This window comes from Herbidospora mongoliensis (genome assembly GCF_001570545.1).
GTDB lineage: Bacteria > Actinomycetota > Actinomycetes > Streptosporangiales > Streptosporangiaceae > Herbidospora > Herbidospora mongoliensis.
In genome coordinates this window covers 1-413,554 of sequence record NZ_BBXD01000015.1, presented here as the reverse complement: position 1 = coordinate 413,554, position 413,554 = coordinate 1, and the positions used below count along the sequence as shown (strand labels likewise).

The window sequence follows — 413,554 nt, the reverse complement described above, 5'->3', positions numbered from 1 at the left end:
CCACGTGATACTTGGATTATGTTCAACGCGATACGGTCCCGGTTACGGGCATACTTCGTCACTGTGCCGCCTGTCGGCGTCGATTCGGTGCGCGATGTGCTGTGGTCGTCTGACGCACAGCAAGACCTGGCGGTGCTGGAACAGTACAAGATCTACGTGGAGATGGCCGACCGGATCAGCGCGCGGCGCGGGCTGGCCAACACGTTCTTCCTGTCACTCAACACGGGCATCGGGGCCATCGCGGCAACTGGCTGGAAGGACATCGCATCAAATCTCTGGGTGCTGCTGTTCCTGCTCATCGTGCTGGAAATCCAGTGCCTCGCGTGGTTCTGGCTGGTTCGGTCGTATCGGCAGCTGAACGGGGCCAAGTATGTCGTGATCGGCGCTTTGGAGGAGCGGTTGCCTGCCTCTCCATACTGGAAGGGTGAGTGGGAGGCGCTCGGCCGGGGGGCCCAGCCGGAGCGTTACTGGCCGCTGACACACGTCGAGCAGACGATTCCGCGACTGTTCGCGATCACCTACCTGACGGTGTTCGTGTTCACGGTCATCGCGATATCCAGCTAGCACACTAACTTTTGACGTTTGGCGCAGAAATTCCGATCAAGCGAGAGTCATCCGTGACTATTCGGGTTCCTTCTTCGGTTCAGCTTTGTCCCTGCCGAAAATTCCATCCGTGCAGTTCATGCGGCATGCGAGTACTCGTGGAGGATTCCGCCGAGCCGGTCTCGCCGACGGATGGTCAAGCTCGTGATCCGCTCTGGATCGGTGTTCGGATCCGGGACGGGACGCAGCGGGGCGGCCTGGGCGAGGGCTTGGTGGGCGCGGTGCCGGTTGGAGAACTGTTCGTACTCGCGCAGGGCGTGCCGGAGATGGCGTTCGTTCCACAGCAGACAGCGATCGAGTAGTTCGCGGCGACAGGACCGCACCCACCATTCCATGATCGCGTTCATTCGCGGCATTCGGATACCGGTGACCACGGTCTGAATGCCGGCCTCGGCAAGGATCTCGTCCATGAGCGCCGGGGAACTTCCCGTCCCGGCCGCGGATCAAGTAGCAGGCCCGGCAACCGGTGTCCTCCAGATCCATCACCAGGTTCCTGACAGCCCGGGCGACCCAGTTCGCGGTCGGGTGTGCAGTGGTGCCGAGCACCCGGATGCGTCTGGTGGCGTGGTCGATGACGGCCAAGATGTACTGACGCCGCCATCAAGAGTGACGGTCTCTGAAATCGCAGGCCAGCAGAGCCTCGGCCTGGGAGCGCAGGAAGTCGGCCCACGTGCTGGACACCCGCTCGAGCGCCGGATCGATGCCTTCCAGCTTGAGGATCTCCCAGACTGTGGATGGCGCCACCGTGATGCCGAGCGTAATGAGCTCGCCGTGCACCCTCCGGTAGCCCCAGGACGGATTCTCCCGGACCAGACGCAGGACGAGGGCGCGGATGAACGGACGGTTGGCGGGCGCCCACGCCGTTTCGGCACGCAGGCGCGAGCATTACGCGTTGCACGGGATGCGGTGCCAGCGCACGACAGTGGCCGGCCGGACGAGGAGACGCAGCCGACGAAGCACGTCACGGGGCAGCGGCGCCAGGAGAGCGGTGAGGAAGGCCCGGTCTTCAGGCGCGAACCGCGCCCTGGCGCCGACACCAAGCTGCCGTTCGAGGACGGCGATCTGATGACGCGGGGCGAGAATCTCGACGTCCTTGTCCCGATCACCCCTCGGCAGCAATCGCAGCGCCGCGAACGTGTTCGTGACAGCTGTGCGCGGTATTGGAGCCGGCCCGGTAGGGGTAGGGGGATTCTGCCCCGGGCCGCACGACAGTGCCTTTGGGCCGTTGGAGGCGTCGGTCCCGGACTTGTAGGGCGTGTTCGGGATCGTGGCGATGAAGGACATGAAGTCGTCGCCGTTGCTGCTGTTAAAGTATCCGCAGCGCTGGAGGTGGAGGTAGCGTTTCTCGCGATCGAGCCGGAAGCCGTCCACCACGTCGGTGCGCATCCTGCCCCCCACCCCGTCCGCGGCCTCCAGCACGGTGACGGGCGCGCCCGACCGGCGCAGCCACACCGCGCAGGCCAGCCCCGCACCGACTCCGGTCACCGGATGTCGATGTGCCATGAGCTGGTCGTACCCGGGGGGAAGATGGGCCGCTCCCCCGACAGGCCGGCCCGCTCTTCTAGGCGCGTGAGATGCGGGGCGAGGTGACGGCGTGCCATGGGAGCGGGGTCGACAGCACCATCGCGCTCGACGGCTGGCCGTAGGGCGCGAGCTGGTCGATGACGTGCTCGTTCCAGCGCCACCCGTGGATCGACGTGGGTCCGGCTTTCCCAGACGCTTGCCGATGTTGTAAGCGCCTTCCTTCCCGTCATCTCCGCCTTCGCCGAGCTGCGTGCGGCGCACCAAAATCGCCCGGGGGATGCCGGCTTCTGACAGCACGGCCAGCAGGTGCAGCCGGGGATCGCTTGTCGGCCGGTCTTGGCGCGACTTGGAGTCCATCATTCGAGCGGAGCGAGATCGATCCGAGCGGAGCGAGGCCGTTCCAGGGAGCGCGAGGGGCGGAGCCCTTCGCAAGGAGCGCAGCGACCCGGAGCGACAGCGACGCCGGGACGCGAAGCGGCCAGGGGGAGCGCGAGGGGGCGACAGCCCCTTCGCATCGGGGGGCTCGGGGGGTCGTCCCCCCGGGTACTAGCGCGGGGCCAGGATGCGGAGTTGCAGCATCGCGGCGAAGCGTTGCTCGGGGTCGGTGAGGTCGATCTCGCCGACCTCGGTGACGCGTTTGAGCCGGTAGCGCAGGGTGTTCGGGTGGATGAACAGGGCGGTGGAGGCCTTGGCCACGTCGCCCAGGGCGTCGAGCCAGGCCTCCAGCGATTCGACCAGGCCCGCGTTGTTGCGTTCGTCGTAGTCCATCAGGCGGGCGATCGCGCCAGCGGGGCGTTCGTCGCGGGCGGCGGCGAGGTCGCGCAGTTCCAGGAGCAGCGCCAGGGTCTGGACGTCGTCGAGCTGGGCCACCCGCAGGCCGGTGTGGCCCTCGCGCATCACGCGCAGTACGCGGTCGGCCTGGGCCTTGCCCCGGACGATGGCGCTGAGGTCTGATCCCGCCGGGGCCACGGCCACGATGGCGTGCAGGTTGCCGTCGACCCGGTCGACGAAGTCGGCGGCCAGGCGGGCGGCGCGCTGTTCGGGGCTGCCGCTCGTGACGACCACCGGGAGCAGGCCGTAGACGGTGCCGCCGACCGCGGCGACCGCCGATGACGGCACGGTCGCCGACAGGTGGACCGACAGGGCGTCGGCGAGGCGTTCGAGGTCGGTGTGGGCGTGGTCGTCGCCGGCCAGCAGGCCCGCGCTGACGATGACGAGGCGGCGGGCCGACAGGCCGAGCCGCGCGAGGGCGTCGCGGGCTCCGGCGCCGCCTTCCAGGACGGTGCCGATCAGGTCGGTGCGCAGCCGGCGCTGGACGTCGGCGCCGGCCCGCAGGCGCAGCAGGTGCAGCGCGACCAGTTTCGAGGCGTCGAGCAGGGCCTGGGTGCGCTCGTTGTCGACCTCGCCGTCCATGGCGGCCCAGATCGAGCCGAGGACCTCGTCGCCGGCCCGGACCGCGATGGCGACGCGCTGGACCGTTATCGCCTCGTAGCCCAGGTCCTGCGGCTTGACGACGACGGGGGTCTGGTAGCGGTAGAGGTCGCGGAAGACGCCCAGTTCGGTCAGGCGGGTGGCGTAGCGCTCGGGGACCTGGCGGCCGATGACGGTCTCCACGCGGGAGGGGTCGGCCTCGTCCTGGCGGCCGGAGAAGGCGAGCACGCGGGAGCTGCGGTCTTCGATGGTGATGGGGGCGTCGAGGAGGGCGGCCACCGCGTTGGCCACCGCGAACAGGTCGCCCGAGGGGAGGCCGCCGAGCGACTCGTGGTCGGTGACCCCGATGTCGCCCTCGGCGAGCATCGCCCGGATGAGGGCGGTGAGCTGCGCCCACGTGGCGCCCCGGCGCAGGCCGATCAGGGCCACGCCGCTCTCCTGGATCGCCGCCCGCACCTCCGGGGTCAGCGCGACCGGGGCCCTGACGACCAGGCCCACCGTGTCGTGAGCGCCGAGCGAGCGCAGCAGCGGGGCCAGGGTGCCGGCGGCCTGGTCGATCCCGACGCCCAGCACCAGCGAGCGGGGGGCGAGCACGGGTTCGTCGAGGGGGTCGTAGATGACGAGGGCGCTGATGCCCTCGGGGTGGTCGACGTCGCCGGCGACGACCTCGAGGAGGGTGGAGCCCAGGTCGTCGAGGACCCGGCCGAGGCTGGCACGCGGTCGCTGACTCACCCCCGGCAGTATAGGCGGGGACGTCAGAAGTTGATCCACTCCGTCGACGTCGTCACCCTCTCCAGCAGCTCCGGGATGGGAGTGACGCCCAGGCCGGGTCCGGTGGGCACCACGACGTGGCCGTCCACCAGGACGATCGGCTCGGTGATGTCGGTCCGGTAGAAGCGGTCGGAGGCCGAGACGTCGCCGGGCAGGGTGAAACCGGGCAGGGCGGCCAGGGCGATGTTGGCGGCGCGGCCGAGGCCGGTCTCCACCATGCCGCCGCACCAGACCGCGATCCCGTGGGCGGCGGCCAGGTCGTGGATCTTCCTGGCCTCCAGGTAGCCGCCGACGCGGCCGGGCTTGATGTTGATGATCTGGCAGGCGCCGAGCGTGATCGCCGCGGCGGCGGTCTGCGCGGACACGATCGACTCGTCGAGGCAGATCGGCGTGGCCAGCTGCCGGGCCAGCGCGGCGTGGCCCAGGACGTCTTCCTCCTCCAGCGGCTGCTCGATCAGCAGCAGGTCGAAGGCGTCGAGTTTGGCCAGGTGGCGGGCGTCGCGGAGGGTGTAGGCGGTGTTGGCGTCGACCTGGAGGAGCACGTCCGCGCCGAAGCGTTCGCGCACGGCGGCCACGGGGGCCAGGTCCCAGCCCGGTTCGATCTTGAGTTTGATGCGGGCGTACCCCTCGTCCAGATAGCCCTCGACGGCCGACAGCAGCTCGGGGATCGAGTCGTGGATGCCGACCGAGACGCCGCTGGGCACGCGGTCGGCGACGGCGCCGAGTTCGCGGCCGAACGACCGGCCGAGCGCGCGCAGTTCCGTGTCGAGAAGGGCCATCTCCACCGCCGCTTTCGCCATGCGGTGTCCCTTGTACGGGTGCAGCAGGCCCGCGACGGCCGCCGCGCCCGACCGTTCGACGGCGGCCCTTCCCTCGGGCGAGGCCAGTTTCGGCAGGAGGAAGCGGCGCAGCACGTCCTGCTGCGAGTCGACGTATTCGGCCGAATAGAGCGGGTCGGTCAGCGCGACGCACTCGCCCCAGCCTTCGGCGTCGTCGGTCACCGCCTTGACCAGCAGGACGTCGCGCTCGGTCTGCGTGCCGAACGAGGTACGGAACGGCGACACGAGCGGCATCGAGATGCGGCGCAGTTCGATTCCGCGCAGTTTCATGGGATCTCCAGGTCGACGAGATAGCCGAGGTCGCGGTCGAAGTCGACGACGCGGCCTCCGGAAGCCATCAGGGGCTCCAGATCGTCACGGAGCCGACGACGCCAGGCTACGGCGGCGGCCGGGTCGCCGGCGCGCAGGGCCTCGATGTCGGCGGGTGCCGCGACCCGGCGGCTCGACGGGCCGGCCGGCGGGCGGTCGTACGGCGTTCCGGCGCAGGCGGCGACCGCCCTCGGGGAGAGCAGGCTCCAGCGCACCAGCAGGCGGTCGGTGTCGTCGGTGCCGTTGATCGCGTCGTGCATCGGGCCGTAGAAGTTGGTGAGGTACTCCACCGGGAGCGCCCCCAGCCGGACGATGTTGAAATAGGCGTTGCGGCCGACCAGCGGGTCGAAGGTCCACTCGATCGTGGGGATGTCGCGGGCCAGGGCCCAGGCGCGCTGGTGGAGCTTGAGCGCCGTGCCGACGCCCCGGCCCGTCAGGCCCGGCACGACCCCGGCGACGTGGCTGTGCAGGGTGCGGGCCGCCGGTTCCTCGTGGAAGCCGACGCAGACGCCGACGAGACGGTCGCCGTCCCAGGCGCCTGCGGCGTAGTTGCCCGCCCTGGACAGGGCCCGGAGGAACTCCACCGTGATCAGCGGGCGGCCCCAGATCTCCAGGAGCAGGTCGATCATGGCGTGGGCCTCGGGCAGGTCCCGGAGTTCCCTGATCACCACGCCCGCCTTCTGGGCCCGTTCCCCCGCGTCGCGGGCCGCCAGGTCGAGCATTCTCACGTCAGCCGAGCCTCTTCGGGGTCGCGCGGGCGCCGAAGTGGACGTAGTCCTCGCCGGTGGGCAGCGAGTAGAACGTCACGGGCATCCACGACTCCATGCCGTCGGGGCGGACCGCGTACAGGCCGGGCTCGACGGGGGTCATCTCGTACGTCTGGATGGGGTCCTCCTCAAGCTCCGCCAGCGGGCCGGTCAGGGTGGTGCGCAGGGTGGGCTTGCCGTCCTCGTCGAAGACGTCCATGCGGACCGATCCACGCTCGTAGGTGCCGGCGTAGGGGTTCAGGTCGGTGGTGACCGGCTCGGCCGGGGGCTCGAAGGGTTCGGGCATGTGTATGCCGGTGAGCTCGGCGAAGATCTCCTCGTACAGGTCGACGTAGAGGTCGTGGGTGTTGCCGCCGTTGGTGGTGAGCGCGACCGCGACGCCGGCCTCCGGCAGCACGCGCAGGAACGCGGCCTGGCCGATGGTGTTGCCGTCGTGGCCGTAGGCGCGGTGGCCGTGCCAGTCGCAGCGGAACCAGCCGAGCCCCCACGAGTCGCCGAGCAGGCGCTTCTCGGGACAGTCGGTCTGGTAGGACGACATCGCCGCGGCGCTCTCCGCCGACAGGACGCGGGCGCCGTCGGCCGCGACCCCGCCGAGCAGGTGCATCCGGGCGAACGCGAGCACCTCGCCGACGGTCGAGGTGATCAGCCCGGCCGGGCCGACCGCGCGGGGCAGCCCCCACACCGGCGCGACCACCGGGTCGTCGCCGCCCTTGACGTGGCCCATCGCGTGGCCGAAGACCATCGCCTCCTCGGGCAGGGTCGTGGTGTGGGTCAGGCCGAGCGGCGTGAAGAGCTTGTCCTTCATCGCCTGGTCCCAGGTCGTGCCGGTGACGACCTCGATGATCCGGCCGAGCACGGAGTAGCCCGCGTTGCAGTACGACCAGGTGGCGCCGATCGGGTGGTTCTGCGCGGAGTCGGCGAGCAGGCCGACGTACTTCTCCAGGGCGTCGTCGCCCCGGCCGGTGTCGGTGAACAGGTCGCCGTCGATGCCGCTGGTGTGGGTGAGCAGGTGCCAGACGGTGACGGCGGCGGTGGTCTCCGGATCGCGCAGCGTGAACTCCGGCAGGATCTCGGCGACCGGGGTGCCGAGGGTGAGGCGGCCCTCGTCGACGAGCTGCATGATGACGGTGGCCGTCCACACCTTGGAGATCGAGCCGATCTGCCAGACCGAGTCGGTGGCGGCGGGCTGGCCGGTGCCGGCGTGCAGCACCCCGGTGGCGAGGGTCACGAGCTCGTCGCCGCTGAGGATGCCGAGCTGGGCGCCGGGGATCCCGTGCTTGGCGGCGAGTTCGTCGAGGCGGTTCTGCCAGCGGGCCTGGTCGATGGTCACGTGTGCTCCTTCAGTGGGGAGGCGGCGGCGAGGAGTTGACGGGTGTAGGCGTGCCGGGGCGCGCCGAGCACCTGGGCGGTGGGGCCGTATTCGACGATCCGTCCGTGGTGGAGGACGGCAACGCTGTCGGCGACGTACCGGACGACGGCCAGGTTGTGGGAGATGAAGAGCATGGACAGGCCCAGGTCGCGGCGCATGTCCCGGATGAGGTTGAGCACGGCGCCCTGCACGGAGACGTCGAGCGCGGAGGTGATCTCGTCGGCGAGGATCACCTCGGGCCGGGCGGCGAGCGCGCGGGCCAGCGCGACCCGCTGACGTTGTCCGCCGGAGAGACGTCCCGGCAGGTCCAGGGCGCGTGCGGCGTCGAGGTGGACCAGCGCGAGCAGCCGGGCCACCTCCGCCTGCCGGGCCTTCCTGCCGGGCCGGTCGGGCATCGCCTCCGCGATGGTCTCCCCGACGGTCATGCGGGGGTCGAGGGAGGAGTAGGGGTCCTGGAAGACCATCTGCACCGGGCGGCGGCCCCGGGTCGGGACCGGTTCGCCGTCGAGCAGGATCCGGCCGCCCGTCACGGGCGCCAGGCCGACGGCGGCGCGGGCGAGGGTCGACTTGCCGCAGCCCGACTCGCCGACGAGGCCGACGGTCTGACCCGCCGCGACCTCCAGGCTGACGTCGTCCAGCACGGTGTGCGCGCCGTAACGTACCGAGACCTCTTGGAAGCTGAGCACGCTCATGAGCCGCTCCGGTGACAGGCCACGCCGGCCAGGAGCTCGGGCGCGACGGCGCGGCAGTGGTCGTCGGCGAGCGGGCAGCGCGGCGCGAAGGCGCACCCGGCCGGGCTCAGCGTGGGGTCGACGGGAAGTCCGGGGATGACGGCGAGCGGCCGATCCAGGTCGGTCTCCAGGTCGGGGACGGCCGCGACCAGCGCCCGCGTGTACGGATGCCGCGCGAGCGTGCGCAGGTCCTTGGCGGGGAGCTCCTCGACGACGCGACCGGCGTACATGACCAGGACCCGGTCGCACACGTCGGTCACGACCGAGACGTCGTGGCTGATGAGCAGCAGTGCCGCGCCGGTGTCGCGGCGGACCTCGGCGAGCAGTTCGAGGATCTGCCGCTGGACGGTGACGTCGAGGGCGGTGGTCGGCTCGTCGGCGATGATCAGCCGGGGGTTCCCCATGAGGCCCATCCCGATCATGGCGCGCTGCCGCATGCCGCCGGAGAACTCGAACGGGTACTGCCGCGCGCGCCGCTCCGGCTCGCCGATCCGCACCGCGCGCAGCCGGTCGACCGCCCGCGCGAAGGCCGCCTTGCGGCTCATCCCCTGGTGGAAGCGGCTCACCTCGGCCAGTTGCGGCCCGACCCGGTGGGCGGGGTTGAAGGACGTCATCGGGTCCTGGAACACCACCGCCAGTGAGGTGCCCAGACGTCGATGCGCTCCGGCGGCCGTGAGATCCTCTCCCGCGACGACCAGGTGGTTCGCCTCCACGCGTACCGGCGGCTCCAGCAGCCCCGCCACCGCCAGCGCGGTCACGGATTTCCCCGAACCGGACTCACCGACCACCCCGACGGCCTCGCCCGGCTCGACGGTGAACGTGATCCCCCGCACCGCGTGGATCGGACCCGCCGGGCCGGGGATCGTCACCCGCAGGTCGTCCACGGAAAGGATCGCGCCGGGAACGGGCGCCGTGACGCCGGCGGGGTCGCGGGGCCCGCCCAGCGAGAACGTCCTGTTCGGAGCCGCCGCGAAGGCCTCGCCGGTGAGGTTGAACGCGAGCCCGGCCAGCACGACGGCGATGCCGGGACCGAGGGCGGCGAGCGGGTGGACGTAGATTCCGTTGAGCCCGTCCTGCATGAGCTTGCCCCAGTCGTAGGACGGCGCCTGCACGCCCAGCCCGAGGAAGGAGAGCCCGGCGAAGGTGAGCAGCACCCCGCCGGCCGCCATCGTCGCGTTCACGATCAGCGGCTCGGCGATGTTCGGCAGCACGTGCCGCCGCAGCACCCGCAGCCTGGACACCCCGGCGATGCGCGCCGCCGCGATGTAGTCGCGCTCGGAGACGGCGGCCACCAGCGTGTGGCACAGCCGGGCGAACGCGGGCGCCCCGGCCAGGCCCACCGCGAGCGCGGCCCCCCGGGCGCCGACGCCGAAGATGACGGCGAAGAACAGCACGAGCAGCAGCCCGGGGAAGGCCACCAGCACGTTCACAGCGGAGGTGATGAGGCGGCCCAGCCGCCGTCCGACCAGGATCGGCGCGGCCCCCAGGATGATCCCCAGCACCAGGCTGATCGCGGTGGCCGCCAGCGCAAGAAGGATCGAGAGCCGGGCGGCCACCAGCACCCGGGCGAACAGGTCGCGGCCGAGGTTGTCGGTGCCGATCCAGTGCTCGGCCGACGGCCCGGCCAGCAGATTCCCGGTGTCGACGACGGTGGCCTGGTCACCCCACAGGACCGGGCCGAACGCGGCGACGGACACCACGACGGCGAGCAACCCGAATCCGGCCACCCCGACGGGCCTCATCAGCTTTCTCCGATCGCCGAACGCGGGTCGAGCAGTGCGAGCACCACGTCGACGAGGGTGTTGATCAGCAGGACGCCGACGCCGTACACGAGCACGGTGCCCTGGACCAGCGGATAGTCCTTCGCGACGATCGAGCTGACGATCGAGGAGCCGAGCCCCGGCCAGGCGAACACGTTCTCCACCAGCACCGTCCCGGCCACCAGCGAACTGAGCAGCAGCCCGCCGATCGTGAGGGTCGCGGTCACCGCGTTCGGCAGGGCGTGCACCAGGTGCACCCGCGCCGGGGTGAGGCGTTTGGCCCGCGCGGTGCGGATGTAGTCGGCCTCCATCACCGCGAGCATCTCGACCCGGACGATCCGCGACAGCACCGCCGCCGGGCCGATCGCCAGCGCGAGCACCGGCAGTACATAGGAGTCGAGCCCGGCGCGGCCGGCCACCGGGAAGACGTTGGTCTGCACCGCCAGCAGGTAGACGAGCCCGACGCCCAGCAGGAAGTCGGGGATCGCGGCGACCACGACGTTGGTGCCGGTGAACGCGAGTTCGGCGCGCCGTCCTCTCCCCCGGCGGGTGATCACCGCCATGCCCACCCCGATGGGAACGGCGACGGCCACCGACAGCAGGAACGCGGCCACCGCGAGTTCGGCGGTGGCGGGCAGCCGCTGGGCGATCGTCTCGCCGACCGGGAGCCGGGTGGAGATCGACGCGCCCAGCTCCCCTTGGAAGAGACGGCCCAGGAAGGCGGCGTACTGCTGCCAGAGCGGGTCGAGCAGGCCGAGTTCCTCCTTGTGTGCCAGCACCAGGTCGGCGGGGGCGGTCGGGCCGAGCGCGGCCCGGACCGGATCGCCGGGGACCAGGTGGATCATCAGGAACGAGGCGGTCACGACCACCCAGAGCGACACCAGCAGCCGCCCCGCGCGCCGGAGCGCGAAGCGCGGCCATCGGCTCTTCAGCGGGTGTCCCATGCTCAGCCGAGCATCCTGATGCTGGTCGGGACGATGCTGCCGACGATGGAGAGCTCCGCGCCCTTGAGGAAGGTCGGGATCACGCTGTTGGCGAAGGGCACCACGTCGGCCGCCTTGTACAGCGCCTGCTCGGCGGCGAACCAGTCGGCGCATCCTTCCGCGCCGGTCAGGCCCATCGCCTTGGTGGCGGCGGCGAGGTAGCCGTCGTTGTCGATGGCGGCGAAGTTCGTGCCCTTCGGCGCGGCCGGGCCGGAGAGGAACGGCATGATCTGGTCGGGGGTGCTGACGTTGACGGGCACCCAGGCGACGTCCCAGTCGCCGGTGCCGAAGATCGCGCCGGAGAGCTGCGTCTGGTTCTGGTGGACGGCCTTGGCCTCGATCCCGACCGCCTTCCAGGCCGCCACGGCCAGTTCGGCCGCGCCGCTGCCCGCGCTCCCGAGCGCGCTGTCGGACAGCAGGGTGACCGAGAGCGGTTTGCCGCCCTTGGCCCTGATCCCGTCCGCGCCCTTCGCCCAGCCGGCGGCGTCCAGGGTGGCCCCGGCGGCGGTGGCGTCGAAGGCGGGCAGGTGGCCGGTGACGGCGTCGCCGGCGCAGCCGCTCGGCGCGAGGGTGGCGAACTGGGTGGCGGGCGCGCCCTTGCCGGAGGTGATGGCGACCTGGAGCTGCTTGAGGTCGAGCGCCTGGGTCAGCGCCATCCGGACGGCCGGGTCGGAGGTGAGGTGGCCTTCGGCGTGGTTGTACCACTGGAGACCGACCAGGGCCTGGATGCCGACCGACTTCAGGCCCGCCCCGGCGAGGCGGTCGGCGTCGGGGCCGACGATCTGGACCGCGTTGATCGTGCCCGCGAGCAGTTCGTTGGCGGCGGTGGTCTCGTTCGCGACGATCTTGACGACGACCTTGGCCGGCATGCCCTTCTCGGCCGTGGTCGCGCCGCCGGGACCCCAGGTGTACCCCTCGCGCAGCGCGTAGGTGTAGTGGTCGGACGGGACCGCCTCGGTCAGGACGTAGGGTCCGGTGCCGTTCGTGGCGGCCTTGAGGCTCGCCCGGTTCTTCATGCCCGCGTCGCACACCATCGGCAGGTTCGAGAACGCGTTCAGCGCGAACGGCGCGGGCGCGGGCAGCTTGACGGTGACCTTCGAGCCCGACGCGGAGGCGGTGGCGCCGGCCGGGATGAAGACGCCCAGGAACGGGCTCTTGTTCTCCGGGTCCTCCACGTAGGAGATGTTGTCGACCACCGTCTGCGCGGTGAACGGGGCGCCGTCGGCGCAGGTGACGCCGCTCTTGATGTCGAAGGTCAGGGTGGTGCCGTCGACGGTCCAGGCACTGGCCAGCTGCGGCAGGATCGTGCCGTCCGCGGCGACGGCCACCAGGTTGTCGTAGGCGAACTGCGTCAGGCCGAACAGGGCGCTGACCGCGGAGCCCTGCGGGTCGAGGGCGCCCGGGTCGGCCGCGAGGTCCATGGTGAAGGTCGTGGAGGCCGGGGACGTCGTCTCGCCGCCGCCACCGCCGCCGCTACCGCAGCCGGCCAGGCATATCAGGGCGAGAGCCGCGATCAAAGGACGCATTCGGTTCCTTTTCTGGTACGGGCGACCACACGGCCGTAGTGGACGTACTTCGCGAGGCCCGTCTCATCGCGTCCGATGAAGGCGAAGACGGGGTGGATGCCGCGGACCGGCTCGGCGGCGATCAGTGAGTCGCCGTCGAAGTGCACCAGCCGCAGGCGCAGGGGCTGCTCGCCGATCTCGGCGATGATGTCCTTGGGCACCCGGTCGAGCCAGACCGCGCCGTCGGCGTCCTGGCTGACGGTGATGTCGTAGATGGTGTCGGCGTAGTCGCCGAGGTAGGGCGCCGGGTCGATCGGCTCCGGTTCCGCCGGGGGCACCGGGCGGCCCGGCAGCGTGATGCCGGTGAGTTCCTCGATCAGGTGCGCGACCACGTCGTCGAAGATCCCGAAGACGTCGCCGCCGTTGGTCAGCAGCGCGACGGCGACCCCGTGGCCGGGCGCGACCCGCAGGAAGGCGGCCTGGCCGATCGTCCCGCCGTCGTGCCCGACGACCTGGTGTTCCAGTTCCCAGCCCAGTCCCCACGCCTCGCCCATGCCGTGGAGCCGGGGCAGTTTCACCTGCGGCTGCCACATGGCCGCCACCGTGCCCGGTTTGAGCAGGCCCGCGCCGTCGGCCAGGTGCATCCGCACGAAGCCGATCAGGTCGCGCGCGGTCATCGCGAGCATCGACCCGGCGGGCGCGTTCGACCTGGCCAGCGCCCACGTCGGGGTGGGCTCGGGCACGTGTCCGACGGCGGCCCGGTGCAGGATCGCCTCATACGGGCTGGGCGAGACATGGGTGAGGCCGAGCGGCGTGGCCAGCCGCTCGACCAGCACCTCGTCGAACGGCTGGCCGCGCAGCACCTCGACCAGGCGGCCGAGCACCACGAACCCGGTGTTGTTGTAGGAGAAGACCTCCCCCGGCTCGAAGAGCTGCGGGATGTCGTGGATCGAGGCGACGTAGCGCTCGACGGCGTCGGCGCCCCGGCCGGTGTCGGTGAAGATGTCGCCCTCGAAGCCCGCCACGTGGGTGAGCAGGTGGCGGGTGGTGACGGACGGGTCGCCGGCCCTGAGCTCCGGCAGGTAGGCGCGCACGGGAACGTCGAGGTCGACCAGGCCGTCGTCGACGAGCTGCATCACCAGGGCGCTCGTCCACAGCTTGGTGATCGACCCGATCTGGAAGACCGAGTCGACGGTCGCCTCGACACCGGTGGCCGTGCTGAGCACCCCGGCGGCGGCGGTGAGCACCCGGCCCCCGGTCAGCACGGCGACCGACACGCCCGGCACCCCGCGTTCGGCCAGGATCCGGGCGAGGTGCTCGTCAAGCCAGCCCTGCGTGCTTTCCGGCGACATCATGTGCTGAGGCTAGATCGACTTCCTCTCGCCGTACTCAGCCGATCGCACAACCCGAGTCGGTCGCGGTTGTGCGATCGGCCAACGGGTCATTTCCAGACCTGGGCCGCCACCCGCCGGAAGTTGCCGCCCAGGATGCCGCGCACCGTCTCCTCCGGGTAGCCGCGCCCCACCAGCTCCCGCTCGATCAGCAGCGTCGTCTCGGGTTCGACGAACTGGATCACGCCCCAGCGGGTGTACTCCTCGGGGAACAGCTCGGGGTTGTCCTCCAGCTCCTTCATGATGTCCTCGGCGTCGAAGGAGTAGTCGCTGCCGATGCCGACGTGCGCGGGCCCCACGAGGTTGACGGCGTAGTCGATGTGGGCGATGAACGCCTCCAGCGTCGCGGTGTTGGGCCCCAGGAAGATCCCCACGCCGGGGATGCCGATGACCCCTCCGGTGGCGGCGCACGCGCGGGCCTGCTCGTCGGTGATGTTGCGGGGGTGGTCCCACAGCCCGCGCATCGCCGAGTGGGAGTAGATCATCGGCTGCTCGGAGACCTCCGAGAGGTCCAGTCCGGTACGGGTGCCGCAGTGCGACCCGTCGACCAGCATGCCGACCTCGTTCATCCGCCCGACCAGATCCCGGCCCCACGGGGTCAGCCCGGTGTCGACGGCGTCGAGACAGCCGCCCCCGGCGGCGTTGCCGTTGTTGTAGCTCGGCAGCAGCGACTTCACGCCCAGGTCGTAGAAGGTCCGGACCATGTCGAGGTCACCGGCCAGCGGCCGGGAGTCCTCCAGGTCGAAGGCGACCACGACGCGGTCGCCGGGCACCGCCGCGTCGATCTCGCCGACGGTCGTGGCGAGCGCCAGATCGGGGTGGGCCTCGATGGCGCGGGTGAAGTGGCCGATGTAGGCGAGCGAGTCCTCACGGGTGTGCGGCGCGTAGCCGACGTTGACGCACACGTAGGCGCCGCCCGGACGGCGGTAGCGCAGGAGGTCGTCGACGTCGGCGTCGAGGGTGAGGGGCAGGCAGGAGTGCTGCTCCCAGAAAGGGCGGGTCATGGGCCCATCCTGAGGTATTCGCGGGCTCTCTCCAGCGGCGAGACGCCGTACTCCTCCTCGATCGCCGAGGAGATCAGGTGGCAGAACAGATGCCGCTGGATCGGGGTGACGCCGAGCCGGGCCAGGTGGGCGTAGAGCAGGTTGACCGCGACGCGGTGGGCCCGGAACCAGTCCGACGCGAGGACCTCGGTGCGGTAGCGGTCGGTGGACATGAGCACGTCGAAATAGTCGACCGGGTGGCGGCGCGGGTCCTCCGGCTGGCCGGGGGTGTCCAGGTCGATCTCCGCGCCGGCCAGCAGCGGGAGGGCCCGTTCCTTCTGGCGGCGGGTGAAGGCGATCCAGTCCTGTACGTGTGGCGCGGCCTCCCCCGCGTCGATGGAGTTCACCACGCCGACCACGGTCGCGCGCAGCTCCCGGGCGTTCTGGCGATATCTGGCCTCGAACGCCTCCGTGATCGCGGCCGGGTTCTCACTGGCCGCGACGGCCGCCGAGACGTGGGAGCGGTAGGACATATAGCCCCGGCTGACCGGCGGCACGCTGACGTGCGCCACGGCGACCATGAGGTCGATGGCGACCGCGAACAGCGCGAGCTCACCCCGGCGCACCTGGTCGAGCGTGCCGAAGGTGAGCCGGGTGCTCTCCGCGGCGGCGGCGTCGACCAGGTCCGTGAGCGCCTGCCCGCCGAAGACGCGAAGGCGGTCGTCGTAGGGCTCGGTCTGCACGGAGTTGTCCGGGTACCACGGCAGGAGCGGCCCGGTCTCGTGCTCCCGGACGGCCAGCAGGCGGTGGGGTTCGAGCAGCTCGCCGGCGTCGAGGAGGGTCGTGGACGGGTGTTCGCGCAGGTAGCGGGTGATCGTCCCGGTAGCGACGGGGAGCCAGTCGTGCGTGGCCGCCCGGAAGTTGAGCCGCAGGTGCGGCCCCTGACGCCAGTGGCGGACGAAATACGGCTGCTCGATCCGGCCGTCCAGGCGCTCGAACAGCGGGCGGACGCAGTCCAGGATCAGGCCGGTCTTGTCCTGGTCGTAGTAGCGGATCTGCGTGCTGCGCCAGCTCATGAGGCCTTCTCCAGGGTGGCTGCGGTCAGGTATCGCAGGTGCGCCTCTTCGGCGATCGACAGGCCGAGCCGGTTGCAGAACAGGTGGACGCACCGTTCGAGCACGATCCTGGAGTCCAGTTGAAGGTCGGCGAGGCGTCGCTGAAGGGCGTCGACCGAACGCCACCAGGTGCTGCCCGAGGTGGCGATGCGCCGGCAGCGTTCGGCCTGCGCGGTGAGGGCGTCGCGCCGGCCCGCGAAGATCTCCGCGTGCCGGGCGCGGGCCGGGGCCGGATCCCAGCGGTCGCGCTCCCCCGCCAGCACGGACGCCAGGCGGCCCGGGTCGGGTTCCCAGGCCATGAGCGTGAGCATCATCGCGGTGAGCGCGTGGCCCAGCCGCCGCCGGGGGTCGGGCTCGCCGCGCAGGATGGCCAGCGCGATCCTGCTGGAGTCGGTGAAGTGCCTCTCGACGGCGTCGACCGCCTCCGGGCCGCCGTACATCGCGTATTCGGGCCGGTAGGCGATGGCCTCCACGTGATCGTCGGGCCGGAGGCGCTCGTCGTAGGCGGCCAGGCCCTCCTGCCGGGCGAACTCGGCGGCCAGCAGCGCGTAGCCCTCGCGGTCCCACGGGGTCGTCGCCGGATACGCCGCGAGGTACTCCTCCAGGACGGCGGTGGCGCGTCTCCCGATCGTCGCGGCGTCGTCGGGGACGCGGGGCAGCAGGCGGAGCCGCAGGTGGGGGCCGCCCTCCCAGTAGCGCAGGAAGAAGTACCGGTCGAGCCGTCCGTCCAGCTCTTTGATCAGGCCGTCGACGGCGGTGACGAGCAGCAGGTCGGTGCCGGTCCGGTGGAAGGCGTGCAGCGAGATCCAGCGGTCAGTCATGGCCCACCTCGACCACGTATTCGCTCACATGGCCGCCGGCCGCCGCCTCGAAGCCGGGGAGAAGCTCGTGGAAGACGATCACCGGACCGCTGGTGTCCAGCCCCCGGTCGAACAGCGTGACCAGCGCGGGGTCGGCCAGGTCGAGATAGGTCGGCTTGCCGAGCCGCGCCGCGCGGGCCCGCGCACCGGGGTCGCGGGAGGAGACGAAACAGCGTTCCGGCAGGTCGTGCCGGGCGAACCAGGCCGCGAGGGCGAGCAGGTACGCCGTCTCGGAGCTCTTGCCCCGGCGTGGGACCTCGCCCTTCGTGACGTACCAGGCGGCGCGGGCCACGGTGACCCGGCCGACCGACACCCTGGCCGTCCGCTCGACCCCGTCCGGCACCGGCTCGGGGGGCGGGGCGAAGACCTCCGCCAGGTCCTTCGCCGGGCTGGGCAGGTCGCCGAAGAGCTGAAGCAGGAGGCGGGCCGTGCGCGGCAGGAGCATGGGCGCGACCATGCCGGTGTAGACCGGGAAGAGCCGGGTGCCGGCGTGCCGCAGAGCGAGCCCGCCGGGCTCGTGCCGGACGGTCAGCTCCCCCAGGCCGAACGCGGTCGTGCCCGGGACCACCCCCGGATAGGCGATCTCGTGGGCCGCCACCGGGGACCGCAGGTTGACGTTGCTGCCGAACAGCCCGGAGATCTCCACCGGCAGCCCGCGCTCCCTGCCGACCTGCGGGTTCGCACCCACCGGGACACCGGCGACCCGCAGCAGGCGGTGCACCCGGCTGCGCATCGCGCCGTACCCCGGGCCGATCCCGTTGAGCACCAGCCGCACCGGCGACTCGTCCGGCGGGCCGATCACCTGGACGAAACAGGACACCGACCCCACCGGACGGGCGGACCCGCTGAGCCGGACCGCGTCCGGGGTCTCGGGCAGCAGGCCGCGCAGTGCGGCCGGCGCCTCCGCCCAAGCGCCTGAAAGGAGCGTTTCCTCCCACGGGAACATGAGCGCATGCAACTCACCAGCGGGCGTTCCGGGGGCGGTTCGCTCCGCGAGCATCCGGTGGAACCGGCCGAACTGCGCCTCCGCGCCTTCGCCGAACCACTCGGCGAACAGGTCGGCGGCGAGCCGCCGGGCGATCCCGTCACGATCGAGGACCGCCGCGAAGGCGATGATCGTGCGCAGGTCGTCGAGAGCGGGACCCCAGGCGTCCCGGCTCAACCGAGGGCCTGGTGTGGTGACCACGGCGTTCTCGTGGAAGAGGTTGCGGTCCGGCAACCGGCCGGCGTCCCCTCCGGCCAGCTCGGTGAACGCCGACCGCACCCGCCGTCGCAGTTCCTCGCGTTCGGTCACGTCGGCCGCGTCGGGATACCGGTCGAGCGCCTCCTGTACGGCTGCCAGCGACTTCCCCACCCGATGCGGGCCGAGCCGATCGATCAGGGTGCCGAGATGCGCGGCGTCCTGATCGGCGACCGGCGGGCGGCGCTCCAGCAGGCCCAGCTCGACCAGCCGGGCGTCCTCATACGGCGGGCTCAACAGCCGTCGCAGCGGTTCGGAGACGGCGACGCCGCTGTAGGCGTCCTCCTGGCCCGTCATCCACCACAGGCGGCCGTCGTCCTCGTGAAGGCTCGGGTTGGGCCTGACCTCGAACAAGGCCGCGAGCCCCGCGTCGTCGCGGGCCAGGTCGGTGAGCAGCCGCAGCAGCAGGGGCACGTTCGGCTCGACCGCGCTCCGCCACGCCCACGGTCCGGGCCGGCAAATCGGCTCGCCGTCGTCGCTCCACGTCCCGAGGGCCGTCGTCATGAAGGTCGCGTGCGGGCTGGTCTTCGCCACGACGCGGGCCAGGTACTTGGCGAGCCGGAGCGCGACCCGGCGCGGCGGCACGCTGCCGGGCGGCGCGGCCAGCCACCGGCTCAGCGCGCCGGACATCGACGGTCCCGCCTGGAGCAGGCCGTAGCGGAAGGCGTCGGCGCCGGCCCACCGGCGCAGCACCTCGCAGGCGCCCCGGCGCTCCTGTTCGAGCAGGCCGGGAAGCCGCCGGACGAGCGCGTCATGCCGATCGAGGTCCGCGACCCAGTCGGTGGCACCCGGCCAGACGTGGCCGCCCGGCCGTCTCGTGTTGTACAGCGCCCGCCGCGTCGCCACCAGCGCCGCTCGCGCCGGGCCTGGCGGGGTCGTTCCGATCACCGGCTCCAGTTCGCCCGCGAGCCGCCGCCCCTCGGCGGCCAGCCGGTCACGGGCCGACAGGATCTCCTGGACGCTCTCCCACGTGGCCGCGCACCTCAGCTCCGCGAGGGCCGTCACCGGCAGCGCGGCGACCCTGACGACCACGGTCGCGTCGATCTCGACGCGTCCCGGCAGACCACGACGCGTCGAGACCACGGCCGGGATCCTCAGACGACCCAGCTCGTGCGCATGTAGCCCGAGGCGCCGACCTCGGTGTTGCCCAGGCCCATGCCGAGTGCCTTCACGAGGTCCTCGCCGGGGAGCTCGACCGTCATCACGTCGAGTGAGTCGAGATCGAGGTGAAACGGTTCATTGGTCGCCATGCGCTCTCCATTCCTCGTGCTTTCCGGTGACGATCGTCACGGTAAGCGCGGTCGGGGAAGTCGTCCATCGGCGATGAAGAAACAGAAAGTGCGGAGGCGAATACACAACGGCCCTCCGCACCGCACCTGCCAGGCGGTGTCACGGTCAGCGAGGTTTCGAACCAGGCAATTCCACGACGGTGAGAAATTGCTTTTCTCAGCGCGCGGGAAAGACCTCGTCGTAGTCGACCCAGAGATGGCGCGGCCCGCGCAGGATCGGGCTCGGCCGGTACGGCGGCGGATCGGCGACCAGCCGGGGGTTGTAGAGCCGCCGGACCAGCTCGGTCAGCACGATCTGCGCCTCCAGCCGGGCCAGCGGCGCGCCGAAGCAGTAGTGGATGCCGCCGCCGAAGCCCAGGTGCTCGTTGCGCGGCCGGTCGAGCGAGAACGTGTCGGGGTCGGTCACGTGGTCGGGATCGCGGCTGCCCGCCGCCAGGGCCAGCACGATGGGCGACCCGGCCGGGATGGTGACCCCGCCGACGGTGACGTCCTCCAGGGCCACCCGCGAGGAGATCATCTGCACCGGCGGCTCGTACCGCAGTAGCTCCTCCACCGCCGGGACGATCAGCTCGGGGTCGTCGTGGACGCGGACCAGCACGTCGGGACGGCGCAGGAAGGTGAGCATGCCGTTGGCGATCAGGTTGATCGTGGTCTCGTGCCCGGCGATCAGCAGCAGCACGCCGGTCCTGACGATCTCGTCCCGGGTCATCTCTCCGTCGGCGATGAAGCCCGACAGCATGTCGTCGCCGGGCTTGTGGCGGCGCTCGTCGACCAGGCCGCCGAGGTAGTCGTCGAGTTTGTCGGCGACCTCCTGGCGTTCGGCGCGGTGCTCGTCCCTCGGGCTCAGGAGCTCGATCAGCCGGTCGGCCCAGGCGTGGAACTGCGACTCGTCCTCGCGGGGCACGCCGAGCAGGCGGCAGATCATCGCCACGGGCAGCGGGTAGGCCACCTCGTCGACCAGATCGGCGCGCTGTTTGCCGGCCAGGTTGTCGATCAGTTCGGTCGTGATGGCCAGCATGTCCGGCCGCAGGCGGTCGATCTTGTCGGGTGCGTGCGGCGGGCCGAAGTGGCGCATGGCCAGGCGGCGCAGCCGGTCGTGCTCGGGCGGATCGAGGCCGATGAAGGCGGGCGTGCGGTCCAGGGTGCGGCGACCGGAGCTGATCCGGGGGTCGTGCAGGAGGGCGACGATCTCGCGGTAGGTGCTGACGACGTACGTGCCGTCGTCCTGAAGCGCCACCGGTGTGTCGCGCAGCTCGTTGAGCAGCGGGTACGGGTTCGCGCGGCTGGACGGGTCGAGAACGAGGTGGAAGGGACAGCTCATGACGTGCGGCCTCCGGGCAGCAGCAGGGAGACCCGTCGTTCGGCCGGGTCGTGGCCGGTCACGACCACGGTCGCCTCGGCGGTGGCGGACAGTTTCTCCGGTACGCGGACGGGCGTCGCGTTCTCTGAAGGGAAGGGCGCGGCCTGCTCGATCAGCCGCTGGTAGTGCTCCAGCCACATGCCCTGGTCGAAGGTGACCGCCGCGGTGATCCGCCCCTGGTAGCCGTAGGCGGCCACGAACCGGTGGCCGGCCGTCGAGCCCTGGGTGACGGCGATCTCGTCGGCGAAGGTCGGCACGCCGACCGACTTGATGTTGACCCCGAACTGGCTCGACCAGAACACCGGCACCGACACGTGCGGCCAGCGGTGCGCCTGGTCGCTGATCATGTTGTGGGCCGCGATCTCGGCCTGGGCGACCGCGTTCCCCCAGTGCTCCAGCGTCATGAACTGGTATTGGTAGAGCGGATGCGGGAAGCGGGCGATGTCACCGGCCACGAAGACGTCGTCCAGGACCAGTCCGTTGATGTCGACGGCGCGGCAGCCCGCGTCGCAGGTCACGCCCCACACCCCGGCGGCCAGGCCGGAGCCCTCCAGCCATTCGACGTTGCGGACCGAGCCGAGCGCGACGACGGCCACGTCGGCCTCGACGGTGCTGCCGTCCGACAGGTGGGCCTTGCGCAGCCGGCCGTCGGCGTCGCCCTCCAGGGAGGTGACGGTCGTGTCGCAGCGCAGGTCGACGCCGTGCGCGCGCTGCAGTTCCGCCGCCACGTCGCCGATGACGCCGCCCAGGGCGCTCACCAGCGGGGCCGACCCGCGTTCCACGACGGTCACCGGCAGGTCGAGTTCGCGGCAGACGGAGGCGATCTCGCTGCCGGTGAACCCCGCGCCCAGGATCAGCACGCGTTTCGGCCCGGCCGCCAGCGCCTCGCGCAGCCCGGCCGCGTCCTGGGCCGAGCGCAGCGTGTGGACGCCCTTCAGCTTGGCCTCCGCCTCGTCGGGCCAGGGGCGGGCGCGGGTGCCGGTGGCGAGCAGGACGCGGTCGAACGGGATCTCGCGGCCGTCGGCCAGGAGCACCTTCTTGGCGGCCACGTCCAGGCCGGTGGCGGGGGTGCCGGCCAGCCACTCGACCTCGACCTCGCGCAGGCGCGGCAGCCGGGTGTTCTCCGGCGCCACCTGGCCGGTGAGGACCTGCTTGGACAGGGGCGGCCGGTCGTAGGGCTCGCCCTCCTCCTCGCTGATCACCGTCAGCGGCCCGGTGAAGCCCTCCCGCCGCAGCGTCCCCGCCGCCCGCGCGCCGGCCAGCGAGCCGCCGACGATGACGATCCTGCCCTCGTAGGTGCTCCCGCCGGGCTTCGTCTCCGGGAGGTTCCGGCTCTCCCTCCAGTCGAGGTGGATGGCCTGGACGGGGCACGCGGCCGCCGCCCTCAGCACGTGGTCGCGCCGGCCTGCGGGCGGGTCCAGGTCGTACAGGAGAACCTCTTCGCGCATGCGGAAGACCTCGGGCGCGAGGAACACGCACTGGCCGTAGCCTTGGCACCGCGTCAGATCGACGACCACTCTCACAAGATCGGCCGTGCCCGGCCGCGACACCCCGCATGTCCAGGTCACAGCGTTCTTTTCCGGTTTTTTAGTACGATGCCGCTCATGTTCCCTCCTGAGCCGTTCACCCCACAGGCCAGCGAAGAGGCCCTGGAGGACCTCCGGACGCGACTTCGCGCCACGCGCTGGCCCGACAACCCCGAGGACGCCGGTTGGTCCATCGGGACCGACCTCGACTACCTCCGTGAGCTGGTCGCCTACTGGGCCGACGGGTTCGACTGGCGGGCGCAGGAGAAGGCCCTCAACCAGCTGCCCCGTTTCCGCGTCGAGGTCGGCGGTCTCGGGATCCACTACGTGCACGCCAAGGCGGTCGGGCCGACCGGTCCGGTGCTGCCGCTGGTGCTCAGCCACGGCTGGCCCGACTCGTTCTGGCGCTACCAGAAGGTCATCCCGCTGCTGACCGACCCCGGCGCGCACGGCGCCGACCCCGCCGACGCGTTCGACGTCGTGGTGCCCGACGTGCCGGGCTTCGGCTACTCCGAGATCCCGGACCCCGCCCTGGACTCCATCGCCGTCGCCGAGCTGTGGTCCGAGCTCATGTACGGGCTCGGTTACCCGCGATTCGGCGCGGCGGGCGGGGACATCGGCAGCCATGTGAGCCGCTACCTCGCGCTCGACCACCCCCATCGGGTGGTGGCGGTGCACCGCACCGACGCGGGGCTGCCCATCTTCGCGGGCGACCCGGCGGAGCTCGCGCCCGAGGAGCGCGCCTGGATCGAGAGCGCCACGGCTTGGGGCCGCGACGAGGGCGCCTACGCCGCCGTCCACCGCACCAAGCCCCAGACCGCGGCGGTCGGCCTCAACGACTCACCGGCCGGGCTCGCCGCGTGGATCGTGGAGAAGCTCCAGTCGTGGAGCGACCAGGCCCTCACCAGGGACGAGATCCTGACGAACCTCACGATCTACTGGCTCACCGGGACGATCGGCTCGTCGATGCGCATGTACCGCGCCAACGCCGCGATCCCGCCCGCGCAGCTCGCCCGCCGGGTCGAGGTCCCGTCGGGGTTCGCGATCTTCGCGGGCGACGTCGTCCGGCCGCCCCGGGCCTGGCTCGACCGCGTCGCCAACACCGTCCACGTGAGCGAACCGGCACGTGGCGGGCACTTCGCGGCGTTCGAGGAGCCCGAGCTCTACGCCGAGGAACTGCGCGCCTTCTTCCGCCCCTACCGCTGACGGGTCAGGCCGCCCACGCTGAGCAGGAAGTTCCCGCCGTCGGCGCCGGTCCCGGCCAGGATCGACGCCTGACGCCGGCCGTCGGTCGCGACGGTCCAGAACGTCAGCGTGGCGCCCCCGCAGGTCTGGGTGGCCGGGTCGAGCCTGGCCGTGTTCCCGCGCGCGGTCAGCCGCCACTGACAACCGTCTTCGGTACGGGCGGTCAGCACGTCCCGCCGTCTCTTGGTGAACGTGACGACCCCCTGCTGAGGCGTCTGCGTGACCCGGTCCGGGTAGCGGGTGGTGAGGATGTTCACCCTGGTCAGCGGGTCGGCCGGGTCGTACCGCCACGCACCGACGAAGCGCGCCCCCGGGCCCGCCGCCCTGGTCCGCCGGCCGTCGTCGAGCCTGAAGCTGTAGTCGCCGTTGGGCTGGTGGCTGACGGCCTCGATGGTCTCCCGCTCCCGGTGACCCGACACGGTGACCGACCACTTCGTGATGGTGTACGTCGATCCGATGACCCGGTTGAAGCAGCTCTGGGACGGAGGGTCGAGTTCGAGCGAGGCGGGGCGCACCGCGAACGTCCAGGTGCAGCCCTGGTCGGTACGGCCCGTGACCCCACCGGCCGTCCTGGTGAAGACGATGTCGCCGATCTGCGGGACCTGGATCGGCGGGGTGGCCCCGATGACCGCGATGTTCCGCATGGTCTCGCGGTCGGGCTGGTCGTAGTTCCAGGTTCCGAGGTAGGCGTGGACGGGCGGCTGGACGGTCGGCGCGCCCATCGCCAGGACGGTCGCGATCAGGGCGTTCAAGGAGATCATGGGGCCGGACTCTACGGACGCGTCCGGCCCCGGCTCATCCGCGCCGAGCGGTATTCCGTACTACTCCACAGGCCTGGTCAGGTCGTCAGGCCGTCGAGGTGTAGGACACGAACGAGGCGTTGTTGGCCCTCGTCGTGCTGTTCCAGCAGACCACGTTGCGCACGATGGCGACGCCGCCGCTGGTGAACCACGCCATCTGCAGGTTGCAGTATCCGGGGTTGTTGCCGAACGCCGTCACCTGCACGTGGTCGATCGGGTAGCCGACCTTCGGGAAGGTGACCATGCGGAGTCCCGTCCCGGAGGCCTGGACCGTGTTGACCGCGCCCTGTGAGTTGTAGTTCACGCCCGCGGGCGCGGGCGCGTACGGGCCCGGGTTGGCCGGGGTGTGGTCGAAGGTGTACGCGAACGCCTTCGGCGGCACCCAGCGGCCGTTGATGTTGCGTTCCCGCTGGTAGGTGAAGCTGAAGCCGGAGTTCTGCGGCGTGTTGGCGGCGTTGAAGCAGCGCACCTCGGCCTGCTGCGCGGCCGAGCCCGGCGACCACTGGACGACCTTGCACCGGGCCGGCACGAGATCGTTCACCGCGGTGACCTGCAGGTTGCCGGCTGCGGACGCCGATCCCAGCCCCGGCAGCGTCACCTTGTACCAGCCGACGCCGAGAACGCTGACGATGTTGCCCGGCCCGGCCGAGTTGTACTGGGTGATGATCCCGGCGTTGTAGTGGATGTAGCCGAAGCCCGCTGTGGCCGGACCGCCCATCACCCCGGTGCTCTCGGAGTAGGTGACGGTGAACGGCACGGTCTGCGGGTTGCCGGTGCCGAACTGGTGGCATCGCACGACGGCGATGAGGTCCGTCCCGATCGGCATCCACTTGGCGACCTGGCAGATGACCGGCCCGTCGTACACGGTCGTGACGTGCACGACGCCGCCGGGCCCGGCGATCTGCGGGAACCGGACGACCGTCTCGCCGGGCACGCCCGGGGTGACGCTGACGTTGAACGCCGCCGGCCAGCTTCCAGCCTGGTGGGCAAGGCTGGGGATCCCGGCCGGGACGTTGACGTAGGCGTAACCCCATCGGTTGGGCACGGCGGCCTGCGCCGGGGCGACGGCGACCTGGACGAGCCCGAGTGCGACGAGCACGCCCAGCAGGACCCGCGATAATCGCGACATGTGTTTCCTTTCGGTGTGAACAACTTGTCACGCCGTTCATAAATCAGAAACACGGGTGCGAGAAAGAGGTATCCCGCCAGATGAGACGTCCATTCTGAACCGTTCATCAATTCGGCCGACCATATGACGGGAGGTATGTGTCAAGCCCACGAATGTGGGTTTATTCAGGCCGTCAGCACCCGGATCGGCGACCCGGCCAGCCAGGCCGCGATGTCCTCGACGACCTGCGAATACATCGACCGATATCCGGCCTCGGTGACATAACCGAGGTGCGGCAGCAGCACGGTGTTGGGCGCGCCCCGCAGCGGGTCGCCGGCGGGCAGCGGCTCGGTGTCGTAGACGTCGAGCCCGGCCCCCGCGATCGTGCCATCGGTCAGCGCGGCGACCAGCGCGTCGTGGTCGACGATCGGCCCGCGCGAGGTGTTGACCAGGATCGCGGCGGGCTTCATGGCGGCCAGTTCGGCCGCGCCGACCAGCCCGGTCGTCCGGTCGCTGAGCTTCAGGTGGACGGTCACGACGTCGGCGGTGGCGAACAGTTCGTCCTTGGGCACCCGGGTCACGCCGGCCGCGGCCGCCCGCTCGGGCGTCAGGTTCTCACTCCACGCGATCACCCGCATGTCGAAGGCCTGCCCGATCCGGGCCACCTGCGTGCCCAGCCTGCCCAGCCCGAGCACCCCGAGCGTGCTGCCGGCCAGGTCGGTGCCGACGGTGGTCTGCCAGCGCCCCTCGCGCAGCGCCCGGTCCTCGGTCACCACATGCCGCCGGCAGGCCAGGATCAGCGCCCAGGTCAGCTCGGCGGTGTTGGAGCTCTTGACCGACCCGGACCCGCCCGTGCCGGTGACCGTGACACCGTGGGCGGCGGCCGCCGCCAGATCGATGGCCGCGTTGACCATGCCGGTGGTCACCAGCAGGCGCAGATCGGGCAGCCGGTCGAAGGTCTCGGCCCGGAAGGGCGTGCGCTCACGCATCGCGACGACGACCTCCGCCCCGCGCAGCGCGGCGGCCAGGTCGTCGAGGCCGGCGATGTGCTCGTGCAGCACCTCGACCTCGGCACCGGCCAGGGAGTCGACCAGGGAGTCGAAAGGTCCCAGGTCACGGGCCACCCGCTGGTAGTCGTCCAGCACGACGATCTTCATCCGGTCATCGTATGCCGAGATCTGTCGGTGCCCTCTGATTCGATGATCACCACAATTCCCCCGATCGACGACGGAGCCGTGTGATGACCTTCGACCGGCATGGGTGGCGGGCGGCTACCGGGTCAGGTTGTGCGCCGACGGGCCCGCGCTGCGCTACGTGAACGCCGCAGGCAAGACGGTCAGATCGCTTCCGCGGCCACTCCGCGCGGAGCTCGCCGATCTGCGGCTCATGTTGAAGGAGCTCAAGCGGGCCCAGACTGCGGAGCGGCTCCGCCTGGAACAGGCGCTCGTCCACGAACGGGAATGGACCTGGCCTGAGGTGGCCGAGCATCTCCTCGACCATCCCGTCACCGGCGCCTACACCCGCGCCCTGCTGCGGCGGGTCCCCGGCGGGCCCGCGGGACCGCCGGTCAGGACCGACGAGGGGCGACCGAGCGGATCACCTTCCACCGCGACGGCGAACCGGCGTCGATGGCGGACGTGCCGCCGCTGGTGCTGTCGGAGATCCTCCGCGACGCGGACCTCGCCGTGGGCGTGGCCTCGGTCGGCCGCGACGACCAGGCGTTACGCGGCCACGATCACCCGGCAGATCGTCAGCACACGATGAAGATGCTCTGCCAGCCGACCGGGGTGCGCTGCTCGGCGTGCCTGGCGCTGTCCAGGGTGAAGTGGGCCACGCCCTGGGCGTTGGGCTGGTTGTACATGCGCCCGCTCTGGCCGTCGCCGTACCACTTGCAGGACCCGTGGAAGGGGATGTTGGACGTGCCGCACGCCGTCGTCGGTGTCCAGAAGTCTGCCAGGATGGACGACGTCGAAAGGAGCACCATGGCCAGTGAGAACACCGCCAAGCTCGCAGTGCTCATCGACGCGGACAACGCGCCGCCCACGATCGTGGAGGCGCTGCTCGCCGAAGTGGCCACTTATGGCACCGCCCACGTCAAACGGGCCTACGGCGACTGGACCGGCACCAGCCTGCGGGGCTGGAAGGCTCAGTTGCTCACCCAGTCGATCCAGCCCATCCAGCAGTTCGCGTACACCACCGGCAAGAACGCCACCGACGCGGCGCTGGTGATCGACGCGATGGACCTGCTCTACACCGGGCGTTTCGACGGGTTCTGCCTGGTCTCCAGCGACAGCGACTTCACCCGGCTGGCCGCCCGCATCCGCGAGTCGGGGCTGACGGTCTACGGGTTCGGCGAGCGCAAGACGCCCAAGCCCTTCGTCGCGGCCTGTGACAAGTTCATCTACCTGGAGAACCTCGGCTACTCCTCGGCCCCGCTGACCGAGACGCCCGTCGCGCCGACCCCGAAGGTCTCGACCGCCAAGCTCCGGGGCGACACCGCGCTGGTCAACCTGCTGAGGCACGCCGTGAAGGCGGCCTCAGACGACGACGGCTGGGCGGGCCTGGCCACCATCGGCCACATCATCACCAAGCAGCAGCCTGATTTCGACGCCCGCACCTACGGCTACACCAAACTCAGCGACCTGCTCGCGGCCTCGACGCTGTTCGAGCTCGACCGCCGCACCCTCGGTGAGGGAAAACCGGCGGTCGTGTACGCCCGTGACAAGCGCCATCAGAGTAAGAGTCAGCCGGAGTAGCCCTGCTCAGGTTCCCAGTCTGCGCAGCGAGCGGACCGACCAGATCAGCGTGAGGGCGCACAGCACCACGAAGATGGCGAAGGCCAGCGGGATCGTGGTCGCGCCCAGATCGCCGCGGAACAGCGAGCGCCCGGCCTCCACCGCGTAGTAGAGCGGGTTGAACTGCGCGATGGTCCCCAACCAGCCGGGGCCCAGCGAGACCGGCAGGAACAGGCCGGCGATCAGGGTCAGCGGCATGGCCAGGAACTGCACGATCTGCGACATCGCGTTCTCGTCGCGGATGCTGAGGGCAAGGGCGTAGGAGAAGCTGCCGGCCAGCAGGCCGGTCAGCGCCATCAGCCCCAGCATGAGCAGCGCCGCGAGCAGGGTCACCCGCAGGCCCAGCGCGATCGAGATGGCGATGATGATGGCGGCCTGGATCACCAGGGCGACGGCGTCCTTGAGGACCCGGCCGAGGATGATGGCCGGCCGCCAGATCTGGCTGACGACGAGGCGTTCCAGCACGCCGTTGCGGGTGTCGTTCATGACGCTGAAGCCGGCGAACATCGAGCCGAACAGGGCGATCATCAGCATCATGCCCGGGGTGAACATGGCCAGGACCTCTTGGTCGCTGCCGCCCGGCACGGTGCTGCCCAGCAGGGGGGCGAAGAAGGCCAGGTAGAGGATCGGCTGGAGGATGCCGAAGAGCGGCCAGATGGGGTTGCGCAGCAGTCCGCGTAATTCATATCCGAGGACGAGCGTCGCGTCTTTGAACATGTCAGGGCTCCGATCAGGCGGCGTCGCGCAGCGAGCGGCCGGTGTGCTTGAGGAAGACGTCGTCGAGGGTGGCCCGGGAGAGCGTGATCGACTGGATGACCAGGCCGTCGCGGTCGAGGGCGCGGAGCACGGAGGGCAGGCCGCGCTCGCCGTCGTCCAGGTAGGCGCGCAGCAGGTCGTCCTCCTGGACGACCTCCCGGACGTACGGCTCGGCCGACAGCAGGGCGCGTGCCTGCTCGATGCGGTCGGCCACTTTCACGGTGACGACGTCGCCGGCCACCTCCTTCTTGAGCGCCTCCGGGGTGCCCTCGGCGACGATCCTGCCGTGGTCGACGATGACGAGCCGGTCGCACAGGGCGTCGGCCTCGTCGAGGTAGTGGGTGGTCAGCAGGACGCTGGTGCCCTGGGCGCGCAGTTTGCGCACCTCCTCCCAGAGGTTGGCGCGGTTCTGCGGGTCCAGGCCGGTGGTGGGCTCGTCCAGGAAGATCAGCGGAGGGGCGGCGACCAGGCCGATCGCGACGGCGAAGCGGCGCTTCTGGCCGCCGGACAGGGTCCGGGCCGGACGGTTGCCGATCTCGCCGAGAGCGAAGATCTCCATGAGCTCCTCGGCGCGCGCCTTGGCCTGGGCCTTGGACATCCCGGCGATGCGGCCGGCCAGCATCAGGTTCTCGATGGCGGGCGCGAGGTCGTCGACGCCGCCCGACTGGCTGACGTAGCCGATGCTGGCCCTGACCTTGTCGGCCTGCTTGACGATGTCGAACCCGTTGACGAGGGCGCGTCCGGAGGTGGGCGGGGTGAAGGTGGCGAGCATCCGGACCGTGGTGGTCTTGCCGGCTCCGTTGGGGCCGAGCACGGCGAAGACCTCGCCGTCGGCGACCTCCAGGTCGATGCCGCGGACGGCCTCGACCTCGTTGCCCTTGCCGCGTCCGGAGACGAACGTCTTGCGCAGTTCGTGCGCTTCAATGATCATTTATCGCTCCTGATGCTCAGACACGACCGGCGGCGACCGCCGAGGTGAGGTGCGCCCGGATGTCGCTGTTGATCTTGTGGGCGTGGTCGTTGAGGAAGAAGTGACCGCCCCGGAAGACGCGCAGGTCGAAGCCGCCCTTGGTGTGGGCGGACCACGCGCGGGCCTCGTCTTCCGTGGTCTTGGGGTCGTCGTCGCCGGTCAGGGCGACGATCGGGGTCTGGACGACGGCGCCGGGTGCGCACCTGTAGGTCTCGATGGCGCGGTAGTCGGCGCGGGTGGCCGGGAGCACCATGCGCAGCAGTTCGTCGTCGTCGAGGAAGTTGCCGGCCGTGCCGTTCAGCCGCTTCAGCTCGGAGATGACCCCGGCGTCGCCGCGCAGGTGCACGTTCTCGGCCCGGTAGGTGGAGGGGGCCCGGCGGCCGGAGGCGTACAGGGCGAGGGGCCGGAGGCCCTCCTTCTCCATCCGCAGGGTCAGCTCGAAGGCGAGCACCGCGCCCATGCTGTGCCCGAACAGCGCCAGCGGCCGGTCGGTCCAGGGCCGCAGGGCCTCGTGGATCTGGTCGGCGAGGGTGGAGATGTCCTCCACGAACGGCTCACCCCTGCGGTCCTGGCGGCCGGGATACTGCACCGCCAGCACCTCGACGGCGGGCGACATCGCCCGTGAGACGGGGTTGTAGTAGCTCGCCGAGCCGCCCGCGTGCGGCAGGCAGACGAGGCGGGCGACGGCGTCCGGCGCCGGGGTGAAGCGCCGGATCCACAGGTCATCGGCGAGATTCATGAACGTGTTCCTCCAAGAATGGCCAGGCGGCGTCGATCCTTCGACGACCTGCGGGGCGCCTCGCACGGCGAGACGGCGGTGACCCGGTCGGCGGCCGCGCCGACCGCGCGGAGGGCGGCGATCTCGACGTCGTCGGCGAGACCCACGCCCCAGACCGGGGCGCCGGTGGTGACGGAACCGATGTGGCACTCGGCGTAGACGGCCACCCGGCCGCCGCCGCGCGCGCCCACTCCGGTGCGGTTGACGGTGCGCACGTCCACGCCCCGGGCGGCGAGCGTGGCCCGCACCGCCTCGACGACGTCGACGCGGTCGCCGTCGGTGTCGAAGCTCCGGGCGTCGACGTGCAGGTGGGCGAGGACCCGCCCGTGGAAGGTGAGCGGCACGGGCAGCCCGGCCGCCGCGACGTAGGACTGCTCGAACAGCTCGGCGATCCGCTCGGCGGAGATCTCGGCGCCGGTGGCCTCGGAGTGCCGCTGCACCAGCCGGGCGAACTCGATCTGCAGGTCACGCGGCAGGTGCAGGCCGCGCCTGGCGCCCAGCACGTAGGCCACGCCGCCCTTGCCCGACTGGCTGTTGATGCGGACCAGCGCCTCGTACGTCCGCCCGACGTCGGCCGGGTCGACCGGCAGGTAGGGCACCTCCCACGGCAGCTCGGCCGGGTCGGTCCCGGACCGTTCGGCCGCCCGTTCCAGTTCGTCGAACCCCTTCTTGATGGCGTCCTGGTGGGAGCCGGAGAAGGCGGTGTAGACGAGGTCGCCCGCGTAGGGGTGACGCGGGTGGACGGGCAGTCCGGTGCACAGTTCGACGGTGCGCCGGACCGTGTTGAGGTCGGAGAAGTCGATGCCGGGGTCGACGCCGTGGCTGAACAGGTTCATGCCGAGGGTCAGCAGGTCGACGTTGCCCGCCCGCTCGCCGTTGCCGAGCAGGCAGCCCTCGATCCGCTGCGCGCCCGCCATCAGCGCCAGTTCGGCCGAGGCGACGCCGGTCCCCCGGTCGTTGTGCGGGTGCACCGACAGGCAGACGTGCTCGCGGCGCGACAGGTTGCGGTCGAGCCACTCGATCTGGTCGGCGAAGACGTTGGGAGAGGTGCGCTCGACGGTCGTCGGGAAGTTCAGGATGATCTCGCGGCCGGGTCCCGGCTGCCAGACGTCCATGACGGACTCGCAGACCTCCAGGGAGAAGTTCAGCTCGGTGTCGTTGAACATCTCCGGGGAGTACTGCAGGCCCAGGTCGCAGTCGGCCAGGACGCCGTCGGCGTGATCCAGGACCAGGCGGGCGGCCTGGACCGCGAGGTCCCGGCACTCGTCCTTGCCCATCCTGAACACCAGGCGGCGGAACTGGGGTGAGGTGGCGTTGTAGATGTGGACGTTGGCGCGCGACGCCCCGACCAGGCTCTTCACCGTGGTGGTGATCAGGTCGTCGCGGGCCTGGGAGAGCACGGTGATCCGCACGTCGTCGGGGATCAGGTCCTCTTCGATGAGCCGGCGCACGAAGTCGTGGTCGTCCTGGCTCGCCGACGGGAAGCCGACCTCGATCTCCTTGTAGCCCATGCGGACGAGCAGGTCGAACATCAGCGCCTTGCGCGCCGGCGACATCGGGCTGGCGAGCGACTGGTTGCCGTCGCGCAGGTCGGTGGACAACCAGCGCGGCGCGTGGGTGATGACGTTGTCGGGCCAGCGGCGGCCCGGCAACGGCACGGGTGCGGGCGCGCGATAGCGACCCACGGGGTTGGACTTCTTCATCACGATTATTCCCCTTTCACCCTCACTCCAGCCACCCGCATTCAATTAGCCCGCGGTACCGAAGTATGTGGAATGCGAGTGAGGCGCGAGGACCACTTGGATTTGGTAGGAATCGGCCTCGTCGAGGATCCGGAACATCACGGCTATCTCCGGGTAGGCGGCGTTGATGCCCAGGCCGACGAAATAGGTGTCGCTGTCGAACACGAGGCGGTAAAGGCCTCGTCGGAAAACAGCGTCCGGCCATTCGAGGATGGAGCCGTCGCCGTCGGTCTCGGCTGACGCGACGGTGCGCCAGCCCAGGTCCGCCGAGTGCTCCAACCTGGCCTGGACTCCGGCAGCCGCCCGGCCGTACATGCTGTCGAGCGCTTGCGCTGTGATCCTCATCGCCAGGACACCCATCTCCCCCACCCGCCGTGCGGGCTGTTTAGCGCATCGGTGAAGACGGGCCTCTTCGCCCGCCTGCGATCAGGGTGGCAGCGGCCGCTATCGAGGCGCCTTCGCGTCGCTATCGGGGTGGCGAATTACCGCCGATGGCCGGACGGAAGCGGGGCGATATCAGCGGAATGGCGGCCTTTCTTACGTTGAAGACGCACTCCGGAACGCCAACTCGAATCAAAGCCCCGAACGCGATGAGAGATCGAGGATCCCGCCATGAAGAACGCCACCCGCAGCCACATGCTCAAGCTCACCGCTACCGCAGCGATCGCCTTGGCCGGCACCGCGTTCGGCGCCACCCTCGTGGCCGCCCCCTCGGCCGCCGAGACCTCCGCCCCGGCGCCCTCTCCCTCCCCCTCCCCCAGCCCCACCGGCAGCTACGCCAACACCCCCTGGGGCTGACCACTGGTGCACATGGGATCATGGCTGCACGGATGAGAACGGCCGGAGGATTCTCCGGCCGTTCTGTCGTGTAGGCGTGAGCGCATTTCACGGAACGTGACAGAGTTCGCACGAAACGCATCCAAGAGGCCGGCAGAAGTGAATACGGAATTTCGGCCACCGACTCCGTCTCGAATACTGAACCGCATTCTAGGAATGCGGAACCGTCTATGGATCCCGATGCGCCCGCACAGTAAGATCCCCGATTGAACCGCCGCACACATTAAGCGACGCAGCGCTTAATGGTTCTCCCCAGTGCGGCGTTGGCATGTTCGGGGTCCGGCGCGCCAGCGTGCCGGGGGACGGGGAGCAGTTTGCGATGGAGTTTCGGGTATTAGGCCCGCTCGAGGTCGCGATCGCCGACGATCGCCTGGACCTGGGAGGAAGCAGACAGCAGACGATGCTGGCCCTCCTGGTATTGGAGCCCAACCGGGTGGTGACAATGGGCCGCCTCATGGAGGCCCTCTACGGCGACAATCCGCCGCCGACGTCGCGTTCCCAGGTGCAGATCTGCGTCTCCTCACTCCGCCGCCTGTTCACCAAATCCGGTGCGCCGAACCTCATCGCCACCCAGCCGCGCGGATACGTATTGCAGGCCGAGAACGAGCAGATCGACGCGCAGCGGTTCGAGCGGCTCACCGCCCAGGCCCGGCAGACCCGCGACGCGGGCCAGACAGAGCAGGCCGTGCGGCTGTTCCGGGAGGCCCTCACGCTGTGGCGCGGCCCGGCGCTCGAGGGCATCGACAGCAGGATCGTGCAGTCGGCGGCCGGGCGGCTCGCGGAGAACCGGATCACCGCCAATGAGGACTGCCTGCAGCTGGAGCTCGACCTCGGCCGCCACCACGAGCTGGTCGCCGAGCTGACCGAGCTGGTCGAGGAATATCCGCTGCGCGAGCGGCTGCGCGGCCAGCTCATGCTGGCCCTCTATCGGTCCGAACGGCAGGCGGAGGCGCTGCAGGTCTACCGGATCGCGCGCCGGACGCTGATCGAGGAACTCGGCATCGAGCCGAACGAGCAGCTCCAGCAGCTCGAACACGGCATCTTGACCTCCAGCGAGAAGCTGGCCGCGCCCTCGGCCCCCGCCGTGATCCGGCCCCAGGTCACCGCCGGGCCCGGCCCCGCGCCGGTCGCGCCGTCGCCGCACACGGTGGTGCCGAAGATGCTGCCGGCCGACAGCGCCGACTTCACCGGCCGGTCGAAGCAGGTGGACGAGCTCCACCAGTACCTCATGCTCGCCGACGACTCGGCCCGCTTCGCCGTGCCCGTCATCGGGATCTCCGGCAAGCCCGGGATCGGCAAGACCACGATCGCCGTGCACGCCGCGCACAGCATCGCCGGGCGCTATCCCGACGGCCAGCTCTACGCCGACCTGCACGGCGGCGCCTCCCGGTCGGTCGGCCCGATGCACGTGCTGGGGCGTTTCCTGCGGGTGCTGGGGGTCACCGGCAGCGCCATCCCCGACAGCCTCGACGAGCGCGCCGAGATGTACCGGAACCTGCTCGCCGACCGCAAGATGCTGGTCGTGCTCGACGACGCGGGCAGCGAGGGCCAGGTGCTGCCGCTGCTGCCCGGCGAACCGGCCTGCGCCGTCATCGTCACCAGCCGCAGCCGGCTGGCGGGCCTGCCGGGCGCGCTGCACATCGAGATCGACGTGTTCGACATGGAGCAGTCGATCGCGCTGCTGTCGCGGATCGCCGGGGCCGAGCGGGTGCAGTCGGAGCCCGAGTCGGCCGCGTCGCTGGCCCGGCTGTGCGGTCAGCTGCCGCTCGCGCTGCGCATCGCCGGCACCCGGCTGTCGGCCCGGCCGCACTGGAGCGTGGAGCAGCTCGCCGAGCGCCTCCAGGACGAGACCCGGCGGCTCGACGAGCTCAAGCACGGCGGGATGGGGATCAGGGCCAGCATCTCGATGACCTACGAGAGCACCAGCGAGGAGGCCAAGCAGCTCTTCCGGCTGCTGGCCATCCTGGACTTCCCGGCGTTCTCGCCCTGGGTGAGCGCCGCGCTGCTCGACCGGCCGCTGCACACGACCCAGGATCTGCTGGACGATCTGGCCGACGCCCAGCTCATCGACACCATCGGCGTGGGCCGGGGCGTGCACAGCCAGTACCGCTTCCACGACCTCATCCGGGTGTTCGCCCGCGAGCAGCTCGCCGCCGCCGAACCCGCGGCCGAGCGCAAGGCCGCGCTCGGCCGGGCCCTGGGCGCCCTGCTGTTCCTGGCCGAGGCGGCGCACAACATGGAGTACGGCGGCGACTACGTCCAGGTCCACAGCACCGCCCCCCGCTGGCCGCTGCCGGCCCGGCTGGTCGAGGAGATCGTGAGCGCCCCGCTCTTCTGGTACGAGCAGGAGCGGCTGACCCTGGTCAGCGGCATCCGCCACGCGGCCCAGGCCGGGTTCGTCGAGCTGGCGTGGGACCTGGCCATCAGCATGGTGACGCTGTTCGAGTCGCGCGAGTACCTCGACGACTGGCGCGACACCCACACCATCGCGCTGGCCGCCGCCCGGCGGGCCGGCGACATGCGCGGCCAGGCCGCCATGCTCTACTCGCTGGGCTCGCTCTACATCGCCGAGCAGCGCTTCCCCGAGGCCCGCGACAACTTCGACGCCGCCGTCGCCCTGTTCGAGCAGGCCGGAGACGACCAGGGCATCGCGCTGGTGATCCGCAACGTCGCCCTGCTCGATCGGATGACCGGCCGGTTCGAGGAGGCGGCCGTCCACAACGAACTGGCCCTGAAGATCTTCCGCAAGATCGGCGACCGGGTCGCCTCCGCGTACGTGATCAACAACCTGGCCCAGCTCCGGCTGGAGACCGACGATCTCGACGGCGCCCGCGAACTGCTGGTGGAGGCGCTGAAGCTGAGCCAGGAGGGCGGCAGCCGCCGGGTCGAGGCCCAGGTGCTGCACGGGATGGGGCACATGCTCCTGGAGTCGGGCGACCCGGGGGCGGCGTGCAAGGTCTTCGAGCAGGCCCGCGACGTCGTGCGCAAGATGGGCGACCGGACCGGCGAGGCGTACGCCCTGCAGGGGCTCGGCCTCGCCCAGGTGCGCCTCGGGGAGCACGGGCCGGCCGACGCCACCCTGCGCCACGCGCTGACGCTCGCCGGCACCGCCAACCACCGGCTGGCCGAGGGCCGGATCAAGCTCGCCCAGGGCGAACTGGCGCTGGCCCGCGACCTGCCGGACGACAGCTTCCCCTACCTGATCGGCGCCCTCACCCTGTTCCAGGAGATGAACGCGACGCTCTATCGGATCAGGACCCTGATCCTGCTCGGCGACGCGCATCTGGCGGCGGGCGACGGCGCGTCCGCGCGGGAGGCGCTCATCGAGGCGCACGACCTGTGCGACAAGCTCGGCGCCCCCACCGACGAGCGGCTGCGCGAGCGGCTGTCGCTGCGGCTGCGCCAGCCCTCGGGGTCATAGGGGTTCTAGGGGATAGGCGCGGCGGATCCGGGTCGTCAGCATGGAATCACGGATCGCAATCTCCAGGTGTTAAAGGAGTCCCCCATGCGGACGAACAACGCTCCAGCTCTCGACGGCCTGGTCGACGTCGTATTGGAAGGCGGGCCGGCCGACTGCCCCCGTCAGGTGCGGGTGGAGCCCCACGCGGGCAAGGTGAAGATCCTCAACCAGGGCGGCTACGAGCACTTCGAGCGGGTCGAGTCGGGCGCGCCGGAGTGGATCTACCGCTGGACCATGCGCACCAAGATCGCCGAGTGACACCCCCTACGCCCCTTAACCGCAGGTCGCGGACCCGAGACCGGGTCCGCAGAGGTTCACCCCGACATCAGGTTTTCCTACTCTCGCTACTATGAGCACTCTCAAGAGGTCCCGACGGGTCGGTGTGCTCACTCCCCACGGCCTTGGCGGCCACCCGTGTGAGCGGATACAGCGGCTGGTGAGCAGCCTTCCCGCAGAGGAATCGCCATGATCGAGCCGATCCTGCCCCCGTACGTCGTGGCCGCCGACACCTGCGAGGAGTTCCTGGACGGCGCTCTGTTCCCCGAGGAAGAGGCGATCATCTCCCGTTCGGTGGAGAAACGCCGCAGAGAGTTCACGACGGCCCGGGTGTGCGCGCGCGACGCCCTGCGCATGCTGGGCCGTCCCGCCGCGGCGATCCTGCCCGGCGTCCGCGGCGAGCCCCTCTGGCCGGACGGCGTCACCGGCAGCATCACCCACTGCGCCGGCTACCGGGGCGCGGTGCTCGGCACGAGGTCCGAGGTCGCCGCGATCGGCATCGACGCCGAGCAGAACGAGCCGCTGCCCAACGGCGTGCTGGCCGCGATCGGCCTGCCGCAGGAACGGCGGCTCATCCGCGACCTGCTCCGCGAGCACCCCTCGATCCGCTGGGACCGGATGCTGTTCTGCGCCAAGGAATCGGTCTACAAGTCGTGGTTCCCGCTGGTGAACAGGTGGCTCGGCTTCGAGGACGCCCTGGTCGACATCGACCCGCTCCGAGGGGTCTTCTCCGCGCAGCTGCTGGTCACCGGACCACGCGTCAACGGGCAGCGGCTGGACGTGTTCACCGGGCGGTGGCTCGTGAAGGACGGACTGATCCTGACCGCGATCGTCATCCCCGCCGCCACCGTCAAAAGGTGAGACGAGCGAACCCGGCCCCCTTGTCGGACGGGCCGGGCGGCACGTGCGTCAGATGTCCTTGATCTCGCAGATGAGCGTGCCGGACGTGACGTTCTGCCCCACCGCCGCGCCGAGCCCGGAGATCACCCCGGACTTGTGGGCCGTGAGCGGCTGCTCCATCTTCATCGCCTCCAGCACCACGATGACGTCCCCGGCCGAGACCACGGTCCCCTCGGCGGCGACCACCTTCACGATGGTGCCCTGCATGGGACTGACCAGCGCGTCTCCCCCGGCGACGGTACGCACCCCGGTCGCGCCCTGACGGCGCGGCGGGCGGCGCTGCCCGGGGTCGCCGTCGGCCTTCATCCGGTGGGTGCGCAGCGACGAGGGAAGCACGACCTCCAGGCGGCGGCCGCCGACCTCGACCGTGACGCGCTCGCGCGGCGCGGGCTCGGGCGCCGGGACGGCGTCGGGTCCGGGGACGAGCACGGTGGCGAACTCGGTCTCGATCCAGCGGGTGTGCACCTCGAAGGGGTCTGCGGTGAAGGCGGGGTCGGTCACGACCGCGCGGTGGAACGGCAGCACGGTCGGCAGGCCCTCGACGACGAGTTCGGCCAGGGCGCGGCGGGCCCGGCGCAGGACCTGGTCCCGGTCGGCGCCGGTGACCACGAGCTTGGCGATCAGGGAGTCGAAGGCCCCCGGCACGGCCTGCCCGGCGGCGTATCCGGCGTCGAGCCGGACGCCGGGCCCGCCCGGCGCGTGCAGCGCGGTGATGAGGCCGGGGGTGGGCAGGAAGCCGCGGCCCGGGTCCTCGGCGTTGACGCGGAACTCCATCGAGTGGCCGCGCACGGGCGGGTCGTCGTAGCCGAGCGGCTCGCCGGCGGCGATCCGGAACATCTCGCGGACCAGGTCGATGCCGGTGACCTCCTCGGTCACCGGATGCTCGACCTGCAGGCGGGTGTTCACCTCCAGGAAGGAGATGCTGCCGTCCTGCCCGACGAGGAACTCGCACGTCCCCGCGCCGACGTAGCCGGCCTCGCGCAGGATGGCCTTCGAGCTGTCGTACAGGAGCGTGGTCTGTTCGGCGGTGAGGAAGGGGGCGGGGGCCTCTTCGACGAGTTTCTGGTGGCGGCGCTGGAGTGAGCAGTCGCGGGTGGAGACCACGATCACGTTGCCGTGGGTGTCGGCCAGGCACTGGGTCTCGACGTGGCGGGGGCGGTCGAGGTAGCGCTCGACGAAGCACTCGCCCCGGCCGAACGCGGCCAGGGCCTCGCGGACCGCCGAGTCGTAGAGGTCGGGGATCTCCTCCATGGTGCGGGCCACCTTCAGGCCGCGCCCGCCGCCGCCGAAGGCGGCCTTGATGGCCACCGGCAGGCCGTGTTCGGCGGCGAACCGCTGGACCTCCAGGGCGTCGGCGACCGGCTCCGGGGTGCCGGCGACCAGGGGGGCGCCCACCTTCTGGGCGATCCGGCGGGCCGCCACCTTGTCGCCGAGCGCGGCGATGGCGGCGGGCGGCGGGCCGATCCAGATCAGGCCGGCGTCGATGACGGCCTGGGCGAAGGCGGCGTTCTCGGCGAGGAACCCGTAGCCGGGGTGCACGGCGTCGGCGCCCGAGCGGGCCGCGACCTCCAGCAGCCGGGCGACGTTCAGGTAGGTGTCAGCCGGGCTCTCACCGCCCAGGGCGAACGCCTCGTCGGACAGGGCGACGTGCATCGCGTCGGTGTCCTGGTCGGCGTACACGGCGACGCTCTTGAGGCCCTCGTCGGCGCAGGCGCGGGCGACGCGCACGGCGATCTCACCCCGGTTGGCGATGAGGATCTTGCTCAGTTTCATCAGATACCTCCAGCGTGGAGACCCGGGCTTTCGCCCTGGGGAGGAAACGCGGCACGGCGCCGGTGCCGCGTGGTCTGGCATCGAAAACACGCCCAGACTTAACCGATCGCGCGATAGAACATGAGGCATGGCGCAGGTCGTGAAGCGGGCCTACAAGTACCGCTTCTATCCGACCCCCGGGCAGGCGGCGGAGCTTGCCCGGACGTTCGGCTGCGCCCGCATGGTCTACAACAAGGCGCTGGAGGAGCGGACTCGCGCCTACACGCTGGAGGGCCGGAAGGTCTCCTACGTGGAGTCGTCGGCCGCGCTCACCGAGTGGAAGCGCACCGATGACCTCGCGTTCCTGAACGAGGTGTCGTCGGTTCCGCTGCAACAGGCGCTTCGCCACCTTCAGGCGGCGTTCGCGAACTTCTTCGCCAGGCGGGCCGGGTACCCGACGTTCAAGTCGCGGAAGAAGTCCCGGGCGTCGGCGGAGTACACCCGCTCGGCGTTCAAATACCGGGACGGTGCGCTGAGGCTGGCGAAGATGGACGGCCCGCTGAACATCGTCTGGTCTCGCCCGTTGCCCGAGGGCGCCGAACCGTCGACCGTGACCGTGAGCAGGGACGCGGCCGGCCGCTGGTTCGTGTCCCTCCTGTGCCAGGACGCGATCCGGCCCCTCGACCCGACCTTGAACACGGTCGGTGTGGATGCGGGAATCACGGCGCTGGCGACGCTGTCCACCGGGGAGAAGATCGTCAACCCCCGGCACGAGCGGGCCGACCGGCGCGAGCTGGCCAAGGCTCAGCGGGCGCTGGCCCGCAAGGAGAAGGGTTCGGCCAACCGGCAGAAGGCGAAACTCAAGGTCGCCCGCGTGTACGCCCGGATCTGCGACCGTCGCCGCGACTTCCTGAACAAGATCACCACCCGACTCGTCCGTGAGAACCAAACGGTCGTGATCGAGGACCTCACCGTCCGGAACATGGTGAAGAACCACAAGCTGGCCCGCGCGATCTCCGACGCCTCCTGGCGGGAGATGCGGTTCATGCTGGAGTACAAGACCGCCTGGTACGGCAGGGAGTTGGTCGTTGTCGACCGGTGGTTTCCCTCCTCCAAGCTGTGCTCGGCATGCGGCACCGTGCGAGACAGGATGCCGTTGAACGTCCGGACCTGGGAATGCGCCTGCGGTGCCGCTCATGACCGGGACGTGAACGCCGCGAAGAACATCCTCGCCGCCGGGCTGGCGGAGAGGTGAAACGCCTGTGGAGGGCTGGTGAGACCAGACCCGCGAAAGCGGCGAAGGCGCGGCCCTGGGAAGCAGGAAACCCGACCCGTGAGGGTGGGAATCCCCTGGCTTCAGCCGTGGGGAGGATGTCAAGACAGTCTCCGCAGGACGGACGGCGTTGACCAGGAGTGGGGGGATCGGTGGCCGAAGGGCCGCCAGCCGGAGGGCCGGGCGGCGACCGGCTGCGGGGCCGCCCTGGTGTCCGCACTGCCCTGCTCCGCCACCAGGAGCAGCGCGCAGACCAGCGCGGCGAGTTCGTCCTCCGTGGGGGCGCCCCGGACGATGCGCAGGTCGTCCATCACATCGGCGGGTTTCCGTGCTTGCGCTGGGGGGCCAGCGCGTGTTTGGCCCGCAGCAGGCCGAGGGAGCGGATGATGACCGCCCGGGTCTCGCGCGGGTCGATGACGTCGTCGACCAGGCCGCGCTCGGCGGCGTAGTAGGGGTGCATGAGGGTGGTGCGGTATTCGTCGACCTTCCTGGCGTGGTGTTCGGCCGGGTCGTCCGACGCGGCGATCTCCCGGCGGAAGATGATGTTGGCCGCGCCCTCGGCGCCCATGACGGCGATCTCGTTCGTCGGCCACGCGAACGACAGGTCGGCGCCGATCGACAGAGAGTCCATGACGATGTACGCGCCGCCGTACGCCTTGCGGACGATCACCTGGATCCGGGGCACGCTGGCCGCGCAGTAGGCGTAGAGCAGTTTGGCGCCGTGCCGGATGATGCCGTTGTGCTCCTGGTCGGCGCCGGGCAGGAAGCCGGGCACGTCCACCAGGCTGACCAGCGGGATGTTGAACGCGTCGCACGTCTGGATGAAGCGGGCGCCCTTCTCGGAGGCCTTGATGTCCAGCACGCCGGCCAGGTGGTTCGGCTGGTTGGCGACGATGCCGACGACGTGGCCGTCGAGGCGGGCCAGGCCGCAGATGAGGTTGCCCGCCCAGCCGCTGTGGAACTCGAAGAAGTCGCCGTCGTCCACGATCTCCTCGATGACCCGGGCCATGTCGTAGGACTGGGCGGGGTTGGCCGGGACCAGGTCGAGCAGGCGGTCGTTGGACCGGTCGGGCGGGTCGGCGGGCAGGGCCGATGGGGGCAGTTCCTGGAAGTTGGCCGGCAGCAGGGACAGCAGGTAGCGCACGTCCTCGAGGCAGGAGACCTCGTCGTGGTAGACGAACCCGGCCACGCCCGACAGGGTGCCGTGCACGACGGCGCCGCCGAGCGCGTCCTGGCTGATGTCCTCGCCGGTGACCGCCTTGACGACGTCGGGCCCGGTGATGAACATCTGGGCGGTGCCCTGGACCATGAAGACGAAGTCGGTGAGGGCGGGCGAATAGGCGGCGCCGCCGGCGCACGGGCCGAGCATGACGCTGATCTGCGGGATCACGCCGGACATGCGGACGTTGCGGGTGAAGATCCCGCCGTATCCGGCCAGGGCGGTGACGCCCTCCTGGATGCGGGCGCCCGCGCCGTCGTTGAGGCTGATCAGCGGCACTCCGGCGGCCTCGGCCAGGTCCATCGCCTTGTGGATCTTCGTGGCATGGGCCTCGCCGAGCGCGCCGCCGAACATGCGGAAGTCGTGGGCGTACACCATGACGTCACGGCCGTCGACCTTGCCCCAGCCCGCCACGACCCCGTCGGTGTGCGGCCGCTTGTGCTCCAGCCCGAAGCCCGTCGCGCGGTGCCGACGGAACGTCTCGATCTCGACGAACGACCCGGGGTCGAGCAGGACGTCGAGCCGTTCCCTGACGGTGAGCTTGCCCTTGGCGTGCTGGCGCCGGGTCGCCTCGGGATCGGGCCCGGTGCGGGCGTTCTCCCTGAGCAGCTCCAGTTCGGCCACTCGGTCCCGCATCGTCTCGGCCGGCAGGTCAGTCGGCCTCGGAGTTCTTTCCTGTATGTGCATGCGATACCTCTGGTCTCTCAAGTGGTGACATGGCTGCCGTACTCGAGACTGGGAGGGAGGTCCGCACGACGGGTGATGTTCAGCTTCCGGTAGGTCCGGGTCAGGTGCTGTTCCACCGTGCTGACCGTGATGTAGAGCCTCCCGGCGATCTCGCGGTTGGTGTATCCGGCAGCGGCCAGAACGGCCACGCGCCGCTCGGAGTCGCTGAGCACCGTGCTCAGTCCGCGTTCGGCCCTGACGGCCTTCTCCTCGCCCTCGCCCCGGCCGAACAGAGCCCTGCTGAGCGGCTCCGCCTGACATTCCAGGGCGAGGCCGAGCGCCCGGCCCGCGATCATCCCGGCCCGGCGGTATTCGCCGAGCCCCTGGTAGGCCTCGACCAGGTCGAGCAGGGTCCTGGCCAGCTCGTAGCGGTCGCCGCTGGCCTGGAGCATCTCGGCCGACTGGCGCAGCAGCATCGGGCGGTGCCTGGCCTCGCTGCCCGCGGCGGCCAGCATCCGCATCGCCATGCCGTGCACCCTCGGGGTGGCGGGACCGCAGCGGCGGAGCTGGTCTTCGACGAGCTGGCGGGCCTGCTCCTCGCGGCCGACGCGCAGGCAGGCCTCGGCGGCGTCGACCCGCCACGGGATCAGGCCGGGCAGGTCGATCTCCCACTTGCGGATCAGCTCGCCGCAGATCTGGAAGTCGCGCAGGGCCAGGTCGGGCTGGTCGGCGGCCAGGCTGTAGCGGCCCCTGGCGTAGAGGTAGTGCAGTCCGTAGCGGGTCTCGAACATGGTGTCCAGGACGGGCCGGTCGAGGAACTCGCCGACGTCGTCGCGTCCCATCGCCGTGAGGGCCAAGATCAGGCTGCTCAGCGGGCCGCCGGCGGCGACCCCCCAGCTCCCGACGGGGATGGTCTCCAGGGCGTGCCGGGCGTGGGCCTCGGCGGCGGGCATGTCGCCCTGCCGGACCGCGATCTCCGCCCGGATCGCGTCGAGCCGCGCCTGCCTGCTGGGGGCCATGCGGGTGGACGCCTCGGCTGCGAACAGGTCGCACCAGGGCGAGGCCTTGTCGGGCCGGCCCGCGTAGGTCAGCGCGAGCAGGGCGCTCTCGACGGTGTCGAGCGACATCTCGTCGAGGTGGCAGCCGCGCAGGATCCGCTCGACGCCCTCCACCAGCTGCCCGCGCGGCCCCTTGGTGAGCACCTCGGACAGCGCCGTGGTCGCCTCCAGACGGCGGTGGGCGGCGACGGAGACGGCGGCGGAGCGGGTCGGCTCGGCGAACAGGCCGCGCCGGCGCGGAGCCTGGCCGTCCCCCTTCTGGGCCTCCTCGGCGGCGCGCAGTTCGGCGAAGAACGCGGGGTAGGTGGCGCGCAGCCAGGGCCGGACGACCGCGAGCTCGGCGGAGGCCTCGGCGTCGCCGGGGTCGGCGGTGGCGGCCAGGTGCTCCAGCACCTCACGGGCGTCGGCGGTGCGGCCGTGCCAGAACAGGGCGCGGGCGAGCACGGCGGCGTCGCCGCCCCGGAGCTGGCCCCGCTGCAGGGCGTCGGACAGTTCGGCCAGGTGCGCGGCGGGCGCGCCCGGGTTGATCCGCCACTCGGCGCGGACCAGCATCGTGATGATCCGGGCCCGGTGCTGCTCGTCGGCGCACTCCTCCCAGGCCAGCCGCAGGTAGGCGACACCGGCTGTCACCCGGCCCTCGCGGAGGGCGTCGCGGGCGGCGTCCTCCAGCACCGGCACGACCCAGGGGGTGCCCAGCCGGCCGGCCTCCAGCAGGTGGTCGGCGATGGCCGAGGGGGCGGCGCCGCTGTCGCGGCCCAGTTCGGCCGCGACCCGGTGCAGGTCGACCCGGTCCTGGGTGTCCATCTCGGCCAGGACGGCGGCGCGGGCGACCTCGTGCCGGAAGGACCCCATCGACAGCAGCCCGGCCCTGGCCAGGGCGTGCAGCGACTGGGTGACCTCGGCCGGGTTGAGCCCGAGGAGCCGGGGCAGCGGCTCCGGCGCGCCGAGCACGGCCAGACCGCGCGCCACGCGCAGGGCCTGGGGTTCGCCCCGGTGCAGGCAGGACAGGACGGCCTGGCTGTACCGGTCGGCGGGCACGAGCTCGCCGGGCGGTTCACCGTGGTTGCGTTCCGCCGTCTGGTGGTCGTCGGCCAGACCGGCCAGCAGCAGCGGGTTGCCGCCGCTGAGCGCGTACCACTCGGCGGCGAACCGCTCGGCGGGGCGCTGACCCAGCCGGGCGGTGACCAGCTCGGCGACCCCGGCCCGCGACAGCGGTTCGAGGTGGATGCGGCGGGCGTGCGGCTGGCGCAGCAGCTCGGTCTGGAAGAACGATTCGGTGTAGTGCCCGTGGTCGGACTGCCCGAAGACGGCGGCGATCCGGGCGAAGCGCACCCGCCGGGCCAGATAGGCCAGGCAGAGCAGCGACATCCGGTCGGCGTGGTGGACGTCGTCGACCACGATGAGCAGCGGATAGCGCTCCGACAGGTCCAGCAGCACGGTGCACAGGGCGTGCACGATCTGCGCGTCGACCGGCTCCAGCACCGCGGCCTGCGGGTTGGCCCGGATGGACGCGGTGCTCTCCGCCACCAGCGCCATCGCCCGCTCGCGTTCCTCCGCGGGGAGCGGCGCGTCCTGCATGAGCTGGCCGATCACGCCCAGCGGCAGATCCCGCTCGACGGCCGAGGCCATCGCCACGACGGGAAGCGCGCCCAGGTCCACGACCTGGTCGGCGAACGTGTGCAGCAACTCGCTCTTGCCCGTCGCGACGGTGCCGGTCAGCAACGCGACGCGGCCCTTCCCGCCGAGTGCGTCGGTCACCAGCGCGCCCAGCGCCGTGAACGCCTCGCCTCTCTCCACCAGGCCCATCGTCACCCTCCTTGCTGAGGAGCCTCACATCAGACACTTCGGACATTAGGAGTCGTGAACTTCCGGGCGTTATCGAAGCGCTATCGGTGGCGTCAGAGCGGGATGTTCCCGTGCTTCTTCTCCAGGCCGGCGACCCTCTTGTCGCGCAGGATCGCGAAGGCCTCGGCGACCTTGGCCCGGGTCTGCGCGGGCCGGATCACCTCGTCGACGTAGCCGTACTGGGCGGCGACGTAGGGGTTGCTGAACTTCTCCTGGTATTCGGCGATCAGGTGGCGTTCCAGCGCCGGCCGCTCGCCCTCGGCCGTGGCGGCGAGCACCTTGCGGTGCAGCACGTGGACGGCGCCGGTCGCGCCGGTGACCGCGATCTCTGCCGTCGGCCAGGCCAGGTTGACGTCGGCGCCCAGGTGCTTGGAGCCCATGACCGCGTAGCCGCCCCCGTACGCCTTGCGGATGACGACGGTCACCTTGGGGACGGTCGCCTCGGCGTAGGCGTAGATCAGCTTGGCGCCCCTGCGGATGATGCCGCCCCGCTCCTGCTCCAGGCCGGGCAGATAGCCGGGCACGTCGGCGAAGGTCAGGATCGGGATGTTGAACGCATCGCAGAAGCGGACGAACCTGGCGGCCTTCTCCGAGGCGTCGATGTCGATCGCGCCCGACTGGACCATCGGCTGGTTGGCGACGACGCCGACGGTCCGGCCCTCGACCCTGGCCAGGGCGCAGACGATGTTGCGGGCGAAGGCACCCTGGATCTCCAGCAGCTCGCCGTCGTCGACCACCCTGCGCAGCACGTCGAACATGTCGTAGACCCGGTTCACCTCGTCGGGGATGACGGAGTCGAGTGCGATGTCGGCGGCGGTGAGGCCGGGCTCCGGTTCGTAGGCGTAGGCGGGGGCCGGGTCGAGGTTGTTGGCCGGCAGGTAGCCGAGCAGCGCCTGGACGTAGGCGATCGAGTCGTCCTCGTCGACGCCGACGTAGTGGGCGTTGCCGGACACCTCGCTGTTGAGGGCGGGCCCGCCGAGGTCGTCGTGGGTGGTGCGCTCCCCCGTCACGGCGGCGACGACCTCGGGGCCGGTCACGTACATGTAGGACGTGCGGTCGCTCATCACGGTGAAGTCGGTGAGGGCGGGCGAGTAGACCGAGCCGCCCGCGCACGGGCCCATGATCATGGAGATCTGCGGGATCACCCCGGACGCGTCGACGTTGCGGCGGCCCAGCTCCGCGTAGTAGGCGAGGGACACGACGCCCTCCTGGATGCGGGCGCCGCCGGAGTCGTTGATGCCGACGATCGGGCAGCCGATCTTCAGCGCGAGGTCCATGATCTTCAGTACCTTGCCGCCGAAGGCCTCCCCCATGCTGCCGCCGAGCGTGGTGAAGTCGTGCGCGAACACGCAGACGCGGCGGCCGTCGACGAGGCCGTGCCCGGTGATCACCCCGTCGCCGTAGGGCCGGTCGCGGTCCATGCCGAAGTCGGCGTTGCGGTGCCGGACGAACATGTCGATCTCGACGAACGACCCGGGGTCCAGGAGCCGGTCGATGCGCTCGCGTGCGGTCAGCTTGCCCTTGGCGTGCTGTTTCCCGAGAGCGCGTTCCTCCGCGCGCGTCACCGCCTGGTCGCGCCGCTCGTCGAGGTCGGCGAGGCGCACCGCCGTCGTGGGCGGCGGGTCGGCCAGGCCGGGCAGGTCCTGCATCGCGGGCATGCGCCGGCTCGGGGCCGGCGCGGGCAGGTCGGGCGACATCCTCTGGCCTCTTCTCGCCGGTACGTCATCAGATGACGCCACGGTATGAATCGCCCGGAGTTTGCGACACCCCTATTCACAAAGTCTGGAGCCCAGACTCATCGGGGTTCTCGTTGCGGGATTCCCGCCCCCATATCTACCGTGCAAAAGATATTGCCGATATTCCCATCGCCATTTTCACCAATTGGCAGGCGGTCCATGACCACGATTTTCAGCGCGAAACCGCTGGCCCCCGCCACCACCCTGTCGGAGGTCCTGCACGCCCAAGCGGCGCGCCGTCCCCACGAGCGGGCCTACGGGTTCCTGCCGGACGGCGAAGAACTAACCGAAGCGCTCACCTACGCGGAGCTCGACGCCGCCGCGACCGACCGGGCCGCCGCGTTCACCGCGATGGGCCTGTCCGGCGGCAGCGCCATCCTGCTGCACCCGACCGGCCTGGAGTTCGTCCGCGCCATGTACGGCTGTCTGCGCGCCGGGGTGAGCTGCGCGCCCACCCCGCTGCCCAGCGGCAAGAAGGGTTTGGCCCGCCTGCGCGGGATCGCCGACGACGCGGGCACCACCGCCATCCTGACCACCGGGGCCGTCAAACGCGACCTGGAGGAGCGCTTCGCGGGCCGGCCGGAACTCGACGGCCTCGCGATCATCGACACCGAGTCGATGCCCCCGGCCGACCCCGGGCCGCTCGCCGAGCCCACCCCGAACGACGTGGCGCTGCTCCAGTACACGTCGGGGTCGACCGGGACGCCGAAGGGCGTCATGGTGACCCACGCCAACTTCCTGGCCAACGTGACCGAGACCGAGCAGTCGTTCCCCATCGACGACGACGCCGTGGTGGTGTCCTGGCTGCCGCTCTTCCATGACATGGGGCTGCTGCTCAGCGTCGTGTTCCCGCTGGTCGCGGGGGTGCCCGCCTACCTGATGCCGCCCGACGCGTTCATCCGCCGCCCGGCCCGCTGGCTGGAGGCCATCTCCCGCTTCCGCGGCACCCACGCGGCCGCGCCGAGCTTCGCCTACGAGCTGTGCGTGCGCGCGGCGGCCGAGGGCCGGGTGGACCCGGCGGTCGACCTGTCGACGTGGCGGGCCGCGATCAACGGGGCCGAACCGGTGCGCTGGCGGGTCGTGCGCGACTTCGCCGAGACGTTCGCGCCGTACGGGCTGGCGGCCACCGCCCCCTGCCCCGGATACGGCCTGGCCGAGAACACGCTGAAGGCCACCGCGAACCCGCCGCACCTGCTCCCGAGCGCCCTGTGGGTGTCGTCCGACGACCTGCTCGCGGGCCGGGTGACCATCCTCGACGAGGACGATCCGGCGGCCAAACCGGTGGTCAGCAGCGGCGTCACCACCGGTGGCACCCAGGTGGAGATCGTCGATCCGGCCACCATGACGGCCTGCCCGCCGGGCCGGGTCGGCGAGATCTGGATCCACGGCCCCTGCGTCGCGGCCGGCTACCTCGGCAGACCGGCCGCGACCGCCGAGACCTTCCTGGCCCGCCTGACCGGCGAGGAGGCCGAGCGGCCCCACCTGCGCACCGGCGACCTCGGGTTCGTCCACGAGGGCGAGCTCTACATCGCCGGGCGGCTCAAGGACGTCATCATCCGCAAGGGCCGCAACCACTATCCGCAGGACATCGAGCTGACCGCCGAGTCGGCCGACCCCGGCCTGCGGCCGAACTGCGCGGCGGCGTTCTCGGTGGACGACGGGCGGCGCGAGCGGCTGGTCGTCGTCGTCGAGGCCGACGGCCGGGTGCTCCGCTCGACCCGTCCCGACGAACTCCGCGACCGGATCCAGGAGACCATCCGCACGGAGCACCGCCTCTGGGCCGATGAGGTCCTGCTCGTCCGGCGCGGGCTGCTGCCGCGCACGACCAGTGGCAAAATCCAGCGCCGCGCCTGCCGCGCGGGTTATCTGAACGGCGAATTGAAGGCCGCCGACTGACCATTCTCCAGAAATGCCGACAGGGCCGCCGGGCGATTATCCGCCCGGCGGTCCTTTTATTTGGTCGGACAATCGGATTTCAGCTCAGCTGTTCGCGGATCAGGTCGATCAGCTCCTCGTCACTGGCGGCGTCGAGCAGGTCTTCCAGGTTGTCGCCGGCCGCCGCCTGCTCGGCCGCGGTCCACTTGGCGAGGAACGCCTGCAGCCGGACGGTGACCCGGACCCGCGACAGTTCGTCCGGCAGGCCGGCGGCCATCGCGGCCTCCATCGTGTCCAGCGCCGTGATCAACGGCTCGACGTCCGTGACCGGGTCGGCGCCGGGCAGCACGCCGTGCAGGTGCGCGGCGAGCGCGACCGGGGTCGGGTGGTCGAAGACGATCGTCGCCGACAGCGGGGTGCCGCACTCCTTCGCCAGCAGGTTGCGGAACTCGACCGCGGTCAGCGAGTCGAACCCGAGGTCGCGGAACGGGCGGCTCTCGTCGATCCGCTCGTCCGGGGCGTAGCGGAGCACGGCGGCGAGGGCGCGCCGGATCAGCTCCAGCAGCTCGGCCATCCGCTCCTGCGCGCCCAGCGCGCCGAGCCGGGTCCGCAGCCCGCCGTCGCCGGGCAGGTCGTCCGTCGCGACGGCGAGTTCGGGCAGGTCGCCGATGAGCGGGCTGGGCCGGGCGGCGGTGAACGTCTGCGCGAACCGGGTCCAGTCGACGTCGGCGACGGTCAGCGCGCTCTCGCCGTGGTCGACCGCCTGGGCCAGCGCCGACACGGCGAGGTCCGGGTCGAGGGCCCGCAGGCCCCGGCGGCGCAGGAACTCGGCCGCCTCACCGGAGACCGCCATTCCCGAACCCGCCCACGGGCCCCACGCCACCGAGGTCCCCGTCTGGCCCCGGTCGCGCCGCTGACGCACGAGCGCGTCGAGGTAGGCGTTGCCGGCGGCGTAGAGGCCCTGGCCGCCGCTGCCCCACGTGGCCGCGATCGACGAGAAGACGATGAACAGTTCCAGGTCGGCCGGGGTGAGCGCGTCGAGGTGGGCCGCGCCCGACACCTTGCCGCCGGTGATCTCGGGGATGTCGGCGAGGCCGGTCTCCGCCAGCGTCGCCGCCTGGGCCACCCCGGCGGCGTGCACGACGCCGATCAGCGGGAGATCCGCCGGGATCGCGGCCAGCACCTCGGCGAGCGCGCCTCGATCGGCGACGTCGCACTGCGCCACGGTCACCCGCGCGCCGTTCGCCGCCAGCTCGCCAGCCAGGTCGGCGGCCCCGGGCGCGTCCATGCCCCGGCGGCCGGTGAGCACGAGGTTCGCCACCCCGCGCCCGGCCAGCCAGCGGGCCACCGACGCGCCGAGGGCGCCGGTGCCGCCGGTGATCAGGACCGTGCCGGGCCGGGACGGCGTCCAGGGGGTCGCGGTCGATTCCGGACGGGCCGCCCGGACGAGACGCCGGGCGAGCGCCCTGCCGCCGCGCAGGGCGACTTGGTCTTCGCCCATGCCGCCGAGCACCGCGACCAGGCCTTCCCGACTACGGGAGTCCAGGCCGGCGGGCAGGTCGATCAGACCGCCCCAGCTCCGCGGCCGTTCCAGGGCGGCGACCCGGCCGAGGCCCCACAGCTGGGCGTCGTCCGGGCGGATCAGCCTGTCGGTGCCGTCGACCGCCACCGCGCCGCTGGTCAGCGTCCACAGCGGGGCGTCCAGCTCGGCGTCGCCGAGGGCGTGGAGCAGGGTGAGCATCGTGGCCAGGCCGCTGTGGCGGCCGGGCCGGTAGACGATCCCGCCGACGGCCGGCGCGGCCGCGCGGAGGCGCTCGGCCAGCTCCCGCCGGTCGAGGCCCGCCGGGGTGAGCGTGACCACGTCGGCGCCGGCCGCGCGCAGCGTGTCGGCGAGGAGCAGGTCGTCGTCGGGGGTGACGAGGATCCAGGTGCCGTCCAGCGCACCGGGGTGAACCGTCACCGGCTTCCATTCGACCTGGTAGCGCCATGAGTCGACCACGTCGCCGGACGGTGCCGGGGTCCTGGGCCAGAAGCGCTGCCGCTGGAAGGCGTAGGTGGGCAGGTCGACCCGGCGACCGGCCCGCAGGACCGCCGGCCAGTCGACGTCGGCGCCGGTCGTCCACAACCGGGCGAGGGCCGTCAGGGCGGTTTCGGCTTCGTCGCGGTCGCGGCGCATCAGCGGCGCGAACACGCCTTCTGCCGACTGCTGCGCCATCGCGGAGAGCACGCCGTCGGGGCCGAGTTCCACGAACCGGGTCACGCCCTGGTCGTGGAGCTGGGTGACGCCGTCGGCGAACCTGACCGTCTCCAGGACCTGGCGGACCCAGTAGCCGGGTGTGGTCATGTCGCCCGACACGATGGGGATCTGCGGTTCGGTGAAGGTCAGCGTGTCCAGGACCTGGGCGAATTCGTCCAGCATCGGTTCCATGAGCCGGGAGTGGAAGGCGTGCGAGACCTTCAGCCGGTTGCTCTTGAAGCCACGAGACACCCACTCGTCGATGACGTCGGCCGGGCCGGAGATCACCACAGACTGAGGGCCGTTGATCGCGGCGATGTCGATGCGCTCGTCGTCGATGTCCGCCGCGGTGGCCTGGAGGGCGAGCATCGCTCCCCCTTCAGGGAGCGCCTGCATCAACCGGCCTCGCGCGGCCACGAGGGTGCACGCGTCTTCCAGGGACAGAATCCCTGCGCAGTGGGCTGCGGCGACCTCGCCGATCGAGTGGCCGAGCAGGTAGTCCGGGGTCACGCCGAGCGACTCCAGTAGGCGGAACGACGCCACCTCGACCGCGAAGAGGCCGGCCTGTGTGTAGACGGTCTGGTCGAGGTCGGTGCCGTCGAGGATGACGTCCCGGATCGGCCGGTCGAGGAGGAGGTCCAGTGCCGCGCAGACGGCGTCGAAGGCGTCGGCGAACACCGGGAACGCCTCGTACAGACCGCGTCCCATGCCGACCCGCTGTGAACCCTGGCCGGTGAACAGGAACGCCGTCCGGCCTTCGGCGGAGACACCCGAGACCACGCCCGTCGCGGGTTCGCCCACGGCGAGAGCGTCCAGTCCGGAGAGCAGTTCCGGGTGATCGCCGCCGATGATCACCGCACGCTGGGTCAGCGCGGCCCGGGTCGTGGCGAGCGACCAGGCGACGTCCACCGGAGGCAGGTCCCGAACCGCTTCCCGCAAGCGCTCGGCCTGTGCTGCCAGCGCCTCGGCCGTCCGGCCGGACACCAGCCAAGGTGCCGGGCCTTGCGATGCCGGGGCCGAAACCGGGGCGGGGTCGCCCTGTTCGATGATCACGTGGGCGTTGGTGCCGCTGACGCCGAACGAGGAGACACCCGCTCTGCGCGGGCGGTCCGTGGCGGGCCACGGTCTCGGCTCGGTCAGCAGTTCGACCGCGCCGGTCGACCAGTCGACCTGCGGCGTCGGCTCGTCCACGTGCAGCGTCGCGGGGAGCACGCCGTGGCGCATCGCCTGGACCATCTTGATCACACCGGCGACACCCGCCGCGGCCTGCGTGTGGCCGATGTTCGATTTGATCGAGCCCAGCCACAGGGGCCGCGCTCTTTCTTGTCCGTACGTCGCCAGCAACGCCTGCGCCTCGATCGGGTCGCCCAACCGGGTGCCGGTGCCGTGCGCCTCCACCGCGTCGACCTCCGAGGGGTCGAGACGTGCTCCGGCCAGCGCCTGGCGGATCACCCGTTCCTGCGAAGGGCCGTTGGGGGCGGTCAGGCCATTGGACGCGCCGTCCTGGTTGACCGCGCTGCCCCTGATGATCGCGAGCACCTCGTGGCCGTTGCGGCGGGCGTCCGACAGGCGCTCCACCAGTAGGACGCCGACGCCCTCGCCCCAGCCGGTGCCGTCCGCTCCGGCGGCGAACGCCTTGCACCGGCCGTCGGCGGCCAGGCCGCCCTGCCGGTCGAACTCGGCGAAGGCGCTCGGCGTGGACATCACCGTCACGCCGCCGGCCAGCGCCATCTCACATTCGCCGCTGCGCAGCGCCTGGGCCGCCCAGTGCAGTGCCACCAGCGACGACGAGCACGCGGTGTCCACGGTCACGGCCGGGCCCTCCAGCCCGAACACGTACGAGACCCGGCCCGACAGCACCGACGCCGCGTTGCCCGTGGCCACGTGCCCTTCGACCTGCTCGTCCGAGGCGGCCAGCAGCGCGCCGTAGTCCTGGCCGTTGGTGCCGGCGAAGACGCCGACCGAGCGGCCCCGGAGTGAGCGCGGGTCCAGCCCGGCCGACTCGAACGTCTCCCAGGCCGCTTCGAGCAGGAGCCGCTGCTGCGGGTCCATCGCCAGCGCCTCACGAGGCGAGATCCCGAACAGGGCCGCGTCGAAATCCGCCACGTCGTCGACGAACCCGCCGACGCGCGCGTAGCCGGAGTTCATCGGCCAGCCACGGTCGGCGGGGAAGGCCGACAGGCCGTCGACCCCGTCGGCCACCAGCCGCCACAGCTCCGCCGGGCTGGTCACCCCGCCGGGGAAGCGGCAGCTCATGCCGACGATCGCGATCGGTTCGTCCAACCGGCCTTCGACCATCACCTCGTCGGCCGGAGCATGCCCGTCGAACAGTTCCCCTTCCAGGAACCCGGCCAGCACCATCGGGGTCGGCCGGTCGAAGACCAGCGTCGCGGGCAGCCGCAGTCCGGTCTCGGCGTTCAGGCGGTTGCGGAACTCCACCGCCATCAGCGAGTCGAAGCCGAGTTCGCGGAAGGCCTGGGAGGGCGCGATGGCCTCGCCGGAGTCGTGCCCGAGCACGGCGGCGGCCAGCGCCCGGATGGTGTCGAGCAGGAGTTGCCCGCGCCGGCGCGCCGGGACGGCCGCCAGTTCCTCGCGCAGGCGGGAGACGCCCACAGTCGTGGTGGGCAGCGCGATCACTTCGGGCAGGTCACGCAGGAGCGGGCTCGGCCGGGTGGCCGAGAACGCGGGGGCGAAGGCCGTCCAGTCGATGTCGGCGACCATCAGGTTCGGCTGGTCGTGGCCGATCGCCTGGGCCAGCGCCCGCACCGCCGTTTTCGGCGCCATCGGTGACACGCCGCCACGGCGCAGCCGCTCGGTCGCGGCCCTGCCGGTGGCCATGCCGTCCTGGGCCCAGGGGCCCCACGCCACCGACACGCCGGGGAGGCCACGGTCGCGGCGGTGCCGCATCCACGCGTCGAGGAAGGCGTTGGCCGCCGCGTAGTTGCCCTGACCGGCGCTGCCGATCGCGCCCGCCATCGAGGAGAAGGCCACGAAGAAGTCCAGGTCGGCGTCCCGGGTCAGCTCGTCGAGGTGGACCAGGCCCGACGCCTTGGCGGACAGCACCGTCTCGAACCGGTCGGGTGTCAGCGCGTCGAGCAGGCCGTCGTCGAGGACGCCGGCCGCGTGGATCACGCCGGTCAGCGGGAGGTCGGCCGGGATCCCGGCCAGGACCGCCGCGACCGCGTCCCGGTCGGCCGCGTCGCACGCGGCCACGGTCACCCTGGCTCCCAGCGCGGTCAGCTCCGCCGCCAGGTCGGGGGCCGTGCCGCGCCGCCCGGTCAGGACCAGGTGCGCGACGCCGCTTTCGGCCAGCCAGCGGGCGACGACCGCGCCCAGCGCGCCGGTGCCGCCGGTGACCAGCACCGTGCCGGGCCGCTTCGGCGACCACGGAACCACGTCGTCGTCGGCGGCGGTGCGCCCGAGCCTGCGGCCGTACACACCCGAGGCGCGGATCGCGACCTGGTCCTCATCGCCGGTCAGGACCGTGACGAGGCGCTGTCCGGCCCGCTCGTCGAACGTTTGCGGGAGGTCGATGAGGCCGCCCCAGCGGTCGGGGTACTCCAGGGCCGCCACCCGGCCGAGCCCCCAGATCTGGGCCTGTACGGGATTCGCCAGCGGATCCGACCGGCCGATCGAGACCGCGCCGACGGTCATCGCCCACAGCGGGGCCTGGATGCCCGCATCGCCCAGCGACTGGAGGAGCGTGAGTGTCGTGACCAGGTCGGTCAGGCTCACCACGCCTGCCACGTCTTCGAGGCGCTCTGTCAGTGCGGCGCGGTCGATGTCCGTCACGACCAGGCGGACCACGTCCGCGCCGGCCGAGGCGAGTGCCGCTTCGACCTGCTGGGCGAGCGGCTGCTCCTCTGTCACGACCAGCAGCCAGCGGCCCGTCAGCGTGCCGGTCTTCTCGCTGGTCAGCGGCTTCCAGGTGACCTGGTAGCGCCACGACTCGACCGCCGAGTCCTGGCGGCGGCGCTTGTGCCACGACGACAGAGCGGGCAGCAGGCTCTCCACGTTCTCGGGCTGCGTGTCGAGGGTGTGGGCGAGTTCGCCGAGGTCCTCGCGTTCGACGGCGTCCCAGAAGCGGGATTCGACCACGTCGCCCGTGATGACCGCGGGCACCGGCCTGGGCCAGTAGCGGTCGCGCTGGAAGGCGTAGGTGGGCAGGTCGATCCGGCGTCCGCCCGGCAGGACGGCCGGCCAGTCGACGTCGGCGCCGGTCGTCCACAGCTGGGCGAGCGCGGTCAGCGCGGTTTCGGCTTCGTCGCGGTCGCGGCGCATCAGCGGGGCGAACAACCCGTCGGCCGACTGCTGCGCCATCGCGGACAGCACCCCGTCGGGGCCCAGTTCCACGAACCGGGTCACGCCCTGGTCGCGCAGGTGGGTGACGCCGTCGGCGAACCGGACCGCCTCCCGGATCTGGCGGACCCAGTAGCCGGGCGTGGTCATGTCGCCGGACACGATCGGGATCTGCGGTTGGGCGAAGGTCAGTGTGGTCAGGACCTGGGCGAATTCGTCCAGCATCGGTTCCATGAGCCGCGAGTGGAACGCGTGCGAGACCTTCAGCCGGTTGCTCTTGAAGCCACGAGACGCCCACTCGTCGATGACGTCGGCGGGGCCGGAGATCACCACCGAGTTGGGGCCGTTGACGGCGGCGATGTCGACGCGATCGTCGGTGATCTGGTCTTCGGTGGCCTGGAGCGCGAGCATCGCGCCGCCGGGCGGGAGCGCCTGCATCAGGCGGCCTCGGGCGGCCACGAGGATGCACGCGTCTTCGAGCGTCAGGATCCCCGCGCAGTGAGCGGCGGCTACCTCGCCGATCGAGTGGCCCAGCAGGTAGTCCGGGACGACCCCGAGCGACTCCATCAGTCGGAAGGACGCGACCTCGACGGCGAAGAGTCCGGCCTGGGCCCACATGGTCTGGTCGAGGTCGGTGCCGTCGAGGATGACGTCTCTGATCGGCCGGTCGAGTAGAAGGTCCAGAGCTGCGCAGACGGCGTCGAAGGCCTCGGCGAACACGGGGAACCGGGCATACAGGCCACGCCCCATCCCGGCCCGCTGCGATCCCTGACCGGTGAACAGGAACGCCGTCTGTCCGGCGGTCACGGCCCCGGACACCACGCCGGGCCTGCCGGCGGTCAGCGCGTCGAGGCCCCGGAGCAGGCCCGCGTGGTCTTCGCCGACGATCACGGCTCGATGGGTCAGCGCCGTTCTCGTGGTGGCGAGTGACCAGGCGACGTCGCGCGGGTCGTCGCTCTCCGCGGTGAACGCGCGCAACCGTGCCGCCTGGTCACGCAGTCCTTCGGCGGTGGTGGCGGAGATCGTCCACCCGAGATGACCAGGGTCGCCGATCGGCGCGGCCGGTTCCGTCGATCGGGCCGGTGCGGCTTCGAGGATGATGTGCGCGTTGGTGCCGCTGATCCCGAACGAGGAGACGCCCGCGCGGCGCGGCCGCTCCGCGGAGGGCCACGGCCGGGCCTCGGTCAGCAGTTCGACCGCGCCGGTCGACCAGTCGACCTGCCGGGACGGCTCGTCGACGTGCAGCGTCGCGGGGAGCACACCGTGGCGCATCGCCTGGACCATCTTGATCACACCGGCCACCCCGGACGCCGCCTGGGTGTGGCCGATGTTCGACTTGATCGAGCCGAGCCAGAGGGGCTCGTCCCGGTCCTGACCGTAGGTGGCCAGGAGCGCCTGGGCCTCGATGGGGTCGCCGAGGACCGTGCCGGTGCCGTGCGCCTCGACGGCGTCGACGTCGGACGGCCGGAGGCCCGCGTCGGCCAGCGCCTGCCGGATCACGCGCTGCTGCGAGGGGCCGTTCGGCGCGGTGAGGCCGTTCGACGCGCCGTCCTGGTTGATCGCGCTGCCGCGCACCACCGCGAGGACCTCGTGCCCGAGCCGCTGAGCGTCGGAAAGACGCTCCACCAGCAGGACGCCGACGCCCTCGCCCCAGCCGGTGCCGTCCGCCGCGTCGGCGAAGGACCTGCACCGGCCGTCGGAGGCCAGGCCGCCCTGCCGGTCGAACTCCACGAACGCCGCGGGTGACACCATCACGGTCACGCCGCCGGCCAGTGCCAGCTCACACTCGCCCCGCCGCAGCGCCTGCACCGCCAGGTGCAGCGCCACCAGCGACGATGAGCACGCCGTGTCCACCGTCACGGCCGGGCCTTCGAGCCCGAAGGTGTAAGCGACGCGGCCGGAGATCACGCTGTTGGCGGTGCCCGCCAGGAGGTAGCCCTCCGCGCCGTCCAGCCCCTCGGCCAGGCCGCCGTATCCGGACGACGACGCGCCGACGAACACGCCGACCGGGCGTCCCTTGAGTGAGCGTGGGGCGATCCCGGCCGACTCGAACGTCTCCCAGGCGGCCTCCAGCAGCAGCCGCTGCTGCGGGTCCATCGCCAGCGCCTCGCGCGGCGAGATCCCGAACAGCCCGGCGTCGAACTCGGTGGCTCCGTCGACGAAACCGCCCTGGGCCGCGTCGGCGTCGACCAGGTCGACGGGCCAGTCGCGGTCGGCCGGGAAGCCGGTGACACCGTCGAAACCGCCCGCGACCAGGTCCCACAGCTGGGCCGCACCGCGCACGCCGCCCGGGTAACGGGCGCCCATGCCGACGATCGCGATCGGGTCGTCGACGGACGCGTCGGCCGCGACCGGCCGGGCGGGCTCCAGCACGTCACCGGCCAGTTCATCGGCCAGCTGATCGGACAGGTGGGCGGCCAGCACGGCCGGGGTCGGATGGTCGAAGACGAGGGTGGCCGGGAGGACGAGTCCGGTCTCCGCGCCCAGCAGGTTCCGCAGTTCGACGGCGGTCAGCGAGTCGAAGCCGAGGTCGCGGAAGGCCCGGTCGGCGTCGATGGTCTCCGCCGACGCGTGGCCGAGCGCGGTGGCTGCGCGGGCTCTGATCAGGTCGAGCAGCATCCGGTGGCGGCGGGCGGTGGGGGCCGCCGCGAGGTCGGCGCGGAACGCCGAGCCGTGGTCGGCGGCGACCGGCGCGAGGGTCCTCGCGGCCTCCGGCAGGTCGGCGAGCAGGGCGCTGTGCCGTCCGGAGACGAAGCTCGGCGCGAAGCGCGCCCAGTCGACGTCGGCGACGGTCACGCAGGTCTCGTCCCGGTCGACGGCTTGGGCCAGGGCGAGGACGGCCAGTTTCGGGTCCATCGCGAGCAGGCCACGGCGGCGCAGGAACTCCTCCGTCTCGCCCTCGACGGCCATGCCGGCGCCCGCCCACGGGCCCCACGCCACGGACGTGCCGGTCAGGCCTCGGGCCCTGCGCCGCTGAACGAGCGCGTCGAGGTGGGCGTTGGCCGCCGCGTACACGCCCTGGCCGCCGCTTCCCCAGGTGGCGGCGATGGAGGAGAAGACGACGAACATGCTCACGTCGTGGGTCAGTTCGTCGAGGAGGGCCGCGCCGGTCGCCTTGACGTCCAGCACCCGTCTGATCTCGGGCTCGTCGGTGGCCGCGAGGGGGGTGGCCTGCCCGGCGCCCGCCGCGTGCACCACGCCGGTCAGGTCCGGGATCACGGCCAGGAGCGCGGCGAGCGAGTCGCGGTCGGTGACGTCGCAGGCGGCGACGGTGACCTCGGCGCCGAGTTCGGTCAGCTCGGCCACCAGGTCGGCCGTGCCGGGGGTGTCGGCTCCCCGGCGGCCGGTCAGGACCAGGCGGGGGACGCCTCGCCCGGCCAGCCAGCGGGCCACTTCGGCGCCCAGGGCTCCGGTGCCGCCGGTGATCAGGACGGTGCCCGACGTCGTCCACGGTGTGCCGCCGGAGTCGGCGGTCGCGCGGGCCAGCCGTCTGCCGTACAGGCCGGCGCCGCGGATGGCGACCTGGTCTTCTCCGGTACGACCGGCGAGCACGGACACCAGGCGGCGCGCGGTGGTCGCGTCGGGGACGGCCGGGAGGTCGATCAGGCCGCCCCATCGCCGCGGGTGCTCCAGCGCCGCCACCCGGCCCAGCCCCCAGGCCTGTGCCTGGTCGGGGGCGCGCAGCGGGTCGGAGCGGCCGATCGAGACGGCGCCGCTGGTGATCACCCAGAGGGGGGCGTCTTCATGGGTCCGGAGGGCGGCCAGCGATTCGGCCACCACTTCGGAGCCCGGGATGAGGACGACTCCGGCGAGGTCGCCATGCCTTGAGGTCTGGTGGTCCAGGACGTCCGCGCCGGCGTCGCGCAGGGCGGCGGCCACGTGAACGGCCAGGTCGGAGCCGGGCGGCGCGGCCAGGAGCCAGGTTCCTGTCAGGCTGCTTTCCGCGGAGCCGCCGAGGGGCTTCCAGGTGATCTGGTAGCGCCATGAGGCGATGGCCGTCTCCTGGCGGCGTGAGCGTCGCCAGGCGGAGAGGGCGGGGAGCACCGTCTGGAGCTGTCCGGGGGTGTGGTCGAGGTGGAGGGTGTCGGCGATCTCGGTCGCGTCTTCGCGGTCGACCGCGTCCCAGAACCGTGCTTCGGCGGGGTCCGACGGTGAGGACTGGGCGAGCGGCTCGGGCCAGTACCGCTGACGCTGGAAGGCGTAGATCGGCAGGTCGACCCGGTTCCCGGGGCGCAGCACGGTCGGCCAGTCGACTTCGGCGCCGGTCGTCCACAACTTGGCGAGGGCTGCGAGGGTTGTCTCGGCTTCGTCGCGGTCGCGGCGCATCAGGGGTGCGAACGTCCCGTCGGCGGACTGCTGGGCCAGGCCGGACAGGACGCCGTCCGGGCCCAGCTCCACGAACCTGGACACGCCTCGCCCGCTCAGACAGGTGACGCCGTCGGCGAACCGGACCGCCTCGCGGACCTGCCGCAGCCAGTAGGCCGGGGACGACAGCAGGCCCGGCTCGGCGACTTCGCCGGTCAGGTTCGACACGATCGGGATACGCGGTTCGGCGAAGGTCAGGGCGCCCAGGACCTGGGCGAATTCGGCCAGCATCGGTTCCATGAGCCGGGAGTGGAAGGCGTGGGAGACCTTCAGCCGGTTGTTCTTGAAGCCACGAGACGCCCACTCGTCGATGACGTCGGCGGGGCCGGAGATCACGATTGACTGAGGGCCGTTGACGGCGGCGATGTCGATGCGGTCATCGGTGATGTCGTTCTCGGTGGCCTGGAGGGCGAGCATCGCACCGCCCGCCGGGAGGGCCTGCATCAACCTGCCACGCGCCGCGACCAGGGTGCACGCGTCTTCCAGTGACAGCACGCCTGCGCAGTGGGCGGCGGCGATCTCGCCGATGGAATGTCCCAGCAGGTAGTCCGGGGTCACTCCCCACGACTCCAGCAGCCGGAACGAGGCGACCTCGACGGCGAAGAGGCCTGCTTGGGCCCACATGGTCTGGTTCAGGTCGAGTGCTACGTCACGGATCGGCCGATCGAGGCGAAGGTCCAGCTGATCGCAGACGGCGTCGTAGGCAGCGGCGTACACAGGGAACCGCGCATGGAGACCACGCCCCATTCCGGCCCGCTGCGAACCCTGGCCGGTGAACAGGAACGCCGTGCGCCCCTCACTGGCCACGCCCGACACCACCTGGGCGGAGGACTCGCCAGAGGTCAGCGCGTCGAGACCCGACAGCAGGTCGTCGGAGCCCAGCACCACCGCGCGCCGGTCCAGCGCCGTGCGCGTGGTCGCCAGGGACCAGCCGACGTCGGCCGGGTCCAAGGCCGAAACGTGTTCGCGCAGCGAACGGGCCTGCGCGCGCAGGCCGTCGACGGTCTTCGCGGAGACCAGCCAACCCAGCACACCTGCGTCGGCGGCCGACGCACCCTCGCCGGCGCCCGGCGTCGCCTCGTCCGTGACTGGTCCGGTCTCACCGGTGTCCGGCGCGGCTTCGATGATGACGTGCGCGTTCGTGCCGCTGATCCCGAACGACGAGATCCCCGCGCGGCGCGGTCTCTCGCTCAGAGGCCACGGCCGGGCCTCGGTCAACAGCTCCACGGCACCCGTCGTCCAGTCGACCTGCGGGGTCGGCTCGTCCGCGTGCAGCGTCGGCGGCAGCACGCCGTGGCGCAGCGCCTCGACCATCTTGATCACTCCGGCGACACCCGCCGCCGCCTGCGTGTGGCCGATGTTCGACTTGATCGAGCCCAGCCACAAGGGCTGCTCTCGGTTCTGTCCGTACGTCGCCAGCAGCGCCTGCGCCTCGATCGGGTCGCCCAATCGGGTGCCGGTGCCGTGCGCCTCCACCGCGTCCACCTCGGAGGGAGTGAGCTTGGCACTTGCCAGCGCCTGGCGGATCACGCGCTGCTGCGCGGGGCCGTTCGGAGCGGTCAGGCCATTGGACGCGCCGTCCTGGTTGACCGCGCTCCCCCGCACCACCGCCAGCACCGGGTGGCCGTTGCGCTGAGCGTCGGAGAGCCGTTCGACCACCAGCAGGGCGACGCCTTCGGACATGCCGGTGCCGTCGGCGTCGGCGGAGAAGGCCTTGCAGCGGCCGTCGGAGGCCAGGCCGCCCTGCCGGTCGAACTCGGTGATCACGCCGGGGGCGGCGAGCACGGTCACGCCGCCGGCCAAGGCCAGATCGCACTCGCCGTTGCGCAGCGCCTGCACGGCCAGGTGCAGGGCCACCAGCGACGACGAGCATGCGGTGTCCACGGTCACGGCCGGGCCTTCGAGCCCGAACGTGTACGCCAGCCGGCCGGACGCGATGCTGGTCGCGCTGCCGGTCATCAGGTGCCCGACCGCGTTCTCCGGCACCCGCATGCCGAGGCCGTACTGGGAGGCGGCCGCGCCGATGAAGACACCGGTGGGCGTGCCGTGCAGGTGGGACGCGGGCAGGCCGGCGGACTCGAACGCCGCCCACGCCGATTCCAGCAGCAGTCGCTGCTGCGGGTCCATCGCCAGCGCCTCACGCGGCGAGATGCCGAACAGGTCGGCGTCGAACTCGGTCGCCCCGTCGACGAAACCGCCGCGCGCCGCGTCGCCCGTGACGACGTCGACCGGCCAGTTCCGGTCGGCGGGGAACGCCGAGACCGCGTCCTGGCCCGTGCTGACCAGCCGCCACAGGTCGGCCGGCGAGGCGACCGCGCCGGGCAGGCGGCAGGCCATGCCGACGATCGCGATCGGGTCGCCGAGTGCGGCGGCCGGCGCCGGGCGGGCGGCCGCCACCGGTTCGGCCTCGCCGAGCAGCCGGGTGGCGAGATGCTCGGCGAGCGCGGCCGGATTAGGGTAGTCGAAGACCAGCGTGGCGGGCAGCCGGAGGCCGGTGGCGGTGTTCAGCCGGTTGCGCAGTTCGACCGCCGTCAGCGAGTCGAAGCCGAGGTCGCGGAACGACTGCCGCGCGCCGACGGCGTCCGCCTGGGCGTGCCCGAGCACGGTGGCGGCGTTGCCTCTCACCAGGTCCAGGAGGATCTGGCGGCGGTCGCCCGGGGACGAGCCGTGCAGCCGCCGGGTGAGCGTGTCGGGGGCGCCCGCATCGCCTGCGGCCGCTCGGCGGCCGGTCCGCCGGACCAGGGCGCGCATCAGCGCCGGAACCTCCACGCCGCCGCCGGTCAGGTCGAGGGTGATCGGCACCAGGTGGGCGGCGGGCCGGGTGCGGGCGAGGTCGAAGAGCGCCAGTCCCTGCTCGTCGCTCAGGGTGCCCGCACGGGTGGCGAGGTGTTCGGTCATCGTGCTCGCCCGCTGCCACAGGCCCCAGCCGAGCGACTGCGCGGGCAACCCACGGGCGCGGCGGTAGGACGCCAGACCGTCGAGGAAGCTGTTGGCCGCGGCGTAGTTGGCCTGGCCGCCGGTGCCGAGCGTGGCCGAGGCGGAGGAGTAGAGCACGAACATGGCCAGATCGGCGTCGAGGGTCAGGTCGTGCAGGTTGAACGCGGCGTCGACCTTGGGCCGCAGCACGGCGGCGAGCCGTTCGGGCGTCATCGCCTCGAACACGCCGTCGTCCAGGACCCCGGCGGCGTGCACCACGCCCGTCAGCGGGTGCGCGGCCGGGATCGCGGCCAGCGTTTCCGCCAGGGCGTCGCGGTCGGCGGCGTCGCAGGCCGCCACGGTGACCCGGGCACCCAGCGCTTGGAGGTCGGTGACCAGCTCGGCCGCTTTCGGAGAAGTCCCACCGGCCCGGCTGAGCAGCAGGAGATTCCGCACGCCGTGCTCGGTCACCAGGTGCCGCGCCAGCAGGCCGCCGAGGGTGCCGGTGCCGCCGGTGATCAGGACGGTGCCGTCCGGGTTCAGCGGTACGGGCATCGTCAGCACGTTCTTGCCGACGTGCCTGGCCTGGCTGATGAACCGGAACGCGGGCACGGCGTCCCGGACGTCCCAGGCGGTGATCGGCAGCGCGTTCAGCGTTCCGGCCTCGAACAGGGCGAGGATCTCCGCGAGGATCTCGCCCACCCTCTCCGGACCGGCTTCCGCGGGGTTGAACGCCCGATAGCGCACGCCCGGATGGTCCGCCGCCACCCGGGCCGGGTCGCGTAGGTCGGTCCTGCTCATGTCGGCGAACCGGCCACCGTCGGCCAGCAGCCGCAGCGAGGCGTCGACGAACTCCCCTGCCAGGGAGTTCAGCACCACGTCCACACGGGGGAACCGCTCTTCGAAGGCCAGATCTCTGGACGAGGCGATGTGCGCCTCGTCCAGGCCCAGGGTCCTGAGCGTGTCCCATTTGCCGGGGCTGGCCGTGCCGTACACCTCAAGTCCCAGATGGCGGGCCAGCTGGACTGCGGCCATGCCGACGCCACCGGCGGCGGCATGCACCAGCACGGACTCTCCCGGACGGGCCGCCGCGACGTCGACCAGCCCGTAGTAGGCCGTGACGAACACGACCGGCAGGGACGCCGCCTCGGTGAACGACCAGCCGGTGGGGACGCGGGCCAGCAGCCGCCGGTCGGTGACCGCGCGTGCGGCGAAACCGCCCTCGAAGAAGCCGAACACGCGGTCGCCCACGGCCAGGTCGGTCACGTCCTGGCCGATCTCGGTCACCACGCCCGCGGCTTCGCCGCCCATCTTCTGGGTCCGGTCCGGGTACATGCCGAGCGCGATCAGCACGTCGCGGAAGTTAACCCCGGCCGCGCGCACCGTCACCCGCACCTGGCCGGCGGCCAGCGGGGCGTCCGGTTCCGTGACCAATGCGAGGTTCTCCAGGGTGCCCTCGTCGGTGATGTCCAGCCGCCAGGTGTCCTGGCCGGTGGGGACTGCGAGGTCGGCGCCGGTGTTCCGGCGGGCCAGCCTGGGCGCCCATGCCTGGCCGGCGCGTAGCGCGATCTGCGGCTCGTCGTCGATGAGCGGCCAGACCTCCGGGTCGCCGCCCGCCGGGTCGCGGTCGATCAGGACGATCCGGCCGGGGTTCTCCGACTGCGCGCAGCGCAGCATTCCCCAGATGGCGGCACCGGCCAGGTCCGTGACGGCACCGCCGGGGCCTGCCGGGGTCGCGCCGCGTGTGGTGACCACGAGGCGACCGGCGGAGTCTTCCGCGAGCATCCGCTGGACCTTGCGCAGCGCGTCCGCCGTGGCCTGGTGGACCGTCTCCGCCGAACTCTCCAGGTACGACAGGTCCAGCACCGGCGTATCGGTGTCGGCGGTGCTCGTCGCGGGGAGCGGGATCCAGTCGACGGCGAACAGGGCGTCGTCGACGCTGTGGTCGCGCAGCGCGTCCGGGGCGATCTCGCGCAGGGTCAGCGACTCGATGGCGATCACGGGCGCGCCGGTGGGGTCGGCGGCCTGCAGCTCCAGTCTGTCCGGGGAGGTGGTCAGGGCCACTCGCAGCGTGGTGGCCTGGGTGGCGTACAGGCCGACGCCGTTCCAGGCGAACGGCAGCCGGGTGCCGGGCCCGGCGCTTTCCGCGAAGCTCACCGCGTGGAGGGCGGCGTCGAGGAGGGCGGGGTGCAGGCCGAAACCGGCTGGTTCCACGCCTGAGGGGAGCTCCACCTCGGCGTAGATCGTCTCGCCGTCCCGCCAGGCCGCGCGCAGGCCCTGGAAGGCCGGGCCGTAGCCGTAGCCTGCCTCGGTCAGGCCGTCGTAGAACCCGTCCAGGTCCACCGGCCGGGCACCGGCGGGCGGCCATGCCGCGAGGTCGAAATCGGCGGGCGACGTGTCCACGTCCAGGAGACCGGTCGCGTGGCACACCCAGGGCCCGTCTTCCGTGGCGCGGGAGTGCACCTCCACCGTGTGGTCGGCCCCGACGCCGACCTGCACCGCGACCCCGCCCTGGGCCGGGAGCACCAGCGGCGCGTGCAGCACCAGCTCCCGCAGCGCACTGCATCCCGCCTGGTCACCGGCTCGCAGCGCCATCTCGACCAGCGCGGTCCCCGGCACCACGACCTGCCCGAGGACGGCATGGTCGGCCAGCCATGGGTGCGTAGCCAGCGACAGCCTGCCCGTCAGCACGAACCCGCCACCGGCCAGCGGCACCGCCGCACCGAGGAGCGCATGCCCCGCCGCCACCTGGCCCACGGCCGCCGCGTCGCCCGTGTTCGCGGCCCGCTTCGGCCAGTAGTGCTCGCGCTGGAAGGCGTATGTCGGCAGGTCGACGCGTCGGCCACCGGGCAGGAACCCGGTGAAGTCGACGTCGACGCCCGCGCACCAGGCTTCGGCCAGCGAGGCCAGGAACCTGTCCTGGCCGCCGTCGTTTCGGCGCAGCGTGCCTACCGTGACTGCTTCTTCCGCTGTTTCCTGTACGCCGATCGTCAGCACCGGATGCGGGCTGCATTCGACGAAAACGGTTCTACCGTCGGCGATGAGCGATCGGGTGGCCTGCTCGAACTGCACCGGGGAGCGGAGGTTCTGGTACCAGTAGGCGGCGTCCATCGTCGCGGTGTCGATCGGCACGCCCGTGATGGTCGAATACAGCGCGACGTCCGAGGTGCGCGGGGTGATCGGGGCCAGCGCGGCCAGGATGTCGTCGCGGATCTGCTCGACCTGGGGTGAGTGCGAGGCGTAGTCCACCGGAATCCGGCGGGCCCGGATCCCCCGGGCTTCACATTCGGCGATCAGGTCTTCCAGCGCCTGCGGCGTGCCGGCAACCACCGTCGACGACGGTCCGTTGAAGGCCGCGATCCCGTGGGGGAACAGCTCTTCCACCTGCTGATGTCCAGCGGCGATCGAGACCATGCCGCCGCCACCGGCCAGCGCGATCAGCGCCTTGCTCCGCAACGCCACCACGCGGGCGCCGTCTTCCAGCGACAGCGCACCCGCCACGACCGCGGCGGCGATCTCACCTTGCGAGTGCCCGATAACCGCCGAGGGATGGACGCCATGCGCCCGCCACGTCGCCGCCAGCGACACCATCACCGCCCATAGAACGGGCTGAACCACATCGACGGGATCGAGGCCGGTGCCGTCGCGGAGCACTTCGCTGAGAGACCAGTCCACGAATTCGGAGAGAGCCGTCTCGCATTCGGCCAGCCGCTCGCTGAACACCGGGGAGGTGTCGAGAAGACCCTGCGCCATCCCGACCCACTGCGAGCCCTGACCGGGGAAGACGAACACCACGCCACCGGCCTGGGAGCTCCCCCGCACCACGTTCGGCGCGGATTCCCCGGCGGCCAGCGCGCCCAGCCCGGTCAGCAACACCTCACGCTCAGACCCGAACACGACCGCCCGATGCTCCATGGCAGCCCGCGCCAGCAGCGAGTGACCCACATCCACCGGTGTTAGCTCCGCGACCGGGCCGAGCAGCCGCTCGGCCTGCGCCTTGAGAGCCTGCTCCGACCGACCGGACACCAACCACGGCACCGGCCCGGCAAGCTCCCGGTCATCCGAGGCGGAACCCGGCCCCGCGAACTCGGCATCATCCGAGGCGCCCAGGGAGGCCGGGTCACCCTGTTCGATCACCACGTGCGCGTTGGTGCCGCTGATCCCGAACGAGGACACACCCGCCCGGCGCGGCCGGTCCGTCGAGGGCCACGGCCGGGCCTCGGTCAGCAGCGCCACCGCGCCCGTCGACCAGTCCACCTGCGGCGTCGGTTCGTCCACGTGCAGGGTCGCGGGCAGGACGCCGTGGCGCATCGCCTGGACCATCTTGATCACACCGGCCACACCTGCGGCCGCCTGGGTGTGGCCGATGTTCGACTTGATCGAGCCCAGCCAGAGCGGCTCCCGCCGGTCCTGACCGTAGGCGGCCAGCAGGGCTTGGGCCTCGATCGGGTCGCCCAGGCGGGTGCCGGTGCCGTGCGCCTCGACGACGTCCACGTCAGAGGGCTCAAGGCGGGCGTTGGCCAGTGCCTGGCGGATCACCCGCTCCTGTGAAGGCCCGTTCGGGGCGGTCAGACCGTTGGAAGCGCCGTCCTGGTTGACCGCGCTGCCCCGGACCACCGCGAGAACCTCGTGGCCGTTGCGCCGGGCGTCCGACAGGCGCTCCAGGACGAGCAGGCCGACGCCTTCGCCCCAGCCGGTGCCGTCGGCAGCGCCCGCGAAGGCCTTGCAGCGGCCGTCGGCGGACAGGCCGTCCTGCTTGTCGAACTCGGTGAACACCCCCGGGGAGACCATCACCATGACGCCGCCGGCGAGCGCCATCTCGCACTCGCCGTTGCGCAGGGACTGGACGGCGAGATGCAGCGCCACCAGCGACGACGAACAGGCGGTGTCGATCGTCACCGCCGGGCCCTCGAGGCCGAACGTGTAGGACACCCTGCCGGACAGCACGCTGCTCACGGTGCCGGTGAGCATGTGCCCCTGGGCGCTGGCGGGCATGTCCATGCCGATGCCGTAGAACGACGCCGAACCGCCGATCAGCACGCCGGTCCGCGAGCGCCGTACCGAGAGCGGATCCATCCCGGCCGACTCGAAGGCCTCCCAGGACGCCTCCAGCAGCAGCCGCTGTTGCGGGTCCATCGCCAGCGCCTCGCGCGGCGAGATCCCGAACAGCCCGGCGTCGAACTCCGCCGCGTCCTCGACGAACCCGCCCCGCCGCGCCCGGCCGCCGGCGTCCTCGGGCCAGCCGCGGTCCGAGGGGACGATCGTGATGCCCTCCCGGCCCGACGACACCAGGTCCCACAAGTCCTCGGGGGTGCCGACGCCGCCCGGGTAGCGGCAGCTCATCCCGATGATCGCGATCGGTTCGCCGTCGACGGGCGCGGCCGATGCGCCGATCGCCGGATCGGCCGGATCGGCCGTGCCGAACATCTCGGCCAGCAGGAACTCGGCCAGAGTCAGCGGGTTCGGATGGTCGAACACCAGCGTGGCCGGCAGTCTCAGCCCCGTCTCGGCGACGAGCAGGTTGCGCAGTTCCACCGCCGTCAGCGAGTCGAACCCCAGCTCGCGGAACGCGCGGCGCGGCTCCACCACCGCCGCCGACGCGTGCCCCAGCACGGCCGCCGCGTGCGCCCGCACTGCCTCCAGCAGCAACCGCGCCCGCTCCGCCGCAGGCGCCGCCGCCAGCGAGTCGCGCAGCGCGAACCCACCACTCTTGGCGATTTCGTGCCCAGCTCCCTGATCAGTCAGGGCGCGGGCCACCTCGGGCAGGTCGCCCAGCAGCGGGCTCGGGCGGCCCGACACGAACGCGGGCGCGAAGCGCTCCCAGTCGACGTCGGCGACGCTGACGCAGGTCTCACCGTGGTCGATCGCCGCCGCGAGGGCCCGGATCGCCACCGCCCTGTCCATCGTGGGCAGACCCCGGCGGCGCAGGTAGTCGGCCATCTCACCCTGCATCGCCATGCCGACCTCGGCCCACGGACCCCACGCCACGGAGGTCCCGCTCAGGCCACGCCCCCGGCGGTTGCGCACGAGCGCGTCCAGGAAGGCGTTGCCCGCCGCGTACGCGCCCTGGCCGCCGCTGCCCCAGGTGGCCGCGATCGAGGAGAACACCACGAACAGCTCGCAGTCGCCCGCGAGCTCGTCGAGCGCGACCGCGCCGCCCACCTTGGCGCGCAGCACCTCGGCGACGCCGTCCGGGTCGGCCTCCATCAGCGTGCTCGCCACGTCGACTCCGGCGGTGTGCACCACGCCCGCCAGCGGGAACTCGGCCGGGATGGCGGCCAGCAGCCCGGCCAGCGCGTCCCGGTCCGCCACGTCGCATGCTTCGACCGATACCCGGGTTCCCAGGGCGGTCAGCTCGGCCACCAGGGCGTCCGCGCCTGGTGCGGCGGCGCCCCGGCGGCTGGTCAGCAGGAGATGCGGCACGCCTCGACCGGCCAGCCAGCGCGCGACGTCACCGCCCAGACCGCCGGTGCCGCCGGTGATCAACACTGTGCCGTCGGTTGTCCACTCTCTTATCGGCGCCGACGGTGCGGGGGCCCGCACCACCCGGCGGCCCAGCGCGCGCCCATCCCGCAAGGCGACCTGGTCTTCGTCGCTTTCGCCGCTCAGGAGTTCGGCGAGCAGGGCCGTGGTCGGTCCGTCCAGGACCGGCGGCAGATCGATCAGCCCGCCCCACCGGGCAGGGTGCTCCAACGCCGCGACTCTGCCCAGGCCCCACAGCAACGCCTGGTCAGGCGTGTCCAAATGATCATCGTCATCGACCGCTACCGCACCCCGGGTCAGGCACCAGAGCGGAGCCTCGATCCCGGCGTCACCGAGCGCCTGAACCACCAGCAGCAGCGCCGCCAGATCGGCACCGGGTGTCGCGGCCCCGGCGGCGAGCACGACCCCGGCGAGCTCGGCCTGGTTCAGCTCGGCCGCGAGCCCGTCCCGGTCCAGCTCGGCTGGGAGGACCAGTCGGGCCGTCCGCGCACCGGCCGTTTGCAGCGCGGTCTCCACCTCGGCTGCCACGCCCGTCTCGTCGGCGCTGACAATCAGCCAGGTTCCGGTGAGCGTGGCGGCATCGTGTGGGGCGGTAATGGGCTTCCAGTCGACCCGGTAGCGCCATGAGTCGGCGATCGATGCCTGGCGCCGGGATCGTCGCCACGACGACAGGGCGGGCACCATGTCGTTCAGTACTCCTGGGGCGTCCTCCAGCCGGAGTGTGGTGGCGAGCTCGGCGAGGTCCGCGCGCTCCACGGCCGACCAGAACCGGGCGTCGTCGTCATTCGACGATTCGGCCACCGGCTTGGCAGCCGCGGGGGGCCAGTAGCGTTCGCGCTGGAAGGCGTAGGTCGGCAGGTCTATCCGACGCCCGCCGGGCAGGAGCGAGGACCAGTCGACCTCGGTGCCCGTCGTCCATAACCGGGCCAGAGCGGTCAGCGCCGTGTCCGCCTCGTCGCGGTTGCGGCGCATCAGCGGGGCGAAGACCACATCGTCGACCGACTGCTGGGCGAGGCCGGACAGGACACCGTCCGGGCCCAGTTCCACGAATCGGGATACCCCCTGCTCGTGGAGGTAGGTCACACCGTCGGCGAACCTGACCGCCTCCCGCACCTGGCGGATCCAATAGCCGGGCTCGTTCATCGCGCCGGGGCGGCCCGTCACGTTGGACACGATCGGGATCTGCGGTTCGGCGAATGTCAGCGTGTCCAGGACCTGGGCGAACTCCGCGAGCATCGGCTCCATGAGGCGGGAGTGGAAGGCGTGCGAGACCTTCAGCCGGCTGTTCTTCAGGCCGCGCGCGGCCCACTCGTCGATGACGTCGGCGGGGCCGGAGATCACGATCGAGTCGAGGCCGTTGACGGCGGCGATGTCCACGCGGTCATCAGTGATCTGGTCTTCGGTGGTCTGGAGGGCGAGCATCGCGCCACCCTCAGGGAGCGCCTGCATCAACCTGCCTCGGGCGGCCACCAGCGTGCACGCGTCCTCCAGCGACAGCACCCCGGCCACATGGGCTGCGGCGATCTCACCGATCGAGTGGCCCAGCAGGAAGTCCGGAGTCACCTGGAGCGACTCCAGCAGCCGGAACGCCGCCACCTCGACGGCGAAAAGTCCTGCCTGGGCCCACATGGTCTGGTTGAGGTCGGTGCCGTCGAGCACCACGTCACGGATCGGCCGGTCCAGACGAAGGTCCAGCTGATCACAGACGGCGTCGTAAGCAGCGGCGTACACAGGGAACCGGGCATAGAGGCCACGCCCCATACCGGCCCGCTGCGACCCCTGACCGGTGAACAGGAACACCGTCCGGCCGTCGCGCACGGCCCCGGACACCACACCGGATCTCACGCCGGGCTTACCGGCGGTCAGCGCATCAAGACCGTTCAGCAGGCCGTCCCGGTCAGGACTCAGCACCACCGCGCGGTGATCCAGCGCCGCGCGGGTCGTGGCAAGCGACCAGGCGAGGTCGCGCGCATCCGCGTCGGACTCCGCGACGAATCCGCTCAACCGCTCCGCTTGAGCGCGCAGCCCTTCGGGGGTCTTCCCAGAGACCACCCAAGCCAGGGCATCCGCATCACCTTCAGGAGCGGACGACTTGGCCTCAACAGCAGCCGACGTGCCCCTGGCGACAATCGGAGCGCGTGACGCGGCTTTGGCAGCGGCCGGCACGCCCTCAGCGACAACCGAGGCGGCCGAACCCGCAGCGGTCGGCGCGGTCTTGTCGACGACCGAGGTGGGCTGTTCTGTCGTGGCTGGGCTGTCTTCCAGGATCACGTGGGCGTTGGTGCCGCTGACGCCGAAGGCCGAGACGCCGATGCGGCGGGGGCGGTCGGTGCGGGGCCATGGGCGGGGGTCGGTCAGGAGGCGGACGCCGCCGCCCGTCCACTCGACGTGGGGGGTGGGTTCGTCGGCGTGCAGGGTGCGTGGGAGCAGGTCGTTGCGCAGGGCCAGGACGCTCTTGATGACGCCGACGACGCCGGACGCGGCCTGGCTGTGTCCCAGGTTGGACTTGACCGAGCCGAGCCACAACGGCCGGGCCGGATCGCGGTCCTGTCCGTAGACGGCTTGCAGGGCCTCGGCCTCGATCGGGTCGCCCAGGCGGGTGCCGGTGCCGTGGGCTTCGACGGCGTCCACTTCGGTCGCGGGGACGCCCGCGTTGGCGAGCGCCTGGCGGATGACGCGCTGCTGGGAAGGGCCGTTGGGGGCGGTGAGGCCGTTGGAGGCGCCGTCCTGGTTGACCGCGCTGCCGCGTACGACCGCGAGCACGGAGTGTCCGTTGCGCTGGGCGTCCGAGAGGCGTTCCAGCAGCAGGACGCCGACGCCTTCGGCCCAGCCGGTGCCGTCGGCCTCTGCTCCGAACGACTTGCATCGCCCGTCGGAGGCCATGCCGCCCTGTCTGGCGAACTCGGCGAAGCCAGCGGGGGTGGTGATCACGGCGACGCCGCCGACGAGGGCCAGGCCGCATTCGCCCTGTCGTAGCGCCTGGACGGCGAGGTGCAGGGCCACCAGCGACGACGAGCAGGCGGTGTCGACGGTGACGGCGGGGCCCTCCAGTCCGAACACGTAGGACAGGCGGCCGGAGAGCACGCCGCTCGCGGTGCCGGTCAGGTGGTAGCCCTGGGTGTTCTCCGGCATCTCGCCGACCGTGTCGTAGCCGGAGGCCGAGGCGCCGACGAAGACGCCGGTGTCGCCGCCCGCCACCGAGTGCGGGTCGATGCCCGCCCGTTCGAAGGTCTCCCAGGCCGCCTCAAGCAGCAGGCGCTGCTGGGGGTCCATCGCCATCGCCTCGCGGGGGCTGATGCCGAACAGCGTGGCGTCGAAGTCGGCCGCGTCTTGGACGAAGCCGCCCCGCGTCGCGAACCCGGCGTCGTCGAGGTCCCAGCCGCGGTCGGCGGGGAAGTCGGCGATGGCGTCGACGCCGTCCTCCACCAGCCGCCACAGGTCGTCGGGGCGGCTCACTCCTCCGGGCAGGCGGCAGCTCATGGCGACGATGGCGATCGGTTCGCGGGCCGCCGCCAGGATCTCCCGGTTCTGCCGGCGGAGACGTTCGACCTCCTTGAGCGAGGCGCGGAGCGCTTCGACGGCCTTGTTCCCACGATCGTTCATCGAGTTCTCCACGGTCAGGCGTCGGTTCCGCCGGTGTCGAGTGCCATCGCGATCAACGCGTCGGCGTCCAGTTCGTCGAGTTCGTCGAGCAGGCCGGTCTCATCGAGTGGCTCCGCGGGGGCGCCGGCGAGGTGCAGCAGGGTGTCCAGCAGTCCGGCCTCCCGCAGCCGGGCCATCGGGATGGCCGCCAGCAGGTCCCGGACCTCGGCCTCGCCCTCTTGGGGATTGTCCGCGACGCCCAGCTCGATTCCGAGATGCGCGGCCACCCCTAAGGGGGTGCGGTGGTTGAAAGCGAGGCTCACCGGGAGCCGGAGGCCGGTCGCCCGGCTGAGCCGATCCCGCAGTTCGACGGCGGTGAGCGAGTCGAAGCCGAGATCCTTGAACGCCTGCCCGGCCTCGACGGTCTGCCCGTCGCGGTAGCGGAGCACGACGGCCGCCTCGGCGCGGACGAGGTCGAGCAGGATCTGCTGCCGTTGCCGGGGCGGAGCGGCGGCCAGGCGGGTGACGAGCGTGGACTCGGTCTCCACCGGCTCCTCCGGCTCGTTGCCGGGGAGCAGCTCGGCCAGCAGCGGGCTGGGCCTGCCGGAGGTGTACGCGGCGCCGAAGACCCCCCAGTCCACGTCGGCGACGGTCAGGCCGGTCGCTCCCCCGTCCACCGCCTGGGCGAGGGCCCGGATGCCCAGCGCGGGGTCCATGGGGATCACGCCGCGCCGCCGCAGCCGCGCCACGTCGTCGGCCGAGGCCAGTCCGGCTCCGGCCCAGGATCCCCACGCGACGGAGGTGCCGGGCAGGCCGTGGTCGTGGCGGTGCTGGACGAGGGCGTCCAGGAACGCGTTTCCGGCGGCGTAGGCGCCCTGCCCGCCGCCGCCCCAGATCGCGGCGCCGGAGGAGAAGACCACGAACCGCTCCAGCGCCAGGTCGCGGGTCAGTTCGTGCAGGTGGAGCGCGCCCGCGACCTTCGCACCGAGGACCTTCTCCAGGTGCGGGGTGTCGATCTCGTCCACGATGCCGAGGTCGCCGACACCGGCGACGTGCAGCACCGCGGTCAGGGGCAGTTCCGCCGGTACGGCGGCCAGCACCGCCGCCAGGGAGTCGCGGTCGGCCACGTCACAGGCTGCGAGGGTGACGTGGGCGCCGAGCGCGATGAGCTCCTCGACCAGCGCGTCGGCGCCGGGTGCCCGCGCCCCGCTGCGGCTGGTCAGCAGGAGGTGCGGAGCGCCCCTCCGAGCCAGCCAGCGGGCCGTCTGGGCTCCGAGTGCGCCGGTCCCTCCGGTGATCAGGACCGTCCCGCTGGGACGCCACTCGGCGAGGGCTGCGGTGTCCAGCGACGCGCGGACCAGCCGCCGGGCGAAGGTGCCCGTGGCGCGGATGGCCACCTGGTCTTCGCCGGTGTCGCCGCTGAGCACCGCGGTCATCCTGTCTCCCGCGAGGGCGTCGGGGACGGCCGGGAGGTCGATCAGACCGCCCCACCGCTGCGGGTGCTCCAGCGCGGCCACCCGGCCGAGGCCCCAGATCGGGGCCTGCGCGGGGTTGTCCAGCGTGTCTCCGTCGCCGATGCTCACCGCGCCGCGCGTCACCGCCCAGACGGGCGCGCCGATGCGCGACTGGATCAGCGCCACGGTGTCGGCCAGGCCTGCGGGCACGGCGTCGCCCGGCAGCCCGGCCTCGGACGCGCCGACCAGCGACAGCACCCCGGCCACCGGCCCCGAAACAACGCCAGGCAGTCCTGCCACCGGCCCTATAGCCGCACCCAGGTCCGCGAGGGTCAGTTCGACCGGGTCGGCCGGCCCTGCGAGCACGGCGGCACCAGGCAGCCCTGCCACCGGCCCTATAGCCGCACCCAGCTCCGCGAGGGTCAGCTCGACCGGGTCGGCTCCGGCGGCGCGGAGCGCGGTGGTCGCCCACGACGTCAGGTCGGAGTCCGGGGGTGCGACGATCAGCCACGTACCGGACAGCAGGCCTGTGCTGGGCAGCCCTGCCGTCGGCGTCCAGTCGACGCGGTAGCGCCAGGTGTCGATCTTGGTGTCCTGGCGGCGGCGCGAGCGCCATGCGGTCAGGGCGGGGAGTACCGCGTCGAGCGCGTGGGCGTCCACATCGATCGTGCCGGCGAGTTCGGTCAGATCGCCGCGCTCCACCGCGGCCCAGAACCCGGCCTCGTCCGGATCCTCGGCCGTTTCGGTCCGCACCGGGTCCAGCCAGTAGCGGTCGCGCTGGAACGCGTAGGTCGGCAGGTCGACCCGGCGGCCGCCGGTGAACGTCCCGGACCAGTCGACGTCCACGCCGGCGGTCCACAGCTCGGCCAGCGCGGTCAGCAGGCGCGGGAGGCCGCCGTCGTCGCGCCGCAGCGTGCCGACCGCGACCGCTTCGGCGCCGGCGTCCTCGACCGTCTCGCCGATCGAGAAGGTCAGCACCGGGTGGGGGCTGACCTCCAGGAACACGCTGCTACCTTCGGCCAGCAGCCGCCGCACCGCCTCCTCGAACCGGACCGTGGAGCGCAGGTTCTCGCACCAGTACCCGGCGTCCATGCCCGCCGTGTCGGCCACCTCGCCGGTCACGGTCGAGTACATCGGCACGGCGGACGGCCGCGGCGCGAGGCCGGCCAGATCGGCGCGGACCCGCTCGCGGATCCGCTCCACCTGCGCCGAGTGCGACGCGTAGTCGACCGGGATGCGCCGGGCCCGCACCTCCCGCGCGGCGCAGAGCGCCAGCAGTTCGTCGAGGGCGCCGGGCTCGCCGGCCACCACGGTCGACGACGGGCCGTTGAAGGCCGCGACCGACAGCCGGTCGCCGTACGGCCGGAGCAGTTCGCCGGTCTCCAGGCGGCCGAGCGCCACCGAGACCATCCCGCCCGTGCCGGCGAGCGCGGTCAGCGCCAGGCCGCGCAGCGCCACCACGCGGGCGCCGTCCTCGAGCGAGAGCCCACCCGCGACGACGGCGGCGGCGATCTCGCCCTGGGAGTGCCCGACGACAGCCGACGGTCGGACACCGTACGACCGCCACACCTCGGCCAGCGACACCATCACCGCCCACAGCAACGGCTGGACCACATCCACCCGATCCAGCGCCGTGCCGTCCTCCAGCACCTCGGTCAGCGACCACGTCACGAAGGGCGCCAGCGCCGCCTCGCATTCGGCCAGCCGCGCGCGGAAGACCGGCGACGCGTCCCTGAGCTCCCGCGCCATCCCGACCCACTGCGACCCCTGACCGGGGAAGACGAACACGACGTCACCGGAGGAACCGGCCACCCGCGCGGGCGTCTCGCCCGAGGCGAGCGCCTTGAGACCGCTGAGCAGCGTCTCCCGGTTGTCGCCGAGCACGACCGCCCGTCCGGCGAGGGGGGTGCGGGTGAGCAGTTCGCGGCCGACGTCCTGGGGCGTCAGCTCCGGGTCGGCGGCGATATGGGCGTGAAGACGCGCCGCGTGAGCAGCGAGCCCGTCGGGAGTCCGGGCCGCGAGAACCCATGGGACCGTCTCCGGATCACCCGCGCCGTGGGTGCGCATACGGGCCGCTTGGACCGGCTCCGGGTCACTCGGCAGACTGACTGCTTGGTCCGCGCGCCCGTCTGGCGTGCAGGCGGCGAGTGCCGACGGAACCGTCTCCGGTTCGTCTGGGGCCTGTTCCAGGATGATGTGGGCGTTGGTGCCGCTGATGCCGAATGACGACACGGCCGCTCGGCGGGGGCGGTCCGAGTTCGGCCAAGGGCGGGCGGAGGTCAGCAGTTCGACGCCGCCCGACGACCAGTCGACGTGGGGGGTGGGCTCGTCGACGTGCAGCGTCGGCGGGAGCACGCCGTGCCGCAGCGCCTCGACCATCTTGATTACACCCGCCACGCCGGCGGCGGCCTGCGTGTGGCCGATGTTCGACTTGACCGACCCCAGCCACAAGGGCTGCTCCCGATCCTGTCCGTACGTCGCCAGCAGCGCCTGCGCCTCGATCGGGTCGCCCAGCCGGGTGCCGGTGCCGTGCGCCTCCACCGCGTCCACCTCGGACGGCGAAAGGCTCGCGCTGGCCAGTGCCTGCCGGATGACCCGCTGCTGGGAAGGGCCGTTCGGGGCGGTGAGGCCGTTGGACGCGCCGTCCTGGTTGACCGCGCTGCCCCTGATGACGCTGAGCACCCGGTGTCCCCGGCGGCGCGCGTCGGACAGCCGCTCGATCAGCAGCAGGCCGACGCCCTCGCCCCAGCCGGTGCCGTCCGCCGCGTCGGCGAAGGGCTTGCAGCGGCCGTTCGCGGCCATCCCGTCCATGCGGCTGAACTCGTCGAAGACGCCGACTCCGGCCAGGACCGCCACGCCGCCCGCGAGCGCCATCTCGCACTCGCCGGACCGCAGCGCCTGCATCGCCAGGTGCAGCGCCACCAGCGACGACGAGCACGCCGTGTCCACTGTGACGGCGGGGCCCTCCAGGCCGTACACATAGGAGACCCGGCCGGACAGGACGCTGATCGCGCCGCCGGTCAGCTGATAGCCAGCGACGTCCTCGGGAAGGTCGGCGTGGACGCCGTAGTACGACGGCGCGGCGCCGGCGAACACGCCGATGGGGGCGCCCTTGACCTGCCGGGGGTCGAGGGCGGCCGATTCGAACGCCGCCCACGCCGCCTCCAGCAGCAGCCGCTGCTGCGGGTCCATCACCAGCGCCTCGCGTGGCGAGATGCCGAACAGGGCCGCGTCGAACCCGGCCGCGTCGGCGACGAATCCGCCCTGCGTGGCATACGTGGCGCCGTCGAGGTCCCAGCCGCGGTCGGACGGGAAGTCGGTGATCCCGTCGCCGCCGCCGAGCACGAGCCGCCACAGGTCGCCGGGCGACTCGACGCCGCCGGGGTAGCGGCACGACATGCCGACGATCGCGATCGGCTCGGCGGGATCGGCGGCGACCACGGCGCGGGTCTCCGGAGCGGGGCCGGTCACCCCGGCCAGCAGGCTCACCAGGTGGTCGGCGAGCACGGCGGGGGCCGGATAGTCGAAGACGAGCGTCGCGGGCAGCCGCAGCCCGGTCGCGGCGGTCAGCCGGTTGCGCAGTTCCACGGCGGTCAGCGAGTCGACGCCGAGGTCCTTGAACGCCTGGTGCGGGTCGATCGCGCCGGTGCCCGCGTGGCCCAGGACCGTCGCCGCGTTCGTCCGGACGAGGTCGAGCAGGATCTGCCGCCGCTCGGCCGGCTCGACGCCGGACAGGCGGCGCGTCAGCGCGGGCGCGCCTGCCTCGTCGCGTCCGGCGGCCCTCCTGATCGCCGGGCGCACCAGGCCGCGCAGCAGTGACGGCAGGTCGGCCGCCGCGGTGTTGGCGAGGTCGAGTGGGACGGGCAGCAGGTGGGCGGCGGGCAGTTCCGCCGCGCGGTCGAAGAGCGCCAGTCCCCGCCGGGTCGTCAGGGCGGTGCCGTGACGGTCGCCGCGCAGGTGCCCGGTGAGCGCGCTCGCCTGCTCCCACAGGCCCCAGCCGAGCGACTGGGCGGGCAGGCCGTGGGCGCGGCGGTGGGCGGCGAGGGCGTCCAGGAACGCGTTCGCGGCGGCGTAGGCGGCCTGGCCGCCGGTGCCGAAAGTGGCGGCGGCGGAGGAGTAGAGCACGAACATGGCCAGGTCGGCGCCGAGAGTGAGCTCGTGCAGGTTGATCGCGGCGTCCACCTTGGGCGGCAGCACGCCGTCGAGGCGGGCGGGGGTCAGCGCGCCGAACACGCCGTCGTCGATCACCCCGGCCGCGTGCACCACGCCGGTCAGCGGGTGCGCGGCCGGGATCGCCGCGAGCACGCCGGCGAGCGCGGCCCGGTCGGCGGCGTCGCAGGCCGCGACGGTGACGTGCGCGCCCAGGCCCTCCAGTTCCGCCGCCAGTTCCGGCGCACCGGCGGCGGCCGGTCCCTGCCTGCTCAGCAGCAGCAGGTTCCGCACGCCGTGCCCGGTCACCAGGTGCCGCGCCAGCAGGCCGCCGAGGGTGCCGGTCCCGCCGGTGATCAGGACCGTGCCGTCAGGATTCAGCGGTACGGGGATCGTCACCACGTTCTTGCCGATGTGCCTGGCCTGGCTGATGAACCGGAACGCGTCGGCGGCGTCCCGGACGTCCCACACCTTCGTCGGCAACGGGGACAGGACACCGCGGTCGAGGAGCGAGATGACCTCGGCGAGGATCTCCCCCATCCGGGCCGGGCCCGCGTCGCCGAGGTCGAAGGCCCGGTAGTGAACGTCGGGTCGCGGGCGGTCCCGGATGTCGGCCTTGCCCATCTCGATGAACCGCCCGCCCGGGGCCAGCAGCCGCAGCGAGGCGTCGACGAACTCCCCGGCGAGGGCGTTGAGCACCACGTCCACACGGGGGAACCGCTCTTCGAACGCCAGGTCTCGCGACGAGGCGATGTGCGCCTCGTCCAATCCCAGCTTCCTGAGCGTGTCCCACTTGCCGGGACTCGCCGTCCCGTACACCTCAAGCCCCAGATGCCGCGCCAGCTGCACGGCCGCCATGCCGACGCCACCGGCGGCGGCGTGCACCAGCACCGACTCACCGGGCCGGGCCTCCGCCAGGTCCCGCAGCCCGTAATACGCGGTCGCGAACACCACCGGAACGGACGCCGCCCGGCTGAACGACCACCCGTCGGGGATGCGGGCCAGCATCTCCCGCTCCGCCGTCGCGGCCGAGCCGATGCCGCCGGGGAAGAAGCCGAACACCCGGTCGCCGGCGACGAGGTCCTCGACGCCCGGCCCGGTCTCCAGAACCACCCCGGCCGCTTCGGCGCCCATCAGCGCCCGCTCCGGATACATGCCGAGCGCGATCAGGACATCGCGGAAGTTCACCCCGGCGGCACGGACCGCGACGCGCACCTGCCCGGGACCGGGCGGATCGTCGGCGTCCGGCGCGGCGACCAGGGCGAGGTTGTCGAGCGTCCCCGCGTCCGTCACATCGAGACGCCAGGGACCGGCCGGCGCCGCGAGCGCGGCGGACGGGCGGGCCAGCCGGGCGACGAGCACCCGGCCGCCGCGCACGGCCACCAAAGGCTCGTCCGCCGTCGCGAGCGCCTGCCATGCGCCGTCGTCGCCGCCTGCGGGGTCCAGGTCGACCAGGACGATCCGGCCCGGGTTCTCGGTCTGCGCGGACCGCAGCAGACCCCAGAGCGCCGCCGTCGCCAGGTCCGGGGTGGTCAGCTCCACCGGCACCGCGCCGCGCGTCACCACCGCCAGGCGGGTGTCGGCCAGCCGCTCTTCTTTCAAGCACTCCTGTACGACAGCAAGCACGGCGCCTGTGACCTCGCGCACCGCACGCGGCAGGTCGTCGCCGGGCGTTCCGGGCACTGGCACGACCAGCACCGACGGGACCGGCGAACCGGCGTCGAGCGCCGCCACCAGGTCGGCAGGCCCGGCGAACCGGGGCACGTCGACCCCAAAGACATCCTCCCCAAGCACCGCCCACGTCGAGAGATCGACGGCGGCCGGGATGGACGTCGGTGCGACCCAGTCCACCGTGAACAGGGCGCTCGGGTCCGACGCCGGGCGCAGCTGATCGGCCGTGATCTCGCGCAGCACCAGCGACTCGACGGTCGCGACCGGCGCACCCGTGCCGTCGGCGGCGCGCAGCGAGATGCCGCCGTCCCCGACGGTCAGGCTCGCCCGCAGCGTCGACGCGCCCGCGGCGTGCAGCCGGACGCCGGTCCAGGCGAACGGCAACCGGGCCGACGCCTTCAGCCGCCCGGAGAAACCCACCGCGTGCAGGGCGGCGTCGAGCAGCGCGGGGTGCAGCCCGAACCGGTCGGGCTCCGCCCCCTCCGGCAGCACGACCTCGGCGTGGACGGTGTCACCGTCGCGCCAGACGGCCTCCAGGCCCTGGAAGACCGGCCCGTAGCCGTGCCCGAGCGCGGCCAGTTCGTCGTAGAACCCGTCGAGGTCCACCGGCTGGGCGCCGGAGGGCGGCCACACCGGAATCGTGTCGTGTTCGTCCGGTCCGGCGGCGGCCGGGGCCAGCACGCCGGCGGCGTGGAAGGCCCACTCCGCTCCGTCCGCCTCCGGGCGCGAGTACACCTCCACCGTGCGGTCGCCCGATTCGTCGGCGATCCCGACGCTTACCTGGACCGCCACCCCGCCCTGTTCGGGCAGCACGAGCGGCGACCGCAGCACCAGCTCCCGCAGGAGATCGCAGCCGACCTGCTCACCGGCGCGCAGCACCATCTCGACGAAGGCGGTGCCGGGCACCAGCACGGCGTCCTGCACCGCGTGGTCGGCCAGCCAGGCGTGGCTCGCCAGGCTCAGCCGCCCGGTCAGCACCGCCGCGCCGTCGGCCATCAGCACCGCCGCGCCCAGCAGCGGGTGGCCCACCGCCGCCTGTCCCACCGACGTGACGTCGGTCGCCGTCGCGACGGTCTTCGGCCAGTAGCGTTCACGCTGGAAGGCGTAGGTCGGCAGGTCCACCGGGCGTCCGCCCGGCAGGACGGCGGTCCAGTCGACCGCGACGCCGGTCGTCCACAACGTGGCGAGCGCGGTCAGCGCCGTGTCCGCCTCGTCGCGGTCGCGGCGCATCAGCGGCGCGAAGACCGCGTCGTCGACGGACTGCTGCGCGAGGCCGCACAGCACCCCGTCGGGGCCCAGCTCCACGAAGCGGGACACGCCCTGGTCGCGGAGACGGGTGACTCCGTCGGCGAACCGGACCGTCTCCCGCACCTGCCGCACCCAGTAGCCGGGCGTGGTCATGTCGCCCGACACGATGGGGATCTGCGGCTCGGCGAAACTCAGCGTCTCCAGGACCTTCGCGAACTCCTCCAGCATCGGTTCCATGAGCCGGGAGTGGAACGCGTGGGAGACCTTCAGACGGTTGCTCTTGAAGCCGCGCGCGGCCCACTCGTCGATGACGTCGGCGGGGCCGGCGATCACCAGGGAGTCGGGGCCGTTGATCGCGGCGATGTCGACGCGATCGTCGACGATCTGGTCTTCGGTGGCCTGAAGGGCGAGCATCGCTCCGCCTGCGGGAAGCGCCTGCATCAGGCGGCCTCGGGCGGCGACCAGAGTGCACGCGTCTTCCAGTGACAGGATGCCCGCGCAGTGCGCGGCGGCGACCTCGCCGATCGAGTGGCCCAGCAGGAAGTCCGGAGTCACCTGCAACGACTCCAGCAGCCGGAACGAGGCGACCTCGACCGCGAACAGACCGGCCTGTGCCCACATGGTCTGGTTGAGGTCGGTGCCGTCGAGCACCACGTCACGGATCGGCCGGTCCAGGAGAAGGTCCAGCTGATCGCAGACGGCGTTGTAAGCGGCGGCGTACACAGGAAATCGGGCATGGAGGTCACGCCCCATTCCGGCTCGCTGCGACCCCTGACCGGTGAACAGGAACGCCGTCCGGCCGTCGCGCACGACGCCGGACACCACACCTGCCGAAGGCTCGCCCTCTGCCAACGCGGTCAACCCGCCGCGATCGGCTCCGAGCACGACCGCCCGGTGAGGCAGCGGCGTCCGCCCCGTCGCCAGCGTCCACCCGACGTCGACCGGGCGGTCCCCGCCGTCCACGTGCTCGGCCAGCCGGGCGGCCTGGGCCAGGAGCCCGGTCGCGGTCTTCGCGGACAGCGGCCACACCACCGGCCCCTCGGTCGCCGCCGGCGGCTCCACCGGCTCCGGAGGGGTGTGTTCCAGGATCAGGTGCGCGTTGGTGCCGCTGACCCCGAACGAGGACACCCCGGCCCGGCGCGGCCTCTCGGTCGAGGGCCAGGGCCGCGCCTCGGTCAGCAGTTCCACCGCGCCCGCCGACCAGTCGACCTGCGGGGTCGGCTCGTCGACGTGCAGGGTCGCGGGCAGCACGCCGTGGCGCATGGCCTGGACCATCTTGATCAGACCGGCCACGCCGGCGGCGGCCTGGGTGTGGCCGATGTTCGACTTCACCGATCCCAGCCACAGCGGCCGGTTCGCCGGACGGCCCCGCCCGTACGTCGCCAGCAGCGCCCGCGCCTCGATCGGGTCGCCGAGCGTCGTCGCGGTGCCGTGCGCCTCCACGGCGTCCACGTCGGAGGGGGCGAGCCGGGCGTTGGTCAGCGCCTGGCGGATCACCCGCTCCTGCGCGGCACCGTTGGGGGCGGTCAGGCCGTTCGACGCGCCGTCCTGGTTGACCGCGCTGCCCCGGATCACCGCGAGCACGTCATGGCCGAGCCGCCGCGCGTCGGACAAGCGCTCCAGCACCAGCAGGCCGACGCCCTCCGACATCCCGGTGCCGTCGGCCGCCGCCGCGAAGGCCTTGCACCGCCCGTCCGCCGCCAGGCCGCGCTGGCGGTCGAAGGCGGCGAACACCCAGGGCGTCGCCAGCACGGTCACCCCGCCCGCCAGCGCGAGCGAGCACTCGCCCTGCCGCAGGGCCTGCGCGGCCAGGTGCACGGCCACCAGCGACGACGAACACGCCGTGTCCACCGTCACCGCCGGGCCTTCGAGCCCGAACACGTAGGACAGCCGGCCCGCCAGGACGGCGGCCGTGGTGCTCGTCGTCATGAAGTCGACGGCGTCGTCGTCGGCGCCGACCAGGGCGGCGTAGTCCTGGCCGTTGGTGCCGGCGAAGACCCCGGTCCTGCTCCCCCGCAGCGACGTGGTGTCGATGTTCGCCCGCTCCAGCGCCTCCCAGGCGGTCTCCAGCAGGAGCCGCTGCTGGGGATCCATCGCCAGCGCCTCACGCGGCGAGATGCCGAACAGGGCCGCGTCGAAGTCGGCGGCGTCGGGCAGGAAGCCGCCCTTGCTGGATTCGGCGATCCCCGTCTCCAGCAGCGTCTCCCAGCCCCGGTCTGCGGGGAAGTCGGTCACGGCGTCGCCGCCGGACGACAGCAGGTCCCAGAACCGTTCCGGTGAGTCGGCCCCGCCGGGGAACCGGCACGCCATCGAGACGATCGCGACGGGCTCGTGGTTCCTGTCTTCGAGCTCCTGGAGGCGGTTCCTGGTCTCGTGCAGGTCAGAGGTGACCCAGCGGAGATATTCGCGCAGCTTGGCGTCGTCAGTCATAGCGTGTTCCAACCCTCACTGGTCCGCGGCGCGGGACTTGCCGAGCTTGGTGTCGATGAACGCGAACAGTTCCTCGTCGGAGTCCAGGCGCAGTTCCGCCTGGCTCTTCTCCGGTTCGCTCCACTGGGACAGGACGCGTTCCAGCCGGATGGCGATCTCGCCGCCCTTCTCGACCGCCCCCCGCTCGTCGTCGGTCATGGCGGCGAACCCCGCTTCGAGCTGCGCCAGCCGCTCCAGGATCGAGTCGGTGGCGGAGACCTCGCCGGACAGGCGCTCCACCAGGTGTTCGGTCAGCGCCGCCGGGGTGGCGCGGTCGAAGACGAGGGTCGCGGGCAGGCTGAGGCCGGTCGCGGCGTTGATCCGGTTGCGGAACTCGACGGCGCTGATGGAGTCGAATCCGGCTTCGCGGAACGCCCGGTGTTCCTCGACGGCGTCGGGGCGGGCGTGCCCCAGCACCGCGGCGGCGTTGGCCTTCACGGCCTCCAGCAGCACGCCGTACCAGGACGGCCGGGGGGCCTCCCGCAGCTGCCTCAGCAGCACCGACTGCTCCGGGGCCGCTTCGGGCAGAACCTCCACGAGATCTCTGGCCAGGGACGGCACCGCGCCCTCCGCCGGTGCGTGCCAGTCGGCCTCCGTCACGATGATCGACGTCTCGTCGTCGTCGAGGATGCGCCGCAGCGCGGCGATGGCCCGGTCCGGCGGCATCGAGCGGACTCCTCTGCGCCGCAGGGTCTCCTCCATGGCCACGCCGCCGATCCCGGCGCCGGCCCAGTGTCCCCAGGCGATCGAGGTGGCGGGCAGGCCGAGCGCCCGCCTCTGGTGGGCCAGCGCGTCGAGGGCGGCGTTCGCGGGCGCGTAGTTGCCCTGGCCGACGGAGCCGTAGGTGCCGGCGAAGGAGGAGAAGAGGACGAACGCCGACAGGTCGAGGTGGGCGGTCAGCTCGTGCAGGTGCCGCGCGCCCTGGACCTTCACCCGCCAGACGCGTTCCATCTGGGCGGGGGTCAGGGAGTCGATCAGGGCGTCGTCCAGCAGGGCCGCGGTGTGGATCACCGCGCCGAGCGGGAACTCGGCCGGGATCTCGTCCAGCACTCCCCGCAGCGCGTCCCGGTCGGCGAGGTCGCAGGCGACCACCGTGGCCAGGCAGCCGCGTTCCCCGAGCTGCCGCACCAGGTCGGCGGCGCCGGGTGCGCCGGTGCCGCGCCGGTTCAGCAGCAGCACACGTCCCACGCCGTTGTCGGCCAGCCAGCGGGCGACGTGCCCGCCCAGCGCGCCGGTGCCGCCCGAGATCAGGACGGTACGGTCGGCCGCCGACCACGAACGGACCGGTCTCCCGGCGGCCGGGGCGCGGGCCAGACGCCGGGCGAACACGCCGTCGGGCCGGATCGCCACCTCGTCCTCGTCACCGGCGACGACGGAGGTCAGGCGGGTGAGCGCCTTGTCGTCCAGGTTCTCCGGCAGGTCGACCAGGCCGCCCCACTGGTCGGGGCGCTCCATCCTGGCCACCGAGCCGAGCCCCCACGTCCCCGCCTGGGCGGGGTCCGCAGCCGCGCCTCGGGTCGCCCACCAGACCGGGGCCACCACGCCGGCGTCGGCCAGCGCCTGGACGAGCAGCAGAGGCCGCGCGGGGTAAACCTCCGTCGCCAGCGCCACCAGGGAGATCACGCCGGTGATCGGGGTCGTTCCGACCGCCTCGGCGATGTGTCCGGCCGTCGCCCGCCGGTCGGCGAGCGGCAGCACCAGGCGGACCGTCTTCCCGCCACGCCGCTCGACGGCGGCGGCCACGTCTCCGAGCAGCCCGTCTTCGGCCGTCACCACCAGCCAGGTGCCGTCCAGACGACCGGCGGGGAGTTCGCCCAGCCGCTTCCACGTCACCCGGTAGCGCCAGCCGTCCAGCACCGAATCGGTCCGCCGCCGGCCGTGCCACGACGCCAGCGCGGGCAGCACGGGGGTCAGGGCGGGGGCCTCGACGTCGAGCTGAGCCGCCAGGGTCTCGACGTCGGCGCTCTCGACCGCGTCCCAGAACGCGCGCTCGACCGGGTCTCCGGCCGACTGTTTGGGTGTCAGCCAGTAGCGCTGACGCTGGAAGGCGTAGGTGGGCAGTTCCACCCTGCGGGACGGCGTGCCCGCGAACACCGCGGGCCAGTCGACGTCCACGCCCCGGGTGAACAGTTCGCCCGCCGACTTCAGCAGGCGGGCCAGACCGCCGTCGTCGCGCCGCAGCGAGCCGACCGCCGTGACCGCCTCGACCGTCTCCTCGATCGCGGGCAGCAGCACCGGATGCGGGCTGACCTCGACGAACACCCGGTGGCCCGACTGCGCCGCGTGCTCCACGGCGTCCTGGAACCGGACCGTGCGCCGCAGGTTCTCGAACCAGTAGCCGGCGTCCATCGCGGTGCCGTCGACCGGGGCACCCGTCAGGGTCGAGATCACGGGTGTGTGGGCCGTTCGCGGCGTGACGGGGGCCAGGTCGGCCAGGAGCCGGTCGCGGAGCCGCTCCATCTCCGGCGAGTGCGACGCGTAGTCGACCGCGACCCGCCGGGCCCGGGCCCCGGCACCGGCGCAGCGTTCCAGCAGCTCGTCGAGGGCCGCAGCAGGGCCGGACACCACAATGGAGGCCGGGCCGTTCACCACCGCCACCGACACACCCTCGGGCAGCAGCTCCCGCGCCTCGGCCTCCGGCAGCATCACCGACACCATGCCGCCGCCACCGGCGATCTCCGCCAGCGCCCGGCTGCGCAGCGCCACCACCCGCGCGCCGTCTTCCAGCGACAGCGCGCCGGCCACCACGGCGGCGGCGATCTCGCCCTGCGAGTGCCCGATCACCGCCGCGGGCTCCACTCCCCACGATCGCCACACCGCCGCCAGCGACACCATCACGGCCCACAACACCGGCTGCACGACGTCGACCCGGGCCAGATCCTCATCCGGGACGTCCAAGAGCGACCAGGCCACGAACTCCGACAGCGCCCGGTCGCACTCCGCCATCGACTCCGCGAACACCGGCGACTCCGCCATCAGCGCGCGGGTCATCCCGGCCCACTGCGCGCCCTGACCGGGGAACACCCACACCACTTCGGTCGCGGCGCCCGCCGCGCCCTGCAGCACCCCGGCGGCCGGCATTCCCGCCGCCGCTGCCGCCAGGCCCTCGACCAGGGCGGCCCGGTCGTCGCCCACGATCACGGCGCGATGCTCCAGCGTCGCGCGGCTGCGGACCAGCGCCGCGCCCACCGACACGGCGTCCGCCCCGGAGGAGGCCGCCCATTCCGCCAGCCGGGCCGCCTGCGCGCGCAGTCCCTCGGCGTTCTTGGCCGACAGCACCCACGGCACCGCCGGCAGCGCCTGCGATTCCAGCTGTGCGGGGGCTTCGGGCGCCTGCTCCAGCACGACGTGGACATTCGTGCCGCTCATCCCGAACGACGACACGCCCGCCCGGCGCGGACTCCCGGTCAAGGGCCACGGCCGGGCCTCGGTCAGCAGTTCCACCGCGCCCGCCGACCAGTCGACGTGCGGGGTCGGCGCGTCGACGTGCAAGGTCGCGGGCAGCGTCCCGTGGCGGATCGCCTCGACCATCTTGATCACCCCGGCGACGCCCGCCGCCGCCTGCGTGTGGCCGATGTTCGACTTGACCGCGCCGATCCAGAGGGGAGTCTTCCGATCCTGTCCGTACGTCGCCAGCAGCGCCTGCGCCTCGATCGGGTCGCCCAGCCGGGTGCCGGTGCCGTGCGTCTCCACCGCGTCCACCTCGGAGGGAGCGAGCCGGGCGGCGGCCAGCGCCTGCCGGATCACCCGTTCCTGCGAGGGCCCGTTTGGCGCCGTGAGCCCGTTCGACGCGCCGTCCTGGTTGACCGCGCTGCCCCGGATCACCGCGAGCACCTCGTGCCCGAGCCGCTGCGCGTCGGAGAGCCGCTCCACCAGCAGGACGCCGACGCCCTCGCCCCAGCCGGTGCCGTCGGCCGCCGCCGCGAACGCCTTGCAGCGCCCGTCGGCGGCCAGCCCGCCCTGCCGGTCGAACTCGGCGAACACCTCCACCGTCGACATCACCGACACGCCTCCGGCCAGCGCCAGCTCGCACTCGCCGTTGCGCAGCGCCTGCACCGCCAGGTGCAGCGCCACCAGCGACGACGAGCACGCCGTGTCCACCGTCACGGCCGGACCTTCGAGCCCGTAGGCGTAGGCGAGGCGGCCGGAGATCACGCTGGCGCTGGTGCCGGTGGCGACGTGCCCCTCCGCGCTCTCGGCCGAGGCGAGGGCGAGCAGGCTGTAGTCCTGTCCGTTGGTGCCCATGAACACGCCGGTACGGCTGCCGCGCAGCGACCGCGGACTGACGCCCGCCGTCTCGAACGTCTCCCAGGCGACCTCCAGAAGGAGCCGCTGCTGCGGATCCATGACCGTCGCCTCACGCGGGCTGATGCCGAACAGGTCGGCGTCGAACTCGTGGGCGTCCGCGATGAACCCGCCCTGACGGCGGTAGCCCTTGCCGTCGTCGAGCCAGCCCCGGTCGGCCGGGAAGTCGCCGATCGCGTCGGTCCCCTCCGCCAGCAGCCGCCACAGGTCGCCGGGCGAGCGGACGTCGCCGGGGAAACGGCACCCCATGCCGACGATCGCGACGGGCTCCTGGGCCCGCTCCTCGAGGTCGGCGATGCGGCGGCGGGCCTGGCGCAGCTCGGTGGTCATCCATTTCAGATGCGCGAGCAGCTTCTCGTCATCAGCCACAGTTCTCTCCTGTCTCGAAACGGGTCACGACGCCGGTCAGGCCGGGCCCCCGAATTCCTTCTGAATGAGGTCGAGGACCTCGTCGGCGCTGGCGCCGACGAGCACGTCGTCCAGCGCGTCGTCCCGTCGCTCCACCTGGGTGGCGGCGAACCGGGCCAGCAGTCCCTGCAGCCGGGCGGCGATGTCCGCCCGCTCGTTCTCGCTCGGCGTGAGCCGCAGCAGCCCGGCCTCCAGCCGGTCGATCTCGGCCGCCACCTGCTGCGGCCCGTGCGCCTCCTCCGGCAGCAGCGCCCGGCTCAGGTAGGCGGTGAGCGAGGCGGGCGTCGGATGGTCGAACACGAGCGTGGCCGGCAGGTTGAGGCCCGTCTCGTGGTGCAGGAGGTTGCGGTACTGCACGCTGGTGAGCGAGTCGAACCCGAGATCCCGGAACGCCTGCTCCGGCGCGACCGCGTCGACGCCCCGGTAGCCGAGGATCACCGCCGCCCGGCCCCGCACGATGTCGAGGAGCACCCGCTGCCGCCGCGAGGCCGGCACCGCCGCGAGCTTCGCCCGCAGCGCGGAACCCTGATCGGCCGTGTCCGCCTCCGGTGCGGCGACCGCCGTCCCCGCCAGGTCCCGCATGAGCGGGCTCGGCCGGGTCCCCGCGAAGGCGGGCCCGAACGTCGGCCAGTCGATGTCCGCGATGACCTGGTTCGCCGTATCGTCGCCGAGGGCTCGGACGAACGCCCGCACCGCCGCCCCCGGCTCCATCGCCGCCACACCGCTCCGGCGCAGCCGTTCCATCACGGTCCGGTCGGTGGCCATGCCCTCCTGTGCCCAGGGGCCCCAGGCCACCGAGACGCCGGGGAGACCCTGCTCGCGTCGCCGGACCGCCCAGGCGTCGAGGTGGGCGTTGGCCGCCGCGTAGTTTCCTTGACCGGCGTTGCCCACCGTTCCCGCCAGCGACGAGAACGCCACGAAGAAGTCGAGCTCGATGCCCCGGGTCAGGTCGTCGAGATGCGTCAGCCCCGTCACCTTGGCCGCCAGGACCTTGTCGAACCGCTCCGGCGTCAGCGCGTCGAGCGTGCCGTCGTCCAGCACCCCCGCCGCGTGCACCACGCCTGTGAGCGGCAGCTCCGCAGGAATTTCGGCCAGCAACGAGGCCAAGGCGTCCCGGTCGGCGATGTCGCATGCGGCGACCGTGACCCGGGCGCCCAGCGCGGTCAGTTCGGCCGCCAACTCGGGGGCACCATCGGCGACCAGGCCGCGTCGCCCGGTCAGCACCAGGTGCGCGACACCGCTCTCCGCCAGCTTGCGGGCGACGACCGCGCCCAGCGCACCGGTGCCACCCGTGATGAGCACCGTGCCGGGGCGTGACGGCGACCACGGAGCGCCGGAGTCGTCGGCCGCCCGCACGAGCCTGCGGCCGTACACACCCGAGGCGCGTACCGCCACCTGGTCCTCACCGGTCGTGCCGCCGAGCACCGCCGCCAGCGCCGACAGATCCGTCGTACCCGGCAGGTCGATCAGGCCGCCCCAGCGCTGCGGGTGCTCCAGCGCGGCGACCCGGCCAAGCCCCCACACCTGCGCCTGGACCGGGCTGGTCAGGATGTCCCCCGGGCCTGCCTGGACGGCTCCGCAGGTCAACGCCCACAGCGGCGCTTTCAGGTCCGCGTCGCCGAGGGCCTGTAGCACCGCCAGGGTGACGGCCACGGAGGGATCGCCGGCGAGCACCACGGTTCCGGCCAGGTCGGATACGCCGTCCATCGCGGTCAGCAGGCGGGCGGTGACCGAGGATCTGTCGAAATCATCCAGGACGACGTCGACGACGTCCGCGCCGGCGGCGCGGATGGCAGCGCGCACTCCTTCGGTCAGGTCCGCGTCGGCGCTCTCCGGGACGACCAGCAGCCAGGTGCCGTCCAGCCCAGCGGCCGGGACCGGCACCGGCTTCCACTCGATCCGGTAGCGCCAGGTGTCGAGCGCCGAGTCCTGGCGGCGACGTCTGCGCCATGTGGAGAGGGCGGGCAGCAGGGTCTCGACGGCTTCCGGCCCGGTGTCGAGGGTGTGGGCCAGTTCGCCGAGGTCCTCGCGTTCGACCGCGTCCCAGAAGCGGGATTCGACCACGTCGCCGGGGATGACCGCGGGCACCGGCCGGGGCCAGAACCGCTGCCGCCGGAAGGCGTAGGTCGGCAGGGTCACCCGGCGACCGCCGGGCAGGACCGCCGGCCAGTCGACCTCGGCGCCGGACGTCCACACCTGGGCGAGCGCCGTCAGCGCCGTCTCCACCTCGTCGCGGTCGCGGCGCATCAGCGGCGCGAACACGCCTTCTGCCGACTGCTGCGCCATCGCGGAGAGCACGCTGTCGGGGCCGAGTTCGACGAACCGGGTCACACCCTGGTCGCGCAGGTGGGTGACGCCGTCGGCGAACCGGACGGTTTCGCGCACCTGGCGGACCCAGTAGCCGGGCGTGGTCATGTCGGCGGACACGATGGGGATCTGCGGTTCGGCGAAGGTCAGTGTGGTCAGGACCTGGGCGAATTCGTCCAGCATCGGTTCCATGAGCCGTGAGTGGAACGCGTGCGAGACCTTCAGCCGGGTGTGCTTGAAGCCACGCGTGGTCCATTCCTCGATGACGTCGGCGTCGCCGGAGATGACCACGGAGTCGGGGCTGTTGATCGCGGCGATGTCGATACGGTCATCGACGATCTGGTCTTCAGTGGCCTGGAGCGCGAGCATCGCGCCGCCCGCCGGGAGCGCCTGCATCAGGCGGCCTCGGGCGGCCACGAGGGTGCAGGCGTCGTCCAGGGACAGAATCCCCGCGCAGTGGGCTGCGGCGACCTCGCCGATCGAGTGGCCCAGCAGGTAGTCCGGGGTCACGCCGAGCGACTCCAAGAGCCGGAACGACGCCACCTCGATGGCGAAGAGGCCGGCCTGTGTGTAGACGGTCTGGTCGAGGTCGGTGCCGTCGAGGATGACGTCCCGGATCGGCCGGTCGAGCAGGAGGTCGAGAGCTGCGCAGACGGCGTCGAAGGCGTCGGCGAACACGGGGAACCGGGCATACAGACCGCGTCCCATCCCGGCCCGCTGGGAACCCTGGCCGGTGAACAGGAACGCCGTCCGGCCTTCGGCAGCGGTACCGGCGACCACGCCCGTCGCGGGTTCGCCCGCGGCGAGAGCGTCCAGTCCGGAGAGCAGCTCCTCGTGATCGCCGCCGATGATCACCCCGCGCTGGGTCAGAGCCGCCCGGGTCGTGGCGAGCGACCAGGCGACGTCCACCGGCGGCAGGTCCCGAACCGCTCCCCGCAAGCGCTCGGCCTGCGCCGCCAGCGCCTCGGCCGACCGGCCGGACACCAGCCACGGCACGAGGCCCTCCGTAACCGAAGCGGAGACGGGGGCGGGCTCGCCCTGCTCGATGATCACGTGGGCATTGGTGCCGCTGACACCGAACGAGGAGACGCCCACCCGGCGCGGCCGGTCCGCCGACGGCCACGGCATCGCCTCGGTCAGCAGTTCCACCGCGCCCATCGACCAGTCGACCTGCGGGGTCGGCTCGTCCACGTGCAGCGTCGGCGGCAGCACACCGTGCCGCATCGCCTCCACCATCTTGATCACCCCGGCCACACCGGCGGCCGCCTGCGTGTGACCGATGTTCGACTTCACCGAGCCCAGCCACAGCGGCCGGTCCCGGTCCTGGCCGTAGGTCGCGAGCAGCGCCTGGGCCTCGATCGGGTCGCCCAGGCGGGTGCCGGTGCCGTGCGCCTCGACGGCGTCCACCTCATCGGCGGAGACCCCGGCGTTGGCCAGCGCCTGCCGGATGACCCGCTCCTGCGAGGGGCCGTTGGGGGCGGTGAGCCCGTTGGACGCGCCGTCCTGGTTGACCGCGCTCCCCCGCACCACCGCCAGGACCTCGTGCCCGAGCCGCCGCGCGTCGGAAAGCCGCTCCACGAGCAGCACGCCGACGCCCTCGCCCCAGCCGGTGCCGTCGGCCGTCGCCGCGAACGCCTTGCAGCGCCCGTCGGCGGACAGCCCGCCCTGCCGGTCGAACTCGGCGAACGCCCCTGAGGTCGACATGACCGTCACGCCGCCCGCCAAAGCCATGTCGCACTCGCCCCGCCGCAGCGCCTGGACGGCGAGATGCAGCGCCACCAGCGACGACGAACAGGCGGTGTCGACGGTCATCGCGGGCCCTTCGAGCCCGAACGTGTAGGCCAGCCGGCCGGACAGCACCGCCGCCGCGTTGCCGGTCAGCACGTGCCCTTCGACCGGTTCGCCGGAGGCGGCCAGCAGTGTGCCGTAGTCCTGGCCGTTGGTGCCGGCGAAGACGCCGACCGAGGTCCCGCGCACCGAACGCGGATCCACCCCGGCCGACTCGAACGTCTCCCAGGCGGCCTCCAGCAGCAGGCGCTGCTGCGGGTCCATCGCCAGCGCCTCACGCGGCGAGATCCCGAACAGGCCCGCGTCGAAATCGGCCGCGTCATGGACGAACCCGCCGACCCGCGCGTAACCCGCGTCGGCGTCCACCGGCCAGCCTCGGTCGGTCGGGAACGCCGACAGGCCGTCGAGTCCACCGGCCACCATCCGCCACAGCTCCGCCGGGCTGGTCACCCCGCCGGGGAACCGGCAGCTCATCCCGACGATCGCGATCGGCTCGTCCGGCTGACCGGTCGCGGTCGCCGCCTGGGTCGCCGGGACCGTGCCGCCCGACAGCAGACCGAGGAGATGGTCGGTGAGCCGGGCCGGGGTCGGGTGGTCGAAGACCAGCGTCGCCGGCAGCCGCAGCTTGGTCTCGGCGTTGAGCCGGTTGCGGAACTCCACCGCCATCAGCGAGTCGAAGCCCAGCTCGCGGAACGCCTGTGCGGGCGCGATCGCCTGGCCGGAGTCGTGCCCGAGCACAGCGGCGGCGAGGGTGCGGAGCGCGTCGAGCAGCAGTTGCCTGCGCTGACCGGCCGGCGCGGCCGTCAGCTCCGCCCACAGCCGCGAGCCGTTGTCGTCACCTGTGGGGCCGGGCCGGGCCGCCGCCTCGGGGAGGTCGGCGAGCAGGGCGCTCGGCCGGGCTCCGGTGAACCCGTCGAGGAAGCGCGGCCAGTCGATGTCCGCGACGGCCACGGTCGTCTCGTCGTGGTCGACGGCCGTGGCCATGGCCCTGATCGCCACCGCCGGGTCCATCGGCACCACGCCGCCGCGCCGCAGCCGTTCGACGACCACCTGATCGGTGGCCAGGCCGCTTTCCGCCCAGGCGCCCCAAGCGATCGACAGGCCGGGCAGCCCGTGGTCGCGGCGGCGCTGGATCCACGCGTCCGCGAACGCGTTCCCGGCCGCGTAGTTGCCCTGACCCGCGCTGCCGACCACACCCGAAAGCGAGGAGAACACCACGAACAGGTCGAGGTCGTGTCCGGCGGTGAGCTCGTCCAGGATCATCAGTCCGGTCGCCTTCGTCGCCACCACTCCGGCGAAGCGCTCCGGCGTCAGGGCGTCGAGCATGCCGTCGTCCAGGACTCCCGCCGCGTGGACGACGCCGGTCAGCGTCGGGATCTCGGCCAGCACCGCGGCGACCGCGTCCCTGTCGGTCACGTCGCAGGCCGCGACGGTGACTCGGGTACCGAGGGCGGCCAGGTCGGCGACCAGTTCCGGGGCCGCCACACCCCCGCGGCTCATCAGCACGACATGGGGCACGCCGCGTTCGGCCAGCCACCTGGCCGTCACCGCGCCCAGCGCGCCGGTGCCACCGGTCACCAGGACCGTGCCCTGCGTCGTCCACGACCGGGATCGGCCCGAGGGCAGCGGCGCACGCGCCAGCCTGCGGCCGTAGACACCCGAGGCGCGCACCGCGACCTGGTCCTCGTCACCGGTCAGGACCGCGACGAGCCGCTGTCCGGCCCGCTCGTCGACCACGGGCGGCAGGTCGATCAGGCCGCCCCAGCGGTCGGGATACTCCAGCGCGGCCACCCGGCCGAGCCCCCAGATCTGGGCCCGCGCGGGATCCGTCAGCGGGTCGGACCTGCCGACCGACACCGCGCCGGTCGTCACCGCCCACAGCGGAACCGAGTCGTCCAGGGCCCGCAGGACACTCAGCGTCGTCATCGCATCGGCGAGCGAGAGCACACCGGCCAGGTCTCCGCTCTCACGGATCCGCCCGGCCAAGAGATCGCCGTCGGCGGCCAGCTCCACGACCTCGGCGCCGGCGGCGCGCAACGCCGCCCCGACTCCGTCGGCGGAAGGTCCGCCTTCGCCGGTGACCAGCAGCCACCTGCCGCCGAGTGCCCCGGCGCGCAGGCCGGTCAGCGGCTTCCAGGTGACCCGGTAGCGCCACGAGTCCATGGCCGCGTCCAGACGGCGGCGGTTGCGCCAGGAGGACAGCGCGGGAAGCACCGACCGCAGCGACCCGTCGGCCTCCAGGTCCAGGGTCGCGGAGAGTTCGGCCAGGTCGTTGCGGTCGACCGCGTCCCAGAACCGCGCCTCGACTGGATCGGCCTGCGTCTCGGGAGTCGCGGCTTCCAGCCAGAAGTGTTCGTGCTGGAAGGCGTAAGTCGGCAGGTCGACGCGTCGCCCACCAGTCAGGAACCCGGTGAAATCGACGTCGACTCCCGCACACCAGGCTTCGGCCAACGAGGCCAGGAACCTGTCCTGGCCGCCGTCGTTGCGCCGCAGAGTGCCTAACGTGACTGCTTCCTCCGCTGTCTCCTGTACGCCGATCGTCAGCACCGGATGCGGGCTGCATTCCACGAACACGGACCGGCCGTCCGCGACCAACGCCCGGGTCGCCTGCTCGAACTGCACCGGAGAACGAAGGTTCTGATACCAGTAAGCGGCGTCCATGATCGTCGTGTCGATCGGGGCACCGGTCACCGTCGAGTAGATCGGAACCGCCGAACTCACCGGCGAGATCGGGGCCAGCACAGCCAGGATCTCTTCGCGGATCAGCTCCACCTGAGGTGAATGCGACGCATAGTCCACCGGAATCCGGCGAGCCCGGATGCCACGCGACTCACACTCGGCGAGCAGGTCTTCCAGCGCTTGAGGCGTGCCGGCGACCACGGTCGACGACGGTCCGTTGAAGGCCGCGACCCCGTTCGGGAACAAGGCCTCCACCTGCTCATGGCCGGCCGCGACGGAGACCATCCCGCCACCACCTGCCAGCGCGATCAGCGTCTTGCTCCGCAGCGCGACCACGCGGGCACCGTCTTCCAGCGACAGCGCACCCGCCACGACCGCGGCGGCGATCTCACCCTGCGAGTGCCCGATAACCGCCGAGGGATGGACACCGTGTGCCCGCCACGTCGCCGCCAGCGAGACCATCACCGCCCACAGAACAGGCTGAACCACGTCCACCCGATCGAGGCCCGTGCCGTCGCGCAGCACTTCGCTGAGAGACCAGTCCACGAACTCGGAGAGAGCCGTTTCGCATTCGGCCAGCCGCTCGCTGAACACCGGGGAGGTGTCGAGAAGACCCTGCGCCATGCCTATCCACTGCGACCCCTGACCGGGGAAGACGAACACCACACCACCGGCCTTGATACTTCCCTGCACCAAGTTGGGTGCGGACACCCCACCGGCCAACGCGCTCAGCCCGGCCAGCAACGCCTCGCGCTCTGACCCGAACACAACCGCCCGATGCTCCATGGCAGCACGCGCCAACAGCGAGTGACCCACATCCACCGACGCCAGGTCCACGACCGGCCCGCTCAGCCGCTCGGCCTGCGCCCTGAGAGCCTGCTCCGACCGACCGGACACCAACCAAGGCACCGGCCCGGCAAGCTCCCGGTCATCCGACACGGAACCCGGCCTCGCGAGCTCGGCATCATCCGAGGTCCGGACCGGCTTCGCGTGCTTTGCGCCAAGGGAGACCGGGGCCGGGTCGCCCTGTTCGATCACCACGTGCGCGTTGGTGCCGCTGATCCCGAACGACGACACGCCCGCCCGGCGCGGTCTCTCGGTCGAAGGCCACGGCCGGGCCTCGGTCAGCAGCTCGACGGCTCCGACCGACCAGTCGACGTGCGGCGAGGGCGCGTCCACGTGCAACGTCGCGGGCAGCACACCGTGCCGCATCGCCTGGACCATCTTGATCACACCGGCCACACCAGCAGCCGCCTGCGTGTGCCCGATGTTGGACTTGATCGAACCCAGCCAGAGCGGCTCCCGCCGGTCCTGACCGTAGGTGGCCAGCAACGCCTGGGCCTCGATCGGATCGCCGAGCTTGGTGCCGGTGCCGTGCGCCTCCACCACGTCCACATCGGCGGTTCCGAGGCGGGCGTTGGCCAGTGCCTGGCGGATGACCCGCTCCTGCGAAGGACCGTTCGGCGCGGTCAGACCGTTGGACGCGCCGTCCTGGTTGACCGCGCTCCCCCGCACCACCGCGAGAACCTGATGGCCGTTGCGCCGGGCGTCGGACAGCCGTTCCAGCACGAGCAGGCCGACGCCCTCCGACCACCCGCTGCCGTCGGCCGCCGCCGCGAACGCCTTGCAGCGGCCGTCCGAGGCGAGCCCGCCCTGCCTGCTGAACTCGGTGAACACGGCGGGCGTGGCGAGCACGGTCACACCGCCGGCCAGCGCCAGATCGCACTCACCGGTACGCAGCGCCTGGGCCGCCCAGTGCAGCGCCACCAGGGACGACGAGCACGCCGTGTCGACGGTCACCGCCGGACCCTCAAGACCGAACGTGTAGGCCACCCGTCCGGACGCGACGCTGCCCGCGTTCCCGGTGCCGAGGAAGCCCTTGACCTCGTCGGGCACCTCTCCTGCCCCGGTCGCGTAGTCGTGGTACATCAGGCCCGCGTACACGCCGGTCCGGCTGCCGCGCAGCGAGACCGGGTTGAGGCCCGCCGACTCGAACGCCTCCCAGGACGCCTCCAGCAGCAGCCGCTGCTGCGGGTCCATCGCCAGCGCCTCGCGCGGCGAGATCCCGAACAGCCCGGCGTCGAACCCGGCCGCGTCGTGCAGGAAGCCACCCTCGAAGACCGAGGCGCCGTCCTCACCGGCGTACACCTGGCCGATCTCCCAGCCGCGATCGGACGGGAAGGCCCCGATCCCGTCGCCGCCTGCGGCCAGCAGTTCCCAGAGCTGCTCGGGACTGCCGACCCCGCCGGGATACCGGCAGCTCATCCCCACGATCGCGATGGGCTCGTCCACGGCGGCCGGCGCCGAGGTCACGACCGGTGCGGGCACCTGCCGTCCGGTCACCTCGTCGCGGAGGAACTCGGCCAGCACGGCCGGGGTGGGGTAGTCGAACACCAGCGTCGCGGGCAGCCGCAGGTCGGTGACGTCCTGGAGCCGGTTCCGCAGCCGGACGGCGAGCAGCGAGTCGAACCCGAGCTCCTTGAAGGCGCGGGTCGGCCCGATCGCGGTCGCGGTCGCGTGTCCGAGGACGGTGGCCACTTCGGCGGCGACCATCTCGGCGACCACCCGGACCTGCTCGGCGGCGGGCAGCGCGGCCAGCCGCCGGGCGAGCGTCCCATGACCGGTCTCCCCCGCCGCGCGCCGCAGGCCCGGCCGGACCAGCGCGCGCAGCAGCGGCGGCACGTCACCCGACGGGTCGGCGGTGAGCCGCAGGCGGATCGGCAGCACGTGGGGCCGGTCGGATCCGGCGCTCGCGTCGAACAGCGCGAGCCCTTCGGCGTCGCTCAGCAGCGCGCTCGTGCGGCCGACCCGGGCCACCTCGCCCTCGGACAGGTGGCCGGTCATCCCGCTCGCGCTCGCCCACAGTCCCCAGCCCAGCGACACGGCCGGCAGGCCCGCCGCCCGGCGTCGCGCCGCCAGCCCGTCGAGCACCGCGTTCGCGGCGGCGTAGGCCGCCTGCCCGCCGGGGCCGAACGTGCCCGCCGCCGAGGAGAACAGCACGAACATGCTCAGCTCGCGGCCTGCGGTCAGGTCGTGCAGGTTCAGCGCCGCGTCGATCTTCGGGCGGAGCACCCGGGCCAGCCGGTCGGGGGTGTACGCGGTGATCGTGCCGTCGTCCAGCACCCCGGCCGCGTGGATCACACCCGTCACCGGGTGAGCGTCGAGCACGGCCGCCAGCGCGGCCCGGTCGGCGGCGTCGCACGCCACCACCGTCGCTTCGGCCCCCAAAGTACGCAGGTCGTCGACCAGCTCGGCCGCGCCGGGGCTGTCCATTCCCCGGCGGCTGAGCAGCACGAGCCGCCGCACGCCGTGCCGGTCGGCCAGATGCCGGGCGATCAGGCGGCCCAGCGTCCCGGTGCCACCGGTGATCAGCACGCTGTCGGGCGCGCCGGCCAGGGGTGCCGCCGGGGTGCGGACCAGTCTCGGCGCCAGGATCTCGCCGCCGCGCACCGCCGTCTGCGGCTCCGGCCCGACCGCTTGGGGCCAGAACTCCGTCTCGTCACGGTCGACCAGCACGAACCTGTCCGGATGCTCCGACTGCGCCGACCGCACCAGCCCCCAGACCGCCGCCCCAGCCAGGTCGCCGGCCTCGCGGACCGCTCCCCGGGTGAGCACGACCAGGCGGGACGCGGCCAGCCGATCGTCGGCCAGCCACTCCTGCAGGATCCCCAGCACCCGGGCGGTCTCACCGCCGGACACGGGCAGCACCACGACCTCCGGTGCCTGCGTGCCCTCGTCCAGCCTGGCCCGCACAGCGGACAGATCCGCGTCATCACTGCTGAGCAGCACCCAGCCGGCGGTCGAAACGGAGCCTGAAGGCGGCACCGGCACCCAGTCGACGGCGAACAGGGCGTCGTCGACGGCGGTCTCCCCGGCCCGCTCCAGCGTCTCTGGCGTGATCTCCCGCGTGGTCAGCGAGCCGATCGTGACCACCGGCGCACCGGTGGGGTCGGCGGCGCGCAGCGTGAGCCCGCCGGGCCCGCCGGTCAGCGCGACGCGCAGCACCGTCGCACCGGTGGCGTGCAGGGACACCCCGCTCCACGCGAACGGCAACCGTGTCCCGGTGCCACCGTGGAGGACGGCGGCGTGCAGGGCGGCGTCCAAGAGAGCGGGGTGCAGCCCGAACCCGGCCGGCTCCACTCCCGAGGGAAGCTCCACCTCGGCGTAGACCGTCTCGCCGTCCTGCCAGACCGCGCGCAGCCCCTGGAAGGCCGGGCCGTAGCCGTAACCGGACTCCGCCAGGTCGTCGTAGAACCGGCCGGACTCCACCGGCCGCGCGCCGGGCGGCGGCCAGGCGGCGAGGTCGAATCCGGCGGGCGGCGCGTCCACGTCGAGCACACCGGTCGCGTGGCAGATCCACGGCCCCGCGCCTTCGACCCGGGAGAACACCTCCACCGTGCGGTCGACGCCGACGTTCACCCGCACGTCCACGCCGCCCTGCGCGGGCAGGACCAGCGGCGCCTGCAGCACGAGTTCGCGCACCAGATCGCATCCGGCCTGCGCACCGGCCCGCAGCGCCATCTCCACCAGCGCGGCTCCCGGCACCAGCACCCGGCCGAGCACCTCGTGATCGGCCAGCCAGGGCTGCCCCGCCGACGACAGCCGCCCGGTGAGCACCACTCCGCCATCCGTCAACGGCACCGCCGCACCGAGCAGCGGATGCCCCGCCGTCACCTGACCCACGGACGCGACATCCCGCGCCGCGACCGGCTTCGGCCAGAAGCGTTCGTGCTGGAAGGCGTAAGTCGGCAGGTCGACTCGTCGCCCACCCGGCAGGAACCCGGTGAAGTCGACATCAACGCCCGCACACCAGACTTCGGCCAGCGACGCCAGGAACCTGTCCGCGCCGCCATCGTTGCGCCGCAGCGTGCCTACCGTGACCGCTTCTTCCGCTGTCTCCTGTACGCCGATCGTCAGCACCGGATGAGGGCTGCATTCCACGAAAACGGACCGGCCATCGGCCACCAACGCCCGGGTCGCCTGCTCGAACTGCACCGGAGAACGGAGATTCTGATACCAGTAGGCGGCATCCATGATCGTCGTGTCGATCGGCGCACCGGTCACCGTCGAATAGATCGGAACCGCCGAACCCACTGGGGAGATCGGAGCCAACACAGCCAAGATCTCTTCGCGGATCAGCTCCACCTGAGGTGAGTGCGAGGCGTAGTCCACCGGAATCCGGCGAGCCCGAATCCCCCGGGCTTCACATTCGGCGATCAGGTCTTCCAGCGCCTGCGGCGTGCCGGCAACCACCGTCGACGACGGTCCGTTGAAGGCCGCGATCCCGTTCGGGAACAGGGCCTCCACCTGCTCATGTCCGGCCGCGACGGAGACCATGCCGCCACCACCTGCCAGCGCGATCAGCGCCTTACTCCGCAGTGCCACCACACGGGCGCCGTCTTCCAGCGAGAGCGCACCCGCCACGACAGCGGCGGCGATCTCACCCTGCGAGTGCCCGATAACCGCTGAGGGATGGACGCCATGTGCCCGCCACGTCGCGGCCAGCGAAACCATCACCGCCCACAACGTCGGCTGAACCACGTCGACGCGATCCAGGCCCGTGCCATCCCGGAGCACTTCGGTCAGTGACCAGTCCACGAACTCCGACAGCGCCGTTTCGCACTCGGCCAGCCGCTCCCGGAACACCGGAGACGCGTCGAGAAGACCCTGCGCCATGCCTATCCACTGCGATCCCTGACCAGGGAAGACGAACACCACGCCACCGGCCCGGGAGCTCCCCCGCACCACGTTCGGCGCGGATTCACCCGCGGCCAGCGACCGTAGCCCGGCCCGCAACGCCTCACGCTCGGACCCGAACACAACCGCCCGACGCTCCATGGCGGCCCGCGCCAGCAGCGAGTGGCCGATATCCACCGATGCCAGGTCCGCGACCGGCTCGAGCAGCCGCTCGGCCTGCGCCTTCAGCGCCTGCTCCGACCGACCGGACACCAACCACGGCACCGGCACGGCGAACTCTCGGTCATCCGGGGCCGGGGCCGGGTCACCCTGCTCGATCACCACGTGCGCGTTGGTGCCGCTCATCCCGAACGAGGACACACCCGCCCGGCGCGGCCTCTCGGCCGAGGGCCAGGGCCGGGCCTCGGTCAGCAGTTCCACCGCGCCGCCGGACCAGTCCACGTGCGAGGTCGGCTCGTCCACGTGCAGTGTCGGCGGCAGCACGCCGTGCCGCATCGCCTGGACCATCTTGATCACACCCGCCACACCCGCGGCGGCCTGCGTGTGCCCGATGTTCGACTTCACCGAGCCCAGCCACAAAGGCCGATCCCGCTCCTGGCCGTAAGTGGCCAGCAGAGCTTGGGCCTCGATCGGGTCGCCCAGCCGGGTCCCGGTGCCGTGCGCCTCCACGATGTCGACGTCCGACGGCTGGAGCCGGGCGTTGGCCAGCGCCTGGCGGATCACCCGCTCCTGCGACGGCCCGTTCGGCGCGGTGAGACCGTTCGACGCGCCGTCCTGGTTGATCGCGCTGCCGCGCACCACCGCGAGCACCGTGTGCCTGTTGCGCTCGGCGTCCGAGAGTCGTTCCAGCACCAGCAGGCCGACGCCTTCTGACCAGCCCGTGCCGTCCGCCGCGTCGGCGAAGGGCTTGCAGCGCCCGTCCGCGGCGACGCCGCCCTGCCTGCTGAACTCGGCGAAGATGCTCGGGTTGGCCAGCACCGTGACGCCGCCCGCGAGCGCCATCGCGCACTCGCCGCTCCGCAGCGCTTGAGCCGCCCAGTGCAGCGCCACCAGCGAGGACGAGCAGGCGGTGTCCACCGTCACGGCCGGACCTTCGAGCCCGAACGAGTACGCCACCCGTCCGGAGATCACGCTGTTCGAGGTGCCCGCCAGCACGTGTCCTTCGGCGCTCACCGACAGGTCGGTGCCGATCCCGTAGAACGACGTCCCCGCTCCCAGGAACACGCCCACGGACGCGCCGGGCAGCCCCGTCGGGTCGATGCCCGCCGATTCGAAGGCCTCCCACGCGGCCTCCAGGGACAACCGCTGCTGCGGGTCCATGGCCAGCGCCTCACGGGGTGAGATGCCGAACAGCTCGGCGTCGAACCGGGTCGCGTCCGGGAGGAATCCGCCGCGCAACGCGTAGGGGGCGTCCGCGACCTCGGCCTCCCAGCCTCGGTCGGCGGGGAAGTCGGTCATCCCGTCGGCGCCGGCCGCGACCAGGTCCCACAGTCGTTCCGGGCTGTCGGCGCCGCCGGGCAGGCGGCAGCTCATGCCCACGATGACGATCGGATCGTCGTCCACGGGGACGGAGGCGGCCACCACCGCGACCGGGGCGTCCCGGTCGCCGAGCAGTTCGCCGCGCAGATACTCGGCCAGCGCCGCCGGGGTCGGGTAGTCGAAGACCAGCGTGGCCGGGAGCCGTAGCCCGGTCGCGGTCTGCATCCGGTTGCGCAGCTCCACCGACGTCAGCGAGTCGAAGCCGATGCCCTTGAACGCCCGCCCGGCCGCGACGGCCTCCGGAGAGGTGTGCCCCAGCACGATCGCGGCCTGCTCCCTGACCAGGTCGACGAGCAGGGGGAGCTGGTCGTCGGGCCGGAGCCCGCCGAGCCGCTGGGTGAGGGTCGCCGCCGCCGGTGCGTCGAGGGCCCGGCGCAGGGTGCCGCCCGCGAGCCCGCGCAGCACCGGCGGCACTCCCAGGCGATCGGCGCGCAGCGCCGGAAGATCGAGATTCATCGGTACGAGATGCGCGCGCCCCACGGTCGTGGTGATGTCGAAGAGCGCCAGCCCCTGCGCGGTGGACAGCGGCGCCCCCATGCGGGCCGCCCGTGCCAGGTCGACGTCGCTGAGCCCGCCGGTGATGCCGCTGGACTCCGCCCACAACCCCCAGGCCAGCGCCGTCGCGGGCAGCCCCCGGTTCCGCCGGTACGCGGCCAGCGCGTCCAGGAAGCCGTTCGCCGCCGCGTAGTTGCCCTGCCCGGGAGGCCCGAGCGTAGCCGCCACCGATGAGAAGAGCACGAACATGGCCAGGTCGAGATGCCCGGTGAGCTCGTGCAGGTTGATCGCCGCGTCCACCTTGGGCCGCAGCACCTTCGCGAGCTGCGCCGGGGTGAGGGTGTCGATCACGCCGTCGTCGGCCACGCCCGCCGTGTGCACGACACCGGTCAGCGGGTGCGCGGCCGGGATCGCCGCGAGCACGTCGGCCAGTGCGTCGCGGTCGGCGGCGTCGCAGGCCGCCACGGTGACCCGGGCGCCGAGCGCGTCGAGGCCGGCGACCAGCTCCGCCGCTTTCGGAGAGGTCCCGCCGGTCCGGCTGAGCAGCAGCAGGTTCCGCACGCCGTGCTCGCTCACCAGGTGCCGGGCCAGCAGACCGCCCAGCGTGCCGGTGCCGCCGGTGATCAGGACGGTGCCGTCGGGGTCCAGCGAGGCCGGCACGGTCAGCACGTTCTTGCCGACGTGCTTGGCCTGGCTGATGAACCGGAACGCGGACACGGCGTCCCGCACGTCCCAGGCGGTGATGGGCAGCAGGCGCAGCGCGCCCGACTCGCACAGCGCGAGGACCTCGGTCAGGATCTCGCCCATCCGCTCCGGACCGGCCTCCGACGGGTCGAACGCCCGGTAGCGCACGCCCGGGTGGTCGGCCGCGACCTGGGCGGCGTCGCGAGGATCCGCCTTGCCCATGTCGGCGAACCGGCCACCGGGGTTCAGCAGCCGCAGCGAGGCGTCGACGAACTCCCCTGCCAGGGAGTTCAGCACCACGTCCACCCGGGGGAACCGCTCTTCGAAGGCCAGATCCCTGGACGAGGCGATGTGCGCCTCGTCCAAGCCCAGGGTCTTGAGCGTGTCCCACTTGCCGGGACTGGCGGTCCCGTACACCTCAAGTCCCAGATGGCGGCCCAGCTGGACGGCGGCCATGCCGACGCCACCGGCCGCCGCGTGCACCAGCACCGACTCACCCGGCTGAGCCGCGGCGATGTCGACGAGCCCGTAGTAGGCGGTCACGAACACGACCGGCATCGACGCCGCCTCGGCGAACGACCAGCCGGCGGGGATCCGGGCCAGCCTGGCGCGATGGGCGACGGCCACCGGGCCGAAGCCGCCGGGGAACAGGCCGAAGACCCGGTCTCCCGGGTCCAGGCCGGTCACCTCGGCACCGGTCTCCAGCACCACGCCCGCGCCCTCGGATCCGAGCTCGGCGCGTTCGGGATACATTCCGAGCGCGATCAGCACGTCGCGGAAGTTCACCCCGGCCGCGCGCACCGCCACCCGCACCTCGTGCGGGAGCAGCGGCACCTCGGCCGACGGCAGCAGGGTCAGGTTCGCCAGCGTGCCCTCGCCCGCGACGTCGAGCTTCCAGGAGGGCGCGTCGGGGACGGCCAGGCCGTCGGGGGTGGGCACGCGGACCAGGCGGGGCACCCGCAGGGCGCCGTCGCGCGCCGCGAACTGGGTCTCGCCCAGGCCGACGGCGTGCCAGACCTGCTCCCACGCGGCCGAGCCGTCGTCGTCGAGCAGGACGAACCGGTCGGGGTGTTCGGCCTGCGCCGATCGCAGCAGGCCCCAGACCGCCGCACCGGCCAGGTCGTTCGCGGCCTCGCCCGGGGTCGCCGTCACCGCGCCTCGGGTGACGACCACCAGGCGAGAGGCCGTGTTCCGCTCGTCGGCGAGCCATTCCTGAACCGTGTGGAGGACGGCGGCGGTCACCTCGTGGACGCGTGTCGCGAGGTCGGATGCGGGGGTGCCGACCTCGTACACGACGAAAGCGCCGTCGGGGACGTCGGAGGTCGCGGCCGTGGGGAGCTCGCTCCATTCGAGCGCGAACAGGGCGTCGCCGGCCTCGGCGCGGCGCGGGTCGAGCTGCCCGGTCTGCACCGGGCGAAGGACGAGCGATCGGACCTCGGCCACCGGGGCTCCGGCGGCGTCGGCGAGCTTGATCGAGATCGCGTCCGTGCCCGCCGACGCGAGCCGGACCCGGGCGACGGAGGCCCCGACGGCGTACAGCGACACGTCGGACCAGACGAACGGCAGCGGGGTCGCGCCCGTGCCGTCCAGGAACCCACCGGCGGTCACCGCGTGCATGGCCGCGTCGAGCAGCGCCGGATGCACGCCGTACGCGCCCGCTTCCTCCGCCGCGGACGGCGGCAGGGCGACTTCGGCGTAGACGGCGTCGGCGTGCCGCCAGGCCGCGCGCAGCCCCTGGAAGACCGGGCCGTAGCCGTAGCCGGCCTCGGTCAGGGCGTCGTAGTAGCCGTCCAGGTCCACCGGTTCCGCACCGGGGGGAGGCCAGGCCGTGAGGTCGAACGAGGCGGCCTCAGGCTGGGCGGACAGCACACCGGCGGCGTGCCGCACCCACCCCGAGGAGCCGTCGGGCTGCGCGAAGATCGACACCGGGCGGTCACCCGCCGCGTCGGCGCCACCGGCCCGGACCTGGATCCGCACGCCGCCGGTCGCGGGCAGTGCCAGCGGCGCCTCCAGCGTCAGCTCCCGCAGCGTGGTGCAGCCGACTTCCCGGCCGGCCCGCAGCGCCAGCTCCACGAAGCCGGTGCCCGGCAGGATCGCCTGCCCCTTGACGGCGTGGTCGGCGAGCCAGGGCTGCGCGGCCAGCGAAAGCCGTCCGATCAGCACGGTGCCGTCGCCGTCCGCCAGCGGCACGGACCCGCCCAGCAGCGGATGTTCGGTCACCGTGAGCCCGGCCCCGGTGACGTCGGCCCCGGCCGGGCGAAGCCAGAAGCGCTGCCGCTGGAACGCGTAGGTGGGCAGGCCGATCCTCCGGCCGCCGTGTCCCGCGAGGATCGCCGTCCAGTCGACCGCGATGCCGTGCGCCCAGGCGGTCGCGACCGCCCGCACCAGCGTCGGCGCCTCGGGCCGGTCGGCGCGCAGCGCCGGGACCAGCATGGCCGTCCCGTTCCGCGCGTCCAGGGTGAGCCGCGCCATCGCGGTCAGCACCGAGTGGGGCCCGACCTCGATGAACCGGGTCGTGCCCTGCCCCGCCAGCCAGCTCACGCCGTCGGCGAACCGGACGGCCCGCCGCACGTGCCGCACCCAGTAGTCCGCCGAGGAGATCTCCTGGGCGGAGACAGGCGCACCGGTCAGGTTGGACACGACCGGGACGCGCGGCGGCTGATAGCTGAGGCGACTGGCGACGGCCGCGAACTCGGCGAGCATCGGCTCCATCAGCGCCGAGTGGAAGGCGTGCGAGACCCTGAGCCGGTTGGTCCGCCGCCCCGCCGCCCGCCAGCGTTCGGCCAGCGCGTCGATCGCGTCCTCGTCCCCGGAGACGACCACGGCGTCCGGCCCGTTGACCGCGGCCAGGTCGGCCCCGTTGAGCGTTTCGACGACCTCGGCCTCGGTGGCCTCGACGGCCAGCATCGCGCCGCCCGCCGGGAGCGCCTGCATCAGCCGGCCCCGGGCCGCGACCAGGACACAGGCGTCGTCGAGCGTGAGCACGCCCGCGACGTGGGCGGCGGCCAGTTCGCCGATCGAGTGGCCGAGCAGGAAGTCGGGGCGCAGCCCCCAGGTCTCCAGCAGCCGGTAGAGCGCGACCTCGAAGGCGAAGAGCGCGGCCTGGGTGTAGCGGGTCTGGTCGAGCAGCGCGGCTTCCCGGGTGTCCGCGTCGGCGAACATCACCTCGCGCAGCGGGCGGTCCAGCGCCGTGTCGAGGCGGCGGCAGACGTCGTCGAGGGCGTCGGCGAACGCGGGGTAGGCGGCGTAGAGCTCGCGCCCCATGCCCGGCCGCTGCGAACCCTGCCCGGAGAAGAGGAACGCCAGCCGACCATCGCCGACGACTCCCCGGACCAGCCCGGGGTCGTCGGTTCCGTCCGCGAGCGCGGCCAATCCCGCCCGGCCGCCGGAAAGATCGACGGCGCGGTGCGGCAAGCCGGTCCGGCCGGTGGCCAGCGAGAAGGCGATGTCCTCAGCCGAGGCACCGGTGTCAGCGAAGTCCCGCAAACGACCGGCCTGCGCCGCGAGCGCGCCGAGTCCAGCGGCCGAAATCGGCCACGGGCCATGGGCGGGCGCTTCCCCAGCACCGGATGGCGGGGCGGGAGCGGGTGTTTCGATGGCGTCGGAGGGTGGGGCGCTTTCGAGGATGACGTGGGCGTTGGTGCCGCTGACGCCGAACGACGACACGCCGGCCCGGCGTGGGCGGTCCGCGGTGGGCCACGGTTGTGTGTCGGTCAGTAGTTCGACCGCTCCGGCCGACCAGTCGACGTGCGAGGTGGCGGCGTCCAGGTGGAGGGTTCTGGGCAGTTCGCCGTGCCGCATGGCGAGGACCATCTTGATCACACCGGCCACGCCCGCGGCCGCCTGCGTGTGGCCGATGTTCGACTTGACCGAGCCCAGCCACAGCGGGCGGTCCCGGTCTTGTCCGTAGGTCGCGAGCAGGGCTTGCGCCTCGATCGGGTCGCCCAGGCGGGTGCCGGTGCCGTGGGCCTCCACGGCGTCCACGTCGGAGGCCGACAGGCCCGCGTTCGCCAGCGCCTGCCGGATCACCCGCTGCTGCGAGGGCCCGTTGGGCGCGGTCAGGCCGTTGGACGCGCCGTCCTGGTTGACCGCGCTGCCGCGCAGGACCGCCAGCACCCGGTGCCCCTGCCGCTGGGCCTCGGACAGCCGCATGACGAGCAGCACGCCCACGCCCTCCGACCAGCTGGTGCCGTCGGCGGCGGCGGAGAACGGCTTGCAGCGGCCGTCGGCGGCCAGCCCGCGCTGGCGGCTGAACTCGATGAACGAATCGGGCGTCACCATCACGGTCACGCCGCCCGCGAGCGCGATCTCGCACTCGCCGGAGCGCAGCGCCGAGGCGGCCAGGTGCAGCGCGACGAGCGAGGAGGAGCAGGCGGTGTCCACCGTGACGGCGGGCCCCTCCAGGCCGAACGTGTAGGCCAGCCGTCCGGACGCGACGCTCGTCGTCGTGCCGGTCAGGATGTGGCCTTCGAGGCCGTCCGGGAGCGTCGCGCCGTGCCCGTAGCCGGAGGAGGTGACGCCCATGAAGACGCCGCCCTGACTGCCGCGCACGGTGGCCGAGTCGATCCCGGCGTCCTCGAACGCCTCCCAGGCCGCCTCCAGCAGCAGCCGCTGCTGCGGGTCCATGCCCAGCGCCTCGCGGGGCGAGATGCCGAACAGTTCGGCGTCGAAGGAGACCGCGTCGGCGAGGAAACCCCCGTGCCGGGTGTACGTCGTGCCCTGGCGGGCGGGGTCCGGGTCGTACAGAGACTCGACATCCCAGCCCCGGTCGGCGGGAAACTCGGAGATGGCGTCGCCACCGGCGGCGACCAGCCGCCAGAAGTCCTCGGGCCCCGCGACACCGCCGGGGAAGCGGCAGCTCATCCCGATGATCGCGATCGGTTCGTCGACGTTCGCGGTGGCCGTCACGACGGGTCCTGAGGTGACCCCGTCGGCGAGGTGGCGCGCCATCGCGGCGATGGTGGGATGGTCGAAGACGGCCGTGGCCGCGACCGGCATACCGGTGCGGGCCTTCAGCCGCTTGCTGAGTTCGACCGCGGTGAGCGAGTCGAAACCGGTCTCCTTGAACGGCCGACCCGCCTCGAGCCCGGCGGGGTCGGCGTGCCCGAGCACGGCCGCGACCTCCGCCCGGACGACGGCGAGCATCTCCCGCTCACGCTCGGCGGCCGAAAGCGAGGCGACCCGGTCGGCCCATTCCGATCCTGTGCTCCTGGTCTCGTCCTGGGTGACGGCGGCCGGACGCAGGTCGGGCAGGTCCGCGAGCAGCGGGCTCGGCCGGACAGAGGTGAAAGCGGGCCCGAACGTGGCCCAGTCGACGTCGGCGACGATCGTGACCGCGTCACCGTGGTCGACGGCCTGGTCCAGCGCCGAATGGGCCACCTGCGGATCCATGGACGGCAGACCCCGCGACCGCAGGAAGTCGGCGCCGCGCCCGTGCGTGGGAGCGCCGGCCCCCGCCCACGGCCCCCAGGCGACGGCGGTCGCCGGAAGGCCCAGGCCCCGGCGGTGCTCGGCCAGCGCGTCGAGGAAGGCGTTCCCCGCCGCGTACGCGGCCTGGCTGCCGCCGCCCCAGCTTCCGGCGACGGAGGAGAAGAGCACGAAGGCGTCCAGCGGCACATCGGCCAGCGCGGCGTGCAGGTTCGCCGCCCCGGTGACCTTCGCGCCCAGGACATCGGCGAAGTCAGCGGCCCCGGTCCGGTCCAGCGCGTCGGTGCGCCCGACCTCGGCGGTCCAGATCACGCCGGAGACCGGGTGTTCCGCGAGCGTCGCGGCCAGCGCCGACGCGTCGGCGACGTCGCAGGCCACGGCCGTGGTGGGGGTGCCGGCGAGGGTCAGTTCCGCGGCGAGGTCCGCCGCCCCGTCCTCGCCGACCAGCAGGAGACGAGGGGCGCCCCGGCCGGCCGCCCACTGGGCCGCCTGCATGCCGAGCGCGCCACCGGCCCCGGCGATCAGGACCGTACCGCCGAACACCAGCCTCCCCGGCGGCACCACAGGGAGCTGAGCCCGGACGATCCTGGCCGCGAACACGCCGGAAGAGCGCACCGCCGCCTGGTCCTCGTCGCCGGTCAGGACCGTGACGAGCCGCTGTCCGGCCCGCTCGTCGAGAACCGGCGGCAGGTCGATCAGACCGCCCCAGCGGTCCGGATGCTCCAGCGCCGCGCTCCGGCCGAGGCCCCAGAGCTGGGCCTGAACCGGGCTCTCGACCCTGTCCGCACGGCCGGTCGCGACCGCGCCACGGGTGAGCGTCCAGAGCGGGGCACCTGTGCCGGCGTCGCCGAGCGCCTGTAGCAAGGTCAGCGTGATCGCCACTCCGGCAGGCAGCACCGTGCCGGGCAGCGGGTCCTCGGCCAGGCCCGCGAGGCAGACCACTCCGGTGATCGTGCCCGGGTTGGCAGCCGAACGGATCGCCGCCGCCATCGCGTCGCGCCCGAGTGCCGGATCGTCGATGATCAGCGGCACGCTCTCAGCGCCCGCGTTCCTGATCGCGGCGGCCACGTCGTCGAGGGTCTCGCCGCTTCCGGCCGCGACCAGCAGCCAGGTTCCGGTCAGCGCGGCGGCCGGGCTGTCGACGGGCTTCCAGGTGATCCGGTAGCGCCAGGAGTCGAGCGTCGAGCGGACTCGGCGCCGTCGCCGCCAGGTGGCCAGCGCGGGCGCTACCGACTGGAGCGAGGCGTCGCCGTCGAGCTCCAGGGTCGCCGAGAGTTCGTCCAGGTCGTTGCGGTCGACCGCGTCCCAGAAGCGTGCTTCGACCGGGTCGGCCTGCGTCTCGACCGCTCCGGATTCCAGCCAGTAGCGCTCGCGCTGGAAGGCGTATGTCGGCAGGTCGACACGTCGCCCACCGGGCAGGAACCCGGTGAAATCGACGTCGACGCCCGCACACCAGGCTTCGGCCAGCGACGCCAGGAACCTGTCCGGGCCACCGTCGTTTCGGCGCAGCGTGCCTACCGTGACTGCTTCCTCCGCTGTTTCCTGTACGCCGATCGTCAGCACCGGATGCGGGCTGCATTCGACGAAAACGGTTCTACCGTCGGCGATGAGCGATCGGGTGGCCTGCTCGAACTGCACCGGGGAACGGAGGTTCTGATACCAGTAAGCGGCGTCCATGATCGTCGTGTCGATCGGCGCACCGGTCACCGTCGAATAGATCGGAACGGCAGAACTCACCGGGGAGATCGGAGCCAACACAGCCAGGATCTCTTCGCGGATCAGCTCCACCTGAGGGGAATGCGAGGCGTAGTCCACCGGAATCCGGCGAGCCCGAATCCCTTGGGCTTCACACGCGACCAGCAACTCTTCCAGCGCCTGCGGCTCACCCGCCACGACCGTTGACGACGGCCCGTTGAAAGCCGCGATCCCGTTCGGGAACAAGGCCTCCGCCTGCTCATGTCCGGCCGCGACGGAGACCATCCCGCCACCACCGGCCAGCGCGATCAGCGCCTTGCTCCGCAGCGCGACCACCCGAGCGCCGTCCTCCAGCGACAGCGCACCCGCCACGACAGCGGCGGCGATCTCACCCTGCGAATGCCCGATAACCGCCGAGGGATGGACGCCATGCGCCCGCCACGTCGCCGCCAGCGACACCATCACCGCCCACAGAACGGGCTGAACCACATCGACCCGATCCAGACCAGTGCCGTCGCGCAGCACCTCGCTCAGAGACCAGTCCACGAACTCCGAGAGAGCCCTCTCGCATTCGGCCAACCGCTCCCGGAACACTGGCGACGCATCGAGAAGACCCTGTGCCATGCCTATCCACTGCGACCCCTGACCGGGGAAGACGAACACCACGCCACCGGCCTTGGCGCTCCCCCGCAACAGGTTGGGAGCAGACGCCCCACCGGCCAGCGCGCCCAGCCCGGCCAGCAACACCTCACGCTCGGACCCGAACACGACCGCCCGATGCTCCATGGCAGCCCGCGCCAACAGCGAGTGGCCAACATCGAGCGACGCCGACTCCGCTACAGGCCTGAGCAGCCGCTCGGCCTGCGCCTTCAGAGCCTGCTCCGACCGACCGGACACCAACCACGGCACCGGCCCGGCAAGCTCCCGGTCACCCGACACGGAACCCCGCCCCGCGTGCTCGGCATCATCCGAGGCCCGGACCGGCTCCGCGTGTAGTCCACCGGCGGGGGTATGCATCGGCTTCGCGTGCTTTGCGCCAACGGGGGCCGGGTCGCCCTGCTCGATCACCACGTGCGCGTTGGTGCCGCTCATTCCGAACGAGGACACACCCGCGCGACGGGGCCCATCGGCCGCAGGCCACGGCCGGGCCTCGGTCAGCAGTTCGACCGCGCCGGTCGACCAGTCGACGTGGGGCGAGGGCTCGTCCGCGTGCAGCGTCGCGGGCAGCAGTTCGTGCCGCATCGCCTGCACCATCTTGATCACCCCGGCCACACCCGCGGCGGCCTGCGTGTGACCGATGTTCGACTTCACCGAGCCCAGCCACAAAGGCCGATCCCGCTCCTGGCCGTAGGTCGCCAGCAGGGCCTGCGCCTCGATCGGGTCGCCGAGCTTGGTGCCGGTGCCGTGGGCCTCCACGACGTCCACGTCGGAAGGTTCAAGGCGGGCGTTGGCCAGTGCTTGGCGGATCACCCGCTCTTGCGACGGCCCGTTCGGCGCGGTCAGGCCGTTCGACGCGCCGTCCTGGTTGATCGCGCTGCCCCGGACCACGGCGAGCACCGGGTGCCCGTTGCGCCGCGCGTCCGACAGCCGCTCCACGAGGAGCAGGCCGACGCCCTCGGCGAGGCCGAAGCCGTCCGCGTCGGAGCCGAACGCCCGGCAGCGGCCGTCGGCGGACAGCGCGCGCAGGCGGCTGAACTCGACGAACAGCCCGAGGCTGGACATCACGGTCGCGCCACCGGCCAGCGCCAGGTCGCAGTCGCCGTTGCGCAGCGCCTGGACGGCGAGGTGCAGCGCCACCAGCGACGACGAACACGCCGTGTCCACCGTCACCGCCGGGCCCTCAAGGCCCAGCGTGTACGCGATCCGGCCGGAGGCGATGCTGCCGGCGTTGCCGACGACCCGATAGCCCTCGTAGTCCTCCGTGGCGTGGTCCATGCGCGGGCCGTACTCCTGGACCGCGACGCCGGTGAAGACGCCGGTCATGCTCTGGCGCAGCGACGTCGGGTCGATGCCCGCCCGCTCGACGACCTCCCACGCCGCCTCCAGCAGCAGCCGCTGCTGCGGGTCGGCGGCGGCGGCCTCACGTGGCGAGATGCCGAAGAAGGCGGCGTCGAACTGGTCCGCGTCGTGCAGGAACCCGCCCTCGCGGACGTAGGAGCGGCCCGTCCGGTCGGGGTCGGGGTGGTAGCTCCGGTCGAGGTCCCAGCCCCGGTTGACCGGCAGCGCCGAGATCACGTCGCCTCGCTCGGCGACGACCCGCCACAGCTCCTCCGGGGAGCTGATCCCGCCGGGGAACCGGCAGGTCATCGCGACGATCGCGATCGGCTCGTCCGTCCCCACGCTCGCCCTGGCCTGGACGGCCGGCGTGGTCGTCCCGGTCAGCAGCTTGGCCAGCAGGTGCGCGACGAGGGCGTCGGGCGTGGGGTGGTCGAACGCCACCGTGGTGGACAGCCGCAGGCCGGTCGCGGTGTTGAGCCGGTTGCGGAACTCCACGGCGATCAGGGAGTCGAAGCCGATGTGCTTGAAGGCGCGTCCCGGGTCGATGCCGGCCGGGTCGGCGTGCCCGAGCGCGCTCGCGGCGGTCGCCCGGACCAGGTCCAGCAGCGTCCGGTGCCGGTCGGCCTCCGGGAGTGCGGAGAGCCGCTGCGCCAGGCCGTTGTCCGGGGCGACGGAGGCCGTGGCCCGGCGCAGCGGGGTTCGGACGAGCCCGCGCGCCACCGCGGGCACCGCGTCGGCCTGCGCACTCGCGCGCAGCCCGGCGATACTGATCTTGGCCGGGACGGCCAGGGGATGGCCGTCGGCCAGCGCGGCGTCGAAGAGCGAGAGCGCCTCCGCCGCGGACATCGGGGCCAGGCCGCGTCTGACCAGCCGCGCCCGGTCGGCGTCGCCGAGCCGCCCGCCCATGCCGCCTTCCTGCGCCCAGAGCCCCGACAGCAGCGCCTGTCCGGGCAGCCCGAGCGCGTGCCGGTGCCGGGCGAGCGCGTCGAGGAAGGCGTTGGCCGCGCCGTAACTCCCCTGTCCGGGGGTGCCGACGGTACTGGCCAGCGAGGAGAAGAGAACGAAGGCGGCCAGGTCGAGGCCGCTGGTGAGCTGATGCAGGTGCCACGCGGCGTCGGCCTTCGGCCGGAGCACCGCGTCGAGCTGGTCGGGGCCGAGCGTCTGGATCGCGCCGTCGTCGACGACACCCGCCGCGTGGACGACCCCCGTCAGCGGATGCGCCCCGGGAACGGCGGCCAGGAGTTCGGCCAGCGCTGCGGGGTCGGCCACGTCACAGGCCGCGATCGTGACCTCCGCACCGAGCCCGGCGAGCTCGGCGGTCAGTTCCGCCGCCCCTTCGGCCGCCGCACCGCGCCGACCGGCCAGCAGCAGATGCCGCACGCCGTGCGCGGTGACCAGGTGCCGGGCGAGCAGCCGCCCGATCGCCCCCGTGCCACCGGTGACCAGCACCGTCCCGGCCGGGTCGAACCGGGACGGGGTGGCCGTCCCGGTGGCTTTGACCAGGCGGGGCGTGTACAGACGGGCATCTCGGATGGCGACCTGCGGTTCGTCGGCGAGCGCCAGAGCCGCGGGCAGAGCCGCATCGTCGACCCCGTGGCCGTCGTGGTCGACCAGGACGATCCGGCCGGGGTGCTCGGCCTGCGCGCTGCGGGCCAGCCCGAGCACGGTGGCCACGGCCAGGTCGTACACATCGTCGGTTTCGCCGACGGCGACGGCGTGGGAGGTGAGGATGACCAGCCGGGTGGCGGCCAGTGCCTCCTCGGCCAGGAAGGCCTTGATCAGCGCGAGTCCGGCATGCGCGACCGTGTGCGCGCTCGTCGCGGGGTCGCCGGCGTCACCGGCCAGCGGGACGAGAACGACGTCGGGGGCTGAAACACCATCCGCGAGCGCGGCCAGGAGCAAGCCCAGATCCACATGACGCCGGACGCCTGGCGTGGCCGTCGGTGAGCCCGAATCCGCGTCGAGCCTCATGCCCGGTGTGAACGTCCCCGTGCCCGACTCCGCGTCGCGCCGGATGCCTGACGTGGCCGTCTGCGAGCCCGAATCCGTGTCGTATCCGATGCCCGGCGCGGTCATGGCGTCGAGCACGATCCAGTTCCCCGGTGTGGCGGGAGGCTGGGTCGGCAGGGCAATCCAGTCGAGCTGGTAGAGCGGATCGGCGCCGGTGGAGGCGGTGGCCAGACGCTCCGGGTCCACCGGCCGGAGCACGAGCGCGTCGACGTCGAGGACGGGCGTACCGGTGGGATCGGTCAGCGTGACGGACACGGCGCCGTCCGGGCCGGGGGCGGTCAGGTGCGCCCGGACCGTCGTCGCGCCGGAGGCGTGCAGGCGGACGCCGCCGAAGGAGAAGGCCATCCGCAGATCGGCCGGGGATTCGATCGGCAGGAGGGCGTGCAGTGCGGCGTCCAGCAGGGCCGGGTGGATGCCGAATCGTTCGGCGTCGGCCCGGCCGTCCTCGGCGAGGGTGACCTCGGCGAACAGGTCGCCGCCGCGCCGCCAGGCCGACCGCAGGCCCTGGAAGGCGGGGCCGTAGGCGTAGCCCCGTTCGGCCAGCCGGGCGTAGGTGTGCTCGACCGCGATCGGGGTGGCGTCCGGCGGAGGCCAGGCGGCCGGGCCGGCGATCGGTGCGCTTGTCGGCTCGTCGGTCAGGACACCGCCGGCGTGCCGGGTCCAGGGCCGTTCCTCGGCCGTCTCGGTGCCGGATTCCGCGCGGGAGTGGACGGTGACGGCGCGGCGACCGGTGCCGTCCGGGGGCAGGAGCGCGACCTGCATCTGGACCGCGCCGTCCGCCGGCATGACGAGCGGGCTCTCGAGGGTGAGCTCCTCCACGTAGGGATGCCCGCCGTACTGACCTGCGTGCAGTGCCAGGTCGACGAGCGCGGAGCCGGGAAGGACGACGGCGCCGAGGATGACGTGGTCGGCGAGCCAGGGGTGGGTGTCCAGGGAGAGCCTGCCGGTCAGCACCAGCGTGTCGTCGGCCGCGAGCGTGACGGTGGCGGCCACCAGCGGGTGGTCGCCGGGGTCGAGGCCGAGCCCGGCGACGTCGGTCGTGCCTGCCGAGGGGGCCAGCCAGAACCTCTCCCGCTGGAACGGGTAGGTGGGCAGCGGCACCCGCCGGGAGGAGGCGGGGAACGCGTGCGCCCAGTCGACCGGGACGCCGTTCACGTACGCCTCGGCCAGCGCCCGCAGGAACCGGGTGTGGTCGCCGTGGTCGCGGCGAAGGCTGCCGAGGGCGACGCCGCCACGGCCGACGGCCTCCAGGGTCTCCTGGACACCGACGGTGAGGACGGGGTGGGGGCTCGACTCGACGAACGTCCGGTGCCCGGCGGCCAGCAGCGCCCGCACGGTCTCCTCGAAGCGGACGGTCTGGCGCAGGTTCCGGAACCAGTAGTCGGCGTTCAGCTCGGTGGTCGGCAGGCGGTCGCCGGTGACGGTGGAGTAGAACGCGACGTCGCCCTCCATCGGGACTATCCCGGCCAGGGCGGCCAGCAGGTCGTCCCTGAGCGGATCGACGTCAGGAGAGTGCGAGGCGTAGTCGACGGGCACCAGCCGGGCGCGGACGCCCTCGGCCACGCACTCGGCGACGAGTTCACCGAGCGCGTCGGCCGCGCCGGAGACCACGGTGACGGAGGGCCCGTTGTGGGCGGCGACGCTCACCCGGCCGTCCCACCGCGCGATGCGGGCCTGGACCTGCTCGGCGGGCAGCGGGATCGAGGCCATGCCACCGGTCCCGGCGAGCGCGCGCAGGTAGCGGCTGCGCAGCGCGACGATCGCGGCCGCGTCGGCCAGGGACAGCGCCCCGGCGACGTAGGCGGCGGCGATCTCGCCCTGCGAGTGGCCGACCACCGCGGCCGGTACGACCCCGGCGGCCCGCCACAGCTTCGCCAGCGACACCATCACCGAGAACAGCACCGGCTGCACCACGTCGACCCGCTCCAGGGTCGGCGCGCCTTCGACGCCGTGCAGCACGTCGACGAGCGACCAGTCCACATGCGGGGCGAGCGCGGCGGCGCACGCGTCGATCTCGTCGCGGAAGGCGGGTGACGACGCGTACAACTCGACGGCCATACCGGCCCATTGGGAGCCCTGACCGGGGAAGACGAGCACGGGACCGGCGGGCGTGCCCGACGTGCCCTCGACCAGCCCCGGCGCGGACGCCCCCTCGGCCAGCGCCGCCAGACCGGCGAGCAGCTCGCCACGACCGGCGGCGACCACCACGGCGCGCCGGTCGAACTCGGCCCGGCCGGTGGCCAGGGAGTAACCGACGTCCGACAGGACAGGTCCGGCACCGACCGTCTCAGCGAGCCGCCCGGACTGAGCGCGCAGGGCGGCGTCACTGCGGGCGGAGATGACGTAGGGCAGAGCACGACCGTCTCCGGACGTGCTGCGGCCATCGAGCTCAGCGGGCAACCGGTCGTGATCGGCCACCGGTTCCGCGACGCCCTCGATGATCAGGTGGGCGTTGGTGCCGCTGATGCCGAACGACGACACCGCAGCCCGGCGGGGGCGTTCGCGTTCCGGCCACGGGCGCGCCTCGGTCAGCAACCGCACTTCGCCCGCGGACCAGTCGACCCGGCTGGACGGCTGGTCGGCGTGGAGGGTGCGCGGGAGCACGCCGTGGCGCATCGCCTGCACCATCTTGATCACGCCGGCCACGCCAGCCGCGGCCTGGGTGTGGCCGATGTTCGACTTGACCGAGCCCAGCCACAGAGGGTCGTCCGCGGGACGGCCCTGCCCATAGGTGGCCAGCAGGGCCTGGGCCTCGATCGGGTCGCCGAGCGCGGTGCCGGTGCCGTGGGCCTCCACGGCGTCCACATCGGCAGGTTCGAGGCCCGCGCCGGCCAGCGCCTGCCGGATCACCCGCTGCTGCGAGGGGCCGTTCGGGGCCGACAGGCCGTTGGACGCGCCGTCCTGGTTGATCGCGCTGCCGCGGATCACGGCGAGCACCTCGTGGCCGAGGCGGGTGGCGTCCGAGAGGCGCATCAGGAGCAGCAGGCCGACGCCTTCGCCCCAGCCGGTGCCGTCCGCGCCGTCGGCGAAGGCCTTGCACCGGCCGTCGGCGGACAGGCCCTGCTGCCTGCTGAACTCGACGAACATGCCGGGCGTCGCCAGCACGGTCGCGCCGCCGGCCAGCGCCATCTCGCACTCGCCGAGCCGCAGCGACTGGCAGGCCAGGTGCAGCGCCACCAGCGACGAGGAGCAGGCGGTGTCCACGGTGACCGCCGGGCCCTCCAGTCCGAGCACGTAGGCGATCCGCCCGGAGGCGACGCTCGCCGTGTTGCCGGTGAGCAGGTGGCCCTCCAGGTCCGGGGGCGCCTCGTGCATGCGGGGGCCGTAGTCCTGCGCGGTCGCGCCGACGAACACGCCGGTACGGCTGCCGCGCAGCATGCCCGGGTCGACGCCCAGCCGCTCGACGGCCTCCCACGCGGTCTCCAGCAGCAGCCGCTGCTGGGGGTCCATCGCCAGCGCCTCGCGGGGGGAGATGCCGAAGAAGGCGGCGTCGAAGCGGGTCGCGTCGGTGAGGAACGCACCGGCGGGCGTGAGGGTGGTGCCGTTCGGGTCGCGGGCCCCGTCGCGGTAGATGCCCGCGACGTCCCAGCCCCGGTCCTCCGGGAAGCCGCCGACCGCGTCGCCGCCCTCGGACACCAGGCGCCACAACGCTTCGGGGCTGTCGATCCCGCCCGCGTACCGGCAGCCCACGGCCACGATCGCGATCGGCTCGTCGGCCGGGCCGCTCGTCAGGGTGGCGGTGGGGGGCACTTCGGCGGGCTCGCCGAGCAGCGCTTCGGTGAGATATCCGGCCAGTCGGAGGGGGGTCGGGAAGTCGTACAGGAGCGAGTCCGGCAGGCGCAGCCGGGTGACGCCGGCGACCCGGTCGCGGAGTTCGACGGCGGTGAGCGAGTCGAAGCCGAGGTCACGGAAGGTCGACCTGACGTCGACATCACCGGCGCCGTCGTAGTCGAGAACGGCGGCGACCTGCGCCCGGATCTGCTCCAGAACAGTCCGGTCATCAGGCCGCGCGGCACGGCGCTCAGGCTCGGCAAGGGGTTCGGCGGTCGTCGGGGCGGAGTCCAGCCAGTAGCGGCTGCGCTGGAAGGCGTAGGTCGGCAGGTCGACGAGGCGGGGCTCGTGGCCCGCGAACACCGCGGTCCAGTCGAGGGAAGCGCCGGTCGTGTGCAGGAGGGCCACCGCGCGGAGCAGTGTCTCCGCCTCGTCGCGGTCGCGGCGCATCAGCGGGGCGAAGACGCCGTCGGCCGACTGGCGGGCCAGCCCGCACAGCTGCCCGTCCGGACCCAGCTCCACGTACCGGGTCACGCCCTGCTCGCTCAGGTGGGTGACGCCGGCGGCGAACCGGACGGTCTCGCGGACCTGCCGCACCCAGTAGTCCGGCGAGTTCATCGGGCCGGTCGAGGCGGCGGGGATGACCGGGATGCGTGGCTCGGCGTAGTTCAGCGTCTCCAGGACGGCGGCGAACTCGGCCAGCATCGGCTCGATGAGCCGACCGTGGGAGGCGATCGAGACCCTCAGCCGGGTGCTCTTGAATCCGCGCGCCGCCCACTCGTCGATGACCTGGGCGTCACCGGAGATCACGATTGCCTGAGGACCGTTGACGGCGGCGATGTCGATCCGGTCGTCGTCGATCTGGTCTTCGCTCGCCTGGAGGGCGAGCATCGCGCCGCCGGGTGGCAGCGCCTGCATCAGGCGGCCTCGCGCGGCGACCAGCGTACAGGCGTCTTCCAGCGAGAGGATCCCGGCGCAGTGCGCGGCCGCGACCTCACCGATCGAGTGCCCGAGCAGATAGTCCGGAGTCACCTGAAGCGACTCCATCAGCCGGAACGCCGCCACCTCCACCGCGAACAGACCGGCCTGCACGTGGACGGTCTGGTCCAGGTCGACGGTGTCGAGGTCCAGATCCAGCAGCCCGCAGATCTCGTCGAAGGCCTCGGCGAACACGGGGAACGCCTCGTAGAGCCCGCGCCCCATCCCACGCCGCTGCGATCCCTGGCCGGTGAACAGGAACGCCGTCCGGCCCTCGTCCACCTCGCCCGTGACGACGCCGCCGTCGGGCTCGCCCGCGGCGAGTGCGGTGAGGCGGCGGAGCAGGTCGTCGCGGCCGCGGCCCACCACGACGGCCCGGTGGTCGAAGGCCGCCCGGGTCGTCGCCAGGGAGAAGCCCACATCCGCCGGGTCGGCCGACGACGCCGTTTCGCGCAGCCGGGCGGCCTGGTCGCGCAGCGCCTCTTCGGTCCGGCCGGAGATTGGCCAGATCACGGGCGTGTCCGGATCGGTGGTGCGCTCGCGGGCCGGCTGCTCGGTTCCCGTCCACTCGGAGAGCACCACGTGGCAGTTGGTGCCGCCCATGCCGAACGAGCTGACACCGGCGACGCGCGGGCCCTCGGGCCAGGATTCGAGCGTCGTCTGGACCCGGAGGCCCAGGTCGTCCAGGGGAATGTTGGGGTTGGGCCGTTCGAAGTTCAGGCTCGGCGGGAGCTGGCCCCTGCTGATCGCCAGCACGGTCTTGAGCAGGCCGGCCGCACCGGCCGCGCCTTCGAGGTGGCCGATGTTGGTCTTGGCGGAGCCGACCCGCAGCGCCGTGTCGGGGGTGCGTCCCGCGCCGAGGACCGTGCCGAGGGCGGCGGCCTCGACGGGGTCGCCGACGGCTGTGCCGGTGCCGTGCAGTTCGACGTAGCGCACGGTCTCCGGCGCGACGGCGGCCCGGCGGTAGGCGGCCCGGAGCACGTCGGCCTGGGCGTCGCGGTTCGGGGTCGTCAGGCTGGCGCCGCCGCCGTCGTTGTTGAGCGCGCTGCCCCGGATGACGCAGTAGACGCGGTCGCCGTCGGCGACGGCCTGGGCGAGGGTCTTGAGCGCGACCATCACGCCGCCCTCGCCGCGGACGTACCCGTTGGCGCGCTCGTCGAAGGTGAAGCAGCGGCCGTCCGGTGAGAGCCCGCCGAACCGGTCGGCGGTGACGGTGCTGTCCGGTACGAGGTTGAGGTTCACGCCGCCCGCCAGCGCGAAACTGGCCTCGCCGCGACGGAGGCTCTCGGCCGCCACGTGCACCGCGACCAGCGACGACGACTGCCCGGCGTCGACGATCAGGCTCGGGCCGCGCAGCCCGACGGCGTAGGAGATCCGGTTCGCGATGAGGCTGCGCTGCAGCCCGGCGAGGGTGTACCGGCCGATCGCCGGCAGGCCTCCGGCCTGGGTGAGGGTGGCGTAGTCGTTGGCCATCACGCCGACGAACACGCCGGCTCTGGTGCCCCTGAGCCGGTCGGGCACGATCCGCGCGTCCTCCAGGGCCTCCCAGCTCAGTTCGAGCATGAGCCGCTGCTGCGGGTCCATCGCGACGGCCTCGCGGGGCGAGATGCGGAAGAACCTCGGGTCGAACCCGTCGATCCGGTCGAGGAACCCGCCGCGGCGCGGGACGCCGTCGCCGGGGTCGCCGCGGTCGGGGGGCGCCTCGCCGACCGCGTCGGCGCCGTCGCGCAGCAGGCGCCAGAAGTCGTCAGGTGTGGCGGCGCCCGGCAGCCGGCAGGAAAGGCCTACAACCGCGATGGCATCGTCGTGGGCATACATATCAGACATGAACCCCTCAACCACTCTCAACGCGCCGGGAATGGCCCTGGGATTCCTGCGAGGCGAATCTCGACAGTGGTCACCCGACGAACCTGACGTTCGCAGTATTTTTCCAACACAATGGCCGCCAGAATGGCCTTCAGCAGCGACGATATGCAGGAGACCCGGCAGCGCCAACCCCTAAGCCGCGTCGGTCCCCACCTATTCAGGCTTTGTCGCGCCGCGTTTCTCCGGAAAATAAGAGAGCTCGGGAGCCCGACAGGCCCCCGAGCGGGTGAACTTCCTGGTCAACTCGCGGAGAGCGGAAATTCCAGCATTCCGCGAATGATGAATGAACCACGCCGGCGCACCGGTCCCGCCTGCCGCAGCCTGGGCATCCGGGAGATAATCACCTGGTAGGCGACCTCGGCCTCCATCTTGGCCAGCGAGGCGCCCAGGCAGTAATGGATTCCCGAGGAAAAGGACAGGGTGTCGGCGCCGATGTCGCGGGTGATGTCGAAGCGCGCCGGATCGGGGAAGACGTCCGGGTCGCGATTGGCGCCGCCTGCGACGATCGCCAGTTCGCCGTCGACCGGGAGCGAGACGCCGGCCAGTTCGATCGGCTCGTGCGCGATCCGCCGGTAGGTCTGCACGGGCGGGTCGTAGCGCAGTGTCTCGGCGGCCACGCCGGCCGCCAGTTCGGGCCGTTCGGCCACCATCTCCCACTGTTCGGGGTGGCGCAGCAGCGCGAGCACGCCGTTGCCGATCAGGTTGACCGTCGTCTCGCTGCCGGCCAGCGGCAGGAACATGCACAGCGGCACCAGCTCGGCCATGGACAGCCGGCCCTCGTCGACCATCGGCAGCATCCGGCTGATCATGTCGTCACGCGGGTCGGCCCTGCGCTGCGCGATGATGCCGGTGAAAAGCTTGGTCATGCCGGCGAGCGCCGCGTCGACGCTCTGTTTCTTCTCGTACGTCACCACACCGTCCAGCAGCGGGGTGATCTCCCGGCTGAGAACGTAGAACGTGCGCCGGTGCTCCTCCGGGATGCCGACCAGGTCGGCGATCACCGCGATCGGCAGGTGCTGGGCGAAGGCGGTCATCAGGTTGAACCGGTCGCCGGTGGCCAGCAGGTCGTCGATGAGCCGGTGGCAGATCTTCTCGGCCCGGGTCCGCCAGCGTTCGGCCATCCGGGGGTTGAAGGTCGGCGTGGTCATGCGGCGCAGCCGAGTGTGGTCGGGCGGGTCGAGGCCGAGCATGGAGTTGTCGAACTGCATGAACTCCGGCGCTTTCTCGCCGTTCGCCTTTCGCACCCCGAATCGGCGGTCGCGCAGCACCTCGTTGGCGAGTTTGTGATTCGTCGTCACCCAGGTGCCGAGCGAGCTCTGGTAAAGGACGCCGCGGGCCCGGAGCTCCTCGTAGTGCGGATAAGGGTCGTCGGGCGCGGCCAGGACTTTCGCATAGGGATCGCCCTGCTTGGCCAGCGTGCGGATGAGTTCGTGAAAGAAACGCATCTGCGTACGAAGTTGCCGCTCGTTCGACTCCATCGTTCACGCGCTCCTTTGTCCTCTGCGTGAGGCCGAGCTTAGGCAGCGCCGATGGGAGCGCATACCCCTATATCCACATGACCCCCTAAGTCAACCCTTGATTTCCCCGCCATCGGACGCAAGGACCGGAACGCCGTTTACGCTCACTTTCGTGTGTGCCCTATGCCAAGATCCATGTGACCGTTGATCGCCGAAGATTTCCGAGTGCTGAGGAGACGTACACCGTGTCAGTGATCGTCGTGTCGGAGCTGCGCAAGCAGTACGACCACAAGGTCGTCGTGGACGGCTTATCTTTCGAAGTCGAGGAGGGAGAGATCTTCGGCATCCTCGGCCCCAACGGCGCAGGCAAGACCACCACCGTGGAGTGCATCGCCGGGTTGCGCAAGCCCGACGGCGGGACCATCTCGGTGCACGGTCTCGACCCGCAGCGTGACGGCACCAAGCTCCACCAGATCGTCGGCATGCAGATGCAGCAGAGCGCGATGCCCGACAAACTGCGCGTCGCCGAGGCGATGGAGTTGTACGCCTCCTTCTACGACAACCCCGTCGACTGGCGCGCGCTGATGGCCGACCTCGGGCTGAAGGAGAAGGCCGACAGCGCCTACGAGAAGCTCTCCGGCGGGCAGAAGCAGCGCCTGTCGATCGCCCTGGCCCTGGTGGGCTCCCCCAAGGTCGCCATCCTCGACGAGCTGACCACCGGCCTCGACCCGGGCGCGCGCCGGGACACCTGGGAGCTGATCGAGCAGGTCCGCGACCGCGGCATCACCGTCCTGCTGGTCACGCACTTCATGGAGGAGGCCGAGCGGCTGTGCGACCGCCTGGCCATCATCGACGGCGGCAAGATCATCGCGCTGGACACGCCGACCGGCCTGGTGGCCAAGGTCGACCAGGACCAGAAGGTCCGCTTCCGGCCGGGCTCCACGCTCGACGACGAGCTGCTGACCGTGCTGCCCGAGGTCACCTCCGTCGAGCGGCACCACCAGCAGGTGGTGGTCACCGGCACCGGCAACCTGATGCACGCCGTCACCTCGGTGCTGGCCCAGCACCAGATCGTCGCCCTGGACCTGCGCTCCGAGCAGGCCACCCTCGACGACGCCTTCATCGCTCTGACCGGCCGCCGGTTCGACCACGCCGCCGAGTGATCCGCCCCCGTCACCCCTCCCCCGCCCAGTAAGGAGACGACAGTGCGGGCACTCAACCGACTCACTGCCGTGGAGTTCAAGCTTTTCCTGCGAGACCCCGCCGCGTACTTCTGGACGTTGATCTTCCCGGTCGCCCTCGTGGTGATCATCGGGAGCGTTCCGTCGTCGCGGGAGGTCAGTCCGGAGCTCGGCGCGCGCGGCATCGACTACTACACGCCGATCATCCTGGTCATGTCCTTCGCGCTGCTGGCCCTCTTCATCACCCCGACCTACCTGGTCGGATACCGCGAGAAGGGGATCCTTCGCCGGCTGTCGATCACGCCCGTCGGCCCGGCCCGGGTGCTGCTCGCCCAGCTCGCGGTGCAGGCGGTGATCGCCGTCGTGACGACCGTGCTGGTGCTCGGCACGGCCGCCGTGGCCTTCGACGTCAAGCTGCCGTCCAACGTCCTGGGCTTCCTGCTCGCGTTCCTGCTCACGGTCGGGATGCTGCTGGCCATCGGGCTCTTCATGGCCTCCGTGCTGAAGACCACCAAGGCCGCGACCAGCGCGGGCAGCGCGCTGTTCTTCCCGCTCATGTTCTTCGCCGGGATCTACGTGCCCAAGGAGATGCTGCCGGACGCGCTCGCCACGATCGGTGACTTCACCCCGCTGGGCGCCGCCGTGCTGGCGTTCAACGACGCGGCCGCGACCGGCATGCCCTCCGGCATCACCGTGATCGTGCTGGCCGCCTACGCGGTGGTGTTCGGCGTCGGCGCGGCACGTCTGTTCCGCTGGGAGTAGTCAGAAACCAGGGCGGCCGCCTTCGTCCATGCCGAGGGCGGCCAGTTCGGCGGTGGCGCCGCGCGGGTCGGTGATCGCGCGTTCCGCCACCGCCGACAGGTCCAGGGGGACTCCGTCCGGAGTGAACAGTTCGGCGGGTTCGGTCCAGGAGTGCCGCCAGGTGGCCTGGCCCGAGCGGATGGCGGCCAGGTTCATGAACATCTCCAGCGGCGGCACGAACAATTCGGGCAGGTCCTCAGGAACGGCGTCCGGGAACAGAGGCCGCGCGGCGTCGGCGAGGCGGCCCTCCTCCAGGAGCCGCAGCACCTCGGGCAGTCCCGATCCGGTGAGGCCGATGGCCCGCAGCATCACGTCGACCCGGTGCTGCAACTGCGCGGTGACGGCGACGTGCGTGAACTCCGGCCAGTCCAGAGCGGGGCGCGCGACGAGCTCCGGGTCCGCGTCGTGCACCGCCTTCCCGGCGGCGGCGAGGTCGGGGAGCAGCAGCGCGGCGGGCCGTTCGTCGGCCGCCACGTCGGAGACGGGGAACCGGGCGGTGACGGCGGCGACGCGGGCGGCCTGGGACGGATAGGGATCCCGCCATGACCAGGTCGTGGACAACGGCTCGGCCCGTAGGTCGTCTACCTCAGTCTTGCGGGCCGCCACGAACTCGGCGAACCCCCCGAACAGATCGGCGGGCGTGTACTCCGACGCCTCCCAGCCCGGCCACACGTAGGAGTCGTAGAAGACGCTCTGCACCTGCTGGAGCGCCGTCATCTCGCTCAGCGCGCCGACGGCGGCGACCGGCCCGGCCACCCGCGCGCCGGCGGCGTCACAGCGCCGCTCCTGGCGACGGCGGACGGCGCCGTCGATCAGCGTGTACACCCACGCGTACGCGCGGAACGCCCACCCGGCCGGGTTGCCGGGGCGGAGGCGCCCGCCGGCTCCGGTGATGACCATGCCGCACCACTCGGCGATGCCCCGCGCCCGGGCGTGACCGGCGGCCAGGTGCTCCACGTGGTGCGCGAGACCGAACCGCATCTGGCCGAGCGTCACGATCTGTAACAACGGCAGGCCGACGGACAGGAGGCGGCGGCCCCGCAGCAGGGTCTCCTCCGACCGGATGTTCATCTCCGCCATGAGCCGGATCTCGTCCGGGGGACGGGTTCCGGCGGAGGCGGCCAGCTCCCGCACCAGCTCCCACAGGTCAGGGGCCTGATCAGGGTCCACCACCGCCCCGGGCGGCGAGTACCGGCGCGACCGCAGCGCCCGCCCCAGACCGGCGCCCAGCGCGACGAACAGGGCGCCGGCGCAGCCGAAAAGGATCAGGCAGAGCACCATGTAGGCCACGGCCGAGGACGCGGGCAGGGGTCCCGGAGGCACCGGGGGCAGCACCCGCAGCACCAGGGCGAACCCGGCGAGCTGTGCGGCCGCCACGACGAACAAGCCGCACAACATGCCGATGGCTACCAGGGCGCGTCCCATGTGATCACGTTAGTGCTAGATGTCGAGCTCGCTGTCGATGAGCGCGAAGATGTCGTCTCCCGTGGCCGACTCCAGGTCGCTGTCGTCGGGTACGTCGAGCAGCGCCCCCTCAGCCGTCCGCAGCCGGTCGATCATCAGCTCCAGTTTGGCCCGCAGGGCCGCCCGGTCGCCCGCGGCCAGCCCGGTGAGCTCGACCTCCATCCGGGTCAGCTGACCCATCAGGTGCTCGGCCGGGGTGGCGTCCGAAGGCAGCAGGCTGGCCCGCAGATACCGGGCGAGCGCGGCCGGGGTCGGGTGGTCGAAGACCAGCGTCGGCGGCAGCCGCAGGCCGGTGGCGGTGTTCAGCCGGTTGCGCAGCTCGACCGAGGTCAGCGAGTCGAACCCCAGGTCCTTGAACGGCCGTTCGGCCGCGATCACGTCGGCCGGGCCGTGCCCGAGGACCGTCGCGGCCTGGCTGGTGACCAGGTGCAGCAGGGTCGCGTCCCGCTGGGCGTCGGCCATGACCGCCAGCTGGTCGGCCAGCGAAGGCCCGTCCACCTGGCGGCTGTCGACGGCCCGCCGCGCCGGTCCGCGCACCAGCGCGCGCAGCAGGGCGGGAACGGGGTGCGTCCCGGACCGCAGGGCGGCCAGGTCGATGGGGATCGGCATCAGGTGCGCCCGGGGCAGCGTCAGCGCCCGGTCGAACAGGGCCAGCGCCTGCGGGGTGGGCATCGGCCTGCTGAGGGTGCGGACCCGGGCGAGGTCGGCGTCGCCCAGGCCGCCGGTCATGGCGCTGGCCTGGGCCCACATGCCCCAGGCGAGCGACTGGCCGGGCAGTCCGAGCGACCTGCGGTGGACGGCCAGCGCGTCGAGGAAGGAGTTCGCCGCCGCGTAGTTGGCCTGGCCACCGGTGCCGAAGGTCGCCGACACCGACGAATAGAGCACGAACATCGACAGGTCCAGGCCGGCGGTCAGCTCGTGCAGGTTGACCGCCGCGTCCGCCTTCGGCCGCAGCACCGCGCCGAGCCGCTGCGGGTCGAGCCCGCCGAACACGCCGTCGTCCACCACACCGGCGGCGTGGACGACGCCGATCAGCCGGTCCCTCACCAGGTCGATCACCGAGGCGAGCGCGTCGCGATCGGCCGCGTCACAGGCGACCACCTCGCCGACCGCGCCCAGGTCGGCCAGCTCCGCCACCAGGGCGGACGCGTCCGGGCTGTCCGGCCCGGTGCGGCTGAGCAGCAGCAGGTGGCGGACGCCGTGTCCGGTCACCAGGTGCCGGGCGAGCACGCCGCCGAGCGTCCCGGTGCCACCGGTGATGAGCACCGTGCCGTCCAGGTCCGGCGTCACCGTGGTCTCGGTCGCGGCGGCCCGGACCAGGCGCGGCACCCACAGGCTGCCGCCGCGGACCGCGACCTGCGGCTCGTCACCGTCGACGACGGCCGGCCACGTGGCCCACATGTCGTCGGGGTCGCCGGCGGGATCGGCGTCCACCAGCAGGATCCGGCCGGGCAGCTCCGTCTGGGCCGACCGCAGCAGACCCCACACGGCGGCGCCGACGGGATTCACGCCGTCCGGCTCGACCGGCATCGCTCCCCGGGTCACGACGACCAGCCGGGAGTCGGCGAAGCGTTCGTCGGACGACCACTCCTGCACCGCCGTCAGCACCCGCGCGGTCACCGCGTGCACCTCGCCGGCGTCGCCGGACCACTGGTCCGGCACCGGCAGCACCACCACGGGCGACACCACGTCGTCGCTGGCGGTCGTCCAGCCGGAGGTGTCGGGCGTCACGGCGGACGACTCGACCAGCGGCACCCAGTCGACCGCGAACAGCGCGTCCTTCGCGGGGTCCGCCACGGGCTGGAGCGCCTCGGGCGAGACCTCCCGCATCATCAGCGATTCCACGCTCGCCACCGCCGCGCCGACGCCGTCGGCCAGCCGCAGCGACACGCCCTCCTCCCCGGGCTGGACCATCACCCGCAGCACCGAGGCGCCCACGGCGTCCAGCCGGGCTCCGGTCCAGGCGAACGGCAGTCCCATGCCCGTCGTCCGCGCCACCCCGGCGGTCAGTCCCACCGAGTGCAGCGCCGAATCGAGCAACGCCGGATGCACGTTGTACGCGGCCGCGTCGGCCACCGCCTCCTCCGGCAGCGCGACCTCGGCGTACACCCGGTCGCCTTCGCGCCAGGCCGCTCGCAGGCCGCGGAACACCGGGCCGAAGTGGTAGCCGCGCTCTCCCAGGGCGTCGTAGAAACCGTCAAGAGGCACCGCCTCCGCGCCCTGCGGCGGCCAGACCGTGAGGTCGATCTCCGTCGGGGCGAGCGCGGCCGTCAGCACTCCGGCGGCGTGACACGTCCAGGGCCCGTCGCCGTCGGCCTCGGGTCGTGCGTAAATCTCGACCGTCCGGTCGCCCGTGGGGTCGGCGGCGCTCACGGTGACCTGGATCTGGGCGGCGCTCCGCTCCGACAGCACCAGCGGGGTCCTGAACACCAGCTCCCGCACCGCCGGGCAGCCGACCAGCCCTCCGGCGGCCCATGCCATCTCCACCAGCGCCGTGCCCGGCACCAGCACCTGGTCCAGCACGGCGTGATCCGCCAGCCAGGCGTGCGTGGCCAGCGACAGCCTGCCGGTCAGCAGCACGGCTCCGTCACCGGCCGACACCACCGCCGCGCGCAGCATCGGATGCCCGACGGCCGTCTGGCCCATCGCGCCCGCATCGCCCAGGGCGAGAGCGGTCTCCGGCCAGTAGCGCTGCCGCCGGAACGCGTAGGTCGGCAGTGCCACCCGGCGTCCACCGGGGAAAGCCGTGTGCCAGTCGATCTCGGCACCGGCCGTCCACAGACGGGCGAGCGCGGTCAGCGTCGTCTCGTGCTCGTCGCGGCCGCGGCGCATCAGCGGGGCGAACACGCCGTCGACGGACTGCTGGGCGAGGCCGGACAGGACCCCGTCCGGGCCGAGCTCGACGAACCGGGTCACGCCCTGCTCGCCCAGCTGCGTGACACCTTCGGCGAAGCGGACCGTCTCGCGCACCTGGCGGACCCAGTAGCCGGGTGTGGTCATGTCGCCAGACACGATGGGGATCTGGGGTTCGGCGAAGGTCAGTGTGGTCAGGACCTGGGCGAATTCGTCCAGCATCGGTTCCATGAGCCTGGAGTGGAAGGCGTGCGAGACCTTCAGTCGGGTGTGCTTGAAGCCTCGGGTGGTCCATTCCTCGATGACGTCGGCGGGGCCGGAGATCACCACGGAGTCGGGGCCGTTGATCGCGGCGATGTCGACGCGATCATCGACGATCTGATCTTCGGTGGCCTGAAGGGCGAGCATCGCGCCGCCTGCGGGAAGCGCCTGCATCAGGCGGCCTCGCGCGGCGACCAGGGTGCACGCGTCTTCCAGGGACAGGATCCCCGCGCAGTGGGCTGCGGCGACCTCGCCGATCGAGTGGCCGAGCAGGTAGTCCGGGACGACCCCGAGCGACTCCAGCAGCCGGAACGACGCCACCTCGACGGCGAAGAGCCCGGCCTGGGCCCACATCGTCTGGTCGAGGTCGGTCCCGTCGGACAGCACGTCGCGCAGAGGCCGGTCGAGCCGGAGGTCGAGTTCCGCGCAGACCGCGTCGAAGGCGTCGGCGAAGACCGGGAACGCGTCGTACAGGCCGCGTCCCATCCCGGGCCGCTGCGACCCCTGACCGGTGAACAGGAACGCGGTCCGGCCCTCATCGGCGACGCCCGAGATCACCTCACCCGTGGCCATCACCACCGCGCGATGCGGCAGCGCGGCCCTGGAGAACAGGGAGTGCGCGACATCGGCCGCCGCCGGCTTCGACGCGGCCACGAATGCGGCCAGCCGGTCCTGCTGCGCCCGCAGGCTGTCAGCGGTCTTGGCCGACACCGGCCACAGCACCGTGGCCGGGGCCTCGTCAGAAACCGATTCCGGTACGACCGGAGCCGCCTCCACGATCACATGCGCGTTGGTGCCGCTGACCCCGAACGACGACACGCCCGCCCGGCGCGGCCGACCCGTCGAGGGCCAGGGCCGGGCCTCGGTCAGCAGCTCGACCGCGCCCGCCGACCAGTCGACGTGGGGAGTGGGCTCGTCCACGTGCAGCGTCGCGGGCAGCGTCCCGTGGCGCATCGCCTGAACCATCTTGATCACACCGGCCACACCTGCGGCGGCCTGGGTGTGGCCGATGTTCGACTTGATCGAGCCCAGCCAGAGCGGCTCCTCCCGGTCCTGTCCGTAGGTGGCGAGCAGCGCCTGGGCCTCGATCGGGTCGCCGAGCTTCGTGCCGGTGCCGTGCGCCTCCACGACGTCCACGTCGGAAGACTGAAGTCGGGCATTGGCCAGCGCCTGGCGGATCACCCGCTCCTGCGACGGGCCGTTCGGCGCGGTCAGGCCGTTGGACGCGCCGTCCTGGTTGACCGCGCTCCCCCGGACGATCGCCAGCACGTCGTGGCCGTTGCGCTGAGCATCCGACAGCCGTTCCAAAACGAGGACACCGACGCCCTCGCCCCAACCGGTCCCGTCGGCCGCGCCCGCGAACGCCTTGCACCGGCCGTTCGACGACAACCCGCCAGGAAGGGCGAAATCGGCGAACGCGTTGGCGGTCGACATCACCGCGACGCCGCCCGCCAGCGCCATGTCGCACTCACCGCCACGAAGGGCCTGCGCCGCCAGGTGCAGCGCCACCAGCGACGACGAACACGCGGTGTCCACGGTCACGGCCGGGCCTTCGAGGCCGAAGGTGTAGGCCACCCGGCCGGAGATCACGCTCATGGCCGTGCCCGTCAGGAGGTGCCCTTCGACGCCGTCAAGCACCTGGCCCTGTCCGTAGCCCGAGGGCGAGGCGCCGGCGAAGACGCCCGTCAGGGTGCCGCGCATCGAGTGGGGGTCGATGCCGGCGGTCTCGAAGGCCTCCCAGGCGCTCTCCAGGACGAGCCGCTGCTGCGGATCCATCGCGAGCGCCTCGCGGGGAGAGATGCCGAACAGCGCGGCGTCGAAGTCGGTCGCGTCGACGAAGCCGCCCACGCCGGCCATCTGGTCGGGCCAGCCCCGGTCGGCGGGGAAGGGCGACAGGGTGTCGGTTCCGGCGGCGACGACGTCCCAGAGCTGGGCGGGGTCGCGGATGTCGCCGGGGAAGCGGCAGCTCATGCCGATGATCGCGATCGGGTCGTCGAGACCCTGCTCCGTCACCTGAGCGGGCGCGAGCGAGTCCGCCTGGCCGAGGCCGAGTTCGCCCTGGAGGTAGGTGGCGAGGGCGGTCGGGGTCGGGTGGTCGAACACCATCGTCGCGGGCAGTCGCAGCCCGGTCTGCTGGTTGAGGCGGTTGCGCAGTTCGACGGCGGTCAGGGATTCGAAGCCGAGGTCCTTGAAGGTCCGCGTCGCCGCGATCGCCTGCGTGTCGGGGTGCTTGAGGACCGAGGCGACCTCGGTGCGGATCAGGTCGAGAAGGATCTGCCGGCGCTGGGATGTCGGCAGCGGGGCGAGCCTGCGCACCAGCGCCGAGTCGTCGTGGTCGCCTGCCGTCGTGACCGGCTCCGGTCGCGCTTCGGGCAGTTCGGCGAGGAGCGGGCTGACCCGGGTCGCGGTGAAGGTGTCGGTGAAGCGGGGCCAGTCGATGTCGGCGACGGTCAGGCACTCTTCGCCGCCGTCCACGGTCTGGGCGAGGGCCTGGATCGCCAGTTCCGGGTCCATCGGGATCATGCCGCGTTCGCGCAGGTAGTCGCGGGCGCCCTCCTGCGAGGCCATGCCGGTCTCCCCCCAGGCGCCCCAGGCCACGGAGGTGCCGGCGAGTCCCTGGGCGCGGCGCTGGGTGACCAGCGCGTCGAGGTAGGCGTTGGCCGCGCCGTACGCGGCCTGGCCGCCGCTGCCCCAGATACCGGCGCCGGAGGCGAACACGACGAACAGGTCGAGGTCCTGGGTGAGTTCGTGCAGGTTGGCCGCGCCGTTCACCTTGCCGCTGAGCACCTCGGCCAGTTCGGCGGGCCCGGCCTGGTCGAGCATCGTGGGGTGGCCGACGCCTGCGGCGTGCACCACTCCCGTGAGGTCGGGAACGGTGGCGAGCAGGCCGGCGAGGGCCGTCCGGTCGGCCACGTCGCAGGCGGCGACAGTCACCCGGGTGCCCAGCTCCGTCAGTTCCGCCACCAGGGCGTCAACGCCCGGCGTGGCGGCGCCTCGACGTCCGGTCAGGATCAGGTGAGGCACGCCGCGTCCGGCCAGCCAGCGGGCCACGACCGCGCCGAGCGCGCCCGTGCCGCCGGTCACCAGCACCGTGCCCTCCAGCGGGCGCACGCCGGTCTCGCCGGCGGTGTGGGGAGCGCGGACCAACCGCCGGGCGAACACACCCGACGCGCGGACCGCGAGCTGGTCCTCATCGCCCGCGCCACCGCTCAGGATCGCCGCCAGCCGAGTTCCGGCGCGGGCGTCGAGTGTGGCGGGGACGTCGATCAGGCCGCCCCATCGGCCGGGATATTCCAGTGCCGCGACCCTGCCCAGGCCCCACGTTTGAGCCTGGGCGGGACTGGTCAGCGGGTCTGACCGGCCGATCGAGACCGCGCCGCCGGTCAAAGCCCACATGGGGGCGGTGATGCCGGCGTCGCCCAGGGACTGGATGAGAGTCACCGTCGCGGCCAAATCGGCACCGAGCAGGGAGACCACTCCGGCGACCGGTCCGACCTCACGAAGAAGCCCGGCCGTCGCGTCGCGATCGGACACGGTCACCGTGATCACGTCCGCGCCCGCCGACCGCAGAACCGCCGCCACTTCGTCGCCGTCGTCGTCGGCCGCCAGCAGCCACGATCCGCTCAACGTGGGTTGCGCGGGCAGGTCCGACACCGGCTTCCACACGATGCGGTAACGCCAGGAGTCGATCACCGCGTCCCTGCGGCGTCCGCGACGCCAGGCCGACAGCGCGGGCAGGACCTCGCCGAGTAGTTCCGGCGCCTGCTCCAACTGCAGCGTGCCTGCTAGTGCTTCCAGGTCCTCGCGTTCCACCGCGTCCCAGAACCGGCCCTCCACCGGGTCCACATGAGCGATAGCCTCGACCGCAGGTAGGGGCATCGGCCAGTAGCGCTGCCGCTGGAACGCATACGTCGGCAACTCGATCCGGCGGCCACCCTGGACGAATCCGGCGAAGTCGACGTCGACTCCCGCGCACCAGGCTTCGGCCAGCGACGCCAGGAACCGGTCCTGACCGCCGTCGTTACGACGCAGCGTGCCTACCGTGACCGCTTCTTCCGCTGTTTCCTGTACGCCGATCGTCAGCACCGGATGCGGACTGCATTCCACGAACACGGACCGGCCGTCGGCGATGAGCGATCGGGTGGTCTGCTCGAAGCGCACCGGAGAACGAAGGTTCTGATACCAGTACGCGGCATCCATGACCGTCGTCTCGATCGGCGCACCGGTCACCGTCGAATAGATCGGAACCGCCGAAGCCACCGGCGTGACCGGGGCCAGCACAGCCAAGATCTCCTCGCGGATCAGCTCCACCTGAGGGGAATGCGAGGCATAGTCCACCGGAATCCGGCGAGCCCTGATGCCCCGCGACTCACACTCGGCCAGGAGCTCGTCCAGCGCCTGCGGCTCACCGGCCACCACCGTCGACGACGGCCCGTTGAAAGCCGCGATCCCGTTCGGGAACAACTCCTCCACCTGCTGATGTCCGGCCGCGACGGAGACCATGCCGCCACCACCGGCCAGCGCGATCAGCGCCTTGCTGCGCAGTGCGACCACACGAGCGCCGTCTTGCAGCGACAGCGCCCCCGCCACGACAGCGGCGGCGATCTCACCCTGCGAATGCCCGATCACCGCTGAGGGATGGACACCGTGTGCCCGCCATGTCGCGGCGAGGGAGACCATCACCGCCCACAACGTCGGCTGCACCACATCGACCCGCTCCAGGCCGGTGCCGTCGCGAAGCACCTCGCTCAGCGACCAGTCCACGAACTCCGACAGCGCCGCTTCACACTCGGCCAGCCGCTCCCGGAACACCGGGGAGGAGTCGAGAAGACCCTGCGCCATCCCGACCCACTGCGAACCCTGACCAGGGAAGACGAACACCACGCTTCCGGCCGTGCTGCCGCCCCGCACCACGTTCGGCGCGGAGCCGTCGTCGGCGAGCGCGTCCAGCCCGGCCAGCAGTTCCTCACGCTCGGACCCAAGTACCACCGCGCGATGCGGCAGCGCCGCCCGCGACAGCAGCGAGCGTGCGACGTCCGCGTTCTTCACGCCGTCCCAGGTCACGAACTCGCGCAGCCGGGCCGCCTGGCCACGCAGCCCCTCGGCCGTCTTCGCCGCCAGCACCCACGGCACGGGGCCGGCCGGGGAAACCGCCGGAACCTCCGTCTCGGCCGGGGCCTGCTCCAGGATGACGTGCGCGTTCGTCCCGCTCATCCCGAACGACGACACGGCCGCCCGGCGAGGACGGCCCGCCGACGGCCACGGCCGGGCCTCGGTCAGCAGCTCGACCGCGCCCGCCGACCAGTCGACGTGCGGGGACGGCTCATCGGCGTGCAGCGTCGGCGGCAGCACCCCATGGCGCATCGCCTGCACCATCTTGATCACACCGGCCACACCCGCAGCAGACTGCGAATGCCCGATGTTCGACTTGATCGACCCGAGCCACAACGGCTGGTCCGCGCTACGTCCCCGCCCGTAGGTGGCGAGCAGCGCCTGCGCCTCGATCGGGTCACCCAGCCGGGTGCCGGTGCCGTGCGCCTCGACCACGTCGACATCAGCGGTGGACAGCCGCGCGCCCGTCAGCGCCTGGCGGATCACCCGCTCCTGCGCCGGACCGTTCGGGGCCGTCAGGCCGTTCGACGCGCCGTCCTGGTTGATCGAACTGCCCCGCACCACCGCGAGGACCTCGTGCCCACGACGCCGCGCGTCCGACAGCCGCTCCACCAGGAGCAGCCCCACGCCCTCCGACCAGCCCGCGCCGTCGGCCTCCGCCGAGAACGACTTACACCGTCCATCGGACGACAGACCTCCCTGCTTTCCGAACTCCACGATCGTCATGGACGAGGTCATCACCGTCACCCCGCCCGCCAGCGCGAGATCGCAGCCGCCCTCCCGCAGCGACTGGATCGCCATGTGCAGCGCCACCAGCGACGACGAACACGCCGTGTCCACCGTCACCGCCGGGCCTTCGAGCCCGAACGCGTACGCCACCCGGCCCGACAGGACGCTGGGCGCGCCGCCGGTCAGCAGGAAGCCCTTGTCGCCGTCGGCCACCGCCATGCCGGCGCCGTAGCCGGATCCGGTGCCGCCGATGAACACGCCCGTCCGGGTGCCGCGCATGGTGTCCGGGGCTAGGCCCGCGCGTTCGAACGCCTCCCAGGCCGTCTCCAGCAGCAGCCGCTGCTGGGGCTCCATGCCGAGCGCCTCGCGGGGCGAGATGCCGAACAGGTCCGCGTCGAAGTCGGCCGCGCCGTCCAGGAAGCCGCCCTGGGCGGCGAGGGTCTCGCCGAGCCCGTCGGCGCTCCAGCCCCGGTCGGCGGGGAACGGCGTGATCGCGTCCCTGCCCTCGGCGACCAGCCGCCACAGGGCGTCCGGTGAGTCGACGCCGCCGGGATACCGGCACGCCATCGACACGATCGCGATGGGCTCGTGCGCGGCGGCGGTGAGCTCCCGGTTCTGCGTGCGCAGCAGTTCGGTCTCTTTCAGCGAGACTCGCAGCGCTTCGACGTAGTCCTCTATGGAAGCGGCCATCGCAGGCTCCTCGTTGTGATCATGAATCCCGGGCTCCCAGAGCCAGCCTGAGCAGGCTTTCGCCGTCCATCTCGTCGATCGACTCAACGGTGGTCTCGGGGGTGGGGTGCTCTTCGGCCGTCGCGGCGAGCCGCAGCAGCGGTTCGACCAGACCGGCCTCGTGGAGCCGGGAGATGGGGATGGTGAACAGCGCCCGGCGCAGCCGTTCCACCTTGTCGGGGCCGAAGCCGGGGTCGAAGCCGGGGTCGAAGTCGGGGTCGTTGTCGGGGTCGTTGTCGGCGCCGAAGAGCTCGGCCAGCATGAGCTCGGCGAGCGCGCGCGGGTTCGGGTGGTCGAAGAGCAGGGTGGCGGGCAGGCTCAGCCCGGTCACCCCGGCCAGCCGGTCGCGCATCTCCACCGCGGTGAGCGAGTCGAAACCCAGGTCGCGGAAGGCCCGGTCGGCGACGATCCCGCCGGGTGTGAGGTGGCCGAGCACGAGCGCGGCCTGCCGCTGCACGGTCTCCAGGAGCCGGGCGAGACGGTCGTCCCGCGTCAGGGTGGCCAGGCGTTCGCGCAGTTCCACGCCGCTCGGCGCGTCGGCGACTGGGGTGAGCGCCTGCCGCACATCGGGGATGTCCTCGATCAGCGGCTGCGGGTGGTAGGCGGTGAATCCGGGCGTGAACGCGGCCCAGTCGACGTCCGCCACGGTCACGCAGACGTCGCCCGCCCGCAGCGCGGTGCCCATCGCCGCCACGGCGAGGTCGGGGGCCATCGCGCGCAGGCCCCGCCGCCGCAGGTACTCCTCGGCCGAGTCGCCGCCCGCCATCCCGTCGCCCGCCCACGGGCCCCACGAGATCGACACGGCGTGGTGTCCCCTGGCCCGGCGGCGCACGGCGAGGGCGTCGAGGGCGGCGTTCGCCACCGCGTACGCCGCCTGGCCGCCGCTGCCCCAGACTCCGGCGATCGAGGAGAACAGCACGAAGAAATCGAGGGGCGTGTCGGCCAGGAGGTCGTCGAGGCAGGCGGCGCCGCCGGCCTTCCCGGTCACGACCGCCTGGAAGTCGGCCAGTCCCGTCGTGCCCAGCGGCGTCATGTCACCGACCCCCGCGGCGTGGACGACGCCCCGCAGCGGATGTTCGGCCGGGATGCCGGCCAGCACGCGCGCCATTCCCGCCCGGTCGGCCGCGTCACAGGCCGCCACCGTCACCCGGGTGCCACCCGCCTCCAGCTCCGCGACCAGGTCGCCGGCGCCCGGCGCCGCCATGCCTCTGCGCGAGGTCAGCACGACATGCGGCACGCCCCGCCCGACCAGCCACCGCGCCACGACCGCGCCCAGCGCACCCGTGCCACCGGTCACCAGCACCGTGCCTGCGCCCACCAGGTCCTGGCCCAGGTTCGGGCCGGTGACGGCCCGGCTCAGGCGACGTCCCAAGACCCCGGCGGAGCGGACGGCGACCTGGTCCTCCGTGCCGGTCAGCACGCCCGCCAGCCGGTCGCCGAGCAGCGGCCCCGGCGGGCCGGAGACGTCCACCAGTCCGCCCCACAGACCGGGCAGTTCGAGGCCGACCACCCTGCCCAGACCCCACACCCGCGCCTGACCGGGGTCGATCTCCTCGTCGTCGTGGACGGCCACCGCCCCCGAGGTCACCCACCAGACCGGCGTCCGCAGGTCCATGGCGATGAGCGCGTCGATCAAAGCAAGCGAGCCGGGGATCGCGTCGCCCGCCGTCAGGGCGAGGAACGACAGCACCCCGGCCGGTTCCGCCACCTCGGCGAAGGCCGACTCACCGGCGTCGATCACCGCGCGCACAACTTGCGCGCCCGCCCGTTCGATGGCCGCCAGGCAGGCTTCGATCGTGTCGGCGTGTGCCGGGTCGGCGGGCAGCAGCGCGAGCCAGGTGCCGGAGAGGAAGGGGGCGGCGGCGGGCGGCAGGGGTTTCCAGCCGATCCGGTAGCGCCACGCGTCCGTGCGTCCTGCCGTCCGGTCCCGGTTGCGCCAGGCGGCCAGTGCGGGCAGCACGGTCTTCACCGAGGGTTCGGCGAGGTCGAGGCCGAGCAGGGCGGCCAGCGTGTCGGCGTCCTCCGCCTCGACGGCGGACCAGAAGGGGGACTCGTCGGCGGCGGCGACCGGCTGCGGCGCGGGCGCCCAGTAGTGCTGCCGATCGAAGGCGTAGGTGGGCAGGTTGATCCGGCGGCCGCCCCATCCGTCGAAGACGGCCGGCCAGTCGACGTCGGCGCCGGTCGTCCACAGGCTTGCGAGGGCGGCGATCGTCGTGTCCACGTCGTCGCGGTCACGGCGCATCAGGGGCGCGAACACCCCGTCGGCGGACTGCCGGGCCAGGCCGGACAGGACACCGTCCGGGCCCAGTTCCACGAATCGGGATACCCCCTGGTCGCGCAGGTAGGTGACGCCGTCGGCGAACCTGACCGCATCCCGCACCTGCCGCACCCAATAGCCCGGCTCGCTCATCTCGCCGGGTCGGCCGGTGAGGTTGGAGATCACCGGGATACGCGGCTCCGAGAAGGTCAGCGTCCTCAGCACCTCGGCGAACTCGGCCAGCATCGGTTCCATGAGCCGCGAGTGGAAGGCGTGGGAGACCTTCAGCCGGTTGTGCTTGAAGCCTCGCGCGGCCCATTCCTCGATGACGTCGGCGTCGCCGGAGATCACGATCGCCGAAGGACCGTTGACGGCCGCGATGTCGACCCGGTCGTCAGTGATCTGGTCTTCGGTGGCCTGGAGGGCGAGCATCGCGCCACCTGAGGGCAGCGCCTGCATCAACCTGCCTCGGGCGGCCACCAGCGTGCAGGCGTCCTCCAGCGACAGCACCCCGGCCACATGCGCCGCGGCGATCTCGCCGATGGAGTGGCCCAGCAGGAAGTCCGGAGTCACCTGGAGCGACTCCAGCAGCCGGAACGCCGCCACCTCGACCGCGAACAGTCCTGCCTGTGCCCACACGGTCTGGTTCAGGTCGAGTGCTACGTCGCGCATTGGCCGATCGAGGCGAAGGTCCAGCTGATCACAGACGGCGTCGTAAGCAGCGGCGTACACAGGGAACCGCGCATAGAGGCCACGCCCCATCCCGGCCCGCTGCGACCCCTGACCGGTGAACAGGAACGCGGTGCGGCCGTCGCGCACGACGCCGGCTGAAGGCTCGCCCTCGGCGAGGGCGCCCAGCCGGTCGAGCCCGAGCACGACCGCTCGGTGGTCCATGGCCGAGCGGGCGATCAGCGTCCGGCCGACGTCCACCGGGGCGACGTCCGGATGACCGGCCACGAAGGCGCCCAGGCGCTTCGCCTGGGCCCGCACCCCCTCGGCGGTCTTCGCCGACAGCAGCCACGGCACCGTGCGCGGCGGCGCGCCGGGCTCGGGCGCAGGAGCGGGCTCACCCTGCTCGATGATCACGTGGGCGTTGGTGCCGCTCACCCCGAAGGACGACACCGCGGCCCGGCGCGGTCTCTCCAGGGCGGGCCAGGGCCGCGCCTCGGTCAGCAGCTCGACCGCGCCGGTCGACCAGTCGACCTGCGGCGTCGGCTCGTCCACGTGCAGCGTCGCGGGCAGCACGCCGTGCCGCATCGCCTGCACCATCTTGATCACACCGGCCACACCTGCGGCGGCCTGGGTGTGCCCGATGTTCGATTTGATCGACCCCAGCCACAGCGGCTGCTCCCGGTCCTGGCCGTAGGTGGCCAGCAGAGCCTGGGCCTCGATCGGGTCGCCCAGCGTCGTGCCGGTGCCGTGCGCCTCCACCACGTCCACCTCGGCAGGGGTGAGCCGGGCGTTGGCCAGCGCGTCGCGGATCACCCGCTGCTGCGAGGGGCCGTTCGGGGCGGTGAGACCGCTCGACGCGCCGTCCTGGTTGACCGCGCTCCCCCGCACCACCGCGAGCACCTCGTGCCCGAGCCGTCGCGCGTCCGAGAGCCGCTCCACGAGCAGCACACCGGCGCCCTCGGCCCAGCCCATGCCGTCGGCGGCGGCCGAGAACGACTTGCACCGGCCGTCGGCGGCCAGACCCTGCGAGACGCCGAAGGCACGGAACACGCCGGGCGAGCACATCACCGTCACGCCCCCGGCCAGCGCGAGGTCGCACTCGCCGGAGCGCAGCGCCCGTACCGCCAGATGCAGTGCCACCAGGGACGACGAGCAGGCGGTGTCGAGGGTCACCGCCGGGCCCTCAAGACCCAGCGCGTAGGCCACCCGGCCGGAGACGACGCTGCCCGCCGTGGCGGTGCCCAGGTAGGCCTCGCTGCCCTCGCCGCCGGGCACGTAGTCGTGGTACATCAGCCCGGCGAAGACGCCGGTGCGGCTGCCGCGCAGCGTGTCCGGGTCGAGGCCGGCGTATTCGAAGGCCTCCCAGGAGGCCTCCAGGAACAGCCGCTGCTGCGGGTCCATCGCCTGCGCCTCACGCGGCGAGATGCCGAAGAAGGCGGGGTCGAACCAGCCGGCCTCGTGCACGAAACCGGCCTGCCGCGATCCGCCGCCCAGCTCGCCGAGGTCCCAGCCCCGGTCGGCCGGGAGGCCGGACAGGCCCTCGCCTTTAGTGTCGACCAGCCGCCACAGGTCCTCCGGGCTCGCGACCCCGCCGGGCAGCCGGCAGGCCATGCCGACGATCGCGATGGGCTCGCGGGCGAGTTCCTGCGTCTCGCGCAGCGCCTCCCGCGTGTCGCGCAGTTCGGTCGTGGCCTGGCGCAGGTATCTGAGCAGCTCTTCTTCGCTCGCCATGGTGTCTCTCCCCGGCCTTCAGTGCGTCTGGTCAAGGATCTGGAACAGTTCCTCGGCGGTGGCCGACTCCAGGTCCGGCCCGTCGCCCGGCCGGCCGTCCGTCCACCGGGACATCAGCTCGCGCAGGCGAAGGCCGATCTTCGACCGCTCCGCGTCGTCGTGGCCGACGCCGTCCAGGACCAGTTCGAGCCGGGCCAGCTCCTCCAGCGCGACCGCCGAGGCCGCGAGCGGCGCGGGCGCGAGTTCGCCGCGCAGGTAGCGGGCCAGCCCCACGGGGGTGGGGTTGTCGAAGATCAGCGTCGCGGGCAGCCGCAGTCCGGTCGCGCCGCCGAGCCGATTGCGGAGTTCGAGCCCGGTGAGCGAGTCCATGCCCAGCTCCAGGAAGCCGCGTTCGGGCCTGATGGAGGTGGGCGAGGAGTGGCCCAGGACCGCCGCCACGGAGGTGCGGACCAGGTCGAGGAGGAGGTCGTGCCGTTCGCCGTCGGACAGGTCGGCCAGCCGCTCGCGCAGCCGCCCGTCGGAGACCGGGGCGGCGTCGGGCGTCGCCTGGACCGGCCCGACCAGGCCGCGCAGCAGCGGCGGCACCAGGTCCGTCCGCAGTCGCAGCCCCGCCGTGTCCAGGTTGATCGGCACCACGACGGGCTCGTCGACGGCCAGGGCCAGGTCGAACAGGGCCATACCCTCGGCCGTCGTCATCGGGGTCATGCCGAGCCGCTGCACGCGGCGCACGTCCGATTCGGTCAGCGCGCCCGTCATGCCGGTCGGCTGGGCCCACGGGCCCCAGGCCATCGAGACCGCCGTCAGGCCGCCCGCCCGGCGGGACTGGGCGAGCGCGTCCAGGAAGGCGTTGGCCGCCGCGTAGTTCGCCTGGCCCGCGCCACCGAAGGTACCCGCGGCCGAGGAGAAGAAGTAGAACCGCGACCCGGGGGTCAGCTCGTGCAGGTGCAGCGCGCCCATGACCTTCGCGTGCAGGACCCGGTCGACGCGTTCGGGGTCGAGGGCCGACAGCACGCCGTCGTCCAGTTCGCCGACCGCGTGGACGATCGCGTGGAACGGCCCCGCCGCCAGCAGGCCGGCGACGGCGGCGCGGTCACCGACGTCGCAGGCGACGATCGTGGCCTCGGCGCCGAGCCCGGACAGTTCGGTGATCAGTTCGGCCGCGCCGGGTGCCTCCCGTCCCCGGCGGCTGGTCAGCACCAGGTTCCGCACGCCGTGGGCGGTCGCGAGGTGCCGGGCCAGCGCCGCGCCCAGGGTGCCCGTGCCGCCGGTGATCAGCACCGTCTCCTCGGGGTCGAACGGCCGGGTGCCTGGTTCGGCCGGTGGGGCCACTCGCAGCAGGCGGGGCACCCGGACCTGTCCGGCGCGAAGGGCCAGCTGGGGTTCGTCGGTGCCCAGCGCCGCGCCGACGGGGGCGTCCACGTCGTCCACGTCGAGCAGGATGAACCGGCCGGGGTGCTCCGACTGCGCCGAGCGCAGCAGTCCCCAGGCCGCGGCTGCCGCCAGGTCGGTGACCTCCGCCGCGTCGTCGACCGCGACCGCGCCCCGGGTGACCAGGGCCAGGCGCGCGCCGGCGAACCGTTCGTCGGTGACCCAGACCTGCGCCAGTCGCAGTGCTTCGTGGGTGGCCGACCGGACCGATGCCGCAGCGGTGAACGGGAGGACGACTGTGGTGGTCCCGGGCTCGTTCGCGAGACGGGCCGCCGCCTCGTCCAGGTCGGCGCAGCGGATCACGCCCGCGCCGCCGACGGCCGCGGGGGCGTCGACCCATTCGACGTGGAACAGCGACCGGCTCGCCGCCTGCCAGGCGGCGCCGACGCTGTCCGGGACGGGGCGGGCGATCAGGGAGTCGATCGCCGCGACGGCCCGGCCCGCCTCGTCGGTGACCAGGACGGCGATGCCGTCGGGGTCGGCCAGGCTCAGCCGGACCCGCAGCGAGGTGACGCCCGGCTGGTAGCAGCGCACGCCGCGCCAGGCGAACGGGAGTTCGGCGCGGGCCGGGCCTTCGGAGGCGTGCAGGGAGCGCAGCAGGCCGATGCCGTGCAGGGCCGCGTCCAGCAGGGCGGGGTGGAGGCCGAAGCGTCCGGCGTCCGGCTGCTCGCCGGGGAACGCCACTTCGGCGTAGACCTCGCCGTCGCGGTGCCAGGCGGCGCGCATGGCCTGGAAGGCGGGCCCGTAGACGTAGCCGCGGGTGGTCAGCTCCTCGTAGAAGCCGCCGAGGTCGACTTCGGTCGCGCCGTCGGGCGGCCACTGGTCGAGGGTGCCCGCCGGGGCGGGCGGCTGCGGCGCGAGCGTCGCGGTGGCGTGCCGGGTCCAGTCGCCTTCGGCGTCGTCCTCCGGGCGGGCGTACACGCTGAGGAGCCGGCGGCCGGTGCCGTCGGGGGCCGCGACCACGGCCTGGAGCCGGATGGCGCCGCGTGCCGGGATGAGCAGCGGCGCCTCCAGGGTCAGTTCCTCGACCGAGGCGCAGCCGACCTGGTCGCCCGCCCGCACCGCGATCTCGATGAAGGCGGTGCCGGGCAGCAGCACGGTGCCGAGGACGGCGTGGTCGGCCAGCCACGGGTGGGACCGCAGCGACAGCCGCCCGGTCAGCAGAACCGTGTCCAGCCCGGCCACGCTCGACGCCGCGCCGAGGATCGGGTGGCCGGTCGCGCCTTCCTGGACGACGGCCTCACCCGAACCGGAGAGCCAGTAGCGCTCGCGCTGGAAGGCGTAGGTGGGCAGGTCGATCGTCCGGGCGTCGAGGCGTCCGAGGACGGCCGACCAGTCGACGGGCAGGCCGTGGCCGTACGCCTGGGCGGCCGAGTTCAGCATGCGGGCGAGCCCGCCTTCGCCCCGCCGCAGCGAGCCGACGACGGCGCCGCCGTCCACGTAGACGTCGTCCAGGTCGTCGAGGGTCTCCTGGATCGCCACGGTGTGCACCGGGTGCGGGCTGACCTCGACGAAGTGGCGGTAGCCCTCACCGGCGACGGCCCGGACGGCCTGCTCGAACCCGACGGCGCTCCGCAGGTTGCGGTACCAGTAGGCGGCGTCGAGTTCGGCGGTGTCCATCCAGCGGCCGTCCACGGTCGAGTAGAAGGAGATCTCCGACGCGCGCGGGCTGATGCCGGTGAGCGCCGCGACCAGTCCGTCCTGGAGCTCCTCGACCTGGGCCGAGTGCGAGGCGAAGTCGACCCTGATCCGGCGGGCCCGCACCTGGTCGGCCGCGCACGCCGCGAGGAACTCCTCCAGCGCCGCGACCTCGCCCGCGACCACGACCGAGGCGGGCCCGTTGAGCGCGGCGACGGAGATCCGCCCGTCCCAGGGGGCGATCAGCTCCCGCACCCGCTCGGCGGGGAGCGCGACCGACACCATGCCGCCGCGACCGGCCAGCGCCGTGAGCGCCTTGCCGCGCAGCGCCACGGTCCGCGCGGCGTCCTCCAGCGACAGCGCGCCGATCACGCAGGCGGCGGCGATCTCGCCCTGCGAGTGGCCGATCACCGCGTCGGGCTCGACACCCCACGAACGCCACAGGGCCGCCAGCGAGACCATCATCGCCCAGAGCGCCGGTTGCACCACGTCCACCCGGTCGAGGGACGGCGCGCCTTCGACGCCGCGGACGACGTCCAGAAGAGACCAGTCGGTGTACGGGGCCAGCGCCTCGTCACAGGCGGCGATGTTCTCGGCGAACACCTCCGAGGAGTCCAGCAGCTCCGCCGCCATCCCGGCCCACTGCGGGCCCTGGCCGGCGAAGACGAACACGGTCCGGCCGCCGACGGCGGCGCCCCGCACCACTCCGTCGGGCGTCTCGCCCGAGGCCAGCCGCGCCAGCCGGTCCCGGAGGGCTTCCCTGTCACCCGCCATCACCACGGCCCGCTCCTCGAACGAGGTCCTGGTGGTGGCCAGGGAGTAGGCGAGGTCGCCGAGGTCGGTCGCGGGCCGGGTCTCCAGCAGGCCGGACAGCTGCGCGGCCTGGGCGCGGAGCGCCTCCGGGCTGCGGCCCGAAAGGACGAACGGCAGGTCGGCGTCCAGCGACGGACGCGGTTCCCTGACCTCGTCGCCGGGCTCGGGCGCCTGTTCCAGCACGGCGTGGGCGTTGGTGCCGCTCCCGCCGAACGAGGAGACCGCCGCCCGGCGCGGGCCGTCGGGCTGCGGCCAGGTCCGGGCCTCTTCGAGCAGTTCCACCGCGCCGGCCGCCCAGTCGACGTGCGGGGTGGGTTCGTCGACGTGCAGCGTCGGCGGCAGCTGGCCGTGGCGCAGCGCCATGACCGCCTTGATCACCCCGGCGACACCGGCGGCCGACTGGGTGTGGCCGATGTTCGACTTCACCGATCCCAGCCACAGGGGCCGGTCGGCCGGACGGCCCTGGCCGTACGTCGCGATCACCGCCTGCGCCTCGATCGGGTCACCGAGCGTGGTGCCGGTGCCGTGCGCCTCGACGAGGTCGACGTCCGAGGGCGACAGCCCGGCGACACCCAGCGCCTGCATGATCACCCGCTGCTGCGAGGGCCCGTTCGGCGCGGTCAGCCCGTTGGAGGCACCGTCCTGGTTGGTCGCGGAACCCGCCACCAGCGCGAGCACCGGGTGGCCGTGGCGCAGCGCGTCGGACAGCCGCTCCAGCACGACCACCCCGACGCCCTCGCCCCAGCCGGTCCCGTCGGCCGCCGCCGCGAACGGCTTGCAGCGCCCGTCGGGGGCCAGTCCGCGCTGGCGGCTGAACTCGGTGAAGGAGACGGGGGTGGGCAGCACCGCCACGCCACCGGCCAGCGCGAGCGTGCACTCACCCTGCCTGATCGCCTGGACGGCCAGGTGCAGCGCCACCAGCGACGAGGAGCAGGCCGTGTCGACCGTGACGGCCGGACCCTCCAGACCCAGGGTGTACGACAGCCTCCCGGACACCGCCGCGGTGCCGGTGCCCGCCAGGAAGAAGCCCTCGGCCGCGCCGAGCCCGTTGTCCGCGCCCAGGCCGTACCCCTGGAACGAGGTGCCGACGAAGACCCCGGAACGGCTGCCGACCAGCGACGACGGGACGATCCTTGCGCGTTCGAGCGCCTCCCACGAGGTCTCCAGCAGCACCCGCTGCTGCGGGTCCATCGCCACCGCCTCGCGGGGGCTGATCCCGAAGAACTCGGCGTCGAAGTGGCCCGCCTCCGCGAGGAACCCGCCCTCGCGGACGTAGGAGGTGCCGCGCCGGTCGGGGTCGGGGTCGTAGAGCGCGTCGAGGTCCCAGCCCCGGTCGGTGGGGAACGGGCTGATCGCGTCCCGGCCGCCGAGCACCAGGTCCCACAGGTCCTCGGGGTTCTGGACGCCGCCCGCGTACCGGCAGCCCATGCCGACGATCGCGATCGGCTCGTCGTCGGTCGCGACGACTGCTGGCGCGGGCACGGGAGCCGCCGGCATCCCGGAGCCGAACAGCTTCTCCGCCAGGTGGTCGGCCACCGCCTGCGGCGTGGGGTGGTCGAAGACGACGGTGGCGGGCACCTTCAGCCCGGTCGCGGTGCGCAGCCGGTCGCGGATCTCCACGGCGGTGATCGAGTCGACGCCGAGGTCGCGGAAGGGCTTGCCCGGGTCGAGAGCCTCTGGGCCGGTGTAGCCGAGCACGGCGGCGGCGTGCGCGCGGACCAGGTCGAGGATCCGCCGGCCGCGCTCGCCCGCCGGGACGGCGGCCAGGTCGCGGGCGAACTCCGAGTCGGCGCTCACCTCGGCGGGGCCGGTCTCGAAGGTGGCCTGGACTTCGGGGAGGTCGCCGATGAGCGGTCGCCGCCTGGCGGCCAGGTAGGTCGGGGCGAAGGCCGCCCAGTCGATGTCGGCGACGGTGAGCAGCGTCTCGTCGTCGGCGAGGGCCTGGCCGAGCGCGGTCAGGGCAAGGTCGGGGTCCATGAGGCGCAGCCCGCGCCGGGCCAGCAGGGTGACCGCGTCGCCGGTGGCCATGCCGCCGCCGCCCCAGCCGCCCCAGGCGATCGAGGTGGCACGCTGCCCGCGCTCGCGCCGGTGCTGGGCCAGCGCGTCGAGGCGGGCGTTGGCGGCGGCGTAAGCGGCCTGCCCGCTGCCGCCCCACGTCGCCGCGCCGGAGGAGAAGAGCACGAACGCGTCCAGGCCGTCGCCGGCCAACTCATCGAGGTTGAGCGCCCCGGCGACCTTCGCGTTCAGGGTTTCGGCCAGTTCGGCGACACCGGTCCGCAGGACGCTCTCGCTCTGCGCGACCCCGGCCGCGTGCACGACCGTGGTCAGCGGCGGTCCGTCCGGCAACCCGCTCAGCAGCGCCGCGACCGCCTCACGGTCGGCCACGTCGACGGCCTCCACCAGCACCTCCGCGCCCAGCGCGGTCAGTTCGGCGACCAGCGTGTCGACTCCGGGTGCGTCCGCGCCTCTGCGGCTGGTCAGCACCAGGCGTTCGGCCCCGGCCTCGGCCAGCATGCGGGCCACCCGGGCGCCGAGCGCGCCGGTGCCGCCGGTGATCAGCGCCGTGCCACGGGTCCGCCAGGCGTCGGATGCGGTGCCTCCGCTGGGCCGGGCATCGGAAAGGTTGCCTCGGGTGCGCCGGGCATCGGAGGGGGTGCCTCTCGGTGCCCGGACCATCCGGCGGCCGAACACGCCCGCCGGGCGCAGCGCGACCTGGTCTTCGTCGTCCAGCCCGGCGAGCACGTCGGCCAGCCGCTTCTGCGCACGTTCGTCCAGGTCCTCGGGCAGGTCAAGCACGCCGACGCGGCGGCCGGACAGCTCCAGTCCCGCGACGAGCCCCAGCCCCCATACCGGGGCCTGTTCGGGATGGGTGAGCGGGTCGGAGCCGCCCACCGAGACGGCGCCGCGCGTGGCCAGCCACAGCGGGGCGGTCGTCTCGGCCTGGATGAGTGCGAGCGTGCGGGCCAGCCCTCGGGAAACCACCGCGTGGTCGGGGTGGGCCGTGTCGTCCAGGGCCAGCAGCGACAGCACGCCGCTCAGTTCTCCCGCGCCGGACACGAGCGCGGCGAGGCCGTCACCCGAGGGGTCGTCGGCGCCGAGTGACACCGTCGTCACGTCTGCTCCGCACGCCGCCAGGGCCCGCTCGTAGGCCGACGGATCATGGTCGCCCGTGACCAGAAGCCAGGTTCCGGACAGCGACGAGCCGGGGGTGCGGGCGATCCGCCGCCACGTCACCCGGTATCGCCAGGCGTCCACGGTGGACTTGTCGCGCCGCCGCGCCCGCCACTGGGACAGCATCTCCAGCGCGGGCCCGGCCGGGGCCAGCGCGGCGGGGTCGGCGACGTCGAGCACGCCGGCCAGCGCCGTCAGGTCGGCGCCGGACACCGCCTCCCAGAACCGCTCTTCTTCCTGATCGTGGACGACCTCGCCCTCCACCACCGATCGCGACGGAGCCGACAGCCAGTAGGGCTCGCGCTGGAACGCGTAAGTGGGCAGGTCGACGGCGTAACCGGACGGGCCGCCGAGCACGACCGGCCAGTCGGGCACGACACCGTTCACGTGCGCCTCGGCGAGCTGCCGCAGGAAGCGGGCCGTGCCTCCCTCGTCGCGGCGCAGCGTGGCGACCACGACCGCGTCGGCGGCGCTCTCCTCGGCCGTGTCCCGCACGCCGGGGCTCAGCACCGGATGCGGGCTCGACTCGACGAAGACCCGGTAGCCGTCGTCGAGCAGCGCCGTCACGGCGGGCGCGAACCGGACCGGCTCGCGCATGTTGCGGTACCAGTAGCCCGCGTCCAGAACGGTCGTGTCGAGGGCCCCGCCGGTGACGGTGGAGTAGAAGGCGATGTCGGCGGCGCGGGGGGCGACGTCGGCGAGGGCGGCCAGGGTCTCTTCCCGGATCGCCTCGACCTGCGGCGAGTGGCCCGCGCCGTTGACCCGGACCTTCTTCACCCGCACCTCGTCGGCGGCGAGCGCCGCGAAGAGTTCGTCGACCGCCTCGGGGTCGCCCGAGACGGCGACCGCGCGGGGACCGTTGACGGCGGCGATGTGCAGCCGGCCGGGCCAGACCGCGATGCGGGCCGTCACCTCGTCTTCGGGGAGTGCCACCGCCACCATCGCGCCGAGGCCCGCGAACGCGGACAGGAGGCGGCTGCGCACGGAGATGATCTTCGCGGCGTCCCGCAGGGTCAGCGCGCCCGCGACGTGGGCCGCCGCGATCTCCCCCTGGGAGTGCCCGACCACCGCCGAGGGCGTGATCCCGTGGGCCCGCCAGAGCGCCGCCAGGGAGACCATCGTGGTGAACAGGACGGGCTGGATGACGTCCAGCCGGTCGGTCGAAGGCGCGCCGTCGATGCCGCGCAGGACGTCCTCCACCGACCAGCCGAGATGCTCGGACAGCGCGGCGTCGCAGGCGCGGACGGAGTCGAGAAAGACCGGCGAGGAGTCGAGCAGCCCGGTGGCCATACCGGCCCATTCGGTGCCCTGACCGGGGAAGACGAACACGGTCCTGCCGCCCTGCCCGGCCACGCCGCGCACCAGACCGGGCGCGACACCGCCCTCGGCGAGCGTGGCCAGCAGTTCGGCGAAGCCCTCCCGGTCTTCGGCCAGCAGCGCCGCCCGGTGGTCGAACGACGATCGGGTGGCCCACAGCGCCCGTGCCACCTCCGGCACCGTCACTCCGGGCCGGGAATCCAGATGGGCCAGCAGCTTCGCCGCCTGCGCCCGCAGCGCGGCGGCACTGCGGCCGGAAAGCAACCAAGGCGTCAGCGCCTGGGCGCTCGCGCCGTGCGGCGGAGCCACGACCGGTGTGGGCGGCGTCGGCTCGTCCGGGGCCGGTGCCTCTTCCAGGATCACGTGGGCGTTCGTGCCGCTCATCCCGAACGAGGAGACGCCCGCCCGGCGCGGCCGGTCCCCCGCGGGCCACGGCACGTTCTCGGTGAGCAGGCGCAGCCCGCCCGCCGACCAGTCGACGTGCGGGGTGGGCTCATCGATGTGCAGGGTGGCGGGGAGCAGGTCGTACCGCATGGCCTGGACCATCTTGATCACACCGGCGACACCGGCGGCCGACTGGGTGTGGCCGATGTTCGACTTGACCGAACCGAGCCAGACCGGCCGGTCGTCGTCGTGGTCGCGGCCGTAGGTCGCCTGGAGCGCCTGCGCCTCGATGGGGTCGCCCAGGGCGGTCCCGGTGCCGTGCGCCTCGATGACGTCGACCTCACCGGCGGCCAGTCCGGCCGCGCGCAGCGCCTGGCGGATCACCTTCTGCTGGGCCGGGCCGCTGGGGGCGGTGAGGCCGTTGCTCGCGCCGTCGTGGTTGACGGCGGTGCCCTTGACCAGCGCCAGCACCCGGTGACCGAGGCGGCGGGCATCGGAGAGGCGTTCGACCAGCAGCATGCCGACGCCCTCACCCCAGCCGGTGCCGTCGGCCGACGCCGCGAAGGCCTTGCACCGGCCGTCGACGGCCACCGCGCCGCCCTGGGTGCCCTCCACGAACATGGTCGGCACGACCATCAGGGTCGCCCCGCCGACCAGCGCGAGCGAGCACTCGCCCCGGCCGATCGCCTCCCGGGCCATGTGCAGCGCGACCAGCGACGACGAGCACGCCGTGTCGATGGAGACGGTCGGGCCCTCCAGCCCCAGCGTGTACGCGATCCGCCCGGACGTCACGCTCGTGGAGGTGCCGAGCAGCATGTGCGGGCCGATGCCCTCCGGCACGTCCGCGCCGATGCCGTAGCCGGTGGTCGCCGTCCCGACGAACACCCCGGTCGGGCTGCCGGCGAGGGTGGCCGGATCGATTCCGGCGTGCTCCAGCGCCTCCCACGCGCATTCCAGCAGCAGCCGCTGCTGCGGGTCCATCGCGGTCGCCTCGCGCGGGCTGATCCCGAAGAAGCCCGGGTCGAAGTCGGCGATGCCGTCGACGAACCCGCCGTCGAAGGCGCCCAGGTCCCAGCCTCGGTCGGCGGGGAACGGCGTCATCGCGTCCACGCCCTGGCTGACGGCCCGCCACAGCTCTTCCGGCGTGTTCGCGCCGCCGGGCAGGCGGCAGGCCATGCCCACGATGGCGATCGGATCATCTGTGGCCGAAAGGACGGGAGCGGCGGGCACTTCTTCCGGTTCGCCCAGCAGTTCCCGGCCGAGGAGTTCCGAAAGTCGTACCGGCGTGGGGTGGTCGAAGACCAGCGTCGCCGAGAGCCGCAGCCCGGTGGCGGCGGCCAGCCGGTTGCGCAGTTCGACGGCGGTCAGCGAGTCGATGCCCAGTTCCTTGAACGCGCGATGGGCGTCGACCGACTCGGGCCCGGCGAACCCCAGCACCAGAGCGGCCTGGGAGCGGACCAGGTCGAGCAGCAGCCGCGAGCGGTCCTCGGCGCCGAGACCGGACAGCCGCCGGGCGAACGCGTCACCGGCGACCGGCGCGCCGTCGCCCGCGCCGCGCCGGACCGGACGCCGGACCAGGCCGCTCAGCAGCGGCGGCAGCGCGCCCGCGGCCTCGGCCAGCGCCGCCGTGTCGACCCCGGTGGGCACCAAAGCGGCGTAGGGAAGGGTCAGCGCGGCGTCCAGCAGCGCGAGCCCGCTCTCGGGGGTGAGCGGCGGGAAGACCGAGCGGCCGACACGGTCGCGTTCGGCGTCGGTGAGCCGGCCGAACATGCCCCCGGTGTCGTCCCACGCGCCCCAGGCCAGGGAGAGCGCGGGCAGTCCGGTGGCGCGGCGGTGTGAGGCGAGCGCGTCGAGGTAGGCGTTCGCGGCGGCGTAGGCGCCCTGCCCGGCGCTGCCGAGGGTGCCGGAGGCGGAGGAGAAGAGCACGAAGGCGGCCAGGTCGGCGTGCCGGGTCAGCTCGTGCAGGTGCGCGGCGGCGTCGGCCTTGGCGCGGAGCACGGCGGCGACGCGCGCCGGGGTGAGCTCGGTGACCACGCCGTCGTCCAGGACGCCGGCGAGGTGGAAGACGGCGGTCAGCGGCCGGTCGGCCGGGATCGCGGCGAGCACGCCGGCGAGGGCGTCCCGGTCGGCGGCGTCACCGGCGACGAGGTCGGCGTGCGCGCTGTGGGCGGCCAGCTCCTCGGTCAGCGCGAGGCCGCCGGGCGCGGCCGGGCCGCTCCGGCTGAGCAGCGTCAGGTGGCGGACGCCGTGCGCGATGACCAGATGACGGGCCAGCAGCGCGCCGAGCCCGCCGGTGCCGCCGGTGATCAGGACCGTGCCGTCGGGGTCGAGGGGGCGCGGGAGGGTGAGGACCACCTTGCCGATCTGGCGGGCCTGGCTGACGTGGCGGAACGCCTCGGGCGCCAGCCGCAGGTCCCAGGCGCGCAGCGGCGGCAGCCGGAGCGCACCGGCGCGGAACAGCGCCAGCAGTTCGGTGAGGATCTCGCCGATCCGCTCGGGTCCCGCCTCGATCAGGTCGAAGGCCTGGTAGCGCACGCCGGGATGGCGTGCGGCCACCTCGCCGGCGTCGCGGATGTCGATCTTGCCCATCTCGATGAACCGGCCGCCGCGCGGCAGCAGGCCGAGCGAGGCGTCGACGAACTCGCCCGCGAGCGCGTCGAGCACCACGTCCATGCCCCGCCCGCCGGTCGCCGCCGCGAAGCGGTCCGCGAAGGAAGTGTCACGCGAGGAGGCCAGGCGATCGCCGGTGACCCCGAGCGCGCGGACGGCGTCGTGCTTGCCGGGGCTCGCGGTGGCGAAGACGTCGGCGCCCAGGTGCCGGGCGACCTGCACGGCGGCGGTTCCCACGCCCCCGGCCGCCGCGTGCACCAGCACCGACTCGCCGGGGCGCAGCCCGGCCAGGTCGACCAGCCCGTAGTAGGCCGTGGCGTAAGCGATGGGCACGGCCGCGGCCTCGGCGAACGTCCAGCCGGCCGGCATCGGCGCGAGCATGCGGTGGTCGGCCACCCCGACCGGGCCGAACGCGCCCTGGCACAGGCCGAACACCCGGTCGCCGGGCGCGAAGCCGTCGACCTCCGGGCCGACCTCGACGACCACTCCGGCCGCCTCGCCGCCCAGGACCACGTCGCCGGGGTACATGCCGAGCGCGCCGAGCACGTCCCGGAAGTTCAGCCCGGCCGCGCGTACGCTCAGCCTGACCTGGCCCGGTCCGAGCGGCTGAGCCGGGCTCGGCACCAGTTGGAGGTTCTCCAGCGTGCCGGGCTCGCGCGTGTCCAGCCGCCACTCGTCGCCCGGCGGCACGGGCAGGCCCACCGGGACAGCGGCCCGGACGAGCCGGGCGGCGAGCAGCGCGCCGTCGCGTAAGGCCAGTTGCGGTTCGCCGCAGGCGACGGCGGCCGTCAGCGTCTCCATGGGCAGTCCGGCCGCCTCGAGCAGGACGAATCGGTCGGGGTTCTCGGTCTGCGCGGTCCGCACCAGGCCCCACGCCGCCGCGGCGGCCGGATCGGTGACCGCGTCGTGGGTCAGCACCACCAGGCGGCTGGACGCGAACCGGTCGTCGGCCAGCCAGTCCTGCACGACGGTCAGCACCCGCGCGACGACCACGTCCGGGGATCCCGCCGGGCAGGGCAGCACGACGATGCCGGGCACGTGGCCGTCGTCGTCGATCGCGGCGGCCAGGTCGTCGGCGTCGTCGAGCACCACGATGTCGGGGGACACGGCGACCGGGGCCTGGCCCTCGGCCACCGGCCGCCAGTCGAGGCGGCACAGACCGGTCAGGTCGGCGGTCGTCCCGGCTGCCGACGCCGGGCGCAGGACCAGGCGGCCGACGGTGATGACGGGCAGCCCGTCACCGTCGAAGGCCTCCAGGGAGAGGGCGTCGTCGCCCGAAGGGGTGAGCCGGGCGCGCAGGGTGGTCGCGCCGGAGGCCCGCAGGGACACGCCGGTCCAGGAGAAGGGCAGGCCCGCGGTTCTGCCGGAACCGACGGCCTGGGCGTGCAGGACCGCGTCCAGCAGCGCGGGGTGCAGTCCGTAACGGCGGGCCGCCGCCTCTTCCCGTTCGGGCAGCCGCACCTCGGCGAAGATCTCCTCGCCCCGGCGCCACACGGCCGACAGGCCGCGGAAGATCTCGCCGTAGGACAGACCGGCCGCGTCCAGCAGCGGGTACACGTCGGCGTCGGCCTCCACGGCTCCGGCCGGGGGCCACTGGCCGAGAGGCGTCGCGACGGTGTCGTGCCCGGGGACGAGCACGCCGGTCGCGTGCCGCGTCCAGGGCCGGTCGGGCCAGCCGTCGTCGGCCCGGTCGTCGGGCCGTGAGTAGACCGAGACCGCGCGCCGGCCGTCGTCGCCCGCGCCGCCCACCGCGATCTGCACCTGCACACCGCCGTGCGCGGGCAGGACCAGTGGTGACTCCAGCACGAGCTCCTCCAGGTCACCGCATCCGACCTGGTCACCGGCCCGGACGGCCACCTCGACGAACGCCGTGCCGGGCAGCACGACCCGCCCGTGCACCACGTGATCGGCCAGCCACGGATGGGTGTCGGCGGCGAGCCGCGCGGTGAAGAGCAGTTCGTCGCCCCCGGCGAGGCCGACCCCCGCGCCGAGCAGCGGGTGGCCGGTGCCGCCCAGGCCCGCAGAGGCGACGTCGCCGTACCAGGGCGTGACGGCGGGCCAGTAGCGGGACGTCTCGAAGGCGTAGGTGGGCAGGTCCACCCGGTGGCCACCGCCGAAGAACGCGGCCCAGTCGACCGCAACGCCGTGGGCGTGCAGCGAGGCGAGCGCGGTGACGAGGGTCCGGGCCTCCGGGCGATCCCGGCGCAGCGCGGGGACCGACCGCTCGACCCTGGCCCCGAGCATGGCCCCGAGCACGCCGTCGGGCCCCAGTTCGAGACAGCGCGAGACGCCCTGGCTCTCCAGCCAGGCGACCCCGTCCCCGAACCTGACGGCCTCGCGGACCTGACGGGCCCAGTAGTCCGGGTCGCCCAGCTCGTCGATGCCGAGCGGCGCGCCGGTGAGGTTCGAGACGACCGGGATCGCCGGCGGCCGGAACGTCAGCCCGGCCGCGACCTCGCGGAACTCCGCGAGCATGCCGTCCATGTGCGGCGAGTGGAACGCGTGCGAGACCCGCAGCGCGCGGGTACGCAGACCGCGCGCCCGCCACCCGGCGACAAGCTCGGCCACGGCGTCGCGGTCGCCGGACACGACCACGGACGACGGCCCGTTGACCGCGGCGACGCCGACCTGTCCTTCCAGCCCGGCGAGCGCGTCCCGGATCTCCGCCTCCCCGGCCTCGACCGCGACCATCGCGCCACCGGACGGCATCGCCTGCATGAGCCGGCCACGCGCGGCGACGAGCGTGCAGGCGTCGTCCAGCGAAAGGACCCCGGCCGCGTGGACGGCGGCGAGCTCGCCCACCGAGTGCCCGAGCAGGAAGTCGGGCCGGACACTCCAGTGGGTCAGCAGCCGATGAAGAGCGACCTCGACGGCGAACAGGCCCGCCTGGGTGTAGGCAGTCTGGTCGAGCAGCGCGGCGGTGTCGCTGCCCGGCGCGGCGTCGAGCACGGCGCGCAACGGCGGATCGAACACCCCGTTCGACGCGGCGTCCAGCCGGTCGCAGACCTCGGCCAGCGCCTCGGCGAAGACGGGGTGGACGGCGGCGAGCTCAGCGCCCATCCGCGCCCGTTGCGCGCCCTGCCCCGTGAAGAGGAAGGCCAACTTGCCGCCCTTGCGCGCGGTGTCGCGGATGATCAGGGCGCTGTCGGCGCCGTTCTCCAGTGCTTCCAGGGCGGTGAGCAGTTCCGCGCGCCCGTCGGCCACGACCACCGCGCGATGCGTCAGCGCGGCCCGGGTCGTCGCCAGCGAGAACGCCACATCGGCCGGGTCGAGCGCGGGGTCGGCCTCGATCCGGGCGCGCAGGCGGGCGGCCTGGCCGCGCAGCGCGGAGTCGGTCTTCGCGCCGAGGAGGAACGGCAGCGGACCGGTGGCCTGAGGCCCGGTCTCCTGCTCCTGTTCGGGCGCCTCCTCCAGGATGACGTGCGCGTTCGTCCCGCTGATCCCGAACGCCGAGACGCCGGCCCGCCGGGGCTCGCCGGTCTGGGGCCACGGCCGGGCGTCGGTCAGCAGCTCCACCGATCCGGCCGACCAGTCGACGTGCGGGGTGGGCTCGTCCACGTGCAGGGTCGCGGGCAGCGTCGAGGCCCGCAGCGCCATGACGGTCTTGATCACACCGGCCACCCCGGCGGCGGCCTGGGAGTGACCGATGTTCGACTTCACCGAGCCGAGCCACAGCGGCCGCCCGGCCGGACGCCCCTGCCCATAGGTCGCCAGGAGCGCCTGGGCCTCGATCGGGTCGCCCAGTTCGGTGCCGGTGCCGTGCGCCTCGACGAGGTCGACGTCTCCGGTGGACAGCTGAGCGCTGGCCAGCGCCTGCATGATCACCCGCTGCTGCGAGGGTCCGTTGGGCGCGGTCAGGCCGTTGGAGGCGCCGTCCTGGTTGGTCGCCGAGCCGCGGACGACGGCGAGCACCCGGTGCCCGAGCCGGCGCGCGTCGGAGAGCCGCTCGACCAGGAGCACCCCCGCTCCCTCGGACCAGCCGGTGCCGTCGGCCGATGCCGCGAACGACTTGCACCGCCCGTCGCCGGCCAGGCCGCGCTGACGGCTGAACTCGGTGAAGACGCCGGGGGTCGCCATCACGCTGACCCCGCCGACCAGCGCCAGGGAGCTCTCGCCCTGCCGCAGCGAGCGGGCGGCCAGGTGCAGCGCGACCAGCGACGACGAGCAGGCGGTGTCGACGGTGATCGCCGGGCCCTCCAGCCCGAGCGTGTAGGACACCCGGCCCGAGGTGACCGCGGGCGCGCCGCCGGTGAGCAGGTAGCCCTCGCCGTCGTCGTGCGGCGCGGCGGCCACCATGCCGGTGTAGTTCTGGTCGTTGGTGCCGATGAACACGCCGGTGTGGCTGCCGCGCAGCGAGGCCGGGTCGATGCCCGCGCGCTCCACCGCCTCCCAGCACACCTGGAGCAGCAGGCGCTGCTGCGGGTCCATGGCCAGCGCCTCACGGGGTGAGATGCCGAAGAACCCGGCGTCGAACTCGGCCGCGTCCGTCACGAAGCCGCCCTCGCGCACGTAGCTGGTGGCCGGGCGGTCCGGATCGTCGTCGAAGAGCGTGTCGAGCCGCCAGCCCCGGTCCTGGGGGAAGGGGCCGATGCCGTCCTCGCCGGCGGCGACCAGCCGCCAGAGGTCTTCCGGCGACCGCACGTCGCCGGGGAACCGGCAGCTCATGCCGATGATCGCGACGGGCTCGTGATCGGCGGTCTCGCGATCGGCCAGCCGCCGCCTGGTCCGATGCAGATCCGCGGTGACCAGCTTCAGATAGTCGCGAAGCGTCTCGTTATCAACCATCTGGTGAAACCTCTTCCGCGAATGTCACACGGCAACGAGTTAATGGCGACGGGTCGCCCATTCACCGAGGCTAATCAGCGCTTCGTGCGTCCACTACCCCTATTCCACCGCCGCGCACACCCCCTTACCTGCACGGTCAGGGGTTGACCCGGAAATGCGCGCCCAATAAGGCTGGAGAGCCGCCTCAACAATTAGATTGGCTTTCTCATGGTGGAGAGATTAAGAACCCGAGTTCTCTTCGATCTCAACGACCCGGCGCTCCACCACAATAGATACGCCTATTACCGGCGGCTGCGCGAGACCGATCCCGTCCACCGTTCGCCGTACGGATTCTGGACCCTCACCCGCTACGACGACGTCGACGCGTTCCTGCGGGCGCCCGAGGCGTCGACCGCGATGAACGACGATCCGGCCTTCACCCGCCCGCGCGGCGGGCCCGACAGCCCGGCGATGCGCAGCATGCGGCGCTGGATGCTGGTCAAGGACGGCGCCGAGCACCGCAGGCTGCGGCGGCTCGTGGCCGGCGCGCTGACGCCCAAAGCGGTGGAACGCCTCAAGCCGGAGATCGCCCGCATCATCGACGGGCTCATCGACGACATGGGCGAGGGCGAGGTCGACCTGATCGAACAGCTGGCCACGCCGGTCCCCGTCGCGGTCATCTGCGGCCTGCTCGGCATCCCGGTCGAGGACGCCCCGCAGTGCCTGAAGTGGACGAACGCGATCGCCAACATCATCGACCCGCTGATCACGCCGACGATGCAGGTCGAGATGAACGCGGCCGCGCCGGAGTTCAGCGCCTACATCCGCGCGCAGATGGACCTGCGCAGGGCCGCCCCCCGCGACGACGTGCTGACCATGCTGATGCGCAAGGACGCCGACGGCGAGGGCCTCAGCGACGAAGACGTGATCGCCCAGGTCCTGCTGCTGTTCAACGCGGGCCACGAGACGACGCTCAACGTCATCGGCAACAGCGTGCACGCCCTGCTCACCCACCCCGACCAGCTCGCGTTCCTGCGCGCCGACCCCGACCGGGCGCACGCGAGCTTCGAGGAGCTGGCCCGGTGGAACTCCACCGTGCAGATCATCGTCCGCCACCTGACCGGCGACCTGACCATCGGCGGGCGGCGGATCCCGGCCGGTGACACCGTCATGGCCATCCTCGGCGCGGCGCACCGCGACCCGGCGAAGTTCGCCGACCCCGACCGGCTCGACCTGACCCGCACCGGCGTGAAGTCGCTCGCCTTCGGATCAGGCCCGCACTCCTGCATCGCCGCCATGCTCGGCCGGGTGGAGGTCGGCATGACCCTCGCCGCACTCATGCGCCGTTACGAGACGATCGAACTCGCCTCCGCCGACCTGGAGTGGTTCACCCGGTTCCACTTCGTCCTGGGCCTCAGGCGGCTTCCCCTCCGGGTGCGTTTCCGCCGCTGACTAGAGCCACCCGAGCAACAGCCGCGCCGTCTCGTCCGGCCGCTCGATCGCGGGCAGATGCCCGGCCCAGTCGAGCACCACCAGTTCGGCCGAGGCCAGTCCGTCCGCGATGACCTCGGCGGTCTTCTGGAAGTAGGGCAGATCGTGCGCCCCGGCCACCACGATCGCCGGGGCCGCGATCACCGACAGGTCGATCGGCAGATGCCCGGCCTCCGGCTCCGGATCGGCGGCCAGCTGGAGCTCGAACGCGTTGCGCTGCATCTCGCTCACCGAGGCCCGCTCCCGCTCCCCCGCGGCGGGCCCGACCCAGGTGTCGACATTCAGCCGTACGGCCCCCGCGACGTCCCCCGCCTCGATCAGCGCGCCCTCGGCCTCGGAGAACGCCTTCAGCTCCGGCGTGGCCGGCAACCCCATCCCCGCGTTCAGCAGCACCAGCCGCCCGACGAGATCGGGCCGCGCGGTGGCCAGCTCCAGCGCGATCCGCCCCCCGTGCGAGGCCCCCACGACGACGGCCCCGGCCACGCCCAGCGAATCAAGCACGTCGGCCACGTCGGAGGCGTCGGTGTACGGCTTCTCCGCGGCCCACGGGCTCCGCCCGAACCCCCGGAAGTCCAGCCGCACCACCCGGAACCGAGCCGTCAGCGCCTCCCACATCGGATCCCACATCCGCGCGTCGGCGACACCCGAATGCAGCAGCACGACAGGAGCGCCGGCTCCCGCCTCCTCGAACCAGACACCTGACGACATGACATCTCCAAGAGAAAAGAAGGAAGGGGCGCTCCAGCCCCCGTGGCAGAGCGCCCCAGGCCCATGTTCACCAGCCGGCCCCGGCGGGAGCAAACGATTTAACGTGGCCTAAAGCCTGCCCGGAGGCGACCTTACAAAGTAAGTCTCAACGATACATGGTCGCCATCTCGCGCACCGACTGGGCCATCATCTCGCGCAGATCCGCCGGCCCCAGCACCTCGATCAGCGCTCCCATCCGCAGCAACGTCCACCGCGCCCCGTTGAGTCCTTCCACCGGGATCTCCAGCACGACCCACCCGGGCCGGTCCGGATCGGCCGTCGCCTCCGCCAGCGCGGGGGCCACCCGTTCCTCCCCGATCGTGTACTTCAGCAGCCCCTCACCCCCCGGCGCCAGCCGGATCCGCGCCGTCCCGGTGTACAGGCGGGTCGCGAACTCGGCCGAGAACCGCTCCCAGAACGCCGGCAGATCGAACTCGCCCCGCTCGAACCGCCCCGGCAGCTCCGCCACCGCGAGGATCCGCGACACCCGGTAGGTCCGCATCGACCCGTCGCACTCGGCCGCCAGATACCAGGACCCGCCCTTGAGCACGAGCCCGTACGGCGACACGTCCCGGCACACGTCGGCCGGCCCCCAGCGCCGGTAGGTCAGCCGCAACGGCCGCTGCTCCCACACCGCGGCCGCCACCTCGGCCAGGAAGGGGACGTCCTCCGCACCCCGATGCCAGCCGGGGACGTCGAGCAGGAACCGCTCCCGCATCCGCGCCGCCTGCGACCGGGGCCCCGGCGGCAGCGCCGCCAGCAGCTTGAGCTCGGCCGCGGCGGTGACCTCGGCCAGCCCGAGTTCGGCGGCGGGCCCGGGAAGCCCCGTCAGGAACAGCGACGAGGCTTCGGCCTCGGTCAGCCCGGTGAGCCGGGTCCGATAGCCGTCGAGCAGCTGGTATCCCCCGGCGGGTCCCCGGTCGGCGTAGACCGGCACCCCGGCGGACGACAGCGCCTCCATGTCCCGGTAGACGGTCCGGATCGACACCTCCAGCTCGGCGGACAGTTCCGCCGCCGTCATCCGTCCCCTGGCCTGCAGGAGCAGAAGGAGGGAGAGCAACCGGCTGGCACGCATACGCCCCAGTCTCTCCCATATTGCTCATCGAACAGAAGTCATGTTCAAATGAACACATGGAAAGTGCCGAAAGGCTCAACGCGATCATGAACCAGCTCCGGACCGCCGACAGCGTCACGGTCACCGAGCTGGCCGGCCACCACGGGGTGTCCGAGATGACGATCCGCCGCGACCTCGACGAACTCGCCCAGCAGGGCGTCGTCAGAAGGGTCAGGGGCGGCGCGCTCAGCCTGCTGCTGCGCGGCGAGGAGCCGCCCTACGGCGTCCGGGAACGCGAGGCGGTCGACGCGAAGAAGCGCATCGCGCTGGTCGTCGCCGCGCTCCTGGCCGACGGCGAGGCGGTCGTCTTCGACGGCGGCTCGACCCTGCTGGAGGTGGCCAGAGCCGTCCACGGCCGCAGGCTGACCGTGCTGCCGCTCGCTCTGAGGTGCGCCGACGAACTGGCCACCGCGCCCCGCGTGAAGCTGGTCCTGCCGGGTGGCGAGGTCAGGCCGGTCGAGCTCAACTTCGTCGGCCCCCTCACCGAGGCGTCGCTGAGGGCGCTGCGGTTCGACACGGCCGTCATCGGCTGCTGCGGCCTGTCGGCCAAGCACGGCGTCACCGCCCACGACCTGGAGGACGTCGCGGTCAAGCAGGCCGCCATCGCCTCCGCCCGCCGCGTCATCGTGGCCTGCGACTCCGGCAAGTTCACCCGCACGGCCTTCGGCGCCGTCTGCTCCTACTCCGGCCTCGACGTCGTCGTCACCGACACCGGCATCCCGCCGGAGGAGAAGGACGCCCTCACCGGAGCGGGCGTCACCGTCATCACCGCCTGACACCATCCGGCGCTCCCGACGGCGCGAGCGTCACGCCCGGACCCCACCGCCTGAAAGCAGGCCTCTCCACATGCTGTTGCGCGCCCGATTGGCCGTCTACGGGCTCTTCCTCGTCTCCGGTGTCGCCCTCGGCACCTGGACGTCCCGTATCCCCGCCATCAAATCCGACCTCAACCTGAGTGACGGCCAGCTGAGCCTGGCCCTGCTGGGCATCGCCGCCGGCGCCATCGCCGGCATGCAGGCCGTCGGCCGCCTCGTCGACCGATACGGCTCCCGCCGCGTCATGATCCCCTTCGCCCTGCTCCAGGGGCCCGTGCTGGTCCTGCCCGCCGTCGCGCCGGGGCTGATCGGGCTCGCCGCCGCACTGCTCGCGTTCGGGGTCGTGCACGGCGTCCTGGACGTCTCCATGAACGCCAACGCGGTGATCGTCGAACGCCACTACGCCCGCCCGATCATGTCGTCCTTCCACGCCGTCTTCTCCGTCGGGGGGTTCCTCGGAGCCGCGACCGGCGGCCTGTTCGCCCACGTCGATGCCAGTGTGGCGCTGACGTTCGGCACGGTCGGCGTGTTCATCCTCGTCATCTCGATCGCCTGCGCCCGCATGGCGCTGCCCGACGAGCTCGACCTGTCCCGCGCCCCTGCGCAGCAGACCCCCGGCAAGACCGGCAACTCGATGGCCGGATGGGTGCTGTTCCTGGGCGTGCTGGCCTTCTGCTGCCTGGTCGGCGAGGGGTCGATGGCCGACTGGAGCTCGGTCTACCTGGTCGAGGACCTGCTGACCGACGAGAGCGTCGGCGCCGCCGGATACGCCGCCTTCTCGATCATGATGACCGCCGGGCGCTTCGCCGGAGACCGGCTCGCCGCCTGGCTCGGCCCGGTCCTTCTCGTGCGTTGCTGCGGCACCCTCGCCGGGACCGGCCTGCTGATCGCCCTGCTCATCGGCCACCCCGTGGCCGGGATCATCGGGTTCGGCCTGTTCGGCGCGGGGCTGTCGTGCATCATCCCGCAGGTGTTCTCCGCCGCCGGGCACCGCGACCCGGCCACCAGCGGCCGGGCGCTGGCCCGGGTCGCCAGTCTCGGGTACGCCGGTCTGCTCGCCGGGCCCGTCCTGATCGGCGGCCTGGCCGAACTCACCGGCCTGCCGTTCGCCCTGGGCGTCCCGGCGGTGATGGCCCTGTTCGTGGCGCTCGCGGCGGGCGCGCTCAGAGCAGATCCCAGCCCAGCCGCAGCACCAGCGCCGACACCACAGTCAGCAGAACGACCCTGACGAAACCGGCGCCCCGCTTGAGCGCCATCCGCGCGCCGAGCTGGGCGCCGGCGATGTTCGCCACCCCCATCGCCAGCCCCAGCGCCCACACCACATGCCCCTGAAACGCGAAGACGGTGATGGCGCCGATGTTGGTCCCCATGTTGATGATCTTCGCGGTGGCCGAGGCGCGCACGAAGTCCATCCCGATGACCGACGTGAACGCGATGATCAGAAAGGTGCCGGTGCCAGGCCCGATCAGCCCGTCGTAGAAGGCGATCACCCCGCCCGCCACCAGGACGGCGATCACCACCCGCACCCGGGTCCGCCGCTCCGCGAGGGCGACCGCGCCGAACGAGGGCCGCAGCGCCACGAACGCCGCCACGCCGACCAGCACCACGATGATCAAAGGTTTCAGGAAGGCCGGATCCAGCAGCGCCGCCAGCAGCGCGCCCCCGGCCGCGCTCAGCGTCGCCGCCACCCCGGCCGGGACCGCGAGCCGATCGACACCGGTCCTGCGGGCGTAGGTGTAGGCGGCGCTGGCCGTACCGAGGACCGAAGCGCTCTTGTTGGTGGCCAGGGCCTCGACCGGGCTCAGCCCGGCCAGCAGCAGCGCGGGCAGTTGCAGCAGCCCGCCACCGCCGACCACGGCGTCGACCCACCCGGCCGCCATCGCGGCCAGCAGCAAAAACGCGATCTGTCCCCCCGTCACGAGCGAGAACTATAGACCCGCGTTCGCGACGATCTCCGCGCCGGGCTCAACGCATGGTGACGACCTGCCGCACGGCCTCGCCGGTCTTCAGCCGGTCGAACCCCTCGTTGACCTGATCGAGCGTCAGCCGGTCGGACAGCAGCCGGTCGACGGGCAGCACCCCGGCCTCGTACATGCCGATGAAGCGGGGCACGTCCCGGCGCGGCACACACGACCCCAGATAGCTGCCGCGCAGCGTCTTCTCCTCCGCGACCAGCGACAACGCCGGAATCGTCAACCCGGCCGACGGAGCCGGCAGCCCGACCGTGACGGTGACCCCGCCCGGCGCGGTGGCCGCGTAGGCCTGCGCCAGCACCGCCGCCACCCCGGTCGTGTCGACGACCTTCACCGCTCCCCCACCGGTCAGCTCCCTGACCTCCTCGACCGCGCCTTCTCCCCCCTGTACGACCTGCGAGGCCCCCAGCGACAGCGCGAGGTCCCGTTTTCCCGCCACCAGATCGACCCCGATCAGCGTGGTCACCCCGGCGGCCTTGGCCGCCAGCAGCGCCGACAGCCCGACCCCGCCGAGCCCGAACACCGCCACACTGTCGCGCGGCCCGACATCGGCGGCGTACAGCGCGGCCCCCGCCCCGGTCAGCACCGCGCACCCGAACAGCGCCGCCACCTCGAACGGCAGCTCAGGCGCGACCTTCACCGCCGAGCGAGCCGACACCACGGCGTACTCGGAAAAAGCCGACACCCCCAAGTGGTGGAACACGCCCCCGAGCCGATGGCCGCCCCCGAGCAGGGTCCCCGCCCGGTTCGCCGCCGCACCGGGACCGCAGAGAGCGGGCCGCCCACCTGCACACGCCCCGCACGAGCCACAGGCCGGGACGAAGGTCAGCACCACGTGATCACCGGCCGCGAACCCCGGCTCGCGCGACTCCACGACCACCCCGGCCGCCTCGTGCCCGAGCGCCATCGGCAGCGGCCGGGGACGCGACCCGTCGATCACCGACAGGTCGGAGTGGCACAGCCCCGCCGCGTGGATCTTCACGAGGAGCTCCCCGCCGCCCGGCGGGTCGAGCGTCAGCTCCCTGATCTCCAGGGGCCTGCTCAGGTCGTACGGAAACGATCTTCCAGACTCGACCAGCACGGCCGAACGGACCTTCACGCGACCACCAGCCTCTCCATCGCCGCCCGCATCGGCCCGGACAGAGGCGACGGCCGACGCGTGACCCGATCGACGAACACGTGGGTGAACTCCCCCTCGGCCAGCAGCCGCCCACCTTCGAACAGCCCCAGCTCGTAGCGGACCGAGGAGGTGCCGAGCCGCCCGATCCGCAGACCGACCCTGATCGTCGACGGGTAGGCCGCCTCGGCCTTGTAGGAACAGCGCGACTCGACGCACAGCCCGATGGACGCGCTCTCCAGCGAGGAGAACCCCGCCTCGGTGATCAGCCAGCGGTTGATCACCGAGTCCATCAGCTCGTAGTGGACGACGTTGTTGAGGTGCCCGTAGACGTCGTTGTCCCGCCAGCGGGTCGGCATCTCGTCCCAGTGCGCGTAGTCCATTCAGAGCCCCAGATCCCGGCCGATGATCTCGCGCATGATCTCGCTCGACCCGGCCCAGATGCGGGTCACCCGCGCGTCGGCCCACGCCCGCGCGACCCGGTATTCGCGCATGTAGCCATATCCGCCGAACAGCTGGACACACGCGTCGAGCACCCGCCCCTGCACCTCCGACGACCAAAGTTTGGCCTTCGCCGCCTCCACCGCCGTCAGTTCCCGCGCGGCGTGGGCGGCGACGCACTGGTCGACGTAGGCGCGGGTCACCTCCAGCTCGGTGACCAGGTCGGCGAGGGTGAACTTGTTGTACTGGAACGACCCCACCGCCTGCCCGAACGCCCGCCGCTCCTTCACATAGGCGAGCGTCTCCTGCAGCGCCGACCAGGCGTGGGCGAGGTTGGCGACGGCCGCGCCGAGCCGTTCCTGCGGCAGCCGCTCCATCATCGCGACGAACCCGCCGTCGACCGCCCCGATCACGTTCCCGGCCGGAACCCGGACATCGCGGAAGAACAGCTCGGCGGTGTCGGCCTCGTGCTGGCCCATCTTGTCGAGCTTGCGTCCGCGTTCGAACCCGGGCATCCCCGCCTCGACCCCGAACAGCGTGATGCCCTTCTTGCCGGGGCTGGTGCGGGCCGCCACGATCACCAGCCCGGCCTGACAGCCGTTGGTGATGAAGGTCTTGGACCCGTTGAGAACCCAGTGATCTCCCTCCTGTACGGCACTCGTCGTCAACGCCGCCAGGTCGGAACCGCCCCCGGGCTCGGTCATCCCGATCGCGGTGACCGTCTCGCCGGAGCAGAAGCCGGGCAGCCACCTCTTCTTCTGCTCGTCGGTGGTGAGGTCGACCAGGTAGGGCGCGACGATGTCGAAGTGGATGCCGAACCCCGAGGCGAGCGCCATGCCGTGGGCGGCCAGTTCCTCGTGCAGGACGGCGTTGAACCGGTAGTCACCGGCGGCCGAACCGCCGTACTCCTCGGGGATCTCCAGCCCGAGCAGCCCCTGACGCCCCGCCTCACGCCACACCTGTGACCCGATGAGCCGCTGCTGCGCGAACGCCTCGGCGTGGGGGTCGACCTCGCGGGTGACGAACTCCCTGACCGACTCCCGGAACCTCTCGTGGTCCGCCGAATAGACCGTCCGCCGCATGGCACCCTCCTGGTAAGCGATCGCTTAGCAGCGTAGCGCCCGGACCATCTGCAGGGCCAGATGGGCGTACAGCGCCCCGACGTCCTCGGGGGTGTCCGCCCCGCCGGGCCGGTACCAGCGGGAGACGTCGACGCACATCGACACGATCGCGCGGGTGGTGCCGGCGACGTCGGCCACCTCGAAGACCCCCGCGGCGACGCCCTTCTCCACTTCGGCCCGGAACAGCGCGTCGACCCGGCGGCGTTCCTCACGGACCCTCGCCCAGTCCTCCGGGGTGAGCGCACCGAGCTCGTTCTGAACCACCCGGCATCCGCGCTGGTGGGCGGCGTGAAACCGGGCCAGCGCGTAGACCAGGGCCCTGAGCCGGGCCGGAGAGCCCTCCGCCCGCGCCAGTGATCCGGTCACCACCTGGTGGGCCGCCTCGTGGACGATCAGCACGATCCGGGCCAGCAGTTCGGCCTTGGAGGGGAAGTGGACGTACATCGCCCCCGGGCTCAGCGCGGCCGCCGTGGCGATGTCACGGGTCGAGGCGCCACCGAAACCGCGCTCGGCGAACAGGTCGACCGCGCCGGCCACCAGGCGGCGAGCGGCCGGAGGTTCGACCGTGTCCCACAGTTCCATGACCGGCAGACTACTAAGCGTTCGCTCAGATCGCGTCGCCGGGATCGTCCTGCCCGGGGATCGGCGTCGGGCTGCCGCCCCCGCTCGGGCCGGGCGAGGGCGACGGCTGGGTCGGCTCCGACTGCTCGGGCACCGGCGGCGGGGTCGGGATGAACACCGTCGGCGGCAGCGGCTGGGCCGGCTCCACCTCGCCGTCACCCCGGAACAGGAACAGCCACACCATCACCATGAGCAGCAGCACCAGCAGGGCCAGCGCCGCCGAGGCCAGCGCCACCTGACGCGGCGTCGCCGTGGGCGGCGGGGCCGGCGGAGGCGGTGCGGGCAGCGCCGGATTGCGGTCGCCCAGCCAGTAGGGCACGAAGTCGGGACCGAGCCGGTCGCCGATCAGCATCCCGGACACCATGACCGGTTCGAGGAACTTCTCGGCCCCCGGCCCGCCCGGCAGATAAGGAGTGGCCGCCCACGGCGCCTCGCCACCATCCCAGGCCACCACATAAGGGACGGCGGGGTTGGCGCGGCGTACCCGCGAAAGCAGCCCGCGGACGCCCGTCCGGGCCGCCTCGGCGTCTTTGATGCCGGTCACGAACCGGTCCCTGGCCGCCGCGTCCAGCGCCGCGCCCCGGGTCAGCACGACCACCGAAACCGCACGTCCGTCGGGTGCCTGCCCCAGGTAGACCAGACCCGCCGGGGCCGACTGCAGGCGTGCCTGCAGCACGAACGGACCCAGTCGCGGCGGGTCGCCATACTGGAGAGGAGTGGCCACACCCCATCAAAACACACAGGGTGTTTCCGGCGATCGCAACGGGCAGGGTGAGACCATGGTCTTTCCCGCCAAGTCACGATTGAATAACACGCATGATGGTTGCTGATGAAGGGCCGGGCACGTCCGTCGTCCCGGCGAAGATGTCCGCAGGTGGCGGCGCCTCCACCGATGCCGACATGGGCGCGCTGCGCGACGCCCTGGCGGAGGTCCGGCGGGTCATCGTGGGGCAGGACCACATGGTCGAGCGGCTCCTGGTCGCGTTGCTGGCGCGCGGGCACTGCCTGCTGGAGGGCGTCCCGGGCGTGGCCAAGACGCTGGCCGCCTCGACGCTGGCCACCGTCGTGGGCGGCACGTTCGCGCGCATCCAGTTCACGCCCGACCTGGTTCCCAGCGACATCGTCGGCACCCGCGTCTACCACCCGGGCACCGAGCGCTTCGACGTCGAGCTCGGGCCGGTTTTCGTGAACTTCCTGCTCGCCGACGAGATCAACCGCGCCCCGGCGAAGGTGCAGTCGGCCCTGCTGGAGGTCATGGCCGAGCGCCAGGTCTCGCTCGCCGGCGTGACCCATCCGCTGCCGCGCCCGTTCATCGTGCTGGCCACCCAGAACCCGATCGAGTCGGAAGGCGTCTACCCGCTGCCCGAGGTGCAGCGCGACCGGTTCCTGTTCAAGGTCCGCGTCGAGCACCCCAGCGCCCACGAGGAGCTGGAGATCCTGCACCGCATGAGCGTGACCCCGCCGACGCCCGAACCGATCCTCGACGCGCCGCGCCTGCTCGCGCTGCAGAGGTCGGCCGAGGCCGTGTCGGTCCACCAGCTTGTCGCCGACTACGTCGTGCGCCTGGTGATGGCGACGCGGACGCCCGCCGACTACGGGCTGCGCGACCTGGAGGAGACCATCGAGATCGGGGTCAGCCCCCGCGCCACCCTGGGCCTGGTCGCCGCCGGGCGCGCGCTGGCGCTGCTGCGCGGCCGCGACTACCTGCTGCCCGACGACATCCGCGACGTCGCCGTCGACGTGATGTCCCACCGGCTGATGCTGACCTTCGACGCGCTGGCCGACGGGGTCGAGCCCGAAGACGTCGTCCGCCAGGTCCTGGCCTCGGTGCCGCCGCCTCTCGTGGTCTGGAATCAGGGCCAGCGGTGAAGGGCGCCGACTCCGCGCTGCGCAAGCTGGAGCTGACCGTCGTGCGCAAGCTCGACGGTCTCCTCCAGGGCGGCCACCTGGGCCTGCTGCCCGGCCCCGGCAGCGAGTTCGGCGACACCCGCGTCTACGTCCCCGGAGAAGACGACACGCGGCGGATGGACTGGAACGTCACCGCCCGCACCACCGTCCCGCACGTGCGGGACCTGGTCTCCGACCGTGAACTGGAGACGTGGGCGCTGGTCGACCTGACCGCCAGCATGGACTTCGGCACCGCCGACATGGACAAGCGCACCCTGGTCATCCACGCCGTCGGCGCGCTCGGCTTCCTGTCGAGCCGGGTGGGCGACCGGTTCGGCGCCTACGTGCTGCACGGGGAAGAGGTGCACCGCTACCCGGCCAGACCCGGCCGCGCCAACCTGTTCGGGCTGCTCCAGTCGCTCACCGACGCGCCGCGCTCCCAGGGGAGCAGCAGCCTGGGCGGCGCCGTCGAGATGCTCGCCGCCGCCCACCGCCGCCGGGGCATGCGCGTCATCGTGTCCGACTTCCTCGACGACCCCGACGACTGGGAACGGCCCATCCGCCGGCTGGCCGCCCGCCAGCAGGTGCTGGCCATCGAGGTCATCGACCCACGCGAAATGGAGCTGCCCGACGTCGGCCAGATCACCCTGCTCGACCCGGAGACCGGCCGCCATCGCGACATCCACCTGACCCGCCGCATCCGCGAGCGCTACGCCGAGGCCGCCGTGGAGCAGCGGGAGAACAACCGGTCCGCGCTGCGCCGGGCCGGCGCCGCCCACCTCGTCCTGCATACCGACCGCGACTGGATGACCGACATCGCCCAGTTCGTACTCCGGCAGCGCCGAACCGCCCATTTGATGGCCCGGAGGGCCCGCGCATGATCTTCCTGTCCCCCGCGTGGCTCTGGCTGTTCGCCGCGCTGGTCGCACTGGCCGTCTTCTACGTGGTCATGCAGTACATCCGGCGCCGCTACGCGGTCCGCTTCACCAACCTGGCGCTGCTGTCGCTGGTCGCGCCCGAGCGCCCCGGCTGGCGCCGGCACCTGACGGCGGGGCTGTTCCTGGCCATGATGAGCCTGCTGGTGCTGGGCGCCGCCCGGCCCGCCGACGAGGTCCGCGTGCCACGTGACCGCGCCACCATCATGATCGCCGTCGACATCTCGCTGTCGATGGAGGCCGCCGACGTCGCCCCCACCCGGATGGTCGCCGCCCGCCAGGCCGCCGAACGGTTCGTCCAGGACCTGCCCGAGCGCTTCAACGTCGGCGTCGTCTCCTTCGCCCGCTCGGCCGCCGTCGCGATCCCGCCGACCACCGACCACGCGGCGGTGGTCAACACGATCAGGAGCCTCACCACGCGCCCCGGCACCGCGATCGGCGAGGCCGTCTTCAACTCGCTCGACGCGATCCGCTCCTTCGACCAGCAGGCCGTCACCGACCCACCGCCGTCGGCGATCGTGCTGCTGTCCGACGGCGACAACACCTCGGGCCGGTCGGTCAACGAGGCCGTCGAGGCCGCCGCCGGCGGCAAGGTCCCGGTCTCCACGATCGCCTACGGCACACCCGAGGGCACCGTCGCCATCGACGGCCGCAGCGTCCAGGTGCCGGTCAACAAGCAGACCCTCCAGTCGCTCGCCGACGGCACCAACGGCCGCGCCTACACCGCCGAGTCCGGCGACGAGCTGCGCGACGTCTACGCCCAGATCGGCACCAGCCTGGGCTACCGGGTCGTCCACCAGGAGATCACCCAGCGGTTCATCATCGCCGCCGTCATCGCCGGGTTGCTGGTCGCGGCCTCGGCCATGGTGCTCGGCACCCGCATCCCCTGAAAGCTCGGGTAACGTTCCTGGCCGTGCACTACTTCGACGAACGGCCGCAGGCCGAGAGCCGCCCCGCCACGGTCACCCTGGTGCTGCCCGACATGCACCTGCGGCTCGAGACCGACCGGGGCGTGTTCTCCCCCGACCGCGTCGACACCGGCACCAAGATCCTGCTGGAGTCCGTGCCGCCCCCGCCCCCCGCCGGCGACCTGCTCGATCTGGGCTGCGGCTACGGGCCGATCGCGCTCACGATGGCGACCCGCTCGCCGCAGGCGAGCGTCTGGGCCGTGGACGTCAACCGGCGGTCACTGGAGCTCACCGAGCGCAACGCCGCGACCGCCCGCCTTGACAAAGTAAGGTGCGTACACGCCGACGAGATGCCGGGCGACGTGAAGTTCGCCGCGATCTGGTCGAACCCGGCCATCCGCATCGGCAAACCCGCTCTCCACGCCATGCTCACCCGCTGGCTCGACCGGCTCCTCCCCGACGGGGCCGCCTACCTGGTCGTCCAGAAACACCTCGGTTCCGACTCCCTGCAGAAGTGGCTCACCGAGCAGGGCTACGGAACCACCCGCCTCGCCGCCCGCGCCGCCTACCGCATCCTGAAAGTGACGCCTCGATGACCACCCCGAACCCGCGCCGCCAGCTTCGCCCGACCGACGTCAAGCGGCTCAACCGCACCTGGCGCCGCAACACGGCCGGCCGCCTCGGGATGGTCGTCGAATCGGTCACCGGGCCCTTCAACATCGGTTCCATCTTCCGTACGGCCGCCGCGTTCGGCGTCGACGTCATCTGGCTGGCCGGCAACGCGACCCCGCCGACCAACCCCAAGGCGCAGAAGACCGCGCTCGGCACCGACCGGCTGGTCGAATGGCACGAACCGGTCCCGGCCGCCCAGGCGATGAAGGCCGCCAAGGAAGACGGCTTCACGCTCGTGGCGATCGAGCTCACCGGCGACGCCGTCCCGCTCCACGAGGCACAACTGACCGGCGACGTGTGCCTGGTGGTCGGGAGCGAAGACCACGGCTGCTCCCCCGCCGTCCTGGAGGCCGCCGACGCGGTCGCCTACATCCCGCAGGTCGGACGCGTGGGCTCCTTCAACGTCTCGGTCGCCGCGGCCATCGCCCTGGCCGAGGCGCGCCGCCAGGAGTGGGCCGCCCTCTAGCGTTCACCCGTCCTTGCTGGAACGGGGCCCTCACACCGGGCATACTCACGCTCGTGCAGCGACGGTACGCCTTCCTCGATCATCCCGGGCCCCTGGCGTTCGCCCATCGGGGCGGCGCCTCCGAGGGCCGCGAGAACACCATGGCCGCCTTCGAGCGGGCCGTCGCGATGGGCTACTCCTATCTGGAGACCGACGTGCACGCCACCGCCGACGGGACGCTGGTGGCCTTCCACGATCACACCCTCGACCGGGTCACCGACCGGCGGGGGCGGATCTCCAAGCTGCCCTACCGCGAGGTGGCCAAGGCCCGCATCGGCGGGGTCGACGAGATCCCGCTCCTGGAGGACCTGCTCGGCGCCTGGCCCGACGTGAAGGTCAACATCGACGTGAAGGAGTCGCCGGCGATCGTGCCGCTGGCGCGGGTGCTGCGGCGTACCGGAGCATCCGACCGGGTCTGCCTGACCTCTTTCTCCGACATGCGGCTGGCGCAGGCCCGGCGGGCCTGCGGGCCGCAGGTGTGCTCGGCGATGGGACCCCGGGCGATCGCGGCGCTGCGCACCGCCTCGGCCCAGGGTGGCTACGGGCGGCTGCTGGCCGGGCTGGCCCGTTCGGGCGTCCCCTGCGCCCAGGTGCCCGTCGGGTGGCGCGGGCTGCGCGTGGTCACCCCGGCGTTCGTCGCCACCGCCCACTCGATCGGCATGCAGGTGCACGTGTGGACGATCGACGACCGCCCCACCATGGAACGCCTGCTCGACCTCGGGGTCGACGGGATCATGACCGACAACATCACCGGGCTGCGCGAGGTGCTGACCGCGCGCGGCCAGTGGCCCACCCCTTGAGGCAGATTCCCAGCGCGAGCCACGGTCGGCCCACGGCCGCCCGCGTCTCGCTTTGCCCTCCTGAGAGCGAGTAGCAATGACTTCCCCCCAGGTCATCGACGAGAGCCCGGCGGCCAGAGCCCGCGAGCAAAAGGGCTGGTACTGGTACGACTGGGCCAACTCGGCCTTCCCGACCACGGTCATGACCGTGTTCCTGGGCCCCTACCTGATCGACATCGCGAAGACCGCGGCGAACGGGGCGCAGTTCGTCGACGTGATCGGGTTCGACGTGCGGCCCTCGGCCTACTTCTCGTTCGTGGTGGGTGTGGCGGCGGTCTTCCAGATCGCCGTCATGCTGATCGCCGGAGCGATCGCCGACCACACCGGGCGCAAGAAAGAGATCATGGGGTTCTTCGCCTACCTGGGGTCGGCGGCCACCCTTCTCATGTGGTTCGTCGCCGACGGGGCGTACATCCTGGGCGGGGTGCTGTTCATCATCGGCCAGACCAGCTTCGCGGCGGCATTCGTCGTCTACAACTCGTTCCTGCCGCAGATCTCCACACCCGAGGAACGCGACCGGGTGTCGGCGCGCGGGTGGGGGTTCGGCTACCTGGGCGGCGGGCTGCTGCTGGTGGTCAACCTGGGGCTGTTCCTCAACGCCGAGGCGCTCGGCATGGAGACCAGCACGGCGGTGCGCCTCGCGCTGGCCTCGGCGGGTCTGTGGTGGGGCGGGTTCACGATCATCCCGCTGCTGCGGCTGCGCAACCGGCGCGGTGAGGCGGCCGCCGACGAGGGCGCCGGCCGGGCCGTCGTGCTCAGCGTGCGGCAGCTCGGGCTCACCATCCGCGACCTGGTCACCCGTTATCCGCTGACGCTGGTCTTCCTGCTCGCCTACATCGCCTACAACGACGGCGTGCAGACGGTCATCTCGTTCTCGGCGACCTACGCCGACCAGGAACTGCGCCTCGACGAGACCACCCGCATCGGCGCCATCCTGATGGTCCAGTTCGTCGCGTTCTTCGGGGCGATCCTGCTGGGCCGGGTCGCGGTGCGGGTCGGCACCCGCAAGACGATCCTGTGGTCGCTGGTCGCCTGGTGCGGCGTCGTGGCGGCCGCCTACTTCGTGCCGCCGGAGCAGCCGCTGCTGTTCTTCGCCCTCGGGTTCGCCATCGCGATCGTGATGGGGGGAACACAAGCCCTGTCGCGGTCGTTGTTCTCCCACGTGATCCCGAAGGGGCGGGAAGCGGAGTATTTCAGCCTCTACGAGATCAGTGACAAGGGTGCGACACTCATCGGATCCTTCACCCTGGGCCTGGCTCTGCAGCTGACCGACAGCTACCGGTACGGCATCGTCTCGCTGGTGATCTTCTTCGTGATCGGCGGGGTGCTGCTCGCTTCGGTGAACCTGCCAAAGGCGATCAGAGCCGCGGGCAACGACGTGCCAGAACGGATTTGACGGCGAATCGGTTCATGAGCGCCGGAAAAAGCGCGATTGGATCACGTCTTGGGTGGGAATCCACACACGGTATCAGGCGTTGTACCCGGTGGAGACCAACCCCTCTATAGCTGTCGTCGTATAGGGGGACCTCAGGAGGCTTAGAACATGGGCGAGCGTGCACTTCGCGGTACCCGGCTCGGCGCGACCAGCTACGAGAACGACCGCAACACCGATCTGGCACCCCGCCAGGAGGTGTCCTACACCTGCCCCAGGGGTCACCGCACCACCGTTCCGCTGGCCGCTGAAGCCGAGATCCCCGCGAGCTGGGAGTGCCGTCACTGCGGCTCCCCCGCGCTCCGGGTCGACGCCGAACAGCCGCAGCAGAAGAAGGCCAAGCCCCCACGCACCCATTGGGACATGCTGCTGGAGCGCCGCTCGATCGAAGACCTCGAAGAGGTCTTGAACGAGCGACTGGCCATTCTGCGGGCTCAGCGACGCAAGAGCGCGTAGGCCCCATCCCACCACCGACGCGAGGGCGTCTTCCGGATCATCCGGAAGACGCCCTGTCGCATTTCAGCCCTGTCGCGTTTCAGGCCCGGTCGCGTCTCAGCAGGAGACGTCCACCTTCAGGATCCCCTTGGTGTCCGGCAGGCGCGGCTCGACACTCAGCTCGACGTACTCCCGCCCGCTGACGGTGCCCACCGGCGTCCAGTTCTGCTTGGCGGACAGCTCGGTGACCACCTGCTGCTGCCCCAGCAGCCGGAAGCGCACCGGGTCGAAGACCAGCTCGTCGCGGAAGCCGTCTCTCTGGACGCCAACGGTGATCGCCGGCCGCCCGGTGGTGTTCTCCCGTCCCCGGGTCACGATGAGGCCGGGGAATCCGGCGGCGAACCTCAGCAGGGCGGCCGTCCGCTCCGGGTGGAAGGCCGTCAGGTCGAGCAGTTCGGCGATCTGCCGGAACTGGAAGCTGGGCGGGTCGCCCGGCCTCCGCACCACGAGGGGACGGAGGTCCTGCGGCCACTCGCCCGGGTCACGGTGGAAGCACAGGTCCGAGAACAGCGTCTCCTCGCCGCCTCCGACGGTTCTCAGCCACGGGCCGCTGCCGTCGGCGGGCGTCCAGACGTCCACGCGGTTGATCGTGCCCTTGCGCTTGCGGTGGTCCCACCCCCGGTGGGTGGAGTGCAGGTGGAAGTAGGCCCCGGGCTTCACCCGCGTCACCGGCGGCGGCGAGTCGAGCGCCGCCTGGGCGGCCCGCAGCAGGATCTCCCCGCCGGTCGGTTCGGACGGCTCCGGCACGGCGGCCGGGACCGGGCGGAGCACCACGGCGGCCGTCGTGGCGAGCAGGGTGGTCATCAGGGCCGCCAGGAAGGGCTTCAGGATGCTCCGGCCCCGAGGGCGGCTCCTCCCGGCGGCGGCCGTGAACCGGGCGCGCGCGTCGGCCAGGTCGGCTTCGGTGGCCGGGGGACGGTCGAACAGGGTCTCAAGATCACGCATCGGGCGCCTCCAGCGCGGTCTTCACCTTGGCGCGGGCGCGGTTCAACCGGGAGCGGACCGTCCCCACCGGGATCGACAGGGCCAGCGCCACCTCTCCGTAGGTGAACTGGGCCCAGGCGACCAGCAGCAGCACGTCGCGGTCTCCGGGTTTCAGCGAGGCCAGGGCGCGCAGCAGCGGCCGGTTCACGGCCAGGGTGGTGACGCCCTCCTCGACGAGGGCGGCGATCGTCTCGTCGGGGCCGGTGCGCGCGTAGGCGCGGTAGCGGGCCGTCTCCCGGCGGCGGTGCTTGCCGACCAGGTTGGAGGCGATGCCGTAGAGCCAGGGGCGGGCGTCGGTGTGGCGCGGGTCGTAGACGTGGCGGCGGCGGAAGGCGTCGAGGAAGGTGTCGGAGACGACGTCGTCGGCCACGTCGGGGCCTAATCGGCGGGCCACGTAGGCGTGCAGATGGGGTGCGTGCCGGTCGAACAGGGCGGCGAAGCACTCGGGCTCGGCCAGGGAACGCTGGATGAGGTCGTGATCCCCGGCCGTCGCAATGGCATCCCTCATGGGATCCTCTCGGGCGGTGCGGCTTGACGATCTGCTTTCACCGCGCGCCGCCCGAAGGGTTCACGTCAGTCGTCGACGACCTCGCCGCGCACCACGTTCTCGCGCGGGTTCTCGCGCCGCGAAGGCTCCTGCGCCGGCATCCCGGCGATGAACGGCGCGTACGGCGAACGGGCCGCCATGGCCTTCACGCGCCGCCCGAGGAACCAGGCCGCCCCACGCCGCGCGATCGGCCGGGTGAACGGAAGGATCATGAAGAACCCGAAGATGTCGGTGATGAAGCCGGGGGTCAGCAGCAGCGCGCCACCCGCCACGATCAGCGCGCCGTCGGCCAGTTCCTTGTCGGGCATGCGGCCCGACTCGATCGCCTCCTGCAACGCGGCCCAGGCCCGGCGGCCCTCACGCCGCACCAGCCAGGCGCCCAGGAGGCTGTCGGCGATCAGCAGCCCCACGGTGGTCCACCCGCCGATGACCTCACCGATCTGGATCAGCAGCCAGATCTCCAGCACCGGCACCACGAGAAACGCCAGGAACAGCCCGATTCGCAGCATTCGTCACACCTCCACATGCGAGCCTACGAGGGTTCCAACGAAGCCGCGTGAAAGCCGGGTTCCCCGCTCAGCCGCAGGCGTAAACCTCCACGTGCGCCGACGGAACCGATGCCCACCCGCTGAGACACCGCAGGCGTGAGCCTCGACGACGACAGCAGACCCGACACACCCCCAAGCAGCAGGCGAATCCTACCGACGGCGACGGAACCTTTCCGGCAGGCCCGTCACGCCCCACACGCTGATGCGCCACAGGGCCTCGGTCATGACGTCGCGGTTCATCTTGCTCTGCCCGACGGCCCGGTCGACGAAGGTGATCGGCACCTCGGTGATGCGCAGCCCCTCGCGGACCGTGCGCAGGGTCAGGTCGACCTGGAAGCAGTAGCCCTGCGACTGCACGTCGTCGATGCCGATCTTGCGCAGGGTGGTGGCCCGGTAGGCGCGGAACCCGGCGGTCGCGTCGCGGACCGGCATGCCGAGCATGATCCGCGTGTAGGTGTTGGCGCCCCGCGACAGGAACTCCCGCGACTGCGGCCAGTTGATGACCTTCCCGCCCGGCACCCACCGCGACCCGATCGCCAGGTCGGCGCCCCCCTCGACCGCCGCGAGCAGCTTGTGCAGCTCCTCGGGCTGGTGGGAGCCGTCGGCGTCGATCTCCACGAGCACGTCGTAGTCGCGGTCGAGGCCCCAGTTGAACCCGGCGATGTAGGCGGCGCCCAGGCCCTGCTTGCCGGGCCGGTGCAGCACGTGGACGTGACCGTCGCGCTCGGCGATCTCGTCGGCGATCTTGCCGGTGCCGTCGGGGCTGTTGTCGTCGGCCACCAGGAGGTCGGCGTCGGGCAGGGCCGAGCGCAGGCGCTCGACGATGCGCGGCAGATTGTCGCGTTCGTTGTAGGTGGGAACGATAACGAGCACGCGCCCCAGCATCCGGTCCATCGGCTCCTCCTAGTCCCGTCGGCTCCGCCGCGCGGCGACCCCGGAGGCCACTGCGACCACGGCCGCGCCCGTTCCCGCCATCATCAGAATGATCTCGGGCCAAACACCTACCCGAGTCGCGAGCGTGTCACTCGTCCGCACCTGCGCGGTGACCACGTTCATGGCCGCCACCAGTTCGGGCGTCTCCCACAGGATGCTCCCGTCGGGGGCGACGTGCGCGGAGATGCCGGTGGTCGCCACCGGGATGACCGCCCGGTTGTGCTCCACCGCGCGGATCCGCGACATCGCGAGCTGCTGCGGCGGCAGGTTCGACAGCTCGTAGGTCGCGTTGTTGGTCTGCACCACCAGCGGCGAGCCGCCCGCGCGGACGGTCCCGTTGACGACGGTGTCGAAGGCCACCTCGTAGCAGCTGACCGCGCCCACGGTGACCGGCCCGACCTTCAGGTCGCCCGGCTCGTCGCCGGGGATCGACTGCCGCCCGACCAGGTTGGCCCGCTCGAACAGGCTCAGAACCAGGTCCTTGTACGGCGTGAACTCCCCGAACGGCACCAGCTTCTGCTTGTCGTAGTGGTCGCCCGGTCCGGTGACCGGATCCCACACGACGCTGCGGGTGGCCCGGGAGTCGTCGCCGATCGCGACCACGGCCCCGACGAGCACCGGCACGCCGACGTCCTTCACGGCCGCGTCGATGATCGCGTAGGCCTCGGGGCTGCGGTAGGGGTCGATGTCGGTGGAGTTCTCCGGCCAGACCACCAGGTCGGGCTTGGGGTACTTGCCGGCCCTGACCGCCTCGGCCAGCCGGTGGGTCTCCGCGGCGTGGTTCTTCAGCACGACGGCGGGCTCGGCCTCGGACAGGCCCAACCCACCGTTGCGGGGCACGCTGCCCTGGATCACCCCGATGTTCACCGTCTTGCCCTCGTCGCCGTGGAGGGGAACGAGCATCCCGACCACTGGTAGGGCTACCACCCCGGCCGCCGTCAGCGCGACCACGCGCTCGCGGTAGTCACGGGTGAACAGGTGAACGGCCAGGTAGGCGAGCAGGCAGCCGGTCAGGGCGACGGTGAAAGTTACAAGGGGCGCGCCGCCGAGCGAGGCGTATTTCAGGTAGGGCGCGGTGCCCTGGGAGAAGGCCAGCCGGGCCCACGGGAAGCCGCCGACCGGGAACGTGCTGCGGCCCCGCTCCTGGAGCACCCACAGACAGGCGGCCCAGAGGGGCCACAGGCGCATCCGGATCACCAGGGACACCAGGAGTGCCTGGACGGCCCAGAAAACGCTCTCAATGGCGACCAGGGCCAGCCAGGCGTCTTCCCCGATGGGCCTCACCCACGCCATCGCGGGGAGCATGAAAGCCAGGCCCGCCAGGTAGCCGATCCACAGGGCGCGGCGGGGGCGCACTCCGTACACGGAGGCGATCACCGGGGCGACGCCGAGGGGGGCGCAGAACCACAGGCCCAGCGGCGGGAAGGCCAGGAAGATCAGCAGACCGCCGGCGATGGCCAACGCGGCGCGCCCCCACGTGGGCGGCGCGAACGCCGGGGCGGTCGACCTCACGGTCGCCGTTGCGAGCACGCGTCTCCTTCGACCAGACCGAACGGGGGGCTGGTCGGAACGCTACCGCGCCGGACGGCAGGTCCCAAAACAGGCGGTCGAACACGCGGGGACGACAAGGCAATGGTCCTTGAGTTCTCCTGTGGCCACAGGAGAACTCAAGGACCATCCGGCTACGCACAAGGCACGGGTGCCACGTGCCCAGGCCCATCTCACGAGACGGTTCAGAGCCCTGAGCGCCCTTCGGACCGGTTCCGTCCCGTCGGCGGCGGGCGCGGAGTTCCGTTGTCTACTGGGCGCCAAAACCCTTCCCGGGTCCAACCCCCCACCCGGCTGGAGTGCCCCGCCCCGACAAAAACGCCGGCGCCGCGCCTGGCTGAGCTACAGAGCGTCCCGAAGGTGCGGGTGACGCTCGTCACGGACGCGGAATCCGACGATGTCTGGGAACGGCCAACCGGTCAGTCCCGTGCTGGACTCCGCAGCAAACTACCGAGCTGAGCGCAGATGTCAACCAGCTCCCCAGCAGCGGGAACACCAAGTTTTCGCAGGTGGGACAGGTCGGGGCAAGGGCCGCTATCGGAGGCTGGCCAGCACCTCGGGCAACGGACCGGTGTGGACGACGCAAAGGCGCTGGGTCGCCCTGGTCAGGGCCACGTAAAGGTCGCTCGCGCCGCGCGGCGACTCGGCCAGGATCGCGGCCGGTTCCACCACCACGACGGCGTCGAATTCCAGGCCCTTGGCCTCGGTCACGGTCAGCACCGCCACCTCGGCGTCGAGCGCCTCGGGACCGGTCATGTGGGGCATACCGACGTCGACGCCCTCGGGGACGATCACGACCAGCCGGCCGTCGGGCACCTTCTGCTGCTCGATGATCCCGGGCAGGTCCCTGACCAGGTCGGCGGTCTGCACGGCGGTCGGTTTCTCGCCGCTCTCGCGGACCGAGTCGGGGGCCTTCAGCGCCGGGTCGACGAGCGTGAGCACGTCGGCCGCGACCGCCATCAGCTCGACGGGAGTGCGGTAGTTGACGGTCAGCTGGGACTCCCGCCAGCGGCCCTGCACGTAGGGGTCGAGCACCGTCTTCCAGCTCGGCGCGCCGGCGGCCGAACCGGTCTGGGCGATGTCGCCGACGATCGTCATCGACCGCGACGGGCAGCGGCGCATCAGGGTGCGCCAAGCCATCGCCGACAGTTCCTGGGCCTCGTCGACGATCACGTGGCCGAACGACCAGGTGCGGTCGCGGGCGGCGCGCTCGGCGGTTGTGAGATATCCCTCTTCCGCCTGCTGGCGTTCGGCGAACTTCTCGGCGTCCATGATGTCGGCCAGGCCCGTCATCTCCAGGACCTCGCGGGCGTAGGCGAGCTGCTCCTCACGCTCCTCCTCGGCGCGGCGGGCGGCCCGCAGCACGCCCTCGTCGATGTCGCCGAGCAGTTCGGCGGCCTCGTCGAGCAGCGGCACGTCGGCCTCGCTCCACCACTGCTGGCCCTTGCGCGGGTGCTCGCGCAGCAGCAGCGCGGCCTCCTTGGGGCTGAGCCCGGCGGCGGTCATCCGGTCGGTGGCGGTGAACAGGCCGATGAGGAGCTGGTGGGGGGTCAGATAGGGCCACAGCTTGTTGAGCGCGACCTTCACCGGCTCCTCGGTGCGCAGATCCTCACGCAGGTCGGCGAAGTCCTCGTCGGAGAGCATGCCCCGGCCGAGCTGGCGGGCGGCCTGCTTGGTCAGCGCGTTCAGCAGGTGCCGCACGAACACCGAGCGGGCCTGGTTGTGCGGGCGGCGCGACTTGACCGCGCGGCTCTTGGCCGCCTCGAAGGTCTGCCGGTCGAGTCGCAGCGTGTAGCGGGAGAGCCGGATCTCGACCGGCCGGCCCGGCATCCGCTGCCGGTCGGAGATGGCGCGGGCGAGCACGTCGGCCATCCGCAGCCCGCCCTTCAGCGCCGCCGCCGGGGCCGGTTCTGGCCGCTTGGCGACCACCCCGGGGAACAGCTCCCCCACGGTCGACAGCAGCACGTCGGTCTCGCCGAGCGAGGGCAGGACCTGCTCGATGTAGCGCAGGAACGTGAGGTTCGGCCCGACGATGAGCACCCCTCGCCTTTCGAGCTTCTCTCTGTACGTGTAGAGCAGGTAGGCCGCCCGGTGCAGCGCGACCACCGTCTTGCCGGTGCCGGGGCCGCCCTGCACGACCAGCACGCCCGACAGGTCGCCCCGGATGATGCGGTCCTGTTCGGCCTGGATGGTGGCCACGATGTCGCGCATCCGGCCGGTGCGGGTCTCCGACAGGGCCGCCAGCAGGGCGGCCTCGCCGTTGAGGGTGGCGCGGTCGTCGGCGGTGAGGCTGTCGAGGTCGAGCAGGTCGTCGTCGACCGACACGACCGTCCGGCCCTTGATGTGGAGGTGGCGGCGCCGGGTCACGCCCATCGAGACGGCCGGGGTGGCGCGGTAGAACGGCTGCGCGACCGGGGCCCGCCAGTCGATGAGCAGGCGCTGCTGCTCGTCGTCGGTGAGCCCGATGCGGCCGATGTAGAAGCGGGTTTCCTCGGCCCCCGGCGCCAGGTCGATGCGGCCGAAGCACAGGCCGCGCTCGACGGCCCACAGACGGGCCAGACGCTGGGAGTACATGACGGCGAAGTTGTCGCGCTCCGACCGGTTCTGGTGGGTGCCGAACGCGCCCTGGGCTAGCACGCCGTCGAGCTGCGCGCGGGTGCGCACCCGCAACAGGTCGAGCCGGTCGTAGAGGCCGGCGACGTAGTCGCGTTCACGGGTCAGCTCGGGCGCGGATGACTGTGGCATAGGCCGATAGATTCTACGCGTACCGCGAGGGAGACCGGTCACGATGCGGTTTCGGCCAATTGACTATTTCGGAAGGTTTCTTTACTTTCTCCAAAGTGAGCCAGCCGACCCCAGGGACCCCCAGCCTGCTGCGGGCCATCAACGACCGCGCGGCGCTTCGGGTACTCCTCGACCGGGGTCCGCTGACCCGGCCCGAGCTCGGCGCCCTGACCGGCCTGTCCAAACCGACCGCCTCCCAACTGCTGCTCCGTCTCCAGGAGGCCGGGCTGGTCGTCCTCGACGGCATCCGCGAGGGCCTGCCGGGCCGGACCGCCGAGCTCTACCGCATCAACGCCGGGGCGGCCCATGTGGCGGCGCTCGACGTGACCCGCGACCGGGTCGAGGTCGCCGTGGCCGACCTCACCGGTTCTGTCGTCGGTACGTCCGTGCTGCCGACCCCCGGCCGGACCCGGGGCGACGTGGTCGACAAGGTCCGCACCGCCCTGGCCGACGCCTGGCCACATGCGGTCAACCGGGTCGTGATCGGCATACAGGGCGCCGTGGATCCGGGCACCGGCCGTCTCGGGTACGCCGCCCACATCCCGGGCTGGCACATCCCCGACCTCGTCCAGACCCTCTCGGCGGGTGTCGGCACGCCGGTCGACGTGGAGAACGACGTCAACCTGGTCGCGCTGGCCGAACGCGCGCACGGGGGGCACCAGGACTTCGTCCTGCTCTGGGTCGACTCGGGCATCGGCTCGGCGATCGTGCTCGGCGGGCGGCTGCACCGGGGGGCCACCGGCGGCGCCGGTGAGGTCGGCTACATGCCGGCCGTCGGCGCGCCGACCGCGCGGGACGTCGGCAAGCGGGTCGACCACGGATTCCAGGCCCTGGTCGGCGGCCCGGCGGTGCTCCGGCTGCTGCGGGCGCGCGGAATCCGTGGAACGTCCGCGCCGCAGGCCGTGGAACGCGCCGTTCAGATCGCCGCCGACGGCGGCCGGCACGCCGAGGAGGCCGCCGAGGGGCTGCGGGAGATCGCCCGGCGGCTGGCCATGGGGCTGGCCTCGATCACCGCCGTGCTCGACCCTGATGTCATCGTGCTGGCCGGCGGGATGCCGCTGGCGGGCGGCGAGACGCTCCTGGCGATGACCGAACGCGAACTGCACGCCCTCACGCTGCCCCGGCCGCCGCTGCGGCTGTCGGCCGTCGAGGGCAACCCGGTGCTGGCCGGGGCGCTCCATTTGGGACTCGGCGTGGTCCGCGACGAGGTTTTCGGATCTACCGTTCATGGAGGATGAGTGAAACTCGCCGTTGTCGGGGGCGGCTCGACGTACACACCAGAGCTGATCGACGGCTTCGCGCGGCTGCGCGACGAGCTGCCGCTGAGTGAGGTCGCCCTGGTCGACCCGGACGCCGGTCGGCTGTCCCTGGTCGCCGGGATGTCCCGCCGCATGCTGGCCCGCGCGGGACACCCCGCCGTGGTGACCGAGCACGCGGCGGTCGGACCGGGTGTCGACGGGGCCGGGGCGGTGCTGCTGCAGCTCCGCGTGGGCGGCCAGGCGGCCCGGAACGTGGACGAGACGCTGCCGCTGGAGTGCGGCTGCGTCGGCCAGGAGACCACCGGAGCCGGCGGCCTGGCCAAGGCGCTGCGGACGGTCCCGGTCGTGCTGGAGATCGCCGAGGAGGTGCGCCGCCGCGCGCCCGGCGCGTGGATCGTCGACTTCACCAACCCGGTCGGCATCGTGACCCGGGCGCTGCTGGACGCCGGGCACCGGGCCATCGGGCTGTGCAACGTGGCCATCGGGATGCAGCGCCGGTTCGCCGGGCTGCTCGGGGTGCCGTGGCAGTCGATCGGGCTGGGTCACGTCGGGCTCAACCACCTGACGTGGGAGCGGTCGGTGACCGTCGACGGCCGAGAGGTGCTGCCCTCATTGATCGAGGAGCACGCCGCCTCGATCGCGGCCGAGGTCGGGCTGCCCGAGTGGATCCTGCGCGACCTGGGGGTCGTGCCCTCCTACTACCTGCGCTACTTCTACGAGCACGACAACGTGGTCGCGGAGCAGAGGGTCAAGCCGTCCAGGGCGGCCGAGGTGGCCGCGATGGAGCAGACCCTGCTGGACATCTACGCCGATCCTTCGTCGGATACCAAACCCGAACTGCTGGGCAAGCGGGGCGGCGCGTACTACTCGGAGGCGGCAGTGGCCCTCCTCGCGTCGCTGGTCGGCGACCGGGGCGACGTCCAGGTGGTCAACACCCGCAATGGGGACACGCTGCCGTTCCTGCCCTCTGAGGCGGTCATCGAGGTGCCCGCCGTGATCGGCGCGTCCGGTGCCACGCCACTGCCGGTGGGTCCCGTCGAACCGCTCTACCGTGGGCTGATCGCGAGCGTGTCCGCGTACGAGGAACTGGCCCTGACCGCGGCGATCGACGGCGGGGAACGCCGCGTGCGGGACGCCCTGCTCGCCCACCCGCTGGTCGGCCAGTCGGACCTGGCGACCGGCCTGGCCTCGCGGCTCGTCGCCGCCAACCGCACCCACCTGCCGTGGGCCCCGTGATGAGACCCGTGATGCGGACCATCCTGGCGATCGACGGCGGCAACAGCAAGACCGACATCGCGCTGATCAGGGAAGACGGCCTCGTCGAGCGCACCTGGCGCGGCGGCCCCTTCACCCCGCAGAGCAGCGGGGTGGCGGCGGCCATCGACGTGATCGAGATCGCCGTCGGCCCGGGACCCTACGCCGACCACGTCTTCGCCTACGTCGCGGGCGCCGACCTGCCGATCGAGGAGGTGCGGCTGCGCGACGAGATGGCCCGCCGCGGCTTCGCCCCCGAGATCGTCGTCGGCAACGACACCTTCGCCCTGCTGCGGGCGGGCGCGAGCGGCCCGTGGGGCGCGGCGGTGGTCTGCGGCGCCGGGATCAACGCCGTCGCCGTCGGCCCCGACGGCCGGGTGGCCCGTTTCCCCGCGCTCGGCCGGTTGTCGGGCGACTGGGGCGGCGGAGGCGGCATCGCCGAGGAGGCGCTCTGGCACGCCGCCCGCGCCGAAGACGGCCGGGGACCCGCGACGGCGCTGGCCGGCGTGGTCCGCCGGGTGTTCGGCACGGCGACCGTCGAGGAGGCCGTGATCGCCCTGCACTTCGGCGATCTGGCCTACGAACGCCTGCACGACCTGGTCGCGCCGTTGCTGGAGACCGCGCGCGCCGGTGACGTGATCGCCTGTGAGGTGATCACGCGGCTGGCCGACGAGATCGCCGTGCTCGGCATCGTCGCCATGCGCCGCATCGACCTGCTCGACATCCCCTGTGAGGTGGTGCTGGGCGGTGGCGTGCTGACCGCCCGCGACCCGCTTCTGACGGAGCTGATCGAGGCCAGGTACACCGCCGGGGCCCCGCACGCGAAACTCGTCGTCGCCGACGTCCCCCCGATCGTCGGCGCGGCCTTCAAGGGCCTGGACGCCCTGAACGCCGCCCCCGAGGCCTACGATCGCGTCAGGGCGGCCTTCTAGACGGCGGGCGGCCGGTAGTCGTAGGGAGTGGAGAGCACGACCGTGGTCCGGGTCGACACGTTGGCGGCGGCCCGGATCTGGTTGAGCAGCTCCTCGAGGTCACGCGGCGACCCCACCCGTACCTTGAGAATGTAGCTCTCCTCGCCCGCCACGCTGTGACACGACTCGATGGCAGCCAGATGGCGCAGCCGGTCGGGCGCGTCGTCGGCGGCGGCGGGGTCGATCGGCTTGATCGACACGAAGGCGGTCAGCGGCAGCCCGACCTCGTCGAAGTCGACCAGCGCGGCGTAACCCTTGATCACGCCGCGTTTCTCCAGCCGCCGCACCCGTTGGTGGACCGCCGACACCGACAGCCCGGTCTCCTTGGCCAGATCGGTGAAACTCATCCGCCCGTCGGCCGCCAGCAACGCGACAATCCGCCTGTCGATCTCCTCCATCTCGCAAACGGTACGGCAATCAGACGATCACCAGATCCAGGGGCGAATTGTTGAGCCGGGAAACCCCGTCTTCTGTGCAGATGACGATGTCCTCGATCCGGGCGCCGTGCTCTCCCGGCAGGTAGATGCCGGGCTCCACCGAGAACGCCATGCCCGGCGCGAGCGCCTCGTCGTTGCCCGCCACGATGTAGGGGTCTTCGTGCGACTCCAGCCCGATGCCGTGGCCGGTGCGGTGGACGAAGTAGTCGCCGTAACCGGCCGCCGCGATCACCTCACGGGCCGCCGCGTCGATCGACTCGCAGGTCACGCCGGGGCGCACCGCCTCGCAGGCGGCGTCCTGGGCCGCGCGCAGCACCGCGAAGTAGCGCGCGTAGTCGGCCGGGGGCTCGCCCACGCAGTAGTTGCGGGTGGAGTCGGAGCAGTAGCCGGTGGCCATCGTGCCGCCGATGTCGACGACCACCGGCTCACCGGCCCGGATCACCCGGTCGGACACGTCGTGGTGCGGCGAGGCGCCGTTCGGGCCCGACGCCACGATCACGAAGTCGATCGTCACGTGGCCGGCGGCGAGGATCGCGTCGGCGATGTCGCGGCCGACCTCCCGCTCGGTCCGGCCCGCCTTCAGCAGCGAGGGCACCAAAGCGTGCACCGCGTCGATGGCCGCCCCGGCCTGCGCCAGCGCCGCCGCCTCGGCGGGCGACTTGCGCATCCGCAGGTCACGCAGCACGCTCGACGCGAGCCGCTGTTCCGCGGCGGGCAGCGCGGCGCGGAAGCGCAGCGACTGCATCGCCCACATCCGGTCGGCCAGCGCCACGCTGCCGACGTCGCCCAGGCGGTGGGCGACGACCGCGTAGGGGTCGTCGGTCTCGTCCCATGGCACGAACTCCACACCCAGACGCCCGGCCACGGAGGCCTGGGCGGCGGGCAGTTCGAGTCGGGGCACCATCATGAACGGTTCGCCGCCGTCGCCGGGCACCACCAGACAGGTCAGCCGTTCGAGCGCATGGGCGTCGTAACCGGACACATAGCGCAGATCAGGGCCGGGGGTCAGCAGCAGGGCGCCGACGCCGGACGCCGCGGTGGCCGATCGCACCAGGTCGAGGCGGTCGGCCGAAAACACGTCAAGGGACTCCGTTGTCACAGCGTCATACTAGAAGTGGCGTGGATCGACGAAAAACCCCGTCGGCCTGTCTAGACCGATGCTACGCTCCGCACAGGGCCGTTTACGGCTCGTCCCCTATCTGTCACTTCTCACCCCGTTTGGACCATGCGTTTCTCGAGAGCGAGCCTCACCATGACCGGCGAAGCCGGTGGCGAGCAGCCGCCCCTACACTCCGCCGAGGAGCCTGCCCTCGTCGGCGCCCACACGGCCGCCGACATGGTCACCTCCTTGCGAGACCGGCTCGACCTCACCGAGGCGCGGCTCGCCGAACAGCGCGAGCTCACCTTCCTGCTGCGCGACGCGATCCTGCCAGAACCCGGCGCCGACCTGATGCTGCCCAACGCCAGGATCGCTGTGCGCTGCGTGCCGATGGAAGAGCGTCCGGTCGGCAGCCATCACCGGCAGGTCGCGGGCGAGCCCGAGCAGCTGCTCAACGTGCTCGGCGGCGACTGGTGGGAGGCGAGCACGCTGCCCGACGGGCGCGTGTTGCTGGCCGTGGGCGACGTGTCCGGTCACGGGATCCCCGCGATAGCCCACATGGCCCAGCTCCGCCACGGCCTGGCCGCGCTGGCGATGACCGGCCAGGGTCCCGGCGCGATGCTCGGCTGGCTCAACACGCTGACGATGACCCGCCTGGCCGACACCACCGCCACCGCCGTCGTCGGCCTGTTCGACCCGAAGACGCTGCGGTTCACCTGGGCCGGCGCGGGTCACCCGGTGCCGGTGCTGGTGCGCGGCGGCGTCGCCCGGACGCTGGTCGCCCCGCCCGGCGTCCTGCTCGGCGCCACCCACAAGCCGATGTACGGCGTGGCCAAGGTCCAGCTCCGCGCCGACGACGTGCTGGTGATGTTCAGCGACGGGCTGATCGAACGGCGTGACCGCGACATCGACGAGGGCGTGGCCCAGGTGCTCGCGGCGGCCGGGGCACTGAGCGTGGCCGACCTGCCCGACGCGGTCGACGCGATGCTGAAAACCGTCGGCGGGCCCAATCCGCGCGACGACACGTGCCTGCTCGCGGTGGGTGTGCTGGGAGCATAGACGGGTGCTGATGCTTCTCGACACCCCGTCGCTCTACTTCCGCGCCTACTACGGCGTGCCGGAGTCGATGACCGCCCCTGACGGCATGCCCGTCAACGCCGTCCGGGGCCTGATCGACATGATCGCCACGCTGGTGAAGGCCCACTCCCCCACCCACCTGGTCGCGGCGATGGACGCCGACTGGCGGCCCGCGTTCCGGGTGGCGGCGATTCCGTCGTACAAATCCCATCGAGTCGCCTCCGGCGACGAGGAGGAGATCCCCGACACGCTGGCCCCGCAGGTGCCGGTCATCGAACAGGTCCTCGCCGCCGTGGGCATCGCGTCCTACGGGGTCGACGGCTACGAGGCCGACGACGTCATCGGCACCCTCACCTGGCAGGCCGACCAGCCGGTCGACATCGTCACCGGCGACCGCGACCTCTTCCAGCTCGTCGACGACGCCAAGCGGCGCCGGGTCCTCTACACGGTGAGGGGCATCCGGAACCTGCAGTCGGTCGACGAGGCGTGGGTGAGCGCGAAATACGGCATCCCCGGTCAGGCCTACGCCGACTTCGCCACCCTCCGGGGCGACCCCTCCGACGGGCTCCCCGGCGTGGCCGGGATCGGCGAGAAGACGGCGGCGTCGCTGATCACACGCTTCGGTTCTCTCGACGCCCTGCTCGCGGCCGTGGGCGACGAGGGGTTCCCGGCCGGGGCAAGGAACAAGCTGGAGGCCGCCCGCGACTATCTGGCCGTCGCGCCAGCGGTGGTCCAGGTCGCCCACGACGTGCCGATCCCGGCGGTGGCCACCGAGCTTCCGGCCAAGCCCCACGACCCCGAGGCGCTGGTCGCGCTGGCCGACCGCTACGGGCTCGACAGCCCCCTGAACCGGCTGCTGACCGTGCTCGGGAAGGCCTGAACCGCTACGTTGAGGGACGTGCCACACCGAAAAATCCGGATACCCGACGCTGAACCGCCGCGCCTGAGCGAGGGCTTCGACCGGGTCCGCCGGGAGTTCGACCTGCCCGTCGAATTCCCGCAGGCGGTCCTCGACGAGGCCGCGACGGCCGCGGGTCAGACCTTCATCGGCGAAGACCGCACCGACCTGCCGTTCCTGACCATCGACCCGCCCGGCTCGATGGACCTCGACCAGGCCCTGTGCCTGGAGGAGCGCCAGAACGGCTACCGCGTCTGGTACGCCATCGCCGACGTCGGCTCCTTCGTCCGCCCCGGCGGCGCGATCGACCTGGAGGCACGAACCCGGGGCGAGACCGTCTACCTGCCCGACGGCCGCGTCCCGCTGCACCCGCCCGTCCTGTCCGAGGGCGCCGCCAGCCTGCTGCCCGGCGAGATCCGCCCCGCCGCCCTGTGGTGCATCGACCTCGACTCCTCGGGTCAGGTCGTCGGGGCCGACGTCCGCCGCGCGATGGTGCGCAGCCGGGAACGGCTCGACTACGACTACGTGCAGACCCTCGTCGACACCGGCCGCGCCGACGGGACGCTGCGCCTGCTGGCCGAGATCGGGCCGCTGCGCCTGGAGCTCGAACACGCGCGCGGCGGGGTGACCCTGCCGACCCCCGACCAGGAGGTCGTCCGGGCGGGCGACGGCTACCGGGTCGAGTTCCGCTCCCCGCAGCCGTGCGAGGAGTGGAACGCCCAGATCTCCCTGCTGACCGGCATGTGCGCGGCCCAGATGATGCTCGACGCCGAGATCGGCGTGCTGCGGGTGCTGCCCGCCGCGGGCCCCTCCGACGTCGGCAAGGTGCGCCGGGTCGCGCTGGCCCTCGGCGTGCCGTGGCCCGACGGGGCCACCTACGGCGACGTGGTGCACGGCCTCGACCCGAAGGTCCCCGGGCACGCGGCCTTCCTGCACGAGTCGACGGTCCTGCTGCGCGGCGCCGCCTACGTGGCCTTCGACGGCGATCCGCCGCCCGACGCCCTGCACGCGGCGGTCGCCGCGCCCTACGCGCACGTGACGGCTCCCTTGCGGCGTTTGGTCGACCGCTACGCCACCGAGGTCTGCCTGGCGGTGGCCGGTGGCGAGCCGGTCCCCGAGCAGGTCGGCGAGGCGCTGGCGGTCCTCCCCCACCAGATGGCGGTGGCTTCCCGGCGGACGTCCCAGGTGGAGCGGGCCTGCGTCGACCTGGTGGAGACGTTCCTGCTCCGCGACCGCATCGGCGAGACGTTCGACGCGGTGGTCATCGACGTCGCCGAGAACGGCAAGGGCGGCCAGATCCAGATCTCCGACCCGGCCGTGATCGCCCGCTGCGACGGCCCCGGGCTCCCATTGGGCCAGCGGGTCGCCGCCCGGCTGCTACGGGCCGACACGGCCACCCGCGAGATCCGCTTCACCTGGGAGCAGCCCGCGAACGACTGAGCAGTCCACGACGCGTCCGTCGCCCGTGCCGATGAGCAGGTGTCCCGGCCCGACGACGGTGAGAGCCGTGGGCCGTACGCACGAACGAGACGGGGACGCACAAGGTGATCTGGTCCACCTGCGCGCCGTCGACCAGGGACAGCTGAACGACCGACGGGTGATCACCCCGTTCGGGCCGCACCGCCGAGACCCAGGCCGTCGCTCCGGCGACCACGATCTCGCGTCCGCCCCTCTCGTCTGCGGCCGACCATTCCCGCTCACTGGAGGGCAGCCAGGCCTCCAGGAGCACCCCGTCGAGGGTCGCCAGGATCCGGCCGTCCGGCAGCCGCTCCACCGCGCGGACGTCTCGGCGTGGTTCCCAGCCCTCGCTCAGCCACGTCTTCGCCGCTTGGGCGGCCTCGCGGCCGTCTGGGCGCGGCGCCGGGACTCGCGGCCCGGCCAGGGCGCGGCAGGTCAGGTCGCCGGTGTCGTAGACGCCGACGGGTATCGCGCTGCGGAAGTCGTCGGTGCCGGCCACGGCCAGCGGGCCGCGGCGCTCGTCGGCGACGGCGAGGCTCGGGCCCCGATCTCGGCGAAGGGGCGGTCACCGAAGATCCGCTCGACGGACAGGGTCATGCGGGTGATCTTGTCAGGAAATCCGAAGGGCCACCGACGTGCTCACGTCAGCGGCCCTTTACTAAGTCAGGTTACTTCTTGAGGCTCCAGGCGGTGCCGTATCCGCCCAGGTGCAGGGCCAGGAACAGGGCGCCGGCGATGGTCAGCGTGGTCACGGTCAGGACCGCGCCGACGGCGTAGCCGCCGATGGCGAAGACGAGGGCGACGAGGAACAGGACAGCGGCGAGCAGAGCGAACATCCGGACCTCCAGGGGCGGGGCTTGTACATAGCGGATTTCCGCCGCACAACACCCAGAATCTCCCTGTGAGGTCACTGCAGGCGAACAGACCGCTACCTGCTCCTGACCGGGCGGTCAGTTCGACCGCCTCAGGTGAGCCTCAGGTGAGCGAGGAGTAGGCCACCACCCCGCGCCGCATCGCCTCGATCGCCTTCGTCGAGGTCTCCCGCACCTTGCTGCCCTGCGGCGCCGCGTCGCGCAACTGGCCGAGCAGGTCGAGCAGCTGCTTGATCCACCGGACGAAGTCGCCCGCCGCCAGGTCGTTGTCGGTCAGGACCGCGTCGAGGGTATGGCCCTTGGCCCAGCGCCAGGCCGCCCAGGCGAAGTTCATGTCGGGCTCACGCGTGAACGACAGCTCGTGGTCCTGCTCGACGGCCTCCAGGTCGGCCCAGAGCTTCACCATCGACGCCAGGGCCTCTTTGGCGGCCCCTGCGGGGATGCGGGGGCTGCGGTTGTCGTCGGTCTGGCGGGATTCGTACACGAGAGAGGAGACGCAGGCGGCCAGTTCGGCCGGGTCGAGCTTCTCCCAGATGCCGCCGCGCAGGCACTCGGAGGTCAGCAGGTCGAGCTCGGTGTAGAGCTTGGCGAGGCGGCGGCCCTCGTCGGTGACGGTCTCGCCTTCGAGGTAGCCGAGCTCGTCGAGGATGCCGCAGACGCGGTCGAAGGTGCGGGCGATCACGTGGGAGCGGCCCTCGACGCGGCGGCGCAGTCCCTCGGTCTCACGCTGCAGCTTGTAGTAGCGCTCGGCCCAGCGGGCGTGGTCTTCGCGCTCGTCGCAGCCGTGGCAGGGGTGCTGGCGCAGGTCGCGGCGCAGGCGCAGGATCTCGTCGTCTTCGGCGGCGTGGTCGCGGGCGCGCACCGGCTTGCCCAGGTCGACGTCGCCGAGCTTGGCGTGCATGGTGGCGACCAGGTTCGCCCGTTCCTTCGGGCTGCGGGGGTTGAAGTTGCGCGGGACGCGGATGTTGTGGACCGGCTCGACCGGCACCGGGAAGTCGGCCGGGGTCAGCTTCTTGACCTGCTTGCCGACCGTCAGCACCAGCAGCGACGGGCCCTCGCCGCGCACGTTCACGCCGGGGTCGAGGACGACCGCCAGCCCGGCCCGGCGCCCGCCGGGGACCCGGATCACGTCGCCGACCTTCAGCGTCTCCAGGCTCTGCACGGCCTGCGCCCGCCGGGCGGCGCCGCGCTGCTTGGACAGGTCGGCCTCCCGGTCGGACAGCGCGCGGCGGAGCGCGGCGTATTCGGGGAAGTCGCCCAGGTGGCAGGTCATCGCCTCCTCGTAGCCCTGGAGCGCGTCTTCGTGTTTGCGCAGCTGGCGGGCGATCCCGACGACCGCGCGGTCGGCCTGGAACTGGGCGAAGGAGTCTTCCAGCAGGGTGCGGGCGCGCTCGCGGCCGACCTGGCCGACCAGGTTCACGGCCATGTTGTAGGAGGGCCGGAAGCTCGACCGCAGCGGGTAGGTGCGGGTGCTCGCGAGACCGGCGACGCCGATCGGGTCCATGCCGGGCTGGTAGACGACCACCGCGTGGCCCTCGACGTCGATGCCGCGGCGGCCGGCCCGGCCGGTGAGCTGGGTGTATTCGCCCGGGGTCAGGTCGGCGTGGGTCTCGCCGTTCCACTTGTCGAGCTTCTCGATGACGACCGACCGGGCCGGCATGTTGATGCCCAGCGCCAGGGTCTCGGTCGCGAAGACGGCCTTGACCAGGCCCTTGGTGAACAGCTCCTCGACGACCTCTTTGAAGGCCGGGAGCATGCCCGCGTGGTGGGCGGCCAGGCCGCGCTCCAGGCAGTCGCGCCAGTCGAGGTAACCCAGCACCGCCAGGTCTTCGTCGGGCAGGTGGGCGGTGCGCTCGTCGACGAGCTGGCGGATCTCGTGGCGCTCTTCGTCGGTGGTGAGCCGCAGGCCCGCGTAGAGACACTGTTTGACGGCGGCGTCGCAGCCGGCGCGGGAGAAGATGAACGTGATCGAGGGCAGCAGTCCCTCGGCGTCGAGGCGGTCGATGACCTGGGCGCGGTCGTGGGGAGTGCGCCTCGGGCGGTTGAAGCCGCGTTTGCCGTGGGCCTGGTTGTGGCGCTGCTCGTCGCGGGCGATGCGCATCAGGTCGGCGTTGATGCGGGTCGCGCCCTCTTCGCTGGCGAACAGGTCGAAGATGCGGTGTCCGACGATCATGTGCTGCCACAGCGGGACCGGGCGGTGCTCGTCGACGATCACCGTCGTGTCGCCGCGGACCGCGCCGAGCCACTCGCCGAACTCCTCGGCGTTGGAGACCGTGGCCGACAGGGCGGCCACCCGGACCGACTCGGGCAGGTGGATGATCACTTCTTCCCAGACGGCGCCCCGGAAGCGGTCGGCCAGGTAGTGGACCTCGTCCATCACCACGTAGCCGAGCCCCGTCAGGGTCTGGGACCCCGCGTAGAGCATGTTGCGCAGCACCTCGGTCGTCATGATGACGATCGGGGCGTCGCCGTTGACGCTGTTGTCGCCGGTCAGCAGGCCGACCTTCGACGCGCCGTAACGACGGGTCAGGTCGTTGAACTTCTGGTTCGACAGCGCCTTGATCGGCGTGGTGTAGAAGCACTTGCGGCCCTGCTCGAGGGCCAGGTGGACGGCGAACTCGCCGACCACGGTCTTACCCGATCCCGTTGGCGCCGCCACCAGCACGCCGTCTCCGGCCTCCAGTGCCTGGCAGGCGTCGAGCTGGAACTCGTCGAGCTCGAACTCGTACAACCCGCGGAACGAGGTGAGCGCCGGGCCCGACTCGTTCTGCTGGTCACGGAAGGCGGCGTAGCGTTCCGCAGGCGTACTCATGGCGTCAACCCTACCGATATTCCTGTTACGGCCGTGTCATCACCGTCAGCGCACCGGCACGGGCCGTGCAGGTCAGTGGGGTGGGTCCGACGCGTTCTCCGTCGGCGTAGGCGATCACGCCCGGTGCCTCCAGCGTCACGGAGACGGCACGGTGGATCTCGACCGCCGGGTGTTTCGTGTGGGCGCCCAGGAAGACCTTCGGGAAGGTGCGCAGGAAGGCGGCCTTCGACACGGCTTTCAGGACGACCACGTCGAGCAGCCCGTCGTCGGGCCGGGCGGTGGGACAGATCTTCATTCCGTTCCCGTACGACCTGGTGTTGCCGACCGCCACCATCATCGCCTCGACCTCGACGGCGGGCCCATCGTCGACGGTGATCCGGAAGGGGATCGGCTGGAACTCCCTGAGCTCCTGGAGCGCGGCGATGACGTATTTGGCCGGGCCCGTCATGGCGTTGGCGCGTTCGTTGACCCGGGAGTCGAACCCGCAGGCCAGCACGCCGGCGAACCACCGGTCGCCTGCGGTCGCGGCGTCGATGACGCGGGGCACTCCCCCGGTCACCAGGTCGGCGGCCCGTAACGGGTCACGCGGAACGCCGAGGTCGGCGGCGATGTCGTTGCCGGTGCCCATGGGGATGATCGCGAGCGGGACGCCCGTACCGGCGACCGCCTGGACGGCCAGGTGAACCAGGCCGTCACCACCACACGCGACCAGCGTCGACGGCCGCCCGCGCACGGCGGCGCGGGCCTGCTCCAGCGTGTCGCCGGGCGACGCCCCGGAGACGACCGAGACCGGGAGGCCGGTGGCGCGCAGGCGCGCCAGCACGGGCGCAAGGCGCCGCATGCCCCGGCCGCCACGGGCGGCCGGGTTCGCGAGAACCGTTATGCCGGTCACTCGGCGCGTCACTCGGCCGGTGTGCCGTCGAGTTCCTCTTCGAGCGCCCTGGCCTTGGCGGCCGCGGTGGCGTCGGCCCGCTTGTCGTGGACGTACATGAACGCCTCCGCCACGAAGAACAGCCCGATCATCGGCAGCGCGAGCGCCAGCATGGTGAAGGGGTCCTGGCTCGGCGTCGCGACGGCCGCGAAGACGAACATGCCGAACACGACCATGCGCTGGTGCTTGGCGACGGTCTCGTAGCGGAGCACGCCGAGGAAGTTCAGGAACGCCAGCAGCAGCGGCAGCAGGAACGACACGCCGAAGATCAGCAGCATCATCATCAGGAACGTCAGATAGTCGTTGACGTCGATGAGTGGCACCGCGTTCTCGGGCACGAACCCGAGGAGCAGCGACAGGCCCTTGTCCATGGTCAGGTAGGCGAGCGTCGCGCCGGCCAGGAAGAGCGGGACGGCCAGGCCGAGGAACGTGTAGCTGTAGCGCTTCTCGTTCCGGTAGAGACCCGGCGTCACGAACGCCCAGATCTGGAAGAGCCAGATCGGTGAGGCGACCACGAGGCCGAACATGAAGGCGACCTTGAGGTTGATGAACAGACCGCCGGTGACGCTGCCGACCACCAGGCTGCACTCCGTGCCGCCGCCGAGCCGATAGGCGTCAGGCAGACGGCAGAACGGCCCGGTCATGAAATCCCAGATCGGGTCGAAGAAGACCAGACCGACGATCGTCCCTACCACCACGCCGATGATCATCTTGGCCAGGCGGTTCCGCAGTTCGCGGAGGTGGTCCATGAGCGACATGCGCCCATCGGGGTCGTCGGTCGCGGCCGAGGCCTGCGGTTTCGGCGACCTCTTCAACAGGGCCATCCCATGATCCTGTCTCGGGAGAAGGTGCGGCGGAGGTCAGTTCTGCTTGTCGGACGGCTGAACGCCGGGCTGCGAGGTGGTCCGCAGTTTCGCGTTCTCCTCCTCCAGCTGACGCAGCCGGTCTTCGACCGAGGGCGTCGGAACAGCCGGGGGGATCTGCGCGGGCGGCGTGGTCGCCGCGGGCTGCGGGGTGACCGTCTCGGCCTGCGCGGTCACGACGGTCGACTTGTCGTCGTCTTCCTCGCGCATCTTCTGCGTCTCCTTCTTGAACAGACGCATCGACTGCCCGAGGGCGCGAGCCGTGTCGGGGAGCTTCTTGGCGCCGAACAGCAGGATGATGATGAGCCCGATGATGATGAGCTCAGTGGGTCCCAGGCTTCCCATGACACGTCCTTAAGGGGCGGGTGATGCACGTCCTTGCCCGATCGTACGCTGCGATCGGGGTGCTCATCACCCCTCCGGGGGACGAATCGGCTGCATTTGGGTCTTGGCCCGCTCGATTTCGGCCCTCAGCCCGTGTGCCGCGATAAGTACACGAACCGTCAGAAACCCCACGACCACCAGACCGGCCGCGCCCAGACCCGCCAATAACCAGATCACACGCTTCCCTCATAGTTGGCCAGCGTTCCCTTGGCCGTCTCGGCGACCCGCGCGGCCAGGCTCTCAGGCCTGACCACCCGGCCGGAGTCACCCAGCCGCAGCGCCAGCCGCACCAGCCAGCCCTGGTCACGGGCCCGCAGCGCGACCCGCTGACGGCCTTCGCCGAGCTCCTCCACCTCTTCGACGGGGTAGTACTCGGAGATCCACCGCCCGGCCGGAGTCACCTCCAGCTCGACCAGTTCGTCGGTCTCGGAGGGGCGGAAGACGCCCTGTGTGACGTCCATCGGCTCGGCCTCGGCGGGCGGGTCGGCCGGGACGTCGAGGACGGCGACCTCCTGGATCCGGTCCACCCGGAACATCCGCATCGCCTCGGCCCGGTAGCACCAGCCTTCGAGGTAGTGACGCCCGTCGACGAGGGCCACCCGCAGCGGGTCGACCTCGCGGGGCGTGATCTCGTCGCGGCCCGGGGTGTAGTAGACGAGCGAGAGCCGGCGCTTGCGCCGGGCCGCGTCGGTGACGGTCGCGAGCGCGCCGGGGGCGGCCTCGACCTCGACGGTGACCTGGTTGCTGATCGCGGCGGCGCCGTCGCCGGCGGCCTGCTCCAGCTTGGCCACGACCCGGCCGAGCACCTCGCCGCCGGCGAACTCGGGCAGCTCCCCCAGCATCCGCAGCGCGACCAGCAGGGCGCTGGCCTCGTCGACGCCGAGCTTGAGGGGGCGCGCGATCGTGTCGGCGTTGTCGATGAGGATCTCGCCGCCGTCCCACGAGACGTCGATGAGGTCGCCCGGGGTGTGGCCGGGCAGGCCGCACATCCAGACCAGCTGGAGGTCCTCGATGAGCTGCTTCTCGTTGAGCCCGAAGACCTTGGCGACCTCGGGCACGGAGGCGCCCGGGTGGGACATCAGGTAGGGCACGAGGGCGAGCAGCCGGGGCAGCCGATCGTTCAATGCAGGGCCCCCTTCAGGCGGCGGATCACGGCTTCACGGGCGTCGGGAGGACCGTCGATCACCGCGTCGGGGCCCAGGCTGGCCAGCCAGCCCGCGAGCCGTTCTGGGTCGGTGAAGACGATGTCGGCCTCGTCCCAGTCGGTTCCGGGCCGCACGTCCCTGGCGAGGTGGCGCAGGCCCTGGCAGGTGCCGGGGCGGATGCGCACCGTGGCGGTGCGTTCGGGGCCGGGGTCGTCTCCTCCGTACGCCACCAGCGCCCGCAGATCGGTGCCCTCGGGCACCTCCACGCTTCCCGGGCGGCCCGACGGCGTGACGTCGCCGACGATCCGGCTGAGCCGGAAGACGCGGGTGCCGTCGCGGGTGCGGTCGTGGCCGACGACGTACCACCGGCCGCGCCGGGACAGCACGCCCCACGGCTCGACCACGCGCTTGAGAACCGACTCGCTGCCGCCGGAGCGGTAGTGGAAGGTGACGGCGCGGCGGTCGCGGACCGCCTCCCACAGGGGGGTGAACGCCGCGTCGCGGGTGTCGACCCGCAGTTCCAGGGGTCCTTCGACCAGGTCGGTCTCGACCCCGCCGGCCTTCAGCTTGAGCATCGCGCCGCCGGCCGCCTCGGCCAGGTTGGCCCGCTGCCAGACCTGCGCGGCCAGGCCGAGCACGGCCGCCTCGTCGGGCTCCAGGGTGATCTCGGGCAGCTCATAGGACTGCTTGACGATGCGATAGCCGGGATCGTCGTCCCACGGGTCCTTCTGGACCTCGATCGGGATGCCGATCTCGCGCAGTTCGTTCTTGTCCCGCTCGAACATCCGCTGGAAGGCCTCGTCGTTGACCGGATCGTACCCGGGCACCGCGAAGCGGATCTGTTCCGCACTCAACGGACGTGTGGTCGACAGCAGGCAGATCACCAGATTCAGCAACCGTTCCGTCTTCCGCCGCGACATCGGCCCTCCCTCCTGACTCGAACGCTACCCTTTTCCGGTGATCAGATGGCGCAGGGGCGAGGTCCGTGAGATCAGGCGCGAATGGCCCGGCGCCCTCGAGATCGAGGTCGCCGTCGAAGACGGCACCCGATGCCGGGCGCTGGCCTATCCGCCCCTAGTCGGCCGCCCCGAGCCCGGCGACACGGTGCTGTTGAACACGACCGCCCTCGCCATGGGCCTCGGTACGGGAGGTTACGCCATGGTGGTAGCGATTCCTGACCGTTTGCCACAAGATCCTTCAGGACCTGGCCATCTCGTCAAGGCCCGCTACACCCCCCTGCAGGCCACGGTCCTGGGCGCCGACGAGCAGGACTCCCCCCACCACGCCGTTCTCCGCGACGCCGACTCCCTCGACGGGATGCCGGTCGTGGTCGCCGACCTGCACTCGGCGCTGCCCGCGATCCTCTGCGGCCTCTACCTGGAGCGCCCTTCGGCACGCGTGGCCTATGTGATGCTCGACGGCGGCGCGCTGCCGGCGTGGTTCTCGATGGCGTGCGCGAAGCTCCGCGAGATCGGCTGGTTGACAGGAGTTGTCACCGTCGGCCAGTCGTTCGGCGGCGACCTGGAGGCCGTCACGACCCACACGGGCCTGCTGGCCGCCCGCCACGTCCTGGGCGCCGACCTGGCCGTCGTGGCCCAGGGCCCGGGGAACCTGGGCACCGGAACGAAGTGGGGCTTCTCCGGCGTCTCGTCCGGCGAGGCGATCAACGCCGCCGCAGTGCTCAACGGCCGCCCCGTGGGAGCCCTCCGCGTCAGCGAGGGCGACCTGCGCGAGCGCCACATCGGCGTCTCCCACCACTCACTGACCTCTTATGGCCGCGTGGCCCTCGCCCCCGCCGACATCGTGGTCCCCGAACTGGGCGGCGCGTTCGGCACGAAGGTCGAAACCCAGGCCGCAGTCCTGGGCGAGCGCCACAACCTGGTGAAAGTCAAGGTCGACGGCCTGTACGAGGCTCTCCAGGCCTCCCCCGTGGGTCTGTCGACCATGGGCCGCAAACTCGACCAGGACCTGGCCTACTTCCTCACCTCGGCGGCGGCCGGCCGTCACGGGGCCGCGCTCCTCTCCGCCTGACCGCGAGGATTCGACTCCCCGCAGAGCCGGATCACCGTCGTCACCACCACACCTGAAGAGCTCTTGGCCAGGGCTTACTCGTATCCGGCGCCGACCGGCGCGGCCGGTTGGCGCCGGATACGGGGCGGTCCTGGGGCGGCGGGCGGTGCCGGCCAGGCGAAGCCGTAGCGGAAGCGAATGAAGGACCCCGGGCGGCGCGGAACGGATCTCATGCCCTATCACCGTTGGGTTCGTAGAACTCCTTGAAGGTGAAGGCGTCTGACGTGGGGCCCTTCGCCTTGAGCAGGGCCAGGCGGTCCCACCCCTCTTTCAGCGGGGGAATCTCGCCGTCGGGCACCCACCACATCACCGTGTAGGGCTCGGCCACCCGCTGGAACCACTCGCGCCTGCGCTGCAGGATCGCCAGGTGGGCCGACCGGTAGACGAAGTTCCACAGGCTCTCGCGCGACTCCCAGATCGAGTAGTTGATCAGTAGGTGGTCGCCGAAGTCGTGGGTGATGGTCTCTTCGGGGTCGTCCTCGTTGGCGATGGCGCGCCAGACGAACCCCGGCGCGGCGTCGGCCAGCGCGTTGACGGGTTCGAGGGCGGCGACGAAATCGGCCAGCAGGGGGTCATCGATGGGCGCGCGCATGTGGGCGACGTTGAACTGGGCCAGGTGCATGACCTCACCGTCCCAAGCAGCGCCTTCTATGTCAACTTTGATTTGTTTTAGAAGGTTCCGGGGAGAAGACCACGCAGCACTCTCCCGGCCGGGGATCGAGCCGGGCGTCGGAGGAGTCGCCGCGTCCCTCAAGAAGGCCCTGGCAGAGGGACAGGTTCATCGAGCACACCAGCATCGGGTGCTCCTCGGCCAGGACGTGGAAGGGGCAGTTGCGCAGACGTAGCACACCCTCGTCGTCGTAGGGCTCGTAGCCGCGTTCGCCGAGGAGGTCGGCCAGCGAGGGGGCGGCGCTGTCGGCGCCGAGCCGGGCACCGATGCGGTGGGCGGCCTTCTCGGCCACCTCGTCGCCGCCGAGCAGGTCGACGACCTCGGCCAGGACCAGGGCCAGGGTGCGGTAGTCGCGCGGCGGCACGCTCACCTGGTGTTCGCCCGGGGCCCGGCGGTAGATCTTCGCCGGGCGGCCGCTGCCGGGGCCCTTCTTCTCGGTCAGGTGCGCGAAATCGGCCTCCAGGAGGCCCGCATCAACAAGCTTGTCAAGATGAAAGGCCGCCAGGGGGCGCGCGACGCCGGCCGCTTCCGCGGCCTCGTTGCGCCCGACCGGGCGGCCTTTCGAGGTGACGTATCGGTAGAGCTCACGGCGCACGGGATCGTTCAGTGCCGCGACCGCCGCGAGCTCGTCCATGGTGGTTTTACGCGGTCTTACAGGGCGCCGAGCACGTCGACGACGAACACCAGGGTGTCGGTGCCCTTGATGCCGGCGTCGGGCTGGCCGGCCTCACCGTAGCCGAGGGCCGGCGGGATGGTGATGACGACGCGGCTGCCGACGGGGACGCCGGTCAGACCCTGCTTCCAGCCGGGAACGACCTGGTCGAGCGCGAACGAGGTCGGCTGCTTGCGCTCCCACGAGCTGTCGAACTGCTTGTCGGTGCCCCACACCTTGCCGGTGTAGTGGACCATCACGGTCTGCTTCTCGGTGACCTTCGGGCCGTCGCCCTGGATGACGGTCTTGACCGTCAGGTCCTTCGGCGGCTGGGCCGTGGTCGTGGTGGTCAGCGTCGGCGCGGCGTCGCCACCGGGGTTGACCAGCTTGACACCCTCGATGCCGGGGTCGGTGGCCTTGCCCTTGGCAGCCTTGGCGGTGGCCCCCACGACGTCGATGACCAGCACCTGCGAGCTGGTGGTGAAGTCGGTGCCCTGGGTCTTGGCCTGCTCGATGACAGCCGGGTCGATGGAGTCCTTGGCGACCACGACGAGCACACGGCCACCCGGCTTGCTGCCCAGCAGACCGTCGTAAAGGGCCTTGGGCATCTGCTGCTGGCTGATCGGCACGAACTCCGACTGGCCGGTGTCATAGGCGGAGCCGGTGGACTTGTTCTCCTTGCCGTCCCACGTCCAGACACTGACCTTCGCGACCATGGTGTCGCCGTCGGCGGCGGCGGAGCCGTCACCTTCGGAGATGACCCGGGCCGACGAGGTCAACGCCGGGTTGCCCGTCGGGAAAGACACGGATGGCTTGGCGCCTGCCGCACCACTCACCTTGATGTCCTTGGCGTCGGCAACCGGCCCGGTCGGGGCGGGCGGCGCGCTCGCGGAGGCGGCAGCGCTGCCAGGGGCGGCGCTGGTGGCGGCAGGTGGTGGTGTTGCTCCGGTGGCCGTCTTCTCAGCAGTACCGCACGCGACGGCGGTCAGCAGCAAAGGAAGTGCGGCGGCGGCGATGGCCGTGCGGCGGCGCATGTGAAAGTCCTCAAGGATATGACAGCGGGTTCGGGTCACACTACCCGAACCCGCCGTCTCCTCGACGTAAGGAGATCACATTCCAGCGATCAGCTTGTCGACCCTTTCGTCAACACTACGGAAAGGGTCTTTGCACAGGACGGTCCGCTGGGCCTGGTCGTTGAGCTTCAGGTGGACCCAGTCGACGGTGAAGTCGCGCCGCTTCTCCTGGGCCTTGCGGATGAACTCGCCGCGCAGGCGAGCCCGCGTGGTCTGCGGCGGGACCGACTTCGCCTCGAAAATCTTGATGTCGGACGCGACCCGTTCGACCGACCCGCGCTTCTGCAGCAGATAGAAGAGCCCTCGCTTGCGGTGCACGTCGTGATAGGCCAGGTCGAGCTGGGCCACCCGGGGCGACGAGAGCGGGAGGTCGTACTTGTTTCTGTAACGTTCAATCAGCTGGTATTTCGTGACCCAGTCGATCTCCCGTGCGACCAGGTCGAGGTTGCCGGTCTCCACGGCGTGGAGGGTGCGCTCCCAGAGTTCCAGGACGCGCTTGCTGATCTCGTCGCCACCGCGGCGGTCGACGAAGTCTTTCGCCTTGCTCAGGTATTCCTGCTGGATCTCCAGCGAGGAGGCCTCGCGGCCGTTGGCGAGTCGGACCCGCCGTCGGCCGGTCATGTCGTGGGAGACCTCGCGGATGGCCCGGATCGGGTTCTCCAGCGACAGGTCGCGCATCACCACGCCCGCCTCGATCATGCGCAGCACCAGGTCGGTGGCGCCGACCTTGAGCAGCATGGTCGTCTCGCTCATGTTGGAGTCGCCCACGATGACGTGGAGCCGGCGGAAACGCTCGGCGTCGGCGTGGGGTTCGTCGCGGGTGTTGATGATGGGTCGGCTGCGCGTCGTCGCCGACGACACGCCCTCCCAGATGTGCTCGGCCCGCTGGGAGACGCAGTAGACGGCGCCGCGCGGGGTCTGCAGCACCTTGCCGGCCCCGCAGATGATCTGCCGGGTGACCAGGTAGGGGATCAGGACGTCGGCGAGGCGGCCGAATTCGCCGTGGCGGCCGACGAGGTAGTTCTCGTGGCAGCCGTAGGAGTTGCCCGCGGAGTCGGTGTTGTTCTTGAAGAGGTAGATGTCCCCGGCGATGCCTTCTTCGCGGAGGCGTTTCTCGGCGTCGACGAGGAGTCCCTCGAGAATGCGTTCGCCTGCCTTGTCATGGGTGACCAGCTCCACGACGTTGTCGCACTCAGGGGTGGCGTATTCAGGATGGCTGCCGACGTCGAGATAGAGACGCGCGCCGTTGCGGAGGAAGACGTTGCTCGATCGGCCCCAGGACACCACTCGCCGGAACAGGTAGCGGGCCACCTCGTCTGGAGACAGCCTGCGCTGTCCCCGGAACGTGCAGGTGACGCCGTACTCGTTCTCAAGCCCGAAGATGCGACGATCCATCACCTCACCCTATTCCCAGATCCGTCGTGTGCGGTAGGAAACTCATGGTCGTCTCATTCCCCGCGAACGTCAGTAGTAGATCTCGACGACCTTCACGATCTGGCCACTCTTCACGGTGATCAGCGCGGTCGGCTCTCCCTGCCCCGCGAGTTCGACCAGCCGGGCGCGCGGGCACGGCTCGGTGCCGAGGGAGGCGGAGTTGATCGTCTGGTCGTCGCCCTTGCACCCGACCGCACTGAGGAAGACCACGTCGGAGGCGATCGGGGCGGCATAGGTCATCCCGCCCTCAGGCCCGACGAAGTCACCGTTGGCATAGCGGACCGGGACATATCGGGCCTCGTCGTCGCCCCACGAGATGAGCCGGCCGCGCAGCACGCCGTCGCCGCTCGGGGTGACCTTGTTGAAGTCGTGCCCGGCGTCGTACTGGAACTTGGCCGTCTTGATCTTCGGGACCCGGCCGGAGATCGGGTCGTCCTTGTCGACGTCCGCGCTGACCTTGGCCGTCGGAGACGGCGCCACGGTCTCGGTGGGCACGGCCGAGGCGGTCGCGGTGTCCGTCGACTCCGGCACGGCGGGCGTCGCGGTCTCGGTGACCGTGACGGTCACCGCCGGCGCGGGCGCGGCCGCCTCGGGGGCGGAGGAACAGGCGGCAAGAGGGAGGACGGCCAGGGCCAGCAGGGCCCGCCGGAATGTGATCGTCATAGCGCGCACGAGCCTAGCGAAACCCGTGTTAAGTCCGTGCAAGTTGTTATGTAACGGGGAAATCTGTCCAATCGCCGCGCCTCAGGCACGACCGTCCGGGCGGTCCAGATCCCGCGTCTTCCCTCGTCACTCCGGTTCGCGCCCGCCGACGCGGCCTCAGGCCTCCCGGCACGATCGACTATGGGTGCGGTTTCCCGGTCGGGTTCGCCGCCTCCCGCCCGTTGGTTGCCTCATCCCGGCGTTGTCGCAGTGATCAGCCAGTGTCCGGTGGGGAGCAGGTAGCCGGTTCCTGGCTCGCGAAACCGGTCGAGCAGTCGCGCCGCGCCCGATCGGGCGGCTGCTTGAGCGCGTGGCGGAGCTTCTCGGTAGGCGGGGCCGGCCGGCCCCAGCTCGATGAGCCATTCCGCCACGGCGTCGGCCTCGTCGGGGGCCCGCAGAGTGACGTCGTGGGCCTGGATCGAGATCTCATCGAAGCCGGCGGCGGTCAGGACGCGCTTGACGCGTGCCGGGTCGGCGAAGGCGAACGGACCCGGCTCGTCGCCGACCGGCAACGGCGGAAGCGACCCGATGTGTGGTGCGGCGCCGAGCATGGCCGCGGGCAGCCACGGATTGGCGCCGCCGCCGCGAAAGGCGGTCGCGGCGAGGCGGCCACCGCCACGGAGCGACCGCCGGATGGTGGTGCAGCCGGCGATCGGATCGGCCAGCAGCATCAGCGTCATGCGGGAGAACACCGCGTCGAACGGCGCGCCCGGGACGACGTCGACCGTCTCTATGTCGGCGGCGACGAACCTCAAGCCCGTGTGACGCCGGGGCGGGAATCGATGCTGGGCGGCCGTCACCATCGACGCGGCCAGGTCCAGGCCGACCGCCTGGCCATCGGGTGCGACCGCCGCGGCCAGTTCGGCTGTGGTGCCGCCGCAGCCACAGCCCACGTCGAGGATCCGCTCCCCGGAGCGCGGGCGCAGCCAGTCCATGGCCGCCGCGCCCAGCGGCCGGCCGGTGACGTCTTGCCGGTCGGCGTGGCGGATCCACCCGGGTGCGGCCTGTGTCCAGAACTCCAGGTTGCGGGCTCGAAGGTCAGCGGTGCTGGGCATCAGAACGGCAGGTCTGCGCCGTCGACGGTCACGGACCGGAACCCGGCGGCCTTGCCGGGGTCGAAGCCGTCTTCCTGGGCGGCCAGACCGGCCGCGCGGATGAGCCGTTCGGACTGGAAGCGGCGGAACGCCGCCTCGTCCTCCCAGATGTTGATGATCCGCCAGCCGTCCTCGGTCGGGCCGGCGACGTGAGCGAGCAGACCGGGCGGGCGATCCGGGCCGAGGTGTTTCTCCACTCTGCGGTATTCGTCTTCGCCGACGTCCGGCATCTCCTGCAGTACTCCGTACGGCATGGCGGCCACCTTTCGATAGAGTGATGCTCTATCTAATAGAGGACTACACTTGTTCTGTGGCTGTCAAGAGGGAATACCAGTCGGCACGGAGGAAAGAGCAGGCCCAGCAGACCCGGAAGGCGATCCTCGACGCGGCCGGCAAACTTTTCGTCGATCCTGGCTACGCGGCGACGCCGCTGACCGCCATCGCCGCCGAGGCCGGAGTCGCGATCCAGACCGTGTACGCCGTGTTCGGCGGCAAGCGGCAACTGCTGTCCGAACTGATCGACACCACCATCGCCGGTGATGATCAGCCGGTGACCCTGCCCGACCGACCCTTCGTCGCCGAGATCCGCGCGCTCGCCGATCCCCGGGCCAAACTCGTCCGCTATGCCCGGCACCTCGCCCAGACCCACGCCCGCCAGGCCGACGTGATGATCGCCTTGGCCGGCGCCGCCACCGCAGACCCCGACGCGGGCGCGATCTGGCGCAAGAACGTCGAAGACCGCCGACGCGGCATGTCCATGTTCGCCGCCGAGCTTGCCACCACCGGCTGCCTGCGCCCCGGCTGCACCGTCGACGGCGCCGCCGACGTGCTCTGGCTCGCCATGGACGTCCGCAACTACGACTGGCTGGTACGCCAACGCGGCTGGTCATCCGACCAGTACCAGGCCTGGTACGTCGACACCGTGGCAGCCGCCATCCTCGCCGCTCCATAGCAGGCGCAGGGGCCGAAGGCGACGCGGGAGTGGCACACGAACAGGAAGTGCACGACGTCTGGCCTATTCGGCGACGCGCTGTCGCTTACGTACCTCGGCCGCGCATGCCACGGGGCCGCCTGCCGGAGTGCGGCGGGCGGCCCCGTGAGGCGTCTGTGCTGTTAGAGCGGTGGTTCCGAACCCGTGTCGATGTCGCCGTCGGGGGCCGTCGGCGGGGGCTTGGGGCCGCCCTCACCGGTGGTGGGCTCGGCGGGTTCGGTGAGAGGGGATTCGGGGGTGGACGGCTTGGCCTCGCTGAGCAGGCGCTCCAGGCGGGGGCCGCTGAGGCGCAGGAACTTGCGGTGTTCGCGGTTGCGGTCGAGGACCGCGACCTCGAGCTGCCCGGCAGACGGGCGTTCGCCGCCCGGCTCGGTCAGCGCGCTCAGCGCCGCGTCGAGGGCCTCGCCCAGGGGCGCGCCCACGCGGTAGCGCTCCTTCAGGCGGGTCGCGACGGCGTCGGACTGGCCGCCGATGACGGCCATGCCCTGCTCGTCGAAGACCGAGCCGTCGAAGGTGAGCCGGTAGATCTGATCCTGCTCGGGCCCCTCGCCGACCTCGGCGACGACGATCTCGACCTCGAGGGCCTTGATCGAGTCGGTGAAGATCATGCCGAGCTGGCTGGCGTAGACGTTGGCCAGGGCGCGGGCGGTGACGTCTTTACGGTTGTAGTTGTAACCGTTGACGTCGGCGTAGCGGATGCCCGCCTGGCGCAGGGTCTCGAACTCGTTGTAGCGGCCGACGGCGGCGAAACCGATGCGGTCGTAGATCTCGCTGATCTTGTGCAGCGCCTTGGACGGGTTCGGGGCGACCAGCAGGATGCCGTCGGCGTACTGAACCACGACCACGCTGCGGCCTCGGGCGATGCCCTTCCGCGCGTATTCCGCGCGGTCGCGCATGATCTGCTCAGGCGACGCGTAAGGGAACGGCATGGACACCTGTGGGGTTCCTTTCTAGCGCAGCGGGGCGGTCGGCCCGTCGGGATCGATCATCCGGGCCGCGAGCATGCCCTCGACCACGGAGGCGATCTCCTCGTCGGGCAGGCGGCGATAGCCGTCGGCGGTGATGACCGCGACCACCGGCCAGATCCTGCGGGTCACGTCGGGGCCGCCCGTCGCCGAGTCGTCGTCGGCCGCGTCGTAGAGCGCCTGGAGGACCATGAGGACGGCTTCGTCGGGCGCTGAGTTCTCGCGGTAGAGCTTCTTCAGCGAGCCGCGGGCGAAGATCGAACCGGAACCGATCGAGTGGTAGGGCTGGTGCTCGTAGGGGCCGCCGCCGACGTCGTAGCCGAAGATCCGGCCGCCGTCGAGCCGCTCGTCGTAGGCCGCGAAGATCGGGACCACGACCAGGCCCTGCATGGCCGCGCCCAGGTTGTTGCGCACGAAGGTGGCGAGCCGGTTGGCCTTGCCCTCGGTCGACAGCGAGCGGCCTTCGAGCTTCTCGTAGTGCTCGAGCTCGACCTGGTAGAGCCGGGCCATCTCGATGCCGGTCGAGGCGGTGCCGGCGATGCCCATACAGGAGTATTCGTCGGTCCTGAAGACCTTCTCGATGTCCCGGTTGGAGATCATGTTGCCCGAGGTGGCACGCCTGTCGCCGGCCATCACGACGCCGCCGGCGCAGGTGACCGCGACGATGGTGGTCGCGTGGGGGATCTGATCACCGACGGGCGCGGGCAGCGCCTCGCGGGTGCCCGGCAGCATCTCCGGGGCATAGCCACGCACGAATTCGGTGAAGGACGAGGAACCCGTATTGGTGAAGAGGTTGTTCATCCAGGCCTGCTGAGATGCCACGCGACTCCCTCCTAGGTCGTGTTGTTTACGCCGACCCTACTCATGTGACAGCGCTGGTTGCACTCTTCCCGATCAGCTGACCGCGAACCAGTTTCGGACCAGTTTCATGATCGGAGATTTTCGGCGCAAACGACTCGTCGCGGCCCGCGGGGGATCCCGCGACCGCGACGAAGCCGGCTGTCTGTGAGTTTGCCGAGCGTGGCGAGGTGGGCGTTGGCCCCTTTACTCGCCACCCTTCTGCACGTAGGACCGCACGAACTCCTCGGCGTTCTCTTCGAGGACCTCGTCGATCTCGTCGAGGATCGAGTCGACGTCGTCGCTGAGCTTCTCGTGGCGCTCCTGGACGTCGCTTCCGGACTGCTCCTCGACCTGCTCGGTCTCGGTCTCCTGGCGGCCGGTCTGCTTCTGACCGCCGGTGTCCTTGCTCGCCATCGGTGATACCTCCACTCGGGGGACGTGTCTGTTCCATATCTTCCCCGAACCGACCGACAACTCGCCTGAATCGCCATGCGATCTTCAGCGGTGTTGATCAAATGGCACGGGGTGCGCTCGGATGCCTCCTTCGATGGGCACAGTCTCCTCGCTCCACACTCGGACGTATACCCGCATATCCTGACAATTCAGTCAGACAGCGATCCTCGCGCCCTGACCAGTCGATCCGGCCCACCGATGGCGGGTACGATCTTCCTGGGAATCGGGTTGCTTCAGATCTCCCGGATACGGAGCGAAACCGTCCTCGGACCACCAGAATATTGAGCGCATGGGGAGCTCGGATTCGGCTCAGACAGGTGGTTGGTTCAGATCGGTAAGCACACGGCGCCGGCTCACCATGAAGGCTCCAGGTCCGCCGCAGGCGGGCCGCCGGTGAAGCCCGATCGTCCGAAGCCACCACTGCTCGGCGACCGCTACCAGATGACCATCCCCATCCGCCGTGACGGTTCGGGGATCATGTGGCAGGCCCATGACCTGCTGCTGAAACGCGACGTCGCGATCAAGGAAGTCCAGCCGCCCCACCGCACCGACCGGCTCGACATGGAGCTGTCCCGGCGCAAGGCGCTCAGCGAGGCCCGCTCGGCGGCCCGGCTCAGTCACCCGGCCATCATCACGATCCACGACCTGCTGGAGGAGAACGGCCGTCTCTGGATCGTGACCGAATTCCTCGAGGGCCTGACCCTCAAGCAGACCATCGAGCACCTCGGCTCGCTTCCCGTCCACTGGTCGGCCTGGATCGGCTACCAGCTGCTCGCCGGCGTCCGGCACGCCCACGACGCCGGGGTCGTGCACGGCGACATCAAACCGGGCAACGTGCTGCTGACCGGCGACCGGGTCGTGCTGACCGACTTCGGCATCTCCGCCCTCGGGCACGAGTCGACCGCACGCGCCGCCCGCTCGGTCGACTTCATCGCGCCCGAGCGGATGGCCGGCCAACCCGCCAGCCCGGCCGCCGACCTGTGGTCGGTGGGCGCGACGATCTACGCCGCGGTCGAAGGGCGCCCGCCCTACCCCGCCACGGGCGCCACGGTGCTCGGCCTGACCTCGGGCCTTGAGCACGATCCCCCGTCGAAGGCGGGGGCGCTGCTGCCGGTGCTCGACGGGCTGCTGCGCCGGGGGGCGCGCGACCGCCTGCCCGGCAGAGACGTGTCGATGCTGCTGGCGGGGTTGCTGCACCGTGAGGGCATCGCGGCGGCGACGCCGGGGCGGCGGGCAGACTATCTGCCGCCCGACGCCTTTACGATGTAGATTCCAAGTCGCCCTCGGCGTCCAGGAACGCCTGCTGGAGCGCGGCCATGATCTCGGGGTCGGGCTCCGCCCACATGCCGCGGCCGGCCGCCTCGAGCAGCCGCTCGGCGATGCCGTGCAGGGCCCAGGGGTTCGACTCGGCCAGGAACTTGCGGTTCTCCTCGTCGAGAACGTAGGTGGCGGCGATCTTGTCGTACATCCAGTCGGCGACCACTCCCGTGGTGGCGTCGTAGCCGAACAGGTAGTCGACGGTGGCGGCCAGTTCGAAAGCGCCCTTGTAGCCGTGGCGGCGCATGGCGGCCAGCCAGCGCGGGTTGACCACGCGGGCGCGGAAGATGCGGCTGGTCTCCTCGGTGAGGCTGCGGGTGCGCACGGCCTCGGGCCGGGTGGAGTCGCCGATGTAGGCCTTCGGGTCGCGGCCGGTGAGGGCGCGGACGGTGGCGATCATGCCGCCGTGGTACTGGAAGTAGTCGTCGGAGTCGGCGATGTCGTGCTCGCGGGTGTCGATGTTCTTGGCCGCGATGTTGATCCGCTTGTACGCCGACTCCATGTGCTCCCTGGCGGGCACGCCGTCGATGCCCCGGCCGTACGCGAAGCCGCCCCAGACGGCGTAGACCTCGGCCAGGTCGCGGTCGTCGCGCCACGTGCGGCTGTCGATCAGGGGGAGCAGGCCGGCGCCGTAGGCACCGGGGGCCGAGCCGAAGATGCGCAGCGTCGAACCGTCCGCCTGGACGTGGTCGCGGATGTAGTTGCCCTCTTCGTCCAGGTCGGCGACGAGTTTGACCGCGTCGTCCATCATCGCCACCACGTGGGGGAAGGCGTCGCGGAAGAAGCCGCTGATGCGGACGGTGACGTCCACCCTGGGGCGGCCGAGCTCGCCGGAGGGGATGATCTCCAGACCGGTCACGCGGCGGGAGGCGTCGTCCCAGACCGGGCGGACGCCCAGCAGCGCGAGGACTTCGGCGATGTCGTCGCCGGCCGTGCGCATGGCGCTGGTGCCCCAGATGGACAGGCCGACCGAGCGGGGCCACTCCCCCGTGTCGGCCTTGTAGCGCTCGACCAGCGACTCGGCCATGGCCTGGCCGGTCTCCCAGGCCAGACGGCTGGGGACGGCCTTGGGGTCGACGGAGTAGAAGTTACGGCCGGTCGGCAGGACGTTGACCAGGCCGCGCAGCGGCGATCCGCTCGGGCCCGCCGGGATGTAACCGCCTTCCAGGGCGTGCAGGACGTTGGTGATCTCGTCGGCGGTGCCGTTCAGGCGCGGGACGACTTCAGTGGCGGCGAAGCGCAGGATGTCCCCCACGACACCTTCCGCGGTGACGGCATTCGGGTCCCAGCCCGCCGCCTCCATCGCGGTGACCAGCTCACGGGCTTCGGCCTCGACCGCGTCGACGTCGGCGCGGGCGTCGCCCTGTTCGGTCAGGCCCAGCGCCTGGCGCAGGCCGGGGAGTGCCTGGTCGCCGGCCCACATCTGCTTGGCCCGCAGGATCGCCAGGACCAGGTCGACGCGCGGCTGTCCTTCCGGCACCTGGCCGAGGACGTGGAGGCCGTCGCGGATCTGGACGTCCTTGACCTCGCACAGCCAGCCGTCGACGTGCAGGAGGAAGTCGTCGAACTCGGCGTCGTGGGGGCGGTCGTCCAGGCCGAGGTCGTGGTCGAGGCGGGCGGCCTGGATCAGCGTCCAGATCTGGGCGCGGACGGCCGGGAGCTTGGCCGGGTCCATGGCGGCGATGGAGGCGTGCTCGTCGAGGAGCTGCTCCAGGCGGGCCATGTCGCCGTAGGTCTCGGCGCGGGCCATCGGGGGCACCAGGTGGTCGACCAGGGTGGCGTGGGCGCGGCGTTTGGCCTGGGTGCCCTCGCCCGGGTCGTTCACCAGGAACGGGTAGATGAGCGGGAGGTCGCCGAGGGCCGCGTCCGGGCCGCAGGCGGCCGACATACCGGCCGACTTCCCGGGGAGCCATTCGAGGTTGCCGTGCTTGCCGACGTGCACGACGGCGTCGTACCGGTTCGACAGCCAGTGGTAGGCGGCCAGGAAGTGGTGGCTCGGCGGCAGGTCGGGGTCGTGGTAGATGGCGATGGGGTTCTCGCCGAAGCCGCGCGGCGGCTGGACCATGACGACGATGTTCTCGTCCTGGAGGGCGGCCAGCACGATGTCGTCGCCGTCGACGAACAGCTCGCCCGGGGCGAGGCCCCAGTGCCGCTCCATCGCCTCGCGGAGCTCTTCGGGGAGGCTGTCGAAATGTTCCCGGTAGACGTCTTTGTGGATGCGGACCGGGTTCCCGGCGAGCTGCTCGTCGGTGAGCCAGTCGGGGTCCTGGCCGCCGGCGGCGATCAGGGCGTGGATGAGGGCGTCGCCGTCCTGGGCGGCCACGCCGGGGAAGTCGCCGATCTTGTAGCCGGCCTCGCCCATGGCCCTGATCAGCCGGACCACGCTGCGCGGGGTGTCGAGGCCGACGGCGTTGCCGATGCGGGAGTGCTTGGTCGGGTAGGCCGACAGCATGATCGCCACGCGGCGCTCGCCGACGGGGATGTGGCGCAGGCGGGCGTGCCGGACCGCGATGCCCGCCACCCGGGCGGCGCGTTCGGGATCGGCGGCGTAGACGGTGAGGCCGTCGGGGTCGATCTCCTTGAACGAGAACGGGACCGTGATGATCCGGCCGTCGAACTCGGGGATGGCGATCTGGGACGCCGCGTCAAGCGGGGACAGCCCGTCGTCGGCGCCATCCCAGGTGGCGCGGTCGGTGGTCAGGCAGAGTCCCTGGAGGATCGGGATGTCGAGGTCGGCGAGCTCGCCGACGTCCCACGCCTCGTCCTCGCCGCCCGCCTGCGAGGCGGCGGGCCGGGTGCCGCCGGCCGCCAGCACGGTGACGATCAGGGCGTCACACTGCCGCAGCGTGTCGATCAGGCCGGGCTCGGCGGTGCGGAGCGAGGCGCAGTAGACCGGGAGAGGTCGCGCACCCGCCTGGGCGATGGCTTCGGACAAAGTCTGGATGAAAGAGGTGTTGCCGGCGACATGGTGGGCGCGGTAATAGAGGATCCCGACGACAGGCGTCGCATGTCCGGAAATTTCCGGACTGCGCGGAGCGCTGTCCGGATGCCCCGCGCCTGGCTCGGAGACGTGGACCTCGGGTTCTCGCGACTCCCCCTGCGGGTGATCAGAGAGCGGCGCCGCAGCCAGAGGCTCCTCGACGAGAGCACCCGCGAATTCGCCGAGCCCCCACGACGGCAGTGCGGCCGGTGGGGCGAAGCCGTTGCCCGTCAGCAGCAGGGTGTAGCTCAGGAAGTGGTGCAGTTCCGCCAGGTTCGAGGGGCCGCCGTGGGCCAGGTAGGCGTGGGCCTCCGCGCAGACACCGCTCGGGACCGTCGAGAGCTCCATCAACTCCGCGTCCGGGGCCTGCTCGCCGCCGAGGACCACGACCGGCTTTCCACTGGCCAGCAGAATGTCCAGGCCCTCTTCGTAGGCCCGCCGGCCGCCCAGCAGGCGCACCACGACCACGTCGGCGCCGTCGGCTAACGCGGTCGGGTCGGGGGTTCGGGAGGGATTCGCCAACTGGTAGGGCGCGCCGCTCGCTCGGGCGCTCAGAAGGTCGGTGTCCGATGTGGACAGCAAAACAATCATGACGAAGCCCTCCCTCGGGGTCCGCGCCCCGGGTCGTGTTTCCAGGTGACGGCCGAGTCTCCTGGCTCCCGGATCAGGGCTCACCCCGGCCTTCCCTGTGACAGTGGCCGTTGGTGGGGTTCGCTCCCCGGTGACAGTGGCGGGACCGCGCCGGATTCACACCGGCTTCCTCGTTTGTGCCGTCGCCCGATGAGACTACGGGACTCCCCCGGCTTGCAAGACCCACGGGGGGCTTTACCATCCTCGACGTGGCCATTACCGGACATTCCTCGCGTGACGCATGTCCCGGCGCGCTGCAGGTCCACCATGCGGCCGACGGGCCGCTGGCCCGGGTCCGGCTGCCCGGGGGCGACCTGACGGGGGCGCAACTCGCGGTACTCGCGACCTCCGGCGGAGGTGTGCTGGAGCTGACGTCGCGAGCGAACGTACAGGTCAGAGGTCTGAAAGATCCGGCGGCGTTCGCGGCGGCGATCGCGGCGGCGGGGCTGCTGCCGTCGGCTTCGCACGAGCGGGTGCGCAACATCATCGCCTCGCCGTTGTCCGATTCTGCCGCGTTCCGTCGGCTGATCCGGGAGCTGGACGCGGCGATCTGCGCGGTGCCGGAACTGGCTGATCTGTCCGGGCGGTTCCTGTTCGCGGTCGACGACGGGTCAGGGGATGTGGCGGGTCTCGGCGCCGATGTGGTGCTGATGTCCCGCAGTGAGCACTTCGCCGTCTTCGCCGGAACCACCGATCTTCTTTTACGGCTACCGCCCACTGAGGCCATCCACGAAGCGGTCGAAGTCGCACAGAACTTCCTGAGGCTCTCCGAGGGCGCGTGGCGCGTCCACGACCTGCCTCGGGAGATCTTCCCCGGCGTCCCGGCGGAATTGTCCAAGCCCCGGACCAGCGGCTACGTCGGCGATTTCGGTGAGACGACCGGGGCGCTGGTCCCCCTGGGCCGCCTGACCGCGGAGCAGGCGATGGTGCTGGCCGAGGCCGAATGGCTGCGGATCACCCCGTGGCGCACCCTCCTCGTCCCGAAGGGCACGCGCCTGCCCGAGGGGCTGATCACCGATCCGGAGAGCCCGTGGCTCCACGTCACCGCCTGCACCGGCTCGCCGGGCTGCGCGAAGTCGCTCAGCGACGTCCAGGCGGACGCGCGACCCATCGGCGCCCCCGTCCACTGGTCCGGCTGCGCGCGGAGATGCGGCCGGCCCCGGGGCGAGGTCGTGGACCTGATCGCCACCACTTCCGGCTACCAGCGGAGAGCATCGTGACCTATATCAAGGACGGCGCCGAGATCTACCGCCAGTCCTTCGCCACCATCCGCGCCGAGGCCGACCTGTCGGCCCTGCCGCCCGACGTGGCGCGGGTGGCGGTCCGCATGATCCACGCCTGCGGGATGACCGACCTGCCGGGCGACATGGCCTGGTCGGACGGGGTCGTCGCGGCGGCCAGGAAGGCGCTGGACGCGGGCGCGCCCATCCTCTGCGACGCGAACATGGTCGCGGCGGGGGTGACGCGGAAGCGGTTGCCGTACAGGAACGAGGTGGTCTGTACCCTCGCGGACCCGCGCGTGCCGGCCCTGGCGGCGGAGCTCGGGACCACCCGCAGCGCGGCGGCGCTGGAGCTGTGGCGCGAGCGCATGGGCGGCGCGGTGGTGGCGGTCGGGAACGCGCCGACGGCGCTGTTCCGGCTGCTGGAGATGGTCGCCGAAGGGGCGCCGCGACCGGCGGCGGTGATCGGGATCCCGGTGGGGTTCATCGGCGCGGCCGAGTCGAAAGACGCGCTGGCCGCCTCTGACCTGGAGTTTCTGGTGGTACGCGGTCGCCGTGGCGGCAGCGCGATGACGGCGGCGGCGCTCAACGCCATCGCCAGTGACGAGGAATGATGACGGGCACGCTCAACACCGGCTCACTCGACAAGGGCACGCTTTACGGCGTGGGCCTCGGGCCCGGCGACCCCGAACTGGTGACCGTCAAGGCGGCCCGGCTGCTCGGCGAGGCCGGGGTGATCGCCTATCACAGCGCCCGGCACGGCCGCAGCATCGCCCGCTCGGTCGCCGCCCCCTACCTGCGCGAGGGCCAGATCGAAGAGGCCCTGGTCTACCCGGTGACGACGGAGACGACCGATCATCCGGGCGGCTACCAGGGCGCCCTCGACGAGTTCTACGCCACCTGCGCGGCCCGCCTGGCCGCCCACCTGGACGCGGGCCGTGACGTGGTCGTCCTGTGCGAGGGCGACCCGCTGTTCTACGGCTCCTACATGCACATGCACAAGCGCCTGGCGGCGAGCTACCCGACCGAGGTGGTCCCGGGCGTGACCTCGATCAGCGGCGCCGCGGCGGCGCTGGGCCGCCCGCTGGTCGAACGCGACGAGACGCTGACGGTCCTGCCCGGCACCCTCCCCGTCGAGGAACTGGTGGCCCGGATCGGCGAAGGACCGGTCGCGATCATGAAGCTGGGCCGGACCTTCACCAAGGTCCGCGCCGCCCTGGAGGAGGCGGGCCGCCTCGACGACGCCTGGTACGTCGAGCGCGCCACCACCGGTGCCCAGCGCCTCGCGCCCCTGCGGGACGTCGACCCGGAGTCGGTCCCCTACTTCTCCCTGGCGTTGCTGCCCTCCCCCGTCGGCGTCCCGCTCCCCCTGCCCGAGCGCCCGATCCAGGAGGGCCCCGGCGAGGTGGCCGTCGTCGGCCTCGGCCCCGCCGGTCGTTTCTGGCTGACCCCCGAGGCCCAGGACGCCCTGGCCACCGCCGACGAGCTCGTCGGCTACGGCCCCTACCTCGACCGCGTCCCGCCCAACCCACGCCAGAAGCGGCATCCCACCGACAACCGCGTCGAGGCCGAACGCGCCGAGCACGCTCTGTCCCTGGCGCTGGCCGGATCACGGGTCGCGGTGGTGTCGTCGGGCGACCCCGGCGTGTTCGCGATGGCCTCGGCCGTGCTGGAGGCCGCCACCCAGGAACGGTTCGCCGAGGTCCCCGTGCGGGTCGTGCCCGGACTGACCGCGGCGCACGCCGTGGCGGCCCGCGTCGGGGCGCCGCTGGGGCACGACTATTGTGTGGTTTCACTGTCGGACCAGCTCAAGCCATGGGACGTGGTCGCCAGGCGGATCTCCGCAGCGGCCTCCGCCGACCTGGTTCTCGCGATCTACAACCCGGCGTCCAAGACCCGGACGTGGCAGGTCGGGGTGGCGCGCGACCTCCTCCTTGAGCACCGTCCGGCGGCCACGCCGGTCGTCATCGGGCGGGCGGTGGGGACCCCTCAGGAGAGAATCGTGGTGACGACTCTTGGCGACCTCGACCCGGCGGAGGTGGACATGCGCTGCCTGCTGATCATCGGCTCCTCGACGACCCGTGTGGCCAACGGCGTGGTGTTCACGCCGCGCCGCTACCCGGCATGAAACGCGTCTTCATCCTCGGCGGGACCGCCGAGGCACGCGAACTGGCGGCCCGGCTGCACCCCGAGAACGTCGTGGTGACCTCGCTGGCCGGCCGGGTCAAGGAGCCCCGGCTGCCCGTGGGCGCCGTCGTCATAGGAGGGTTCGGCGGGTCGCTGGGGCTGGCCCGGTGGCTCTGGGAGCATCCCGTCGATGTGGTGATCGACGCCACGCACCCGTTCGCGGCGAAGATGTCCGAGGCGGCGGCGGAGGCGTCCGGGATGACGGGGATCCCCCTGCTCGGGCTACGGCGGCCGGGGTGGACGCAGGAGCCCGGGGATGACTGGCGGTGGGTGTCCTCCCTGGAGGAGGCGGCGCGGTCGCTGCCGGGGAAGCGCGTCTTCCTGACGACCGGGCGGCGGAGTCTGGCGCTGTTCGACGGGATTCCCGGGGTGTGGTTCCTGGCCCGGTCGGTCGATCCACCGGAGGAGCCGGTGGCCATGGAGGTGATCCTGTCGCGGGGGCCCTACTCGGTTGAGGGGGAACTGGCCCTGATGCGGGAACACCGGATCGACACCCTGGTGACCAAGGACAGCGGCGGGGAACTCACCCGCGCCAAACTGCGGGCCGCCCGCGAGCTGGGGATCCCGGTGGTGATGGTACGACGGCCTCCGGTGCCGTCCGAGGTCACTTACGTGGAGACGGTGGCCGAGGCGGTCGACTGGGTGCACGTCCACGAGTAGAGCCGGGCATGCGCGGCCGGGTCGTCGGTCTTCCGGTGGCCGGGGGCCGGCCGGCCGTGGTCATGCCTACCGGGCGACATTTCGGAAATGTCGCCCGACGAGCCTTTAGTGATGACATCTCGTCTCGGGCTGCTTAGCGGGACGAGACACTCATCCGAGCCTGGCGCGTGCGCAGCGGTCTGGCGCGCCACAGGGCTGGTCAGCGGGAGCCGGCGCGTGCGGAGCACGGCGCACCTCAGGGCCGCTAAGCAGGAGTGGGGCACGCGCGCAGGGAGATGGCGCGCCACGGGGCCGTTCAGCGCAAGCGGGCGCGTGTCATGGGGCAGGGCGCGCCCCTGGCGTTCAGCGGGAGCGGGCGGCCGAATAGAGGTGGCTGTCGGGGAACTGCTCCGCTGTCAGGACTTGGCCGACGATGATGACCGCTGTCCGCTTCACACCCGCTGCCCGCACCAATTCCGAAATGTCGCCCAGCGTGCCCCTGATAATGACTTCATCATCACGGGAGGCATAGGCGACCACCGCGACCGGGCAGTCGTGTCCGTAGGTTTCCGTCAGCTCCGCCGCCACGGGTTCGATGCGCTGGACAGCCAGGTGGAGGACCATCGTCGCCTTCGAACGGCTCAAGGTCGTGAGGTCCTCGCCCGGCGGCATGGGGGTGGCGCGTTCGGAGGTGCGGGTGAGGATGATCGTCTGGGCCACCCCCGGGACCGTAAGCTCGCGCTTCAGTGAGGCCGCCGCCGCCGCGAAGGCGGGGACACCCGGGACGACCTCGTAGGGCACTCCCAGGGCGTCGAGGCGGCGCATCTGCTCGGCCATGGCGCTGAAGACCGACGGATCGCCCGAGTGGAGCCGGGCCACGTCGAGACCCTGCTCGTGGGCGGTCACCATCTCGTCCAGGATCTGGTCGAGGTTCAGGTTCGCGGTGTCGACGATCCTTGCCCCCTCGGGGCAGCGGGCCAGAAGTTCGCCGGGGACGAGCGAACCCGCGTACAGGCAGACCGGAGACGTCTCGATCACCCGTTGCCCGCGCACAGTGATGAGATCGGCCGCGCCGGGGCCGGCTCCAACGAAACGGATCACGCGGTGTCCTTTGGTATATCGGGTTCTGATTCCCGGCCATCAATTGCCCGGCCCTACATCGCTGAGCCCTGGGTTGTGCGGCCCTGTATAGCTGAGCCTTGGGCCCGCAGCTCTGCATCGCTGAGGCTTAGCGACCCGGCCCTGCATCCCTGAGTCCTGGGTTACATGGCCTTACGTTGCGAAATCCTGCGGTTTGCGGGTTGACCAGATTGTCACGGGCATGGCGGGGCGCCAGCCGGTGAAGCCGCCCACAGGGGCGGCCCGGCTGACGGACAGGCGGGTGAGGTCGCCGCCCTTTTCCTTATGCCATCTGGCCAGGACGGTTTCCGATTCGACCGTGACCGCCGTCGCGACCAGGCGGCCGCCCGGTTTGAGGGCCTGCCAGCAGGTCTCAGGCACGCCCTCCGCGGTCAGGCCGCCGCCGATGAAGACGGCGTCGGGGGGGTCCAGGGCCGCGAGGGCGTGCGGGGCCGTTCCGGTGACGACCTTCAGGGTCGGTACGCCCAATCTCCCGGCGTTCCCCGCGATGCGCGCCGCCCTCTCGGGGTCGCGTTCCACGGTCACCGCGCGGCACGACCGGTCGGCGCGCATCCACTCGATGGCGATGCTGCCCGCGCCGCCGCCGACGTCCCAGAGGAGGCCGTTCGGCTGGAGGAAGGCCATGACGACCGCTCTGATCTCGCGTTTGGTGAGCTGGCCGTCATGATCGTAGGCGTCGTCGGGCAGGCCGGGGACGATCGGGAGCGGGTCGGCCGCGACGCATTCCACCGCCACGACGTTCAGCGGGTCGAGGTCGTCGCGGATCGGGCCGATGCGCTCACCGGGACCGCCCAGTTGTTCGAGGACGGTGAGCGCGCTCTGGTCGTACCCACATGCCTGGAGGGCCTCGGCCACGGCGGCGGGAGAGCCGCTCCCCTCGCTGAGGACGATGAAGCGGCGGCCGGGGGCGAAGACGGCGCTGAGCGGGCGGCCGACCATGCTGACGACGGTCACCGACTCGACGGGCCAGCCGAGCCGCGCGCAGGCGAGCGACACCGACGACGGGTGCGGGATCACCCGCACGGACGGGATGATCTTCGCGATCGTGGCGCCGATGCCGTGGTGCATGGGGTCGCCGCTGGCCAGTACGCAGACGCGTTTTCCGCTGGCCAGGAGTTCGCGCAGGGCGGGCAGGAGCGGTGAGGGCCATTCGACGATGTCCGCCGGCATCTCCGGCAGCAGCGACAGCTGGCGACGGGAACCGGCGATCACGTCGGCCTTGGCGACGGCTTCGCGGGCCGCCTCGCCGAGGCCCGGCCAGCCGTCGGCGCCGATGCCGACGACGACCACGTCAGTCACGCCGCACGTTCCCCAGCTCACGCGTGATCTTGATCTCGATGACCACCCGGAGCGGGTTGGGCTTCGGCTCGCGGTAGCGGGCCGTGTAGAGCCGCACGGCCAGCGCGACCGCCTCGGGGTCGTCGTTCACCGTCGCCACGCCCTCCAGCGTCGACCAGCGGCCGCCGTCGACCTGGCAGACGGCCACCCGGGTCCCGCCGTTCCGGACGTTGCGCACCTTCTGGGACGTCGAATAGGTGATGACCCGGGCGATGTCGCCGTCGAGGGTCACCCCGACGGGGACCACGTGAGGGCTGCCGTCGGCCCGCAGGGTCGTGAGCGTGCACAGGTGCCGCTCGGTCCAGAACTCCTCGAAGCTCATCCGCACTCCTTGACGAATCGCGTCGCTGCCTCCGGCGTCCCCGCCCAGTGGAGGTGCAGGTAGGACGCCAGGATCCGCCCGGCAGCGTACCCGTCGGCGCCGCCTCGCCAGCGATAGACCCGCTCACCGGGGAGCTCGGTGACCGTCCGGTGGAACTCGTGTCCCCTGACCCGCTCGCCGGCCCGGCCGATGACGGTGTCCTGGGTGACGACGGCGTCGCGGTAGCCGAGGGTGAGTTTGGGCGACATTTCGGATTTGGCATCGATGCGACCGACCATCGGGTGGCCGTCGAGCTCTCTGGCCAGGTAGAGGAGGCCGCCGCACTCGGCGAGGATCGGCCCGTCGAACGCGGCGATCCGCTGTTTCAGCCGGTCGTTGGCGGCCAGCTCGTGGACGTGCATCTCGGGGAACCCGCCGGGAAGGATCAGGCCCTTGGTGCCTTCGGGGAGCTGTTCGTCGCGAAGCGGATCGAAGGGGACGACCTCCGCACCTGCGGCTTCGAGAAGCTCGGCCTGCTCGGCGTAGCCGAAGGTGAACGCGGGCCCACCGGCGACGGCCACCACGATCTTCCCGGACGACCCGGAAGGTTGAGCGGAGAGTCGTCCAGCTGAGCTTTCGGGCTGAACGGATTTTCCGGGCGAACCGAAGGCTCTAACCGGGAACTGTCCAGTTGACCTGGAGGCCTCGGCTGAGAGCTGTCCGGCCGAACGCAGAAGTTCGGGTCCGGCTGAGCTATGGGGCTGAGCCGAGTTCTCGCCAGCGGTGGCCGACCCTTCCCCCCTCTCAAAGCGAGGGCTCCAGGGTTCCCCGGCCAGGGGCGGGGCGGTGTGGGCCAGATGGACCAGGGCTTGGAGGTCGCAGCCCCTGGCCACCAGGTCGCCCAGGCGTTCCACCGCCTCGACGGCCTCGCGGCGGCGTTCGGCGACCGGGATCAGGCCCAGGTGGCGGGACGGCGTCTCGATGCCGGGCGTGCGGCGGATGACGCCGAGGACCTGGACGCCGCTGTGGTCCAGTGCGGCCCGGCAGACCTCCTCGTGGCGGTCGGAGCCGACGCGGTTGAGGATGACGCCGCCGATCCGCACCCGCGTGTCGAAGCCGGCGAAGCCGTGGACCAAGGCGGCGACCGACTGGCCCTGGCCGGTGGTGTCGACGACCAGCACCACGGGGGCGTCGATCAGCCGGGCCACGTGCGCGGTCGAGGCGTAGCCGTCCGGGAGGCCGTCGAACAGGCCCATGACGCCTTCGACGATCGCGATGTCGGCGTCCCGTGCGCCGTGCAGGAAGAGCGGCGCGACCAGCTCCTCGCTGGTGAGGAACGGGTCGAGGTTGCGGCCGGGGCGTCCGGTCGCCAGGGCGTGGTAGCCGGGGTCGATGTAGTCGGGGCCCGCCTTGTGCGGGGAGACGGTCAGGCCCGCTTTGACCAGGGCGGCCATCAGGCCGGTCGCGATCGTGGTCTTGCCCGCTCCCGACGACGGCGCCGCGATGACCAGCCGGGCTACCATTCGATGCCCCTCTGGCCCTTCTGCCCGGCGTCCATCGGATGGCGGACCTTGGTCATCTCGGTGACCAGGTCGGCGAACTCCACCAGGTCGGGGTGGGCGTCCCGTCCCGTGATGACGACATGCTGGGTTCCGGGGCGGTTCCGCAGGGTCTCGATGACGTCGTCGACCGGGATCCAACCCCATTTGATGGGGTACGTGAATTCGTCCAGGACCAGCATCTTGTACGTCTCGGCGGCGAGATCCCGCTTGATCTGCGCCCAGCCCTCACGGGCGTTCTCCGCGTGGTCGTCGTCGGACTTGCGGATCCACGACCACCCGTCGCCCATCTTGTGCCAGGCCACCGGGGGGCCGATCGCGCCCAGCGCCGTCAGCGCGGACTCCTCGCCGACCTTCCATTTGGCCGATTTGACGAACTGGAAGACGCCGATCGGCCAGCCCTGGTTCCAGGCGCGCAACGCCAGCCCGAAGGCGGCTGTCGACTTCCCCTTGCCGGGGCCGGTATGCACGATGACCAGCGGCCTGGTGCGGCGCTGGCGGGTGGTGAGGCCGTCGTTCGGGACGTTCTCCGGTTGACCTTGCGGCATCTCAGGCGGCTTTCATGACGTGGGCGACATCGGACAGGCCGACGACCGGCGCGTCGAGCCGGAACGCCAGCTTCGCGGCCAGGCCCAGGCGGACCGGGCCGGACTCGCAGTCGACGACGACGCAGGCGGTGTCCTTCAGCAGGGTGGTCGCACGGTCGGCGTCGCCCGAGGTGGCGCGGCCGTCGGTGACGACGACGACGAGCGGTCGCCTGGCGGGGTCTCGCAGGCGCTCGATCCGCAGGACCTCGGCCGCTTTGATCAGACCTGCGGCGATCGGGGTGCGGCCGCCCGTTTTGAGCAGGCGCATCCTGGCGGCGCCCGCCTCCACGGAGGAGGTCGGGGGAAGGATCAGTTCGGCGGAGGTGCCCCTGAAGGTGATCATGCCGATCTTGTCGCGGCGCTGGTAGGCGTCCAGGAGCAGGCTCAGTACGGCTGCCTTGACCTCGCCCATTCTCTTCCGCGCGCCCATGGAGCCGCTGGCGTCGACCACGAAGAGGACGAGGTTGCCCTCCCTGCCTTCACGGATGGCTTCCCGGAGGTCGGTCCGGACGACCGCGCCCTGTCGCCAGCCCCTCAGAGCCGCCGCGCGGAGGGTGGCCATGAGGTGGACCTGGGTGACCTTGGCCTTCGGGGTGCGGGAGCCCACGGTGCGGCCCCGGGCCGAGCGGCCCCGGGAACGGCGGCCGGGGGCGCCCCCGCCTACGCCGGGCACGGAGAAGAGGCGGGCCTTGTAGGGGGCGCCGGGGACCTGGAACGACTCGGCGGCCTGGCCCTCGCCGGTTTGAGAGGAGTTCGGCTCGGCGTCGTTCGAGTCCGGGCCGAGGTCGGGCTGGTTCTGTCCAGAAGGGCGTTGGTCTGCCTGGCCTTGGGCGCTCTTGTTCTGGGGTAGCTGGTCCTGATTTCCAAGCCCGTCCTGATGTCCGGGCCCGTCCGGGTTTTCGGGTCCGTCCGGGTTTTCGAGCCCGTCCTGATTGAGCTCGTCTCCACCGCTTGGATCGTCATCCGGCGGGTTCGTGTCGTCCGGGTCTTCGGGGTCGTCCGGGAGCTGGTTGAGGAGTTCGTCCAGTTTGTTCTCGTCGAGGCCAGGCGCGTCGAAGGGGTCTCTCCGGCGGCGGTGGGGCAGGGCGAGGCGGGCTGCCTCCCGTACATCCCGGGTGGTGACCTTGTCCCGGCCGGCCCAGGCCGCGTGCGCGACCGCCGCGTGGGCGGTGACCAGGTCGGCGCGCATCCCGTCGACCTCGAAACCCGCGCAAACGGTCGCGATCTGCTTGAGCGCGGCGTCGGGGAGACGTACCGACTCCACCCGCTTCCGCGCCTCGGCGATCCGGGTGGCGAGGTCGCTCTCCCGGCTGTCCCAGTCGGCGGCGAACGCGTCGGGGTCGCGTTCGTAGGCCATCCGGCGCCGGATGACCTCGGCCCGCTCACCGGGATCGCGCGAGGCCCGGACCTCCACGGTCAGCCCGAACCGGTCGAGAAGCTGGGGCCGCAGCTCCCCCTCTTCCGGGTTCATCGTGCCGGCCAGCAGGAAGCGCGCGGCGTGCCGGACCGACACGCCCTCGCGCTCGACGTAGCAGGTCCCGAGCGCGGCGGCGTCGAGCAGCAGGTCGACCAGGTGGTCGTGCAGGAGGTTGACCTCGTCGACGTAGAGCACCCCGCGATGCGCGGCGGCCAGCAGTCCGGGCTCGAACGCGGCGACGCCGTGCGCGAGGGCCTTCTCCAGATCGAGCGACCCGGCGAGCCGATCCTCCGACGCGCCGACCGGCAGCTCGACGAGCCTGGCCCGGCGCGTCTCGCTCCCGCCGTCGTGGGGTCCGTCGGGGCATTCCTTGTACGGCGCCACGGGGTCACAGGCGAACCGGCACCCCGGCACCACCTCGACAGACGGCAGCAGCTCGGCGAGCGCCCGCACGATCGTCGACTTCGCGGTGCCCTTCTCCCCCCGGACGAGCACACCCCCCACCCGTGGCGACACGGCGTTGAGGATGAGCGCCAGTTTGAGGTCGTCCATCCCGACAACAGCGCTGAACGGATAGGTCACTCCCGAGTTCCTTTTCTTGAGGCAGATTCACTGCAACCGCAGATTCCACCGGCCACCCACCCCGGTGAGCAGGGCACGCCCCAGTGGCGGCACGTCGACACGCTGATAGTCCGCCCCCGTGGCCACCGAGACGGCGGCCCGCACCACGGCGGGGTGAGTGAGCCCGAGCACCGGCCCGTCGTGAAGCCCGCCGAGCCAGCCCCGCACCCGGTCGATGAGCGCGGTCACGGACTCCCCGCCATGGGGAGCGGCGTCGAGATCCCCGACCCACCGCGCCAGCCCGACAGGATCGATCTCGGCCAGCCGCTTTCCCCGCCAGGTCCCCATGTCGAGATCCCGCAGATCGGGCGCGGTCTCGGCATCGGGAAGAAGATCACACCGGGTTTCGGGCCCTCGCAGCACCCGAGTCGAAGGCGGCCGTGCCAGCGAGGGCCGGCCGCCGTCCAGCGGCTCGTCGGCCAGGGGGAACGCGCCTTCCCGCTGGCCGACGGTGAGCGGGTGCGCCATCAGCGTCACCCGCACCGCCTTCATGACCGCCCTCGGCACGGCCCGACCCGTGCCGCCCTCATGACTGACCTCATCGCGACCCCCCACCGGTTCGGGCCGCGGCCGTCACGGGTCAGACCCGCACCGGCCGCCGCGCCGACAGCAGGGCGAAGACCGAGCCGAGCACGCCCCAGAGCACCGCCTGCATGCCCAGCGACGACACCCGGAAGTTCCAGAGCAGCACCGCCGGGAACTCCTGCGGCACCTCCTGAATGGCCGGCAGCACCGCGTAAGCGACCCCGACGATCACCAGGAACGCCGGGACGGCCGCGACCCACCCGAACCGCCGATGGATCACCGCCCCCGCCCCGAGCGCCAGCAGCCCGATGACCAGCATCACCACGTAAAGGACGGTGCGCTGCCCGATGGTCTCCGGGTCACCGACGGCGGGCGGGTTGCCCGGATACTTGAGGAACGGCACCAGCACGATCGCCAGGTATCCCCCGGCGGCCAGCGTGACCGCGAGCGTCTGCTCGTTGGCGGGCCCGAAGCGGCCCTTGACGAAGGCATAGGCGAGCGCGAACAGCCCGCCGATGACCAGGCCGTAGAGGGTGGTGGCGAGGAAGAGCCCGAAGGCCTGCCCGCCCCGGCTGACCAGTTCGTCGGCGTGCGAGTGACCCGCCCCTGCGGCGGCCTCCTCGATCGCGATGGCCTGGTCGATGAACGGCTCCCCGACGAGGAACCCGAAGAGTCCCGCGAGCAGCCCGGCGACGGCTCCGGCGCCGAGGCCCCGGAGGAAGAAGTCTTTGATCATCAGTGGCAGGGAACGCCGAGAAGGTGACGGCCGTCGTGCATGAGCTCATGCAGGAAGTCACCGCTCGAGGCGAGCAGCCCCGCCGAGTCCATCGTCACCAGGTAGGCGACGATCAGTAGTACGGGCACCGCCGCCGACCAGGGCAGCAGGTTGCGTACGGGAATGGATGGGGAGCTGGAAATCTGGCTCACGCCACGATCCTCCTCCGGGATTGCGCGTCCCTGTCGTAGATCAACGTGGCGGGTGGTGACCTGACTTTCCATCGGATGATGGATCACAGTGGCGCGACCGCACCGGACTCTCACCGGTTTCCCACACGCCGCCACAATTCCCGGCGAACGTATCCCGATATGCCGAAACCCGTCAAGGCGACATGATCCCGGCCCTTTACGAAGTAGATCAGAGGATTACGCCATGTCAGGTCACAAGGCCGGCCGCGCACACGCGTGAGAGCCCGTGGCCGCATGGCCACGGGCTCTCACGAAAGTCTCAAGCCGGGTTAGGAGTCGCCGGTCAGCGCCTGGACCAGCTCGGCGGCTGTGCGGCACCGGTCGAGCAGGTCTCCCACATGGGCCTTCGTGCCGCGCAGGGGCTCAAGGGTGGGCACCCGCTGCAGGGACTCACGGCCCGGGATGTCGAATATGACCGAGTCCCAGGACGCCGCCGCGACGGAATCGCTGTACTGCCGCAGGCACCGGCCCCGGAAGTAGGCGCGGGTGTCGGTGGGCGGCGTGTCGATAGCACGCTCCACGTCGTCTTCCGTAACGAGGCGCTGCATGCGACCCCGCTCCACAAGACGGTTGTAAAGCCCGCGCTCCGGCCGGATGTCGGCGTATTGGAGGTCGACGAGCTGGAGCCGGGGGTGCGACCAGGGCAGCTTGTCGCGGGTGCGGTAGCCCTCGAGCAGTTCGAGCTTGGCCACCCAGTCGAGCTCCCGGGAGAGCTGCATCGGGTCTTCGGCGAGGCGGGTCAGCACCGACTCCCACCGGTTGAGCACGTCTTTGGTCATCTCGTCGGCGTTGGAGCCGTAACGGTCTTCGACATATTTGCGGGCCTGCTCCAGGTACTCCATCTGGAGCTGGATGCCCGTCATCTTCCGCCCCGACCGCAGCGTGATCACGTGCTTCAGGGACGGGTCGTGAGAGATCGCCCGCAGCGCGGCCACAGGCGACTCGACCGACAGGTCGACCGTGAGGAAGCCGTCTTCGATCATCGCCAGGACGAGCGAGGTGGTGCCGAGCTTGAGGTAGGTCGAGATCTCCGACATGTTCGCGTCGCCGATGATCACGTGGAGCCGGCGGTATTTCTCCGGGTCGGCGTGGGGCTCGTCGCGGGTGTTGATGATCGGGCGCTTGAGGGTCGTCTCGAGGCCCACCTCGACCTCGAAGAAGTCGGCGCGCTGGGAGATCTGGTAGCCGTCGCTGCGCGAATCCTGGCCGATGCCGACCTTGCCCGCGCCGGCGAAGACCTGGCGGGAGACGAAGAACGGGGTCAGGTGGCGCACGATGTCGGCGAACGGGGTCGCCCGGCGCATCAGGTAGTTCTCGTGGCAGCCGTAGCTGGCGCCCTTGGAGTCGGTGTTGTTCTTGTAGAGCTGGATGGGCGCGTTGCCCGGCATGCCCGAGGCGCGAACCGCCGCGTCGTGCATGACCCGCTCGCCCGCCTTGTCCCAGATGACCGCGGCCCGGGGGTTGGTGCACTCGGGCGTGGAGTATTCGGGGTGGGCGTGGTCGACGTAGAGCCGGGCGCCGTTGGTGAGGATGACGTTGGCCAGGCCGAGGTCTTCGTCGGTGAGCTGGCTGGAGTCGGCTACCTCACGGGCGAGGTCGAACCCCCGGGCGTCGCGGAGCGGGTTCTCCTCCTCGAAATCCCACCGGGCTCGGCGGGCGCGCGCGGCCGAGGCCGCCAGGTACGCGTTGACGACCTGCGACGAGGTCACCATCGCGTTAGCACCTGGTTGACCGGGCACACTGATGCCGTACTCGGTCTCGATGCCCATCACCCGCCGGACTGTCATGCGCACCCCATGGCCTGTCGTTCCGCCGTTTATATCCCGAGCCTAGCCCCTTCACTATGCCCGGCCACCAGACAGTTACGGCACCGATGCCTGGCGTTGTTCCACAGGGCTCCTGCCCATCAGACGGCGTAGCAACCGCTGACCAGGGCGATCAACAAGCCGGTATACAGCATACGACAGAAGAATCGATGCCAGCATCGTGCCCCCGACGAGCAGCCACGGGTTTATAGATTCCCGGAATTCCGGGATAAGTACCGCCGAGACGCTCTGATGTACCAGGTAGAGGGGGTAGGTGAGCGCCCCCACCGTGGTCAGCGCCCGCCACCTGACCCAGCGAAGCCACCCGAGGGCGACGGCCGCCATGAGCAGGTAGATGACCGTGATCCAGGCGATGATGGCCGGGGGCGGCGCGGGGAAGTTCTTGAGCCCCACGAGATCGATCCGGTTCTGCATGCGCTCCAGGGCGGCGTACAGCGAGCAGGCGTAGCCGACCAGGACGAACCCCCACCGGGTGACGGTCGAGCCCTCCCGGTGGATCAGGTAGAAGGCCATGCCGGCGATGAAGTAGGGCGCCGTCCGGGGCATCACGATCTCGGTGACGAGATCGTCCTGCAGCCACTCGGCGAAGATCGCCGCGGCCAGCCACACCCACATGAACCCCAGGGCCCGCCGCAGGTTGACCCCCATGATCACGATGATCGAGATCAGGAAGTAGAACTTCAGCTCCACCCAGAGGGACCAGAACACCCCTCCGGCCGGAATGACGCCGAACGCCTCCTGCAGCATCGTGAGGTTGATCGCGTACCCGGCCGCGTCCAGATTGGGCTTGAAGGCCTCAACACTTGTGTACGTGTAGAGCACGTACAAGGCGATCACAGTGAACCAGTAGGCCGGATAGAGCCGGGCGAACCGGGACACGGCGAAGCGCCGCAGGCTGTGACCCCAGGCGCTCATCAGGATGACGAACCCGCTGATGAGGAAGAACAGCTCGACCCCGAGGATGCCGAGCGTGGTGAAGTACTTGACCGGCGCGAACAGCTCGACCGGCGAGGCGTCCCAGAGCGACCGCGACGCGGCCATGAAGTGGAACGCCATGACGGCGAACGCGGCGATGAACCGGAGCAGGTCGAGCTCGACCAGCCGAGGCCGCCGCACCGGCGGCGCGAGCCCCGTCTCCGCCCTGGCCTCCGGCCCGGGAGGCGGTGGCGCGGCCACCCCGCCCCGCCGCCGCCCGCCACCACGCCCAGCGGGCGCCTCCCGCTCAAGAGCGGCCACGTCCTGAGATAACCCCAGGAACTGCCCGGTCACCGGCGCCTCAGCGCCGCCGTTCCACGTACCGGGCCCAGGAGGGGCCGTCGCCAGGCCAGCCGCAGGCGGCCAGGCGCGCGCGTCCACGGGGGCGGCCCCTGGCCTACTCGGCCAGGCAGGCACGCCCACAGGACCGGAAGGAGGCACACCGGGCCCACGCGCATCCGCGGCTATGGCATCGGTTCCAGCCGGCCACGCGGGGAGATCCGTCGAACCAGAAGGCTCGACCGGAGGTCCACCGGGCCACGCACGCGCATCTACCGCGGGGGCCTCAGGCTCAGCCGGCCACGCGTGAACCCCGGTCGAACCCGCAGGCTCGGTCGGCCAGGCGGGTGCAGCCGGGGCGGCGGCTTCAGGCCCGGCCGTCCACGGACGGACATCCGCGGTCGGCGTGGCAGCGGGCCCCTCCGGGTTCGCCTGTGGTGCGCCCGGCCATCCGCCAGGCACGCCTGGCGCACCTGGCGTCGCTTGAGGCCCGGCAGGCCATACACGGGCGTCTCCGGCCGGCGGCACCGCTCTGGGGCCCTTCGGCCACACTCGTGCATCCCCCGGGTCGGACGGCCAAGGCTGGTCCCCGTTCCGCGTCCCCCGCGTCACGTCAGCCCGTCACATTTAAATCCGCACCAATACCGCACAACGGGCAACGCTACAACGTCAACACCACAAGCAAGACGAGACAAACAAAAACGGCACGCCCCCCCAAAGCGGGAGACGTGCCGTTTGCGCAAATCCCTACAGGTACTGTCCCGTGTTGGCGACCGTGTCTATCGAACGGCCGGCCTCCGTGCCCTGCTTGCCCTGCACGAGGGTGCGGATGTAGACGATCCGCTCGCCCTTCTTGCCGGAGATGCGGGCCCAGTCGTCGGGGTTGGTGGTGTTGGGGAGGTCTTCGTTCTCCCGGAACTCGTCGACGCAGGCGGCCATCAGATGCTGGATGCGCAGGCCCTTCTGGCCCGTCTCCAGGAACTGCTTGATCGCCATCTTCTTGCCCCGGTCGACGATGTTCTGGATCATCGCGCCCGAGTTGAAATCCTTGAAGTAGAGGACTTCCTTGTCGCCGTTGGCGTAGGTCACCTCGAGGAAGCGGTTCTCCTCGATCTCGTTGTACATGCGCTCGACGACCCGCTGGATCATCTCCGAGATCGTCGACTCACGGCTGCTGCCGTGCTCGGCGAGGTCCTCGGGGTGCAGCGGGAGTTCCGAGATCAGGTACTTCGAGAAGATGTCCTTCGCCGCTTCGGCGTCCGGCCGCTCGATCTTGATCTTCACGTCGAGGCGGCCAGGCCGCAGGATCGCCGGGTCGATCATGTCTTCGCGGTTGGAGGCGCCGATGACGATGACGTTCTCCAGGCCCTCGACGCCGTCGATCTCCGACAGCAGCTGAGGGACGATGGTGTTCTCGACGTCGGACGACACACCGGATCCACGAGTGCGGAAGATCGAGTCCATCTCGTCGAAGAACACGATCACCGGGGTGCCCTCGGACGCCTTCTCGCGCGCCCTCTGGAAGACCAGGCGGATGTGCCGCTCGGTCTCACCGACGTACTTGTTGAGGAGCTCCGGGCCCTTGATGTTGAGGAAGAAGCTCTTGCCGGACTGGCCGGTCTTCTCCGCGACCTGCTTGGCCAGGGAGTTGGCGACCGCCTTGGCGATGAGCGTCTTGCCGCAACCGGGCGGGCCGTAGAGCAGCACACCCTTCGGCGGGCGCAGCTTGTGTTCCCTGAACAGGTCGGCGTGCAGGTAGGGAAGCTCGATCGCGTCCCTGATCTGCTCGATCTGCCCGCGCAGGCCGCCGATCTCGTCGTAAGAGATGTCGGGCACCTCTTCGAGGACGAGCTCCTCGACCTCCGACTTGGGAATGCGCTCGTAGACGTAACCCGAACGCGGCTCCAGCAGGAGTGAGTCGCCCGACCTGATCGGCTGGTCGAGAAGCGACTCGGCGAGCTTGACGACGCGCTCTTCGTCGGCGTGCGATATCACGAGCGCGCGCTGCCCGTCTTCGAGCAGCTCCTTCAACATCACGATCTCGCCCACGTCTTCGAAGCCCAGGGCTTCGACCACGTTCAGCGCCTCGTTGAGCATGACCTCCTGGCCACGCTTCAGCGAGTCGACATCGACGGCGGGACTGACGTTCACCCGTAGCTTGCGCCCGCCGGTGAACACCTCGATCGTGCTGTCTTCTCTGGCCTCGAGGAAGACGCCGAATCCGGATGGCGGTTGCGCCAGCCGGTCGACCTCCTCCTTGAGGGCGACTATTTGGTCCCTGGCCTCCTTGAGGGTGGCCACGAGCCGTTCGTTCTGGCCTGTGAGGGCGACCACCTGAGCTTGAACGTCGTGAAGACGTTCCTCCAGCACCCGCGCCTGGCGGGGGGATTCCGCAAGCTTGCGGCGCAACGCGGTGATCTCCTCCTGAAGGAAGGAGACCTGTGTTGTGAGGTCAGCGACCTCCCGTTCGCGCTGCGCGGCCCGAGCCTCTGCGTCATCGCGAGCTGCCACGGCACGTCACCTCCTTCCCAGTAGAGGAAAGACTACTCAAGTCCCTACCAATCTGACGGCCTTGAAAAACGTAGCCCACTGGTGTTCGTCTAGTTACGTGGAGTGTTTGGTAGTTGATGCCTTTTCGGAGGGTTTATCTCGGTGAGCACATGGAACACGTTGTTTGTTCCCACTGTCACTCAAGTTTGCCTGTTTGCTGCTGAATCGTCACTGGTCTTCCGTACCCTCCCCATACGCCGCCTTTGCCGGGCGGCGGCGTCTTGGCGGCGGCGTGACGCCGTCGGCCATGCGGCGGGCGCTGACGAGGAAACCGGTGTGCCCCACCATGCGGTGATCGGGACGGACGGCCAGACCTTCGACATGCCAGTCGCGAATGAGGGTCTCCCACGCCTTGGGCTCCGTGAAACTTCCGTGATCGCGAAGTGTCTCGACGGTTCTTGACAACTGGGTCGTCGTGGCGACGTAACAGCAGATCACACCGCCGGGCGTGAGCGCCTTGCTCGCGGCGTCGACACACTCCCAGGGGGCGAGCATGTCGAGGATGATCCGGTCGACGTCGGTCTCGTCGAGGGCCTCGTTGAAGTCGCCGACCACCAGACGCCACTGCTTCATGTCGCCGCCGAAGAACTTTTCGACGTTCTTGGTCGCGACCTCGGCGAAGTCGGCCCGCCGTTCGTAGGAGGTCAGTGAGCCCTCGTTGCCGATGGCGCGCAGCAGGAAGCAGGACAGCGCCCCGGAACCGACGCCGGCCTCCACGACCTTGGCGCCAGGGAAGATGTCGGCCATGGCGACGATCTGGGCGGAATCCTTCGGGTAGATCACGGCTGCGCCGCGCGGCATCGAAAGGGTGTAATCGGACAGCAGGTGGCGGAACGCCAGATACAGTACTCCGCCCGACGATCGCACCACAGAGCCTTCAGGCTGCCCGATCAAGTCGGTGTGCGCGATCCACCCCTTGTGGCTGTGGAAGACGCCGTCCTCCTTGAGCGTCAGGGTGTGACGCTTGTTCTTCGGATCGGTGAGCTGGACCTGATCTCCGGCCTGGAAAGGGCCGTGCCTGCGAAAACCCATGGCGGCAAGGCTAATGGCAAAACGTTTGTCCCCCGACTCGGACGACTGGTAGCAATGGGCCATGTTCCCCCGCGAAACCATCCAGGCCGGCCCGGTCACCCTGCGGCCACCGGTCGAAGCCGACATCCCGGCCGTCGTGCGCGCCTGCTCCGACCCGCTGACCCAGCGATTCATCACGACCCTGCCCAGTCCGTACACCGCGGAGCACGCCCACATCTGGCTGACGGAGGTCGCCGAGGCCCGGTGGGGGGCGGGCGGCGCGGAGTTCGTCGTGGCCGACCCAGGGACCGGCGAGCTGAACGGCATGCTCGGGCTGCACCTGCCCGACCGGTTCGGCAACGTCGAAGTGGGCTATTGGGTGGCCCCGTGGGCCCGCGACAAGGGCGTCGCCACGGCGGCGCTGCGGGCGCTCGCCACGTGGGCCTTCGAGCACGGCGTGCCCCGCCTGCACCTGGTCGCCGAGATGGAGAACGTCGGCTCGCAGAAGGTCGCGCTGGCCGCCGGTTTCCGCCATGAGGGCCTGCGGCGCGGGGCCGGGCCGCTGCCCGGTGGCGGCCGGGCCGACATGGCCATGTTCGGCCGGCTGCCCGGCGACTCCGGGGAGCCGATCAGGCCGTTCCTGCCGTTCCTGCCCCCCGGCGGGCTCACCGACGGGGTCGTCACGCTGACCATGCTGACGGGGGACGACGCACCGGCCTACCAGGCGGTGGCGTCGCTGCCCGACGTCGTGAAATATCGGGTTCCGCCGGAGGCGCCGCCGTTCGAGGAGACCCTCTACCGGTGCGCCGGGGCGGGATATCGCTGGCTGGTCGGCGTGCAGGCGGAGATGGCCATCCGCGACGCCGTGACCGGCGCGTTCGCCGGTGACATCCAGCTCTCGCACCTGACGCCGCCGATGCGGGAGGCCATGGTCGGCTACAGCCTGCACAGCGACTTCCGGGGCCGGGGCCTGGTGACCCGGGCGGTCGAACTGCTGGCCGAATGGGCGTTCACCCAGACGTCGATGCGGCGGCTGATCTCCGGCACCAACCCCGGCAACCTGGCCTCCCAGGCGGTGCTGGAGCGGGCCGGTTTCACCCGCGGCCAGACCGTGAAGGAGTATCTGCCGGGCCCCGACGGGACGTGGACCGACAACGTGGAGTGGCTCAGGCTCCGCTGAACCGCCGGATGGTCGCGGCGAACGCGGCGTCGGTGCCCTCCAGGGCGCGGTCGATCTCGGCGTCGGTGTGGGCGGTCGACAGGAACCAGTTGTGCCAGGGGTGGACGTAGACTCCCTCGGCCAGGCAGGCGGCCGCCCAGAAGACGCCTCGCTCCAGCGTCGCGTCTCCTTCGAACGAGAGCCACGGAATCTGCACCGGGCCCGTCTGGTTGATCGTGATGCCGTGGCTCTTGGCCTGCTCATACAGTCCGGTACGCAGCCTCGACCCCGCGCGTTCGATCACCGCCGGGCCGTCGGACTCCCGGAGGATCTCGATCGTGGCCTTCGCGGCCCCCATCGCGGCCGAGGAGAACCAGAACGATCCGGTCGAATAGAGGGTCTGAGCTGCGTTCTTGAGCGCGTCGACCCCGGTGACCGCCGCGATCGGATGCCCGTTGCCCATCGCCTTGGACCAGGCGGACAGATCCGGACGTACACCGAAGGACTCCCAGGTTCCCCGGAGGTCGAGCCGGAACCCGGCGCGGACCTCGTCGATCACCAGAGCGGCCCCGAGACGGTCGGCCAGCGCCCGGACGCCCCGGGCGAAATCGGCCTCGGCGAGCTCCTGGTCCTCGAAGGAGTCGTGCTTGAAGGGGGTCACCAGGATGGCCGCGACGTCGTCTCCGGCCTCGGCGGCGGCCCGTTCGGCGTCCTGGAGATCGTTGTAGGTGAACTCGACCGTGTCGGCCCGCTGGTTCGGCGTGACGCCGGAAAGGCCCGGCGTGCACCACGGGTCGGCGCCGTGATAGGCCCCGTGGGCGATCAGGACCTTGCTGCGGCCCGTGGCGGCGCGGGCGACCATCAGGGCCTGGGTGGTGGCGTCGGTGCCGTTCTTGGAGAACAGGGCCCACTCGGCGGCCGGGATGAGGTCGACGAGCAGCTCGGCCAGCTCGACCATGATCGGCCCGGGGCCGTTGAGGCAGTCGCCCTGGGCCTGCAGAGCCGCCGCGGCCGCCTCCACGCGGGGATTCCGGTGCCCGACGATCATGGGGCCCCAGGAGCACATCAGATCGATGTACTCGCGGCCGTCGGCGTCCCACTGGCGGGCGCCCTCCGCCCTGGTGAAGAACTGGGGGTAGGTGTCGCCGTGGAGGGCGGCGTTGAGGTGGCCGTACATGCCGCCGGGGATGACCTTGGCGGCGCGGGCGCGCAGATCGGCGTCCAGGGACATGGGGGGAACTTCCTCTCAGGCCAGCAGGGCGGCGGCGCCGTCCAGGTTCGCGTCGGAGCCGAGGCCCCCGGCCACGCGGGCGGCGACGGCGGTGCCCAGTTGCGCCGATTCGAGCACCGACCGCCCGGTGACCAGCCCGGCGGCGAAGCCCGCGCAGTAGGCGTCACCGCATCCGGTCGTGTCGATCGCCTGTACGTCTTCGGCGGGCACCCTCGTGAGCCCCTCGGACGTGGCGACGAGGCTGCCTTCGGCGCCCAGCGTGATGATCACGGTTCGCGGGCCCTCGTCGAGCAGCAGTCCGGCGGCCTCCTCGACCGTCTTCGCGCCGGTCATCAGGAGGGCCTGCTCCTCATTGGGCAGGAAGTGGTCGACGTGGGGCAGGAAGGTCTTCGCGGCGGGCATCAGATCGGCCATGTTCGACAGCAGGTCGAGGGTGACCTGCGTGCCGTGGCTTCTCACGTCGTCCAGAAGCGCGTGGAAAACGGGGTCGTGGAGGCCCCAGGTGGCGTCCATGCCGCCGAGGTGGAGGACCTCGGCCCGCCTGATCGCCTCGACGTCGACGTCGGCCAGGGACAGGCCCAGGTTCGCGCCGGGGACGTGGAACGAGGGCCGCCCGCCGTCGGGGCGGATGGGCAGGATCGACGCGGCGGTCTGCTCCCCCGGCTTGCGGGTGAGCTTCGAGACGTCGACGCCGTGGCGGGCCATGACCATGAGGAGGAAGTCGCCCAGTTCGTCTTCGCCGATCGCGCCGAGCGAGACGACGGGGATCCCGAGTTTGGCCAGGACGACGGCCGTCCCGGCGGCGGCACCGGCGGCGGTGATGCGCACCTGCTCGACCAGGTGGGTGTCCTGGCCGGCCGGAATCGACTCGACGGGCCGGGCGAGCACGTCCACGATGTGGACGCCGAGTGTGACAACCGACATGGCCTGGATGATAGACGGGCGCCCGACTAAAATGTCAACATGCCGAAGATCGTGAACCATGACGAACGCAGGGAAGAGGTCGTGGCCGCCGCCCGCCGCATCATCCTGCGCGCGGGAATCGAGGCCGCGACCACGCGGGCGATCGCGAAGGAGGCCGGCTACTCCAATGGCGTCCTGACGCACTATTTCGCCGACAAGGACGAGATCCTGCTGTCCGCTTTGCAGTCGAGCCACCGGCGCATCACCGAGCGGCTGGCGGAGAAGCTGACGGGGCTGACCGGGCTGGCGGCCCTGCGTGAGCTCCTCTTGGACAACCTGCCGCTGGAGGAGGAGCGGGAACGGGAGACCGGTCTGGAGATCGGCTTCTGGGCCCGCAGCCTGACCTCACCCGCTTTGCTGCAGACCCAGCGCGAGGAGGCGCGCGACCTCCATCTGCTGGTACGCAGCCTGCTCCAGAGTGCGGCCGATTCCGGGGAGATCGCGAGCGAGGAGCTCGACGACACGGCGGAACGACTGCTGGCACTGGTCGACGGGTTGAGCCTGCACCGCCTGCTCTATCCCGACCGCACGTCCCGGATAGAGGAGATCATGCTCGGGGAGCTCGACCGTCTCAGGCGATGAGACTCACACCCGGGCACACCGACAGCGGACTCCGGAGTTCCGCGCCTGAACCCGCATCGACCCCGGCGCCTTCAGGGGCCGGGGTCGATCGGAGCGCGGGTCAGGCGTTGCGGTGGGGCTCGAAGCGCATGGTGCGGGAGACGCCCACCCGGACCGTCGTGCCGGGCATGATCGTGACCGACTCGTTCGGGGGGATGTCGTAGAAGTTGGGGTCGCCCGGGGGCTGGATCTGGGTGCCGTTGACCGAGCCCAGATCGATCAGGTTGACATCCCAGTTCTCCAGGGTCACCCGCAGGTGCCGCCGGGAGACCGAGCCGTCGGGGCTGGTCACCCTGGCCGGGCGGGCGTCGCCCGACTGGACCTCGGGGGCGCGCTCGGGGTCGCGGCCGAGGATGTAGTCGCTGTCGAGGGTCAGGGCCATGCCGTCGTCGAGCAGCAGGACGCCGAGCGCGGGCCGCGGGCCCTTGTAGGGGACGAGGTCACGGGTCGACAGCGGGACGCCGCAGACCGCGCAGTAGGGCGCGCGCGGGTCGTTGAAGTGGTCGTTCTTGCAGTCGACGCCGTGGACCATGGGGCCGAGGCGCTCGGGGGCGGCGTCCATCTGGGTGGAGTCGCTCGGGTCTTCCGGCGGCAGGTCATGTTGCGGCTGCGGGTCGAAGTGGCCGCTGTCGTGGCGGCGCTCCTCGTGCTGCGGCGGCTGCGGTTCGGCGACCGGGGGGTGCGGAGCGCCCATCGGCGGGGGGCCCATCGGCAGGCCGGGGGGCGGGCCGAACGGGCCCTGGCCCTGCGGCGGGGGCTGCATGGGCGGGTGGTCGTAAACCGGCGGCGGGTCGTACGGCGGGGGGTCGTAGGACGGCTGGTTGTACGGCTGCGGGGGCGGCGGCTGGTGGGGGATCATCGGCTGCTGCGGGCCCGAGGGCTGCGAGGCGTAGGGGTGACCCTGCTGCCCCTGCGGCTGCTGGGGCGGCGGGGAGGGCTGCGGGACCGGGACGGGCCGGTGCACCGTGTGGCCGGTCGCCGTGTAGTCGATCTCGGCGCCGCCGCCCGCGACCACGCCGCCGTCGAGGCGGGAGTAGGGGCTGGACGGGCCCGAGCCGGGCAGCCGCAGTTCGACCCGGCCCACCGGGCCGGCCACGAGGCGGTCATTCCAGGTGAGGGCGTCTTGGCCGGAGATCACGAAGTCGCCGTCGGGGGCGCCGAACAAGTGGGCCGAGGCCGTGCCCGAGACGAGCACCGCCACACCGCCGCCCGAGGGCCCGGCGACCGCGATCGCCGGTGGCTCGTCGTCCATGGAGCGCGCCAGAACCTTGGCGACCTTACGGACGAGCGTGCGTCCGTCTCCGCCGGTTTCCGCGGTCTCCCGCACCGCGTCGAGCAACTCCTCAACCTGTGCCGAGCCTGGCCCGCACACCAGCGCCAGCCCGTTCAAATGAGCGACCACACCGTCACCCGGAAGCGGACGGACCACCCCCGCGCCCTGCTCCGTCACAGAACTCTCCTCCGGCCAAACCCAACTTCTGATCGTTTGACCAGAACATTAGTGGTGCGCGAGCCAGATGACGAGTGGGGGTAATCGCTCCCGATCTGGTCAGACGCCGGTGAACACCCGATTGACATCGGCGGTGGCGAGCACGCCGTAGATTTCGCCGCCCCGTTCGACGAGCAGATATTCACCCGAGGGATTGTCGCGCATCGCGTCGATCAAGGACTCTCCCTCCAGGTCGGCGCCCAGGACGAGGGCCGGTTCGAGGGTGCGGGCCAGCGACCCGACGTTGATCCAGGGGCGGCGCGGTTCGGGGGTGGCGTTGACGGCGGCCTCGTTCACGATCCCCGTCGGGCGGCCCTCGTGATCGACGATCACCAGTGCCCCCGCGCCGCTCTCGCGGGCCCTTCTCAGCGCCTCGGCCAGCGGCACGTCGGCGGCGACCGGGAAGGCCCTGCGGGCCAGCGCACGGGCGCGTACCTGGGGCAGCTTGGACCGGACCTTGGCGACGCGCAGCGACTGCGAGGCGCCCATCCAGATGAAGGCGGCCAGGATCATCGACCAGAGCACCGTGGTGAAGTCGGGCTCCTGCCCGGCCATCAGCGGCAGCACGAGCTGGGACAGCACCAGCACGACCGCGAGCCCGCGCCCGATCCAGGCGGCGGCCACGGTGCCCTTGTTGGGGCTGTGGGTGACCTTCCACACACCCGCCCTGAGCATGCGGCCACCGTCGAGCGGCAGGCCGGGCAGCAGGTTGAAGACGCCGACGATCAGGTTCGAGGTCCAGAGGATGAACAGCAGCACCCCGGGGATCGTGTCGGAGTCGACGAGCTGTTCCAGACCGAAGAAGATGCCCGCCAGGCCGAGCGAGACGACCGGCCCGGCGAAGGAGACCAGGAACTCCTTGCCCGGGGTGTCGGGCTCCTGCTCGATCTCCGAGACGCCGCCCAGGAGGTAGAGGGTGATGCGTTTCACCGGCAGGCCGTAGGCCTTGGCCACGACGCAGTGGGCCAGCTCGTGGAGCAGGACCGAGACGTAGAGCAGCACCGCGAACAGCAGGGCGATCGAGTAGTGCACGAACTGCGAGAACTCCGGTAGCCGCGCGGCGACCTGCGGTTCATACGTGATCGTGATGAACGCGGCGACGATCAGCCACGTCGGGGAGACGTAAACCGGGATCCCGAACGGGCGTCCCATCCGCAGCCCCGGAGACGGTGTGCTCATAGTGTTCTGGTACCCCTTCCTAGGCATGGATCCTACGCGGGCCACGCCGTCCGCCAGCGCCCGGCGGGATCTGCACAGGCGTTCTCGCCCGGGAAGTGTCGGGGGCATGGCCTATCGTCTGGGCATGACCCTGACCGAGGAGCGCGCCGTCATCGGCGCGCTGTCCCCCTCCCGTGCCGGTGACTTCATGACCTGCCCGCTGCTCTACCGGTTCAGGGTGATCGACCAGCTCCCCGAGAAGCCCTCTGCGGCGGCCGTGCGGGGCACCCTCGTCCACGCCGTGCTCGAACGCCTCTACGACCTGCCCTCCGGCGCCCGCACCGCCACGGCGGCCCGCGAGCTGCTCGACCCGCAGTGGCGGCGGCTGCTGGAGGAGGAGCCCGCCTACCAGGGCCTGTTCGCGACCGACGCCGAGCGCGACGAGTGGCTGGAGCAGGCGCGCGGCATGGTCGACCGCTACTTCACGCTGGAAGACCCGACGGTGCTCGAACCGGCCGAACGGGAGCTCTATGTGGAGGCGGTGCTCGACAGCGGGCTGATGCTGCGGGGCTACGTCGACCGGCTCGACGTGGCGCCGACCGGCGAGATCCGGGTCGTCGACTACAAGACGGGCGCCGCGCCGGGGCCGCAGTTCGAGGCCAAGGCGCTGTTCCAGATGAAGTTCTACGCCCTGGTGCTGTGGCGGCAGCGCGGGGAGGTGCCCCGGCTGCTCCAGCTCGTCTATCTGGGCGGTGGCGGCGAGGTGCTGCGCTACCAGCCCGACGAGGCCGACCTGCGCGCGACCGAACGCAAGGTCGAGGCGCTGTGGCAGGCGATCGAGCGATCGTTGACGACACGTGAGTGGCACCATCGCCCGTCCCGGTTGTGCGGCTGGTGCGACCACCAGGCGTTGTGCCCCGAGTTCGGCGGCACTCCTCCGCCGGTGCCGGAGCAGCGACCCCGGCCGACGCGGCGCCTGGCGGCGCGGGCGGCGACCGACGAACTGTGAGGTCGCCCCGCTCCGGGCGGCTCGTTCCTAGGGATGAGGTCTGTGGGCCGGAGGCGGCCTAAATTGATTGCGTGCGCACCTCCCCCCGTCGGCAGCTGATCAGCGACTCAGTTCTCGCGGTCGTGATGACCGCGTTCTCGCTGCTCTTCGCCTTGTCGGTGGGGCCTCACGCGACCGTCGAGTGGGAGGGGTTGTCGGCCTTCCCGCAGCGGCCCGCCGACGCGTTCAGTCTGCTGCTGATCGTCTCGTGCACGCTGCCGCTGGCGTTGCGCCGGCGGTGGCCGTTCCTGGTGCTGGCGGCGACGACCGTGCCGGTCGTGGTGCTGAACGTGCTCGACTACAGTGCCGGGCTGGCCGACCTCGCGGCGATGATCCTGCTCTACACGGTCGCCACGCAGCGGGGGCTGGCGCTGAGCGTGCTGGCGGCGGTGCTGGTCATGACCGGTTACCTGGCCGGGGCGCTGCCGGGGAATCCGCAGCTCGTCTGGACCGATCACGCCATCATCGTGGTCGTCACGGCCCTGGTGTGGGTGATCGGAAGGACGACCCGGTTGCGGCGGGCCTATCTCGGGGAGCTCGTCGACCGGGCCGACCGGCTCGAACGGGCCCGTGAGGCCGACACCCGGGCGGCTCGGGCCGAGGAGCGGTCGCGGATCGCCAGGGAGCTCCATGACGTGGTCGCCCACCACGTCTCGGTGATGACGGTGCAGGCCGCCGCCGCTCGTACGATGCTGGAGAAGGACCCCCGGGTGGCGCGTGACGCGCTGGTCTCCATCGAGGAGATGGGGCGCACGGCGATGGCCGAGATGCGCAGCATCGTCGGCGTGCTGCGGACCGACGGGCCCGCCGAGCGGGGGCCGCAGCCGGGGATGCACGACCTGCCGGGCCTCGTCGACCAGATGCGGGAGGCGGGGCTGACCACGCAGCTCTGGCTCGAGGGCGAGACGCGGCAGCTGCCTCCGGGGGTCGATCTGGCCGCCTACCGGCTGGTTCAGGAGGCGCTGACCAACAGCCTGCGGCACGCCGGGCCCGCCGCGCGGGCGTGGGTGACCGTCCGGCACGAGCCCAGTGAGCTGATGGTGCACGTCGAGGACGACGGGCGCGGGCTGGTGCTGAAAAGGGAGAACGGCAGCAAGGGGCACGGTCTCGTGGGCATCAAGGAGCGAGTTGCCCTCTATGGTGGAGTTCTGCGGATCGGCCCGCGACCGGGGGGCGGATTCGAGGTCCGGGCCCGTTTCCCCCTCAAGGACAGGTAAATGCCGATCAGGGTGTTGTTGGTCGACGACCAGCCGCTGCTGCGCACGGGGTTCAGGTTCATCCTGGAGGCCGAGACCGACGTGACCGTGGTCGGCGAGGCCGGAGACGGCTCGACCGCGATGGACCAGTCTCGGGCGCTGCTGCCCGATGTGGTGTTGATGGACATCCGGATGCCCGGGATGGACGGCATCGAGGCGACCCGCCGGATCGTCCGTGACGCCCCGGCGTCGGCGCATGTGCCCCGGGTGCTGGTGCTGACCACGTTCGACCTCGACGAGTACATCGTGGAGGCGCTCCGGGCCGGCGCGAGCGGGTTCCTGCTGAAGGACGTGCCGCCCGTCGAGCTGCTGCAGGCGATCCGGGTGGTGGCCGCAGGAGACGCGATCGTGGCGCCGAGTGTGACACGGCGGCTGCTCGACAAGTTCGCCAGCCGGCTGCCCTCGGCTCATCAGCAGGCGTCGCCGACGCGGCTGGCCCGGCTGACCGAGCGTGAGCTCGAAGTGCTGAAGCTGATCGCCAAGGGCCTGTCCAACGCCGAGATCGCCCGTGAACTGGTGGTCAGCGAGACGACGGTGAAGACCCACGTGGGCAACGTGCTGACCAAGCTGGGCCTGCGCGACCGGGTCCAGGCGGTCGTGCTGGCCTACGAGACCGGGCTGATCACGCCCGGGGCGCATCCGTAGCCACAACACACAGCTTGGTGATCACGCCGAAGGGCCGCGCGACCGGGCAGGCGGTCGCGACGGCCCATCTGCGTTCTACGACCGGCGCAGCTCCTTCAGCAGGAGGTCCTTCACCTCGGTGGCGTGGTAGCTCTCGCCGTCCCAGGGGCCGATCAGGACCGGGCCGTCCTCGGGTGAGTCGGGGAGGCGGCCGTGGCTGCCGCTGACCTGCTTCGGGTCCAACGGTACGACGGACATCTCGTAGCGGAAGCCCATCTTCTTGCGCAGGAGCGCCTTGGCGGCGACGGCCTTGCTGGTCATGAAGAGCTCGGCGGGGTCGTAGCCGGGCTTGCGGTGGATCTCGACCAGCTTGGCGAAGTCGGGGGCGCGGTCGTCGTCGAGCCAGTAGTAGTAGGTGAACCAGGCGTCGGGCTCGGCCACGGCGACCAGTTCCCCGGCTCGTTCGTGGTCGAGGCCGTACTTCTCCTTGCCGGCCTGGTCGAGCACCTCGTCGACGCCGTCGAGGCCCGCGATCAGGTCGCGGACGCGCGGGATGTCGGCGGAGTCGCGCACGTAGACGTGGGAGATCTGGTGGTCCGACACCGCGAAGGCGCGGCTGGTCCACGGGTCCAGATACTCCATGCCGACCTGGGTGTAGACCTCCAGGAGGCCCTCCCGCCGCAGGGCGCGGTTGATGTCCACGGCCTTCGAGGCGTTGGTGATGCCGTACTCCGACAGGATGACCGGGTTCTGGTCGAGCAGCGGGACCAGGGCCTGGTCGACGGCCTTGGCGGCGGCGATCGCCTGCTGCGAGTCGGGGCCGAAGCGCTGGAGGTCGTAGTCGAGGTGCGGGATGTAGACCATCGTCAGGTCGGGCTTCTCATCGTCGATGAGCTTCCGGGTGGCGCCGATGATCCAGTTCGACGAGGTGATGCCGGCGTTCGGGCCCCAGTAGGTGAACAGGGGGAACTCCCCGAGGGAACCGGTGAGCCTGTCGTGCCACTCCGGGGGGCGGACGTACGCGTCGGGTGACTTGGCTCCGTCGGCGTGGTAGATCGGGCGGGGGGTCACCACGAAGTCGGAGTTGGTGCCCATGGCGTACCACCAGCAGATGTTGGCGGTCTTCAGGTCCCGGGTGACGTCCCAGATCTGCTCGCCCTGGATGAGGGCGTTGTGCTGGCGCCACAGGAAGACCTCGCCGAGGTCGCGGAAGTACCAGCCGTTGCCGACGATGCCGTGGTCGCGGGGCATCGCGCCGGTCACGATGGAGGCCTGCACCGAGCAGGTCACCGCGGGCAGCACCGGCTTGAGAGCGGCGGCGTTGCCCAGCTTCGACACGTTGGGCATGTGGGCGAGCAGGCGCGGGGTGAGCCCGACCACGTTGATAACGAGCATGGTTTTATCGCAATCCTCTGAGGAAATTGATGGACCTCTGGGCGACCGCCGGGGCGGCGTGGCTATGCCGGGCCAGCTCGACCGCGATCATCCCGTCGAATTCGCGCAGCTCCGCCAGAACGGGCGCGAAATCGATCTCTCCGTCGCCGAACTCCAGATGTTCGTGGACACCTCGCCGCATGTCCTCGATCTGGACGTGTACCAGGTAGGGCGACGCCCGCCGGACGCACTCGGCGACCGGCCAGGGCTCCAGGCACTGACAGTGCCCGATGTCGAGGGTCAGCCCGAACCTCTCGGGCTCCCCCAGCCGCTTGCGCAGCCGCTCATAGGAGGCCAGGTCGTCGACGAGCATGCCGGGCTCGGGTTCGAACCCGAGCACCACGTCGTGCTCCTCGGCGTAGGCCAGCAGGGTTTCGCAGTGGGCCGTCAGCCGGTCCCACGCGAGGTCGTCGGGGACCTCTTCCGGGCGGATGCCGCTCCAGAAGTGGACGACCGGGGCGCCGAGGTCGGCCGCGACCTCGATGGCCCGCCGTGTGTAGGCCAGGCGCGGCGCGGCGTCCTCGTGGAGGAACGTCGGGTAGTGCTTGCGGAACCGGTCGAGGGTGTAGCGGCCGCCCGTCTCGACGACGACCGACAGGCCGAGCCGTCCGAGACGAGTCGCGACCCGGCTGACCTCGTCGAACGTCGGGTCGGCGCCCAGGTGGCCGTGGTCGAGGGTGAGCGCGACGCCGGTGTATCCCAGGTCGGCGAGCACGGTGAACGCGTCGTCCAGGGAGTGGTCGCGGAAGCCGTTGGAGCAGTAACCGAAGTTCATGCGGTCGACATCTTGGACGAGAGCCAGCGCCCGATCGGCAGCGCCGCCACCAGGCCCAGCGCGCTGCGGGTCTTGCCGCCCCCGGCCACTGCCGCCGCCTGGAGGGGCACGAAGCCCATGATCGAGGCCCGCACGGCCTGCCGCACCTGCTCGGGGTCGGGCTTGCCGCGCAGCGCCAGCGTCGCCTTGCCGCCACTGGCGGCGTAGCCCGCGATGAGGGCGGCCGCGGTGGCCTTGTCGACGGCCGAGCCCGCGCCCCTGGCGACCGAGACGGCCGCCAGGCCCGTGGCGGCGGCCGTACAGGCGAGAGCGCCCCGGACCGTGGCCGGGTCGGCCCCGGACACCTCGGCGCGGCCGAGGATGCTGATGCCGTAGGTGTGCGCGCCGACGGCGAAGGCCATCGGGGTGACCTTGCCGGCGCCGAGCATCACGTCGAGCGTGCGGCAGGCGGCCATCGAGGCGGGACCGGCCGGGGTGTGCTTCAGGCCCATGTCGTACGCCCACACCGCCGCCCCCAGCAGGGAGGCGATGGCGAAGCCCTTCTTGCCACCCGCGACGGCCGCGACGGTGATCCCGGCGCCGGTGAGCCCGGCGGCGATGCCGAGGGCCTGGTTCGCCGAGATCCGCCCCGAGGGGATGGGCCGCTCGGGACGCTCGATCGCGTCGATGTCCCGGTCGGCCCAGTCGTTCAGCGCCATTCCGGCCCAGTAGAGCAGCACCGAGGCCGCGGCCAGGGCAGGGGTTCCGCTGCGCCCGGCGAGCGTGGCGCCCGCCATGGTGTCACCGGGGACAGAGAGGGTGGCGGGGGCACGCACCAGTTCGAGTGCCGCCTTCAACCCGATTCGACTCATTACGGCTTCCGATCACTTACAAGCTAGATGATCGGATGTTTCCAGACTTTTCGTCCGGAAGCGAGTCCTTGACCTGCATCCGGGGAGATATGCGTACTTAGGGAACTCGATGTAGCCGCGGCTCGTCCCCCTGATGAGGGGGTGGCGATGGCGAAGGCATCATGGGCTCGACGGCTGCGGTTCGCGCTCATCATGGTGTGGCTGGTACCGGTGGCCGCCGTCGAACATGTCCTGATCCGGCTCGGCCTCCGGCCGGGTCTGCCCGTCCCGGTGCGCCATCCCGACGGGTCGATGACGGTTCACGGGATCATGCACGGCTTCCCGGTGCCGGAAGATGCGTTCTCGCACCATGGATGGGTGCCCGGACTCCTGACGGTCCACCGGGACCGGGTGACGCACCAGCCCTTCAGCGCCGACGACGTGTTCTCGTTTCCCCGTGAAGGCATGGTCGTCACCGTCGACTGGCCCGGTCAGGGCGTGCTCAAGCGCGGGGCCAGCGCCCGCATCAGGGTCGAACTGCCCGACGGGCGGGTGTTCCGGATCAACCTCCGGGCCGCGTACAAGGAAGTCGTCGAAGACCTGGCGGGCCGCCCGCTCGGGAGGCGGGCGGCCGGAGGTTAGGCGACGGTGGCCGGCGCCTCGGTCTTCGCCGGGGCGTTCTCCGGGAAGTGGCAGGCCACCGCGTGACCGGGGGCCAGCTCCGCCAGGGGCGGCTCGGTGGTCTTGCAGACCTCCTGGGCCTTCCAGCAGCGCGTGTGGAAGCGGCAGGCGGGCGGCGGGTTCAGCGGCGAGGGCACGTCGCCCGTCAGGCGGATGCGCTCGCGGCCCTCGCGCTGGCGCGTGTCGGGGATCGGGACCGCCGAGAGCAGGGCGTTGGTGTACGGGTGCATGGGCGAGGCGTACAGGTCCTTGCGCTCGGCCACTTCGACGATCTTGCCGAGGTACATGACCGCGACCCGGTCGGAGATGTGCCGCACGACCGACAGGTCGTGGGCGATCACCACGTAGGTCAGGTCGAGCTCGTTCTGCAGGTCTTCCAGCAGGTTGACGACCTGGGCCTGGATCGACACGTCCAGAGCCGACACCGGCTCGTCGGCGATGATCAGCTTGGGCTTCAGGGCGAGCGTGCGGGCGATGCCGATGCGCTGCCGCTGGCCGCCGGAGAACTCGTGCGGATAGCGGTTGTAGTGCTCGGGGTTGAGACCGACCAGTTCCAGGATCTCCTGTACGGCCTTCTTCGTCCCGTGCTCGGTCTCGATGCCCTGGATCCGGAACGGCGCCCCGACGATGGCCCCGACGGTGTGCCGGGGGTTCAGCGAGCTGTACGGGTCCTGGAAGATCATCTGCATGTCACGCCGGAGCGGGCGCAGCTTGCCCTGCTTCATGTGGGTGATGTCGTGACCCTGGAAGGTGATCTGCCCGCCGGTCGGCTCGATCAGCCGGGTGATCAGACGGCCCGTGGTGGTCTTGCCGCACCCCGACTCGCCGACCAGGCCCAGCGTCTCGCCCTTGCGCACGTCGAAGCTGATGCCGTCGACCGCCTTGACCGCGCCGACCTGGGTCTTGAACAGGCCCTTGGTGACCGGGAAGTGCTTCTCCAGCCCCTGGACGGACAGGATGGTTTCGGTCATCAGGACTCCAGCTTCGGCTTGATCTCGGTGGCCCAGATGTCCCGCCGTTCCTCCCGGGAGAGGTGACAGCGCACCAGGTGGCCTCCCTCGGTCTCGACCAGGTCGGGCACCAGCGTGCGGCCCTTGCCGCCGTTGCGCGGCTCGAAGGCGCAGCGCGGGTGGAAGGCGCAGCCGGACGGCACGTTGATGAGCGAGGGCGGGGTGCCCTTGATCGGCAGCAGCCGCTCGGTCACCTCACGGTCGAGGCGGGGCATGGACCCCAGTAGACCCCAGGTGTACGGGTGCTCGGGCCGCTCGAAGATGTCGTCGGCGGCGCCGTACTCGATGCACTTGCCGCCGTACATGACCAGGATGTCGTCGGACAGTTCGGCGACCACGCCCAGGTCGTGGGTGATGATGATCAGCGCGGCGTTGAAATCGCGCTGCAGGTCCCGCATCAGGTCGAGGATCTGGGCCTGGACGGTCACGTCGAGCGCGGTGGTCGGCTCGTCGGCGATCAGCAGCTCGGGGTCGCACGACAGGGACATCGCGATCATCGCGCGCTGGCGCATGCCGCCGGAGAACTCGTGCGGGTAGCTGTCGACGCGGCGGTCGGGCTGCGGGATGCCGACCCGGCCGAGCATGTCGATCGCGTGCTTCTTGGCGACCTTCTTGGAGACCTTGTTGTGGATCCGGTAGGCCTCGATGATCTGGTCCCCCACCGTGTAGTAGGGGTGCATCGCCGACAGCGGGTCCTGGAAGATCATCGACATCTTCTTGCCGCGCAGCGACCGGACGTGCTCGGGGGAGGCGGAGACGAGTTCCTCGCCGTCGAGCCAGACCTCACCGGAGATCTTGGCCCGGCCGCCCTTGTGCAGGCCCAGGATGCCGAGCGAGGTGACGCTCTTGCCCGAGCCCGACTCGCCCACGATGCCGAGTGTCTTGCCGCGTTCGAGGTCGAACGACAGGCCGTCGACCGACTTGACCAGACCGTCGTCGGTCGGGAAGTGGATCTTCAGATCCTTGAGCTGGAGGAAGGTCATGACAGCCGCACCCTCGGGTCCACGACCGCGTAGAGCAGGTCGACGATGAGGTTGGCCACGACGATGAAGAACGCGGCCAGCATGGTGAAGCCCATGATCTTGGGCAGGTCCTGGGCCGCGATGGCGGTGGTGGCGTACTTGCCGAGGCCCTGGAGGGAGAAGGCGTTCTCCGTCAGGATCGCGCCGCCGATCAGGATGCCGACGTCGAGGCCGAAGATGGTGACGATCGGGGTCAGCGCCGCTCTCAGGCCGTGCTTCCCGATGACCACGCGTTCCTTCAGGCCCTTGGCTCTGGCCGTGCGTATGTAGTCCTCACCCATCGTGTCGAGCATGCCGGCACGGGTGAGCCGGGCGTAGGCCGCCGCGTTCAGGAACGCCAGGGTGAGCCACGGCAGGATCAGGCTGTAGGCCCATTGGACGGGGTCCTCCGACAACGGCACGTAGGCGCCGCCCGGGGCGGTGATGCCCAGACCGTACGAGAGGATCGACAGCGCCACCAGACCGGTGAAGAACGGTGGCAGCGAGACGCCCGCCAAGGCGATGATCATCGCTCCCCGGTCGAAGATCGAGCCTCTGCGCAGCGCCGACAGCACGCCGACCGAGACGCCGACGATCAGCCAGATGATGGACGCGCCCGCCGCCAGAGAGAGCGTCACGGGTAGTCGGTCCATCAGGTCCGGCCAGACCGGTTGCTTGGTGACGAAGGAGTAGCCGAAGCAGGGGGCGGGACAGAACTCGACGCCCGAGCCGTAGTCGTAGTCGGCACCGACGAAGATGCCCTTCACCCATCGGCCGTACTGGACCACGACGGGGTCGTGCAGCCCGAGTTTCTCCGCGACGGCGACCACGGTCTCGGCGGTGGCCGCCCGGCCGACGTAGCGGTTGGCGATGTCGTCGGCCGTGACGCCCGCCAGGCGGGGCACCACGAAGAAGATCGAGAAAGTGACCGCGCTGACAATGAACAGCATGGCCAGGGCGCCGATCAGGCGCCTGATGATATAGGTGACCACTGTCCCCCCTCGGCAAAGGGGGCCGGTCCGGCCGGACCGGCCCCCTGCCTGCCGAACTAAGGCCGGATTACTGGACGCCGAGCGCCAGGTAGTCGTACATGTCGAAGGCGCCGGTGATGAACTGGTTCGTCACACCCTTGCCTCGGATGAGCAGACCCTTGGCGTAGACGGCCGGGAGGACGTAGGCGCCCTCCATGACCTTCTGGTCGGCCTGGCCCCAGATCGCGTCACGCGCGGCGGTGTCCTGCTCGGCGAACGCCTGGTCGACGAGGGCGTCGACCGCGGGGTCCTTGATCGAGAGGTTGTAGTTGCCGGCCTCACGGATGGTGCGGCTGTCGATGATCTGGGACAGGAAGCCGAAGCCGTCGTTCCAGTCGGCGCCCCAGCCGTTGGTGGCGAGGCCGATGCCGTTGGCCTTGGTGTAGGCGGGCTTGCCGGCGTAGGCGGTGAAGTACTCCGAGGTCGGGAAACCCTTCAGGGTCAGCTTGATGCCGACCTTGGCGAGCGCCTGCTGCATCGACTCGGCCGCCGCGACCTCCTTGGGACGGTCGGCGCGGAAGGTCATCGTGGTCTCGAAGCCGTTGGGCTGGCCGCAGGCGGTCAGCGCCTCCTTGGCCTTGGCCTCGTCGCCCGAAGCGGTCGGGAAGAGGTCGAGCTTCTTCCAGCCGCCGATGCTCGGGGGCATCAGCGAGGTGGCGATGTCACCGGCGAGCTGACCGCCGTAGGCGTTCTGCAGGCCGACGCGGTCGGAGGCGAGGATGACGGCCTTGCGGCACTCGATGTTGTCGAGCGGCGGGACGTCGCCGAGGATCGAGATGTACCAGGTACGCGCCGCGACCGGGTTGTCGGCCCGCTCCTTCAGCTCCGGCGTGGTCTGGATCGTGCCGAGGGCGGCCGGCTGCACACCGCTGCCCGCGATGTCGACGTGCAGGTCGCCGGCGATGATCCGGTTGTCGAGGTCGTTGCCCTCGACGCCCAGGGAGATCTCGTACTTGTCCGGGAGCGCCTTGCGCACCGGGTCGGTCGCCTGGTCCCACTGCTCGTTGCGGACCAGCGTGTAGGTCTTGCCGGCCTCGACGGTCTCGAACTTGTACGGACCGGACGCGATCACGTGGTCGCGGTACTTGATGCCGGTGTCCTTGGCCTGCGGGACCGGCACGGTGGCCGGGAGCGCGGCGAAGTTGTCGAAACCGGCGTACGGCTTGTTCAGGTGGAAGACGATCGTCGAGTCGTCCGGGGTCTCGATCGCCGAGTCGGTGTTGACGTCGGGCGTCGTGTAGACCGACTCGAAGTCCTTCGGCAGGTCCAGCCAGTCGTTGAAGTAGGTCGGGCCGTTGACGAAGGTCTTCTTGTCAAGCTGGCGGAGCACCGCGTACTTCACGTCCTTGGACGTGATCGGGGAGCCGTCCTCGAACTTCAGCCCGGCGCGGAGCTTGTAGGTCCAGGTCTTGCCCTCGTCGCTCATCTGACCGAGGCTCTCGGCCAGGTCGGGAACGAGCTCGCGGCCCTTGGCGCCGGGAGCGGGGTTGTAGGTCACCAGCGGGCGTCCGTAGATGCGCAGCAGGTTCCACGACATGCCGTAGTAGGTGTCACCGGGGTCCACCGAGTCCCAGTCCTCGGTGACGGCCATCTTGAGCGTGCCGCCCTTCTTGTCCGAAGGGTTGGTCACGTTCTCGAGGCCGGCGTTGAAGCCCGCCGCGCCGGCCGCGGCCGGCGCGGAGGTGCCGCCGCCCTCGGCTGCCGGAGTTTCGGTTCCGCCGCCGCCACAGGCCGACAGGGCCAAGGCGAGGACGGCACCGGCGGCCGAGACGACCAGTGCTTTCTTCTTCATTCGTAAACCCCTTGTAGGTAGGAGCCGGGGGGAACAGGGATGAAAAGCTCAGCGACCCGCACGCGGGTCGAGCGCGTCGCGCAGGCCGTCACCGAAGAGGTTGAAGGCGAGCACGGTGATGAAGATCGCCATGCCGGGGAAGAACATGAAGTGCGGCACGGTGTAGTACTTCGTGGCCGCCGCGAGCATGCCGCCCCAGGTCGCCGTGGGCGGCTGGATGCCGACCCCGAGGAACGACAGCGCGGCCTCGAACAGCACGTTGGTCGGGATCAGCAGCGTCGCGTAGATCAGGATCGGCGCGATCAGGTTCGGCAGGATCTCCCTGAACAGGATGTACGGCCCCCGCGCGCCCAGGCTTCGCGACGCGTCGACGAACTCGCGCTCGCGCAGCGACAGGGTCTGCCCGCGGATGATGCGGCCGATGTAGCCCCAGTTGAAGAAGCCGATGACGAAGATCAGCAGCAGGATGCGGAGCGTGTCGCCCTGCACCTTGAGCTGGGTCTCGAACTGGCCGAGCACGCCCACCAGCGCCATGGCGAAGACCAGGACGGGGAAGGCGAGGAAGACGTCCATGAGCCGGCTGATGATCGTGTCGACCCAGCCGCCGAAGTAGCCGGCGATGATGCCCATGGTGGTGCCGATGACCACCGACAGCAGGGTGGCGAAGAACGCGATGAGCAGGGAGATGCGGGCGCCGTAGACGACCCGGCTGAACAGGTCGCGGCCGTTGAGCGGCTCGACTCCGAACAGGTAGTCCCAGCTGATGCCCGTGCCGCCCTTGGGCGTCATCGTCATCGTGTCGATCATGTCCTGGTTGAACTGGTTCGGCGGATGGCCGAACCAGCCGACGATCAGCGGCGCGAAGACGGCGACGATGATCAGGAAGATGATGACACCGGCCCCGGTGAGGGCGACCTTGTCACGCTTGAGGCGCATCCAGGCGATCTGTCCGAGGGACCGCCCCTGGATCGCCTTCGCGCCCGCTCCCTCGGCAACGGACTCCGGCGTGGCTTTCAAATCGCCACCGGAGACGTCAAGTGGTGCGGTCATGCGTTGGGCCCCCTGGGTTCCAGACGACGTTGTGCCGACGGGAGCACGACACGTCCGGAGCGCTCCCATGTGGATCCGACCCACACGGTGAGCGGGTCTCGTCGGCAGAATCTATGTGCTGATCTGCGTAAACAAGACCCAGTAGGCGCTATGTGGCCCAACTGTGATTCACGCGAAACTCATTCGTGTTGATCTTGAAGAATATGTCGGAGTCCCGTTTCGGTTCTGTCGCGGAACTGTGACATTGCACTGATGGGTAACTTAGGTCTCGCCATGCGAGATTTCCCGAGTCGGGCTCAGCTGATGCCGCGCTTCTTCAAGATGTCTTCGATGTCGGAGAAGTCATCACTTTTTGCCTCGACTGGCTGAGCCGCCGGCCGGGCCATCGGCTTGGTGACGTCGGCCGGTTTCGCGGCCGGGGTCGCGGGCGCGGGCTCCTTCTTCCCGGTCCGGGCCTTGCGCCCGACCCGGAGGGTACGGCCCCGCAGCACCCCCGACACCAGGAACAAGATCACGGACAGCCCCGCCAGCGCAACCCCCGCCCACACGCTCGGCGAGAGCACCAGCCCGGTCACGAAGCCGACCACCGCGCTCACGATGTTCCAGATCGTCTGCAGCGCGTTCGTCAGATAGGCCGCCAGCGGCAACAGCGCCCACGCGGTCGCCCGCAGCCCCGCCGCCGCCCCCCGGCGCCGGAACGCGAGGAAAGCGAACGCCACTCCGACGGCGGTCAGCGCCGCGCACAGCGGCAGCCACGCGATGTCGTTAAAGGTCATGCCGGCCCCCTCGGGTTCTCTACGGCAGATTCACAGCGCCTGATTTCCATCCTGTCACGTGGGTCTCCGGCGCGTGCTCCTCCCTGAGGAGGGCGCGACCCCTAGGCAGTACCCCGGGTTAGCCCTGGGTGACCGTGGGGTTCACTCGGATCCGCCCGAGCCGCCGGATTCCTAACGTCGGAGGCATGTGGCCATTCATGGGGCGTACGGCCGAACGTGATCAGATCAGGGCGGCGGCCCGCGACGGCGGCGGGGTGCTGGTGACCGGCCCGGCCGGGTCCGGCCGCACCCGCCTGCTCACCGAGGCGCTGGCGCCGTTCTCCTTCCTTCTTGTCCGGGCCCGCGCGGCGGACGTACCGTTCGGGGCCTTCGCCCACCTGCTGCCCGGACCCGCCTGCACCCCGGTCAACCCGGTGTACTGGGCCGCCCGCGCCCTCGGGCCGATCCCGCCGGTGCTGGCCGTCGACGACGTCCACCTGCTCGACCCCAGCTCGGCCGCGTTGATCGCCCACCTGGCCGAGCACCACGGGACCACGCCGATCCTCACGGCCGGGGCGGGGGCCCCGCTGCCGGAGCCGATCGCGGCCCTGTGGCGCGACGGCGCGCTGACCCGGATCGACCTGTCCCCGCTCACCGTCCGCGAGACCGGCGGCCTGCTGGCCGCCGCCCTGGGCGGCCCGGCCGAGATCGCGACCGTACGCCGCCTCCACCACACCACCGGCGGCAACCCGCGCCTGATCACCGAGCTGCTGCCGGGCACCGCGATGATCCGGGACGGCGGCGTCTGGCGGTGGGACGGCGAGCTGACCCTGCCGCCCCGGCTGCGCCAGCTCCTGGAGGCCGAGCTGGCCGGGCTGACCCCGGCCGAGACCACGGTGATCGAACTGGTCGCTCTGACCGAGCCGGTCGACCTGGACGTGTTACTGGGCCTGGCCGACCAGGCGGCCGTCGCCCTGCTGGAGCGCCGGGGCCTGATCACCGTCCTGCGCGACACCTCTCCCCCGCGGGTACGGCTGGCCTGCCCCCTGCACGCCCATGTGGTGCGGGACCGGGCCACCGCGCTGGGCGTCCGCGACGGGCTCGCGCTGCTCGGCGGGGCCTCTCCCCGCGTCGAGGGGCTGAGCGCCCGGGAGGCCGAGGTCGCCCGGCTGGCCTCCTGGAACCTGACCAACCGGGAGATCGCCGACTGGCTGGTGCTGTCGCCGCGTACGGTCGCCAACCACCTGTGCCGGGTCTACACGAAGCTGGGCGTCAACAACCGGGCCGACCTGGCGCCGTTGCTGGCGGCCTAGACAGCGGCCTGGACGAGGGTGCGGATGAAGGGCAGATCGACGTCGAGCAGCGACTCGACGACCGTGCGGCGGGAGGCGGCGGGGATCGGCACCAGGTTGGGGACCGCGACCACGTAGCAGCCGGCGGCGGTGGCGGCGGCCACGCCGTTCGGCGAGTCCTCGAAGACGACGGCGTGGTGCGGGTCGACGCCCAGCAGGCGCAGCGCCATCTGGTAGGGCTCCGGGTCGGGTTTGGTGCGGGTCACGTCGTCGGCGGTGACGATCACGTCGAAGTGATGGCGGCCGATCGAGGCGAGCACGGCGTCGGCCATCGGCTTCAGCGACGCCGTGACCAGCGCGATCGGCACACCCGCGGCCTTGACCTGGGTGAGGAGTTCGAGGGCGCCGGGCAGCGGCTCGACGCCGGATTCCAACCGGGTCAGCATGCCGTCGAGGAGCCAGCCGGCCACCACGTCGTGGGGGACGTCTGCGCCGGTCAGGCCGAGCATGTAGGAGACGGTGGTCTCCCACGAGCCGCCGACCATGCGTTCCTGGTGCTCGGGGCTCCATTGGCCGCCGAGCCGATCGACGACCTCGGCCTCGACGAGGCCCCACACCTTCTCGGTGTCGACCAGCAGGCCGTCCATGTCGAAAAGTACGGCGTGCAGTGTTTCAGACATTGAAGTTTCGGCCTCGGGGAGCAGTCGGGGTGTCCGGGAAAGCTTATCGGTGGCCATGGATAACGCTCGGGGGCGCACTGCAACTAGGCTGGCCCCACGACTATGTGAGGAGGCGGCTTGATCGAGCTCGAAGGGCTCCCTGAGCTCGTCGACCCGGTGCTGATCGCCGCGTTCGAAGGCTGGAACGATGCGGGTGAGGCGTCGAGCGCGGTACTCGCTCACCTGGAGGCCGAGTGGAAGGCCACCCCCCTGGTGGAGCTCGACCCGGAGGACTATTACGACTTCCAGGTCACCCGGCCCATCGTGGAGCTGGGCGAGGGCATGACCCGGTCGATCACCTGGCCCACCACCCGCCTGCTGGTGGCCCGCCCGCCGGGGGCCAAGCGTGACGTCGTCCTGCTGCGCGGCATCGAGCCCAACATGCGCTGGCGCACCTTCTGCCAGGAGATCGTCGGGCTCTGCCACGAACTGGGCATCGAGCTGGCCCTCCTCCTGGGCGCCCTGCTGAACGACTCCCCCCACACCCGCCCGGTGCCCATCGTGGGCTCGGTCAGCGACCCCGGCCTGGCCCGGGTGCTCAACCTCGACCTCACCAAATACGAGGGCCCGACCGGCATCATCGGCGTCCTCCAGCACACCCTCGGCCTGTCCGGCATGCAGACGATCTCGCTGTGGGCCTCGGTGCCCCACTACGTCGCCCAGCCGCCCAACCCGAAGGCGACCCTGGCCCTGCTGCGCCGGGTCGAAGACCTCCTCGACATCCCGATGCCCTACGGCGACCTGCCGGAAGAGGCCCGCGCCTGGGAGACCGGCGTCGACGAACTGGCCGCCCAAGACTCCGAGGTGGCCGAATACGTCAAGGAGCTCGAGGAGCGCAAAGACGCGGCCGACCTGCCCGAGGCGAGCGGTGACGCGATCGCGGCGGAGTTCGAGCGCTACCTGCGGCGGCGCGACCGAGGGACCGACGGCTGACCTCGGATTGAGGCGCAGGTCAGCGGTGGCAGACTGAGGTTCATGGCGGAGTGGCCCGCGCTGAGCGCGCGACGGTTCGAGACCTACGTCCGCTGGTCCACCTACGTCGCGGTCTCCACCCCGATCGCCACCCTCCTCTCCGGATTCACCGGCACCGGCCGCACCCACCGCTTCGCGATCCTCGTGCTGACGTTCGCCCTCGTGGCCGGGAACATCCTCGTCAGCCGGTGGAGCTTCGGCCACCTCGGCGGGAGCGCCAAGCGGCTCCCGGTTTCCGGGGTGATCGCTTGGGGGCTCGTGCTCGTGGCGCTCGTCGCCTTCGCCTTCACCCTCCCGGTGCCGTTGACGGGCGTGACGATCGCGACGGCGGCCGGGTCGGTCGCGGCGAGCTTCGTGCCCGTGCTCGACGCACGGCGGACGCTCTGTCTCAACGTGGCGATCTTCGTGCCGGCCGTTCCGCTGGCGGCCGTCGCCGACCTGCCGCTGCTGCTCGTCGGGGCGGTCGTGGTCAGCGTCACCCTGTGGGCCGTTTGGTCGAGCGTGTGGCTGCTGCGGGTCCTGCGTGAGCTGCAGAGCGCCCACGAGGACCGCGCCGCCCTGGCGCTCGCGACCGAGCGGCTGCGCATCTCGCGCGACCTCCACGACGTGTTCGGCCGCACCCTCGCCGCGATCGCGGTCAAGAGCGAACTCGCGTCCGAGCTCGTCCGGCGGGGCGACGCCGAGCGGGCCGCCACCGAGCTCGCGGGGGTGCGGCGGCTCGCCGACGAGGCCGGAGGCGAGGTCCGCCGCGTCGTACGGGGCGAGCTCCGGGCGACCTGGGAGGGCGAGGTGTCGGGCGCGCGGTCCCTGCTCGGCTCGGCCGGCATCCGCTGCACGGTGAGCGGCGACCCGGTGCCCGAGGAGTGCGCCGAGGCGCTCGCGTGGGTCGTCCGCGAGGGGGTCACCAACGTGCTGCGCCACTCGGCGGCGACGCTCGTCACGCTCGCGACGAAGAAGACGGACGGCGAGGTCCTCCTCACCATCGCGAACGACCGGGCCGACGCGGAGTCCCCCGGCCACGAACCCGACCACGACACGGGCACGCGCACCGGCACCGGGCTGCGGGCGATGTCCGAGCGCATCCAGGCGCTCGGCGGTCACATCACCACTCGCCGCGACGGCGACCGGTTCCTGCTCGAGGCCGCACTCCCCCTCCCGGCGGGAGAACGAGCATGAGCCGCGTCCTGGGCCAGACAACGGTCCCGCTCCCGGCGGGAGAACGAGCCGTGAGCCACATCTTGGGCGAGACTGCGGTCCCGCCCGAGGCGGGAGACCGGGCATGATCCGCTTCTTTTTCGAGGTCGCGGTCCCGCTCCAGGCAGGAGGCCCGGCGTGATCCGGATTCTGGTCGCCGACGACGAACATCTCATCCGTGACGCCGTCGCCGGGCTGCTCGACCTCAACGACGACTTCGAGGTCGTCGGGCAGGCGGCGTCGGGTGACGAGGCCATCGCGACGGCGCTGCGGGTCCGGCCCGATGTGGCGCTGCTCGATCTGCAGATGCCCGGTCCCGACGGCATCGAGGTGGCCCGGCGGCTCGCGGCCGAGCTGCCCGGGTGCGGGTGCGTCATCGTGACCTCCCACGGGCGGCCGGGCTATCTGAAGTCGGCGCTCTCGGCGGGGGTGCGCGGGTTCCTGCCGAAGACCACGTCGGCGCGTGATCTCGCGCAGGCCGTCAGGAAGGTCGCCTCGGGCGGGCGGCACGTCGATCCGGAGCTCGCGGCCGAGGCGATCAGCGCGGGCGACTCGCCGCTCACCCCGCGTGAGACCGACGTGCTCGCCCTCGCCCGCGACGGCGCGCCCGTCGAGGAGATCGCGCGGCGGGTCTCGCTCTCCCGGGGGACCGTGCGGAACTACCTCACCGCCGCCATCGCCAAGCTCGGCGCCGCCAATCGCCATGAGGCCGTCCGCATCGCGGCCGAACGCGGCTGGATCTGACGGGCGCACCCCACTCGCCGAGCGGCGCGGCGAGGCGGAGTCGGATCTGGTGGGTCTTATGGCAAATGTCATGCCGCTGACGTGTGGATCGCGCGGGTTCTCATGAACGACGGCACTGCCGGGCCGGCAGGCTCCGGACCAGGCTGAAGGCATGCAATCCAGTTCCTCTGCGATCTTCCACGACACGGCTCGGCGACGCCGCGGGCCGCGACCGGTTCCGCGTGGCGTGCCCTATCACCTCGTGCTCGTCGGCGAGAAGCGCCGCGTCGGGCGTGGCATTCTGGCGCTCCTCCTGCTCATCGTCGGGCTGTTCGCCTTCGGCGGGGTCATCACCGCCGTCGGCGCCGCGATCGACGAGTCGATGGGGCGGAGCAACCCGATCTCGGGCGGCACCGACTTCACCGCGATCTACCACGGCGCGAACACCCTCTCGATCGCGCTGCTGATCCCGTGGAGCATGCTCATCCAGCGCTGGCTGTACGGGGTGAGAGGGGCGTCCCTGAGCTCGGTGCTGTCGGTGTTCAGGCCGGCGGTGTTCGGCCGGGCGGCGCTGACGCTCGTGCCCGTCTGGCTGCTCTACATGACCCTGTTCTACGTGCTGACCCCGTACACGGAAGGGACGTGGACCTTCGCCGACTCGGTCGGCGTCTTCGCCGTCACGGTCGTGCTGTCGCCGCTGCAGTCGGCGGGCGAGGAGTACGGCTACCGGGGGCTGGCGTTCCGGGTGGCGGCGAGCTGGGGGCGCGGTCCCCGGACGGCGATGGTCCTCGGCCTGGGCGTGTCGAGTGTGCTGTTCGCGGCCATCCACATGTCCACCGACCCGTGGCTGAACCTTTACTACCTCACGCTCGGGGTCACCTTCGGCCTGATGACGTGGCGCACGGGCGGGCTGGAGACCTCGGCCGTCATCCACGGCGCCAACAACGCGCTCGTCTACCTCTTCATCCTGGCCACGCACGCCGACCCGCTCGCGGGGTCGGACCGTTCGGCGGGCGTCGGGTCGATGATCTTCCTCATCCCCTGCGCCCTGCTGGTCGCGGTCACCGCCGTCATCTGGATGGGCACCCGGCGCACCGGGCCCGCCTTGACGCCGGGAGCTTGACACCGTGAGGATTCATCCGGCGGAAACCGGATGCTCAGTTTCCGCCCACTTCAGCGCCCTAATGAGGTAATAATAAGCGCTTCCTTCCTCGCAAGCGTCTTCTGTGGACTGCGCACACAAGGGCGAAAATGGTAACTCCCTCTTCACAACCGCACCATTCCTCTCAGGAGACCCGTCGGCGTGTTCTCGACATGGCGATGCGGATGAAAACCGGCGCTCCCGCTCTCGGTGAACCGATCGGCACGGCCACCCCTCAGATCCGGGGCACCACCCCGGCTCAGGCCGTGGAGACCTTCCTGGCACTGCTGCAGGACCGGCTGCCGGGCTGGCTCAGGCTGTTGCACGAGCTGCGTCCGGGTCACGGCGACGTGGCCGGGAACCTGCGGCCGGTGGCCCTGGCCGGGATCCACTACTACACGGAGATCCAGGCCGCCGCGCTGCCGGCGTTCGTGTCGCCGGTGCTCACGGTCCGGTTCCGGCAGGCCATGCGCGACTCGGAGCTCGGGCCCGAGGGCGAGGTGCTGCCGCTGGCGGCATACCTGGCCGCCGAGCAGGAGCTCGGGCGGGTCAGGGCCGACGTGCACCCCGAGTCCAGCGCCCGGCTGCTGCTGGCCGGCTGCTTCCGGCACGCCTATTACGAGATCTTCACCGGCGCCGACTCCGAACCCTCGCGGCCCGAAGCGGCCGCCGCGATCGTCCGGGAGCTCCGGCTGGACCCCTGAATCGCGCCCTGAATCGCCCCGTGAATCGCCGTGTCGTAGCGGTGCCACACCAGCTCGGCCAGGTCGTCGTCGACGCCCAGCGGGGCGCTGACCACGTCGGCGCCGCTTTCCACCAGGCGGGTGTGGAACAGGCCGGGGGCCAGCAGGTAGGAGGCCACGACCGTCCGGGGGGCGGGGCCTCGTCTCACCATGTCCAGCGCGTGGGCGATCCCCGGCTCGCCGCAGGACGCGAAAGCGGCGGTGACGGGGCGCGAGAGACGTACAGAAAGAAGGCGGGCGGCCGCGCGCACGGCGGCGAGGGCGGCCGGGTCGGACGAGCCGGCGGCGCCCAGGATCACCGCGTCGCCGGAGCGGAGCCCGGCGGTGGCCAGGCGCCGGGTCAGCACCGAGGTGAGCAGCGGGTGCGGGCCCAGCGGGCCCGCGACGACCGCGTCGGGACGCACCCGCGCGATCACCTCGGGCAGGTCGATGTGGACGTGGTAGCCGCCCGCTAGGAGCAGCGGCACCACCACGACCGGGCCCGTCACCTCGGTGAGCACCCGTTCCAGCGGCGGGTCGCTCAGCTCCAGGAAGGCGAGTTCGGCCGTGACTCCCGGCCGGAGCCGCCGCACCCGCGCGGCCAGGCCGGCCAGGACGGTGTCCCATTCCGCGCTGCGCGCGCCGTGGGCCGCCATGACGAGAGTCGTCACACCCGTCTTCACACCTTTCTTCACCCGTCGTCCCGCTCGCAGGCGAGCCGGTAGCCGCGCTTGACGACCGTCTCGACGATGCCGCCGGGGCCCAGGGCCCGGCGCAGCCGGGTGATGGCCATCTCGACGGCGTGCTCGGCCGAGTCGCGGGAGGGGCCGCCGGGCAGCACGACCCGCAGGTCGGAGCGGGCCACGACGTGCCCCGGCCGGTCGGCGAGCCGCTTCAGCACCGCCATCGGCGCCGGCGGCAGCGGCTTGAGGTCGCCGTCGACGACCACCGCGTGACCCCGGATCTCCAGCTCGTGGCCGCCGGCGGTGAGCCGGGTGACGCTCTTCTCCGGCAGGTGCCGGGCCAGTGTGCGGGCCAGCGAACCGAGCCGGGACCGATCGGGCTGGATCACCGGCACGCCCTTGGAGACCAGCGGCTGCGCCGTGACCGGCCCGACGCAGGCCGCCACCACCGGTCCGCGGAAGGCGGCCAGCAGTGCCTCCTCCAGCCCGTCGGCGCGGGCCGCGTTGAGCATGGCCTGCACCGCCGGGGCGCTGGTGAACGCCACCGCGTCGATCGCGCCGGAGGCGACCTGGCTGACCAGGCGGCGCAGCGGCGAGGTGTCGCGGTAGGGCAGCCACTGGTAGACCGGCACCTCGACGACCTCCGCGCCGGCGGCGCGCAGGTCGGCGACGAAGCCGGTCAGCGGCTCGCCGTGCAGCTGGACCGCGATGCGGCGGCCGCGCAGGTCCTGCGCCAGCAGATGCCGCAGGACCTCCTCGCACGACTCGGTCGCGGGGGTCCAGTGGTCGGTCAGCCCGGCGGCCCGGACCGCGCCGCGCGCCTTGGGGCCGCGTGTGAGCAGCCGGGCGTCGGCCAGCCGGGCGGTCAGATGACTGGCCAGCCCCCAGCCCTCGGCCGCCGCCACCCAGCCCCGGAACCCGACGCCGGTGGTGACCACCACGTCGTCGACCGGGGCCGACAGGCACTCGCGGGTGGCCGCGAGCAGGTCGGCGTCCTCGGAGAGCGGCACGAGCCGGATCGCGGGCGCCCTCACCACGCGCGCGCCCCGGCGTTCGAGCAGCGCGGAGAACTCCTCGCGACGACGGGTGGCGGTGACACCGATGGTGAAACCGGCCAGCGCGTCCGGCGCGGTTTCTGGAGACAGCCCCTCGGCCACTGCGGCCAATTGTGCCTCTTCGAGCAGTGCGGTCATTTGACGCTCACCTCAACCATCCCCATGGTGACGCGAATCTGAAATGTCGGAATCACAGTCCCGGGATCGTCCAGGCAGACCCCGCTGACGAGCGAGAACACCTGTTTGTGCATCGGGGAGGCCACGGTCGGCTCCCCGTTCCTGGTGCCGACGATCCCCCGGGAAAGGACGAAGGCACCGCTGAAGGGGTCCTGGTTGCCGATGGCGTACAGGGCCCCGTCGTGGGCTTTGAAGACGGCCACCTGCTCGCCGGCGACCAGCGCGCAGGCGCCGCGCTCGGGCTGCAGGTCGGGAAGGGGGCACACGGGCGTCCAGGTCATCGGCTCGTCACCTGCAGAAGCTCGGGCTTGATCTGGTCGCGCTCGGTGGTGAAGCTGATCGAGGGGTCGGGCGTGCCCGGCGCGTTCACGAAGCTGACGAACCGGGACAGTTTCACCGGGTCGTCGAGGGTGGCGCGCCACTCGTCGGCGTAGGTGACGACGTGGGCGGCCATCTGGGCGTCGAGGTCGGCGCAGATGCCCAGCACGTCGTCGACGAGGATCTCGCGGAGCCGTTCGAGGCCGCCGTCGAGTTCCTGCAGCCAGGCGGCGGTGCGCTGGAGGCGGTCGGCGGTGCGGACGTAGAACATCAGGAACCGGTCGATCGTGCGGATCAGGGTCTCGGTGTCGACGTCCTGGACCAGCAGGTCGGCGTGGCGGGGGGTGAAGCCGCCGTTGCCGCCGACGTAGAGGTTCCAGCCCTTCTCGGTGGCGATGATCCCGAAGTCCTTCGACCGGGCCTCGGCGCACTCGCGGGCGCAGCCGCTGACCGCCGACTTGAGCTTGTGCGGCGCCCGCAGGCCCCGATAGCGCAACTCCAGGTCGATGGCCATGGTCACCGCGTCCTGTACGCCGTAGCGGCACCAGGTGGAGCCGACGCACGACTTCACCGTGCGCAGGGCCTTGCCGTAGGCGTGTCCCGACTCGAACCCGGCGTCGACCAGGCGCCGCCAGATGCGGGGCAGCTCTTCGACGCGGGCGCCGAAAAGGTCGATGCGCTGGCCTCCAGTGATCTTGGTGTACAGGCCGAAGTCGCGGGCGACCTCGCCGATCACGATCAGTTTCTCTGGGGTGATCTCGCCCCCGGGAATCCGGGGCACGATCGAGTATGTCCCATTTCTTTGTAGGTTAGCTAGGAAATGGTCATTGGTGTCCTGAAGGGCGGCCTGTTCGCCCTCGAGGACATGACCGTTGTTCAGCGAGGCGAGGATGGAGGCCACGACGGGCTTGCAGATGTCGCATCCCCGGCCGGTCCCGTGCTCGTCGATCAGCTGGGTGAACGTCGTGATGCCGCGCACCTGGACGATCTTGAACAGCTCCGCCCTGCTGTGCGCGAAGTGCTCGCACAGACCGGTGCCGGTGGCGACCCCCGACTCGGTGAGGATCTTCTTCAGCAGCGGCAGGCAGCTGCCGCAGGTGGTGCCGGCCCGGGTGCAGGACTTGACCCCGGCGACGTCGGTGAGGTCGTGCTTCTTGATCGCCTCGGTGACGTCGTTCTTGGTCACGCCGTTGCACGAGCAGACCGGCGCGTCGCCCGGCAGTTCCACCGCGACCGGGCTGAACAGCAGGTCGCTGGGGGCGGCGGGGAGCGCGGCGCCGACGAACGGACGCAGCGTGGCGTAGGGCGCGGCGTCGCCGACGCAGATGCCGCCGAGCAGGGTCGAGGCGTCGTCGCTGACGAACAGCTTCTTGTAGACCCCGGAGACCGGGTCGAGGTAGGTGACGTCGAGCGCGCCCGACATCGCGCCGAACTGGGCGACCTCGACACCGAGCAGTTTCAGCTTGGTCGACAGGTCGGCGCCGGTGAAGGCCGCCGCCCCGCCCATGATGCGGTCGGCGGCGGTCTCGGCCATCGTCATGCACGGCGCGACCAGGCCGTAGACCTGGCCCTCGTGCAGGGCGCACTCGCCGACGGCGTAGATCGCGGGGTCGCTGGTGCGCATGCCGTCGTCGACCACGATGCCGCCGCGCTCGCCCACGGCCAGACCGGCCGCGCGGGCCAGTTCGTCGCGGGGGCGGATGCCGGCGGAGAACACCACGACCTGGGCCTCGATGAGCGTGTCGGGTGTCCGCAGGCCGGTGACCTTCTCGTGCCCCTCGATGCCGAGCACGCCGGAGCTCGTGTGCACGGTCAGGCCGAGGGCCTCCACGTGCCTCTTCAGTACGGCGCCGCCGCCCTCGTCGACCTGGCGGGGCATCAGCCACGGGCTCATCTCGACGATGTGCGTCTCCAGGCCGAGCCCTCTCAGGGCGTCGGCCGCCTCCAGGCCGAGGAGGCCGCCGCCCACGACGACGCCCGTCGTGGCTCTGGCGGCGGAGGTCCTGATGGCGTCGAGGTCGTCGATGGTCCGGTAGACGTGGCAGCCGTCGAGCTCGCGTCCGGAGACGGGCGGCACGAACGGGGCCGAGCCGGTGGCCAGCACCAGCACGTCGTAGGGGATCGTGCCGTTGACCGTTTTGGCCTGCGGGTCGATCGACGTCGCCTTCACACCCTTGATTACCTCGACACCCGAAATTTCGGGATAGGCGAGGTCGCGGCCTTCCGTCAGGTACGACGTCAGCGCCACCCGGTCGTACGCGCCCCGGGGCTCCTCCCCCAGGATGGTGACCGTCCCGGTGAAGCCCTTGTCCGTGAGCGCCGAAGCCAGCCGGTGGGCGGTCGGACCGTTGCCAATGATGAGAACGCGGGTCATGCGCTCGCCCCTTCCTGCTCGCACAGCCACTCCACGAGTCCGCCGACCGTCTCGGCGCAACTCCCACATCCGGTGGTCGCCCGGGTCGCCGTCGCCACGGCGGCCACGTCACGGGCTCCGGCCTCCCAGCAGGCCCTGATCTGTCCCTTCGTCACGTTGTTGCAGCGGCAGACCTGGGCCGCGTCGGGCATGCGTACCGGACTGTCGGTGACCGGGGCCGCGCCGGACAGGGACGGGAACAGCAGCCCCGTCCGGTCGGTGGGCAGCGGGCCGCCCCGGTCGTAGAGCTGGGTGAGCGTGCCGACCACGGCCGGGTCGCCCACGAGGATGGCGCCGACCAGGCGGTCGTCGCGGATGACGAGCTTGCGGTAGGTGCCGCCGTGCCGGTGGGTGAACCGCACGATCTCGGCGTCGTCGTCGGTCAGGTGGGTCTCGCCCATCGCGGCCAGCTCGACGCTCTTGGCCTTGAGCCGGGTGACCAGGCGCGATCCCCGGTAGCGGGCCCGCTCGTCGGCGCCGGTGATCAGGTCGGCGACGATGGCGGCGTGCTCCCAGCAGGGCGCGACCAGGCCGTAGACCTGGCCGTCGTGCTGGGCGCACTCGCCGATGGCGAAGATCGCCGGGTCGTCGGTGCGCATCTCGTCGTCCACGACGATCCCGCGCTCGACGTGCAGGCCCGCGTCGTGCGCCAGCGCGGTGACCGGCCGGACACCGCAGGCCGCCACGACCAGGTCGGCCTCGACGTGGCCGCTGCTCAGCTCGACCTTGCCCTCGGTGATCCCGGTGACCACGACGCCGGTGAGGATCTCGACGCCCAGCCCTTCGAGGGTGTCGCCGAGCACCTGCGCGGCCTCACGGTCGAGCTGGCGGTCCATCAGGTGGCCCTTGACGTGGAGCAGCGTGACCGCCAGCCCGCGCCCGGCCAGGCCTCGGGCGGCCTCGATCCCGAGCAGCCCGCCGCCGATCACGACGGCCCGCCGCGCGGTCGACGCCGCCGCGAGGATGCGCTCGCAGTCGTCCATCGTGCGGAACGCGATGGCCCGTTCGGCCCCGGGCACCGCGGGGATCACCGGCCGGCTGCCGGTGGCCAGCACCAGCACGCTGTACGGCGTGCGCCGCCCGTCGGCCGTCATGACGCACCGGGTCTCCCGGTCGACCGCGACGACCTCACTGCCCAGGTGGGCGGTGACGTTGTGCTCGGCGTACCAGGTGGGGGCGTGCAACCGCACCTGGTCGGCCCGGGTGGTGCCGGCCAGCACGTTGGAGAGCAGCACCCGGTTGTACGGCGCCCGCTCCTCCGCACCGAAAACGGTGAGACGCGCCTTCTTGTCACGGGCGCGCACCTCGCTGACCAGGCGGGACCCGGCCATGCCGTTGCCCACCACGACGATGCCCCTCATCGGCCACCCCCGACGACGGCCAGATTGACCGCGCACACCTTGAACTCGGGCATGCGGGAGATCGGGTCGAGGGCCGGGTTGGTCAGCCGGTTGGGGCCCTCCCAGTGGAAGGGCAGGAAAACGGTGTCGGCCCGGATCGCCGTGCTGATCCGGGCCGTCGCCTCGAACACCCCCCGCCGTCCGGTGATCCTCACCAGGTCACCGGGCCGGACGCCGAGGTGGTCGGCGAGGTCGGGATGCAGTTCGAGGAAGGGCTCGGGGACCGCGTCGGACAGCTCGGCCACCCTGCGGGTCTGGGCGCCGCTCTGGTAGTGGGCCAGCAGGCGTCCGGTGGTCAGGTAGTAGGGGTAGTCGGCGTCGACGTCCTCGGCCGGGGGCCGGTGGTCGACGGGGACCATGCGGGCCCTGCCGTCGGGGGTCGGGAACCGGTCGAGGAAGATCCGGGGGGTGCCGGGGTGGTCGTCTGCGGGGCAGGGCCAGAAGACCCCGCCCTGGGCGGCGATCTTCTCGTACGTGATCCCCGAGTAGTCGGCCGGACCGCCCGCGCTGGCCCGGCGCAGCTCGTCGAACACGGTGCGGGGGTCGGCCGGGAACGAGCCGTCGCGGCCGAGCCGGTCGGCCAGCCCCGAGAGGATCTCCAGGTCGCTCCGCACCCCCGAGGGCGGAGCGACGGCACGGCGGCGCAGTAACACGCGCCCTTCGAGGTTGGTCATCGTGCCCGCCTCCTCGGCCCACTGGGCCGTGGGCAGGACGACGGTGGCCAGTTCGGCGGTGTCGGAGAGCACGATGTCGGCGACGACCAGCAGGTCGAGCGCCGCGAGCCGCCCGGTGATGTGCCCCGAGCGGGGCGCCGACACGACCGGGTTGGACCCGAACAGCAGCAGCCCCTTGGGCCCTTCAGGTGTGCCGAGGGCGTCGAGCAGCTCGTAGGCGGACCTCCCCGGGCCGGGCAGGTCGGCGGGGTCGACGCCCCAGACTGCGGCGACGTGGGCGCGCGCGGCCGGGTCGTCGATCTTGCGGTAGCCGGGGAGCTGGTCGGCCTTCTGGCCGTGCTCGCGGCCGCCCTGGCCGTTGCCCTGGCCGGTGACGCAGCCGTAGCCGGACCCGGCGCGGCCGGGCAGGCCGAGCGTGAGGGCCAGGTTGATGTAGGCGGTGACGGTGTCGGTGCCCTTGGCGTGCTGCTCGGCGCCGCGCCCGGTGAGGATGACGGCGTTGCCGGCCTCGGCGAGCATGGCCACGGCCCGGCGCATCAGGGACACCGGCACGCCGGTGACGCGTTCGGCGCGTTCGGGCCACCAGGCCGAGACGCTGTCGCGGACGGCCTCGAAGCCGGTGGTGCGCGCCTCGACGTAGTCGGCGGAGCAGTGGCCGTCGGCGATGGCGATGTGCAGCAGCGCGAGGGCCAGCGCCAGGTCGGTGCCCGGCGCGTTCTGGAGGTGCAGCGCGGCCAGGCGGGCGGTCGGGGTCTGGCGCGGGTCGACGACGATGAGCCCGGCCGGGTTCAGGTGGCGCACGAACGGCGGCATGGTCTCGGCGACGTTGCCGCCCGCCAGCAGCACCGCGCCGGCCTCGGCCAGGTCGGTGATCGGGAAGGGCAGGCCCCGGTCGAGGCCGAAGGCGCGGTTGGACGCGGCCGCCGCCGACGACATGCAGAACCGGCCGTTGTAGTCGATCTGGCTGGTGCGCAGCGCGACCCGGGCGAACTTGCCCAGCAGGTAGGCCTTCTCGTTGGTCAGCCCGCCGCCGCCGAAGACCGCGATCGCGTCGGGGCCGTGGACGTCCTGGATCCGGGCGATCCGGCTCGCGGCGTAACCGAGCGCCTCGTCCCAGCCGACCGGCTGACCGTGGAGGAGCGGGGTGGTCAGGCGGTGCGGCGAGCGGAGCAGGTCGCCGGCGGTCCAGCCCTTCTGGCACAGGCCGCCCTGGTTGGCCGGCACGTCGTCCCTGGGGGTGATCGTGCTGGTCGTGACGTGCATGCCGCACTGCAGGGCGCAGTACGGGCAGTGTGTGGCCGTCCCCTCGGGCAGCGGCGACATCACAGACGCCGGAGCGGAAAGTGAGAACGGCATGGGTCTGATGGTGCTTTCAGGGGGTTTCACCGCTGGGTCCCTTCTGTTACCGCTGTGCTACAAACTGCCGTTCGTTTCCTAAACACGTGCGGCCGCAAGACTCGGGGCGGTTCCGGCGGAGTGGCGTCGCAGGTAGCAGAACCAGGTCAGAGCGAAACAAATGCCATAGAAAATGGCGAAAGCGGAAATTGCGGCACCCGCGCCCCCGGTCGCGCCGATGGACGAACCGAATCCGCGATTGATGAAGAATCCGCCGAAAGCGCCGACCGCCGAGATGAAGCCGATGGCCGCCGCCGCGTCCCGGCGTCCGGTCGCCAGGGCGTCGTCGTAGGCGGGGGTGCCGGGCTCCAGACCTTCGATCGCCTTGGCCCGGAAGATCGCCGGGATCATCCGGTACGTCGACCCGTTCCCCACCCCGGCGGTGCCGATGAGCAGCAGATACGCGACGAAGAAGAGCATGACGTTGTGGCCCGCGAGACCGGCGTACACGAGAAGGACCGCGCCCGCCATCGCGGCGAAGTTCCACAGCGTGACCGTCGCCCCGCCGAGCCGGTCGGACAGCCAGCCGCCCACCGGGCGGATCAGCGAGCCGAGCAGCGCGCCCAGGAACGCCAGCGACGTCAGCCCGGCCTGCTCGGGGAACTGCGTGGTGAGGAGCAGCGGGAACGCGGTCGAGTAGCCGATGAACGAACCGAAGGTGCCGATGTAGAGCACCGACATGATCCAGGTCTGCGGGCGGCCCGCCGCCTTCGCCATCTCGCGCGGCTCGGCCTTGGCGACGGTCAGGTTGTCCATGAAGAAGTAGGCGCCCAGCGCCGCCGCCAGGATGAAGGGGATCCAGAACAGCCCGGCCGCGGCGAGCCCGAAGGCCCCGATCACCAGCGGCATCACCAGCTGCACCGAGGAGACGCCGATGTTGCCGCCGGCCGCGTTCAGCCCGAGCGCGGCGCCCTGCCGCGACTGCGGGTAGAAGTAGGTGATGTTGGCCATGCTGGAGGCGAAGTTGCCGCCGCCGAGCCCGGCCGTGGCGGCGATGACGAGGAAGACCCAATAGGGCGTCGCCGGATTTCCGACCGCCACCGCGAGCAGCCCCGCGGGGATGAGCAGCAGCAGCGCGCTGACCACCGTGAAGTTCCGGCCGCCGAACCTCGCCGGCCCGAACGTGTAGGGCAGCCGCAGCGCCGACCCGACCAGGTTGGGCAGCGCGACGATCCAGAACAGCTGGTCGGTGGTGAACTTGTAGACCCCGAGCCGGACGGCCACGATGCTCCACACCGTCCAGAGCGTGAACCCGAGGTGCTCGGCGAAGATCGAGTAGATCAGGTTGCGGCGGGCGACCCGCCGCCCGGAGGTGGCCCAGAAGTCGGGGTCGTCGGGGCGCCAATCTGCGATCCAGCGTGCCATGAGGGGGTCCTTCCTCGGTTTCCAGGGTTGCCTGGAACGTAGGAGGCCGCCGTTACGCACACTGACGATCGGTGACGGTGCGCCCGTTAAGTGAGTCGCACGTACGAAACATGCAACTCATACGACGCACCGGCGCAACACGGATTTAACCGCGATTAGGGAAAGGGAGAGCCGGGCATTTCGTGATGGTGTCGCCGTCGCCGCGGGGAGCGTGCATGACTGCCCATCGGATCGTCCCGTTCACCGATCCATCGCTACGTACCGTAGCGAACCACGTGACCACCTTCGACAAGGAGCTGCGTGAGCTGGTCAAATCACTGACGCTCACCCTGCGGGCGGGAGCCGGCCGGGCCGGCCTGGCCGCGCCGCAACTCGGAGTGCCGCTCCGGGTCTTCGCCTTCGACCTCGACGGCCGGGCGGGCCACCTCGTGAATCCGCGCCTGGAGACGTCGGAGCGGAGGGTCGTCGCCGATGAGGCGTGCCTGTCGGCCGCCGGGATCTGGTGGCCCCTGGAACGCTCCTTCTCGGTCACCGCGCGTGGCCGTGACATGTTCGGCAAGCCGGTGACCGTACGCGCCATCGGCCTGCTCGCGCGGGTGATCCAGCACGAGGCCGACCACCTCGACGGAATGCTGTTCAGCGACCGGCTGGCGCCCGAAGAAAGAGAGAAGTTCCTGGCACAGGTGTGATGCCCGGTTTGGGCGCGGCGTTCTTGAGGTATTCCTCCTACCTGTCACGCTGTGTAACCAAGCCTCGAACCTGCCTTGAAGAAGATCGTCTCCTCCCGCCCTCGGAGGAGCCCGCATGCCCCTGGACCGCCGCCACGCCCTGACGCTCGGATTCTCCCTCGGCATCGCGGGCGCCGCGGTCCCCCTGCTGGGCACGCCCGCGGCGGCGTGGGCCGGTCCGATCCGGCCCCGCATCCACGAACGGCTCGAATGGGAGGCCAGGGAGCCGCGCGAGACCGCGACGGTCCTGCGCCGGGCGCCCGAGCACATCGTGATCCACCACACCGCGACGTCCAACTCGATGGACGACACCCCGGAGCACGCCCACCGGCTCTCCCGCGCGATCCAGAAGCACCACATGCGCCGCAACCGCTGGGACGACATCGGCGAGCAGTTCACCATCAGCCGGGGCGGCCACATCATGGAGGGCCGCAACCGCACCCTCCTGGCGGTCTCGCGCGGCATGCACGCCGTGGGCGCCCACACCGCCGACCACAACCGCACCTCCCTCGGGATCGAGAACGAGGGAACCTATGCCCGCACCAGCCCGACGCTGGCGCTGCTCGGCTCGCTGGTCAAGCTGACGGCGTGGCTGTGCGCGCAGTACGACCTCAACCCCTACGAGGCGATCGTCGGCCACCGCGACCTGAACCACACCAGGTGCCCCGGCGACTACCTCTACGACCTGCTGCCCGAACTGCGCGAGCGGGTCTGGCACCGGATGGTCGGCCGCCGGTTCAGCCCGGCCGCCTGGAAGCTGGAGCAGCAGTCGCTGCCGCGCCGGGGTGTCATGTTCGCCGAACAGCCGGAACGCGTGTTCGATCACGGCCCCGCACTCGGCATTTCGGACTTTTCGGAAATCCGACCCGAATAGGTCTTGATGGTTGACTGGAGTGATCAAACTTGTTCAGATGTGTTTATCCTGGAATCCGGACTTAACGTCCTGCGAGGGATCTTCCGGGTGACATGAGGTGGGGGCCGAATGAAGATCTTCCAGACGTCCTTGCGTGTTTCGGCGGGATCTCCACCCGGCATGAGATCGGGACATGTAGCGTCTTAGCGCTTCTTGTTTCGGCCGCGTTCCGGCCCGGACGTATCCGGACGGCACGTACATGCCGAGACGGGCCACCGGTACGTTTCCCGTCCTCGCGACCCGCGAAGGCAATCGTGCCCCCCTTGCAACGACGCAGCACGCACCTTGCCCCGGAGGATCCTCGCCCCATGAATCCCGAGAGCAGCATTTCTCGTCCTATATCCCATTTAGGGTCATTCACTACGATTACGCCCTTAATGGCAATTGCTCCCCGGGTGAGCGTGGTGGTACCCGCGATGAACGAGGCCGAGAACCTGCCCCACGTCTTCGCGACGCTGCCCCGCTGGGTTCACGAGGTCGTGCTGGTCGACGGCAACTCGACCGACGACACGGTGGCGGTGGCCCGGCGGCTGAGGCCGGGCCTGCGGGTGGTGACCCAGCCGGCCAAGGGCAAGGGCGACGCGCTGGCCGCCGGATTCGCCGCCTGCACCGGCGAGATCATCGTGATGATCGACGCCGACGGGTCGACCGACGGCCGGGAGATCGTCCGGTTCGTCGCCGCGCTGGTCGCCGGGGCCGACTACGCCAAGGGCTCGCGCTTCACCCACGGCGGCGGCAGCGACGACATCACCCTGGGCCGCCGCATCGGCAACCTGGTGCTGTCCGGCCTGGTCAACCTGATCTACCGGACCCGCTACACCGACCTCTGCTACGGCTACAACGCCTTCTGGGCCAGCACCCTCGACGTGCTGTCGCCCGACTGCGCCGGCTTCGAGGTCGAGACGCTGATGAACATCCGCGCCGCCAAGGCCGGGCTGAAGGTGCACGAGGTGCCCAGCCACGAACGCGGCCGCATCCACGGCACCAGCAACCTGCGCACGGTCCGCGACGGCTGGCGCGTGCTGAAGACGATCCTGCGCGAACGCGACACCCGCCTGCCCGCCCCCGCCGAGGTGAGCGCCGAGGCCGGAGTGACCGCCGACCAAGGCGCCGCCTGACCTTGAGAAGCGCCCTGCCTGCCAAGACTGACTGAGAACCGTGACCGAGACGCTCCGCCGTCGGCTGCCCGCCGACCTCCAGGACCCCCTGCTGCGCAACGCCTACGCCCTGATCGTCAACGCGGGCATCGGGGCGGCGCTCGGCGTGGGCTACTGGGTCATCGCGGCCCGGCTCTTCCCCGCCGCCGACGTGGGCGAGGGCCAGGCACTGATCAACGCGATGCGGATGCTGGCGGCGCTGACCTCGTTCGGGTTCGTGGGGGCGCTGACCCGGTTCGTGCCGGAGACCGGGCGGGCGACCGGGCGGTTCGTCCGCGCGGTCTACCTGCTCGGCGGCGGCCTCGGCCTGGTCGCCACGGCGATATTCATCGTGGTGACCAAGGACGAGCCGGGGTTCCGCATCCTGTGGGGCTGGCTGCCCGCCGGGGTGTTCGCGCTGGTCGTGATCGTGTGGTCGGTCTACACGCTGCAGGAGGTCGTGCTGTCGGCGCTGCGGCGCTCGACGTGGGTGCCCGTGGTGAACACGGCCGTCGGGTTCGTGAAGGTCTCCGCCGTCGCGGCCTGCGCGTTCCTGGCGGCGAAGACCGGCGACGCGGTCTCCTGGCAGGTGTTCCTGGCCTGGATCGTGCCCTGCGCGCTGGCCGTGCTCCCGGTCAACTACCTGCTGTTCGTACGGGTGATCCCGCGCCACGTCGCCGAGACGGCCCACCGCACTCCCCCGACGCTGAAGAGGATCGCCCGGTTCGCGGGCGGCGACTACTTCGGCTCGGTGTTCACGCTGGCCGCGATCTATCTGGTCCCGGTCGTGGTGGCCACCCAGGTCTCGCACCAGACCTACGCCTACTACGGCATCGCGGTCACCGTCGGCGGCCTGCTGGAGATCTTCGCGTTCACGATGGCGACCAGCCTGACCGTCGAGGGCTCCTTCGACCCCGCCAGGCTGGGCCGCAACACCCGGCGGGCGCTGCACCGCAGCCTGACCGTGCTGATCCCGATGATCGCCCTGGTGGTGCTCGTCGCGCCCCTGGTGCTGTCGGTTTTCGGGGCCGAGTTCGCCGACAACGGCACCACGCTGCTGCGGCTGATCGCGCTGGCCACGCTGGCGCGGGCGTTCGTCGAGCTCTACCTGGGCGCGCTGCGGGCCATGGGGCGCAGCCGCCCGTTGCTGTACATCCAGGCGGTGCGGTGCGTGCTGGCGCTCGGGCTGACGTGGCTGCTGCTGCCCCGCCACGGCATCGAGGGCGTCGGGATCGCGCTGGTCATCACGCAGAGTGTCATGGCGGCCGCCGTGGCTCCGGCATTGATCCGCCTATGTCGGCCAAAAGGTGGAGAAACTGATTCCGTGTCCTCGAACGAACCCCCACCGTCGCGGCACACCTCCGATGATTCCGAAGCGGTGGACACCATCAGACCCGTAGCCCTCCCCTTCGGCGGCATCCGCAGACTGATGGCGGCCAGAATCGCCGCCCAGGAGTCCCGCTCCGATCCGATCGTCGACGGGCCGGATGGTGATGATCTCCCTGAGGGGGATGCGCCATTACGTACAGAAGAGCTGGAAGATCAATCAACCACCGGCGAAAAGGCGTCTGAAGAAAAGACCGACGAAAAAGAAGTCGCAGACACAGTCGCCGATACAACGGCCGAAGAGGCTCCGGAAGAAGCGGAAATCGCCGCCGCCGCCGAAGAGCACGTCGACTGGAGCGACTCGGAATTCGGGCTGAAAACCCAGGAGTTCCGGGTGGTCGCACCGGGCTGGGCCGTCGCCCCCGCCGGTGAACTCGTGGTGGTCCCCGAACGCGTCCAGCCACCCTCGGACGCGAAACCTCGACGCTACTGGCTGCGGAGCGCGGTCCTGCTGTTGCGTCAGCCCCGTGAATGGCTGGGCGCCGCCATCACAGTCCAGGCCCTGGTCATGTACGTGCTGGCGATGAAGGCCCGCCCCACCGGCCTGGTCGGCGTGGATCTCTACGCGATGACGGGCCTCGGCCTGGTGTCGGTCATGCCGCCGGTCGCCCTGTTCGCCATCGCGCTGCTGATCCTGAGCTTCTTCGACACCCTCACCCAGAAGCGCAACCGCCCGATCCTGCTGCTGTTCCAGATCCTGGCCGTCATGTTCGCCCTGCACGGCGCGGCGGTCCTGGTCGAACCCCTCCCCCGGTTCCCGGTCGCCTGGACGATCGGCGGCTTCGTCGACTACATCGCCCGCACCGGCGAGACCCTGGTCGCCCTGGACGCCCGCTTCAACTGGCCCGGCTTCTCGGTCTTCTCGGCCTTCATGATCAGGGCGGCCGGGGTCGAGGACGCGGCGGCGCTGCTCAACTGGTGGCCGCTCATCTCGAACGTGGCCTACCTGATCCCGCTGATCGTGATCGTCAGACGGCTCCAGGCCGACCGCCGGGCCAAGTGGCTGGCCCTGATGATCTTCGTGGTGTCCCAGTGGGTCGGCCAGGACTACTTCTCGCCGCAGGGCATGACGTACCTGCTCTACATGCTCTTCGTCGCGATCCTGCTGACCTGGTTCGTCCGGGTCGACCCGGTCTCGTCGTTCTGGCGGCGCCGCTGGACGCTGCGGCCGGGCGAGCGGGCGCCCAGGAAGACCACGACCACCGACAAGATCATCATTCTGATCCTGATCGTGCTGATCTTCGTGGCGACCGCGACGTCCCACCAGATCACGCCGTTCATGATGTGCGGCGTGCTGCTCGGGTTCGTGGTGTTCCGGCGGACCCGCCTCAGCTTCATGATGGTCATCCTGTTCGGCGCGATCGTGGCCGCCTACGTCAACTACATGGCCGTCGCCTACTGGTCGGGCCACCTCGACGCGATGGTCGGCTCGGTCGGCCAGGTCGGCGGCAACCTCACCTCGCAGACCACCGGCCGGATCAGCTCCACCAACCCCGAACGCCTGATCGTCCTGTATACACGCCTGGCCATCACCGGGGTCATCCTGGGTCTGGCCGGGCTGGGCCTGCTACGGCGGCTCAAGAAGGGCATCGGTGACCGGGTCGTCTTCGTGATGATGGTGGTGCCGGTCCTGTCGCTGGCCATGCTCAGCTACGGCGGCGAGCTCGGCCTGCGCGTCTACCTGTTCACCCTGCCGGCCACCAGCATCCTGGTCGCCTACCTCTTCTACCCCGGCCTGCCGAGCAAGGTGCCGCCGAAACGGCGCTTCCCCCAGCTGGCCAGGCTGCGCCCGATAGTCGCGTGCGTCCTCGTGCTGGGACTCGCGGGCGCGTTCCTGCTGGCCAGGTTCGGCAACGAGAAGTACGAGTGGACGTCGCCCTCGGAGCGCGCCGCCATCGACTACATCTACGAGCGGGATCTGGAGACCACCCGCATCCTCTACCTGGTCCCCGAGGGCGACGGCGGTTCGTCGATCTCGTGGAGCCTGACCGGGGTCGAACGGGTCCGCCAGATCAGGGCGACGGCCGGACGGGACCCGCTGAAGGTCGACAACGTGGTCGAACAGCTCCGCGACGCGGGCCCGGGTTCGTTCATCCTGGCGACCCGCAGCCAGGAGGCGTCCCTGGAGATCGACGCCAACTACCCGCCCGACTGGGGCCCGAAGATCCGGGTATCGCTGGCCCAGCATCCGGAGCTGGAGACGCTCGTCTGGAACGACGACGCGGCGGTGTACGCCCTGAAGGAACAGCCGACGGGCCGGATCGCGCCGCAACTGCGCGGGACACCGTTCCGCATCGGCGAGACGCCGTGGACGCCCTACGGGCTGATCGCGCTGGCGATCTTCGTGCTGCTGATCATCACCCGCGAGATCATCCGGATTCGGGAGCGGCCGGGGACCTGGTACTGGAGCCGGCGGCTGGCCTGGCTGTCGATCCCGTTCCTGCTGCTGGCGGGCTGGGTCGTCCTGGAGAGGTTCATGCTGCTGAGCGTGTGACTACCAGCCCGACTCGAGTTCGACGACGACGTGGTTCTCCGGATCGGCGACATTCGTGGCGAACCGCTGGGCCGCGCGGTACACCGCGACCACCCCGTCATCGCGGTTCCACTCGCGGATGAAGTCGGGCAGCGGTCCGATCGCGGCGTGGGTGCCGTCTCGGCGCAGGTTCCCATACTCGTCGAGCGTCCAGCCGACCTTCCTCATCGCCTCGACCTGCCGGTCGACGGTGGTCCGGAGCACGATGTACTCGGCCTCAAAGGTGGTGCTCCCCGCGCCGTTGCCGGCGCCCTCGTACATGTCGACGATGCCAAGCCCGGCCGAGATCTCCTCCCGGATGGAGTCGTCGACGGTCACGGTGTCGTCCATCACCGCCCAGAATAACGCGCCGCATCCGGCGGGGATCGCGAGCACGAAGGCGATCCAGAGCCAGACGGCGGCCTTCAGGTTCCGCTGCCCCGGGCCTGCACCTTCCTGATGATCCATGCTCCGGAGACTAGCCGGGAAGAGATCGCCAGCGCCGCATAAGTTCGGGGTTCCATCGGCGAGGTGAGGAACGCCCTGCGAGCCCACTTGAGCGACCGGCCCCAGTCGCGGGCCATCGAACTCTCGAAGGCCACCTGTCCCGCCAGGCGGGCGTAACCGCGACGATCCCGCCGGAACTCGGGATAGTTGTTCAGCAGCCACTCGTGGGAGTCGGCGATCATCGACCAGCGGCCGTAGAAGTGGGAGCCCTCGTGCGGCGGCACCTCGACCAGGATCTCCGGCACGTAAGGGATCGGGGCGTGCCGGGCGCACCTCAGCAACAGCTCGTAGTCCTCGGCGAAGCCGCGCGGGATCTCCTCGGAGAAGATGCCGACCGGGCCCGTCAGCAGGTCGCGGCGCATCAGGAACGACGACGTCGTCGCCGCCGGGATGCGGGAGCGCAGCAGGTCGTCGAAGGTGATGTGTGAGGCGGGCCAGAGCCGTTCCTGGGTCGACACCATCCCGCAGGAGACCAGGGCCGCGTCGGGGTTCGCCTGGAGCGCCTCGACCTGGAGCCGGAGTTTCGTCGGCCGCCAGGTGTTGTCGTCGTCGCAGAAGGCCACCAGGTCGTCTTCCGCCGCCAGGATGCCGCTGTTGCGGCTGCCCGCGACGTTGGGGACGCGTTCGTTGGTCGTCCAGGTCACGCGGCGGTGCGGGTCGTCGGACAGGACCTCTTTGTCGGGGTCGCACCGGTCGAACACGATGACGGCGGTGACGTCGCCGGGGTAGTCCTGGGCGCGGAGAGACGCCAGCGCCTCGCGCAGCATCTCGGGCCGGTTGCCGGTCGTGCAGACGACCACGCTGACAGCGGGCCAGTCGTTCATCGGTTGATCCAGCGGACTTCGTAGGACTTGAGCGTGACCTGCTTCCCGTCGACCGACGCCCTGGTCTCCTCGCCCCGCGTGTTGACCACGACCAGCCTCTTCGACGACGCCAGCACCCGGATCGCCGGGTGGGCCGTGGGCACGCTCGCCAGCCGGGTCCCGGCCGGGAACGACCGGGCGAACTCCTGCAGCATGGTCAGCGCGGGCAGCGGCTGACCGGCCTTCGGCTGGTCGAGGTTGGTCCACAGGCAGCCGTCGCACGCGCGGCCCTCACCCTGAGGTGACCAGTAGAGGGCGGCGGCGGTGCCGCTCTTGGCGAACTCGATCATCGCGGCGGCCTGGACGGCCAGGCGGCGGCCAGTGGTCCAGTCGGACTCGGCGGGCTCGAAGTACCACTCGGCCCACCAGATCGGCAGCTTGGTCTGCTTCTTCAGCCACCCGTTGACGGCCGAGAACTTCGCCAGCGCCTTGAACTCGTCGGGATACATGCCCTTGGACGACTCGGAGGTGCCGTCGACCACGATGAAGTCGGCGCCGTGCTTGTTCTTCAGCCAGAACCTGATCGCGTCGAGACCGCGCTGGTCCTGGCTGCCCCACGGGCCCGACACCTCGGACTTCCAGCCGGGCCGGTCGGTGACGTTGATGTAGGGGCCGCCGACCTGGATCTTCGGGTTGACCTTCTTCAGGGCGTCGTAGACGTAGTTGTACATCTCGGTGTAGCCCTCGTAGTCCCACCGCTTCAGGCCTTCGTTGAAGAAGCCCTTGAACTCGTTCCAGACGATGAAGTGGCGGACGTACGGGTAGCGCTTGGCCGCGGTGGCGGCCAGGTGGGCGAAGTTCTTGTAGTGCTTGCGCAGCGGCGACTGGGTGAAGTTCTTCTCCCAGTCGGTCTGGCCGGGCTTGCCGCCGACCATCCAGTCGGGGGCGCAGCACAGGGTGATGACCGGCAGACCGCCCGACCGCTTGATGGCGGCCATCCGGCTGTCCATGCTGTCCCAGTCGTATTTGCCGGGCGAGGGCTCGGGGTTGAGGGTGCCGAAGCCCATGATGTGCTGGTTCTGGATGATCCGGCCGCGGGCCAGGCTCTTCTCCGCGATGGCGGTGACCTCGGGCGGGCCCGAGTCGACGCTGAAGCGGGTGTGGGAGAAGCCCCAGATGGGGAACCCGTGGGGCGCGCCGCCGCCGATCACGATCGGTTTCGCCGCCGCGGGGCCGGCCACCGCCTCGGGCGCCGACTCACCCTGGTCTCCTAACGGCTCCCACGGGACCGTCGGGGGCCCGGACATCGCGATGATGAGGGCGGCGACCGCACCGGCGACGGTGACGGTCGTGAAGAGCATGATGAGCCTGGTGCGGAGGGAACGGCGCGCGTGCCGCCAGTGCCGCCGATTCTCTCGAGCCACCCGGACACGATATCGGGCGAAACATAAGAATCGCGGGTTACCCCGGAATCTAGAAGCCGAATCGCAACTCGGTCAGACCGTTCTCGAAGTTGGAACGCAGTTGGCGTCCTTCACCGATGGCGTGGATCTCCGGAAGGCGCTGGAAAAGCTCCCGGAAGGCGACAGTGAGTTCTTTCCGGACGAGATTCGCACCGAGGCAGAAGTGGATACCCGGGGCCCCGAACCCGACATGTGGATTGGGGTCACGGGCGATGTCGAAGGCGTCAGGATCGGCGAAGACCGTTTCGTCGCGATTGGCGGAAAGAAAGTAGAGGACGACCTTGTCGCCCGGTTTGAAGACCTGGCCGCCGACCTCGTGCTCGACCTTGATCGTGCGGCCGGTGCGCATGCCCGGCGTGACGTAGCGGACGATCTCCTCGATGAACGTGCCGATGTGCTTGTCGAAGTCATCGACGAGGAGTTCGCGCTGGTCGGGATGGGTGGTGAGCAGGCGTAAGCCGTGGGCCATGGCGTTGCTGGCGGTGTTGATGCCGGCGGTGACCAGCAGGGTGAAGAACGCGCCGAGCTCCATGCTGGTCAGCTTCTCGCCGTCGATGTTGGCGGTGACGAGCTGCGAGATGACGTCTTCGCGCGGGTCCTGGCGGCGCTCCTTGCCGAGCTCGATGACCATCCGGCGCAGGCCCACCAGACCCCATGTGTTCTTGACGGCCAGCCCCAGCGACGACACGAACCCGGGCCGCACGCCCGTGTAGTCGGCCCAGGTGTGCACCCGCTCGATGACCAGGTTCCGGTGCTCCTCCGGGACGCCCACGATGTCGCAGATGACGCCCGAGGCGATGGGGTTGGCGATCTGGGTGATGAAGTCACCGCCCGGACCTGCGGCGATGACGCCGTCGATGATGCGGTTGACGTTGGCCGTGACGTCCTGCTCGCTCTTGTCGAGCATGCGCGGGGTGAACGCGCGGGCGATGATGCGGCGCAGGCGGCCGTGCTGGGGGTCGTCGAGGTTCACCATCGAGTTGCCGAAGATGTACTTCGCCCAGAACGGCGGCGGCGGGATCGACACTGACGGGTAGCTGCTGAACACGGCCGGGTTGCGCAGCGCGTCGGTGATCTCCTGGTGCCGGACCAGCGCGTAGAACCCCTTGCCCGACCGCAGGCCCGGGACGCGCGGCTCCCCGAAGTACATGGGCTTCTCGATCTGCCGCAGCCGCGCGAAGGCCGCCAGTCTCTCGGGGTGGGGCCGGCCCCAGAAGGACAGGCTGCCCAGGTCGATGTCGTCGATGGAGACTGGCGCGGCGGTCATAAGGGGCAGCACCTCAGGTCGGGGGACGGGCCGGTATTCGCGTGATTAGTATGGCGCGGTCATCGCCTCCTAGGTCACCGGAATTCATCGCATATGAAGATCGATGTCGTACGTCCCCGCGATCTCGGCGAGCCGGAATCATCGGCCTGGCGGTCGATGCGCCGGGCCTCGCCCCACCTCGCCAGCCCCTGGCTGGCACCCGAGTTCGCGCAGGCGGTCAGCGCGGTCCGCGACGACGCCAGAGTGGCCGTGATCTGGGAAGACACCGAAATTGCCGGCTTCCTGCCGTTCGAACCGTGCGGCCCCAGAGCGGGCCGGCCGCTGGCGGCGTGGATCACCCTGGCGCAGGGCGTGGTGCACCGTCCCGGAATCGAGTTGAACCGTGCCGATCTGCTGAAAGGCTGCGGATTGGACGTCTTCGAGTTCGAATACCTGGTCGGCGGGCAGCCATGGTTCGCGGCGGAGGAGAATCGGACAGCGATGCTGCTCGATCTCGAATCCGGATATGACGGATATATCAAGTTCTTTCGTGAGACGTCCCCGAAGTCGTACAAGACGATCATCTACAAAGAGCGCAAGTTGCAGCGGGACCTCGGCCCGCTGACCTACGAATACGCGTCAAATGATCATTTCGGCGCGCTGCTCCGCTGGAAGTCCGACCAATACCGCCGCATCGGCCGCGCCGACCGCACCACCGAACCGTGGGTGGCAGCGCTGATCGAACGGCTGCGTGACATTCAGACCCCCGAATTCAGCGCCCCGCTGTCGGTTCTGTCGGTGGGCGACCGCCCGGTCGCCGCGCATTTCGGCCTGGTCAGCGAGGGCGTCATGGCGGGCTGGTTCCCCGCTTACGATCCCGCGCTGGGCTCTTATTCGCCCGGTCTGATTCACCATTTACGCCTGGTCGAAGCCGCCGCCGCGCAGGGGCTGCGGCACATCGACACCGGGACCGCCGGCGACTACAAGCAGACCATCTGCAACGGCACCCTGCCCCTGGCGGAAGGCGCCGTCCGGCGGCCGGGGGCGGCCTCGGCCCTCCACTGGCTGCGCACCGCCCCGGCGGGGAAGATCAAGAAGACGATCATCGGCAACCCCCGCCTCTACGCCCTCGCCGACAAGGCGCTGAAGCTGCGGGGCCGCGTGTGAGAATCGACGTCCTGCGCCCTGCGGAGCTGACCGGGTCGCAGCTGACCGCGTGGCGGGCGCTGGAGCGCCAGGGCCGCCGCCCCAACCCGTTCCTGGCCCCCGAATACACCCAGGCCGTCGGTTCGGTCCGCGACGACGCCCGGGTGGCGGTGATCGACGGCGGCCGGGCCTTCTTCCCGTTCGAGAAACGGGGTGCGATCGGGCTGCCGATCGGCTCGGTGCTCTCCGACCTGCAGGGCATGGCGGCCGAACCCGGTCTGGAGGTCTCCCCGAGGGAGTTGCTGAGGGCCTGTGACCTCAAGGTCTGGGCCTTCGACCATCTCGACCCGGCCCAGTTCGTCCAGAGCCAGAAGGAGCTGCACCCGTCCCCGGTCATCGACCTGACCGGGGGCTACGACGTCTACGCGAAGGGCCTCTCCGAGCGCTCGAACAAGATCTACAAGTCGACCCTGAAGAAGGAGCGGCGGCTGGCCCGCGAGGTCGGCGAGATCAGGTTCGAGCTCGACTCCCCCGACCGCGAGGCCCTGCACACCCTGCAGAGATGGAAGTCGGCGCAGTACCGCCGCACCGGCCGCCCCGACCGCTTCGCCGAACCGTGGGTGGTCGCCGTCACCGAGCGCCTGCACGACATCAGGACCCCGGTCTTCACCGGCACGCTCGGCCTGCTCTACGCCGGGGACACCCTGATCGCGGGCAACTTCGGGGTCCGCACCGAAACGACGATCATCGCCTGGTTCCCCGTCTACGACCCGGCCTACGCGTTCTACTCCCCCGGCCTGATCCACCGCCTGCGGCTGTGCCGGGCCGTGGCCGAGGCGGGCGTGACGCTGATGGACCTCGGTCGCGGCGAGAAGGGCTACAAGGACAGCCTCAAGACGGGCGACCACCACGTGGCCGAGGGCCGCCTGTCGCGGCCCTCCCTGACCGCCACCCGCCACTGGCTGGTGCACGAGCCCCGGCGCCGCGCCGTGAACCTGGTGCTCTCCACCCCGGTCCTGTACGGCGCCGCCGACCGCGCGGCCACATGGCTCGCGGCCAGGCGCGGCACTACTCCTGAGTCTGCGGATTGAGCCCCGGCAGCTTCTTGGCCCCCGCTGTCGACGGGTCGGTGAGCTGGAGCACGTCGAGGCCCTGGGTGATGTCGCTGGAGTAGATGTAGCCGTTGTAGAAATAGGCCGACCACGATCCGCCGAGCGCCCCCGGTGCCAGCGGCTCGCGGTCGAACGAGGCGATCTCGCGGGCGTGGGCGGGGTCGGTGAAGTCCCAGACGGACACGCCGCCCTGATACCAGGCCTGGACCATCAGGTCGCGGCCCTCGACGGGGATGACGTTGCCGTTGTGCGCGACGCAGTTCTCCGTGCCGGTCTGCGCGCGCGGGATCTTGAACAGGCCGAGCGGGGTGAGCCGCCGGTCCTTGAGCTCGTACACGGCGTTCCCGCCCTTGTTCTTCGGCACCCCGGCCGCGCACATCGGGGTGGTGCCGCCGCCCAGTTCGTCGCTGAAGACGACCTTCGTGCCGTCGGGGGTGAACGCCGCCGAGTGCCAGATCGAGAAGTTCGCGCGGTCGGTGACCCGCTGGAGCACCTTGGGCGCGACCCGGTCGGTGATGTCGAGCAGCAGGCCGTCGCCGTAGCAGGCGGCCACCGCCAGGTTCTTCGACGGGAACGCGGTGATGTCGTGGCAGCCGCCGAACCGGCCCGGGTCGCGGTCGGTGAACAGCGTCGGGGTGGCGACGACCTTCGCGGCCGCGGGATCGGCGGCGGGCACCTCGATGATCGAGATGATCTCGTGCGGCTCCGGGCAGTTGGCGGTGTTCGGGATCGGTCCAGGCGAGGAGACGTAGACGTAGTGCACGCCGTCGCCCGGGATGAGCGTGTTCGTATGGGAACCGCACTGGGTGCGGACGGCGGTCACGTAGCGCGGATGCTCGACGTCGGAGATGTCGAAGATCCGCACGCCCTCGAACGAGGCCCCCTGGGAGGGGTCACCCGGACCGCTCGAACAGTCCGGGCCGGCGCGCGGCTCGTCGACCGACAGGAACAGCAGGTTGTTGTAGACCGAGACGTCGTTCTGCCCGGCGGGACAGAGCACCCGGGTCACGATCGACGGGTTCGCCGGGTCGCCGATGTCGTAGACGGTGAAACCGTCGTAGTTGCCGGCGAAGGCGTACTTCCCCTGGAAGGCCAGGTCGGTGCCGAAGGACTCGGGGGTGTCGAACGGGGCGCCGGGCGGCACGTTGGCGACGTGCCGCAAACCGGGCGTGATCGTGAACTCAGGCGCCGGGGTGATGTCCGGGGCGCTTTTTGGGGTCGCGGGAGGTGGTGGTGCGGTAGAGCAGCCCGCTATCAGGAGAAGTGCCACAAATAACCGCTTCATTACGGTGCAGCGTAATCATCGAAGAGCGATACCGAGCAGCGCATCGGCAAGATCCCGCATGAGTCCGGGCGCCTGCGGGTCGTCGCCCTCGGCGGCGGCCCAGGCGTCGATCGCGGCCAGCGCGCCGGGGGCGTCGAGGTTGTCGGCGATCCTGCCGCGGACTCGCTCCAGCAGCTCCAGGCCCGAAGGGCCGGTCTGCCGGGCGGCGGCCTCGCGCCAGCGGGCGAGGCGCTGGAGAGCGGTGGTCAGATCGCCGTCGGTCCACTCCCAATCGGACTGGTAGTGGTGGTCGAGCAGCGCCAGCCGGATCGCCATCGGGTCGGTGGTCTGCCGGAGCCTGGAGACGAACACCAGGTTGCCGCGCGACTTCGACATCTTCTCGCCGTCGAGGCCGACCATGCCGGCGTGGACGTAGGCCTTCGCGAACGGCCACTCGCCGGTCGCCACGTGGCCCTCGCAGGCGCCCATCTCGTGGTGCGGGAAGATGAGGTCGCTGCCGCCGCCGGAGACGTCGAAGCCGGGGCCGAGGTTCGCCAGGGCGATCGCGGTGCACTCGATGTGCCAGCCGGGGCGGCCGGGGCCGAACGACGACGGCCAGGAGGGCTCGCCGGGGCGCTCGGCCCGCCAGAGCAGCCAGTCGAGCGGGTCGCGCTTGCCCTCGCGGCCGGGGTCGCCGCCGCGCTCGCCGAACAGGGCGAGCATGGTCTCCTCGTCGTAGCCGGAGACCGAGCCGAACTTCGGCGCCGCGGTGCGGGCGAAGTAGACGTCGCGATCGACCAGATAGGTCGCCTCGCCCAGCCGCTCGATCAGCGCGGCCACCTGGTCGACGACCTCGGTGACGCCGACGTATTCGGCCGGGGGCAGGATGCGCAGGGCCGCCATGTCGGTGCGGAACAGCTCGATCTGGTCTTCGGCCAGTTCGCGCCAGTCCTGTCCGTCACGCTGGGCGCGCTCCAGCAGCGGGTCGTCGACGTCGGTCGCGTTCTGGGTGTAGTGCACCTCGTGGCCCGCGTCCCGCCAGGCGCGGTTCACCAGGTCGAACGCCAGATAGGTGTTGGCGTGGCCGAGGTGGGTCGCGTCGTAGGGGGTGATGCCGCAGACGTACATGCGCGCCACCGGGCCGGGCTCCGTGGTCCGGATCTCGCGGGCGGCGGTGTCGTAGAGGCGGAGCGGGTCACCTTGGCCCGGGAGGCTGGGAACGTTCGACGAAGACCACGATTGCATGGTGTGAGCCTATCCACGTGCCTCGCGCGGAATGTCCACGGGATGCCAGGTCCCGGGGTCGTCGGGGGCGGGGAGGAAGTCGTAGCGGACGCCCGGTTCCGACAGCGCGACGAGGCTGACCGACAGCGACATGAACAGGCGGCCGTCGCTCAGTTCGTGGCGGACCAGCAGGGCGGCCGGGTCTTCGTAGGGCAGGCCGTCGCCGGAGGCGAGGGTGAGCCAGTCGCCCCAGTAGCGCTCGGGGTTCCCCCCGCTCGGGCGGCCGGGCCGGGAGGCCTTGGCGAAGGCGGGCTGGAAGCGCGCCACCCGGGGGTTCTCGTCGGGGTCGGCCAGCCCGGCGTTGACGATGACGTAGGTGCCGGGGCGCAGCTTCTCCTCGGTCAGCTTGTCGCCCGTCCAGGTCCACAGGCGGACGCCGTCGAGCCCGGCGAGCACGAGGTGGAAGGGGTCGTAGCGGACCAGCTCGACCAGGGGCATCTCGCCGCCGGAGACGGCCAGCAGCGGCAGGTCGCCCCGGGTGGCGCGGTTGCGGGCCGTGGTCAGCAGACCTTGCCCGTTGAGCAGGGCCGCGCAGCGTCGCGCGGCGGGGTCGACGGCCAGCCAGGTGCCCCCGGCCAGGAGGTCACGGCCGCCGAGGACGCCTTGATATCGAGGCCAGTAAGCGCCCGGCGACATCCAGGGACGACCGACGAACTCGTCGCGGATCCCGGCGAGCAGGACCGGCGCCTCCGCATCGGGGTCGAAGCTCACGATGACCGTACACAATGCCCGTTCCCTCCACTATCGGTAGAGACTCATGCAGAGTGCCGGAAATATTGTGCTCCGTCCAGCTCAGTGAGGCTCCAGGGATGTTATATCGGGGGCCAGGGGATCGCGGGCCAGTCGCCCGAGGGGTAAGGGTGGATTCCGGTGTCCAGGAGTCTGCGTACCCGGTTCCAGGTCGCCTCCACCTCGGCAGAGGTGAGCAATTCTCGCAATCTTCGCCCGAGGCGGCCTCGCTCCAGTTCCTGGTCGAGATGGACCAGGACGGCGACCGCCTCACGGGAGAGCGGGCGGCCCTTCCACTGCCACAGGACGGTGCGGAGTTTGGTCTCGACGGAGAAGCAGACGCCGTGGTCGACGCCGTAGATGTGGTCGTCGGGGAGCGGCAGCAGGTGGCCGCCCTTGCGGTCGGCGTTGTTGATGACCGCGTCGAAGACCGACATGCGGCGCAGCGCGGGCTGGCGGCTGCGCATGACGGCCATGAGGTCGGCGTCGGGGTCGGCGTCGATCCAGAGCTGGACCATGCCGGGGCCGAACGGGCCGTCGCGGTAGACCGTGGGGGGGACCAGCCGCCAGCCGGTGGCCACGGCCACCTCGTAGGCGGCGACCTCACGGTTGGCGAGCGTGCCGTCGGGGAAGTCCCACAGGGGGCGCTCCCCTTTCACCGGTTTGTAGACGCAGGCCGCGACCTGGTCGCCTTGGCTGATCGTGCAGTAGAGGGTCATGTTGGTGGCCTCGACCAGGCGGCCGGCCACTTCCAGCCGCCCACCGCGCAGCAGGCGCATGGCCGCCGCGTCGTCGAGTCGTGTCCCCTCTTCCGCGTTCTCAGCGGTCATGCGGTGAGTCCCCCGGGGTGGTGTCCGTTGAGCCTGACGCAGATGTGACCCTCGGGATCGAGGGGTTGCCCGCACAGCGGGCAGGGCGGCCGGCCGGCCGACACGACGTCGAGCGCGCGGCGGCTGAAGGCGCGCGCGGCGGCGGCGCTGATGCGCACGCGCAGCACGGCGGGCTCGGGGCGGTCGGGATCGCCGAAGATCGGGTCTTCTTCCTCTTCGGCGGTGGCCTCCTGCGCCTCGATGATCACCTGTGCGGTGTCCGGGTCCCAGGCGAGGGCCATGGTGCCGACGCGGAAGTCTTCTTCGATGGGGGTGTCGAGCGGCCCCTCGTCGGAGTTGCCCACGACCGGAAGGGCCGGGACGGGTGCCTGGCCGCCGCTGCGGCGCAGCACCTCGTCGAGCAACTCATCGAGCCGGTCGGCCAGCACGGCGACCTGGAACTTCTCCAACGAGACCGTAGTGATGCGCCCCTGCGCCCTGGCCTGCAGGAAAAAGGTGCGTGCGCCCGGTTGCCCCACGGCACCGGCCACGAACCTCTCTGGCGGATCGTAGTCGAAGACCGGCATAGCCCCGACCTTACGTGGTCCCGGCTCCGCCGCCGACGGCGGCGTCGCTCCCGGTGATGTTTTCTCCCCCATCTTGGTGCTCCGGAGGTGGCTCCGGAAGCCCGAAATTTCGGGTGTCGTTAAGTCTGCGAAGAAAGGGGCGCATGGGGGTGTATTCGATGACTGTGACCGATCCCGGATCGACGTTGATCCGCTGGAACTGGTCGAGGTGCAGACCGAGAGCGTCGGCCACGATCGCCTTGATCACATCACCGTGGGAGCAGACCAGATAGGTCGCCCGCTCCCCCAGCCGGACGTTCCAGTCGCGCACCGCGGCGACCGCGCGGGCCGACACGGCGGCCAGCGACTCGCCGCCGGGGAAGACGGCCGCGCTGGGGTGGGACTGCACCACCCGCCACTCGGGCTCCTTGGCGAGGTCGCCGAGCTTCCTGCCGGTCCAGTCGCCGTAGTCGCACTCGGCGAATCGGTCGTCGATTTCGAGGTTTTCGGCGTTGAAAGGTTCGACGGTCTCGCGGCAGCGCTCCAGCGGGCTGGAGACGACCGCGTCGAGGGTCACGCCCGCCAGCCGCTCGGCGGCGTCGGCGGCCTGTTTGCGGCCCCGCTCGTCGAGGTGGACGCCCGGCGCGCGCCCGGCCAGGACCGGACCCGTCAGCGGGGTCAGCCCGTGGCGCAGCAGCAGGAGGGTCGTCATGCGGTGATGACTCCGAGTCCGAGGAGGGTCAGCAGCAGGGTGCCGGCGAAGACCCGGTAGATCACGAAGATGTTGACCGAGTTCTTCGCCACCCATTTCAGCAACCAGGCTATCGAGGCGTAGCCCACGACGAAGGAGACGACGGTCGCGACGATGGTCCCGACCAGGGGCGGGCCGCCGCCGTCGCCGACGTGGCGCATCTCGTAGATGCCCGACAGCACCACGGCCGGGATCGACAGCAGGAACGAGTAGCGGGCCGAGGCCTCGCGGGTGTAGCCGAGGAACATCGCGCCGGTCATCGTGGAGCCCGACCGGGACGCCCCGGGGATCAGCGGCAGCATCTGCCAGGCGCCGATGATGAGGCCGTCCTTCAAGCCCAGGTCCGACAGCTGTTTGGCCTTCTTGCCGTATTGCTCGGCGGCCAGCAGGATCAGGCCGAACACGATCAGCATGGCCGAGTTGAGCCACAGGTTCCGCGCCGGCCCCTCGATCGCGTCCGAGAACAGCAGGCCGGCGACCGAGATCGGGATCGTGCCGAGAATGATGTACCAGCCCATGCGGGCGTCGAGGTCTGCGCGCAGTTCCCTGTTCGTCAGGCTGCGCAGCCACACCCCGGTGATCCGCAGGATGTCGCGCCAGAAGAAGATCAGCACCGCCAGCATGGTGCCGAGCTGGATGACAGCGGTGAACGCGGCGCCGGGGTCGGCCCAGCCCGCCAGCTTCGGCACGATCAGAAGGTGCGCCGAGCTCGAGATCGGCAGGAACTCGGTCAGCCCCTGGACGATGCCGAGGATGACGGCCTCGAAGACGTTCACGGTCGGCCAGCTTAGAGCCTCGAACACGATACTCTGACTCGCAATGGATCAGCGATATGTCGGGCGCAGCGGCCTGTCCGTCTCGCGCATAGGCCTCGGCACGATGACCTGGGCCCGCGACACGTCGGCCGATGAGGCCTCCGCCCAGCTCATGACGTTCGCCGACGAGGGCGGCACGCTGATCGACACCGCCGACGTCTACGCCGGCGGCGACGCCGAACGGCTGATCGGCCGGTTGATCAAAGAGGTCGTCCCCAGGGAAGACCTGGTGATCGCCACCAAGGCCGTGCTCACCCCCGGCGGCAAGAACGGGTCCCGCCGTCACCTGATCCGCGCCCTCGACGCCTCGCTCGACCGCCTGGGCGTCGACGAGGTCGACTTATGGCAGCTGCACGCCTTCGATCCCGACGTACCGCTGGAGGAGACCCTCTCGGCCGTCGACATCGCGGTCTCGACCGGGCGCGCCGCCTACGCCGGGGTGTGCAACTACGCGGGCTGGCAGCTCGCGGCGGCCGGGACGCACCAGCGCTCGGCGCCGGGCCGGTCCCCCATCGTGGCCGCGCAGGTCGAATACTCCCTGGTGGCCCGCGAGGCGGAAGACGAGCTGATCCCCGCCGCCGGTCACGTCGGCGCGGGCGTGCTGGCCTGGTCGCCGCTCGGGCGGGGCGTGCTGACGGGCAAATACCGCACCGGCATCCCGGCCGACTCGCGCGCCGCGACGCCGCACTTCGCCGACTTCATCCAGCCCTATCTCGACGAGCGGTCCCGCCGCATCGTCGAGTCGTGCGTGACGGCGGCCGAGGGCCTGGGGGTGTCGCCGCTGGCGGTGGCGCTGGCCTGGGTCCGCGACCGGCCCGGCGTCGCCTCGGCGATCGTGGGCGCGCGCACCCACGCCCAGCTCCTGGGCGTGCTGCAGTCCGAGACGCTCGAGCTTCCGTGGGAGATCCGCGAGGCCCTGGACGACGTGTCGTCGTGACACGTCGTCCAGGGCCTCCCGGGTGATCGCCGCCTGCGGGTCAGGCGCAGGCGGAGCCGTTGACGGCGAAGTCACCGGGAGCGGGGTTCGCCCCGGTGTGCGTGCCGTTGAAGCCGATCCAGAGGGTCCGGCCGGGCGCGATGTCGCGGTTCCAGCTCATGCCGGTGACGGTCACCCGCTGCCCGCTCTGGGCCCAGTCCGCCGACCAGCCCTGGGTCACCTGCTGCCCGATCGCCGGGAAGGTGAACGTGAGCTCCCAGTCCTCGATCGGCTCGGCGCCGATGTTCTTCAGGGCGACGTTCGCGGTCATGCCGGTGCCCCAGGCGTGACTGGAGTAGGTGACCTCGCACGACGCCGATGACGCGCCGGCGGTGAAGATCGCCGGGGAGGAGGGATACCCCCAGCTTCCGTCGTAGTAGACGGGGCGGACCGTGACGGAGTACTCGGTGCCGGGGGTCAGGCCGGTCAGCGTCGCTGTGGTGCCGGGGACCGTGGTGAGCAACTGACCGCTCGAGATGACCTGGTAGGCCGTGATGGTCGGTCCGGAGGGCGCCGTCCACGTCAGGCGCGCGCTGGTGGGGCTCAGCACGACGGCGGTGGGGCGGGCCGGCGGCAGCTGGATGATGTCGTTGCTGATGGACACCTGGGTGACCGGCGAGCGGGCGCTGCGCACGCCGTACCGGTCGACGGCGACCACGTAGACCCCGTAGATCTTGGTGCCCACGGGGGTCGGAAGGTAGACCCGGCCCTCCGCGGGGGCGGGGACGCCCTGGAAGACCGCCCGGATGATCCCGTCGGCGCCGACGTCCATGTAAACCTCGTAACAGACGACGCCCTCGTCGTCCACGGAGGGCGTCCAGCGCAGGTAGGCACCGGCGAAGTCGGGCGAGCTGGCCACCGGCGCGCCGGGCGCGGTCGGCGCGGCGTTGCCGGGCGGTACCGAGGGGACCGGTCCGGTCCGGCAGGTCAGCGGACCGGTGCTGCCGGTCGGCGACGGAGACGGTGTCGACGTCGGCGCGGGTGCGAGCGCTGGAGCCGCCAGCAGACTGGCGGCCAGTAGCACGGCGGTGATCTGCATGGCCTCGATGGTCCGGATCGGCCGGGCGCGCCGTCAACGCGGGAGGGGCCGGTCCCGGTTAGGCGCCAGGTGACCCTTGAAAGGTTCAGCGAACCGAACGAGAGATGGTCTCGCGTATTACACCTGGATACCGAAGGGCGACGCAGCGCGAAATTCATCACGCGTTGGAGAGACACTGGACCGCGCCAACGGGAGCGGTGCGCCGGTGACTGGGGAGGGGCTCATGGGGATCGGACGGCGCGCGTCCAACCTCGGAGCCGGAGTCCTCGCCGTGGCCATCGGCGCCACCTTCCCCCTGCTCGCCGCCGAGGCCGCACGGGCCGCCGACTGCGCCGGGGGCGGTCTGCTCCCCGGGGTGACCGACACGCTGTGCAAGGTCGTCGACGGCGTGACCGACCTGGTAGACGACGTGACCGGCGACGGCCTCGACGACGTCACCGACACGGTCGACAAGGTGGTCGGCGGGGTCACCGGCAGCGACTCCACGAAGACCTCGACCCCCTCGCCCACCCCGGCCGCGCCGCAGAAGGAGCCGACCACCGGCCCGTCGGTCAGCGGCGCCGACGACGGGACGTCCGGCGGCACCTCGGTGTCGGCCTGCACGACCCGTTGCGCCCACAGCCCGGCGCCCACCCTCGACGCCGAACCGGTGCGGGTGAAACCGGCCACGCCTTCGCCTGCCGCCGAGCGGAAGCGGCGCAGGGAACGGCGGCCGGAACCCCGCCCGCAGTTCATCGATGACGGCCGGCCGATCGTGGTGGTGGCGGCCGAACCCACGCCCCGGCCGACCGAGCCCGCGGAAATCGAGCCCGTCCGGGTCGACGAGGTGGCGCCGCCGCTGCTGTGGCCGGGCCAGCTCATCCCCGAGCTCATGAGCGACGACATCCCCAAGACGCAGGTGCGGCCGAAGCAGACCTACGACCCCGTCGCGACGGGGCTGACGACGCTGCTGCTGGTGTCGGCGGTGCTGGCCGCGCGGGTCGCCTGGATCAAGCGGGCCAGGAAGGAAGAGCTCGAGGCGCTCTGCCCGGAGGCGTTGCCGCTCTCCGGGCTGCCGTCGGCGTCGCGACGGCGTCAGCGCATCGCGTAGGCGATCTCTGGGCGATCTCTAGGCGCCGATGGCGTGCACGCCGCCGTCGACGTGGACGATCTCGCCGGTGGTGGCCGGGAACCAGTCGCTCAGCAGGGCGACGCACGCCTTGGCGGCCGGCACGGTGTCACCCAGGTCCCAGCCGAGCGGGGCCTTGGCCGGCCAGGACTCCTCGAACTCCTTGAAGCCCGGGATGCTCTTGGCGGCCATCGTGCGCAGCGGCCCGGCGGCCACCAGGTTGGCCCTGATGCCGTGCTTGCCCAGGTCACGAGCCAGATAGCGGTTGGTCGCCTCGAGCCCGGCCTTGGCCACGCCCATCCAGTCGTAGACCGGCCAGGCCTTGGTGGCGTCGAAGTCGAGGCCGACGACCGAGCTGCCCTGCTTCATCAGCGGCAGGCAGGCCATCGCCAGCGACTTGTAGGAGAACGTGGAGATCTGGAAGGCCGTGGCGACGTCCTCCCACGACGTGTTGAGGAAGTTGCCGCCCAGGGCGGCCTGCGGGGCGAAGCCGATGGAGTGGACCACCCCGTCGATGCCGCCCATGTGCTCACCGACCCGCTCGGCCAGGCTGGCGAGCTGTTCGACGTTGCTGACGTCGAGCTCCAGCACCGGCGGCGGCTCGGGCAGCCGCTTGGCGATGCGCTCGACCAGGCTGAGGCGGCCGAACCCGGTGAGGACGATCTGGGCGCCCTCCTCCTGGGCCAGCCTGGCCACGTTGAAGGCGATCGAGGCGTCGGTCAGGACGCCGCTGACGAGGATGCGCTTGCCCTCGAGGATTCCCATGGTCAGTGTCCCATTCCCAAGCCGCCGTCGACGGGGATCACGGCCCCGGTGATGTAGGAGGCGTCTTCGCTCGCGAGGAAGCGGACGACGCGGGCGACCTCGTTGGGCTTCGCCTGGCGGCCCAGCGGGATCTGCTTCTGAATCGCGGCCTGCTGCTCTTCGGTGAGCTCGGCGGTCATGTCGGTCTCGACGAAGCCGGGGGCCACGATGTTGACGGTGATGCCGCGCGAGCCGAGCTCACGGGCCAGCGAGCGGCCGAAGCCGACCAGACCGGCCTTGGAGGCGGCGTAGTTGGCCTGCCCGGCGGAGCCGAGGAGGCCGACGACGGAGGAGACCAGGATGATGCGGCCGCGCTTGATGCGGAGCATCGGGCGCACGGCGCGCTTGGCGACCCGGTAGGCGCCGGTGAGGTTGGTGTTGATGACGTCGGTGAAGGTCTCTTCCTTCATCAGCGCCAGCAGGGTGTCTTTGGTGATGCCGGCGTTGGCCACGACGACCTCGACCGGGCCGTGCTCGGCCTCGGCCTTCTCGAAGGCGGCGTCGACCGACTCCTGGCTGGTGACGTCGCACTGGACGCCGAAGAGCCCGTCGGGGGCCTGGCCGGATCGGTGCGTGACGGCGACGAGGTCTCCGGCCGCCGAGAGTTCCCGGGCGATCGCGAGGCCGATGCCGCGGTTGCCGCCGGTGACGAGTACAGAACGAGGCATGTACCTGACGTTACTAGTTACTCGGCCGTAGTCCCTTGTCCGCCCGGCACAAGATCGCGGCTGCGGCGTGGTGGGTTAACTCCAGATCATCTCCTACACCGCGGACTAGGATCCCTTCATGCGTCAGATCGATCCCGACTTCCTCGCCCTGCCGCTGCGGCGGCTGGCCGACGCCGCACTCCAGCGGGCCCGCGAACTGGGCGCCGAGTTCGCCGCCTTCCGATTGGAACGGGTGCGCGCCGAGACGCTCCGCCTGTTCGACGCCCGTCTCGAGGGCTCCAGCGACGCCGACGACCTCGGTTTCGCCGTACGGGTGGTCAAGAACGGCACCTGGGGGTTCGCCGGCGGCATCACCCTCACGCCCGAGGCGGTGGCCGAGGTGGCGGCCCAGGCCGTTCTGGTGGCCGAGGTGAGCGCGCCGTTGAACCGCGAGCCCATCGAACTGGCCACAGAGCCGGTCCACGAGGGCGTGTGGGTCTCCTCCTACGACGTCGACCCGTTCGACGTGCCGCTGCGTGACAAGGTCGCGCTGCTCGGTGACTGGTCGTCGGGCCTGCTGGCCAAGGGGGTCGACCACGTGTCGGCCTCGTTGATGCAGGTCAAGGAGCAGAAGTTCTACGCCGACTCGGCCGGCACGGTGACCACTCAGCAGCGGGTCAGGGTCCACCCCGCCCTGACCGCCATGAAGACCGAGGGCTCCACCTTCGACGACATGCGTACCCTCGCGCCGCCGGTCGGCCGGGGCTACGAATACCTGACCGGCACCGGCTGGGACTTCCCGGCCGAACTGGCCGAGCTCCCCGACCTGCTGGCCGAGAAGCTGACCGCGCCCTCGGTGAAGGCGGGCACCTACGACCTGGTCGTCGACCCCTCGAACCTGTGGCTGACGATCCACGAGTCGATCGGCCACGCCACCGAGCTCGACCGGGCGCTGGGCTACGAGGCCGCGTACGCGGGCACCTCGTTCGCCACCTTCGACCAGCTGAACACCCTCACCTACGGCTCCCCGATCATGAACGTGACCGGCGACCGGACCGCCGACCACGGCCTGGCCTCGGTCGGCTGGGACGACGAGGGCGTGCAGGGCCAGCGGTTCGACATCGTGCGCGACGGGACCCTGGTCGGCTACCAGCTCGACCGGCGGATGGCCCTGATGAAGGGCCTGGGCCGCTCGAACGGCTGCGCCTTCGCCGACTCGCCGGGGCATCCCCCGATCCAGCGCATGGCCAACGTCTCGCTCCAGCCCGCCGAGAACGGCCCGTCGGCCGAGGAGCTCATCGCGGGCGTCGACGACGGGATCTACGTCCTGGGCGACAAGAGCTGGTCGATCGACATGCAGCGGTACAACTTCCAGTTCACCGGCCAGCGCTTCTACAAGATCGAGAACGGCCGGCTGGCCGGCCAGCTCCGCGACGTCGCCTACCAGGCGACCACCACCGACTTCTGGCGCTCGATGGACGCCGTCGGCGGCCCCGAGACCTATGTGCTCGGCGGCGCGTTCAACTGCGGCAAGGGCCAGCCCGGCCAGGTGGCCCCGGTCAGCCACGGCTGCCCGCCCGCCCGGTTCCGCGGTGTGAAGATCCTCAACACGGTCCAGGAGGGCGGCAAGTGACCCCGCAGGAAGTAGTCGAGCGCGCACTGGCGCTGCCGGGCGCCGACGACCGCGTCGTCATCGTCGACGAGGACACCAGCGCGAACCTGCGGTTCGCCGGGAACACCCTGACGACCAACGGCGTGGCCAGGGGCTCGCGGCTGACCGTGATCTCCATCGTGGGCGCGGGGACCGGCGTGGTCTCCCGCTCGGGCGTCACGCCCGACCAGATCGCCGGCGTCGTGGGCGCGGCCGACCAGGCGGCGCGCGACGCGCAGCCGTCGGAAGACGCCCGCCCCCTGGTCGCCGGAGACGTCGCCGCCGACTGGGACCGCCCGGCCGAGGAGACCTCGATCGCGGTCTTCCGCGACCTGGCCCCGGCGCTGGGCGAGGCGTTCGCGGCGGCCGAAGCGGGTGGCCGCAGGCTCTACGGCTTCGCCGAGCACCTGGTCAACTCGGTCTTCGTCGGCACCAGCACGGGCCTGCGCCGCCGCCACGACCAGCCGACCGGCCGCCTGGAACTGAACGCCAAGTCGCCCGACATGACCCGTTCGGCGTGGGTCGGCGCGGCCACCCGCGACTTCACCGACGTCGACATCGCCGCGCTCGACGCGACGCTGGCCCAGCGCCTCGAATGGGCCAAGCGGAAGATCGACCTGGCCCCGGGCCGCTACGAGACGCTGCTGCCCCCGGGCGCGGTGGCCGACCTGATGATCTATCTGTACTGGTCGTCGGGCGCCCGCGACGCCTTTGACGGCCGCACGGTCTTCGCCAAGCCGGGTGGCGGCACCCGCGTCGGCGAGGAGCTGGCCAAACTGCCGATCGACCTCTACAGCGACCCCGCGCGGGCGGGCGTGGAGTGCGGCGGTTTCACCGTCGCGCACACCTCCAGCCGCGAGCAGTCGGTCTTCGACAACGGTTTCACCCTGGGACAGACGAAGTGGATCGCCGAGGGCAAGCTGGCGAACCTCATCCAGAGCCGCCACTCGGCCGAGGTGACCGGCCTGCCCGAGACCCCCGCGATCGACAACCTGATCATGGAGGGCCCGGCGGGCGGGAAGTCGCTCGAGGAGATGATCGCGGCCACCGAGCGCGGCCTGCTGCTGACGTGCCTGTGGTACATCCGCGAGGTCGACCCGCAGACGCTCCTGCTCACCGGCCTGACGCGCGACGGCGTCTACCTGGTCGAGAACGGCGAGGTGACGGGCGAGGTGAACAACTTCCGCTTCAACGAGTCGCCGGTCGACCTGCTCGGCCGGATCACCGAGGTCGGGGCGGCGTCGCAGACACTGCCGCGCGAGTGGAACGACTACTTCACCCGGACGATCATGCCGCCGCTGCGCGTGCCCGACTTCAACATGTCGACCGTGAGCCAGGCCAACTGATCTGACACGCTTGTCAAGAGGCGGTCTCGCGTTTGCGCGGGACCGCCTCTTCTGTTATTCGGAGTCTTCCAGCCGGAAGCCGACCTTCATGCCCACCTGGAAGTGGGCGACCTCGCCGTCCTGGATGTGGCCGCGGACCTCCGTCACCTCGAACCAGTCGAGATGCCGCAGCGTCTGCGACGCACGCTTGATCCCGTTGCGTATGGCCTGGTCGACGGACTCCTCCGACGTTCCCACGATCTCGGTCACCCGGTACGTGCGGTCAGACATCGTGCCTCCCTGTCGTCGGGAAACGATCATAACCTGCTGCCCGGGAGACCTCCGGAGGCCGGGACTAGGGTGAAGGTGTGAAGCTGTTTCATCGGCGGAAGACGACCGTTCACCAGGTGACCGACGCGCAGCCGTCCCTGTCGGCCGACATCCGCAAACGCGAGATCAGCTACGTGATCAAGATGTCGATCCGCGTCGTCTGCCTCATCCTCGCCGTGACGGTGCCGGCGCCGGTGTGGGTGAGGGCGCTCCTGATCGGCGGTGCGGTGCTTTTGCCGTACCTTGCCGTGATCGGGGCCAACGAACGAGGAAAGGACCTTCCTCCACCTCAGGACATGGATGGGGCTAACCAAAACGAGATACCACGGCATCGACGCGAGATCGGGTCGTGACTAAGTCTTGACGCATCCTAAGGGTGGTAGGTGTACAGTTTAGCCAAGCGCTCTGGTCCCCCGTCGGAGCGCTGGTGCCGGCGTTCCGGGCCCCCGTCGGAACGCCGATGAAGCGACGCCGGGTGGTTTGCCCCCGTAACCACCCGGCGTCGCCCCAATTCCAGACCTTTTCAGGCGCCTTTACTGCCGCCGTCCCGGCTGAGCAATTTTTCGCTCGCCGTGTAGGTCAGGAGATCTTCCACAGCCGCACCGTCTCATCGGCGCTGCCGACGGCCAGCAGGTTCCCGTCAGGGCTGAACGCCACCGAGTTGACGTCGTCTCCGGCGCCGGTCAGGACGTCCGCCAGGGTGCCGGCGGCCAGGTCCCACAGTCGCACCGTCCGGTCCATGCCGCCGGTGGCCAGCAGCGTCCCGTCGGGGCTGAACGCCACCGCGAGAATCGCGTCCGTATGTCCGTTGAGAGTGGCGGACACGGTGCGGCCGGGTACGTCCCACAGCTGCACCGACAGATCGGCGCCACCACCGGCCAGCAGGGTGCCGTCCCGGGTGAACGCCAGCGAGGTGACCCAGCCCGTGTGACCGGTGAGGGTGGTCACGAGGGCACGGCGGGCCACGTCCCAGAGCCGCACCGTCCTGTCGTAACCGCCGGTGGCGAGCAGGGTCCCGTCGTGGTTGAACGCCAGGGCCGCGACCCAGTCGTCGTGGTCGAGATGATCGACGGCTACCGGACGGGAGTGGTCGGTCACATCCCACAGCCGGACGTTCTCCTCGCCTCCGCCGCCGGTGGCCAGCAGGGCCCCTTCGGGATGGAACGCCACCGCGAACACCCCCTGCTGATGCGCGGTGACGTCGGCGACCTTGACCACCTGGATCGGAACCGTCGTGGCCGAGGGGGTCTCGGCGGGTGTCCCCGATGCGGCGCCGAACGCGCGGGAGATCGCGACGGCCACGATCGTGCCGCCCAACCCCAGTCCGGCGGCCAGCAGGGCCCGGCGGGGCAAGGCGCTCGGGGTCTTGGACTCGCGTGTGGTGAGGGGTGGGTGGCGATCGGTGTCAGATCGGACCAGGCCCGCGAGGACATCGGTGACGGCGGGCCGGTCGGCGGGGTTCTTGGCCAGGCAGGCGGCGACGAGGTCGCGGAGGCCGTGGGTGGCGGGCACCCCGCTCAGGTCGGGATCCTCGCTGGTGACGCGCCGCACGATGGCCGGCAGGGACCCGGCGTGGAAGGGCCCCTGCCCGGTGGCGGCGAAGCCCAGGACACAGCCGAGCGCGAAGACGTCGGCGGCGGAGGTCGCCGGGTGGCCGTTGATCTGCTCGGGAGACATGTAGGCGCAGGTGCCGACGAGCGCCCCGGCCTCGGTGAGGGTGCTGGCCTCCAGCGGGCGGGCGATGCCGAAATCGATGATGCGGGGCCCGTCGCCGGCGCAGATCACGTTGCCGGGCTTGAGGTCGCGGTGGACCAGGCCGCAGTCGTGGATCGCGGCGAGTCCCTCGGCCAGCCCGGCGGCCAGTGCGGCCACCCCGTCCGCGGGAAGGGGACCGCGCTCGGAGATCAGGGCCTGGAGGGACGGACCGGGAATGTGGGCGGTGACCATCCACGGCCGGTCGGCGTCGGGGTCGGCGGCGACCACCTGTGCGGTGTAGTGCCCGCCCACCCGGCGGGCGGCGTCGATCTCACGGGCGAAGCGGGCGCGGTATTCGGGCTTGCCGGCGTGGTGGCGGTGGATGCGCTTGACCACGACGACCCGGCCGCCCGGGGACCGGGCGAGGAACACCTCGCCCATGCCGCCCGCGCCAAGACGGCCCTCCAGCCGGTAGGGGCCGATCCGGTCGGGATCGTCGGGCAGCAGAGCGTCCATCGTGTTTTCTCGCAGCAGCTCGGAAACATTCCGGGGGCCTGGCTCGCGCCCACCCAGGCATCCTTGCAAGAAATCCCGGAAAGATCAGCGCGCTTACCTCATTCGCGAGTCCACTCGGCCGCCTTGGCCGAGATGATCGCCGCCGCGTCGGGCGGCGCCGTCCCCGCGCCCTGGGCGAGCCCGAGCAGATAGGCCGTCAGCGGCGCGGCGGGCCGGGCCACCCCGTGGGCGACGTCCTTGGTCAGATCGAGCACCATGTCCCGATCGACAGTGGCCGGGTCGATCCCCAGCTCACGACAGACCAGTGCGGTCCATTCCTCCAGCACGTTCACGAGCGGCCTCCAGATCAGCAGGAATGTCACCGTCCACCCCGAAGGGCGACCACCCATCGTAACGATCAACAGCCGCCACGGGCCGACCCGCTCAGCCGCCGATCGCGCTCATGGGGCGGGCGGGCTGGAGGAACTCGGGGTTGTCGATGCCGTGGCCCGGCTTCTTGCGGGCGATGGACGCCAGCCAGCGGGCCGCCAGGTCGTCGTCGGAGACGCCCGCGCGCATGGCGGTGCGGAGGTCGGACTCCTCGGTGGCGAACAGGCAGTTGCGGATCTGGCCGTCGGCGGTGAGGCGGACCCGGTCGCAGGCGCCGCAGAACGGCCTGGTGACCGAGCCGATCACACCGACCGTGTCGGGGCCCCCGTCGACCAGGAACAGCTCCGCCGGGGCGCTGCCGCGGTCGCGCGGGTCGGCGTCGGCCAGCTTGAACTCCTGGCCGAGCATGGCGAGGATCTCGTCGGCGGTGATCATGTTCTGGCGGCTCCAGCCGTGCTGGGCGTCCAGGGGCATCTGCTCGATGAATCTGAGCTGGTAGCCGCGCTCCAGGCAGTAGCGCAGCAGGTCGGCGGCCTCGTGGTCGTTCACGTCGCGCATCAGCACCGCGTTGACTTTCACCGGGCGCAGGCCCGACGCGTCGGCGGCCTCCAGCCCCGCGAGCACGTCGGGGAGGCGGTCGCGGTGGGCGAGTTTCTTGAACGTCTCGCGGTCGACGGTGTCGAGGGAGACGTTCACGCGGTGCAGGCCCGCCTCCGCCAGCGGCCCGGCCAGGCGGGCCAGGCCGATGCCGTTGGTGGTCAGGGAGATCTCGGCGCCCAGAGCCGAGGTGCGGGAGACGATCTCGACCAGTTCGCGCCGGAGCAGCGGCTCTCCGCCGGTGTAGCGGACCTCGGTGATGCCCAGGTCACGTACGCCGATGGTGACCAGGCGGACGATCTCGTCAGCCGTCAGCAAATCGGGTTTGGGCAGCCAGTCGAGACCCTCCGGTGGCATGCAGTAGGTGCACCGCAGGTTGCAGCGGTCGGTCAGCGAGACCCTCAGGTCCGTCGCGACGCGCCCGTGTGAATCGACCAGCACGTAACACCGACCTCCAATCAGGAATGCCACCTTAGACGAGTACAACCGATCGCCATCAAGTCGGATTCCTGCCCGGGAAAACCATTGGGAACGCTTAACCCCGGTTCGGCACACTGGTCGCACCGAAACAGGAGATCATCATGCCGAAGGAAGTCGCCCACAACCTGCTGTCCTGGGCCAGCGAGATCGACCCCGGAACGATCGAGCAGGCGGCCAGGACCGCGCGCCTGCGGTTCGTGTCCGGACACGTCGCGCTCATGCCCGATGCGCACATCGGGATCGGTGCGACCGTCGGCTCCGTCATCCCCACCGAGGGTGCGATCATCCCGGCCGCCGTCGGGGTCGACATCGGCTGCGGGATGATCGCGACCGAGACCGACCTCACCGCCCGTGACCTGCCGGACAACCTCGACGCGCTGATGCCGCTGGTCGAGCGGCGGATCCCGGCCGGCGTGGGCCGGGGGCACGACGACCGGGCCGTCGACCGGGCGCTGGAGGCGATCGGGCGGCCGTACACGGAACTGACCCCGAAGCAGGACAAGACGGTGGCGGTTCAGTTCGGCACCCTCGGGTCGGGCAACCACTTCGTGGAGGTCTGCCTCGACGAGCGTGACCGGGTGTGGACGGTCCTCCACTCCGGTTCGCGTGGAATCGGGAACCAGCTCGCGACCCGCCACATCGCCGACGCGAAGAAGGCGATGAAGCAGGCGGCGATCGGGCTGGAGGACCCCGACCTGGCCTACTTCACCCAGGGGACGCCCGAGTTCACCGCCTACATCGACGACATGCTGTGGTCGCAGGCCTACGCGATGGCCTCGCGGGCGCGGATGGACGCGGTCCTGTCGAACGCGCTGTTCTCGGTGGTCGGCAAGGGCCGCCGGGTCCGGACGATCAACTGCCACCACAACTTCACCCAGCGCGAGACGCACCAGGGCAAGAACCTGTGGATCACCCGTAAGGGCGCCATCAAGGCCGACACCGGCGACGAGGGCGTCATCCCGGGCTCGATGGGGACCCAGTCCTACATCGTGCGCGGGAAGGGCAACGCCGACTCCTACCACTCGTGCTCGCACGGGGCGGGCCGGCGGATGTCGCGCGGCCAGGCGAAGCGGACCCTGACGGCGTCGTCGCTGAAGAAGGCGATGGAAGGCCGGACCTGGAACGCCGACCGGGCCTCGTCCCTGGTCGACGAGCACCCGGAGGCCTACAAGTCGATCGACCGGGTCATGGCCGACCAGACCGACCTGGTGACCGTGCAGCACACGCTGCGGCAGATCTTCAACTACAAGGGCTGACCCCCGCCGGATGGTCCTCCGGGACCGTCCGGCGGTCAGCCGGTCCCGCGCACGAGCAGGAGCACGACGGCCAGTGCGGCGACGGCGATGGCGCTCAGGAGCGGGGCGTCGGGGCGGCGCACATAGCGGGGAGCCAGTGCGAGCCCGAACGCCACGACGACGGCGGGCCACCAGAGCACGGCGACGGCGGCGACCAGGAAGACGGCGGTGAGCACCCGGGTCCGGCGGGGGCCGAGGCGCTGGGGCAGGCCGTGCACCCCCGTTTTCAGGTCGCCGTCGATGTCGGGGAGCACGTTGGCCAGGTGGGCGCCGACCCCGAGTAGCGCGCCGGCGAGGACCGACCACCAGGCGGGCCACGGTTCGCCGGGCAGGCCGAGCGACACGAACGCCGGGAACTGCCCGAACCCGATCACATAGGGCACCCAGGAGAGGACCGTGGCCTTCAGGCCCAGGTTGTACGACCACGCCGCGGCCACCCCGAGCAGATGGAACCCGCCGGCCGCGAGCCCGCTCAACAGCGACAACGGCACACAAGCGGCCAAGGCCAGCCCGGCGCCCACCCATAAAGCTCTTGTCGTGATAAGTCCGGAAACAGCCGGTTTTTCGGTACGCCCCAGGGCCCGATCCCGCCCCGCGTCCACGGCGTCGTTGCTCCAGCCGACCGACAACTGACCGGTCAGCACGGCGGCCGCCACGAATAAGCACCCGACCAGATTCTGGCCGGATCCCACCGCGAGCGCCGTCACGAGAGCGGTGACCGCGAGCGTCGGACCGGGGTGACACGCCCGCAGCAGACCGAGAAGCACAGAGGTTGGAGTTCCCATCGGGGCGCACATGAACCCGTGAGGGGTGGGCAGAGATCGGAAGGGGTAACTTCTGCCGATCTGGGAGTGCGATGTCACGAATCGCCGCTGTTCAGGGTGTCCTGCCGCCGAACCGCTACGCGCAGGCCGAGATCACCGAGGCGATCGCCCGGCTGGGCTTCCTCGACGCCACCGAGCGCCGGGTTCTCGAACGACTCCACCAGCACGCCAAAGTCGACTTCCGACATCTCGTACTGCCCCTCGACGACTACGCCAAACTCGACGGTTTCGGGGCCTCCAACGACGTGTTCGTGGCGGCGGCGGTCGAGCTGGGCTCCCAGGCGGTGGCCGAGGCCCTGGACGCGGCCGGACTGACCCCCCGCGACGTCGACATGATCCTGTTCACCACGGTGACCGGCATAGCGGCGCCCTCGATCGAGAGCCGCGTCGCGTCCCGGCTGGGCATGCGGCCCGACGTGAAACGCCTGCCGATCTTCGGACTGGGCTGCGTGGGCGGCGCGGCCGGGGTCGCGCGGGTGCACGACTACCTGTCCGACAAGTCGGCCCAGGTCGCGGTGCTGCTGTCGGTGGAGTTCTGCTCCCTGACCATCCAGCGCGACGACCGCTCGATCGCCAACCTGGTCGCCGGCGGCCTGTTCGGCGACGGCGCGACCGCGGTGGTGGCCACCACGACCGAGGGCCCCGGCCCCCGCGTGATCGACTCGCGCTCTCACCTCTACCCCGACTCCGAGCAGGTCATGGGCTGGGACATCACCAGCAACGGCTTCCGGGTGGTCCTGGACGCCAACGTCCCCTCCGTCGTCCGGACCTATCTGGCCGACGACGTCGACGGCTTCCTGGGTGATCACGGTCTGACCAGGAAAGACATCACCGCGTGGGTCTGCCACCCCGGCGGGCCGCGCGTCCTGGAAGCGGTCATCGAGGCTCTGGACCTGCCTCCCGACGCCCTCGACGTGACGTGGCGGTCCCTGGCCGAGGTGGGGAACCTGTCGTCGTCGTCGGTGCTGCGGGTGCTGGCGGACACGATGGCGCTCGACCCGCCGAAGGGGACGCCTGGCCTGATGATCGCGATGGGACCGGGGTTCTGCTCGGAACTCGTCCTGCTGGAGTGGTGATGGGCGGGAACTCCGCGAAGAACCCCCAGACGTTGGAGAGCTAATGGGTTGGTATGCCGTCCTGATCGCTCTCGTCTCGGCCGAGCGACTGGCCGAGCTCGTGGTGGCCAAGCGGAATCTGCGGTGGAGCCTGGCGCGGGGCGGCTTCGTCACCGGTCAGGGGCACTATCCGTTCATGGTCGTCCTGCACACCGGGCTGCTGGCCGGGTGCATGGTGGAGGTGTACGCCGCCGACCGCCCCTTCGTCCCCGCGCTGGGCTGGTCGATGCTGGCGCTCGTCGTCGCCTCCCAGGGGCTTCGGTGGTGGTGCATCCGGACCCTGGGGCACCAGTGGAACACCCAGGTCGTGGTCGTTCCCGGGCTGCAGGCCGTCACGGGTGGGCCTTACCGCTACCTGCGGCACCCCAACTACGTCGCGGTCGCCGTCGAAGGGCTGGCGCTCCCCCTCGTCCATTCGGCCTGGGTCACGGCGCTGGTCTTCACGGTGCTGAACGCCGGGCTGATGGTGGTCCGGATCCGGTCTGAGGAGGCGGCGCTGGCCCGGCTGGGCACCGCGTGATCGACGTCCTGATCGCCGGGGGCGGGCCCGCCGGGCTCGCGACCGCGTGCCATGCCGCGCTGGCCGGGATGGAGGCCGTCGTCGTCGAACCCCGGGCGACCCCCGTCGACAAGGCCTGTGGCGAGGGGCTGATGCCCACCGGCGCCGAGGCGCTGCGGGCGCTGGGCGTGCGGCCCGACGGGTGGCCGTTACGCGGCATCGCCTATCTCGACGCCACCGGCTCGGTGACCGCTCCGTTCCCCCGCGGCCTTTCCGGGCTCGGCGTCCGCCGCACGATCCTGCACGAGGCGCTCGCCAAACGGGCCGCCGAACTGGGGGTGCGCGTGGTCGCCGGCCGGGTCGGGCGGTTCCGGCAGCGGCCGGACGGCGTCGAGGCCGACGGGTTCGGCCGGGCCCGCTGGCTGGTCGCGGCCGACGGGCTGCACTCCCCGCTTCGCGCCTCCCTGGGGCTGACGGTCACCTCCGATCGGGTACGCCGCCACGGTCTGCGCCGCCATTTCGCGGTCGCTCCCTGGAGTTCCCACGTCGAGGTGCACTGGTCGTCCGGGGCGGAGGCCTATGTGACGCCGGTCGGGCCCGAGCTGGTCGGGGTGGCGGTGCTGAGTTCGCGGCGGGTGCCGTTCGACGAACATCTGGCGGCGTTCCCGGCGTTACGCGACCGGCTGGGCCCGGCGTGTTCGCCGGTGCGCGGGGCCGGCCCGCTGCGGCAGGACGCGAAGGCGCGGGTGGCCGGGCGGGTGCTGCTCGTCGGCGACGCCGCCGGATACGTCGACGCGCTCACGGGTGAGGGGATCTCGCTGGCGGTCCGCTCGGCCGAGGCGCTCATTTCCTCGCTAAGACAGGGAAATCCCGAAATGTACGCCCGGTCGTGGACGCGGCTGTCACGCCGCCACCGGGTGCTCACAGAGGCTCTGGTGGCCGTCCGGGGCAACCGGGTCACCGGTGATCTGATCGCGCCGGCCGCGCGGCGGCTCCCGTGGGCCTTCCGCGCGGCCGTCGCCCTTCTCGCCTAGCGGCGGGCCACCAGGATCAGGCGGGGAGACCTGAGCTCGTAGGGGGCGCCGTCAGGATCGCCGTACAGATCGATGGTTCCGAAACCCGCCTCGGTCACCATGCGGCAGACCTCGGCGGCGGTGTAGACGTGCTGGACGGAGGTCCCCCGATGCACCTCTTCACCTCTGGTGAAGGTGAAGTGGGTGATCCAGCGGCTTCTCGCCACGTCGTATTCGTTGACCTGCTCGGCGGTGACGCCGCCGATCGTCAGCGGCTCCTCCTCCAGGGCCACGCCCGGGAGGAACGACTCGGCCGCGAAGCCGTAGTCGAGGACCACCGTCCGGGCGGTCAGCCCGGCCAGGAAGGCGCGCGTCTCGTCGTGGTCGAGGTAGCCGAAGGCGTTGCCCATGCAGATCGCCGTGTCGGCGATCGTCGCGGGCAGCGCGCGCATGTCGCCGACGTGGAAGGCGGCGGTGAGCCCGCGCCGGGCGGCCTCGCCGGTCGCGTGGGCGATCGCCTCGGCCGAGACGTCGACGCCGGTCACCCGGCGGCCGCGCGCGGCCAGTTCGAGGGCGTGCCGCCCGCTGCCGCAGGCCACGTCGAGGACGTGGTCGCCCGGCAGGGTCATCAGGAAGTCGATCTCGGCCTTGGTCGACTCGCTGGGGACTGCCGCCCGCCAGAAGGTGTTGGGCAGCTCGGTGAAGAAATCCGTGTACCACGGCATGTGAAGAATGCTCCAGTCAGAAGTACGAAAAAACCTGCTTCTCGTCTCGACCGGGGCAGCACTGGACCACCCCGGTCACACCGGGCGGGCGGTCATGGCAACTCCTTGTTCGCTGGACTGGAACTGACGGTACCGGCTGATAGAACGGATGTCATGAAGATTACGACCTCGCGTGACGGCACCACGATCGCCTATGACCAGGTCGGCGAGGGGCCGCCGGTGATCGTCGCGGTGGGCGTCTTCAACGAGCGCGCCGCCGGGCTGCCGCTGGCCGAGGCGCTGTCCCGTGACTTCACCGTTTTCGTGTACGACCGGCGCGGGCGCGGCGGCAGCGGCGAGGTGGCCCTGCCCTACCGGATCGACGACGAGGTCGACGACCTGAAGGCCATGATCGAGGTCGCGGGCGGCGAGGCGGCCGTGTTCGGCTACTCGTCGGGCGCGCTGCTCGCGCTGAAGGCGGTGATCGACGGGGCCGCCATCACCCGGCTGGCCCTCTACGAGCCGCCCTACCAGAACGAGAACCCCTCCCCCGCCGACCACGCCGGTCACCTGACCGAACTGATCGCCCAGGAGCGGCGCGAGGAGGCGGTCGAATACTTCCAGCTGAAGATCATCGGCATGCCGCCCCAGATGGTGGAGCAGGCCAAGCGGGCGCCGTTCTGGAAGGCCCTCGAAGCCCTGTCCCCCTCGACCGTCTACGACGCGCTGCTGGTGACCGACCGCGACCTGCCCGACCAGCTCGCCGCCCTGCGCCCGCCGCCCACGCTGGTCCTCGACGGCGCGGCCAGCCCCGACCGGCTGCGCGGCATGGTCGGCGCCCTGGGCATGGCCGTCGACGGCGCCCACGTGATCGCCCTCGACGGCCAGACCCACACGATCGACCCGGAGATCACCGGGCCGATCGTCGCGGCGTTCCTCAAGGGATGAGCGTCACGGGGAGGCGCAGGTGTAACCGCTGACCGTGGCCGTGTTGCCGTTGGGGCGGGTGACCTGGAAGCCGAACGTGGTGCTGCCGTTCGGGGCGAGGTTGGCGTTGTAGGCCATGCTCCTGGCCGTCACGGTCTGGCCGGAGACGGTCAGGGCGGCGTTCCACGAACCCGAGAGGGTGTGGCCCGCCGGGAGGGTGAAGGTCACCCGCCAGCCGCTCAGTGCGGAGGTGCCGGTGTTGGTCACCGTCACGGGCTGGACGACGTAGCCGTTGCTCCACTGGGTCTGGACGGTCCCGCTCGCCGAGCACGGACCACCCGGCTGCGGGCTGGGCGACGGCGAGGGTGACGGGGAAGGCGACGGAGACGGCGAGGGACTGGGCGAAGGGCTGGGCGAAGGGGACGGGCTGGGGCTCGGCGAAGGCGAAGGCGAGGGCGAGGGCGAGGGGTTCACGCCTGCCGGGGGGACCCGGATGATGCGGTCGTCCGCCGCGACCGGGGTGCCCCGGCCGTCGCGGTTGCTGGTGCCGACCCACAGCCAGCCGTCCGGGCCCACGGCGACCGCCCTGAGGCGGCCGTACTGGCCCTGGAACTGGGCGGAGGTGCCCGCCGAGCCGCCCGAGCCGTTCAGCGACACGGTCCACAGGCGGGTGCCGCGCAGGGCGGCGACGAACAGGGTGTTGTTGGCGTAGGCGAGGCCGCTCGGGGAGGCCTCGGCGGTCGTCCACGTGACGATCGGGTTGCGGAACGACGGGTTGTTGCACATGCCCTCGCACGTCGGCCAGCCGTAGTTCCCCCCTGCCACGATCTGGTTGACCTCGTCGGTGGTGTTCTGGCCGAACTCGCTGGCGTACAGGCGGCCCTGACCGTCCCAGGCGAGGCCCTGGACGTTGCGGTGACCCATGCTGTAGACCCGCGAACCGGCGGTCGGGTTGCTCGAGGGGATGCTCCCGTCGGGGTTCATCCTGAGGATCTTCCCGGCGGGCGAGCTCGCGTTCTGGGCGTTCGACGTGGTTCCGGCGTCGCCGGTGGCCAGGTAGAGCATCCCGTCGGGGCCGAAGGCGATGCGGCCGCCGTCGTGGACGGTGGCGCGCGGGATGCCCGACAGCAGGACGTTCTGCGTCGAGGGCGCGCTCAGCCGGAAACGGGCCAGGCGGTTGTCGTTGGCGGTGGTGAAGTAGACGTAGATCCACTGATCCTGGGCGTACGTCGGGGAGACGGCGATGCCGAGCAGGCCGCTCTCGCCCGAGGCGGACACGCCGCTGATGGTCGCCACGGCGACCGGGGTCTGGCCGGGCCTGACCTGCATGACGCGGCCGGTGTTGCGTTCGGTGACCAGGGCACTCCCGTCGGGGAGGAAGGCGAACCCCCACGGGACCTGAAGCCCGGTGACCGACACCTGGGCCCGGTCGAAGTCGAAGCCGCCGACCACGGCGGCCCGGGCCGGGAGGGCGATCATGACTCCGAGGAGCAGGATCGCCGCGGCGATGACGTGCCTAACATGTCTGGACATTGCGGAACCATACGAAGCCCCGAAAGTTTCGACAACGATCACGCCGCCGGTCGGGCACTGACCTGCGCCGGTCAAAGAAAGTTTCATTGAACTGCCGCAACATTTCGTCCCGGAGAACGGGGAAGCCCGGGCCTCCGTGGAGGGGAGGCCCGGGCTCGTAGAGAAAACTACTTGACGACCTTCACGTAGTCGCTCGCCTCAGAAGAGCCGAAACCGTGGCTACCGTCGTACCGGACACCCCAGGTGCCGCTACCCCAGGCCTTGACCTTGGTGTAGAAGGAACCGTTCGGGTTGGTGTCGATGGTCTTCACGTACTTCCACTTGTGCGAACCCGCAGGGAGGAAGTAGACGTCGATGTCCTGCCAGCCCAGCTTGTACCAGCCGTGCCAGTAGTCGCGGGAGTCGTAGCAGCCGCTCCAGCCGTCGTCGACGGGCTTGACGCTCCCGTCGAGTTCGACATAAGCGCGGTCGTGCTTCTTGTAGTCGTAGTACCAGTCGCCGTAGCACTGGGCGACCTGAAGCTGCCCGGTCAGGGTGACGTTGCGCCCCTTCTTCACCGGCTCGGGGCCGGCGTTGAAGTCGGCGATACGCGTCGCCTTGGGACCCTGCGGCGGCTTCGGCGGGTTGTAGCTGTCGTGCTTGACGGTGAAGCCGGAGGAACTGGTGTAGAGCTTGCCGTCAAACCCGCGAGCGAAGACCTTCACGGAGTAGAACCCCTTCGGGTCCTTCGTGTCGACCTTGAAGCTCTCGGAGTAGGAGAACCACTGGGGCTTCCACTCAGGCTTCTTCTCGGCCGACTCGTCGGAGGTGGTGCTGTCCGCCGACTTGTCGTCCCAGCCGTGGCCGTCCCAGTCGTCGTTACCCCAGCTGCCCTTGTGGTCGACCCAAATGCGGGCCTTCTTGATGTCGACGCCCTTGACCGTGATCGACACGACCTCGGAGTCCCACTTGCCCTTGAGGACGACCGGGTTGGGGTTGATCACGACAGCCGTGATCTTCGGGTCGGGCCCGTCGTGGTGACCGTGGCCCTGACCCGGATTCGCTAAGGCGGGAGCCGCGCCGACGAGCGCCGAGGCGCTCATCGCAGCGGCCGCCACCAAAGCGGTGGCAATGCGCTTGATCATAAGAGGGTGCTTCCTCTCCCCGTTACCGCGCGCTTCCGGCATGAAGCGCGCCTACGTCATAGACGGAGATTCGAGGCCAAAAGTTGCGTCTAAGTCATGGAAAAAGTGATCACAACTTGGCAACGGGGTCAGGCACTCGCGCGTCGGGGTCGGAAGATCACTGAACGTACATCTCCTCGATGATCTCAGCGTACTTGGCGTGGATGACCCGCCGCTTGAGTTTCAGGCTCGGGGTGAGCTCCTCGGTCTCGGCGGTCCACTCGACCGGCAGCAGCCGCCAGCGCTTGACCTGCTGCACGCGGGCCAGCTTCTCGTTGGCGGTCTCGATCGCCGCCTCGACGGCCTTCAGCACGTCGGGGTGGGCGGCCAGGTCGGCCAGGTCGGTGTAGGTGATGCCGTTGGCCTGGGCCCAGCCGGGGGCGATCTCGCCGTCGAGGGTGAGGATCGCGACCGGGAAGGGCCTGGAGTCGCCGAAGGCGAGCGCCTGGCCGATGAGGGCGTGCTCCTTCAGGTAGTTCTCGATGTTGGCCGGGGAGATGTTCTCGCCACCGGCGGTGATGATGAGCTCCTTCTTGCGGTCGACGATGCGGACGAACCCGTCGTCGTCGACCGAGCCGACGTCGCCCGTGTGCAGCCAGCCCTCGTCGTCGAACAGGTCGGCGGTGGCCTCAGGCCGGTCGAGGTAGCCCGTGGTGTTGAGCGGGCTGCGGGTGAGGATCTCCCCGTCGGCGGCGATGCGCACCTCGACACCCGGTTCGGCGCGGCCGACGGTGCCGAGCTTGTAGGCGTCGGGGCTGTTGGCGGTGAAGGCGCCGGTGGTCTCGGTCATGCCGTACACATCGAGGACCTTGAGCCCGAGACCGGCGAAGAACCGCTGCACCTCCAGCGGCATCGGCGCGGCGGCGCTGGCGAGCCAGCCCGCGTTGTCGAAGCCGATCAGCGACCGGATGAAGGCCAGCAGACCGGCGTCGGCGGCCTCGTAGGCGGCCTGGATCTCCGGGGTCATCGAACTGCCGGTCTGGCCGGCCTCGACCCAGGCGAGCCCCGCGGTCATCGCCTTGCGCACGTTCTCCTGCTGCTCCTCGGGCTGCGTCGAGAGCAGCGCGCTGAGCCTGGCCATCATCTTCTCCCAGACGCGCGGCACGCCGAAGAACAGCACCGGCTTCACCGCGGCCAGGGTCGGCCCGAGGTTGGCCAGGTCGGTGCAGAAGTGCACGTGGGAGACCTTGAACAGGGGCAGGTAGAGGCTCAGCACCCGCTCGGCGATGTGGGCGTAGGTCAGGTAGGAGATCTGGGTGCCCTCGGTGGGCAGCGAGGTCATCCGGTCGGTGGCGCCGATCTCGAAGAGCACGTTGCGGTGGGTGAGCGGGACGCCCTTCGGCATGCCGGTCGTGCCCGAGGTGTAGAGCACGGTCAGGGTGTCGTCGGAGGTGACCGAGCGCCAGCGCTCCTCGACCGACTGCGGGTCGGCGGCCAGCGCCTGCACGCCCAGGGTCACGAAGTCGTCCCACGAGAGCTGGTCGCCGGTCGCGCCCGTGAGCATGATGATCTTCGTCAGGTTCGGCAGCTGGTCGAGGACCGGCTCCCACCGGGCCAGCTCGGCCGGGCCGCCCAGCACGGCGACCTTGGCGCCGACGTCGTTGGCCACATAGGCGACCTGGTCGGGCGCGAAGGTGGAGTACACGGAGCAGGGGATGGCCCCCGCGTGCACGGCGCCGAGGTCGGCGAGGACGTGTTCGCTGCGGTTGACCATCATCAGGGCGACCGAGTCACCCGGTTCGACGCCGAGGGCGGCGAACCCGGCGGCGATCTCCAGCACCCGCTGCCGCGCCTCCCGATAGGTGAGGGTCGACCAGCCGCCCTCCACCGGGTCGGAATAGGCCGGCGCATCGGGATGATTCTCAGCCGTCTCGTCAAGCTGTGAACAGATGGTCCGGCCCGCGATGCTTTCCTCGATCGCCGCCCGCTCTTCAAAGACCATTCCGCGCCTCCTGTAGGGATGCTCACGCACAGAGTGACCCGCATCACATCATCGGTAAGTCAAGGCTGACAAGATGTCCTGGTGACATGGGTGCTCGACCTGGTCGGGATCTTCGTTTTCGCCATCTCGGGAGCGCTGGCCGGGGTTCACACCCGCCTCGACGTGGTGGGCATGGCGGTGCTGGCGTTCTTCACCGCGGTGGGCGGCGGCATCCTGCGGGACGTGTTCCTGGGCGTGCAGCCGGCCGCGCTGCACGACGCCGGCTATGTGCTGGTGCCGCTGCTGGCGTCGGCGGTCGTGTTCTTCTGGCATCCGGTGGTGGAGCGCGGGATGCCGAGCATCCTGATCTTCGACGCGGCCGGGCTGGGCCTGTTCTGCGCGACCGGCACCGAGAAGGCGCTGCTGTTCGGCCTGTCGCCGCTGCACGCGATCTTCCTCGGTGTGGTCACCGCCGTGGGCGGCGGTGTGCTGCGCGACATGCTCTCGGGCCGGCGGCCCACCCTGCTCTACGACCGCCAGCTCTACGCGGTGCCCGCGTTACTGGGCGCGACCGTGCTGGCCGGCCTGTTCGAATTCGGGGTACGCGGCCCGTTCGCCGTCCTGTCGGCCGCCGTGCTGGCCTTCTCGTTCCGGTTCCTGGCGATGCGGCGGGGCTGGCGGGCGCCGCTGGCGCGGGGCGTCACAGACTCATCGTGAGCCGGTTCTCCGGCACCGGCGCCAGGCCAGGCCGGGCGGCGGCGATCTTCTTGACCGCGTCGGCCAGCACGTGGGGCGGGTGGCAGTACGACAGCCGCAGGTGGCCCTCGCAGGCGCCGTCGACCCCGAACCACCGTCCGGGCGCGAGCCTGACCCCCTGGACGGCCGCCGCCGCGACCAGCGGCCCGGCCGAGGGCACGTCGAGCTTGGCCCAGATCGACCCGCCGCCGGCCGGCTTCGGGTAGGTCCAGCCGGGCAGGTGCGCGGCCAGCGCCGCCATCAGCGCGTCGCGGGAGGTCGCAAGCCAGGCGCGGCGTTCGGCCCGGGACTCCTCGACCTGCGGGAACAGGTCGGCCACCACGAGCTGGTCGAACACCGCCGTGGCCAGGTCGACGCCCGCCCGCAGCACCGACAGCCTCTCGACGAGTTCGGCGGTCCCCCGCAGCCAGCCCACCCGCAGGCCGCCCCACCACAGTTTCGACGCCGACCCGATCGTGATCACCCGGTTGTCGGTGTCCCAGCGGGCCAGCGGCGGCGGCATGACGACGTCGTCGACGGCCACCTCGCCCCAGGTCTCGTCGCAGATCAGCGTCACGTCGTGCCGCCGGGCGGCGGCCACCAGGGCGGCCCTCTCCTCGGCCTCCATCAGGGCGCCGGTCGGGTTGTGGAAGTCGGGCAGCACGTACGCGACCCTCGCCTGATCGAGGGAGCTCTCCATCAGCTCCCCCGCCGCGACCGCCCTGGCCCCGTGGAGGCGGACGCACTGGATCGCGTGGGCGTAGGTCGGGGACTCCAGCAGCACGGGGTCGCCCGCGCGCAGCAGCAGCGTGAACAGCAGGTTCATGGCCTGCTGGGAGCCGGGCGTGATGAGGATCTGCTCCGGCCGGGTGGCCACCCCCCGATCGGTGTAGCGCCGGGCCACCGCCTCGCGCAGCGCGAGCAGGCCGACGGGTTCGTAGCCGATGCCGAGCAGGTGGCGGTGGTAGCCGGCGGCGGCGTTCTCCACCGCGGAGGCGACCCCGGAGGCGGCCGGCATCGAGGCGACGTGGAGCGGGATCATGCCGTCGCCAGGCACCGGGATCGTCCAGGGGGTGTCGCCTCCGGCGGGGAGCTCGGTCGTGCTGCCGGAGCCCTGGCGCGAGGTGACGTAGCCCTGGTCCTTGAGCAGGTCGTAGGCGGCGGTCACGGTGGTCCGGCTGACGCCGAGCGCGACGGCGAGGTGGCGTTCGGCCGGGAGCCGCACCCCGACCGGGACGGCGCCGTCGTGCAACCGGCCCCTGAGGGCCTCGGCCAGCGCCCGGTAGTAGGGGCGGGCCCCTGGAGGGACGACGAGCAGTCGGGCGAGCTGCTCCGGGGCGATGTGGCGCGGCATGCCGACCACATTAGAACCCGTTCTCATGATTTACACCGTTCCATACAAGCCTGAGCACAGAAGGCCAATTCTCCAGATTGGCTCTTTTCTGGCAGACCTCTTGGCGCGAAACTGGGACAACTATGGTGCAAACATCCACTCGTCCTACCTCTAGCAGACTCGTCAGGCTCTACGCCGGTCTGTTCCTCTACGGCGCCGGCTCCGGCCTGCAGATCGAGTCGAACCTGGGCAGCGCCCCTTGGGACGTCTTCCATCAGGGCCTGTCCCGGCATTTCGGGCTCAGCATCGGCGCCTGGGTCGTCATCGTCGGAGCGGCCGTGATGCTGCTCTGGATCCCCCTCCGCCAGAAGCCGGGCCTGGGCACGATCAGCAACGTCCTGCTGCTCGGCTGGTTCTTCGACCTGACCGTCTGGCTGGCCCCCACCCCTGGCCACTGGGTCGTCCAGTGGGCGTATCTGCTGGTTGGGGTGGTCACCGTCGGCGCCGCCACCGCCCTCTACATCGGCGCCGGTTACGGCCCCGGGCCGCGGGACGGCCTGATGACCGGGCTCAACCGGCTCGGCCTGTCGATCAGGGTCGCGCGGGTGATCATCGAGCTCACCGTGCTGGCGATCGGCTGGACGCTCGGCGGCGTCGCCGGGGTCGGCACGCTGGTGTTCGCACTGATGATCGGGCCGATCACCCAGTTCTTCATGAGGGCACGGTGGGTAGCTTGATCACATGCGGATCGAGGATTACGCGCTGATCGGCGACATGCAGTCGGCGGCCCTGGTGGGCCGCGACGGCTCGGTCGACTGGCTCTGCCTGCCCCGTTTCGACTCACCCGCCTGCTTCGCGGCACTGCTGGGCAACCAGCGCCACGGCTCCTGGCGGATCTGGGCCGCCGGGATGGAGACGGCCTCCAGCCGCCGCTACTGGGGTGACACGCTCGTCCTCGAATCGACCTGGGACACCCCTGGCGGCACCGTCCGGGTGATCGACTTCATGCCGGTACGCCATGAGCACCCCCGCCTGGTCCGGATCGTCGAGGGCGTGGCCGGGTCGGTCGAGATGAACTGCGAGATCCGCATCCGCTTCGACTACGGCCGCATCGTGCCGTGGGTCCGCCGCCGCGACGGCAGCCTCCAGGCCATCGGCGGCCCCGACTCCGCCTGGATCCACTCGCCCGTCCACCTCCACGGCAGTGACTACGCCCACAAGGCCACCTTCCGGGTCGAGGCCGGCGACAAGGTGCCGTTCGTGTTCGCCTGGCACCCCTCCCACGCCGCCGCGCCGCCGATGGTCGACCCGCTGAGCGAGCTCGACCACACCCGCGAACTCTGGGAGGACTGGGTCTCCAAGGGCACCCACGCGGGCACGTGGCGCGACGCGGTGGTCCGCTCGATGATCACCCTCAAGGGGCTGACCTACGCCCCCACCGGCGGCATCGTCGCCGCCGCCACGACGAGCCTGCCCGAGGACCTCGGCGGCGTCCGCAACTGGGACTACCGGTTCTGCTGGCTGCGCGACGCCTCGATGATCCTCGACGCCCTGCTGACCAGCGGCTACCTCGACGAGGCCAAGGCCTGGCGGGAGTGGCTGCTGCGCGCGATCGCCGGGCGTCCCCAGGACCTCCAGATCATGTACGGCGTCGCCGGCGAGCGTCGCCTCCCCGAGATGACCCTCGACTGGCTGCCCGGCTACGAGAACTCCCTGCCGGTCCGGATCGGCAACAGCGCCGCGGGCCAGCTCCAGCTCGACGTCTACGGCGAGGTCGTCAACTCGCTCTACCACGCGGGCAGTGGCGGGCTGCCGCCCGACGACCACGCCTGGAAGCTGACCCGCAAGATGATGGACTTCCTGGAGAGCGGCTGGCAGCAGCCCGACGAGGGCCTGTGGGAGGTGCGCGGCCCGCGCCGCCAGTTCACCCATTCCAAGGTGATGGCCTGGGTCGCCTGCGACCGCGCGATCAAGACGCTGGAACGGCAGCACCGCACGGCCCCCGTCGACCGGTGGAAGGCGCTGCGCGAGGAGATCCACAAGGAGGTGTGCGAGAAGTCGTACGACCCCGAGCGCAACACCTTCACCCAGTCCTACGGCTCCAGGGAACTCGACGCCGCGACCCTGCTCATCCCGACGATGGGCTTCCTGCCCGCCGACGACCCTCGCGTGATCGGCACGATCAACGCCATCGAGCGCGAGCTGACCACGCCCGAGGGCTTCGTGCTGCGCTACTCGACCAGCGAGCACAACCCGGTCGACGGCCTGCCCGGCCGCGAGGGCGCGTTCCTGGCCTGCAGCTTCTGGCTCGCTGAGGCCAAGGCCCGCATGGGCCTGCGCAAGGAGGCCTGCGACCTGTTCAACCGGCTGCTGGCCCTCCGCAACGACGTGGGCCTGCTCTCCGAGGAGTACGACCCCGTCCAGGGCCGCCTGGTGGGCAACTTCCCCCAGGCGTTCAGCCACGTGCCGCTCATCCACACGGCCCAGGCCCTCAGCTAGCGGGGCTAGTTGGCGTCTCCGGCGAGCCTGGCCAGCAGCCTCGCGAAGTCGGCGGGCGGTGTCACCACGAGCCGCACCTGACCGTCCTGGGGAACCAGGTCGGCCTGGATGCGGGTCAGCCGTTCGCGGTGCCACCAGTAGACGTGGGGGCTGAGGTTGGCGTCGCGGTCGTCGAACTCGCGCTGGGCGTACACGCGCATCCGCTCCAGCGCCCGGACGACCCCGATGCCCTCGATGGGGTGGATCGCCATCGCGCCCGGGTGCGGCAGCACGACGAGCAGACCGTCGGGCGGGCCGGGCAGCCGCCGCAGGTGCGCGACGGCGGTGGGCGCGCTGATCAGCCGCACGCTCACCCCGCCGAGCTGGACGTACTCGGCGGTGATCCGCTCGTCGGCCAGCGCGTTGTCGAGCGCGACGTCGAGCGCCTCGGCGGGCGGGATCGGCCAGCAGAAGGCCTCCTCCGGCCGGACCGGACGGCCGCCGATCGTCAGCACCTCGATCAGGTCGGCGCTCAGGTGACGGCCGATGATCCGCGAGGGGTCGGGGATCGCCGGGTCGTCGGCCGCGTGCAGCCGGGTGCGCAGCAGCGGCTTGATCCGGGTCAGGTTGCACGCGTCGAACGGTTCGCCCGACACGGCGTGGGACAGGTGCTCGGAGACCAGCATCGGCCAGTCCTCGCGTGACCTGCGGGCCGCCTCGCGGCGGAGCCCGACCAAATTGACGGTACGGGCCATCTCATCGCCACCCATGATCAGAGTGGCGCCGTCGTCCTCGAACGAGCAGCTGTAACCCATCGTCTCGACAACCAGAGCGAGGAGCGAGTCAAGATCGACGTCCTCGACGGGCCGGGTGACGGGTTGTACAGGCTGGTCAGGCCGAATCCGGCTGCGGAGTCGCCGCAACAGACCCAAGGCTCATCCCCTTACAAACGTGGCGTGTTGCCAGGTTTCAGGGTGCCTTGTCCTGGTTGCCGATAAGGCCTGTCAGAGAGCACGATTCGGTATCAATGACACCATCAGCCCCCAGCCACACACTGAACTGTGGTGTCCCGTGACCGATCGGCAACCCCGCGATGATCGGCACTCCCAGGGGTCCGAGCCGTTCCATCAGCACCGGGAGCGCCTCGCCGCACTCGACCCACGAGCCGAGGGCGAAGCCGACGGCGCCGTCGAGGCAGCCGGCCTGGAGCAGTTGGGTCAGCATACGGTCGATTCGGTATGGCTCTTCCCGGATGTCTTCGAGAAGCACGATCCGCCCCTGCGCCTCCATTTGGTAGGGCGTGCCGCAGAGCGCGGCGAGCATCGTCAGGTTCCCCCCGGTGACCGGCCCGATGGCCGAACCGGGCGCCATCACCTGGTCGCCCTTCACCGGCCGGGGCTCCAGGCTGGAGATGAGCGACGCCTTGAGGTGCGACAGCGACCGGGGTTCCGGACCGTCCTCGTCGCTGATCGTGGCGCAGGCCGGCATGGGGCCGAACAGCGAGGCCACCCCCAGACGGCGCTGGAAGGCCAGGTGGAGGGCGGTGATGTCGCTGGAACCGAGAAGCGGTTTGGGCCGGGCGGCCTCCATCTTGTCCCAGTCGAGGTGGTCGAGGACCCGGGTGGCGCCGTAGCCGCCCCGGGCGCAGATCACGGCGGCGATCTCCGGATCGCACCAGGCTTCCTGCAGATCGGCGGCGCGGGCCTGGTCGGGCCCGGCGAGGTAGCCGCGCCGGATCAGCATGCGGGCACCGAAGCGGACGTTCAGGCCGAGGCCGGTGAGCACGTGGCGGCCGCGGTTGAGCCGGTCGAGATCGACCGGACCGGAGGGCGCGACGACGGCCACGGTGTCACCGTGCCGGAGGCGGGGTGGAGTTCGTTCGGACACCCCCCAAAGAGTGTCAGACTAGGCGCTACCTATGCGACCACCGACCCACATTCTCGTGGTAAACGGCGTCAAGGTCCGTCAGCCGGTCTTCGTGCTCGCCGCTCCCCACTCCGGCGCGGATCTGCTCGCCCGTGCCATCAAGCGCTCGCCCGGCGTGCACCTCACGATGGGCCGGGGCGCGGTGTCCCGCGTCGTCTACGCCTTCGCCCGGCGGCCGTCGATCGCGCGCAGCCCCGGGGCACCGCGGGTGATCCGCGACGTCCTGGCCGAGGCCTGGCAGGTGGTGCCCGGCGCGTGCGGTGAGTGTCCCGGCACGTGCAAGGAGGCCGGCGGCATCATCGGCGCGGGGCCGTGCGTGACGGCCTCCGAGCTGACCCGGTTCGGCGACGCCAGCCCCGACCTGCTCTACACGGCGCCGGTGCTGCTCGCGGCGTTCCCCGACGCCCGGTTCGTGCAGGTCATCCGCGACGGCCGCGACGTCGTGGCCGATATGCTGGCCGACCCGGCGACGATGACCTGGTTCAAGCCTCACATGCTGAGCGACGACACCGAGTTCCCCAGCCCGTTCCTCGGGGTCAACAGCGCGGAGCACAAACTGCGCTGGAAGGAGATGCCGGTCGCGGGCAAGAGCGCGCTGCGCTGGCGCGCCGCGATCCGCCTGTCGGCGGTGCTGCGCAAGGAGCTCCCCGCCGACCAGCTGATGACGATCCGGTACGAGGACCTGCACCAGTCCCCCGCCGAGACGTTCGGCCAGGTGAGCGACTTCCTCAGCGCCAAGATCTCCACGATCGCCCTCTACGGCGTGGGCGCCCCGAAGGTCGGCGCCCACCGCCGCCTCACCTACAGCGACGCCGAACTGGTCGGCAAGGTCGCCCGCGAGGAACTCAAACGGCTGGGCTACTCGTGAACTGCGTCTTGTAGAGCTCGGCGTAGGAGCCGTCGAGCACCAGCAGCTCGTCGTGGCGCCCGAGTTCGACCACCCGTCCCTCGTTCATGACGAGGATCACGTCGGCCTCGCGGATGGTCGACAGCCGGTGGGCGATGACCAGGCTGGTCCGCCCCGCGAGCGCCAGTTTCAGCGCCTGCTGTACGGCCGCCTCCGACTCCGAGTCGAGATGGGCGGTGGCCTCGTCGAGTACCACCACCGGGGGCGCCTTCAGCAGCAGCCGGGCCAGCGCGACCCGCTGCTTCTCGCCGCCGGAGAACCGGTAGCCGCGCTCCCCCACCACCGTGTCGAGCCCTTCGGGCAGCGACGCGACCAGGTCGTAGATCTGGGCCGCCCGCAGCGCCTCCCAGATCTCCTCGTCGGTGGCCTCCGGGCGGGCGTACCGCAGGTTGGCGGCGATGGTGTCGTGGAACAGGTGCGGGTCCTGCATGACGACGCCGACGGTGTCGCGCAGCGAGGCCATCGTGGCGTCGCGCACGTCGAGGCCGTTGAGCCGCACCGCGCCCGCGTCGACGTCGTAGAGCCGCGACACCAGCGAGGTCGTGGTGGTCTTTCCCGCGCCCGAGTGGCCGACGAGGGCGACCATCTGACCGGGCCGCGCGGTGAAGGTGACGCCCTTGAGCACCTCGGCCGACTCGCCCTGGTCGGGGCGGGCCACCGACTCCAGCGAAGCCAGCGACACGTCGGCTGCGGCCGGGTAGCGGAAGCGGACGTCGTCGAACTCGATGGTGACAGGACCGGCCGGGACCGGCTTGGCGTCGGGCTTCTCGTCGACCATCGGCTTGAGGTCGAGCACCTCGAAGACGCGGTCGAAGCTGACCAGGGCGGTCATCACGTCGATGTGGACGTTGGACAGGCCGGTGAGGGGACCGTACAACCTCATCAGCAGGGCCGACATGGCCACCAGTGTGCCGAGCTGGAAGGAGCCGTCGACCGCGAGCACGCCGCCGAACCCGTAGACCAGGGCGGTGGCCAGCGCGGCGATCAGGCCCAGCGCGACGCGGAAGATCGTGCCGAGCATGGCGACGGTGACGCCGACGTCACGCACCCGGGCGGCCCGCTCGGAGAAGTGGCGGGACTCGTCGGCGGGCCGGCCGTAGAGCTTGGCGACCATCGCCCCGGCGACGTTGAACCGCTCGGTCATCACCGAGCTCATCTCGGCGCCGAGCTCCATCTGCTCGCGGGTGTACTGGGACATCCGCCGGCCCACCCACTTGGCCGGGAGGACGAAGAGCGGCAGCATCACCAGCGCGGCCAGGGTGATCTGCCACGACAGCGCCAGCATCGTGATCATGACGACGATCAGGCTGATCACGTTGGAGAAGACGGATGACAAGGTGCTGGTGATGGCCCGCTGCGCGCCGATGACGTCGCCGTTGAGCCGGGAGACCAGCGCGCCGGTCTGCGCCCGCATGAAGAAGGCGACCGGCATCCGCTGGACGTGGTCGAAGACCTCCGTGCGGAGGTTGTAGATCAGCCCTTCCCCGATGCGGGCCGAGAACCAGCGCTCACCGAGCGACAGCACGGCGTCGGCCAGCGCGAGCCCGGCGATCGCCAGCGCCAGCCCCAGGACCAGCCCGGAGTCCTTCTCCGGGATGGCCACGTCGATGATCTGCTTCACCAGCAGCGGGTTGGCGACCACGATCAGCGACCCGACCGTGATCAGGGCGAGGAACGCCACGATCGACCACTTGAACGGCGTGGCGTAACGGACGATGCGTTTGACCGTGCCGGGCGCGAGGCGTTCCTTCAACATGTCGCCGTCGCGCCGCATCGACCACATCATCTGCGGGCCCATGCCCGGACCGCCCATCATCGCCATGTCCTGGCCAACCCTTTACTGGAAAGGGCGATTCCGGGATCAGCCCGAGGCGAACAACAAACGCAAAGCCACCCCACCACAGACACGCCCACAAAGGGCGGCGGGTCCCGTGGTCAGCCCGAGGCGAACAGCTCAAGATTCGAACAGCGACCTGATGCGGATCACCTGTTCGGCTCTCTCCGCAGCGGCCTGCTCCTCCAGTGTGCGGCTTCCCGCGCCCTGGAGCAGCCGTTTCGTCGCGGTCGCGACGGATCGCGCCGTGGCGAGCAGCGCCGCCGTCAGGTCGGCCACGGCCGTATCCAGCTCCTCAACCGGTACGGCCAGCTCGGCCAGCCGGAGGCGCAGCGCCTCCTCCGCCCCGACTTTCCGGGCGGTGACACACAACTCCAGAGCCCTCGGCAGTCCGACGAGATCGACCAGCGGCTTGGTCCCTGTCAGGTCGGGCACCAGGCCGAGCGCCGGCTCTTTCATGCAGAACTGCACATCATCGGCCACGACTCGCAGATCGCACGCGAGTGCGAGCTGGAACCCGGCCCCGATCGCGTGGCCCTGGACGGCCGCGATCGAGATGATGTCCGGTCGGCGCAGCCACATAAAGGCCTTCTGCGCCTGGGCTATCCGTTCCTCGAAGCCCTCACCGAGCACCGAGGCGAACGAACCCTCACCGGGTACCCCCTCGGGTGTGAACAGTCGCAGGTCGATGCCTGCGGAGAAGGACGGCCCCTCACCTTTCACGACGACGATCCGCACGGCCTCGGGGAGGTCATCCCCGATCCGGGCCAGTGCCGACCAGGTGGCGAACGTCTGGGCGTTCCGCTTGTCCGGTCGGTTCAGCGTGATCGTCGCGATCTCGCCGTCCACCTCGTAGCGCAGTCCGACCTCAGCGAGCACGCTCGCCGAGATCTGCTCCGCTCTCCCCCCTGGTGTCACTTCCACAGCCCGCAACCCCTTCCTGGCGGTAGCGCCCGAGCCTACCGAACCCTGTTCGGTTATCCGACCCCGGCCGGTCGGCCCGGGAGCGGACCGCTCCGGATCTGAGGTACGTGAGCGGCTGCGGTCAGCGCGTCAGCGAGGCGGAGCTAGCGCTTGGTCTTGCCCCGGGTCGCCCCGCCGCGACCCCGCAGAGTCACGCCAGACTCGCTGAGGATGCGGTGGATGAATCCGTACGACCGGCCGGTGGAAGCGGCCAGGGCGCGGATGCTCTCACCCGCGGCATAGCGCTTCTTGAGATCGCTGGCCAGTTTTTCACGGTCGGCCCCGGTCACCCGGGTGCCCTTCTTCAGAGTCTCGGCCACGAGTACCTCCTGTAGTGCCAGACTTCCGCAGCGTTACTCACGCCATGATCAGTCATTTCGGCTCGATCGGCTACCTACTCCCAGGGAAAAGATCCGTACCCGGTAAATTTATGATCAGGCGAGGGCGACGAGATCGGAAAATTCCTCGCTCCACGCGTCTTCGACCCCGTCGGGCAGCAGGATGACCCGGTCGGGTTGCAGCGCCTCCACCGCTCCTTCGTCGTGGGTGACCAAGACGATCGCCCCCTGGTAAGAGCGCAGAGCCGTCAGGACCTGTTCCCGTGAGGCCGGATCAAGGTTGTTGGTGGGCTCGTCGAGCAGCAGCACGTTGGCGCTGGAGAGCACCAGCGTGGCCAGGGCCAGCCGGGTCTTCTCACCGCCCGACAGGACTCCGGCGGGCTTGTCGACGTCGTCGCCGGTGAACAGGAACGAGCCGAGCGTCTTGCGCAACTCAACGTCGAGGATGTCGGGCCCGGCCGAGCGCATGTTCTCGAGGACCGTGCGCGCCGGGTCGAGGGTCTCGTGCTCCTGCGCGTAGTAGCCGATCTTGAGGCCGTGGCCGGGGCGCACCTCGCCGGTGTCGGGCTGCTCGATGCCGCCCAGAATGCGCAGCAGAGTGGTCTTCCCGGCGCCGTTGAGGCCCAGGATGACGACCCGGTGGCCCCGGTCGACGGCGGCGTCGACGTCGGTGAAGACCTCGAGCGAGCCGTAGGACTTCGACAGGTCCACCGCCGTCAGGGGCGTGCGGCCGCAGGGCGCGGGCGAGGGGAAGCGCAGCTTGGCGACCTTGTCGGAGCGCCGCTCGGGCTCGATGCCGCGCAGCAGGCGCTCGGCCCGGCGCTGCATGTCCTGGGCCGCCTTGGCCTTGGTGGCCTTGGCGCGCATCTTGTCGGCCTGGGCCATCAGCACGCCCGCCTGCTTCTCGGCGTTGGCCCGCTCGCGCTTGCGGCGCTTCTCGTCGGTCTCGCGCTGGAGCAGGTAGTTCTTCCACCCGACGTTGTACGTGTCGATCACGCACCGGTTCGCGTCGAGATGGAGCACCCGGTTTACCGTCGCTTCAAGTAGACCAACTTCGTGGCTGATGATGATCAAGCCGCCCTGGTGGGAACGCAAAAAATCACGAAGCCAGCCGATCGAGTCTGCATCGAGGTGGTTTGTCGGCTCGTCGAGAAGGAGAGTCTCCGATCCCGAGAAAAGAATGCGTGCCAGTTCGACCCGGCGTCGCTGACCACCCGAGAGGGTCTCCAGCGGCTGCCCGAGCACCCGGTCGGGCAGACCCAGGCTGGAGGCGATCGAGGCGGCCTCCGACTCGGCGGCGTAGCCGCCCAGCACGTGGAGGCGGTCTTCGAGACGGCCGTAGGCCTTCACGGCCTTGTCGCGGGTGCGCACGTCGGCCGAGGTCATGCCCAGCTCGGCCTTGCGCAGGTCGCGGATGACCTCGTCGAGGCCGCGGGCCGACAGGATGCGGTCGCGCGCGATCACCTGGAGGTCGCCGGTGCGGGGGTCCTGCGGCAGGTAGCCGACCGCGCCGGTGATGGTGACGGTGCCGCCGGCGGGGACGCCCTCACCGGCGAGGGTCTTGGTGAGCGTGGTCTTGCCCGCTCCGTTGCGGCCGACCAGGCCGATCTTGTCGCCGGGGTTGACCCGGAACGACGCTCCCTCGATGAGGAGCCGCGAACCCACGCGGAGTTCGATGTCAGTGGCGATGATCATGGTTGGGGGACACTCCCGTGAATAGCGAGACGCGGACGGCCGCAGGCCGGCCGTGGCTCGCGCCGTGAACCTGCCTCAAAAGAAAGGGCTTCAGGACCGTGGGCACACGGAAGTGATCAATCGGGAGTGCGCATGCACTGATTGTATGGTGGCCCGGCCTAATCCCCCGACTCCTCAAACCTGGATCGGATCGACAATCCTGATCCTGACGGCCCGGAACTCCTCCGGGGTCTTCTCCAGGACGGCCAGACGCGGGTCGGGGACGGTGAGGAAAGGCCCCGTCTCCAGGGCGAACAGCGGCGCCAGCCGCCTATCGGACCGCATTTCGTCGATCGCCTTCTTGTCTCCCCCGACGACGAATCCGTCGAGACCCTTCTCCAGGTGCGGCAGCAGCACCCGGGCGGCCACGTCGGCGGCGGCGCCCATGGCCTCGTCGGCCTGCTTCTCCCGCCGCCGGGCGAACCGGTGCTGCGACCAGCCTCCGGCCGCGCTGCGGCCGTGGACGAGCCGGGAGCCCACTTTGGACGCGATCAGCCGGTCGCCCTCGAAGACACCGGCGGCGTGTCCCCCCAGACGTACGAGAAGAACGGCGACGCGACGGTCACGGGAGACATGGGCGACCAGCGCGGCGGCGAGAGTGTCGGCCGTCTGCCGCAACGGTCCGAACGGGATGTGGCACTCCGCCAGCGCGCCATCCGGGGCGGTGAAGATCACCCGATCTAGGGCGTTCTCCTCCGACGGCGGCCCGCCGTGGCGGGCGGCGAAGTTGTCGAGCCAGCGGGACAGCCGTGACGGGGGGATCGACACCCATCGTCCGCCCCCGGCGGCCGGGCGTGCGCTCATGGGCGCTCAGCGTAGTCGCTGCGGTCTGAGCAGGCGTCCACGGTTGTCGATAGGGGGAAATGTGGGTGAATTTCAAATCACCGGCCTCAAGAGGACGAGGCTCGCACAGGAGAATCAGAACGTGTCGGTTCCCATGCCCTCTCCGGCGCCGGTCGCGGTCACCTCACCGGGTGAGCAGTCCTCGACGACCGGCCCCTTCACCGTCTCGGGGTACGTGCCGGCGTGGGCCGCCGCGCCTGCGAGCTCCTCCGACCATCACGCGGGCGGGCCGCCCGGCGTCTTCGGGCCCGTCTCCAACTTCACCCCGGTCGTCGATCTCGACACCGGCGGTGTGATCGCCATCCAGATCGACGCGGGCACCCCCGCCCGGGACCGGGCCGACGTGGCCGGGACGGTCGCGGGCCTGCGCGCGGCCGCCGACGCGGACGCGCGGCTGCCCCTCGTGCTGCCCATCCCGATCGCCGCCGTGTCGGCGGGCTCGGCCGGCCTCGCGCCGCTGCACGAGGGGATGCGGCTGGCCGGACGGCGGCCCCGCGAGATCATCCTGGCCATCGAGGGCGACCTCGACCCGGCCGACCGGTCCCGGCTGCTGGCCGGGGTCGACGGCCTGCGCGCGGCCGGCTACCTGATCGCGTTCGGCGGGTGCGGGGTCCGCAACATCCCGCTCGACGTGCTGGCCGACGCCTCCCCCTACGTCATCGTGATCTCCCCCGAAGTGGTGGAGCGCGCCCCGAAGGACGCCCGCCGGGCGGCCGTGGCCGAGGCGCTGGTGACCGTGGCCAAGGGGGTCGCGGCGCACATCCTCGCGCCGGGCGTGCAGGACGAGGTCCAGCTCGCGGCGGTGCGGGCGTGGGGGGTCAGACTGGCCACCGGGCCGCTGCTGGCGCCGGTCGACTGGCGGCCCTCCGACGGGCGGGTGCACGTGCCGGTCCCGGCGACCGAGACCTCGCCGAACCTCTCCCACCTGCTCGGGCCGAGGGTGCAGGAGTTCCTGATGCCGGCCGTGACGCTGCCGATCACGGCGACGTCGGAGGAGGTCGTGCAGGCGTTCGGCACGGAGAACTCGATCAGCAGCGTGATCCTGGTGGACGAATATCAGCGCCCCCAGTCGATGATCGACCGCAGCCGCTTCCTGCTCTACATGGCCGGCGCCTACGGCCACGCCCTGCACGCCAAGAAGCCCGCCCACCGCATCGCCGACAGCGCCCGCCTGGTGCCCAAGACGACGCCGGCGATAGCGGCCATGTCGGTCGCCGGGCAGGACGCCAAGCGGGTCTACGACGACCTCGTGGTGGTCGACGAGGTGGGCCGCTGCCTGGGCACCGTCCACGTCAGCGACCTGATCAGGCACGTCGCCGCCCGGCCGGGCTCTCACTAGGGCCCGGCCGGACCGGCCGCCCTAAAGGCGGCAGGCGTAGATGTCGGTGATCAGGATCGCCTTGGCGCCGAGGTCCCACAGCTTGTCCATGACCTGCTGGTTGCCCTTGCGGCGGATCATCGCGCGGACCGCCACCCAGCCCTCGCGGTGCAGCGGCGAGACCGTCGGCCCCTCCATGCCCGGGGTGACCTCGATGGCCTCGTCGATGCGCTCGACCCGGATGTCGTAGTCGATCATCACGTAGTCGCGCGCCGCCAGGACGCCCTGCAGCCGCCGGATGAGCTGCTGGAAACCGTTGTTCTCCGGCGCCCCGACCTGCTTGATCAGGATCGCCTCGGAGGTGCCGATCGGGTCGCCGAACACGTCGAGGCCGATGTTGCGCAGGGTGGTGCCGGTCTCCACGACGTCGGCGACCGCGTCGGCCACGCCCAGCCGGATCGCCGTCTCGACCGCGCCGTCGAGCTTGATGACGCGGGCGTCGACGCTCTGCTCCTCCAGATAGGTGGTGAGCAGACCGGCGTAGGACGTCGCGACGCGCTTGCCGTTGAGGTCCTTGACGTTGGCGAAGACGCCCGGGGTCGCGGCGAACCGGAAGGTCGAGCGGCCGAAGCCGAGCGGCACGACCTCCTCGGCCTCGACGCCGGAGTCCATCAGCATGTCGCGGCCGGTGATGCCGGCGTCGAGGGTGCCCTCACCGACGTACACGGCGATGTCGCGGGGGCGCAGAAAGAACAGTTCGACGGAGTTCTCGGGGTCGACGACCACGAGCTCCTTGCTGTCCTTGCGGGGGCGGTAACCCGCCTCTTTCAAAATGACCTGGGCGGCCTCGGACAGGACGCCCTTGTTCGGTACGGCAAGGCGGAGCATGCGCTTGGAACCTTTCGGATGGCCTCTGACGGGAGCGAGGTCCGGGCACCCGGGGGTGCCCTAAAGATGCTTGTAGACCTCGTCGAGCCCGATCCCGCGGGCCAGCATGAGCACCTGGAGGTGGTAGAGCAGCTGCGAGATCTCCTCGGCCGTCCGGTCTGCCGATTCGTACTCCGCCGCCATCCAGACCTCGGCGGCCTCCTCGACGATCTTCTTGCCGATCGAGTGGACCCCGGCGTCGAGCGCCTTCACGGTCCCCGACCCTTCGGGACGGGTGCGGGCCTTCTCGGACAGCACGTCGTAGAGCTCATCGAACGTCGTCACTCGCCCAAGCCTAATGGGGGTCACCGGTTGGATCACGGCAGCGTCCACTCAGCGAGACCGTGTCGGCCCCCGGGCCACTCTCATGGACTGACCAGCCCTTCAGTGGTGCTCGGTTTCCCGGCCTCACATTGAGAGAGTTCTGACCATGATCCGCAGCGCGCGGCGCAGGGCCGGCTCCTCCACGTGGCCGAAGCCGAACACGACGCCGTTCCCGGCCCGCCCGGCCGGATGGTGGAAGGACGCGAGCGTCGCCACCCGGACCCCGCGTGCCCTGAGCTGCTCGGCCAGCGACGGCGCCGGGAGCGCCCTGGGCAGCAGCAGCGTCGCGGTGGTGCCGGTCTCGGTGCCGATGACCTTGGTGTCGCGGCGCACGCCCGCCAGAGCCTGGCGCACCATCGTCCGCCGCCGGGCGAAGATCGCCGACAGCCGGTCGACCCGCCGGGTGAGCGCGCCCGTGGTCAGCAGGTCGGCGGCGGCCCGCTGGCATGTCTCCGGCACCGCGCAGGCCCGCTCCCGCACCCCCTCGGCCAGGTGGCGCGGCACGACGAGGTACGCCAGCCGCATCCCCGGCGTCAGCAGCTCGCGGAACGACCCCACCATGATCGTCGTGGCCGGGTCGCCCAGGGCCAGCAGCGACGGATACGGGTTCAGGCTCGTGTTGAACAGCCCGTCGAAGGCCGGTTCGATGAGGTACGTCCCCCGGTCGGCCGCCCACGCCGCCAGCGCCTTGCGGTGCTCGGTCGGCAGGCGATACCCCAACGGCTCGTTCCGGTCGGGTGTGAGCACCAGAGCGTCCACGCCGGGCGGAACCTGCGGGCCGGTGGAACTGACCGGAACGGGCACCACGTGACCCGTGTGGCCCGTCAGGGCCCCTCTGAGGCGTGGCAGCGCCGGGTCCTCGACGCCGACGACCGGGCGGCCCGGCGGCAGGGCGAGCTGGAGCGCCGTCTCGCAGCCGGTGGTCACCACGATCTCGTGCTGGTCGAGCACCAGCCCCCGGCTGTCGCGCAGGTGCGCCGCGATGGCCGACCGGAGCTCCGGCAGCCCACCGGGCGGCGGCTCGGACGCGCTGGGCACCCGGTGGCTGGCCCGGCGCCAGGCCGCCCGCCACTCGGCCAGCGGGAAGGCGTCGGCGGTCGGCTGGTCGGGCCGCAGGTCGACCGTGTTCTGGCGGACCGCCGGGCGCAGCGGCACCCGCTCGGCCTGGCGCGCCCGTGCGGCGACGTAGGTGCCGGAGCCGTGGCGGCTGGTGACGTACCCCTCGGAGTGCAGGATCTGGTACGCGGTCAGCGCCACCCCCCGCGAGATCTTGAGAGCCACGGCCATGGTCCGCGTGGACGGCATGCGGATCCCCGCCGCGAGCTGTCCCGAGTCGATGGCCTGGCGGAGCTGTCCGGCGAGCTGGTCGGGTAAGGGTTCTGCGGCGGCGCGGCCCAGGTGGATCGGCACGCGGAGCCCCTGTGGGTTGCGCATGATTCATGTCCCCGTCGTCTTGGCGTGTCTCTGTCACGTAGGGCGTGACACGGGCTGTTCCATCAGAAGGAACAGCCGTTTGAGCTGCCGTGAGACGTCGGGACAAACGAAAAACGCCGGCCCCCGACTCGGGGACCGGCGTCTTACTCAGGCTAGTCAGCGACCGGTGAACCGGCCGCCGCCACCGGTGGCCGGGCGGCCACCGCGGAACCCGCCACCGGTGCGGCCGCGGTTGCCCGCGGTGCCACGGGGCCGGTCCTCACTAAAGGCGCGGGGCTCGGCGCGGTCGTCACGGACGGGACGCTCGGCGCGGGGCGCGCGGTCGTCACGGAAGTGACCACGGGCCGCCGGAGCGGCCGGAGCCGCGGCGGCGTCACGGCGCGGACGGTCGTCGCCCTGGTAACGGGGACGCTCGTCACGGTGCCGGGGAGCGTCGCCACCCTGAAAACGGGGGGCGTGACCGAACTCACGGCGCGGCGGCCGCTCGTCGCCCTCGCGGCGCGGGCGGTCGGTGTTGTTGCCACCGTTGTAGCGGGGACGGTCGTCGCCCTCGCGACGCGGACGGTCGGTGCTGTCACCGCTGTTGTAGCGGGGACGGTCGTCCTGGGCGAACGGACGGTCACCGTCGTTACGGCGGCGACCCTCGAAACGACGGCCACGGCCACCGGACGGACGCTCGTCGCGGCCACCGGACCCACCGTTGCGGGTGCGCAGCGGCTTGCGGATGTCGGGCTCCCAGACCGGGATCGACTCGCCGCTGGGCTCACGGGCCCCGGCGATGTCGGCCAGCACCGGAGCGCCCGGAACCACGCGGTGACGCGACGGCGCGATGCCGGCACGACGGGCCATGGAGTCGGTCGCACGACGCTCGTTGGGCATGACCAGCGTCAGGACGCTGCCCTTCTCACCGGCGCGGGCGGTACGGCCACCACGGTGCAGGTAGCTCTTGTGGTCGGCCGGCGGGTCGACGTGGAGCACGAGCGACACGTCGTCGACGTGGATGCCGCGCGCGGCGACGTCGGTGCAGACGAGCACCATGATGCCGCCCTCGCGGAACTCGCCGAGGATGCGGGTGCGCTGGTTCTGGCGCTTGCCGCCGTGGAGGCCACCGGCCTTCACGCCGACGCGGGCGAGCTGCTTGACCACGCGGTCGACGCCGTGCTGGGTGCGCACGAACAGGATGGTGCGGCCTTCGCGGTTGGCGATCTCGGCGGTGACGGCGGGCTTGTCCTGCCAGCTCACCGTGACGAGGTGGTGCTCCATCGTCTCGACCGACGAGGTGGCCGGCGCGAGTGAGTGGGTGATCGGGTTGACCAGGAAGCGCCGCACCAGCTGGTCGACGTCGCCGTCGAGGGTGGCCGAGAACAGCAGACGCTGGCCGTTGCTGGGAGTCTGGTCGAGCAGCGCGCTGACGACCGGGAAGAAGCCGAGGTCACACATGTGGTCGGCCTCGTCGAGGATGCTGACCTCGACGTCTTCGAGGGAGCACTCGCCCTGCTCGATCAGGTCGGTCAGACGACCCGGGGTGGCGACGATCACCTCGACGCCGCGGCGCAGCGCCTCGATCTGACGGCCCATCGACATGCCGCCGACGACGGTCTTCATCTTCAGTCCGAGGCCCCGGCCGAGCGGCTCGAGGGCGTCGTTCACCTGGAGCGCCAGCTCACGGGTGGGGACGAGGATGATGGCCTTCGGCCGGCGCGGCAGTGCGCGGTCGCCCGAGATGCGGGTCATCATCGGCAGCCCGAACGCGAGCGTCTTGCCGGAGCCGGTCTGGCCCCGGCCGAGCACGTCGTGGCCGGACAGGATGTCAGGGATGCAGGCTTCCTGAATAGGGAACGGTGCGTTGATGCCCTGGCGGGCAAGCCCGGTGACCAGCGGTCGCGGCAGCCCCAGCTCGGCGAAACCGTTGACGGTCTCGTCGGTGGACTCGGTCGCGGGCATGGTCGGGTCGAGCATGGTCACGTTGGTCGTGCCTTTCGGTGAGAGGACGTGCCGCAGCACGCAGGCGCGTCTCTTCTGCGAAAGGACGAGCCAAGTTAATCCGGGGCGGCATCAGCCGCATCGGGGGAAGGCACCCCTTCCAAAGGTGCCGAGTGCCAGCTCTGCGCACCGCCCGATAAACGCGCCGATCATGTGGCGCGAGAAACTGCATAGCAGTGTGCAGTCGCCGCGGTTCACAGTCGCGGCAGACGGCCGTCCGCCTCAAAAAACGGACGGCCTTTGAAGTCAACCCTCGTATCTTACACCGGGATGGTCACTGGGATCACCATTGGGGATCACACGTTGAAGCCGAGCATCCTCAATTGGTCACGACCGTCGTCGGTGATCTTGTCAGGACCCCACGGCGGCAGCCACACCCAGTTGATGACAACGCCGCTGACCAGATCGGCCAGCGCCGAGTTCGCCTGGTCTTCGATCACGTCGGTGAGCGGGCACGCGGCGCTGGTCAGAGTCATGTCGATGGTCACGATCGGCTTCTCGTCCTCGCCCGCCGGGTCGAGGTTGAGGCCGTAGATCAGGCCGAGGTCGACGACGTTGACGCCGAGCTCGGGGTCGACCACGTCACGGAGAGCTTCCATGAGGTCGTCATTGGACAGATCGCCTTCATAGGGGGCGGCCGTCGGGGTTTCGGTCGGTTTGCTCATCTCAGGCACTCCTCACCACGGCGTCCTTGTACGCCATCCAGGACAACAGGGCGCATTTCACCCGTGCGGGGTATTTGGCCACCCCGGCGAACGCCACAGCGTCGCCGAGGACGTCCTCGTCCGCCTCCACCTGGCCACGGCCCTGCATCAGCCGGGTGAACTCGTCGACCACTCCGAGGCTCTCCTCGACGGTCGATCCGGTGGCCAGTTCGTGCAGCACCGAGGCGGCGGCCTGGCTGATCGAGCAGCCCTGCCCCTCGTAGGAGACGTCGAGGACCTTGCCCTCGTCGACCTTCACCCGGAGCGTGATCTCATCGCCGCAGGTCGGGTTGACGTGGTGGACCTCGGCGTCGAACGGGTCACGAAGACCACGGCCCTGGGGATGCTTGTAGTGCTCCAGGATCAGTTCCTGGTACATCGACTCAGCGATCATCCGAACACCTTCTGCACATGGTGGAGCCCCCGCGCCAGGGCGTCGATCTCGTCCGTGGTGTTGTAAAGGTACAACGACGCACGAGTGGTGGCGGGGATGCCGAACCGCAGGTGAAGCGGCCTGGCGCAGTGGTGGCCGACCCGCACGGCGATGCCGAACGCGTCGTCGAGCACCTGCCCGACGTCGTGGGGGTGGATGTCGTCACCCGACAGGTTCTTCAGGGTGAACGAGATCGTGCCCCCGCGCGAGATCGCCGTGCGCGGGCCGATGAAGGTCAGCGCGGGGATCTCGCCGAGCGCGCCGAGGGCGTATTCGGTCAGGGTCTTCTCGTGGGCCTTCACGTCGTCCATGCCGATGCCGGTCAGGTACTTCACCGCCGCGCCCAGGCCGATGGCCTCGACGATCGGCGGGGTGCCGGCCTCGAACTTGTGCGGGATGGGCGCGTAGGTCGAGCGGTCCATCCAGACCGCCTCGATCATCTCGCCGCCGCCGAGGAACGGCGGCATGGCCTCGAGCAGCTCACGGCGGCCCCACAGCACCCCGATGCCCGAGGGGCCGACCATCTTGTGGCCGGTGAAGGCCACGAAGTCGACGTCGAGCTCGGTCACGTCGACCGGCATGTGCGGCACCGACTGGGACGCGTCGAGCATCATCAGCGCGCCGACCTCGCGGGCGCGGGCGAGGATCGGCGACACCGAGTTGATCGTGCCCAGCACGTTGGACTGGTGGACGATCGAGACGATCTTGGTGCGCTCGTTGACCAGGTCGTCGAGGTCGCCCAGGTCGAGCCGGCCCTCGTCGGTCACCTTGAACCAGCGCAGCGTGGCGCCGGTGCGCTGGGCGAGGAGCTGCCACGGCACGATGTTGGAGTGGTGCTCCATCTCGCTGATGACGATCTCGTCGCCCGGCCCGACCCTGAAGCGCTCGTCGGTGGCGATCGGGTTGCCGAAGGCGTACGCGACCAGGTTGAGCGCCTCTGAGGCGTTCTTGGTGAAGATGATCTCGTCACGCGACGGGGCCCCGACGAACGCGGCGATCAGGTCGCGGGCGTCTTCGTAGGCCGCCGTCGACTCCGCGCCCAGCGTGTGGTGGGCGCGGCCGACGTTGCTGTAATGATGGGCCAGGTGGTCGCGCATCGTGTCGATCACCTGGAGCGGCTTCTGCGAGGAGTTGCCGGAGTCCAGGTAGACGAGCGGGCGTCCCCCCGACAGCTCACGAGAAAGGACCGGGAAGTCCTTTCTGATGAGATCGACGTCGAACATCAGGAACTGACCTTCGTGTAGGCCTCGTAGCCCTCGTTCTCGAGCTTCTCGGCGAGCTCGGGGCCGCCCTCTTCGACGATGCGGCCGGCCGAGAAGACGTGCACGAAGTCGGGCTTCACGTAGCGCAGGATGCGGGTGTAGTGGGTGATCAGCAGCACGCCGGTCTCGCCGTTGGCGCGGAACCGGTTGACGCCCTCGGAGACCACGCGCAGCGCGTCGACGTCGAGGCCGGAGTCGGTCTCGTCGAGGACGGCCACCTTCGGCTTCAGCAGCTCCAGCTGGAGGATCTCGTGGCGCTTCTTCTCGCCGCCGGAGAACCCCTCGTTGACGTTGCGGGTCGCGAAGGCGGAGTCGATCGCCAGGTTGTCCATGCCGACCTTGAGGTCCTTGGCGAACTGGCGCAGCTTGGGCGCCTCGCCCGACACGGCCGTGACGGCGCTGCGCAGGAAGTTGGACACCGACACGCCGGGGATCTCGACGGGGTACTGCATCGCCAGGAACAGCCCGGCGCGGGCGCGCTCGTCGACCGTCATGTCGAGCAGGTCCTCACCGTCGAGGGTGACGCTGCCGCTGGTGATCGTGTATTTGGGGTGACCGGCGATGGCGTACGCGAGAGTGCTCTTGCCGGACCCGTTGGGGCCCATGATGGCGTGGGTCTTCCCGGCCAGGACGACCAGGTCGACCCCCTTGAGGATCTCCTTGTCGCCGACGGACACGTGCAGGTCGCGGATCTCAAGCGTGGACACGTTATGACTCCTTCGAGAGCGAGACATACACGTCGTCGCCTTCGATCTTGACTCGGTATGTGGGAACGGGCCTGGTGGCCGGAGGGCCCGTCGGCTTGCCGGTACGGATGTCGAAACACGATCCGTGCAGCCAGCATTCCAGCGTGCCGTCGTAGACCTCGCCCTCGCTGAGGCGCACCTCGGCGTGGGAACAGACGTCGTGGACGGCGTACACCTCGGAGCCCTCGCGGACGAGGGCCACCGGGGTGCCGCCCACCTCGACGCCGATGACGCCCTCGTCGGGAACGTCACCGATCTTGCAAACCTTTTCGAACGTCATCGCGCGAGCTCCGCCTCGACGGCGGCCAGCACCTTCTCCTGGATCTCCGGTACTTCGATGCGCTGGATCAGCTCGTTGAAGAAGCCGTGCACGATCAGCTTGCGGGCCTCGTCGGCGGGGATGCCACGGGCCTGCAGGTAGAACATGTGCTCGTCGTCGAGCCGCCCGGACGCGGAGGCGTGCCCCGCGCCGGCGATCTCGCCGGTGAGGATCTCCAGGTTCGGCACCGAGTCGGCGCGGGCGCCGTCGGTCAGCAGCAGGTTCCGGTTGAGCTCGTAGGTGTCGGTGCCCTCGGCCTCGGCGCGGATGATGACGTCGCCGATCCACACGGTGTGCGCGTCTTCGCCCTGGAGGCCGCCCTTGTAGACGACGTCGGAGGCGCAATTGGGCACGCTGTGGTCGATCAGCAACCGGTGTTCGAGGTGCTGGCCGGCGTCGGCGAAGTAGAGCCCGACCAGCTCGGCCCGGCCACCGGGAGCCGAGTAGGACACCCTCGGCGCGATCCGGACGACGTCTCCCCCGAGGGTGACGACGATGGACTTGAACGTGGCGTCGCGGCCGATCAGCGTCGTGTACTGCACGACCTGGACCGCGTCGCGGTCCCAGTCCTGGTTCGACACGACGGTCAGCTTGGCGCCGTCGCCCACGAGGAACTCGACGTTGGCGGCCTGCGCTCCGGTGCCGGTGTAGTTCAGCACCACGAACGCCTCGGCCATCGGCTTCACGTCGACGAGCAGGTGACGGAACACCGTACCGCCCTGACCGTGGACGTTCACCACGATCGGCTCGGCCGGCACGAACTCCTTCGGCACGGTGATGACACCGGCCTTCTCGAACGAGTTGTACGCCTGCGCGGCGACCCGGTCGGCGGGCTTGCCGGCCGAGCCGATGCGCGTGTCATCGCGGCTGACCAGCTCGTAGGAGACCCCGGACGGGGTCAGTACCTCGGTGCGGTCATTGCCGTCGTTCACGGCCGAACCGTCGTGGAGGCCCTTCAGCCGCGACAGCGGCGTGAACCTCCACTGTTCCTCGCGCCCGGTCGGGACGGGGAAATCGGCCAGGTCGAAGGAGGCCGTCTCGTGCAGAGTCACGAGCGGCTTGGTCTCAAGCCCCATGGCTAGCCCACCGCTCCTTCCATCTGCAGTTCGATCAGACGGTTGAGCTCCAAGGCGTACTCCATGGGAAGTTCACGGGCGATCGGCTCGACGAAGCCGCGCACGATCATGGCCATGGCCTCGTCTTCGTTCAGACCGCGGCTCATCAGATAGAAGAGCTGGTCTTCGGAGACCTTCGAGACGGTCGCCTCGTGACCCATGGACACGTCGTCTTCGCGGACGTCGACGTAGGGATAGGTGTCGGAACGGCTGATCTGGTCGACCAGCAGGGCGTCGCACTTGACCGTGGAGGCGGACCCGTGGGCGCCCTCCTCGATCTGGACCAGACCCCGGTAGGAGGTCCGGCCGCCGCCGCGCGCCACCGACTTGCTGATGATCGTGCTGGAGGTGTTGGGCGCCAGGTGCACCATCTTGGCGCCGGCGTCCTGGTGCTGGCCCTCACCGGCGAACGCGATGGAGAGGGTCTCGCCCTTGGCGTGCTCGCCCATCAGGTAGACGGCCGGGTACTTCATCGTGACCTTGGACCCGATGTTGCCGTCGATCCACTCCATGGTCGCGCCCTCGTATGCCACGGCGCGCTTGGTGACCAGGTTGTAGACGTTGTTCGACCAGTTCTGGATGGTCGTGTAACGGCAGCGGGCGCCCTTCTTCACGATGATCTCCACGACCGCGCTGTGCAGCGAGTCGCTGGAGTAGATCGGGGCGGTGCAGCCTTCGACGTAGTGGACGTAAGAGTTCTCGTCCACGATGATCAGGGTCCGCTCGAACTGGCCCATGTTCTCGGTGTTGATCCGGAAGTAGGCCTGGAGCGGGATCTCGACGTTGATGTTCGGCGGCACGTAGATGAAGGAGCCGCCCGACCAGGTGGCGGTGTTCAGCGCGGCGAACTTGTTGTCGCCGACGGGGATCACCGAGCCGAAGTACTCCTTGAAGAGTTCCTCGTGCTCACGCAGGCCGGTGTCGGTGTCGACGAAGATGACACCCTTCTCCTCAAGGTCCTCGCGGATCTTGTGGTAGACCACCTCGGACTCGTACTGGGCCGCGACGCCCGCGATGAGCCGCTGCTTCTCGGCCTCGGGGATGCCCAGCCGGTCATAGGTGTTCTTGATGTCCTCGGGAAGTTCCTCCCAGGACGTCGCCTGCTTCTCCGTCGACCGCACGAAGTATTTGATGTTGTCGAAGTCGATGCCCGTGAGGTCTGAACCCCAGGTCGGCATGGGCTTCTTGCCGAACAGGCGCAGCCCCTTGAGGCGCAGGTCGAGCATCCACTCGGGTTCGTTCTTCAGTGCCGAGATGTTGCGGACGACCTCTTCTGAGAGGCCACGGCGCGCGATGGCGCCAGCCGCGTCGGGATCGGACCAGCCGAACTTGTAGTTCCCGAGGCCTTCCAGCTCCGGGCGGTCGGTGACAGTCACCTTCCGGGCTCCTTGCTCTCTATACGAGTGGCTCGCGCCAGCGCGTGGGGGCTGACGTGGGTTGTGCAGATTCCGTCTCCGTGGGCGATGGTCGCCAGCCGTTGGACCGGCGTGCCCAGGAGACGTCCGAACGCTTCTGTCTCGGCCTCGCACAACTGCGGGAACGCGGCCGCGACGTGGGCGACCGGGCAGTGGTGCTGGCAGAGCTGTTCTCCGCCGGTCCCCGTCTTGGTGGACGAGGCGGCGTAACCGTCGGCCGACAACGCCTCGGCCAGCATGCGCACCCGCTGTTCGGCGGGTATCGACCGCATGGCGGGCGCCAGCCGGTCGACCAGCCCCGCGACCTGCGTGCGGGCGAACTCGGTGACGGCGGCGGGCCCCAGATTGGCTTCCAGGAACCGCAGCGCGCTCCCGGCGAGGTCGTCGTAAGCGTGTTCGAAGGCGCTGCGCCCGGCATCGGTGATGCCGAAAAGCTTGGCCGGACGGCCACGCCCTCGCTGGCCTTTCTGATGTGCCTGGCGGGTCTCGATGTGCCCTTCGGCGAGAAGTGCGTCGAGGTGCCGTCGGACGGCAGCAGAGGTGAGCCCCAGACGTTCGCCGAGGTCGGCGGCGGTAACCGGGCCGTGTTCGAGGATCAGACGCGCGACCCGCGCCCGTGTTCCCCGCTCCGAGGGCACGCCGGAGGACCGCGTGGTCTCACCTGCGTTCGCCCCGGTCACGTTTTTCACAACATCAGTGTGCCGTAATTCCTTCCCGCACCACAAACGGAACCCCGCATTCGTGGGTAATGCAATTTGTCACGCAGGTTAGGCTTGCCTAAGTTGAACGGGTCACGAATGAGACATCTTCCCCCGCCGGTGGAGCGGGTTGAGCATATAGTCCTGACGTGCGCGGCCGACGCCTGGACCGCTCCCTGACCATGGCCGACATGCTCGCGGCCGAGATCTCCGACTGGATCGGGGCGCGGCGGGGAGATTCTCGGTTCCACCGATTTTCGGGACATTTCACGGTTTTGGAGACGGTGCTCGGCGAGGTGCTGAGCGCGGTGCGTTCCGCGTACCCCGCCACGGATGATTTTTCGCGGTTGGACCAATGCCAGCTCGTGGTCCGCCGGATCTTCGAGTGGTACTCCGCCAAATACGACCAACGCCTGTCCCCCCGGTGGGCTCCAGCGCTCGCCGCGGCCGACGAGGTGGTCCGGTCATGCTGGACCCAGCCCTGCTGGTGGCTGAGCTGGGTGGTCCCGAGCAGGCCGTCGGTGGTTATCCCCCTCTTTCTGTACGGCTGTCGCACATGCGCGACCATCCACTCCAGGAGCTCGGGCTCGACAGACTCGCGGGCTCGTTCGACCTCGGCGGCTGGCCCTCGCTCCTGCGGGAGCCCGATCCCCTGCCGGTCAAGCTCGACGACCCGCCCGCTGCCCGGCGACTTCTGGCCGCCGCCTTCGCGGGGGACCTGACGCCGGTCGTCCACGAGAACCTGCTGAGGGCCTTGCCGAAGTGCGGTCCCGAGGGGACGCTGGGATGATTCCGCAGCCAGATGTGACGAGGCTGGCGGGCCGAACTCGCCGGGCGGTTGGTGCGGACATAACGTGACGCGCGTCGTCGTGACGGTCTCCGGCGGTTCGGTGACGCTCTCCCACGGCGGGGATGTGCTGGCGGGACCCTATTCCTTGGGTGACGTGGACGACGACCTGTTCGACGCCCTGCTGGGGCCCGGTTGGGACGCGCTGCGGGATTCCCTTTTCTGGAACTCGCCCTCGACCTGCCGCCCGAGCTGCAGTCCCGAGGCTGGTCTGTACCGGGTCCCCGCCGACGGTCCACTCGATGCCGCCATCCAGGTCGTCTCGTCGTTGAGTGATCTGCTCGGCCCGCCGCTCAGAACGGCGGCCGACATCGCGGGAAGGGTGTCCCAGGGGCTCGACCAGGTCCTGGGGTACCGGCTCGCTCAAAGAGGGTCACATCGTGGTGGTCAACGCCCCGGACGCCGCGGTCGAGTTCTCCGGCGGCAGGCTGAGAACCGCGCCGGGACAGGATTTCCTGGTGCTCCGTCTCGAGTGCCGTACCGAAAGAGACGACTGGCGGTTCCCCGATCTCGTAGAGATCGTCAGGCGCTCCGCCGAGGCCTTCTTCCAGTACGGGGACGGGCAGGCGTTCAGGGATCTGCGCACCGACGCCGTCTCCCGAGCCTGGAACTCGCCCGACCTCACGCCCCTCGACCGGAAGCGCGTCGGCAAGGCCGTCATGCAGGAGGTCGACGACGTCCTCACGCTGGGCATCGTCCCGGATGTCATCGGATTTGACCGGATCCTCCCCGCCGACGATCCCGGGCTCGCTACCTTGAACCTTCGCGATCTCCTCGCTCGATGACTCATAGGTCCGATGTCTGTTCGACGTCAGGTCAGAAATTGATCCGATCTCTCTCCCGTCAGGCGCCCCACGGGTCGACTTTTGAAGATCAAAAGGCCTAATCCATCGGACTAGACCACCCGTGAGGCGTGGGTCACAAGTTGGTTGCGGCGAAATTCATCGGATCTCAGAGCTTGTTTCGCCTAAGTTTCGGTGCTATTTCATTGTTAGATCACCAACCCTGACCCATAAGGAACACCCGTGAGTCACCCCCCACGGCGGCTGCTCGGTGCCGCCACGGCGCTGGGGCTGGTCATGGCTCTGGGCGTGCCGGTGCTGCAGGGCAGCACCGCTACCGCTCAGGTCCAAGAGGCCGCCGCCGCGCAAGACGATCTGACCCTCTGGTACGACAAGCCGGCGACCAACTGGGAGTCGCAGGCTCTCCCGATCGGTAACGGCGCCCTCGGCGCCATGATCTTCGGTGGTGTCGGCACCGAGCAGATCCAGTTCAACGAGAAGTCCCTGTGGACCGGCGGTCCCGGTTCCAGCGGGTACAACTTCGGCAACTGGACGACGCCGCGGCCCACCGCGATCGCCGACGTCCAGGCGCTCATCGACACGAACAAGCAGATGACCCCGGCTCAGGTGGCGCAGCGCCTCGGGCAGGGCAAGACCAACTTCGGGTCCTACCAGACCTTCGGTGACATGTTCCTGGACTTCCCGGGGGCGCCGGCGAACCCGACCGACTACAAGCGGTCGCTGAACCTGAACGACGCGGTGGCCGCGGTCACGTACAAGGACGGCGACGTCACTTACAAGCGTGAGTACTTCGCGAGCTACCCGAACAACGTCATCGTCGGCCGCATCTCGTCCGACGCGGCGGGCAAGGTCAACTTCACCGTCCGGCACACCTCGCCGCGCAACGACAAGACCGTCAGCGTCTCCAAGGGGCGCATGACGATCCGCGGCAAGCTGGCCAACAACGGGCTCAACTTCGAGTCGCAGGTCAACGTCGTCGCCGAGGGCGGCGCGCGGACCGACGGCACCGACCGCATCACGGTGTCCAACGCCAACGCGGCGTGGTTCGTGATCTCGGCCGGGACCGACTACTCGATGCAGTACCCGACGTACCGGACCGAGGACCCGCACGACAACGTGCGCCACTGGGCCAACTGGGCGTCGTCGATGTCGTACGCGGCCCTCAAGCAGGCCCACCTCGACGACTACCACGGCCTGTTCGACCGCGTGAAGCTGAACCTGGGCGGCCAGATCCCGAACCTGCCGACCGACCAGCTGCGCGCGGCCTACGCGGGCGCCGGGGCGGCGCAGGACCGCTTCCTGGAGAACCTGTTCTACCAGTACGGCCGCTACCTGCTGATCTCCTCCTCGCGTGAGGGATCGCTGCCGGCCAACCTGCAGGGCGTGTGGAACAACGTCACGAACCCCCCGTGGGACGCCGACTACCACGTCAACATCAACCTGCAGATGAACTACTGGCTCGCCGAACAGACCAACCTCGCCGAGACCACGATCCCGTACGACGAGTACATCTCCTCGATGGTCGCCCCCGGCACCAAGACCGCGACGGACATGTACAACGCGCGCGGCTGGGTCGTCAACAACGAGACCAACCCCTGGGGCTTCACGGGTCTGCACAACTACCCCGAGTCGTTCTGGTTCCCCGAGGCCGCCGCGTGGAACACGCAGCAGATGTACGACCACTACAAGTTCAGCAACGACGAGAAGTACCTCAAGCGCACCGCCTACCCGGTGATGAAGGGCGCGGCCGAGTTCTGGCTGGACTTCCTGCACACCGACCCGCGTGACGGCAAGCTCGTGGTCTCCCCGTCGTACTCGCCGGAGAACGGCCAGTTCACCGCCGGCGCCTCGATGTCGCAGCAGATCGTCACCGAGCTGCTCACCAACACCCTCAACGCCGCCAAGACCCTCAAGGTCGACCCGGCGCTGCAGGCCGAGCTGACCAACGCGCTGGCCAAGCTCGACCCGGGCATCCGCATCGGCTCCTGGGGTCAGCTCCAGGAGTGGAAGGAAGACCTGGACAACCCGAACAACGACCACCGCCACGTCTCGCACCTGTTCGGCGTGCACCCGGGCAACGTGATCAAGGCCGGCACCCCCGAGGGTGAGGCCGCCAAGATCTCGCTGACCGCGCGCGGCGACGGCGGCACCGGCTGGTCGAAGGCCTGGAAGGTCAACTTCTGGGCGCGTCTGCTCGACGGCGACCACTCGCACAAGATGCTCAGCGAGCAGCTCAAGTCGAGCACCCTGTCGAACCTCTTCGACACCCACCCGCCGTTCCAGATCGACGGCAACTTCGGCGCCACCTCGGGCATGACCGAGATGCTGCTGCAGTCGCACCAGGACTCGATCCACATCCTCCCGGCCCTCCCGGCCGTGTGGAAGAACGGCTCGGTCACCGGTCTGCGCGCCCGCGGCAACGCGACCGTCGACATCGACTGGTCCAACAGCAGCCTGACCAAGGCCGTCATCAAGGCCGGCGACACCGGCGAGCTGACGGTCCGGGCCGGCGCGGTCAACGCCCGTTACTCGTTCGTCGACGACCAGGGCAACCCGGTCGACGCGATCCGCAACGGCGACGCCCTCACGTTCGGCGCCGAGAAGGGCCGCATGTACACCCTCTACAACGAGATCCAGCTCGCGGTGTCGGCTCCGGCCGAGATCGGCGCCGGTCAGACCGTCCCGGTCAAGGCCACCGTCTCCGCGATCCAGAACCCGTCCCCGGCGGGCACCCTGACCCTGCAGCTCCCCACGGGCTGGACCGCCGACCCCGCTTCGACGTCGGTCGCCTCGGTTCCCGCTGGTGAGAGCCGTGAGATCACGGTCAACGTCACGGCCGGTCCGTCCAACGGCCAGACGTCGGCGCGGATCCAGGCGACCCTGGCCGGCTCCGGCTGGTCGATCTCGGCCGCCACCGGCGCCGCGCTCAACCCGTGTGCGGTACCCCCGGCCGACCGTGCCATCGTCGCCTGGGACCCGCAGTCGGGCTCGGCCATCGCCGACGCCTCCGGCTCCGGCCGGAACGCCGTCGTGGTCAACGGCACCCCGGCCTACGACACCGACGGCGGCCTGATCCTCAGCGGCCAGAACTACGTCCGCACGGAGCAGCCGACGACGCTCGGCTTCCTCCGTGAGGCCACGTTCGCGGCCGAGGTGAAGATCGCCGGCACCGGTTACCGTCGTCTGTTCGACTCGCAGCCCTCGGGCAACCCGGGCACCGACGGCATCCTGATCGACGTCACGCCGGAGAGCCGCCTGCGCGTCATCGGCGCGGGCAACGGCGTCACGACCAACGCGACGCTGCCGACCGGCCGCTACATCGACCTGGTCGTCACCATCAACCGCAACGGCGCCATCGACGTCTACGTCGACGGTGTCCGCGCGGGCGGTGGCAACACCGGATCGTCGGGCATCTACGGCTGCAACACCCGGCCGCTGTTCTTCGCCGCCAACCAGGGCGGCAACGAGCGGATGACCGGCGCCGTGGACCGCATGGCCGTCCTCCCCTACGCGCTGCCCGCCAACCAGGTCTCGACCTGGCAGGACATCGCTTTCTAGAGAACGCCGAACAAGGAGGAAGCCCGGCTCCGGCCGGGCTTCTTTCTTTTGGACGCGCCTGTACGACTAGGGCGTGCTCTCCCACAGCCCCACGGCCGCCCCGGCCGGGTCGGTGATGATCGCGAAGTTGCCCATCCCGGCCACCTCGGTGGGCCCGACCATCTGACTGGCGCCCAGCTTGGCCGCCTCCTGCAGGCCGACGTCGAGGTTGTCGACCCCCAGATAGGCCAGCCAGTACGACGGCACCTCCGCCGGCAGCACGTCGGGCAGCGCCATCATCCCGGCCATCACGTGGCCGTTCTCGGCGAAGGTCGTGTATTCGTGCTCGCCCATGGCCCGGGAGTCGGCGGTCCAGCCGAAGACGTCGCCGTAGAACTCCTTGGACGAGAAGGTGTCGCGGGTGATCAGCTCGCTCCAGTTGAGCGTGCCGGGCTCGTTGGCCAGTTGGGCGCCCTTGTGCTCGTCCGGCTGCCAGGCGCAGATGAAGGCCCCGGCGGGGTCCATGTACGCGGCCATGCGGCCCTCGCGCATGATCTGCATCGGCTCCGCGACGATCGTGCCGCCGCTGTTGCGGACCATCTCGGTGGTCTTGCCGACGTCGTCGGTGCAGATGTAGGTGTTCCAGGCGGCGGGCATGCCCTCCTGGTAGACGGGGCCGATCCCGGCGACCTTCTTGCCGTGCAGCTGGAACTGCCCGTAGCCGCCGTAGTCCTCGCTCTCGTCGAAGACGGCCGTCCAGCCGAAGAGCTCGGTGTAGAAGTCCGTGGACGCGTCGATGTCGGGAGTGGACACGTCCACCCAACAGGGCACGCCGGGTGCATAGCCCGTGAACTCGGACATGCGCCACCCTCCTTGAATCTCAGCCATGGGGACAATTCCAGCCTTACACGTACAAACCCGGCTATCGCGGAGCGTGGCCGTTCCCGGAGGAAGCCTTTACCGGCCCGGTCGCGGACGGAGGCGGGGTGCTCACTCCCTACACTCGATGGCATGGAATCCGCCGCGGTCGAGGTCCGCGATCTGGTCAAGCGCTACGGCCGGGTCACCGCGATCGACCACCTCGACCTGCGCTGCCGCCGGGGCGAGGTGACCGCCGTCCTGGGGCCCAACGGTGCCGGGAAGACCTCCGCGATCGAGATCTGCGAGGGCTTCCGCACCTTCGACGCGGGCTCGGTCCACGTCCTCGGACTCACGCCCGACGACCCGGCGCTGAAGCCGAGGATCGGGATCATGCTCCAGTCGGGCGGCACACCGCAGGCGGCCCGCGCCGGAGAGTGGCTGCGGCTGGTCTCCCGGTTCCACCGGAACCCGCTCGACCCCAGGGCCCTGCTCGAACGGCTGGGGCTCGCCGAACACGCCCGCACCCCCTACCGGCGCCTGTCCGGCGGCCAGCAGCAGCGGCTCGGGCTCGCCGCGGCCGTCGTCGGCCGTCCCGAACTGGTCTTCCTCGACGAGCCGACGGCCGGGCTCGACCCGCAGGCCCGGCACGCCTGCTGGGACATGGTCCGCGAACTGCGCGCGGCCGGGGTGTCGGTGGTGCTGACCACCCACCACATGGACGAGGCAGAGAAGCTGTCCGACCACGTCGTCATCATCGACCGGGGCCGCGTGGTCGCCGAGGGCTCGCCCGCCGAGCTGACCGGCGCCGAACGCCAGCTCCGCTTCCGCGCCCGCCCCGGGCTGAACCTCGACGAACTGCTCAGCGCGCTGCCCCCGGGCTCGGCCGCCAAGGAGTCACCGGCGGGCCACTACATCATCGAGGGCCACGTCGACCCGTCGCTGCTGGCCACCGTGACCGCGTGGTGCGCGACCGAGGGCGTGACGACCGAAGACCTCAGCATCGAGCGGCGCACCCTGGAAGACGTCTTCCTGGAACTGACCGGACGGGAACTGCGATGACCACCCTCGACCTGTCCCCGGCGCCCGGCGCGGCGCCGCTCGCGCGGATGGTGCTCGCCCAAGCGGGCGCGGAGGTCCGCGCCACCCTGCGCAACGGCGAGCAGCTCCTGCTGACCCTGATCATCCCGATCCTGCTGCTGGTGGGGTTCTCCAAGGCGCCTTTCCTCGACGTCGCGGGCCCCAAGGTCGACTTCGTGGCGCCCGGCGTGATCGCCCTGGCGGTCTTGTCGACGGCGTTCACCGGGCAGGCCATCGCGACCGGCTTCGAGCGGCGCTACGGCGTGCTGAAGCGGCTGGGGGCCACTCCCCTGTCTCGGACGGGGTTGATGCTGGCCAAGACCACCGCCGTGATCGTGGTGGAACTGCTGCAGATCGCCGTGCTGGTGCTGGTCGCGCTGGCGCTGGGCTGGTCGCCGCACGGCAATCCGCTGACCGTGCTGCTCCTGGTGATCCTCGGCACGGCGGCCTTCAGCGGCCTCGGGCTGCTGATGGCCGGCACGCTGCGCGCCGAGGCGACGCTGGCCGGGGCCAACCTGGTCTACCTGCTGCTGCTCGCGCTGGGCGGGGTGGTGCTGCCGATCACGGCGTTCCCCGAAGGCATCCGGCCGCTGCTGGAGATCCTGCCGATCACGGCGCTGACCGACGGGCTGCGCTCGACGCTGACCGGGGTCGGCGGGTTCCCGATCGGGGCCGCGCTGGTGCTCCTGTCGTGGGCCGTACTGGCGCTCGCGGCGGCGGCCCGCTGGTTCCGCTGGGAGTAGCTCCGAGGGGCGTCTCACCGATCGGATATCAGCAGCAATGCCGGTGTTTGCCCATTACACTGCTGACCGCTGGTTTCGGGGTGAGGAGTGGACAGGGTGACCGCTGACACGGAAGTGTCCAAGCCGTGGACCAGGGCCGCCGGAGCCGTTCCGCCGCCCGCGCTGGTGATGCTGGGCATCGTCTCGGTGCAGATCGGGGCGGGGCTGGCCAAAGACCTCTTCGCCCAGCTCTCACCCACGGCCGTGGTCTTCCTCCGCATCGCCACCGGGACGCTGGTGCTCGTCGCGTTCGTCCGGCCCAGGCTCAGGGGGCTCTCGTGGCAGAGCGTCAGGATCGGGCTGGCGTTCGGGGTCATCCTCGCGGTGATGAACCTGACCTTCTACGAGGCGCTGGCCAGGCTCCCGATCGGGATCGCGGTGGCCATCGAGTTCATGGGACCACTGGGGGTGGCCGTGGCCGCCTCGCGCCGCAAGCTCGACGTGGTGTGGGTGGTGCTGGCCGGGACCGGGATCGTGCTGCTCGCGCCGTGGGGGAACGCCGCCAACGCCGACTGGGTCGGGATCGGGTTCGCCGCGGCGGCGGGGGTCTGCTGGGGGGCGTACATCCTGCTGTCGGCGTCGGTGGGGCAGCGGTTCCCCGGCACGTCGGGGCTCGTGTTCGCCATGATCATCGCGACCGTGGTGGTGGCGCCGCCGGGGATCGCCTCCGGAGGTCTGGACCTGCTCGACCCCACGATCCTGCTGATCGGGCTCGGCGTCGGGCTGCTGTCGTCGGTGATCCCCTACTCGCTGGAGCTCGAGGCGCTGCGGCGGATGCCCAAACGGGTGTTCGGCATTCTGATGAGCCTCGAACCCGCCGTCGCCGCGATGGTCGGGCTGGTCGTGCTGGGCGAGGTCCTGCATCTGCGGGAGTGGGCCGCGATCGGGTGTGTGGTGGTCGCCTCGATCGGGGCCGCACGTTCGGGGTGAACTACTCCGGCTTGTTGGCCCATATGCCGCGCACGTGCTGAATGTGGTGTTTCATCACGTGTTCTGCCGCACGGCTGTCGCCGGCGATCAGGGCATCGAGCAGTTCGACGTGTTCGCGGGCCGAGTCGACCAGTTTCCCGGCGTCGGCCAGGCTTTTCAGGCCGTAGAGGCGGGCCCTGCTGCGTAGTTCGCGGACCACCTCGACCAGGTGGGCGTTGCCGTTCAGACCCAGCAACTCGACGTGGAAACGCAGGTCGGCGTTGACATAGGTGAGCAGGTCGCCGCGTTCGGCGGCGGTGACGATCTCGCGGGCCAGCGGGCGCAGCCGTTCGAAGTCGGCGCTGAGCCCCGACCCGGCCAGCTTGGCGACCGTGGGCACCTCGATGAGGCGGCGGATCTCGGTGATGTGGTCGAGATCGGTGTCGGACATCTCGGTGACCCGGAAGCCCTTGTTGCGCACCGCCTCGACCAGGCCTTCTTTGGCAAGGTCGAGCATCGCCTCCCGGACGGGGGTCGCCGAGACGCCGAACTGGGCGGCGAGCACCGGCGCGGAGTAGACGACCCCCGGCCTCATCTCACCCGCGACCAGCGCGTCTCTGAGGGCTTGCGCGACCTGTTCGCGCAGGCTCTGCCGCTCACCTACGACCGGCAGGCCGAGCCCCTCTGCTGTGGCCATTCCACTCCCATCCGTGACGTCGGACCTGGTGATCGTACCGGTTCGGACCGGTACGCGACCGCGAGGTCACAGGAGGAAACCCTGCGGAAACGGGTCCCCGGGATCAAGGAAGTACTGGGCGGTGCCGGTGAGCCAGGCGCGACCGGTGATGTGCGGCACCACGGCCTGCCGATCTTCGACCGTGGCGGTCGCGACCAGGCGTCCGGTGAACCGCGTCCCGATGAACGACTCGTTCACGAATTCGGCGTCAATGGGCAGTTCGCCGAGGGCGTGGAGCTGGGCCATCCGGGCGCTGGTGCCGGTCCCGCACGGCGAGCGGTCGAACCAGCCGGGGTAGATCGCCATGGCGTGCCGCGAGTGCCGCGCGGTGGACCCGGGGGCGAGAAACTGCACGTGGTGGCAGCCGCGGATGCCGGAATCCTCCGGGTGGACGGGCTCGTTCTCATTGATCACATCCATGATCGCGAGACCCGCGTCCAGGATCTGCTGCTTGTACGCCCGGTCGAACGGCAGCCCCACCGACTCGATCGGCAGGATGGCGTAGAAGTTGCCGCCGTAGGCCAGGTCGTAGGTGAGTTCACCGAACCCGTCGACCTTGATCGTCTTTTGGAGGTCGACCGCGAAGGACGGCACGTTCTCGATCGTGACCGACTCGGCCACGCCGTCGCGGACCGCGACCGACGCGGTGACGAGACCGGCGGGCGTGTCGAGCCGGATCGTGGTGACCGGCTCGACGACCTCGACCATGCCGGTCTCGACCAGTACGGTCGCCACGCCGATCGTGCCGTGGCCGCACATCGGCAGGCAGCCGGAGACCTCGATGTAGAGCACGCCCCAGTCGGCGTCGGGCCTGGTCGGCGGCTGGAGGATGGCGCCGCTCATGGCGGCGTGTCCTCGGGGCTCGTACATGAGCAGAGTGCGCAGGTGATCGAGGTGGGCCATGAAGTGCTCGCGGCGTTCGGCCATGGTCGCGCCGGGGATGACCCCGACGCCGCCGGTGATCACGCGGGTGGGCATGCCCTCGGTGTGGGAGTCGACGGCGTGGAAGATCCTTCGGGTGCGCACGTCACATGACCTTCTCTGTCGCGGCGCGGATCTCGGCCGCCGTGGCGGGAGGGAGCGGCAGGCGGGGCGGCCGGCAGGCGCCGCCATTGAGGCCGGCCACGTCCATCGACAGCTTGATCGCCTGCACGAATTCTACCCGTGCGTCCCATCTGAGCAGGGGGTGCAGATCCCGGTAGAGCGGCACGGCGGTGTTCAGGTCGCCGGCCGCCGCGGCCCGGTAGAGGTCGACGCACTGGCGGGTCACCGAGTTGGGGAACCCGGCGATCCAGCCCTTCGCCCCGGCGGTGAGCAGCTCCAGCACCACGTCGTCCGACCCGACGAGGAGGTCGAGGTCGGGGGCCACCTCGCGGATCTCGTAGGCGCGGCGCACGTCGCCGCTGAACTCCTTGACCGCCACGATCAGGCCCTCGCCGAACAGCTTGGCCAGCAGCGCCGGGGTCAGGTCGACCTTCGTGTCGATCGGGTTGTTGTAGGCCACGATCGGCAGGCCCGCCTTGGCGACGGTCCGGTAGTGCTCCAGCACGGCGTTCTCATCGGCCCGGTAGGCGTTGGGCGGCAGCAGCATCACGCTGGCGCACCCGGCGTCGCGGGCCTGCTCGGCCCAGGTCAGCGCCTCACGGGAGCCGTAGGCGGCCACGCCAGGCATCACCCGGTCGCCGCCGACGGCCTCGACGGCGGTCCGGACCACCCGGGCCCGCTCGTCGGGCGTCAGGGTCTGGTATTCGCCCAGCGAGCCGTTGGGCACCACGCCGTCACAACCCTCGTCGACGAGCCGGCGGCAGTGCGCGGCATAGGCGTCGTGGTCAACGGTGAGGTCACCGGTGAAGGGGAGCGCGGTGGCCACCATGATGCCGTGCCAGGGTCGGATCATGTGCTGTCCTCTCGATCGTGCAGTGTCAGGTCTGCGAGGGTGATCGGCTGGGCGAACGGTCTCTTCTGGGGGGCTGGCTCGTGCCCGGTCAGCCGGGCGACGGCGTGGCCGCACATGCGGCCCTGGCACCAGCCCATTCCGGGCCGGGCCAATAGCTTGACCATTCTGGGATCGTCGGCGCCGAGGTCACGGGCCTCTTCGATCGCGGTGACCGTGACCTCTTCGCAGCGGCAGACGAGGGTGTCCGGTCTGAGCCAGTGCTGCCAGCCGTCGCGTACCGGATAGGAGAGTTCCAGGGCCCGCGCGAAACGGCGCAGGCGGCGCTTCTCGGCGAGCAGCCGGGGCGGCGGCTCGCCGATCAGGGCGTGGACGGCCAGAGCGCCCTCCACCACGGCGGCCTGCGCACCCGCGACCCCCGCGACCTCACCGGCGGCCAGCACCCCGTCGACGGAGGTCCGCTGCCGGTCGTCGGTGACGACGTGATCGCCCTCGGTCCGGCAGCCGAGCTGGACCAGGAGGTCGACCTGCGGGGTGAAGCCGTAGCCGACGGCGAGGGTGTCGCAGTCGACGGTGCGCCAGGCGTAGGGCTTCCAGTCCTTGGTGATCTTGGCGACGGTGACGCCCTCGACGGAGTCCTTGCCGTGGGCGGCCACCACGGCGTGTCCTGTTCTGTACGGTACCCGCGCGTCCGCCAGCCTTCGCGCGAAGGCGACGGCCTCTCTGGCCTTCGACGGGACCCGGGCCAGTGCGGCGGCCATGTGGGGCGAGGGGCGGTTGGCCTCCAGTACCTCCTTGACGCGCACCCCCGCGTCGAGCAGCGTGACCGCGACCGGCAGCAGGAAGGGCCCGGTGCCCGCCACGACGATCTCCTCGCCGGGCTTGACCCGCTCGCCCTTCACCAGGGCCTGGGCACCACCGGCGGTGAGAACGCCCGGCAGATCCCACCCCGGGAACGGGATGACCTTGTCGTGGGTGCCGGTCGCGACCAGCAGGGTCGAGGCGGTGGTCGTGGTGGACGCGTGGATCTGGAAGCCCTCTCCGGACTTCTCCACCGCCCACACCCGCTGGCCCAGCTTCACGTCGATGCCGGTCAGGCGGGGTTGCGTGGCACCCCGGAGGTACTGACCGCCGGTTCTGGCGTAGGCGTCGACGAGCGCGACGCTGAGCCCACGCCTGGCGGCGACCCTGGCGGCGGTGAGGCCGGCGGGCCCGGCCCCGATGACGGCGAGATCGTAGATCATGGGCCTACCTCATCAGCCTGGCCGGCGCCGGTGTGGTGACATGTCTTCACGGGCCGGGCCTCGGTCGAGCCGTCGATCCTGAGGGCTTGCATTCTCACGGGCTCACCTCGTCGCCGGAGCGAGCGACGGTCTGGCAGGCCCGCTGGTCAGGAGTGCCGTTGACGGTGAGCAGGCAGTCGAAGCAGGCGCCGATGGCGCAGAACAGCCCGCGCGGCCGGTTCCCGAACCGGGTGGTCCGCCACGACCGGATCCCGGCGGCGTGCAGCGCCGCGCCGATCGACTGTCCCTCCTCGGCCGTGATCGTGCGTCCCTGGAAACCGAACTCGATCATGCGAACCTCCCCGGGGCGAAGGGCGCCGGATCTCGCGGGGTCGGCTCGCCGGTGATCTGCGCGGTGATCATCTCGGCGGTGGCCGGAGCCAGTCCGATGCCGGCGCCCTCGTGCCCGCAGGCGTGGAAGAGGTTCTCCAGCCGCCAGTCGGGCCCGATGACCGGCAGATGATCCGGCGAGTACGGCCGCAGCCCCGCGTAGGCCCGCATGACCTGCCGGTCGGCCAGGACGGGAAACAGCCCGATCGCCTGCCGGGCCAGTTTCGCCAGGACCCTGTAGTCGATCGAGGTGTCGTAACCGACCCTTTGCCGCGAGGCCCCGATGAGCACGGTCCCTGCCTGGGTCGACTCGATGACGCCCGACGTCTCCAGCCCTTCGGCGTCGCTGGCGACGTTGGTGATGTAAGCCGCCGTGTAGACCTTGTGCCTGATCGGCGGGACGACGAAAGGCTGCGTGACCAGGATGAACCCCTTACGCGGCCGGATCGGGAGCGGTGCCTGGGCGAAGCTTCCGGCCCAGGTCCCGGCGGCGTTGACGACCGCGTCGGCGTAGACGTCGCCCTCACCGGTACGGACCCCGATCACCCGGTCGCCGGAGACGAGAAAACGCTCTACGGCGGTCCGGACCAGCCGGGCGCCGGAGGCCTTGAGCAGGCGCGCGGCGGCCAGCATGGGCTGCACCTGCGCGTCCTGCGGGTAGTGGACGCCACCGGCGAGACCGTCGGCGATGTGCGGTTCGAGTTCGCGGAGGTCCCCCGCCGCGATGCAGGTGGCGACGACGTCGGCCGGCGCAGGTGCGGCGCCTTCCGGGGTGCCCACTTCGGATCCGGCGATCCGGCCGTGCTGCTGCTGGCGCTCGGCGAAGATCACCAGGGCGTCCAAGACCTCCTGGGTTTCGGCCACGACCAAGCCGCCCTTGGGGTCCCACTCGAAGCCGCCGCACTCCTCGGCGAGTTCTCGCCACAGTTGTGTCGACCTCAGCGCAAGGTCCAGTTCAGGGCCCGGTTCCTTGTCGGACACCAGGATGTTGCCCTCGCCGGCGCCCGTCGTGCCGGACGCCACTCCCCCGCGATCGACTACCGTTACCCGCAGACCGGCGCGGGTCAGGAAGTATGCGCACGAAGCGCCCACGATCCCGGCTCCCACCACGAGGACGTCCACGGTTTGTACCATGTCACATGACATATCAGGCCGCAAGAGGGACCGGTACCCACCGCACCTAGCATTGACGCCGTGAAGCGTCTCCTCTCCTCCGTCTGGTCTCCCTCCGCCCGGAACATGCGGGCCTGGGCGCTGGCGGCGGTCGTCGTCAACGCGGGCATCACCGTGACGGGTGCCGCCGTGCGGCTCACGGGGTCCGGGCTCGGCTGCCCCACCTGGCCCCGGTGCACCGCCGACAGTTTCGTCCCGGTCGCCCATCCGGACCACTCGCCGATCAACACCGCGATCGAGTTCGGCAACCGGATGTTCAGCCTCATGGTGCTGGCCGTCGCCATCGCGGTCTTCCTGGCCGCCTGGAAGCTGAAGCGGCGCTCGCTCATCCCGCTCGCGCTGGTCCAGCCGCTCGGGGTGATCTTCCAGGCACTGTGGGGCGGGCTGGTGGTGCGGACCGCGCTCAACCCGGTCACCGTCAGCGTCCACTTCCTGGTCTCGATCGGGATGATCGCGGCGGCCTACATGCTGTTCGCGCGGTCGACCGAGGGCGACGGGCCGGTGGTTCCCACAGTGCATCCGTGGATCGTCACGCTGGGGCGGGTGCTGACCGGGGCCATGCTGGTGCTGCTGGTCGCGGGCGTCGTCACGACGGGCACGGGGCCCCACTCCGGCGACGAGCGGGCGAGCAGGTTCGACTTCGACATCGAGGTCGTGGCCCGCATCCACGCCGACATCGTGTGGGTCGTCATCGGGCTGACGTTCGCGCTGCTGTTCGCGCTCTACCTCACCAAAGCGCCCGAGCAGGCCAAGCGGGCCGCGCTGATCCTGTTCGGCGTGGAGCTCGCGCAGGGGGTCATCGGCTACGTCCAGTACTTCCTCGCCGTCCCGGCGCTGCTGGTCGGGTTCCACGTGCTGGGGGCGGCCCTGGTGTGGATCGCCACGCTGCGGGTCGTCCACATGCTGCGGGTACGCACCGAGATCACGGAAGTCGTGAACCACGACGCGGTCGCCCGCGTCTGACCCTTCGTGAAACGTGCCGTTTTCCTGGGCGCCGTCGCGGCCAGTCTGCTCGCGCTGGCGCCCATGACGTGGGCGTGGCTCTCCAGTGAGGGCCACCGGATCGACACGAACCACCCCGGCTGGACCGCCGAGGTCCCGGTGGCGCCCGTCGCGCTGGTGCTGGGCGCGGGGGTGAACGGCGACTGGCCGTCCGCGATGCTGCGCGACCGCCTCGACATCGGCGTCGAGCTCTACCGGGCCGGGCGGGTGAAGGCGCTGCTGCTGTCGGGCACCAACCACATCAAGGAGTACGACGAGCCCACGGTCATGCGCGACTACCTGCTGGCCAGGGGCGTTCCTGCGGCGGCGCTCGTGCTCGACTACGCGGGCCTGGACACCTGGGACTCGTGTGTACGGGCCAAGAAGATCTTCGGGGCCGTCCAGGTGACCGTGGTCACCCAGACGTTCCACCTGCCCCGCGCGGTGACGCTCTGCCGGGAGGCCGGGCTGACCACCTTCGGCGTCGGCGACGACTCCCAGCGGAAGTACGCGCTGACGACGTACACCTATGCGGCCAGGGAGTTCTTCGCGACCGCCAAGGGCTTCCTCGACGCGGTCGTGCTCAAGTCGGAACCGAGGTTCCTGGGGCCGTACGAGACCTCGCTCGACACGGCGCTGGCAGCCTCCCACGTGCGGGGCCCGATTCCCGACGCGATGGACCGAAAGATGGCACCGCTGGAGTCCGTCGTCGAGGAGACGACCCGCTCATAGCGGCTGAGCTGGGGATTCCCGTGAATCTTTCAGCCCCAGGGTCAGCCACAGTAGATGTCGGCGATCGTCGGGGCGTCCTTGGCGTCCCCCTTGAAGCCGGCCGTCTCGGTCGCGCCGGGCGCCAGGACCTTGTTCCACTTCTCGGCGTGGATCATCACCGAGGGCCCGCTCTGCATCCAGGTGCCGTTCCACGACTGGGTGACCTTCGCCTCCAGCGGGACGTTCCACTGGACGTACCAGTCGTTGATCGGCGTGGTCCCCGTGTTGGTGATCTTCACCTCGCCCTGGAAACCGCCAGGCCAGGTGGTGATCAGCTTGACGTCGGCGGTGCACTTCGCCGTGGCGGCCACGGGTGACGGCGAGGGGTGGAAGTGGACCGGCTCGGCGCTCACCCCGGTGACTCGCCAGACGACCAGGGCGATCCCGGCGACGAGGGCGAGGACGGCGAAGGCGGTCAGGGAGTTCTTCTTCAACGGGGGGCCTCCAGACATGACAGATCAACACATGTCACGTGGGAGTCGGGCCCGCCGGAATTGAAACACGGCCCCCGGCCGGAGCGCCAGGGGCCGTGGGATTTCAGGTGGTCACTTCACGTCCGCTGCGGAGGACGACCAGTAGAGCGCCTTGGCCACCTGGGCGAACAGGCCCTTCGGGTGGTTGCGGAACATCGGCTCGGTGCCGAACATGACCACGGCCGCGCCGCGCTCGTCTCGGCCGCTGACCACGGCTGCCTGGCCCCGGGCGGCGTCCTGGCCGCCCGCGCCGTTGGTGTTCGCCCGCCAGTGGCCGCTGACCAGCGGACCGTCGGTCGCGTAGGCCTGCTCGACGCGGACCTCCTGGCCGAGGCCGGTGAACCAGCGGGGCGAGTAGACGAACGAGTGGGCCGGGGCGTCGCCGCCGACCGGACCGCCCGTGGAGGTGACCTTCACCACGCCGTTGGCGTCGCTGCGCCCGGCGACCGGGGTCAGCGTGAGCAGGCCGGCGGCGCCGTTGAAGGTCGAGCCGGTGCTGCCTCGGGTGACCACGCCGCCCGTCGTCAGGTAGGCGTCCAGCCCGGCCTTCGCCTCGGCGTTGAGCTGGCCGTAGTTCAGGCCGCTGGAGACGAAGAGCACGTCGGTCGCGCTCCAGTCGAAACCGGCGTTGAGCACGGCCGTCGACACCGGGGTGACCTGGAAGCCCAGCTCACGCAGGGTGAACAGCTCGTCGGCCGAGACCGCGGCGGCGACCCGGACCTGGCCGAGCTTGGTGCCGGCACTCGACGAAGCCTGAGTGAAGGTGACGTCGTACGTGCGGGCGACGCCCTCGGCGGCGCGGCGGGCCGAGGCGGGGATCACGGCGGTGCCGTTGTCCGCCCAGTTGACCTGCACACCCTGGCCGAGCAGGTCGTTCACGGCCTGGATCTCCCGGCCGTCGGTGACCCGCAGGGCCAGCGAGCGGTTCGTCCACGGCACCGAGCCGTCGAGATCGGCCTTGTCGACCTGGCGGGAGTCCACCTTCAGCGAGCTGATCGAATCGACCGTGGCGCCCCACAGCAGGGCGTGGCTCCAGCCGGAGATGTCGTACATGGAGTCGACGCGCGGGGTGATGTCGGCGCCCGGCTCCAGCATCACGTTCGCGATGCCGCGCTTGGGCTGGTGCATGTCGACGATGTAGGAGCCCTCGGCGTAGAACTTCCCGTTGGCGTGGAAGGCCCGCTTGGCCTTCTCCACCCGCACGTCGTTGGCGATCAGGTGGTCGACCAGGCGCGCGGCGGCGGTGACCGAACGCTGCTTGTCACCCGCCGGGATCACGTAGGCGCGCGGGAAGGTGGTGTTGTAGACGTCCTCGGGACCGAAGCCGGGCACGATGTCCAGCGGCACCTGCTTGGAGGCCTCACCTGCGGCGCCCCGGCGGAACGTCTCGATCTGGTCGGCGATGAGCTGGTCGTGGCGGTCCTGCACGAAGGTGTACGTGGCCCGCATCACCGCCGCCGCGATGTCGGTGTTGATCGCGGAACGCCGCCGCAGCTCCTCGACCGGGAGGTTGTTGTAGTCGGCGTTGTTGACCCGCATCGGGAACTCGATGGTGTGCGAGGCCACCGCGCCCTGGAAGGGGGCGTACTGCGGGGTGAAGATCGGGGGCCAGTCGTCCCAGCCCTCGGCGTCGTCGCGGAACGGGATGGTCGGCGGGTTCACGCCGTCCTTCTCGGGCGTGTAGCCGAGGCCGAGCACGGCCTGCTCCATGCCGAGACCGTTGGCGTAGGTGTTCTTGATGAACAGGTCGTACTCGTAGTTGGCGCCGTGCGGCGGGGTCGTCGGCTCGATGAGGGTGCCGTTGACGTAGCCGTGCAGGTCGATCATGGCGACCGGCTGGGTGTCGATCATGACCTGGCGCATCGCCTGGACCTCGGGCTGCGAGGCGGTGATGAAGTCGCGGTTCATGTCGAAGCCGGCGCCGTTGGCGCGGGTGTTGCCGAACCGGCCGTCGGGGTTGGCGGTGACGTTGAAGTAGAGCCGGGTCCTGTTCAGCAGGTCGACGATCTTCTTGTCGTTGCTGGTGGCCAGCTCCTCGATCACGCGCAGGGCGGCGTCGGTGCCCTCCCACTCGTTGCCGTGGATGTTGTTGTTGACGAACACCGGCGCCTTGTACTTCCCGGGCAGCTTCCGGTCCTTCGCGGCCTTCGCGGAGTCGTTCTCGATGCGGTCGCGGATGGCGTCCTGCTCACGCGTCTGGCTCTTGCTCTCCGGCGCGGTGACGGTCACCAGGTAGAGGTCACGGCCCTGGTGGGTCTTGGCGATGATCTCGACGCTGACGCGGCTGCTGCGGGCCTGGAGGGCGTTCAGCTTGCCCGCGATGGCGTGGTAGGGGGTGAGGCCGAGTTTGACGGAGGCGTCGGCCGCGTTCTCCGCCGGCACCGGCAGGCGGTTCTGCCGGGGGTAGCCGCGCTCGTTGTCCCGGAAGTCCCGGAAGAAGGGGAACTGCTTCAGCCGCTCGGTCGCGGCTGCGGGGGTCTCGGCGGTCAGCGCTCGTAAGGTGCCGGCGGTCTGCTCGGAGAGGCCGGCCGCCTCCTCGTTTCGCTCGGGACCGTTGCCGAAGTCGCGGGTCGTCACCCCGGGCGGCGGGGTCGGCTCGGCGTAGGCCGAACCCGTCGGAACGAGGAGCGTGGTGGCCGCGACGGCGACGCTCAGGAGGGCGATGGGGGCACGCAAGAGAGAACCTCCGTGATCAGGGTGCGTGCCCCATTCCTAAGATCAAATGTGATATTTCACAAGATCTCACAGGAAACTCTCATCAATGCCACGGCGGCGGGACGGCCATCTGCTGCGGCGGCGGCACGGGGAACATCCCGCGTGAGTAGGCCATCAGGTCGGCCAGCGACCGCTGGGTGATCAGGAAGTCGTCTTCCGACACCCCGCCGCGCACCGCCCGCTCGTGGAGCAGCCCGAGTTCGGTCGCGGCGAGCTGGTAGTCGCTCATCGCCCGCTGCCCGAGCCGCCCGCCGTGGGTGCGGGCCCATTTGCGGGCGTCGCGCCGGTGCTTCAGCGAGGAGAGCATGACGATGTCGGCGGAGGTGATCAGCCCGGTGCGCTCGTAGGGCGGCAGATAGTGCTGGATCATGCCGACCACCCGCTTGCGGTCGCGCACGATGACCCACAGCTCCAGGAAGAGCAGCGCCATCAGGATCAGGTAGGCCACGATCAGCCCGTTGAAGCCGGAGAACGAGGCGAATCCGTTCCACAGGCCGTGCAGGATCATCGCGCCGATCCAGCCGAAGATCACCATCCACACGCCGCGCGCGCCCCGGTTCTGCGGCTGGGCGGCGTAGGCGACCGCGATGCCGATCAGCGAGGTGAACAGCGGGTGGGCGAACGGCGAGAGCACCCCGCGCAGGACCACCGTGGCGGCCAGCCCCTCTGGACCGTTCTCGGTCAGGGCCGCCAGGTAGTAGCTGACGTTCTCGGACATCGCGAAGCCGAGGCCGACCATGCTGGCGTAGATGATGCCGTCGGTCGGGCCGTCGAGCTCCTGCCGCCGGTAGCGCAGGAACCCCACCAGCACGAGGCCCTTCATCGACTCCTCGACGAGCGGGGCGCCGAAGGTGGCGACGTAGTTGCGGGCGCCCTCGGGGTCGCCCAGCGCGTTTTCCACGTAGATCAGGTTCAGCGAGTTGAGCAGACCGGCGAACAGCACCGCGATGCCGGCGCCCCACATGAACGCGAAGACCAGGTTGCTGCGCGGTTCGGGCTCCATGCGGTCGAGCGCCAGCACCCCCGCCAGCAGCAGGGGTACGGGGGCGATCGCCGCCGCCAGGGCGATGAAGAACTGGACCGGATCACCGTTGAGGATGTCGAACGAGAAGGACACCGTCGCGCAGATGCCCGCCAGGACGAGCCCGATGATGAGCCCGAAAGACGGGCGTCCCCTCAGCACTGATCGCGGATTCCGGCTCGCCATTCCGCGAGCGTAACCGAACCTCGACCCTCTGTCCGCTCAGGCGATCAGGGAGTCGATGGCCACTGCCAGGAACAGGAGCGCCAGGTAGATGTTCGACCAGTGGAAGAAGCGCATCGGGCGCAGGTCCACGCCGGTCTTCCCGGATCTCAGGCGGTGACGCAGGGCGTACACCTCGAAGAGACACGCCGCGCCGAGGACCGCCGCGACGGCGGGATAGAACAGCGAGGTGCCGGCCACCGGCCAGAGCAGCATCGAGCAGACCACGGTCGCCCACGTGTACCAGATGACCTGCTTCACGACCGTGGCCTCGGTGGCCACCGTCGGGAGCATCGGCACCTTCGCGGCGGCGTAGTCGTCGCGGTAGCGCATCGCGAGGGTCCAGGTGTGCGGCGGCGTCCAGAAGAACACCACGCCGAACAGCACGACCGGCGCCCAGGCCATGCCGCCGGTGATGCCGGCCCAGCCGATCAGCACGGGCATGCAGCCGGCGATTCCCCCCCAGACGATGTTCTGCGACGTGCGCCGCTTCAGGAACATCGAATAGAACAGGACGTAGAAGAGGATCGCCCCCAAGGAGAGGGCGGCGGCCAGCCAGTTGACGGTCAGCGCGAGGCCCAGCGTGGAAGCGGCGCCCAAAATCACGCCAAAAGTGAGCGCGCCCTTCGGGGACACCGTGTGGCGGGCCAGCGGGCGGCGCCGGGTGCGCCGCATCACCTCGTCGATGTCGCGGTCGATGTAGCAGTTCAGCGCGTTGGCGCTGCCCGCCGACAGGGTGCCGAACACCATGGTGTTGATCGCGAGCCACAGGTCCGGAAGGCCCTTGGCCGCGAGGAACATGACCGGCAGCGTGGTGATCAGGAGCAGCTCGATGATCCGCGGCTTGGTCAGCGCTATGTAGGCACCGATGACCTCGCCTGCGCCACGGCGAACTGCGGCGGGGGCCATCGCTTCGTTCTTCATGAGCACCGTCAAGGCGCTTCCAGCACGTGCGGGGTCAACGCGTAACCTCGGGATGAGAGCGGGATCTCCGGGCATGCAGCCGGAACTAGGGGAATCACTTTAGTGGGACGGGGCCGTGGTCCCTGAATCGGGGCTGCTCACCCACCTTCTGATCGTTTGGAGGGTGGGCTACCAGACGGTACGCATCCCCACCCGTTAGGGTCCCGTGTGGGCGGGAACGCCTGAACCGCGTAGTGAAACAAAGAGGGGATCGAGCGAGTGAGCAGTACGGGTCTTGAGTGGAGCGACCTCGATCGGCAGGCCGTCGACGTGGTGCGCGCCCTGGCGATGGACGCTGTCGAGAAGGCGGGCTCGGGACACCCCGGAACGGCGATGAGCCTGGCCCCCGCCGCCTATCTGCTGTTCCAGAAGACGATGCGGCACGACCCAACCGATTCCCACTGGGTGGGCCGTGACCGATTTGTCCTGTCCTGTGGGCATTCTAGCCTCACACTTTACATCCAGCTGTTCCTGTCCGGTTACGGCCTGAGCCTCGAGGACATCAAGGGCCTGCGCCAGTGGGACAGCCTGACCCCCGCCCACCCCGAGCACGGCCACACGCTCGGCGTCGAGACCACCACCGGCCCCCTCGGCCAGGGCATCGGCAACGCCGTGGGCATGGCGATGGCGGCCCGCCGCGAGCGCGGCCTCCTCGACCCCGACGCCGCCCCCGGCACCTCCCCCTTCGACCACCACATCTGGTGCGTGGCCTCCGAGGGTGACATCGAAGAGGGCATCAGCCACGAGGTCAGCGCCCTCGCGGCGCACCAGCGCCTGGGCAACCTGACCGTGGTCTTCGACTCCAACCACATCTCCATCGAGGACGACACCCAGATCGCCCTCTCCGAAGACGTCGTCGCCCGCTACGCCGCCTACGGCTGGCACACCCAGACCGTCGACTGGACCGCCACCGGCGAATACGTGGAGGACGTCGCCGCCCTCGACGCCGCCCTGGAGGCCGCCCGCGCCGAGACCGACCGCCCGTCGTTCATCCGGCTGCGCACGATCATCGGCTACCCGGCCCCCAACAAGCAGAACACCGGCAAGATCCACGGTTCGGCGCTCGGCGCCGACGAGGTGGCCGCCACCAAGAAGGTCATGGGCCTGAACCCCGCGGAGTCCTTCGTGGTGCCCGAGGCCGTGCTGGCCCACTCCCGCCAGGTCGCCGAGCGCGGCCGGGCCGCCCACGCCGAGTGGGAGAAGGGCTACCAGGACTGGCGCGCCGCCAACCCCGAGCGGGCCGCCCTGCTCGACCGGCTGAGCTCCCGCGAGCTGCCGACCGGCTGGACCGAGGCCCTGCCGTCCTTCGAGGCCGGCGGCTCGGTCGCCACCCGCAAGGCATCCGGCGAGGTGCTGAGCGCGCTGGCGCCGGTGCTGCCGGAGCTGTGGGGCGGTTCGGCCGACCTGGCCGAGTCGAACAACACCACGATGAAGGGCGAGCCGTCCTTCATCCCCGAGGAGTTCCAGACCAAGGAGTTCCCCGGCGGGCCCTACGGCCGCACGCTCCACTTCGGCATCCGCGAGCACGGCATGGGCTCGATCCTCAACGGCATCGCGCTGCACGGCGGCACCCGCCCCTACGGCGGCACCTTCCTGGTCTTCAGCGACTACATGCGCCCCGCGGTGCGCCTGGCCGCGCTGATGAAGCTGCCGGTCACCTACGTCTGGACGCACGACTCCATCGGCCTCGGCGAAGACGGCCCGACCCACCAGCCGGTCGAGCACCTGTGGTCGCTGCGCGCCATCCCCGGCCTCGACGTGGTCCGCCCCGCCGACGCCAACGAGACGGCCGCCGCCTGGCGCGTCATCCTCGAGCACAACGACCGTCCGGCCGCGCTGGCCCTGACCCGGCAGAACCTGCCGGTCTACGCCGGCACCGCCGACGCCACCAAGGTCGCCAAGGGCGGCTACGTCCTGGAAGACGCCTCCGACGGGCAGCCGCAGGTCGTCATCATCGGCACCGGCAGCGAGGTGGAGATCGCCCTCGGCGCCCGCAAGCTGCTGGAGGAGCAGGGCTTCCCGACCCGGGTCGTGTCGATGCCGTGCGTCGAGTGGTTCCAGGCGCAGGACTCGGCCTACCGGCAGGAGGTCCTGCCCCCGAATGTTCACGCGAGGGTCGCCGTCGAGGCGGGAATCGCGCTGGGCTGGCGCGAGTTCGTAGGAGACGATGGCGTCGTGGTGAGCTTGGAGCACTTCGGGGCATCTGCTCCCTACAGAACCCTTTACGAGCAGTTCGGCCTCACGGCGGAGCGCGTGGCCGCGGCGGCGAAGGCCTCGCTCGCCAAGACGGGCGCCGACAAGGGCGAGACGACGGGAAACTGAATATGAGTGAGAACCTCTCCAAGCTGACCGGCTTCGGTGTGTCGATCTGGCTCGACGACATCAGCCGCGAGCGCCTGCGCACCGGCAATCTCGGCGATCTGATCCGCGACAAGAACGTCACGGGCGTCACCTCCAACCCGACGATCTTCGCCTCGGCGCTGAGCAAGGGCGACGCCTACGAGACCCAGCTCCACGACCTGGCGGTCCGCAAGGTCTCGGTCGACGAGGCCGTGCGCGCGATCACCACGTTCGACATCCGCTGGGCCGCCGACGTGCTCCGCCCGGTCTACGACGCCACCTCCGGCGTCGACGGCCGCGTCTCCATCGAGGTCGACCCCCGCCTGGCCCGCGAGACCGAGGCGACCATCGCCGAGGCCCGCGCCCTGTGGTGGCTCGTCGACCGGCCGAACCTGTTCATCAAGATCCCGGCGACCGTCGAGGGCCTGCCCGCGATCACCGCCGCGATCGCCGAGGGCATCAGCGTCAACGTCACGCTGATCTTCTCCCTCGAGCGCTACCGCGCGGTCATCGACGCCTGGCTCGACGGCCTGGAGCAGGCCAAGGCCAAGGGCCTCGACCTCTCGACGATCGAGTCGGTGGCGTCGTTCTTCGTCAGCCGGGTCGACAGCGAGATCGACGCCCGGCTCGACAAGATCGGCACCCCCGAGGCGCTGGAGCTCAAGGGCCGGGCCGCGGTCGCCAACGCGCGCCTCGCCTACGCCGCCTTCGAGGAGGTCGTGAACACCCCGCGCTGGCAGGAGCTGCGCGCGGCCGGGGCGCGGCCCCAGCGCCCGCTCTGGGCCTCCACGGGCACCAAGAGCCCCGCGTACCCCGACACCCTCTACGTCGACGAGCTCGTCACCGCCGGCACCGTCAACACGATGCCGGAGAAGACGCTGAACGCCGTGGCCGACCACGGTCGTATCTCGGGCGACACGATCCGTCCGTTCTACGAGGCCGCCTGGAACGCCATGGCCGCCCTGAAGAACGTCGGCATCGACTACGACGACGTCGTGAAGGTGCTGGAGGACGAGGGCGTCGACAAGTTCGCCGTCTCCTGGAACGAACTGCTGGAGACCGTCACCACCGAGCTGGGGAAGGCCCGATAACTCATGGCGGTAGAGGTGACCCTGGGTCACGCGGCTGAGGCTGCGGCGGCCGTCAAGGACAAGCTGGTCGCCGAGGGCGTGCCGGCCGCACTCGCTGCGGGCGACTCGACCCTCTGGGGGCCCGAGGCGCAGACCGAGGCGACGATCCGCCTCGGCTGGCTGAGCCTGCCCACCACCAGCCGGGAGCTGCTGCCCGAGCTGACGAAGCTGGCGGAGAAGGTCCGCGCCGAAGGCCTCGACCACGTCGTGCTGGCCGGAATGGGCGGCTCGTCGCTGGCGCCCGAGGTCATCTGCGCGACCGAGGACGTGCCGCTGACCGTGCTCGACACCACCGACCCGGGCCAGGTGCTGCGCGCGCTGGGCGACCGGCTGGAGAACACGGTCGTGGTGGTCGCGTCCAAGAGCGGCGGCACCGTCGAGACCGACAGCCACCGCCGGATCTACGAGAAGGCCTTCCGCGACGCCGGCATCGACCCGGCCGACCGGATCGTCGTCGTGACCGACCCGGGTTCACCTCTGGAGAAGACCGCCACCGAGGCGGGTTACCAGGTCTTCCTGGCCGACCCGAACGTGGGCGGGCGTTACAGCGCGCTCAGCGCGTTCGGCCTGGTGCCGAGCGCGCTGGCCGGCGCCGACGTCGTGAAGCTGCTCGACGACGCCGCCGCGATCACGCCGCTGCTGGCCCTCGACGAGGGCAACCCCGGCCTCGAACTGGGCGCGCTTCTGGGCGCCCAGGCGCTGGCCGGCCGCGACAAGCTGATCCTGCGTGACGCGCTGTCCGACATCACCGGCCTGCCCGACTGGATCGAGCAGCTCATCGCCGAGTCGACCGGCAAGTCGGGCAAGGGCATCCTGCCCGTCGTCGGCGCCGACTCGGCCGAGGCCGCCGACCAGTTCTCGATCGACATCGGCCCCGAGGGCGACGTCCACGTCGACGGCCCGCTGGGCGCGCAGTTCCTGGTCTGGGAGTACGCCACCGCCATCGCCGGGCGCGTGCTGGAGATCGACCCCTTCAACCAGCCCAACGTGGCCGAGTCGAAGGAGAACACCGGCAAGATCCTGGCGGCCGAGCCGCACGTCGCCTACCCCGCGCTGGTCGACGGGCCGGTCGAGGTCTACGGCGACGTCGGCGAGAACTGCGACAACCTGGCCGACGTACTCACCTGGGTGCTGCGGGAGATCCCCGACAACGGCTACCTGGCGATCATGGCCTACCTCGACCGGGAGGCGGCCTTCGACGCCGCGATCCTCGGCGGCGGCGACTTCGAGCAGACGACCGAGGCGTGGGCCGCGGCCGACGTGGCGACGCTGCGCAACCTGCTCGACTACCGGACCGAGCGGGCCGTCACCTTCGGGTGGGGCCCCCGGTTCCTGCACTCGACCGGCCAATACCACAAGGGTGGCCCGCAGGTCGGAGTGTTCCTGCAGATCACCGGCGTCAACAGCGACGACGTGGAGGTCCCGGGCAGGCCTTACGGCCTGGCCGAACTCCAGCTCGCGCAGGCGCTGGGCGACCTCGGGGCGCTCCAGTCGCGGAACCGCCCCACCGTGCGGCTCCACCTGACCGACCGGCGGGCGGGCGTCGCCCATCTGCTGGCGGTCGCCGAGGAGCTCTGACTCGATGAGAGCCGATGAGATCAAAACGGAGCCGTCGTACAGGAGGGCGCCGCATGACTGAGCATCAGGAGGACGCCTCCGCACTCGCGGAGGAGACTCAAGTGGCCACCGCGTCCGTCGCGACGGTCGCGGTCACCGATGAGACCATCGCCGAGAACCCGCTGCGCGACCCACGTGACAAGCGGCTGCCGCGCGTCGCGGGGCCGTGCGTCCTGGTGCTGTTCGGCGTCACGGGCGACCTGGCCAAGCGCAAGCTGCTGCCGGCCATCTACGACCTGGGCAACCGCGGCCTGCTGCCGCCCGGTTTCTCGCTGGTCGGGTTCGCCCGCCGCGACTGGGCGCATGAGGACTTCGCCAACGTCACCTACGAGGCGGTCAAGGAGCACGCCCGGACCCCGTTCCGGGAAGAGGTCTGGAAGCAGATCTCCGAGGGCATCCACTTCTGCCCGGGTGAGTTCCACGACGACGGCGCGTTCGACTGCCTGGCGATGATGCTGAAGGAGATCGACGAGACCCGGGGCACGGGCGGCAACTACGCCTTCTACCTGTCGGTCCCGCCGAAGTACTTCCCGACGGTCGTCGAGCAGCTCAAGCGCACGGGCCTGGCGCAGCACCCCGACGGGTCGTGGCGCCGCGTGGTGATCGAGAAGCCGTTCGGCCACGACCTGGAGAGCGCCCAGGACCTGAACCGCATCACCAGCGCGGTCTTCCCGGAGAGCTCGGTCTTCCGGATCGACCACTACCTGGGCAAGGAGACGGTCCAGAACATCCTGGCGCTGCGCTTCGCCAACAACCTCTACGAGCCCATCTGGAACCGCAGCTTCGTCGACCACGTCCAGATCACGATGGCGGAAGACATCGGCATCGGGTCCCGGGCGGGCTACTACGACGGCATCGGCGCGGCCCGTGACGTCATCCAGAACCACCTGCTCCAGCTCCTGGCGCTGGTCGCGATGGAGGACCCGACGTCCTTCGACGCCAACTCGCTGCGCCGCGAGAAGGAGAAGGTGCTGAAGGCGGTCCGGCTGCCCGACGACCTGTCCACCGGCGCGATCCGCGGTCAGTACACCGCTGGCTGGCAGGGCGGCGACAAGGTCATCGGCTACCTGGAGGAAGACGGCATCCCGTCCGACTCGCTGACCGACACCTACGCCGCCATCAAGCTCGAAGTGGCCAACCGCCGCTGGGCCGGGGTGCCGTTCTACCTGCGCGCGGGCAAGCGCCTGGGCCGCCGGGTGACCGAGGTCGCCGTGGTGTTCCAGCGGGCGCCGCACCTGCCGTTCAGCAAGGACGACACCGAGATCCTTGGCCAGAACGCCCTGGTCATCCGCGTCCAGCCCGACGAGGGCATCACGGTGCGGTTCGGCTCGAAGGTCCCCGGCACGGCCATGGAGGTCCGCGACGTGTCCATGGACTTCGCCTACGGCGAGTCGTTCATGGAGAGCAGCCCCGAGGCCTACGAGCGGCTGCTGCTGGACGTCCTGATCGGCGACCCGCCGCTGTTCCCGCACCAGCGGGAGGTGGAGCTGTCCTGGGAGATCCTCGACCCGATCGAGGAATACTGGGCCACCCACGGCCACCCCGAGGGCTACCCGGCCGGCACCTGGGGCCCCGCGGGCGCCGACGAGATGCTGGCCCGTGACGGACGTGTCTGGAGGCGGCTGTGACCAGCTTCAACCTGACCGCGACCACCGCGTCGAAGATCAGCTCCGGGCTGACGAAGCTCCGCCACCAGATGGGCGCCCCCGCCATAGGGATGGTGCTCACGCTGGTGGTGGTCTCCGACGAGGCGGGCCAGTACGACGCCGTCCGCGCCGCGACCGACGCCGCGCGGGAGCACCCGTCGCGGATCCTCGTGGTGGTCAGGCGCGACGCCAGGGAGGCCGACCGTCTCGACGCGGAACTGCGCGTCGGCGAGTCGTCGCCCGGCGAGGTCGTCATCCTGCGCCTCTACGGCGAGCTGACCCAGCACGCCGAATCGGTGCTCAGCCCGCTGCTGCTGACCGACACCCCGGTCGTGGTCTGGTGGCCGGCCGACGGGCCCGCCATCCCGGCCAAGGACCCGGTCGGTCATCTGGCCACCCGGCGGATCGTCGACGCCCGCACCGCCATCGACAGCGCCAAGGCGATCGCGTCGCGGTGGAACGGCTACGTTCCCGGCGACACCGACCTGGCCTGGACCCGCCTGACCTCGTGGCGCTCACTCCTGGCCGCGGCGTTCGACCAGCCGCTGGGGCCCGTCACCGGCGGCGTCGTCGAGGCCACGGCCGGGCATCCCAGCGCCTACCTGCTGGCGTCGTGGCTGTCCGACCGGCTCAAGACCGACGTCGTCGTCGGCGAGTCGCAGGGCCCGGGGATCACCGCCGTGCGGCTGTCGCTGGCCAAGGGCGGGGAGCTCTCCCTGTCCCGCGGCGACGCCCGCCTCGCGACCCTGTCGCGACCGGGACAGCCCGACCGGAACGTCGCGCTGGCGCGGCGGACCGAATCGGAGCTGCTCTCGGAGGAGCTGCGGCGTCTTGACCCCGATGAGGTCTACGCGAGCGCGCTGAAGCATCTCGCCGGTAAGTAAGATCGTCAACCGCCCGTCTCCCCTTCGGGAGACGGGCGGTTTCTCTTTTACGGAGGTACGTCGTGAGCGCAGTCCCCACTGTTCTGGTGCACCGGGATCCGGGCGTGCTGGCCCAGGCCGTGGCGGCTCGGTTGATCACCCGGCTGGTCGACGTCCAGGCCGAACGTGGAACCGCGTCGGTGGTGCTGACCGGCGGGACCGTCGGGATCGCCACCCTGGCCGCCGTGGCCGCCTCCCCGGCCCGCGACGCGGTCGACTGGCGGTCGCTGGACGTCTGGTGGGGCGACGAGCGGTTCGTCCCCGCCGGCTCCCCCGACCGCAACGAGAAGCAGGCCCGTGAGGCCCTCCTGGACGCCGTCGACCTCGACCCCAAGCGGGTTCACCCCATGGCCGCCTCCGACTCCGGCCTGACGCCTGAGGAGGCCGCCGAGCGGTACGCCGCGAACCTGGGGTCGGCCCCGGAGTTCGACGTGCTGATGCTGGGCATGGGGCCCGACTCTCACGTGGCATCGCTGTTCCCCGGCCACGCCGCCCTCCAGGTGTCCGACCGGATGGCGGTGGCCGTCCACGACTCCCCCAAGCCGCCGCCCACGCGCGTCTCGCTGACCTTCCCGGCGATCCAGGCCGCCCGGGAGGTGTGGGTGATCGCGTCCGGCGCGGAGAAGGCCGCGGCGGTGCGCCTCGGGCTGACCTGCGACCAGCTCTCGGCCCCGGCGGCGGGCGCGCGGGGCGTGGAGAAGACCCTGTTCCTCCTCGACCGCGCCGCCGCCGCCGAGATCCCCGGACAGTGACGATCGGGCCGCCCCGGTAAATCCGGGATTTCCCGGGGCGGCGCCGGCCCCGGACGCGGCCTTGACGGTGTCCGGCCTCCGTTGCATCCCCTCCCGCCCGAGGTTGCCGTGGCCTTTGCCCGGCGGCCCTCTCCGCCAAGAAACCCGATCTGACCTGGGGTTAGTGTCGATGAAGAGGTCCGAAGAGGAGGGAGGGGATCATGTCGATCGACCTGACCGAGGACACGATCACCAAGGAGGTGCAGAGCACCTTCGAGGGCTGTCACGACGCCCGCACCCGGGAGTTGTTCGTCGACCTGGTGCGGCACCTGCACGACTTCGCCCGGGAGACACGCCTCACCGGCGACGAGTGGTTCACCGCGATGGACTTCCTGGAGCGGGTCGGCAAGATCACCACCGCCACCCGCCATGAGTACGTGCTGCTGTCCGACATCCTCGGGCTGAGCGTCCTGGTCGACCTGATCAACGACCACCACGGGCCCCACACCACCGACAGCACCCTCCTCGGCCCCTTCTACGTCGAAGGCCGCCCGACCGCGCCCAACGGCGCCGACATCTCCGGCGGGGTCCCGGGCATGCCGCTGTTCTTCACCGGCCGGGTCGTCGGCCAGGACGGCGAGCCCCTGTCCGGGGTGAAGGTGGACACCTGGCACAGCGACGGGGACGGTCACTACGACGTACAGCAGGAGGAGAAGCTGCACGGCCGGCTCGCCATGCGGGCGCTGATGACCACCGACGACGACGGACGGTTCTGGTACCGGTCGATCGTGCCGCGCTACTACCCGGTGCCGACCGACGGGCCGTGCGGGGAGATCATCCGGGCCGCCGAGCGGTCGCCGATGAGGCCCGAGCACATCCACTTCTGGCTGCACGCCGACGGTTTCCAGCCACTGATCACCATGCTGTTCCGGCGTGACGATCCCTACCTGGACCAGGACGCCGTCTTCGCGGCGAAGCGGTCGCTGGTTGCCGATTTCGTCCAGCACGAACCGGGCACCGCCCCCGACGGCACCCAGGTCGACGAGCCGTTCCAGACCCTCGGCTGGACCTTCACCCTGAGCCCGGGCTGATGTCCCGCCTTCCGCTCGCCCCTGTCGATCACGCGCCGGAACCGTTCCGGGAGTTCATGGCGCGCCGTGGCGAGCTCAACGTGTTCCGGCTGATCGCCAACGCCCCGGCGGTGTGCGACGGGTGGGCCAGGATGACCGACCAGTTCCTGGACAGCCCGACGTTCCCGCCCCGCCTGCGGGAGAGGGTCATCCTGCGGGTCGCCGAACTTCGGGGTTCGGCGTACGAGACCGCTCAGCATCTCGGCCCCGCCCGACAGGCCGGGGCGACCGAGGACCCCGACCCCACCGAGAGGGCCGCGCTCGATCTCGTGGACGAACTGTGCACCACCCACGAGGTGCGGGACGCCACCTTCGACAAGGCCCACGCGGCGCTCGGCACCGAGGCCGTCACCGAACTGGTGCTGCTGGTGAACCTCTACTACGGGCTGGCGTTGATCCTCAACGCCGTCGACCTGGACGTCGACGAGCACGCACGATTGGGAGCGCCGTGACCAGGATCGCCTACCGCGACATCGACACCCTTTCCGGCGAGGCACGCGCCCTGGCCGCCGAACGCGGCGCGCTGAACGTCTACCGCGCGCTGGCCAACGCCGACCGGGTCTTCACGGGCTGGATGGCCGCCGGGCGGGAGCACCTCACCAGCCGCGTCCTGCCCGAGCGGCTGCGGGAGCTGGTCATCCTGCGCACCGCCCACCTGATGGACAGCCGGTATGAGATCGCCCAGCACACCGGCGTCGCCGAGCGGGCCGGCGTCTCGACCGCCGAGCTCGCGGCGCTGGCCGACGGCCTGTCGGCGACCTTCGACGACGTCGAACTGGCCGCGCTGCGGCTGACCACGGAGCTGGTCAACACCGGGCACGTCCACGCCGACGTCTTCGACCAGGTCCACCAGGCGCTGGGCACCGAGGCCACCGTCGAACTGCTGATGGTCGTCGCGCACTGGGCCGGCCTGGCGCTGATGCTCAACGCGCTCCAGGTCGACGTCGACGCCCACGCCCGGATCTCCATGCCGCGGGAGGGGTCGTGACATGCGCGCTCTCCGGTTCACCCGGTTCGGGCCGCCGGAAGAGGTCCTGACCCTCGCCGACGTCACCGATCCCGACATCGGCGGCGGTGAGGCCCTGGTGGCCGTCAAAGCGGCCTCGGTCAACCCGTCGGACCTGAAGAACGTCACCGGCGACATGGAGGGCACCGTGCTGCCCCGGATCCCCGGGCGGGACTTCGCCGGGGTGGTCGTGGGCGGCCCGCGCGACTGGATCGGCGCCGAGGTCTACGGGACCGGCGGCGACGTGGGGTTCAGCCGCGACGGCACGCACGCCGAGCTCGTCGGCGTGCCGAGCGCCGCGTTGGTCCGCAAGCCCGAGCGGCTCAGCTTCGCCGAGGCGGCGGTCCTGGGGGTGCCCTTCGTGGTCGGCTGGCTCGGCGCCGTGGAGACCGCCCTGCTGGAGAAGGGCGAGACGATCGCGGTGTTCGGGGTCGGCGGCGGTGTCGGCTCGGCGGTGGCGCAGATCGCCAGGGTCCGGGGAGCCAGGGTCATCGGCGTCGACCGGACGGCGCCGGCGGACCACGCCCCCGTCGACCACTTCGTGCCGTTGGACGACGACACCGGCGCCGAGGTGCGGCGGCTCACCGGCGGCGCGGGGGCCGACGTGGTGTACGACGCGGTCGGCGGCGTCACCACGCCCGCCGCGCTCGACTCACTGGCCCGGCGGGGACGGCTCGTCGTCATCAGCGCGATCGGGACGCGTACCGTCACCCTCGATCTGATCGACTTCTACCACCGGGAGGCGCGCATGCTGGGCTCCGACAGCCGTCGGCTCGACGCGGTCAGGTGCGCCGAACTGCTGTCCCGGTTCACGCCCTACCTGGAGGCGGGCGACTTCCGGCCACCGCGCATCGCCTGCGACTTCAGCCTGCCGGAGGCCGGGGACGCGTACGCGGCGGTCGCGCGGAGGCCCCGTGGGCGAGTGGTCATCCGCCCTTAGCCTGTTCCGCGTCGAGCGCCTGCCGGGCCTTGGTCTCCTCCCGTCTCACCACCTCGTAGCGCCGCTCCGCCGCCGAGGCCCGTTTCCGCGCCTCCGTGAGCGCGCGCTCCGCCTCGGCCACGGCCTCGATCGCCTCGTCGCGTTCGGCGACGGCCGGTCCCAGTTGCCCGGCCCACTCCGCGTGGCGCTTCCGCGCGGCCGCCACGGCTTCGGCCCGCTCGGTGGATTCGGCCGGAGGCTGCTTCTTGCGTGCGGAAGAAGGGCGTACAGAAGAAGGAGGGACGGCGGTGGGCACGAAGCCGCTGTAACTCAGGGCCCCCGCCAGCCGGCCCGAGCGGACCTGGGCGGCCGCGTCGGCGTCGATGACGGCGGCGTCGAGGGTCTGTTCCAGCTCGGCGGGCGCCAGCTTCCCCGAGGCGACCTTCAGCGCCAGCCGGGAGACCTTCGACACGGCGGCGGCCCGGCGGGGCGCCAGCGCCGCGAGGGCGTCGCCGTCGCCGGTGGCCCAGGCGGCCCGCATCTCCTCCCCCACCGTCAGCAGTTCGGCCACCTCGTCGGGGTGGGAGCGGACCACCTGGTTGACCGCCCACGCCAGGACGGTGGGTTTGCGCAGCCTGCCGATCTCCTTGTCGCCGGTCTCCTTGACCAGCCGGTTCCTGGCGGCGGTGAACTCCCCAGGCGACAGTGTGTAAAGCTGCCGGGCAGCCTCATCAAGGTTCACGTCGAAGTCATACCCTTGCCCGCATGACCGAGTTGCGCGGAGACCGGTTGAGGCTCCGGCCGATCGCGCCGCCCGACGCTCCCTGGCTCCTGGTCCACTGGAACGAGCCGAGCGTGCGGCGGCACCTCTTCGACGACGCACTCGTCACCGTGGAGCTGGTGGCCGAGATCGTCGGCGACAGCGGGGAGGACTTCGCCTCGCACGGCTACGGGCTCTGGGCGATCGTCCACGGGCACGAGATCGGTGTGTGCGGCCTGCGGACCACCGACGATCACGCGGCCGAGCTCCTTTACAGCGTAGATCCGAAGTGGCAGGGGAAGGGGCTGGCCCTGGAGGCCGCCCGGCTGGTCGTCGACTTCGCCTTCACCATCAGAGGCGCTCCCGAGGTCGTGGCGGAGACCGACGCCGCCAACACCGCGTCGCAGCGGCTCGCGGAGAAGCTGGGCATGATCCGCACCAGAACCCGCAAGGGCGAGCACGGCCCCGTTCACGTCTATACGCTTCGCGCGCCCGCCGTTTCCGGCGCATAGTGGGGGCAGTTCCCCCACTTCTCACACGGAGGCCGCCCGTGTTCGAGCGTTTCACCGACCGCGCCCGGCAAGTGATCATCCTCGCGAACGAGGAGGCCCGAGCGCTGCACCACACGTGGATCGGCACCGAGCACATCCTGCTGGGGCTCGTCCGGGAGGGTCAGGGACTGGCCGCCCAGGCGATGGCCGAATGCCGGGTCGAGATCGACCAGGTGCGGACCGCCGTCGTCCGCATGACCGGCGGGCCCAAGGAGCCGCCCTCGGAGGCGATCGGCCACATCCCCTTCACGCCGCGCGCCAAGAAGATCCTCGGTCTGGCGCACCAGGAGGCCATGCGACGGCACGACAAGCACATCGGCACCGAGCACATCCTGCTGGCCACCCTCCGCGAAGGGCAGGGCGTCGCGGTCCAGGCGCTCACCGAGACCGGCGTCGCGCCCGAGGTCGTGGAAGACGCCCTCGACGAGCGCATGCAGGCCCAGGGCGCGATGGACCGGTCGATCCTCGACAGGCTGACCGAGCCCGGCGACCAGGTCATCAGGAACACCCTGCGCCGCCACGGCGAAGACCGGCGGATGATCAACCAGGTCCTGGAGAGCCTGGAGAGCCTCCACCGCCGGCTCGACGCGATGGGCGCGCCGCCCGACCCCGGAAAGTGATCATTCCGGTCCGGGGCCCCTGAGCCGCCCCGGACCGGAATGTTCCGTGTGACGCGGTCTAGGCCGGGACGACCTGCGCCAGCACACCCACGGCGATCCTCGCTTCGACCACACCGGGGTCCTCGGTGTAGCCGAGCGTGGCGCCGAGGGAGATCAGCAGACTCCTCATGCGCGCGTTGTCCGACAGCAACGTCGCTCTCACTTCGGCCAGGCCCAGGTCGCGGGCCTCCTCCAGCAGCAGCCGGGCCATGGCGGCGCCGAGGCCGCGGCCCTGCCAGCGGTCCTCGACCAGGAAGGTCATCTCGGCGATGCCGGGTTCGGCGCCGAAGGTGAGACTCGCCAGCGCGACCACCTGGCCGTCGTGCCCGGCCACCAGCGAGTGGCCCTTCGACCGGTCGCAGAGCCGGTCGAAGACGCGCGGCGGCAGGCTCGGCGACGAGGTGAAGTAGCGGAACCTGCGGGTCTCGGGAGAGCAGCGTTCGTGCAGGTCGCGGACGGCTTCGCGGTAGATCGGGGCCAGCGACCTGATCTGGACCTCGGTCCCGTCACCCAGCGCCAGGGCGCGTTCGGCCGAGACCGGGTCGGTCGGCGGCTGGGCCAGCCGGACCAGCGCGGCGGCGCGGGCCGCCTCGGTCAGGGTGAAGGGCAGGCCGGTACGCCGCAGCCGGATCGCCCGCCGGGACGCCACCGGCACCACCAGCAGCGTCGGGTCGGGCAGCTCACCGCGTACCGCGCCGAACACCCAGCGGGCGTCGTCGGCGCGCAGCAGTTCGCCGAGGATCTCCGGGAGCCGCCACGGCATCGCCCGCAGCCGCGCGGCCAGCAGCAGCACCCGGGTGGGCTCGTCGGTCAGTTCGTGCGCGGTCGCCGGGACGACCCTCACGCGGCGGCCGCCGGCCGCCTCAAGAGCGGCGCGCACGTCGTCGGCCGAGGCCGGGATGTCGGCGATGAACTCGTCGACCGTGCCGTCGGAGTCGGGTTGCACGGACAGGCCCAGGATGTTGCCGCCCTTGGCCGCGAGCGCCGACGCCAGTGACGCCAGCCTCCCGGGACGTTCGTCGACCGTCGTCCTGATCCGCAGAAACCCCATGTCGTTCTCCCTCCGCTGAGCCTCAGCCTGGCTGAGCGTTGTTACACAGGTGCTACTTGCGGGTATGCCACCCGTTTCGTCACGACAAATCGTGTTAAGTCTTCGCATGTCGGCGGCTTACCTGCCCTTGGACGACGCGTTCCGTCGTGAGATGCGCCGTCGATGACGAATAGAGCAGGATTGCCCTATGAACGCTCCGCTCTCCGATTCCTTCGCCAACGGTGACGTCTCCTACTGGTATCGGGGGCTCGGCGTCCCCGAGCCCGCCCACCGCCTCGGCGGCGACCTGCGGGCCGACGTGGCGATCATCGGAGGCGGCTACACGGGTCTGTGGACGGCGTACTACCTGATCAAGGCCGACCCGTCGCTGCACGTGGTCGTCCTGGAGAAGGAGTTCGCGGGGTTCGGCGCCTCCGGCCGCAACGGGGGCTGGCTGGCCGGGCTGCTCCCGGGGAGCCCGCAGCGCTACGCCAAGACCCACGGCGCCGACGCGGCGCGGGCGTTCCAGCGGGAGCTGTTCACCTCCGTTGACGAGGTCATCGCCGTGTGCGCGGCCGAGGGGATCGACGCCGACATCGTGAAGGGCGGGGTCTACAACGTCGCCAGGACCCCCGCCCAGGCGCTGCGGCTGGAGCAGGAGGTCGAGGCGCAGCACTCCTGGGGCTGGGGTCCCAAGGACGTGTCCGTGGTGCCGGTCAACGAACACATCCGGGTCGAGGGGGCGCTGGCGGCCTCCTGGAGCCCCCACTGTGCCCGCGTGCAGCCGGCGAAACTGGCCAGGGGGTTGGCGAGAGCCGTACAGGACCTGGGGGTCGAGCTCTACGAGGGCACCGAGGTGACGGGCATCGCGCCCGGCCGGGTGACGACGGCGCGGGGCACGGTCCGCGCGGACGTGGTGCTGCGCTGCACCGAGGGGTTCACCGCGACGCTGAAGGACAACCACCGCGACTGGCTGCCGATGAACAGCTCCATGATCGTGACCGAGCCGCTCCCCCAGAGCTTCTGGGACGAGGTCGGCTGGCAGGGCCACGAGCTCCTGGGCGACTTCGCGCACTACTACATGTACGCCCAGCGCACCGCCGACGACCGCATCGCCTTCGGCGGCCGGGGACGCCCCTATCTGTACGGTTCCAAGGTCGACGACCGGGGCCGCACCCACGGCTGGACCGTCGACGCGCTCTGGCAGCTGCTGCTCGGCTTCTTCCCCGCCGCCCGGTCGACGAGGATCGCGCACGCCTGGTCGGGGGTGCTGGGCGTGCCGCGCGACTGGTGCGCGACCGTGGGGCTCGACCCGTCGACCGGGCTCGGCTGGGCCGGCGGCTACACCGGCCACGGAGTCACCGCGACCAACCTGGCCGGACGGACCCTGCGCGACCTCGTCCTCGACCGCGGCACCGACCTGACCGCCCTCCCGTGGGTGGGCCGGAAGGTCCGCAAGTGGGAGCCGGAGCCCCTGCGCTGGACGGGGGTGCACGCGATGTACCGTCTCTACCGGCTCGCCGACGCCCGGGAGGCCGGCGGCGTGCCCCGAACGTCCGTGCTGGCCAGAATCGCCGACAAGATCACAGGACACTGAATTGACCGAGACCCTGTTCCACGGTGGCCGCGTCTTCATCCCTGACGGCTTCGCCGAGGCGGCGCTGGTCCGCGACGGCGTCATCACCGCCGTCGGGCCTCTCGACGAGATCAGAAACTCCCAGGCGGAGCCGTTCGATCTCGACGGCGGCCTGCTGACGCCCGGGTTCACCGACTCCCACGTCCACCCCGTCCAGGCCGGTCTCGAACGGGCGCTGTGCGAACTGTCGGAGGTGTACGGCCTCGACGCCTACCTGCACGAGATCGCCGCCTACGCCGCCGCGCACCCCGACCGCGAATGGATCAACGGCGGCGGCTGGGACATGGCCGCCTTCCCCGGAGGTCTCCCCCACCGCGAGCAGCTGGACTTCCTCGACCGCCCGGCCTATCTGATCCAGCGCGACCATCACGCGGCCTGGGTCAACACCAGGGCGCTGGAGCGGGCCGGAATCTCACGGGACACCCCCGACCCCGCCGACGGCCGCATCGAACGCGACCCCGACGGCACCCCGACCGGCGTCCTGCACGAGGGCGCGATGGACCTGGTCGGCCTGCTCACCCCCCGCCCCACCTCCCAGGACCAGGAGGCGGCCCTGCTGGACGCCCAGCAGCACCTGTTCTCGCTGGGCATCACCGGCTGGCAGGACGCGATCGTCGGCTCCTACGCGGGCTCCGACGACCAGCTGCCCACCTATCTGTCGGTGGCCGGGAAGGGCCTGCTGCAGGCCCGGGTGGTCGCCGCGCTGTGGTGGGACCGCACCCGGGGCGCCGAGCAGATCCCGTCGCTGGTGGCCAGGCGCGCGGCGGCGGAGGGCCTCGACCGGTTCCGCGCCACGTCCGTCAAGATCATGCAGGACGGCATCGCCGAGAACTTCACCGCGGCGGTCATCGAGCCCTACTGCCGCTGCGGCGGCACCGGCCTCTCCTACGTGGAGCCGTCGCTGCTTCGCGCATATGTCAGAGAACTCGATCAGCTCGGGTTCCAGGTGCACTTCCACGCCATCGGCGAGCGCGCCGTCCGTGAGGTGCTCGATTCCCTCGACGGGACCGACCCCGCCAACCGCCACCACATCGCCCACCTGCAGATCATCACCCCCGACGACGTCCCCAGGTTCGCCTCGCTGGGCGCGGTCGCCAACCTCCAGCCCCTGTGGGCCGCCCACAGCCCCCAGATGGACGAGCTCACCCTCCCCTACCTGGGCGAACCCCGGTCGAGCTGGCAGTATCCGTTCGCCGACCTGGTCGCTCAGGGCGCCCGGCTCGCGGCGGGCTCCGACTGGCCGGTCTCCTCGGCCGACCCCCTCGAAGGCATGCACGTCGCCGTCAACCGGGTCGAACCTCCCGGCTCCCACCACGCCGGGCACACGTCGAAGCCGTTCCTCCCGGGCCAGGCGCTCGACCTGCGGACGATCATGACGGCGTACACGGAGGGAAGCGCCTGGCTGAACGACTCACCCGCGGGCGTGATCGAACCGGGCCGCCCGGCCGACCTGGTCGTATTGGACCGCGACCCCTTCGTCCACTCTTCGGAGGAGATCGCCCTGACCAAGGTCCGGGCCACCTTCGTGGACGGCCGCCAGGTGTTCGGATAAAACAGAAATGACCCGCCCTGAACCAGGGCGGGTCATTTCCGAGATCTACTAGTAGATCGGACGCGAAGAGGTTCGCAGCCGCTCCAGTGCCTCCGCGAGAATCTGAGCGCCGTCTTTGTCGCTACGGCGCTCCTTCACGTAGGCAAGGTGGGTCTTGTAAGGCTCGTTGCGCGGCGGAGCAGGCGGGTTCGCCTGGTCCTGACCAGCGGGCAGACCGCAGCGCGGGCAGTCCCAGTGCTCCGGGACGGCCGCGTCGCTGGCGAAACTGGGACGCGTCTCGTGAAGATTGGCGCACCAGAAGGCGACACGCACTCGGGGGGCCGCCTCGCCGCGCTCGGCCTCGCCCATCGGGCCTGCGCCGACTCGACTGCCACGGATCGCGTTGCCACTACCCACGGATTACTCCTCGCTCGATCGCCCCGCGGGGAACACGGGGAGAGACTGAACCCTATGTGACGCTCGGGGCTGCTACGGCTTGAGCAGTAGTCCGAGCGCGATGATGCAGACGAACCACACGACGCCGGTGATGACGGTGAGGCGGTCAAGGTTGCGCTCAACGACGGACGAGCCGCCGAACGACGACGCGAAGCCGCCGCCGAACATGTCCGTCAGACCGCCGCCCTTGCCCTTGTGAAGCAGCACCAGCAGCACCATGAGGCCGCTCGAAAGAATGAGGGCGATGGAGATTCCGATAGTCACGGCAGACCTTTTCCGGATAGCGCCTGAGCGGCATGACGATTCAAACGTGCTCTATGAGGGTACGACCTGTTGTCAAGTCGCACCCCCATAATGACCCAGCTAGGCCGACATCTGCGCTAAAACCGACAGATCTTCACGAACTCCGCCGGATCGAGACTCGCCCCACCGACGAGCGCACCGTCGACGTCGGGCTGAGCCATGATCCCAGCGATGTTGTCAGACTTCACCGAGCCTCCGTAAAGAATACGGACAGCCTCGGCGACTTCGGTGTCGTACAGCTCGGCGAGTCGCACCCGGATCGCGCCGCACACCTCCTGAGCGTCGTCAGGAGTGGCGACCTCGCCGGTGCCGATCGCCCAGACCGGCTCATAAGCGATCACGATCGTCTTGGCCTGCTCGGCCGAGACGCCCTTGAGGGCGCCGTCGACCTGGGCCAGCGTGTGCTCGACCTGGTTGCCCGCCTGCCGGACCGGCAGACCCTCGCCGACGCACAGGATCGGCGTCACCGAGTTGCGGTAAGCGGCCTGAACCTTGGCGTTGACCAGGGCGTCGTCTTCGGCGTGGAACTGCCGGCGCTCCGAGTGGCCGATCGCCACGAAGGTGCAGCCGAGCTTGCTCAGCATCGCGCCGGAGATCTCCCCGGTGTAGGCGCCGCTGTCGTGGGCGGACAGGTCCTGTCCGCCGTAGACGAGCCGGAGCTTGTCACCGTCGACCAGGGTCTGGACGCTGCGCAGGTCGGTGAACGGCGGCAGCACCGCGACCTCGACCTTGTCGAAGTCCTTGTCGGTCAGGGAGAAGGCGAGTTCCTGAGCCAGCTTGATCGCCTCAAGGTGGTTCTTGTTCATCTTCCAGTTGCCGGCGATGAGCGGCTTACGACTCACTGTCGGCCTCCAGGGCGACCAGGCCCGGCAGCTTCTTGCCCTCGAGGTATTCGAGGGACGCGCCGCCACCGGTGGAGATGTGGGAGAAACCGTCTTCGGGCAGGCCGAGCTTGCGGACCGCCGCGGCGGAGTCGCCGCCGCCGACCACGGTGAAAGCGTCGGACCGCACCAGCGCCTCGGCGACGGCACGGGTGCCGCCGGCGAACGCCTCGAACTCGAACACGCCCATCGGGCCGTTCCAGAACACCGTCTGGGCGTCGGCCAGCTTCTGGGCGAACAGCTCGCGCGAGCGCGGGCCGATGTCCAGGCCCTCCCGGTCGGCCGGGATGGCGGTGGCGTCGACGACCTCGTGCTCGGCGTCTTCCGCGAAGTGGGTGGCCGCGAGGATGTCGACCGGGAGAACCAGGTCGACGCCGCGCGAGTGCGCGTCGTTGAGGAACCCGCGGACCTTGTCGAGCTGGTCTTCCTGCAGCAGCGACTTGCCGACCTCGTAGCCCTGGGCCTTGAGGAAGGTGTAGGCCATGCCGCCGCCGATGACCAGGCGGTCGACCTTGCCGAGCAGGTTGGCGATGACGCCGAGCTTGTCGGACACCTTCGCACCGCCCAGCACGACCACGTAGGGACGGGCCGGGTCTTCGGTCAGCTTCTTCAGCACGTCGACCTCGGCGGCGATCAGGCCGCCGACCGCGTGCGGGATCAGCTTGGGCACGTCGTAGACCGACGCGTGCTTGCGGTGGACCGCTCCGAACCCGTCACCGACGTAGAGGTCGGCGAGGATGGCCAGGCGGGCCGCGAAGTCGGCGCGGGCGGCGTCGTCCTTGGACTCCTCGCCCGGCTCGTAGCGGAGGTTCTCCAGCAGCGCGACCTGACCGGGCTCCAGCGCCGCGACGGTGGCGCGGGCGGAGTCGCCCACCACGTCGGCGGCGAAGGCGACCGGCTCGCCGAGCAGCTCGGAGAGCCGCGCGGCCACGGGGGCCAGCGAGAACTCCGGCTTGACCTGGCCCTTGGGACGGCCCAGGTGAGCGCAGACGATCACCTTGGCGCCGCGACCGGCCAGATCCCGGATCGTCGGGAGCGAGGCGCGGATGCGGCCGTCATCGGTGATCACGTCCCCGTCGAGGGGAACGTTGAGGTCGGCGCGTACGAGGACGCGCCGACCTTTCACGTCGAGCTCGTCGAGACCACGCATCAGAGCGAGGCACCCACGTACTCGATGAGGTCCACGAGGCGGTTGCTGTAGCCCCACTCGTTGTCGTACCAGCCGATGACCTTCACCTGGTTGCCGTTGGCCTTGGTGAGGCCGGCGTCGAAGATGCAGGAGCTCGGGTCGGTGACGATGTCGCTGGAGACGATGTCGTCCTCGGTGTAGGTCAGGTAGCCCTTGAGGAAGCCCTCGGCAGCGGCCTTGAACGCGGCGTTGACCTCTTCGACCGTGACGTCACGCTTGAGCTCGACCGTCAGGTCGGTCGCCGAACCCGTGGGGATCGGCACACGCAGCGCGAAGCCGTCGAGCTTGCCCTTGAGCTCGGGCAGCACGAGGCCGATCGCCTTGGCGGCGCCGGTCGAGGTGGGGACGATGTTCAGCGCGGCGGCGCGGGCCCGGCGCAGGTCGGAGTGGGGCCCGTCCTGCAGGTTCTGGTCCTGCGTGTACGCGTGGATCGTCGTCATGAGGCCCTTTTCGATCCCGAAGGAGTCGTTGAGGACCTTGCCCAGCGGGGCCAGGCAGTTGGTGGTGCACGACGCGTTGGAGATGATCGTGTGGTTCGCCGGGTCGTAGGTCTCGTGGTTGACACCCATGACGACGGTGACGTCTTCGTTCTTCGCCGGAGCGGAGATGATGACCTTCTTCGCGCCGTTCTCGGCGTGCACCTTGGCCTTGTTGGCGTCGGTGAAGAAGCCGGTCGACTCGATGACCACGTCGACGCCCAGGTCGCCCCACTGGAGCTTGGCCGGGTCGCGCTCGGCGAAGGCCTTGATGGCCTTGCCGTCGACGATGATCTCGTCCGCGGTCGCCTTCACCTCGTAGGGGAGGCGACCCAGGATGCTGTCGTACTTCAGCAGGTGGGCGAGCGTGGCATTGTCGGTGAGGTCGTTGACAGCGACGACCTCGATGTCCTTGCCGCTGGCCGCGGCGGCTCGCCAGAAGTTGCGGCCAATCCGGCCGAAGCCGTTGATGCCTACGCGGATGGTCACGGGGAAGATCTCCTCGTCCGTCGTTACGTGACTGAAACCTCGGTGCAGACCCTATCGGACTCAAATTGGTTTAGACCAAGTGGGTCTGCCGGAGGGCGTCATAGCGTAAGAAAGCCGCAAAGCGGGGCGGCTAACTGTAAAAAATCGCGCCGTTTCCCGAGGCAGATTCCAGGGCGCGAGCCCCAGCCGGACTTCGTCCGGCCGCGTCTCCCGCTTCAGCCGCTCAACATATCGGCGGTGAGGCTCGCCTCGGTGGTCGGCAGGCCGAGGTCCTGGGCGCGCTTGTCGGCCATGGCCAGCAGGCGCCGTATGCGGCCGGCGATGGCGTCCTTGGTGAGCGGCGGGTCGGCGATCTGGCCGAGCTCCTCCAGTGAGGCCTGCTTGTGCTCCACCCGCAGCCGCCCGGCGATCACGAGGTGCTCGGGGGCGTCGTCGCCGAGGATCTCCAGGGCTCGCTGGACGCGCGCTCCGGCGGCCACGGCCGCGCGGGCCGAGCGGCGCAGGTTGGCGTCGTCGAAGTTGGCGAGACGGTTGGCGGTGGCCCGGACCTCGCGCCGCATCCGGCGCTCCTCCCAGGCCAGCACGCTGTCGTGGGCGCCGAGGCGGGTCAGCAGGGCGCTGATGGCGTCGCCGTCGCGGACGACCACGCGGTCGACGCCGCGCACCTCACGGGCCTTGGCGTGGATCTTCAGGCGGCGCGCGGAACCGACCAGCGCCAGCGCGGCCTCGGGCCCCGGGCAGGTCACCTCCAGCGACATCGACCGGCCCGGCTCGGTCAGCGAGCCGTGGGCCAGGAACGCGCCCCGCCAGGCGGCCTCGGCGTCACAGGTCGCCCCCGACACGACCTGGCGCGGGAGACCCCGCACGGGCCGGCCGTGGTTGTCGATCAAACCGGTCTGCCGGGCCAGCGCCTCGCCGTCCTTGTAGACGCGGACGACGTAACGCGACCCTTTCCTGAGCCCCGCAGGAGCCAGCACCAGCACCTCGGCCTTGTGGCCGAACACCTCGCCAATGTCTTTGATCAGGCGGCGGGCCGTCACATTCGTGTCGAGCTCGGCTTCGATCACGATCCGTCCGCCCACCAGATGGAGCCCGCTCGCGAACCGCAGCAGCGTCGACACCTCGGCCTTGCGGCAGCAGGGCTTGAGCACCGGCAGGCGACTCAGCTCGTCTTTTACCACGCCTGTCATGGCCATTAGCGCGTGTCCTCCCCCAAACAGACTATGGCCGTTAGTGTCTCGCACCCTGACTAGGGGGTATCACCGCTTCTCGCGGAAAATCTCGTCCAGGACAGTGGCAAGGCGTGGTGCATCGTGCCTGGGAGATCCGTCGGAAGCGCCCACATCAGCCAATATCAAACGCCCTCCGAGAGCCACCACGGCCTTCTCCAGCTCACCCGGTTCCGGCACCACGCCCCGATCGGCCACCACCGCGTCGACCAGCAACGACGGCGCGTGGTCGCGGAGCACCTCGAGGTGTTTCTCCGGGGAGTAGCCGTCGGTCTCGCCGGGCTGGGGGGCCAGGTTGAGGATGACCAGCCGCCGCGCGCTCGTGGTGGCCAGCGCCCTGGCCAGCTCGGGAACCTTCAGATGCGGCAGCACGCTGGTGAACCAGGACCCCGGCCCGAGCACCACCCAATCGGCCTCGTGGATGGCCTGCACCGCCTCCGGGGAGACCGGCGGATCGGACGGAACCAGCGATATCGCCCGCACCCGCCCGGGGGTGAGCGCGCACGCGACCTGCCCGCGCACCGTCGTGACCTGGCCGTCGAGCTCGACCTCGGCCTCGATGTCGAGCGGCACCGATGCCATCGGCAGCACCCGCCCGTGGGCCCCGAGGAGGCGGCCGACCCACTCCAGCGCCTTGACAGGGTCGTCAAGAAGCTCCCAGAGCGCCACGATCAACAGGTTGCCGACCGCGTGCCCCTGCAGGTCTCCTTCGCCGTGAAAGCGGTGCTGGACGACCCGGGACCACGTCTGGCCCCACTCGTCGTCGCCGCAGAGGGCGGCGAGGGCCATGCGCAGATCGCCGGGCGGCAGCACGCCGAGTTCGCGGCGCAACCGGCCGCTGGAGCCGCCGTCGTCGGCGACCGTGACGATCGCGGTGAGATCGCCGGTGACCCGGCGCAGGGCGGAGAGCGAGGCGTGCAGACCGTGGCCGCCGCCGAGCGCTACGACCCTCGATCTCGCCGGGGCGCCCTCATTCACTCGCGACCCACATCGCGGTGGCTGACCTGGACGTCCATGCCGCGCTCGCGCAGCCGGGCGCCGATCTGCTCGGACATGGCCACGCTGCGGTGCTTGCCACCGGTGCAGCCGACGGCGAGGGTGGCGTAGCCCTTGCCCTCACGGGTGTAGCCGACGGCGACCACACCGAAGACCTCCTCGTAACCGTCGAGGAACTCCTTGGCGCCGGGCTGGCTGAGCACATATTCCCTTACCGGTACGTCGAGACCGTTCATCGGCCGCAGTTCCGGCACCCAATGGGGGTTGGGCAGAAAACGGCAGTCGACCACCAGGTCGGCATCGACCGGAAGGCCGTATTTGTAACCGAACGACACCACGTTGACCTTAAGGCCTGGCCGGTCCTCCCCGCCGAAGAACGAGACGATCTTCTTGCGGAGTTCGTGGACGTTGAGCTTGGAGGTGTCGAGCACCAGGTCGGCGTTGGCCCGCACCTCGCGCAGGATGCCGCGCTCCCGGTCGATGCCGTCGACCAGCCGGTTCTCCCCCTGGAGGGGATGCGGGCGGCGGACGTTCTCGAACCGCCGCACCAGTTCGTCGTCGCTGGCCTCCAGGAACACCACGCGCACCTCGACCCCGCGCCCGTCGAGCTCCTCGATGGCGGCGTTGAGGTCGGTGGTGAACGCCAGCGACCGCACGTCGACGACCGCCGCGACGTGGTCGGCGGCCAGCTTGACCCGCCCGGCCTCCTCGGCCAGCGAGAACAGCAGGCCCGGGGGCAGGTTGTCGATGACGAACCAGCCCAGGTCCTCCAGCGCCTTGGCCGCGGTGCTGCGCCCGGCGCCGGACATGCCCGTCACGATGACGAACCCCGGTTCGCTGCCCGCCTCACTGCCCTTGCCGCCCGTGTTGCCACTCGTGCCGCTCATGCGCTCTCCCCCTTCAACGCCGCGACGATGGCCTCGGCCGTCGCCGGTCCGATGCCGGGAACCTCGCATATCTCGGCGGCCGTCGCGTCACCAAGGCGTTTCACGGAGCCGAAGTGCCGGAGAAGAGCCTGCCGCCGCGCGGGACCGAGACCGGGAACCGCGTCCAGAGCGCTCTCCGTGAGCGATCGGGACCTCTTGGCACGATGGTAGGTGATCGCGAAGCGATGCGCCTCGTCACGGAGCCGTTGCAGAAGGTAGAGGGCCTCACTCGTGCGCGGCAGGATCACCGGCTCGTCGTCGCCGGGCAGCCACACCTCTTCGAGCCGCTTGGCCAGGCCGCAGATCGCGACGTCGTCGATGCCGAGCTCGTCGAGGGCCCGCTGCGCCGCCGCGGCCTGGGCGGGGCCGCCGTCGACGACGACCAGATTGGGCGGGTAGGCGAACTTGCGCGGCCGGCCGGTCTCGGGGTCGATCGGCTCGCCGGTGGGCTCGCCGCCGAGCTCGCCGGTGGCGCTGCGTTCCTCCAGGTAGCGGCGGAACCGCCGGGTGATGACCTCGTGGATGGAGGCGACGTCACCTTCGGTGGATTTGATCTGGAACCGCCGGTATTCGCTTTTCCGGGCCAGCCCGTCTTCGAACACGACCATCGAGGCCACCACGTTGGTGCCCTGGATGTGGGAGACGTCGTAGCACTCGATGCGCAGCGGCGCCTGGTCGAGCTCGAGCCCGTCGGCCAGCTCCTGGAGCGCCTTGCTGCGGCTGGTCAGGTCGCTGGAGCGGCGGAGTTTGTGCTGGTTGAGGGCCTCTTTGGCGTTGCGCTCGACGGTCTCCATGAGCGCCTTCTTGTCACCGCGCTGCGGGATCCGGACGTCGACCCGGGCGCCCTTCGACTCGGAGAGCAGCTCGACGACGGCCTCGTGGTCGGGCGGGTTGGCCGGGACGAGGATCTCGCGCGGGATCTCGGCCTCGGAGTACATCTGGATCAGGAAGTGTTCGACCAGGTCGCCTGGCGTCGACGCCTCGACCTTGTCGACGACCCACCCGCGCTGGCCCCGGATGCGCCCGCCGCGCACGTAGAAGACCTGGACGGCGGCTTCGAGCTCGTCTTCGGCCAGCGCCACCACGTCGGCGTCGGTGGCGTCGCCGAGCACCACGGCCTGCTTCTCCAGCGCCTTCTGCAGGGCCTGGACGTCGTCACGCAGGCGGGCGGCGCGCTCGTATTCCTCGACCGCCGCCGCCTCGCGCATCTGCGTCTCGATGCGCTTGATGAAGCGGGTGGTGTTGCCCGCCATGAAGTCGCAGAAGTCTTCGGCGAGGTCGCGGTGCTCCTGCGGGGTGACCCGGCCGACGCAGGGCGCCGAGCACTTCTCGATGTAACCGAGCAGGCAGGGCCGCCCGATCTGGCCGGCCCGCTTGAACACCCCCGCCGAGCAGGTGCGGACCGGGAAGACGCGCAGCAGCAGGTCGACGGTCTCGCGGATGGCCCAGGCGTGGCTGTAGGGCCCGAAGTAGCGGGTGCCCTTGCGCTTGGCGCCGCGCAGGACCTGCACGCGGGGGAATTCGTCGGACATCGTCACCGCGAGGTAGGGATAGGACTTGTCGTCGCGGTATTTGACGTTGAAGTGGGGGTCGAACTCCTTGATCCAGGAGTATTCGAGCTGGAGCGCCTCGACCTCGGTGCCGACGACGGTCCAGTCGACGCGGGCCGCCGTGGTCAGCATCGACTGGGTGCGGAAGTGGAGGCTCGCGAAGTCGGCGAAGTAGGAGTTCAGTCGTTGCCGCAGGCTCTTCGCCTTGCCCACGTAGATCACCCGGCCGGAGGGATCCCTGAAACGGTAGACGCCGGGGGACTCGGGGATCGATCCGGGTGCGGGCCGATAAGTTGCCGGATCAGCCACTCTCCAAGACTATCCGCCCGGACCGACATTCCGTTTCCATGATCAACGACATCACGGGAGTGTCCAGGTCAAACCGGCTACACAGCCGATGGCGGTCACCACGGCGTAAGGCCGCCAGCCGGGCAGCCGCTCCCCCAGGTGCCGCGCCAGCGCCAGATGGCACATCAGCACGACGACCGGGATGAGGCGGGCGAACTCGTACCGCCCGGCCGCCACGGCCAGAGCGGTGACGGCCGTCCCGACGGCCGCGATGATCAGCAGTTCCCGGCCGAGCGGCTTGCGCAGACCGTACAGAAGAGCGGGGACGCCGAGCAGCGCGAGCCCGTATCTGGACAGGGCTTCCTCGACGAGCGGCCGGTACGACTCCGGCGAATCCGCCGCCAGACCCGTCCCTTCCGTGTACGGCCACGCGAGCGCCAGCGCGACCGCCCCCACCCCCGCGGGGACGATCAGCACCAGCCGCCGCCACTCCCACCGCCGGGCGACCAGGATGCCCGCGATCCCGACCACGGTCTCCACGGCCGTGAACGGATGCACCAGCACGATCACCGGCGGCAGCACGACGAGCGCCACCAGCCCCTGCCCGCTGTCCCGGAACCGCACGAGGCAGGCCCAGGTCGCCACCATCAGCGCGGCCGCCGGGGTGGACGGGAAGGCGAACGAGAACGACAGCGAGGTGAGCCCGGGGAACCCGCTCCAGCCGAACCCCTCGACCCCCCACAGGACGAGGGCGAACACCGCAGCGAGCACCACCACGGAGTCCCGCGCGCCCATCTGACGGCAGAACACCCGCAGCGCGGCCAGCAGCGCCAGCACGTTGAGGATCCCGGCGATCCCGAGTACGGTCTCCGGCTCCGCCCCGAAGACCCGGGCCACCAGCGCCAGCCCGAGGACGTAGGGCGTCGGATCCGACCAGCCGACCTGGGTGTCGTCGAGCGCCGCCCGCAACGTGGCGACGTGCAGATCCCAGTCCCCCACCCAGGCGTGCCGGAAGGCGACGAGCAGCGCCCACCCCAGCACGGCCCCCGCGACCAGGACATACCACCCCGACCGCTCAGCCTGCGCGAAGCCCCTCACACCTCCATGATCATCAACCGACCGTCAACCGAACGCCCCCGACACCCCAAGCCGGGCCCCGTTCCCGGAGCAATGGCCGGACACGGTCCCGGTGCCTGAAGCCGGGACCGCGTCCGGCCACCTTCTCCCTGGTGGGGAGCGGGCCATCGCCCCCCACCGCCCAGGCCGGAACCCGTTCCCGCCAGTGGACGGGCCATCAGCTCCGACGCCTGAGGCCGGAGCCGTTTCCGGCCGTTGGTTCCTGATGGCGAGCCCGACGGCGACGCCGTGAACCGTTCCGTGTCCGGTGGCTGGTCCGTTCCCGAACCCTGGAACGGACCGCGCCACAACCGGGACGCGATGTCCGGCCAGGGGCTACGCCAGGACGATGCTGCCGCCGCTGACCGTGATCTTCTTCTCCTCGAGCGGAGACGGGGCGGGGCCGCCGGCGACCGAACCGTCGCTGATCTTGAACTTGCTGCCGTGGCAGGGGCAGTTGATGGTGCCGCCCGAGATGCTGGCCACCGAGCAGCCCGCGTGGGTGCAGACGGCAGTGAAGCACTTGAACTCGCCGGCCGTCGGCTGGGTGATGACGATCTTCTCCGATTCGAAGATCTTGCCACCGCCCTCGGGGATGTCGGACGTCTTGGCGAAGGCGTTGGCCGCCGCCGGGGGCGGCTCCTCCTCGGCCGGAGGGTCTTCGGCCGGCGGGTCGTCGGCAGGGGGCTCTTCGGCAGGCGGGTCGTTCTGGTCGTCGGCGGGGGGAGGCGGGTCGTCGGTGCCCCCGGCCGGCTTGGCCTGGTCGGCCGGCACCGATCCTGGCGGCTCGGCCTGGGCGGCCGTGCCGGAGGAATAGCCGGTGCACGCCGTCAGGGCGGCGGCCAGCCCGGCGCCGCCCACCGCGAAGACCAGGCCCCGCCGCGTCATCGCGCTCGTGACCTGATCCTGCTCAGAGGTGGCGTTAACGTTCATTTACATCCTCCGCTGGGGGACTTCCCGATCATCTGTAGGTACGGCGCTGACCCCGTTCCTGGTTCAGCCTGACCGATCGCGTCCGAGCGGAGTATGAAGAAATGCACTTATAGGTCGAAGATCTTTCGCAGGAACAGCCCGGTATGGCTGCCGTCGACCAGCGCCACCTCTTCGGGAGTGCCGGTCGCGACCACCTTGCCGCCGCCCGAACCGCCTTCGGGGCCCATGTCGATCACCCAGTCGGCCGTCTTGATCACGTCGAGGTTGTGCTCGATCACGATGACCGTGTTCCCCGCGTCGACCAGCCGCTCCAGCACGCCCAGCAGCCGCCGGATGTCCTCGAAGTGGAGGCCGGTGGTCGGCTCGTCGAGCACGTAGATCGTGCGGCCGGTGGAGCGGCGCTGGAGCTCGGAGGCGAGCTTCACCCGCTGGGCCTCACCGCCCGACAGGGTGGTGGCGGGCTGCCCGAGCCGGACGTAACCGAGGCCGACGTCGTTCAGCGTCTTCAGGTGACGGCTGATCGCGGGGATGGCCTCGAAGAACTCGGCCGCCTCCTCGATCGGCATGTCGAGGATCTCGGCGATCGTCTTGCCCTTGTAGTGGACCTCCAGCGTCTCCCGGTTGTAGCGGGCGCCGTGGCAGACCTCGCAGGGGACGTAGACGTCGGGCAGGAAGTTCATCTCGATCTTGATGGTGCCGTCGCCCGCGCACGCCTCGCAGCGCCCGCCCTTGACGTTGAAGCTGAACCGGCCCTGCAGGTAGCCCCGGATCTTCGCCTCGGTCGTCTGCGCGAACAGCTTCCTGACGTGGTCGAACACCCCGGTGTAGGTGGCCGGGTTGGAGCGCGGGGTGCGCCCGATCGGCGACTGGTCGACGTGGACGACCTTGTCGAGATGATCGATGCCGGTCACCCGCGAGTGCCGCCCCGGCACGGTCTTGGCGCCGTGGAGCTCCCTGGCGAGCGCGGTGTAGAGGATGTCGTTGACCAGCGTCGACTTGCCCGACCCCGACACCCCGGTGACGGCGGTGAAGACGCCGAGCGGGAACTCGACGTCGATGCCGCCGAGGTTGTGCTCCCGGGCGCCCTTCACCACGAGCTGCCGCTTGCGGTCGCGCTTGCGCCGCTTCTTGGGCACCGCGATGGACCGCCGCCCGGAAAGGTAGGCGCCCGTCAGCGATTCCTCGCTGGACAGCAGATCTTCGACGGTGCCGGAGACGACGACCTGGCCACCGTGCTCACCGGCGCCGGGGCCGATGTCGACGATCCAGTCGGCCGCCGCGATGGTGTCTTCGTCGTGTTCGACGACGATCAGGGTGTTGCCCATGTCGCGCAGCCGGATCAGCGTCTCCAGCAGGCGCTGGTTGTCGCGCTGGTGGAGGCCGATGGAGGGTTCGTCGAGGACGTAGAGGACGCCGACCAGGCCCGAGCCGATCTGGGTGGCGAGCCTGATCCGCTGGGCCTCGCCGCCCGCCAGGGTGCCGGCGGCCCGGTTGAGGGTCAGGTAGTCGAGGCCCACGTCGAGCAGGAAGCCCAGGCGGGCGTTGATCTCCTTGACCACCCGCTCGGCGATCTGCATGTCGCGGTCGGAGAGCTTGAACCCGGCCAGGAACGTGGCGCACTCGCCGATCGACAGGCTCGCGACCTCGGCGATCGACGAACCGCCGACCGTCACCGCGAGCGAGACCGGCTTGAGGCGGCGGCCCTTGCAGGCCGGGCACGGGATCTCCCGCATGTAGCCTTCGAACTTCTCCCGCACCGCGTCGCTCTCGGACTCGGCGTGGCGGCGCTGGATCCACGGGATCACGCCGTCGAAGTCGGTGTAGTAGGCGCGCTGACGCCCGAACCGGTTGCTGTAGCGGATGTGGACCTGCTCGTCGTGGCCGCGCAGCAGGGCGTTCTGCTGGACCTTGGTCAGCTTCTCCCACGGAGTGTCGAGGGTGAAGCCGAGGGCGTTGCCCAGCCCCTCGATCAGCTTCTCGAAGTAGTCGCTGGTGTGGCCGCCCGCCCACGGGGTCAGCGCGCCGTCGCCGAGGGCCTTCTCGGGGTCGGGGACGACCAGCTCGGGGTCGACCTCCATGCGGGTGCCGAGGCCGGTGCACTCGGGGCAGGCGCCGAACGGCGAGTTGAACGAGAACGACCGGGGCTCCAGCTCCTCGAACGACAGGTCGTCGTAGGGGCAGTAGAGGTGCTCCGAGTAGAAGCGCTCCCGGTTGGGGTCGTCGGCCTCGAGATCGACGAAGTCGAGCGTGATCGTGCCCCCGGACAGCTGGAGCGCGGTCTCGACCGAGTCGGTGAGGCGGCGGCGGGCCGTGTCCTTGACCGCCAGCCGGTCGACGATCACCTCGATGTCGTGCTTCTCGTACTTCTTCAGGGTCGGCGGCTCTTCGAGGCGGATGATCGTGCCGTCGACGCGCGCGCGGGCGTAGCCCTTGGTCTGGAGCTCGCGGAACAGCTCGGCGTATTCGCCCTTGCGGCCCCGGATCACCGGCGCGAGCACCTGGAACCGGGTGCCCTCCTCCAGCTCCAGGACGCGGTCGACGATCTGCTGCGGGGTCTGCCGCGCGATCGGCCGCTCGCACGTCGGGCAGTGGGGCTTGCCGATGCGGGCCCAGAGGAGCCGCAGGTAGTCGTAGACCTCGGTGATCGTGCCGACGGTCGACCGGGGGTTGCGGCTGGTCGACTTCTGGTCGATCGAGACCGCAGGAGACAGGCCCTCGATGAAGTCGACGTCGGGCTTGTCCATCTGGCCGAGGAACTGACGGGCGTAGGCCGACAGCGACTCGACGTAGCGCCGCTGGCCCTCGGCGAAGATCGTGTCGAAGGCCAGGCTGGACTTGCCCGAGCCGCTCAGCCCGGTGAAAACGATCAGGGCGTCGCGCGGGAGATCGAGCGAGACGTCCTTCAAATTGTGTTCGCGCGCGCCACGCACGACGAGACGGTCAGCCACAGCGTTCCCGATGGTCGTTGGGGTACAGGAGTGCACCGGGCAGGCTATCCGCCGCCACCGACAAAAATGCCCCTGCTTCTTCAGAGTACGTGGACGAGGATGACCCCATGTCCCTTCTTGACGACTACAGGGCGGAACTCGCCGCCGCTGACGCCCGCCTGATCACCACCGTCGCCGGGCTGTCCGACGAGGAGATGCGGGCCCCGTCGGCCCTCGACGGCTGGACCCGGGGCCACCTGGCCACCCACGTCTCCCGCAACGCCGACTCCCTTGTGAACCTGCTCACGTGGGCCCGCACGGGGGTGGTCACCCCTCAGTACCGCGACGCGGCGGAACGTGACGAGGGCATCCTCAAGGGCTTCGCCCGGCCCGCCGAGGAGCAGCTCGCCGATCTGGAGGAGAGCACCGCCCGCTTCGCCGAGGCGGCCGACGCGCTGCCCGCCGACCGCTGGTCCTTCCGGGTCGAGGGCACCCGCCCGCCGAGCCATCCCGTCTGGTACGTCGTCATGCGCCGCCTCCGCGAGGTGGAGATCCACCACAGCGACTTCGGCGCCGGCTACACCTGGCGCGACTGGCCCGACCGCTACGTCCACTGGGAGTTCGGCGACTCCCCCCAGCTGAGCGACCGGGCGACGTACGGGAGACTGACCGCGACCGACACCGGCGAGACGATCATCGGGGCCGAAGGCCCGCACCTCCAGGCCACGAAACGGGAGCTCGCCGCCTGGATGACCGGCCGCCACGCGCCCGACGGCTTCCCGCCGCCCCCGGCCTGGATGGTCCGCAGCGCCCCCGACGGCCTAGCGTGACAGCTATGACTTATACGGGAGACGTGTCCAAGGGCGGACCGGCCGACGTCCGGGAGCTGGAGAAGATCACCATCGCCAAGATGGAGGTCGGCGACTTCGGCAACAACGCCTACCTGATCCGCTGCCGCGAGACCGGTGACGGCATGCTGATCGACGCCGCCGCCGAGCCCGGCAGGATCCTGGAGCTGATCGGCCGGCAGCCGATCAGCGTGATCGTGACCACCCACCAGCACGGCGACCACTGGGGCGCCCTGGAAGAGGTGGCCAAGGCCACCGGCGCGACCGTGGTGGCGGGCCGCGAAGACGCGGCGGCGCTGCCGGTCGAGGCGCGGCCGGTCGACCACGGCGACCGGGTGACCGTCGGGGTGACCGACCTGGAGGTGATCCACCTGCGCGGCCACACCCCGGGTTCGATCGCCCTCTACTACCCGGGCCACGTCTTCACCGGCGACTCGCTGTTCCCCGGCGGCGTGGGCAACACCCAGAAGGACCCGGCGCGGTTCACCGCGCTCTACACCGACGTGGTGGAGCGGATCTTCGACCGGTACGACGACGAGACCTGGGTCTACCCCGGCCACGGGAAGGACACCACGCTCGGGGTCGAACGTCCCGCACTGCCTGAATGGCAGGCCCGGGGCTGGTAGATCAGCGCGCTCCCAGCACCTTGGCGATCAGGGCCGCGGCGGCGTCGGGATCGTCGGCGCTCTCCACGACCTCGCCCCACGACCACCGGTAGAACCAGCCGCCCTGCAGCGAGACGCAGTCGACGGTCTCGTTGAGCAGGGCGGCCTCCGGTGCGCTGATCCGCAAAGAGGGCGGTTCCGGCCGCAGCGTGACGGCGAAGCCGCGCTGTTCGAGTTCACGCGCCAGCTTGCCGAGGAAGTAAGAACGGGTGAGCTCACGCGGGGCGGTCGCCATACGGTCATTAGACAACGGCGGGTCCGCCCCGGAAAGTCACCTAGCGGGAGCCCGCGAGGCGCTCCTTGCGCTTGGCCCGCCTGAACATCAGCACCCGCAGCGGGATCGCCGACACGATCGCGATCTGCATGATCGCGCCGACCTGGATGAGCTGGTCGCCACCGGGCAGCCCGGCGGCCCAGACCATCAGGCAGGCCACGTTGATGAGCATCCAGCCGAGGACGAACGCGGCCATGTTGCCCTTGGGCTTCGGATATTCGATCCGGCTGATCATCAGGAACGCCGTGGCGAAGATGCCGAGGACCGTCCAGATCGTCGGCGGGAACAGCAGCACGATCGAGACGATCGTCATGGCGCCCATGGGGATGGGCAGCCCCATGAAGTCGCCGCTCTTGGTCTTCACGCAGGCGAACCGGGCCAGCCGGGTCACCCCCGCGAGCAGCACCGACCCCGCGGCGGCCAGCACGAGCCACAGCGGCAGCGGGGCGTTGAACCCGCCCCATATGACGATCATGAACGCCGGCGCGAAGCCGAAGCTGATCACGTCGGCCAGGTTGTCGAGCTCGGCGCCCATCGCCGAGGCCCGGAACCGGCGGGCCACCAGCCCGTCGAACAGGTCGCAGGTCGCACCGACGAGCAGCAGCACGACGGCGGTGCCGAAGAACCGCGGATCGGGCTCGAAGTTGCCCCGGGTCATCTTGAGCTGGTCGATCGCGCTGTAGGCCAGCACGACGACCGACAGGAACCCCGACAGCGCGTTGCCGAGAGAGAGCAGGTCGGCGGCCGACAGGCGGAACGCCTTGCCGACCGGACCCAAGGGTTCGGCGTCTTCGTCCACGGACCAGCTTCCGGCCCTGAGGTCAGGCGCGGTCAATGCGGGTCACCCCAGCCACGGTTGTGTCGCCGACGGTCACGGCGGGCTCGACGCCCTCCGGCAGATAGAGGTCGACCCGGGAGCCGAGCCGGATCAGACCGACCCGATCTCCCTGGGCGACCTTCGCGCCCGCCTGCAGATAGGGCACGATGCGGCGCGCGACGGCCCCGGCGATCTGGACCATCTCGATGTCGCCGAGCGCGGTGTCGAAGTGCCACACCACGCGTTCGTTCTTGTCGCTGTCCTTGTTGAACGCGGGCACGAATCCACCGGCCACGTGTTCCACCGAGACGACGGTCCCGGCGACGGGGGCACGATTGACGTGCACGTTGAGCGGGCTCATGAAGATGGCCACGCGGGTGCGGCCGTCGATCCAGGGGTCGACGCTCTGCACGACGCCGTCGGCCGGCGAGAGCAGCCGCCCGATGCCGGGCGAGCGGTCAGGATCACGGAAGAACCAGAGCATCCCGCCCGTGAGGGCCGCCAGCGGCACCGCCGCGAAGGCCCACTTGGGAGACCAGCGGGTCAGGCCCGCCGTCACGGCCGCCGCGGCAGCTGTCGGAGCCAGCCACGGCGACACGCCACGCGCGAGCCGGACACGTGGGCGAGGACTTTCTATTTCGTTCGACACTAGGAGCCTTTGTACTCTTTTGCGACTAGAGGACGGATTTGCGACTTAAGCAGTTATGTTACCGATGCCACAGTCCCTAACCGTCCTCTTTCGCGTCAAGCGCGTGACCCCAGTGGGTCTGGACGCTAGTGCTGCTCCGCCTGCTCGGGGGTGGCGTCCTTCTCGGCGGCCGCGGTGCGGCGCGACTTGAGGATGCTCGCGACCGTCGTGACCAGCATCGTCCCGATGATGACGCCCAGCGAGACCTGGATCGGGATCTTCGGCGCCCACTCGACGATGTCGTGCATGGCCTCGAGAATCAGTTTCACGCCGATGAAGGCGAGAATGAAGGCCAGACCGTAGCTGAGGTAGACCAGACGCTGCAGCAGGCCTCCGAGGAGGAAGTAGAGCTGCCGCAGACCCATCAGGGCGAACGCGTTGGCGGTGAAGACGATGAACGCGTCGGTGGTCAGACCGAAGATCGCCGGGATGGAGTCGAGGGCGAACAGCAGGTCGGTGCTGCCGATGGCGATCATGACGATCAGCATCGGCGTGACCATCTTCTTGCCGTCGACCTTGACGATCATCTTGGAACCGACGTAGTCCTGCGTGGTGGGGAACGCCCGGCGCGCGTAGCGCAGCAGGATGTTCTCGTCGAAGTCGTCTTCGCTCTTGTTGTGGTCGCGGATCATCGTGTAGGCGGTGTAGAGGAGGATCGCGCCGAACACGTAGAAGAGCCAGTGGAACTGGTTGAGGGCGGCGGCGCCGACCACGATGAAGAACCCGCGCATGACCAGCGCGATCAGGATGCCGATCGTCAGCACCTTGTGCTGATAGGCCTTCGGCACCGCGAACCGCGACATGATGATGTAGAAGACGAACAGGTTGTCGATGCTCAGGCTGTATTCGGTGATGTAACCCGCGAAGAACTCACCCGACTGCTGTGGTCCAGCGAAGATCAGCAGGCCGATGCCGAACAGCACGGCGAGTGCGACGTAGAGGCCGACCCAGAAGCCTGCCTGACGGATGGAGAACTCTTTCGGCTCTCCACGATCGACGATCCATAGGTCGATGGCGATGACCACGAGCAGGCCGATGATGACGGCAGCCCAACCCCACACGGGAATGTCCACTCTCTTAATCCCTCCGGCGCGCGACGAAACACACTGCCGGAGGTCTCTCCCGCCCGCGCAAACTGCGCCAGACACGGACCGACGGCCCCGGGTGCTGTGCACCGTGATGACGGGACCGTCACGAAGGGATACTCCCCCCCAACGCCACAAGTATAGGGACCCGCCCCGGGGGCAACTGAACCCCGGGCCCAGGTTTCTTGCACGAATTATTCCTATCAACCCGGAACAAGCCCGGGTGATTCCCCGGTCAGCCGTAGTTTTTCAGGGCCGCCTCGACCGCGTCGTCCTCGCCGGGCAGGGCCCTTCCACGTTCCAGCGCGGCGTCCGCGAGGTCGCTGAGCAGGCTCTCGTCGGCCAGCAGCCGCAGTAGCGCCGAGCGCATCGCCCCGGCGTCGCCGGGCGGCACCAGCAGCCCCGCCGCACCGATCATCGGCGGGATGCCGCCCACGGCGAAGGCCACCACGGGCACCCCCGCCCTCAGCGCCTCCTGGACGCTGAGCGGCTGCCCCTCCCAGCGGCTCGGCGCCACCAGGGCGGTCGCCGCCTTCAGCAGCGCGGCCACGTCGGTGCGGGGGCCGAGCAGGGTGACCGGCAGGTTCTCGCGGGTGATCCGTTCCTCGAGCGCGCCGCGCAACGGTCCTTCTCCCGCGACGGCGAAGACCACATCCCGCGGGTACGGCCCCGCCGCGGCGTCCAGCAGGGTCTCCAGCCCCTTCTGCTGGGCCAGCCGCGCCACGGTGAGCAGGACCCGCTTCCCGGCGAACTCCGTCGTGGCGGGCAGGTCGGCCAGCGGCGGCGCGGGCACGACGGCGGGGGCGACATTCCCGGCGCCGAGCGTGACCATGCGGTCGCCGAGGTCGGGCGAGACGACCAGGACCACATCGGCCCGCCGGGCCACGATCCGTTCGAGGACCGCGTAGACCGCGCCGACCGCGCCGCGAGCGGTGACCGCGTTGTGCAGGGTGACCACGAGCCGCCGGGGCCGGGCCAGCGCGGCGAGGGCGCCGGCCCGCAGGCCGTGGGCGTGCACGACGTCGGCCTCGATCCCGCGCAGGACGCGGACGGTCCGGGCGTCGTTGACCGGGTGCGGTCGGTCGGAGACGGGGATCTCGACGAATGTCTGGGTGAAGCCGAACCTCGCGAAGGTGTCGGCCGGGCCGGCGATCACGACCTCGTGACCCCGGGCGGTGAAACCGTCGGCGAGGGTGCGGACGTGGCGGCCCACTCCCCCGGCGCTGGTGCCGAGGGTCAGCACGATCTTCACCTTCTGATCACTTCCTTGAGGTCGTCCCGGTCGATCGCGGCCGCGACCGCCCCGCCGAACCCGGCCGCCACGATCCCGGCCAGGCCCGCCACCAGCACGCTCAGCCACAGGCCCGGGGTGCCGAGCAGCCAGACGACGGCCCACCCCGCCGCCGCACCGGTCACGCCCCCGGCGACCGCCGCGAGCGTGGCCCGGGTGAGCCCCTCAAGGGGGCCGTAGGCGCGACGTACGGAACCCGTCAGGAGAAGACCGGCCACGGTGAGACCGATCGTGTTGCCCAGAGCCAGGCCGCCGACCACCCACGCGTCGGGCAGGGTGAGCACGAGCGTGACCTGGGCGGCGATCACGACGATCCAGCCGACGACCTGATCGCGGGCGGCCGGACGGCCGTGCCCGCCCGCGTAGAGGACCCTGGACAGGTGGGCCATCAGGCCGTAGCCGATCAGACCAGGGGCGAACAGGGCGATGCCCAGGGCGAGCTGGTCTGGGGGCACGTCGGATTTGACCGACAGGAACACCTCGGCGACCGGCGTGGCCACGGCGAACAGGGCTCCCGCCGCCAGGCCGGAGACGAGCACGACCGCCCGCGTGGTCCGCGCCGCCATGGCGGCGAACCCGTCGTGGTCGGCCGCCTCGAATCTCGCGGAGAGCACCGGAAACGCGCTGGTCGCGATGGGGACCGCGAGGACGGCATAGGGCACGAGGTAGATCGCCCAGGCGTAGTTGAACGCGGCGAGCCGCCCCGAACCGCCTTCGTTGGCCAGCCGGACAACCACCGCCATCGCGACCTGCTGGGCGAGCAGCGCGCTCAGCCCGGCCGCCGCCAGGCGCCTGACCTGGGGCGCGACACCCGGCGGGAAGCTCAGGGTCGGCCGCCAGCGCAGGCCGAGCCGGGCGACCGGCCAGATCACGGTGAGCACGAGGGACAGCACGCCGAGTGTGGTGCCAACGCTCAGCACGAGTTCGGCCGCCTGGGGCAGCCCGGCGATCTCGATCGTGCCGCCGAGCGGGACGAACGCCACGTAGGCCACGATGACGACGACACTCGACACGAGCGGGGCCAGCGCGGGCCCGGCGAACCTCCGGTGGGCCTGCAGGACGCCGTAGAGGACGACCGCCAGACCGTACAGAAGAATCTGGGGTGCGAAGACGGCGAGCATGTGCGCGGCGAGCGCCATGACGTCACCGGCGTCGCAGCCCGCCAGCGCGCCGGGCACGAACACCTGCACGATCGGGCCCGCCAGCAGCGCGACCAGCGCGCTCAGCGGGACCAGGAGCACGACGACCCAGGTCAGCAGCGCCGACGCGATGCGCCCCGCGGTCTCCTTGTCACCTCGCTCGGCGGCGCCCGCCAGCACCGGCACGACCATGCCCGCCAGCGCTCCCCCGACGACGATCTCGAAGACCAGGTTCGGTACGGAGTTCGCGGTGAAATAGGCCGTCGACAGGCAGCCCGTGCCGACCGTCTTGGCGAACACGAGCTGTTTGGCGAAGCCGGTGACCCGCGCCACGATCGTGATGACGCCGATGAGCAGGGCCGCCCCGGCGACCCCCCGGGCGGTCAAGGGGTGGGCCGGATGACCTCGGCCGGAGGCGGCACGGGACGGCGCCCGAGCATGTCGAGCCGGTTCAGCACCGGGTTGCCCGCGATGACCTTGGTGAACGACACCTTCTCCGACGCGGCGGTGAGCGCCACGACGGTGCCGAGCACGGCCAGCCGCCCGGGACGTCCCAGTTTCTGCGCGGCGGCCAGGCCCAGCAGCGCGCCGAGCGCGTTGGCGCCGGTGTCGCCGAGCATCGCGCGTTCGGCCAGGTCGTCGGGGAGCAGCGCGGCGGCGGCCCCCATCGGCACGGCGGCCAGCGGCGACCCGATCAGCGGCGCTCCGGCCAGCAGCCCGACCTTGATCGCGCGGCCCGGCCGCAGGTCGAACAGGTTGGCCAGGTTGGCGCAGCCGGCGATCAGCAGGCCGTCGACGGCGATGTCGGTCACATTGCGCCGGGTCAGCGCGGCGGCGGCGAGACCGGTCGCGCCGATCCCGAGGATCTTCACCGCACCGCTGGTGACCTGGCCCTGCCGAAGCGCGGACAGATGCCCCCTGAACCCCTTGGAGGCGCTGGTGCCGAACACGTCGTCATAGGCGCCCAGCGCGCCGCAGGCGAGAGAGGTCAGCACGCCCGCGGCCTTCACCTGCGGGGAGAGGCCGGGCGCGAGCGCCAGCGCCGCCCCCGCACCGACCGCGAACGCCGGGCCTTCGAGCAGCGTGACGGGCTCGCCGCGATGGTTGACGCGGGCCCAGGTCTTCTCGTCACCGAAAGGCTGCTTCTTCGAGAACGCCGTGTACGCGGCCCGCGCGGCGGCCGCACCGAGCGCCGCCCCCGCCAGGGCGAAGAGCAGGGAACGATGAGACACAGCGGATCCTTCCTGGGGAGGTCAGCCGGTGGCGGAGGCCACGGGAGACGGGCTGGCAGAGGGCGTGAACGACGGCAGGATGGTGGGCACCGCCGGAGCGGGTTCGAACGCGGTCGCGCCGCTGCCGATCCCGTAGGCGCCCGACTGCCCGCCGAGCTGCTCCTTGAGCGCGTCGACCACCACGATCCGCCCCGAGGGCAGATCGAGCGTGTCGACGCTGGAGACCTGGGAGGTCTCCTCGCCCGAGTCGAGCAGCGCGGCGATGACCCCGCCGGTGGCCGACGCGGTGGTGGTGCCGGTCATGACGGTGCCGAGCCCGGCCTTGTCGAGCGCGCCGGACACCGACACGATCGCGTTGTTCATGGTCTCGGCCGTCTCGGCCTCGTAGGGCGCCGCCGGCGCCACCACGATCGCCAGGGTCGCCCGGTCGGCAGGTTCGCCGTTGACGGCGATGAAGCCGCCCTCCTGGAAGGCCGACAGCACGGTCGTGGTGGCCGTGTTGGCGGTGCCCGCCTGCGGCCGCATGTTGGTCACCAGCGCGGCGGCCAGCACCGTGCCCGCCTTGTCATAGGGCGTGGCGCCTTCGGGGAAGGTCGCCCCCACCGGGGCGAGCTGGATCGACAGGCCGTCGATGACCCCGGCCTGCTCGGGCTCCAGGAACGAATCGGTGAGCGTCACCCGGCCCGTGTAGGTGGCCCCCGCGAGCTCCAGCACCTCGCGCATCGGGTCGCGCAGGGCCGTGGGCGCGCCCGGCGCCTCGACGACCACGACGCGCTCGCCCGCCAGGTCGCGCTCGACCAGTTCGGCGGTGGCGGCGGTGACGAAGGCGTTGTTGCCGTCTTCCCTGGCCAGTTGGGCGACCAGATCGGACCGCAGGGTCAGGTTCTCCTTCTTCAAGGTCTCGGCGGTCACCTGGGTCGTCTCGATGATCGGATCCTGCAGAGCGGTGCTGCCGAGCACGATGCCCACGGTCAGCGCCAGGAAGATCGCCACGATGGAGACGAGGTGATAGCGAAAATCGATCACGAGAAGAGTCCGACCACCCAGAATATGAAGCCGTTCCAGACGTCCTGCGCTCCGTCGAGCCAGATCTTGCCGACCGGCGAGACGAACAGCACCACGCCGATCGTCACGATCGTGGTGGCCACGAGGAGCAGCAGCGACGCCGCGGAGATGCGGCTGCGATAGAGCCTGCTGACGCCTTTGGCGTCGATGAGTTTGCTGCCCAGCCTGAGCCGGGTGAGAAAGGTGCTGGCCATGCCGGCCCGCCCCTTGTCGAGGAACTCCACGAGCGTGGCGTGGGTGCCGACCGCGACGATCAGCGACGCGCCTTTCTCGTCGGCCAGCAACATCGCGATGTCCTCGCTCGTCGCGGAGGCCGGGAAGAGGACGGCGTCGCGCCCCAGCTTCCTGACCCGTTCGAGCCCGGGGGCCCGCCCGTCGGGATAGGCGTGGACGACCAGCTCGGCGCCCCCGGCCAGCGCCTCGTCGGAGACCGAGTCGAAGTCGCCGACGATGATGTCGGGCCGGTAACCGGCCTCCAGCAGCGCGTCGGCGCCGCCGTCGACCCCGATCATGACCGGCCGGTATTCACGGATGTAGGGCCGCAGCGCGGCGATGTCGTCTTTGTAGTGGTATCCGCGGACCACGATCAGGACGTGACGCCCGTCGAGCTTGGTGACGATGTCGGGCACGCCGACGCCGTCGATGAGCAGGTCGCGCTCACGCCGCACGTACTCCATGGTGTTAACGGTGAACGCCTCGATCTGCACCGACAACCCCGCGCGGGCCTCGATCATCGCGGCCTCGACCGACTCGGCGGTCATCACCTCGCCCTTGCCGACGATCTCCTCGTCGATGTGGACGACGCCGTCGGCGACCCGGACGACGTCACCGTCGCGGATCTTCTCGAAGAGTTCGGGTGTGGCGCCGTCGACCAGCGTGACGCCGGCCTCGAGCAGGATCTGCGGCCCCAGGTTCGGATAACGCCCGGACACGCTCGCCGCGATGTTGACCACCACGGACACACCGCACGCGACGAGGGCCTCCGCGCTCACCCGGTCGATGTCGACGTGATCGATGATCGCGATTTCCCCTGGGCGAAGGCGTTTCGTGAGCCTCTTGGTGCGCCGGTCGATGCGCGCCGTCGCAGTCACCCCGGGAAGGACACTGACCTTCCGGCGGCGGAGGCCTGGAACCCTGACGCTCGAGACCTTCATCGGGACCATCCTGCCAGAGCTCACGACCATGAAGGTCCGACACCCCGGCACCCACCAGCTTTGTCGCCACCCTGCCCTCATGCCGTCGTCCCCCATGTCGTCATACGGCGTCGTCCGGGCACGATGCCCTCCTCTGCCCAGAACACGAACCGTTGTCACCCGACGAGGGATTGCGATGTACGAGCCGCTTCGCCCCCGGGCGGCCGCTTCTCGTCGTCATTCCAGCCTGGCCAACTTTTTCCTGATTCGCTGGGACTTTTCCGATATGTGACTAAGGGGACTCCCGCACCCACCCCACTGCCCTGAGCTGTGCTCATATCCCGCGGCACCGCTCAGGGAGTTTCCTGCTTCCGTTACGGCTCCGCCCACCCTGGCACCGCCCGCCACCCCCGCATCGCCCGTATCCGGCGCCAACCGCCCGCTCCACGCACCGCCGCGACGACGGCGGACCAGCGTTCAACCATGGCCCCGAGAAAGCCCGGCTCCCGATTCGGCGCGACGCCCTTCCACAGCGGACTTCACCATCCGGGCACCGGCCCTGTTCGCAGAAAGCCCGCCGCCCTCCCCACATGGAGACCGTCAGCCGAGGGCCTTCGCGGCGGCGGCCTCCGTCAGCAGTTCTTCGGCGTGGGCGCGGCCCAGCTCCGAGTCCTCCATGCCGGCCAGCATGCGGGCCAGTTCGCGCTTGCGGGCCTCGCGGTCGAGGGCGACCACGCCGCTGCGGACCACGCTGCCGTCGCTGTCCTTCTCGACGACCAGGTGCTGGTCGGCGAAGGCCGCCACCTGCGGCAGGTGGGTGACGACGATGACCTGGGCGGTGCGGGCCAGCTTGGCCAGCCGCCGCCCGATCTCCACGGCCGCCTTGCCGCCTACTCCCGCGTCGACCTCGTCGAACACGAACGTGGGCACCGGGTCGGCCCCGGCGAAGACGACCTCGATGGCCAGCATGACGCGGCTCAGCTCACCCCCGGACGCGCCCTTGTTCAGCGGCAGCGGCGGGGACGCCGGATGGGGCGCCATGCGCAGTTCGACCTCGTCGACGCCCAGCGGGCCGAAGTCGCCCGTCGAGTCGATCACGACGGTGACCCGGGCGTGGGGCATGGCCAGGGCGGTCAGTTCCCCGGTGACCGCCACGGCGAAGCGTTCGGCGGCGGCCTCGCGGATGCGGGTCAGCTCACCGGCCAGTTCGACGAGCCGGGTGGTCAGTTCCTCGTGTTCGCGGGTCAGCTCGCCGATGCGGTCGTCGTCGCCGTCGAGCTCACCGACGCGGACGGCGGCCTTCTCCGCCCAGGCGAGGACGTCGGCGACGTCGACGCCGTATTTGCGGATCACCCCGTTGAGCAGGGACCGGCGCTCGTGCACCGTCTCCAGGCGCTGGGGGTCGGCCTCGACCGACTCGGCGTAGGCGGCCAGTTCGGTCGCCACGTCGTTGATCAGGTAGCCCGCCTCGGCCAGGCGTTCGGCCAGGCCGGCGAGGGCGGGGTCGTAGTCCTGCGCCGACTCGACGGCCGACCGCGCCTGACCGATGAGGGACACCGCGTCGGCCACCGCCTCGGGCCCCGACATCGGATCGCCCAGCAGCGCCGTGTGGGCGACCGTCGCGGCGCTGCGCAGGGTGTCGGCGTGGGTGAGGCGCTCGGCCTCCTCCTTCAGCTCGACGTCTTCCCCGGCGCGGGGGGCGACCTTCTCGATCTCCTGCAGGCCGAACCGCAGGCTGTCGGCCTCCTGCGCGCGTTCGCGCGCCCGGCCGGTCAGCTCGGCGACCAGGTCGCCGACCTTCTTGTGTCTCTTGTACGCCTGCTCGTAGGCCCGCAACGGCTTGACCAGCTCGTCGCCGGCGTAGCGGTCGAGCGCGGCGCGCTGGCGGCCCGGCTGCAGCAGCCGCTGCTGGTCCATCTGCCCGTGGACGGCCACCAGGTCTTCGGCCAGGAACGTGAGTGTCCCGACCGGGACGGTGCGCCCGCCGAGCCAGGCCCGCGACCGGCCCTCGGAGGAGACGGTGCGGGAGATGATGAGCTCGCCGTTCTCGACCTCGCCGCCGATGTCGAAGACCTGCTGGGCCGCCCGGCCCGCCGGATCGACGATGAGGGTGCCCTCGACGGTGCACTTGTCGGACCCGGGACGGACCCGGGCGGGATCGGCCCGGCCGCCGAACAGCAGGCCGAGACCGGTCACCACCATCGTCTTGCCGGCGCCCGTCTCACCTGTGACGACGGTGAAGCCGGGGGACAGTTCAAGGACGGCTTCGTCGATGACGCCCAGCCCTCGGATACGGACCTCCTCGACCCTCGGTCGCACTGGTCCCTCCCGTTCAACGTCAATGTCGCAAGCGATCCTACGCGCAACTCGCCAAGATTTTCGAGTCACGAGGGCCTGACTCGACCCCGCCATCCCTCAACCGGAAGGCCGAACTTGGCGACCAGTCGGTCGGTGAACGGGACACCGGTGGAGTCGACGCCGAGCATGCGCGCCAGACGTACCGGATGAGTGCCTTTGCGGACCTCGACCCGCACGCCGGGCGGCAGATCGAAGCGGCGGCGGCCGTCGCACCACAGGACGCCGGGGTGGGTCGTGGCCAGCAACTCGATGGCGATCGAGCTGGTCGGCGCGACCACCAGAGGCCGCGCGAACAGCGCGTGGGCGCTGTTGGGGACCACCATCAGCGCCTCGACCTGGGGCCACACGACGGGGCCTCCGGCGGAGAACGCGTAGGCGGTCGATCCGGTCGGCGTCGCGCAGATCACGCCGTCGCAGCCCCAGCGGGACAGCGGATGCCCGTCGATCTCCGCGACCACTTCGAGCATGCCGTCGCGCTTCTCCACGGACGCCTCGTTGAGCGCCCACGTGCGTGCCAGGATGCTGCCGTTGCGGACGGTGACGTCGATGGTCATGCGCTCCTCGACCTCGAACCTCCCGTCGACCACCCGGTCGACCACGACGTGGAGATCCTCCACCTCGGCCTCGGCGAGGAACCCGACGTGCCCGAGGTTGACGCCCAGCAGCGGCACACCGGTGGGGCGGGAGATCTCGGCGGCGCGCAGCAGCGTGCCGTCGCCGCCGAGCACGATGATGATCTCGGCGCCGAAGGCCGCCCTCTCGTCTGCCGGGACGACCTCCACTCCCTGCCGGGCCACCTCCTCGGCCTCGTCCGCCAGCACCCGGACCTTCAGCCCCTCCTTGAGGAGCCGGTCGATGACCAGCCGGGCGCTCTCGACGGCGGCATCGCGCCCGGTGTGGGTGGTGATCAGAACCGATCGGCCGTCAGTCATCGGGGCCCCTCCTCGACGGCAAGCGCGACGGCGGCGGCCACATCGGCGACCGCCTCGTGACCGGGCCCCTTCCCGAGCCGGATCAGATATTCCACATTGCCCGACGGCCCCGGCAACGGACTCGCCGTCACACCCTTGACCGTGAGCCCCAGCTTCTGCGCCGCCGCCGCGGCGTCGCGCACCGACTCGGCTCTCAGTTCCGGATCGCGTACGACCCCTCCAGCGCCCACGCGTTCCTTCCCCACCTCGAACTGCGGCTTGACCAGCATGACCAGCTCACCGCCCTCGGCCAGGACACCGGTCAGCGCCGGCAGCACCAGCCGCAGCGAGATGAACGACAGGTCGCCGACGATGAGCGTCGGCGGTTCCCCGACCATCTCGGGGGTGAGGTCGCGGACGTTCACGCGCTCCATCACGGTGACCCGCTCGTCGGTGCGGAGCGACCAGGCGAGCTGCCCGTAACCGACGTCGACCGCCAGCACCCGGGCCGCGCCCCGCCGCAGCAGCACATCGGTGAACCCGCCGGTCGAGGCGCCCGCGTCGAGACAGCGCCGCCCCGAGACGTCGAGGTCGGTGAAGGCGTCGAGGGCGCCGATCAGTTTGTGCGCGCCCCTGGAGACGTAGTCGGGCCCTTCTGCGGCCTCGGCGACCACGATCGCGGCGGCGGTGTCGACCTGGGTGGCCGCTTTGGAGGCGGGCTGGCCACCGATGGTGACCCGGCCCGCCTCGATGAGCTGGGCGGCCTGTTCCCGCGAACGGGCCAGCCTGCGTCGTACCAGCTCGCTGTCGAGACGGCGGCGCTGACTCAACGGATACCTCTGGGGGGATTGTCGGCGGGGGGTCTAATCGTCACGTGCGGTCGTCCACAGCGGCAAGGGTCTCCTCCAATGTGCCGAGCACCTGCTCGTACACCTCGACATGGGCCGCGACCGGCACCTCCGCGAGCCGTTCGACGGCGGCGCGGACGGCCGCCTCGGGATCGAGGCCGATCGGGGTGCCGGGCGGTCGGGTGCCGGCCGGGGCAACGGCCGGCACCACATTCTTCGTCGGGGTCGCCATGACGTCCGCCGGCGAACCGGCATCCGCGATCACAGCGGCCTGCACCGGCCCAGCGGCTTCCCCACCGCCGGCCGAGTTCATCTCGGTCATGCGCCCCCTCCGGTGTCAGATACGCGGCCCTGGCCCGAAACGCCTCACGAGGCACCCGAGAACAAGGCGTCGAACTCGGGCCGCTGACGCTCCGCCGCCTTGACGGTAGCGGACCGAGCCGACGACGTCGCTCGCGCGGCGGCCCTACGCCTTCTTACCTGCCTTCTTGCCCGGCTTCTTGGCCAGCGCCTTCTTCGCGGCCTTCTTACCGTTCTTGGCGGGACCACTCGACAGCTTGGCCGCCACAGCGGTACCCGCGTGCGACGCCGCCCCGATCGCCTTGGCCGCCCGGGCCTCGGCCTTCACGACCCGAGCCGACCCGGTGGCCTTGGCCATCCGCGAAGCGGCCGTGGCCGGCGTGCGAGCGGTACCGACGGCATGCGCCATCCGAGCGGCCATCTTCTCCGCCCGCGCCACCCGAGCGGAACCGGTGGCCTTGACGATCCGCGCCGCCGCCTTCTCCGCCTTGGCGATCCGGTTGCCTGCCGTCGACCCGGTACGAGCGGTCTTGGCGGCGGCGGAACGCGAAACCGCCGCCTTCCGCACCGCCCCGGACGTCGCGGCACGACCCGTAGCGGTCCGCGAAGCCGCGGGACGAGCCAGACCGGTAGCCGACGAACGCGAGGCCCCCGAACGAGACACCGACGCCGAACGCGAGGCAGCAGCCTTACGCACCGCGCCGGAGGCCGTGGAACGACCCGTCGTAGGCCGTGAAGCCGACGCCGACGCCTTCCGCACCGCACCAGGCGCCGTGGACCGACCGGTCGCCGACCGCGACGCCGACGCCTTCCGCTTCGAACCGGACACCGCGGAAAGGCCGGCCACGGACGCCTTGTGGGACGCCTGAGGAGCGGAACCCGTCGCCTTCCGTACCGACCCGGACGTAGCGACACGACCCGTCGCGGCCCGCGAAGCCGCGGGACGAGCCAGACCAGCCGCCGACGAACGAGACGCCGACGCCGACGCCGACCCGGTCCGCGACGCGGAAACCGACCGCGACGAACCCGAAGCGGCAGCGCGACCAGCCGCCGACCGCGAAGCCGCGGCGCGCACCGTCGAAGCCTTGCGCGAAGCCGCAGTACGGGCTGTCGAAGCCTTCCGCGATGCGGCGGTACGAACCGTCGCAGCCTTCCGCACCGCGCCCGAACGGGCTCCCGCCGTCTTCCGGCCGGAAGCCGACGAACGCGACGCGGTTCCCGAAGCGGCCCTCTTGGCCGCCGCGCTCTTCTCGGCAGTCGCCGAAGTGGCCTTCTCGGCGATGGCCGAGATGGTCCGCCCCGCCTTGGCCGCCGCCCTCGTCAGCCGGGCGGACATCCCCCGTGCCGTCGACGCCGAAGCGGCCGAGGCGCGGGTGGTCGTACGCGACCGGGACCCGCCCGCCCGGCTGCCGGGTTTCTTACGCCCCTGCAGCTCGCGGACCTGCGTCCGAAGCCGATCGACCTCACCCTTCCGCGCGAGGTCGAAAACCCCGAGCACCTGGTCGGCACCCGACCGAACCATCCCCCCGATCCCCTTGGACGACCGCCGCCTCTTGGCAGACCGCGGCGAGTCCGTGTCGAGCATGTCCATGACGGCCTCGCGAGCGTTGCTCGTGGCCGTCTCGGTGAGCGACGTGGCCATCTGTACGATGCCACGCAGCGTGTGGAACACCATGCGAACCCCCTTGTCACCTGACACGCCCCCACGTGCCAGATTTCGCGTAGTACTCAGGTTGAACGCTACCGTCCGTTGGTAGATGGGCATTTGACCGGTCCTGGCTTAAGGGGGATGACGCATGGCGACGATCGAAGAATGCCGTGCCGCATTGGACAAATTGGGCGAGCAGTTCCACGAGATCAGCCCCGACGACCGCGCCAAACATGTCGTCGAGCGCAGAGTCCAATGCCGCATCTCCGACCTGAACGTCACCTTCTACGGCCGCATTCACCGCGACGGCCTCGACCCCTTCACCGACATCCCCCCGGCCGACGGCCACCCCGCCGAAGTGAAACTCACCTTGGGCAGCCAAGACCTCATCGCCCTCGTCAACGGCGAACTCGACATGGCCCGCGCCCTTTTCGGCGGCAGAGTGAAAATCGACGCGAGCCTGGGCGACCTCCTCCGCCTCCGCCGCCTCCTCTGAAAACCCCCGTCCAGTACGCCCCCGCCAAACCCACCCCGAAATCCAGCTCCCGAGCCCCCTCAACCCCAAAAGCTCTCGCCGGACAGAAACGTCGCGCGGACGACAATTCCGCGCGACGAAACATGTCAATGCGAGCTCAGCGACTCCCCGCGCCTACGCCATCGAGCAACCCAGCCCACCGCGCCCAAGGCCCGACCCGCAGCATGAGTTCACCCCCGAGCAACTCTTCCCCGCATATTCCACAGCGGGGAGCACGACGCGGATTGGCCATTCAGCGACCCGTCCCCACCACACCCGACCAAAACCAGAAGCGGCGCGGGCCACCAAGCCACCCACGCCGCCACAGCATGTATCTCAAGCCCGAAGTCCGTAGCGGGACCGCCGCGAACGCCCATGGCCAAGAGCGGCGCGAATCCGCCACCGAACAGCTCTTCCCGCCGCGCCTATCCCAAAGCCTTGAGCGCGGGCTTGACCGCGTCCTCCTCGGCTCGCCCATCTCCCACGCCAGCCCACGTGGCGGCGCATGCCGCACGCAACGCGTCGATCGAATCCCCGCTCCCAGCGAGCCGCAGCCGCCCATCGTCCCAGGACGCCTGCCACCCCCCGCACTCCCATCCACCGTCGACAGGCCGCGCCGAAGCGGCAGGCTGGTGCAGCCCGGACAGGTCAGCCGACACGTGCGTAGGCCGATGCACCGGCACCGCGGTCAGCAGGTCGAGCGGGGTGGCCACCCCGGTCAGCACCAAGAGGCTGTCGACCCCGGCCCTGTTGCCCCCTTCGATGTCGGTGTCGAGACGGTCGCCGACGATCAGGGGCCGCTGCGCCCCGGTGCGGATCATCGACTCCCGGTGCAGCGGCGGCTCCGGCTTCCCCGCCACCACCGGTGTCACCCCGGTAGCGGTCACGATCACCTTCAGCATCGACCCGTTCCCGGGCATCTCGCCCCGGTCGGTCGGCATCGTGCTGTCCTGGTTGGCCGCCACGAACCACGCCCCGCCGCGAACCGCGAGGGTCCCCTCACTGAGCAGCCCGTAGGAGATCCCGTCCCAGATCCCCTGGACGACCGCCGCCGGCCCCTCCAGCGCGGTGCTCACCGGCCGCAGCCCGTGGGCGCGGAGCGCGGACCGCAGGCCCATCCCGCCGACGACCAGCACGGGAGACCCGGCGGGCACGTGCTCCGCCACCAGTCGGGCGGCGGCCTGCGCGGAGGTCACCACGTCTTCGGGGGAGGCGGGCACCCCGAGGTGCGTCAGGTGTTCGGCGATCGCCGCCGGGGTGCGGGAGGCGTTGTTGGTCACGTAAGCCAGGCGTACCCCCCGCTCCCGGGCCAGGGCCAGCGCCTCCGGTGCGCCGGGGACGGCGTGCCGTCCCAGGTAGACCACACCGTCGAGGTCGAGGAGCAGGGTGTCGTACGCGTCGAGCAGGTGGTTCACGCGCGCCTCGCGCGCAGGGTCGCCCGGATCTGGGTGAGGGCGGAGACGTAGTTACGTTCGTCGGGACGCATCGCGACAGCGACGGCCAGGGGTTCCTGGGCGCCTTCGATGTCGCCGGTTCGCCAAAGTGCCATACCGAGACCGTAGTAGGCGTAGTCTTCGGCCGGGTTGGCGGCGACGATCCAGCGGAAGCTGGTTGCCGCCTCTTCGTACCGCCGCGAGTTGAACTGGGCCCGAGCCAGCGCCTCGCGAATGCTCCGGGCCTCGGGTTCGGCACCGGCCGCGCGCTCCAGCAGCGCCGCCGCCGCAGCCGGGCTGCCCTCCGCGAGAAGCTTCACACCGCGCTGGTACCACTCGTACACATCGCCCGACGGGCCGCCGGACGCATCTCCCGCTCCATTCTGATCATGCTCGGTCACGCGAGGGCCTCCTGCTTTCCGATTTCGACTCCAACCGGGCACCGCGGCAGTGGGGAGTCTGGGCCTTTATGGCAGCATGCCCGATATGGAGAGATCTGAACGGGCGGGACTGGTGCTGCGCCCGTTCCGCGGCGTGCGGTACACGGCCGACGACCTGAGCGCCGTGACCTCCCCGCCGTATGACCTCATCTCCCCCGCCGAAGCCCGGCGGCTGGCTGACGCCCATCCGAACAACGTGGTCCGGCTGATCCTTCCCGGCCACTACTCCGAGGCCCGCGACGCCTTGGCCACCTGGTTCAGCGAGGGAATCCTGGCCGCCGACGAGACCCCCGCTCTCTATGTGTACGAACAGAGCGCCCCCGGCTTCGTCCAGCGCGGCCTGATCGGCGCCGTGGGAGTCGGCTCCGACGCCGTCCTCCCCCACGAGAACGTGATGCCCGGCCCCGTGGCCGACCGCCTGGCCCTCATGCGCACCACCCAGGCCAACCTGGAACCGATCTTCCTCCTGTACGCCGGCAACGGCCCCGCCACCGCCTCGGTCGAGGAAGTGGCCGCGACGAGAACCCCACTGGTGGACGTCACCCTGAACGACACCACCCGCCACCGCCTCTGGGCCATCACCGACCCCGCCGACCTGGACAAGATCGCCACCGACCTGGCCACCCACCGCGCCATGATCGCCGACGGCCACCACCGCTACGCCACCTACCGCGAACTCCAGGCCGAACACGACGAACCCGGCCCCTGGGACGGCGGCCTCGCCTACCTCGTCGACTCGACCGCCTACCCCCCAGACCTGAAGGCGATCCACCGCGTGATCCCCGACCTCCCGGTCAGCGAAGCGGTCGCCCGCGCCAAGGGCGCCTGGCAGGTACACGAGTACCCCGACCTCGACGAAGCCCTGACCGCCCTGGCCGACGCCAAGGGCCCGGCCTACGTGGTGACGGCAGGCGGCCCCGCCCACCTCCTCACCGACCCCGACCCCCTCCAGTTGAACCTGGCCATGCCCACGGACCGGTCAGAACGCTGGCGCTCCCTGGAGACAGCCGTCCTGAACGAGTTCCTCCTCCCCAAGGTCTGGGGCATCGAGGACGACGAACAGCAGGTCCAGATCGTCCACCACGACCACGCCACCGCCGCCCGCCTGGCCCACGAGAGCAACGGCACCGCCGTCCTGATGCGCCCTCTGAACGCGACAGACGTCTTCGCCGTAGCCGAGGAAGGCGAACGCGTCCCACGAAAATCGACCTCCTTCAGCCCCAAGCCCGCAACAGGCCTGGTCCTGAGAACCTTCGCCACCGACTGACCAGCCCAAGAGCCGGGCCACGAACTGAGCGACTCTGAAACAGCCGGCCCGACACCACACCAGCTTGAGCCCGCGCGGATCCCCGGCACGCCGCAGCCGATCGCAATTCGGACTGATGCCCAATCGGCCCTGGACCAAGAGCTTCCCGTCGCCCAACATGCAGGTGAGCCGACCTCCATCGCAGCGAAGATCACCATGCTCGACCCGTCGCCCTCGCGCTCGGCTGTCCCCCTTGCTGATCTCTCGCTCCTGCATGATTTGAGGCGAAGCCCTGCTGCTGGACCGGCGCGTCCACCGGGGATGAAAGCGCCGCGAGCCGTCGCTGATCCTCCGGTGCGCGCCGGTCGAGCCACGACCCGCGATGAGCGCACCCTGGCCAGGCTCAGTCTTCACCCCGACGGATCCTCCGGGTCCCTCTCCGTATCCCCCTGACTGGACGACGCGACGGCGGCCCGGTGGGCCAGACGTACCGAGCGGACCTCGACCTCGAAAGCGCTGCCGCCTCGCCACCAGCGGCGGCGCAAGGCGCCCTGGACCTCGATCACGTCGTCTACGGTCAGGCCCGTCAGGGCGTCGCGGACCATGGGGTCGTAGGTCACGCACTCGATCGCGTCGGCGCGGCCCTTGGCGTTTTCGGGGACGGGGCGGCGGACCGCGAGTCTCCATTGGGTGAGTTCGGCGCCGCTGGGCAGCAGGCGGGACTCCGGGGCCTTGGACAAACGGCCTACCAGGATGACCTCGTTGTGGTGGGCGGGGACGCTCACCATTTGATCAACTGACATGTGATCCCCTTCTCTCGGGCACCACTGTCGGTGACTAGGCTGCTGCCCCTGCTGGTCGAAAGCCGTTCTGTGAGAACCCGTTCTCGCTATGAGGTGAGCTGTGGAAAACGTGACCCCGCTCGGCGGAGACGTGTATGAAATCGACACGCGACTGGCCGGATACGCCGGAATCACCGCCGGATATCTGATTCTCGGTGACCGGCCATGCCTGGTGGAGACGGGTACGTCGACGTCGGCGCCGGTCGTCCGGGACGCGCTGGCGTCGCTCGGCGTCGGGCCCGGCGATCTCGCGACGGTCGTCGTGACGCACATTCACCTCGACCACGCGGGTGGCGTGGGTGACATCTCCGGCATGTTCCCGGAGGCGGAGATCGTCGTACACGAGAAAGGGGCCCGGCATCTGGCCGATCCGTCACGGTTGATGTCGAGTGCCCGGATGGTCTGGGGTGATCGGCTGGACACCCTTTTCGGGATGCTGAAGCCGACCGACGCGGCCCGGATCCGCGCCCTCGGCGACACCGGGGCGATCGATCTGGGCAACGGACGGCAGCTGACCAGCCATTACTCGCCGGGGCACGCCAAGCATCACGTCGGGCTGGTCGACTCGCTGACGGGTGATCTGTACGTCGGGGACGCGGCGGGGGTCTACATCCCCGACACCGGAGATGTCCGGCCGTCCACGCCGCCGCCGGATTTCGATCTCGACACGGCATTGGCGTCGATCGCCCTCTTCGAAGCGCTCGGGCCGCAGCGGCTGCTTTTCAGCCACTACGGCCCGGTCGACGACGTCGGATCGATTCTGGCGCGATCCGCAGAGGAACTACTGATCTGGGTGGATCTGGCCAAGCAGGCGAAGGGCGAGCAACTCGACCTCGACCACGCCGTGGCCATGGTCGACCAGCGCACCCGTGACCGGTATGCCCGGCCCACTCCCGGCGACAAGGCCGCTGAGCACATCGAGATGCTCAGCGGCACGGAGCCGAACCTGGCGGGGATCATGCACTGGCTCGACCGCCCGGAGGCCTGATCAGGCCTCCGGCTTGCTCGGCGGTCCGTCGAGGACGTCGCCGTAGTTCGGTTCGATGAAGGCCGGTCCGAAACTGGCTTCCTCGGCGGGCTTCCTGTCGGCCACAGGCTCGGCTTTCGCCTTCGCCGGGGCAGTGGGCTGCTCCTCGTCATCGTCGTCGTCGAGGTCGTCTTCGAAGTCGGAGTCGTCCTCGTCGGCCACGCCATCGGCGGGCTCGTCGTCAGAGTCATCGTCGGAGGCGTTCCCGGCCGCACGTGCACCGGAGTCGCCGTCGTCGGAGTCGTCGTCATCGTCGAAGTCTCCGTCGGAGGCCTCGTCAGAGACCTCGTCGGTGGCACGCGCCGGAGACTCGTCGTCCTCACCGTCAAGGTCGTCTTCGTCGGAGACGTCGCCGGCGACATGCGCGGCGGGCTCGTCGTCGGAGTCGTCGTCATCGTCGAAGTCGTCGCCGTCCGAGTCCTCGTCAGAGGCCTCGGTACCGGCACCCGTCTCGGTGTCGATGCCCTCGTCGTCGGAGTCGTCCTCTTCGAGGTCCTCGATCAGGGCGCCGGTCAGCTCCGCGTAGCGCTCGGCCGCGTCGGTCTCGCCGTCTCCGTCGAAGGAGGCGGCTCGGCCGAACCAGTCGGTCGCGGCGCTCGCGTGGCCGGCCGCCGCGAGGGCGTCGGCGTAGGCGAAGGCCAGGCGGGCCGACCACTCGCGGGGCTTCGGGTCGCGGAGCTCGGGCAGGCGCTGAAGGGTCACGACCGCGGCGTCGAGCTGGCCCAGGTCGCGCCGGGCACCCGACTCGACGATGGCCAGTTCGATCGCACCGGACCGGTCGAGCTTCTCGGCTTCCTTGGACTTGACCAGGTCGAGAGCGCGCTCCGGTCGGCCCATGCCGCGCTCGCAGTCGGCCATGATCGGAAGGAAGGCCTCGGACCCGGTCATCCGCCGGGCGGCCCGCAGGTCGCTGAGCGCCTCGGCGTACTGTCCGGCGTGGTAGGCGGCGATGCCCACCGCCTCCCGGACGACGCCGATGCGTCCCGCGAACCGTCGCGCGACCTTGGCGTGCTCGTAGGCCTTGTCCACGTCTTCCGCGGCCAGCGCCCGCGTCGCCGCGACCAGGTGCAGAGCCACCAGCTCGGCGACGTCGCCCTGCAGCGACTTCAGCTCGGAACGGGCGTCGCGGTCGAGCTCGTCAGCGGTGATGTCCGCCTCGAGCTCGGGCAGCACCTCGTTCTCGCGCTGCGGCTCCTCGTCACGCCCATAGCGGGTGCGGCTGCCGCTCCGGTCGTCACCGAACGACCGCTGCGGGCGGTCATCCCGATCCCCGTAGCTACGCTGCGGACGATCGCCGGAGGGCCGGCTGTCACGGTCGCCGAACGACCGCTGCGGCCGATCGTCGCGGTCGTTGAAGGGCCGCTGCGGCCGGTCACCGCGGTCGCCGGACGGCCCCTGAGGGCGGTCATCCCGACTCTGGTACGGCCGCTGCGGACGATCCCCGGCGCGGAACCGATCCCGGTCACCGTAAACGGGCCGGTCGCCGGACGGCCGCTGCGGCCGGTCACCGCGATCCTGGAAGGACCGCTGGGGCCGGTCGTCCCGGTTCTGGTACGGCGGCCGCTGCAGACGGTCGTCCCGGTCCCCGTAGGAACGCGGGGGACGGTCATCCCGGTTCTGGAACGGTCGGGACTGCCGGTCGTCACGATCACCATAGGAACGCTGGGGCCGGTCGCCCCGGTCGTTGAACGGACGCTGGGGCCGGTCACCACGATCCTGGAAGGACCGCTGCGGCCGGTCATCGCGGTCGCCGGCGGGACGCGGCGGACGGTCGTCACGGTTCTGGAAACCAGGCCGGTCGCCACGGTCGTTGAACGGCCGCTGAGGGCGGTCACCACGGTCCCCGTACGGACGCTGGGGCCGGTCACCCCGGTCGTTGAAAGACCTCTGGGGACGGTCACCCCGGTCACCGAAGGACCGCTGCGGGCGGTCACCACGGTCGTTGAAGGGCCGCTGCGGCCGATCGCCACGATCGTTGAAGGAACGCTGAGGCCGGTCACCACGGTCGCCATAAGGGCGCGGGGGACGGTCACCGGTCGGGCGCTGGGGGCGGTCGTCGCGGTCGCCGTAGGAGCGCTGTGGCCGGTCACCCCGGTCGCCGGTCGGACGCTGCGGGCGGTCACCACGGTCGCTGAAGGGTCGCTGGGGACGGTCACCCCGGTCACCATAAGGACGCTGCGGCCGGTCGCCACGATCGCCGGACGGGCGCTGGGGCCTGTCACCACGGTCGTTGAAAGACCTCTGGGGACGGTCGCCCCGGTCGTTGAACGGCCGCTGCGGCCGGTCACCACGGTCGCCGTAGGACCGCTGCAGGCGATCGCCACGGTCACCGGTCGGGCGCTGGGGGCGGTCGTCGCGGTCGCCGTAGGAGCGCTGCGGCCGGTCACCCCGGTCGCCGGTCGGACGCTGCGGGCGGTCACCGCGGTCGCTGAAGGGCCGCTGCGGCCGGTCACCGCGGTCGCTGAAGGGCCGCTGGGGACGGTCGCCCCGGTCGCTGAACGGACGCTGCGGCCGATCGCCGCGGTCACCCGAGGACCGCTGGGGGCCGGAGTCGCGCACGCCGAAACGGCCGCCGAAGCCGCCGCCACCACGGGATTCATCGCGGGAGCCGCCTCGGCTGTCCGCGCGGAAGGGGCGGGAACCCCTGTCGTTCTGGCCGCCGGCACCGCCGCGTCCATCGCTGCGGCTATCACCGCCGCGGTCATTCCTCTCGCCGTCCCGGCCACCGGCCGGTCGGTCGTTACTCTCATCGCCACGGCCCGCGCCGTCACGCCCGTCTTCTCTGTTCACTTTGATCCTCTGTTGCTCCACCGCGTACGGATCTACGTCTCAGCTGCGAGGCGGGGTGCGCGGTTCGGGCACTGTTGTGGGTCGCGTATTCCTCTGACGCGACGAAGGCCACCCGTTCATCAGGGTGGCCCGGCTACGCCAGCCTAGCAAGTGTTCGCAGGTGATGCGGACCTGCCCTGAAATGACGAAAGCCCGACCAATACTGGTCGGGCTTTCGTTGAAAATTGTCCGGCGGTGTCCTACTCTCCCACACCGTCCCCGGTGCAGTACCATCGGCGCTGGAGGGCTTAACTTCCGGGTTCGGAATGTAACCGGGTGTTTCCCCT

General features: G+C 71.0%; 295 protein-coding genes, 1 rRNA gene and 2 riboswitches. Of the genes, 98 read left to right on the top strand and 198 right to left on the bottom strand.

What is annotated here, in order from left to right:
• Positions 1-564: RipA family octameric membrane protein (locus tag AW272_RS22685; protein ID WP_218011017.1), on the top strand; the 564-nt coding region annotated here is incomplete at its 5' end.
• A gap of 116 nt (positions 565-680) precedes the next feature.
• Here the strand turns inward: AW272_RS22685 and AW272_RS44410 are convergent.
• From AW272_RS44410 to AW272_RS22600, 19 genes are all read right to left on the bottom strand, one after another.
• On the bottom strand, positions 681-1,013 hold the full coding sequence (locus AW272_RS44410; protein ID WP_218011016.1) for an integrase core domain-containing protein: 333 nt from the start codon (positions 1,011-1,013) through the stop codon (positions 681-683).
• A gap of 190 nt (positions 1,014-1,203) precedes the next feature.
• On the bottom strand, positions 1,204-1,347 hold the full coding sequence (locus tag AW272_RS44405) for a hypothetical protein (protein ID WP_218011015.1): 144 nt from the start codon (positions 1,345-1,347) through the stop codon (positions 1,204-1,206).
• A gap of 141 nt (positions 1,348-1,488) precedes the next feature.
• Positions 1,489-2,106: an NAD(P)-binding protein gene (locus AW272_RS45210; RefSeq protein WP_245657676.1), complete on the bottom strand. Its 618-nt coding sequence runs from the start codon at positions 2,104-2,106 to the stop codon at positions 1,489-1,491.
• Positions 2,107-2,673: 567 nt separating this feature from the next.
• Positions 2,674-4,290 carry a PucR family transcriptional regulator gene (locus tag AW272_RS22670; RefSeq protein ID WP_157518711.1) on the bottom strand — a complete coding sequence of 539 codons (1,617 nt, stop codon included), beginning with the start codon at positions 4,288-4,290 and terminating at the stop codon, positions 2,674-2,676.
• Between the two features lie 23 nt (positions 4,291-4,313).
• A complete protein-coding gene (menC, locus tag AW272_RS22665; protein ID WP_066368604.1) occupies positions 4,314-5,438 on the bottom strand; it encodes an o-succinylbenzoate synthase in 1,125 nt (374 codons plus the stop codon).
• A complete protein-coding gene (locus tag AW272_RS22660) occupies positions 5,435-6,199 on the bottom strand; it encodes a hypothetical protein (protein WP_066368603.1) in 765 nt (254 codons plus the stop codon). The genes menC and AW272_RS22660 overlap by 4 nt, the downstream gene beginning before the upstream one ends.
• Before the next feature lie 7 nt (positions 6,200-6,206).
• Positions 6,207-7,574 carry a serine hydrolase domain-containing protein gene (locus AW272_RS22655; protein WP_066368590.1) on the bottom strand — a complete coding sequence of 456 codons (1,368 nt, stop codon included), beginning with the start codon at positions 7,572-7,574 and terminating at the stop codon, positions 6,207-6,209.
• Positions 7,571-8,305: an ABC transporter ATP-binding protein gene (locus tag AW272_RS22650; RefSeq protein WP_066368588.1), complete on the bottom strand. Its 735-nt coding sequence runs from the start codon at positions 8,303-8,305 to the stop codon at positions 7,571-7,573. The genes AW272_RS22655 and AW272_RS22650 overlap by 4 nt, the downstream gene beginning before the upstream one ends.
• Complete coding sequence (locus AW272_RS22645; protein WP_066368586.1) at positions 8,302-10,086, bottom strand: dipeptide/oligopeptide/nickel ABC transporter permease/ATP-binding protein; 1,785 nt, start codon at positions 10,084-10,086, stop codon at positions 8,302-8,304. Before AW272_RS22645 ends, AW272_RS22650 begins: the two co-directional genes overlap by 4 nt.
• On the bottom strand, positions 10,086-11,048 hold the full coding sequence (locus AW272_RS22640) for an ABC transporter permease (RefSeq protein WP_066368582.1): 963 nt from the start codon (positions 11,046-11,048) through the stop codon (positions 10,086-10,088). The genes AW272_RS22645 and AW272_RS22640 overlap by 1 nt, the downstream gene beginning before the upstream one ends.
• 2 nt (positions 11,049-11,050) lie before the next feature.
• Positions 11,051-12,613, bottom strand: coding sequence for an ABC transporter substrate-binding protein (locus tag AW272_RS22635; protein ID WP_066368580.1), 1,563 nt, complete (start codon positions 12,611-12,613; stop codon positions 11,051-11,053).
• Positions 12,601-13,947 (bottom strand): serine hydrolase domain-containing protein, encoded by a 1,347-nt coding sequence (locus tag AW272_RS22630; RefSeq protein ID WP_066368578.1) that lies wholly within the window; start codon positions 13,945-13,947, stop codon positions 12,601-12,603. Before AW272_RS22630 ends, AW272_RS22635 begins: the two co-directional genes overlap by 13 nt.
• A gap of 86 nt (positions 13,948-14,033) precedes the next feature.
• A complete protein-coding gene (locus tag AW272_RS22625) occupies positions 14,034-14,987 on the bottom strand; it encodes a dipeptidase (RefSeq protein ID WP_066368576.1) in 954 nt (317 codons plus the stop codon).
• Complete coding sequence (locus AW272_RS22620; protein WP_066368573.1) at positions 14,984-16,042, bottom strand: thiopeptide maturation pyridine synthase; 1,059 nt, start codon at positions 16,040-16,042, stop codon at positions 14,984-14,986. The genes AW272_RS22625 and AW272_RS22620 overlap by 4 nt, the downstream gene beginning before the upstream one ends.
• Entirely contained in the window at positions 16,039-16,902 is an 864-nt protein-coding gene (locus AW272_RS22615; protein WP_066368570.1) for a thiopeptide-type bacteriocin biosynthesis protein, read from the bottom strand. Before AW272_RS22615 ends, AW272_RS22620 begins: the two co-directional genes overlap by 4 nt.
• Positions 16,895-19,264, bottom strand: coding sequence for a lantibiotic dehydratase family protein (locus AW272_RS22610; protein ID WP_066368568.1), 2,370 nt, complete (start codon positions 19,262-19,264; stop codon positions 16,895-16,897). The genes AW272_RS22615 and AW272_RS22610 overlap by 8 nt, the downstream gene beginning before the upstream one ends.
• Positions 19,265-19,275: 11 nt before the next feature.
• Entirely contained in the window at positions 19,276-19,431 is a 156-nt protein-coding gene (locus AW272_RS42275) for a hypothetical protein (protein WP_157518710.1), read from the bottom strand.
• A 196-nt stretch (positions 19,432-19,627) separates the two neighbouring features.
• Entirely contained in the window at positions 19,628-20,791 is a 1,164-nt protein-coding gene (locus tag AW272_RS22605; protein WP_066368567.1) for a cytochrome P450, read from the bottom strand.
• A complete protein-coding gene (locus AW272_RS22600) occupies positions 20,788-22,347 on the bottom strand; it encodes an FAD-dependent oxidoreductase (RefSeq protein ID WP_245657675.1) in 1,560 nt (519 codons plus the stop codon). The genes AW272_RS22605 and AW272_RS22600 overlap by 4 nt, the downstream gene beginning before the upstream one ends.
• Before the next feature lie 87 nt (positions 22,348-22,434).
• Here AW272_RS22600 and AW272_RS22595 point away from each other — a divergent pair, with 87 nt between their 5' ends.
• Positions 22,435-23,562 carry an epoxide hydrolase family protein gene (locus AW272_RS22595; protein WP_218011014.1) on the top strand — a complete coding sequence of 376 codons (1,128 nt, stop codon included), beginning with the start codon at positions 22,435-22,437 and terminating at the stop codon, positions 23,560-23,562.
• Here the strand turns inward: AW272_RS22595 and AW272_RS22590 are convergent.
• The 3 genes from AW272_RS22590 to AW272_RS22580 all read right to left on the bottom strand — a co-directional run bounded on the left by AW272_RS22590 (position 23,553) and on the right by AW272_RS22580 (position 26,666).
• A complete protein-coding gene (locus AW272_RS22590; protein WP_066368562.1) occupies positions 23,553-24,362 on the bottom strand; it encodes a hypothetical protein in 810 nt (269 codons plus the stop codon). The genes AW272_RS22595 and AW272_RS22590 overlap by 10 nt on opposite strands.
• An 85-nt stretch (positions 24,363-24,447) precedes the next feature.
• Entirely contained in the window at positions 24,448-25,530 is a 1,083-nt protein-coding gene (locus AW272_RS22585) for a hypothetical protein (protein ID WP_066368560.1), read from the bottom strand.
• Between the two features lie 164 nt (positions 25,531-25,694).
• The gene (locus tag AW272_RS22580) at positions 25,695-26,666 is read right to left on the bottom strand and encodes a D-2-hydroxyacid dehydrogenase family protein (RefSeq protein WP_066368558.1); all 972 of its coding nucleotides are present in this window, start codon (positions 26,664-26,666) and stop codon (positions 25,695-25,697) included.
• A gap of 103 nt (positions 26,667-26,769) precedes the next feature.
• Between AW272_RS22580 and AW272_RS22575 the strand changes: the two genes are divergently transcribed.
• A complete protein-coding gene (locus tag AW272_RS22575; protein WP_066368556.1) occupies positions 26,770-27,273 on the top strand; it encodes a DUF4132 domain-containing protein in 504 nt (167 codons plus the stop codon).
• Here the strand turns inward: AW272_RS22575 and AW272_RS22570 are convergent.
• Complete coding sequence (locus AW272_RS22570; RefSeq protein ID WP_066368553.1) at positions 27,260-27,493, bottom strand: MiAMP1 family antimicrobial peptide; 234 nt, start codon at positions 27,491-27,493, stop codon at positions 27,260-27,262. The genes AW272_RS22575 and AW272_RS22570 overlap by 14 nt on opposite strands.
• Between AW272_RS22570 and AW272_RS22565 the strand changes: the two genes are divergently transcribed.
• A complete protein-coding gene (locus AW272_RS22565; RefSeq protein ID WP_066368550.1) occupies positions 27,492-28,265 on the top strand; it encodes an NYN domain-containing protein in 774 nt (257 codons plus the stop codon). The two genes, AW272_RS22570 and AW272_RS22565, sit on opposite strands and share 2 nt — an antisense overlap.
• Positions 28,266-28,271: 6 nt before the next feature.
• Here the strand turns inward: AW272_RS22565 and AW272_RS22560 are convergent, their stop codons facing one another.
• Genes AW272_RS22560 through AW272_RS22540 form a run of 5 tightly spaced genes read right to left on the bottom strand, consistent with a single transcriptional unit; the run spans position 28,272 to position 32,910 of the window.
• The gene (locus tag AW272_RS22560; protein ID WP_066368545.1) at positions 28,272-29,021 is read right to left on the bottom strand and encodes an ABC transporter permease; all 750 of its coding nucleotides are present in this window, start codon (positions 29,019-29,021) and stop codon (positions 28,272-28,274) included.
• Between the two features lie 13 nt (positions 29,022-29,034).
• Positions 29,035-29,991 (bottom strand): ATP-binding cassette domain-containing protein, encoded by a 957-nt coding sequence (locus AW272_RS22555; RefSeq protein ID WP_066368543.1) that lies wholly within the window; start codon positions 29,989-29,991, stop codon positions 29,035-29,037.
• Positions 29,992-30,007: 16 nt separating this feature from the next.
• Positions 30,008-30,769 carry a thioesterase II family protein gene (locus AW272_RS22550; protein ID WP_066368541.1) on the bottom strand — a complete coding sequence of 254 codons (762 nt, stop codon included), beginning with the start codon at positions 30,767-30,769 and terminating at the stop codon, positions 30,008-30,010.
• On the bottom strand, positions 30,766-32,511 hold the full coding sequence (locus tag AW272_RS22545; protein WP_066368540.1) for a 2-isopropylmalate synthase: 1,746 nt from the start codon (positions 32,509-32,511) through the stop codon (positions 30,766-30,768). Before AW272_RS22545 ends, AW272_RS22550 begins: the two co-directional genes overlap by 4 nt.
• Positions 32,512-32,556: 45 nt before the next feature.
• Positions 32,557-32,910: a hydroxyisourate hydrolase gene (locus AW272_RS22540; protein ID WP_066368539.1), complete on the bottom strand. Its 354-nt coding sequence runs from the start codon at positions 32,908-32,910 to the stop codon at positions 32,557-32,559.
• A 252-nt stretch (positions 32,911-33,162) separates the two neighbouring features.
• On the opposite strand from AW272_RS22540, the gene AW272_RS42270 reads away from it, so the two are divergent.
• From AW272_RS42270 to AW272_RS22520, 4 genes are all read left to right on the top strand, one after another.
• Complete coding sequence (locus AW272_RS42270) at positions 33,163-33,348, top strand: hypothetical protein (RefSeq protein WP_066368537.1); 186 nt, start codon at positions 33,163-33,165, stop codon at positions 33,346-33,348.
• A 358-nt stretch (positions 33,349-33,706) separates the two neighbouring features.
• The gene (locus AW272_RS22530; protein WP_066368535.1) at positions 33,707-36,808 is read left to right on the top strand and encodes an AfsR/SARP family transcriptional regulator; all 3,102 of its coding nucleotides are present in this window, start codon (positions 33,707-33,709) and stop codon (positions 36,806-36,808) included.
• A gap of 84 nt (positions 36,809-36,892) precedes the next feature.
• Positions 36,893-37,105, top strand: coding sequence for a DUF5988 family protein (locus AW272_RS22525; RefSeq protein WP_066368533.1), 213 nt, complete (start codon positions 36,893-36,895; stop codon positions 37,103-37,105).
• A 207-nt stretch (positions 37,106-37,312) separates the two neighbouring features.
• Positions 37,313-37,984, top strand: coding sequence for a 4'-phosphopantetheinyl transferase family protein (locus tag AW272_RS22520; protein ID WP_066368532.1), 672 nt, complete (start codon positions 37,313-37,315; stop codon positions 37,982-37,984).
• Positions 37,985-38,032: 48 nt separating this feature from the next.
• Here AW272_RS22520 and AW272_RS22515 read toward each other — a convergent pair whose 3' ends face one another.
• Positions 38,033-39,790: an ATP-binding protein gene (locus AW272_RS22515; RefSeq protein WP_066368677.1), complete on the bottom strand. Its 1,758-nt coding sequence runs from the start codon at positions 39,788-39,790 to the stop codon at positions 38,033-38,035.
• Positions 39,791-39,923: 133 nt separating this feature from the next.
• Here AW272_RS22515 and AW272_RS22510 point away from each other — a divergent pair, with 133 nt between their 5' ends.
• Positions 39,924-41,030: an RNA-guided endonuclease InsQ/TnpB family protein gene (locus AW272_RS22510; protein WP_066368528.1), complete on the top strand. Its 1,107-nt coding sequence runs from the start codon at positions 39,924-39,926 to the stop codon at positions 41,028-41,030.
• Positions 41,031-41,149: 119 nt separating this feature from the next.
• Here AW272_RS22510 and AW272_RS22505 read toward each other — a convergent pair whose 3' ends face one another.
• The 4 genes from AW272_RS22505 to AW272_RS22490 all read right to left on the bottom strand — a co-directional run bounded on the left by AW272_RS22505 (position 41,150) and on the right by AW272_RS22490 (position 47,494).
• Entirely contained in the window at positions 41,150-41,359 is a 210-nt protein-coding gene (locus tag AW272_RS22505; RefSeq protein ID WP_157518709.1) for an acyl-CoA carboxylase epsilon subunit, read from the bottom strand.
• A complete protein-coding gene (locus tag AW272_RS22500; protein ID WP_245657674.1) occupies positions 41,359-42,903 on the bottom strand; it encodes an acyl-CoA carboxylase subunit beta in 1,545 nt (514 codons plus the stop codon). Before AW272_RS22500 ends, AW272_RS22505 begins: the two co-directional genes overlap by 1 nt.
• Positions 42,904-42,971: 68 nt before the next feature.
• Complete coding sequence (locus AW272_RS22495) at positions 42,972-45,797, bottom strand: helix-turn-helix transcriptional regulator (RefSeq protein WP_066368522.1); 2,826 nt, start codon at positions 45,795-45,797, stop codon at positions 42,972-42,974.
• A 92-nt stretch (positions 45,798-45,889) separates the two neighbouring features.
• Positions 45,890-47,494, bottom strand: coding sequence for an acyl-CoA carboxylase subunit beta (locus AW272_RS22490; protein WP_066368673.1), 1,605 nt, complete (start codon positions 47,492-47,494; stop codon positions 45,890-45,892).
• A 237-nt stretch (positions 47,495-47,731) separates the two neighbouring features.
• Here AW272_RS22490 and AW272_RS22485 point away from each other — a divergent pair, with 237 nt between their 5' ends.
• Positions 47,732-49,468, top strand: a complete 1,737-nt coding sequence (locus AW272_RS22485) for a fatty acyl-AMP ligase (RefSeq protein ID WP_066368520.1) — start codon at positions 47,732-47,734, stop codon at positions 49,466-49,468.
• 79 nt (positions 49,469-49,547) lie between these two features.
• Here AW272_RS22485 and AW272_RS45205 read toward each other — a convergent pair whose 3' ends face one another.
• The 5 genes from AW272_RS45205 to AW272_RS22460 form a co-directional block, all read right to left on the bottom strand.
• A complete protein-coding gene (locus AW272_RS45205; RefSeq protein WP_275527309.1) occupies positions 49,548-73,349 on the bottom strand; it encodes a type I polyketide synthase in 23,802 nt (7,933 codons plus the stop codon).
• Between the two features lie 14 nt (positions 73,350-73,363).
• Positions 73,364-84,280, bottom strand: coding sequence for a type I polyketide synthase (locus AW272_RS43820; RefSeq protein WP_066368516.1), 10,917 nt, complete (start codon positions 84,278-84,280; stop codon positions 73,364-73,366).
• A gap of 15 nt (positions 84,281-84,295) precedes the next feature.
• Positions 84,296-88,993, bottom strand: a complete 4,698-nt coding sequence (locus AW272_RS45665; RefSeq protein ID WP_157518708.1) for a type I polyketide synthase — start codon at positions 88,991-88,993, stop codon at positions 84,296-84,298.
• Positions 88,994-89,029: 36 nt separating this feature from the next.
• Positions 89,030-121,927, bottom strand: coding sequence for a type I polyketide synthase (locus tag AW272_RS45185; RefSeq protein ID WP_157518707.1), 32,898 nt, complete (start codon positions 121,925-121,927; stop codon positions 89,030-89,032).
• A gap of 278 nt (positions 121,928-122,205) precedes the next feature.
• Positions 122,206-123,411: a cytochrome P450 gene (locus AW272_RS22460; protein WP_169807597.1), complete on the bottom strand. Its 1,206-nt coding sequence runs from the start codon at positions 123,409-123,411 to the stop codon at positions 122,206-122,208.
• A 257-nt stretch (positions 123,412-123,668) separates the two neighbouring features.
• Here AW272_RS22460 and AW272_RS22455 point away from each other — a divergent pair, with 257 nt between their 5' ends.
• Together AW272_RS22455 and AW272_RS22450 are read left to right on the top strand one after the other, a co-directional pair.
• The gene (locus AW272_RS22455) at positions 123,669-124,586 is read left to right on the top strand and encodes an ABC transporter ATP-binding protein (RefSeq protein WP_066368510.1); all 918 of its coding nucleotides are present in this window, start codon (positions 123,669-123,671) and stop codon (positions 124,584-124,586) included.
• 69 nt (positions 124,587-124,655) lie between these two features.
• Positions 124,656-125,366, top strand: coding sequence for an ABC transporter permease (locus AW272_RS22450; RefSeq protein ID WP_218011012.1), 711 nt, complete (start codon positions 124,656-124,658; stop codon positions 125,364-125,366).
• Here AW272_RS22450 and AW272_RS22445 read toward each other — a convergent pair whose 3' ends face one another.
• Genes AW272_RS22445 through AW272_RS44235 form a run of 4 tightly spaced genes read right to left on the bottom strand, consistent with a single transcriptional unit; the run spans position 125,367 to position 157,359 of the window.
• Complete coding sequence (locus AW272_RS22445; protein ID WP_066368504.1) at positions 125,367-126,830, bottom strand: M48 family metallopeptidase; 1,464 nt, start codon at positions 126,828-126,830, stop codon at positions 125,367-125,369.
• 15 nt (positions 126,831-126,845) lie between these two features.
• The gene (locus AW272_RS22440; RefSeq protein ID WP_066368501.1) at positions 126,846-136,514 is read right to left on the bottom strand and encodes a type I polyketide synthase; all 9,669 of its coding nucleotides are present in this window, start codon (positions 136,512-136,514) and stop codon (positions 126,846-126,848) included.
• A gap of 19 nt (positions 136,515-136,533) precedes the next feature.
• Positions 136,534-141,213 (bottom strand): type I polyketide synthase, encoded by a 4,680-nt coding sequence (locus AW272_RS45660; protein ID WP_066368500.1) that lies wholly within the window; start codon positions 141,211-141,213, stop codon positions 136,534-136,536.
• A gap of 18 nt (positions 141,214-141,231) precedes the next feature.
• Entirely contained in the window at positions 141,232-157,359 is a 16,128-nt protein-coding gene (locus AW272_RS44235) for a type I polyketide synthase (protein WP_066368499.1), read from the bottom strand.
• 207 nt (positions 157,360-157,566) lie between these two features.
• Between AW272_RS44235 and AW272_RS22425 the strand changes: the two genes are divergently transcribed.
• Entirely contained in the window at positions 157,567-158,790 is a 1,224-nt protein-coding gene (locus AW272_RS22425) for a cytochrome P450 (RefSeq protein WP_066368497.1), read from the top strand.
• On the opposite strand, the gene AW272_RS22420 is transcribed toward AW272_RS22425, so the two are convergent.
• Together AW272_RS22420 and AW272_RS22415 are read right to left on the bottom strand one after the other, a co-directional pair.
• Positions 158,791-159,537, bottom strand: a complete 747-nt coding sequence (locus AW272_RS22420; protein WP_066368495.1) for an alpha/beta fold hydrolase — start codon at positions 159,535-159,537, stop codon at positions 158,791-158,793. It lies immediately after the preceding gene.
• A gap of 145 nt (positions 159,538-159,682) precedes the next feature.
• Positions 159,683-160,651: a helix-turn-helix transcriptional regulator gene (locus tag AW272_RS22415; RefSeq protein ID WP_066368493.1), complete on the bottom strand. Its 969-nt coding sequence runs from the start codon at positions 160,649-160,651 to the stop codon at positions 159,683-159,685.
• A gap of 56 nt (positions 160,652-160,707) precedes the next feature.
• On the opposite strand from AW272_RS22415, the gene AW272_RS22410 reads away from it, so the two are divergent.
• Positions 160,708-161,466: a DeoR/GlpR family DNA-binding transcription regulator gene (locus AW272_RS22410; RefSeq protein WP_066368491.1), complete on the top strand. Its 759-nt coding sequence runs from the start codon at positions 160,708-160,710 to the stop codon at positions 161,464-161,466.
• 70 nt (positions 161,467-161,536) lie between these two features.
• Entirely contained in the window at positions 161,537-162,733 is a 1,197-nt protein-coding gene (locus AW272_RS22405; RefSeq protein WP_066368488.1) for an MFS transporter, read from the top strand.
• On the opposite strand, the gene AW272_RS22400 is transcribed toward AW272_RS22405, so the two are convergent.
• From AW272_RS22400 to AW272_RS22375, 6 genes are all read right to left on the bottom strand, one after another.
• Entirely contained in the window at positions 162,669-163,385 is a 717-nt protein-coding gene (locus tag AW272_RS22400; RefSeq protein WP_066368669.1) for a TSUP family transporter, read from the bottom strand. The genes AW272_RS22405 and AW272_RS22400 overlap by 65 nt on opposite strands.
• An 85-nt stretch (positions 163,386-163,470) precedes the next feature.
• Entirely contained in the window at positions 163,471-164,577 is a 1,107-nt protein-coding gene (locus tag AW272_RS22395; protein ID WP_066368486.1) for a zinc-binding dehydrogenase, read from the bottom strand.
• Positions 164,574-164,978 (bottom strand): acyl-CoA thioesterase, encoded by a 405-nt coding sequence (locus AW272_RS22390; RefSeq protein ID WP_066368484.1) that lies wholly within the window; start codon positions 164,976-164,978, stop codon positions 164,574-164,576. The genes AW272_RS22395 and AW272_RS22390 overlap by 4 nt, the downstream gene beginning before the upstream one ends.
• Positions 164,979-166,118, bottom strand: a complete 1,140-nt coding sequence (locus AW272_RS22385; protein ID WP_066368482.1) for an acyl-CoA dehydrogenase family protein — start codon at positions 166,116-166,118, stop codon at positions 164,979-164,981. It lies immediately after the preceding gene.
• 24 nt (positions 166,119-166,142) lie between these two features.
• On the bottom strand, positions 166,143-166,739 hold the full coding sequence (locus AW272_RS22380; protein ID WP_066368477.1) for a TetR/AcrR family transcriptional regulator: 597 nt from the start codon (positions 166,737-166,739) through the stop codon (positions 166,143-166,145).
• 25 nt (positions 166,740-166,764) lie between these two features.
• Complete coding sequence (locus AW272_RS22375; protein WP_066368667.1) at positions 166,765-167,454, bottom strand: hypothetical protein; 690 nt, start codon at positions 167,452-167,454, stop codon at positions 166,765-166,767.
• Between the two features lie 188 nt (positions 167,455-167,642).
• Between AW272_RS22375 and AW272_RS22370 the strand changes: the two genes are divergently transcribed.
• From AW272_RS22370 to AW272_RS22335, 8 genes are all read left to right on the top strand, one after another.
• The gene (locus tag AW272_RS22370; RefSeq protein WP_066368475.1) at positions 167,643-168,647 is read left to right on the top strand and encodes an AAA family ATPase; all 1,005 of its coding nucleotides are present in this window, start codon (positions 167,643-167,645) and stop codon (positions 168,645-168,647) included.
• The gene (locus AW272_RS22365) at positions 168,644-169,546 is read left to right on the top strand and encodes a DUF58 domain-containing protein (protein ID WP_245657673.1); all 903 of its coding nucleotides are present in this window, start codon (positions 168,644-168,646) and stop codon (positions 169,544-169,546) included. Before AW272_RS22370 ends, AW272_RS22365 begins: the two co-directional genes overlap by 4 nt.
• On the top strand, positions 169,543-170,490 hold the full coding sequence (locus AW272_RS22360; protein WP_066368470.1) for a VWA domain-containing protein: 948 nt from the start codon (positions 169,543-169,545) through the stop codon (positions 170,488-170,490). Before AW272_RS22365 ends, AW272_RS22360 begins: the two co-directional genes overlap by 4 nt.
• Before the next feature lie 17 nt (positions 170,491-170,507).
• Positions 170,508-171,104: a class I SAM-dependent methyltransferase gene (locus tag AW272_RS22355; protein ID WP_066368469.1), complete on the top strand. Its 597-nt coding sequence runs from the start codon at positions 170,508-170,510 to the stop codon at positions 171,102-171,104.
• Positions 171,101-171,646, top strand: a complete 546-nt coding sequence (locus AW272_RS22350; RefSeq protein ID WP_066368467.1) for a TrmH family RNA methyltransferase — start codon at positions 171,101-171,103, stop codon at positions 171,644-171,646. Before AW272_RS22355 ends, AW272_RS22350 begins: the two co-directional genes overlap by 4 nt.
• Before the next feature lie 53 nt (positions 171,647-171,699).
• Positions 171,700-172,485 (top strand): glycerophosphodiester phosphodiesterase family protein, encoded by a 786-nt coding sequence (locus AW272_RS22345; RefSeq protein WP_066368465.1) that lies wholly within the window; start codon positions 171,700-171,702, stop codon positions 172,483-172,485.
• A 76-nt stretch (positions 172,486-172,561) separates the two neighbouring features.
• Positions 172,562-173,920: an MFS transporter gene (locus AW272_RS22340; RefSeq protein WP_066368464.1), complete on the top strand. Its 1,359-nt coding sequence runs from the start codon at positions 172,562-172,564 to the stop codon at positions 173,918-173,920.
• A 147-nt stretch (positions 173,921-174,067) separates the two neighbouring features.
• Positions 174,068-174,412: an RNA polymerase-binding protein RbpA gene (locus AW272_RS22335; protein ID WP_066368462.1), complete on the top strand. Its 345-nt coding sequence runs from the start codon at positions 174,068-174,070 to the stop codon at positions 174,410-174,412.
• A 96-nt stretch (positions 174,413-174,508) separates the two neighbouring features.
• Here the strand turns inward: AW272_RS22335 and AW272_RS22330 are convergent, their stop codons facing one another.
• The 6 genes from AW272_RS22330 to AW272_RS22305 form a co-directional block, all read right to left on the bottom strand.
• On the bottom strand, positions 174,509-175,396 hold the full coding sequence (locus tag AW272_RS22330) for a hypothetical protein (RefSeq protein WP_066368459.1): 888 nt from the start codon (positions 175,394-175,396) through the stop codon (positions 174,509-174,511).
• Complete coding sequence (locus tag AW272_RS22325; RefSeq protein ID WP_066368453.1) at positions 175,389-175,943, bottom strand: RNA polymerase sigma factor; 555 nt, start codon at positions 175,941-175,943, stop codon at positions 175,389-175,391. The genes AW272_RS22330 and AW272_RS22325 overlap by 8 nt, the downstream gene beginning before the upstream one ends.
• A gap of 65 nt (positions 175,944-176,008) precedes the next feature.
• Positions 176,009-176,491, bottom strand: a complete 483-nt coding sequence (locus AW272_RS22320; protein WP_066368452.1) for an FxsA family protein — start codon at positions 176,489-176,491, stop codon at positions 176,009-176,011.
• 189 nt (positions 176,492-176,680) lie between these two features.
• Entirely contained in the window at positions 176,681-177,403 is a 723-nt protein-coding gene (locus AW272_RS22315; RefSeq protein ID WP_439649154.1) for a polyprenol monophosphomannose synthase, read from the bottom strand.
• A gap of 30 nt (positions 177,404-177,433) precedes the next feature.
• Positions 177,434-178,993, bottom strand: coding sequence for an apolipoprotein N-acyltransferase (lnt, locus tag AW272_RS22310; RefSeq protein WP_245657672.1), 1,560 nt, complete (start codon positions 178,991-178,993; stop codon positions 177,434-177,436).
• A 552-nt stretch (positions 178,994-179,545) separates the two neighbouring features.
• Positions 179,546-181,756: a HelD family protein gene (locus tag AW272_RS22305; protein ID WP_066368449.1), complete on the bottom strand. Its 2,211-nt coding sequence runs from the start codon at positions 181,754-181,756 to the stop codon at positions 179,546-179,548.
• Between the two features lie 95 nt (positions 181,757-181,851).
• Between AW272_RS22305 and AW272_RS22300 the strand changes: the two genes are divergently transcribed.
• The 3 genes from AW272_RS22300 to AW272_RS22290 are packed head-to-tail and all read left to right on the top strand — an operon-like array spanning position 181,852 to position 185,240.
• The gene (locus AW272_RS22300) at positions 181,852-183,033 is read left to right on the top strand and encodes an ROK family transcriptional regulator (RefSeq protein ID WP_066368447.1); all 1,182 of its coding nucleotides are present in this window, start codon (positions 181,852-181,854) and stop codon (positions 183,031-183,033) included.
• A complete protein-coding gene (locus tag AW272_RS22295) occupies positions 183,034-184,290 on the top strand; it encodes a 6-phospho-beta-glucosidase (RefSeq protein ID WP_066368445.1) in 1,257 nt (418 codons plus the stop codon).
• An 11-nt stretch (positions 184,291-184,301) separates the two neighbouring features.
• A complete protein-coding gene (locus AW272_RS22290; protein ID WP_066368444.1) occupies positions 184,302-185,240 on the top strand; it encodes an N-acetylglucosamine kinase in 939 nt (312 codons plus the stop codon).
• Here the strand turns inward: AW272_RS22290 and AW272_RS22285 are convergent.
• Together AW272_RS22285 and AW272_RS22280 are read right to left on the bottom strand one after the other, a co-directional pair.
• On the bottom strand, positions 185,237-185,677 hold the full coding sequence (locus AW272_RS22285; RefSeq protein ID WP_066368442.1) for an Lrp/AsnC family transcriptional regulator: 441 nt from the start codon (positions 185,675-185,677) through the stop codon (positions 185,237-185,239). The two genes, AW272_RS22290 and AW272_RS22285, sit on opposite strands and share 4 nt — an antisense overlap.
• A gap of 19 nt (positions 185,678-185,696) precedes the next feature.
• Positions 185,697-186,815 carry a M24 family metallopeptidase gene (locus AW272_RS22280; protein WP_066368440.1) on the bottom strand — a complete coding sequence of 373 codons (1,119 nt, stop codon included), beginning with the start codon at positions 186,813-186,815 and terminating at the stop codon, positions 185,697-185,699.
• A gap of 126 nt (positions 186,816-186,941) precedes the next feature.
• Between AW272_RS22280 and AW272_RS22275 the strand changes: the two genes are divergently transcribed.
• Genes AW272_RS22275 through AW272_RS22265 form a run of 3 tightly spaced genes read left to right on the top strand, consistent with a single transcriptional unit; the run spans position 186,942 to position 190,230 of the window.
• Positions 186,942-187,874: a PP2C family protein-serine/threonine phosphatase gene (locus tag AW272_RS22275; RefSeq protein ID WP_083958563.1), complete on the top strand. Its 933-nt coding sequence runs from the start codon at positions 186,942-186,944 to the stop codon at positions 187,872-187,874.
• Positions 187,875-187,884: 10 nt separating this feature from the next.
• A complete protein-coding gene (locus AW272_RS22270) occupies positions 187,885-188,772 on the top strand; it encodes a 5'-3' exonuclease (protein ID WP_066368662.1) in 888 nt (295 codons plus the stop codon).
• Between the two features lie 18 nt (positions 188,773-188,790).
• On the top strand, positions 188,791-190,230 hold the full coding sequence (locus AW272_RS22265) for an RNB domain-containing ribonuclease (RefSeq protein WP_083958562.1): 1,440 nt from the start codon (positions 188,791-188,793) through the stop codon (positions 190,228-190,230).
• On the opposite strand, the gene AW272_RS22260 is transcribed toward AW272_RS22265, so the two are convergent.
• From AW272_RS22260 to AW272_RS22230, 8 genes are all read right to left on the bottom strand, one after another.
• Entirely contained in the window at positions 190,202-190,747 is a 546-nt protein-coding gene (locus AW272_RS22260; RefSeq protein ID WP_066368436.1) for a hypothetical protein, read from the bottom strand. The genes AW272_RS22265 and AW272_RS22260 overlap by 29 nt on opposite strands.
• A 169-nt stretch (positions 190,748-190,916) precedes the next feature.
• Positions 190,917-191,084 carry a hypothetical protein gene (locus AW272_RS43260; RefSeq protein ID WP_169807595.1) on the bottom strand — a complete coding sequence of 56 codons (168 nt, stop codon included), beginning with the start codon at positions 191,082-191,084 and terminating at the stop codon, positions 190,917-190,919.
• A 139-nt stretch (positions 191,085-191,223) separates the two neighbouring features.
• Entirely contained in the window at positions 191,224-193,932 is a 2,709-nt protein-coding gene (locus AW272_RS22255; RefSeq protein WP_066368434.1) for a DEAD/DEAH box helicase, read from the bottom strand.
• Positions 193,933-193,957: 25 nt separating this feature from the next.
• Positions 193,958-194,824: a diacylglycerol/lipid kinase family protein gene (locus tag AW272_RS22250; protein ID WP_083958576.1), complete on the bottom strand. Its 867-nt coding sequence runs from the start codon at positions 194,822-194,824 to the stop codon at positions 193,958-193,960.
• A gap of 8 nt (positions 194,825-194,832) precedes the next feature.
• Positions 194,833-195,687, bottom strand: coding sequence for a twin-arginine translocase subunit TatC (gene tatC / locus AW272_RS22245; protein WP_066368432.1), 855 nt, complete (start codon positions 195,685-195,687; stop codon positions 194,833-194,835).
• Between the two features lie 36 nt (positions 195,688-195,723).
• On the bottom strand, positions 195,724-196,071 hold the full coding sequence (gene tatA / locus AW272_RS22240) for a Sec-independent protein translocase subunit TatA (RefSeq protein ID WP_066368430.1): 348 nt from the start codon (positions 196,069-196,071) through the stop codon (positions 195,724-195,726).
• 212 nt (positions 196,072-196,283) lie between these two features.
• Positions 196,284-197,234, bottom strand: coding sequence for a helix-turn-helix transcriptional regulator (locus AW272_RS22235; RefSeq protein ID WP_275527308.1), 951 nt, complete (start codon positions 197,232-197,234; stop codon positions 196,284-196,286).
• A complete protein-coding gene (locus tag AW272_RS22230; RefSeq protein ID WP_066368428.1) occupies positions 197,231-198,175 on the bottom strand; it encodes a helix-turn-helix transcriptional regulator in 945 nt (314 codons plus the stop codon). The genes AW272_RS22235 and AW272_RS22230 overlap by 4 nt, the downstream gene beginning before the upstream one ends.
• A 37-nt stretch (positions 198,176-198,212) precedes the next feature.
• On the opposite strand from AW272_RS22230, the gene AW272_RS22225 reads away from it, so the two are divergent.
• Entirely contained in the window at positions 198,213-199,286 is a 1,074-nt protein-coding gene (locus AW272_RS22225; RefSeq protein ID WP_174551848.1) for a DUF3866 family protein, read from the top strand.
• A gap of 208 nt (positions 199,287-199,494) precedes the next feature.
• Here AW272_RS22225 and AW272_RS22220 read toward each other — a convergent pair whose 3' ends face one another.
• The 7 genes from AW272_RS22220 to AW272_RS22190 all read right to left on the bottom strand — a co-directional run bounded on the left by AW272_RS22220 (position 199,495) and on the right by AW272_RS22190 (position 205,204).
• The gene (locus tag AW272_RS22220; RefSeq protein WP_066368425.1) at positions 199,495-199,947 is read right to left on the bottom strand and encodes a DUF3291 domain-containing protein; all 453 of its coding nucleotides are present in this window, start codon (positions 199,945-199,947) and stop codon (positions 199,495-199,497) included.
• 31 nt (positions 199,948-199,978) lie between these two features.
• Positions 199,979-200,629 (bottom strand): helix-turn-helix transcriptional regulator, encoded by a 651-nt coding sequence (locus AW272_RS22215; protein ID WP_066368424.1) that lies wholly within the window; start codon positions 200,627-200,629, stop codon positions 199,979-199,981.
• A 17-nt stretch (positions 200,630-200,646) separates the two neighbouring features.
• The gene (locus AW272_RS22210) at positions 200,647-201,681 is read right to left on the bottom strand and encodes an FKBP-type peptidyl-prolyl cis-trans isomerase (protein WP_083958561.1); all 1,035 of its coding nucleotides are present in this window, start codon (positions 201,679-201,681) and stop codon (positions 200,647-200,649) included.
• Positions 201,682-201,756: 75 nt separating this feature from the next.
• Complete coding sequence (pafA, locus tag AW272_RS22205; protein ID WP_066368420.1) at positions 201,757-203,115, bottom strand: Pup--protein ligase; 1,359 nt, start codon at positions 203,113-203,115, stop codon at positions 201,757-201,759.
• A gap of 69 nt (positions 203,116-203,184) precedes the next feature.
• Positions 203,185-203,817, bottom strand: a complete 633-nt coding sequence (locus tag AW272_RS22200) for a hypothetical protein (protein WP_066368415.1) — start codon at positions 203,815-203,817, stop codon at positions 203,185-203,187.
• A gap of 230 nt (positions 203,818-204,047) precedes the next feature.
• A complete protein-coding gene (locus AW272_RS22195; RefSeq protein WP_066368412.1) occupies positions 204,048-204,911 on the bottom strand; it encodes a class I SAM-dependent methyltransferase in 864 nt (287 codons plus the stop codon).
• Entirely contained in the window at positions 204,911-205,204 is a 294-nt protein-coding gene (locus AW272_RS22190; RefSeq protein WP_066368409.1) for a hypothetical protein, read from the bottom strand. Before AW272_RS22190 ends, AW272_RS22195 begins: the two co-directional genes overlap by 1 nt.
• Positions 205,205-205,260: 56 nt before the next feature.
• Here AW272_RS22190 and AW272_RS22185 point away from each other — a divergent pair, with 56 nt between their 5' ends.
• Positions 205,261-205,902, top strand: a complete 642-nt coding sequence (locus tag AW272_RS22185) for a TetR/AcrR family transcriptional regulator (RefSeq protein ID WP_218011011.1) — start codon at positions 205,261-205,263, stop codon at positions 205,900-205,902.
• 161 nt (positions 205,903-206,063) lie between these two features.
• On the opposite strand, the gene prcA is transcribed toward AW272_RS22185, so the two are convergent.
• The 3 genes from prcA to AW272_RS22170 all read right to left on the bottom strand — a co-directional run bounded on the left by prcA (position 206,064) and on the right by AW272_RS22170 (position 208,160).
• Positions 206,064-206,870 carry a proteasome subunit alpha gene (gene prcA / locus AW272_RS22180; RefSeq protein WP_066368649.1) on the bottom strand — a complete coding sequence of 269 codons (807 nt, stop codon included), beginning with the start codon at positions 206,868-206,870 and terminating at the stop codon, positions 206,064-206,066.
• A gap of 21 nt (positions 206,871-206,891) precedes the next feature.
• Complete coding sequence (gene prcB / locus AW272_RS22175; RefSeq protein WP_066368403.1) at positions 206,892-207,707, bottom strand: proteasome subunit beta; 816 nt, start codon at positions 207,705-207,707, stop codon at positions 206,892-206,894.
• 243 nt (positions 207,708-207,950) lie between these two features.
• Positions 207,951-208,160 carry a ubiquitin-like protein Pup gene (locus AW272_RS22170; protein WP_061292715.1) on the bottom strand — a complete coding sequence of 70 codons (210 nt, stop codon included), beginning with the start codon at positions 208,158-208,160 and terminating at the stop codon, positions 207,951-207,953.
• 432 nt (positions 208,161-208,592) lie between these two features.
• Between AW272_RS22170 and AW272_RS22165 the strand changes: the two genes are divergently transcribed.
• Positions 208,593-209,468, top strand: a complete 876-nt coding sequence (locus AW272_RS22165; protein ID WP_066368402.1) for a serine/threonine-protein kinase — start codon at positions 208,593-208,595, stop codon at positions 209,466-209,468.
• On the opposite strand, the gene AW272_RS22160 is transcribed toward AW272_RS22165, so the two are convergent.
• Complete coding sequence (locus AW272_RS22160) at positions 209,458-213,087, bottom strand: cobaltochelatase subunit CobN (protein WP_066368400.1); 3,630 nt, start codon at positions 213,085-213,087, stop codon at positions 209,458-209,460. The genes AW272_RS22165 and AW272_RS22160 overlap by 11 nt on opposite strands.
• A gap of 33 nt (positions 213,088-213,120) precedes the next feature.
• Positions 213,121-213,286: riboswitch (cobalamin riboswitch) on the bottom strand.
• 49 nt (positions 213,287-213,335) lie between these two features.
• Here AW272_RS22160 and AW272_RS22155 point away from each other — a divergent pair.
• The 4 genes from AW272_RS22155 to AW272_RS22140 are packed head-to-tail and all read left to right on the top strand — an operon-like array spanning position 213,336 to position 217,193.
• Entirely contained in the window at positions 213,336-214,346 is a 1,011-nt protein-coding gene (locus tag AW272_RS22155) for a 4Fe-4S domain-containing protein (RefSeq protein WP_218011010.1), read from the top strand.
• Positions 214,274-214,960 carry a precorrin-8X methylmutase gene (locus AW272_RS22150; RefSeq protein ID WP_083958560.1) on the top strand — a complete coding sequence of 229 codons (687 nt, stop codon included), beginning with the start codon at positions 214,274-214,276 and terminating at the stop codon, positions 214,958-214,960. The genes AW272_RS22155 and AW272_RS22150 overlap by 73 nt, the downstream gene beginning before the upstream one ends.
• Complete coding sequence (locus tag AW272_RS22145; RefSeq protein WP_066368396.1) at positions 214,960-216,474, top strand: precorrin-2 C(20)-methyltransferase; 1,515 nt, start codon at positions 214,960-214,962, stop codon at positions 216,472-216,474. Before AW272_RS22150 ends, AW272_RS22145 begins: the two co-directional genes overlap by 1 nt.
• Positions 216,471-217,193, top strand: coding sequence for a cobalt-precorrin-6A reductase (locus AW272_RS22140; RefSeq protein ID WP_066368394.1), 723 nt, complete (start codon positions 216,471-216,473; stop codon positions 217,191-217,193). The genes AW272_RS22145 and AW272_RS22140 overlap by 4 nt, the downstream gene beginning before the upstream one ends.
• Before the next feature lie 342 nt (positions 217,194-217,535).
• Here AW272_RS22140 and cobM read toward each other — a convergent pair whose 3' ends face one another.
• From cobM to AW272_RS22075, 13 genes are all read right to left on the bottom strand, one after another.
• Complete coding sequence (gene cobM, locus AW272_RS22135) at positions 217,536-218,273, bottom strand: precorrin-4 C(11)-methyltransferase (RefSeq protein ID WP_066368391.1); 738 nt, start codon at positions 218,271-218,273, stop codon at positions 217,536-217,538.
• 171 nt (positions 218,274-218,444) lie between these two features.
• Positions 218,445-219,611, bottom strand: coding sequence for a bifunctional cobalt-precorrin-7 (C(5))-methyltransferase/cobalt-precorrin-6B (C(15))-methyltransferase (locus tag AW272_RS22130; RefSeq protein WP_066368389.1), 1,167 nt, complete (start codon positions 219,609-219,611; stop codon positions 218,445-218,447).
• Positions 219,604-219,972, bottom strand: a complete 369-nt coding sequence (locus AW272_RS22125; protein ID WP_066368387.1) for a PPOX class F420-dependent oxidoreductase — start codon at positions 219,970-219,972, stop codon at positions 219,604-219,606. The genes AW272_RS22130 and AW272_RS22125 overlap by 8 nt, the downstream gene beginning before the upstream one ends.
• Positions 219,969-221,474 (bottom strand): cobyrinic acid a,c-diamide synthase CobB, encoded by a 1,506-nt coding sequence (locus AW272_RS22120; protein WP_066368384.1) that lies wholly within the window; start codon positions 221,472-221,474, stop codon positions 219,969-219,971. Before AW272_RS22120 ends, AW272_RS22125 begins: the two co-directional genes overlap by 4 nt.
• Entirely contained in the window at positions 221,468-222,058 is a 591-nt protein-coding gene (gene cobO / locus AW272_RS22115; RefSeq protein ID WP_066368382.1) for a cob(I)yrinic acid a,c-diamide adenosyltransferase, read from the bottom strand. Before cobO ends, AW272_RS22120 begins: the two co-directional genes overlap by 7 nt.
• Position 222,059: 1 nt before the next feature.
• The gene (locus AW272_RS22110; protein ID WP_066368644.1) at positions 222,060-224,066 is read right to left on the bottom strand and encodes a VWA domain-containing protein; all 2,007 of its coding nucleotides are present in this window, start codon (positions 224,064-224,066) and stop codon (positions 222,060-222,062) included.
• A 57-nt stretch (positions 224,067-224,123) separates the two neighbouring features.
• Positions 224,124-224,642: a histidine phosphatase family protein gene (locus AW272_RS22105; protein WP_218011009.1), complete on the bottom strand. Its 519-nt coding sequence runs from the start codon at positions 224,640-224,642 to the stop codon at positions 224,124-224,126.
• Between the two features lie 73 nt (positions 224,643-224,715).
• Entirely contained in the window at positions 224,716-225,396 is a 681-nt protein-coding gene (locus AW272_RS22100) for a CbtA family protein (protein ID WP_066368378.1), read from the bottom strand.
• On the bottom strand, positions 225,396-225,587 hold the full coding sequence (locus AW272_RS22095; RefSeq protein ID WP_066368377.1) for a CbtB domain-containing protein: 192 nt from the start codon (positions 225,585-225,587) through the stop codon (positions 225,396-225,398). The genes AW272_RS22100 and AW272_RS22095 overlap by 1 nt, the downstream gene beginning before the upstream one ends.
• Before the next feature lie 5 nt (positions 225,588-225,592).
• Positions 225,593-225,736: riboswitch (adenosylcobalamin (AdoCbl) riboswitch) on the bottom strand.
• A 159-nt stretch (positions 225,737-225,895) separates the two neighbouring features.
• On the bottom strand, positions 225,896-227,413 hold the full coding sequence (gene dop, locus AW272_RS22090; RefSeq protein ID WP_083958559.1) for a depupylase/deamidase Dop: 1,518 nt from the start codon (positions 227,411-227,413) through the stop codon (positions 225,896-225,898).
• 75 nt (positions 227,414-227,488) lie between these two features.
• Positions 227,489-228,688 (bottom strand): acyltransferase family protein, encoded by a 1,200-nt coding sequence (locus AW272_RS22085; RefSeq protein WP_245657671.1) that lies wholly within the window; start codon positions 228,686-228,688, stop codon positions 227,489-227,491.
• A 765-nt stretch (positions 228,689-229,453) separates the two neighbouring features.
• Positions 229,454-231,217 carry a proteasome ATPase gene (arc, locus tag AW272_RS22080; protein ID WP_066368375.1) on the bottom strand — a complete coding sequence of 588 codons (1,764 nt, stop codon included), beginning with the start codon at positions 231,215-231,217 and terminating at the stop codon, positions 229,454-229,456.
• Between the two features lie 207 nt (positions 231,218-231,424).
• Positions 231,425-232,288 (bottom strand): tRNA (adenine-N1)-methyltransferase, encoded by an 864-nt coding sequence (locus AW272_RS22075; RefSeq protein ID WP_066368371.1) that lies wholly within the window; start codon positions 232,286-232,288, stop codon positions 231,425-231,427.
• 61 nt (positions 232,289-232,349) lie between these two features.
• Between AW272_RS22075 and AW272_RS22070 the strand changes: the two genes are divergently transcribed.
• On the top strand, positions 232,350-233,447 hold the full coding sequence (locus tag AW272_RS22070; protein WP_066368369.1) for a GNAT family N-acetyltransferase: 1,098 nt from the start codon (positions 232,350-232,352) through the stop codon (positions 233,445-233,447).
• Here AW272_RS22070 and AW272_RS22065 read toward each other — a convergent pair.
• Together AW272_RS22065 and AW272_RS22060 are read right to left on the bottom strand one after the other, a co-directional pair.
• Positions 233,434-234,657 carry an aminotransferase class III-fold pyridoxal phosphate-dependent enzyme gene (locus tag AW272_RS22065; RefSeq protein WP_066368366.1) on the bottom strand — a complete coding sequence of 408 codons (1,224 nt, stop codon included), beginning with the start codon at positions 234,655-234,657 and terminating at the stop codon, positions 233,434-233,436. The genes AW272_RS22070 and AW272_RS22065 overlap by 14 nt on opposite strands.
• Positions 234,658-234,672: 15 nt before the next feature.
• Complete coding sequence (locus AW272_RS22060) at positions 234,673-235,581, bottom strand: carbohydrate kinase family protein (protein ID WP_066368364.1); 909 nt, start codon at positions 235,579-235,581, stop codon at positions 234,673-234,675.
• Positions 235,582-235,620: 39 nt separating this feature from the next.
• Between AW272_RS22060 and AW272_RS22055 the strand changes: the two genes are divergently transcribed.
• Positions 235,621-236,202, top strand: a complete 582-nt coding sequence (locus tag AW272_RS22055; protein WP_066368363.1) for a TetR/AcrR family transcriptional regulator — start codon at positions 235,621-235,623, stop codon at positions 236,200-236,202.
• A 100-nt stretch (positions 236,203-236,302) separates the two neighbouring features.
• Here AW272_RS22055 and AW272_RS22050 read toward each other — a convergent pair whose 3' ends face one another.
• Together AW272_RS22050 and AW272_RS22045 are read right to left on the bottom strand one after the other, a co-directional pair.
• Complete coding sequence (locus AW272_RS22050; RefSeq protein ID WP_066368361.1) at positions 236,303-237,691, bottom strand: FHA domain-containing protein; 1,389 nt, start codon at positions 237,689-237,691, stop codon at positions 236,303-236,305.
• 99 nt (positions 237,692-237,790) lie between these two features.
• Positions 237,791-238,909 carry a site-2 protease family protein gene (locus tag AW272_RS22045; RefSeq protein WP_066368360.1) on the bottom strand — a complete coding sequence of 373 codons (1,119 nt, stop codon included), beginning with the start codon at positions 238,907-238,909 and terminating at the stop codon, positions 237,791-237,793.
• A 124-nt stretch (positions 238,910-239,033) separates the two neighbouring features.
• On the opposite strand from AW272_RS22045, the gene AW272_RS22040 reads away from it, so the two are divergent.
• The 3 genes from AW272_RS22040 (at position 239,034) to AW272_RS22030 (ending at position 241,837) form a co-directional block, all read left to right on the top strand.
• Positions 239,034-239,897, top strand: coding sequence for a RecB family exonuclease (locus AW272_RS22040; protein WP_157518705.1), 864 nt, complete (start codon positions 239,034-239,036; stop codon positions 239,895-239,897).
• A gap of 71 nt (positions 239,898-239,968) precedes the next feature.
• Entirely contained in the window at positions 239,969-241,153 is a 1,185-nt protein-coding gene (locus AW272_RS22035; protein WP_245657670.1) for a sensor histidine kinase, read from the top strand.
• A complete protein-coding gene (locus tag AW272_RS22030) occupies positions 241,154-241,837 on the top strand; it encodes a response regulator (protein WP_066368353.1) in 684 nt (227 codons plus the stop codon).
• 75 nt (positions 241,838-241,912) lie between these two features.
• On the opposite strand, the gene AW272_RS22025 is transcribed toward AW272_RS22030, so the two are convergent.
• The 3 genes from AW272_RS22025 to AW272_RS22015 are packed head-to-tail and all read right to left on the bottom strand — an operon-like array spanning position 241,913 to position 244,876.
• Complete coding sequence (locus AW272_RS22025; RefSeq protein ID WP_066368351.1) at positions 241,913-243,211, bottom strand: alkaline phosphatase family protein; 1,299 nt, start codon at positions 243,209-243,211, stop codon at positions 241,913-241,915.
• Positions 243,212-243,215: 4 nt separating this feature from the next.
• Entirely contained in the window at positions 243,216-244,025 is an 810-nt protein-coding gene (locus AW272_RS22020) for a sugar phosphate isomerase/epimerase family protein (RefSeq protein WP_066368349.1), read from the bottom strand.
• Positions 244,022-244,876, bottom strand: coding sequence for an SCO3242 family prenyltransferase (locus AW272_RS22015; protein ID WP_066368348.1), 855 nt, complete (start codon positions 244,874-244,876; stop codon positions 244,022-244,024). The genes AW272_RS22020 and AW272_RS22015 overlap by 4 nt, the downstream gene beginning before the upstream one ends.
• 147 nt (positions 244,877-245,023) lie before the next feature.
• Between AW272_RS22015 and AW272_RS22010 the strand changes: the two genes are divergently transcribed.
• On the top strand, positions 245,024-245,497 hold the full coding sequence (locus tag AW272_RS22010) for a hypothetical protein (protein ID WP_066368347.1): 474 nt from the start codon (positions 245,024-245,026) through the stop codon (positions 245,495-245,497).
• On the opposite strand, the gene AW272_RS22005 is transcribed toward AW272_RS22010, so the two are convergent.
• The 6 genes from AW272_RS22005 to AW272_RS21980 form a co-directional block, all read right to left on the bottom strand.
• Positions 245,494-246,507 carry an ABC transporter ATP-binding protein gene (locus AW272_RS22005; RefSeq protein ID WP_066368345.1) on the bottom strand — a complete coding sequence of 338 codons (1,014 nt, stop codon included), beginning with the start codon at positions 246,505-246,507 and terminating at the stop codon, positions 245,494-245,496. The genes AW272_RS22010 and AW272_RS22005 overlap by 4 nt on opposite strands.
• Positions 246,507-247,529 carry an ABC transporter ATP-binding protein gene (locus AW272_RS22000; RefSeq protein WP_066368342.1) on the bottom strand — a complete coding sequence of 341 codons (1,023 nt, stop codon included), beginning with the start codon at positions 247,527-247,529 and terminating at the stop codon, positions 246,507-246,509. The genes AW272_RS22005 and AW272_RS22000 overlap by 1 nt, the downstream gene beginning before the upstream one ends.
• Entirely contained in the window at positions 247,526-248,539 is a 1,014-nt protein-coding gene (locus tag AW272_RS21995; RefSeq protein WP_066368340.1) for an ABC transporter permease, read from the bottom strand. Before AW272_RS21995 ends, AW272_RS22000 begins: the two co-directional genes overlap by 4 nt.
• A gap of 67 nt (positions 248,540-248,606) precedes the next feature.
• On the bottom strand, positions 248,607-250,370 hold the full coding sequence (locus tag AW272_RS21990; protein ID WP_066368339.1) for an ABC transporter substrate-binding protein: 1,764 nt from the start codon (positions 250,368-250,370) through the stop codon (positions 248,607-248,609).
• A gap of 48 nt (positions 250,371-250,418) precedes the next feature.
• A complete protein-coding gene (locus AW272_RS21985; protein ID WP_066368337.1) occupies positions 250,419-251,420 on the bottom strand; it encodes an ABC transporter permease in 1,002 nt (333 codons plus the stop codon).
• A 296-nt stretch (positions 251,421-251,716) separates the two neighbouring features.
• Complete coding sequence (locus AW272_RS21980) at positions 251,717-252,196, bottom strand: cellulose synthase (protein ID WP_066368335.1); 480 nt, start codon at positions 252,194-252,196, stop codon at positions 251,717-251,719.
• Positions 252,197-252,381: 185 nt separating this feature from the next.
• Here AW272_RS21980 and AW272_RS21975 point away from each other — a divergent pair, with 185 nt between their 5' ends.
• On the top strand, positions 252,382-253,488 hold the full coding sequence (locus AW272_RS21975; protein ID WP_157518704.1) for a helix-turn-helix transcriptional regulator: 1,107 nt from the start codon (positions 252,382-252,384) through the stop codon (positions 253,486-253,488).
• Here the strand turns inward: AW272_RS21975 and AW272_RS21970 are convergent.
• Positions 253,485-254,147 carry an HAD family hydrolase gene (locus AW272_RS21970; RefSeq protein ID WP_066368330.1) on the bottom strand — a complete coding sequence of 221 codons (663 nt, stop codon included), beginning with the start codon at positions 254,145-254,147 and terminating at the stop codon, positions 253,485-253,487. The two genes, AW272_RS21975 and AW272_RS21970, sit on opposite strands and share 4 nt — an antisense overlap.
• Before the next feature lie 117 nt (positions 254,148-254,264).
• Between AW272_RS21970 and AW272_RS21965 the strand changes: the two genes are divergently transcribed.
• From AW272_RS21965 to AW272_RS21945, 5 genes are all read left to right on the top strand, one after another.
• The gene (locus tag AW272_RS21965; RefSeq protein ID WP_066368327.1) at positions 254,265-255,119 is read left to right on the top strand and encodes a PAC2 family protein; all 855 of its coding nucleotides are present in this window, start codon (positions 254,265-254,267) and stop codon (positions 255,117-255,119) included.
• 42 nt (positions 255,120-255,161) lie between these two features.
• Entirely contained in the window at positions 255,162-256,334 is a 1,173-nt protein-coding gene (locus AW272_RS21960) for a sensor histidine kinase (protein ID WP_066368324.1), read from the top strand.
• A gap of 156 nt (positions 256,335-256,490) precedes the next feature.
• Positions 256,491-257,096: a response regulator transcription factor gene (locus AW272_RS21955; RefSeq protein ID WP_066368323.1), complete on the top strand. Its 606-nt coding sequence runs from the start codon at positions 256,491-256,493 to the stop codon at positions 257,094-257,096.
• 226 nt (positions 257,097-257,322) lie between these two features.
• Complete coding sequence (locus AW272_RS21950; RefSeq protein ID WP_066368321.1) at positions 257,323-258,198, top strand: CPBP family intramembrane glutamic endopeptidase; 876 nt, start codon at positions 257,323-257,325, stop codon at positions 258,196-258,198.
• 203 nt (positions 258,199-258,401) lie between these two features.
• Positions 258,402-258,920 carry a TetR/AcrR family transcriptional regulator gene (locus tag AW272_RS21945; protein WP_157518703.1) on the top strand — a complete coding sequence of 173 codons (519 nt, stop codon included), beginning with the start codon at positions 258,402-258,404 and terminating at the stop codon, positions 258,918-258,920.
• Here the strand turns inward: AW272_RS21945 and AW272_RS21940 are convergent.
• The 7 genes from AW272_RS21940 to AW272_RS21910 all read right to left on the bottom strand — a co-directional run bounded on the left by AW272_RS21940 (position 258,833) and on the right by AW272_RS21910 (position 268,418).
• Positions 258,833-259,609: a sirohydrochlorin chelatase gene (locus AW272_RS21940; RefSeq protein ID WP_066368640.1), complete on the bottom strand. Its 777-nt coding sequence runs from the start codon at positions 259,607-259,609 to the stop codon at positions 258,833-258,835. The genes AW272_RS21945 and AW272_RS21940 overlap by 88 nt on opposite strands.
• A 20-nt stretch (positions 259,610-259,629) precedes the next feature.
• Entirely contained in the window at positions 259,630-260,814 is a 1,185-nt protein-coding gene (locus AW272_RS21935; protein ID WP_066368313.1) for a uroporphyrinogen-III synthase, read from the bottom strand.
• Positions 260,811-261,134 carry a nitrite reductase small subunit NirD gene (gene nirD, locus AW272_RS21930; protein ID WP_066368310.1) on the bottom strand — a complete coding sequence of 108 codons (324 nt, stop codon included), beginning with the start codon at positions 261,132-261,134 and terminating at the stop codon, positions 260,811-260,813. The genes AW272_RS21935 and nirD overlap by 4 nt, the downstream gene beginning before the upstream one ends.
• Positions 261,131-263,545: a nitrite reductase large subunit NirB gene (nirB, locus tag AW272_RS21925; protein WP_066368308.1), complete on the bottom strand. Its 2,415-nt coding sequence runs from the start codon at positions 263,543-263,545 to the stop codon at positions 261,131-261,133. Before nirB ends, nirD begins: the two co-directional genes overlap by 4 nt.
• Entirely contained in the window at positions 263,542-264,945 is a 1,404-nt protein-coding gene (locus tag AW272_RS21920) for an FAD-dependent oxidoreductase (protein ID WP_066368306.1), read from the bottom strand. The genes nirB and AW272_RS21920 overlap by 4 nt, the downstream gene beginning before the upstream one ends.
• Positions 264,942-267,014 carry a molybdopterin oxidoreductase family protein gene (locus AW272_RS21915; RefSeq protein WP_083958557.1) on the bottom strand — a complete coding sequence of 691 codons (2,073 nt, stop codon included), beginning with the start codon at positions 267,012-267,014 and terminating at the stop codon, positions 264,942-264,944. The genes AW272_RS21920 and AW272_RS21915 overlap by 4 nt, the downstream gene beginning before the upstream one ends.
• Before the next feature lie 78 nt (positions 267,015-267,092).
• The gene (locus AW272_RS21910) at positions 267,093-268,418 is read right to left on the bottom strand and encodes an MFS transporter (RefSeq protein ID WP_066368301.1); all 1,326 of its coding nucleotides are present in this window, start codon (positions 268,416-268,418) and stop codon (positions 267,093-267,095) included.
• Positions 268,419-268,603: 185 nt separating this feature from the next.
• On the opposite strand from AW272_RS21910, the gene def reads away from it, so the two are divergent.
• The 4 genes from def to AW272_RS21890 all read left to right on the top strand — a co-directional run bounded on the left by def (position 268,604) and on the right by AW272_RS21890 (position 275,075).
• Positions 268,604-269,107, top strand: a complete 504-nt coding sequence (gene def / locus AW272_RS21905; protein WP_369408751.1) for a peptide deformylase — start codon at positions 268,604-268,606, stop codon at positions 269,105-269,107.
• 115 nt (positions 269,108-269,222) lie between these two features.
• Entirely contained in the window at positions 269,223-270,020 is a 798-nt protein-coding gene (locus AW272_RS21900; RefSeq protein WP_083958556.1) for a peptidoglycan recognition protein family protein, read from the top strand.
• Positions 270,021-270,436: 416 nt separating this feature from the next.
• A complete protein-coding gene (locus tag AW272_RS21895; protein WP_245657668.1) occupies positions 270,437-271,177 on the top strand; it encodes a glycosyltransferase family 2 protein in 741 nt (246 codons plus the stop codon).
• Positions 271,178-271,217: 40 nt separating this feature from the next.
• The gene (locus tag AW272_RS21890) at positions 271,218-275,075 is read left to right on the top strand and encodes a lipopolysaccharide biosynthesis protein (protein WP_066368288.1); all 3,858 of its coding nucleotides are present in this window, start codon (positions 271,218-271,220) and stop codon (positions 275,073-275,075) included.
• On the opposite strand, the gene AW272_RS21885 is transcribed toward AW272_RS21890, so the two are convergent.
• Genes AW272_RS21885 through AW272_RS21870 form a run of 4 tightly spaced genes read right to left on the bottom strand, consistent with a single transcriptional unit; the run spans position 275,076 to position 279,133 of the window.
• Positions 275,076-275,561 (bottom strand): hypothetical protein, encoded by a 486-nt coding sequence (locus tag AW272_RS21885; RefSeq protein ID WP_066368286.1) that lies wholly within the window; start codon positions 275,559-275,561, stop codon positions 275,076-275,078.
• Entirely contained in the window at positions 275,519-276,424 is a 906-nt protein-coding gene (locus AW272_RS21880) for a glycosyltransferase family 2 protein (protein WP_066368283.1), read from the bottom strand. Before AW272_RS21880 ends, AW272_RS21885 begins: the two co-directional genes overlap by 43 nt.
• Positions 276,421-277,827 carry a GH39 family glycosyl hydrolase gene (locus AW272_RS21875; protein WP_157518702.1) on the bottom strand — a complete coding sequence of 469 codons (1,407 nt, stop codon included), beginning with the start codon at positions 277,825-277,827 and terminating at the stop codon, positions 276,421-276,423. Before AW272_RS21875 ends, AW272_RS21880 begins: the two co-directional genes overlap by 4 nt.
• Before the next feature lie 49 nt (positions 277,828-277,876).
• Complete coding sequence (locus tag AW272_RS21870; protein WP_066368281.1) at positions 277,877-279,133, bottom strand: cytochrome P450; 1,257 nt, start codon at positions 279,131-279,133, stop codon at positions 277,877-277,879.
• 93 nt (positions 279,134-279,226) lie between these two features.
• On the opposite strand from AW272_RS21870, the gene AW272_RS21865 reads away from it, so the two are divergent.
• Together AW272_RS21865 and AW272_RS21860 are read left to right on the top strand one after the other, a co-directional pair.
• Entirely contained in the window at positions 279,227-280,279 is a 1,053-nt protein-coding gene (locus AW272_RS21865) for a GNAT family N-acetyltransferase (RefSeq protein ID WP_066368273.1), read from the top strand.
• Positions 280,276-281,349 (top strand): GNAT family N-acetyltransferase, encoded by a 1,074-nt coding sequence (locus AW272_RS21860; RefSeq protein WP_066368271.1) that lies wholly within the window; start codon positions 280,276-280,278, stop codon positions 281,347-281,349. The genes AW272_RS21865 and AW272_RS21860 overlap by 4 nt, the downstream gene beginning before the upstream one ends.
• On the opposite strand, the gene AW272_RS21855 is transcribed toward AW272_RS21860, so the two are convergent.
• The 7 genes from AW272_RS21855 to AW272_RS21825 form a co-directional block, all read right to left on the bottom strand.
• Positions 281,327-282,532, bottom strand: a complete 1,206-nt coding sequence (locus AW272_RS21855) for an LVIVD repeat-containing protein (protein WP_245657667.1) — start codon at positions 282,530-282,532, stop codon at positions 281,327-281,329. The genes AW272_RS21860 and AW272_RS21855 overlap by 23 nt on opposite strands.
• A 138-nt stretch (positions 282,533-282,670) precedes the next feature.
• Complete coding sequence (gene mshC / locus AW272_RS21850; RefSeq protein ID WP_066368267.1) at positions 282,671-283,879, bottom strand: cysteine--1-D-myo-inosityl 2-amino-2-deoxy-alpha-D-glucopyranoside ligase; 1,209 nt, start codon at positions 283,877-283,879, stop codon at positions 282,671-282,673.
• Between the two features lie 9 nt (positions 283,880-283,888).
• Complete coding sequence (locus tag AW272_RS21845) at positions 283,889-284,629, bottom strand: NRDE family protein (protein WP_245657666.1); 741 nt, start codon at positions 284,627-284,629, stop codon at positions 283,889-283,891.
• A gap of 101 nt (positions 284,630-284,730) precedes the next feature.
• Complete coding sequence (locus AW272_RS21840; protein ID WP_066368263.1) at positions 284,731-285,477, bottom strand: SCO1664 family protein; 747 nt, start codon at positions 285,475-285,477, stop codon at positions 284,731-284,733.
• Entirely contained in the window at positions 285,474-286,043 is a 570-nt protein-coding gene (locus AW272_RS21835; protein ID WP_066368260.1) for a DUF3090 domain-containing protein, read from the bottom strand. The genes AW272_RS21840 and AW272_RS21835 overlap by 4 nt, the downstream gene beginning before the upstream one ends.
• Positions 286,044-286,053: 10 nt before the next feature.
• A complete protein-coding gene (locus tag AW272_RS21830; protein WP_066368257.1) occupies positions 286,054-286,734 on the bottom strand; it encodes an MSMEG_4193 family putative phosphomutase in 681 nt (226 codons plus the stop codon).
• The gene (locus AW272_RS21825; protein ID WP_174551847.1) at positions 286,731-287,549 is read right to left on the bottom strand and encodes an undecaprenyl-diphosphate phosphatase; all 819 of its coding nucleotides are present in this window, start codon (positions 287,547-287,549) and stop codon (positions 286,731-286,733) included. Before AW272_RS21825 ends, AW272_RS21830 begins: the two co-directional genes overlap by 4 nt.
• 43 nt (positions 287,550-287,592) lie before the next feature.
• Here AW272_RS21825 and AW272_RS21820 point away from each other — a divergent pair, with 43 nt between their 5' ends.
• Positions 287,593-288,525 (top strand): aldo/keto reductase, encoded by a 933-nt coding sequence (locus tag AW272_RS21820; RefSeq protein WP_066368239.1) that lies wholly within the window; start codon positions 287,593-287,595, stop codon positions 288,523-288,525.
• Positions 288,526-288,565: 40 nt separating this feature from the next.
• Here AW272_RS21820 and AW272_RS21815 read toward each other — a convergent pair whose 3' ends face one another.
• Positions 288,566-289,603, bottom strand: coding sequence for a cellulose binding domain-containing protein (locus tag AW272_RS21815; RefSeq protein ID WP_066368237.1), 1,038 nt, complete (start codon positions 289,601-289,603; stop codon positions 288,566-288,568).
• Positions 289,604-289,826: 223 nt separating this feature from the next.
• On the opposite strand from AW272_RS21815, the gene AW272_RS21810 reads away from it, so the two are divergent.
• On the top strand, positions 289,827-290,693 hold the full coding sequence (locus AW272_RS21810) for a hypothetical protein (RefSeq protein WP_066368235.1): 867 nt from the start codon (positions 289,827-289,829) through the stop codon (positions 290,691-290,693).
• 18 nt (positions 290,694-290,711) lie between these two features.
• Here AW272_RS21810 and fabI read toward each other — a convergent pair whose 3' ends face one another.
• Entirely contained in the window at positions 290,712-291,476 is a 765-nt protein-coding gene (gene fabI, locus AW272_RS21805; RefSeq protein ID WP_066368233.1) for an enoyl-ACP reductase FabI, read from the bottom strand.
• A 2-nt stretch (positions 291,477-291,478) separates the two neighbouring features.
• Positions 291,479-292,183, bottom strand: coding sequence for a beta-ketoacyl-ACP reductase (fabG, locus tag AW272_RS21800; protein ID WP_066368232.1), 705 nt, complete (start codon positions 292,181-292,183; stop codon positions 291,479-291,481).
• A gap of 118 nt (positions 292,184-292,301) precedes the next feature.
• On the opposite strand from fabG, the gene AW272_RS21795 reads away from it, so the two are divergent.
• On the top strand, positions 292,302-293,795 hold the full coding sequence (locus AW272_RS21795) for a TldD/PmbA family protein (RefSeq protein WP_066368222.1): 1,494 nt from the start codon (positions 292,302-292,304) through the stop codon (positions 293,793-293,795).
• Positions 293,792-295,159: a metallopeptidase TldD-related protein gene (locus tag AW272_RS21790; protein WP_066368220.1), complete on the top strand. Its 1,368-nt coding sequence runs from the start codon at positions 293,792-293,794 to the stop codon at positions 295,157-295,159. The genes AW272_RS21795 and AW272_RS21790 overlap by 4 nt, the downstream gene beginning before the upstream one ends.
• 54 nt (positions 295,160-295,213) lie before the next feature.
• On the opposite strand, the gene AW272_RS21785 is transcribed toward AW272_RS21790, so the two are convergent.
• Positions 295,214-295,429 (bottom strand): dodecin, encoded by a 216-nt coding sequence (locus AW272_RS21785; RefSeq protein ID WP_066368218.1) that lies wholly within the window; start codon positions 295,427-295,429, stop codon positions 295,214-295,216.
• Between the two features lie 77 nt (positions 295,430-295,506).
• Here AW272_RS21785 and AW272_RS21780 point away from each other — a divergent pair, with 77 nt between their 5' ends.
• Positions 295,507-295,821, top strand: coding sequence for a DUF3099 domain-containing protein (locus tag AW272_RS21780; RefSeq protein ID WP_066368214.1), 315 nt, complete (start codon positions 295,507-295,509; stop codon positions 295,819-295,821).
• 226 nt (positions 295,822-296,047) lie between these two features.
• Here AW272_RS21780 and AW272_RS21775 read toward each other — a convergent pair whose 3' ends face one another.
• From AW272_RS21775 to moaA, 3 genes are all read right to left on the bottom strand, one after another.
• Positions 296,048-297,679, bottom strand: a complete 1,632-nt coding sequence (locus AW272_RS21775) for a WD40 repeat domain-containing serine/threonine protein kinase (protein WP_066368209.1) — start codon at positions 297,677-297,679, stop codon at positions 296,048-296,050.
• A 98-nt stretch (positions 297,680-297,777) separates the two neighbouring features.
• Positions 297,778-298,041 carry a DUF6457 domain-containing protein gene (locus AW272_RS21770; protein WP_245657665.1) on the bottom strand — a complete coding sequence of 88 codons (264 nt, stop codon included), beginning with the start codon at positions 298,039-298,041 and terminating at the stop codon, positions 297,778-297,780.
• Between the two features lie 61 nt (positions 298,042-298,102).
• The gene (moaA, locus tag AW272_RS21765; RefSeq protein WP_066368207.1) at positions 298,103-299,086 is read right to left on the bottom strand and encodes a GTP 3',8-cyclase MoaA; all 984 of its coding nucleotides are present in this window, start codon (positions 299,084-299,086) and stop codon (positions 298,103-298,105) included.
• A gap of 140 nt (positions 299,087-299,226) precedes the next feature.
• Here moaA and AW272_RS21760 point away from each other — a divergent pair, with 140 nt between their 5' ends.
• Entirely contained in the window at positions 299,227-300,381 is a 1,155-nt protein-coding gene (locus AW272_RS21760) for an RtcB family protein (protein WP_066368206.1), read from the top strand.
• A 35-nt stretch (positions 300,382-300,416) separates the two neighbouring features.
• Here the strand turns inward: AW272_RS21760 and AW272_RS21755 are convergent, their stop codons facing one another.
• Positions 300,417-301,187, bottom strand: coding sequence for a UbiA family prenyltransferase (locus AW272_RS21755; RefSeq protein ID WP_245657664.1), 771 nt, complete (start codon positions 301,185-301,187; stop codon positions 300,417-300,419).
• Between the two features lie 89 nt (positions 301,188-301,276).
• On the opposite strand from AW272_RS21755, the gene AW272_RS21750 reads away from it, so the two are divergent.
• The 3 genes from AW272_RS21750 to AW272_RS21740 are packed head-to-tail and all read left to right on the top strand — an operon-like array spanning position 301,277 to position 303,892.
• Positions 301,277-302,320, top strand: coding sequence for a type III polyketide synthase (locus tag AW272_RS21750; RefSeq protein WP_066368205.1), 1,044 nt, complete (start codon positions 301,277-301,279; stop codon positions 302,318-302,320).
• A 43-nt stretch (positions 302,321-302,363) separates the two neighbouring features.
• Positions 302,364-302,879: an isoprenylcysteine carboxyl methyltransferase family protein gene (locus AW272_RS21745; protein WP_066368204.1), complete on the top strand. Its 516-nt coding sequence runs from the start codon at positions 302,364-302,366 to the stop codon at positions 302,877-302,879.
• Entirely contained in the window at positions 302,876-303,892 is a 1,017-nt protein-coding gene (locus AW272_RS21740) for an NAD(P)/FAD-dependent oxidoreductase (RefSeq protein ID WP_066368194.1), read from the top strand. Before AW272_RS21745 ends, AW272_RS21740 begins: the two co-directional genes overlap by 4 nt.
• Here AW272_RS21740 and AW272_RS21735 read toward each other — a convergent pair.
• Entirely contained in the window at positions 303,889-304,596 is a 708-nt protein-coding gene (locus tag AW272_RS21735; RefSeq protein ID WP_066368192.1) for a class I SAM-dependent methyltransferase, read from the bottom strand. The two genes, AW272_RS21740 and AW272_RS21735, sit on opposite strands and share 4 nt — an antisense overlap.
• A 153-nt stretch (positions 304,597-304,749) precedes the next feature.
• Between AW272_RS21735 and AW272_RS21730 the strand changes: the two genes are divergently transcribed.
• Positions 304,750-305,523 carry an alpha/beta fold hydrolase gene (locus tag AW272_RS21730; protein WP_066368190.1) on the top strand — a complete coding sequence of 258 codons (774 nt, stop codon included), beginning with the start codon at positions 304,750-304,752 and terminating at the stop codon, positions 305,521-305,523.
• Between the two features lie 3 nt (positions 305,524-305,526).
• Here the strand turns inward: AW272_RS21730 and AW272_RS21725 are convergent, their stop codons facing one another.
• The 3 genes from AW272_RS21725 to AW272_RS21715 all read right to left on the bottom strand — a co-directional run bounded on the left by AW272_RS21725 (position 305,527) and on the right by AW272_RS21715 (position 310,140).
• Positions 305,527-307,035, bottom strand: coding sequence for a PQQ-dependent sugar dehydrogenase (locus AW272_RS21725; protein ID WP_083958554.1), 1,509 nt, complete (start codon positions 307,033-307,035; stop codon positions 305,527-305,529).
• A gap of 167 nt (positions 307,036-307,202) precedes the next feature.
• The gene (locus tag AW272_RS21720) at positions 307,203-308,159 is read right to left on the bottom strand and encodes a hypothetical protein (RefSeq protein ID WP_157518701.1); all 957 of its coding nucleotides are present in this window, start codon (positions 308,157-308,159) and stop codon (positions 307,203-307,205) included.
• Positions 308,160-308,316: 157 nt separating this feature from the next.
• The gene (locus AW272_RS21715; protein ID WP_066368188.1) at positions 308,317-310,140 is read right to left on the bottom strand and encodes an AMP-dependent synthetase/ligase; all 1,824 of its coding nucleotides are present in this window, start codon (positions 310,138-310,140) and stop codon (positions 308,317-308,319) included.
• Between the two features lie 81 nt (positions 310,141-310,221).
• Here AW272_RS21715 and AW272_RS21710 point away from each other — a divergent pair, with 81 nt between their 5' ends.
• The gene (locus AW272_RS21710) at positions 310,222-310,836 is read left to right on the top strand and encodes a trimeric intracellular cation channel family protein (protein WP_157518700.1); all 615 of its coding nucleotides are present in this window, start codon (positions 310,222-310,224) and stop codon (positions 310,834-310,836) included.
• Here AW272_RS21710 and yczR read toward each other — a convergent pair.
• The gene (yczR, locus tag AW272_RS21705) at positions 310,820-312,208 is read right to left on the bottom strand and encodes a MocR-like transcription factor YczR (protein ID WP_245657663.1); all 1,389 of its coding nucleotides are present in this window, start codon (positions 312,206-312,208) and stop codon (positions 310,820-310,822) included. The genes AW272_RS21710 and yczR overlap by 17 nt on opposite strands.
• A 122-nt stretch (positions 312,209-312,330) precedes the next feature.
• Here yczR and yczE point away from each other — a divergent pair, with 122 nt between their 5' ends.
• Positions 312,331-312,924, top strand: a complete 594-nt coding sequence (yczE, locus tag AW272_RS21700) for a membrane protein YczE (protein ID WP_066368179.1) — start codon at positions 312,331-312,333, stop codon at positions 312,922-312,924.
• A gap of 4 nt (positions 312,925-312,928) precedes the next feature.
• Positions 312,929-314,686 carry a glycoside hydrolase family 15 protein gene (locus AW272_RS21695; protein ID WP_066368177.1) on the top strand — a complete coding sequence of 586 codons (1,758 nt, stop codon included), beginning with the start codon at positions 312,929-312,931 and terminating at the stop codon, positions 314,684-314,686.
• Between the two features lie 5 nt (positions 314,687-314,691).
• Here AW272_RS21695 and AW272_RS21690 read toward each other — a convergent pair whose 3' ends face one another.
• Together AW272_RS21690 and AW272_RS21685 are read right to left on the bottom strand one after the other, a co-directional pair.
• Positions 314,692-315,480: a hypothetical protein gene (locus AW272_RS21690; RefSeq protein WP_245657662.1), complete on the bottom strand. Its 789-nt coding sequence runs from the start codon at positions 315,478-315,480 to the stop codon at positions 314,692-314,694.
• Positions 315,481-315,634: 154 nt separating this feature from the next.
• A complete protein-coding gene (locus AW272_RS21685) occupies positions 315,635-316,552 on the bottom strand; it encodes a S66 peptidase family protein (protein ID WP_066368175.1) in 918 nt (305 codons plus the stop codon).
• A 31-nt stretch (positions 316,553-316,583) separates the two neighbouring features.
• On the opposite strand from AW272_RS21685, the gene AW272_RS21680 reads away from it, so the two are divergent.
• A complete protein-coding gene (locus AW272_RS21680) occupies positions 316,584-317,459 on the top strand; it encodes a sulfotransferase family protein (RefSeq protein WP_066368174.1) in 876 nt (291 codons plus the stop codon).
• Here the strand turns inward: AW272_RS21680 and AW272_RS21675 are convergent.
• From AW272_RS21675 to AW272_RS21655, 5 genes are all read right to left on the bottom strand, one after another.
• Positions 317,437-319,320: an ABC transporter ATP-binding protein gene (locus AW272_RS21675; protein ID WP_066368172.1), complete on the bottom strand. Its 1,884-nt coding sequence runs from the start codon at positions 319,318-319,320 to the stop codon at positions 317,437-317,439. The two genes, AW272_RS21680 and AW272_RS21675, sit on opposite strands and share 23 nt — an antisense overlap.
• 132 nt (positions 319,321-319,452) lie before the next feature.
• On the bottom strand, positions 319,453-320,211 hold the full coding sequence (locus tag AW272_RS21670) for an enoyl-CoA hydratase/isomerase family protein (RefSeq protein WP_245657661.1): 759 nt from the start codon (positions 320,209-320,211) through the stop codon (positions 319,453-319,455).
• 188 nt (positions 320,212-320,399) lie between these two features.
• The gene (locus tag AW272_RS21665) at positions 320,400-320,615 is read right to left on the bottom strand and encodes a helix-turn-helix domain-containing protein (protein WP_030452286.1); all 216 of its coding nucleotides are present in this window, start codon (positions 320,613-320,615) and stop codon (positions 320,400-320,402) included.
• 114 nt (positions 320,616-320,729) lie between these two features.
• Positions 320,730-322,328 (bottom strand): ABC-F family ATP-binding cassette domain-containing protein, encoded by a 1,599-nt coding sequence (locus AW272_RS21660; protein WP_066368164.1) that lies wholly within the window; start codon positions 322,326-322,328, stop codon positions 320,730-320,732.
• Between the two features lie 174 nt (positions 322,329-322,502).
• A complete protein-coding gene (locus AW272_RS21655) occupies positions 322,503-323,171 on the bottom strand; it encodes an acVLRF1 family peptidyl-tRNA hydrolase (protein WP_066368161.1) in 669 nt (222 codons plus the stop codon).
• Positions 323,172-323,292: 121 nt separating this feature from the next.
• On the opposite strand from AW272_RS21655, the gene AW272_RS21650 reads away from it, so the two are divergent.
• Positions 323,293-324,549 carry an EAL domain-containing protein gene (locus AW272_RS21650; RefSeq protein ID WP_245657660.1) on the top strand — a complete coding sequence of 419 codons (1,257 nt, stop codon included), beginning with the start codon at positions 323,293-323,295 and terminating at the stop codon, positions 324,547-324,549.
• A gap of 21 nt (positions 324,550-324,570) precedes the next feature.
• Here the strand turns inward: AW272_RS21650 and hisG are convergent, their stop codons facing one another.
• The 12 genes from hisG to AW272_RS21590 form a co-directional block, all read right to left on the bottom strand.
• Positions 324,571-325,416, bottom strand: a complete 846-nt coding sequence (hisG, locus tag AW272_RS21645) for an ATP phosphoribosyltransferase (protein WP_066368158.1) — start codon at positions 325,414-325,416, stop codon at positions 324,571-324,573.
• 60 nt (positions 325,417-325,476) lie between these two features.
• Positions 325,477-325,740: a phosphoribosyl-ATP diphosphatase gene (locus AW272_RS21640; RefSeq protein ID WP_030452281.1), complete on the bottom strand. Its 264-nt coding sequence runs from the start codon at positions 325,738-325,740 to the stop codon at positions 325,477-325,479.
• Positions 325,741-325,863: 123 nt separating this feature from the next.
• Positions 325,864-327,213, bottom strand: coding sequence for an aminotransferase-like domain-containing protein (locus AW272_RS21635; protein WP_083958552.1), 1,350 nt, complete (start codon positions 327,211-327,213; stop codon positions 325,864-325,866).
• Positions 327,214-327,369: 156 nt separating this feature from the next.
• On the bottom strand, positions 327,370-329,217 hold the full coding sequence (locus tag AW272_RS21630) for a DEAD/DEAH box helicase (protein ID WP_245657659.1): 1,848 nt from the start codon (positions 329,215-329,217) through the stop codon (positions 327,370-327,372).
• Between the two features lie 275 nt (positions 329,218-329,492).
• Positions 329,493-329,861: a metal-sulfur cluster assembly factor gene (locus AW272_RS21625; RefSeq protein ID WP_066368154.1), complete on the bottom strand. Its 369-nt coding sequence runs from the start codon at positions 329,859-329,861 to the stop codon at positions 329,493-329,495.
• Between the two features lies 1 nt (position 329,862).
• Entirely contained in the window at positions 329,863-330,294 is a 432-nt protein-coding gene (gene sufU, locus AW272_RS21620; RefSeq protein WP_030452277.1) for a Fe-S cluster assembly sulfur transfer protein SufU, read from the bottom strand.
• Complete coding sequence (locus AW272_RS21615) at positions 330,291-331,556, bottom strand: cysteine desulfurase (protein WP_066368153.1); 1,266 nt, start codon at positions 331,554-331,556, stop codon at positions 330,291-330,293. Before AW272_RS21615 ends, sufU begins: the two co-directional genes overlap by 4 nt.
• The gene (sufC, locus tag AW272_RS21610; RefSeq protein ID WP_066368152.1) at positions 331,556-332,302 is read right to left on the bottom strand and encodes a Fe-S cluster assembly ATPase SufC; all 747 of its coding nucleotides are present in this window, start codon (positions 332,300-332,302) and stop codon (positions 331,556-331,558) included. The genes AW272_RS21615 and sufC overlap by 1 nt, the downstream gene beginning before the upstream one ends.
• A gap of 1 nt (position 332,303) precedes the next feature.
• Positions 332,304-332,621 (bottom strand): non-heme iron oxygenase ferredoxin subunit, encoded by a 318-nt coding sequence (locus AW272_RS21605; protein WP_066368151.1) that lies wholly within the window; start codon positions 332,619-332,621, stop codon positions 332,304-332,306.
• Positions 332,618-333,736 (bottom strand): Fe-S cluster assembly protein SufD, encoded by a 1,119-nt coding sequence (gene sufD, locus AW272_RS21600; protein ID WP_066368147.1) that lies wholly within the window; start codon positions 333,734-333,736, stop codon positions 332,618-332,620. The genes AW272_RS21605 and sufD overlap by 4 nt, the downstream gene beginning before the upstream one ends.
• A 2-nt stretch (positions 333,737-333,738) precedes the next feature.
• Entirely contained in the window at positions 333,739-335,151 is a 1,413-nt protein-coding gene (gene sufB, locus AW272_RS21595) for a Fe-S cluster assembly protein SufB (RefSeq protein WP_066368145.1), read from the bottom strand.
• Positions 335,148-335,879 (bottom strand): helix-turn-helix transcriptional regulator, encoded by a 732-nt coding sequence (locus tag AW272_RS21590; protein WP_066368143.1) that lies wholly within the window; start codon positions 335,877-335,879, stop codon positions 335,148-335,150. Before AW272_RS21590 ends, sufB begins: the two co-directional genes overlap by 4 nt.
• A 475-nt stretch (positions 335,880-336,354) precedes the next feature.
• Here AW272_RS21590 and AW272_RS21585 point away from each other — a divergent pair, with 475 nt between their 5' ends.
• The 3 genes from AW272_RS21585 (at position 336,355) to AW272_RS21575 (ending at position 341,096) form a co-directional block, all read left to right on the top strand.
• Positions 336,355-336,678, top strand: coding sequence for a hypothetical protein (locus AW272_RS21585; protein ID WP_066368141.1), 324 nt, complete (start codon positions 336,355-336,357; stop codon positions 336,676-336,678).
• A gap of 437 nt (positions 336,679-337,115) precedes the next feature.
• Positions 337,116-337,520: a hypothetical protein gene (locus AW272_RS21580; RefSeq protein ID WP_066368139.1), complete on the top strand. Its 405-nt coding sequence runs from the start codon at positions 337,116-337,118 to the stop codon at positions 337,518-337,520.
• Between the two features lie 240 nt (positions 337,521-337,760).
• The gene (locus AW272_RS21575) at positions 337,761-341,096 is read left to right on the top strand and encodes a glycosyl hydrolase family 95 catalytic domain-containing protein (RefSeq protein ID WP_066368138.1); all 3,336 of its coding nucleotides are present in this window, start codon (positions 337,761-337,763) and stop codon (positions 341,094-341,096) included.
• 66 nt (positions 341,097-341,162) lie between these two features.
• On the opposite strand, the gene AW272_RS21570 is transcribed toward AW272_RS21575, so the two are convergent.
• On the bottom strand, positions 341,163-341,936 hold the full coding sequence (locus AW272_RS21570; RefSeq protein WP_066368136.1) for a VOC family protein: 774 nt from the start codon (positions 341,934-341,936) through the stop codon (positions 341,163-341,165).
• Between the two features lie 150 nt (positions 341,937-342,086).
• On the opposite strand from AW272_RS21570, the gene AW272_RS21565 reads away from it, so the two are divergent.
• The 3 genes from AW272_RS21565 to AW272_RS21555 all read left to right on the top strand — a co-directional run bounded on the left by AW272_RS21565 (position 342,087) and on the right by AW272_RS21555 (position 344,725).
• Positions 342,087-342,995, top strand: coding sequence for an ABC transporter ATP-binding protein (locus AW272_RS21565; protein WP_066368133.1), 909 nt, complete (start codon positions 342,087-342,089; stop codon positions 342,993-342,995).
• A complete protein-coding gene (locus AW272_RS21560; protein ID WP_066368130.1) occupies positions 342,992-343,756 on the top strand; it encodes an ABC transporter permease in 765 nt (254 codons plus the stop codon). Before AW272_RS21565 ends, AW272_RS21560 begins: the two co-directional genes overlap by 4 nt.
• A 96-nt stretch (positions 343,757-343,852) precedes the next feature.
• Positions 343,853-344,725, top strand: coding sequence for an EamA family transporter (locus tag AW272_RS21555; RefSeq protein WP_245657658.1), 873 nt, complete (start codon positions 343,853-343,855; stop codon positions 344,723-344,725).
• Between the two features lies 1 nt (position 344,726).
• On the opposite strand, the gene AW272_RS21550 is transcribed toward AW272_RS21555, so the two are convergent.
• From AW272_RS21550 to AW272_RS21525, 6 genes are all read right to left on the bottom strand, one after another.
• A complete protein-coding gene (locus tag AW272_RS21550) occupies positions 344,727-345,401 on the bottom strand; it encodes a GntR family transcriptional regulator (RefSeq protein WP_066368125.1) in 675 nt (224 codons plus the stop codon).
• Between the two features lie 66 nt (positions 345,402-345,467).
• Complete coding sequence (locus AW272_RS21545; protein WP_066368123.1) at positions 345,468-346,466, bottom strand: proline racemase family protein; 999 nt, start codon at positions 346,464-346,466, stop codon at positions 345,468-345,470.
• A 1-nt stretch (position 346,467) separates the two neighbouring features.
• Complete coding sequence (locus tag AW272_RS21540) at positions 346,468-347,337, bottom strand: dihydrodipicolinate synthase family protein (protein WP_066368121.1); 870 nt, start codon at positions 347,335-347,337, stop codon at positions 346,468-346,470.
• Positions 347,334-348,578 (bottom strand): NAD(P)/FAD-dependent oxidoreductase, encoded by a 1,245-nt coding sequence (locus tag AW272_RS21535; RefSeq protein ID WP_066368119.1) that lies wholly within the window; start codon positions 348,576-348,578, stop codon positions 347,334-347,336. The genes AW272_RS21540 and AW272_RS21535 overlap by 4 nt, the downstream gene beginning before the upstream one ends.
• 94 nt (positions 348,579-348,672) lie before the next feature.
• On the bottom strand, positions 348,673-348,909 hold the full coding sequence (locus AW272_RS21530; RefSeq protein WP_066368117.1) for a (2Fe-2S)-binding protein: 237 nt from the start codon (positions 348,907-348,909) through the stop codon (positions 348,673-348,675).
• Positions 348,906-350,069: an NAD(P)/FAD-dependent oxidoreductase gene (locus AW272_RS21525; protein ID WP_245657657.1), complete on the bottom strand. Its 1,164-nt coding sequence runs from the start codon at positions 350,067-350,069 to the stop codon at positions 348,906-348,908. Before AW272_RS21525 ends, AW272_RS21530 begins: the two co-directional genes overlap by 4 nt.
• Before the next feature lie 72 nt (positions 350,070-350,141).
• On the opposite strand from AW272_RS21525, the gene AW272_RS21520 reads away from it, so the two are divergent.
• Both AW272_RS21520 and AW272_RS21515 read left to right on the top strand, forming a co-directional pair.
• Positions 350,142-351,083 carry a COX15/CtaA family protein gene (locus AW272_RS21520; protein WP_245657656.1) on the top strand — a complete coding sequence of 314 codons (942 nt, stop codon included), beginning with the start codon at positions 350,142-350,144 and terminating at the stop codon, positions 351,081-351,083.
• A 6-nt stretch (positions 351,084-351,089) separates the two neighbouring features.
• Positions 351,090-351,833 (top strand): SanA/YdcF family protein, encoded by a 744-nt coding sequence (locus AW272_RS21515; RefSeq protein ID WP_066368105.1) that lies wholly within the window; start codon positions 351,090-351,092, stop codon positions 351,831-351,833.
• A 41-nt stretch (positions 351,834-351,874) separates the two neighbouring features.
• On the opposite strand, the gene AW272_RS21510 is transcribed toward AW272_RS21515, so the two are convergent.
• The 4 genes from AW272_RS21510 to AW272_RS21495 form a co-directional block, all read right to left on the bottom strand.
• Complete coding sequence (locus AW272_RS21510) at positions 351,875-352,306, bottom strand: cellulose binding domain-containing protein (protein WP_066368103.1); 432 nt, start codon at positions 352,304-352,306, stop codon at positions 351,875-351,877.
• Positions 352,307-352,417: 111 nt separating this feature from the next.
• On the bottom strand, positions 352,418-355,021 hold the full coding sequence (locus AW272_RS21505) for a M14 family zinc carboxypeptidase (protein WP_066368101.1): 2,604 nt from the start codon (positions 355,019-355,021) through the stop codon (positions 352,418-352,420).
• 82 nt (positions 355,022-355,103) lie between these two features.
• Positions 355,104-356,267: a PrsW family intramembrane metalloprotease gene (locus tag AW272_RS21500; protein ID WP_066368098.1), complete on the bottom strand. Its 1,164-nt coding sequence runs from the start codon at positions 356,265-356,267 to the stop codon at positions 355,104-355,106.
• Between the two features lie 36 nt (positions 356,268-356,303).
• Positions 356,304-357,227 (bottom strand): heme o synthase, encoded by a 924-nt coding sequence (locus tag AW272_RS21495; RefSeq protein WP_066368617.1) that lies wholly within the window; start codon positions 357,225-357,227, stop codon positions 356,304-356,306.
• Between the two features lie 327 nt (positions 357,228-357,554).
• Here AW272_RS21495 and tkt point away from each other — a divergent pair, with 327 nt between their 5' ends.
• From tkt to AW272_RS21445, 10 genes are all read left to right on the top strand, one after another.
• Positions 357,555-359,588, top strand: coding sequence for a transketolase (tkt, locus tag AW272_RS21490; protein WP_245657679.1), 2,034 nt, complete (start codon positions 357,555-357,557; stop codon positions 359,586-359,588).
• A gap of 2 nt (positions 359,589-359,590) precedes the next feature.
• Entirely contained in the window at positions 359,591-360,697 is a 1,107-nt protein-coding gene (gene tal / locus AW272_RS21485) for a transaldolase (protein WP_066368094.1), read from the top strand.
• Between the two features lie 3 nt (positions 360,698-360,700).
• On the top strand, positions 360,701-362,314 hold the full coding sequence (locus AW272_RS21480) for a phosphoglucose isomerase-related protein (RefSeq protein WP_066368092.1): 1,614 nt from the start codon (positions 360,701-360,703) through the stop codon (positions 362,312-362,314).
• A 53-nt stretch (positions 362,315-362,367) separates the two neighbouring features.
• On the top strand, positions 362,368-363,981 hold the full coding sequence (gene zwf, locus AW272_RS21475) for a glucose-6-phosphate dehydrogenase (protein WP_083958549.1): 1,614 nt from the start codon (positions 362,368-362,370) through the stop codon (positions 363,979-363,981).
• A complete protein-coding gene (locus tag AW272_RS21470; protein ID WP_066368089.1) occupies positions 363,978-364,883 on the top strand; it encodes a glucose-6-phosphate dehydrogenase assembly protein OpcA in 906 nt (301 codons plus the stop codon). Before zwf ends, AW272_RS21470 begins: the two co-directional genes overlap by 4 nt.
• A gap of 62 nt (positions 364,884-364,945) precedes the next feature.
• Complete coding sequence (gene pgl / locus AW272_RS21465) at positions 364,946-365,674, top strand: 6-phosphogluconolactonase (protein WP_066368087.1); 729 nt, start codon at positions 364,946-364,948, stop codon at positions 365,672-365,674.
• A gap of 200 nt (positions 365,675-365,874) precedes the next feature.
• The gene (locus AW272_RS21460; RefSeq protein WP_066368085.1) at positions 365,875-366,744 is read left to right on the top strand and encodes a dioxygenase family protein; all 870 of its coding nucleotides are present in this window, start codon (positions 365,875-365,877) and stop codon (positions 366,742-366,744) included.
• Entirely contained in the window at positions 366,744-367,235 is a 492-nt protein-coding gene (locus tag AW272_RS21455; protein WP_066368084.1) for a carboxymuconolactone decarboxylase family protein, read from the top strand. Before AW272_RS21460 ends, AW272_RS21455 begins: the two co-directional genes overlap by 1 nt.
• A complete protein-coding gene (locus AW272_RS21450) occupies positions 367,232-367,771 on the top strand; it encodes a carboxymuconolactone decarboxylase family protein (protein ID WP_066368080.1) in 540 nt (179 codons plus the stop codon). Before AW272_RS21455 ends, AW272_RS21450 begins: the two co-directional genes overlap by 4 nt.
• A 1-nt stretch (position 367,772) precedes the next feature.
• On the top strand, positions 367,773-368,729 hold the full coding sequence (locus AW272_RS21445) for a quinone oxidoreductase family protein (protein WP_066368077.1): 957 nt from the start codon (positions 367,773-367,775) through the stop codon (positions 368,727-368,729).
• Here the strand turns inward: AW272_RS21445 and AW272_RS21440 are convergent.
• Complete coding sequence (locus AW272_RS21440; RefSeq protein ID WP_066368073.1) at positions 368,716-369,450, bottom strand: hypothetical protein; 735 nt, start codon at positions 369,448-369,450, stop codon at positions 368,716-368,718. The genes AW272_RS21445 and AW272_RS21440 overlap by 14 nt on opposite strands.
• A 23-nt stretch (positions 369,451-369,473) precedes the next feature.
• On the opposite strand from AW272_RS21440, the gene AW272_RS21435 reads away from it, so the two are divergent.
• Positions 369,474-369,980: a GNAT family N-acetyltransferase gene (locus AW272_RS21435; protein ID WP_066368072.1), complete on the top strand. Its 507-nt coding sequence runs from the start codon at positions 369,474-369,476 to the stop codon at positions 369,978-369,980.
• A gap of 38 nt (positions 369,981-370,018) precedes the next feature.
• Positions 370,019-370,639 carry a Clp protease N-terminal domain-containing protein gene (locus AW272_RS45655; RefSeq protein ID WP_066368066.1) on the top strand — a complete coding sequence of 207 codons (621 nt, stop codon included), beginning with the start codon at positions 370,019-370,021 and terminating at the stop codon, positions 370,637-370,639.
• A gap of 58 nt (positions 370,640-370,697) precedes the next feature.
• On the opposite strand, the gene AW272_RS21425 is transcribed toward AW272_RS45655, so the two are convergent.
• Positions 370,698-371,729: a GNAT family N-acetyltransferase gene (locus AW272_RS21425; protein ID WP_066368064.1), complete on the bottom strand. Its 1,032-nt coding sequence runs from the start codon at positions 371,727-371,729 to the stop codon at positions 370,698-370,700.
• 187 nt (positions 371,730-371,916) lie between these two features.
• On the opposite strand from AW272_RS21425, the gene AW272_RS21420 reads away from it, so the two are divergent.
• On the top strand, positions 371,917-373,305 hold the full coding sequence (locus AW272_RS21420; RefSeq protein WP_066368062.1) for an NAD(P)/FAD-dependent oxidoreductase: 1,389 nt from the start codon (positions 371,917-371,919) through the stop codon (positions 373,303-373,305).
• 1 nt (position 373,306) lies between these two features.
• Positions 373,307-374,896: an amidohydrolase gene (locus tag AW272_RS21415; protein WP_066368059.1), complete on the top strand. Its 1,590-nt coding sequence runs from the start codon at positions 373,307-373,309 to the stop codon at positions 374,894-374,896.
• A gap of 48 nt (positions 374,897-374,944) precedes the next feature.
• Here AW272_RS21415 and AW272_RS40765 read toward each other — a convergent pair whose 3' ends face one another.
• The 12 genes from AW272_RS40765 to uvrA all read right to left on the bottom strand — a co-directional run bounded on the left by AW272_RS40765 (position 374,945) and on the right by uvrA (position 388,655).
• Positions 374,945-375,292, bottom strand: coding sequence for an RNA polymerase-binding protein RbpA (locus AW272_RS40765; RefSeq protein WP_083958548.1), 348 nt, complete (start codon positions 375,290-375,292; stop codon positions 374,945-374,947).
• A gap of 72 nt (positions 375,293-375,364) precedes the next feature.
• On the bottom strand, positions 375,365-375,595 hold the full coding sequence (gene secG / locus AW272_RS21410; protein WP_066368056.1) for a preprotein translocase subunit SecG: 231 nt from the start codon (positions 375,593-375,595) through the stop codon (positions 375,365-375,367).
• A 116-nt stretch (positions 375,596-375,711) separates the two neighbouring features.
• On the bottom strand, positions 375,712-376,476 hold the full coding sequence (gene tpiA / locus AW272_RS21405) for a triose-phosphate isomerase (RefSeq protein WP_083958547.1): 765 nt from the start codon (positions 376,474-376,476) through the stop codon (positions 375,712-375,714).
• Complete coding sequence (locus AW272_RS21400) at positions 376,466-377,665, bottom strand: phosphoglycerate kinase (RefSeq protein WP_066368053.1); 1,200 nt, start codon at positions 377,663-377,665, stop codon at positions 376,466-376,468. The genes tpiA and AW272_RS21400 overlap by 11 nt, the downstream gene beginning before the upstream one ends.
• The gene (gene gap, locus AW272_RS21395) at positions 377,665-378,669 is read right to left on the bottom strand and encodes a type I glyceraldehyde-3-phosphate dehydrogenase (protein ID WP_066368050.1); all 1,005 of its coding nucleotides are present in this window, start codon (positions 378,667-378,669) and stop codon (positions 377,665-377,667) included. The genes AW272_RS21400 and gap overlap by 1 nt, the downstream gene beginning before the upstream one ends.
• 215 nt (positions 378,670-378,884) lie before the next feature.
• A complete protein-coding gene (gene whiA / locus AW272_RS21390) occupies positions 378,885-379,865 on the bottom strand; it encodes a DNA-binding protein WhiA (protein ID WP_030452232.1) in 981 nt (326 codons plus the stop codon).
• Positions 379,866-379,928: 63 nt separating this feature from the next.
• The gene (locus tag AW272_RS21385) at positions 379,929-380,876 is read right to left on the bottom strand and encodes a gluconeogenesis factor YvcK family protein (RefSeq protein ID WP_066368047.1); all 948 of its coding nucleotides are present in this window, start codon (positions 380,874-380,876) and stop codon (positions 379,929-379,931) included.
• Positions 380,873-381,781 (bottom strand): RNase adapter RapZ, encoded by a 909-nt coding sequence (gene rapZ, locus AW272_RS21380; protein WP_174551845.1) that lies wholly within the window; start codon positions 381,779-381,781, stop codon positions 380,873-380,875. Before rapZ ends, AW272_RS21385 begins: the two co-directional genes overlap by 4 nt.
• Positions 381,778-383,679 (bottom strand): excinuclease ABC subunit UvrC, encoded by a 1,902-nt coding sequence (uvrC, locus tag AW272_RS21375; protein ID WP_066368045.1) that lies wholly within the window; start codon positions 383,677-383,679, stop codon positions 381,778-381,780. Before uvrC ends, rapZ begins: the two co-directional genes overlap by 4 nt.
• Before the next feature lie 51 nt (positions 383,680-383,730).
• Entirely contained in the window at positions 383,731-384,756 is a 1,026-nt protein-coding gene (locus tag AW272_RS21370) for a hypothetical protein (RefSeq protein WP_066368043.1), read from the bottom strand.
• Positions 384,757-385,110: 354 nt separating this feature from the next.
• The gene (locus AW272_RS21365) at positions 385,111-385,707 is read right to left on the bottom strand and encodes a Rieske (2Fe-2S) protein (RefSeq protein ID WP_066368040.1); all 597 of its coding nucleotides are present in this window, start codon (positions 385,705-385,707) and stop codon (positions 385,111-385,113) included.
• A gap of 107 nt (positions 385,708-385,814) precedes the next feature.
• Positions 385,815-388,655 (bottom strand): excinuclease ABC subunit UvrA, encoded by a 2,841-nt coding sequence (gene uvrA, locus AW272_RS21360; protein ID WP_066368038.1) that lies wholly within the window; start codon positions 388,653-388,655, stop codon positions 385,815-385,817.
• A 107-nt stretch (positions 388,656-388,762) separates the two neighbouring features.
• Here uvrA and AW272_RS21355 point away from each other — a divergent pair, with 107 nt between their 5' ends.
• Positions 388,763-389,464, top strand: a complete 702-nt coding sequence (locus AW272_RS21355) for a maleylpyruvate isomerase N-terminal domain-containing protein (protein ID WP_157518699.1) — start codon at positions 388,763-388,765, stop codon at positions 389,462-389,464.
• A 5-nt stretch (positions 389,465-389,469) separates the two neighbouring features.
• On the top strand, positions 389,470-390,108 hold the full coding sequence (locus tag AW272_RS21350) for an MBL fold metallo-hydrolase (protein WP_066368032.1): 639 nt from the start codon (positions 389,470-389,472) through the stop codon (positions 390,106-390,108).
• A 1-nt stretch (position 390,109) separates the two neighbouring features.
• Here the strand turns inward: AW272_RS21350 and AW272_RS21345 are convergent, their stop codons facing one another.
• The 14 genes from AW272_RS21345 to AW272_RS42245 form a co-directional block, all read right to left on the bottom strand.
• On the bottom strand, positions 390,110-390,382 hold the full coding sequence (locus tag AW272_RS21345; RefSeq protein WP_066368030.1) for a hypothetical protein: 273 nt from the start codon (positions 390,380-390,382) through the stop codon (positions 390,110-390,112).
• Between the two features lie 40 nt (positions 390,383-390,422).
• Positions 390,423-391,220 (bottom strand): CDP-diacylglycerol--serine O-phosphatidyltransferase, encoded by a 798-nt coding sequence (gene pssA, locus AW272_RS21340; RefSeq protein ID WP_245657655.1) that lies wholly within the window; start codon positions 391,218-391,220, stop codon positions 390,423-390,425.
• Positions 391,221-391,242: 22 nt separating this feature from the next.
• Entirely contained in the window at positions 391,243-391,836 is a 594-nt protein-coding gene (locus AW272_RS21335) for a phosphatidylserine decarboxylase (RefSeq protein WP_439649153.1), read from the bottom strand.
• Positions 391,837-392,012: 176 nt separating this feature from the next.
• Positions 392,013-392,999: a TerC family protein gene (locus tag AW272_RS21330; protein ID WP_066368021.1), complete on the bottom strand. Its 987-nt coding sequence runs from the start codon at positions 392,997-392,999 to the stop codon at positions 392,013-392,015.
• Positions 393,000-393,246: 247 nt separating this feature from the next.
• Entirely contained in the window at positions 393,247-394,263 is a 1,017-nt protein-coding gene (locus AW272_RS21325) for a glycosyltransferase family 4 protein (RefSeq protein WP_066368014.1), read from the bottom strand.
• Positions 394,260-395,828, bottom strand: coding sequence for a murein biosynthesis integral membrane protein MurJ (gene murJ / locus AW272_RS21320; RefSeq protein WP_066368011.1), 1,569 nt, complete (start codon positions 395,826-395,828; stop codon positions 394,260-394,262). The genes AW272_RS21325 and murJ overlap by 4 nt, the downstream gene beginning before the upstream one ends.
• The gene (locus AW272_RS21315) at positions 395,825-396,673 is read right to left on the bottom strand and encodes a hypothetical protein (protein WP_066368008.1); all 849 of its coding nucleotides are present in this window, start codon (positions 396,671-396,673) and stop codon (positions 395,825-395,827) included. Before AW272_RS21315 ends, murJ begins: the two co-directional genes overlap by 4 nt.
• Positions 396,674-396,694: 21 nt before the next feature.
• On the bottom strand, positions 396,695-397,699 hold the full coding sequence (locus AW272_RS21310) for a copper transporter (protein ID WP_066368005.1): 1,005 nt from the start codon (positions 397,697-397,699) through the stop codon (positions 396,695-396,697).
• A complete protein-coding gene (gene steA / locus AW272_RS21305) occupies positions 397,696-398,892 on the bottom strand; it encodes a putative cytokinetic ring protein SteA (RefSeq protein ID WP_066368002.1) in 1,197 nt (398 codons plus the stop codon). The genes AW272_RS21310 and steA overlap by 4 nt, the downstream gene beginning before the upstream one ends.
• Before the next feature lie 579 nt (positions 398,893-399,471).
• Positions 399,472-401,190, bottom strand: coding sequence for a DNA repair protein RecN (gene recN / locus AW272_RS21300; RefSeq protein ID WP_066368001.1), 1,719 nt, complete (start codon positions 401,188-401,190; stop codon positions 399,472-399,474).
• A gap of 65 nt (positions 401,191-401,255) precedes the next feature.
• A complete protein-coding gene (locus AW272_RS21295; RefSeq protein WP_066367998.1) occupies positions 401,256-402,161 on the bottom strand; it encodes an NAD kinase in 906 nt (301 codons plus the stop codon).
• Positions 402,158-402,970 (bottom strand): TlyA family RNA methyltransferase, encoded by an 813-nt coding sequence (locus AW272_RS21290; protein ID WP_066367996.1) that lies wholly within the window; start codon positions 402,968-402,970, stop codon positions 402,158-402,160. Before AW272_RS21290 ends, AW272_RS21295 begins: the two co-directional genes overlap by 4 nt.
• Before the next feature lie 40 nt (positions 402,971-403,010).
• A complete protein-coding gene (locus AW272_RS21285) occupies positions 403,011-403,310 on the bottom strand; it encodes a hypothetical protein (protein WP_066367994.1) in 300 nt (99 codons plus the stop codon).
• Positions 403,311-403,454: 144 nt separating this feature from the next.
• Positions 403,455-403,646, bottom strand: a complete 192-nt coding sequence (locus tag AW272_RS42245) for a hypothetical protein (RefSeq protein WP_218011008.1) — start codon at positions 403,644-403,646, stop codon at positions 403,455-403,457.
• Positions 403,647-403,740: 94 nt separating this feature from the next.
• Between AW272_RS42245 and AW272_RS21280 the strand changes: the two genes are divergently transcribed.
• Positions 403,741-404,157 carry a hypothetical protein gene (locus AW272_RS21280; RefSeq protein ID WP_157518697.1) on the top strand — a complete coding sequence of 139 codons (417 nt, stop codon included), beginning with the start codon at positions 403,741-403,743 and terminating at the stop codon, positions 404,155-404,157.
• A gap of 927 nt (positions 404,158-405,084) precedes the next feature.
• Positions 405,085-405,432, top strand: a complete 348-nt coding sequence (locus AW272_RS21270; RefSeq protein WP_066367988.1) for an SCP2 sterol-binding domain-containing protein — start codon at positions 405,085-405,087, stop codon at positions 405,430-405,432.
• A gap of 443 nt (positions 405,433-405,875) precedes the next feature.
• Here the strand turns inward: AW272_RS21270 and AW272_RS21265 are convergent, their stop codons facing one another.
• Entirely contained in the window at positions 405,876-406,865 is a 990-nt protein-coding gene (locus tag AW272_RS21265) for an HAD-IIA family hydrolase (protein WP_218011007.1), read from the bottom strand.
• Positions 406,862-407,284, bottom strand: coding sequence for a tetratricopeptide repeat protein (locus tag AW272_RS21260; RefSeq protein ID WP_066367976.1), 423 nt, complete (start codon positions 407,282-407,284; stop codon positions 406,862-406,864). Before AW272_RS21260 ends, AW272_RS21265 begins: the two co-directional genes overlap by 4 nt.
• Before the next feature lie 85 nt (positions 407,285-407,369).
• On the opposite strand from AW272_RS21260, the gene AW272_RS21255 reads away from it, so the two are divergent.
• Positions 407,370-408,590, top strand: a complete 1,221-nt coding sequence (locus AW272_RS21255) for a DUF1015 family protein (protein ID WP_245657654.1) — start codon at positions 407,370-407,372, stop codon at positions 408,588-408,590.
• Between the two features lie 389 nt (positions 408,591-408,979).
• Here the strand turns inward: AW272_RS21255 and AW272_RS21250 are convergent, their stop codons facing one another.
• Complete coding sequence (locus AW272_RS21250) at positions 408,980-409,372, bottom strand: single-stranded DNA-binding protein (protein WP_066367972.1); 393 nt, start codon at positions 409,370-409,372, stop codon at positions 408,980-408,982.
• Between the two features lie 100 nt (positions 409,373-409,472).
• Between AW272_RS21250 and AW272_RS21245 the strand changes: the two genes are divergently transcribed.
• Positions 409,473-410,399 (top strand): MBL fold metallo-hydrolase, encoded by a 927-nt coding sequence (locus AW272_RS21245; protein WP_066367971.1) that lies wholly within the window; start codon positions 409,473-409,475, stop codon positions 410,397-410,399.
• On the opposite strand, the gene AW272_RS21240 is transcribed toward AW272_RS21245, so the two are convergent.
• Entirely contained in the window at positions 410,400-411,611 is a 1,212-nt protein-coding gene (locus tag AW272_RS21240) for a hypothetical protein (RefSeq protein ID WP_245657677.1), read from the bottom strand.
• Between AW272_RS21240 and AW272_RS42240 the strand changes: the two genes are divergently transcribed.
• Positions 411,504-413,375: a hypothetical protein gene (locus tag AW272_RS42240; RefSeq protein WP_157518696.1), complete on the top strand. Its 1,872-nt coding sequence runs from the start codon at positions 411,504-411,506 to the stop codon at positions 413,373-413,375. The genes AW272_RS21240 and AW272_RS42240 overlap by 108 nt on opposite strands.
• A 79-nt stretch (positions 413,376-413,454) precedes the next feature.
• Here the strand turns inward: AW272_RS42240 and rrf are convergent.
• A 5S ribosomal RNA gene (gene rrf / locus AW272_RS21235) occupies positions 413,455-413,554 on the bottom strand; the annotation flags it as partial.

Coding starts and splice junctions, on each gene's coding strand:
- AW272_RS44410 (WP_218011016.1), bottom strand. CDS start 1,013: ATGGACGAGATCCTTGCCGAGGCCGGCATTCAGACCGTGGTCACCGGT.
- AW272_RS45210 (WP_245657676.1), bottom strand. CDS start 2,106: ATGGCACATCGACATCCGGTGACCGGAGTCGGTGCGGGGCTGGCCTGC.
- menC (WP_066368604.1), bottom strand. CDS start 5,438: ATGAAACTGCGCGGAATCGAACTGCGCCGCATCTCGATGCCGCTCGTG.
- AW272_RS22660 (WP_066368603.1), bottom strand. CDS start 6,199: ATGCTCGACCTGGCGGCCCGCGACGCGGGGGAACGGGCCCAGAAGGCG.
- AW272_RS22650 (WP_066368588.1), bottom strand. CDS start 8,305: ATGAGCGTGCTCAGCTTCCAAGAGGTCTCGGTACGTTACGGCGCGCAC.
- AW272_RS22645 (WP_066368586.1), bottom strand. CDS start 10,086: ATGAGGCCCGTCGGGGTGGCCGGATTCGGGTTGCTCGCCGTCGTGGTG.
- AW272_RS22640 (WP_066368582.1), bottom strand. CDS start 11,048: ATGGGACACCCGCTGAAGAGCCGATGGCCGCGCTTCGCGCTCCGGCGC.
- AW272_RS22635 (WP_066368580.1), bottom strand. CDS start 12,613: ATGCGTCCTTTGATCGCGGCTCTCGCCCTGATATGCCTGGCCGGCTGC.
- AW272_RS22630 (WP_066368578.1), bottom strand. CDS start 13,947: ATGATGTCGCCGGAAAGCACGCAGGGCTGGCTTGACGAGCACCTCGCC.
- AW272_RS22625 (WP_066368576.1), bottom strand. CDS start 14,987: ATGACCCGCCCTTTCTGGGAGCAGCACTCCTGCCTGCCCCTCACCCTC.
- AW272_RS22620 (WP_066368573.1), bottom strand. CDS start 16,042: ATGAGCTGGCGCAGCACGCAGATCCGCTACTACGACCAGGACAAGACC.
- AW272_RS22615 (WP_066368570.1), bottom strand. CDS start 16,902: ATGACTGACCGCTGGATCTCGCTGCACGCCTTCCACCGGACCGGCACC.
- AW272_RS42275 (WP_157518710.1), bottom strand. CDS start 19,431: ATGGCGACCAATGAACCGTTTCACCTCGATCTCGACTCACTCGACGTG.
- AW272_RS22605 (WP_066368567.1), bottom strand. CDS start 20,791: ATGAGCTGTCCCTTCCACCTCGTTCTCGACCCGTCCAGCCGCGCGAAC.
- AW272_RS22595 (WP_218011014.1), top strand. CDS start 22,435: ATGTTCCCTCCTGAGCCGTTCACCCCACAGGCCAGCGAAGAGGCCCTG.
- AW272_RS22590 (WP_066368562.1), bottom strand. CDS start 24,362: ATGATCTCCTTGAACGCCCTGATCGCGACCGTCCTGGCGATGGGCGCG.
- AW272_RS22585 (WP_066368560.1), bottom strand. CDS start 25,530: ATGTCGCGATTATCGCGGGTCCTGCTGGGCGTGCTCGTCGCACTCGGG.
- AW272_RS22580 (WP_066368558.1), bottom strand. CDS start 26,666: ATGAAGATCGTCGTGCTGGACGACTACCAGCGGGTGGCCCGTGACCTG.
- AW272_RS22565 (WP_066368550.1), top strand. CDS start 27,492: ATGGCCAGTGAGAACACCGCCAAGCTCGCAGTGCTCATCGACGCGGAC.
- AW272_RS22570 (WP_066368553.1), bottom strand. CDS start 27,493: ATGGTGCTCCTTTCGACGTCGTCCATCCTGGCAGACTTCTGGACACCG.
- AW272_RS22560 (WP_066368545.1), bottom strand. CDS start 29,021: ATGTTCAAAGACGCGACGCTCGTCCTCGGATATGAATTACGCGGACTG.
- AW272_RS22555 (WP_066368543.1), bottom strand. CDS start 29,991: ATGATCATTGAAGCGCACGAACTGCGCAAGACGTTCGTCTCCGGACGC.
- AW272_RS22550 (WP_066368541.1), bottom strand. CDS start 30,769: ATGAATCTCGCCGATGACCTGTGGATCCGGCGCTTCACCCCGGCGCCG.
- AW272_RS22545 (WP_066368540.1), bottom strand. CDS start 32,511: ATGAAGAAGTCCAACCCCGTGGGTCGCTATCGCGCGCCCGCACCCGTG.
- AW272_RS22540 (WP_066368539.1), bottom strand. CDS start 32,910: ATGGGTGTCCTGGCGATGAGGATCACAGCGCAAGCGCTCGACAGCATG.
- AW272_RS42270 (WP_066368537.1), top strand. CDS start 33,163: ATGAAGAACGCCACCCGCAGCCACATGCTCAAGCTCACCGCTACCGCA.
- AW272_RS22530 (WP_066368535.1), top strand. CDS start 33,707: ATGGAGTTTCGGGTATTAGGCCCGCTCGAGGTCGCGATCGCCGACGAT.
- AW272_RS22525 (WP_066368533.1), top strand. CDS start 36,893: ATGCGGACGAACAACGCTCCAGCTCTCGACGGCCTGGTCGACGTCGTA.
- AW272_RS22520 (WP_066368532.1), top strand. CDS start 37,313: ATGATCGAGCCGATCCTGCCCCCGTACGTCGTGGCCGCCGACACCTGC.
- AW272_RS22510 (WP_066368528.1), top strand. CDS start 39,924: ATGGCGCAGGTCGTGAAGCGGGCCTACAAGTACCGCTTCTATCCGACC.
- AW272_RS22505 (WP_157518709.1), bottom strand. CDS start 41,359: ATGGACGACCTGCGCATCGTCCGGGGCGCCCCCACGGAGGACGAACTC.
- AW272_RS22500 (WP_245657674.1), bottom strand. CDS start 42,903: ATGCGGGACCGAGTGGCCGAACTGGAGCTGCTCAGGGAGAACGCCCGC.
- AW272_RS22495 (WP_066368522.1), bottom strand. CDS start 45,797: ATGGGCCTGGTGGAGAGAGGCGAGGCGTTCACGGCGCTGGGCGCGCTG.
- AW272_RS22490 (WP_066368673.1), bottom strand. CDS start 47,494: ATGCCCGCGATGCAGGACCTGCCCGGCCTGGCCGACCCGCCGCCCACG.
- AW272_RS22485 (WP_066368520.1), top strand. CDS start 47,732: ATGACCACGATTTTCAGCGCGAAACCGCTGGCCCCCGCCACCACCCTG.
- AW272_RS45205 (WP_275527309.1), bottom strand. CDS start 73,349: ATGAACGATCGTGGGAACAAGGCCGTCGAAGCGCTCCGCGCCTCGCTC.
- AW272_RS43820 (WP_066368516.1), bottom strand. CDS start 84,280: ATGACTGACGACGCCAAGCTGCGCGAATATCTCCGCTGGGTCACCTCT.
- AW272_RS45185 (WP_157518707.1), bottom strand. CDS start 121,927: ATGTCTGATATGTATGCCCACGACGATGCCATCGCGGTTGTAGGCCTT.
- AW272_RS22460 (WP_169807597.1), bottom strand. CDS start 123,411: ATGCGTTTCTTTCACGAACTCATCCGCACGCTGGCCAAGCAGGGCGAT.
- AW272_RS22445 (WP_066368504.1), bottom strand. CDS start 126,830: ATGGGACGCGCCCTGGTAGCCATCGGCATGTTGTGCGGCTTGTTCGTC.
- AW272_RS22440 (WP_066368501.1), bottom strand. CDS start 136,514: ATGGCCGCTTCCATAGAGGACTACGTCGAAGCGCTGCGAGTCTCGCTG.
- AW272_RS45660 (WP_066368500.1), bottom strand. CDS start 141,213: ATGGCGAGCGAAGAAGAGCTGCTCAGATACCTGCGCCAGGCCACGACC.
- AW272_RS44235 (WP_066368499.1), bottom strand. CDS start 157,359: ATGGTTGATAACGAGACGCTTCGCGACTATCTGAAGCTGGTCACCGCG.
- AW272_RS22425 (WP_066368497.1), top strand. CDS start 157,567: ATGGTGGAGAGATTAAGAACCCGAGTTCTCTTCGATCTCAACGACCCG.
- AW272_RS22420 (WP_066368495.1), bottom strand. CDS start 159,537: ATGTCGTCAGGTGTCTGGTTCGAGGAGGCGGGAGCCGGCGCTCCTGTC.
- AW272_RS22415 (WP_066368493.1), bottom strand. CDS start 160,651: ATGCGTGCCAGCCGGTTGCTCTCCCTCCTTCTGCTCCTGCAGGCCAGG.
- AW272_RS22410 (WP_066368491.1), top strand. CDS start 160,708: ATGGAAAGTGCCGAAAGGCTCAACGCGATCATGAACCAGCTCCGGACC.
- AW272_RS22405 (WP_066368488.1), top strand. CDS start 161,537: ATGCTGTTGCGCGCCCGATTGGCCGTCTACGGGCTCTTCCTCGTCTCC.
- AW272_RS22400 (WP_066368669.1), bottom strand. CDS start 163,385: ATGGCGGCCGGGTGGGTCGACGCCGTGGTCGGCGGTGGCGGGCTGCTG.
- AW272_RS22390 (WP_066368484.1), bottom strand. CDS start 164,978: ATGGACTACGCGCACTGGGACGAGATGCCGACCCGCTGGCGGGACAAC.
- AW272_RS22385 (WP_066368482.1), bottom strand. CDS start 166,118: ATGCGGCGGACGGTCTATTCGGCGGACCACGAGAGGTTCCGGGAGTCG.
- AW272_RS22380 (WP_066368477.1), bottom strand. CDS start 166,739: ATGGAACTGTGGGACACGGTCGAACCTCCGGCCGCTCGCCGCCTGGTG.
- AW272_RS22370 (WP_066368475.1), top strand. CDS start 167,643: ATGTCCGCAGGTGGCGGCGCCTCCACCGATGCCGACATGGGCGCGCTG.
- AW272_RS22360 (WP_066368470.1), top strand. CDS start 169,543: ATGATCTTCCTGTCCCCCGCGTGGCTCTGGCTGTTCGCCGCGCTGGTC.
- AW272_RS22350 (WP_066368467.1), top strand. CDS start 171,101: ATGACCACCCCGAACCCGCGCCGCCAGCTTCGCCCGACCGACGTCAAG.
- AW272_RS22340 (WP_066368464.1), top strand. CDS start 172,562: ATGACTTCCCCCCAGGTCATCGACGAGAGCCCGGCGGCCAGAGCCCGC.
- AW272_RS22335 (WP_066368462.1), top strand. CDS start 174,068: ATGGGCGAGCGTGCACTTCGCGGTACCCGGCTCGGCGCGACCAGCTAC.
- AW272_RS22330 (WP_066368459.1), bottom strand. CDS start 175,396: ATGCGTGATCTTGAGACCCTGTTCGACCGTCCCCCGGCCACCGAAGCC.
- AW272_RS22325 (WP_066368453.1), bottom strand. CDS start 175,943: ATGAGGGATGCCATTGCGACGGCCGGGGATCACGACCTCATCCAGCGT.
- AW272_RS22320 (WP_066368452.1), bottom strand. CDS start 176,491: ATGCTGCGAATCGGGCTGTTCCTGGCGTTTCTCGTGGTGCCGGTGCTG.
- AW272_RS22305 (WP_066368449.1), bottom strand. CDS start 181,756: ATGCCACAGTCATCCGCGCCCGAGCTGACCCGTGAACGCGACTACGTC.
- AW272_RS22290 (WP_066368444.1), top strand. CDS start 184,302: ATGCGGACCATCCTGGCGATCGACGGCGGCAACAGCAAGACCGACATC.
- AW272_RS22285 (WP_066368442.1), bottom strand. CDS start 185,677: ATGGAGGAGATCGACAGGCGGATTGTCGCGTTGCTGGCGGCCGACGGG.
- AW272_RS22275 (WP_083958563.1), top strand. CDS start 186,942: ATGCGTTTCTCGAGAGCGAGCCTCACCATGACCGGCGAAGCCGGTGGC.
- AW272_RS22270 (WP_066368662.1), top strand. CDS start 187,885: ATGCTTCTCGACACCCCGTCGCTCTACTTCCGCGCCTACTACGGCGTG.
- AW272_RS43260 (WP_169807595.1), bottom strand. CDS start 191,084: ATGTTCGCTCTGCTCGCCGCTGTCCTGTTCCTCGTCGCCCTCGTCTTC.
- AW272_RS22255 (WP_066368434.1), bottom strand. CDS start 193,932: ATGAGTACGCCTGCGGAACGCTACGCCGCCTTCCGTGACCAGCAGAAC.
- tatC (WP_066368432.1), bottom strand. CDS start 195,687: ATGGCCCTGTTGAAGAGGTCGCCGAAACCGCAGGCCTCGGCCGCGACC.
- tatA (WP_066368430.1), bottom strand. CDS start 196,071: ATGGGAAGCCTGGGACCCACTGAGCTCATCATCATCGGGCTCATCATC.
- AW272_RS22230 (WP_066368428.1), bottom strand. CDS start 198,175: ATGTCGCGGCGGAAGACGGAACGGTTGCTGAATCTGGTGATCTGCCTG.
- AW272_RS22220 (WP_066368425.1), bottom strand. CDS start 199,947: ATGCACCTGGCCCAGTTCAACGTCGCCCACATGCGCGCGCCCATCGAT.
- AW272_RS22215 (WP_066368424.1), bottom strand. CDS start 200,629: ATGGACGAGCTCGCGGCGGTCGCGGCACTGAACGATCCCGTGCGCCGT.
- AW272_RS22210 (WP_083958561.1), bottom strand. CDS start 201,681: ATGCGCCGCCGCACGGCCATCGCCGCCGCCGCACTTCCTTTGCTGCTG.
- pafA (WP_066368420.1), bottom strand. CDS start 203,115: ATGGATCGTCGCATCTTCGGGCTTGAGAACGAGTACGGCGTCACCTGC.
- AW272_RS22200 (WP_066368415.1), bottom strand. CDS start 203,817: ATGACGATCACATTCCGGCGGGCCCTGCTGGCCCTGGCCGTCCTCCCT.
- AW272_RS22195 (WP_066368412.1), bottom strand. CDS start 204,911: ATGCCCAGCACCGCTGACCTTCGAGCCCGCAACCTGGAGTTCTGGACA.
- AW272_RS22190 (WP_066368409.1), bottom strand. CDS start 205,204: ATGCCGTACGGAGTACTGCAGGAGATGCCGGACGTCGGCGAAGACGAA.
- prcA (WP_066368649.1), bottom strand. CDS start 206,870: ATGCCGTTCCCTTACGCGTCGCCTGAGCAGATCATGCGCGACCGCGCG.
- prcB (WP_066368403.1), bottom strand. CDS start 207,707: ATGAACAACCTCTTCACCAATACGGGTTCCTCGTCCTTCACCGAATTC.
- AW272_RS22170 (WP_061292715.1), bottom strand. CDS start 208,160: ATGGCGAGCAAGGACACCGGCGGTCAGAAGCAGACCGGCCGCCAGGAG.
- AW272_RS22160 (WP_066368400.1), bottom strand. CDS start 213,087: ATGATTGTTTTGCTGTCCACATCGGACACCGACCTTCTGAGCGCCCGA.
- AW272_RS22150 (WP_083958560.1), top strand. CDS start 214,274: ATGCGGCCGGCCCCGGGGCGAGGTCGTGGACCTGATCGCCACCACTTC.
- AW272_RS22145 (WP_066368396.1), top strand. CDS start 214,960: ATGACGGGCACGCTCAACACCGGCTCACTCGACAAGGGCACGCTTTAC.
- AW272_RS22140 (WP_066368394.1), top strand. CDS start 216,471: ATGAAACGCGTCTTCATCCTCGGCGGGACCGCCGAGGCACGCGAACTG.
- AW272_RS22125 (WP_066368387.1), bottom strand. CDS start 219,972: ATGAGCTTCGAGGAGTTCTGGACCGAGCGGCACCTGTGCACGCTCACG.
- AW272_RS22120 (WP_066368384.1), bottom strand. CDS start 221,474: ATGGTAGCCCGGCTGGTCATCGCGGCGCCGTCGTCGGGAGCGGGCAAG.
- cobO (WP_066368382.1), bottom strand. CDS start 222,058: ATGCCGCAAGGTCAACCGGAGAACGTCCCGAACGACGGCCTCACCACC.
- AW272_RS22110 (WP_066368644.1), bottom strand. CDS start 224,066: ATGGACGACCTCAAACTGGCGCTCATCCTCAACGCCGTGTCGCCACGG.
- AW272_RS22100 (WP_066368378.1), bottom strand. CDS start 225,396: ATGATCAAAGACTTCTTCCTCCGGGGCCTCGGCGCCGGAGCCGTCGCC.
- dop (WP_083958559.1), bottom strand. CDS start 227,413: ATGACAGTCCGGCGGGTGATGGGCATCGAGACCGAGTACGGCATCAGT.
- AW272_RS22075 (WP_066368371.1), bottom strand. CDS start 232,288: ATGGGTTTTCGCAGGCACGGCCCTTTCCAGGCCGGAGATCAGGTCCAG.
- AW272_RS22070 (WP_066368369.1), top strand. CDS start 232,350: ATGTTCCCCCGCGAAACCATCCAGGCCGGCCCGGTCACCCTGCGGCCA.
- AW272_RS22065 (WP_066368366.1), bottom strand. CDS start 234,657: ATGTCCCTGGACGCCGATCTGCGCGCCCGCGCCGCCAAGGTCATCCCC.
- AW272_RS22060 (WP_066368364.1), bottom strand. CDS start 235,581: ATGTCGGTTGTCACACTCGGCGTCCACATCGTGGACGTGCTCGCCCGG.
- AW272_RS22055 (WP_066368363.1), top strand. CDS start 235,621: ATGCCGAAGATCGTGAACCATGACGAACGCAGGGAAGAGGTCGTGGCC.
- AW272_RS22045 (WP_066368360.1), bottom strand. CDS start 238,909: ATGAGCACACCGTCTCCGGGGCTGCGGATGGGACGCCCGTTCGGGATC.
- AW272_RS22040 (WP_157518705.1), top strand. CDS start 239,034: ATGACCCTGACCGAGGAGCGCGCCGTCATCGGCGCGCTGTCCCCCTCC.
- AW272_RS22030 (WP_066368353.1), top strand. CDS start 241,154: ATGCCGATCAGGGTGTTGTTGGTCGACGACCAGCCGCTGCTGCGCACG.
- AW272_RS22025 (WP_066368351.1), bottom strand. CDS start 243,211: ATGCTCGTTATCAACGTGGTCGGGCTCACCCCGCGCCTGCTCGCCCAC.
- AW272_RS22020 (WP_066368349.1), bottom strand. CDS start 244,025: ATGAACTTCGGTTACTGCTCCAACGGCTTCCGCGACCACTCCCTGGAC.
- AW272_RS22015 (WP_066368348.1), bottom strand. CDS start 244,876: ATGAGTCGAATCGGGTTGAAGGCGGCACTCGAACTGGTGCGTGCCCCC.
- AW272_RS22010 (WP_066368347.1), top strand. CDS start 245,024: ATGGCGAAGGCATCATGGGCTCGACGGCTGCGGTTCGCGCTCATCATG.
- AW272_RS22005 (WP_066368345.1), bottom strand. CDS start 246,507: ATGACCGAAACCATCCTGTCCGTCCAGGGGCTGGAGAAGCACTTCCCG.
- AW272_RS22000 (WP_066368342.1), bottom strand. CDS start 247,529: ATGACCTTCCTCCAGCTCAAGGATCTGAAGATCCACTTCCCGACCGAC.
- AW272_RS21990 (WP_066368339.1), bottom strand. CDS start 250,370: ATGAAGAAGAAAGCACTGGTCGTCTCGGCCGCCGGTGCCGTCCTCGCC.
- AW272_RS21985 (WP_066368337.1), bottom strand. CDS start 251,420: ATGACCGCACCACTTGACGTCTCCGGTGGCGATTTGAAAGCCACGCCG.
- AW272_RS21980 (WP_066368335.1), bottom strand. CDS start 252,196: ATGACCTTTAACGACATCGCGTGGCTGCCGCTGTGCGCGGCGCTGACC.
- AW272_RS21975 (WP_157518704.1), top strand. CDS start 252,382: ATGTGGCCATTCATGGGGCGTACGGCCGAACGTGATCAGATCAGGGCG.
- AW272_RS21970 (WP_066368330.1), bottom strand. CDS start 254,147: ATGTCTGAAACACTGCACGCCGTACTTTTCGACATGGACGGCCTGCTG.
- AW272_RS21960 (WP_066368324.1), top strand. CDS start 255,162: ATGGCGGAGTGGCCCGCGCTGAGCGCGCGACGGTTCGAGACCTACGTC.
- AW272_RS21945 (WP_157518703.1), top strand. CDS start 258,402: ATGAAAACCGGCGCTCCCGCTCTCGGTGAACCGATCGGCACGGCCACC.
- AW272_RS21935 (WP_066368313.1), bottom strand. CDS start 260,814: ATGACCGCACTGCTCGAAGAGGCACAATTGGCCGCAGTGGCCGAGGGG.
- nirD (WP_066368310.1), bottom strand. CDS start 261,134: ATGACCTGGACGCCCGTGTGCCCCCTTCCCGACCTGCAGCCCGAGCGC.
- nirB (WP_066368308.1), bottom strand. CDS start 263,545: ATGACCCGCGTTCTCATCATTGGCAACGGTCCGACCGCCCACCGGCTG.
- AW272_RS21920 (WP_066368306.1), bottom strand. CDS start 264,945: ATGAGGGGCATCGTCGTGGTGGGCAACGGCATGGCCGGGTCCCGCCTG.
- AW272_RS21915 (WP_083958557.1), bottom strand. CDS start 267,014: ATGCCGTTCTCACTTTCCGCTCCGGCGTCTGTGATGTCGCCGCTGCCC.
- AW272_RS21910 (WP_066368301.1), bottom strand. CDS start 268,418: ATGGCACGCTGGATCGCAGATTGGCGCCCCGACGACCCCGACTTCTGG.
- def (WP_369408751.1), top strand. CDS start 268,604: ATGGTGTCGCCGTCGCCGCGGGGAGCGTGCATGACTGCCCATCGGATC.
- AW272_RS21900 (WP_083958556.1), top strand. CDS start 269,223: ATGCCCCTGGACCGCCGCCACGCCCTGACGCTCGGATTCTCCCTCGGC.
- AW272_RS21895 (WP_245657668.1), top strand. CDS start 270,437: ATGGCAATTGCTCCCCGGGTGAGCGTGGTGGTACCCGCGATGAACGAG.
- AW272_RS21885 (WP_066368286.1), bottom strand. CDS start 275,561: ATGGATCATCAGGAAGGTGCAGGCCCGGGGCAGCGGAACCTGAAGGCC.
- AW272_RS21880 (WP_066368283.1), bottom strand. CDS start 276,424: ATGAACGACTGGCCCGCTGTCAGCGTGGTCGTCTGCACGACCGGCAAC.
- AW272_RS21870 (WP_066368281.1), bottom strand. CDS start 279,133: ATGACCGCCGCGCCAGTCTCCATCGACGACATCGACCTGGGCAGCCTG.
- AW272_RS21865 (WP_066368273.1), top strand. CDS start 279,227: ATGAAGATCGATGTCGTACGTCCCCGCGATCTCGGCGAGCCGGAATCA.
- mshC (WP_066368267.1), bottom strand. CDS start 283,879: ATGCAATCGTGGTCTTCGTCGAACGTTCCCAGCCTCCCGGGCCAAGGT.
- AW272_RS21840 (WP_066368263.1), bottom strand. CDS start 285,477: ATGACCGCTGAGAACGCGGAAGAGGGGACACGACTCGACGACGCGGCG.
- AW272_RS21835 (WP_066368260.1), bottom strand. CDS start 286,043: ATGCCGGTCTTCGACTACGATCCGCCAGAGAGGTTCGTGGCCGGTGCC.
- AW272_RS21830 (WP_066368257.1), bottom strand. CDS start 286,734: ATGACGACCCTCCTGCTGCTGCGCCACGGGCTGACCCCGCTGACGGGT.
- AW272_RS21820 (WP_066368239.1), top strand. CDS start 287,593: ATGGATCAGCGATATGTCGGGCGCAGCGGCCTGTCCGTCTCGCGCATA.
- AW272_RS21815 (WP_066368237.1), bottom strand. CDS start 289,603: ATGCAGATCACCGCCGTGCTACTGGCCGCCAGTCTGCTGGCGGCTCCA.
- AW272_RS21810 (WP_066368235.1), top strand. CDS start 289,827: ATGGGGATCGGACGGCGCGCGTCCAACCTCGGAGCCGGAGTCCTCGCC.
- fabI (WP_066368233.1), bottom strand. CDS start 291,476: ATGGGAATCCTCGAGGGCAAGCGCATCCTCGTCAGCGGCGTCCTGACC.
- fabG (WP_066368232.1), bottom strand. CDS start 292,183: ATGCCTCGTTCTGTACTCGTCACCGGCGGCAACCGCGGCATCGGCCTC.
- AW272_RS21795 (WP_066368222.1), top strand. CDS start 292,302: ATGCGTCAGATCGATCCCGACTTCCTCGCCCTGCCGCTGCGGCGGCTG.
- AW272_RS21785 (WP_066368218.1), bottom strand. CDS start 295,429: ATGTCTGACCGCACGTACCGGGTGACCGAGATCGTGGGAACGTCGGAG.
- AW272_RS21775 (WP_066368209.1), bottom strand. CDS start 297,679: ATGGACGCTCTGCTGCCCGACGATCCCGACCGGATCGGCCCCTACCGG.
- AW272_RS21760 (WP_066368206.1), top strand. CDS start 299,227: ATGCCGAAGGAAGTCGCCCACAACCTGCTGTCCTGGGCCAGCGAGATC.
- AW272_RS21750 (WP_066368205.1), top strand. CDS start 301,277: ATGTCACGAATCGCCGCTGTTCAGGGTGTCCTGCCGCCGAACCGCTAC.
- AW272_RS21745 (WP_066368204.1), top strand. CDS start 302,364: ATGGGTTGGTATGCCGTCCTGATCGCTCTCGTCTCGGCCGAGCGACTG.
- AW272_RS21735 (WP_066368192.1), bottom strand. CDS start 304,596: ATGCCGTGGTACACGGATTTCTTCACCGAGCTGCCCAACACCTTCTGG.
- AW272_RS21730 (WP_066368190.1), top strand. CDS start 304,750: ATGAAGATTACGACCTCGCGTGACGGCACCACGATCGCCTATGACCAG.
- AW272_RS21725 (WP_083958554.1), bottom strand. CDS start 307,035: ATGTCCAGACATGTTAGGCACGTCATCGCCGCGGCGATCCTGCTCCTC.
- AW272_RS21720 (WP_157518701.1), bottom strand. CDS start 308,159: ATGATCAAGCGCATTGCCACCGCTTTGGTGGCGGCCGCTGCGATGAGC.
- AW272_RS21715 (WP_066368188.1), bottom strand. CDS start 310,140: ATGGTCTTTGAAGAGCGGGCGGCGATCGAGGAAAGCATCGCGGGCCGG.
- yczR (WP_245657663.1), bottom strand. CDS start 312,208: ATGCCGCGCCACATCGCCCCGGAGCAGCTCGCCCGACTGCTCGTCGTC.
- yczE (WP_066368179.1), top strand. CDS start 312,331: ATGGTGCAAACATCCACTCGTCCTACCTCTAGCAGACTCGTCAGGCTC.
- AW272_RS21695 (WP_066368177.1), top strand. CDS start 312,929: ATGCGGATCGAGGATTACGCGCTGATCGGCGACATGCAGTCGGCGGCC.
- AW272_RS21690 (WP_245657662.1), bottom strand. CDS start 315,480: ATGGGTTACAGCTGCTCGTTCGAGGACGACGGCGCCACTCTGATCATG.
- AW272_RS21680 (WP_066368174.1), top strand. CDS start 316,584: ATGCGACCACCGACCCACATTCTCGTGGTAAACGGCGTCAAGGTCCGT.
- AW272_RS21675 (WP_066368172.1), bottom strand. CDS start 319,320: ATGGCGATGATGGGCGGTCCGGGCATGGGCCCGCAGATGATGTGGTCG.
- AW272_RS21660 (WP_066368164.1), bottom strand. CDS start 322,328: ATGATCATCGCCACTGACATCGAACTCCGCGTGGGTTCGCGGCTCCTC.
- AW272_RS21655 (WP_066368161.1), bottom strand. CDS start 323,171: ATGAGCGCACGCCCGGCCGCCGGGGGCGGACGATGGGTGTCGATCCCC.
- hisG (WP_066368158.1), bottom strand. CDS start 325,416: ATGCTCCGCCTTGCCGTACCGAACAAGGGCGTCCTGTCCGAGGCCGCC.
- AW272_RS21635 (WP_083958552.1), bottom strand. CDS start 327,213: ATGCGCAACCCACAGGGGCTCCGCGTGCCGATCCACCTGGGCCGCGCC.
- AW272_RS21625 (WP_066368154.1), bottom strand. CDS start 329,861: ATGAGCAAACCGACCGAAACCCCGACGGCCGCCCCCTATGAAGGCGAT.
- sufU (WP_030452277.1), bottom strand. CDS start 330,294: ATGATCGCTGAGTCGATGTACCAGGAACTGATCCTGGAGCACTACAAG.
- AW272_RS21615 (WP_066368153.1), bottom strand. CDS start 331,556: ATGTTCGACGTCGATCTCATCAGAAAGGACTTCCCGGTCCTTTCTCGT.
- AW272_RS21605 (WP_066368151.1), bottom strand. CDS start 332,621: ATGACGTTCGAAAAGGTTTGCAAGATCGGTGACGTTCCCGACGAGGGC.
- sufD (WP_066368147.1), bottom strand. CDS start 333,736: ATGGGGCTTGAGACCAAGCCGCTCGTGACTCTGCACGAGACGGCCTCC.
- AW272_RS21585 (WP_066368141.1), top strand. CDS start 336,355: ATGCTGGACCCAGCCCTGCTGGTGGCTGAGCTGGGTGGTCCCGAGCAG.
- AW272_RS21570 (WP_066368136.1), bottom strand. CDS start 341,936: ATGTCCGAGTTCACGGGCTATGCACCCGGCGTGCCCTGTTGGGTGGAC.
- AW272_RS21565 (WP_066368133.1), top strand. CDS start 342,087: ATGGAATCCGCCGCGGTCGAGGTCCGCGATCTGGTCAAGCGCTACGGC.
- AW272_RS21560 (WP_066368130.1), top strand. CDS start 342,992: ATGACCACCCTCGACCTGTCCCCGGCGCCCGGCGCGGCGCCGCTCGCG.
- AW272_RS21550 (WP_066368125.1), bottom strand. CDS start 345,401: ATGGCCACAGCAGAGGGGCTCGGCCTGCCGGTCGTAGGTGAGCGGCAG.
- AW272_RS21540 (WP_066368121.1), bottom strand. CDS start 347,337: ATGATCCGACCCTGGCACGGCATCATGGTGGCCACCGCGCTCCCCTTC.
- AW272_RS21535 (WP_066368119.1), bottom strand. CDS start 348,578: ATGATCTACGATCTCGCCGTCATCGGGGCCGGGCCCGCCGGCCTCACC.
- AW272_RS21530 (WP_066368117.1), bottom strand. CDS start 348,909: ATGATCGAGTTCGGTTTCCAGGGACGCACGATCACGGCCGAGGAGGGA.
- AW272_RS21500 (WP_066368098.1), bottom strand. CDS start 356,267: ATGGCGAGCCGGAATCCGCGATCAGTGCTGAGGGGACGCCCGTCTTTC.
- AW272_RS21495 (WP_066368617.1), bottom strand. CDS start 357,227: ATGAAGAACGAAGCGATGGCCCCCGCCGCAGTTCGCCGTGGCGCAGGC.
- tkt (WP_245657679.1), top strand. CDS start 357,555: ATGGACGCTGTCGAGAAGGCGGGCTCGGGACACCCCGGAACGGCGATG.
- tal (WP_066368094.1), top strand. CDS start 359,591: ATGAGTGAGAACCTCTCCAAGCTGACCGGCTTCGGTGTGTCGATCTGG.
- AW272_RS21480 (WP_066368092.1), top strand. CDS start 360,701: ATGGCGGTAGAGGTGACCCTGGGTCACGCGGCTGAGGCTGCGGCGGCC.
- zwf (WP_083958549.1), top strand. CDS start 362,368: ATGACTGAGCATCAGGAGGACGCCTCCGCACTCGCGGAGGAGACTCAA.
- AW272_RS21460 (WP_066368085.1), top strand. CDS start 365,875: ATGTCGATCGACCTGACCGAGGACACGATCACCAAGGAGGTGCAGAGC.
- AW272_RS21455 (WP_066368084.1), top strand. CDS start 366,744: ATGTCCCGCCTTCCGCTCGCCCCTGTCGATCACGCGCCGGAACCGTTC.
- AW272_RS21445 (WP_066368077.1), top strand. CDS start 367,773: ATGCGCGCTCTCCGGTTCACCCGGTTCGGGCCGCCGGAAGAGGTCCTG.
- AW272_RS21435 (WP_066368072.1), top strand. CDS start 369,474: ATGACCGAGTTGCGCGGAGACCGGTTGAGGCTCCGGCCGATCGCGCCG.
- AW272_RS21425 (WP_066368064.1), bottom strand. CDS start 371,729: ATGGGGTTTCTGCGGATCAGGACGACGGTCGACGAACGTCCCGGGAGG.
- AW272_RS21420 (WP_066368062.1), top strand. CDS start 371,917: ATGAACGCTCCGCTCTCCGATTCCTTCGCCAACGGTGACGTCTCCTAC.
- AW272_RS21400 (WP_066368053.1), bottom strand. CDS start 377,665: ATGCGTGGTCTCGACGAGCTCGACGTGAAAGGTCGGCGCGTCCTCGTA.
- whiA (WP_030452232.1), bottom strand. CDS start 379,865: ATGGCCATGACAGGCGTGGTAAAAGACGAGCTGAGTCGCCTGCCGGTG.
- rapZ (WP_174551845.1), bottom strand. CDS start 381,781: ATGAGCGGCACGAGTGGCAACACGGGCGGCAAGGGCAGTGAGGCGGGC.
- AW272_RS21365 (WP_066368040.1), bottom strand. CDS start 385,707: ATGAACGTTAACGCCACCTCTGAGCAGGATCAGGTCACGAGCGCGATG.
- AW272_RS21355 (WP_157518699.1), top strand. CDS start 388,763: ATGTCCCTTCTTGACGACTACAGGGCGGAACTCGCCGCCGCTGACGCC.
- AW272_RS21350 (WP_066368032.1), top strand. CDS start 389,470: ATGACTTATACGGGAGACGTGTCCAAGGGCGGACCGGCCGACGTCCGG.
- AW272_RS21345 (WP_066368030.1), bottom strand. CDS start 390,382: ATGGCGACCGCCCCGCGTGAGCTCACCCGTTCTTACTTCCTCGGCAAG.
- steA (WP_066368002.1), bottom strand. CDS start 398,892: ATGAAGGTCTCGAGCGTCAGGGTTCCAGGCCTCCGCCGCCGGAAGGTC.
- AW272_RS21295 (WP_066367998.1), bottom strand. CDS start 402,161: ATGACTGACGGCCGATCGGTTCTGATCACCACCCACACCGGGCGCGAT.
- AW272_RS21285 (WP_066367994.1), bottom strand. CDS start 403,310: ATGACCGAGATGAACTCGGCCGGCGGTGGGGAAGCCGCTGGGCCGGTG.
- AW272_RS42245 (WP_218011008.1), bottom strand. CDS start 403,646: ATGGCCAAGGCCACCGGGTCGGCTCGGGTCGTGAAGGCCGAGGCCCGG.
- AW272_RS21270 (WP_066367988.1), top strand. CDS start 405,085: ATGGCGACGATCGAAGAATGCCGTGCCGCATTGGACAAATTGGGCGAG.
- AW272_RS21255 (WP_245657654.1), top strand. CDS start 407,370: ATGGAGAGATCTGAACGGGCGGGACTGGTGCTGCGCCCGTTCCGCGGC.
- AW272_RS21250 (WP_066367972.1), bottom strand. CDS start 409,372: ATGTCAGTTGATCAAATGGTGAGCGTCCCCGCCCACCACAACGAGGTC.